The sequence below is a fragment of the Afipia sp. P52-10 genome, from assembly GCF_000516555.1.
Taxonomy (GTDB): domain Bacteria; phylum Pseudomonadota; class Alphaproteobacteria; order Rhizobiales; family Xanthobacteraceae; genus P52-10.
Map to the genome: position 1 here is coordinate 57,672 of NZ_AZSJ01000007.1, position 456,374 is coordinate 514,045.

Sequence of the window (456,374 nt, forward strand, 5' to 3'; positions counted from 1 at the left end):
GATACGGCCAAAGGCAAGGTTAAGGATTGGCTCGTCGTCTATAAGAAAGCATTCGGCACGGACGCCAACACCCAGGCGGTCATCGGTTACAACGCCATGATGACGTTCGCGCACTATGCCAAGCTCGCCGGTAAGGACATCACAGGTCAAAAGTTCCTGGATGCGCTGGAGAGCGGTGACGTTTTCCAAGATATCTTTGGCAGCCCTCCAACCAAGTTTTCCAAAACCAATCACCTGGCTTCGACCGTGACCCAGGTTCAAAAAGTCGAGAAGGGGCGTTGGGTAGTGGTCAAGGATGGCTTGACGTTCTGACCAGTCGGAATTCACCGAGGCCGGATACGGCGTTGCGCCAGGGTGTAAAGCCCCGGTGCAACGCTCACAGCGTCTTGCCGATTTTGGGCGATGAGCTCGGCCGGCTGCCATGCGTAGCCAGCCAGTTTTCAAGAGACTTTCTTTCGAGTGCCGAAAGCCGCAAGCCCAGCTTCGAGCGGCGCCATAGGATGTCGTCAGGTGTCACAGCCCATTCGGTCGCGATCAGGAAGCGGATTTCGGCTTCCGTCAACGTGGCGCCAAAATGCTGACCGAGATCGGTGAAGGTCTTGGCCTGATCGAGAAGGGCCCCAGCGCGGGTGCCATAGGCTGTCGCAAGCCGCGAGGCGTGTGATGGGGTGAGAAACGGCCAGTTCGCCCGCAGATCGTTGATCACGGCCGGCAGCACCGCTGTATCGAAGTCGCCGCCAGGCAGCGGCTGTTCGGCGGTCCAGCCCGGGTGGCGGCCGGTCGATTGAGGAAGATAGGGGGCCAGGCGCTCCAGGGCTTCCTCGGCAAGCCGACGGTAAGTCGTGATCTTGCCACCGAAGATGGAGAGCATCGGCAGGCCGCCATCGACATCAAGTTCGAACACGTAGTCGCGTGTGGCAGCCTTGGCTTCGCTCGCGCCGTCGTCGTAGAGCGGCCTGACGCCAGCATAACTCCAGACGATCTGTTTCGGTGTGATGGGCTTGGCGAGATAATCGCTTGCCGATGCGCAGAGATAGGAAATCTCGTCCTGGGTAATGCTGACGGCCGCCGGGTCGCCATCGTAGTCGCGGTCGGTCGTTCCGATCAGCGTGAAGTCCTGCTGGTACGGTATGACGAAAATGATGCGGCCGTCCGCATTTTGGAACATGTAGGCGCGGTCATGGTCATAAAGTTTTGGCACGACGATATGCGATCCTTGAACCAGCCGGACCCTTGCCTTCGCTCCGCCGATCGAACTCAGCGAAAGAACGTCATTGACCCACGGCCCCGCAGCGTTGACGATGGTACGGGCCCGAATGCTTCTCGGGTTCGGGGTGACGTGATCTTCGACCGTGATGTCCCAAGCGCCGTTGCCGCGATTGATCCTGACCGCGCGTGCGCGCGTCAGAATTTGTGCGCCGTGATCGGCCGCATCCCGTGCATTCAGGATAACGAGGCGAGCGTCATCGACGGTGCAGTCTGAGTATTCAAAACCTCGCTTGAAGCCAGCGGCGAGCGGCTTTCCGAGGGGGTCTTTCGCCAGATCGATCGTGCGGGTTGGCGGCAGGCGTTTTCGCCCGCCAAGATGATCGTAGAGGAACAGGCCCAATCGAAGCAGCCAAGCGGGTCTAAGGCCGGCGTGGTGGGGCAGGACGAGGCGCAGGGGATGAATGATGTGAGGTGCGATACGCCAAAGCACCTCGCGCTCCATCAGCGCTTCGCGGACCAGCCGAAACTCGTAATATTCGAGATAGCGCAATCCGCCGTGGATCAATTTCGTGGACCAGGAGGACGTCCCGCTGGCGAGGTCGTCCATCTCGCAGAGCACGACCTTCAGGCCTCGTCCCGCGGCATCGCGGGCAATTCCGCAGCCGTTGATGCCGCCCCCGATGATTGCGATGTCGTAGACCTGATCCGAGATCTGATCCAAGGAAAACTCCGGCGGGAAGGCACCGTCCTGACGCCCATAATCTGGGTGGAGTTATTCTGCAAAGAGGCCGAATTGCAAGTAGGTCAAAGAGGTGATCAGGACGGTTCACGCAGCGTATTTCGGACGGCCTCCCGTGGCGATGACGAACGGCTGACTGCCCTTTGATGCGACGGCATACCGATGGTGCAGAGCGCCTACGGGTAGCCGCGGATGGTCATCCGGTCTGCGCGGACCTCCCAGCTTTCCAGTCGATCCAGGAAACTCATACCAAGCAGGTTGACCTTGGCTTGGCCGCGGGGAACCACCAGCGCGGGGACCGAACGCTCGACGACGATGCCGACGGCCAGGCGGTCGAGGGTGAGGCGGGCCGCGCGCGTGCGCCCCGACGCCGTGTCGAGATCGACGTTGAATTCCAGCAATTCAAGCGGCAGGCCCATCGCTTTGGCTGTCTCGTAGGTGAGGACGACGGATGTCGCGCCCGTATCGATGATCATCGGCGCGTGAAGGTTGTTGATCTTTGCCGTCACGGCGAACTCACCGCCATTCTTGCGCGGAATATCCACCGACCGAAGGTTGGCGGCCAAGCGTGGACTGCTCGCGGTGTGCGATGGGGCGTTGGCGACATGGGAACGGAGCGCGGCCGTCACGTCGGTCGCCGTCGCAGCCATCGTCTTCTGTGCGTACGCGATCCGCTCCGCATCGCCATAGATGAAGACGCCGGCGCAGATCAGTAAGCAAACGAGGGTGATCAGCAGCTTCACGGCAAACCTACCGTGTGCTGGTATCCTCGACCGGCGTCAGGCCGGCGTCGAGCATGCGTTGTCTGAGTCCCGCCATGATGGACAGCCGCTCGCTGCTGTCCATGCGGCCCCACCTGGCGATTTCCGGCAGAGTCCGCCCGCAACCAAGGCACATGTTGGTTTTCGGGTCCATCATGCAGATGGCCACGCAGGGAGTTTCTCTCTTCTTGTCGGTCATTCTGCATCAGATGCACATTCTCCGACGCCCGGCAAGCGTTACTCTTTGAGGCCCGTGCCAGCGTTCATGATCGGTGTATGGCGTGCCCGATGCCGCTCATGGGTGATGTCCCCATGCCAGTCCGGCTGCAGCGGCGGCGTATCGTGCATCGGCGCGAGCGCGGACATCACGCGCTCGGGCGGGAAGGTCACGGTAACTTCCGTGCCGATCCGCAGTTTTGATTTCAACGTGAACGTACCGCCGTGCATGTCGATCAGGTTCTTCGCGATCGGTAGGCCGAGGCCCGCACCTTGTTCGGCGGATTTGATCGAGTTCGATCCCTGGCCGAAGGATGCGAGAACGACCGGGATCTCCTCCTCGGCAATGCCCGTGCCGCTGTCCTTGCAGGTCAGGTACTGTCCGCCGGATGCAGTCCAGCCGACCTTCAGCCATATGTCGCCGCCTTGCGGCGTGAACTTGATCGCGTTGGACAGCAGGTTCAGCACCACCTGCCGCAGTGCGCGTTCGTCGGCCCACAGACGCGGCATGTTGTTCTCGAACACTTCGTGGATCGTCAGGCCCCGGCTTGAAGCGCGCAGCTTCAGCAGGTGATGGCAGTCGGCGACGACGTGGACCAGCGAGACCGGTTCTTCGTTGAGTTCGTAGCGTCCGGCTTCAATCCGTGACAGGTCGAGAATCTCGTTGATGAGATTGAGGAGGTGAACGCCGGAATTATGAATGTCGGCCGAGTAGTCCTTGTAGACCGCCACGGCGTGCGGTCCGAATATCTCGCTCTTCATCACCTCGGAGAAGCCGAGGATGGCATTGAGCGGTGTGCGCAATTCGTGGCTCATCTGAGCCAGGAAGCGGGACTTCGCGACGTTGGCAGATTCAGCGCGGAAGCGTGCTTCGTCGGAAATCGCTTTGGCCTGTTCGAGTTCGCCGATCAGAGCATCTTTCTCCGCGCGCGCCTCGAGCGCGGCGAGTGTCGTCGAATGCAGGCGATGTGCCAGCAGCGCAAAGTAGCCTTCAGCCGCGATCGCGAGGGCAGCCAGGACGTAATCTTCAAACGATCCGCGCACCGCGAAGTTCAAAGCGATCGCGGAGGTGACCGGCACGGTCGCTGCGAACGCGGCCATCGGCAGGCTCGCCGCAATCATGCTGGAGACCGCGACCACCAGCAGCATTAACGAAACCAGGAGGGTGTTCGAGACCGTGTCGAACCCCGACGGGTGGATCAGAATGAAGGTCCAGGACAGACCGTAGAGCAGGTCGAGCAGGACGAACCGGGTGCGCCACCGGCGGGTTCCCGCGGGCGAGGCAGGCTCATTGAGGAAGCGGCGGCAATTCGCCACCGTCACGGCATGCACGGCAAGGATCACGCAGGTCCAGATCGCAGCGCCCAGGATCTTAATCCAAAGGCTCGACAGCAGGCCTGCCACCACCACCAGCAGAATGAGCACGAGCGAAGCCGACAGCCGTGTCTGGGCGTACTGGCGCAGCAGTTCGTGGTCGAAGGCGGGGCGGGTTCCGCTGGTCGAGGTCAGGCGGTCGCGCGCTTCGCGCACGCGCTGGCTCGCGGCGCGGCGGCCGCGCGGCTGGGCTGGTGCGGGCTGTTCGAGCGGAACAGCAACGACCTCAGGCCTTTCCCCAGATTCACTCATTAACCGTCACGCACCCAGACGCCACTAACGCTCGATCTTTATCTCTTGCTGGAAAGGGTTAAAGGCTGCCTTAAAGAGCCGGAAAATTCGGCTAATAAATCGCTAATTTCCCGCATTGCGGGTATTATTGTAATGTTCGCGTATTCGGCGGGTCACCTCCTCGGTCGGGGCGGCTGCTTGAGTGTCTGGCTGGCCGCCGCTAGGGAGGAGATGGGGATCACCGCATTCGACGCCGGGTCCGATTTTCCCGGACGCCCCACGCCAGCGCTATGCGCGGCTCCGATGCGTCATCCTGACAATCCGGCAAGGAAGGGGTGGGTCGGCAGTCCGCGCCGCCCAGAGCAGCGGAGGAGGCGTCCAGTGGCCTCCAGTGGGTAGGGAACGGTCCATGGGGCCGCTCTGGCGGCTCGGAAGTTTCGGCCGTTGCTGAGCACCCGGAGGCCCGATCGACGAAGGCTGGTTTCGTGGAGCGGCCTTCGTTGATGGTGAAACAGCCGTCAGCGCTGCAGCCGGGCGATCAGGCTCGACGTATCCCATCGGCTGCCGCCCATCCTTTGTACCTCCGAATAGAAGTTATCCACCAAAGCGGTGACGGGCAGGCTCGCGCCATTGCGGCGCGCTTCCGCAAGGCAGATGGACAAGTCTTTGCGCATCCATTCCACCGCAAATCCGAAGTCGAACTTGCCTTCATCCATGGTCTTGTAGCGGTTCTCCATTTGCCACGATTGTGCGGCTCCCTTGGAGATCGTGTCGATCACTGCATTGACGTCGAGGCCGGCCTTCTTGGCGAAATGGATGCCCTCAGACAGAGCCTCCACGAGACCTGCGATGCAAATCTGATTGACCATCTTGGTCAGTTGGCCCGAACCGGCCGGGCCAAGCCGCCGGCACATCCGCGCGTAGGCAGCAATAACCGGCTCGGCCGTCGCATAGGCCTTCTCGTCTCCCCCGCACATAACCGTCAGCACGCCATTCTCGGCGCCCGCCTGGCCGCCCGAAACGGGCGCATCGACAAACCCCAATCCGCGCTTTTTTGCGTCTGCGTCGAGTTCACGGGCGATGTCGGCGGATGCGGTCGTGTGATCGACCAAAATCGCCCCCGCTTTCATTCCAGCGAATGCGCCATTTTCCCCGAGAATAACCGAGCGGAGATCGTCGTCGTTGCCGACGCAAGCCATCACCAAATCCTGCCCCTCGGCCGCTGCCTTTGGCGTGGGGGCGGCCCGGCCACCGAACTTCGCGGCCCAGGCCTCGGCCTTCGCCGGCGTGCGGTTATAGACCGTAACCTCGTGCTTGCCCTTAGTGACCAGATGCCCGGCCATGGGAAATCCCATGACGCCGAGGCCGATGAACGCTACTTTAGCCATGTGTAAGCCCTTGCCTGAAATGCCACGCCTAAGTGTCGGTGCCACGCCGGACCACTTCGCCAGTGGTTTGATTCCGACATTTGCATCCCACTGAGGCAACGACGTCTGCAAATGTTGGAAACAACGGAGCAACAAACCGGCATCGTTGCGCGTTTTGCACGAGAACAGCATAAAGAATGCTGTGTGAAGGGCAACGGCAGATCGTTTTTTGCGGGAAATAGGGAGCGGCGGATGGGTGTCGGTTTACTCGATCATGTCAACATCCGAACCTGTATGCTCCAGGATACGGTGCGATTTTATGAGGACGTCCTGGGTTTGAAGCAGGGGCCCCGGCCGGAATTCCCATTCCCTGGCGCATGGCTTTACAGCGATGGTAAGGCTGTGGTTCACCTGGTGGACATTTCACCGACCGGCGAGCAGCAAAAGCCTGACTCCGGCGTGGTTCATCATGTGGCATTCACCAGCACAGGCTTTGCGGGCATGAAGCGGCATCTTCAGGCAATTGGCGTCGCGTTCGACGCGCGTGAAGTGCCCGGCGGAGAGCTATGGCAGATATTTGTCCGCGATCCGAACGGTGTGATGATCGAGCTCAATTACGAAACGGCAAACGAGCGATGATGCGTCGATCCGTATCCATTGTTGGTTCGCTGTTCTATCAATGAAGCAGCCGCATGGTCGGGGATCATTGCCTGCTGCTGCGGGAGGTTTGTGGTGAGTGTGACCGTTGAGGCTGTTCGCGATGCTCTGGCAAAGGTGAGGTCGCCGAAGGGCGCGCCGTTGCCGGATGCCGGCGTCCTGTCGGAAATCGTCGTCAATGATGGCAAGGTATTCTTGTCCATCAACGTCGAGGCCGCAGATGCCAAAGCGTGGGAGAGCGTTCGTGAACAGGCCGATGCAGCGGTCAAGGCGATTCCCGGAGTCTCTTCGGCGATGATCGCATTGACGGCCGAGCGCAAGGGCGGGGTGGAGCCTGCCCCGTCGCCGCGGCGGCAAGGTGTTCCGAGCGCGGCGTCGCATCGGCCGGCTCAAGCGCCGCATGGCTCGCCGATGGCGAAGCAGGCGCCGATCCCCGGCATCGCTGCGATCATCGCGGTGGCTTCAGGCAAGGGTGGCGTCGGCAAGTCCACCACGGCTCTCAACCTTGCGCTGGGCTTGCGCGATCTTGGCCTGCGCGTCGGTGTTCTCGATGCGGATATCTACGGCCCGTCGATGCCGAAGCTGACGGGTATTCGCGAGAAACCGGAGCTGACTGACGCCAAGAGGATGATTCCAATTTCTCGTTTCGGCTTGGCGATCATGTCAATCGGTTTTTTGGTCGAGGAGGAGACGCCGATGATCTGGCGTGGTCCGATGGTGATGTCGGCGATCACGCAGATGCTGCGGGAAGTGGAGTGGGGGACGCTCGACGTTCTTGTGGTCGACATGCCGCCCGGCACGGGTGATGCGCAATTGACACTGGCGCAACAGGTGCCGCTACAGGGGGCCGTCATCGTTTCAACGCCGCAGGATCTGGCGCTGATCGATGCGCGGCGCGGTCTTGCCATGTTCACCCGTGTCAACGTGCCGGTGCTTGGGATCGTCGAAAACATGAGCTACTTCCAGTGCCCTCACTGCGGCACGCGGTCGGATATCTTCGGCCACGGCGGCGCCCGCCACGAAGCGGAGCGGTTGGGTGTGCCGTTCCTCGGCGAAATCCCGCTGCACATGGATATCCGCGCGACGTCGGATTCGGGTACGCCGTTGGTCGAGAGCGTCCCCGATGGCGCCCACGCTGCCATTTATCGGGCGATCGGCGGCCGGATCAGGGAGCGGCTTCAGGGCACTCCGCCCACTTCGTAAGTGTGCTGGCATCAACCCGGCGGATCATACAACTTTCGTTCAAACGGCGTCTGATCGGCGACTCCGTCCGTTTGCGCGGGATGTCTTCCGTGCTACTGCGAAGAAGCAGAAGGCGCCCTTCATCCCCTGTGGGCGAGGGTGATTTCTGAGCCTGAATAGAACCAAAATCATAGGCTTCTGGTGCCATGCCCCATTCCCGTCCGCCATGGATCGGTAGCCTCGAATGGGCGGCGCAAAGGGCCGATATCGGGGACCGCCAAGGCCGCCCCAAGGAAGAGGAGATGCTGAATGAAGCGTCGTGATTTTCTGAAAGCTTCTGCAACCGGCGCTGCGATCACTGCCGTAGCCTCGCCTGCGATCGCGCAGTCGAGCCCGGAGATCAAATGGCGGATGACGTCGAGTTTCCCAAAATCGCTCGATACGATCTATGGCGGCGCCGAATACTTCGCCAAGCAGGTTGCCGATCTGACCGACAACAAATTCCAGATCCAGGTTTTCGCGGCAGGCGAACTGGTGCCCGGCCTGCAGGCTTTGGACGCGACCAGCAACGGCACGGTCGAGGCGTCTCACACCGTTTCGTATTATTACGTCGGCAAGGACCCGACCTACGCGATCTTTGCATCGGTCCCGTTCGGTCTCAACTCGCGCATGCAGAATTCCTGGCTCTATCAGGGCGGTGGCAACGAACTGGCCAACGAGTTCTTCAAGAAGGCTAACGTCTACGGCTTGCCGTGCGGCAACACCGGCACCCAGATGGGCGGTTGGTTCCGCAAGGAGATCAAGACGGTTGCCGATCTGTCGGGACTGAAATTCCGTATCGGCGGTATCGCCGGCCAAGTGCTGCAGAAGCTTGGTGTCGTTCCACAGCAGATCGCCGGCGGCGATATCTACCCGGCGCTGGAGAAGGGCACGATCGACGCGGCCGAATGGGTCGGGCCCTATGACGACGAGAAGCTCGGCTTCGCGAAGGTGGCGCAATATTACTACTATCCAGGTTTCTGGGAGGGTGGACCGACCGTCCATGCCTTCTTCAACCTCGACAAGTACAATGCGCTGCCGAAGGCTTATCAGGCTGCGATCTTCAACGCCTGTCACAGCGCCAACACCTGGATGCTCGCGCGTTACGACATGCAAAACCCGACGGCGCTCAAGCGGCTAGTGGCCAGCGGGGTTCAGCTCCGTCCGTTCTCGGATGAGATCATGACGGCGGCATTGGCCTCCACCAACGAGTTGTGGGGCGAGATCTCCGCCAAGAATGCGGACTTCAAAAAGGCGATTGATGCCATGCAGGCTTACCGGGCCGACCAGTATCTCTGGTGGCGCGTGGCGGAATACACCAACGACACCTTCATGATCCGGGCGCGTCAGCGCGGCTGATGGGTTCGATCGTTTCGACAAAAGCCCAGCCGTCAGGCTGGGCTTTTTGCATTGCGGGATGATAAATCCATGTATGCTCGGTGATGTCCATGGCGGACCAAGCTCTCAGCAAGAAAGGGCAAGGGAGACAGACACCAGGAGCAAATTCCCATGAAGAGAAGGGATTTTATCCGGACTGCCGGTATCGGCATTGCCGGAGCAGCGGTCGCGTCGCCTGCCATTGCGCAATCCATGCCTGAACTGAAATGGCGTTTGACGTCGAGTTTTCCAAAGTCGCTCGATACGATCTACGGTGCAGCGGAAGTCTTCTCAAAAGCCGTTGCTGAAGCAACGGATAACAGATTTCAGATCCAGGTCTTTGCTGCAGGCGAAATCGTCCCGGGGCTGCAAGTTGCCGACGCTGTCTCCAACGGCACCGTGGAGATGGGACATACGGCTTCATATTACTATGTCGGCAAGGATCCGACCTATGCGCTTGCGACTGCTGTGCCCTTTGGCTTGAACAGCCGCATGCAGACCGCATGGCTGCAAGTCGGCGGTGGCGGCGATTTGCTGAATGAGTTCTACAAGAAGTCGAACATCATCGCCTTTCTCGCCGGCAATACGGGCTGTCAGATGGGCGGCTGGTATCGCAAGGAAATCAAGGAGGCGAAGGACCTGAGCGGTCTCAAGATGCGGATCGGTGGCTTTGCAGGGCAAGTTCTGACCAAGCTCGGCACCGTGCCGCAGCAGATCGCCGGCGGCGATATCTATCCGGCGCTGGAGAAGGGGACGATCGACGCGGCCGAATGGGTCGGGCCCTATGACGACGAGAAGCTCGGCTTCAACAAGGTCGCGAAGTATTACTATTATCCCGGTTGGTGGGAGGGTGGACCGGGACTGCATAACTTCGTCAATCTCGACAAATGGAATGCGCTGCCGCCGGCGTATAAGTCGATTATCAAGACCGCCTCATCCCTTGCCAACGAAACGATGCAGGCGCGATACGATGCGCTCAATCCTGCAGCGTTGCGGCGGCTGCTGGCCGGTGGCGCAGAACTCCGCGCGTTTTCGACCAATGTGATGGAGGCATGCCTGAAGGCGGCAAATGAGGTCTATGCGGAGACGTCGGCCAAGAACGCTGATTTCAAGAAGATCTATGACAGCATGGTCGCGTTCCGCAACGAGCAGTATTTCTGGTGGCAGGTCGCCGAATATGGTTACGATAGCTTCATGATCCGTTCCCGCGCGCGGGGATAATTCTCCTGTACGATAATCGAAAAACGGCCCGGTTTAGCCGGGCCGTTCTTGTTTATTGAAGTTTTGGCGGACCGAGGTCGAGAGGAGGTAGATCCAGTTCGGGTATCTGGAAATCGACCTTCGAAGGATCAACAGCCGTGCCGACGGATTTGTAGTGCATCACCATCTGCGGGAAGGCGATGACGAGGCCGACCATGATGAGCTGGATGATCACGAAGGGCACCGAGCCCCAGTAGATTTGTCCCGTCGTCACGGGCTCCATGCGCTTGCCGCTGACGCGATCGGTGTAGGCCTCCCGTGGTGCCACCGAGCGCAGATAGAACAGGGCGAAGCCGAAGGGTGGATGCATGAACGACGTTTGCATGTTGACGCCGAGGATCACACCGAACCAGATCAGATCGATGCCAAGCTTTTCAGCGGCCGGCCCAAGCAACGGGACGATGATGAAGGCGAGCTCGAAGAAGTCGAGGAAGAAGGCTAGCAGGAATACGATCACGTTGACGAAGATCAGGAAGCCGATCTGGCCACCGGGCAGCGATATCAGCAGTTCCTCAACCCAGCGATGGCCATCGACCCCATAGAACGTCAATGAGAACACGCGGGCGCCGATGAGGATGAAGACGACGAACGCCGACAGCTTTGCTGTCGATTCCGCGGCTTGACGGGTGAGATCGACGCTGAGCCTGCCCTTCATCATGGCGAGGATCATGGCGCCGGCGGCTCCCATTGCCCCGCCTTCGGTCGGCGTAGCCACGCCGATAAAGATCGTGCCGAGGACCAGGAAGACCAAGCCGAGCGGCGGCACCATGACGAACACGACCTGTTCGGCAAGCTTGGACAGGAGCTTCAAACCGCTGAAGCGGTTTACGACGGCGATGACGAATGACAGGGCGACCGCCACCGTCATCGAGAGCACAACATAGTCCGCTCCAGGCTTTACCTTGGTGAAGCTCATGACGAACAGAGCAGCGGCCGTCGCTCCACAGATGACCAGGAACAGCGATATGGTCATCGTTCGGATGATGCCGAGGAACGGTTTGGTGAGGAGGGCGGTCAGCGCGACGGTCAAGATGCCATGGCCGACCGGCGTGCCCAGGGAGAGCTTCTCGAAGACGGGCAGAATCCAGTCGAACAATCCAAGCCGCGTGACGATGAACCATGCGGTGCCCACCGCCGCGATCACGGCAAGCGGGAAGATCAGAGGGTGGCGTGCCGTTTCCGGTTCACGCAGGGTCTGCGCTTCCAGCGGCAACCCTGGGGTTGCTTGCGGGGCAACCACCGAGACCAGAAAAATATAGAAGGCATAGAGCAAGGACAGAACGATCCCGGGAATAAACGCACCCTCGTACATGTCGCCGACGGAGCGGCCGAGTTGATCTGCCATGACGATGAGAACGAGGGACGGCGGAATGATCTGTGCAAGCGTACCAGAGGCGGCAATGACGCCCGTTGCGACCCGGCGATCATAGCCATAGCGCAGCATGATCGGCAGCGAGATCAGGCCCATCGAGATGACCGAAGCGGCGACCACACCTGTCGTCGCTGCGAGCAAGGCTCCGACAAAGATGACGGCGTAGGCGATGCCGCCGCGGATGCTGCCGAAAAGCTGCCCGATCGTCTCGAGCAAATCCTCTGCCATGCCAGATCGTTCAAGGATCAGGCCCATGAAGGTGAAGAACGGAATGGCAAGCAGCGTGTCGTTGTTCATGACGCCGTAGACACGCTCGGGCAACGCCTGCAGGAAGTCGGGACGGAACAGGCCGAGTTCGATGCCGATGAAGGCGAACAGCAAGCCATTCGCTGCCAGCGAAAATGCCACCGGGTAGCCGAGCAGCAGGAACACAACAAGCGACGCAAACATGATCGGCGCCATGTTGTGGATGATAAACGCGGTCATTGGGCGGTTCCTTCGTGCGCGCTGCCTGCTGTTACTTCCGGTCGGCCGAGATGCCGGCCGCCAGCTTGGCGGCTTCCGCCTCAGCGATCTGATGCGCGCTTAGAACTTCCGCATTGGGATCGGGAATGACCCCGGCCATGATCGCTGCACGCTTGATGATTTCCGAGATCGCTTGCAGCAGCAGGAGCGCCATGCCGATCATGATCAGCGATTTTGCCGGCCATTGCGGGAGACCACCGGCGCTGAAAGATTGCTCGTTGATGTGATACGAGGTCAGAAAGAACGGGATCGACGTCCAGAGCAGAATGATGATGAAGGGCAGCAGGAACAGCAGATGCCCAATCATGTCGATCCAGCTTCGGACCTTCAGTGGTAGGGCATAATTGACGACGTCGATGCGGATGTGCTCGTTCTTCAGCAGCGTCCACGGAGAGCACAGCAGAAAGACGATGCTGAAGAGGACCCATTGCAGTTCGAGGAACGAATTTGACGATACGTCGAACAGCTTTCTGATGATCGCATTGACCGAGGAGACAACCACGGCCACGACGATGAGCCATGACAGCAGCCTGCCGACACGCTCGCTGAATGCATCGATTACGCGGCTTACCCGCAAGAGTGCACGCAAATTGTCCCCCTCGGAATCCTCAGAAGTCTTGGTTTTATGGGCCAATTGCGGCAGGCCGGACAAGAGGCATGGCAACCATTCCAGCCCGGTTTCTTGTCGTCAATTGGCTATTTGAGGGAGATGCGAGCGCTCAGCCGCCGGTGACGCTCATGTGCCGGCCGACGCTTGGCCGGTTGTGCCGCCGGTCGATGACGAAATCGTGCCCCTTGGGCTTGGTGCCGATGGCCCGGTCGATGGCCGCCTCGAGCTGGGCATTATCGGGGGAGGCTCGCAGCGGGCGGCGCAGGTCAGCCGCATCCTCTTGGCCGAGGCATGTGTGAATGGTGCCGGTGCAGGTGATGCGGACCCGGTTGCACGCTTCGCAGAAATTATGGGTCAGCGGGGTGATGAAGCCGAGCTTGCCTCCGGTCTCCCGCACGCGCACGTAGCGGGCAGGACCACCTGTCCGTTCGGCGAGATCGGTGAGCGAGAACTGCTGCTCCAGCCGGGCGCGGATCAACGAGAGCGGTACGTACTGGTCGATACGTCCTTCGCCGATGTCGCCTAGCGGCATCACCTCGATTAGGGTGATGTCCATTCCTTCGCCATGCGCCCATTCGATCAGGGAGGGAATTTCCTCCTCATTGACGTTCTTCAGCGCGACGGCGTTGATCTTCACGCGCAGGCCTGCGGCTTGCGCGGCTCTGATGCCCTCGAGAACCTTGTTGAGGTCGCCCCAGCGCGTGATGCTGCGGAAACGTGCGGCATCTAGCGTGTCGAGAGACACATTGATGCGGCGGACGCCGCAATCGGCCAATTCGCCGGCGAATTTCGAGAGCAGCGATCCGTTCGTCGTCAGGGTCAATTCATCCAGCTTGCCGCTGACGAGGTGGCGCGACAGCGAGCGGAGCAGCGAAATCATGTTGCGCCGGACCAGCGGTTCCCCGCCAGTCAGCCGAAGCTTGCGGACGCCCTTAGCAATGAACACCGAGCAGAGCCGATCGAGCTCTTCGAGCGTGAGCAGATCCGCCTTGGGCAGGAAGGTCATGTCTTCCGACATGCAGTAGACGCAGCGCAAATCGCAGCGGTCGGTCACCGAGACGCGCAAATAAGTAATGGCCCGGCCAAACGGGTCGGTCATGCCGATGGTCTGGAGATCGGTTGCGGTCATTGCCACAGCAGTTCCTGCGCGTGGCGCGTATCGGCCAGCGATACCCTCAATCTAGGGGGACCGCTGGCGTCGGGCAACCAGGCAGAGAGCCGCTATGACGTCAGCGTGAAGGGAAGGGGCTTGCGCCGACGGGGTCCGGGAACGGTGAGGTGGCAGTCACGGCCGGCTCGGCTGCCGCCGGCGCCTCGGCGCGCTTGGCGGGACGTTTCGGAGGCGCCCTGCGCGAGCGCTTGGGGGGCGCTGTCGGTTCGAGCTGGGCGAACACCGGATTGGGCTCCAGATCGGTCACATAGGTCTCGAACTGAATGTCTGTCTGCGGATTGCTCGCGAGCTTCTTTGTCGGCTGCACCGAGACTGTTTGCGGTTGATACTTGTCCAGCGTGTAGGTGACAGTCAGCGGTTCGGCGGGGACGGAAAGCGAGCAGGGTGTCCGGCAGCTCCCGCCCGTGGACGTGCGCGCCTCGGCGCCAGCCGGCATCGATTCGAACTGCAGCGTAACGGGCGCTGGCGTCGGACTGAAGATGCTTGCCCCCGGTAACGATGAAAATGAAGTGCATCCGGACAAAGCAATGCCCGCAAGCGAAAACACGATAACGCGCCGCATGACCCACCCATTGTGACTGATTGACTGATTGCTGCGGCGCCCAGCCGCATCCATCCCCACTCAGAACCATAGGAGCGTCACGTTCTGCGCGCAACGATCGCGACCCGCATCGTTACCAAAAGGTTAATAACTGGCGCGACGCGGGCAGATTTTGAGGAGATATATGAGCTATTTCAGTGACTTGGTCGCGGCGCGGGATTGTCGCGGCAGCAGGTCGACGACGGCTTGGGGAAGCTCTCGCATATGCGAAATAATGCGATCGGGATTCAGATGTTCGATAGGGGTCTCCGTGTAGCCGAACGTCACACCGACCACCGGTACCCCGGCTCTCCGCGCCACGCCAACATCGGTGCCGGCATCGCCGACCATCACCGTCGAAGCCATTTCGCCTCCGGCCTTGGCCACCGTCTGGCGCAGAAACGACGGATCGGGTTTGGCAATCCCGAACGTATCGGCACCGCAGATCGCAGCGAAGCGGTGCGTCAGGTTCAGCCGATCAATCAATAGCTTGGAAAGCCATTCGAGCTTGTTGGTGCAAACCGCAAAGCTGCAGCCCTTGGCGGCAAGGTCATCCAAAGCGCCATCGAGCCCCTCGAACGGGCGCGAGAGATCCGCGATATGCTCTGAATAGTAGGTGATGAAAGCTTTCATCATCCGGTCGATATCGGCCTTGGCGATATCGTAGCCTTCGGCCTCGAGCCCGCGCTCGATCAGCTTGCGGGCGCCGCCGCCGATCATGTTTCGGGCGGTTTCGAGGGGCAATTCGGAAATGCCTTCGTTCCGCAAGGTGACATTGAGCGCGGCCACCAGATCGGGCGCGGTGTCGACCAGCGTGCCGTCCAGGTCGAATACGACGAGAGGGGGAATAGCCATGCCAGATCGCTACTTGCGGTGCGGGCGCTCCGCAAGAGGCAACGGACGAACTTTCCTATGCAATTTGGCCGGGAACGATGCTGTAGGCTGTTCCTCAGGCGATTTCGAGGCTAGACACCGTGCTGCTCCGCGCTGCTGGTGGCGGACTATGGTGATCGCAGGGCCACAGGATGGATATCGAAGGACTGAAACGGCAGGCGGCGGCACGGGCGCTCGAGGACGTGCGCGATGGCATGAAGCTCGGTCTTGGAACCGGCTCGACGGCCCGTCACTTCGTCGATCTGCTGGGTGAGCGCGTGCGCGCCGGCCTGAAGGTTCTGGGCGTGCCGACCTCGGAAGCCACCCGCGAGCAGGCCATCCAGTGCGGGATCACCCTGACGACCCTCGATGAGACGCCGAATCTCGATTTGACCGTGGACGGGGCCGACGAGGTCGATCCCACGCTCAGCCTGATCAAAGGCGGCGGGGGCGCCTTGTTGCGTGAAAAGATCGTAGCCGCGGCCTCCGCCAAAATGACGGTGATCGCTGACGCTAGCAAATGGGTGCAGCCGCTCGGGCGTTTTCCATTGCCGATCGAGGTGGTGCCGTTCGGTCTCGGTGCGACGCAGGCCGCCATCGCGCGTGCCCTTGAAGGCGCCGGCTGTCCGGGCGACCAGGTTCTGCGTATGAGCAACGGCCATGCTTTCGTCACCGATGGCGGCCACTGGATCGTGGATGCCAAATGCGGACGAATTCCTGACGTTCCGAAGCTTGCTGCCGCTCTGAGCGGCATTCCCGGAGTTGTCGAGCACGGGCTGTTCGTCGCTCTGGCGAGCAAAGTCATTCTCGCCGATCCGGCGGGCGTGCGCGTGATAGAACGGCCTGCCGGCCGGTGATGAGGAGACGATCGATGAAGAAGCTTTTCGTAGCGGCGGCGGCGACCGCGGTCCTTGCGCTGACGAGTGCCGACGTTGCCCTGGCGCAAGCGCAGAAGGCACCTGCGGCTGCACAGCAGAGACCGGCTCCTTCCGCGGGCGCGATCGCAGCCGCGAAGGAAATTCTTCAGTTGAAGAACGCCCGTGCGGTCTACGACGGGGCGGTGGTATCGACGATCCAGAGCGTGAAGAACTCGCTGATGCAGAGCAATCTCAACCTGCAGCGCGACATCGAGGAGATTTCGCTGAAGCTCGCGGGCGACCTGAAGGGGCGCGAGAGCCAGATCGGCGATGCGATGGCCCAGATCTATGCCACGGATTTTACCGAGCAGGAGTTGAAAGACTTGCTGGCCTTCTACAAATCTCCGCTTGGCAAAAAGAGCATTGAGCAGGAGCCGAAGTCCATCGAAGCAAGCTTGAACTACATGCGCAATTGGGGCGAGGACTTTGCTCTCGAGGTCAACGAGCTGTTCCGAACCGAACTCAAGAAGCGCGGCAAGGATCTCTGAGCGTCTTCTCGGAGATGGCATTGGCGAGGTTCGCAAGAGCGCGATCGAAAGGCTGAAGTCCCATGGCTAAGGTGGCTGATCGGGAAGTCGATCTATTCGTGATCGGTGGTGGTTCGGGGGGCGTCCGCGCAGCCCGAATCGCGGCAGGTTACGGCGCGCGGGTGCTGGTTGCCGAGGAGTACCGGGTCGGCGGGACCTGCGTGATCCGCGGCTGCGTGCCGAAGAAGTTGCTGGTCTACGCGTCCCATGTTCATCACGAGATCGAGGATGCGGCCGGCTACGGCTGGTCGATCCCTCAAGCGACTTTCGATTGGCCGACGCTGATCGCCAACAAGGACAAAGAAATCACCCGTCTGGAGAGCATCTACACCGCCAACCTCGACAAGGCGGGCGTGCAGATCGTCAAGGCGCGCGCGGTCTTTCAGGACCAGCACACCCTGTCGCTGTCCAACGGCGAGACGGTGCGTGCCAAGCATGTGCTGATTGCGGTCGGCGCTGCGCCCAATCACGGCGCGGCGATTCCCGGTATCGAGCACGTCATCTCCTCGAATGAGGTGTTCCATCTCGATACGTTGCCAAAGCGCATCTTGATCCAGGGCGGCGGGTATATCGCCCTCGAGTTCGCGTGTATTTTCGCAGGTCTCGGCAGCGATGTGACCGTCGTCTACCGCGGCGAGAACATTCTGCGCGGCTTCGATGACGATGTGCGAGCGCATGTTCGCAAGGAGATGGAAGCCTCGGGCATCAAGATTCTGACCGGCTGCACGGTCGCTCGGGTCGATAAGCAGGGCCATGAATATTCCTCGCGGCTTTCGAACGGAACGAGCGTCGTCAGCGAGCAGGTCATGTTCGCGATCGGCCGCAATCCGAACGTTGCCGGTCTTGGTCTTGAGAAGGCCGGCGTCGCTCTCAATCCGCAGAATGGGGGCATTGCTGTTGATGCGTTTTCGCGCACGTCCGTTCCGCACATCTATGCGGTCGGTGATGTGACCCATCGCCTGAACCTGACCCCCGTCGCGATACGCGAGGGTCACGCTTTCGCCGATACGGTTTTCGGCAACAAACCGACCTGCGTCGACCATGCGGATGTTTCGACCGCCGTCTTTACCCAGCCGGAAGTCGGCACCGTGGGTCTCACGGAGGAGCAGGCGCGATCGCAGTTCGCGCGCGTCGATATCTACAAGGCCGACTTCAAGCCGATGAAGGCGACGCTGTCCGGCCGCAACACACGCATGCTGATGAAGCTGATCGTCGACGGGGAGAGCGATCGCGTGCTCGGCTGTCACATCGTCGGCGACGACGCCGGCGAGATCATCCAGGCGGTTGGAATTGCCGTGAAGATGAAGGCGACCAAGGCGGATTTCGATGCAACGATGGCGCTGCATCCGACGGCGGCGGAAGAGCTTGTGACGATGCGCACGCCGAGCGCGCAGCATGTGCGCGGGGTGGCTGCCGAGTAGGTGCCGGGGGCTTACGCCGGTTTGGCGAGGAGCCAGCCGGCGGCGTCCTTCCAGAGCGTCTCGCGATGCTCCGGCCGGAAGAAACCGAAATGGCCGATTGTCTTGGCGCCGACCGCTTGCGGAGCGATTGAGACGATTTGCGGCTTTGTCGCGGTAAAGCCGCTGCAGAGCAGTTCGACCATGGGCTCCGTAGCCCAAGGGTCGTCGGTGAAGCTCAGCGCCCGCACCGGCGCTTTGTATTGCCCGTAATTCGCGAGCGCAGTCAGCGATGGGTCATCGTAATAGTAGCGTTCCTTCATCACCCAATCGGCCCATTGCAGGAACACCCCTTTGGGCAGGTCCTCGCCGATGCCAAGCCGGCCCGGCGTATAGCCGAGCAGGTGGGTGATAGGCTTGCCCAGCAGGTTCAGCATCGCATACACGCGATACTTTTCCGGCGAAGGCATCAATCCCCAGTGGCCCGCCTGGGCGGCAACCAGCAGGCTGCGGGAGATCATATCGTTGTTGGGCAGGAGGCCAATCGCTTGGCCGCCAAACGAGTGGCCGACCACGCCAAGCGGCAAGCCCTTGTAGCGCCCGCGCAGCCAGCTGACGGCGGCGGCGGAGTCCAGCGCCGCCCAATCGGACATCGACGCCTTGAAGCCGGACAGCGACGCGGGCCGGGATCCGCCAATGCCGCGATAGTCGAAGGTGAGGACGACGGAACCGAGGCCCGAGAGATAGGTTGCGAACGGTCGATAGATCTTGCGCGGGACGGCGGTGGCGGAGTTGATCAGGACCGCGGTCTGCTTTGTCCCGTTACGCGGCAGGAACAAGGTGGCGCCCAGCATGTAGCCGTCATTGGCCGGCAGCAGGATGTCGTCGATGAAAACGTCCTCGATGATGGCTTCCGCCACGTCCAACCTCTTGCGTTGTCTCCGGATCACTTGCAGGCAAACCGATCCGTTCCGCAACATCTTGACTCGCAAGGCTGATTTCCGGCTAGCGTGGTTCTTGCGGCCTGTGTATAACCCGGCCCTCCGGCGCGCGCGGGAATTGACGCGAGCCGGATTTTGAGGAGCGAGCCCATGTCCGAGCGGTGGACACCCGACAGCTGGCGCAAGAAGCCAGTCTTGCAGATGCCGGAATATCCGGATGCCAATGCCTTGGCCGATGTCGAGGCGCAACTGGCGACCTTTCCGCCGCTCGTGTTCGCCGGTGAAGCTCGTAATCTGAAGAAGTCGCTGGCGCGGGTCGCTGCGGGCGAAGCGTTCCTGCTGCAAGGCGGCGACTGTGCCGAAAGCTTTGCCGAGCATGGTGCCAACAACATCCGCGACTTCTTCAGGGTGTTCCTGCAGATGGCGGTGGTATTGACCTACGCAGGCGCTTCGCCGGTCGTGAAGGTCGGCCGCATTGCGGGACAATTCGCCAAGCCGCGCTCATCGCCGACTGAAAAGCTCAACGGCATCGAGCTCCCGAGCTATCGCGGGGACATCATCAACGACAATGCCTTCACCGCCGAGGCGCGGGTGCCGAATCCGCAGCGGCAGTTGATGGCGTATCGGCAGTCGGCGGCGACGCTCAATCTCTTGCGCGCGTTCGCGACCGGCGGCTTCGCCAATTTGGCGAGCGTGCATCAGTGGATGCTGGGTTTCCTGAAGGACTCGCAGCAGTCGCGCCGCTACAAGGAACTGGCTGATCGGATTTCCGAGGCGCTGAGCTTCATGCAGGCGTGCGGTCTGGATCTCGAGAGCCATCCGGAGCTTCGGGCCACCGATTTCTACACGAGCCACGAGGCGTTGCTGCTTGGCTACGAGGAGGCCATGACGCGGGTCGATTCGACCACCGGCGACTGGTACGCGACCTCCGGCCATATGCTCTGGATCGGCGACAGGACCCGTCAGCTTGAGAACGGGCATGTGGAATATTTCCGCGGCATCAAAAATCCGATCGGCCTCAAGTGCGGACCATCCCTGAAAGCCGACGAACTGCTTCGTCTGATCGATGTCCTCAATCCGGATAACGAGCCCGGCCGCTTGACGCTGATCAACCGTTTTGGCTCCGACAAGGTGGCCGAATGCCTGCCGTCGCTGATCCGTGCCGTGCAACGCGAAGGGAGGGTCGTGGTTTGGTCGTGCGATCCGATGCACGGCAATACGATTACGTCGACCTCCGGCTACAAGACCCGGCCGTTCGACCGCATCGTGTCGGAGGTGAAGTCGTTCTTCTCCATCCATGCCGCCGAGGGCACGCATGCGGGCGGTGTTCATCTGGAGATGACCGGCAAGGATGTTACCGAATGCACGGGTGGCGCACGCGCCATCAGTGACGAGGATCTGAACGACCGCTATCACACGGTCTGCGATCCCCGTTTGAATGCCGAGCAATCGATCGATCTCGCTTTCCTGATCGCCGAATTCTTGAAGCAGGAGCGGGAGGCGCGCGCCAAGCCGATGCCGGCGGCGGCAGGGCTGTGAGTTGAAGCGACTCTATCTTGCGACGATCAATAGCTGGAACGGGCTGGTTGCCGCGGCCCGTTCCGAGCAGGCCGTTCGTGAAGAACTGGTCATTCTGGCCATTGCCATTCCCCTTGCATTCATCATTGGTGTCACGACCGCGCGGGCGGTTGAATTGATCCTGGTGGTGCTTTTGCTCCTGGCGATCGAATTGCTCAATACCGCGATCGAGAAGCTGGCCGACCGCCTGACGCGGGATCACGATGAACAGATCGGCCGCGTAAAGGATATGGGATCGGCGGCCGTTCTGGTCGCATTGCTGATGACCGGCATCCTCTGGGTGTTCGCGATTGCCGAGCGGCTAGGGATCGTCTGATCTGCTTTCGGGGCGATTGCGAAAACGGTTGCGCACGATAGACTTCGCCTAATCAGCCGAAGTGACCCATGATCGATAAAGCCGCAGACCGTCTCGCTATCACACTCGCCCAGCTCAATCCGACGATGGGCGACATCGAAGGAAATGCCGCTAAGGCACGCGAGGCGCGTGCCCGTGCGAAAGCGGACGGGGCCGATCTGATCGTTTACCCCGAATTGTTCATTGTGGGCTATCCGCCGGAAGACCTCGTTCTCAAACCCGCTTTCCAATCGGCCTGTCGGACGGCGATCGAGGAGTTGGCGCGCGACACTGCGGATGGCGGACCGGCCATGCTGATCGGTACGCCGTGGATCGATGGCGGACGTCTTTACAACGCCTGCGCGTTGCTCGATGGCGGGCGTATCGCGGCGATCCGCTACAAGGTGAACCTGCCGAACTACGGCGTGTTCGATGAGCGGCGCGTGTTCACGCCCGGTCCGGTCGCGGGCCCCATCACGGTGAAGGGGGTCCGGATCGGCGTTCCGATCTGTGAAGACATCTGGACGGACGAGTCTCCAGCCTATGAGAATATCGTTGAATGCCTGACCGAGACGGGGGCGGAAATCCTGATCGTCCCGAACGGGTCGCCATACTGGCGTGACAAGGACGACGTGCGGACCAATGTGGCTGTGGCGCGCGTGACCGAGAGCGGTCTGCCGCTGATCTATCTGAACCAACTCGGGGGCCAGGACGAGCTTGTGTTCGATGGCGCCTCGTTCGTGCTGAATGCCGACCGGTCGCTGGCCGCGCAGCTGCCGGCGTTCGAGGAAAGCCTGGTGACACTGCGCTGGACACGCGCTGCCGATGGCTGGGTTTGCGAGAAGGGGCCGGTTGCTGCGCTGGTCGATGGCGACAAGGGTGATTATGCAGCGTGCGTGCTGGGCCTGCGCGATTACGTGCGCAAGAATGGCTTCCCCGGTGTGCTGCTCGGCATTTCCGGAGGTATCGATTCCGCGCTCTGCGCCGCGATTGCCGTCGATGCTCTCGGGGCTGATCGCGTCCGCGGGGTGATGCTACCGTTTCGCTTCACGGCGCAGATGTCGCTCGACGATGCGGCGGCGTTGTCGAAAAATCTCGGTATTCGCTATGACGTGCTGCCGATCGCCGATGCCGTCAACGGCATTGAAGCCTCGCTTGGGAGCGTTTTCGAAGGCCGTGCGCGTGACATCGCCGAGGAGAACATCCAGGCGCGCGCGCGGGGTGTGATCCTGATGGCGATCTCCAACAAGTTCAACCTGATGGTCGTGACCACGGGCAACAAGTCGGAGATGTCGGTCGGCTACGCAACCCTCTACGGCGATATGAACGGCGGTTTCAACCCGATCAAGGATATCTACAAGACGGAAGTATTCCGCCTATCCAGCCTGCGCAACAGCTGGAAGCCAGAGGGCGCGTTGGGACCGGACGGAGAGGTTATCCCGACCAACATCATCACCCGGCCGCCGAGCGCGGAACTGCGGGAAGATCAGACCGACCAGGACTCGTTGCCGCCTTATGACGTGCTTGACGCCATCCTCGAGCGCTTGGTGGAGCGTGAGGACCCGCTGGCCGAAATCATCGCCGATGGCTTTGACCGCGACACGGTGGTTCGCGTTGACCGGCTGCTGAACGTGGCCGAGTACAAGCGCCGCCAGTCCGCGCCAGGTGTGAAGGTGACGCTACGCAACTTCGGTCGAGATCGGCGCTATCCGATCACCAACCGTTTTCGCGATACGGGCAAGCCGCTGGCAAAGCCGGATGACACGCTTTTGGCTCGTGCGGGGAAGGCCTCGACGGAAGCGATCGACGTCTGAGAGCGCCGCGCTTCCGCGCCGTGATCACTTGGCTGGGATGAAGGTCGGTCCAACCGTCCGGATCGGGCGATCACCTGAAGCCGATGCAGCCGGAGTTGTTTCAGCTGGAGCCGCCTGGGCGTTCGCCGCCGGGGCAGCATTGCCTTTCGGTTGAGCCTGGGGACGAATGGGCCTGCCCTGTGCGTCGCGGGGTTGGGCCATCTGCCTCGAGCGTTCGTCCGTGACGATGATGTCGCCACGCTCGATCGAGGCGCGATCGTCGATGCTCTTCAGCGCTTCCGCCCAGCTCTGGCCTGCCGCCTTGCAAGAACAGGCCGGATTGAACGTTTGACGGTATTTGAAGGCGTTCGGAAGCGAGGAGTAGGGCTGACCGTTGATCGATACGGCGCGGCTGACGTCCTCGCCGTTGCGGAATGTAAACAGCGTTGCCTCGGCGGCGGGGCACAGATTTCTGCAGGACTGCTCGTCGTCGGCGAAGCGGGCCGGATTGGTTGCGAACGATATCGGGAAATAGTAGCCGTCACAGGTGCGGACGCAGACCGTCTTGTAGGTGGATGCGGGCGCGCCGAACTCGGAACTGGCGGGCGGCGGCGGAAGGGCGTTGCTGTTGCCGCCGCCGAACAGGCTGTCAAAGAAGCCGCCCGAGCTGCCCTGGTTCGCATATTGCGGGCCGCAGTTGTTCTGAGCGAGCGCAGCCAGAACCGACCGCCGCTGGCTGTCCCGTTCGAAATTGCCGGCGCTGCCACTGCCGCGTAGCCGTTCCAGGCTGCTGGTGATCTGATCCAGGTTGCCGCGCATCTGTTGGATCTGACCGTTCACCGGGCCGCATTGGGCCGACTGGTTGGAGAACAGCGAAAAGAAGCCGGAGCTGTCGCAGCCCATGCGACGCGCCTGATCGGTGACACGCTCCAGTTCGCGGGACTGACGCGCGGCGGCCTCTTCATAGCGGCGAATCTGGTCGGAACGTCCACCGTCCATACCACCACGCTCCACGGCGGCGAGTTGTGCCTCGAGGCGCTGGCAGACCGGATTGGCCGCTTGGCCCGATTGCGGATAACCTTGCGCGTTGCCCCTTGCCGTCCACGTCATTACGACGCTGCAGAAGGCGAGGGCAGTTACGGTGCGAAAGCAGAATTTCGAAAGACTCAGCATCATCCGCGGCCAGAAGGCCGCAATGCGGCCGGGTCATTTGACATAACTGCTTCCTGAGGCGAGGTCACGCCGTTTCAGCGGCGTCGACGTGGCGATCTGGACAATCCTTCGTTAGGACCGTTACCGCTCGCAGGTGATGGCGATGTACTCTCGTCCGTCGCAACTGGAACCCGCGCACCGGCCTTCATCCGAGGTAGGGATGACGCCCGTGACCTCCTCGGGCTGGACACGGTGAAATGCCGTTGCCACGCGGAAATGGTGAGATTGGCAATATGCGCGGGCGGCGGGGGCTCCGCATTGCTCGCCGTTGGCCAGGCACCGATCGATGCCGTACCCGTCCCGCTGGCTCGCGACGACGAAAACGCGGCTGTCCGCCCAAGCCATGGACGTGCCGACCAGCAGCGTGGACGCGAGGAGCAGGCTTAAGGGTCTCATGAATGCACCGGCTCGGCTCCAAACGACCCCGCGAGGATAGCCTGAAACGCTGAAAGTTTGTTAACCAAAGACGGACGGCGCTTTGCCACGCGAGGTATGCCAAAAATGAGGCGAATTCGCCATATTCACGGTTTTTCTTGACGGAAACAGCCCACTTGGCCCATGGTGGTGCTATGTACGGTCTCCTCATCATTTATGGCATTTGCCGCGAGATTACGAGCTAGCGATTCGCTGGCTGAGGCCGTTTTTTCTCGAAACTGAGATAAACCGACGCCCAGCCATAGGGGCAATTGGGCTATGGAACTACGTTTTCACGACACAATGACCAAGGAGAAGCGGCGATTCCAGCCGTTGGATCCTGAAAATGTCCGCATGTATGTTTGCGGGCCGACGGTCTATGACTTTGCCCATATCGGCAACGCACGGCCAGTGATCGTATTCGATGTGCTGTTCCGCTTGCTGCGGCACGTCTACGGCGATGGTCATGTGACCTACGTCCGCAACATCACCGACGTCGACGATAAGATCAACGATCGCGCCGCACGCGATTACCCGGCACTGCCTTTGAACGAGGCGATCCGCAAGGTCACCGAGTTGACGGGATCGCAATTTCACGCCGACGTCGATGCGCTCGGCGCGCTGCGTCCGACGGTCGAGCCGAGGGCGACCGAGCACATCGCCGAGATGCGCGAGATCATTGAGAAGCTGATTGCGAACGGCAATGCCTATGTCGAACAGGATCACGTCCTGTTCTCGGTCGGCAGCATGCCGGATTACGGTAAGCTCTCGCGGCGCTCGCTCGACGAAATGATCGCTGGCGCCCGCGTCGATGTCGCGCCCTACAAGCGCGATGCGATGGATTTCGTGTTGTGGAAGCCCTCGAAGGCCGGCGAGCCATCATGGCCGTCGCCAGGCGGAATTGAGGTCGAGGGGCGTCCCGGCTGGCATATCGAGTGCTCGGCGATGGCCTGGAAGCATCTCGGCGAACAGTTCGACATCCATGGTGGCGGCATCGATCTCGTCTTCCCGCATCACGAGAACGAGATTGCGCAAAGCTGCTGCGCATTCCACGCCAACCGCATGGCGCAGGTTTGGATGCACAACGGCTTCCTGCAGGTCGAAGGCGACAAGATGTCGAAGTCGCTCGGCAACTTCGTCACGATTCGGGAGTTGCTCGATACCGACAAGTTCGCCGGACGGAAGTGGTCCGGTGAAGTGCTCCGCCTTGCGATGCTGCGCACGCATTACCGCCAGCCGATCGACTGGACTGCGGCCGCGCTCGAGGAGAGCCGGAAGACGCTGGATTCCTGGTACGACCTCGTCGGTGATGAAACGAAGGCCGCGGCTGCGCCGGACGCCGGGGTGCTGGACGCGCTTGGCGACGATTTGAATACGGCGAGTGCGATTGCGCGGCTGCATGCGATCGCTGCGGAGGTACGAGCGGGGACAGGCGACGACCAAGTGCGCCTCCGGCGCAAGCTCAAGGCATCCGCGATGATCATGGGGCTTTTGAGCGCGACGAAGGCTGAATATATCGCTGCCGATCCGCAGGTGGTTGCAGTCGATGCCGCAGCGGTTGAGGCTCTGATCGCAGCGCGGGCTGCCGCGCGCGCGGAGAAGAACTGGAAGGAGTCGGACCGCATTCGCGATCAGCTCGCAGCGATGAAGGTCGTGCTGAAGGACGGCAAGGACGCAAGCGGCACCCCCGTGACCACATGGGAGATTGCCCGATGAAGAGGCTGGACATGCCTTTCCCGCGTTTCGTGTTCGGGATCTGATGAGAAATGGGACAAACGATGCCAAAGCCCGGTTTGCGGCCGTTTCTGCCTGCCGACACGCCCGTTTGCGCGGCGATCTATGAGGCGAGCATCGCCGAACTGACGGGCGATGACTACACCGAGGCCCAGCAGGAGGCCTGGATCGCCGCTATTGGTGAGGATGATTTTGCCGCCCGGCTCGGTAAGCAGCTGACGTTGATCGCCACCTTGCAGGAAACGCCGGTTGGCTTTGCCTCGCTGAAGGGCAAGGATCATATCGATCTGCTATTCGTACATCCGAGTGCTATCGGGCAGGGCGTTGCATCGTCGCTGTGCGACGCTTTGGAGAAGCTCGCCGGCGCGCGCGGAGCGACCAAGCTCACCGCGGAGGTCAGCGATACGGCACACCGCTTTTTCACCAAGCGGGGATATGTCGCGCAACAGCGCAACACCGTTCCGCTCGGCGATGAGTGGCTGGGTCATACGACAATGCAGAAAACGCTCGGCGAGACGCCGAAGGGAGCGCCTCAATGAGCCGCGAACGTCTCTACCTTTTCGATACGACACTGCGGGACGGTGCGCAGACAAACGGTGTCGACTTCACCGCTCACGACAAGAAGCTGATCGCAAGTATGCTCGACGATCTCGGCATGGACTATGTCGAGGGCGGCTATCCGGGCGCCAATCCGACCGATACCGAATTTTTCTCCGCAGACCCGCAACTGAGCAAGGCCAAGTTCACTGCATTCGGAATGACGCGCCGTCCTGGACGGTCGGCATCGAACGATCCCGGCATCGCTGCGTTGCTGGATGCCAAGGCCAATGCGATCTGCTTCGTCGCGAAATCCTCGGAATACCAGGTCAAGGTGGCGCTAGAGACCACCAATGAAGAAAACCTCGCGTCGATCCGGGACAGCGTCGTCGCGGCCAAAGCGAAAGGCCGGGAGGTGCTGGTCGATTGTGAGCACTTCTTTGACGGCTACAAGGCCAATCCGGCCTATACGCTGGCATGTGCGAAGGCCGCTTACGAGGCGGGTGCGCGCTGGGTGGTGCTCTGCGATACCAACGGCGGCACGCTCCCGTACGAAGTCAGCGAAATCGTCGGTGAGGTCGTCAAGCATGTGCCGGGTACGCACGTCGGCATCCACGCCCACAATGATACCGAGCAGGCGGTCGCAAATTCGCTCGCAGCGGTGCTGGCAGGGGCCCGGCAAATCCAGGGAACGTTGAACGGCCTCGGCGAGCGCTGTGGAAATGCAAACCTCTGTTCGATCATCCCGACCCTGAAACTGAAAAAGCCGTTTTCGGAGAGATTCGATATCGGAGTTTCGGAAGAGAAGCTGTCAACGCTGGTGCATATTTCGCGTGCGCTGGACAACATGCTGAGCCGGGTCTCGGACCCGCACGCGCCCTATGTCGGTGAAAGCGCTTTTGCCACCAAGGCCGGTATTCATGCCTCTGCGATCGTCAAGGACCCGGCCACCTACGAGCATGTGCCCCCGGAAACGGTGGGAAATCATCGCAAGGTTCTGGTCTCCGACCAGGCTGGTCGTTCGAATCTGCTGAGCGAGCTCGACCGGATGAAGATCGCCTACGACAGGAATGATCCGAAACTCACGCGGCTTCTCGAGGAGGTGAAGGAGCGCGAGGCCGTCGGTTATGCGTATGAATCCGCCGACGCGTCGTTCGAACTGCTTGCGCGGCGCACCTTGGGGCGCGTGCCGGAATACTTCCGGGTCGAACAGTTCGATGTGAATGTCGAGCAGCGATTCAACGCGCTGGGGCAACGAGTCACCGTTGCGCTCGCTGTGGTAAAGGTCAATGTCGCCGGCGAGATGCTGATCTCGGCGGCCGAGGGAAATGGTCCGGTCAACGCGCTGGACGTGGCCTTGCGTAAGGATCTCGGAAAGTACCAGACGTTCATCGACGGGCTGAAGCTTGTCGATTACCGCGTCCGTATCCTCAACGGCGGCTCGGAAGCGGTGACCCGCGTGTTGATCGAAAGCGAGAATGAAGATGGCGAACGCTGGACCACGATCGGCGTTTCGCCGAACGTGATCGACGCGTCGTTTCAGGCGCTGATGGATTCGATCTTCTTTAAGCTATTGCGATCGTCAGCCCCGACCTGATCGGCATGGCGGCTGCATCCGCGCGCCATGCGTTACATCTTCTCGACGACTTCGCGCACCTTGCCGTTGCCATTGCTCTGCATGGCCGCATTGAGCTTGGGCAAGATTTCGGCGGGTGTGTTCGCCGTCAGCAGGTTCACGCTCAGACCTGCGCGAATGAACGCCATGTCGCGCATATGATCGATCAGCTTCAGGAACGGCTCCCAGAAGCCATCGATATTGGCGATCAGGATCGGCTTCTTGTGCTGGCCGAGCTGTGACCATGTCACTTGTTCGACCAGCTCTTCCAGCGTGCCGACCCCGCCGGGCAACGCGACAAAGGCGTCGGCGCGTTCGAACATGATCTTCTTGCGGGTATGCATATCCGGCGTCACGATCAGTTCGTGCGCCTCGGTCATCGCATGCTCGCGCGCGGTCAGGAATTCGGGAATGACGCCTGTAATCCGTCCGCCGTGATCATGAACCGACTTGGCGACTGCGCCCATCAGGCCGATGGAGCCGCCGCCGTAGATCAGCCGGATATTGTTGTTTGCGAGGATTTGACCGAAGGCCGTGGCGGCCTCGACAAAGTGTGGGTTTGCGCCAGGGCCAGAGCCGCAATAGACGCAAATGCTGCGGATTTCACTCATTCTAATGATGTGGTATCGCACCACACCAGGGTCAAGACGTGACCTGGTTTAAAGTAGGTGCCGATAAGCCGCTGGGCTCATCGTGCTCAGTCGGGGGACCTCCAATTTCCAAAGATCAGTAGTTGCAGCAGTAGATCTTGACGCCCGTGACGCACGTTTCGCCCGTGCCCGATCTGGTGCTCTTTTTTGGAATCCAACCAGGGCCACATTGGCCTCGACAGAATGGGCTGTTCTGCTCCAATAGCATTTCTGCGGTTGCCGGTTCGAGCGCGGGCAACAACAGTCCCGTTTGGGATCGCTGTTGGAATGCTCCCGGCTTGTATTCGCCGGACATTTTTCTTCGGCAATCGTGCAATGCGATTGCTCTTTCGCGCCTTGGCCAATGTAGGCGCAATTGCCGTTGCCCTTGTAAGCCGAAAATATTGTTCCAGCCGACAAGCGTTCACGCGTCCATCAGCACCAGAACAGCCCGACGGCGACTGCGATTATCAAAGACATTCTGTACATCGAAACCTCGCGATGCAGACTGGCGAAAGTGGAAGCGTTTAGACGTTCGGTCTGACGATGACGCGCGTCATTTCAGTTTCAGGGAGCCATTCAACTTCAGGGAGCCATTCAACGCGCCTGCGCTTGTCCGGCATTCGTCGGTATCGGGGGAGGCGACGATAGGCATCGTCAGACAGGCATCCTTACGTCAGTTGGCCGGCGGCAATGCTGTCATCTCCCCGCCGGCCATGTTCCGAGTCCCGTGTACCCGGCCCGCCGCTGGCAGCCGTCGCGAGAGGCAACAAGACGCCCAAGAAGCCACAAAAATGAAGGGCTTAAGTCGCGCGCCTCAACTTTCGCAGCTCAAAGACGTTTGCAAGCTACCATGTGTTCCGCGGCCGACATTCACCGAAAGGTGGAGATCGAGGTTCTCATAGGATGGCCGTCCAGTCTTGGGCACGCAGACGTTATTTCTCCATTCTATTCGCACTTGCGAAATTGTCCTCCGGGCCGGTGCGCTGGCTTTAGAAACGCTCTATATGAGGGGCGACCTCGAACGAACGAGAAAGAGTCGCGGGTCGGACGGCATGGCCGCCTGACGCCAGACACGACGAATGACCAAGCCCAGTTCCGCGCCCGATCAGAAGCACATTCAGGCCGCTTCCAGCCGTTTCAACGAGATTTCCGATCGCGGGTCGATGGTGCAGTCGCTAATGCATCTTTGGCCCTATATCTGGCCGAGCGACCGGCGCGATCTGAAGTTGCGCGTGCTGGCGGCCATGGTGGTGCTGCTGATCGCGAAGGTCGCAACGCTCGCCGTGCCCTTCACCTACAAGTGGGCGGTCGATGGTCTGACCGGCCAGAATACGGCGCCGGTCGAAGCGGACTGGTGGGTCTGGCTGATCGCATCACCGCTGCTGATGACCATCAGCTATGGCGTCATTCGCATCGTCATGGCGGTGCTGACCCAGTTGCGCGACGGCATCTTCGCGAAGGTGGCGATGCATGCCGTGCGGAAGCTGGCCTATCTCACCTTCGTTCATATGCACGAGCTGTCCTTGCGCTTTCATCTCGAGCGCAAGACCGGCGGGCTGACCCGCGTTCTCGAGCGGGGCCGCACCGGCATCGAAGTCATGGTGCGGATGGTGATCCTGCAACTGGTGCCGACATTGGTCGAGGTCGGGCTGGTTGCGGCCGTATTGTTCTATCAATTCGACTGGCGATACGTGATCGCGATCGTGATCACCGTTGCGGCCTATATGTACTTCACCTACATCGCGACCGAATGGCGGATCGAAATCCGTCGCCGCATGAACGAGTCGGATACCGAGGCTAACACCAAGGCCATAGACTCGCTCTTGAACTACGAGACCGTGAAGTACTTCGGCGCCGAGGCGCGTGAGGCCGCACGCTACGACCGCTCGATGGAGCGCTACGAACGCGCCAGTGTCCGGACATACACCTCGCTTGCGATGCTGAATGCGGGGCAGGCGGTGATATTCACCGTCGGTCTTGCCGTGGTGATGGTGATGTGCGCGATCGGCGTGCGCAACGGTACGCACACGGTCGGTGATTTCGTCATGATCAATGCGATGATGATCCAGCTCTACCAGCCGCTGAACTTCATGGGCATGGTCTATCGCGAGATCAAGCAGGCGATCATCGATATCGAGAAGATGTTCGGCATTCTCGCGCGGGAGCCGGAGGTCAAGGATCACCCTGGAGCAAAGCCGCTGCAGGTGACCAGCGGCGCGATACGGTTCGAGGACGTGAAATTCTCCTACGACCCGGATCGTCCGATCCTGCAAGGAGTGAGCTTCGAGGTCCCCGCAGGGCACACGGTTGCGGTGGTCGGCCCATCGGGCGCGGGCAAATCGACGTTGTCCCGGCTGCTCTACCGGCTCTACGACATTGGCGGGGGGCGGATCACGATCGATGACCAGGACATCGGCGATGTCACGCAGCGCTCGTTGCGGGCGGCCATCGGTATGGTGCCGCAGGATACTGTGCTGTTCAACGACACCATCCGCTACAACATCCGCTATGGCCGCTGGGACGCGGCCGATGCCGAGGTCGAGGAGGCGGCGCGGTTGGCGCAGATCGATCATTTCATTCGCCTGGCGCCGAAGGGGTATGAGACCGAGGTGGGCGAGCGCGGGCTGAAATTATCCGGTGGCGAGAAGCAGCGGGTGGCGATTGCGCGAACCATCCTGAAGGGGCCGCCGATCCTGCTGCTGGATGAGGCCACGTCCGCCCTGGACAGCCATACCGAGCGAGAAATCCAGGATGCGCTCGAACGGGTCTCCAAGGGGCGGACTACTTTGGTCATTGCCCACAGGTTGTCGACCATCATCAACGCCGACGAAATCATCGTGCTAAGCCAGGGGCGGATTGTCGAGCGCGGCAAACATGCCGAACTCCTTGCCATCGACGGACTGTACGCCAGCATGTGGAATCGGCAGCGGGAAGCGGACGCCGCCCGGGAGAAGCTCGCGATGGTTGGCGACAGTACGGCCTCGCCAGCGCCGCAATCGTCGGGCGAAGACGAGCCGAAGGACAACATGCCGCACGAGCGCGTTCCGCTGGTCACGCCCAACGCGGCAGAGTAGGGTCCGGCTCAATTCGCTTCCGTTTTCAACCTGGTGACAGATGTCGATTGCAAATTCCATCCGCGGGCAGATTCCGCCGATTCATCCGGAAGGGTATCCTTTCATTGGCGGGTTTGCCCTGGCGAGCCTGATCCTGTTTCTGATCTGGACGCCACTTGGCTGGATCGGTACAGGCCTGACGGTCTGGTGCGTGCTGTTCTTCCGCGATCCCAAGCGGGTGACGCCGCTGCGGGAGGGAGTCGTCGTTTCGCCGGCCGACGGTCGGGTGTCGATGGTGGTGCAGGCAGTCCCGCCTGCTGAATTGGGGCTCGGCGACAAGCCGCTGCCGCGGGTTTCGATCTTCATGAGCGTTTTCAATTGCCATGTAAATCGCAGCCCGGTGACGGGGCGGGTGGAGCGAATCGCCTATCGCCCCGGCAAGTTCATCAATGCCGAGCTCGACAAGGCCAGCGAGGACAACGAGCGCAATGCGCTGGTGATCTCCACTCCCGACGGGCAGATCGGCGTGATCCAGATCGCGGGCCTGGTGGCGCGCCGGATCGTCTGCTTCGTCCGCGAGGGGCAATCGATGACCGCCGGCGAGCGATTCGGATTGATCCGGTTTGGCTCACGGCTGGACGTGTTCCTGCCCGAGGGCAGCAAGGCGCTTGTCGCGGAAGGCCAGACGGCAGTTGCCGGAGAGACCGTTCTCGCTGACTTCCGCATCGGCGATGGCGGCCGGACCTACCGGGCCGACTAGTTCGGGTAACGCGCGGGTGCGGAACCGGCCATGGCGCCGCCGCCTGCGGGACGCTATATCTGTCTGATGACCACGCTTCCGAACCCCAGAGTGCCTGACGTGCCGCGCCGCCGCTTCCGGCCGATTCCGCTGCGGATGCTGGTGCCTAATATTATTACGCTCCTGGCGCTCTGCGCGGGACTGACCGCGATCCGGTTGACCATCGACGGGCGGGTCGAGCTTGCCCTCGGCGCCATCGTTTTCGCGGCCGTGCTTGATGGCATCGATGGGCGTATCGCCCGGATGATCAAGGGGCAGTCGAAGTTTGGGGCCGAGCTCGACAGCCTCGCCGATTTCGTCAACTTTGGCGTGACGCCGGCGCTGATGCTTTATTTCTGGAAGCTGCATGAGCTGAACAATGTCGGCTGGATCGCGGTCATGGTGTTTGCGATCAGCATGGGATTGCGTCTTGCGCGCTTTAACGCGACGCTGGACGATCCGAACAAGCCGGCATTTGCGGAAAACTTCTTCACCGGCGTACCGGCCCCGGCTGGGGCGCTGTGCGCACTTCTGCCGATCTATCTCTCGCTGCTCGGAGCCCCAGACATTCCGGCGCTGGTGATCGCGGTCTACGTGCTCGTGATTGCGTTTCTGATGGTGTCGCGCATCCCGGTGTTTTCCGGCAAGAAGGTCGGCGCGCGCGTGCCGCGGGAGATGGTGCTGCCGGTCATCGTTTTCGTCATCCTGATGATCGCGCTGCTGATCGGCTATCCGTGGCATGTGCTCAGCATTGGTACGCTGCTGTTCCTGTGCAGCCTGCCGATCGGCTGGCTGTCCTACCGCGCACAGGCGCGTCGGGCTGCAGAGGAGATGACGGCTGCCGCGAGCACCGTTGCCGGAGAGGTCCACGACCCGTTTTCGGGGCGCCCCTCCGGGGAGAAGCACGAAGACCGGCCGCCGCGCCTGAACTGAGCCTTTCCGACAGTTACCGAATGGTTGATGCGTCGGCGGCCTGGCCCGGACCGCAAGGCTTTACGCTGTTTTAATGGCGCGCGGGATAGGGTCCGATCAGCGTCGGCCAGAAGGGTCAGCGTCGCCGAATCCAGTACGGACGGCACCTAAGCGTATGCGTTGGAGCCATCCATGGATATCGCCACAGGCCTTGGGCTGCTTGCGGGCCTCATCGTCGTCTCGACCTTGATCCTGATGGGCGGCGATTTCCGGATGTTCTACGACATCCATGCCGTCATCATCATTTTCGGCGGCTCGTTCGCAGCGACGCTGATCCGTTTTCCGTTGTCCGCCATTTTCCACGGCGTCCCGCTCGGAGCGAAGTTCGCTTTCACGCTGCGCCGAACGACTGCGCGCGATCTGGTGGATGAGTTGGCTTCCATTGCCGAGATCGCCCGCAAGCAAGGTCCGGTCGGACTCGAGAAGGTCGAAACCGACGATCCGTTTCTCGCCAAGGGCATCCGTTATGTCGCGGACGGTTATGACGCGAACTTCATCCGCGACAACCTCGAGCGAGACCGCGATAACTTTCTCATGCATCTCGACGAGGGGTCGAAGATCTATCGGGCGGTGGGAGACTGCGCCCCGGCCTTCGGCATGATCGGAACGCTGATCGGCATGGTACAGATGTTCTCCAACATGTCGGACCCGTCGAAGCTTGGGCCGTTCATGGCGATCGCTCTGCTGGCGACGCTCTACGGCGCGACCGTTGCAAACCTCATTTGCTTGCCGATTGCCGACAAACTGCATGTTAAGCTGCTCGACGAAGAGACCAATCGCACGCTGATCATCGATGGCATTCTCATGATCCGCGATTCCAAGAGCCCGGCGCTCGTGCGGGAAATGCTGCTGGCCTATTTGCCGGAGAAGCATCGCGATCCCGAAGGCGAGCCAGTCCCCGCTTAGTCCAGCTTGTGTTGCGTGGGGTTGATGAAGCATGGCGAAGAAGGCGCGCGGCGGGCATCAAGGAGGACACGGCTGGTTCGTCACCTTTGCCGATCTGATGGCATTGTTGATGGCGTTCTTCGTGATGCTGGTGGCGTTCTCGACCCAGGATCAGCAGAAGCTCAAGATTGTTGCCGGATCGATGCGGGAGGCTTTCGGCGTCCAGACCGAGTCGCGTTTTTCGGGCATCGTCGAGGCCGATGGTTTGCCGATGCGGAGCCGCCTGAAGCATGTCCAGCACACGCCCGACGATGCGGACAACCCGGCTCTTCCCGAGCAGGTCGAACGCGGCAAGCTGACCGGCGCCCGGCTGAAAATCGATCGCGAGTTTGCGCTGGCATCCGCTTCGCTGCGTCAGGCTTTGCAGGACATGCCCGAGCTGACCGAGCTTTCGAAACACATCATGTTCGAGGAGACCCGCGAGGGGCTCAATCTGGAAATCGTCGATCAGGACGGCCGTTCGATGTTTCCCGACGGCTCCAAGGAGCCTTATGAACGAACGCGGCTGTTGATCCAGAAGCTCGCCGTGCCGCTCCGCAATACGCCGCTCCGCGTCGCAGTCGTCGGCCATACGGCCGCGACGCTTACCCCGCGCGGGGCAGAGCAAAACGCCTTCGAACTTTCGTCCGATCGGGCAAATGCCGTTCGCCAGATCCTCCAGAAGGAGGGGCTGCCAGCCTCGCATTTTTATATGGTCGCCGGAAAGGCCGATACCCAGCCGCTCTTTCCTGATGATCCGACCCTTGCTGCTAACCGGCGCGTAACCATCACGCTCATGCGCGAGGAACCGCCATTGCCTCCCAATCTCCGACCATAGCTGCCTCGGAAAGGCGGGTGGGGTATCTTGATACCCTCATCCTCGCAATTCTTCGGAGTCCATTCAGAGCAGACGATGCTATAAGCCGCGCCGGAATCCGCCGTGCGAGGGAACGAACTGCATTTTGCGGCTTGTAGGAGAGGCGGAGTAATTTTCGGATCATGGCTGTTAGTGAGACCACTGCCGACCTTTCGGCTGACACGCGAACGCGTACCAGTTTTGCTGCATTGGCCTTCGGCAGCGTGGGAGTGGTTTACGGCGATATCGGCACTTCGCCGCTTTATGCATTCCGCGAAGCCGTGCATGCGGCAGCCCACGGTGGTCCTGTCACCCGCGACATCGTTCTCGGTGTGTTGTCGCTGATCGTTTGGTCATTGCTGTCGGTCGTGACCGCGAAATACGTGCTGCTGCTGTTGCGCGCTGACAACAACGGGGAGGGCGGCTCGCTTTCGTTGATGGCTCTGGGCCATCGTGCGCTTGGGCGCCGCAATGTACTCCTGCTTGGGCTGGGCATCATCGGGGCAGCGATGTTCATTGGCGATTCGATGATCACGCCGGCCATCTCTGTGCTTTCCGCCGTCGAGGGATTGAAGATCGCCGCACCGGCGCTGACGGATTACGTCGTCCCGCTGACGATCGTCATTCTCGTTGCGCTGTTTTCGGTGCAAAGCCGCGGCACCGCGATGGTCGCCGCCGCTTTCGCACCTGTGATGATTGTTTGGTTTCTGACGCTCGCCGTTCTCGGGCTTTCGCACATCAGCGACGATCCTGGTGTGCTGGCTGCGATCAACCCATGGTACGCTCTGCAGTTTCTCGGCTCGCATGGTGTGATCGGGCTGGTGACGGCCGGCGCGGTGTTTCTGGTTGTGACTGGCGGCGAGGCGCTCTACGCCGATCTCGGTCATTTCGGCCGGAAGCCGATCCAGACGGCGTGGCTCTCCTTCGTGCTGCCCGCGCTGCTGTTGAACTATTTTGGCCAGGGCGCGCTGGTGCTCGCGCATCCGGAGGCGATTGAAAACCCCTTCTACCGGCTGGTTCCGGATGTCCTGTTGCTTCCCTTGATCGGCCTCGCGACAGCGGCGACGGTGATCGCCAGCCAGGCGGTGATCACCGGCGCCTTCTCGTTGGTCAGGCAGGCCATCCAGCTCGGGCTATTGCCGCGGTTCGAGGTGCGGTTCACGTCGGAAACTCATGCAGGCCAAATCTACCTTCCGCGCGTCAACATGATGCTGCTGGTCGGCGTTCTTCTGCTGGTCGGCCTGTTCCGGACATCGAGTGCCCTGGCGGGAGCCTATGGTATTGCCGTTTCGACGACGATGGTTGCTGACGCGATCATGGCCTTCATCGTCGTTTGGAAGCTTTGGAACTGGCGTGTTGCCGCGGCTGCCGCGCTGATCGCACCGTTCGTGGTCATCGACCTGACTTTCTTCGCTGCCAACTTCCTTAAATTGTTTGAAGGCGCCTGGGTGCCGCTGCTGTTTGGTTCTGCGATGGCGGTGGTCGTCTGGACTTGGATGCGCGGAACATCGATCCTGATCAAGAAGACGCGCAAGATCGAAGTGCCGATGCACGATCTGATCCGCAGCCTTGAGAAGCGGCCGCCGCATATCGTGCCGGGAACCGCCGTCTTCCTGACCAGCGATCCGGAGTTCGTGCCGACATCGCTGATGCATAACCTCAAACACAACAAGGTGCTGCACCAGAACAACGTGATTTTGACGGTCGAGACCGATAACCTTCCACGCGTCGATCTGTCGAACCGCGTTGGTCTCGAGCAGGTCAGCGAACGGTTTACCCGCGTGACTCTGCGCTTTGGCTATATGGAGACGCCGAACGTGCCGCTGGCGCTTGCGCATGCGCGCCGGCTCGGCTGGGACTTCGATATGATGTCGACATCGTTCTTCGTCTCACGCCGCTCGCTCAAACCAGCGCCGCATTCGTTCATGCCGCGCTGGCAGGACCGATTGTTCATTGCGTTGAGCCAGTCGGCCAATGACGCGACCGACTATTTCCACATCCCGACCGGACGCGTGGTGGAAGTCGGCACGCAAGTAACGATTTGACGACCGGCGCCGCCGACCACCTAGATGATGTCCGTTCCCGCGATCAGCGACAACCGAACAGACCCATGCGCCTGTCCGCTGTTGACGGATGGCCGGATGTTATAGCTATGCTGCCTTAACCGTCGAGCGCGAGGGTTTGCTTTATGACAGCCGAGACGTCGCCGTCCCTTGGCCAGCCCTCGGCCGCTGATGGCTATACTTCTGGATCGGGCGCTAGCCTTGCCGGTCTCGCGCTCGGCAGCATTGGGGTGGTCTACGGTGATATCGGCACAAGCCCGCTCTATGCATTCCGCGAGGCGGCAACAGCAGCCGCGGGGCAGGGCGGAATAGTTACACCCGTCGCGGTTATTGGCGTTCTCTCGCTGATCCTCTGGGCGCTGATCGTCATCGTAACCCTCAAATATGTCGTCATTCTGCTGCGTGCCGATAACAACGGAGAGGGTGGTACGCTCGCATTGATGGCGCTGGCTCAGCGGGCCTTGGGCCGCAGCCATGTGGTGATCTCGTTGCTGGGGGTGATCGGTGCGGCCTTGTTTTACGGCGACGCGATTTTGACACCGGCGTTGTCGGTTCTCTCGGCGGTGGAAGGCCTGAAGATCGTTACGATGGCGTTCGACCCCTACGTTGTGCCGCTGACTGTCGTCATCCTTGTAGCGCTGTTTGCCGTGCAATCGCGCGGCACAGCCAAAGTCGCAACCTTCTTCGGGCCGATTACGCTCGTGTGGTTCGCCGCCATTGCGATCGCGGCCGTCCCGCAGATCATCCGCACGCCTGAGGTATTGTTTGCCTTCAATCCGTTGCACGCGGTTGGGTTCGTCGCCAGCCATGGTATGATCGGGTTGGTGACGCTCGGCGCAGTGTTTCTCGCAGTCACCGGCGCGGAAGCGCTCTATGCCGATCTCGGTCATTTCGGCAGGAGGCCGATCCGTCTGGCGTGGCTGACGGTGGTGCTGCCGGCGCTGGCGGTCAATTATCTAGGGCAGGGAGCCCTGGTTATCGCCGACCCGAAGGCGATTGAGAATCCGTTCTTTCTGCTGTATCCGAACTGGGCGCTGCTGCCGATGGTGTTGCTTGCCACGGTCGCGACCGTGATCGCCAGCCAAGCCGTGATCACCGGAGCCTATTCATTGACGCAGCAGGCGATTCAACTCGGTCTCTTGCCGCGGTTTGAAATCCGCCACACCTCCGAGTCCCATATGGGGCAGATCTTCATTCCGCGCATCAATATACTTTTGCTGGTCGGCGTGTTGATGCTGGTTCTCATGTTCAAGTCGTCGAGTGCGCTGGCTTCGGCCTATGGGATCGCCGTGACAGGGACGATGGTCGTCACCGCGATGATGGCGTTCATCGTCATCTGGAAGGTGTGGCGCTGGCCGCCTCTGCTCGCTGCCGCGCTGATCACTCCATTTCTGCTGATCGACCTGACGTTTCTCACCGCCAACCTGCTCAAGCTGTTTGAGGGCGGCTGGGTGCCGTTGTCGCTCGGCGGCCTGATCATGCTGGTGATGTACACTTGGCGGCGCGGCAGCCGCCTGTTGTTCGAGAAGACGCGCAAGCTGGAGACGCCGCTCCTCGGCTTGGTCGAATCCTTGGAGAAGCGGCCGCCGCAGCGCGTCAAAGGGACGGCGGTCTTCTTGACGAGCGACCCTCAAAGCGCACCGACAGCGCTGCTGCACAGCCTTAAGCACTACAAAGTGCTGCATGAGAAGAACGTCGTTCTGACGATCGAGAACGTGAACGCGCCTCGGGTTCATCCAGACGAGCGGGTCAAGATGCGCGAAATCAGCCCGACTTTCTCGCTGGTGACGCTGCGCTTCGGCTTCATGGAATCGCCAAACGTGCCACGGGCGCTTGTCATTGCGCGTAAGCTCGGCTGGCAGTTCGACATCATGTCGACCTCCTTTTTCGTATCCAGGCGGCTGCTGAAAACGGCGGCGAACTCCGTCATGCCGCAGTGGCAGACGAGGCTCTTTATCCTTTTGAGCCGCTCCGCCAACGACGCTACCGAATATTTCGCGATCCCGACCGAGCGTGTTGTCGAGGTTGGGACGCAAGTGTCGATCTAGCGGCGACGAGACGCTTGATTTTCCCCACGCAAGGAGCGACCTTGGCCCGCAGAAAAGGTATTAGCACGGAGGTTTCTGGTGTCGGATCAAGGTCATAGCGTTGAAGATTTGACGCCGGAGGAGGTCGCGAAAGGGGTCGCGGAAGGTCGTTATCTGCTGGTGGACGTCCGCGAACCGAATGAAGTTTCTGCGGAGTCCTATCCGGATGCTGCTGTCGTTCCCCTGTCCACCTTCAACGTAGACGATATTCCTGATCCGCAAGGAAAGCAGGTGGTGTTCGCCTGTCGGTCCGGCAAGCGGTCCGTGACGGCGTCGCTCGCGGCACAGACTGCCGGCAAGCCCTACGACAAGCACCTCGCCGGCGGCATCATCGGTTGGAAGGCCGCCGGTCTACCGACGAAGGCCGGCTAATTGCGGCGATGAATCCGATCTTCGCGAACCTGCCGGTCACTGTCTTTGAGGTCATGTCGCAGCTCGCGCGCGACCACAATGCGATTAACCTCGGGCAGGGATTTCCTGACGATCCGGGTCCGGAGGATGTACGGCGGAAAGCGGCCGAAGCCTCCATTGATGGCTACAACCAGTATCCGTCGATGATGGGGCTGCCCGAGCTGCGAGAGGCGATCGCCGCCCATTATGAGCATTGGCACAAGCTTTCGCTCGATCCGCTAACCGAAGTGATGGTGACCTCGGGTGCGACCGAGGCGATCGCGGGGGCCTTGTTCGGCTTGATCGAGCCGGGCGACGAGGTGGTGGTGTTCGCACCGGCCTACGATGCCTATCTGCCGCTGATTCGCCGGGCCGGCGGTATTCCGAGGCTGGTCCGGCTGCAGCCGCCGGGCTGGCGGCTGACGGAAGAGGCCTTAAGGGGGGTCTTCAACGCCAAGACCAAGCTCGTCATCTTCAACAATCCGCTGAACCCGGCCGCGATCGTCTATCCGCGTGAGGATCTCGCGCTGCTTGCGCGGTTCTGCCAGGAGTTCGATGTCATCGCGGTGTGCGATGAAGTCTGGGAACATGTCGTCTTCGACGGCCGCGAGCATATTCCGTTGATCGCGATGCCGGGCATGCGCGACCGGACGGTGAAGATCGGTTCGGCAGGCAAGATCTTCTCGCTCACCGGCTGGAAGGTCGGCTTCGTCTGTGCCGCGCCGCCGATCCTGCGGGTGCTGGCGAAGTCGCATCAGTTCCTCACCTTCACGACGCCACCGAACCTGCAGTCCGCCGTCGCCTATGGACTTGCTAAGAGCGACGATTACTTCCTTGGCATGCGGACGGAGCTTGCCCGCAGCCGCGATCGTCTGACCAAGGGGCTGGCGGAGATCGGCTTTCCGGTGTTGCCGTCGCAGGGGACGTATTTTCTGAACGTCGACCTGAAGCCGCTCGGTCTGAACGAAACTGACGAGGCTTTTTGCAAACGGCTCGTGGCGGAATACAAGGTCGCGGGAATTCCGGTGTCCGCGTTTTATGAGGAGGAGCCTGTGACCTCCGTCGTCCGTTTTTGCTTCGCCAAGAAGGACGACACGATCGACCGCGCTTTGGAGCGGCTGTCGCGCGCCGTTCGTGGTGCGCGCTGATACGCGCATTGGCGTCCCGGCCCGGAGGGGCATATCTTCCCTGTGTCACGTTCGAACGAGGAGAAATGATGCGATCGTTGTTTGCCGGTTTGCTGGTGATGTCGTTTGCGGTCTCCGGTGCGCAAGCACAGGAACGCAAGGTCCATTTCTACAACTGGTCGAACTACATGGCGCCCGGTGTCCTGGAGGATTTCACCAAGGAAACTGGGATCAAGGTCATCTACGATACATTCGATGCCAACGAGACGCTGGAGACGCGGCTGCTTGCAGGGCAGTCGGGTTACGACCTGGTGGTGCCGGGGGCCTATTTTCTCGAACGCCAGATCAAGGCCAATGTGTTTCGCAAGCTCGACAAGGCGAAGCTGCCGAATCTATCGAACGCGTGGCCAGAGGTGACGCTGAAGCTTGCCACCTACGATCCGGGAAACGAGTACGGTGCCAACTATATGTGGGGTACGACCGGAATTGGTTACAACGTCAAGAAAGCACGCGAGGTGCTGGGGGCTGACGTCCAACTCGACGAGGCGATGAGCACGCTCGACATGGTGTTCAAGCCGGAGAACCTGTCAAAGTTCAAAGATTGCGGCGTGCATATGCTGGACTCCGCTGATGATATTCTTCCGGCGGCGTTGACCTACTTGAAGCTCGATCCGAATTCTTCCAAGCAAGCCGATCTCGACAAAGCTGCCGAACTGATCGCCAAGATCCGCCCCTTTGTTCGTAAATTCCACTCGTCTGAATACCTGAGTGCGCTGGCGGGTGGCGAGATCTGTTTTGTTTTCGGCTGGTCCGGCGACATCAAGCAGGCGCAGAGCCGTGCGGAGGAGGCCAAGAACGGCGTGGAGATCGCTTATGCCATTCCGCGGGAGGGCGCGCAGATGTTCTTCGACAATCTGGCGATTCCCGCCGATGCGAAGAACGTCAACGAGGCGCACGAGCTGATCAATTTCCTGTACCGTCCTGAGGTCGCTGCCAGGAATTCCGATTTCCTGTCCTACGCCAACGGCAACTTGGCCAGCCAGAAGCTGATCAGCGCCAAGATCATCAGCGACAAGACCATCTATCCGGACGAAGCCACCATGAAGCGGTTCTATGTGATCGTCGCCCGCGATCAGGCGGCTCAGCGTGTGATCAACCGGGTCTGGACCAAGGTCAAGACGGGCCGCTGATCACCGCCAGCGGCGGTGGAGCCATAGCCATTGCGAGGGATGCTCGCGGATCCATCCTTCGATGACGGTGTTGATCTTCTGTGTGGTCCCCTGGATATCGATCGCGCCGCTTGAATCCCGAACCGGTTCGATCTCCTCCGTCAACTCGGCATAGAAACGCTGGTTCGGAAGACGGACGATACGAACGCCATGGATGGGGCAGTCGATCTGCCGCGCCAAGCGCGCAAGCAGGGGGTTGGCCTTGGCAGGTCGGCCGAAGAAGGTGATATCGACGCCCTTGGAATAGTGCTGGTCCACCAGCATGCCGACATGGGCGCCGTTTTGCAGCGCGTCGGCGAGCCGCACGGGAGCATCGAGGGCGGTCGGGATCGTCTCGCCCATGTTGAGCGAGCGGATATCCTGCACGGCGCGATCAACGGCAGCGATGTTGGGGCGGCGAAACAGCACGGCGGAGTCGAGGCCATAAGCCGGTGCGGCAAGCGCAGGCAGCTCCCAGTTTCCGAGATGGGCTGCAAACACCAGTGCACCCTTGCCGTCGTTCATGAGCTTCTCGAACAGTGGCTGGGCATTCGGTGCGATCTCGATGCGGCCAGTGCCTGGTCGGTTCGGGTCGAAATCCCAGATGCGATCGAGGTGCGCGAACTCCGCGGCGAAGCGGCCGAGATTTTCCCAGACGGCAAGCAGGATGCTCTCGATCTCTTCCGGTGATTTGTCGGGAAAGGCCGCGCGCAGATTGGCACGGCCGACCTTGTGTTCGGGCAAATAGGGGCCAATGACGCGCGCGCAGCGAGCCAGGAGATGAGCGGTCTTGTCGGGATCGAACCAGCGCAGCGCGCGCAGCGCCAATACCGCTGCTGTGCCGAGCACCGCATCGGTGACGGGCTTCAGCGTTCTTTCCAGGCGGGAGCCTGCTCGGCGCAACGGACGAGGCATCAGAAGCTGACGATGATCTTGCCGAAGATCTGCCGGCTTTCCATACGCGCGAGTGCGGCCGCCACGTTGGAGATCGGGGTTTCGGTGTCGATGATCGGCTTCATGCCGGCTGCCATTTTGTCCAGGCTTTCGGCAATGTTCCTGATGCTGGCGCCGAACGAACCGAATATCCGATACTGCTGCTGGAACAACTGCATCAGGTTGATCGTCGTCGTCGGGCCAGAGGTGGAGCCGCAGGTAACCAGCCGGCCGCCACGCTTCAGCACGAGCAGAGAGCCGTTGAACGTGTCCGCGCCAACATGTTCGAAAACGACATCGACGCCCTTCTTCTTGGTCAGCTTGCGGACTTCGCCTTCGAAACGGTCCTTGCGGTAGTTGATTGCATGATCCGCGCCCAGCGCCTTCACGCGCTCGATCTTGGAATCATCGCCGACCGTGGTGATCACGGTGCAGCCGATCGCCTTCGCCATCATGATCGCGACGGTGCCGATACCCGAACCGCCCGCATGCACGAGAATGCTCTCGCCGGGCTGAAGCTTGGCGTTGTCGAACAGCATGTGCTGGACGGTCGAGAACGCGATCGGCGCACAGGCGGCGTCGCGGGCGCTGACCCCTTCGGGCACCGGGATCACCAGCCGCTCGGACATGTTGAGAAGTTCGCGGGCGAAGCCGTCAATGTGGAAGCCCATGATCCCGCCGACGTTTTCGCAGAGATTGTCGCGGCCTTCACGACACGCGGGGCAGGTGCCGCAGGTCAGCGCGCCATACATCACGACCGGCTGACCGACCTTGAAACGGGTCACGCCTGGTCCGACGCTGGCGATCTCACCGGAAGCCTCTGCGCCGACCACGAGCGGCAGCTTGCGCTTGGCGAAAGCCATGCCGCGATAGCCCCAGACGTCGATGTGGTTGAGCGCTACGGCACGGACGCGGATTTGGACCTCTCCTGCCTGCGGGGCGGGAGGCGGCGGGACTTCCAGCACTTCGAGCTGGCGTTCCTTGACAAGGGTGAGGGCGCGCATCGGCTCGCATCTACGTTGAGGGGACGGGTGGTGCTATCGCCGGTTCGGGCGAGGGTCAACCTGGAGGCACCCGCAAACCGGCAATCAGACCGGTTCGCGGGTCATGATCATCGAGGCATTCTGACCACCGAAGCCGAACGAATTCGACATGGCGGCGGTCACACGCGCATCGCGGGCCTTGTTCGGAACGACGTCGAACGGAATTGCAGGGTCCGGGACATCGTAATTGATGGTTGGCGGAATCCGCTGATGCTCAAGCGTTAGCAGCGAGAAGATGGCTTCCACAGCGCCGGCGGCGGACAGCGTGTGGCCGATCATCGACTTGTTCGACGACACTGGAATCTGCCTTGCGCGCTCTCCGAACACGGTGGAGATTCCGAGATACTCCATCTTGTCGTTCTCCGGCGTCGATGTGCCGTGCGCGTTGATGTAGTCGATTTGCTCCGGCGTCATGCCGGCGTCGCTCAGCGCGTTGCGTACGCAGCCGATGATCGGCTTGCCGTCCGGGCTCGAACGCGTGCGATGGAAGGAATCCGCAAGCTCGCCGCAGCCGGCGATCACGCCGAGAATCTTCGCGCCGCGCGCGACCGCGGCTTCCAGGCTCTCCAGCACCAATGCGCCGGCACCCTCGGCGAGCACAAACCCGTCGCGATTCTTCGAGAACGGCTTCGAGGCCTGATGCGGGGTTTCGTTCTGTGTGGACAGCGCCGACAGCAGCGAGAAGCGGATCAAGGCTTCGGCGTTCACGGAGGAGTCAGTCGCAACACACAGTGCGGCATCGGTCTCGCCGCGACGGATCGCTTCCACGCCGAGCTGGATGGCACTGACGCCGGATGCGCAGGCTGTCGAGATCGAGATCGGCGAACCCTTGGTGCCGTATTTGTCAGCAAGCCGGTCGGCGGCCGTTCCGAACAGGAAACGCCGATGCGCGTCGCGGTATTTGCCGCCGCCGGAAAGCCGCAGCATCGCGTCGTAATCGATCGCAGTCTTGGGACCGAGCGCCGAGGCGATCTCGTCGCGCATCTGCCAGTCCATCTCGACCGGTGCGACCGCCAGAAACAAGGGGCCGGGGAAATTTCCCTTCGTCCCGATCCCAGCCTCTGCGACCGCTTCTTCCGTAGCGAGATCGGCAAACAGATCCGAAAGATCGGTCGCTGTGTTCCGTTCGGTGGTGAGGAAATCGATGGCGCCAGCCATCGTTGTCTTCAGCCCGTCGGTTGGAAAGCGGGTGATGGTCCGGATGCCGGATTCCCCTGCGGTCAGTTTGGACCAGTTGTCAGCTTTGCCGGCGCCAAGGGAGGTCACGATGCCCATCCCTGTGACAACAACGACTGGCCGGCCCGCGTGATCTCGTACGTTCGCCATCTGCCTCCCCGTTATTTAACGGCTTCGACCAGCGCCATGCCTTCGCCGCGCCAGTGACCGGTTCCGACCACCACAATTTGGGTTGGAGAGGAGGGGTGCGCAATCTCCGTCCCGGACGGATCGCTTGGCGGAAACAGTGCGCCTCGGGACAGCGATAGCGCCGCCAGCGCGACCCCGAGCGGGAACTGCGCCTCCATCGTGTGGCCGAAGCGGGTTGCCGTGGCGCGGACCGCAGTGCCCGCGTGGTTTGCAAGAAAAGTGCGCTCTTCACCGGTGGCGGGTTCAGCGCCGGTTGCGCCGGTGATAATCGCGCTGCGGGACGGATCGGCCCCAACCTGCGTCCACAGCGTCTCCAGCGTCTCGCGAATGTTGCCGCTTGTGCCGCGGCGGGCTCGATCGGCAACGACCTTGGCCAGTTTGGCATAGGGTTTGGCGCCGCGCGCCTCAGCGTGGCGGCGCGATTCGATCACCAGGAATGCGCCGCCGGAACCCAGCGCGAAGCCGCCATTCGGACCGCGCGACCACACCGGCGCGAACTGGTCCTTCAGGTTGAAGTCGCCGAACTCATAGAGCATCAGCAAATCTTTGCGTTCGCCGTTGTGTGCGGCGCCGACAAGGGCGATGTCGCTTTGTCCCGAGGCGATCCGTGCGAGCGCGATGCGGATCGCGTCGATACCTGCGGCTTCTTCCCCCATGAAGGTGCGGGATGAACCGGTGACGCCGTGGACGATCGAGATGTTGCCCGCGAGCAGGTTGGATAGCTGGGCAAGGAAGAGCGTCGGACGCAGATCGCCCATCAACCGCTCGTTGAGGAAACCTGGTGCTGCGTTGCCCTGGACCTTTGCGGTCAGGATCGCACTATCGACGGCGAGATCGCGCTCACCGCCGCCGGCCGCGACGATCATATCGGTGCGGCCGAGGATGTCAGCGTTGCCCTTGATGCCTGCGGAATCGAGGGCGAGACCGGCGGCATAGGTTCCGATCCGCTGCCAGGCTTCCATCTGGCGCTGGTCGCCCTTCTTCGGAATCTGCTGATCGAAGTTCAGTGAGGCGAGGGGATGGACGACGTACGGCGCGAATGTCTTATCGTCCGCGCGGATCGTGCCGTTCTGCAGTGCATCCCAGTGGCTATCGAGCCCTTCGCCGAGCGAAGAGACGAGACCGATGCCGGTGATCCAGGCTTCGACGTCGGACACGGTTTACCCCTCAATCGTGTGCGGTGGACAGGTGCGGCAGACCTACGCGCTTTGCCACCACAATCATGTGCTGGCGGAATTCCTCATTGGGAAACGGAACGTGGCTGAAGGTCAGCGTGGCGTTGCAGGTCTTCTTGCCGCCAATCGAGATCTCCGCGCTGGTCATCGCAAAGCCGGAGCCTTCGTGGACCAGCCGTGCGGTGATGGCGAGCTTCTCGCCGGGCGGCACGAAGCTGCGCATCTTGGCTTCTTTCACGGCCGCCAGGAATGGCATCCGCTGGATGTTCATCATTGCGATCAGCAGCCAACCCGACGTTTGGGCCATGGCTTCGATCAGCAGCACGCCCGGCATCAGCGGACGTCCCGGAAAGTGGCCCTCGAAGATCGTTCCGGTCTGAGGGACGTCGGCTTCGACCGCAATCGTCCGTTGGGCGAGATCGATCGCCGTGATCCGGTCGATGAGCTGAAAATATTCGAGATTCATGATGCGGGCGCGGGTTTACGCGCCCTTGGCTGCGACCAGCTCGTCGATCCGCGCGCTGAGATTGCTGAGAACGAAATACTGTTCCGTCGTGGCCTTGCCGTCGTTGACCTCCTGCGTCCACTTTTCCAGCGGCAGCTTGATGCCGAAAGCCTTGTCGATGGCGAAGGCGATATCCAGGAAGTCGAGGCTGTCGATGCCGAGATCATCGATGGCGTGGCTTTCCGGCTTGATGGTATCGCGCGGAATATCGCAGGTCTCGGCGATAATGTTGGCAACTTGATCGAAGGTCGACATCGTAAGCCTTTGATTTATTTCAATAGTTCCGCGATTTGGGTCGCGAAGGTGCTAAGGGGTCGAGCCCGGGTCGGCGCCTTTGCCCTGCATGGGAGTCGTCTGCCCGTATATCGGAGCGACGCATCGAGTTCAATGGTCGCAGGGCTCCATTAGACCGGCCTACTGTCTTCTCCCGCAAGGGTTATTGTCGCTCCTTGGGGAGGCGTCGTGAGGAGGGCAATCTGACGAGAGGCTGGGCGTCTGGCCTATTTGCCGGTGGGCTGGGGAATCACCGCGCAATCGCGCCGTCCGTAGAGAATGCAGTCCTGGGTCCGTCGCAGGTCGGCGATACTCATGGCGAGCCAGACACCGAAGCCGATCAGCGCGACGGTGAAGAGACCCGCGGCAATGTTCATGCGCATGCGGTGGCGGTAATCGTCTGGCTCGCTGGCCCGCTTATAGCGGGAAAGGTCCGAGGGCTGGGTTTGAGGCGGAGCAGCCGTGGGCTCTGCGCGGTGCTTCGCGGTCTCGGCGGCCGTTCGCGGGCGGAACTTGATGACGACATGATCGTCGTCGGCGATCTTCGATTCCTTGGTCATCGACGCTGTCCCGGCAGGGCCCAACAGCCAAACCTATCTCGACTTAGAAGCGCTCCGCTAGAACAGAACGCATTGCAACAATGACGAGAACCTTCGAGGGAATACACTACCACGCTGTCGTTATCCGGCACAGGTGGCGCAAGCATGGCTCGATTGCGCCGGAACGTGGCCTTGGCAGCCGCGCCGGCAGCCCTTCTGCTGCCGGCATGGGGCGCTCCGTTCATGCTTCTTTTGACAGGCGCCCCATCATGTAGAACTCATCGTTCGGCCGCATGTTGGTGATGTTCGCCATCCGGTTCGACAGACCAAAGAACGCGGTAATCGCCGTGATGTCCCAGATGTCGTCGTCAGTGAAGCCGTGCTTTCTAGCCTCTTCCAGATCGTCGTCGGTCACCGTCTGCGCCGAACTGCTGATCTTCAACGCGAGATCGAGCATCGCCTTCTGCCGCGGGGTAATATCCGCCTTGCGGTAATTGATCGCGATCTGGTCAGCGATCAGGGGGTTCTTCGCCCGGATTCGGAGGATGGCACCATGGGCGACCACGCAATAGTGACATTGATTGGCGGCGCTGGTGGCGACGACGATCATCTCGCGTTCGGCCTTGGTCAACCCGCTGTCCTTCTCCATTAGCGCGTCATGGTAGGCGAAGAACGCGCGGAATTCGTCCGGCCGCTGCGCGAGCACAAGAAAAACGTTAGGAACAAAACCGGACTTTTCCTGAACCGCGACAATGCGTTCGCGGATGTCGCTCGGCAACGACGTGAGGGAGGGAACAGGAAATCGACTGATGGGAGCGGTCATTGCGATCCTCGTTGCAGATGGTGCACTAACCTATTGGATCGCGGGCGTCGCGAAAAGTCGACACGAGAACGGTGCGATACCGCGGCCGGATCAGCGCAACGGCTTTTTCAGGAGCGAGAAGCGGTCCGGGTCGAGCCCGAGAGAGGGTTGCAGCAATGGCGAGTCGGATGTTCGCGGCAGCGGCCTCTCCGCGTTGGCGGAGTCGGTTGTTGATGGTTCGCGGTGGGTCGTGGCGCTGCGCCAGCGCGCCAGCACCGAGCTGACAAAGGCTGTGTCATGCGAAGAATGGGAGGATGCGTTGGCGAGCAGGGTCGCTTCGCTACGCGGTAGCTGGTGGGGCGGCAACTCCTTGAACCGCAGCCGGGTCGGCAAGGCGACGCCTTCGCCAAACGCCAGCACTTCCCGCGTGCCGAGCGAGGGCACGAATGACAGCAGATTGGCGGCTGCGTCGGAGACGGCCGAGCGCAGCAGCGTCTGGTCACGATCGTTGGCGAGCCGCATCGTGAACAGGGTGCTGCATTGGGAAATGATGGTCGCATCCAGTTCCGCGGGCCGCTGCGTCACCAGGCCGAGAAAGACGCCGTACTTGCGGCCTTCCTTGGCAATGCGCGAGATCGCCTTCCGCGTCGGGCCGAAGCCGATGCTGCGGTCGGCCGAGGCATAGCGGTGCGCCTCTTCGCATACGAACAGCAGCGGCGAAGCCCCATCGCTCCACAGGCCGAAATCGAAGGCCATGCGGCAGATCACCGACACCACGGAATCGACCACCTCGACCGGAAATCCCGCGAGCTGCATCACCGTCATGGGCCGGCCATTGGCCGGCATGCGGTAGAGATGGCTGATGACCTCCGCCATCGTGTCGCCGCCGACATTGGCGTTCTCGAACATGAACGCGTAGCGCGGATCGTTGCGGACCACTTCAATGCGCGAGAGCAGCTTGCTGTAGACCACCCGCGAGGAGCGATTTTCCAGCTTCCCCATGCGCTCGTCGATCAGCGATACCAGGTCCACCAGCCGATAAGGCACCGGGGTATCGACCGTGTAACCGGAGGTCTTCGGGTCGGTCCGCCTGAGGCCGTTGCGATCCGATGCCTGGTATTGGGTATACATCGCCTTGGCGTAGGGCAGCACTTCGGACAGAACTTCGAGTTCTTCCGGCACACCGGGGCGTCCGCCGAAGATGACGTCGACGAATTCCTCGAAGTTGAACAACCAGAACGGCAGCTTAAGATTGCGCGGGTTAAGCACCAGCGCGCGTTCGCCGAAGCAGCGGCCATATTCGTTGTGAACGTCGAGCAGGAACAGCCGGAGGTTGGGCCTCGTCTGCAGAATTTCGTTCAACAGCAGCGACACGCCACTCGATTTTCCGACGCCGGTTGAACCGAGCACAGCGAAATGCTTGCTGAGCATCTCGTCGATATCGACATAGGCGCCGACGCTGGGGTCCTGCTGCAGGTGGCCGACATGGATCGCGTCCTTGTGGGCGGGGGCGTAGACCGTTCGCAGCTCTTGATTGCTGATCGGATTCACGGCGTCGTTGATCGCCGGATAGATCGTCACGCCGCGCTGGAAGCGCGATCCCGAAACTCCGCCGGTGATTTCGCCGAGCAGGTCGACCGATGCGGTGGCGACATATCGATCCCGATCGGATGCGGCCAGGCCTTCACACGAGACCTCGGTGATCATGGCGATAACGTTCGACGAATTGCAGCGTATCGAGACGAACCTGCCGACGGTCGCGCGCGCTTCGGCGGGGCCGAACTGCTGAGAGGCGAGAATGCCAATTCGCGCCAGGGATCCTTTGACGGATATGACCTGTCCAAATGGCGGCGGGGGCGAAGTCAACATACGGTGCAGTGGTTCGAGGCTTAGGCTACGCCTGAACTATGCGCAGTCCTTGCTGCACAAACTGTTAAACCGCGGATACTCGCCAGTTTTTGGGTACCTGTGTTGACCGGTCGGGTCAGCCGGTTCCCGTTGCGGATCAGGCGGGTACCTTAATTACAGAGCTCGATGGCGGCCCAAAGGCCTCCACACTGGAAGCCCCACTCCGGAGGACGAAGCCACCAATCTGCGAAGCGACGAGAAGAAAGCAAGCCATCACAATGGGAAGCGAGACAATGGGAAGCGAGAAGAGCTTCAATGAATCTTGGCCACTCTGCATAGCCATGTTTCCACCACCATGCCCTATAAGGGTGGTTCCAGAACATGGTTAATGAATGGCTAATGCGCTATGTCAGTGGCGCGAGAAGTGCGAGCGTGGGGCATCGCATGAGTGGACGAGCGAGCACAGGCTGAGGGCGACCAGAGCAACGCCAATGCACAATGCGGCGAACATCAACGCCTCCATTTGCTTTACAAGATGCGCACGATTTCCTGGAATGTCTTGATACTTTTTAAAGATCGGTAACAGGTCTGAGCGGTTGGTTAGCGCCGTCCTAACCTCGATGTCGGGGCGCGTGGATGCAGAAGCAAGATATCGGCGTGTCGCCGTGGGACCACGCTGTTGCATCAATGGGCATCGCGCTTTGCAAAGGATCTCCGCCGGTAGGGGGACGGTCCGGCGGGCTGGTCGGCATCGAGGGGCGTCTCAATGTGCTTGATGGCAGCCCCTTGTGGTGCATAGCTGCGAGACGGGATGTAATGACGAGACGGAATCGACGATTTATGGCTGACATCACGAATGTTTCCAGGCGTGGGCTTATGGCCGTGCTGGGCGGGTTGGTTTTGATCCCTGCGAACGCCGCTGATGCCGCGACCATGACCCTGCGCGGAACCGTCTCCTATCGCGAGCGGCTCGCGTTGCCGCCGAGCGCTGTGGTCGAGGTCAAGCTTCTCGACGTGTCACTGGCCGACGCACCGGCGCGAACCATTGCCGAGACCCGCATCCCGGTCGGAGCACGGACTGTGATCCGCTACTCGCTGCGCTTCGACCGCGCGCGGATTCTGTCGCGGCGCAGTTATGCCTTGCGGGCGCGCATCACCGATGGCGACCAGCTGTTGTTTATCAATACCGTGCGTCACGCGGTGTTTGCGGGAGGGGCCAACAACACCGATATACGGGTCGAGCCGGTCGCCGCCACGGCGCCAGCGCCACCGCAGGCGGCGGCGCTTTCCACGCCGTCTGGACAGTGGCTTGCCGAGGATATCCGGGGTGGTGGCGTGATCGATCGCCTTCAGACGATCCTGACGATCGCTCCCGACGGCACGGTATCGGGGACCGGTGGTTGCAATCGTATCCGCGGCAAGGCAACGATCAATGGCGATGCGATTGCATTCGGCGCGATTGCCTCCACCAAGATGGCGTGCAGCCCGGCCGTGATGAGACAGGAGCAGAGGTTCCTCCTGGCGTTGCGCGATGTCCGCGCCTGGCGGATCGATAGCGCCCGCCGCAAGCTGACATTGATCGGCGTCAATGGTGCGCCACTGATGGTGCTGGCGCAGATGTAGGTTCGCAGGGCCTGACCCTTCGTCTGCTCGAGGGGCGAAGAGCGGGACAGGAGGGCTGGCTGGGGAACTAGGATTCGAACCTAGACAGGCAGAGTCAGAGTCTGCAGTCCTACCATTAGACGATTCCCCACCGGGCTCGCGTCATTCAGGGAAATTTCCCTGAAACAACAACCCTCTAAGGGCTGCTGATTCCGCGAAATCACGAGGTCCGGCGCCTCATATAGAGCCGTCAGCGCTCCGGGTCTACCCCCTTGCGACATCTTCGGCGGCAGAAGCTGACCGGAGAGAGGTTTCACCCGCACAGGTCGCACCGGTCTCGGACGCTTGCGAAGAGCCGCTCGGCCGTTCCGACAGTCCATGCCCCAGCGCCACCCGCTCATCGAAGACGAAGCAGTCGCCCTTCCAGCGGCTTTGCGATTTGGGGACCAGCTCAAGGTACTTCAAAATGCCGCCCTTGAGGTGATAGACCTCGCCGAACCCGCGTGCGAGCAGATAGGAGCTCGCTTTTTCGCAGCGGATGCCGCCGGTGCAGAACATTGCGATTTTGCGGTGCTTGGCCGGGTCGAGCTCTCGCTTGACGAAATCGCGAAACTGGCTGAAACGGGTCAGCTTCGGGTCCACGGCGCGCTCGAATGTGCCCATTTCCACTTCGAACGCATTGCGCGTGTCGATCACCAGGGTCTCGCGGTCCTCGATCAACGCATTCCACGCGGCTGGATCGACATACGTGCCGACGCGTGCGTTCGGGTCGGTCGCCGGATCGCCGAGCGTGACGATTTCCTTCTTTAGCCTGACCTTCATCCGCCCGAACGGCATTGCAGCCGCGCCGGAGAACTTCAATTCCAAGTTGTCGAGGCGGCGCCCGAAAAACGGTCCGTTCCGCAGCTCGTCGATCAGGCGATCGATGGCGTCGGAGGGACCTGCGACCGTGCCATTGATGCCTTCTCCGGCGAGTAGGATCGTTCCCTTGATACCCAACGCATCGCAGCGGGCTCTCAGCGGCTCGCGCAGATCGCGGAAATCGGGCAGGGGCAGGAATTGATAGAGGGCAGCGACCTTATAGCTCATGGCCGGCGGTTTAGCAGGGAAGAAAGGCGGTTGAAACAGGGAGGCGTTCCAGCGATGCGCCACCGCTCGCGATGGCGAACTAAGCGGCGGCACGGTCCGGACGGACCGTGCGCATCCAGCCGCGCAGCAGGGCCAGTGCGACCACGGTGAAAGAGATCAGGGCGGCAAGGGTGAAGGCGCCCTTGAAGCCGAGGAGCAGAGCCGGTGTATCGTCGGGGTCGCCATTCGCGATGCCACTGAAGGCACTGAAAGCAAGCATCAGGAGATTTGCTCCGATCACGAGGCCGAGCGTGCGCGTCATCAGGACCAGGCTGCCCGCGACGCCGCGGTTCTGCTTCGGCAGGCTGGCAGTCGCAATATCGAAATAGGCGACCTGGAACAGGCCTACACCCAGCCCTTGGGCGAATGCCGCGAGGATGAGGACAGGAAGGGTCGCCTGAAGGCCGAGCGCATGCACCGAGGGGCTGCCCAGCATGCTGATGACGGTGAGGCTGCAGGCCGACAGGAGAGCTCCCAACAGGGCCATCCGGCGCGGATGGAGGCTCGATGCGAGGCGGTTGGCGAGCGGTGCGGCCACGATGACACCGACGGGTGAGGCGGACAGCACCATGCCGGCGGCGGACGCAGCGAGGCCACCGATCGCAACCAGATAAAACGGAGCAAGGAGAAGCAGAGCGAAGCCCGCCAGGTTCAGAAGGGCATGGGCGACATTGAGCAGTGCGAAATCCGGATCACGAAACAGCGTCACGTCGATCACCGGTTGTTTGGTGCGCGCCTCGTGCCAAGCGAATGCTGTGCAGAGCAATCCGGATACCCCGAGCAGCAAGATGCCCATCGCCGTGTTGCCGGATGGCTGCAGTTGGTTGAGGCCCAGCAGAGCGCTCGAAATCGCCAGCACAAGCAACGTCGCACCGCCCGCATCAAAGCGCTCGCGCGACGGGCTGCTCGGTGCCGCGGGCAGAGCGAAGCCCGCAACGAGAGCGGCCAGTGCAAAGGGCAATCGAAACGCGAAGACCGCGGGCCAGCCCCAGCGCTCAACCAGCAGTCCGCCGACGATCGGGCCTGCGGCACCACCGAGGCCGATCAGGAGCGTGTAGAGGCCCAGTAGGCGAGGCCGATGCGTCTCGCTATAAAGGCCGGTGAGCAGTGCGGGGCCGCAGCTCAGGACAAGCGCGGCGCCAACGCCCTGCAACACACGCGCCGCAAGTAGGGTACCGTAGCTCGTGGACAGCATGCAGAGTGCGAAGGCGAGGGCGCTGCCTGCCGCTCCGAGCAGGAATACGAGCCGATGTCCGAAGATGTCGCCGGTTCTTCCGAACACCAGCATCAGCGCGGCATAGGTGAGCGTGTAGGCGATGACGATCCATTGGATATCGGCGATCGGCAGGGCGAATGCATGCACGAGATCGGGAAAGGCGACATTGACGGCCGAATCGAATTGTACGGCGAGCGTTCCAAGGCAGAGGGCCGCGACGCTCATCGCGCGCGATGTGTCTTTGCCGAGAGGAGGCTGTTGTGCCGATGCGCTCATCGCGACAGAGCCTCCCGCCAGTTTTGACGATGAAACCCGTTCACCTGCCGGCTTGCCGCGGACGAGGCCGTCCTGTGTTTCGTATCGTGCTTCAAAGGCTCATCGTGTTTCGGCGACGAACTTATTCCGTAAGGTGCCGATCCCAGTGATGTCGATCTCGACGACGTCGCCCGCCTTCAAATCCGGTGACGAGCCGTCGGTCCCCATCCAGATTACGTCGCCGGGCCACAGCGTGAAGTATTTCGTCATCTCGGCGATGAACTGCGGAATGCTAAAGACCATGTCGTTGGTCTTAAAATGGTTGCTGACTTTCCCGTTCAGACGGACGGTCGTTTCCATCGCGTCGAGATCGACGTCGGTTTCGATCCATGGGCCCATCGGCTTGAAGGTGTCGGCGTTCTTGGCGCGCCAGAGCCCGCGATCGGCCTTCTGCCAGGTGCGTTCGCTGACGTCGTTGCCGATCGTGTAGCCGAACACGCACGACATCGCGTCGGCTTCGCTCAGGTGCTTCGCCTTCTTGCCGATGACGGCGACCAGCTCGCCCTCGTAATGCACCTTACCGGTGGCGTCGGCGGGAATAATCACGTCCTCGTCGTGGGCGATTAACGCGTTCTGGGCGCGATAGCCGATTTCGGCGCGATCCGGCACGTTCGGCACTTCGCCGCGACGGTTCGCGGCTTCGGTCAGATGCTTCACGTAGTTGAGGCCGGCGCAATAGAACGTGCGTGGGATCAGCGGGATTTCGATCTTCACATCGGCGAGATCGTGCTTTGTCGCCGTCTTTTGCCATTCGCCGAAAGGCTCGCCGGAGATCTCGATCGCCCGGTCGCCTTCGATCAGCGCCCAGCTGGTCTTGCCCTTCGCAGTCATCTTCGCAAAACGCATCGTTCAAGTCCTATTCGGCAGCCTGCTTCGGCTGCAACTTCCATGATCCCACCGGCGGCACCGGCAGGCCGAGATTCTCACGCAGGGTCACGCCAGCGTAGTCCTTGTGATAAAGTCCGCGCCGTTGCAGCTCCGGCACCACATGCTTGACGAAGTCACCGTAGGCGCCGGGAACGTAGGTGGCGGCTACGACAAAGCCATCGCATCCGCGGGAGACGAACATCTCCTCCATGTAGTCTGCGATTTCCTTGGGTCCGCCGACGACGGCGCCTTCGACCTGACCGCGGCCGCTATGGACGACGAAATCCCGCGCGGACGGATTCTTGATGCCGCTCTTGCGGATGACACCATCGCGGATGCCGATGATACCCGACATGCTGGCCAGTTCTTCGTCGGTCAGCGGCTCGTCGAGCGGCTTTGCGGCGAAATCGAAGTTGAGCCCTTCGGCGAGCAGCGACAGCGCGTCCATCTCGGTGGGCAGTTTCGAGATCAGCGCCATCTTGTCTTCGGCCTCAGCCTTGGTCGCCCCGGCCACCGTCAGCAGCATGTTGCAGATGAAGATGTGGTCCGGATTGCGGCCGAGACGGGCGGCTTCACCTTTAACGGCGTCATAGCCTTCCTTGGCGATATCGGTGTTGCGGCCGGCAGCGAAGATCACTTCGCCCCAGCGGCCGGCGAAACGCTGGCCCCGGCCGCTGGCTCCTGCCTGGATGATGACGGGATGGCCTTGCGCCGAGCGCGGGACCGTGAACGGGCCGCGCGACTTGAAGAACTTTCCGTTGTAGTCGAGGCGTTTGACCTTTGCCGGATCGGCAAAGCGGCCGGTTTTCTTGTCGATGATGAGGGCGCCGTCGTCCCATGCGTCCCAATGGCCGAGCACGACCTCCATGAATTCGTCGGCGCGATCGTAGCGCAGGTCGTGCTCCATGTGCTCGTCACGACCCATGTTCTGCGCTTCGCCGTCATTGACGGAGGTGACGACATTCCAACCAACGCGGCCATTGGTCATCAGGTCGAGGGTCGCAAAGCGGCGCGCGACATCGAAGGGCTCGAAGTAGGTGGTTGAGCAGGTGGAGGCGAGGCCGAGTTTGGTCGTGACCATGCCCATCGTGGTCAGGACGACGATCGGGTCCATTTTCACGCAGCGGATGCCGTATTCGACCGTATGTGCGTGATCGTTGCCGAAGCGATCGGGCATCGCCAGCCGGTCATCGAAGAACGCGATATGAAATTTGCCGGCTTCGAGAATGCGGGCGATCTCCTGGTAGTAATCCGCCGACATGGAGTCGTCGCGAGACAGCGGATGCCGCCAGGAGGAGGGCAGGTTGGTGCAGTTCTGCGCCTGGAGGAAGCCGACCATCACCATCTGTCGCGTCATGCTTCCCCTCCCTTGATGGTTGTTCTTGCTTGTTGCTGTTGTTGTTTACGCTGCGCCTATTTCAAGTCGAGCTCTGCAGCCAGGTTGTAGTCGGCCGCGAGTTTGCGGAGTTTGTTCCAGGTATCGTCTTCGACCCCGATGCCTGATTTGCGGCGTTCCTGCTCGGTGCGATGTTCGATCTCGCCGGGATAGAGAACGCCGGTGGAACCTTCGGACGGCGGCGTCGCGTTGAGGTAGCGAGCGAACTCGGCGACTTCCTTCTTGAAATCCTTCAGCGGGCGGAACGCCTCGACGTTGAAAACCGCCATGAACGTACCGTCGTTATGCCGGCCGGTCGGCTCGACACCGAAGCCGAGGCCGGTCAACAGGCCGCACAGGATCTCGACCATGGCCGCGAGCCCGGACCCCTTGTAGCCTTCGGTGCCGCCGAGCGGCAGCAGGGCGCCGCCCTGGCGGAGCTGCTTCGGGTCGGTCGTCAGCTTGCCGTCTTTGCCGACCACCCAGCCCTTCGGAATGTCCTCGCCGCGCGCCGCCGCAAGCGCGACCTTGCCGGCCGCAACCGCAGACGTCGCCATGTCGAGATAGATCGGGCCATCGAGGTCCGAAGGCACGGCGATCGAGATCGGGTTGGTGCCGAGGCGCGCCTCGCGTCCGCCGAAGGGGGCCACGACCTTGGTCGATCGTCCCGAATCGGCTGTCGCGATGCCGATCATCCCCGCTTTCGCCGCCATCAAGGGATAGGCCGCGAGGCGGCCGACATGGCTCTGGCGAAACACGGTGCATGCGGCGACGTTTGTCTTCTTCGCTTTCTCGATGGTGAGTTGCATCGCCTTGGCGTTGACGTAGAAGCCAAATCCCCAATGTCCGTCGATGACAGTGGTGGCTGGCGACTCCTGCACGATGGTCCATTTTTCGCCGGGGACGATATGCCCGACCTTGATGCGGTCGATGTAGGTCGGGATGGCGATGATGCCGTGGGAGTCGTGGCCGGCGAGATTGGCGTTGATGCAGCCAACGGCGACGGCGTCGGCCTCATCCTTTGAGGCGCCGGCCGCGCGCAACAGTGCTGCGCCGATGTGGGTCAGGCGATCGGCTTGAACGATAGGCATGAAGTGTTTCCTTGGGCGTTTTACGGCCGCACATTATTTTGCGGCGGCCTTCGCTTTTTCTTTTTCTTCCATCCGCTTCTTCAGAGCTTCCGGCGAGATGCGTTCCTCGCCTGGATTCTGGTGCGCATAGATGTCGTAGCCGTCGGTGGCGAGGTTCTCCAGTACAGTTCGTCCGGAGAGTACGTCCTCCTTCCACTTCGCATGGGAGGGCTCCAGCGCGTGAAACTCTGGCATCACCTCCTTGGCAAAGAGTTCGAGGCTGTCGCAGATCGCCTTGTGCGTGGTCTTCCCGGCCTGATTGAGCAGGATGACCTGATCGACGTGGGAATCGGCGAACTGATGCAGTTTCTTGCGGAGCGTCTCGGGCGAACCGATCAGACCCGCATTCAGAGCAGCTTGCGCCTTCTCGGTCTTGCGCCAATCCTGATAGGCGCTCCAGAGGTCGCTCTTGCCCGGTGCATCGACGCCCGCGCGGCCATAGTACTGCAACGCGAAAATGAAGAACGTCCACCCGGCGGCGAGTTCGCGCGCTTCCTCGTCGGTCGGCGCGCACATGAATCCGGACACCACCGCGATGTTGGGGTTGTCCTTGTATTCGGTGAGACGATTCCGATTGTGCAGGAAGTTGTTGTAATAGCGGTGCACCCAAGCCCGTGCGGCTTCCGGCGAGACGAACGAGAAGCCAAGTGCGCCCATACCCCATTCGCCTGCCTTCGCGATCGTCTGGATGTTCGAGCAGGCGACCCATAGCGGCGGGTGCGGCTTCTGACGCGACTTCGGAATCACGTTGCGAGCCGGGAAATCGTGGAACTGGCCGTGGAATTCCCAGTCTTCCTTGGTGAACATCGGCAGGATCGCGCGCACCGCTTCCTCCCAGCGCTCGCGCTTGTCGCGGACGCGGGTGCCGAACGGATGCAACTCGGCGGGGCCGGTTGCTTCACCCATACCGAGCTCGACGCGCCCGCCGGACAGAAGGTCGAGGGTCGAGACTTTCTCCGCGACGCGCTGCGGCTGATTGGTCGTGATCTGAATGACGCCGTGGCCGAGCCGGATGTTCTTGGTGCGCTGGCTCGCGGCGCCGAGAAACACTTCCGGAGCGGAGGAGTGCGAGTATTCTTCCAGGAAGTGATGTTCCACCACCCAGGCGTGGTCGTAGCCCAGCTTGTCGGCAAGCTCGAACTGGCTTAGCGCATCCTGGAAGAGCTGGTATTCGCTATCCGCAGTCCAGGGACGAGGCAGTTGCAGCTCGTAAAAGATGCCGAACTTCATTGTGCGATCCTCCGTGACCCTGCGGTGCCGTCCGATTGTTGGGATTTTTGCCCGGACTGGCTGGTTATCGGCGGTGTCGAGCGAAGCGGAAACCGCGCAACCTTACGCGGAAGGTTCGCGATAACCGCGTTCACTGTCAACTGTATTTCCAGTCCGCTGCACGAAACGGGTTTCACCGCGGCTTGCGATCGCAGCCATCGCGATCGCGGATAGGCGGAGTTTCGGCGTGCTTATTCCGCGGCGGTTTTCCTGACCGACGGATGCAGTCCTCCGGGATCGACGACCATGCCGAACTCTTGCAGATTGTGGGCATGGCAGAGCTGATGCAGCGCGAACGCCTGATCGATCGCGGTTTGCTGGCCGGTCGCATCCATCGCGCGGTTGACCGCTTCCTTTGTCATCTTGAGCGCGAACGACGGCTTGGATGTGATCCGTGATGCGAGATCGAGCACGAAATTCGAGAGCTGGTGGCGCGGAACGACATGGTTGACCATGCCAAGGCGATGCGCCTCCTGTGCGGTCCAACGATCGGCGGTGAACAGCAACTCCTTGGCCTTGCGAGGGCCGAGTTCGAACGGATGGACGAACCATTCGACGCCGCAGACGCCCATGGCGACGACGGGATCGCAGAACTCGGCGTCGTCGCTGGCGACGATCAGGTCGCAGGCCCATGCGAGCATGAGACCGCCGGCGATGCAGCGGCCTTGCACCTCGGCGATGGTGGGCTTGGCGAGATTGCGCCAGCGGCGGGTGATTTGCAGATAGATCTCCTGTTCGCGCGCGAACCGGCCGTGGGCATTGGGCTCGTTGAAGCCGCCCCACCAGTTCACTGCGGGAAAGTCGATCCCGGCCTTCGTCTTGCCGGTCGCGCGCAGGTCGTGACCGGCGGAGAAATGCGGATCGGCGCCCGCCAATACGATCACCTTGATCGCATCATCCTGCACCGCACGATCGAACGCGGCGTTGAGATCGTAGGTCATCTGCAGGTTCTGGGCGTTCCGCGCGTCCGGCCGGTTCATGACGATTCGGGCGACGCCGGGCGCGGGATGTTGATAGACGATGGTTTCGTATTCGCTCATGGCGGTTTCCTCGTTGCGGCTTTTCGTCTTGGCGATAGTCTGCCGCGATCCGGCGGGTTCGGCAATCGATCGGCTGCGCCCTCGTAATTGTGTCGCAGAGACGATAGCCTATGGATGGACTGTCGGCTGCGGGAGAGCTTGCAATGCGCGCGGTGTTTGTCGACGGCGATCCGGTATCGGCCGACATCTTCAAACGTCTCGCCAAGTCTGGCGATCCGCCAGTTCATGTCCACCCTGATCCGGACCTGTCGTCCAATGCGATCCCGGACATCCTCGGCGATGCGTCCATTGCCATCATCGACCATAGCTATCTGCCGACCGAGGTGGCCAAGCGCTGCAAGGGGCTGACGGATGTCGTGTTCCTGGGTACGGGTGCGCGCAGCTATATGAATCCGGAGGAACTCGCCGGATTGGGAATCGCCGTACACATCATCAAGGGCTACGGCGATACGGCTGTTGCGGAGAGCACGATCGCGCTGATGTGGGAGGCCGCGCGCGGCATCGCCCGGATGGATCGCGAGATGCGCAACGGGATTTGGCTGCGAACCGAGGGTATGCAGCTCACGGGCAAGACGATCGGGTTGATCGGCGTTGGCGGTATCGGTGCCGAGGTTGCGCGGATGGCTGGCGGCACCGGCATGCGTGTGCTGGCCTGGAACCGGACGCCAAAGGCGCAAGCCGGAGTAAGCTTCGTCGATATCGAGACGCTCTTACGGGAAAGCGACGTCGTATCGATGCACCTGTTGCTGAACGATGAGACGCGCGGATTCCTGTCACGCGACAGGATCGCGGCGATGAGGCCGGGCGCCATCCTCATCAACACGGCGCGGGCAGGGCTGGTGGATGAGGAAGCGATGATCGACGCGTTGAGATCAGGTCACTTGCGCCATGCCGGATTGGACGTTTTCATGGTCGAGCCGCTGCCCGACGATCATGTTCTGAAGACGATGCCGAACGTCACGCTCTCCGCGCATTCGGCCTTCCGTACGCCGGAAGCGAGCGACAATCTGATTGCCGCTGCGCTTGACCATTGCCGGCGGATTGCGGGCGGGTGACGGTATAGTTCTGGGTCAGGCGAATTCCTTCAGCGCTGCGGGCGAGAACGGCTGCAGTTCCTGGGTGCGTCCGTCGCGCACTTTGGCGGTCCAGTGCGGATCGCTGATCAGCGCGCGCCCCACCGCGACCAGATCGAACTCGCCCTTGGAGAGGCGCGCCTCCAGTTCGCCCAACTCACTCACCTCGGATATGTCCGGATTGCGCAGCGAGTGAACGAAGTCGACGCCTTTCAACCCAACCGAGCCGACGGTGATAGCGGGCAATCCCGTGAGCTTCTTGGTCCAGCCGGCCAGGTTCAGGTCGGAGCCTGCGAACTCGGGCTCCCAGAAGCGCCGGGTGGACGCATGGAAGATATCGACACCGGCATCGACGAGCGGCTCCAGGAATGTTGCCAATTCATCCGGCGTCAGGGCGAGCTTTGCCGCGTAGTCCTGCTGCTTCCACTGGGAGAAGCGCTGGATGATCACGTAGTCCGGCCCGACGCGCTCGCGCACCGCCTTGACGATCTCGGCGGCGAAACGCGTGCGCTTGACGAGGTCTCCGCCCCAAGCGTCGTTGCGTTTGTTCGAGCCTTCCCAGAAGAACTGATCGATCAAATAGCCGTGGGCGCCATGCAGTTCGACGCAGTCGAAGCCGATGTCCTTGGCGGCCGCCGCGGCCTTGGCGAAGGCTTCGATGGTGTCGGCGATGTCTTCCTCGGTCATCGGTTCACCGACGAGTTTGCCCGTCCCGGACAAGCCGGACGGACCGTCGGATTTGCCCTCGGGGTGCGGGCCCGTGCCGGGGCGACGCACCATGCCCTGATGCCAAAGCTGCGGCGCGATCTTGCCGCCTGCGGCGTGGACCTCCTTCACGACGCGTTTCCAGCCTTCGAGGCTAGCAGGCTGATAGAAATTCGGAATCTTCGGATCGCCCGATGCGCCGGCGCGATCGATCGTGGTGCCTTCGGTGACGATCAGGCCGACGCCGCCTTCTGCGCGGCGCCGATAATAGGCGGCGACGTCTTCACCCGGCGTGCCGTTCGGGCTGCGGGAGCGGGTCATGGGCGCCATCACGACGCGATTGGCGAGGGTCAAAGATTTGTAGCTGAACGGCTGAAACAAAGGATTGGACGACATCGGCGAACGTGCTCCCATGGGCGTGCCCGATTGCTTTAATCGGGCACGGGCGGCATGGTCAAATACGAACAAGAAGCTCAAGGAGGACTTCGAATGGCCGCGGGGCAGGGAACGGGGGACGCGGGGCAGTTCGATTTCATCGTGGTCGGAGCGGGCTCGGCCGGATGCGTGCTGGCGAGCCGCTTGAGTGCGGGCGGCAAGCATTCGGTGCTGTTGCTCGAAGCCGGGCCGCGCGATCGCAACATCTGGATCCATATCCCGATCGGCTATGCGAAGCTGTTCAAGAACAGCGATGTCAACTGGATGTATCAGACGGAGGCCGAGCCGGAGCTCGAAGGCCGTTCGATCTTTCAGCCGCGCGGCAAGGTGATGGGCGGCTCGAGCTCCATCAACGGACTGATCTACATTCGCGGTCAGCGTGCCGACTACGATCGCTGGCGCCAGCTCGGCAACACCGGCTGGGGCTACGATGACGTGCTGCCTTATTTCAAGAAGGCGGAGAACCAGCAGCGCGGTGCCGACGATTTCCATGGCACAGGCGGGCCGCTGTCGGTATCCGATCCGCGGCAGTCGGACCCGCTGTGCGAAGCCTTCATCAAGGCCGCCGCCGAGAACGGCATTCCGACAAATCCGGATTTCAACGGCGCGACGCAGGAGGGGGCAGGCTACTATCAGACCACCACGCGCAATGGCCGTCGCGGCAGCACCGCGCGCAGCTATCTCCGGTCGGCTCATATCCGGCCGAACCTGAGGGTCGAGACGAACGCCTGGGCGCAGCGCATCTTGTTCGAAGGCAAGCGGGCCGTCGGCGTCGTCTGGCGGCAGAACGGTGTGTTGCGGTCGGCGCGGGCGGAGCGGGAGGTGCTCATCTGCAGCGGTGCGTTCAATTCACCGCAGCTCTTGCAACTGTCGGGCGTCGGCCCCGGTGAGCTACTGCGTCAGTACGGCATCGGCGTCGTTCATGATGCGCAAGGCGTCGGGGCGAGTTTACAGGATCATTTGCAGGTTCGAATGGTGATGCGTTGCTCGCGGCCAATCACGTTGAACGACGATGTGAAGAGCTTGCGACGCAGTGCGTGGATGGTGATGCGCTACGCGATGTTCCGCAAGGGCCCGCTGACGATCGCGGCCGGATATGCAGGGGCCTTCTTCAAGACCCATCCGCGGCTTGCGACGCCCGACGTGCAGGTTCACTTCATTCCGTTCTCGACCGACAAGATGGGGGAGAACCTGCACACATTCTCCGGGTTTACGGCCTCGATCTGCCAGTTGCGCCCCGAGAGCCGGGGCAGCGTGAAGATCAGGAGCGCCGATCCATCGATCCCGCCGGAAATCCGCATCAACTATCTCGCGACCGAGACCGATCGTACCACCAATGTCGAGGGCTTGAAGATCCTGCGTAAGATTCTTCACGCGCCGGCGATGAAGCCGTTCGTCGAGGCGGAGGTCGAACCCGGACCGTCGATCATGAGCGATGCGGATTTGCTGACGTATTGCCGGCAGCGCGGAGGCACCATCTACCATCCGACATCCACCTGCCGCATGGGCAACGATCCCCTTGCTGTGGTTGACCAGCAATTGCGTGTGCGCGGCGTCGAACGGTTGCGGGTGATCGACGGATCGGTGATGCCGGATCTCGTGTCGGGCAACACCAACGCACCAATCGTCATGATCGCCGAGAAGGCGAGCGACATGATCCTGCAGGATGCGCGAGGGTAGTGTCGCACGCCATCACGGGATTTGGGTGGGCCATGCTCTCGTCGGCTCTCGCATTCTTACCGATTGTTACGCAGCTATGCCGGCCTCTTATAAGCGTCACGCGGCGATAGGGGTGGTTGCCACTGTTCTGGGGGGCTAGAACGAACGCAGGGAAGAAACGCGACAGCGTAACGACAACGAAGCCAAACGCAACGAGGGGTGGCACGCGATGCATCGCGGCCTGACAGTCTGACCGTGACCGAGCGGTCCTCCGCACTCGCACCATTCAGGATTCGCAGCTACCGATTTCAGTGGCCTGCCGATGTTTTGACGTCGTGGGCGTTCGAGATGGAATTCCTGATTCTCGGCTGGTACATCCTGGTCGAGACCGGCTCCGTCGTCATGCTCACCCTGTTCGGCTCGCTGATGTATCTCGGTACGCTGGTCGCGCCGATGTTCGGCGTGTTCGGCGACCGGATCGGCCATCGTAACCTGCTGGCCGGCATGCGGGCGGCCTACGCGTTGTTGGCGACGACGATGATGACGCTGGCGCTGACCGGTCTGATCAATCCGCTTTACGTCTTCGTCATTGCCGCAATCTTCGGGACCATCCGGCCATCCGATCTCGGCGTGCGCGGTGCCCTGGTAGCGAGCACGATGCCTCCGGCCTATCTCGTCAGCGCCATGAGCGTCTCGCGGACGACGATGGATTCCGCGCGCATTGCCGGAGCGCTGACCGGGGCGGGGATGTTTGCCGCCCTCGGCATGGGGCCCGCTTATATCGTTATCGCGAGCCTTTACGTGGCGAGCACGATCCTGACGCTCTGCATCTCGCCGTCGTCGGAGACGCGTTCGCCGGACGAGGCCGGCGCCGCTTACGCCAGTTCGTCCCCTTGGCGCGATCTGTCGGACGGGATCGCATATATCTGGAACACGCCGCGGCTGCAGGCCGCGATGTGGATCGCATTTCTTGTCAACCTGACGGCATATCCTTTCACCAGCAATCTGCTGCCCTATATCGCGCGCGAGGTGCATCAGACCGACCAGACCGGCCTCGGCTATCTTTCCGCGAGCTTTGCGTTGGGCGCGTTGGCAGCCTCTATGGTTCTGAGCCATCTAAGCGGGGTAAAGCTGGCGCGTGTGATGATCATTGCCACCGCCGCCTGGTACGCGATGCTGATGGTGTTCGCCCAGGCGCAATCGCTGCCGACGGCGATCGCCTGCCTGATGCTGACCGGTTTTGCTCAGAGCCTCAGCATGATCGCGCTGGCCGTCATTCTGATGCGAACCGCAAGCGAGCGATTTCGCGGGCGGGTCATGGGGGTGCGTATGATGGCGATCTACAGCCTGCCGGTCGGGCTGTTGGTGGCTGGGCCGCTGATCGAGTTGATGGGCTTCATGCCGACTGCAACCCTTTATGCGGCAATCGGGCTGTCATTTACGCTGCTGATCGCAGTGCGCTGGCGCGAGGATCTGTGGAGACCGCTCGCGCCGGCAAACACGATGTAGGCTGGGTCAGACCCAGCCGTTCTTGCGGGCGTGATCGAGACCGTCGTCAAGTGCGCGATGCAGGCCCTGCAGCAACTCCTCGATCTCGTCCTCGGTGATGATCAGTGGTGGGCAGACCGCAATCGCGTCACGGACATTGCGCAGGATGACGCCATGGTGAGCGGCGCGGGACTGGACGAAGGCACCGAGGCCGAGCTTGCTGTCGAAGGCGGTCTTGTCCTTCTTGCTGCGAGTGAGTTCGACCGCGCCGATCAGTCCGACGCCACGGGATTCTCCGACCAGCGGATGATTTTGCAGTTCCCGTAAGCCCGACTGCAGGCGCGGTGCGACCTTCTTCACATGGTCGACGATGTTGCGCTCCTTATAGATCGCCAGCGTCTCCAATGCGACAGCGGCGCAGACGGGATGGGCGGCGTAGGTGACTCCGTGCGCGAATGCCCCGTTCTTGGCGCTGCCGTCGGAGATCGCCTGATAGATCTTGTCGGTCATCATCAGCGCTGAAATCGGCAGGTAGGACGATGACAGGGCTTTGGCCATCGTCATCATGTCCGGCTTGAGGTCGTAGGTATAGGACGCGAACAGTTCGCCGGTGCGGGCGAAGCCGGTGATGACCTCATCGACGATGAACAGGATGTCGTGCTTGCGCAAGATTTCCTGGATGCGCTTGAAGTAGCCCGGCGGTGGCACGATGACGCCACCTGCGCCCATCACCGGTTCGGCGATGAACGCACCGATGTTTTCGGCGCCTTCTTTCTGGATCAGCGCTTCGAGATTGCCGGCGAGGCGATCGACGAATTGTTCGACGGTCTCATCGCCCTTGGCGAAGTGATAGTAGCTCGGCGCATCGGTATGGACCATGCGGTCAAGTGGCAGGTCGAAATCCGCATGCACCGGCGCGAGCCCGGTCAGGCTGCCGGAGGCGACCGTGATGCCGTGATAGCCGAAGTAGCGGCCAACCAGTTTCTTCTTCGCTTTCCGGCCGATCTGGTTGTTGTAGTACCAGACGATCTTGCACGCCGCGTCGTTCGCCTCCGAACCCGAGTTGGCGAACAGGACATGATTCAAGCCGTCGGGCGTGATCTTCACCAACTCTTCGGCGAGCTGGATGCCCGGTTCATGCGAACGTCCGCCGAAAATCTGCGAATAAGGCAGGCGAGCAAATTGCTTGGCGGCGGCTTCCGCGAGCCGCGGCTCAGAGAAGCCGAGCGAGGTTGACCACAGGCCCGCCATCCCCTCGATATAACGCCGGCCGTCGGCATCGTAGACGTAGATGCCTTCGCCGCGGTCGATGATGAAAGGGCCGTTGGCTTCGTTGGTCTTGAAGTTCGTATACGGGTGGACGATGTAGGCGAGATCGCGTTGGGCCAGATCGAGCGGTCGGGGATGATTCATCGTCCGAATTCCTGCCTTGTGAAGCTGCGCAAATCATCGCCCCGCAACGGCAGCAGTGTCAATGCGATACCATGGGAACGGACCGCTGCATGGCGGACTTGCGGAAACAGAGGCGGATCGGCGTGGGCGCTGATCGTCCGCCGGTGTGCGGCGCAACCAGTCCTCTAAAGGACCATTTGCGTTTGGGTGACCAGCGCGACGAGTTTCTTCTCGGCGGTTTCGATTCGCGTCTGCCAGACCTGGGTGCGGCGGCCACGGTGAATGGGCGTGGCGGTTGCGGTAATGGTCGTTCCCGCTGGAGCACCACTGACGAAATTGGTCTTGCTCTCCAGAGTGGTCGTGCCCTTTGCGTCTTCTGGGAGGTTGATGACGGTGGCTGCAGCGCCGACAGTGTCGGCGAACGCCATCAGCGCTCCCCCGTGGACCGTATGGCCTGCAGTGCACAAATCTTCACGCACGAGCAACGTCGCAACGACACGGTCCTTCTCAGCTTCGACGAAGGTGATGCCCATCAGCGATGAAAACGGCAGGGGAAAGTTTTTGATCCGGTCGAGCGGGGTCATGGGGGTGTCCTTGAGCGTGATCCTCTCCACGGAGAATAGACGTGACGTTACGTCAAAGACAAATTGCCGTGGTATCTGTCAGAAAAAGCGGGAGCGAACCGTTAAATCCGCTCGCGCGGCGAGCGGGTCATACCAGAATAGAACGCGGGCGGTCCTGGTGGCGCTTTTTTGCCGCTTTCCGTCAACAGACTGGCAGGGAATCGGGGCACCTTGCAGGCTTGCGGCGGGTGGTCTTGCGCAGGCATGCTTCATCCATTCGATGATGATTGGAACCTGTGACCGAAGCGCGCGTTCACAATGGCGAGTGTGATGGATGAGGCATCAAGGAGTGCGAATGAGAGGCGGCGGCAGTTTTGGCCAGCGCAAGATTCTCTGCGTATTCCCGCGTTACACCTCCTCGTTCGGTACGTTTGAGTATGCCTATCCGCTAACGGACGGCGTACGCGCGTTCATGCCGCCGCAGGGGCTGCTGGTAATCGCCGCCTACATCCCGGCCGACTGGCAGGTCCGTTTCGTCGACGAAAACATGAGGCCGGCAACGGACGCAGATTTCGCGTGGGCCGACGCAGTTTTCGTCAGCGGCATGCATATCCAGCGGCAGCAGATGAACGATATCTGTCGCAGGGCGCACGCATTCGATCGTCCGGTGGCTCTCGGCGGCCCCTCGGTCAGCGCGTGCCCGGACTATTACCCGTCGTTCGATTACCTGCATCTCGGCGAATTGGGCGACGCGACCGATGATCTGATCGCCCGCTTGGCTCGCGATGTCGGCAGGCCGCCGCAGCAGGTGGTGCTGAAGACCAAAGAACGGGTCGAGATGGCCAAGTTTCCGATCCCGGCCTACGAACTGGCGGAGATCGATCGGTATTTCCTCGGCAGTGTTCAGTATTCGAGTGGCTGCCCCTATCAATGCGAATTCTGCGACATTCCCGGTCTGTATGGCCGCAACCCGCGGCTGAAGACGCCGGAGCAGGTTGTTGCCGAACTGGACAAGCTGCTGGAATGCGGTGTCGCCGGTTCGGTCTATTTCGTCGACGACAATTTCATTGGCAACCGCAAGGCCGCGCTGGAACTGCTGCCGCATCTGGTCGAATGGCAGAAGCGGACCGGCTTTCAGATCCGTCTGTCCTGTGAGGCGACGCTCAACATCGCCAAGCGTCCAGAAATCCTCGAACTGATGCGCGAGGCCTATTTCATCACGGTATTCTGCGGCATCGAGACGCCGAACCCGGATGCCTTGAAGGCGATCTCCAAGGACCACAACATGATGGTGCCGATCATGGACGCCATCAAGACCTTGAACGGTTACGGCCTGGAGGTCGTGTCGGGGATCATCCTTGGGCTGGACACCGATACGCCCGAAACTGGGCAGCACCTGTTGCACTTCATCGAGGAGTCGCAAATTCCACTGTTGACCATCAACCTTCTACAGGCGTTGCCCAAGACGCCACTATGGGATCGGCTCAAGCGGGAAGGACGCCTGGTCGAAGACGAAGAGCGCGATTCCAACGTGCAATTCCGCCTGCCGTACGAGCATGTCGTGACGAGTTGGCGGAATTGCATGCGGAGCGCCTACCAGCCCGAGAAACTGTTCAGGCGTTTCCAGCATCAGGTGGAGCATACGTTCCCGAACCGGCTTCAGCTCTCTTGGCGAGACCGCAAGGTGACTTGGCGACAGGTCAAACGCGGCATGACGATCCTCGCGCGCATTGTCGGCAAAGTCGGGCTTGCCGGCGATTACAAGAGCGTGTTCTGGAAGTTCGCGGTCGGCCGGCTGATCCGTGGCGACCTGGAAGGGTTGATCGCTGTGGCGCTCGTCTCCCACCATCTGATCATGTTCTCGCGCGCGGCCTCCGGCGGACAGCAGAACGCATCGAACTACTCTACGCGCCTGCGCGAGGCTGTTGCGGCCGAATAGTGGCCGCGCGCAATTTCGCCGCATCTCTCAACTTATTGTATCTAGATGTGAAATTGTCTTTTTCGACCGGGGCGGCAGGCGCCGGCCGGAGTATCGCTGGAGCGTTCCAAAAAACATGCTAGAGCTTTCCTGTGCAGGTGCGGAATCGGGGCCATGGACCCGATCCGTCCCCGGTTCGAATCGGACTCCTACTCGGAAGCGGATCAGGAATGCTTGATCAGACGACGGATACCGCGGACGCCAAAACAGCGTCGCGCAAGCCGCCCAGCATTGCCTTTGGCGCCGAACGGCTCGGTCTGATCGCGATGCGGACACCGATCCTGTCGGTGCTGGTGCTGCTGCTTCTCTGCGTTCTCGCCGCATTCGGCCTCGAGCGGATCAAGATCGACGATTCCTTGAGCCAGCTCTTTCGCTCCGACACCAAGGAGTTCAGGCAGTACGAGGAGGTAACCAAGCGTTTTCCCTCCACCGAGTTTGACGTCCTGGTCGTCGTCGAGGGGAAGTCGCTGCTGGCCCGCGACTCGCTTGAGAGGCTGCGCGACTTGGTGACCGATCTCCAGTTGATCGATGGGACGCGCGGTATCATCTCGCTGTTCTCCGCACGGCAGGCGCCGGAGCCGGGCAGGCTGCCGGCGGCGCTCTTCCCGGACAAGCTTCCGGAAGGGCCCGCCTATGATAAGTTCATTGAGACGGTCAAAAGCAACGAGATTCTGCGCGGCAAGCTGCTCTCGGACGACGGTACGCTTGCCCTGATCGTTCTGTCGCTCGACCCTTCGGTGGTGTCGTCAAGCAAATTGGGCGACGTGGTTGGCGAAATCCGTCAGCTTTTAAATACGACGGTGCAAGGGACGGATCTGGTCGGGCAGCTATCGGGCGTGCCGATCATGCAGCTCGAGATCCGCAATGCAGTCGCACGGGACGGCATTATCTATAATGTCGCGGGCGTGCTGGCGGGGTGTTTGATCGCTATCATCTTTTTCCGCCGCATCTCCTTCATGATTATTGCGGCGTTCCCACCGATCCTCGCCATCCTGCTTTCGCTCGGTACGCTCGGCTGGTTCAATTTCAGCCTCAACATGTTCCTCAACGTGATGACCCCGCTGATCATGGTTATCAGTTTTTCCGACTCGATGCAGCTGACATTCGCGGCGCGTGATCGGCTGATCGCCGGCGAGGACAAGTATTCGGCGTTCCGCAATGCCGTCCTGGTCGTCGGCCCGGCCTGCGTACTCACGCACTGCACGGCCGGTTTGTCGTTCATTGCGCTGATGTTCTCCAACTCGGAGCTGATCCGAACCTTCGGCGAGGCCGGTTTGACCGCGACCGTGATCGCTCTTGTAGCGGTGCTCTCGCTGGTGCCGCTGTTCGGCGTGCTTCTGGTCCGGCGCGAGCAGGTCTTTGCGCAGAAGATCAAGGCCGCGGATTGGGGCGTCAACGCGCTGCGCGCCTTCTGTGCCTGGATCGCGGTGCGCATGACCCGCAGGCCGGCACTCTGGAGCCTGATCGCCTTGCTGGTCGTCGCCGGTCTGATGACGATCTACGCTCACCTTGAGCCGCGCTACCGCCTTGCCGATCAGGTCCCTGACAAGAAACAGGCTGTCGAAGCCAGCGGGCGGCTGGATGCCAAGCTGACCGGGGCCAACCCAATTGATGTCCTGATCGAGTTTCCGCAAGGGACCACGCTCTATGCGCCTGATGCCCTCCAAACGATCGCCGAGGTGCATGCGCTGATCGAGAAGCAGGCGGGGGTCGGCAATGTCTGGTCGGTAGAGACGCTGCGGCGCTGGTTGTCGGAGAAAGTCGGTCGCTCCGACGTCGCCACGCTGAAGGAATATGTCGATCTGTTGCCCGCCTATCTGGTTCGCCGGTTCGTCTCCGAGAAGATGGATGCGGTGGTGGTGTCCGGACGCGTCCCTGACCTCGACTCAAGCGACATTCTCCCTGTCGTCGAGAAACTGGATGCGGCGCTGGAAGCGATCCGCAAGGAGCATCCGGGCTATGAGATCGCCGTTACCGGCCTGTCGGCTATCGCTGCGCGCAACAGTGCGGACATGATCGGCAAGCTGAATGCCGCCTTGACGGTGGAGTTCCTGCTGGTCGCCGCTTTCATCGGTCTCGCCTTCCGATCGTTCGTCGTGATGCTCGTCAGCATCCTTCCCGGAATTTTCCCCGTGGTCCTGTCCGGTACGGTTCTCTGGTTGATCGGAGAAGGTTTGCAGTTTGCGAGTGTCGTAGCGCTTATCGTATCGTTCGGCCTCGGACTAAGTGCGACGATTCACTTCCTCAACCGGTTGCGCCTCGAGAACACGCCGGACACCACGGCGGAAGCCGCCGTCGAACGCGCGACGGTGCTGGTCGGGCCCGCCCTGATCCTGACCACCGTGGTCCTTGCGTGCGGGCTTGTGGTGACGGTGTTCTCCGATCTGCCGTCGCTGCGCCTCTTCGGTTGGCTCAGCGCCTTCTCCATGGTCGCGGCACTGATCGCCGACCTGTTCATCCTTCGCCCCACGGCGATGTTCCTGATCCGAATCGCTGAGCGGATTCGCGGCAGAAAGGTCGCTCTCTAGGCTCGGCCGCCGAAAGCCTGTCCGAACCCCGAAAAATTGTACACAGGGCTTGATCCGCAGGCATCCGCCTAGCTGCAGCGAGGGACGACCGATCTCGTTTCTGTCGGCGCGCGCGTTAACGATCGATCAACCATAGCATTGCTCGTGCGTTCGTTGCGTTGACCCAGAGGTCCGTCAGCGCGATTTCAGGCGTGTTCTTTCGCCAATCTGATTGGGAATTACGCCGAATGAAATATTATTCGATCACGGGGAATAGCGATGGCTATGTGGTCGGTACGGGGGAACAAGACATCCTGCGGATCGCCGATTGGAAAACTGCTGCAGAGGTGGTTGCCGAAGCGTCTGACCTGATGGCGGGCGTAAATATCCGTCGCCACCCCGAGACCGCGCCCAACGTCAAGATCGAAAAGCGGGAAGGTTAGGATCTTCCTGGTACCGGATGCCGTGGTGCCAGGCCAAAAAGAAACCGCCGGGCTGGTCCCGGCGGTTCACAAATCGTTCGAGTGTTCGATCGGCGCTGGCCTTAGCGTGACAACGTGATGTCGAGGCCGCGCAAGTCGGTATTCTGCGAGCGGATGGCGACGGTCTGCCGGTTGCCGCGCGTCTGCATCGCAAAGGTTGCCGAGAAACCGTTGGCTTCCACCAATGCATTGATGTCGCTTCCGCTGACCCGGCCACCGACCGTGCCGTTGATGTTGCGGCTGGTCTCGCTCCAGCTACCGGAGATCGAATTTCCCGAGGCGGTGACGTTCGTCGTCAGGTCGAAGCGATAGCTGTCGCTGGCGCAACGCAGGATTTGGTGGAGACCGGCCCCTGCAGATTCGACCTTGTAGGAGGCCCGGCATCGAATGCGCTCGCTACCGCCGTCTTTGATCAAGATGTGTCCCGTTCCGGTCCAGTTTCCTTCCATGCCCGCGAATGGTCCGGACTGGGCGAACGCGGGAGAGGCCACCAGCATGAAAGCTGCGAAGAGCAGGGCGCGGCCCGGCACCTGCCGGAAGGAAGAAGCGGACGTGGTCATATGTTGGATACCGTCGTTGGTGATTGATCCAATATGGGATGCGAACCTGTCAGGACAGATTCGAGCAGCTTAGGCGCGCTGAAGTGTCGGTTCCGCAGTCCGGAGCCGTCGGGCTCGTAATTCCGCGTGGCCAAGGTCCCCTCGCGCCTCCGTTTGTCGCAAAACACCATATAAGGTTCATGGTGCGGTTCCGCAAAGCCCGGCTCGCATTGAAGTGTGCGATTTCAAAGGCCGGTGTCACGAAACCGCACCAGTACGGCAATGTTTTTGCTACAATCTCATGCGCAAGCAGCGCGCTTGCGCCTGCCAGCGAACATTGGCTCGCCCGGACCGCAGCATCGGGATACAATACGCTCTCCGTCTGCATGCTGCGCTTCGGGACATCTCGTGGTCATCGCTGCGGTAGATATCTTATCGCAAGCGGCTTGAGCCGGCCTTCGCTCAAGCGGTGAATTGCACCGATACAGGCTCGAAGCCGTCGAAAGCCGCAACCGCAAGGCTGGTGGGTGAGGCGTAGTTGACGCCGGTCCATGTGCCGGCGGTAACGAGGATCCCGGCCTTGATGCCGTCGGTCTTGCACAACGCATTGACCAGCGCCACCACCGGAGGCACCGGATCGCCGGTCGGATGTGAGCCGGTGCGGCGTGCGATCTCCTTGCCGTCGACCGTGAGCGTCACCTCGACCTTTGAGAAATCGATCGCGCGCCAGTCCGCGCGCGGCCTGCCGCAAACGATGCCGCCCTGAGTGATGCAATCGGCGAGCTTCTCCAGCGTCGAGCGTTTCGCCGGTTCGGCGTAGCGCGAGTTCAGGAGTTCGATGGCCGGAAAAGCCTCGATCGCATCCGCGACCTCGGCGCGGGAGTAGTCCGTGCCGCGGGCAGGGAGATCGGTGAGAAAGCGGAATGCGATCTCGGATTCGATGCCGAGCAGTGGCATCGAACTTGCCGCGACGTTTGCCGGATTGGCCAGGATCACGTCTTTGAAAATCGGCGCCCGCGACATGATGCCGTCCTTGTCGAGGCCGACCTTCCAGCCGCCGACGGTTTGTTTCAGCAGAGCGACGGTTGCATCTTGAATCGCGTGGCCGTCGTCGATGGTCTTCGGTTGCAGCTCCTCGGGCAGCGGCGGCCGGCCCTGGTGCAGACGGCGGGCTTCGACCAGGAGCTGAGCTGCCGCATTGATGCTGTTCTGGTCCATCCTTGCCTCCCTGGGGTTCTTTCAAGCAACTCCGTTGTAGAGCAGCGCGGTGGAGCATGGAACTGCTGTCGACTGCATGCGACCAAGGCATTCCTGCGTCACAGGGGCGTGCGCCAATTTCGGCCCTTGCGGAGGAACAGGCGTGCGGTCAAGGTCGCCGCCAAAGGTGGTAGCCGGCATGTCCGGCATAGAAGCGAGGAAGCGTCGTGAGTGGACAGCTTGTACGATTTGAAGTCGAAGACGGCATCGGTGTGATCACGGTGGATAATCCGCCAGTGAATGCACTCAGCCCTGGCGTACCGGAAGGCATTCTCGAGTCCGTTGCCAAGGGCAACAAGGATCCGAACGTCAAGGCGATGGTGCTGATGGGCGCTGGCCGCAGCTTCATTGCGGGCGCCGATATTCGCCAGTTCGGCAAGGGTGCGAAGCGCCTCGGCCTCGGCGAGCGTCCAGTGGACGTTCTGGAGAAAAGCGAAAAGCCGATCGTCGCTGCGATCCATGGTTTTGCGCTCGGCGGCGGACTTGAGACTGCCATGGCCTGCAACTATCGCATCGCCAAAGTATCGACCAAGGTGGGACTGCCGGAGGTGCTGATCGGCCTATTGCCGGGTGGCGCCGGAACGCAGCGTCTGCCGCGCCTGGTCGGACCGAAGATCGCGCTGGAGATGATCACGTCCGGCCGCCACGTTCCCGCAGAGGAAGCGAAGGGGTATGGCATCCTCGATGCGCTGATCGACGATAAGGCAGACTTGCGTGCGGAGGCGATCAAGTTCGCCAAGAGCATCGCCGACAAGCGGCCGATGCCGATCGTCAGCAAGATGACGACCAAGTTCGACGAGTACAAGAATGATCCGGGCATGTTCGACGCGATGCGCAAGAGCCTCGCCAAGAAGGCCAAGGGGCAGCCGGCCATCGAAGCCAATATCTCTGCGGTGGAAGCGGCGGTCACGCTGCCCTACGAGCAGGGCATCGTGCGGGAGCGCGAGCTGTTCGCGCCGCTCGAAAACTCAGACGCCTCGAAGGGCCTGCGCTATGCGTTCTTTGCCGAACGGCAGGCGGGCCGTCTGCCGAGCCTGCCGGCTGGCGCCAAGGCGAAGACCATCAAGACCGGTGCCGTGATCGGTGCCGGGACGATGGGTGGCGGCATCGCCATGAGCTTCGCTGACTTCGGCTATCCGGTGAAGATCCTGGATTCGACGCAGGAAGCGCTCGACCGCGGTATGAAGCGCGTTAAGGACAATTATGCGGTCGCCGTCAAGCGCGGCAGCATCACCCAGGCGCAGATGGACGAGCGGCTGAAGCTGATCGAGCCGGTATTGAGCTATGAAGCGATCGGACAGGCGGACGTCGTCATCGAGGCGGTGTTCGAAGAACTCAGTGTCAAGCAGGAAGTCTTCAAAAAGCTCGATGCGGTGATGAAGCCCGACGCGCTGATGCTCTCCAACACGTCGACCATCGATATCGATAAGATCGGCGAGGGAGTGAAGGAGCGTAAGGGTGATGTCGCCGGTGCGCACTTCTTCAGCCCAGCGAACGTGATGCGGCTGTTGGAGGTTGTCGAAGGCTCGAAGAGCTCGCCGGAGACGATCGCTGCCACCATGCAACTCGGCAAGCAGATCGGTAAGGTCAGCGCTTGGGCCGGCAACACCGATGGCTTCGTCGCCAACCGCAGCCGTGCGCCGTTCACGGCGGAGGCCAGCATCTTGCTCGAAGATGGCGCGCTGCCCGAGCAGGTGGACAAGGCGCTCGTCGACTTCGGCTATCCCATGGGGCCGTTCGCCGTGGGCGACCTTGCGGGTCTCGACATCGGCTGGGCGGTGCGCAAGCGCAAGGCAGCTGAGGATCCGAACTTTCGCAAGAATCCGATCGCCGACAAGCTCTGCGAGATGGGCCGCTTCGGCCAGAAGACTGGCGCCGGCTGGTATCGCTACGAGAAGGGCGATCGGACGCCGCATCCCGATCCGGTGGTCGCCCAGGTGATCAAAGAGGTCACCTCCAGCCTCGGCATCAAGCAGCGCAGCTTTACGGACGATGAAATCCTGCGCCGCCTGCTGTTCGCCTCGGTGAACGAGGCATGCAAGATCCTGGAAGAGAGAAAGGCCCGCCGCGCCAGCGACGTCGACATCATGTGGCTCTATGGCTTCGGCTTCCCGCGCTACCGCGGCGGGTTGATGTTCTGGGCCGACACCATCGGCTCGAAGGAAATCTACGAGCAGATCGTGCGTTGGCATAACGAACTCGGCGCGCGCTGGAAGCCTTCGGAATTGCTGAAGGCGACGGCGGCGAAGGGCGGCAAGCTCTCCGAGATCGTGATCATGGAAGCCTGATCGGCGTGCTCGCTTGACGAGCCATGCGTTTCAAAGAGAAAGGCCGGGCAGCAGCCCGGCCTTTGCTTTTTGCTTCTGCCTTCGATGGCGGCTGGCTGCGTCAGCCGATGATGCCTTCGCTGCGAAGCTTCTTCAGCTCGTCGGGGCTGAAGCCCGCCGCCGCCAGCACCTCGTCGCTGTGCTGGCCGATGGTTGGAGCACGCTTGGCCTTCTTCTTTTCCTCACCCTCGATCCAGAACGGGCTCGACACGGTCAGCATCGATCCGTCCTCGGTCGGCACCAGGGCGCCGGCGATCTTGGCCTGTTCGTCATGAGGCACGTCCGCGACCGGTGTCACAGCGCCGAACACGACGCCGTGCTTGTCGAGAATCTCGCTCCACTCCTCCAGGGTCTTGGTCGCGAAGATCTTGTCGAGGGTGGCGGTCACGGCAACCGCATGCTCCTTGCGCCCTGCAACCGATTGGAAGCGCGGATCGTCCATCAGCGGCGACTGCAGCGCGTTGCGGAAAACCTCCCAGCGCCCATCGTTATGAACGATCGAGAGCACCAGCCAGCGGCCGTCTTTGCACTGGTAGCTGTTTCGCCAGGGCATCGGGTGCTGGCTGCGCTCCGGCATGCGCTCCACTTCTTCGCCGACGATCGCGGTTTGCACCGAGCAGGCGTTGGCCCAGATGCCATTCATCAGCAGCGAGGAGCCGACGTGGCTGCCCTGGCCGGTGCGCTCGCGCTTATAGAGCGCAGTGATGATCGCCGAATAGAAGCCCATGGCGGAGGGGTGATCGCCCATGCCCGGCGGCGAACGGACCGGCGGTGCGTCGCCTGCGCGCACGAGGTCCATGATGCCGGCCCGTGCCCACCACACCGTCGCGTCGAAACCCGGCTTGTCGGCGTCCGGACCGGTTTCGCCGAAGCCGGTGAAGGAGGCATAGATCAGCCGCGGGTTGAGTGGTGCGATGTCGTTGTAGGTCAGGCGCAGCTTCTTGCGGACCTTCGGCGGAAAGTTCGTGATGAACACGTCCGCGCCGGCGGTGAGTTTATAGAGGATGTCGAGACCGGCCTTGGAAGCGAGATTGAGTGCGAGGCTCTTCTTGTTGCGCGAATCCACCAGCCAGTTCGGGTTCTCAGGCGAGAGCTGCACGCTCGGCGGCTGGCCCCGGTTACGGTAGGGGTCGCCGGTCAGCGGCTCGATCTTGATGACTTCTGCGCCGAAGTCGGACATCACCGTCGCGGCCGCCGGAGCGGCGATGTAGCTCGCGCAGTCGATGACCTTCAACCCTTCGAACAGTCCTTTGGACACATTGGTCTCCTTCTTGCGGGACGATTGCGTGCCGCCCGTCTAGATCATGTCGACGGGTTCAGAAAGGGTTCTGGAGCATGGTCCAGAGCCGGAGGACTGCGTTAGCGCAATGCTGGTGCCGGTATTTGGGAACATTCTAGGGGTGGTGCTACTCAGCCGCGTCCTGTGCGGCCTTCTTGGCTGGCTTCGGTCGTGGCGGAAGCGCCAAGGTGCCGATCACGTCATTTTCTTCCAGAGCTGTGAGTTCCGCCTCCGTCAAGCCGAGGACCTCGCGTAACACCTCATGGTTGTCGCGTCCGAGGGTCGGAGCCAGGGAGCGCGCCAGCGGCGGCCTTTCCGCACTCTCCTCGCGGTAGGCGTTGAGCGGCAGCAGGTGCGGGCCGACAAAGGCTTTGTCCACCGGCTGCCAATGGCCGACGGCCCACAGGTGCGGATCAGCCGCCAGGTCCATCGGTAGCTTGGCGATGCCGGCGGGGACGCCCGCTGCCTGCAATTTCACCATCGCCGAATCCGGGCGGACGATGCTGGTCCATTTCTCGATTTCGGCTTCGATCATGTCCTCGTGCTGGCGACGGTCGTGTGCGGTCTTGAGCTGCGGATCGGCGGCGAGGTCGGGCCGGCGCATGGCGCGGCACAGTGCCTGCCAGTCCTCGTCGTCGCGGACCGAGATCGTGATCCACTGATCCTCGCCGAGGGCGCGGAAGCATCCCTGCGGGACATGGTGGGGGTGGCGATTGCCGAGCCGTGGACCGACAGTGCCACGCGCCGACTGCTCGATGATTGCCGGGGCGGCCATCGGCAGCATGCATTGCACCTGTGCCAGATCGATGTGCTGGCCTTCGCCGGTGTTACGCTGATGCATGAGGCCGAGCATCAGCGCGGTTGCGCCGTTCAGCCCGCCGATCGGGTCGCCGAAAGCGATATGGCTCATGGAGGGTGGATCGCCCTCGAAGCCCTGCACGGTCGGCAGGCCTGACGCCTGTTCGAGCGTGGAGCCATAGGCGCGGCCGTTGGTCCAAGCTCCCTTGGTGCCGAAAGCCGGCATGGTCACGACCACCAGCTTCGGATTGATTGCAAGCATTGCTTCCGCATCGAGGCCGAGTCGCGGCAGCACGTCGGCGGCATAATTGTCGATGACGGCGTTCGCCGTCTGCAGCAGGCGCTTCAGAAGCGTGCGACCTTCTTCCGAAGTCAGGTCCAGCGTGATGCCGCGCTTGTTGCGGTTCATCATCTGGATCCAGTACGTTTTCTCGTAGGTTTGTTCCTCGTGATAGGGCGGCCGCGTGTCGGTGCCTCGGAACCAGTCCGGATATTGGATCGACTCCACCTTGATGACGTCGGCGCCGAGATCGGCGAGCTGTCGCGTGGCCGACGGACCGGCCCAGCCCATGGTGAGATCGATGACCCGCACGCCCGTGAGCGGCAGGGCAGCATCTGGCGGAACGGCTCCTTTCGCGATGCGCGCGCGCGGCGGAACAGAGGAGAGATCGTGCTGGCCGGCGAGCGGAGCGGGGCCGTTCGGCTTCGGTGGTGTCCTAAGCAGGGTCTGCGGAAGGACCGGACCTTCGAACGCAGCCGTGCCGATCGTCACGGTACCGAATGAACCGCGTTCGCGATGGAAGGGCTGTGCCAGCAACTCGCCCATGGTCGGGACGATGGCAAGCGGCACGCGGTATTCGATGCCGAGCTCGAACCATTCGACGGCCGTGCGGGTCAACAGGATCGGCGCAAAGATTTGCCGAAGCTCGGCGGCATGGACGAAACGGTCGATGCCTTTCGAGTACTTCATGTCACGAGCCAGTTCAGGGCGGCCGATGATCTGGCACCAGCCCACCCATTGCGCCGGCGTCGCAACCGTGACGCCGAGAATGCCGTCCTTGGTCTCCCAGGTTCCGGATGGATAGCCACGGCCGAAAATGTTGATACCGGAGCGAAGCCGCGAGGAGCCGAGCTCGAGGGCAATGCCGGTATCGAATTCGGACACCTGCAGCAGCGCTTCGTAGATGTTGGTGCGGTAACGCCGCGCTCCGTTCTCGCGGTTGTAGAGCGCGGCAACGCTCGGGATGAACGCCGTCAGCCCGCCGAACACGGCGGCCTGTCCGTCGCGGCCGAGCATCGGCGGGCCTTCGACGGCGCCGATCAGCTTCACCATGCCAGCGAGGCTGCGGACGACGGCTTCGGTCGGCTGATATGCGCTGTAAGGCCCGGTGTCGGAAAACCAGGAGATCGCGGTGATGCCGAGCCCTGGATCGGACTTACGCAGATCGTCGTGGGTCAGCAGTGAAGCCTTCACCGCACCGGGGTGGCGTCCGTCGAGCAGCAGGTCGGCGGTCCGCAACAGCGCGCGGATCCGGACGACATCGTCCGTATTGGCAAGGTCGGCGATGATGCTTTGCTTGTTGGTGTTCAGCCAGGCGAAGTGACCGTTCTCACGTCTGCCGTTGCCGATATCGACGAGCGGTTCATAGGCGCGGGCGGGATCGCCGCCCGGCGGTTCGATCTTGATGACCTCGGCGCCGAAATCGGCGAATTGTTTGCCGCAATAGGCGGCGGCTTCGTTGGTCCCGAGTTCTACGATTCGCAATCCGGTCAGGGGCAGTTTTGTCATGAACGGGCCTCTTGGATCGCTGCGCGCATGGGTGGCTACTCGTTGACGGCCGCTTTGCGAGGCGCTTCCTTCGGTTTCGGCGGCGTGGCGACAGTGCCGATGATTCCTTCCTCGGCGAGGCTGGCGAGTTCGCGGTCGCTGAGGCCAAGGATTCCGCCAAGGATCTCCTTGTTGTGTTGACCAAGCGTGGGCGCGGCCATCGTAATCCTGCGCGGCAGCACGGCACCATCCTCGCGGTAGGCGACGGTCGGCATCAAGTGCGGTCCGAGGAAGGCTCGCTCCATCGGTTGCCAGTGACCGATCGTCATCAATTGCGGGTCGGACAAGAGGTCCATCGGCACGCGTGCCACGGCTGCCGGCACGCCTTCGGCCTGCAGTGCCACCATTGCTGGATCGACCATCGTCATGCGCGACCATGCGTGGATCGCGCTCTCGATCATGTCCTCGTTCTTGCGGCGGCCCTCGGCGGTCGCAAGTGCCGGATCGGCGGCAAGATCCGGGCGGCGCATGACACGGCAAAGGCCTTGCCATTCCCTGTCGTTCCGGACAGCGATGGTGAGCCAGCGATCTTCGCCGACGCAGGGGAAGCAGCCATGCGGAACGTAGTCGTGGTGCCGGTTGCCGGGGCGGGACCGCAGCTTGCCGGTCGCCGATTGCTCGACCGCGTATTTCGCAGTCAGCGGCAGCAGCCCCTGCACCTGCGATAGATCGATGTGCTGGCCCTTGCCGGTCTTCTTCTGGTACATGAAGCCGAGGATCGCGGCCACCGCACCATTGAGACCTCCAATTGGATCGCCGAACACGGCGTGGTTCATGGTCGGCGGGTCCTGTTCACGGCCGGTGACGGTCGGGATGCCCGCGCCATGCTCCAGGGTGGAGCCGTAGGCGCGGACGCTGCTCCAGGGGCCGCTCATGCCGAAAGCCGGCATCGTTACGACCAGCAGCTTCGGGTTGATCCTCAACAACGCCTCGGCGCCGAGCCCGAGACGCGGCATCACATCGGCGGAGTAGCTGTCGATGACTGCGTGCGCATCGGTAAGCAGGCGATGGAAGAGGGCGATGCCCTTGGGCGCGGTCAGATCGAGCGTCACGCCGCGCTTGCCGCGGTTCATGATCGAGAATTTCGATTGCTTCTCGTAGGTCTGCTCTTCGTGGTAGGGCGGGCGCTGGTCGGTGCCACGGAACCAATCGGCGTACTCGATCGATTCCACCTTGATGACGTCGGCGCCGAGATCCGCGAGCTGGCGCGTGCAGCTCGGGCCCGCCCAGCCCATCGTGCAATCGATAACCCGCAACCCTGCAAGCGGCAGTGGCCCGTCCGGATTCGCCGCGCCCGAGGCGACGCGCTTGCGCGGCGCGATGCTGATGGTGTTGTGTGCGCCCGCAAGCGGCGCGGTGCCGTTGCGCTTCGGCAGCGATGCCTTGAGGTGATGCGGAATCGCCGGCCCTTCGAATATTGCCGATCCGATGCGGACCTCCCCGAACGCGCCGCGCTCGCGCTGCACGGTCTGCTCGAACAGCTCTTTCATCGTCGGGATGACGACCACAGGCAGGCGCAACTTGATCGCGCGCTCGAACCACTCGGCTGCCGTCTTCTGCATCAGGATCGGTTCGAAGATCGCGTTGAGAGCCGTCGTGTGCACGGCGCGCAAGGGGCCGGTTGCGTATTCCGGCTTTCCGCCCAGCTCGGGCCTGTCCATCATCACGCAGAAGGCGCGCCATTGCTGGATCGTGACCACGGTGACGCCGAGCCAGCCTTGCTTGGTGCGGTAGGCGCCGCCTGGAAAGTTGCGACCGAAGCTGTTTACGCCGCTGCGCAACCGCGTGAAGCCCGCATCGAGCGCGAGCGTGAGATCGTATTCGGAGATTTGCAGCAGCGCTTCATGGGCGTTGACCGCGTAACGTCGGGCACCGCGTTCGCGGCTGAGCAGTCCGGCGAGCGTCGGGATGAAGGCGGTGAGGCCGGTGATGACGGCGGTCTGGCCGTCGCGCGGCAGTGTCGGCGGGCCTTCGACCGGGCCGACCTGTTTGACGAGCCCGGCGAGGCTGCGGATCGTCGCCTCGGTGGCTTGATAATTGCGGTAGGGGCCGTGCTCGCTGAACCAGGCGATGGCGGTGATCGCCAGTGCGGGATCGGCCTTGCGCAAGGCTTCGTGCGAAAGCGCCGAGGCGTTGATCTCGTCGGCATGGCGGCTGTCGAGCAGGAGGTCGGCTGTGCCGAGCAGGGCGCGGACTCGCGCGACATCCTTCGCATCGGCCAGGTCGGCAGTGATGCTCTGCTTGTTGGTGTTACCCCAGGCGAAGTAGGCGCTCTCGCGTTTGCCGCCGCCGATATCGACGAGCGGTTCGCAAGACCGGTCCGGATCGCCGCCCGGCGGTTCGACTTTGATGACCTCCGCTCCGAAATCGGAGAACAGCTTGCCGCAGAAGCTCAGTGCGTCGCCGGTACCGATTTCGACAACCCGTAATCCATCGAGAGGAAGGTCAGACATTCGCCAGCGTTCCCGCAATGCGCGGTGTTGTTCGCACCAGAAGCGCGTTGGTTGATAACGGCACCGGCCCGCCGGATAGCGGGCCGGTCAAGTCTGGTCAAAGGCCGAGAACGGCCTTGGCGAGAATGTTGTGCTGCACCTCGCTGGTGCCGCCGTAGATCGTCACTTTGCGGTTGTTGAGGTAGACGCCGGTGGCGACGCCGGCCCAATCGGGACCGATCGCATCGTCATCGCTCTCGGCCTCGAGTGCGAGGCGCTGGGCGAACGGGCCTGCCACCTCCATGTAGAGATGCGTCAGTTCCTGCCGCAGTTCACTGGACCGCAGTTTCAGCAAGGATGAGAGCGGGTTCGGCGCGTCGCCTGTCCGCTTCTGATCGGCGTCGAGCACGCGCATGGTGGTGATCTCGTGCGCCTTGGCTTCGACCTCCAGCGCCAGCAGGCGGCTGCGGAACGCGGGGTCCTCGATGATCGGCTTGCCGTTCTTGGTTTCTTCCATGGCGAGCTTGCGCAGGTGACGCAGCCGTTCGCGCATCGCGCCGACGCGTGCGGCACCGGTGCGTTCGTTGCCGAGCAGGAATTTGGCGCAGTCCCAGCCCTTGTTCTCCTTGCCGACCAGGTTCTCGACAGGAACCTTGACGTCCTCGAAGAAGCATTGGTTGACCTCGGCACCGCCCTCCATGGTGTGGACGGGACGGACGGATACGCCCGGGGTCCGCATGTCGATCAGCAGGAACGAGATGCCTTCCTGCTTTTTGGCCTTCGGATCGGTGCGGACGAGGCAGAACATCCAGTCGGCATACTGCGCGTTGGTGGTCCACATCTTCGAGCCGTTGACGATGTAGTAATCGCCTTCGCGCCGGGCGCTGGTGCGCAGCGAGGCGAGGTCAGATCCCGAGCCGGGCTCCGAGAAACCCTGGCACCACCAATCATCCAGATTGGCCATCCGCGGCAGAAAGCGCTTCTTTTGCTCCTCCGTGCCGAAATGAGCGACGACCGGACCGCAAAGGTTGGTGTTCATGCCGTTCGGTAGCGGGGCAGGGGCGTTCTCAAGTTCCTCGCGCAGGATGAAGCGCTTGGTCACCGACCAATTCTGACCGCCCCATTCCACTGGCCAGTGCGGCACGGCCCAGCCTTGCGCATTGAGCTTGCGGTGCCAGTTCACCGTGTCTTCCTTGTTCGGCACCACGCCATCGATCAGCTTTTGCTTCAGTTCGGCGGGGAGGTTCTGCTTGATCCAGGCGCGTACCTCGTCGCGAAACGCCAGCTCTTCGGCGGTGAAGCTCATATCCATCGTGTTCTCTCCCGATACCAGCCTCGCGGCGGCGTTACATATTTTGGAACGATCTCGTCGGGATGACCGGCTGCCGTTCGTTGCTCTGCACAAAACTCTGCGCGTCGCTCGAGTCCTATTGCGAACAACGCACGTAACTATACACGCCACGCGCCACGCGGCCACCGCCGGCCAATCCGTTAGCCATTCCTTTTTTGCACGACCCTAAGGCAAATATTGCTCTCGTCCCTGCGCAGACACCCATGACAAATGTTGCTGGGGACGAACGCCGCCCAGCCTTAAGCTCGTGACTAAGTCTTAAGCCCGCGACTTGAGAACCTGATTGGCTCGACCTGGGGTCAACCTCGCAGCGTAACTGTGACAATTTGCGCGCGGCGTTGGCGTCGTGTTTAGATCACGCGTCAGCGTTTCTACAAAAGGCAGGACACACCTGAATGAGTATTAAGGGCAAAGCATACATCATGGGGGCTTACGAGCACCCCACGCGCAAGGCGCCGGACAAGTCCGTCCCTCAAATTCATCATGAGGCAGCGATCGGTGCGTTGAAGGACGCAGGCCTCACCAAGGACGACGTCGACGGTTACTTCTGCGCGGGCGACGCGCCAGGCCTCGGCCCGCTCAGCATGGTCGACTACATGGGCCTGAAGGTGAAGCACGTCGATTCGACCGATGTCGGCGGTTCGTCCTACATCCTGCACGTCGCGCATGCGGCCGAGGCGATCGCCGCGGGCAAGTGCTCGGTGGCGCTGATCACGCTTGCCGGCAAGCCGCTCACGGCGCCAGTACCGCGCGCGACCATTCCGCTCGCCCCCGACGCATCGTATGAATCGCCGTACGGCATCGTGGTTGCCAACTCGTACGGCATGTGCGCCGCGCGCCACATGTACGAATACGGCACGACCAGCGAACAGCTCGCGTGGATCAAAGTCGCGGCGTCGCATCACGCACAGTACAACGAGCATGCGTTCCTGCGGAACGTCGTCACGGTCGAGGAAGTCGTCAATTCGCCGATGATTTCCAATCCGCTGCACCGGCTCGACTGCTGCGTCATCACCGATGGCGGCGGCGCGCTGATCGTCACCAGCCCGGAAGTCGCCAAGAGCCTGAAGCGGCCGCTGGTGCGCGTCATGGGCGCGGGCGAGTCGCCGAAGGGACAGAACGGTGGCGACACCGATCTGACGTTCTCGGGCGCGCGCTGGTCGGGTCCGATCGCGTTCGCGGAAGCGGGCGTCAAGCACGCGGATATCAAGTACGCCTCGATCTATGACAGCTTCACCATCACGGTGCTGATGCAGCTCGAGGATCTCGGTTTCTGTGAGAAGGGCCAGGGTGGCAAGTTCGTTGCGGACGGCAACCTGATCTCGGGCGTCGGCAAGCTGCCGTTCAACACCGATGGCGGCGGTCTCTGCAACAACCACCCGGCCAACCGTGGCGGCATTACCAAGGTGATCGAGGCGGTGCGGCAGCTTCGTGGTGAGGCCCACCCGAAGGTGCAGGTGAAGAACTGCGATATCGCTCTGGCGCATGGTACGGGCGGCTCGCTCGGCGTCCGCCACGGCAGTGCAACTCTGATTATGGAGCGCGTGTGATGGCGGAAACCAAAGAACGCCAATTCCCGGCGGCGATCGTCAATCCAGAAAGCCAAGCGTACTGGGATGCTGCCGCCAAGGGCAAACTCCTGTTCGGACATTGCAAGAGCTGCAAGAAGAACTACTTCTACCCGCGTTCGATTTGCCCGTTCTGCGCCAGCGACAACACCGAGTTGAAGGAAGCATCGGGTAAGGGCGTGATCTATTCGCACTCGACCATGCGCCGCGTTCCGGAGCCTTATGCGCTCGCTTACGTGACGTTGGAAGAAGGCCCGAAGATGTTGACCAACATCGTCGACTGCGATTTCGACAAGCTCGAGATCGGCCAGAAGGTGCATGTTGTGTTCAAGCCGGCCAAGGAAGGCCCGCCGATTCCGGCCTTTGCTCCGGATTGATCTGACGTGCTGTCGGCGCGGGCGATCACGTTGCCCGCGCCGTTTCGCTTCGGCGACAATAAGACAATCAGACTTGCCGGCGGCCCGCGACGGGCATGCCATGGCGTGAGGGTAGGAAATGGATTTCGGGCTCAACGACGAACAGAAGCTGCTCAAGGACAGCGTCGACCGGCTGCTGGCCGAGAAATACGATTTCAATACGCGCCAGAAGATCGCGGAGAGCAAGCTCGGCTGGAGCCGCGAGATGTGGGACCAGTATGCGGAGCTCGGCCTGCTGGGCGTCGCCTTCAGTGAGGAGCATGGCGGCATCGGCGGCGGTCCGATCGAAACCTCGATTGTCATGGAAGCGCTTGGCCGCTCGATCGCGCTGGAGCCTTATGTTCCGACCGTCGTGATCGGCGGCGGTTTCATTCAGGCCGGCGGCACCGACAAGCAGAAGCAGGAGATGCTGCCCGCCATTGCGAATGGCAAGCTGCTGCTGGCGTTCGCTTACACCGAGCGTCACTCGCGTTTCGATCTCGCCGACATCAAGACCACGGCCCGCAAGGATGGCAATGGCTGGGTGCTGGATGGCGAGAAGGCGCTGGTCTGGCATGGCGACAGCGCGGACAAGATTTTCGTCACTGCGCGCGTCTCCGGCAACCAGCGGGACAAGGACGGGATCGGCATCTTCATCGTTGATGGCAAGGCAGCCGGCTTGACGCGCAAGCCGATGAAGCTCGCCGACAGCCACCAGGGCGCCGATATCTTTCTAAAGGGCGTCAAGGTCAGCGCCGAGGATGTGATCGGCGAGCCGGGCAGGGCTTATCCGCTGATCGAGCGGGTCGTCGATCGCGCGATCGCGGCGACGATCTCGGAATCGATCGGCTGCATGGACGAGCTTCTCGCAACGACCACCGAATATCTGAAGACGCGTGAACAGTTCGGCCGGCCGATCGGCACGTTCCAGGCGCTGCAGCATCGCGCTGTCGACATGCTGATGAATGTCGAGCAGGCACGCAGCATGTCGATGCTGGCGACCATGATGTCGGATCAGTCCGACAACAGTGAGCGCCGCAAGTCGATTTCGGCGGCCAAGGTGCATCTGAGCAAGGCGTCGCGCTACGTCGGCGAACAGGCCATTCAGTTGCATGGCGGGATCGCCATGACCATGGAATACAAGGCCGGCCACTATTTCCGCAGGCTGATCTCGATCCAGACCCAGTTCGGCGATCTTGATCATCACATGGAGCTGTTGTCGGACGCCGGAGGGCTGGCACCGAGCGACGAGTGAGGATCATCAGACAGGCATCTTGAGCACGGAGGTCCCAGCCATGACCAAGCAGTTCGAACCTTACAGCATCGTGGCATTCAATGCGGCGAAGCTGTCCGAGAACAAGATGCACGATGACACGGTGGCGAAGAAATTCGGCTTTACGGGCGGCCTCGTTCCCGGCGTCGATGTCTTCGCCTATATGAGCCACGCGCCCTTGACGCTCTGGGGGCGCGCGTTCCTCGAACGCGGCCACATGGAAGGCCGCTTCGGCAAGCCGATCTACGATGGTGAGACGGCGACGGTGACCGCGATCGAGCGCGACGGCGGCCTGGATGTGCAGATCGAGAGTCGTGGCGTGGTTTGCGGCACTGGCCGCGCCACGCTGCCTGCGTCGTCGCCACCCGTCGCGCTTGGCGATTTCAAAACCGGCAATCCGCCCGCGCACGAGCAGCGTCCGCCGGCAGATGAGGTGAGTTACAAGGTCGGCTCATGGCTGAGCATTCATACCTTCAGCTTTTCGCCGGAGCAGCAGGCGCAGTATCTGAAGGATATTTGCGAGGCCGATCCGATCTATGCGAAAGAGGGGATCATCCACTCTGGCACGATCCTGCGGGCATGCAACTGGGCGCTGACCCATAACGCCAAGATGGGACCGTGGATTCACGTCGGCAGCACGATTCAGCAGCTGGGGCTTGGTCGCGTTGGCGATGAGATTTCGGTGCGTGCGAAGGTGGCCAAGAATTTCGAGAACAAGGGCCACAAGATCGTCGAGCTCGATGCGCTGGTCATTGCCAACGGCAAGACGCCGATTGCGCGCGTCGCGCATGCGGCGATCTACGAGCCGCGGCAGGCGCGGGCGGCATAAAGCGAAAGCTGGCGCGGCGCCTTTCCGCCGGCGGCGGTGACAGTGACAGGCGGATGCCCGTTCGCATGATGCAAGCGCGTCAGGATAGACGTTAAAGCAGCCGGGCCTTCAGGAACGTGGTCGCGCTGTCGATCATCTCCTGCGCGACCGGCAGGTGCCGCACGCGGTTGATGAAACCGTGATTGGCACCCTTCGCCAGGACGAACTGATCGCCGCTGCGTAACGCGCGCAGCTTGTCATAGAACTGCACCGAGTCATCGCGCAGCACATCGCATTCGGCTGCGCAGATCCACGCAGGCGGTGATGCCGCGAGGTTGCCGTTCATCGGCGTGATCGCCGGATCGTCTGTCTTTCCCGCCGGCGCGTAGAGATTAAAGAACATCTGCATGCGATCGCGCGAAAGGCCGAAGCGGCCGTCGCCGAAATGCAGATAGGAAGGCGTGTCGAAGTCATTGCCGAGCACGCCATAAAACAGCAGCTGGGCCGCGAAAGTCGCGGCGGGGGCGCGCAGGGCAACGGCGGCCGCGAGATTGGCGCCCGCCGATGCGCCGCTGATCGCAAGGCGGGCGGGATTTCCGCCGTAGTTCCTACCTTCGGACTTGATCCAGCGCAGCGCGGCTTCGCAATCGTGTAGGCCGGCGGGGAACGGATGCTCCGGCGCCAGCCGGTAGCTGGTGGAGACGACCACCATGCCGGTCTGCGCGGCGAGGTGGCGGGCGAGCGGCTCGGTCTCCTCGATGCTGCCGAACGCCCAGCCGCCGCCGTGGATCAGCAGCAGCATGGGGGCTGCGGTCGTTGCCGTCGGCCGATAGACGCGGGCTCGCACTGCGCCCGTTTCACCGGGGATGCGGACGTCCGTCATCTGGTACGGCACTGGCGCACCCTCGATCCAATAGCCGCAGATCTGCGCGCGCAACGCGCGCTCTGCGGCCATGCCGTCGGGAATGGGATGACCTTCGCGCAACCTGGCTTCGATGGCCACCACCTCGCGCATCGCGGCACTTGGCTTTGCGCCGGCGACGACATCGCTCACGGTTTCTGGGTCCATCGAGGCTTTCCTTGCAGTCTTCGTGCTACGCGGCCTTGGTAGACTGCTTGGCCTGCTGGATTGCCGTCCACACACGCTCGGGCGTCAGCGGCATGTCGATGTGCTCGACGCCGAGTTCGGACAATGCATTGATGACCGCATTGACGACGGTGGAAAGGCTTCCGGCACAGCCGGCTTCGCCGCAGCCTTTGGTGCCGAGCGGATTAGAGGTCGCAGGCGAGGGATGGCTGTCGAGGGTGATGCTCGGCACGTCGCCTGCGCGCGGCATCGCATAGTCCATGAACGAGCCGGTGATCGGCTGGCCGTCGCCATCATAGCTGACACACTCCATCAAAGCCTGTCCGATGCCCTGAGCGACGCCGCCGTGGACCTGGCCCGCGACCATCAACGGATTCACCTCGACGCCGAAGTCGTTGACGCCGGTGTATTTGACGATGGCGATCGTGCCTGTCTCGGGATCGACCTCGACCTCCGCCACATGGCAGCCGTTCGGGAAGGTGGCCTGCACGTCGCTCGTCATATGATCGACGTCAAGCGAGGCCGGCCCGCCATTGCCCTTGCCTTCCTGCAGCATCTTGGCGAGATCCAGGATGTTGATGCCACGGTCGGTGCCGGCGATCCTGAACTGACCGCCTGCGAATTCGATATCCGCGGAGGATGCCTCCAGCACATGTGCTGCGGCCTCCTTGCCCTTTTCGATGACGAGATTGGAGGCTTCGACGATGGCCTGACCGCTGGCCGTGATCGAGCGCGAGCCACCAGTGCCGTTGCCCGAATGGACGATGTCGCTGTCGCCCTGAACCAGGCGGATCTTGTCGAACGGCACGCCGAGCCGGTCGGAGAGAACCTGCGAGTAGGGTGAGGCGTGGCCCTGGCCGTAATCGAGCGTGCCGGTAATGAAGGTCACGCCGCCGTCCTTGTCGAAGACAATCTTGCCGAGCTCCTTGCTCGGCGGTGCCGTGACCTCGAGATAGGCGCCGACAGCGATGCCGCGCAGCTTTCCAGCCTTGCGGCTTTCCTTCTTGCGCTTGGCGAAGCCGGGATAATCGGCAGTCTTCAGCGCATTGGCCATCACCGCAGGAAAATCGCCGCTGTCATATTGCATGCCGGACGAGGCCATGAATGGCATCTGCGCGCTCTTGATCAGGTTCTTCTTGCGCAGCGCGATCCGGTCGATGCCCATTTCGTCGGCCGCCCGCTCGATCAGCCGCTCCATGAAGTAGTTGGCCTCGGGGCGACCGGCACCGCGATAGGCGCCCATCACTGAGGTATTGGTCAGCACGCACTTGATGCTCACTTCGATTTGCTGCGTCTTGTAGACGCTTGCGATGTTCTTGGCGATGCCGAGTGAGAGCGGGCTCGGCATCACGCCGGCGAGATAGCCGCCGACATTGCCGTAGCCGGTGATGCGCACTGCGAGGAAGTTACCGTCCTTGTCGAGCGCGAGTTCGGCGTGAACCTCGCTCGCGCGGCCATGGCTGTCGGACAGAAAGCTGCCCGAACGCTCGTCGGTCCATTTGACCGGCCGGCCGAGTTGCTTGGCCGCGTGCAGGAGGCATGTGTACTCAGGATAGTTGACCGACTTCATGCCGAACGAGCCGCCGACATTACCGGTCAGGATGCGGATCTGGTCGGCCTTCACCTTGAGCAGTGTGGCGAGCAGGACGCGGTTGCCGGCGACGCCCTGGGTCGGCACATGCAACGTGTAGAAGTCGCGTTTCGGATCATAGACCCCGATACCCGAGCGTGGCTCCATTGCAGCAACGACGACGCGTGTGTTCTCGAGATCGAGCTTGGTGACATGCGCGGCCTTGGCAAAGGCTTCATCGACCTTTGCGGTGTCGCCATAGTGGAAATCCAGCACCATGTTGTTCGGCACGCTGTCATAGAGCTGCGGCGCGCCGGGCTTGATCGCCTCGGAAGCGCGGGTCACGGCAGGCAGCGGCTCGATGTCGAGCGACACAGCTTCGGCTGCGTCCTTCGCCTGCGCAAGCGTTTCGGCGACGACGATGGCGATCGGATCACCGACGAAGCGCACCTTGCCGACCGCCAGGATCGGCTTGTTGGATTGCAGCAGTGGCGAGCCGTCCTTGCTCTTCAGCGGCATGCGGCTGACGAAGTTGCCGTAGCCGGCTGCAACCATGTCCTCGCCGGTCCAGATGCCGAGCACGCCCGGCATCGCCTTCGCCTCGGTGATATCGACGGATTTGAGCACGCCATGCGGGTGGGTCGATCGGACGATCACCGCGTGAGCCTGTCCCGGCAGATTGAGATCGTCGGTGTAGTTGCCTTTGCCGCGGACCAGCGTGTCGTCTTCCTTGCGGGGGACAGGCTGGCCGATACCGTATTTTTGCGCTGCGATAGCATTTTCGATGGACCGGGCGGACAGATGGTCTTGCATGGCGAAATCCAATCGACGGAAAGGGCTTTGAAGCTGCTGAAGGTGCGGCAAATGCACGGAGAAAGGCTACCGAAATGAGGTGCGGGCCACAACGACGATTGCGGCATGACCCCCGTGCTCAGGTTGCGGACAGGCGCGAGCCGGCCGTTTCGCGGTGCTGTTGGACCGTGAGGCGGAGCAATTGGAGCAGCCGCCCTGTTGCGCCGGTTGGCGTCACTGCTATTCTTCGTTTGAATCGGAAACAGTCGAGCTGTAGGGCCTTGTCCGCGGCGGCAGGAATTTGAGATGGAACACGAGTCGTGGCCGCGCTATGCCGCGGAGCCGCGAGTTGATACGCACGAACATATCTCGCCGCGCCAAGCCGTGCCGGTACGGACCCGTTTGTCCGATACCGCCTATGCCGCTCTCGATCTCGGCACCAACAACTGCCGCCTTCTGATCGCGCGTCCGACTGCGAACAACTTCCGTATCGTCGATTCGTTTTCGCGGATCATCCGGCTAGGGGAGGGTTTGGCCCAAACCGGGCGGATCTCCGAACTCGCCATCGAGCGGGCGCTGTCTGCCTTGCGGGTCTGCCGTGACAAGATCGTCGCCAAGCGAGCGACGCGAACCCGGTTGATCGCGACCGAGGCCTGCCGCACCGCGGCCAATACCGACCGTTTCCGCGAGCGGGTAGACCGCGAACTCGGCATCCGGCTGGAGGTGATCGATCGCGAGACCGAGGCGATGCTGGCGGTGACCGGATGCCTGCCCTTGCTCGATCCGGGCGCAAGCGGCGCCATTCTGTTCGATATCGGCGGCGGTTCGTCGGAACTGGTGCGGCTGGATCGCATCCCAGGGCTTCCGGACGCGACGCCGAAGATCAGCGGTTGGGTCTCGTTGCCGGTTGGCGTCGTCACCCTGGCCGAGCGACGCGGTGGCGTCGATGTGACGCCGCAAGCCTATGCGGCGATGGTCAGCGAAGTGGCCGAGATGCTGGCACCATTTGCCCTGACGCACGGCCGCGATCTCGGCGGGATGCACCTGCTCGGTACCTCGGGCACGGTCACCACGGTCGCCGGCATTTTTCTCGATCTGCCGCGTTACGACCGCAGGCGGGTCGATGGGCTCTGGATGAGCGATGCCGACGTAACCCATACGGTCGATCGGCTGCTGGCGATGAGCTATCAGGAGCGTGTCCATAACGCCTGCATCGGAACAGAACGCGGCGACCTCGTTCTCGCGGGCTGTGCGATCCTTGATGCGATCCGCATGGCGTTTCCCTGTCCACGCCTACGCATCGCTGACCGCGGCCTGCGTGAAGGCATGCTGGTGCAGATGATGCGCGAAGACGGCCTGATGCGGACGTCGTAACATGGCCAAGGACAAGACCGGGCGGCTGCATGTCACCGTCAAGAGCGCTGGCAAGCGTAAACTTTCCTCCAAGCTCTGGCTCGAGCGGCAGCTCAACGATCCTTATGTGTTGCGGGCCAAGCGCGAAGGCTATCGCTCGCGGGCGGCGTTCAAACTGAAGGAGATCGACGACAAGTACAAGCTGCTGAAGCCCGGCATGGCCGTGGTCGATCTGGGCGCGGCGCCTGGCGGTTGGAGCCAGATTGCAGCGACAAAGGTCGGTTCGATCGACGGCAAGGGCAAGGTTGTTGCCATCGATCTTCTGGAGATGCCGGATATTCCCGGCGTCTTGTTCGCCCAGCTCGATTTTCTCGACGACAGCGCGCCCGCGAAACTGCGCGAAATGCTGAGTGGCGGCGCCGATCTCGTGATGTCGGATATGGCTGCCAACACCACCGGGCATCGCAAGACCGACCAACTCCGCATCGTCGGCCTGGTGGAAACGGCGGCAGCATTTGCGGCAGAGGTGCTGAAGCCGGGCGGCACCTTTCTTGCCAAGGTTTTCCAGAGTGGCGCCGATGCGGCGCTGCTCGCCGAACTCAAGCGGGATTACGCGACCATCCGCCACGTCAAGCCCGCCGCGAGCCGACAGGATTCCTCCGAGCGCTACCTGCTGGCGACGGGCTTTCGCGGCCGCAACGAATAGCGGCTCCGTCCGGTCAGTTCGATCTGGTAGCGTATGAAGCCGCGCTTCTCGGCGATTGTTAGCCGCGTGCGACGGTCTCTTCGCTCACCTGCTGTTACGGTCAGCCGAGGCGCTGGTCGCGGGCATCCTCGGTTTCCTCGATGGCCGCCTTCTCGTCCGCCTTCGCCTTTTCCTTTCGGCTGGAAATCTCCTTAGCGCGGCGGCCGGAGACCTGATGGCCCGCGTCCGACGGCATCAGGAAGAAGACGATGGCCGAGGAGGCGGAGATCAGCGCGACGACGACAAAGGCCGGTCCGAAGTCGAAAGCGGTCAGCTCGCCGCCCTTGCGCATCAGCAGCGTCATCTCGACGGAGAAGGCCCCGACCGCCACACCGGCCGAGATCGCCAGTTGCTGGGTGACGCTGACCAGAGTGGTTGCGCGGCTCATGCGCGGGGCATCGACTTCCGCATAGGCGATGGTGTTGATCGCCGTGAACTGCAGCGAACGGAAGAAGCCGCCGACGATCAGCAGCACCAGGATCAACGAGAGGGGCGTCGTCGGCGTGAACAGGGCGCACACTCCCAGAAATGCAGCGCTGATGATGGCATCGATCACCATGATGTTGCGAAAGCCGAACGTACTGATCATTCGCGCGGCCAGCGTCTTCATGCCGAGCGCGCCGACCGCGGAGCCGAAGGTGACCATGCCTGACTGGAATGGTGTCAGGCCGAAGCCGACCTGCAGCAGCAGCGGCAGCAGGAACGGCAGTGCGCCGATGCCGAGGCGGAACAGGAAGCCGCCGAGAATGCTGGCGCGCATGGTCTTCAGCCGCAGCAGCGAGAAGTCGAGAACGGGGAAGGCGACCTTCTTGTAGTGCAGCACGTACAGCGTCATCGAAACCGCACCGGCGACGACGAATGCGACCACGGTCGGCCAGGGCAGGATGTTGAGGCCGGCCACCGACAGGCCGAAGGCGATGCCTCCAAGGCCGATGGCGGCGAGGAAGAAGCCCTTGAAGTCGAACGGCTGGATGTCGTCGCTCTTGATCGGATCGATATAGCGCTGCGCCATATAGATGCCGAGGATGCCGATCGGGATATTGATCAGGAAGATGTAATGCCAGGAGAAGTAGGTGGTGATGAAGCCGCCCAGCGCCGGACCGACCACCGGGCCGATCAGCGCCGGTGCCGTCACCCACGACATCGCCGAGACCAGCATGCGCTTGTCGATGGAGCGCAGCAGTACCAGCCGGCCGACTGGCGTCATCATGGCGCCACCGATCCCCTCGATCGTGCGTGCGATCACGAAATGATTGATCGATTGAGCGAGGGCGCAGCCGATCGAGCCGAGCATGAAGACGACGATCGCCGAGGTGAACACCCGCCGCGCGCCAAAGCGGTCCGCCACCCAGCCGCTGGCCGGGATGAACACCGCCAGCGCCAGCAGGTAGGAGGTAATCGCGAGTTTCAACGTCAGCGGGCTTGTGCCGATATCGGCCGCGATCGCCGGCAGCGAGGTCGCAATGACCGTCGCGTCCATGTTCTCCATGAACAGCGCCGCCGCGACAATGAGGGGAATAATTCTTTCTTTTTGCATGGGCAGGGTGAAATGATCGACCGCGCCCTTCTCCTAGGCGCTTGGCGCAACCCTGTCATCGGCGGGTCCTGCAACCCTCCTATCCTGCAAAAACGGCGGAAAATCCGTTCAATTTCGCGTTCTTGCGTTCGTGACGCTAGGCTTTTCGGAACCGACGTGCTAACGACCAGCGCCAATCCAAACGAGGGGTTCTCGATTCGGTTGCGGGCGAGCCGCAGGCCGGGTGAGGACCTATCATCGTTTTCGCGACCGGGCGCGAAGCCGGAGGGATATGGCAATGAACACTGTACAGAACTGGCGTAACGGCATCCGCGAGGCTTTCACCTTCGACGATGTCCTCCTCAAGCCGGGACTCTCCGACATCCTCCCATCGGAAGCCGATGTCCGCTCGCGATTGACGCGCGCCGTTCCCCTCAACATTCCGGTCATGGCGTCGGCGATGGATACCGTCACCGAAGCGCGTATGGCGATCGCCATGGCGCAGGCCGGCGGCATCGGCGTCATTCACCGCAACTTCGATGTCGAAGGTCAGGCCGCCCAGGTGCGGCAGGTCAAGAAGTACGAGTCGGGCATGGTGGTGAACCCGGTGACCATCGGCCCCGACGAGAAGCTCGTCGATGCGCTGACGTTGATGAAGGATCACGGCATCTCCGGAATTCCCGTGGTGACCGGCGGCGGCAGTCGGCCCGGCAAGCTGGTGGGCATTCTGACCAACCGCGACGTGCGCTTCGCCACCGATCCGGAGCAGCGGGTCTCCGAATTGATGACGAAGGAAAACCTCGTCACGGTGCGTGAAGGCGTCGGCCAGAGCGAGGCGAAGCGGCTCCTGCACCACCATCGGATCGAGAAGCTGCTCGTCGTTGACGACCAGTATCGTTGCGTCGGTCTCATCACGGTGAAGGATATCGAGAAGGCTGTCGCTTACCCGAATGCGAGCAAAGACGAGCAGGGACGTCTGCGCGTGGCGGCCGCGACCACGGTTGGCGACACTGGCTTCGAGCGGACAGAACGGTTGATCGACGCGGGTGTCGATGTGGTCGTGGTGGATACGGCGCACGGCCATTCCTCGCGGGTGCTGGAGGCGGTCAATCGAATCAAGCGGCTGTCGAATGCTGTTCAGGTGGTCGCGGGCAATGTCGCGACGACCGAAGGTGCGCAGGCGCTGATCGATTCCGGCGCGGATGCGATCAAGGTCGGCATCGGTCCGGGTTCGATCTGCACGACGCGTATTGTGGCGGGCGTCGGCGTGCCGCAGCTCACTGCGATCATGGATGCGGTGGAGGCGGCAAAGAAGGCCGGCGTGCCGGTGATCGCCGACGGCGGCATCAAGTATTCGGGCGATCTCGCCAAGGCGCTTGCTGCTGGCGCGGACATCGTCATGGTCGGCTCGCTGCTCGCAGGCACTGACGAGACCCCGGGTGAGGTGTTCCTCTGGCAGGGCCGCTCCTACAAGGCCTATCGCGGCATGGGGTCGGTGGGCGCGATGGCGCGCGGCTCCGCCGATCGCTACTTCCAGCAAGACATCAAGGATTCGTTGAAGCTCGTGCCCGAGGGCATCGAAGGACAGGTTCCCTATAAGGGCCCCGTCGGTAACGTCGTGCATCAACTCGTCGGCGGTCTCCGCGCGGCGATGGGGTACGTCGGCGCCAAGAACCTGGACGAATTCCACGAGAAGGCCGAGTTCGTACGCATCACCGGCGCTGGTCTGCGCGAGAGCCACGTCCATGACGTGACCATCACGCGCGAAGCGCCGAACTACCCCGGCGGTGTATAAGGCCGGCGCTCCTCGATTGGACGCATGACGCCCGCGCGTGACGGCGGCGAGTTGCCGCTTGCCATCGCTTGGTCCGCGATGGATGATCGCTCAATTAAAGCAACGACGAGAGCACGCGACCGAGCGTGCCGGGTTGTCCGGGAGCGATGGGCGGGTGGCGGTACAGGAAAGAAACGACGAGCCGGAGCAGGCTGCACCGAGCGAACAGGGCTACCGCAACACCATCGTTTCCGGCGCGTGTCTGAGCATCGCCTGGTTCGGCGATTCCGTTATCTATATCGTGCTTCCGCTGTATGCGGCGGCGTTTGGCCTCGACGCGTTTCTCGTCGGCGTGCTGCTGTCCGTGAACCGCGTGGTGCGGATCCTCGGTTACGGCTGGGTGGCGCCGCTGGCGCGCAGGTTCGGTGCGAACGTGTTGACGGCTGCAGCCTGCCTTGCTGCTGCGCTGACCACCGTGGGTTATGGACTGGCATCGACCTTCGCGCTGTTCTTCCTGGCCCGCTGCGTGTGGGGTGGAGCGTGGGGCATTCTCAACCTTCTCATGACAGCCTATGCCTATGGAGACGGGCAGGGCGCGGGCAAGCGCATCGGTGTCGCCCGCGCCGCCAGCATCGCCGGTCCGTTTGCGGCATTGCTGGCGGTCGGGCCGTTGTGCGTCGCGATCGGTCCGCACAAGATGTTCGTGTTGTACGGGCTGTTGAGCTTCGCCGCCGTTCCGCTCGCATTCCTGCTGCCGCCGATGCGGGCGGCACCGAAGGATGAGACCCGGACGGTGCGTCGCTGGGTGCCGACGCCTTTGAATGTGCTGTTCTTCGGGTTGGCCTTCGCGGCTGACGGTGTGCTCGGGACGACGATTTCGGTGCTGCTGTCCGGCTTCATGCCGGCGTCGCAGGCGATCATCGGCGCCGGTCTCATCATTGCCTTCCAGCGGCTGGTGGGAATCGTGCTTGCGTTCGCCAGTGGACCGGTGACGGACCGGATCGGCGCCCGCCATCTGCTGCTGCCTTGCACGCTCGTCGTCATTGCGGGGCTGTGCATCATCGCCGCAGGCTATGTCTATGCCGGCGCCATTATCGTCATCTTCGCGCGCGGATTGCTGCAAACGGTGGGACCGGTGCTTGCCGCCGAGCGCTCCACCGACCGGATCGCTGCGCTTGCGTCCTATTCGACCTGGACCGACGTGGGACTTGCCGGCGGCGCATTTCTTGGCACCGTCGGCGTTGCATCGCTCGGCTATGCACCCACTTATTCGCTGATGGCGTTAGCGCTGCTGCTCGCGACCGCCTGGCAATATTTCGCGTCGCGGAATTCCGTCGCCTGACGGATCGCGTCACCTGACAACTGGAGGAAGATGTCCATGGCTACTGCCCAACGTATCGTTCTGGCTTCGCGTCCCGTCGGCGAGCCGAAGCCGGAGAATTTCCGGCTGGAAGAGAGTCCAGTGCCGGTGCCCGGACAGGGGCAGGTGCTGTTGCGGACGATCTGGCTGTCGCTCGATCCGTATATGCGCGGCCGAATGAGCGATGCGCCGTCCTATGCCGCACCGGTGCAGATCGATCAGGTGATGGAGGGCGGCACGGTGAGCGAGGTGGTGGCCTCCAACAACCCGGACTTCAAGGTTGGCGACGTCGTGCTCAGCCGCGCGGGCTGGCAGACCCACTTCGTGTCTGACGGCAAGGGGCTGCGCAAGATCGATGCGAAGGCGGCGCCGACCTCGACTGCGCTCGGTGTCCTCGGCATGCCGGGCATGACCGCCTACACGGGCCTGCTCGATATCGGCAAACCGCAGCAGGGCGAGACCGTCGTCGTTGCGGCTGCGTCCGGTGCTGTGGGCTCCGTGGTCGGGCAAATCGCCAAGATCAAGGGCGCGCGGGCGATCGGCATCGCCGGCGGCCCTGACAAGTGCAAGTATGTGAAGGACGTGCTCGGCTTCGATGACTGCATCGACCATCGCGATCCGGATATGGCGACCAAGCTGAAGGCGGCGTGTCCGAAGGGCATCGACGTCTATTTCGAGAACGTCGGCGGCAAGGTGTTCGAGGCGGTGCTGCCGCTGCTCAATCCGTTCGCGCGCATTCCCGTTTGCGGTCTGATCGCGCAGTATAACGCGTTCGAGGAGGAGAAGGGCGGTAAGGCCATGTCGTTCCTGATGCGCAGCGTGCTGACCAAGCGGCTGACCATTCGCGGATTCATCGTCAGCGATTTTGCCGCTCGCTACAATGACTTCATCGCCGACGCGACGAAGTGGTTCAGCGAGGGCAAGATCAAGCATCGTGAGACGGTGGAAGAAGGGCTGGCCAATGCGCCGCGCGCCTTCATGGGCATGCTGCGCGGCGAGAACTTCGGCAAGCAGCTTGTGCGGGTCGGGCCGGACAAGGCTTGAGGCAAACGCACGGAAGAGAAAAAGGCCGGGCTCGCCCCGGCCTTTTATTTGGCGAAGCGTACACCAGCTTTATAGCCCAGTCTTCGGCCACTCATGAACGGGCAGCTGAACAGTTTGGCAATGTCTCGCGATTGTCACATGGGATTGGCCTCGATATAGCGAAGCGCGGGTACCGGGAAATGGTGCCAAGGAGGCTTGCCATGTCCGTTACGGAAGTCCTGCTGCCGGTGTTTGCCCAGGTTCTGCTCGTTTTCATCCTTCTGTTCTGGATGGGAAAGGAGCGAACCACCGCCTTGGCCGCTCGCGAGGTGCAGATGAAGGATATTGCCCTCGACGAGCCGAATTGGCCGCGGCATGCGACCCAGCTTGGTAACTGCCTGAAGAACCAATTTGAGTTCCCGGTCCTGTTCTATGTCCTCGTGGCGCTGGCGTTGCCGCTGCGCCAGGCGGACCTGCTGTTCGTCCTGTTGTCGTGGGTGTTCGTCGTCACCCGTTATGTGCATGCGGGAATCTTCGTGACGTCCAACAATGTCAAACAGCGTTCGCTGGCGTTCTCTGCCGGTGTCTTGGTGCTGCTGGTCATGTGGGCCGTCTTTGCCGTCAAAATTCTGCGCGTCGTCTGAACGCTCGATCGAGTAAAGTTTGTCGTCATGACCCCTGCCGCTCGCCTGTCCGCCGCGATCGAGGTGATCGCCATCATCGAGAACCAGCGTATTCCCGCGGCGAATGCGTTGAAGGAATGGGGTGTCGCGCATCGCTTTGCCGGGTCCGGTGACCGTGCCGCGATCGCGGGGCTCGTCTACGATGTGCTCCGCCGCCGCTCGTCTTCGGCGTGGCTGATGGGAGAAGATACGCCGCGTGCGCGCGTTCTCGGCATGTTGAAGCTGGAGCGCGGCTTCGATGCGGAGCGGATCGCGCTCCTTTGCGACGGCGCGCGCTTTGCGCCCGAACCTCTTAGCGAGGCGGAGAGGGCTGCATTGAGGTCGCGCACCTTGGACGATGCGCCGGCGGCGGTCGCGGGCGATTATCCCGAGTGGCTGGACGCGGAGCTTGCAACGGCATTCGGCGATGCGCGCAAGGACGAAGCTGCCGCGATGGCACGGCGGGCGCCGCTCGATCTTCGCGTCAACACGTTGCGCGGGCAGCTAGCAAAGGCGCTCGCTTCGTTGCGTCATCTTGGTGCGGCGGCAACACCGTGGTCGCCGCTGGGCCTGCGCATTGTGCTCGATGCCGATGCGCGCAGCCCCGGCATTCAGGCCGAACCGGATTTCCTGAAAGGCGTCGTCGAGGTGCAGGACGAGGGCTCGCAGCTTGCGGCGCTGTTTACCGGCGCGAAGCCCGGCGAGCAGGTGATCGATCTTTGCGCGGGTGCGGGCGGCAAGACGCTGGCGCTCGCGGCCATGATGGAGGGACGCGGGCGGTTGATTGCTACCGATCGCGATAAACGCCAGCTCGCGCCGATTCATGAGCGGCTGTCGCGAGCCGGAGTTCATAATGCTGACGTGCGAACGCCCAAAGAGGGTGATCCGCTTGCCGGTCTTGCAGGTCAATCGGATCTCGTCGTCATTGATGCGCCATGCACCGGAACGGGAACCTGGCGGCGCAATCCGGATGCGAAGTGGCGGATGCGACGGGGCGCCTTGGAACAGCGCGTGAAGGATCAGGCCGAGGTGCTTGATCGCGCGGCCGCGCTGGTCAAACCCGGCGGCCGTATCGCCTACATCACCTGTTCGGTTCTTCCACAGGAAAACGGCGAGCAAATTCGTGCTTTCGTTGCGCGACATCCCAATTTTGAAACGATCAGCCCGACAAAAGTGATAGAGCCGCTGGGAGAACGCGCCGTTGCGTTTCAACAGGCGGCGATGCTATCCGAAGATGGTTTGTTGATGACGCCAAGGCGGACGGGGACCGATGGCTTCTTCGTTTCCGTCTTGAAAAGACCGCAATAGGCAGGCTGTCCTGACTGGTTGAGACAGACACGGATGGCGCGCGATTTGCCTTGAAAGGAAGACGATGTTGAAGAAGGTTCTGCTTTTGACGCTGGTTGCAGGTTCTTTCGCGACTGAGGCTTTCGCGCAACAGGCGCAACCGCGCAGCCGCGAATACGAAGAGAAGGCCTGCGGCCGCGATGTGTCCCGTTATTGCAAGGCGGTGATCAACGAGAGCGACCTGACCATTCTCGCCTGCCTGCAGCAACACCGCCCGAAGATCTCTCAGGCCTGCCAGAAGGTCCTGAAGGACAACGGCGTCTGAGGCTGATTTTCTTCCCGTCTTTCATCCAATCACCAATCAATGAGGCTATCCCGGTCTGGGCCGGGTAGCCGAGCATTGGCAGCTAACGTCAACCGGCCTTCGCTGGAAAGCGTTGGCTGAGTTCTGCACGATCAGGCCAGCATCGACCCGCTGATCGGTGAACTGTCCATGTCTGCGTCGGTCCGCATCGGCGCCTGACGCGTCTTGACACTGATCCCAAGGCGGCTTGTGCTACGAGGTGCGCATCCAACCAGATGATCCGCTAGGTCATCTGGTCGATCTCCAGCCCTGAAATTGTTTTTGGGCTCGGGAGAGTCCCCAGACGAGAATACCGCCTCTGGTTCAGGGCAGGGTGAAAACGAGGATATTCGCTTGCCAGGATTTCCATCCATGACTTATAATAGGTCAGTATTACTGACATAATATCCAAGTTCAGAGCGGATGTGGAATGTCGCCATCGGTCTTCGCAGATGTTGCCGTGCGGCACCGATCCGCGTAATGGCTCTCCATGACCCCAGCTCATACGCAGCGTGAGTCGGCGCCCCTGAAGGCCCCGGCGCATGACAAGATTCTGATCGTCGATTTCGGCAGTCAGGTGACCCAGCTCATTGCGCGGCGCGTCCGCGAGGAGGGGGTCTATTCGGAGATCGTGCCGTTCCAGAAGGCCGAGGCGGCTTTTCGGGAAATGCAGCCGAAGGCGGTGATCCTGTCCGGCGGGCCGGCTTCGGTGCTGGAGGCGAACGCGCCGTCCGCGCCCGCAAGCATCTACACCGCGGGCGTGCCGGTGCTCGGCATCTGCTATGGCGAGCAGACCATGGCCCAGCAGCTCGGCGGCAAGGTCGAGGGCGGTCATCATCGCGAATTCGGCCGCGCGACCATCGAAGTGACCGACGATTGCACCCTGTTCGACGGCGTGTGGGAGAAGGGCGGCAAATACGACGTCTGGATGAGCCATGGCGATCGCGTGACGCAGCTGCCAGACGGTTTTCGCGCTGTCGCCAAGGCCCCGGGCTCGCCGATCTCGGTGATCGCCGACGACAAGCGCAAGTTCTATGCGATGCAGTTCCATCCGGAGGTGGTGCACACGCCGGACGGCGCGAAGCTCCTGCGCAACTTCGTGCGCAAGGTGGCGGGTCTCAAGGGCGACTGGACGATGCGTGCCTTCCGCGAGGAGGCGATCGAGAAAATTCGTGCGCAGGTCGGCTCCGGCCGCGTGATTTGCGGACTATCGGGCGGTGTCGACTCGGCGGTGGCGGCGGTGCTGATCCATGAGGCGATCGGCAGCCAGTTGACCTGCGTGTTCGTCGACCATGGCCTGTTGCGGCTCGCCGAAGCCGAGACGGTCGTGAACCTGTTCCGCAACCACTACAACATTCCGCTCGTGCATGTGGATGCATCCGAGCAGTTTCTCGGCGAGCTGAAGGGCGTCACCGATCCGGAGCAGAAGCGCAAGACGATCGGCCGGCTGTTCATCGATGTGTTCGAAGCCGAGGCAAAGAAGATCGGCGGTGCGGAGTTCCTGGCGCAAGGTACGCTTTATCCCGACGTGATCGAGAGCGTCTCGTTCACCGGCGGCCCCTCGGTGACGATCAAGTCGCACCACAATGTCGGCGGTCTGCCCGAGCGCATGAACATGAAGCTCGTGGAACCCTTGCGCGAGCTGTTCAAGGACGAGGTCCGCGTGCTGGGCCGCGAGCTCGGCTTGCCCGACGTGTTCGTCGACCGTCACCCGTTTCCGGGGCCGGGGCTCGCCATCCGCTGTCCGGGCGACATCACGGTGGACAAGCTCGACATCCTTCGTCAGGCGGATGCGATCTACATCGAGGAGATCCGCCGCGCGGGTCTCTACAACGCGATCTGGCAGGCCTTCGCGGTGCTGCTGCCGGTGAAGACCGTCGGCGTAATGGGTGATGGCCGCACCTATGATTACGTGGTGGGCCTGCGCGCAGTGACATCGACCGACGGAATGACCGCGGACTTTTATCCGTTCGACATGCGCTTCCTCGGCGCGACCGCAACCCGCATCATCAACGAGGTCAAGGGCGTTAACCGCGTCGTCTACGATGTGACCAGCAAGCCGCCCGGGACAATCGAGTGGGAGTGAGAGTCACTTAAGTGTCCAAGCTCGCTCTTTCGCCGATGCTCGTACAGTATCTTGTTGGCTTATGCTGTCTACGGTGGCACCCGGACGCGGTTGATGTGGTCTTGGGCGACATGGTGCTGGACACCGCAGCCGGCAAGCCACGAGATGTCGACGTCACTGTTACAATCTCACAATCCGGTCATGTCACTCACACGTTCAAGGCATATGAGGTAAAGCACGAGAGCAAGCCGTTGGACGTCGCCGAGGTCGAACAACTGTGTCTCAAGCTCTTGGACATGCCGTCGGTCACCCACAAGGCCATCGTTTCAGCATCGGGATTCACAACAAGTGCTCGGGATAAAGCAATCCGGCACGGCATCACTCTTTACGAACTTCGTCCGTGGACGCGACCGTTGCAGGAACAGTTTCCCAGTCTGACGATGCAAGGCACTGCTCAAGAATGCTTCCCGATGAGTCAGTTACTGCTCTGCTGGATTGACGAACAGTTTGCGATAGTTGCCCGGGAAGCGACAGGGCCATTCTCGGTTCAGTCTAACGACGGGCTATTTGACTCTTCGGGGAAGAAACATGCGAAGCATAAAACATTCGGCGACTATCAAAACGAGTTGTTGTTTCGATCGACGGAGATACTTTTTCCGTTAGGACCTGCGGCGACGGTTTTGCGGACGTTTCCTATCCCTCATTCTGCGCCAGATGGCATTGTGCGAGCCGGTCCGGCATGGCCGCATACGCACACCTTAGATGTACAGGGTGATGATGTGTACGTGGATACTGGAAACGGTATCTGTCGCATCGATTCTGTCACGATCAATGGTTACCTCCAGTGGCAGCGCGGTGGTGATCCGCTGTACTACGTGATGGATGAAATACCAGGTGGTGAAGCATTTGCCGGCGCGCTAATCGCCCCGGGGAAGCGGGAAGGGCAAATGACTGCGCTCGTTTTCTCACCAAAGACGCGCGACATCGGAATTAACTTTGTGCAGTTGGCGAAGAAACACCTGAACTGCATACGTGAGCTGACGCTGGCGCAGCCGACGGCGAAGAACAGCGAAACGTGATCATCGTCCACGGCGGACTCATGAGTTTGTCTCCGCCTCCGCCGTCGTAACCTCGTAAGCTATCCATAACCACGCGAAGACGGAGACCTGGAGCGTGGCGCGCCCCAAGGGGGCCTGCGATAGGCATGACGGTATTTTCTATGAGGGTGTAACTTGCACTCGACCAGGGGCGAGCAGAAAATTCGACCAATCGATGTCGATAGTCCCTGAAACCGAGCAAACCTCGGATCATCGAAATTTACGTTTCAAATCAAGAGCGCGAATTTCTGACGGATCGGGCATACGGTGCTTGAGCGTGTGCGGAAAAATGGGGCTGACAATTCAACGCGTTACCATGGCTGAAATAATTGAGTGGGATGAGGGGTGGTCGCCCTAAAAAATTTCCTTTTTAATTCAATGGCTTATTTGGCTTGAAGGGTGATCGGCCGTACATCGTCAGTTCCACCCAGCAATCCCATAGCTTATTGAAAACAGAATTTGTAAGGCGCTGATCAGTTTATCGCGTTAGAAGCCGGATAAGTTGACGGTCTTTCTGACGGTCTTTTCTGAAAGGCACGCCAGCCGAAACCAAAAGACCGTCAGTCAGAGTGCACCGCGTTGACGGTCTTTTCCATTTGAGAGAGCGCGAGTTGTCGTAGTTGAGCTACGGCAGCGGCAATAAAATCAAACAATCGCGTGCCGGTACGCGCTCTCGATGCAGGATCGAAGTGTGGACAAAGGTCCGCGTCACAGCGCCAACGCCCGCTTGAGATCGTCGTGCTCAAAAGCGCTGGCCATGCGGGTGATCTTAGCGGGCCGGGCGCCGGCTTCTTTCGCGGTCTCCCGCCAGGTCGCCGTCACGACCGCGACTTCCTTGATGATGGCGCGCGCTGGCGCGAGGCCGAGGCCGAAGTACTCGGAGGCCGCCTCGAGGAGATCGATCGAGCAGGTGCCTTCGTCCAGATCGATGTTCGTCGTCAGCACCCGGGCCTTGAGGTCGGTAGGGACTGGGTTGAGATCATAGACGGGGGAGAGCGACCAACCGCCTTGCCGAGCCACAGGAAGCCGTGGTTGCGCAGGTGATCATCCACGTTCGAGATCAGCACGTTGAGGGCGACACGACGGTACAGCGCCTGCGCGTCGGTCTTCGCTTGCGCCCCGTGCCGCGTCAACGCATCGACGATTTCGGGATAGCTGCCGCGCTCGCCGTCCTTCGACCCCGTCATCGCCATGGCGGAGAGGAACGGGATACGAATGGCACCGTTCCTATCGAAGCGGCGAGATAGAAGCACCGCCTTTCCGTCGACCCGCAGCAATTCGTGGGAGGGCGTGGCGATGCCGGCCCGCGCCGCCAGGCGCAAGGCAATCTCCTCCCAGGTTTCCAAGCTGTAGTCGTCGGTTTCCTTGGGGAACTTCGCGATGGAGAGGTGGCCATGCTGATCGATGATCGACGCCTTGGGGCGCGAACCTCCAAGCGACGATCCGGGCGCGAAGATGAGTTGGAGATCTTCGTCCGTCTCCTCGTCGCGCATGACACGCTCCGTCACGGCGAGGAGACGTCCGAGCTCGATCAGGGCGGGCACGCCCTCGCGGAGCGGCGCTTGAAACACGTCATCGCCGGCCCAGCGGAACCGGAGCGCGCCAAGGGGGGTCTCATCGGCGACGCCAAGAAGATAGTCGCTTTCGGCGAGGGTTCGAACCGCGCGGTCTTCGCGCTCGCGAGGCGCCGCTCGGCGCGCTGCATGAGGCGGCGCCCCCAGGTGTCGGGGGCCGAGTCGCCGATGGCCTACGTCGTCCCTTCGTCGGCGGTCCGTGTCCAGTGTGATGACCTGGCATCAGTCGCTCGCGCGGCGCTACGAGCGCCCGCGTCGGCATTTGGGACGTCGGGTCATCGTCAGCGAAGCAGGTCGGGAAGTTCGTAGAGCAGCTTTAGCGCGTCTGACCAACCAACGTCCGAAAACAGGCGCAGGATCTCGACGAGCGCGGCGCGGCGTGTGTTATTCTCGAAGATCGAGCGGTGGTCAGCGATATAGCGGGTGATCATCCGTACGATGACCGGCGCGGCAAGGCCTTCGTGATGATAGCCCTCGCGTGCGGCCGGGCCTGTCAGCAGCGCATGGAGCGCGTCGAACACGCCGGCCGGATCGCCGGGGATCAGAAACTCGTAGAGTTCGACGAGATGATGGTGTGTCGAAGGTTCGTGTGAGGTCGCCAGCAGAGCGAGCATCGGGCGATAATCGACAAGGAACCGGTGTATGGTGTCGGGGGACGTGAGCCCGACCTTCGCCTCGCGATTGTCGGCATGCGCGCCCGAGCCGAAATAGACCTGGTTCATCAGGTGGCCGATCACCGATTCCGCCGCCTTGTAGGTGGCGATGGCGGCCTCGCGTTCGGCGCCCTCAACCGTTTCGCCCATGACCGCGGCATGGCTGGCGTCCGCAGCTGCCGAGCACGCCTCCAGAATGACCATTGCCGCTTGCTGTGAGCGATTCAGCAAGCCCCGCATCGCGCTCCTCACCGCTCGCATAGCGGGCGAAGAAGGCGCCGCGTAGCATCGACAGGAAGGAGGTGAAGAACTCGCGGTGCGCGGCGGGGTCACCGACCCAAGCCTTGAGCCATTCGAGCGCGATGGCCTCTTCCTGCCAGCACCAGAGCTGCGCGGTCAGGCCGCCGAGCTGTTCGGCGACCTTGTCGCGGCCGGGCTTGTCGTCGCGCTCGATTGCCTCGCGGCGGGCGCGGACGATCTCGATGATCGCCTTGCATTTCTCGACGTCCTGCCAGGTGACGCGCGGCACGACATAGTGAAGGAAAGACGCCAACACTTCGGTGTGCGGCTCGTCACGCGCCACCTGCTCGGCGAGGTCCCACAGCTTTTCCCGTGCGACATGCCATAGCACCAACAAGCGTTGCGCGGCTTGGAGGCGGACCTGGGGCGCTGGATCGGCGAGCATCACATCGAACTTGCCGACAAGTTCGCCATGCGTTTCGCCGAAGCGCCGGGCCAGTTCGACATAGGTCTAGGCGGCATAGACGCGGACTTCCCAATTGCCCCAGCTAAGGCTTGCATCCTCGTCCTTCTGCCTGGGTTCGGGAAAGCGGCTGGCCCACAAGCGCTCGAGAATGCCCAGCAACTCGTCCAGCGACGGCAGGCCCTCGGTGCCGGGCACATAAGCGTCGGCATCGACGATGCGCTCGACGGCATTGCTTATATGCCCCCAGACGGGCTGCTCGACCTTTTCGTGAAGTGCGGCCGCATTGGCGTCGTACATGCCGATCGTCGCGAGCGTTGCCGTCCACAAGGCGCCAAGCGCAGCCGCGTTGCTGGCTGGGGGTGTCGTCTGCACGAGGTCGTAGAGCGCCTCGGACTGCGACAGCATCTGCGCGTCCACTCCTTCCTCGGTATCGACGCCTTCGCCGGCGAGCAGGCGGCGCGTTACTCCGCGCGACGATCCCCAGCAGATCGACCCCGAGCGTGTCGGCGGATTGCCGGCCAGCTCGTTCGCTGCGACCAGTTCCTCGCGCAGCGCACGCATGGGATCGGTCGCGATCGCGTCGGCATCGATCAGCGACAGGAAGCGGCTTAGTGTGCGGCGCCACCAGCGCTGCTCGGCCTCGTCGGTAAACAGATCGGGCCGCAGCGCTTCGGCCTCGAATGCCGCCCGCTCGGAACGCGGACGCGACGGATAGACCGCGGCCAGAAGGCGGACCGCGTCGCGGACGATGTCGCCATGGGCCAGGATCGTGATGTTGCATGCGAACGGCCACAGCAGGTCTGCGACCTCGCCGACGCGCTCGGCGCCGACGCCGAGGATCCGCGTCCATACTGCCGGCCCGGCATAGCCCGCCGCCGCCGCACCGACCGTCTCGGCAAAGGCGGCGGGCGAGCAGCCGCGCAGATGCGCGACGAACTGTGCGAGCACATCGTCGTCCTGCGTGCCGTGACGTTCTTCGGTGTCGTCCCAGGCTCTATACTCATGATCGTGGCCGAGCAGATCGAACGGCGCGCGGCCCGGCACGACGACTTGTTCGCGATCGTCGCCCAAGGGCATCGCGCGATTGGTATCACCGAGCGATGCCTCGACGATCGCGCGCGTGCCGAGTGGCACCGACAACTCAAGGAGGCGCGTGACCTGCCGGCCCAGATTGTAGCGGCAGTGACGGTAATCCTGACTGCGGTTGGACGAGAGTGGCATGATCCGGCTTGCCTGCCCGCCCATGAACGAGGTGCTGTTATCGGTGATGTCGCGCGAGTAAAGGACGCTGTAGATCTCGATTGCGAAATCGGCGTCGGCTCGCGCGATCGGCATGATCTGTTCGGAAAGCCAGGTCGCTTCCTTGTCGGCATAGGCTGAGAAATGCGGATCGCGCAGCATGCGGTCGAGCAGCGCGCGAGATGCCGCGGGATCGGAGGCGAAGCTCTTGCCGACGAAGCGGATGGCGTTGGTCGCGGTCTGCTGCATGGGCGGCTCGGTGGCCCAGGCAAAGGCGAGCAGCGCCCGTGCCGCGCGGCCGAAGACATCGAGCAGCTCCGCCTCAGCAAGGTCACCCTTGTCGAATAGTGTGTGGAGCAGGAACCGCGTCGCGTCTGAAAGGTCGCGCGAACCGGTCGCGATCGCTGCATCGGCGACCCGTGCCCAAGCGACCGCCTCGCTCGCCACAACGCTGCCGGCTGTGTCGACCGCAAGCCCGACAAAGCGGGCCAGTCGCGAAAGCATCGTCGCCAGCGCTTCCTCACTCGGGCGGGCTGCAATCAATGCGACCAAGCCCGCGACGTCGGCGGACGTTGCAACGCGCTCGATCGCGGTGCGCAGCGCGACATTGGCAAGCACTGGATCGACCGCCGGGTCAGCGTAGATATCGGCGACGAGCTGCCAGACCTGCGCCTTGCCGTCGGTGTCTTGGCGCCATAGCCGCTCGATCGCGAAGCGCAGGGCCGGCGCCAGCATCAGCGCAATCGAGCTGTCGCCGCCGAGCTGGCCAATCAGTCGGACCGGGTCATCCCATTCGAGGAAAAAACGACCGGCGACATGGTCGAACAGAACATGATGAGCAAAGCTGACAAGATCGCCGGATTCCGTCAGAACGCCAGTCTGAATAACTGCGTCAAGCTGACTATGTTCAACCACGACCTTGCGCACCGCGAGCCTTCGCCGGGTCACCATCGCGCCGACCGTCATTGCCGTCGCCTGATGCAGGGCAGTGCTAGTGAGCCGGCGATCCTCATAGGCATCGATGAGGTCGGATTGCGTGGCAACCGTGCGGATGCTGTCGGGGCTGGCGCCATCGGCGAGCAATTGCGCTGCGAGCGAGAGGTTAAAGACGTTACGCAGCAGGTCGCGCAACTTGCCGGGTGCGGCGGCGAGCAAACTGCCGAGATCTGCTGCAGCGGCACCCACAGTGTCGAGATCTTTGTCTGCCAGCCGCGGCACCTGAAAATGCCGTACATTCGCCAAACCTGCGTCGGCGAAGGCCGGATCGGGCGGCGATCCCGGCATGGCGTCGCGGAACCGTCGCCCATTGCGCAGATCGAAGGTGCGGATTGACGCAATGACGGTCCAGTTCGTGCCAGACGCACTAAGGGTTTCGATCAGCTGGGCGAACACGCCTTCAGCCGGACCACCGCGCGCGGCATCGAGCGCATCGATGATGATCAGCTTGGCGCCTGAACCCGGCGCAGCATCCAGCACTTCGACCAGCGGGTGCTCTAGCCCCAGCTCCGACTGGAGATTTGCAGCGATGGCAACACCGGGGAAGCGGTCAACCGAGAGGAACACAACCGTATCGCCGACCGCGCGGCGCGCCTCGGCGAATGCGACCAGGGCACCGGTCTTGCCCGCGCCAGGTTCGCCGATGACGATGAGCGAGCCGGAATCAACCGCTGCGCTAAGGGGGCTATCGCTTACTCGCGCGATAGGTATGCCGCCGGCGATCGGCAGGCGCCTATGACCGGCGAGACGGTTTAGCTCGGCGTCAGTCGCCTCCGACAATCGCCCGAGATCGGTGGTATAGTCAGCCGCGCCCACGTCATTATGGCCGAGCCGGCGAAGCTCGCGCAGCAATCCGGCGCGATCCGCGGGCGCGCCGCTGCCGATCATGCCGCGGATAATGCCCTTCAGGTCGCGCAGCGGCGCCTCGCCGGCGGTTTCTGAACCGTAGAGCCTCGCGCCGAGCAGCCGCGATGCCTCACGCCAATTGTCCTCGCCCTCGTTCATCGAGAAACGCGAGACGCGGAACACGCGTGCCATCATTACCAGATCATCGTCGGTCGGTGGCGGCGCGGACATCGACGCCAATGCGGTTCGGGCGTGTGCCTCAAACAGATCGAGCGCCTCTCGCTCCTCCTTCGATCGTCCCGCCTTAGTGGTACTCCAGTGGCCACCCAGGTCGAAGGCACGGCAGCCGCGTTCGAGCGCATCGAGCGTGCGCGGCGCGTCCGCCGCGACAGCCAGTACCGCGCGCGCCTTCTTTGAATCGATCTCGACGCCGGCACTGCGTGCATCGACCATCAGCCGCGCAAGTTGACCGATGGTTTTGCCAAGCGGGCTCTTGGCGCTCTTTGCGAGGCCAGCACTAGTCTTGCTCTGCAGGTCGATGCGGCTGGCATCGTCCTGGTCCAGCCGGATGTCGTCGAGCCCGTCGCCGGTTTCGAGCTGGATCGTCGTCGGCAACGCCACATTGGCGAGACCGAAGTGTCCGCCGACCGGCATGCGCGCCAGCAGATGGGCGGCCAGCCAGGTCCCGACCTCGGCCTGGAAGGCCATCCCGGCTTCCGTCGCGCGCCCACCGGCGTTCATTCTAGATGTCGGTGGAGTTTCGCTAGCCAATTGCATCTCCCTAAAGACATGGCGTCGAAGATATTGTTGGAACTGACAACATCCGCAACGTTGTTGACTGCGGAGGGTCAGGGTTGCCACCTCCGACCACATTAGCTGCCACTTCGACACCGCGCCAGTTTCCGCCGCACAGCGTTATCTGAATGGACGTCTGCTTTCGGGAGGCAGGCGCTCGGCCCGGCACGTCGTCTATCGGGTATTTTCGCCCCCGCAAGGTGGCAGCCGCTACGGGAAGCTTGCCTGATAGCTGGTCGCCATCAGCGACACATGCGCTTCCAGCGGTGGACGCAGCTCGAACGCCTTTGGCTTCCGCGCAAAATTCCACAACCGCACCAGCCGCCAATCGCTGCGCCGCTCCTCGGCGACGGCCATCTCATTGCGCGTGATGTGAAACGGCGTGCGCTCCCAGCCATTGGTCGTCTTCACCTCGATCAGCCGATCGCGGCCGTCGGTGTCGAAGCTCAGGATGTCGAAGCCGGCACCATCGCCATCGACATGCGATACCCAGCGGATACGCTCAGCGAGATCGATCCGGCCGGCGGCGAGCAGACTGGCACGCTCATGGGCTAGGACGCGCTCTTCGCCCGCACGACCCAACGCGCGATTACGAGCATCGCGTTCGGCCACATCGTATTTCCGAGCGATGAACGTCATCTGCTCAAGTTCGCCGGGCGGCGGCGCATTGCTGTGCGTCGGTGGCGGGCCGATCCACAGCATCGCTTCTTCCCCAAGCGCTGACGGCAACGGCTCCATCGCCATCCGCGCGGCTGGTGCGAGCCAATCCGGATGACGCTGGAGCCAGCGCACCACCGCATCGACGAGCGAGGCCTGGAAATTGAAGGCCAGCTTGTAGCCTGGGATCCAGTCCTCACCGAGCCCCTTAAGTACGGCGCTGATGTTCTGATGCTTATATTCGATCGAGCCGCGTGGCCGATCGATCACCGCCTGCAGCAGGCGGGTATGCTCGGCCTTGCTGTAGGGCCGCCCGGCGATGTCATCGCCAAGCATCGCGAAATAATCCGCGACGATCGCATCGTTCTGCTCATCGGACCAGTCACCGGCCATGGCGACTCCCGAGCGGGCCAACCAAAATGGAAGAAGTCCGGATCATGCAAGCAACAGTGCCGGCACACCGAGCACCGGGCCGGCGTCGGCGAGCCGCTGGTCGAGCGTATGCACCGTGGCGCCATGCTCCGACGCGACAGCGAGATGCAGGGCGTCACCGGCGCGAAGTCCCAAGGTGTGCTGGTCGGCAAACCTTGCCGCCGCCCGAAACTGCCCACCTGTCACGGGCAGCACCGTGAAGCTCTCGGCGACCAGCTTGTTGAACATGGCAAGCGCCGCCGCGCGCTGCTCGAGGCTGATCTGCCCGGTCCGTAGCTTGATCGCCATCGCGGACGACATCTCGGTGACTGTCCAGTCGCTGATCAGAAGCTGCGCGGGGTCCTGCTCGGCCAGCCAGGCCTGAACGCGCGGCGTCATCGCTTCGTTGGAGAGCGCCGCGACGATCAGCGACGTGTCGAGATAGAGCATCAGTAGCGATCGCCATCCCGCATCGATCGCACGAGATTGGCAGCGCTCTGGGACTGTGGTGGCATCGCTGCCGTCAGCGACTGGAGCAGCGCGGCATCGATCGGTTTGCGCGGCCTGGCCACGGCGGTGAGCCGGGCGACCGGCTTGCCGCGACGGGTGATGTCGATCGAATCGCCCGCTTCGACCCGGTCGACCAGTTCGCTCAGATGGGCTTTGGCGTCCGCCAGATTGATTGCGTCCATGTCACGCTCCTGACCATGTAGATAGTCATATAGAGCAATCGGCCTGAGAATTCCAGCGCTGCCTCTTCAGGTCGCCCTTCTGGCGAACGCTCTTCGGGCCGGAGGCGGCGCAAAGCCATCCAGATTGCACGTTCGGAAGGCACGTCCTGATCGCTCGCCGGCACGATGCTCGCGAGCCTTTCAGGAGACGTAGCATGATACTCCAACAAACTTCCTGCCAAGTCGGCGATGTACGCAGCTGGATCAACGATGGGGCCTCGATCCCAGACTGGGTGCGGATACAGATGTCCGGCGAAATCGCATCCAACGGCACCTTTCTCATAGTTACACTGGTTGGCACGGCACGGGTGCATCCGGGCGATGTGGTGATTGAGCATCAGGGCCAACTCTGGTCGCGCTCACCCGACGAAGTCCCGCAACTGATCGATGGGTTCGGCGCAGAGGCTGCACTGCCGATTGCTGCCATCGGTCCTGGCAAGGACGCTCAGTTCGGCACGAAGAGCAAGGCCGGGAAGGGAAAAAGGCGCGGGGTTGAGCGGAAGATCGGATTCCGGCCGCCGATCGGAAAGATGCCCAGCATCGAATGGGTGCATACCGCCGATACGGCATCATCAGAACGCGCACGTGGCTTGGTCTTGGTCATGTCCATCCTCCAGTGTGGAGGAGCCCTGATGCAGGCCAGACTTTGCCCGTTCGCGTAGGCGCCGGAATCCGACGACGCTGACGGTACTTTTTGCCGCGATCCGAGTCCGGGCGTCAGAGCTGGAACAGCACGCAAAGAGCCGATAGTAGTCGATAGATGGCTGTGGAGATCGGCAGAAATTCCTCAACGATATCAGCAGTTTAGATTCCCGACGGGTCCTGAGCCGGTAGTATTTGAGTGCGAAAATATTTTCTTCAATGATTTCATATGGTTAATATGGACCAAAACAATCGAGTGGGAGTGAGGGACGCGGCGGTAACCGGCGGCCTTGGCGCAGAATTTCATAGAAAATACAATGATTTGCGGGTCGGGTAAGCTGCTACCTCGGGCGCATTGTCGACGAAAATGACAATCCTATTAAGCCATTGAAATGGTTATGGTTTTTAGGGTATCTCGCGCGGCGCGTCGCTTGTAGCGGGCCAATTTGACGGTACTTCTGACGGTGCTTTTCGTATTCGACAGGGCATTCTGAAAAGTACCGTCATGTGTTTTTAGGATCTGACGGTACTTTGCGGATCAACACGCTGAAGTATACGGCGAAAATTGCCCGCCGTATGACGTTTCTGCGCTGACGGTACTTTAGTTATCAACATAACATAGTTCCGGCTGTGACTGCGGACCGGTCGACGTTCCGACCCGATCGCATGTCAACGGATGGCACCTCGTATCACCTGTCAGATGTCGTCCCAACTGTTGCTGGATTTGCGATGGAGAGAAGTGTCGACCGCATCCAGGCGGGAGCTTGAACCGCGGTAGGTGCGAGCGCCTTTTTGTCGTGGGCGGAAAGATGAGGTGCCGCGATCTGTGCAAGCTCGGCCGCACGCGCCGGCCCAACATGGCGAAGCGCCTGGACCACGGTCCCGGCCAAGCTGTCCGGAGCAGTCAGATGCTTATCCGCCCGCGTGGTCGTTGCCACCGTGCGCGGCAATGAACATGGCGACGGCCGATCGGCAATAGGCTTCGATTTCGTTGTCGTCCTCTGCTCTCGCCTCATCGAAGCGTGCGATCATCAGGAGATCGGATCCTTTGAAAAGCGCGGCAAACAAGCGGGCGGACTGGTGAGGATCGGGCACCTTTAATACTGCCTTCGCATGCATCTGACGCAACAGGGCCTCGATTTGGGCGATAACATGGGCGGCGCCGGCCTCGTAAAGGAGTTTGCTTAGCGACTTTTGGTTCGTCTTGTCGGCCATGATCATGGCCTCGACACTGCGGACGTCCGGGCTCAGCAGCGCGCGAAGCAGGGATGCTCCCACCGCCATGAGCTGATCTTCGGCCGATCCCTCGACCCCTTCAACAAGGGCCAGAGGTGCAAACTGATGGCAATGGGCCGCGATGGCCGCGCCGAACAGTGCCTCCTTGTTCTCGAAGTGCCGATAGATGCTGAGCTTCGAGATTTTCGCTCGCTGGGCGACCTTGTCCAGGGTCGTCGCTTGAAAACCCAATTCCACAAAGAGTTCGCTCGCGGCGCCGACGATCGCTTGGCCAAGCGCTTGGTTTGGGGGCCGGCCGCGCCGGCCTTGGCGATTTTCGGTCACGAAAATTATGGTCCTTGACAGTATCGTAATTCGAGAATTACGATACCATGCAGTTTCTGAAATATGCAAGCGCGTGCGTCGGACGATCGCCGGACTGAAACACGAGAGAGCCATGCAACGACGAACCCTGCTGAAGCTGGCCGCTGTGCTTTCCGCCATCGGCATCGCCCGCACCCCGGCCACCGCCAGGTCCGGCCCATCCTCATCCATCCACAACAAGGAGCCTGTCACCATGGATGACGTCATCATCATCGGCGGCAGCTTTGCCGGTCTCGCCGCCGCGCTGCAGCTCGGCCGTGCCCGCCGCAAGGTCACCGTTCTCGATACCGGCCTGCCGCGCAATCGCTTCGCCGGCCATTCGCATGGTCTGCTCGGCCATGATCACAAACCACCGCTGGACATCCTGGCCGAGGCGCGGCAGCAGCTGAACCGCTACCCCACGATCAGGCTGGTCAATGCCCGGGCCGACAGCGTCTCCGGTGCCATCGACGATTTCTCCGTCCGCACGAGCGATGGCGAAAACCTTAAGGCGCGCCGCCTGATCCTGAGCTATGGCATCGTCGACCAGATGCCTGATGTTCCGGGCTTTGCCGAAGCCTGGGGCACCTCCATCGTGCCTTGTCCCTATTGCGACGGCTTTGAAGTCGCCGGCCAACATTGGGGCCTCGTCTGGTCCGGTCGGCAATCGCACAATCAGGCTAGGCTGTTCCACGATTGGACCGACAGGTTGACGCTCTTCGCTGATCGTCACGACATTCCGCCGGATATCCGGGCCGATCTCGCGCGTCGCAACATACCTGTCGTCGACGGCGGGATCGCCGGGATCGCCCGTCCCGGAGGCCATGGCGCCATCATCAAGCTCGATACCGGCCCCGATATCGCGGTCGACATCCTGTTCGCGCATCCGCGCAACAAGCCATCCGCAACTCTGCATGACTCACTGGGCCTCGCCACTGTCGATACGCCAACCGGCATCGCCCTCAAGGTCGACGAGCGCCGCGAGACCAGCATGCCCGGCATCTACGCCGCCGGCGACCTCGCCAACCCCGGAATGCCCTCGGTCACCACGGCATCATGGCAAGGCGCGATGGCGGGCATCTTCGCCCAGCAGTCGATGCTGGTTTGAGAGCACAGATTGGAGATGAACATGGCCGTCGAACCGGACAGCGCGGGTGTGCGCTTGCCTCCGCCCTTCATCTATCTGGGAGCGCTACTGTTGGGGCTGGCGGCGGAGCGGTTCGTCACCCTGCGCTCTTTCGGCATCGACTGGCGGTTGCTGATCGCGGCAGGCGCGCTGCTGTTCGTTGCCGGCGCGGCGGTGATGCTTGCGGCGGCGGGGCTGTTCCGGCGGTTGGGCACCAACGTTGGGCCGTCGCAGCCAACGACCCTCATCGCAACGACCGGTCCTTATCGGTGGACCCGCAATCCCATGTATCTCGGCATGGCGCTCATCTATGGGGGCGTCGCGATCGGCTTCGACGGGCCGATCGCCTTCGCTTTGCTCCCGTTGGTGCTGATCGCAATCCAGACGCAGGTGATCGCCCGCGAGGAGCGCTATCTCGAAGCGAAGTTCGGCGACGAATACCTCCGCTACAAGACCGAGGTTCGCCGCTGGCTCTGACTATTCCGCCGCTACCGCCTGCGGGGCCTCCGCTTCCTGAGGGACGTCTTTGGCCGATCAGTGGGTCTGGAAAGGCGATCGGCTTCGATAGATGCCGAAACCGCATAAAAATTTTCGTGCGAATTTTTCTTTTGAAATCAAAACTGTAACGGTTTTGACGGCCCATGGGCCGGCTTTCTGTGCGACAACGAAAAAACCTATATATGTCAATGTCTTACCTAAATTTAGCGCAATCGAGGGAGTGAGGGGAGCAGTTTCGGTCGGAGCGGCGGAACGTTGCGCGGGCATGCGGTGCTGGTCGATTTCTGAATGGCCCTACCGTATGGCCGGTTAATCAGCGCGCCACGGCCAAAAGCTCCCGAGCCGCAAGAGGCGAGAGCCGTTCGTTCGAGCTCAATGCGAAATCCGCTGGCCGCCACCGGCCACATCCCATGAGGTTGACGGTGCAGATCATGTGCTTGAACGGCTGGGGCGGCGCTCTGTTCGAAGCCGTTCAGGCTTATCTCCAACAGGTGCGTCCGGACGTCCTGTGCCTCCAGGAGGTTGTTCACAGTCCGGCTTCGAACAAGCCCTGGCTGACTTATCGCGACGGAGACCATAAGCTTCCACAACGCGCCAACTTTTTCCGTGACGTGTGCGAGGTCCTCCCGGATCATGCAGCGTACTTCTTCCCGGCAGCTCAAGGTGTGCTTTGGGACGAGGACAAAGCCATTCCATCCCAATGGGGGCTGGCGACCTTCGTGCGGTCGGACCTTCCGATCATCGGCAAGGCGCAAGGTTTCGTGCACAAAAACTTCTCCGCGCACGGCTATGGGGATCATCCGCGGTCGCGGAACGCTCATGTCTTCAAGCTCTACGATATCGAGCGCGATAAACCGATCGTGATCGCTCACATGCACGGGCTGCGAGATCTCGCCGGAAAAATGGATACTCCCGAGCGGCTGGCTCAGGCTGAGCGGTTCGTTCACCTGATTCAGAAGGTTGCCGATGCGGATGACCCGCTCGTCGTCTGCGGCGATTTCAACATCGAACCTTCGAGCCGGATGTTTGAGGTTTTCGCGAGGATCGGCCTGCGCGATCTCGTCACCGGACGGGGGTTCACGGACACCCGCACCTCGCATTATCGCAAATCCGGACGCTACGCTGACTACATGTTGGTGAACGACCGGGTCGATGTTCTGGGATTCGATGTGGTGGAGCAGCCCGAGGTGTCGGATCACCGTCCGCTGCTGCTCACCCTGTAAGTTTGCCAACGTGATTTGGGTGAGGAGATGACTTTTCCATGACAGCCAGCAACCGCATCGTTCTCTCCAGCGACCACGCCGCCATTCCGCTCCGGCAGGTTCTTGCCGCGCATATTGCGGCACGCGGCTGGTGGTCGTCGATATCGGGCCGACGACGCCGGAGAGCACGCACTATCCTCAGCACGGTGAAGCGGCGGCGAGGCTCGTCGCCTCCGGCGATTGCCGCTTTGGCGTCATTCTATGCGGCACCGGCCAGGGCATCACGATGGCGGCGAACAAGATCAAGGGTATTCGTTGCGGTGTCTGCGCTGACACATTTTCCGCCCGCATGATCCGCCAGCACAACGATGCCAACATGCTGTCGCTTGGCGCGCGCGTGGTGGGTGAAGGACTGGCACTCGATATTGTGGATGCGTTCCTGACCGCCCAGTTCGAGGGCGGCCGGCATGCCGCGCGGGTGGAGATGATCGGGGCGGGAGGGATAGCATGATCCAGACCGGAACGGCCGCGTCAGCGCAAAGCGTGCAGCGGCTTTTCGGAAAGGCTGGTCCTCGCGGCCGGCCCGAGGATCACGCTTCAACAATGTGTTGAAGCGCGAGATAATTCACCTCAATCTCATCGCTTTAGCGCCACTCCTTGCTTCTTCGTTTGGAGAAGAAGATGGCTTCACGCAAAGGCCGCCGCCAGGCTGTGCTACTCCGTCTCGATCTTAAGCTGCATCGCACCGTTGTAGCCGTACACCTCGTGCAGGATGGTCAAAAGCTCGGCGGCGATGGCTGCATTGGTGAACGTGTCGCCGGGATAGCTCTTCCAGTAGTTGGGCGCGCGGCCGGGATCGGCGTAGCCTGCGCCCTTCAATTTCGCGAGCCGTTCGGCGTCAGGACGCTGGCAAGCGCCGGCCAGCTCTCTGCAGATTGCGCCTCGCAGTAGACCGCCAGCGGTGCAGTTTCCGGGGCGCATTGCACGTATCCGATACCGGCATCGAAGACGACGAAGATGCGGCGCGTTGCATTGACGCGCAGCCGCTGGATTTCGGCAGCAGCCCGCTGACCATACACGGCGACCACATCTGCCGCGGATTTGGCGATCTGCGGCGTCGTTTCGGTTGATTTGTAGAAGCACGCGTGGATTGCGGTTGCTTGCATCGAGGGCGCGTCACTCACCATCCCTGCGAGATTTTGCGTGAACCCGTTGCGTGGCGGGCAGGGCACGTCGGCCACCCAGTGCGTGTTGACCTCCACGCTCGCGCCGTCGGCATCATAGACCTCCGTCAACGTCCGTAAGATATGAGCCGTCATCTCTGCGGTGGGCATATCCGCCGGAAATGCACGCGCGTAATTGCCGAAGCTCGGATCGAGGGTCCACCCCAGCGCCGTCAGCCCTGTCAGCTTGTCACCGCGCAACACACTCGCGAGCGAGGGCTGCATGACGGTGCCGGCTGCTTCGCAACGCATTTCCCGGCTCGGCAGGCGACGGCACTGCACGTACTTGTTGCCGTCCCAGAAGGTCGCGTAGCCAACCTTGCCTGGCCGGACCAAGGTCGTGATATTCTGCAACGCCTCGTCGATCCGGCCCGGCGGGGTTTGCGTAAAGCCGCTGGTGCTGAAAGAGATAAACGTCGCAACTATCGCCACGACAATCATTGCAGCCAACCCTACGCGCCGCAATCCTGGCAGCCCCATTGCAATCCCCCATAGTGCTCGAAATACATGTATTCGCCTGACCTTCTTCGTCAGGCCTCCGAAAAGAACATAATGAGAACATTTGGCCAGATGCCTGTCAAGGCTGATGCGGCCTTTGCTCGGGCATGTTGGCGCAAGCGATCGCGTGGGGGCCGTCGGCATGACGTGGCCGTGCTGTTGCCGCTGAAGTCAGGCACGAACGGCCTTGCCAGCATGTATTTTCGAGGATGCGCGGCCATCCGTTGAAGGCGCGATGGCCTTGCATCCCGGTCCAGGCGGATGTCGCCAGTCAGCGCTTCGGCTTGCGCACGACGCGTACTTTGCCGCTGTTGCCGCCGCCGCAAAAGAACTGGTCGGTGCCGTTCGACTCGAGGCCGGATACGCCGGCACCGGGCGGCATGTCGAGCCGTTCGAGCACGTCGCCGGTGTGCGGGTCGATGCGCCGCACATCGCTTTCATCGCCTTCCCAGGTGCCGTGCCAGAGTTCGCCATCGATCCAGGTGACGCCGGTGACGTAGCGGCTGCAGGGGATGGTGCGCAGGATGTTGCCGGTATCGGGATCGATCTGATGGATCTTCCGCTCGCGATATTGACCGACCCAGAGCGTGCCTTCAGCCCATGCGAGGCCTGAATCGCCGCCGCCACCCGGCGCCGGGATGGTAGCAAGCACGCGGCCGGTTTTCGGGTCGATTTTCTGGATCCGTTCTTCGGCGATCTGGAACAGATGGCGGCCGTCGAAGGCCGTGCCTGCATGCGCGGCGACTTCGATCGCGCGTACCGTCTTTCCGCTCGCCGGATCGAGGGCATTGAGCCGGTCTCCGGACGCGAACCAAACGTGCTGGCCATCGAACGTTACGCCATGCACCTGATCGGAGCTTGGAAAGGGACCGTATTCTTGGATGATATCGGCTGCTGATCGTTTCATAGAGGGCATCCCTGTTGTCTGTTGCCTGAAACGATCCTAGCCACCCGGCAGCGGTGCAGGGAGTAACAATGCGGACGTGAATCCAGGCACCGGCGGGGTCATCCATCGCCGTGCGCGCCCACGGCCGAAGGGTTGCACCTTGCCTGCCGCGGCGAGCTGATCGAGTGCGCGTTGCACAGTGCGCTGGCTGGCGCCGAGAGCGAGCGCCAGCGCCGAGCTCGACCATGACTCTCCGTCCGCAAGAAAGGCGAGCACCGCCGCGTGCTCGTCCTCGACAGGCCGCGCCAGCACGACCACCTCGCGGACCCGTCGCGGCACCAGGATGAATCCCTGCTTGGTGGCGCTGACACCGGCGAGCGGCCGCAGCACCGCGCGCAGGCGTCCGATCTCGACCCGCAGCCGGGCGCGGTGCGACTCGTCGGCATGCTTGGCGCGGAATGTGCGCGCGAGCAGCGCCTCGCGTGAGATGTCGTCGGGCCAGGATTCCGCCAGCGCGCGAGCGAGCGCAAACAGCACCGGCCGCCGCGCAAGCGGGATCATCGTGCCTCCATTGCGGACGGCATGGCGGCAGGCGTCGATGATCAGCGCGTTGGACGCCAGCAGCGTTTCGACATCCCCAAGCAGCAGCAATCGTTCGCGGCGCTTTGCGATCAGACGGGCGGCGGGCGTGTTCAGGGCGAGGGTTGCGGTATCGATCTCCGCGCTCAGCGCGGGAATCCGGGCGTTGCGTGCCGCGCGCTGAGCCCGCGTCAGGGCTGCGCGAGCGGTCTTGGCCCGGAGGCGGCGGATCGCGATCCCCGCAACGATCAGCTCCTGCGCAGCCCTCAGCGCCGGCGGCAGGGATGCCGAAGCCACTCCGGCAAGCGCTTGCTCCGCCTCGTCGAGGCGTCCGATCAAAAGCAGCCGGCGAATCTCGAGATGCCGGGCATGGGCAGCGTTCAGCTGGTCGTCGTGCGCTTCGAGAGTCATGCGGGCCGCTTCGAGCATCTTGGCTGGCCAGTCCAGATCACGCGAGACCAGTGCAATTTCCGCTTCGGCAACGACGCATCTGGCGCGGGCGACGGCCTCCCTCGCGCCGAAGGCGCGGGCGGCCCGGCGCAGCAGCGCTCGCGCGCGCACCAAATCGCCGAGCTGCGCCATGGCGATGCCTCGCAGGGCCAGCGCCGGCGCGTCGTCGCGCAGCGCGACCCGCTTCAAGGCGCCGATCGGATCGCCTGCGGCGAGCGCGCGCGCAGCGGCCGTGATCATCGAGTCCATCGAAATCCCGTCACACTTGTCACTCTCGCCGGTCCGCAGGCCGGCGCTAGCCTGACCACATGACAGCACGTCACGTCGTATCGCGAACGAACGGCGAAGGCTACATGGCAAGGAGTGAAGGTATGAAACACACGACGGGAACACGAGAGCAGTGGTTGTCGGAACGGCTCGCGCTGCTCGATGCCGAGAAGGAACTGACGCGGCGCAGCGACGAGCTGGCGCGGCGCCGTCAGGCGCTGCCGTGGGTGCGAATCGACAAGCCATACCACTTCGATACCGAGGAGGGCAGCGTATCGCTGGCAGGCCTGTTCAAGGGGCGGTCGCAGTTGATCGTCTATCACTTCATGTTTGGGCCGGACTGGGCCGCGGGCTGTCCCTCATGCTCGATGATTGCGGACGGCTTCAACGGCTTCGCGGTGCATCTGGCCAATCACGACGTCATGCTGTGGGCGGTGTCGCGCGCCCCGCTCGAGAAACTGCAGGCTTACAAGCGGCGGATGGGATGGACGTTTCCCTGGGCATCGTCGGCGGGCAGCGATTTCAATCCCGACTTCAACGTCTGGTTCTCCGAGGAGCAGCAGCGCCAGGGCGCGATCGAATACAACTATCGGCGCGAGCCGGAACGCGAGTGGCGTGCCGGCCAGCCGGGCGGCGGCATAGAGGCCGAGGAGAAGCTCGCGGCCTCCTGCGGAACAGATGTCGCCGCCTACAGCCGTGATCGTCCGGGCATGAGTGCGTTCGTGCGCGAGGATGATGTCATCTACCATTGCTACTCGGCTTACGCGCGCGGTGTGGATGGCATTTGGGGCGCGTATGCCTGGCTCGATCGCGCTCCCAAGGGGCGCAACGAGGCAGGCATCTGGTGGCGCCGCCATGACGAGTACGGCAACGGGTGAGGGGCCATGCCATCTGCAAGCGCGCGGTCTGATGCGGCTGGGGCGGAAAGCCGCGACGTTGCCGTCCTGAAAACGGCAACGCGCTGGCTGCATCTCGCCGCCGCGCCGGCCTTCGCCGTCATGGCGGTGGCGACCTATGGCGGCGACCAGCCCGATCTGCTCTGCTCGAACGGACAGGATGCATCCATGTTGAACGGAATGATGACGATGTATGTGTTGATGAGCGCTTTCCACCTTGGTCCGTGGCTGAGGCTGATATCCGGCCGGGAACGCAATACTCGCGATCGCCGCACTGACATCAGACCGCGCTGAGGAGAGCGCAAGCCATGACGATTCCGATCGTCATTCGCCAGGCGGGTCCGACCGATCGCGCAGCGCTGAGCCAAGTGCTGCAGGAGACGTTCGAGAGCACCTGGCGCCCGAACATCTCAGTGGCTGCTGCAGAGGCGTATCTCCGTGCGGCGCACGGAGACACGTATGTCGCGCGGCATGGACTTGCCTTCTGGCTCGCCGAGCTTGCGGGCGAGGTCGCAGGGTTTGTGCATTGGGACGACGATTTCATCGAGGCGCTGCATGTCCGTCCGCGTTTCGCCCGCCGGGGGATCGGCGGGCGGCTGATGGATGTCGCCGAGCGAGCGATCGCGCGCGCCGGATTTCCTGCCGTGCGGCTGGAAACAGACACGTTCAATGAAGGAAGCCGTGCTTTCTATGCCGCTCGCGGTTACGCGGAGGCAGGCCGCTATCCCGATGAGGAATGGAATAGTGGTCTGACCACGATCCTGTTTGTGAAGCAGCTTGGCGAATAGCCCGAGCGTCGCTTCAAAAATGTTCGTCAGCGTGCTCACAGGTGCCTCGTTTCGTCGGGCTCGGACCACCAGTCGTTGTCGCGGCCGTTGAAGTATTTGAGCGGGGCCTCGATCAGCTCGTCCGGTTCGGCGTTGTCGAGGGTCGCCACCTGGATCGCGACATAGGCGCCGCCGATCTCGGGGATGTCGCCGCGTCCGAACGGGCGGACGCCGCAATGTTTGCAGAACAGGTGGTGCGCGCTCTTGGAGCCGAATTGATAATCGGCGAGGGCGTCTTCGTCCGTCAGCAGGCGGAAGGCGTCTGGCTTGACGATCGTCGCCCAGTTCCGGGTCTTCTTGCAGATCGAGCAGTTGCAGCGGCCGGTGCCGGTCGCGAGATCGATGTCCGCCTCGTAGCGGACCGCGCCGCAATGACAGCTACCCGTGTAAGTCTTCAGCATTGTTGGGTCCATGGTTTGTTCACTGTCGCCACCCTACTGAAGGACTGTTGCCACCATGCTGTCAGCATGCCACTGCTAGGGTCGCTTCATGAGACGCGCTGACCGCCTGTTCCAGATCATTCAAATTCTCCGCCGCTCCGGCCGGCCGGTGACGGCTGCCGCCATCGCCGAGGAGCTGGAGACTTCGAAACGCTCCGTCTATCGCGACATCGCCGCGCTGATCGGCCAGCGGCTGCCGATCCGCGGCGAAGCGGGCATCGGCTACGTGCTGGAGGGCGGCTTCGACCTGCCGCCGCTGATGCTGACATCGGACGAGATAGAGGCGGCGGTGCTCGGCGCGCAGTGGGTGGCGGGCCACGGCGACGTCGCGCTCGCCCGTGCCGCGCGCGACCTGATCGCGAAGATCGCGGTGGCGATCCCGGAGAATCTGCGGCCGCTGATTCTCGACGCGACGGCGCGTACGCCGCCGGGCTGGCGGATCCCGCCTGACGCGATCGACGTCGCGCAAGCGCGCGCCTGGGTGAAGGCCGGGCGCAAGATCGCCCTGGTCTATCGCGACAACCAAGACCGGGAGACCGAGCGAGTGATCTGGCCGACGGTGATCGCTTACTTTGACGCGTCGCGGCTGCTGGTCGGCTGGTGCGAACTGCGTCAGGAGTTTCGCTCCTTCCGCATGGACCGTATCCGGCGGGCCGACTTTCTCGACGAGCGCTATCCGGTCAGGCCAGCGGTGCTCCGCGCAAAATGGTTCGCGAACTGGTCGGGTAAGGAAGGCGCAAGCGAACAGTGGCAGCGGTTTTCTGAATAGTCCGTCGTGCTCCGACCGCGCGTTGCTCTCGTGCAACCGGCGAGGTGACGCCGGTTGCCGAAAGCGGTGCTGCAAGCGTATCCGTTCAGGCGCGTCCTTGCTCCTGCTTGAGGATGGCCACCATCTGATCGACCACCGTACCCCAGCCATCGTAGAAGCCCATCTGCTCGTGGTTCTTACGCGTCTCCTCGTTGCCGTGGATCGCGATTGCGGTGTAGCGCGTGCCTGAGCCCTTCGGCTCCAGATGGAGCACGGCCGTAAAGAATGGCTTCGGCGAAGGGCGGTAACCTGGCAGCAGGGTGTCGGTGAACACCAGCCGCTCGTTCGGAACGATCTCCAAGTAGCAGCCGAGGTTTGGAAACTCCTGGCCTTCCGGCGAGCGCATCACCGTCGAGAAGATACCGCCGGGACGCAGATCGATCTCGCAGTGGGTGGTGATCCACGGCTTCGGGCAGAACCACTGTTTCAGGTGTTCCGGTGTGGTCCACGCCTTCCAGATGAGTTCGCGCGGCACGTCGATCTCCCGCTCCAGCACGAGGTCCAGCTTCGGGTCGATCTTGAAGGGGAGGGTCATGGTTGTTCCTTTTCCTTGAGTTCGAGGAGGTAGGCGTCGAGCTGATCGAGGCGGCGTTCCCAGAACCGGCGCTGCCGGGTCAGCCAGTCCTCGGCGAGCTTCAGTTGCTCGGCTGCGAGCGCGTAGGTGCGGACACGGCCGGTCTTGGTCGAACGGACGAGGCCGCTGCTTTCCAGGATCTTCAGGTGCTGCAGGAAGGACGGCAGCGCCATTTCGAATGGGGCGGCGAGCTCGCTGACAGACGCCGAACTCTGACTCAGCCGCTCCAGCACATGGCGCCGGGTCGGATCGGACAGAGCGCGGAACACGCCGTCGATCTGCTGCGGGTTGGGGGCGGATGCGCTGGCTTGCGGCGTCACGATGATCAGCTCCTGAGTGCAGCGCTTATCCATCAAATCAATACTTAGGTCAATACCTAAGTATTGAGAGGACGCGAAAGGTTCAGCTCCGTCTTTGCGTGACAATTTTGTTCATGGTATGTTCTTTTGGAGGATGGCTGTATTCATGCGTAATTCGCCGCTGCAATTGCCTTTGGCCTTTGAGCATCCGCTCGCTGACGATTTCGTATTCTTCGCGCTGCTGCCGCCGCGCGAGAGCTGTCCGGCGATCATCGAACTCGCGAAGCGCTGTCGTGCCGATCTCGGTTTGCGGGGCGCGGTATTCGCGCCGGACCGATTTCACGTTTCGCTGCATGGTTTCGGTCCCTATTCCGGCCTGCCGGGTGACGTCGTCGCCATGGCCAGAACCGCGGCGGCTTCGATCTCGGCTCCGGTCTTTGACGTGGTGTTCGATCGGGCCGTGAGTTTCTGGACCAAGCGGCCGAGGCGTCCGTTCGTCTTACGCGCCGGTGGTGATGTGGTTGCGCTGAGTGCGTTCCATCGCACATTGGGACTGGCCCTGACGCGCAGCGGGCTTTCGCGGGTGAACTCCCACTTCACGCCGCACATGACGCTTCTATACGACCGGGTGCTGGTACCCGAGCACGAAATCGAAACGATGCGATGGACCGTGCGGGAGTTCGTTCTGATCCACAGCCTGCAAGGGCAGACGCGCTACATTGAACTTGGCCGCTGGCCGCTGCAGGACTGCTGATGGGTGCGTGCGGCGATTGCGGGGTTCAGCGTTTCGGTTTGCGCGGCGCGCGCTTCGGTGCGGCAGGCCTTGCGGCGTCTTCGCCGAGCATCAGTTCGAGCCGGTCGAGGCTTGCATTCCAGAACGCGCTGTAGCGTTCAAGCCATTGGTTGGCTTCCTGCAGCCGGGCGGCTTCGATTTTGCAGGGACGCTTCTGCGCCTCGCGGCTGCGCGAGATCAGGCCCGCATGTTCGAGCACCTTGAGGTGTTTCGAGATCGCCGGCTGGCTCATCGCGAACGGTTGGGCGAGTTCGCTCACCGACGCTTCGCCCGAGGCGAGGCGGGCGATGATGGCGCGCCGCGTCGGGTCGGCGAGGGCGGCGAAGGTCAGGTCGAGGCGCTCGGACGGAGTCATGGAAGCTGAGCCTTTTATATAACCGTAAAGTTATCTAAGAAGCCGCTCTTTGACTGTCAAGCTGTCGCGATTGGTTCGTGCTGGGGCGGCAAGGTGCCTGTGGACAGAACGGCGGTGTAAATCGAGCGGAGCGGATCACATCCCAAACGCCACGCCGTTATATGCTGCTGAAGGTTCGTTGATTCCGCCATGTGCAGGTCGGCTTGCTGCGCCAGATGTCCCATGTTGGAAGCAAACCACGAGCTCAGCGCGACATCATCGCGCAACAGGAAACGATGGCATGACGACGATCTACGGCATCAAGAACTGCGATACGATGAAGAAGGCACGTGCCTGGCTCGACAGCCATCGCGTGGCCTACGACTTCCACGACTACAAGACCGCCGGCATCGACAAAAAGCGGCTGGAGAACTGGGTCAAGCAGCTTGGCTGGGAGGCGCTCTTGAACCGCGCTGGCACCACCTTCCGCAAACTGTCTGATGCGCAGAAGGAAGGGCTCACCGCGACGAAGGCGATCGCGCTGATGTTGGAACAACCGTCGATGATCAAGCGTCCGGTGCTCGATCTTGGCGGCAAGCTGCTGGTCGGTTTCAAGCCCGAACTTTACAAGGCCGAAGTCGACGTCCGAAAAGCCAAGGCGTGATGAAGCCCTGCATGCGAGCGATGCATCGGCGCGCGCAACGGCGTTTCGTGCCGTCAGGCGGCAAGAGAAGTGCCTGGTTGTCGCAGTAGTCCTTTGCGCGGAACGCGGCTTGTCTTGTGCCGATGGAGTGCAATGTCCTAATGTCTTTTCGCGACACGCCTCGTGACCGGCCGACCGGCTGGAGCTCTCAACGGCGAATGAAAAACAACTGAGCGTGCGCTCCGCAAAAGTGTGAACCGGTTTTGCGATCAGAGCGCGATGCGAAAAACGACGCGGGAGCCTCGTCCCTACGCTGACCGGATTCACTGAGCGGGACGCGGCTCGACGCCAAAGGCTTGGAGAACTATGCCTATCAATAAACATGTCGGCTCCGCGCAAGAAGCGCTGGCGGATGTCCGCGACGGTTCGACCGTGATGATTTCGGGTTTCGGCGGCGCCGGATTTCCGAACGTCTTGATCCGCGAACTGGTCAAGCGCGCGCCGAAGAACTTGACGCTGGTGGTGAACTCGGCGACCCATCGGTTGTCGTTCACCCATGAGCTGATCGAGGCAGGCCTCGTGCGCAAGGTGATCTGCAGCGCCGCGCGCGGTCCGGGCAAGGAGCTGTCGCCGTTCGAGAAGCTCTGGAAGGAAGGCAAGATCGAGTTGCAGTGCCTGCCACAAGGCACCTTCGCAGAAGCGATTCGCGCTGGCGGCGCTGGCATTCCGGCGTTCTTCACGCCGGTCGGCGTCGGCACCGACCTGACGAAAGGCAAGGAGGTGCGCGTATTCGGGGATCGTGAATACGTGCTGGAGCAGGCGATCACCGCCGACCTCGCTATCATCCGAGCGGACACCGCCGACACTTATGGCAACCTCACCTTCCGTTTCGCGCAGATGAACTTCGGCGCGGCGATGGCGACTGCGGCGAAGCTGACGGTCGCGGAGGTGCGTGAATTCCGCAGCGAGCCAACGCCGCACGAGCGCGTGCAGCTCCCGGGTGTTTATGTGGATCGTGTTTTCGTTGCGCCGGAGGCCAAGTAAATGAAGCCGCTCAATCGTAGCCAGATGGCATGGCGCGCTGCGCAGGACATCACCGACGGATCGCTCGTCAATCTCGGTCTCGGCCTGCCGGTCTCGGTCGCCGATTACGTTCCGGCCGGACTCGACGTGTTCTTCCAGTCAGAGAACGGCGTCATCGGCGTCGGCCCGCTTGCTTCGCCGGAGGCTGCCGACAGTGACCTCGTCGATGCGGGCAGCCGGCAGATCACGTTGCGGCGGGGTGCTGCGATCGTCGATTCGCCGTGGTCGTTCTCGATGATCCGCGGCGGCCATATCGACGTGACGGTGCTCGGCGCGTTCGAGGTAGCGGCGAATGGCGACCTCGCTAACTGGGACATGAAGATCCCGAACAAAGGACCGCTGGTCGGCGGCGCGATGGATCTTGCCGCAGCCGCGAAGTCTGTGTGGGTCATCATGGAGCACAACACGCGCTCCGGCGGTGCCCGCATCGTCAAGAAGTGTACGCTGCCGCTGACGGCCCAGCGCTGCGTCAAGCGCATCTATACCGATCTGGCGGTAATGGAGATCAATGCGTCCGGCGTGCTGGTGCGCGAGATTGCCGAAGGGCTGTCCCGCGACGAGCTGCAGGCGCGCACCGACGCTCCGCTGACCTTCGCCGCGGACTGCAAGGTGCTAAGCGCCCCGCCGCTTGCCGAAGTTGCTGCCGCATAACCCCGTCAATCCTGGAGGAACGTCATGGAAATTTCTCTCGCAGGCCGTACGGCCATCGTCACCGGCGGCAGCAAGGGACTTGGCTATGCGATCGCGACGCGGTTCGTGAACTCGGGCGCAGATGTGATGATCTGCGCCCGCGGCCGCGAGGCGCTCGACGCGGCGGTGGCATCGATCGCCGCAGGTGCCGCGTCCACTAAGGGCGGCAATGCGCGCGGCAAGATCGCAGGTGTCGCTGGCGACGTGTCGAAGGCTGACGAGGTGAAGCGCATCTATGACGAGGCGATGAAGACCTTCGGCAAGGTCGACATCCTGGTCAACAATGCGGGCGTCTCGCGCGCCGGGGCGTTCGAGACGCTCACCGACGAGCGCATGCAGGAGGATCTCGACCAGAAACTGTTTGCAGCGATCCGCATGACACGGCTGGTCTGGCCGCAGATGAAGGAGCGGCGATGGGGCCGCGTCATCAACGTGCTCAATATCGGCGCCAAGGCACCGCGGGCGGCCAGCGCGCCGACCTCGGTGACGCGGGCCGCCGGCATGGCGCTGACGAAGGTGCTGGCAGGCGAGGGCGCGCCGCATAACGTGCTGGTCAATGCCTTGTTGGTGGGTATCATCGAGGCGGATCAGCATGTGCAGTCGGCCAAGCGCGCCAACATCCCGATCGACGAGTACATGGCGCAGCGCGCGAAGACGATCCCGCTCGGCCGGCCCGGCAAGGCGGAGGAATTCGCCAACATCGCCTGCTTCCTGGCATCCGAGCAGGGCGGGTTCATCGCCGGCACTGCCACCAACGTCGATGGTGGCATGTCGTCGGTCGTCTGAACCGGCGACACGACGCTGCTACGTGCCAGATAATGATAGCGAAGGCCCGATCCGGTGATGCCGGCTCGGGCCTTTCGCGTGTCCAGCTTGCGTTGGTTGCCTGCGTCGTTTTGATCACATGTCGATCACGTTGTCGTCGCCGCCGCGTCGCGGCGGCATCCGATGCACGAGATCGCGGTCGATTACCGCGCGCAGGGTGTATTGCGGATCGTGATCGGCCGGTCGCATCAGGTCCTTGTTGACGAAGCGGCCTTCCGACGAGATCGATTTCAGCGATGCGATCATGTTGATGACCCTGCCTGCTTCGCCGAACGGCAGGAGCAGACGCTCATAGTCGACGCGGCGGCCTTCGATGTCGTCGACATTGAAGATCGTATAGATCGGCAGACGGGTCGCGATGCAGGTTTGATAGATCGGCTCCAGATAGAACCACACGGCAGGGTCGATCGTCTCCTGGAGCACGCGGTCGATTCCTGAGACGCCGTAGGAGTCGATCAGTCGGTCGCCTTCATGGGTGATGCGATAATGCGGCACGCCGTCGACCGTCTCGACATCATAGAACACCAGCTCGGGCATCTCATCTTCGATCCGGGCGGGCAGGAATGCATTGCGAACCGGAAGCTGCTGCGTCCGCATATAGAGACGAATCCACTCGTTCAGAAAATCACGCTGACGAATCGATCGCACGATAGATGGCGTGGCACTTTCAAAATGCATGATGACAAAACCATTTGAGCGACGCGAAGGCCGCTTTGAAATGACTGAAAGATGAGAGCAGCTGTGCTTAGTCGATTCAGTTGACGATGGACAGAAGTCAGGCCGAGAAAATTGATCGAGTGCGGCGAGGCCATTCGCCGCGACAAACGCGCGGAACCGTGCCCGTGCGTACTCTGCGGCGGCGACGGCTGGCGCATGCGACCGGCATTCGCAGTCAATTCGGCGGGATGCACGCAGGGCTGCCGGAAGCCTGATCCCCGTCGCTTGAGGCCGTCGCCACAAGGACAGGCATTCGCCCGATTTCATGCACCAAACGATTGTTTTTGCGTGATGAAACGCTCAGGGCGGAACCGTCTACCACTAATGGAGGACGACAAAGGGTGAATCTTGCCCAGCAATACGGCTTGCAGTGCGGTTGATATTCAACGCATATTTCGCCAGCCGCGTTCGACCGAGAGCCAAAGCTCCACCCCCGCGCAAGACGGGATGCGGTGAAGGGATGTGCGTTTAAGGAACCTCTTCCGGCTCGACGCTGGGCCGCGAGGTTGCAAGGGGAATGCTGATTGAGCGGCGAGTTTATTCTCGAAACCCGCGGGCTGACGAAGGAATTCGCCGGCTTCGTGGCGGTTCACGATGTCAATCTTCGCGTGCGCAGGGGCCATATCCATGCGCTGATCGGCCCAAACGGCGCAGGCAAGACGACATGCTTCAATCTGCTGTCGAAGTTTCTGCAGCCGTCGCGCGGCGAAATCCTCTATAACGGCGAAGATATCACCACGCTGAAGCCGGCCGATATCGCGCGGCTCGGCCTGGTGCGGTCGTTTCAGATATCAGCGGTGTTTCCGCACCTCACGGCGTTGGAAAACGTTCGCGTCGCCCTTCAGCGGCAGCACGGCAATTCCTTCGATTTCTGGCGCTCGAAAGCGGTGCTCGACCGTTTCAACGCGCGTGCGCACGCGCTGTTGAACGATGTCGGTCTCGATGCCTTCGCCAACGTTGTGGCGGTCGAGATGCCGTATGGCCGCAAGCGCGCGCTTGAGATTGCGACCACCCTCGCGCTCGATCCGGAGATGATGCTGCTGGACGAGCCGATGGCCGGCATGGGCCACGAAGACATCGATAAGATCGCGGCGCTGATCCAGCGCATCGCCAAGAACCACACGATCTTGATGGTCGAGCACAATCTCAGCGTGGTCTCCAGCCTCTCGAACGTCATCACCGTATTGACCCGCGGCCGCGTCCTGGCTGAGGGCAACTACGCTGATCTGGCCAAGGACGAGCGCGTGAAGGAAGCCTATCTCGGAGCAGGTCATGGTTAGTCAGTCGGCTGCCCGCACTCTTGCACCGAACAGTCCGCCGCCGCAGGCCGCGCCGTCGGCGCATGCGGTGCTACGGGTGGAAAACCTCGAAGCCTGGTACGGTGAATCGCACATCCTGCACGGTGTCACCTTCGACGTGAGACCCGGCGAAGTGGTGACGCTGCTTGGTCGCAATGGCGCTGGCAAGACCACGACGCTGAAGGCGATCATGGGCATCCTTGCGAAGCGGCGCGGCTCGGTCGTGTTCGAGGGCAAGGAGATCATCCGCACCGCCTCCGACAAGATCGCCCGCCGCGGCATCGCGTTCTGTCCGGAGGAGCGCGGCATCTTTGCCTCCCTCGACGTGCGCGAGAATTTGATGCTGCCGCCGCAGGTGCGTCCGGGCGGACTGTCTTTGGAACAGATCTTCGAGTTATTTCCGAACATCAAGGAGCGGCTATCGAGCCAGGGCACCAAGCTGTCCGGCGGCGAGCAGCAGATGCTGGCGATCGCGCGTATCCTGCGCACCGGCGCGCGCTTCCTGATGCTCGACGAGCCCACCGAGGGACTCGCGCCGGTGATCATCCAGCAGATCGGCAAGACCATCGCCCGTTTAAAGCAGCAGGGCTTCACCATTCTACTGGTCGAACAGAACTTTCGTTTCGCCTCCACGCTCGCCGACAGGTTCTACGTCATGGAGCATGGAAAAATTATTGATACCTTCGCCAACAGCGAACTCCAGGCCAACATGGAGAAGCTGCACAACTATCTCGGCGTCTGAACCACGATAACAAACAGGAAGCACCAAGGAGCACACATGAGGAAGTCTCTCTCCATGCTTGTGGTCACCAGCGCGCTGGTGTTCGCAGGCAGCGCGTTTGCGCAGACCCTGGACAAGAACGTGAAGATCGGCAGCCTGGGCGACCAGGCGGGTATCTATGCCGATATCGGCGGTGCCGGATCGATCGTTGCTGCGCAGATGGCGATCGATGATTCCGGCCTGAACAAGAAGGGTTGGAATATCACTGTCATCTCCGCCGACCATCAGAACAAGCCCGACGTCGGCGCCAACATTGCCAGGCAATGGATCGACGTCGAAAAGGTCGATGCGTTCGTCGATCTGGCGAGCTCCGGCGTCGGTCTCGCGGTCGCCGCCGTCGCCAAGGAGAAGAACGTCGTCAACATGAACTCCGGCTCGGCTGCCTCTGACCTGACCGGCGCGCAATGTTCGCCGAATACGATCCACTGGGTTTACGACACCTACATGCTCGCCAACGGCACCGGCAAGGCGCTGGTGAAGGCAGGCGGGGACAGCTGGTTCTTCCTGACCGCCGACTACGCATTCGGCCATGCGCTCGAGCGCGACACCGGCGACGTGGTCAAGGCGGCTGGCGGCAAGGTGCTCGGCGCAGTGCGCCACCCGCTGAACACCTCGGATTTCTCCTCGTTCCTGCTGCAGGCACAATCCTCGAAGGCGAAAATCATCGGCTTGGCCAACGCCGGCGGCGACACCACCAACGCCATCAAGCAGGCGGCGGAGTTCGGCATCGTCTCCGGTGGCCAGAAGCTCGCGGCGCTGCTGATGTTCATCACCGACGTCCATGCGCTCGGCCTGAATGTGGCGCAGGGGCTGAACTTCACCGAAACGTTCTACTGGGACATGAACGACGATACCCGCGCCTTCACCAAGCGCTTCAACGAGCGCCACAAGAAGTCGCCGCCGACCATGGTCCATGCCGGTGTCTATTCGTCCGTGCTGCATTATCTGAAGGCGCTGGAGGCGCTTGGCGGCAACCCGCATGACGGCGCCAAGGTGGTTGCTAAGATGAAGGAGATGCCGACCGACGACCCGCTGTTCGGCAAGGGCTCCATCCGCGTCGACGGCCGCAAAATCCATCCCGCTTACCTGTTCGAGGTGAAGAAGCCGTCGGAATCCAAGTACCCGTGGGATTACTACAAGCTGGTTGCGACCATCCCGGCGGATGAGGCGTTCATCCCGCTCGACAAGAGCGTCTGCCCGCTGGTCAAGAAGTGACGCAAGGTGCATCCGGCGGCACCGTTCCGCCGGATGCACGCTTGATCGGTTCTTGCCTGTTTGGTTTTCGCGCGACGGATCGGCTCTGATATGGCGATTAACACCCAGGCCCTGATGGCGCAGCTCTTGGTCGGTCTGATCAACGGCTCGTTCTACGCGCTGCTTAGTCTCGGCCTTGCCGTCATCTTCGGCATGCTCAACATCATCAATTTCGCCCATGGCGCGCTCTATATGCTCGGCGCGTTCTGTGCCTATTTCCTGCTGAACATCTTCGGCATCGGCTACTGGTGGGCGCTGATCCTCGCGCCGCTTGCGGTCGGCCTGGTCGGCATCGTCATCGAGCGCACGATGCTGCAGTGGCTGAGCGGGCTCGACCACCTTTATGGTCTGCTGCTGACGTTTGGCCTGGTGCTGATCATCCAGGGCATCTTCCTCGCCTATTTCGGCTCCTCCGGTCTGCCATACGACATCCCCGATCTGTTGAAGGGCGGTACCAACCTCGGCTTCATGTTCCTGCCGACCTATCGCGCATGGGTCGTCGTGTTCTCGCTCGCCGTATGCCTAGCCACCTGGTTCCTGATCGAGAAGACGCGGCTTGGCGCCTATCTCCGCGCCGCGACAGAAAACCCGACGCTGGTGCGCGCGTTCGGCATCAACGTGCCACTGATGATCACGCTGACCTATGGCCTCGGCGTCGCGCTGGCCGGGCTCGCCGGCGTGCTGTCGGCGCCGATCAACCAGGTGCGGCCGCTGATGGGCGCGGACCTCATCATCGTCGTGTTCGCCGTGGTCGTGATCGGCGGCATGGGCTCGATCATGGGCTCGATCGTGACCGGCTTTATGCTCGGCATTCTCGAAGGGCTCACCAAGTATTTCTATCCGGAGGCTTCCAACACCGTGGTCTTCATCTTCATGGTGCTGGTGTTGCTGATCAAGCCGACGGGACTCACGGGCAGGGCGGCCTGACAGATGACTAGCATTACCGAAAACGCCGATCCGCGCGCCGTCGCCCGCTCCGGCACCGATCAGATGATCGCGCTTGCGGGCATGACGCTGCTGTTTGCTGTGCTGCCATGGACTGGCATCTATCCTTACTTCGTGATGCAGGCGCTATGCTTTGCGCTGTTTGCCTGCGCCTTCAACCTCCTGATCGGCTATGGCGGACTGCTGTCGTTCGGCCATGCGATGTTTCTCGGCACCGCGGGATACATCAGCGGTCACGCTGCGAAGGTGTGGGGCGTTCCGCCGGAGATTGCTATTCTGCTCGGTACTGCAGCTTCAACTGTGCTCGCGGTGGTCACAGGCTTCATCGCCATCCGCCGCCAGGGCATCTACTTCGCGATGATCACGCTGGCGCTGTCGCAGCTCATGTACTTCATCTATGTGCAGGCGGCGTTTACCCATGGCGAGGACGGCATCCAGAGCATTCCGCAAGGGAAGTTCCTCGGTTTTCTCGACCTGTCGCAGGCGATGGTGCTCTACTATGTGGTGCTGGCGATTTTCCTGTTCGGATTCCTCGTCATCTATCGCGCGATCAATTCTCCGTTCGGCGAGGTGCTGAAGTCGATCCGCGAGAATGAGCAGCGGGCGGTCTCGCTCGGCTATCGAGCGGACCAATACAAGCTGCTGGCCTTTATCCTGTCCGGCGCGCTATCGGGGCTGGCGGGCGCGACCAAGGCGATCGTCGCCCAGAACGCCTCGCTGACCGACGTGCACTGGACGATGTCAGGCGAGGTGGTGCTGATGGTGTTGCTGGGCGGGCTCGGTACCGTGTTCGGCCCGGTGGTGGGTGCCTTCATCATCATCGCGATGCAGCAGTACCTTGCGCCCTTCGGTCAGTGGGTGCTGGTGATCCAGGGCGTGATTTTCGTCGTCTGCGTGCTGGCCTTCCGCCGCGGCATCGTCGGCGAGATCGCCCATTATACCCGTCGCTCACTCTGAGCGGCGCGTGCCGGCAACGCTATTTCCGCTCTGCACAAAGCGGTGGATGACGGACGCTGCCATGTCGCAAACGGACTTGTTTTCCCCGGCCAGCTGTATGACAGATTTGTGACGGGCGCGGCCGTGCGCATCGGGGAAAAGTTATGATTTTGCGCTGGTTTAGAGCCATTTTGCCGCGTGAAGAGCGGTTTTTCGAGCTGTTCAACCAGCATGCGCAGACGCTGGTCGCGGGCGCGGCGGCGTTGCAGGGCATGCTGCGCGGCGGGGATGAAATTCAGAAGTACTGCCAACTGGTAACCCAGCACGAGAGCGAGGCCGACGCCATCACCCGCCAGGTGCTGACGGCGGTCCGGCGCACCTTCATCACCCCGTTCGACCGCGTCGATATCAAGAACCTGATCACCTCGATGGACGACGCCATTGACCAGATGGAACAGACCGCCAAGGCGGTGATGCTGTTCGAGGTCACCGAGTTCGAGCAGCCGATGCGCGAGATGGGGGCGATCATCGCCGATTGTGCCAACCTCGTGGTGCGCGCGCTGCCGCTGCTGGAATCGATCGGTCAGAACGTCTCGACCATCACCGCGATCACTGAGGAACTGACCAAGCTCGAAGGCCGCGTCGACGACCTGCACGACATCGGTCTGAAGGAGCTGTTCCTGAAGCATCGTCACGCCAATGCGATGGATTTCATCGTCGGCGTCGAGATCTACGACCATCTGGAGAAAGTGGCCGATCGGTTCGACGACGTTGCCAATGAGATCAACAGCATCATGATCGAGCAGGTCTGAGGCATGAGTCCCGTACACGTCGCGCCGGTCCGGGCGCAGGCCATGCTTGCGCCGTGCGCGGTTCGCGTACGCCAGGCGAGACGGTGATCGAGGACCGGCGCTGTGGACGCTCACCTTGCTTTTCCGATTCTCGTCACCCTGATCGCGGTGGCGCTGATCTTCGACTTCCTCAACGGCCTGCATGACGCGGCCAACTCGATCGCGACGATCGTTTCGACCCGCGTGCTGCGGCCGCAATATGCGGTCGCTTGGGCGGCGTTCTTCAACTTCATCGCCTTCCTGTTTTTCGGCCTGCACGTCGCCGAGACGCTCGGCACCGGGATCATCGATCCGGGAATAGTCGATCCGCAGGTAATCTTTGCCGCGCTGATGGGGGCCATCGTCTGGAACTTGCTGACCTGGTGGCTCGGCATCCCGTCGTCGAGTTCCCACGCGCTGATCGGCGGTCTGGTCGGTGGCGGTTTCGCCAAGGCCGGACTGTCGGCGATGGTCTGGACCGGGTTGACCAAGACGCTGGCGGCGATCGTGCTGTCACCGTTGGTCGGTTTCTTCCTGGCACTGATTCTGGTGGCGATCGTCTCGTGGCTGTCGGTGCGCTCGACTCCGTTCGTGGTCGATCGTGCCTTCCGCGTGCTGCAGTTCGGTTCGGCCTCGCTGTACTCGCTCGGCCATGGCGGCAACGACGCGCAGAAGACGATGGGCATCATCGCGGTGCTGCTGTTCTCGCAGGGGCACCTCGGCGATACGTTCTATGTGCCGTTCTGGGTGGTGATCACCTGTCAGGCGATGATGGGCCTTGGCACGCTGATGGGTGGCTGGCGCATCGTCAAGACGATGGGTTCGCGCATCACGCGGCTGACGCCGATGCAGGGCTTCTGCGCCGAGACCGGTGGCGCGGCGACGTTGTTCGCCGCCACCGCACTCGGCGTCCCGGTCTCGACCACGCACACCATCACCGGCGCGATCGTCGGCGTCGGCGCGGCGCGCCGCGTGTCCGCCGTGCGCTGGAACATCGCCAGCTCGATCGTCACCGCCTGGGTGATCACGATCCCTGCGTCGGCGGCGATCGCCGCCGTCGCGTACTGGATCGTTTCCGCGTTGAAGTGATGATGTGCGGATGAGACCGCCGCCGGCTTAGGCGACCGCCTTCAATCCGGCGATGCCGATGACGATCAAGGCGATGCAGCCCAGCCGCAGCGCGCTCGCGGTCTCGCCGAATAGGAAGATACCAAGAATGGCGACGCCGACTGTGCCGATTCCGGTCCATACCGCGTAGGCGGTGCCGACCGGCAGCCACTTCAACGCCAAGCCGAGCAAGGCAACGCTTGCTGTCATGCTGCCGACCGTGAGCACGGTGGGAACCAGCTTGGTGAAACCATCGGTGTATTTCAGGCCGATCGCCCAGCCGATCTCCAACAGACCGGCAACGACCAAAATCGCCCACGCCATGACAACCTCCTGCCGCGGCGTCATCCCGATGATGACGCTCGCTGATAGCAGGGTCGTCCCTGCATGACGCGAATCCGGGCGAGGCCGTCCCCGCGACGTGAAATATGGCGATCGTTGGAAAGGATGCAAGTGCATCGAAGGGGCACCCGCGCAAACGTGAGCAAATGTGAAGGTCTGGCGCCGCAAATTCGACCCTGTTCCGGCGAATGCGCAGGGCGGCTCTTGATCCTGGCGCGTTTTGCTGTCACACGGCAGCCGTCATGCGCGACACAACCGCTCCTGAGATTCTGAAGGACCACGCCGCCCCGTCCGCGAACGCGCTGGCGGGCGAGGTCGCGCGTCGCCGCACCTTCGCGATCATCTCGCACCCGGACGCGGGCAAGACCACGCTGACGGAAAAGCTGCTGCTGTTCGGCGGCGCCATCAATCTCGCGGGGCAGGTGAAGGCCAAGGGCGAGCGGCGCAACACCCGTTCCGACTGGATGAAGATCGAGCGCGAGCGCGGCATCTCGGTCGTGACCTCGGTGATGACGTTCGAGTTCGACGGGCTGGTCTTCAACCTGCTCGACACGCCGGGTCACGAGGACTTCTCGGAAGACACCTACCGCACGCTGACCGCGGTCGATAGCGCGGTGATGGTGATCGACGCGGCCAAGGGCATCGAGGCGCGCACGCGCAAGCTGTTCGAGGTCTGCCGCCTGCGCGACATCCCGATCATCACCTTCATCAACAAGATGGACCGCGAGACCCGCGATCCGTTCGAGCTGCTCGACGAGATCGAGAAGACGCTGGCCCTCGACACCGCGCCCGTGACATGGCCGATCGGCCGCGGTCGCGATTTCGCCGGCACTTACGACATCGCCACCGGCGGCGTACGGCTGCTTGACTCCGACACCAAGACCGGTGCTGCGCAGCAGATCGCCATCGAAGACCTGGCCGCGAAAAATCCGAATCTCGACGCGCAGGCGATCAAGGATGAACTCGAACTGGTCTCGGAAGCCTGCAAGCCGTTCGACCTCGCGGCCTTTCGCGAGGGGCATCTGACGCCGGTGTTCTTCGGCTCGGCGCTTCGCAATTTCGGCGTCGGCGATCTGCTCGAAGGTCTCGGTCGTCACGCGCCGCCACCGCGCGCCCAGGATTCCAACGTCCGCCGGATCGAGGCGGCCGAACCGAAGATGACGGCATTCGTGTTCAAGATCCAGGCGAACATGGACCCGAACCACCGCGACCGTATCGCCTTCGCGCGGCTGTGCTCAGGCAAGCTTGCGCGCGGCATGAAGGCGAAGCTGGTGCGCACTGGCAAGCCGATGCCACTGTCGGCGCCGCAGTTCTTCTTCGCCCAGGATCGCTCGGTCGCCGACGAAGCGTTCGCCGGCGACGTGGTCGGCATCCCGAACCATGGTACGCTGCGCATCGGCGACACGCTGACTGAGGGCGAGGACATCGTGTTCGTCGGCGTTCCGAGTTTTGCGCCAGAAATCCTGCGCCGCGTGCGGCTGACCGACGCGATGAAGGCGAAGAAGCTGAAGGAAGCGCTGCAGCAGATGTCGGAAGAGGGCGTCGTGCAGGTGTTCCGCCCGCGCGATGGCGCGCCTGCGCTGGTTGGTGTCGTCGGCCAGCTCCAGCTCGACGTGCTGAAGGCGCGGCTCGATGCCGAATACGGCCTGCCGGTCGATTTCGAACAGAGCGAGTTCCAGCTCGCGCGCTGGATCTCGGCCGAAGACGGCAAAAAACTCGATGCCTTCATTGCCGCCAATGGCTCCGGCGTCGCCGATGATGTTGATGGCGATCCGGTTTTCCTGGCGCGGAACCAGTTCTATCTCGACTACACGCGTGAGCGCGCCGAGGGCATCGATTTCGCAAATGTTAAGGACGTGAAGCGGAAGGTCCGTTAGCGCGCCTTTTCTCGTGGCGTGAGGCCGCGTAAACTTTGGCATCATTGCGTCGTCTGGAGGCGCCGATGCCGATCACTCCTGGTTTCATCCTTCCTGGTTTCGTTGCCTATGGTCTTGCCGCGGCGGGTATCATGGTGCTTGCCCTCGAAGCGCATGCTCAACGCGCTTGCGACACGCATGACAAAGCCGCGTGCGTGCCGGATATCGAATATGGTTTGGGCGAGGACTTGCGGCTGACGCTCGGAACGTCGGCTGCTGCCGATGCCAAAGCGCCCGACGGCCATCTCGACACGCTGCGCGACTTGTTCGCCGCATTGCGCGCCTGCTGGAAACCGCCGGCGGCCGAGAGTGCCCATCGCGGCATGCAAATGTCGATGCGGTTTGCCTTGAACCGCGACGGCAAGCTGATGGGCACGCCGCAGGTAACGTACGCGACGCGCGATGTGTCGAAAGACACGCGCGAGACCTATCGTCAGGCTCTGGCGCAATCGTTGCAAAACTGCACGCCGCTGTCGCTGAGCAAGGGCCTCGGCGGAGCGATCGCCGGACGGCCGATCAGCATCCGCGTCATCGACGATCGCGACAAAGACCGCCAGACCAGCAAGAGCGGCAAGGATACGTAAGGCGCGCAGTCTTAACGCGGCTGTTCGCGCCGGACGCCGTTGCTCGCGCCCCGGAATGACGGCAGTGGGTGCGCCCGGACTCGTATGCGTGGCCTCGCTACGTCGTCTTTTCCACCTTCGCCTTGATGTTGCCCAAGCCGAGTTTTGCCTCGGCGTCGAAGTTGGCAAGCTGCTCGGCGGAAACGGCCTTTGGTCGCTGCGGGTTACGCACCGTGCGGATGAAGCGGGTGCCGCCGTTCACCGCTTCAAGATCGTACTGCACGACGATCAGCCCGAGGAACGGCGTGAAGGTGAGGCCGATCCACAGCCGCGGCCGCTCGCAGGCGATCACCACCCAGTCGAGATTGACCGGGCCGGAGCGGGTGCTCCAGTGCTCATGGAAGATGTCGCCAAACCGCATCGGCCGGTTGTCGCATCTGATCTCATGCGACGACGGCAGCCATTCCGGCCACGACTTCGGGTTGGTGACGTAATCGAAGATCGCTTCCGCAGGCGCGGCAATAACGATGTCGTTCCTGTGCTCGAACGGGAAGGTGGCAGGCGCGGCGTTCATGTCAGTTCACCTTGATGTCAGCGGCTTTGATGACCTCGCCCCAGAGCTTCTTCTCGGCGGCGATGCGGGCGCGGAGTTCTTCCGGCGTGGAGGGGGCAGGATCGATCAGCTGCGTGCGCAGCTTCTCCTTGACCGACGGATTGTCGAGCGCTTTGCGCACCTCGGCGTTGATCTGCGCGACTAGTTCCGGTGGCGTGCCACCCGGCGCGATCAGCGCGTTCCATGCGTCCGACTCGACGTCGATCCCACTTTCCTTCAGCGTCGGCACGTCCGGCAGGTAGGGCGAGCGCTTGGCAGTGGAGACCGCCAGCACCTTGATGTTGCCTTCGCCGATGAATGGCGCAACCGCGACCGCGGGCAGGCAGCCGACCTGCACGTCGCCGCGGATCAGTGCCGTCATCGCCTGCGGCGAGCCGCCGAACGGCACATGTACCATCTTCGCGCCGGCCTTCAGACCGATCGCTTCCATGGTCAGGTGCGACAACGAGCCGGCGCCGATCGACCCGTAGGCGATCTTCGATGGGTCTTTCTTCAGGAGAGCGACGAACTCGGCCACGGTGCTGACGCCGAGTGAGGCGGGCACCACCAGCGCGCTCGGCAGCGTGGTGAGCATGGTCACCGGCGAGAGGTCCTTCTCCGGATCGTAGGGCAGCTTGGAGAACAGGTTGACGTTGATGGCGAGCGGCCCGCCGAGCGAGATGCCGATGGTGGTGCCGTCCGGCGCGGCCTTGGCCACTGCGTCCGTGCCAGTGTTCCCACCGGCACCCGCCTTGTTATCGACGATCACCGGCACGCCGGGATGGCGGTTCTGGATATCCTCGGCGATCAGCCGGCCAATGATGTCGGGCGAGGAGCCAGCCGCGAACGGCACGATCAGCTTCACTGGCTTGGTCGGCCAGGTGCTGGTTGGCGAAGGGCTGGTTGGCAAGATCTTCTCCGCCTGCTGCGCCGGCGCGGCGGTGGTGATGGCAGCCAGCGCGGCGGCGGCAGTCAGGGCGATTGTCAGTCTCATCTCGCGTCAGCGTCCTCTCTGTGGCATCTCGGCGATGCCGCGCATGCTTTTAGCCGTCACGCCGTTCCAATGAGGCGCATTGCAGTGCAGCGCACCGCGTTTCGGCATTGCGTGCGTGCTTTTGCGGCATTGCACGCGCAGGGCCAAAAATGATAACCGGTTTCGCCCCTTGCGGGGCGGCCGGCGCGAACCATATCAGCGCCGGCTGGTGTCGTGGATCAGAAATTCGCACCATCGTTTCCGGGCGTCCATTGTGCGAATTTCTGATCCACGACACCAGAATCGTAGATTTGCTGGTGTCCTTATCGAATCCGAAGTTCGCTCTGAGCGTGCTGCAAAGTAAAGCGAACTTCGAATTCGGGACACGAGCGGGTGAAAAGATTTGCTGGTCCGGCCGGGCATGCCGCGATGCGGATGCGACCCGGCAATATCGGCGGCGATTGGGCGGGCGACAAGGCTGCGATAGGCGCTATCGCGTGCGGAGGACATCGTGGGGCTGATCGTGATGATCGCCGGGCTCGCCATTTTTCTTGGCGTGCATGCCGTGACCACGCAGCGCGACTTGCGCGCGGCGCTGATCGGTCGTCTCAGTGAGAGCGGCTACAAGGCCGGCTACAGCGTACTGTCGGCGCTCGGCCTCGTCCTCATCATCTATGGTTTTGCCAAGTACCGCGCCGCCGGCATGATCCCGGTCTGGGAGCCGCCGACCGGCATGCGCCATCTGGCGCTGGCCTTGATGCTGCCGGCGACTGTCTTCCTGGCCGCGGCCTACCTGCGCGGTCATATCTGGCGCTTTCTGAAACATCCGATGCTCGCGGCGGTGAAGCTGTGGGCGTTCGCGCATCTGCTCGCCAACGGCGATCTTGGGTCGATCATCCTGTTCGGCTCGATCCTGGCCTGGGCGGTGTTCGACCGCATCACGTTGAAGTCGCGCGCGGATGACGGCGGCCCGCCGATCCCGTTCGGCGGTGCCCGCAACGACGTGCTGGCCGTGGTGGTCGGTCTCGTCGTCTATGCTGCCCTTGTGTTTGCGTTCCACCCCGCCGTAATCGGCGTTCCTGTCGTCGGAGTCTGAGCCATGTCCGTGCAAACCGCAGTTAAGCGTGTCACCGCACCCGATATCCGCGCCCGCAAGAATGGCGAACCGATCGTGATGCTGACGTCGTATCACGCTCATACCGCCAGCCTGGTCGATCGCTATTGCGACGTCATCCTGGTCGGTGACTCGCTCGGCAACGTCATGCACGGCTTCGAGACCACCGTGCCGGTGACGCTCGACATGATGATCCTGCAGGGGCACGCGGTGATGCGCGGCTCCAAGCATGCTCTCGTGGTGGTCGATATGCCGTTCGGCTCTTACGAAGCATCGAAGGAGCAGGCGTTCCACTCCGCCGCGCGAATCCTGAAGGAGACCCATTGCGGCGCGGTCAAGCTCGAGGGCGGCAAGCGCATGGCCGAGACCATCGCCTTCCTGACCCAGCGCGGCATCCCGGTGATGGGCCATATCGGCCTGACGCCGCAGTCGATCAACACGCTCGGCAGCTTCCGAGCGCAGGGCCGCAGCGAAGCGGCCTGGGCGCCGATCGAGGAAGACGCTAAGGCGGTGGCGGAAGCCGGCGCGTTCGCCATGGTGGTGGAGGCGGTGGCCGAGCCGCTCGCCAAGAAGATCACCGCCAGCATCGACGTGCCCACCATCGGCATCGGCGCAAGTTCGGCCTGCGACGGGCAGGTGCTGGTGCTGGAGGACATGCTGGGCCTGTCGCCGTGGACGCCAAAATTCGTCAAGCGCTACGGCGATCTCGGTCCGGCAATCCAGGAGGCGATCGAATCCTACGCCAAGGACGTGCGTAGCCGCGCCTTCCCGGGACCGGAGCACGTCTATGGCATGATCAAGCCGAAGGTCGTCGCCTCGAACGACTGAATGAACGCGTTTTACGCGCGAGAACGACAACGGGTCCGATCCGGAAGTCTGGATCAGACCCGTTTGACTTGAGGTCTTCTACGGGCCGCCGTTTGCTAACTCCGACTATGTCGGCGTGATCGTGACGTAAGGAATGGCGTAGAGGACGACGGCAAGCTGGGCCGCATTGCATGCCATGCCGCCCCAATGCAGGTACCGCAGCCGGCGCACCGCATGGCCGTCGCCGGCATCCCTGGCACTGATCTGGGTGTCCATCTGCTGCAGAAACCAGCGGCGTGCCCACACCGCGAAGGCGGTGATGCAGCCGAAGGCGACGGCGATCGCCGGGCGACCATCCACCGTGAAGGCGATCGTGCCGATGATGCCGGAAATGCCGACGATCAGGAAATAGGCGTTGAACAGACCACGCAGCAGCCGCGTGACCGTCGGGACGTCGAGCCTCACCAGCAGAAAGGTGAGCGACGACATCGCGAAGTAAAACATCGGCACGAGCAGGATGATGGTGGCTGCTAGGGCGAAGCCATCGCGCGTCATGCGATCGTCCTTGCTTGTTGTTCCGGACTGCTCTTTCCGGATTGTTTTATCCGGGCCAAGGCCTTTCGGCTGCGGCCGGCCGCAGTATCCGCCCGCAGCTCGTTTCCGCACCATTGAGCTTTAGTCGGATGCGATGGAGCGCCACGCTGCAGCTAAGGTCTAGTTGCGGCGCCGGACTCGTTCAGCGCACCTTGCACCTCAAACGGCATGCACGTCGGTACGGCCGCGGCGGTTTCAACGACAAGACACGATAGGGACGGGCAACGAAGCCAACTGAGGGAAGGATATCGGATGCGCGCGCTCGCTTGGCAGGGGTTCGCTTGGCACAGGCTCCTTTGGCGCCGATGGTCACGAGGCACACGCGACGCATCGAACGGCATGGACCTGCCAGTGCAACGATCCGGTGGTGGCAACCGGCGCCATCTCCTCCAGGCGTTGAGCGCGTTTGTCGGCGGCACTGCGCTGGCTGCGATGCCGGACACTACCCGCGCAAAAGACTCCAGCAATCTGCCGCCGCCGAAACGGGCACTGACCGGCCGCAACGACGCCGGCAAGTCGGTGTTCAAGTCGTTCGACGTGACGTCCAAGGTGGTCGAGATCGACGCCAATCCGGGGCTGACTTTCTACGAGCTCTACAGGACCGAAGGGGTGCCGCAGCTGACCGGTCTTGAGCCCGACCCGATGCTCAAGGGCACCATCGCCTTCCCCGGACCCGGCGGAACGATGTTTCGATTGATCTCCTATCCGCCGAAACGCCCCGAAGGCTACAAGCCGCCGCCCGGTGTCACCTTCGAAAGCGGCCTGCAGGAGATGTCGGACAAGGTCCCGCGCATGGGCGACTACTTCGATCGCAGCGCGCCGGGCATGCACACGTCGGACACCATCGATTATGGGGTGGTGGTGCGCGGCGAGATGACGCTGGAATTGGACGACGGACAGATGGTGCATCTGAAGCAGGGCGATTGCATCGTGCAGAACGGCACCAGGCATCGCTGGCGCAATCCGCTGCCGGAGCCCTGCCTGATGGCCTTCGTCTCGGTCGGCGGCAAGCGCGGCTGAGGGCGGGCACGGGCGACCGAGCGGCTTCGTGTGTCGCCTGAACGAGTTCGTGCACGGTCTGATGCCAGCCCGGTCCGGCATCAGGCGAACCTGTTAACACTTTGAAACCACACGCTTTGCCTTGCCCTTGCCATACCGGTAGGGTAACCGCGTTCCGGTTGGGCAGGGAATCTGCACGCTGGCTGTTGGATCAAGATCCGCCGGACTTCTCGCCCGGCGTTGCATGGATTTATCTTAAGTGTCTGAGATATTTGACGAAGTCCAGGAAGAGGTGCGCCGCGAACAGCTTCGCAAGCTGTGGGAGCGTTACGGCACGCTGATCATCACCGTGGCGTTTCTGATCGTCGCTGGCGTCGGCGGCTGGCGCGGCTACCTCTATTGGGAGGGCAAGAAGGCCGCCGATGCGGGATCGCAGTTCGAGGCTGCCGCCCAACTCGTCGAGCAGAAGAAGGGAGCGGAGGCGGAAGCCGCGTTCCTGAAGCTCGCGGCCGAGGCGCCGCAAGGCTACCGTACCTTAGCGAAACTGCGTGCGGCCGCCGAACTCGGCACCCGCGACGTCGCCGGCGCGGTGAAGCTCTATGACGAGGTTGCCGCCGACCGCAATGCCGGTCAGATGGAGCAGGATCTTGCGGCGCTGCGCGCGGGAAGCCTGCTGGTCGATACCGCACCTTATGCGGAGATCAAGCAGCGGCTGGAGCCGTTGACCGGTGCTGACCGCGCCTATCGCCACAGCGCGCGCGAACTGCTCGCAGTGTCGGCCTGGCGCAACAAGGACATGACCGCGGCCCGGCAATGGGTCGATCAGATCACCACGGACGCGCAGTCGCCGCAGACGCTGCGTTCGCGCATGGAGGCGCTGCAGGCGCTGTTGCCGCCGGTGGCGAAGGGCTGAGCATGACGACCAAGTCCCGACTGATCGCAACGGCTGTGACGCTGGCTTTCGTCGGCGTGCTAGGCGGCTGCAGCAGCACGCCATCGTGGGACCCGACCGATCTGATGGACTTCCTCGACACCAAGAAGCCGGTGCCGGGCGTGCGCAAGCCGGTGTTTCCGGAGGGCGTACCGGGCCTCGCGCAAGGCGTGCCGCGGGAACTGATCAAGGGCAGCCCCGAGGCGAACGCGGCGGAGGCGTCATTCGCCGGCAATGCGCCGCCGCCGACCGAGGCGCAGCCGGCGCCAGCGCCCGCCGCCGAGCAGCATCCGCCTCCGGCCAAGCGCACCCGCACCGCCAAGCGCAGCAGCAGGCCCGCCGCGCAGCACCGCGAAGCGCCGGTCGAGATCGCTCCCGACGACGTCAATGTCGGCGAACAACCGCAGAGCCCGTCGTCGTTCCCGGCGCCGCTGCCACGCTGAACTGTATCGTTGCGTCTCGACCTTCATGCTGAGGAGGTCCGCAGGACCGCCTCGAAGCATGTGGCCACGCTAAAGATTTCAGGTCATAGACAAGTCATAGAGCAGCCGGCCGCCATCGTTCGAGACGGCCGCGTTGCGGCCTCCTCACGATGAGGCGGAGTCATTGGGTAGTGCGGCAGATGGCCTTCACGATTGCATTGATCGGGCGTCCGAACGTCGGCAAGTCGACGCTGTTCAACCGTCTGGTCGGACAGAAGCTGGCGCTGGTCGATGACCAACCCGGCGTGACGCGCGATCGCCGCGAAGGCGACGCCAGACTCGGCGACCTGCGCTTCACCATCATCGACACCGCAGGGCTCGACGAGGGAGCCAAGGGATCGCTGACCCAGCGCATGCGCGCGCAGACCGCCAAGGCAATCGCCGATGCCGACGCGCTGATGTTCATCGTCGATGCCCGTGCCGGCGTGACGCCACAGGACAAGATGTTCGCCGACCTCGCGCGCAAGGCCGACAAGCCGGTGGTGCTGATCGCCAACAAGAGCGAGGGCAAGCACGGCGAGGCGGGCACGGCGGAAGCGTTCGCGCTCGGGCTCGGCGACCCGGTGCCGATCTCCGCCGAACATGGCGAAGGCCTGAGCGATCTGTATGACGCACTCGCGGCGCTGATGCCGGAGCCGGTCGATGAGGGCGACGAGGCGGATGGGGCGCCGGAAGCGGGCGACGAGGCTACGCGACCGATCCGCGTCGCCATCGTCGGCCGCCCCAATGCCGGCAAGTCCACGCTGATCAACCAGTTGCTCGGCGAAGAACGCCTGCTGACGAGCCCGGAGGCCGGGACCACCCGCGACTCGATCGCCGTCGATGTGCAGCGCCAGGGCCGCGACTTCCGCGTGTTCGACACTGCCGGTTTGCGCCGCCGCTCGCGCATCGAGGAGAAGCTGGAGAAGCTGTCGGTCGCCGACACCTTGCGCGCCATTCGCTTCGCCGAAGTGGTGGTACTGCTGATGGATTCGCAGAACCGGTTCGAGGAGCAGGATCTGCGCATCGCCGATCTGGTCGAGCGCGAAGGGCGGGCGTTGGTGATCGCTGTCAACAAGTGGGATCTGGTGGAGCGCAAGGGCGGCGAGATCGCAACGCTGCGCGAAGATGCCGAGCGGTTCCTGCCGCAGGTGCGCGGTGTGCCGCTGGTCGCCGTGTCCGGCATCAGCGGTGAGGGGCTCGACCGGCTGATGAAGGCGGTGCAGGAGGCCTATGCGGTCTGGAACAAGCGCGCACCGACCAGTGCGCTGAACCGCTGGTTCGAGCATGCGATCAACGCAAACCCGCCGCCTGCGGTGTCTGGCCGCCGCCTGAAGCTGAACTACATCACTCAGCCGAAGGCGCGGCCGCCGAGTTTCGTGCTGTTCTGCTCGCGCGCGGACGCGGTGCCGGACAGCTACAAGCGCTACCTCGTCAACAGCCTGCGCGAGGCGTTCGACATGCCGGGCACGCCGGTTCGCATCATCCTGCGCGAGAAGGCCAACCCGTTCGAGCACAAGCGCAAGAAGATGCGATGAGCGGTGTGGTCCAAAGCGAGGCGGAGGAAGCGGCGCCGGACGGGCAAGCGCAGACTTCTCGGCACGGCCGCGCGGCATTCGCCTTCATCTTCGTCACCGTGCTGCTCGATATGCTGGCGCTCGGCGTCATCATGCCGGTGCTGCCGAAGCTGGTCGAAAGTTTCGTCGGTCACGATACGGCGACGGCTGCGCGCTATCTCGGTCTTTTCGGTACGGCCTGGGCGCTGATGCAGTTCTTCTTCGCGCCGGTGCTCGGCGCAATGTCGGATCGCTTCGGTCGCCGGCCGGTGGTGCTGATGTCGAACTTCGGCCTCGCGCTCGACTATGTGCTGATGGCCTGGGCGCCGACGCTGGTGTGGCTGTTCGTTGGCCGGGTGATCTCCGGCATCACCTCGGCAAGCGTGTCGACCGCCTTCGCCTACATTGCCGACGTCACCGCTCCTGAAAAGCGCCCGCAAGCATTCGGCTTGATCGGCGCAGCGTTCGGGGCGGGCTTCATTCTTGGCCCCGCGATCGGCGGATTGCTTGGCGGCATGGACCCGCGCCTGCCGTTCTGGGTTGCGGCGGGGTTGAGCTTTGCCAACGCGCTATACGGCCTGTTCGTGTTGCCGGAGTCGCTGCCGCCGGAGCGCCGCGCGCCGTTTCGTTGGCGCAGCGCAAATCCGGTCGGCGCGTTACGCCTGCTGGCGTCGCAACGCGCGCTGGTCGGCCTGTCGGCGGTGAACTTCATCGGCCAGCTTGCGCATGTCGTGCTGCCAAGCACCTACGTCATCTATGCGAGCTATCGCTATGGCTGGGACGAGAAGACTGTCGGCTTGACATTGGCGCTGGTCGGCGTGTGTTCGATGATCGTGCAGGGCGGAGCGATCGCGCCGGCGATCAAGCGCTTCGGTGAACGCACCACACTGCTGATTGGACTAACGTTCGGCATGCTCGGCTTCCTGGTCACCGCCGTTGCTCCCACCGGCCGTCTCTCCTGGCTCGGCATTCCGCTGCTGGCGTTATGGGGACTTGCTAGTCCTGCGACGCAGGGGCTGATGACGCGGCTCGTCGATCCGACGAAGCAGGGACAGTTGCAGGGCGCGAACAGCAGTGTGCAGAGCGTCGCGCAATTGCTGGGGCCGGGCCTGTTCACGTTGACTTTCGCCACCTTCATCGCTCACGGGCACGATCTGCCCGGGGCGCCGTTCTATCTTGCGGCGCTCTTGATGCTCGTAACACTCGCGATCGCGATGCAGGTAATGACATGGCTGCCGCGCAGCTAGCACAGCATCAGCGGCATCAGATGAGCGAAGCCTTCAGGCGGCCAGCATCGTCGGCGGGCGGTAGCGCATGGCGGCGCGCGTGCCGAGATAGACAAACAACGCCAGTACGATCGTCTGCGCGATCAGGAACGGCGGCTCCGACTGGGTTGGCGCCAACGCCTTCAATGCGTGCACCTTCGCGAACGCCTGCGCCACCAGCACGAACACGTTGAGATAAAGCGCTGCGAGCGCGCTGACGACGTAGATCCAGCGCCATGCGCCCTGCATGCGGAAACCGTAACGCGCGGCGCAGGCACAGGCGAGCACGGCCAGCGAGATCAGGCCGACGATATGTGACGGCAGCAGCTTGGTGAACGGAAAGGCGAAGCCGGTGACACTGGTGGCGATGGTGGTGATCAGGAACAATGCGGTCCAGCTCTCGCGCCGCGTGCTGTCGAAGAAGCCCGCCAGCACCACGAAACCGGCGACGATGCCGATCAGGCTGAGCAGCGTGTGAACGAAGGTGAGGACGTCCATTCCGAGGATCATGCGATGGCTCCCAAACAGATACGGTCGGCCTTGCGGAAGGCCGGTCGCCGCGGACGCGCACCGTCGGGCACTGTCCGCTGGCGGACGGTGGAACCATACGCTGGGTTTCGGGAACCTGCCAGCAATCTGAGAGCGCGATGTCCGGCGTTAAGCCGGAGCCTGGAAGCTCAATGTCCGCCCGGCCTTGTAATCGTGGAGCTTGCCGGTCTCGGTCCAGGACGGCAGGCATAAGGGTACGATCGCCTGCGCCACCTGCTCGGGCGTGTCGAGGGTGAGCGGGTCTTCGCCCGGCATCAGGATCGCGCGCATGCGGGTACGGATCGGCCCCGGATTGAACAGGTTCACGCGCAGAGCGGAGCTGGCGGTCTCGTTGGCCCAGACGCGGACCAATCCTTCAAGCGCCGCCTTCGAGGCGACGTATGGCCCCATATAGGCGCCGGCCTTGCTGGCGGCGCTGGACGAGATGAACACGGCGCGTCCGGCGTCGGACGGCTTCAGCAGCGGTTCCATGCAACGCACGAGTTGGAAGTTGGCGTTGACGTTGATCGCCATAGCGTCGGTCCAGGACTTCATGTCGATATGGCCGAGCGGCGAGACCGGGCCGAGCGTTGCCGCGTTGCCGACCAGCACGTCGAGCTTGCCATGACGCTCGTGCAGGGCGGCGCCGAGCCGGGCGACACCGTCGAAGTCGGTGAGATCGAGCGGCACCAGCGTTGCGCTGCCGCCGATCGCCTTGATCGCGTCGTCCAGCTCCTCCAGTCCGCCGACCGTACGCGCCACCGCGATCACATGGGCTCCCGCCTGCGCAAGCGCGAGCGCTGTGGCATAGCCGATGCCGCGCGAGGCGCCGGTGACGAGGGCGATACGGGAGGCGAGGGGTTGGGTCATGGTTGGTGGCCTGAAATCTTCCGGCTGCTTTCCCAGACTTGGGAAAAACAGAGAGTGGTTTGGTGTCCAACCACATCGTCATGCCCGCGAGGCGGGCATCCAGTACGCCGTGCGCTTCGAAGCGATCGGTGACGTCCCGGATTACTGGGTCCCCGCCCTCGCGGGGACGACAAGTCGTGGCTGGATCGCTCCTCACCATGAGGAGGGGGACAGGTCAAGCCCGGATTGTCGCCGGTCCCGATCTCGGCTCAGCGGCGGACCGAAACGGCGCAACGGCGGATATCCGCCTGCTGCTCAACCGTGAGCACGCGTTTCGGCAGCATCTGGAACAGACGCGGCGCCTGGTACAGCAGGATCACCTGGCTATTCTCGGACCACTTCAGGTAGTCGGTCCAGGCCACCGTCCAGCTGCCATTCTCGTTTTCAGTCTTCAGTCCAGCCTCGGACCAGCTGAAGATGATGGGATAGTGCAGCGTTTTCTGCTTGGCGTAGGTCCTGCGTGCATAGAGCGGAGCGAGAACGAAGTAATTGAGCAGCGGTAGTGCGACGAGCAGCACCAGGCACGAGGCCGCGACGCCGCCGTAAACCGCTTTGTCCTGAGGTCTGTGCTCGCCGAGCGAGAGCCCGAGGAAAATCACCCCGGCCAACGCGAACAGCACCCATCCGACGACCGCCGCAGGGCTGCGGAGCGAGTTCAGCACGAACAGCTTGTTGGCGGTGGCGTAGTCGTCGGCGGTGAGCGCGATGGTGATCGAGCGATCGGTCACGGATCATCGCCTTGTCGAAGCGCGGTTCACGGGATAGCGGGACGATTTGCGCCCCGCTTGTCAGCTTGCTTCCGCCAGTAGCGAAAGCTGCCGAGGCTGCGGCTCGGTCTGGGTCTGGTCGGTGAGCGGGGTCGGATAGTCACCGGTGAAGCAGTGGTCGGTGAACTTCGGCCGCGCCGGATCACGGCCCGGTTCGCCCATCGCGCGGTAGATGCCGTCCACCGAGAGGAAAGCCAGCGTATCGGCGCCGATCAGCTGCCGCATCTCCTCAAGGTTGTGGCGGGCGGCAAGCAGCCCGTCGCGGTCCGGCGTGTCGATGCCGTAGTAATCGGGGTGGGTGATCGGCGGCGAGGCGAGGCGGAAGTGCACTTCCTTGGCGCCGGCGTCGCGCATCATCTTGACGATCTTGCGCGAGGTGGTGCCGCGCACCAGGCTGTCGTCGATCAGGATGATGCGCTTGCCTGCGATCGCGGCGCGATTGGCCGAATGCTTCATGCGGACGCCGAGCTCGCGCACGCTCTGGGTCGGCTGGATGAAGGTGCGGCCGACATAGTGGTTGCGGATGATGCCGAGCTCGAACGGCACACCCGAGGTCTGGCTGTAGCCGACCGCTGCGGGCACGCCGGAGTCCGGCACCGGCACGACCACGTCGGAGGGAACGTGGCTCTCGCGCGCGAGTTCGGCGCCCATGGCCTTACGGATATCGTAGACCGGGCGGCCGCCGACGACGGAGTCGGGACGCGAGAAGTAGATGTACTCGAAGATGCAGGGACGCGGGTCCATCGGTGGGAATGGCTTGTGACTGTGCGCGCCGTTCTCGTCGAACACGACGACCTCGCCGTTCTCGATATCGCGGATGTACTTCGCGCCGATGATGTCGAGCGCGCAGGTCTCAGACGCCAGGATCGGACAGCCGTCGAGTTCGCCGAGCACCAGCGGACGGATGCCGAGCGGATCGCGTGCACCGATCAGCTTCTTGTTGGTGAGCGCCACCAGCGAGTAGGCACCCTCGATCGTGCGCAGCGCGTCGATGAAGCGCTCGATGAAGCGGTTGCGCTTTGACTGGGCGACCAGGTGCAGGATCACCTCAGTATCGGTGGTGGACTGCATCATCGCGCCGTTGCGCACCAGTTCGCGGCGCAGCGTCAGGCCATTGGTGAGATTGCCGTTGTGGCCGACGGCGAAGCCGCCGGCGTTCAATTCGGCGAACAGCGGTTGCACGTTGCGCAGGATGGTTTCGCCGGTGGTGGAATAGCGGACGTGGCCCACGGCGCTGGAGCCGGGCAGATGGTCGATCACGTCGCGGCGGGAGAAGGTGTCGCCGACCAGGCCGAGGCGGCGCTCCGAGTGGAACCGCTTACCGTCGAAGGAGACGATGCCAGCGGCCTCCTGGCCGCGGTGCTGCAGGGCGTGCAGGCCGAGGGCGGTGATCGCTGCGGCGTCCGGGTGGCCGAAGATGCCGAACACGCCGCACTCCTCGCGTAACCGGTCGCCGTTTCCATCGATGTCGAGGTCGAGGTGATCGGCAATAGCAGTATCGCCGGAAGCCTTGTGGGTCCTGTCCATCACGCCTCTCGCTCGGTTAGGGGACCAGAACGCCCCGTACGCATCGTTTGCCGTCTGAGCCTGAGTTCCCGCCCGGTGGCCTGGCTCAGCGCCCCGTCATCGATCTGCCTTCGATCAACTGGCGAAGGCCTTCGCGCTGGTTCTTGGAATAGCCGCCCGCGTCACTCGCCACGGCCGCATTGGCGGGCCGCTCCGGCGTTGCGTCGGTCTGCTCGTCCTTGTCGCGCTTCAGTCTCTTTAAGATGGTGGTCTCGGGGTCGTCCGGCAACAGGGTCATCAGCCAATTTCCGGTCGATTGCAACACGCTAAGCGACTTTGCCGAGCGCACCCAGTCCGGCTGCTGCTTATCAGGAACCAGCCAGGCAAAGAACATGAAAGCGACGACCACGATCAAAAGCCCGCGACCAAGGCCGAACAGGAAGCCGAGGGTCCGATCGAGCGCGCCGATGCGGGAATCCAGCACCATGTCGGAGATGCGCGAGGTGATAATGGTGGCGACGACCAAGGTCCCGATGAACACGCCGGCGATCACGGCGATGGCGGCGACGGTGTCGTTGTTGAAGTAGGCCTTGGCCTGAGGCAGCAGGCGCGGGAAGGCGTAGAGGGTGGTAACGGCGGCGGCGGCCCAGGCGGCAATCGACAGGATTTCCCGCATGAAGCCGCGGATCATTGCCAGCAGGCCCGACAGCAGCATCACGGCCAGCACGATGATATCGAGGAGGGTAATAGGCATCGTGTGGTCGGTCCGTCGTATCGATCCTGTCGTCAGGTCGGGCGAATCGCTGCGAAGCGTGCGCCTCTTAGTGACGATGCAATTTCGCTTCCCGCAAGGCCGTCCACCATGGTTCCAGAGCATTAACGTCCGGTATGCGGGAGCCCTGCGCATGCCGGGGTATAGCTGGCAGTGTCCGACACGTCACCCGTTTCGGCGCAAATAGCGGTGATTGCTGTCCTTTCCGGCGATTTTCCTGGCGCGCCGTGATCGCGCGGACACACTGCAGCAACAAGCGCGGACCGAGCTGGCCTTCGGCTGGTTGCGGTCCGTCGCGAGCCGCATGGCTTTGGACTCGTGGCCATCACAAGGCCATTCATCCAGCGCGCACCTCGGCCCTCTTGCGGTTCGCTTGCTCCGCTCCGTCTCTAAATATATAGATCGTATATGAATCATACATTCGGGGTTATTTTTAATGGGTATCGTCAACATCGAGGATGAGCTGCACGAGCAGCTGCGCCGGGCGAGCAAGGCGTCCTTTCGATCGATCAACGCCCAGGCGGCGTTCTGGATCAAGATCGGCATGCTTTGCGAGCTGAATCCGGGCCTCACCTTCCAGGAGCTTGTGGCGCGCGAGCTGAAGGCGGCGGGTGTCGATGCCCGCGATCTTGCTGCGGCGGCCCCATGACGAAGACGCCGGCCGAAGTCGAGCTGCTGGCGGAGGCCGGGCGTCTGCTCGCGTCGGTGTTCGCGCATCTGGATGCGCAGCCGCTCGCAGGATTGAGCACCCTGCAGGTCAACGATCTTGTCGAGGATTTCATCGTCGGTCAGCTCGGCGCGCGGCCCGCCAGCAAGGGCCAGTATGGCTATGGCTTCGTGCTGAACAGTTCGCGCAACGCAGTCGTCTGCCACGGCGTGCCGTCGAAGGACGAGGTTCTGCAGGACGGCGATATCGTCAATTTCGACATCACGCTGGAGAAGCAGGGTTACATCGCGGACTCCAGCAAGACGTTTCTCATTGGCGATGTGACGCCTGCGGCCAAGCGACTCGTTCGCACCGCCTACGAGGCGATGTGGAAGGGCATCCGCAGCGTCCAGCCGGGCGCAACGCTCGGCGATATCGGCTACGCCATCGAACGCCACGCCAAGCAGAACGGCTATTCGATCGTGCGCGACTATTGCGGCCATGGCATCGGCCGCCAGATGCACGAAGACCCGCAGGTGCTGCATTTCGGCAAGCCGGGGACGGGTCTGACGCTACGCGAGGGCATGGTCTTCACGATCGAGCCGATGCTGAACCAGGGGCGCAGCTCGGTGCGCACCGAGGACGACGGATGGACCGTCGTCACAGCGGACGGCAAGCTCTCCGCGCAGTTCGAGCACACGGTTGCGGTGACGCGGGACGGCGTGCGCGTGTTGACGTTGCGTCCGGACGAAGCGCGGCCGCAGCGCCGCCGCTCGCCCCGATAGGCGCGTGGGTTTTAGTGTTCAGTCCCGGCCCGAAGCGTCCTGAGTGGAGATTAGCCGTCGTCGCGGTTTTGTGGCGGGGGCGCAGGCCCGCGCCGTTTGCCGCGGGCGGCGATCTCCGACACCACGCCGACCAGCGAACTGGACGGATGCAGGGCGAGGGTGGTGCCTGAGCTGTCGGCTGAGCTGCTTTCAGGCAGGATCGCGCGGGCGAAGCCGAGCTTCGTCGCCTCCTTCAGCCGCGCCGAGGTTTGCGCCACCGGCCGGACCGCGCCGGAAAGCGAGATCTCGCCGAAATAGACCGCATCCACCGGCAGCGGCGCATTGGCGAGCGAGGAGACCAGGGCGGCGGCGGCAGCGAGGTCGGCGGCCGGCTCCTGGATGCGCAGACCGCCGGCGACATTGAGATAGACGTCATGACCCGACAGTTTGATGCCGCAATGGGCCTCCAGCACCGCCAGCACCATCGACAGCCGGCTCGGGTCCCAGCCGACCACAGCGCGGCGCGGGGTACCGAGCGAGGTCGGCGCCACCAGCGCCTGCAACTCCACCAGCACCGGCCGCGTGCCCTCGACGCCGGCGAAGACGGCGGTGCCCGGCGTGCCAAGGTCGCGCTCGGACAGGAACAGTTCGGATGGATTGGTCACCTCGCGCAGGCCCAAGCCGGTCATCTCGAACACGCCGATCTCGTCGGTCGGCCCGAACCGGTTCTTCACCGCGCGCAGGATACGGAACTGCTGGCTGCCTTCGCCCTCGAACGACAGCACGGCGTCCACCATGTGCTCGACCACACGGGGCCCGGCGATCTGCCCGTCCTTGGTGACGTGGCCGACGAGAATGAGGGCGGTGCCGGACTTCTTGGCGAAACGAATGAGCGCCTGCGCCGAGGCACGCACCTGCGTCACCGTGCCGGGCGCGGACTCCACGGTGTCGGTCCACATGGTCTGGATGGAATCGATGATGACCAGGCGGGGCGGGGTGCCCTCCGATAGGGTTGCGATGATGTCTTCAACCGAAGTCTCAGACGCGAGCTGCACTGGCGCTGTCGCCAGCCCCAGCCGCTCGGCGCGCAGCCGGACCTGGGCGACCGCTTCTTCACCTGAAATGTAAACCGCGCGATGCTTGGCTTTCGCCAGCATGCTGGCGGCCTGCGTCAGCAATGTCGACTTGCCAATGCCGGGATCGCCGCCGAGCAGGATGACGGAGCCGCGCACAAACCCGCCGCCGGTGACGCGATCGAGCTCGCTCATGCCGGAGATGATACGCGGCGCGTCCCGGCTCTCGCCGGTCAGCGATTCAAGGTTGAACAGCCGCCCCTTGCGCTTGGCGCGCACGCTGAGCGGCACCGAGGCGTTGCCGCTCACGTCCTCCTCGGCGAGCGTATTCCACTCGCCGCAGGACTCGCACTTGCCCTGCCAGCGGTTATAGGCGGCGCCGCAGTTCTGGCAGACGAAGGAGAGCGTGTTCTTGGCCATGGTGTCCGGAATGGGCGGCGAACGCGGCCGGCCGCAACGGGAATCGATCTGATGCGTGCAGGCATAGCATGCCGCACGCTGGCGCTGAACCTGCAAGGTTGCGTGCAACGATTTGATGTTGATGGATAATTTTGCAACTTCAGCAACCTGCCGGACGGGCATCCCACAGTGGCCGTGCGCGTGGGCGATCGCCAGGAGCGCCGGCGCTGTCTTGAGATCACGGCTGCTTCATCAAACCACAGGAGAGTTTTGCAGTTCTCCGGAAGGTAACCGGATGCGCAACCGGAGCATGGCCATTATAGTGCCGCCGGTATCGGGTTGGGGATTCTGGGCAATGGTTTCGACGACGTCATTCGTGCGCGGTGGCTCACGCGGGGCGCTGCTGGCGAGCACGGCGCTTTTCGCGATCCTGGTGGGGGCCAACCCTGCTTCGGCGCAGTTCGTGTACAAGCCCAATTCGAACAATGACGAGATCACGATCATCGACATGAACACAGGCAACTCGGCTGGTTCGGTACCCACCGGATTCCCGCGTGGTGTCGCCGTGCGGGGCGACCAGTCGCTGATCTATGTGAGCAACTCCTATGATAACACCGTGTCGGTGATCGATACGCGCACCAATGCCGTGATCCAGATCATTCCTGTTGCCGGGGGACCCGATGGTGTGGCGCTTAGCCCAGACAATACCCGGCTTTATGTTACCAACGGCCAATCCAACAGCGTGTCGATCATCGACACCGCCAGCAACACCGTGGTCGGCGTCGTGCCGGTTGGAAGCACCCCGATCCACGTCGTGGTCAGTCCTGATGGCGGGCGTGCTTATGTCACAAACGTCATCGCATCGTCCGTATCGGTGATCGACACACAAAGCCTCACGTTGATTGCCACCGTTGCTGTGGCAGGGGGGCCGCTCGGGGTCGCAATCAGTCCAGATGGGAGACGCGTTTACGTGGCCGGCCAATCCGGGACCGTGTCAGTCATCGACAGCGGTACCAACACGGTTGTCGGTAACATTCCCATTCCATTCGCTCGCCAAGTGGTGCTCTCGCAGGACGGGAGCCGCTCCTATGTGTCAGGCTCGACCGGCCTCTCAGTCATCGATACTGCAACCAATGCAGTGATCGAGACCTTCACCACTGCCATGGGCTCGTCAGGCTTGGTACTGAGCCACGATGGCAAGCGCGTCTATCTCTCGAATTCCGACAACACATTCTCAGTCGTCGATCTGACAACCGGCGTCATCCAGCCACTATTCTCCGAGCCGTTTAGTTGGTCGATGAGCACCTGCGGCAATGGCAATGCGCTGCTTGCGGCGGGGCGTACGTTCTCGGCTGGACAAGGCAATGCGCTTGGCTGCACCGGCACGAGTGCGGTGTTCACCGGCGGCACGCTGCGCTTCATCAACACCGGCATCAGCAGCGCGCAGCCGATCATCCTGATGTCGCAGGGTGGCATCATCGACACCAACGGCGTCGATGCGACGCTGAACGGCCCGATCTCCGGCGCCGGGTCGCTGACCAAGATCGGCGCAGGTACTCTGACGCTCGGCAGCGCAGGGACCTACACCGGCGCGACGTTCGTCGGCGCGGGGACGCTGCAGGCGGGCGCCGCGAACGTGTTCTCGCCGTTCTCCGCCTATACGGTGGCGAGCGGCGCGGTCCTCGATCTCAATGGCCTCAACCAGACGATCGGATCGCTCGCAGGTGCGGGCCGGGTAACGCTCGGCAGCGGCACCCTGACGACCGGTGCAGATAACGCCTCGACCAGCTATTCGGGCGAGATCAGCGGCAGCGGCGGGCTGATTAAGCAGGGCACGGGCACCTTCATACTAAGCAGCGCGAATACCTACACTGGCGGCACCACCATCAACGCCGGCGTGCTGGCGTTGAGCGGTGCGGGCACGCTCGGCGACACGGCGAATGCCACCGCCGTCAATGGCGCGACAGCAGTGCTCGATCTTGGCGGCACATCGCAGACCCAGAACGGCGGCGTGTCCTTGCAGAACGGCGGCACGATCCGCAACGGGTCGTTGACCGGCGCGCTGACGTCGAGCGGCGGCGTGATCAACGGGCTCGGTGGCAGTGCCAGCGTCGCCGTGAGCGGCGGCACGACGCAGATGCTCGGTACCAACACCTACACCGGCGCGACGGCGGTCAATGCAGGCGTGCTGGAGGTTGCGGCGGGCGGCAGCATTGTCTCGGACGTAACAGTGAATGGCGGTCGCTTCGTCAGCAACGGATCGTCGCTGGGAACGATGACGGTCAATACGGGCGGCATGCTTGGCGGCAATGGCATCGTCGGCACCACGGCAATCGATGGTGGCACGCTGTCGCCAGGCAACTCGATCGGCACGCTCACCATACAGGGCAGCCTCAGCTTAACGGCGGCGTCGACCTATCGGGTCGAGGTTGATCCGGCGGCGAGCGACCGCACCAACGTCACCGGCATGGCAACACTCGGCGGTGCGACGGTGGCGGCGATCTACGCGCCAGGCGCGTATGTGACGCGGCAGTACACCGTCCTCAATGCGGCGGGCGGTGTCAGCGGCACATTCGCGTCGCTGGTCAACACCAACCTGCCGGCGAACTTCGCGCCGTCGCTGTCCTATGACACCAACAATGCCTACCTGAACCTGACGCTGAACTTCGTGCCGCCGGATCCGGAGCCGCCGACCAGCCCCGACTACGGCAATGGACTGAACCTGAATCAGAGCAGCGTCGCCAATGCGCTGGTGAACTCGTTCAACACCGCGGGCGGCATTCCGCTGGCGTTCGGCGCGCTGACGCCGCAGGGCCTGACGCAGGTGTCGGGCGAGGCGGCGACCGGAACGCAGCAGGCGACGTTCAACATGATGTCGCAGTTTTTGGGCGCGATGCTCGATCCGTTCGCGGCCGGCCGTGGCGAGACCGGGCAGGGTGGCGCGATGCCTTACGCGGACGAGGCGCTGGCCTATGCATCGCCGCGGCAGGGCCGCAATGCGAGCGAGCGCGAGGCGTACAACGCTGTTTATAAAGCACCGCCGCGCCTCGCCGATGCCTTTAACCGGTGGAGCGTGTGGGCGTCGGGCTTCGGCGGCGCGCAGACCACAGCCGGCAACGCCAGCGTCGGCTCGGCCGACACCACCGTGCGCATCTACGGCGCTGTGGCCGGTGCCGATTATCGGCTCTCGCCAGACACGACGATCGGCTTCGCGCTGGGTGGCGCTGGCTCCAATTACGGCTTCGCCAAGGGGCTCGGCAGTGGCCGCTCGGAGGCGTTCCAGGCGGGCATCTATGGCCGGCACGCGATCGGCGCGGCATATGTCGCGGCCGCGCTCGCCTATGGCTGGCAGGACATCACCACCGATCGTAGCGTGTTCCTGAACCGTTACCGCGCCCGCTTCGATGCCAACGCGTTGTCGGGGCGGATCGAGAGCGGCTATCGCTTCGCCTGGCAAAGCATGGGACAGGACCTGGGCCTGACGCCCTATGTAGCGGGGCAGTTCACAACGCTGTTCCTGCCGGGCTATGCGGAGGAGGTGGTCGCGGGCGGCAACCTGTTTGCACTTAGCTATCAGTCGAAGGATGTGACCGCCTCGCGCAGTGAACTCGGCCTGCGCGCGGACACGTCGTTCGTGCTCAATGATGCCCGCGTGACCTTACGCGGCCGTGCGGCGTGGGCGCACAACTTCGATATGAGCCGCAGCGTCAGTGTGAACTTCCAGTCGCTGCCGGCGTCCGCCTTCGTCGTCAGCGGCGCCACACCGGCGCGCGATGCGGCGCTGGTCTCCGCCGGGGCCGAGATGGCCTGGCGCAGCGGCTTCGCACTCGCCGCCTCCTTCGACGGCGAGTTCTCCCGCAACGTCGAAAGCTACGCCGGCCGGGGCACCGTCCGCTACCGGTGGTAAAACTGGCGGCGCCGCGGCGATGGCTCGTCCGGCGCTGATATCCCTTGAGCTGCAGACGCGCAGCCACCCACGAGCACCATCGCGCGTGACCCTCCGCGCCAAGGGCGCCGCGCTGGCTCGCATGGTGCGGCATCGGCTTGGCACCGGGACAACGTGCGTCAGCCGGTGGCGATTTCATTAAGCGATCAAATCTCTATTGCACAAAATATCCATATATGAGAAATATGGGAAGGGCTGGAGGCAGGCAGGCGAGTGATGACTGACCTGCGGGCGTTGGGCGAGGCGCGTGACCCATGGGGTTTTCGATCGACAACGATGGGCGGACGGCAAGTATGCACACCGAGCTGCCGCATCGCGCGCCTGGCCGGGGCGCCGGCTTGCATGAGCGCACGGCGACGCCCTTTGCCGCGGCGCATCCGTACAGCGTGGCGCCGACGCCCGAAGCTGCTTTCGGCGCGGATTTCGTCACGCAACTGATCGATGCGGTGCAGGATACGCTGGCGATGCGGACGGTACCGTTGAGTGGCGCCCGCGAGGTGGCGCGGCAGATCGCACAGCTCGCCTTGCTGGCGAACGGTCGCGTGACGCCGGCTCCGGAGGAAAGCCGCAACGTGCTGCGCGCGAGCTATCTGCATGTGGCGAACCGGCTGCTCGCCTCGCACATGCATCGCGCCGATCTGTCACCGCTGCTGGTGGCGCGGGCGCTCGGCATCTCGGTGCGCAAGCTGCACCTGCTGTTCGAGCCGACTGGTCTCAGCTTCTCGCGTACGCTGATGAGTATGCGGCTCGCGGAAACGCGCCGGCGCCTGACGCTTGAACCGCGCAAGCATGTCGCCGAGATCGCCTTCGCATGCGGCTTCGACAGTCTGGCGACATTCTACCGCGCCTTCCGTCAAGCCTATCGCATGACGCCGGGCGACCTCCGGCAGGCCGAGGGCGGGGCGCCGTAAGCCGCATTGCCGCTGCGGCTGATCGCATGCGCCCGGCGTCGTTTTGCCGCCGGCTCCGCGACACTTGATGCGATCGACGGCCGTCCTCGCGCGGGCCTATGATCGGCGCGTGGACTTTGCTTCCTCGACAGGAGGACGTCATGACTGCAGCTTCTCAGGCTTTGATGCTGGGCATTGGTGTGCTGGTCGCGTGCTTCGTCGCGATCTATCTGTTGAAGTTCGTCGAGCAGATGCGCGGGGCGAGTGCGCCGAGCATCGAGCGGCTGACAGGCGTGCGAAGCCCGACCGATTAGGCTTTGGTGCGGCCGCGACGGACGCTAGTCGGAAGCCGCCATTGCGCCATCCGCGTCGCCTGTTCCTCAGGTGCCGCCGCGATACACCCGCTGGTAGCGATCGCCGAGGCTGGTCAGCACCTCATAGCCGATGGTGCCGAAATGGTGCGCCAGCTCATCGACGGTGACCCCGTCGCCGAGCAATGTCACCATCTGTCCGCGCCGCGGCGGGGCGGGCAGGTCGGTAACGTCGATCGCGGTTAAATCCATCGAGATGCGTCCGGCCAGCGGACAGCGCTGGCCCTTGATCACGGCCTCCGCCGCGCGAATGCCATCGGCGCCACCGGCACTGCGGAAATAGCCGTCGGCATAACCCGTCGCGACAACGGCGATCCTGGTCGGCCGCCGCGCGGTCCAGGTCGCGCCGTAGCCGACCGTCTCACCTTTCTCGACCGTGCGCACCTGCACGATGCGCGCCTTCACCTCGACTACCGGCTGCATCGGGTTGTCGGCTTCCGGCGTCGGGTTGACGCCGTACAGCGCCGCTCCCGGCCGCACGAGATCAAACTGGTAGGGCGCGCCGAGGAAGATACCGGACGAATTCGACAGGGAGGCGGGCACATCGGGAAATTGGCCGATGATCTCGCGGAACGCCGCAAGCTGGCGACCGTTCATCGAATTGTGCAGATCTTCCGCGCAAGCGAGATGGCTCATGACCAGCATAATGCCGTGGTTGCCCTGGGCGATGCGCGGCGCCAGCGCCTGCGCTTCGGCGAGGCTGATGCCGAGCCGGTTCATGCCGGTGTCGATGTGGAGTGCGGCGCCGCCGGCGTGATGATTGACCTTGCAGAACGTATCCCACTCGGCGAGTTCGCCCATGTCGCCAATCACCGGGCGGCAGTTCAAGTCGGCGTAGAGGGGGCCGGTGGCGGCGAAGAAACCGTTGAGCACATAGATTGTAGCGTTGGCGGCTGCGTGCCGCGCGCGGCGTGCCTCATCAAGCGTGGCGACGAAGAAGGTCTTGCAGCCGGCCTTGGTGAGCGCCCGTGCCACTGGCTCGATGCCGCAGCCATAGGCGTTGGCCTTGATCACGGCGGCGCATTCGGCCGGCACGCTGCGGCTCTCCAGCTTGCGCCAGTTGGCGACGATCGCGTCGAGATCGACGGTCAATACGCCATTCGAAGCCGCATCCGCAAAACGGGCTTCGCCCGATGCCGTCATGCCGCTCGGTACGGAGATCACCGTCTGCGCCATGGCTTCCGCCGGTCCGTCTGTCACGTCGTCCACACTTTCACGTTGCGCGCACTCTCCAAAGCATCATCCGGAACCGTCAGAACCAGTTTTCCGGATAGCTCACGCTTAAACAAAGATCGTGCTTAAACAATGAACTCAAGCGCGAGGATGATTCATCCAAATCGCTTCGCGCCAGCACCACATGTGCGGCAGATTACGCCGCAACGATGACGCGTCAACCGCAGCCGCTTGCGGACCAGCCGTAGTCGGATGTCAGTACGTCCGCTCCGGCAGGTGCTGTTCGTCGGCGAGGTCGGAGAAGCGGGTGACGCTGGCGTCGAACTGCAGATTGACGGTGCCGGTCGGGCCGTGACGCTGCTTGCCGATGATCACCTCGGCCTTGCCGTGGGCGAGATCCATCTCGGTCTGCCATTTCTCGTGCTCGGGCGTGCCGGGGCGCGGCTCCTTGCTCTGCAGGTAGTATTCCTCGCGGTAGACGAACAGCACCACGTCGGCATCCTGTTCGATCGAGCCGGATTCACGCAGGTCGGCGAGTTGCGGGCGCTTGTCGTCGCGCGCCTCGACCTGACGCGAAAGCTGCGACAGAGCGATGATCGGAACGTTCAGCTCCTTCGCCAGCGCTTTCAGGCCGGTGGTGATTTCGGTGATTTCCTGCACGCGGTTGTCGGAGCGCTTGCCGGAGCCGGTGAGCAGCTGCAGGTAGTCGATGATCAAAAGATCGAGACCCTTCTGCCGCTTCAGCCGCCGTGCGCGCGCGGCAAGCTGGGCGATGGAGATGCCGCCGGTCTCGTCGATGTAGAACGGGATCGACTGCATCTCGATCGCCTGATCGCGGATCTTGTCGAAATCGGCCTCCGAGATGCCGCCGCGGCGGATGCTGGACGACGAGATGCCGGTGCGCTCGGCGATGATACGGGTCGCGAGCTGCTCGGCGGACATTTCCAGCGAGAAGAAGCCGACGACGCCGCCATCGACCGTCTTCATGTGGCCGTCCGCCTGCACCTCGCCGCGATAGGCGCGGGCGACGTTGTAGGCGATGTTGGTGGCGAGCGACGACTTGCCCATGGCGGGGCGGCCGGCGAGAATGATCAGGTCGGACGGCTGCAGGCCGCCCATCTTCGCGTCCATCGCCCGCAAGCCGCAGGCGAGGCCGGAGAGGCCGCCGTCGCGCTGATAGGCGTTTGCCGCCATGTCGACAGCGGTGGTGAGCGCGTTGGCGAAGCGCTGGAAGCCACCGTCGTAGCGGCCGGTTTCGGCGATCTCGAACAGACGCCGTTCCGCATCCTCGATCTGCGCACGGGGGGCGAAGTCCACCGGCGCGTCGTAGGCGACGTTGACCATGTCCTCGCCGATGCGGATCAGGTCGCGGCGTAGCGCCAGATCGTAGATGGTCTGGCCGTAGTCCTGCGCGTTGATGATGGTGGTCGCTTCGGCGGCGAGGCGGGCGAGATACTGCGCGACCGTCAGCCCGCCGATGTCGGTGTCGGCCGGAACGAACGTCTTCAGCGTCACCGGCGTCGCGATCTTGTTCATCCGGATCAGGCTGCCGGCGATCTCGAACAGGTGCTGATGGATCGGTTCGAAGAAGTGCTTCGGCTCCAGGAAGTCGGAGACGCGATAAAACGCATCGTTGTTGACGAGGATGGCGCCCAACAGGCTTTGCTCGGCCTCGATGTTGTGCGGAGCCGTGCGATAGGCCGGGGTGCCGGCGTCGGGCGCCAGCTTCAGGGCGGTCGAATCGTTGATGGGCATCAGTTCAAGTGACGGTGCGGTTTCTGGCAAAGAGATGGCGCAAGGCCCTGGCGTTGGCGAGTCCCGCGACCCGTCATACCCCGCTTTCCACACCCAGCCGAAAGGCGCAGGCGGCGATGCGGAAACTGCTTGACGACTCAGGGCGCAGCCCGTGCGCCTGAGGACTTAAGGACTTCGGCGGCGATGCTCAATCGAATTCTGCGCGCGCCGATGGTTCGCTCGCGCGCAGAGCGGTCAGCCGACGCAGGCGATACGGTTCTATTCGCCAGCGAGCTGTAGGTTCGGCTGCCGCTGCTCGGCGCGGCGCAACCGGTTCTCCGCATCGGCAATGTAGTCGCGGGTCATCGGAACGATCCCCTGCCGCTTGGTGATCTGAATCTGCACATTCATCATCGCCTGCTTGCGGAACGACATCTCCGAGGCGGCCAGATAGAACTCCCACATCCGCACAAACTTGTCGTTGTAGAGCCGTTCGGCTTCCTCTCGCCGGGCCAGGAACCGTTCCCGCCATGCCTTCAGCGTTTCCGCGTAATGCAGCCGCAGGATCTCGATGTCGTTGACGAGCAGACCGGCGCGTTCGATGGACGGCAGGATCTCCGACAGCGCCGGGATGTATCCGCCAGGAAAGATGTATTTGGCGATCCATGGATTGGTCGCCGCCGGGCCCTCCGAGCGGCCGATCGAATGCAGCAGCATCACGCCGTCGTCGGTGAGCAGTTCGGCGCAGCGGCGGAAGAACGTGTCGTAATAGGCGACGCCGACGTGCTCGAACATGCCGACCGAGACGATGCGGTCGAACGGGCCCGGCACGTCGCGGTAGTCCTGCAGCTTGAAGGCGACCCCGGGGACGGGCTTTTCGATCAGTCGGTTCTCGGCGTAACGAAGCTGTTCGTCGGAGAGGGTGATGCCGGTGACCGAGGCGCCGCACGTCTCGCCGATATAGAGGGCAAGCCCCCCCCAGCCGGAGCCGATGTCCAGCACCCGCTGACCGGGGCCAGCCAATAGCTTTGCGGTGATGTGGCGCTTCTTGGCGAGCTGGGCGTCGTCGAGGCACTGGTCCGGGCTCTCGAAGTAGGCGCAGCTATATTGCCGGTCGGAATCCAGGAACAGCGCGTACAGCCGTCCATCGAGGTCGTAGTGATGGGCGACGTTGCGGCGCGAGCGGCCGCGCCAGTTGAATTGAGCGATGCGGCGCAAGAGCTTGCGGGCGAATGCCTGGCCCATGGCCCAGCGCGGTGTGGCGGCGTCGGGCTGTTCCATGACGACCGCCAGCAGCTCGTCGATGCTGCCCTGTTCGAGAACGAGTTCGCCCTCGGTGTAGAGTTCACCCAGCGCCAGTTCCGGATCGAGGATTAGGCGGCGGACGGCGGAATTTGTGGTGAAGCGGACGCGGAGCGGCGGCCCTGTCCCGTCCCCGCACCGGAAAACCGTCCCCGAGGCCGTGGCGATCGTGATCGAGCCACGGCGGACATTGGTGGTCAGTAAAAAACGCAGCAAGCGATCCATGTAGATCATCCCCAAGCCGCTACGCACATCTCCGTACCAACATATGTTTATCAGCCCGCAAAAGTTTCCGGTGCGTACGCAATGCAAATCAGGCGAGCGGCTGACGAATGCCGCAAACCGTCAGTCCTGGCCCGGCGGAGCCCGGCCCGGCGATCTCCGGGGTTATCCAGTCACGGCCGTTTGATCGCGGCGTTTGCGGACTTCCATTCGCGCGGCAATCGGTTAGAAGGTGGCGTCCAACCGAAACTTAAGCTTGCGCGACCGGAGGTTTGAATGAGGAGCCGAGCGCTCTGTTTGGCGGCTTTGGCGTTTCTCGTCGGCCTCAGCGGGATTGTTGCAGTCGCTCCGCAGCCGGCGCAGGCACAGCAGCTCGATGCCGGCAAGCCGCCGAGCCAGATCTTCTCCAGCACCTGCGCGGTCTGCCACCGCTCGCCGCGCGGTCTCGTCAAGACGGTGCCACCCGGTTCACTGCCGGGCTTTTTGCGCCAGCATTACACCACCGGCGCGGAGATGGCGGGTATCATGGCCGCCTACGTGCTGGGCAGCGGCGGTACCGACCGCGTCGCTGAGCCGCCCAAGCGTGAGCCGAAGCAGCGGGCCAGAGGTGGCGAGGGCGCGGGCGAAACCGCGACCCGAGCTCCGGCCGCAGACGGCAAGGAGCTGCCGAAGCGCGAGCCGAGGCATCGCGCCGCCAAGAAGGGCAAGGCCGATCCGGCGGAAGCCGCCAAGCATGATGCTGCCAAATCCGACTCCGCTAAAGGCGCAGCCGAGACGGACAAGGAAGACGCTGCTAAACCCGAGGCCGGCAAGCCGACGCCATCTGAAACGAAGCCTGAGGGCGAGCCCGCTACCCAGCCTGCGGGCGAGTCGAAGCCCGCGACGGCCGAGCCCAGCCAAGCCCCTCACGAAGCGCCTGCCACAGAGGCTAAGCCCGCTCCGGTGGCGCCGGCGCAGCCTGTGGCGCCGCGGCAACCGACGGGATTGAGCCTGCCGGGCTTCCCGCCGCCGGTGGTCGAGCCCGATCCTGCGGCTCCGGCAGCACCGGCTGCCGCCCCGGCGGAGGCACCGCCAGCGGCCGCACCACCTGCCGACGCGCCGAAGCGTGACTCCTCGTCGAGTGACACTAAGCTCGACATCATGCGGGAAGACGCCCCGGCCGCACGGGCCGGGCAGAAGAAGTAGGCCCGAACGCGGATCAAGTGGCTTCGCCTGATCGCAATCGCACTCTACAGATAGGCGCCGAGGCTCATCGCTCCGTTCGATCCTCCGCTGAACGCGCTTTGGATCGATAGCGAGCGGCGATAGTTATCGACCAGCCGCCCCATCACCGCATCCGTGACGCCGAGCGCGGATTTCTCCTCGGCGCTCATGGTCGAATACTGCTTGATCAGGGCAAGGCTCGCATTCGCGGTACCGCCGCCGTTGGTGGAGGGATCGAGCGAAGCGAGAATGCTCCTGCGTGTACGCAGGTCGAGCTCGCTTTTCGCGGCGCGGACCTCCTCGACCGAGAATTTTTGATCCTGATTGACGGCAACGGCGGCGAGGGTGCGGTTGTCGAAATTGGAGAAGTCGGCCTGCTGGCCGGTGGTCTTGCGGCCGCGGTCGAACACGAGCTGCAGGCCCTTGTCCTTGGCGCTGTTGGCCTGATCGTCGAGCATTGCGCGGGCGCGGCTTGCCACTCCGGCGCTGCTGGTGTCCGAACCGGTCGCGCCGCCTGCCGTCGGCTTGTCGAGCAGGGCGCGCACGGTGTCGTCGGGATTGCCGGTGTCCGGCGCCTTGCCGTAACTCCGCCGCGCAGCGCTGAGCCCATCCGCTAGCGCTTGCCGCTGCGTCGTCCATCTGTCGGTAGCGCGTTCGGCGGGATCGGCCTCGTCCATGTAGCCGATCGCCGCCTCATAGAGGCCTGCATAGTTGCCGGTATGGCGCGCAATCACCGTGTAGGGGGTCATCGCGGTATCGAAGCGCTGCGTCAGCGCGTTGGCCGCAGCGGTCACTTCGTCCTTGCTGAACTGCTTGTCGACGTTGGCGGCGATGACTGACAGGGTCGCACGGCTCTGTCCCGAGAGATCGATCGCGGTCTGACCGTTGATCATTGCCGAGGTGATGCCGAGCGTCTTGTACTGATCGTCGAGCCAGCGACGCGCGTTGGCCGCGAGCGTTGCTGTGGACGGTTGGTCCTTGCCGGCGCTGTCCGCGCTCTGCGCCAGATAGGCCTTCGCCTGATCCGACAGGGTCACGGTGGTCGGCTCGCTCACGCTGCTGCCGTCCTGCTCCTGCGCGGTCAGCAGTGCGGCGAGGTTCGGCGCGGTTGCGGTCGTCGTGCCGCTGGTTGCGGCGGCGGTTTGGGCCGACGTGTATAACGACAGGCTGGTGCCGAGGATCGACGACATCGCTGGCTCTCACATGCTGTAGCAAGACGGCTTGCGTTGAAGAGATGTCAGCAAGCGCCGTGCCAGCGTGCAGGTGATTGCGAATGCAGGCTTATCGCGCGCCGGCACAGCCTCTGCCGAGGCGCGGGGCGGAATCTTTTGCCGCGGGCGGGGAAAAACCTGACGGGTCTAGGCGATACGACGAGCGTGACCGCGTCTGTTGAGGAGAGGCGGCATGTGAGAGCGGGAATACCTACGCAGACGATCGCACAACGAAAAAGGCGCCGGCCTTGGCCAGCGCCTCGTTGTCGCCGATAGCGAAGACGGATCAGGCCTGCTCGCCTTCCGTCTCGGCGGCTTCGCCCTCGGCCTCGGTCTTCTCCTCGAAGAACTCCTCGGCGGCCGCGAGCGCTTCGGCGGCCTCGTCTTCCTCCTCGCGGCGGACGGTGACGTCTTCCCCGCGCTTGATGCGCTCGGCCTCATCCGCGTTGCGGGCGACGGTGACGGTGACGGCCACCTCGACCTCCGGGTGCACGGCGATCTCGATCTTGTGCTGGCCGATCGTCTTGATCGGGGCGTCGAGCAGGATCTGGCCGCGCGTCACGCGGATGCCCTCGGCCTCGAACAGGCCGACGAGGTCGCGGCTCGACACCGAGCCATAGAGCTGGCCTGCGTCGGACGCCTGGCGCAGCACCACCACGTCACGGCCGTCGATGCGGGCTGCGGTCTTCTCCGCCTCGCCCTTGGCCTTGAGGTTGCGCGCCTCGAGCTCGGCCTTCATGCCCTCGAACTTTTCGCGGTTGTCCTTGGTGGCGCGCAGCGCCTTACCACGCGGCAGCAGGAAGTTGCGGGCGTAACCGTCCTTGACGCGGACGACTTCGCCCATTTGGCCGAGCTTGGCGACGCGTTCCAAAAGAATGACTTCCATGATCGATCTCCGTTGTTCAGATGTCTGCGGTGTCAGGTTGAAGGGGTGGGCGGTTTTGCCCGATTGGACAGGCGGCGGCGAAGGCCGATCGCGCTGTCGAGCAGGCCGAGCATCGCCACGATCAGCGACGGCCAGCCGAAGATGAATACCGCGCCGTAGGCGGCGAGCAGCCACCACCAGCGCCCGGCGGAGACGCTTGCCGCCACATGCAGCACCGCGAAGCCGACGAACATGTAGGCCATCAGCAACGCCGTCGAGACGACCTGCGCCAGCATCGCGGCGATGCCGCTCGCAAACGACAGCGCCAGCGCGACGGCGAGTGCCATTAGTGTCAGCGGCGGCAGCTCGACGGCCGGCAGATAGGGCCACGGTCGGCGCAGGCGACCCGACATCGCGACGATCTTGCCCGATAGCCACAGGTTCAACGTCAGGGTAATCATCGCCACCAATGTGGCTGCGGCCGGCGCAACCTGGGTCACCATGTCGAGCATGCGGTCGGTATCGGTGTTCGGCGCGGTGCCGTCGCGGGCGCCGATGATGCGGGCGAGGCCGCGGCGGAGTTCGGCACTGATCGTCTCGGCGTCGCTGCCGAGCGTGAACAGCGCGCTCATGGTAATCAATGCGGCGAACACCGCGACCCACAGCAGCAGGCGGCCGGGTGGATACCAGTCGAGCGCGTCGGGATCGGCCGGCGCGACGCCGTCTGAGGTCGCAGCGGGTTTGGCCAGGAGTGTCAGGTGCCCGAGCCAGAAGGCGGGCAGGCCCACGGTGACGACGAAGGCGAGGAAATAAGTAAGGCCGAAGGCGAGGCCAAGGCCGGCGCCCGCGGCGACCGCGCCGATCAGCGCGCTGACAGGTCCCCAGCCGAGCGCTGCCACCAACAGTGGCAACGGCGCGAGATAGAACAAGACGAGCGAAATCAACGCGCCGGAAATGATCGACGCGAACATCAGCGCCGACGCACCGCCGGCCGCAAGCGCAATGAGAATGTTCAACATCATCATCAGCTGTCCCGCTCCCTTCGAGCGGTTAGAAGCGGAGCGTTGCCGTCCGCCTCAACCATCAGCCGCGGGCGGATTCCCGCAGCCTTATGAATTTCAGAACGCCGGCACGAGAGGAAAGATCTCAGCCTTTCAAGCGGATGCCGGCAAAGTCTTAGCAAGATGTCTCAACGCGCGGCGTCCGCGCGTTGAGGATTGGCGTCAGCGAATGACGTAAGGCAGCAGACCGAGGAAGCGCGCGCGCTTGATGGCGCGGGCGAGTTCACGCTGCTTCTTTGCCGAAACGGCGGTGATGCGGCTCGGCACGATCTTGCCACGCTCGGAGACGTAGCGGACGAGCAGCTTCGCGTCCTTGTAGTCGATCTTCGGCGCATTCGCGCCCGTGAACGGGCAGGTCTTGCGGCGGCGGAAGAACGGGCGGCGCTGAGTGTTTGCAGCCATGGCCATCGGTCTTACTCCTGGGTCGCTTGAGCGGGGGCTTCTTCTTCACGCGGGCGGCGCGGGCCGCGATCACCGCGGAAACCGCCTTCGCGGTCGCCACGGAAGCCACCGCCACCGAAGCCGCCCGGACGGTCGTCACGGTCGCGCTCGGACTTGCGCATCATCGCCGACGGACCTTCCTCGAGTTCGTCGACGCGCACGGTGAGATAGCGGATGACGTCTTCGTTGATGCGCTCCTGGCGCTCGATCTCGGCAATGATGGCGGCCGGGCCATCGATGTTGAGCAGCGTGAAGTGCGCTTTGCGGTTCTTGTTGATGCGGTAGGTGAGGGAGCGGATGCCCCACGACTCGGTCTTGGTGACCTTGCCGCCGAGTTGCTCGATCACGCCCTTGATCTGGTTGGTCAGGTCTTCGACCTGCTGGGGGCTCGCGTCCTGGCGCGCGAGAATCACATGCTCGTAAAGCGGCATGACAGTCCTTTCCTTGTTGGCGCTGCTCCCGACGGCAAGCCCCTCGAACCCTTCTGGAAAGGCTCGAATGCTCAGAAGGCGGAAGCACGGGACGACGGGCCGACTGGCCCTGCCGCAACAATCAACGTGGATTGGTGAGACCGTCCGTTCAGCTCCCGGCCGGAAGCAACGAATGGCGCGCTTATAAGGGTTTTTGCCCGGTTGGCAAGGGAATTGGCCAGGAAACGGCGCGAATAGGCGACGGGAGCGGGCCTAAAGCTGCCGGAAAAGCTGAGCCGGACAGAGGATTTCAATTCCGAGGCCGTTGCGCCAGAACGTATCCGGCATCCATCGCCTCCATCAATTTTGCCTTGCTGTATTTGTTTGTATAGCATACAAATATCTTCCGGAGGAAACGATGGCCAAAACCATCCCCGAAAGCGGGCAGGGTGAAACCAGGTCGGCAGGCATTGCCTCGGAGGACGTCGGACAGGCCGAATCCGGATTTACGGGGCCTGAGCAAGAACAGCCCGGTCACGCCCGGCCCAAGCACGCGGTCAGGGCCACCCGCAGTGCGGGGCGGCAGATGCGCTCGCGGCTGCTCGATGCCGCCAGCGACCTGTTCAAGGAGAAGGGGCTCGGCGGCGCATCGATCGCCGATATCGCCACGGCTGCCGACGCGTTTCCGAGCCAGATCACCTATTACTTCCGCACCAAGGAGGCGCTGTTCGTCGAGGCCGCCTGCCGCGACGTGCTGTATGCGGGCCAAGCGGCGGAGGAGGCGGCAGCCGATGCGGCGACGCCGCGCGCGTACACCAAGGCGCTGACCGACAGCGTCATGCAGGCCGACGCGCTGATGTTCTTCATCGAGGCTCTGACGCTGACTCGGCGGCGGCAGGATCTCGCGCCATTGGTGGAGCGCACCATCGAACGGCTGCATGGCGAGGGCCTGCGCGCCTATGCCGGGCAGGTGGCCGCCCATGGCTGGCGCTCCAGGCTCGATCCGGCGACGTCGGCGCGGCGGTTCNGGGCGATCGCGCTTGGCGTCGCGCTGGAAGGCTATGCCACCGGCCGCTCGGCCGACGAGATGGCCGCCGAGATGCTGCGCGTGCTGGACGCCCAGGCCGATACGGCAAGACCGGAGCGGCGGCTGAGGGTTGTTGCCGGCCGCGACAGCCGGGCACGACGTGCCGCTCTCTCGAGCGTCGATCCCTCCAACAAGGAGACCTCGTCATGACCGCGACCCGCGTCCTCGCCCGCGATTTCATGAGCATGGAACAGCTTGCCGAGGTGCGGACGCGCACGACCTGGAAGGGCATCGCGCTGATCGTGCATGCGTGGGCGATGATCATCGGCGCGATCGCGCTGGTCGCGTGGTGGCCGAATCCGATCACGTTTCTGCTGGCCGTGGCGATCATCGGCTCGCGCCAACTCGGGCTTGCGATCCTGATGCATGACGGCGCGCACGGCAGCCTCGCCAATGGCGAGAAACTGAATCTGTTTCTCAGCCAGTGGTTCTGCGCCTATCCGGTGTTCGCCGAAACGCGCGCCTATCGCCGTTATCATCTGAAGCATCACGCGCACACGCAGCAGGCCGATGATCCCGATCTCGTACTATCGGCGCCGTTTCCGATCACGCGTGCCAGCTACCGCCGCAAGTTCTGGCGCGATATCTCAGGGCAAACCGGCTATCAGCAGCGCAAGGCACAACTGCTCAACGCACTTGGTCCGCGCGACTGGCCGCTGCGGCAGCGCGCGAAGCATTTCTGGGACAAGCTCGGCAGGCAGCTGCTGGTTAATGCGATCATGTTCGTTAGCCTCGCCGCCGCCGGTGTCTGGTGGGCCTATCCGCTGCTCTGGCTGCTGCCGCTGCTCACCTGGCACATGGTGATCACCCGCATCCGCAACATCGCCGAGCACGCGGTGGTGCCGGACAGCGACGATCCACTGCGCAACACCCGCACGACCCGCGCCAACGTTTTCGAGCGGCTGTTCATCGCGCCGTATTATGTGAACTATCACCTCGAGCATCACCTGCTGTTCTATGTGCCGTGCTACAACCTGCCGCGCGTTCACGAGATCCTGGGGCGCACCTATGCCGGCCGGATGGAGGTGCAGCCGAGCTACGCAGCGGTGCTGCGGCTGGCGATGGCCAAGGCCGACAGCGAGGATCGTCCAGGTAAGATCGTCAACAACGCGCGCCGCGTGCGTGAGGGTGCAGGAGACGGAGCCGCGGTCGGCAGCGACCAGGCGGCCGCGGGGTTCTGAGCTGCAGCACTCTGAGCTTCTAGCGGAGACGTCTCCGAGACGTGGCGGGGTGCCGCACGTTGCCTCAGACGAAGAGCACGATCGCGCATAGCTGCATCTACAAACGACGATGCCGCACGGATTCGCGTAACGGTTTCAACGGCTCGGCAGCAGTCAGACACCGAGAGTGTCAGGATCATTGATTGATCCCGGCCCCTAAGCCGTGAAACGCTCGCCAGTGACACGCGGCGGCCGAACGGAGCGACTGCGCTCATGATGGACTTCAAGCGACAAATCGAAAAGCTCGAAGCGGAGGCCGCCGAATGCGAGCTCATTGCCAGACTTGCGGTCGATAAGCCCAAGCGAGAAGCCTTCGAGTGGCTCGCATCTCGATACCGGGCGTTGGCGCACGACATGACCCAGGAGCTTCGGAAATTTAGCAAGGAGAGGGGCCACGCAGCGCTCGCGGAAGAGCTGCATGGACACGAGATCATGAGCCTCGATGTCCCGGGCCCCCGGCGCCGCTAACGTGGGCGCAATCGGTCTCTACGGCATGCGGGCCGGCCGATGCGCGACCGCCGTATCGATCCGCCCCTTCGCGCATCGCCGACGCCTGAACCGAGGACAAGCGATATGGCGATGACACCCTGAAACGCGCTTGCCGAAGTGTCATCGCTTGAGGTTGCGACCGGCTCCAGGCCGCGGTGGCGTGAGGCGATAAGCCTCCATCGCAAAGGCGTAATTGTCCCAGTCTGGAACCGGCCCATCCCCAGCCCCGCTTGACATCTGCAGGCCAGACGGTGATTACCCCCGCACAGTGAAGAGCGGCTTCTGGGGGCGGCGGCAAACCATGGCAATTGCGTTTACTTTTCCGGGGCAGGGCTCGCAGGCCGTCGGCATGGGCAAGGCTCTCGCCGATGCGTTTCCGGTCGCTAAGGCCGTGTTCGACGAGGTCGATGCGGCGCTGGGCGAAAAGCTCACCGACATCATCTGGAACGGTCCCGCTGACACGCTGACGCTGACCGAGAACGCGCAGCCGGCGCTGATGGCGGTATCGATCGCCACCCAGCGTGTGCTGGAAGCGGAAGCCGGCCTGTCGGTGAGGGATGCGAAATTCGTCGCCGGCCATTCGCTCGGCGAATACTCGGCGCTCGCGGCCGCGGGGGCGTTCTCGCTGTCGGATACCGCCAAGTTGCTGCGCGCGCGCGGCCGCGCGATGCAGAAGGCGGTGCCGGTGGGCGTCGGCGCGATGGCGGCGCTGCTCGGCCTCGACTATGACGCAGCCGTTGCGACCGCCGCCGAAGCGGCGCAGGGCCAGGTTTGCGATCCCGCCAACGACAATGGCGGCGGCCAGGTCGTCGTTTCCGGTAACAAGGAGGCGGTCGATCGCGCGGTCGAGATCGCCAAGGGCAAGGGCGCCAAGCGCGCGATGCTGCTGCCGGTGTCCGCACCATTCCACTGCCGCCTGATGCAACCCGCGGCCGACGCGATGGCCGAAGCGCTGCAGGGCGTGGCCATCAATAAGCCGGTGGTGCCGCTCGTCTCCAACGTGCTGGCGTCGGCGATCAGCGATCCGGACGAAATCCGCAAGCGGCTGATCGAGCAGGTGACCGGTACCGTGCGCTGGCGCGAGTCGATCGCCTACATGGCGGGTGAGGGCGTAACCAAGTTCTATGAGATCGGCGCTGGCAAGGTGCTGACCGGCCTCGTCAAGCGGATTGCCGACGGCGCGACCGGCGTGTCGATCGGTTCGCCTGCCGATATCGCTGCGGCGAAGGATGCGAAGGCTGCCGGCTGATCTCATCGCGCGGGATCGGATTGGGGTAAATCCGGTCTCGATTCCATCATTCAAGTCGCGCATGATCTTTCCGGAGAGCCGGTTCCCGCTTCGTGCCAATGCGGCCGTTCCGGTCTGGATCATGCTCAAATCACCACAGGGGGCGTCATGTTCGACCTGACAGGCAAGACCGCGCTGGTCACCGGAGCCACTGGCGGTATCGGCGGTGCGATCGCCCGTGCGTTTCACCAGCAGGGTGCGACCGTCGCGCTATCCGGTACGCGGCGCGAGGTGCTGGACCAGCTCGCCGGCGCGCTGAAGGACCGCGTGCATGTGCTGCCGTGCAACCTGTCCAGCACCGAAGAGGTCGAGGCATTGGTTCCGGATGCCGAGAAGGCGATGGGGCAGCTCGACATTCTCGTCTGCAACGCGGGCGTGACGCGCGACAATCTGTTCGTGCAGATGCGCGACGAGGAGTGGGAGCAGGTCATCAACGTCAACCTCGCGGCGACTTTCCGTCTTGCCCGCGCAGCGACCAAGCTGATGATGCGCAAGCGCTTCGGCCGCCTGATCGGCATTACCTCGGTGGTCGGCATCACCGGCAATGCGGGGCAGAGCAACTACGCGGCGACCAAGGCCGGCATGATCGGCATGTTCAAGTCGATCGCCCAGGAGTACGCCAAGCGCAACGTCACCGCGAACTGCATCGCGCCGGGCTTCATCGCCACCGCCATGACTGACGTGCTGAACGAGAAGCAGCGCGCGGCGATTCTTGAGAAGGTTCCTGCGGGCAAGCTCGGAACGGCGGATGATATTGCGGCTGCGGCGGTTTACCTCGCCTCCAACGAGGCCGCTTATGTGACCGGCCAGACGCTGCATGTAAACGGCGGAATGGCAATGATTTGAGAAGGATAGAGGTTGTTACTGCGTCGGGAAACCGCGTTGGCGCCTGCTGGTCAAGGCTGGGGAAGTATGATAACCGAACCCACCAGTGGGCGGGCAAAAGACGGGATTGCGGGATCGAACGAGCCCGTATATTTCCGGGCCGGCTCCCGCCGTCTGTCACGCTTGTTTGCCATTCCTTGGTCGACGCAACCTGGACAGTGAGACGCAGTTAAACAGGCATGCGCGAGAACCGGAAACGGGATCGCGCCAGACTACCACCACGAAGGCTCGCATCGCTTCACGATCGGGTCATTAAAGAACTAGAGGTTGAGACGATGAGTGACATTGGCGAGCGGGTTAAGAAGATCGTGGTCGAGCACCTTGGTGTCGAGCCCGAGAAGGTGGTCGAGGGCGCAAGCTTCATCGACGATCTCGGCGCGGACAGCCTCGACACGGTCGAGCTCGTGATGGCCTTTGAAGAAGAGTTCGGCTGCGAGATTCCGGACGACGCGGCCGAGACGATCCTCACCGTCGGCGACGCAACGAAATTCCTCGAGAAGAACGCAAAGAGCTGACGCTCGGTCGTCGGAGCTCGGCAGTCGGTTCGGCCTCTTGGGCACGAACCGGTTTGCTGTTCCGAGCTCTGACAGCGTCCAGTCGGAGTGCCAAAGATGAGGCGGGTTGTCGTCACAGGCCTCGGCATGGTTTCGCCGCTCGGCTGCGGTGTTGAGCATGCGTGGAAGCGCCTGATCAACGGCGAGAGCGGAGCGACGAAAATCGAATCGTTCGATGTCTCCGACATGCCGACCAAGGTCGGTTGCGTCATCCCCCGTGGTGACGGCAGCAACGGCACCTACAACGCCGACCAGTGGATGGATCCGAAGGACCAGCGCAAGGTCGACGAGTTCATCGTGTTTGCGATGTGCGCGGCCAAGCAGGCGCTCGACGATGCGGACTGGCATCCCAAGACTGACGAAGAGCAGTTTGCCACCGGCACCATGATCGGCTCCGGCATTGGCGGTATCGAGGGCATCGCCGACACGGCGATCACCTTGAAGGAACGCGGCCCGCGGCGGGTGTCGCCGTTCTTCATTCCCGGCAGTCTGATCAATCTCGCCTCAGGATATGTCTCGATCGCGCATGGGCTGAAGGGCCCGAACCACGCGGTCGTCACCGCATGCTCGACCGGCGCACACGCGATCGGCGATGCATCGCGCCTGATCGCGCTCGGCGACGCCGACGTGATGGTGGCAGGCGGCACCGAATCGCCGCTGAACAGGATTTCGTTCGCAGGATTCTGCGCGTTGCGCGCGATGTCCACGAGCTTCAACGATACGCCCGAGAAGGCCTCGCGTCCCTACGACAAGGACCGCGACGGCTTCGTGATGGGCGAGGGCGCCGGCGTTGTCGTGCTGGAAGAGTACGAGCACGCCAAGAAGCGCGGCGCCAAGATTTACGCCGAGGTCGTCGGCTACGGAATGTCGGGCGACGCCTACCACATCACCGCACCGGCCGAGAATGGCGACGGCGCGTTCCGCAGCATGAGCGCTGCTTTAAAGCGCGCGGGCCTTGCCGCCTCCGACCTCGACTACATCAACGCGCACGGCACCTCGACGCCGCTCGGCGACGAGATCGAGCTCGGCGCGGTCGAGCGGTTGGTCGGCAACGCGGCCTCGAAAATTTCGATGTCCTCGACCAAATCGTCCACCGGACATCTGCTGGGTGCGGCGGGCGCGATCGAGGCGATCTTTTCAATCCTTGCGATGCGCGACAACGTCGCCCCGCCGACCCTGAATCTGGACAATCCGTCCGTCGAAACGGCGATCGACCTCGTGCCGCACAAGGCGCGGCAGCGGCCGATCAACGTGGCGCTGTCGAACTCGTTCGGGTTTGGCGGCACCAACGCCTCGCTGATCGTCAAGCGAATCGAGCATTAAGTCTGGTAAATCCCTGAAATGGCGGGAATTTCACCCTTTCGCCATATTCCGGGATAACGTCGCTCAGGACTGAGTGGTGGGGGTGCGTCGAATATGGCGCCTGCCGCGCAGATGAAATCAGGGTCAGGTCAAGGATGACTGAGAGGCCGCCGATATCGCCACGCAGCCCGCGCGCGGCGCTTGAGCCCGAACAGTTGCCGCCGCCGCCGAAACGGTCGCGTGGGGCGCGCAATCCGCTGGTGGTTGCCGGCAACGCCATCTTCACGATCATCCTGCTGCTGATGCTCGGGGCAGGCGGCACCTACTATTACGGCAAGCAGGCGCTCGAAGCGCCAGGGCCGCTGACCGCAGACAAGATCGTCAACATTCCGCGCACCGCCGGCACCGGCGATATCGCCGACATCCTGCAGCGCGAGGGTGTGATCGACGTCAACCGCTGGGCGTTCCTCGGCAGCGTCGTGGCGATGAAGGCACGCTCCGAGCTGAAGGCGGGCGAGTACCAGTTCCAGAAGCGCGCCAACCTGCGCGACGTCATCGATACGCTGGTCTCCGGCAAGGTGGTCCAGCATACGCTGACGATTCCGGAGGGGCTGACCTCGGAGCAGATCGTCGGCCGGCTGATGGAGAGCGACGTGTTGTCGGGGCAGGTGAAGGAAATCCCTCGCGAAGGCACGCTGCTGCCGGAAACCTACAAGTTCGAGCGCGGCACCTCGCGCGAGCAGGTGCTGCAGCGCATGCATCAGGCGCAGCGGCGTGCGCTCACCGAAATCTGGGAGCGCCGCAGCCCGGACGTCCCCGTGCGCTCGGTCGAGCAGCTCGTGACGCTGGCGTCGATCGTGGAGAAGGAAACCGGCCGCGCCGACGAGCGTAGCCGCGTCGCCGCCGTGTTCGCCAATCGTCTGCGGCAGAAGATGAAGCTGCAATCCGACCCGACCATCATCTACGGCCTGGTCGGCGGCAAAGGCACGCTTGGCCGTCAGATCAAGCGCAGCGAGATCCAGCAGCCGACGCCCTACAACACCTATGTCATCGAGGGTTTGCCGCCGGGCCCGATCGCCAATCCGGGACGAGCCTCGCTGGAGGCCACCGCCAACCCGGCGCGCACCCGCGAACTGTACTTCGTGGCGGACGGAACTGGCGGCCACACCTTTACCGAGACCTATGACGCGCACCAGCGCAACGTCGGCAAGCTGCGGGCGCTGGAAAAGCAGCAACAGCAGCAGCCAGTCGATACGGTCGAGCCGGCGGACGATGCGTCGGCTGCCGATGCCGCGCCGCAGGCCGATCCCGGCGCGAAGCCAGCGCCGGCTGCCGCGAAGAAGCGCAATGGCGGAGCTGCGAGAACGCCACCGACAGCGCAGAATTCCACAAGTTCTTCGCCGACCGTCCAGCGCTGACCGCCGGCCGTTGACCCGGCCGCTGCGGCCGTGCAAACCGTGTGCGGCGGTTCGTGCCAGAAGACGAGGCGGTGCGCGCGGATCGGTTCGTGCGCAGGCGCGACCCGCCGGTGTTTCGCAATACGCACACGGGGTACGCATTGATGGCACTGTCGAGCATGACCGGCTTTGCACGGAGCCACGGGGCGTACGGCGCCTATACGTTCGAATGGGAGCTGCGCTCGGTCAATGCCAAGGGTTTCGACCTGCGGCTGCGGCTGCCATCCGGTTTCGACGCAATCGAGGCGCCGGTGCGTAAGAGCGCAGCGGAGCGGCTGGCGCGCGGCACGGTCTACGCCAATCTCACGGTGAAACGCGCCGACGCGGCGCCGGTGATCCGCGTCAACGAGGAGGTGCTCGGCTCGGTGATGCAGGTCGCAGCCGCGCTGTCGGCAAAGCTGAAGGCTCCGCCCCCGACCGTGGACGGCATCCTGGCGATCAAGGGCGTGCTGGAGGTGTCAGAGCCGGACGAGACGGACGATGAGCGCAGCGCGGCGGAGGCGGCGGTGCTGGCGGCCTTCGGCACAGCGCTCGCCGGGCTGATCGAGATGCGCCATCGCGAGGGCGCATCGCTGCAGGCGATCCTGTCGGCACGGCTGGACGAGATCGCGGTCCTGGCCAAGCGGGCCGACACCGCGCCCGGGCGGCAACCGGAGGCGATCAAGGCGCGGCTCGCAGAACAGATCGCGACACTGCTGGAGGCGAGTGAGCGGTTCGATGCGGACCGGCTGCATCAGGAGGCGCTGATGATCGCAACCCGCGCCGACATCCGCGAGGAGCTCGATCGTATCGGTTCGCATGTGGCGCAGGCGCGCGAGCTGATCGGCAAGGGCGGGGCGGTCGGCCGCAGGCTCGATTTCCTCGCGCAGGAATTCAACCGCGAAGTGAACACCACTTGCTCGAAGTCCAACGACGTCGAACTGACGAACATCGGTCTTGAACTGAAGACCGTGGTCGAGCAGTTCCGCGAGCAGGTTCAGAATCTGGAGTGAGCAGGGTCATGGCAGGCGACGGAGTGGAACGGCGCGGGTTGATGTTCGTGCTGTCGTCGCCATCGGGCGCGGGCAAGACGACGCTGGCGCGCGAGCTGATGCGCAATGTGCCGGGGCTGCAGATGTCGGTGTCGGTGACGACCCGGCCGATGCGGCCGGGCGAGGTCCCCGGTAAGGACTACGACTTCATCGACAAGCAGCGCTTCGATGCAATGGTGAAGAACAACGAGCTGCTCGAGCATGCGCCGGTGTTCGATCATTTCTATGGCACGCCGCGCGCGCCGGTTGAGGCGGCGTTGTCCGCAGGCAAGGACGTGCTGTTCGACATCGACTGGCAGGGCACTCAGCAACTGCGCGAGAAGGCGCGGGCCGACGTCGTCAGCGTTTTCATCCTGCCGCCCTCGGCCGCCGACCTGGAGAAGCGGCTGCATAGCCGCGCGCAGGATTCGGATGAGGTGATCCGCGGCCGCATGAGCCGCGCCAGCCACGAGATGAGCCACTGGGCCGAGTACGACTACATCGTCATCAACCATGCGGTAGATGAAGCGTTTGCCGAGGTGAAATCGATCCTGCAGGCCGAGCGGCTGAAGCGGGAGCGGCGCGTCGGGCTGACTGCCTTCGTGCGCGGCCTGCAGAAACAGCTCGAGACGTAGCGCTACCGCTGCTTGCACGCTCTGCCCGAACTCCTAGGATGTCCTGATCCGGCCGTGTCGTCCGCCGCGCGCGGCTGTACCGGTCGGACCAACAAGAAGAGGGCATCATGGCAGGAATTCTCGAGGGCAAGGCGGCGCTGGTCACCGGCGGTGCGTCCGGCATCGGTCGGGCGACGTCGCTGGCGATGAGCCGCGAAGGAGCGCGCGTCGCGGTGGCGGACCGGACGGAAGAGGGCGCGGCAGCGACGGTCGCGCTGATCAACGCCGCCGGCGGCCAGGCGGTTGCCATTGGCGGCGATGTGACGAGCGAGGCCGACGTCGCGGCGATGGTCGCTCGCACGGTGGCTGCCTTCGGCCGGATCGACTGCGCCTTCAACAATGCCGGCATCGCCGGCAGTGCGGTCGGACCGGTCGGTCAGCGCACGCACGAATTGAGCGAAGCGTCATTCAACGGCATGCTGGCGGTCAACCTGACCGGCGTCTTTCTCTGCCTGAAGCACGAAGTCGCGCAGATGCTGAAGCAGGGCGGCGGCGGTGCGATCGTCAACACGGCCTCGATCGCCGGTCTAGTTGGACTGCCGAAAGCCTCGCACTACGTGTCGGCCAAGCATGGCGTCGTCGGGCTGACGAAGACGGCGGCGATGGAATATGCGCCGGATGGAATCCGCGTGAACTGCGTCAATCCCGGTTACATCAAGACGCCGATGACCGACGAGACGATGAAGACCCGCTACGATGCGATCATGGCCAAGGTGCCGATGAACCGGCTCGGCGTGCCGGAGGAGATCGCCGAGGCGGTGGTGTGGATGTGCTCGGAGAAAGCCTCGTTCATGACCGGCGCGTCGCACATCATCGACGGCGGCTATTACGCGGCATGATGAAGACAAAACGGGCAGGGGACGAGCCTGCCCGTTTCTCTCGCTTTATATCTTGGCCTTTGTTTGAACAGTATGTGCGGGCAGAACTCGCAGCCTGTCCGGCTCAGTTCGTCAGCATGATGCGGCCAACGACGTGGCCGGCGCGCAGTTCGTCGATCCACTTCTGCGTCTCACCCATCGGCCTTTCCTGCATCGGCGTCGGCTTCACCTTGCCGGCGCGGGCGAGCGCCATCAGCTCCTTGGCTTCTTCCAGCGTGCCGGTCATGAAGCCCTCGATGGTCATGCGCTTGTAGATCCATTGCACCATCGGCAGGCTGAAGTTGCCGCCCATCAAGCCGGAGACGACGATCTTGCCGCCGCGCGCGACCGTGGACACCGCAAAGCCCATCGATTTGTCGTTGCCGGCGAAATCGACCACGCCGTCGAAGCCGCCGTCGGTCTCCTTGAGGATGCGCTTGATCACGTCAGGCTCGGACGGATCGTAGGCCACCGCTGCGCCATTCTTCAGCGCGCTCTCGCGCGCCGCCGGATTGAGGTCGGCGACGGTGATCGGCTGCTTGAACATCGCCTGGGCCAGCGACAGGCCCATCATGCCGACGCCGCCGAGGCCTATCAGCAGGAGGTTGCGCTGGCGCGACCGGTCGACCAGCCGCTTCAGCGCGCCGTAGGCGGTGATGCCTGAGCACATCAACGTCGTGTCCACCGGCACTGGATCGTAGTCGAGCAGATATTTCGCGTCCGGCACCAGGACGTGGGTGGCGAAGCCGCCGTCGATCGATACGCCGAGGAAGCGGTTGCGCGCGCACAGGTTCTCGTCGCCGGCGAGGCAGTCGCGGCATTTGCCGCAGCCGATCCACGGGAACACCGCCTTCTTCTTGCCGATGATGTCCTTCGGCGCGTCGGGACCGACCTCGTCGACGACGCCGGCGATCTCGTGGCCGAGGGTGAAGGGCAGGGTCATGCCGCGCGTGGTGTCGAGGCGCTTGCCGCCGCCGAGGTCCGCGTAGCCGTCCTGGATGTGCAGATCGGAATGGCAGAGGCCGCAGCGCTCGATCCGCACCAGCACCTCAGCCCCTTGCGGCTTCGGCGTGTCGACGACAGTTTCGCAGAGCGGAGCATCGAACTTGACGAGTGACTGTCTGCGTACATCGATGACGGTCGATATGCCCCCGCAGGAAACGTTCGAGTTCGCTTTGGCTTCGGAGACGTGCCGGTATCCGATCCGGTGTTTTTCCACGACGGCGGACCTCCAGGACTATTTGACGGCGCGACACATCGGGGCAATGGGATCGCGTGGGCGTCGCTGTACTGCGAAGGAACCGGGTTCTCCGCACAGCAAATAACGCAGGTTTACCCGCGAGGTCTGCCTGTGCTGTCCGTTGTTGCTGATTGCGCTCCGGTCTGGGACCCGCGCGATCCGGCTCAATCGCGCGCAAACCCGTCGACGTGGCAGATCAGTTACAACCCTATTCTCCATCTGATCGACTACATCACTGAGCCTGACGGAGGTCTCGGGCTCGAATACGAAACCGTAATTGAGCCGGTGCTTAACGCATGGATGGCCGAGGCTGACTTATGCGATGAGCGCGTTGCAACCGCGAGCGGAGGGACTGAGCCGCGCTACACCTCGAACGGCTGGTATCAGTTCGATAACGAGCCAAAGGACGTTATCAACGCGATCTTGGCGACATGCGACGGGTGGCTTGCCGAGGCGGGTGACGGAACGCTTGCCGTCAAGGTCGGCGTGTACCGCGAACCGACTGTCACGCTTACTCAGAACGAGATTTTTGACTTCAGCTTGAGTTACGGCCAGCCGGACGAGCAGGCTGTAAACTAGTTGGACATCTCCTATACGGACCCGAACCAAAACTATGTACAGGTGCAGCTCGAGCCGCTCCAGGATGAAGGTGCGATTACGGCTTCTGGCGTTGTCCGCGCGCAGACGCTCGACCTGAAGTGGACGCAAACGAATTCCCAAGCAAGCCGCCTTGGCTACCGTGCCATGCAGCGGCTGAACCCATCGTTGACGGGCTCGTTCTCTACTGGGCTTTCGGGACTTCGTGCGCTCGGTGAGCGGTGGGTCAGGGTCCAGTATCCTTTCGTGTCCGGCCTGCAGGATGATGTGATTGAGATCCAGCCCGGGACGAAGATCGACCTTGTGAATGGTCGCATCACCTTCAAGTTCAATCGCATCTCGGAAGACGACATCGAAGCCTACGACCCGGACGAGAATGAAATTCCGCAACCCCCGGTGCCGCCGTTCGTAGGTGAAGAGCTCATTCTAAAACGCGAAGACGGCTCGCTGTACGTCCGTGAGGACGGCTTCGCTTTGCTCAGGGAATAACCATGGCAGGGAAAATCTCGGACGATCCGGACAAGATCGTAGCCGGAACGGACAAGCTCGCTGGCGCCGCAAGTGGCGCGAACTACGGAATCCTGATTTCATCCGTCGCCACTTATCTGGGAGCCTGACCGAAGCGCTCACGAATAAGACGATCAATGCGGCGAGCAACACGATCAGCAATCTAACGACCGCGATGTTTGCCGCGAACGTCATCGACAATGACGGCTCGTTAGCGGCGAATAGCTCGACAAGGTTGCCGACGCAGGCCGCCGTGAAGTCCGCAATCGACGCTCTGCTGAATGCAAGCAACGCCGAGCAGTTCAAAGGGTCGATCGATTGCTCTGCGAACCCGAACTACCCAGCCGCTGAGGCCGGATATGTCTATCGCGTAAGTGTGGCGGGCAAGATTGGAGGGGCGTCAGGAATCAATGTTGAGGTCGGCGATCGTTTGCAATGTATCGTGGACGGGTCGGCGTCTGGCAATCAGGCGACCGTTGGCGCGAACTGGTGGATCACGCAGGCAAACATTGACGGTGCTGTCGTCGGACCGTCAAGCTCTGTAGACAATGTGTTGGCGCGTTTCGACGGAACGTCCGGAAAGGTTATCCAAGGATCGCCGGTTGTCGTGGCTGATACGACTGGGGCGCTTTCGCGATCAGGTGGGGGCGGAGTCCCAGTTCAAGGCACCAATACGAACGATAACGCCGCAGCCGGCGATATGGGAGAGCATGTATCTGCGTCGCGCGGGTTCGGCTCCGCATTGGCACTTACGTCAGGGGCTGCTGCCGACGTAACGTCTATCTCTCTCGCGCCTGGGGATTATGAGGTCGTTGGAGCCGTTGCCTTTTTGGGCGATGCTGCAACCAGCTGTAGTGTTCATCAAGCAGGCATTTCAACGGCCAGTGCGACGCTTCCCGGGACTGGCCTTTTTGCCGCCTTCACCAACGGCGGCACAATATTCACGACTGGTGCAGGTCCGGCCTACAACGTGGGCCCCGTCAGAATTTCGCTAAGCGTGACGACCACCATCTACTTCGTAGGGCAGGCTGTATTTAGTGGCGGCACCATGTCCGTCTACGGCTCAATCCGCGCGCGTCGGGTTCGATAGCGCATCTTGGTTCCTACATGAAAGAGAATGACAAATGACCGATCTGTCGGCAGCTGAGGTCTTCCGCGACTTTAACGTACAGAGCCTTCCGGCAAGCGGCCCGCATAAGCCGGTGAAGCGCGAAGTTGTGGCGCTTCTTACGGGGATGGATGATAGAATTGCGGCAGGCTTCGCCGCATCGGGCTTGGGATATGTGTCGCGAGCGGCTCTTTTTGCGAATCTGGTCCCGGTTGCGAATTCGCTTGCTCAGGTCCGCGGGGACGGCACGGCTGCCTACAACGGCTATTACAAAAAAAAATCGGTTCCAGTGGAGTCGGGTCGTGGTTGCGTATTGCTGACCTCGCAGGAGATTACGCTTTGATCGTAACCGGCGGCACGCCGAACGCGATCGAAGCAACCGTCATTCCAGGTCTTCCGACTGCGCCTGGACAGCACATCTACATTCTTGTGCCGACTTCGACGAACACGGGGCCCGTCACGATTTCCGTTGAAGGCGAGCCCGCCGTTCCGATCAAAAGCACCTTCGGGACCGATCTCTCAGCGAACTCGATTCTGGCGGATGTGCCGCAGCTCTTGGTCTGGTCAGTTGACCACTACGCACTCTTGACGCCGGCTGCGGTTGATGCTGACGCGATACTAGCCACCGTGGTGGCTGCGAAGGATGACGCGGAGGATGCCCGTGATGCTGCGGTCGCAGCCGCAGCTGGCGTTAGCCTCCCGTCCATCGTGAGCGGTAGCGCCGGCAAGGTGCTGCAGGTTAATGCGGGTGAGACGGCGCACGAGCTGGTCTCTGTCGCTGATGTGGCGGCGCGCACCTTTGGCCTGAAGGCGCTTCTGTCGGCGGCAGACTGGGCGGATGTGCGAGATGCAACGAATGTCCGCGATATCGCATCCCCGTTGAATGCGCGCATTGCCGAGCTCGCTGGAACCTACCCGGGCTGCACGATCGATGCAACCGCGTGGCGAGGTGAGACGGTAGCTGAAGTTGACCTGTTTAATGGTATTACCGCGGCGAATATCCGCCTGATTACCGGCAAGCTTACGTTGCGGAAAGAAATGAACCAAGGTGTTGCTGGCTCCGGTGCATTCCGGCGGCCATCGTATCTCCATTGGGAGATGCATGGCACTGTCATAAAGCCGCTAACCGCGATCACTGGGAATGTTGCCAGCCCGAACGATTCTGAAAAGTCGATGGTGTCGAGTTGGCTTGGACAGACGACTGGTACCGGTGCCTTCAACCAAAAGACGGTCACGGTCGATAATCCGGCAATCTTCAATGTGGGTGCGCGTATTGCCATCGAAGGACTCTCGGCAGATTCGACGGTCGCCTATAATCTATCGGGTAACATCGACTCCAGTACTTTGACGATCAATCTGAGCGGGAGCACTTTGCACACTATCAATGGGGGGCATGTGTACGTTCAGATCGACAACGAGATCATCCTAGGCGCGATCTCTACCGGAGGCGTGATGACGGTTGCACAACGTGGGGCAAACGGCAGCACGGCTGCATCCCATACTTCCGGAACGCCGGTTTACTGGAGCAACTCTCTTGTCACTACCGTCATGTCGGTTGTTGGTAGTGTAGTAACCGTATCTGACGCATTTCCAAATCACTTCACGGATGCGGTGATTCACGTTGGAGCCATCGGACACAAGGTGTCTGGTGAATATCTCATCGACGGAGAATTTGATGAAGGGACGGGCAGTCCATCTGCGTTCTATCAATGCATGGGGTCTGTGCTGAGCACTGGCTGCACGGTGTCAGGTCGCGGAGTTCTCCGTCGCGCGCCGTTTGCTGGCCTGTTCGAATATGCCTCAGCTTACAATAAGATCAGCTTGGATGAAGTTGCGACGATTGGCCGGCCATCGTCTAACCTCGGGGGCGGGATTTGGATTTTCGGCCAGAATCTTCGAACCAAAGTTCGTTGCGCGCGACTCCAGAATACGGTGAATGCATGCTTCATAGACGACAAGTCTGAAAGCGCTGGCCTGTTCGGTCTTGAGCGACCGAACAATCAGTGTTCGATTAGCATTGAATGTGCGACAAACCTTGCCAACGGATTCGGTATCTCTGGGTCCCGCGACAGCCGTATCCGGTTTGGCTTCCTCAGTGCCGACGTCGCCGGAACGATCAACAACAACGAAGGTCAGCGAACGTCGCTCCTTCCTGACATTCGGAACAATGTCGTAACGATCGAATCCGATGCATGTGGTTCAGGGGCGAGCGGAGACGTTCTGAACAAAGACGGAAACCGGGTTCGGCGGTTATCTCTGAGTGAGTTTCTAACTCAGGTTATGCTCGGCTCTACCAACATTCCTGCCAACGGTGCCAATGATGTCAACTTCAGTGTCCCCGGTTCGAAGGTTGGGGCCGCAGTAAGTGTGACGCCTCTCTTCGCCCCGCTCGGTGGGATTGCTGTCGCCTATGCTTACGTAGTGGCGCCGGACTCGGTGAAGGTCGGCTTCACTAACTCGAGTGGGGGAGACCTTGCAGTCGCTGGAAATCTTTTGATTTCGGTACGGAATGGATAGTCGCACTCAATCAACCCGGCCGATGGCGATGCGGCGAGCGAGGAGTCCCCAACCTAGTGCGGGGAGCGGCCAGAATATAGCTTTCGTGGTCGCGACCAAAAATAAGCAGAAAGCGCCAAAATAGAGTGTTGCAAGCCAGAGAGGGTCGTTTTTTCCTTTCAAGACGATCTGATGAGCGGCGACCAACGGAGGGGCTGCGCAAAGCGTAACGTAGACCAGAAATGCCACAATTCCGAACTGCCTCCATGCAGAGAGGGCATTGTGGATGTATGATCCGATCGGGTAGTTATTCTTTGTCTGACCTCCATAGACGCCGAAAAATGGGGACGATTTGATGTCGTCCCATCCGCGGGTAAGCATCTGCTTTCGGAACGACCATGACTCAGATTGCGACAGGTCGATAATCGTCGTTTGTCGCGCAATATCGAGAGTGTAATCGGACGATCTATCGTGCTGCATCTTTGGTGGTGCGGTGGGTTCATCGGTCTTTGTCGGTGGTGCGGTGGGTTCATCGGTCTTTGTCGGTGGTGCGGTGACATGCTTCTGCTGTGCCCCAGAAAGAACGTCCGCGATGAGTGGAGGCAAGTAGAGTACTGATACAGTCAGCGCGATCAGGACGACGAGTCCTGTTGCGACGGTCAGAAAGCGTCCTCTAATGGCTGTAACGACAATCCAGATCAGAACAAGAAGGCCATATCCGTAAAAGTCGCTTCGTGATCCAAGAATTAGAAGGGTTGTAAATCCAACTGCCAACACTACTGGCTCAATCCAGGAGCCCCAATTAAGGCTTAGGGCCAAAATGGCAGTGGCTACGAATGCAAGCGCGAATCCTTGGTATTCCGCAACTCCAACTGGTGCGTTAAAGCGCTTGGTGGCGATGAACTGGAGTGTTTGTGGATCGATGGCTACAATCGCAAGTCCAGCCATCGCAAAGAGGCAGATCGTAGTGGCATTGCGTAGTGTAGCTGCCGCAGAGACGAAGTAGCCTATAAGGTAGAGTGAGACCAGGGTCACAGTGGTTGTTGCGGCGTGTACCGCGACTGCCGGGTTTCGCTGAAAGTCTTCTCCAAGAAAGTAGTGATAGACGATACAAAAAGAAATGATCGCAACGAGAGTCCCAAACAGTGCGTGTATCGTTAACTGCGTCCCGGCGATCGGCTTTGAAAGCAGAAACGTAACTCCAAGCGACACCGCAGCCGCTAGACAGCCAAGGATAAACCATCCTTTTATCGCCAGGGGAATCAGGCCAGCGGCAGCAAAGTAATGGTAGAAGTAGTAGCCGGGAAAAACTATAAGGAAGGCTGCAAGAGCGAGTTTTTCGGCAAACCTGCTTTGGGGGGCGATGGGGATTATTGTCATCTCGATTCTTGAATGAGCGTTGATTAGAGGCGATTGTTAGCAAATTTCCATGTGGGATCAACATGCGGGTGCTCTACGTTGATGGGGTGGGGCCTTTTGGTGGCGCGTCCCGAAGTCTATTCGAAGCAATCAGAGCTCTGCCTTCCGGCTCTGTTGAAGGCTATTTCCTAGCTGCGGAAGGTACGGCACTCGATTACTACCGGCGGGTCGCGAAGGACGTGGTGGTCACGCGCGGGTTAACGCGCTTCGACAACACGCAATATAGCCACTATCGCGGTGCTCGCTGGCTCGTGCTGCTGCGAGAAGCTTTTCACATGCCATTTACGCTTGCTTGCATCCTCCGCGCAAAGGCGAAGTGGCGTAGTGTCGATGTGATACACGTGAATGAAATTACAGAGATCATTCCAGGACTAATCGCGAAGACGCTGTTCCGAGCTCCGGTGATCGTTCATGTAAGATCGCCGCAGCGTAAGGATGAGCGAAGCATAAGGTCGAGAGCAATTCATTGTCTGCTTCGTTCGAATGTGGCGGCGGTGGTTGCGATCGACGAAACGGTCAGGTCGTCCCTTCCGGCCGATATTGATGTAGATGTCATACATAATTCATTCACTCCTCTATCCGACGTCCAAGATGCCGACTTTCGGAACAAGTTGGGCCAAACGCTAACCGGAGGGCTGTTCACTGTTGGATATGTTGGCAGTCTGCATACGTTAAAGGGAATAGAAGATCTGGTTGAGGCGGCAAAGATCGTTTGCAGCAGGCGGGATGATGTTCAATTTGCCATTGTCGGTGGAGTAACTGGTAACGACCGAAGCGCCAAAGCGAAGATGTTAGGAGCGTTTCGTTTAGGTCAGAATGTGGCCACCAATGTTATAAACAAGGTCCATGCATATGGTCTCGGATCGCGCTTCCATTTGCTGGGGCCGACAAACGACATAACATCCGCTTATAATGCGTTCGATGTTTTGGCCTTTCCGTCGCACTTGAACGCGGTAGGGAGGCCCGTTTTTGAGGCCGCGTTTGCAGAAGTTCCAAGTATCGTCGCAATAAAAGATCCTAAGCCGGATACCTTGGTGCATGGAGAAACCGGCCTTTCCGTTCCCGATAAATCCCCTGAAGCGATTGCGGATGCAATCTGCTTTCTCGCAGATCGGAGAGATGAAGCGGCGAGGATGGGACGGAATGCCCGGGCACTTGCAGAAATAAACTTTGGCGCAAAGTCAAACTCGGCACGTCTTCTGGAGATTTATCGTCGGGTGCATCAAGGCGAGGTTGCCGGAGGGGCGACACGCCCAACCACATAGCTTTCGTTTTCGTAAGTCGTCTCAATGGGAATGTTGCCATTAATGCGTCGTCGTTCGAATACGAAGTAGCCTATGCGATACTTGGTAGCCAAACGTTCGAACCATTCTTTGGGCGCGCTGTAGTAGACCCGTCTTACATCGTCGGGTATTTCCCGGCGTGCAACATTTGGGTCCATGCTTAGATAATTATTGAGATCCAAGCCGAACTCCGAAAATCGGCGCAATCCTTCATCAAAGGTCGTCTTATTGGAGTTGTAGGCGAAATTTGTGTAGAGCCACTCGCGCAGCGATCCAAACGAGGGACGATGGGAGAACTCTCGCCATCCGTAAGCGTGGGCGGGATCCGGCATGAACAGCGCGTTTGCTGGAGTATTTCTGCGAGCCCATTGTTGAACGTCGAGGTAATCGCGCGCGATTTTGATGGCGCTTGGGGAGGATAAGCCGAGATTGATCGTCGGTGCGTAGTAGAGAGCACCTAAGCAGAGGAGGACCATAAGCGCCGTCCGAATGCGAAGCACGAGTGCTGCGACGATCAGAATAGCGGCTATTGCGAGGGAAATCACGGCGGCCGAGCTAACGGCATCAGCTCCAAAGTAGGCATCCCGGATGTGTGAGGTAAGGAATCCTCTGGCGGCAAGAGAGGCCACTACGACGGCGAAGTTCGCGTAGAGAAAGAAATAAACGATAGAGCGCTGGCTTCGGAAGTCTGCTCGCCAACTATTAATGGCGGACGGTAACGTTAGTGCTGCTGCCAACGCGGCTGGCACACCGAATGACGTGCCGAAAGGTAGGAGCAGAACTAGGATGGCTAGGACAGCTAGTGCGATCTTTTGATTGAATGCATCTCGCCACAGTCCGGCGACCACGATGATCGCTCCGAAGAGTAGTAGGATCGTGTTTGCCCGGTGGATGGCTAGCTTTATGAGGAAGGGAGAATCTGAGTACTCGGAGATAAAGATTCCGGCGATGGTCATCGCAGCAAGCGATAAGAAACCGATGCCTAGCTGCCGATCTAGGCCGGAAAGTGAGGCGCTATCTTTGTAGAGATACTTTCCGAGCAACAGCAGAAAGCCAGTCTGCGGGGATAGCGCCATAAAGTAAAGGTAGCCGAACATTCCTGTCGAGATTGGGAACCAATGTGATCCCATGAAGCGCGTAAGGCCGATGTACAGATCTGCGGGGATAGCGCCTCCGGACAGTCGCGCATCGTGCATCGTGTACGCAGTCCAGCCCAGGAAGATGATGGAGAAAATCAGGGCTGACTGGAGGAGCTCCGAAAGCTTGTATCGCTTCAGATCGGCGAGAACGGCTGAGCTAGCAAATGCAAGCATGAGCAAGCCCAAGATCGGGTGTGCGGTTCCGGCAAGCGCTAGTAGGAATGCACCGATACGTGTCCGACCAACGATAAGGAGGGCTGCGCCTGCTAGACCAGGGCCATACGCATAGCTGTAAACGGACCCGTAAACTGGGTGCCACCACATTGAGAAATTACAGTTGATGAGACTGCTCGCGGTCAGCGTGATGGCGACGGCCGCTCCTTGGGCAGCGGATGAATTGGGCCTGAGCAAGTGCGTAGCGATCAGAGCTCCAACTGCAACGGAAATGATCTCGAGAAATAGCATCACTTTGAATATCCCGATGCCGGAAACGCCGAGCTTGCCGAGGATCGGATAAACCAGCATCGGAAGAGATTTCAGAACTTCCGCTTCACCATTCGGAAAATCGGCTGCGAACGGTGGCGTGCCGGATACCTGGTTCGCGAGCCAAGAGGGGGAAAAGCCGCTGAAAGCAGCGCTCTCTACCGCGACGTGTGCGCGCGTCACCCAGACGACGACGGCAACAAATAGAATGGCGGCAATGGCCGAGAGCGCGCAGAAAGTGGGATCGGTTTCGAGAGTCTGGATTATCCGGTTAAGGCGGTTCTCTGATCGTTGTGCAACTCGTGGGTCTACTGGTTCGGGGCGCAGCATTCGAGACGTTGTCATGATCTGTGCGGTCTGAGACGTGGCCACAGGGACCTGAATCGGTTCTCCGAAAAAACGTACAGAGTAATTGGCCAGAACAACCCGCCGAATGATGCCAGTGTCGTGAACAGCGGTGCGTTAAGGACGACCATCGTGAGAGGGGACATCAGAAGGATGACGAGGCGAATATCCCAGCCTGAACTGCAGTAGTCGAGGAGCTTCAGCCATGCGGCGAATACTACGCTCACCGCGAGAATGCCCATCCATCCCGCGGCAGCGACGCCATCGCTAGCGAAGAAATGGGCGTTATAATTGAAATTTTCGTACCCGATCATGTGCCGACCTACGATCAAGCCGAGTTGCGGCCAGTTCGGATCGCTTAGCAATTCAATAGGCTTCGGGACAAACATGGAGATTCCGCGAACGTGCGACCACCATGTCAAACGTTCGCCGGAGAACGTCTCAGCGTAGCTCGATAGTGCCAAACCGGGCAGCCCGATTGTCCGCAGAATGATGAATTGGGATTGTCCATATAACAGAAGGTGCTGATAGAGCAGATATGATGCTGCAAGGCCCGTTGCACTGAGAAGAATGAGTAGGGAGTTGCTTCTCAGTGGCCTCCAATTTGAGCAAAGCGCAAGGAATAGGATGGTCATAACGACCGGCATGCAAAGGGCGGTTCGCTGTGCGTCGATGAGGTAGTTGAGGACGAACCCGCCCAACGCTGCAGCCAGATACAGGTAATTCCTCTTCAAGAGGCCAAACGCAAACAAGCCGGGGCAAGCAACATTCAGATAGTAGGTTCGCGTGTACGCGAGAACCGCACCGCTCGCCCTTCCAAGCGCCCGCTGTTCATACGGTGCGTCAGGAGGGGCCCAACTTAGAATTGCGTGGTGCTGATAGAACAGGACCACGGTCGCAATCGAAAAGAAGACTGCAATTAAACTCTCAAGCGGAACGCTGCTGATCTGTTTCCCGGTCGGTTGCGGCCCCGATCGCGCGATGTGGCAGCAAAGACAGAACCCTGCTGTCATTGCGAGCAGGGATGGAGCGTGCTGGCTGAAACTATATTCGGTAAGGAGCGCCGTTACCACCAACGTGGGAACGATTACAAGGACGTAGACAAGGGAAACGAATAGTCCGGATGCGCGGTCAATGTAGTGAGGTAGAACAGCCGCCTGGAGAGAAATCAGGACAGCGACTGCCGCAAACGTGATCGCAGAAGGCGGGAAGAATTCGAAGCCGTAAATTTTCCAGTTGTGGTGAAGGTACCATCGGTAGGCGACGAAGACGACGGCAGCATAGACGAGAGACAAAACAATTCTTGTTGCGGCGCTCGAGACGATTTGATCGGCGCGATAGTGAAGCAAATTGAGCATTTGAAATCTTTGAATCGCCAAGAAGTAGCATTGACAGAAGTGGGCGGAAAAATGAACCCGCGTGCAATAGCATGGTCGATGCACTCATGGCTACTCTTGCAACCTGGTGAGGATCAATCCCCCGAAAGCGGATAAGTCGCTGCCGAATTTGGCCGGGTTCCACACACTCCGATGATACTGCCGATGTGGGTCGTCTGAGCTCTACGCGCTGATTGCGCCAAATGTCACTTTCTTAGCACCACGGAGACATCGATGGCCTACACGGTCAGTCGGATCATTTCCGACGATACTTTGTCGCGCATTATTCAGATCGAGAGCGCCGGCAAGCCGACAGCGAAGGCGCCGACGTCAAGTGCGACGGGGCTGGGACAATTCATCTCCAGCACGTGGTTGGCCGTCGTGCGGAAGCATCGGCCGGCGTGGGCGGTCGGAAAGTCTGACAGCCAGCTTCTGGCGCTTCGTACCGATCCGAAGTGCTCAATCGAGATGCTGGCTCGGTTCACTGAGGACAACGCCTCATACCTGGGCGCAGGATATACAGATGGTGACCTGTACCTGGCGCACTTCGCAGGCGCAGGGACCGCGAAGAAGCTGCTGCGAGCGTCCGGGTCCGCAGACTGCGCGTCCGTCTTCTCGTCAGCGGCAATCGCCGCCAATCGTTCGATCCTCTCCGGCAAGACCTGCGGCCAGGTCCGCGCGTGGGCGGCGAGCAAGATGAAGGCGGCCGGCGGTCGCAACTGGGTCGCGGTCTATATGGCTGGCGCGAAGCCAACTGTGGCGCCCGTGGTCAAGAAAACCGCGGCTGCCACGACAGTAACCACGACAGCAACAACGACGGCCGCCGTCCAGCAGGGCTGGTCGGCCGGCTCAATCCTAATGGCAATCGGCATCACGTTTGTCATCGGCGGAGTGATTGGGGCTGCGGTCTATTTCTGGCCGCGCAAGACGCTGATGAAGGTCGAGGAGGGGCTTAAAGATGGACTTTGATTGGAAGCCGCTAGCCGGGGCGGTCATTAAGGCTGGTGCGCCGATCATCGGCGGTGCGCTTCTAGGGCCGCTCGGTAGTGCTGCGGGCGGGATGCTGGGCGGTTTGCTTGCCGAGGCCCTTGGCGTCGAACCGACGCCAGAGGCGGTTGGGACCGCGATCCAGGCCGGTGATCCTGCTGTGGTCAGCGCAGCGCTCAGCGCAGCCGACCAACGTGCCATCGCTCAGATGGATATGATCGTTAAGGTCGCGCAGGCCCAAGCCGATGTCGATAGGACCGCGATCGAGCAGATCAACGCGACCATCCGTGAAGAAATGAAACCCGGCGTCGTGTCGTGGTGGCATTGGCGCCATCTGCTCGGATTCGTGCCGGTCATTCTTGGCATCGAGGTGGCTGCACTTCTGCCACTGATTGTCTTCGGTAAGATCACGCCGACTGACATGGCAGCGGTAATCTCGGCCATCACGCCATTTCTTGCGATCGTCGCCGGCCTTCTCGGCTATGTAGCGATGGACACGTCTCGCCTGAAAGCACTTGCGGTGACTGGCGAAGCCCAGCCCGCGCTTGGCTCAGCCATCGCGAAGGCGGTTCTCCCGTCGAAGAAGAAGTGAGCCGAGAATAGCCATCGATACCACGTTGAACTTAGGCAATATCCTTACGGCCGTTGTCGCCATTGTTGCATTTGCGGTGGCGTTCACCCAACTCGGAGGTCGGGTTGACCTTTTGAAAACCGATATGGGCGGCCGGATGGACGTGCTCTCGCAAAGCGTCGGAGCCGTCGAAGAGACATTGAAGGGCCAAGGCAACGTCGCGACGCGAGTGGCGGTGCTAGAAACGCAGAACGCTGCCAACTCGAAACTGATCGCGAATCTATCCGACGAAATGGCCGACCTGCGACGCGGCCGCGGCTTCGTGCAGAGCCGCGGGCCCGGCGGTATCGACGGCGAATATCCATAGACGGCCCGATTCTGGACCGTCCTTCTCCCACAATCTGAAAGCTTCACATGATCCGAACCGTCCTAGCGGCGGCGCTTGCTGCGCCGTCTCCGGCTCGCACGTCCCGCGTAACGAACCTCCGGAACAGTCGCAGCGTAACGGTGTGCGTCAACGCCCGCGGCCCATTCGTGCGCGGCCGCTGTATCGATCTGAGCTATGGCGCGGCCCGCGCTATCGGCATGGGCGGCAGGGCGCCGGTGCGGGTCGACAGGTGATCATGCTCGAGGTCGGCCTGCCGGTGATCGGCGTGCTGCTGGCCGGCTACTTCCTGTTCGAGTTTCGGCCCTAGCTGCGCCGTACATCCGCCGTCGCGAGACGGCTGGCAGGCCTCGGGTCTGTCGACGCCTCCCTGTGACTGCCCGCGCCTCAGCCCAGCGCTGGGGCGGGCTTTTTTCGCTGCCACCGACAGAATGCGCCATGACCTATTACGTTACGCTCCCGTTCGCTCGAACCTCGGATGCTCCTGATTGCCGGCGATACAGCCCAGAACACATGGTAGCCATGCAATATGAAATGCTGCGAATCGCCGCCGCTAACGTTTGACCGAAATCGGCATCCCGTCATGTCAAGTTAATTTTCGGACAATTTTCCATAGGATCGCTCGCGATTGGATGGTATCTCGGGGGATGCTCCTTGGTGTGAGCGCCATCTGTTGCTTGATGGCGATCGTTACCACAGTGAATGTGTGGTCTGACCGCGATCGTCGCTTGGCTGCGGCGCATCAACACGCTGAGAGCCTCGCTCGCGTGCTCGATGAGCAGACGGGCGCGATGATTCTAGGAACTGATCTCGCACTCCTCGGAATTGCCGAAAGCTTACGACGTCCAGAAGTCAACCGGGAACACGACCCTAACTACGAGAATTGGTTGCGTCGCCTGCTCGCAAATCTGCCAGGGGTACGCGCTCTGTTTGTCATCGGTCCTGATGGCTTCATCATTCAAGACAGCGATCAGGATACACCGCGAGCGAATCTCTCCGACCGAGACTACTTTCAAGCGCACAGAAGCACGTCCGACCGAGGATTGTTCATCGGCAGGCCACTGGTTAGTCGGTCTGTGGGCACTTGGTTCTTAGGGCTCTCGCGACCAGTCAACACAGTGGAGGGCGCATTCGGCGGGGTGGCCGCCGCTGCATTGGAATTAAGCTACCTTGAGCGTCTATATCGGGAAACGCGGCTTGGACCGGATGATGTGATCCCTTTAGTCAATCCGGAGGGCGCCTTGATCGCACGAATGCCAGCTGCCGACGATCGCGTCGGGAAACCTCTTATGTCGGGACAGAGTGGGCTGGTACAGGCACTCGCTCGCAGACTGGAACGTTCGAAGCCGATAGCTTGATCGATCAGAAGCCCAGGATCTTTAGCTACCGTAGAGGGAGCAACACCCGCTGATTGTCGTAATCGGCTTGTCTCGCGCTGGCGTACTTGCAACTTGGCGGACGAATGCGGTGATTACAATCGTCGCCACGAGCGGCGCGTTCATACTGGCGTCGCTTCTGCTTCTTTTAATGATATGGCACGAGAGGCGAGAGGCATCAATCAAGGCTAGAGCCGACGAGGCTGCCAAGTTGGAGGCCCTAGGTCGGCTCACCAGTGGCGTCGCGCACGATTTCAGAAATCTCCTCGCGGTGATCACTGCCGGATTTCGGCTGCTCGCTAAATTCACCCGCGGCGACGCGCGTGCAGACGAAATCATTCAACAGGGACTCGCGTCCCTGGATCGTGGCTGCAAGTTAGTCGATCAGCTCCTAAGCGTTGCTAGGCCGCAGGCGCTGCTAATACAGGAGGTCGACATAAACCGCCTCCTAACTGAGAGCGCGACGCTGCTCCAAAATGCAGCGCAATCGCGAGCTAGCGTCGAACTGAGCCTTGATCCCAACCTCCCGCTGTGCCGCGCTGACCCCGCTCGCCTCGAAGCTGCTCTGCTAAACCTTATCGTGAATGCCAGGGATGCGCTCGGTGAGCGTCACGGCTCGATCCGTATTTCAACGAAAGGCTGCGACGAACCAGTTTTAGCTCAGGATGGCCTTGAAGCCGGAAAGTTCGTTTGCTTGAGCGTCCGCGACGACGGTCCCGGTATGCCGAAGGAGATTCTCCGTCGTGCCATGGAGCCATTCTTCACGACTAAAGGTGACCGTGGCACGGGACTTGGCCTGTCTCAGGTTCATGCATTCATGCGAGAGATGGGCGGTGACATGATGATCGAAAGCGAAGTCGGAGTAGGAACGGCCATAAATCTTCTTCTGCCACGGGCCGAGCGTAGTGCACTGACGGAGCGCCTGAGTTGGCCAACGACGACGCGCCGATCCTTACTGGTTCACGGCGGCCGCCGATTACGGCGGGCTGATCTACCGTTCTTTTGGTACACGCGCTCAGCGATCCCGAGACGGCGGGGTGTTGCGTTTCGATCGCTTTGTGCGCCGACCAGCGGCTTCCGGACCATTGCCCAGTGACTTGATCCGTTCTGCATCCTCTGGCGTTGCCGGGTTGTAGACCACCATCGTCAAGTCGGTTCTACCGTCGACTGAAAAAGCCGAATATTCGAGACTGAGAGAGCCGATCGCCGGGTGGCGGATATGCTTGACGGCTTCGCCGGGCGCTCCGGTAACTTCATTGGCGTGCCACATCGCGCTGAACTCCGGACTGAGCAAGCAGAGTTCATCGACAAGGGGCGCCACCTCACTGGCTGCTCCCGCACGCGCGACTTCGACACGGAATGCACCGACCACATGACGCGCCACGCTTTCCCAGTCGTATTGCGCCGCGCGCGCATGGGGATCCAGAAAGATCATTCGCAGGATATTGCGCCGGTGCGGCGGCAGCGAGCCGTAATCGCCCAGCATAAGGGTCGCCGCACGGTTCCAGGCGATAACATCCCAGCTTGCCGTTCTGATTACCGCTGGGCTCGGATCCAGCGCGCCGAGCACACGCTGGAGTCGGGGTGTCACGCTGTCATTTTTCCGGTAGCGCACCTCAGGCGGGCGGCCGAGGCCAATCAGGAACAGGTGCTCACGTTCAATATCCGTGAGCATGAGCGCGCGCGATATCCGATCGAGCACATCGGCCGAAGGCGCGCCGCCGCGTCCCTGTTCGAGCCACGTGTACCAGGTCGAGCTGATATTGGCGCGCTGCGCCACTTCCTCGCGACGCAGGCCGGTGGTGCGACGGCGCTCCAAGGAGAAGCCAAAGGCCTTCGGATCGAGTTTCGTCCGCCGGTCTCTCAGATACGTCCCAAGTGCGTTCGCTGTGACTGAAGGTTCGCCCATCCTGTTAGCTATCTTACCATGATAATGTCACTACTTTAACAGGATAGAAATTGGGCGCAAATTGTCTTCATCGAATTGGAGGCTGCTCATGCGCGTGTTTGTTACGGGTGCGACCGGGAATATCGGCTCAAGGGTCGTGAAGGAGCTGATTGCGGCGGATCATCAGGTGATCGGCCTTTGCCGATCCGAAGACAAGGCGGCCGCATTGGCCGCGGCTGGAGCCGAAGTTTACCGAGGATTGATCACGGATTCCGATCGTCTGAAGGAAGGCATCGCGCGATCCGACGGCGTCATCCATCTGGCCTTCAATCACGACTTCTCGAAATTCGTCCAGAACTGCGAGGATGATCGCAGAGTCATCAAGGCGCTCGGTTCGGCGCTTGCGGGCTCGGATCGCCCATTGATCGTCACCTCCGGAACTCCGATCGCCAACACGGTGCCGGGCGAACCTGCCAGGGAAGACAATGCGACTTTCGGATCCGATATCAATCCGCGCGCAGCCTCTGAAGAAGCTGCTGCCGCAGTGGCCGCAGAGGGCGTCAATGTCTCGGTCGTGCGGCTCCCGCAAGTCCATGATCCGGTAACGCAGGGGCTCATCACTTACGTCATCGAATTGTATCGCGAAAAGGGCGTGTGCGCTTATGTCGGAGATGGTCTCAACCGCTGGCCTGCGGCGCACGTTCTGGACGTCGCCCAACTTTATAGGCTGGCTATCGAAAAGGCGGAGCCGGGCGCAAAATATCACGCCGTCGCTGAGGAAGGCGTGCCGGTGCGCGACATTGTCGAAACCCTCGGCCGGCGCTTGCAACTGCCCGTCAAATCCATTGCTCCGGAAGAGACCCAGTCTTTCTTCGGCTGGCTCGCGATGATTGCCGCGCACGACATGCCGGCCTCCAGCGCACAGACGCGGGAAAAGCTGGGCTGGAAGCCCAAGTCACACGGACTGCTTGCCGAACTCGAAATGCTGGAAGTCCCCTCTCGCCAATAATTGCGGGGGCACGATTGCCTCGAATGTTGAGGATTCGGGGGTGTCGCCGACGCAGATCAGACGGCACCTCCACCCGCTCTGAATGTAAGAAATCCACCATGACACCGATGCTTCATTCACCTGACGGGTCGAACTGCCGGCGATTCCACAGCGAAGATTAGTTTGCGGACAGGTTCGACCGTGCCAGTCCCTTGGCCATGCCCTCGGCGAGCTTCGCCATGAGACGCACCAGTTCGTCGAGGTCCTCGCGAGACCAGTCGCGGAACAGTTCCAGCGCCATAGTCTCACGGGCGGCATCGAGAGCGTCGGTCGCCGACTTTCCTCGCGGCGTGATGATCGCCTCGCGCACGCGCTTGTCCGCCGTCCCGGGCCGACGCTCGACGAGACCGAGTTCTTCCAGTCGCGCCACCTGGCGACTGACCGTCGTGTAATCACGGCCAACCCTGCCGGCGAGATCGACGACCCCGATCGGTCCCTTGCGCTCGACGAAGACGAGCAGAGGGAAGAGCGCCCGTTCAAGCGTCAGGCCGGCCAACGCCAGCAACTCATCGTCCCGTTCCGGCCGGTTCATTACCGTCACGATCTCGAGCAGTGACGCATGCAGGGAGGGAAACAGCGCCTTGATATGTGCATTATGCACTTTGTTTGTTGACATCCACCACGCCTCCATAGATATGTGTATTATACACATAGGAGGCTCGATTGAAAGAGCAAAACCCACCTGCGGTTCTGATTTGCGGCGCCGGCGCCGCCGGCCTGACACTCGCGATTGACCTAGCGAGAAGAGGCGTGCGGTTCCGACTGATCGAGAAGCTGGACCGACCGTTCGCCGGCTCGCGCGGCAAGGGCATCCAGCCCCGTTCACAGGAAGTATTTGAGGATCTCGGGGTGCTTGACCGGCTCGTTGCCACCGGCGGTGTCTACCCGCCGCTACGCGAGTATCATGATGACGGCGGCCACACAGATATTGTCCTCGAGGTCGAACCGCCGACTCCGGCTGAGCCCTACCATATCCCCCTCATGCTCCCGCAGTTTCTGACCGAGCGAATGCTACGCGATCGCCTCGTCGAGCTTGGCGGCAACGTCGACTTCGGGTGCGAACTGGTCCGCTTCGAGCAGGGCAAGGATGGCGTTACGGCGCGTCTTGTCAGCCCCGCCGGTGAGGAGATGGTTCATGTTCGATATCTGATAGCGGCCGACGGTGGTCGCAGCTTCATTCGTAACGCCCTGGGCATCGACTTTCCCGGCAAGACACTCGGGGCGCGAGCGATGGTGGCCGATGTCGATCTGGTCGGGCTGAGCCGTGACGCGTGGCATCAATATCATGTCGGCGACAAGCGGCAGCTGATGTCAATCTGTCCGCTCGCCGGGACCGATCTGTTCCAGATCCAACGAGCAATCCCAATCGAAGGAGAAGCGGACCTCTCCGCCGATGCGCTCAACATCATGGTCGCGGAGCGAACCGGACGCGACGATATCCATGTTTGCTCGGTGTCGTGGGCTTCGGCCTATACGATGAGCGCGCGCTTAGCGGATCGCTACAGCGTCGGCCGCATCTTCCTGATCGGCGACGCCGCGCACGTCCATCCGCCCACGGGCGGGCAAGGCCTCAATACGAGCGTTCAGGATGCTTACAATCTCGGCTGGAAGCTGGCGGCGGTGCTAGGCGGCGCGCCTGATAAGCTGCTCGATACCTATGAGGAAGAGAGGCGGCCGGTGGCGGAAGAGATGCTGGGTCTCTCAACCCGGCTGCTCGAAGCGCAGAAACGCGGCTCCATGCGCCGCGGACGCGAAGTCCATCAACTAGACATCGGTTATCCGGAATCGGCGCTCAGCTTTAATCCATCGCCTCGGTCCGGCATCCTCCTCGCGGGTGACCGAGCGCCGGACGCGTCGCTGCGCGGGGCGGCCGGTTGCCCCAGGCGTCTGTTCGATCTATTCGCCGGTACGCACTGGAGCCTGATTGGTTATGAAACGACCCACGAAATCGCGCGTCCTCGAGGCGATCTCCGCATCCATCACGTTGGAGTCGGACACGAGCTTGCAGATGATGGAGGCCATTTCTGCGACGCCTATGGCCTTATGCCTGGCGAGTGGGTTCTGATTCGGCCTGATGGCTATGTGAGCGCGATCTTCGGCTCCGATGAAGCCGGCGCGCTCGAAGGCTATCTCGAGGAGGTGGGCCTGGACTAAGGTAGGTCATCGAACTGCCGCACGCTATCGCCAATGCCATCGGCCAATATCCGGGCTACTACGATCGCGGCTGAGCTTGCGGGGAGGGCCGCTCTCTGTGTGGCCCTCTACCTCAAGCGGATTCACGTGAGGGCTGCTCGTCGACGACACGCGCTTCGCCGTCGCGCAGGGCAGTCCTACTGCAATGGAGTGCCGCCGCGGCCATCGTCGGGCTTGCGCCTGCGGAATTTGAAGAGCCCGCGCTCCTTTTCCAGCACCCGCCGATAATTCCGCGCCGGCATCGGTGCGACTCGTGCCTCGCGATCGAGCTCTCGCAAAGCCTCAATGATGTCGTCAAAGCGGACGACCTTCTTACCGTCGGGCGTCTGCCGCAGCGCCGGCGCGGCTTCCACGGCGCAGGCATCAGAAGCCCATGAGGCAAGGATCGCGCGTTTCTCGTTCAGGGTGAGATCTGGATCGCTTAGCACATCCCTCGGATGATCGAAGGCTGCGGCCGGATGCAGCAGAGAATCAAGATTTAAGACGTCATCGCTTTTGTGAGCCATGGTGTCCTCCGGTCGTCCAACATTCCTCGCTTTCGTTGGTTCTTGACGGCGGCTTTCGCCGGGCGAAAATCCACTTAGGAGTGGAACGACCTTTTTCAAGAGGGAGCCCAAAAAAATCTATTCAAGAAGGGTGGGAGCTTTAGGTGGCTTTCGCAACGCCAATATGAAGCTTTACAGGCCCTCGTCGAGCCAGGACCAGTTAACGGCGCGCTTCTATGAAGCCGGGAAGATAGTCTCTGCCGTGTGCCTCAGCGAAGGATCTGGCCGCGTTCGCTGAAGGCGGTGGACGCTGCAGAAGTTATTCGGGCACCTGCTGGCCGACGGTTGCGGATGAGGCCGCAGATGGGGATTTCACCGGGGCCTCATCCGCCTCACTCGGCGTAATGATGGCTGCGACATCGGCGGCCATGGTTTCCAGCAATGCGATCTCATCGTCCTTCAGGATACGCGGTTCAGTATCCAGAATACACAGCGCCCCCACGATAAGGCCATTGGACACGCGCAGTGGCGCACCGGCGTAAAAGCGCACGTCCCACTGCTTGATCGTCTCATTGTCGGCAAAACGGGGGTCGCGCTGGATATCCGGAACCATGAGTGACTCGTTGTTGCCGACCACATAGTTGCAGATCGCATGTTCGCGGTCCATCGGGAGCAAGGTCCCGGCATCGTCGGTGACCGCATTCGGGAACGTTCCACTTTGTCCCACGAAGTACTCGCGGTTCTTGTCGATCGTGGAAATCACGGCAAGGTTGGTGTTAAAGACATCGGCGGCGCGCTTGGCCAGCGCATCCAGCGCATCACGCTTCTTGTCTTCCAGCACTCCGGTCGCTTGCAGCGCGTCCACACGTTCGGCGTCGTTGTCCGGTAGCGCGGCCTCCTGAGCCGCCTTTGCTTCTTCTGGATTAAGAATTCGATGGATACGGAGAACTGCCTCTTGCACTGACGTCACGACTGCATCGGCTTTGAGTGCTTCAACGGATTCGTCCGTCAACAACTCTTGCGGCGCGTTCCATAGCGCCAGAACGATGCGCAAGTCCGGCCATCGTCGCCGCAGACGCTGACAGGCGTGGCGCGCAGGGATGGCCGGACTCGAAGTGAAGTAGCTAAGACAGACGATATTCGCGCCTTTCAGATCAAGCTTGGCAATGTAGTCGGCATTCACGCTGGCAGGGGGTTGGACATCCGCGGCGATTCCTTGGATGGCGAGCGCATGGGCGAGCATCTCGCCTGCTGCAGCATCGATCTCCCATTTTCCTCCGATGCACAGGACCACAGGTCTTGCCTCCGGGCTGAGGGAGGAAGGGTATTGATCTCTCAGATCGTCGAGCAGTGTATCCATTCCGTTTACCAGGCGCAGCCGGTGCTCGGCGCTCGCATTGCGAAGATGTTCTTGGCTTGCCAGCCGGAGAACTTCAATGCCGGTTGTGTCATAGAATGAAACGACCGAAGACGTTTCGATCTCGGTGCTCGCGATCTCGACAGCTTCGTCGACGTCATTTGCGATTAGTCGTTGATAGATGCGGACGGGAACATCTAGCGCAGGCGCAGAGCCCAGCATGGTGTCGAGGAATTGCAGTTGGGGCAGATTACGTCCGAGGACCAGGAGACAGACCGTGAGGGGCGTGGATAAAATAAGCCCCACAGGCCCCCATAGCGCTGTCCAGAACATCGCCGCGGCGATCAGCGATATCGCTGACAGACCGGTGCTGGTGCCATAGAGGAGCGGCTCGACAATATTGTTGCTTGCCAGCTCGAGGATAACAATCAACGCAATGGTCCAGAGCAGCATGCTCCAACCACAGTCGACGGCAAAGGCGAGGGCGATGGGAAAGATCGCGGCAAGTAGAGGGCCGATATAGGGGACGAAGCGCATGGTTGCGGCCACGGCGCCCCACAGCAAGGCGCCTGGCACACCAATGATCCAGAGGCCGAGAGCGAGTGGCACGCCGTAGCTGACGTTTACAAGCAATTGCATCAGCAGATATTTGCTGATGCGCGCGCCGGTCTCCTCGATGGCATCGGTTGAACGATGAAAGTTTTCCCCCAGCAGGCGCAGGAATCGATCTCGAAGATCGCCAATATCAAGCAGTGCCAGAAAGACGAAGATAAAGATGATGCCAGCGGTAGCGAGCGGCTCCAAGGACCGCAAAAGCCAAGTAGATGCCTGTTCAAACGGCGATTGAGGCGTGGGGACGACTTCGACGCGCTCTGGACGTGGGCCGTCGGCGGGCTTCTCGTCCTTCGACTCGACCTCTTTCTGAACTCGTTCGACGGTTTTCAGGACACCATCGAACAATCCAGGCGCCTTGAGGTTCTCGCGCAGATCCGACAGCTTTTTCAGCATCGTTGATTGATAAGCCGGAAGCTCGACCGCGATCGAACGGACCTGTGCACCGAGAATGATGCCTAAACCTGTCAGGGTGCACAGGACGATTACCATGACGACGCTGGTTGCGAGCAGCCTCGGTAGGCCGCGCCGTACCAACCACGTGACCGCCGGGTTAAGCGCGAACGTAATCAGGAACGCAGTTGCTAGCGGAATCAGTATGTCACGGCCGAAGTACAGGCCGACAATGATGACCGCGGCCGACACCAGCGCCGCGGCTAGCTTCTTAATGTCTAGCTCGCCCGAAGAGATCGCATCACCACGGTCGGATCGTGATAGCCCTGTTCGTCGGGACGCATTGAACATGTTGCTCCGCCCTTGACCACGGAAAACGCCATAGCTTCCTCTAAGTTCCGGTGCGCTTTAACGTTATCCGGCGGGCTCTTATTGTCCTTCGGAGGGTGAGATCATGAGCACATGGATTCATCGGCGATGTCGGCAGGCCTATGCCGTAGATACGTGTAATCGCTCAGCCGAAGGCGGCATCATGCTGGCGCAAAATCGCGAAAACCTCGGCTTTTTAAGGTTATCGTTTGCTTGCGGTTGTCGGTGACATTTTTCTACGCTTGGTAACGAGAGCGGGCGAGCTTTCTTCCGTCCCCCCCCGGAAGCTTCGCGCGCATAGCAGTCCGATCCGATCCAGGATGGGTCCTGATCGGACTGCTCATTTCTATGGGCGGGGCCGTTTCGATCAGGGGATTGGATGGCTTTCAGATAACGTCGCCTTTGGACTGCTGCCTAAAAATATTGCTTGAAGGTACTTTCCTTAAGAGCAACAAATCAGAGCGCCAAGAATTGAGCTCCCGTATATTGATATTACGAGGAGCGGACGATGACCGCGTCCGGAAAGCCATTTTTTTGTCCGCGGAAGAGATTGAAGATTTGATCCGCGAGTGCATTGCCCGCGCTGAACGATTGCCCGATGGCCAGGCTCGAGATGAATTACTCGCCGAAGTTTCGCGCTTGCGAATGTACGCATCTGCGAAACGCTGGATTGCCTCACCAGGCTTAAGGCGTGGAGCCTGATGTTGGACTATCTCATCTCAGTTCCTGATCCGGAACAAACGTCCTATGAACATCGTTATGACCGTCGACCCGTCTATGGAGGGATCAGCCCTGATCGCCGTTGCTCGCTCAGAGACCCAAAAGTGCCGGCGATCAGGGTCTCCAAAGTTTCGTGTTCTTCAGGAGCGCTGGTTTAGGCCGGCGCCGCGGATCGCCTCGCGCTTTGCCGTGGCCATTGTGGTGAAGTAACCGCGTTTCTGCTTGATGATCCTCATGACCCAGGACTTGCGCTGCGCACGCCGATGGTCGCGCTGTTGCGCTGGGGACAGGGGCGTTGAATGCGTTAACGGCCCGCTTCACCCGCTTGCGCGGGCGACATGGAGGTCATGCGAGCAGTTCCTGTGCCCAATTGGAAAGGGCCACGTATCCGGCGGCAGGCTTCGTTATCAGTCCAAGAGTTGAAAGCGAGCCAATCAGGTTGTTGAAGCCGCCGCTTGACGACGAGTAGTCGGTGCGCGCACCAAGTTCGTCGCGTGAAAGGTCGCCTGCGCCATTCAGCGCATCGATCAGTTTGCGTTGCGGGTTGCTGAGATAGCTCAGCAGCATATTGCGCCCTTCGGCGGCATCCATCACGCCCTCGTCAACCAGCAGAGAGACGTGGCCCGGCATCGGCTTGCCGATCGCACCGGCCGAGGCGAGACTGCCCAAGAGGTTGTTGAAGCCACCGGAGGAGGGGCTGTAGCCGGAAGCGGCGGCCACCATCTCGCGTGTCGGCGCTTCGTGGCCCAGCGCCTTCCACATGGCCAGCGAACGCAGGACGCGGTGCTGCGGGCCACTGAATTGGCGATTAGCCTTGATCAGCGGGGCTGTCGGCCGAACGGCGCGAACCGGCGGCGCAATGACCTGCCGCCTGGATAGAGGCGGCGGCATAGGACTATCGAGCGACGCAATCGACACGCCAGCTACGGCCAGAGCGTCCTTCAGGCGGCTCTCGACGGCCGCCAGCGCCGCCTTGGCGCGGCTCTCACCGCGCGCAAGCCCCTCAGCAAGCCCGTTCTGATAGGCCTCATCGACGGCCTTCGGATTGATTGCTGGCGCAATGGGGGTCTTGGCCGCCAGCTCTCGCTTGAGGCTGGCAATCTCCGCCTTCAGTGCCTTTGGATCGTTCGCCTTAGTCTCCGCCTCGACCTTGGATAGCCGCTCCTTGAGCCGGCCCAGATCCAGCGGCTTCAGTGTCGTGTCCTGGACCTTCTCGCCCCGTTTTGGCGTGCGAGAGCTGTCGAAGGTGACCTTCAGCGGGAACGCCGCGGTTTCGAGAACGCCGCGCGTCGGAATCCAGATGACGCCCCGACCGCGTTCGAGGCTGGGCAGGGACGCCAGGATGGCTTTGCCTTCCTGTTTGTCGGCCTGCCCTCGATCCACGCGCCGATTGCATCGCGATCCTGAGAGGCGGTCAGCTTGAATGAAATGATGCCGTCAGCCTGGCTCAGCACGTCCTTGGAAAGGACCGCCGGCCGCTGGGTTATCAGCCACGGGATAAAACCCCGCACGCGACCGCGGCGAACGATGGTCTCCATCATGCCGAGCAGCTTCGCGGCCTCACCCTCCTTGTCGAGCAGGCGCTGCGGCGCCCACATGTCAGCCTCGTCGATGATCAGGTGGATGGGCGAACCGTTCACGCCGCGGTAAAATGCGGTCAGAAAGGCCAGCATGAAACGGCGTTCACCCGCCTTGGTGCCGATCTGGCTCAGGTCGAGGATGCAGCTTTCGGCCATGCCAGCGACCGTCTCACCGATCAGCGCGCCCGCATGCTCGGTCAGCGTCAGGTCTCCATGCGAGCCGCCAAAGATCGGGATGTCGAAGGCCGACGCGGAATTGCCATCGGCCTTGAGCCGCAAGCCCCACCATACGCCGAGCGGGTCGATGACGACGCAGCGGGCCTTAGCTTGCAAAAGCCGCTCTACGCAGCTTCCAGCGTTGTAGGTCTTGCCGCTGCCCGCCGTGCCGACGAACGCCAGCCGGTCATCTAGTGCTGCACTTGGGATCGGGTGTCGGCTCATGCCGCAGCCCTCCGAAAGGGGACTGCCGTTTTTGAACGGAGTGTTAGTTTCGTGAAATCCATGCGCGGTCCTCGTTCATCGGTGATGAACTGAGGCCAACAAAATCAAGGAGCATGCGCAGGCTGCGCATCAAGGCCATGGCATCTCTCCCTGGATTTCAATGTGCGCGTATATTCGCCAATTCGCGGGCTATGGCAACAACAGGGCCATAACCACAAACGGTGGCGCGAACGCGATCATGCTTTCTTCAAGAACTCGGTACGCAGCACCAGCCCTTGACCTGCTTCGTGCTGCATTCGATCTCGGCCGGATCGCCGGTCAGGCGGATGTTCTTGACCAGCGTGCCGCGCTTCAGCGTCGTGCCGGCGCCCTGGGCCTTCAGATCCTTGATGAGGTGACGGAATCTCGTTCACGGAGCTGAGGGCCGTTGCCGTCCCGCACGATGACATCGTCTGACATGTCCTACCTTATGAGGTCTGATTGGTTTGAACGGAGGGAGACGAGTTGGCGGGCCATCGCGACGAAGCCGTCGATGCCGACGGTCTCCGCGCGGCGGGTCGGATCGATGCTGGCGGCCGCGGTCAGGCGTGCCGGATCGGTGCCGAGCGATTTCAGACTCTGGCGCAGCATCTTGCGGCGCTGGCCGAACGCGGCTTCGGTGACCCGCTCGAGCGCTGCGCGATCGCACGGCAGCGGTGCCGCGCGCGGGATCAGGCGCACCACCGACGAGGTGACTTTCGGCGGCGGCACGAAGGCGCCGGGCGGGACATCGAACATGATCTTCGCGTCGGTGCGCCAGCCCGCGAACACGGCGAGGCGGCCGTAGGCTTCATCGCCGACGTCCGCGACGATCCGCTCGGCGACCTCGCGCTGGAACATCAGCACCATCGCGTCGTACCAGGGCGGCCACGGCTCGGCGCTGAGCCAGCCGGTCAGCAGCACGGTGGCGATGTTGTAGGGCAGGTTCGCGACGATCTTGGCGCGTTCGCCGTTCAGCAGCGGGCGCGGATCGAAGGTGAGCGCATCGGCGGAGATGATCTCCAGCCGCCCCGGATAATGCGCGGCGACTTCCTGCAAGGCGGCCACGGCGCGCTCGTCGCGCTCGATGGCGATCACGCGCCGCGCGCCGAGCGCCAAGAGCGCACGGGTGAGGCCGCCGGGGCCGGGGCCGATCTCGATGATGGTGTGGGTGTCGAGGCTGCCAGCCGCCCGCGCGATTTTCGCCGTGAGATTGAGGTCGAGCAGGAAGTTCTGCCCGAGCGACTTGCGTGCCGACAGATCGTGCCGGCGGATCACCTCGCGCAGCGGCGGCAGATTGTCGATGGCGCTCATGCCTGTGCCGCCGCCATCCGCGCCGCCAGATGCAGCGCTGCGACCAGGCTCGACGGCTTCGCGCGGCCGCTGCCGGCGATGTCGAATGCGGTGCCGTGATCGGGCGAGGTGCGGATGAAGGGCAGGCCGAGAGTGACGTTGACGCCGTCGTCGAAGGCCAGCGTCTTGATCGGGATCAGCGCCTGATCGTGATACATGCAGATCGCGCAGTCGTAGGTTTTCCGCGCGGCTTCATGGAACATGGTATCGGCGGGCAGCGGGCCGCGCGCATCGATGCCGGCGTTCTGTAGGTGGGCGACGGCGAGCGCGACGATATCGCGATCCTCGGTGCCCAGCGTGCCGTCTTCGCCGGCGTGCGGATTGAGCCCGCTGATGGCGAGCCTTGGCCTGGCAATGCCGAAGCGGCGCTTCAGATCGTTGTAGGCGATCGTCGCGGTTTCGATGATCTCGCGCGTCGACAGCCTGTCGATCGCATCGCGTAGCGACAGGTGGATGGTGACGGGGATCACCGCCAGCGTCTGTGACCACAGCATCATCACCGGCCGCGGCGCGACCCCGCCGTCGGCGGCAAGCTCGGCGAGATATTCGGTGTGACCGGGGTGCCTGAAGCCCGCGCGATACAGCACGCTCTTGGCGATCGGGTTGGTGACGACCGCGGCGGCACGGCCTGCGCGCACGTCATCAACGGCATGACGGATCGAAGCGATGCCGGCGGGCGCACTGGTGGCATCCGGACGGCCAGGCTTTGCGGTCGTGGTCGTCCCGGTCTCGATGACGGGCAGGGTGCTCGCGAAAGCGCTGACGGCATCAGTGGCGCTGACGCGGGCGATGTCGACCGTCAGGCCCAGCGTCTGCGCGCGCTGCGCGAGGAAGCTCGCGTCGCCGGCGATATAGAACGGCGGCAGCGCCAGCTCGCGTCGCCGGCTCCAGGCCGTGAGCGCGATATCCGGGCCGATACCTGCCGGTTCGCCGAGGGTCAATGCAAGCGGTTTTACGTCCGTCATCGCGGGAGACACTAGCATGGCGGCAAGCAGCCCGCGCGGCCGATCACGGGGGCAAGTCTTGCGGACAGCCGCGCCACGTTTGGCACGGACGGCGGCCCGGCCGCTGGGATTTAGTTGCGATACTCGATCATCGACGAGCGGCGAGCTTCCTGCAGGTACTTCTTGGCTTGCGCCTCGTATTTCTGCGCGAACAGCTTCTCGCGGGCTTCGCGCTTTTGCGGCGTCTCGGTGGTTGGCGTGCGGCTGCAGAGCGCGACCATCTCGACGCCCTGGCGCGTCACCTCGGGTGGCGTCAACTGGCCGACCGGCGTCTTGTCCAGCATCTCGCGCAGGTTCGGCGGCAGGTCGGCGGAGGTCTTGATCACCACATCGCGGACGACGCCATCACGCATCGAGCGAAAGAAGCCTTCCGCCTGATCGCAGCTCTGGACACGCCCGCGCAGCGACTCCGCTTCACGTTTGCGCTGCTCGAAGGTGGATTGCGCGGCACCGCGCGGCACCAGCAGCACCACCGGCCGCATGCGATATTCGAAGCTGTCGCCAGCGCCCTTGGCATCGCCCTTCACCTCGATCGCGGAGGCGATGTCCCTTTCACCGACCAGCAGGCTCTGCCCGTAGCGGCCACGCACGAGCTGCGACCAGACGTAGTCGGCCTTGATGCGCAGCTTCAGCGTTTCGGGACGGATACCGCGACCCTCGAGAACCTTGTTGAGCTGCTCGGTGTTGAGCCGCATGCGCGCGCCGGTCGCCGCGTATTGCGCCTCGACGTCGCTCGGCGTCATGTCGAGGTTGAACTTCTTGGCTTCCTTGATCTTCACCCGATCGTTGATCAGCTCCTCCATCGCCTCCTGGCGGCTCACCGCCTTGCCGCCGTTGGAAAGCTGCATCAGCTTGGCGCGTTGGTCGATATCGAAATTGGTGATCGGGTCGCCGTTGACGATGACGACCGCGTTCTGCGCGTGCGCCGGGCGATCCGGAACCGTGGCGATCGCTCCGGACATCAGCACGAGCATCAGACTGAGACGCAGCGGGGACATCAGAGGTGCGAACATCCGCAAACCCATCATTGTTTCTGTAAGGCCGATCCTGAAACTCTCGATCCGGGGTCGAGCAAGGTCTTTAAACCCCAAATTCGTTGTCAGAGCGTGACCGGCAGGCAGAGCCTGCGAACCATGCTCCTGCCGAGATTTCAACGATTAAACAACGGCAAAACCTCGGCAGCGCGACCGGAACCGCGCCGCTTAGAACAGTGAGGAACCGCTGGTCGATGACGACGCTGACGTGTTCTGATTGAACGTTGTCGTACCGATCGTCCGCAGGCCGATCTGCAGCATCACGCGGTGGTTGGTGGTCGGGTTTCCGCTGTAGCCGTAGTCGGTAATATAATTCATGCCAAGCACGAAGCAGTCATCGACGTAACCGGCGCCGACGATGGTCTGGTTGACCTTGTCGGCATGCAGGTCATAGCGCACGCCGCCGCTGACCACCCAGTTGCTGGCAAGCTTGAGCGAGGCCGTGGTGAGAACGCCCTCACGGCGCTCCAGGAAGCCGAGCTCCGGCTGCTTGTCGTAGTTGCCGTACAACAGGCTGACCGACCAGCGATCGAAGTTGGCCCGGGTCTCGAGTTCGAGCCGGCGCAGGTCGAACGTCGCCTCGTCGAGGCGCGTGCGGGCAGAGAAGGTCAGCAGGCTGTTGGGCTGATAGGAGACGCCGCCGACATAGTCGGAGCGCGGCTTGTCGAGGCCCGACCCGAGGCCGGTGTTGGTCAGATCGCCGACAGCGTACGAATTCACGCCGAACAACTGGTAGGACTGGCCGAACGCGAAATTGATGAAGCCGCCGCGGTCGAACTGGGTCGTGCCGCGGATACCGACATTGGCGCGGCCGCCGCCCTCGGTGCGGTCCCACCCCGAGAACTTGTTGACGTTGAACAGGTTGGTTTCGTCGAACACCAGGCTCTGGGCGTCTTCGTTCGGCAGCCTGCCGATCATCTGTTCGTTTGGACGGATGATGACCTGCGCCACCGGCTCGATCACCTGGGTTCCCCACGGCTGAACGCTGATGAACGGGTAGCGATACTCGAAGCCGACGGCCGGCATGAAGCGGGCGGCAGTGGTGTCGCCGGTCGGCAGGTAGTTAGTCACGCCGAGCGCGTCGTTGACCTGGGCATGGTTGACGTCGCCGCGCACCTGGATGAACGGCGTCCAGATCTGACCGATCGAATCGGTGAACGAGCGCTTCCAGGTCGCCTCCGCCGAGAGGCGGGTGAAGTTGCCGGCGATGCCGCGCAGCAGACAGTTCGCGGGGGTTTTGACGGTCGGGTCCGCGGAGGTCGGCAGACACCAGCCCATCGACTGAGCGGTGGCAGTGATCGGGTTGTACGAAATCGCCTCGCGGCTCAGGCTCGTGAAGTTGGCGCGATAGCTCAGTTCGCCGCCCAGGATCGGCCGGTTGAAGACGTTGGCATAGTCGATCACCGGGTGAACGATCGGAATCTGCCGCTGCACGTCGGCCTCGGAGAAGCCGTAGAAGTACATGCCGCGGGCATCGAAGAACGAGCGCGTGCCGACGCCGGTCAGGTACAGCTGCGACACGGCATCGGTCGGGATGGTGGAGAACACCGCCTGCGGTCGCCGGAAGGTGCCGAGCGAATAGTCCTGGAAGAATGTCCGGTCGGAGACCAGCGTGCCGTCCCAGCCCCACGACCAGCGGTCGTTGATGGCGAAGTCACCCTTCGTGGTGACGCCGCCGCGCCAATCCCGGTAGCCTGGCGTCGCCGGACCTTCGGTGCGCAGGAACTCGTCCTTATCGAGCTGACGGATGCCGTAGCCGCGAATCTCGTAGGAGCCGTTGATCATCCGCTGGCGGAACTGGCCCTGCATCAGCACGCCCTGCTTGGTGGTAAAGCGGGGGGTCAGCGTCAGGTCGTAGTCCGGCGCGAGCGCGATGTAATACGGCGTCTGCAGGCCGATGCCGTACTTCGTGTTCGACGAGGCAAGCGGCATTAGAAAGCCTGTCTTCCGCTTCACCGTCGGATCCGGCGAGTAGAAGTAGGGCATGTAGGCAAGGGGCACGCCGAAGAACTCCAGCCGCGCATCCTCGTAATAGAGCATCTTCTCGCCCTGATCGTGGATGATGCGCGCAGCCTTGATCTGCCACAGCGGCGGCTTCTTCGGATTGTCCTTACACGCGGCACAGGCGGTGTAGACGCCGTTCTGGAACACGGTGAAGTTGCCGCCGGAGCGGTCGGCGCGGGTCGCAGCCATCCGTGTCTGGTCGGCGGTGTCCATGCGCAGCGAATCAACGAAGCCGTCGCGATAATCGTCGCTGAGCTCGAGGTAATTCGCGTAGGTGATCTTGCCGTCCTTGTCCGTCATCCGGACATTGCCTTCGGCGGCGAGGCGCTTGGTCTTCTGGTTGTAGGTGACGCGGTCGGCTTCCAGCGTGGTGCCGTTGTAGAAGATCTGCACGCCGCCAACCGCCGACACCAGCGAATTGACGTTGTCGTAGTTCATCTCCTGCGCCTGCACGAGCATCTGCCCGTCATCGTTGCTACGGGTCTGCGGCGGCGGCGGCTTCGGAGCGGGCGGGTTGAACGTGTAGGTCTGCTGGGCGTGCGCGGGCGCAGCCGTCAGCAACGCCGCCGGCGCGAAGGCGGCCAGTGCAAGCGACAGGTGTGCGACGGCACACGCGCAACGCATGATCATGCGGCGCCGAGTGACGCGAACAGACGTACGGCGGGTGGCGACTGGCGTCGTCATCAGCCGTCCTCCAGGTACAACAAGGCCAGCAAACCGACGAGGCTGCCAACCGCTACCGGCAACCACGCCGCAGTGATTGGATGCATCAACTCGGCCTTGCTCAGATCTTCAGTGACTTTCGACAGGACATAAAGCAGAAACCCCGCCGCGATGCCACTCAAAACCATCTTCTGGACACCGCCGAGGCGAAAGAATCTGAGGCTGACGGCCGAGGCCAGCATGACCATTGCGGCTAACAAGAACGGTCTGGACAGCAGTTTTTGATATTGCAGCCGGTAGCCCGCGGTCGACAGCCCCGAATTCTGCGACGAGGTGATGTAATCGGGCAACTCCCAGAACGACACGGATTCGGGGTTGGCGAAGCTTCCGCGCACCTGATCGGGGGTGAGATTCGTCTTGATTCGATGGGTGTCCTCCGCCAGCGGCGGGGCGTCGAAGGTGTAGCGACGCACACCCTTCAACAGCCAGTAACCATCTTCCAAGGTGGCCTCGCGCGCGTCCAGCCGCTCCTTGAATTTGTGCTGCGGATCGAACCGGAAGACGGTGAGGCCGGCGAGTGCGACACCGCGCCGCTGGCTGCTGGCGGCATTGATGATGGTCTGACCCTCGTTCGTGACCTGGTTGAGCCAGAAGCCGACCGCGTCCTGCATCATCTGCGTGCGATCGCCGAACAGCAGGGTTTCGTTCGCCTGGGCGCGTTCCTGCATCTCTGCCGACACCGGATTGTAGACCGTGGTGGCGATCACCCCGAGCACCAGCGCGCTGACCAGGGCAGGGGTCATGAATTGCCAAGCCGAAACCCCGGCGGCCCGCGCCACCACCAGTTCCAGCCGCCGCGACAAATTGAGGTAGCAGGACATCGCCGCCACCAGCACGCAGAACGGCATCAACCGCTCCAACAGCTGCGGCACGCGAAACAGCGAGGTCTGCACCACGAGCCAGGTCGGCACGTCGATGCCGGACGTCTTACGGGTCAGTTCGATGTAGTCCACCAGCACGATCAGCACGAACACGCCGGCGAACACGCCAAGCGCTGCACCGACGAACTTGCCGGCGAAGTAACGGGCCAAAGTGTTGGTGACCATCGCGCCCTCCGCTCTACGAGGAGGCCGACGGCGTCAGCCGGCGCGACACGCGCTCGACGAGGCCGTTGATGGTGTCGAGCAGCACCGTCGGCGGCTCGAGCGTTTTGACGTTCAAGATCGCCCAGATGCTGAACAGGAAGGTCGCCAGCAGCATCGCATATTGCAGCGGTGCCGCATAAGCCGAGTTCACCGCCATGACGGTGCAGGCAAATCCGGCCAGGCGCAGCGCGCCGACCGAAAGAATCGCATTGGTGATCGACAGGCTGCGGCTCTGGCGCGTGGTGCGCGGCGAGCCGAGGAAGGCGAAGGTCAGCGCCATGAACGCGAACGGATAGAGCGGTGAGGTCAGACGTTCGTGCAGTTCGGCGCGGAATTGCCCGGGAAACTGCTTGAACATCGGATCGTCGGGATCGGGATTGAACAGCTCCCACAGGTAGCGTTCGCGGATCGAATAGGTGACGGCGGACGAGACGTTACCGATCTTCGACATATCGAAGGCGTAGCGGTCGAACACGATCAGCGTCGGCTCGCGGCGGCCGGCTTGGAAGCGCTGCAGGTTGCCTTCGTCGAGAACGAGATAGGAGCCGCTCTCGTTTTTCAGCACGGTGCCGCGATCCGCAATGATGGTGACGCGCTCGTTCGGATCGCGACGATCGTCGACGAAGATACCGACCAGGAGTCCGCCCGGCTGGCGATCGCGCACGCGCAGTGTCAGGTTGCGCTCGACCTCGACGAACTTACCGGTCTGCAGCACGTTGGTCAGCACGTCGGCGGTGATCTCGCGCTGCCAGGCCTTCAGCCGGCGCAGTCCGTCAGGCGCGATGAAGGCTGAGGTCGCAAGGATCAGCAGCGACACGACGATGGTTACGTACAGGAACGGACGGAACAGCCGCCAGGGCTGCATGCCGGCGGCGTTCATGACGATGATCTCGGAATCGGTGGAGAGCTTGTTCAGAGCGTAGGCCACCGCGATCACCAAAGCGATCGGCGCGATCACCAGCACGAGATAGGGGATCGCAAGTCCGGTCAGTCCGATGAAGACGAGCACGGTCTGGCCCTGGCTCGTCATCACGTCGATGCCGCGCAGCGCCTGCGTGATCCAAATCACGCCGGTCAGCGTCGTCACGACGAGCACGAACGCCGCAAACGTCTGACGGAAGATATAGCTGTCGATCGACCCCATCGGTCAGCGCAAGCCGTCCCCTTTGATGCCGCAGCAGATGATGCAATCCCGTCCCCACGGGCGTTGCGGATAGCTGACGGCTCACCACCCCTCAAGCTTTACCATCCCATTGAGAGGTCAACAAAATGGCCTGTCGATGGCCACCCCCTTGTCAGGCGCGATTGTTGGTTAATTGTGGCCTTCCGGGCACGACCATACCCCGTGTATGGCCGCTTCCGGCGCTTGGCAGCGGCTGTAGCCCCAGGCCATAGTGCGATGGTCGCCGGGCGCGGCACATCCTCTGAACGCCGATTCGGCTTCGCGGAATCGGATTCGTCGCATATCCTGTTGTTTGGGCATGAACTTTCCCGAAAACCGGCCCCGGTTCGGACGTCGCGCCCGAAGGGTCGATTCCGGCCTCAAGCTCTGGAGGTTTTCATGTCCGATTCCATCACGATCGGCTTCGTTCCGCTCTCGGCCGCCGCCAAGAGTGTTCTGGTCCTGTTCACCGATGAATCCCTGAAATTTGGCTCGGCATCGGCAAAAATTCTTGGTGGAACCGCAGAGACCGTGAAGCGAGCGGCGTCGGCTGCCCGTTTCAAGGGCAAGGCCGGGGCGGCGCTCGATATTTTGGCGCCGGCTGGACTAAAGGCCGAACGGTTGATCGTGATCGGCACCGGCAAGGCCGGGGCGCTGAAGGCCGAGGATTACATCAAGCTCGGCGGTCAGATTTCCGGACGGCTGAAGAACGCGCCAGCGGTCACGGTGGTCGCCGAACTCGCAGGCGGCGCCTTCAAGCCCGCCGATGTCGCCGCGGTGGCGTCTGGCATCCGGCTGCGGGCTTATACCTTTGACCGCTACAAGACGAAGAAGAAGGATGACGACGATACGCCGAAGCTTGCCGTGTCGATCGCCGTTTCGGATGTCTCGGCGGCGAAGAAGGCGTTCGCACCGGTCGACCAGGTGACCGACGGTGTCATCGTCGCCCGCGATCTCGTCAACGAGCCGCCGAACGTTCTCTATCCGGAGGAGTTCGCCAAGCGCGCAGCACAACTGCGCAAGCTCGGCGTCCAGGTCGAGATCTTCGATAAGAAGGCGATGACCAAACTCGGCATGGGCGCGCTGCTTGGCGTGGCACAGGGCTCGGTGCGCGAGGGCCGCATGGTCGTGATGCGCTGGAACGGCGGCAAGAAGGGCGACAAGCCGGTCGGTTTCGTCGGCAAGGGTGTCTGCTTCGACACTGGCGGCATCTCAATCAAACCCGCCGGCGGCATGGAGGAGATGAAGGGCGACATGGCGGGCGCGGCCTGCGTGGTCGGCCTGATGCACGCGCTCGCCGCACGTAAGGCGAAGGTGAACGCGATCGGCGCCATCGGCCTGGTCGAGAATATGCCGGACGGGAACGCGCAGCGGCCCGGCGACATCGTCAAGACCATGTCGGGCCAGACCATCGAGATCATCAATACCGATGCCGAAGGTCGGCTCGTGCTTGCCGACGTGCTCTATTACGTGGCGAAGACCTACAAGCCGCAATTCATGGTCGATCTTGCGACGCTGACCGGCGCGATCCTAGTTGCGCTCGGCACCGAGCATGCGGGCCTGTTCTCCAACAACGACGAGCTGTCGGAGCGGCTGCGGCTTGCAGGTCTCGCGACCGGCGAGACCGTGTGGCGGATGCCGCTCGGTGCAGCCTACGACAAGCTGATCGATTCCAAGTTTGCGGACATGAAGAACACCGGTCCGCGCTACGGCGGCTCGATCACTGCGGCCCAACTGTTGCAGCGCTTCGTCAATGAGACGCCGTGGGCGCATATCGATATCGCCGGCACTGGCATGGGCGCGCCGTCGAGCGACATCAACACGTCGTTCGGAACCGGTTACGGCGTGCGGCTGCTCGATCGGCTGGTGGCCGACTACTACGAAGCGAAGAAATGATCAGAGCGCGGCGGCGGCCATGACCGAAGTGCTGTTCTATCATCTGCAGAACCAGACGGTGGAACGCGTGCTGCCGCCGCTGCTCGAGAAGTCGCTCGAGCGCGGCTGGCGCGTGGTGGTGCAGGCGGCGTCGGAGGAACGTGCCGACGCGCTCGACTCGCATCTGTGGACCTATCGTGACGACTCGTTCCTGCCGCATGGAACCTGGCGCGATCGGGATGCGGCCGAACAGCCGATCATCCTGGCAGTGCAGGACGATAACCCGAACCAGGCCTCGGTCCGTTTCCTGATCGACTGTGCCGATCTGCCCGCGGACGCGGCGGGCTATCAGCGTCTCGTGCTGATGTTCAATGGTGATGACGAGGATGCGACCGTGGCCGCGCGAGCTGCGTGGACGGCCAGCAAGGCGAAGGGTTTCGATGTCACTTATTGGCAGAGTGATGAACTCGGCCGCTGGCAGAGGAAAGCCTGACGCTGCGCCGCATCAAACGTTGCGATGACGGCGCGCCGATGGCATTAAGCATCTTCGGGGATTAAGGGTGTGAACAGTGCTGCGGGTCACGGTGATGCCGCAAAGCCTCTGTTGAACCTGTTGATGTTGGATTCTGGCGATGCGATCGTGCATCGCGATCAGGCGTGGCTTGTAGGCGTGGTTGGCGAATGAAGTGGTTGATGCAGCATAGGCGCGTGACGGTTGCCCTGCTTGCGGCGACACCGCTGCTCGCAGGGTGCGGCGCGGCGGACTTTTCGCTGAAGGATGCGGAGTGGTTCAACCGCCCGACGCGGATGTTCAACCGCAGCCTGACTCTCGAGACGCCGCCCTTGTCCGACGACCGGCCGGTTGCTGCTTCCGACCTGATTAGCGCCGAAGGATATTGCGCCGGCATGATGACCGGCGATGCCAATGCGATGACCGATACCGGCGTGCCTGCGGGGGCCGAGCCGGCGTCGGGCGGGATCGCGATTGGTCGTTCCGAATGCGACGTGGCGCGCGTGGCGGGCCAACCCGACAACGTGTCGATCACCAACGAGGGCGGTCAGCGCATTACGGTGTTGACCTATGTGCGCGGTCCGCGTCCGGGCATCTATCGTTTCGCGGGGGGGCGGCTGAATTCAATGGAGCGGGGCGCTGAGCCTGAGCCTGCGCCGACCCGTACCAAGGGGCGCCAGAAGGCGCGCCACGGCTGATTTCGCCGATCAAAACTCTGCTGCATCATTTTTGAATGGGCGCCTGATCGAGAGGGAGGCAGAGGCTTTTGCTTGCGCATCATCCTCAGCCGAAAGCGTGGTTCAAGAACCACTACGCACTTTCGCTTCGTGCGCTTGCGGGAGCGGGATCATAAGGCGGCTCCTCAGCACGTTTCGCTTAACCCGACGCAGCTTCCAGCGACGAACTCGCTTGCAGCCACTCGTCTTCGGCGCGCGCGAGCGCTGCTGCTGCGGCACTGCGAGCCTTCGATAGTTGCGCGGCCTTGGCCGGATCGCGCTGGAAGATGTCGGGCAAGGCCAGCGCCGCATCGATCTTGGCGATGATACCGTTGATGCGTTCGATCTCCGCTTCCGCATCGGAGACCTTCTGCCGCAACGGCTTGCGGTCGATCTTCTCTGCGCGCCGCGTCTCATCGCGGCGCGGTGCGCTGTCGTCGCGCTCGCGCTGGGATCGCTGGCCGCGCGCTGAGAGAACTTCCCGACGGTAATCGTCGAGGTCACCTTCGTAAGGCGTGACGGCGCCGTTCGCCACGACCCACAGTCGGTCGGCGCAGGCGTCGATCAGGTAGCGATCGTGGCTGACCATGATCACGGCGCCGGGAAATTCGTTGATCGCTTCGGCGAGCGCCGCGCGGCTGTCGATGTCGAGATGGTTGGTCGGCTCGTCGAGGATGATCAGCTGCGGGGCGAAAAACGTCGCGAGCCCGAGCAGCAGTCGGGCCTTCTCGCCGCCGGACAGGCTGGTGACCTTCGTGTCGGCGGCCTGGCCGGAGAAGCCGATGGCGCCGGCGCGGGCGCGGATCTTGGTCTCTGGCGCGTCGGGCATCAGTTGCCGGACGTGGCTGTAGGGCGAACCGTCGAGGTTCAGTTCGTCCACCTGGTGCTGGGCGAAGTAGCCGACAGCGAGCTTGTCGGCGCGCGTCACGTTACCCGAGAATGGCGCGAGGCGATTGGCGAGCAGCTTCACCAGCGTCGATTTGCCGTTGCCGTTCTGCCCGAGCAGGGCGATGCGATCGTCGTTGTCGATGCGCAGCGTGATGCGATTCAGCACCGGCTTGTCCGGGTCGTAGCCGACGGCGACGCCGTTCACCGCGATGATCGGCGGCGACAGCAGCTTTTCCGGTGCGGGGAATGTGATCTCGCGCACGTCCTGGGTGACGAGCGCGGTGATCGGCTGCATCCGCTCCAGCATCTTCACGCGTGATTGCGCCTGGCGTGCCTTCGACGCCTTCGCCTTGAAGCGATCGACGAATGCCTGCAGCTTCGCGCGCTCCGCTTCCTGCCGCTTCACCGCCTTGGCGTCGAGCAGTTCGCGCGCCGCGCGCTGTTGCGCGAACGAGGCATATGCGCCGCGATAGAGCGTCAGCTTGCCGCGATCGAGGTGCAGGATCTGATCGACGGAGTTTTCCAACAGGTCGCGGTCGTGGCTGACGACGATCACCGTGCGCGGATAGCGCGCCAGATGATCCTCCAGCCACAGCGTGCCTTCGAGATCGAGATAGTTGGTCGGCTCGTCCAGCAATAGCAGGTCGGGAGCTGCGAACAGCGTCGCCGCGAGCGCCACGCGCATGCGCCAGCCGCCGGAGAATTCCTGGCAGGGACGCTGCTGATCTTCGGCCGAGAAACCGAGGCCGGAGAGAATGGCGGCCGCGCGCGCCGGCGCCGAATGCGCGTCGATATCCACCAGCCGGGTCTGAATCTCGGCGATCCGGTCCGGGTCCTGTGCTGTTTCGGCCTCGGCGAGCAGGCTTGCGCGCTCGGTGTCGGCTGAGAGCACCACCGCGATCAGGCTCTCCGGGCCGCTCGGGGCTTCCTGCGCGAGGCTGCCGATCCGCCAGCGCGCCGGCACTTCGATGCGGCCGCTCTCGGTCGCGAGTTCGCCGCGGATCGCCTTGAACAGGGTGGACTTGCCGGTTCCATTACGGCCGACGAAACCGACGCGCGCGCCCGGCACGATCCGCACAGTGGCGTGATCGATCAGCAGGCGTCCGGCGACGCGGATCGAGATGTCGGTGATGGACAGCATGGCGGCGTTATTCACCGCTTCAGAGCTGGAACGCAACCGCTTTTATCGAGCGTTTCGGCGTCACGCGACGCGGACTGAACGTATCAGCGGGGTTTGTCGTCGGCCGGGGGCTCATGCGCCTCACGCGCCTGCAACTCGTTGAGGAGGTGCTGCAGCCGATCCGGAAACGGCGCGCTGAACCCGATCGTCTGCTTCAGTTTCTCGCCGATGCCGCGCGCCACCGCGCGGCTGGTGGAAGGATCGAGCTGAAGGCCGTCGTCGTCATTGGTGCGGGTCGACATTAAGGGGTTCCATCGATTCAACGCGCTTGCGGTAGATCAAGCGGTGATGGAGGAAATGGTTGCGAGAAACCGGTGGAGATGGTGAGCAACTCGTAAATTTTTATTCAAATTGGTGCAGACTGTCTTTTTGCCGGGAACCTGAACGCTTGGCAATAACAAAACCCCGGTGCGTTGGGCGGCACCGGGGGCCTTTTGCAAGTTGCAAGCCTGCAGCGGTCCTGCGATCTGACCCCGTCTCCAATCAGAATGCGCAGACGTTGACCGTGCGCCAGCGCATGCCCTTGCGGGTCTGCACGAGCCGCTGCTGATAGCAGCTGCGGGCGTAGACCGGGCCACCGACCACGAAGGACGGACCGAAGCCGTAGTAGCCATGGTGATGGTGGTGATGCGGATGCCAGCCGCCGCCGAGCTTGACGGTGAACGCTGAGGCCGAGGTCGGCATCAGCGCGACGGCGGTGAGGGAGGCGGCCGCGGCGAGGCCGAGAACGAGTTTGCGGATCATGGTCGTGGTCTCCAAGGTTGGGGCGCTGTCTGCCCGTGTGGTGTCCCATGGCCGGTTCGTCTCAGCCGCGGTTGCGCGCGTTCAAGGCCGGGGCGGATCATTTTTTGTCGATGTGTTTGAACCTGGATGCGGATTGACGCGATCGGGCGGAGTACTGCGCCGAAGGCCGCGCGCAAAAAGGAACCCCGGCTGGTGAGGCCGGGGTCGAGGTTGGTCAGTCACAGGGAGAAAGAAGGGTCAGCGGCAGACATTCACCGTGCGATAGCGGGGGCCGAACGGGGTCGGCACCAGGCGCTGCTGAATGCAGCCGCGATGACGGAAGTGGGCGTGGGAGCCGCGCCAGTCACGCTTCATGCCGAAGCCATGATAGGGGCGATGATGGTCATAGCCGCGGTAGTGCGGACCGCCGTCCCAGGCGGAAGCCGCCGTCGGTGCGATCGCTGCGGCACCGAGCGACGCTGCGGCAACAAGACCAAGAGCAAGCTTGCGAAACATCATACTCTCCATTCCAGGACGTACAGTCCGGCTTTGCGAACGGTCTGTGCGCGTGGCTGTTAGCCCTGCGCTACGGCCGTTCAATGCAGGAGAGCCTAGTGGGTGATCACTGAACGGGGCCGTCACGGGCCGGTCAGACTGAGTTCACCTTCATGAATTCGCCGCAAGCTAGATGACATGACCGTAAGGAAGGGATCTGACCTGCGCGGCCTTCTGTCCGCGCTTTGGCCCGAATTCCGCGTGCAAATGCAGCAGCCGCCCCGCTTGCCGGAGCGGAAAGGCATCGTTATAAGCCCGGCACCTCATTAACCATTGCCTGCAGGGACCAGATCATGGCGATTGAACGCACCTTCTCGATCATCAAGCCGGACGCGACCGAGCGTAATCTCACCGGCGCCATCAACGCCATCATCGAGAAGGCGGGACTTCGCATCGTCGCGCAGAAGCGTATCCGCATGACCAAGGAACAGGCCGAGACCTTCTACGCCGTGCACAAGGCGCGTCCGTTCTTCGGCGAACTGGTCGACTTCATGATTTCGGCTCCGGTCGTCGTGCAGGTGCTGGAAGGCGACAATGCGATCGCGCGCTATCGCGACGTGATGGGCGCGACCGATCCGTCGAAGGCGGCCGATGGCACCATCCGCAAGCTGCATGCGAAGTCGATCGGCGAGAACTCGGTGCATGGTTCGGACGCGGCCGAGACTGCGGCGATCGAGATTGCGCAGTTCTTCTCCGGTAACGAGATCGTCGGCTGAGCTGATCAGGCTTACAGTTGCAAAACGCCGGGCGTGTTCGCGCCCGGCGTTTTCGTTTGTCCGGACCAGCGTCTTTGTGGATCAGGCGGAGGGGGCGATCAGCGGCGTGCCGCTGGCCTCGCTGCCTTCGATGATGCATCGGTCGCCGTCGATGCGCACGCGCATGTCGGCGACGAGCTTCAGCGCCGCCGGATAGATGCGATGCTCGACGGTGAGGATGCGCCCGGACAGCGTCTCCGGGGTGTCGTCGTCAGCCACCGCGACCGCGCCCTGCATGATGATGGGGCCTGCGTCGGTATCCGGGGTGACGAAATGCACGGTCGCGCCGGAGAGCTTGACGCCAGCCTTGATCGCCTGGGCGTGCGGCTCCAGCCCCGGAAACGAGGGCAGCAGCGAGGGATGGATGTTCAGCATCCGGCCCTGCCAGCGCAGCACGAAATCGGCGGTGAACAGCCGCATGAAGCCGGCGAGGCAGACGATGTCGATGCTGCGGCTGTCCAGCACCGCCTGCAGCGCGGCCTCGAAGCCGGCGCGGTCTTTGCCGTAGGGCTTGCTCGCGACGATTTCCACCGGAATGCCAGCCTCGCGCGCCTTCGCCACGCCAGCCGCATCCGGCTTGTTGGAAATGACGACGGTGATCTCGGCGGGAAACGCGTTGTCGCGCGCGGCCTCGATCAGCGCGCTCATGTTGGAGCCGCGCCCGGAGATCAGAATGGCAACGCGCCGTCGCATCGCGTTACGGCTTCATGTCGAGTTGGTTGTCATAGACGACACGCTCGTCGCCGTCCGCTGCGATCACCTGGCCGAGCGGCATCACGGTCTCGCCTGAGCTCATCAGCACATCGGTCACCCGTTGCGCCGCCTCCGCCTTGACGATCGCGACCATGCCGACGCCGCAGTTGAAGGTGCGCAGCATCTCGCGCTCGGCGATGCCGCCTTGCGCCGCCAGCCACTTGAACACCGGCAGCATCTTCAATTCGGCGAGGTCGATCCGCACGCCGAGGCCGTTCGGCAGCACGCGCGGAATGTTGTCGGTGAAGCCGCCGCCGGTGATGTGGGCGAGTGCCTTCACCGCACCGGTCTCGCGGATCGCGCGCAGGCAGGATTTGACGTAGAGGCGGGTGGGCGTGAGCAGCGCGCCACCGAGCGTCATCACCGGCGCGAACGGGGCTGGCGCATCCCAGCCGAGGCCAGAGACCTCGACGATCTTGCGCACCAGCGAATAGCCGTTGGAGTGGACGCCGGAGGAGGCGAGGCCGATCACCACGTCACCGGCGGCGATGTCCTTGGTCGGCAGCAGCGTGCCGCGTTCAGCGGCGCCGACAGCGAAACCCGCGAGGTCGTAGTCGCCGTCCTTGTAGAGGCCGGGCATCTCGGCGGTCTCGCCGCCGATCAGCGCGCAGCCGGATTCGCGGCACCCTTCGGCGACGCCCGCGACGATTGCCGCGGTTGCCTCCGGATCGAGCTTGCCGCAGGCAAAGTAGTCGAGGAAGAACAGCGGCTCGGCGCCCTGGACCACCAGATCGTTCACCGACATCGCCACCAGATCGATGCCGATGCCGGTGTGGATCTTGGTCTCGATCGCGATCTTGACCTTGGTGCCGACCCCGTCGGTGGCCGCCACCAGGACCGGGTCCTTGAAGCCTGCGGCCTTGAGATCAAACAGCCCGCCGAAGCCGCCGATTTCCGCATCGGCGCCCGGTCGAGCGGTTGCGCGCACCATCGGCTTGATCAGGTCGACCAGCCGGTTGCCGGCATCGATATCGACGCCCGCGTCGGCGTAGGTGAGGCTGTTCTTGCGGTCGGTCATCTCTTTCGGCCGGTCGAGAGGGCTATGGGTCGGCAATCCGCTGGTTACGCAGATTTCCTTGTCCGCGCAATGGCTCGCACCGGTCTGCCAACTGTACTATGTAGACAAGTAGCCGGGCGGGGCACTCCGTGGGGAGGGGTGCCCGCCCGGCGTCCGGGACCTGCGCGTGAATATTCCAAACCTCATTACCTTGGTCCGGATCCTGCTGGTTCCGGTCATCATCTGGGCGATCACATCCGGTCAGATGGCGGTGGCGTTCGTGCTGTTCTTCATCGCCGGCCTGAGCGATGCAGTGGACGGCTTCCTCGCCAAGCGCTTCAACATGCAGAGCGAGATCGGTGCGATGCTCGATCCGCTGGCGGACAAGTGCCTGTTGGTATCGATCTACGTCGCGCTCGGCATCGTCGCCGAAATTCCGCGCTGGCTGGTGATCCTGGTGGTCTCGCGCGACATTATCATCATCGGCGCGGTGATCGTCTCCTGGCTGGTGGGCCGGCCGATCCCGATGAAGCCGCTGATGGTCTCGAAACTGAACACGGTGGCGCAGGTGTTCTATGCCGGCGTGATCATGGCCGCACTCGGCTTCGGCTTCGCGGTGGCACCGCTGGACATGATCCTGATGGCGGCGGTGACGGTGCTGACACTGGCGTCGGTCGGCTTTTACCTGGTCGAGTGGATGCGCCACATGAGCGAGTTGGAATCGAACCAATAGCGGGATCTCGGTTGCTGTCTTGCTTTGGGCGCGATCGTGGTCGAGAAGCGGAACGGGCGCTGCAGCAAGGCGCATCGGGAGTTTGAGTCAAGTGGCAGGTAGCGCGCAACCGCGGCAACTGGCGTTTTCCTTGCCGCATGCGGAAAGCCTTACGCGCGAGGATTTTCTCGAAGGGCCGGGCAATGCCGCAGCCGTCGCGCTGATCGACCGCTGGCCGGACTGGCCGGCCCGGACCGTCATGCTGACCGGCGAAAGCGGGGCCGGCAAGAGTCATCTCGCATCGATCTGGGCGGTCAATTCCGGCGCGCGGCTGACGGCGGCGCGGGCTCTGACGGCGGCGACTGTGCCTGATGCGCTGGCGACCGGCGCGCTGGTGATCGAGGACGTCGCCCCGTCCGCGGTGGACGAGCGGGCGCTATTTCATCTGCTCAACCTCGCTCGCCAGCAGCAGGCGGACGTGCTGATGACCGCGCGTACGCTTCCGGCCACCTGGACCTTTGATCTGCCGGACCTCGCCTCGCGACTGCGGGCGGTTCCGGTGGTGACGCTGGCGTCGCCGGACGATGCGCTCTTGCGGGCGCTGATCGTCAAATTGTGCATGGACCGGCAGCTCACCGTCGATGAGAGCCTGGTTAATTACGTTGCGGCGCGGATTGAACGCTCCTTTGCTGCAGCGCGAAGGGCCGTGGACCTGCTGGATCGCGAATCGCTGCGGCTCGGACGGCCGGTGACGCGAGCCCTGGCTTCGGAACTGTTGCGGGGACCAGCGGCTTGATTCCGGAAAGCGCTCGGGCGAGGACACCTCGCCGCGCTGAGGTCGTGTCCCGGGAGGTCGGGTGGGTGGTAAGGTCCGGTGGATCGGGTCATGAGCAGCGCATTCGGAACCAGCCTGGCGACAAGGCCGTCTGGACCGCCATGGGAAGGAAGCTCATCATGTCATCCCAGCGTCACGGTCGATGGCGATGCTCCGCCGCGCTTTGATTCCCGTACGAATGGGCCGTGCGACCAGTTGGGTGATGGGTGATGGACTCGCCAGAAGTTGTTGTTCTTGAAGATGAAAAGAGGCCAGAGGCGCACCAGTCGGTGACCGGAGCCGGGGCCGAGCGGTTCATCAACCGGGAACTCTCCTGGCTGCACTTCAACCGCCGCGTCCTCGAGGAGTCCGTCAACACGCTGCATCCAGCGCTGGAACGGCTCCGCTTCCTGTCGATTTCTGCCAATAACCTTGACGAGTTCTTCATGGTCCGCGTCGCCGGCCTGAAGGCGCAGGTGCGCGAGGGCATCGTCGAGAAGAGCCCGGACGGGCTGTCTCCGGCCGAGCAGCTCGCCCGCATCAACGAAGCCGTGTCGGCGCTCGCCACCGATCAGCAGGCGATCTGGCGCGATTTGCGGACGATCCTGGCCGATGCCGGGATTGCCCTGATCGAGGGTCGCGAGGTCACCAAGCAGGAGCGGACCTGGATCGAAGACCACTTCCTGCACAACATTTTTCCGCTGCTGACGCCGCTGGCGATCGACCCGGCGCACCCATTCCCGTTCATTCCGAGCCTCGGCTTCTCGATCGCGCTGCAGCTCTCGCGCGTGTCCGACGGCAAGGCGATGAACGCGTTGATCCGCATGCCCGGCAAGATCGACCGTTTCATCCGCCTGCCTTCGGCCAAGGACGAGGCGATGCGGCTGATGACCTTGGAGCAGGCCACCAGCCTGTTCATCGGGCGGCTGTTCCCCGGCTACATGGTGAAGGGGCAGGGCGCGTTCCGTATCATCCGCGACTCCGAGATCGAAATCGAGGAAGAGGCGGAAGACCTGGTCCGCACCTTCGAGACCGCGCTGAAGCGCCGCCGCCGTGGATCGGTGATCCGCCTCGAGATCGAGGCGGCGATGCCTGAGGAGCTGCGCGCATTCGTGCAACGTGAACTCGCGGTCGCCGATGACGAGATGTTCCTGGTTGATGGCGTGCTGGCGATGAACGAACTGTCGCAGCTCACGCGGCTCGACCGGCCGGACCTGGAGTTCGCACCCTACGTGCCGCGCCATCCCGAGCGCGTGCGCGATCATGGCGGCGACATCTTCGCGGCGATCCGGCAAAAGGATCTGGTCGTGCACCATCCTTACGAGTCGTTCGACGTGGTGGTGCAGTTCCTGCAGCAGGCGTCGCGCGATCCGGACGTGGTGGCAATCAAGCAAACGCTGTATCGCACCTCGTCCAACTCGCCGATCGTCAAAGCGCTGGTGGAAGCGGCCGAGGCCGGCAAGTCGGTCACCGCGCTGATCGAGCTGAAGGCGCGCTTCGACGAGGAGGCGAACATCCGCTGGGCACGCGACATGGAGCGCGCGGGCGTGCAGGTCGTCTACGGCTTCATCGAACTGAAGACGCACGCGAAGCTATCGCTGGTGGTGCGCCGCGAAGGCGGCAGCCTCACGACCTACGTGCACGTCGGCACGGGCAACTATCATCCGGTCACCGCGCGCATCTATACCGACCTGTCATACTTCACCTCCGACAGCGTGATCGGCCGCGATGTGGCGCGCGTGTTCAACTTCATCACCGGCTACGCCGAACCGATCGATATCGAGCGGATGGCGGTGTCGCCGCTGACGCTGCGCCGGAGCATCCTTGGCCACATCCACGGCGAGGCCGCCTATGCCAAGCAGGGCAAGCCTGCGGCGATCTGGATGAAGATGAATTCGCTGGTCGATCCGGAGATCATTGATGCGCTCTATGAGGCATCCAATGCCGGCGTCTCGATCGATCTTGTCGTGCGCGGAATCTGCTGCCTGCGGCCCGGCGTCCCTGGCCTGTCGGAAAACATCCGCGTGAAGTCGATCATCGGCCGGTTCCTGGAACATGGCCGAATCTACTGCTTTGGCATGGGATATGGGCTGCCGTCACCGAAAGCGGCTGTGTATATCTCGTCGGCGGACATGATGCCGCGCAATCTCGACCGCCGCGTCGAGGTGCTCTGTCCGTTGCAGAATCCGACGGTGCATCAACAGGTTCTGGACCAGATCATGGTCGCGAATCTGAAGGACAACGAGCAGAGCTGGCAGTTGTTGCCGGATGGGTCGTCAACGCGTATGAAGGCCGCGAGGGGCGAGGAGCCCTTCAACCTGCACAAATACTTCATGACGAATCCAAGTCTGTCGGGCCGTGGCAAGTCGCTCAAAGAATCCTCACCGCGCAGACTCACGCGCCGTTCGGACCGCCAGCAATCCTCTTCATAACCACAAGCTCGTGCAGCTTCGTCACGCGCGCCTGACCCACGCATCGCGGACGTCTGGGCCTGCGGTCGCGGTCATCGACATCGGTTCGAACTCGGTGCGTCTCGTCGTCTACGAGGCGCTGACGCGCAGCCTGACTCCGTTCTTCAACGAGAAGATCCTCTGCGGTCTTGGTCGTGAGGTGTATTCGAGCGGACTGTTGGCAGCGGACGCCGTCGAGCGAGCGCTTGGCGCCTTGCGCCGCTTCCGCGCGCTCTGCCGCGTCATGCATGTGGGGCGGACCTATGTGATCGCCACTGCCGCCTGTCGCGATGCCAAGAACGGACCCGAGTTCATCGCCCGCGCCGAAAAGATCGCCGGCACCAGGATCGAAATCCTCTCCGGCGCGCAGGAAGCCAAGCAGTCCGCGCTCGGCGTGGTGTCGGGCGTCTACAAGCCGGACGGCATCGTCGGCGATCTTGGCGGTGGTTCGCTCGAACTGGTGGACATCTTGGGCCGCCGCGTCAGCCGTGGCGTGTCGCTGCCGCTCGGCGGCCTCGCGCTGCAGGACATGTCGCGCAAGTCGATCAAGCGCGCCGAGAAGATCGTCAAAGACGCGCTCTCCGGGCTCGACGAACTGAAGGCCGGGCGCGGCCGTATCTTCTATGCGGTGGGCGGAACCTGGCGTGCGCTGGCGCGGCTGCACATCTCGCAGACCAATTATCCGCTGCGCGTGATGCATGGCTATTCCATCCCGGCCGACGAGGCGCTGGCGTTCGTGCGACGGGTGAAGCGGATGACGCCCGGGCGCACGCTGCCGGATATTGAAGCAGTTGCCGATGCGCGGCGGCCGCTGCTCGCTTACGCAGCGCTGGTGCTGGAACACATCATTCGCGTCGCCAAGCCGAAGACGGTGATGATCTCCACTTACGGCGTGCGCGAAGGTCTCTTGTTCTCGAAGCTCTCCGCCGCCGAGCAGGCAAGGGACGGGCTGCTTGCGGCCGCGAGCGATCTCAACGTGCTGCGCTCGCGTTCACCGCGTCATGCCGAGGAGCTGTTCGACTGGACCAGTCGCTTCATCAGGGCGGCCGAGATCGTCGAGACGCCGGAAGAGCGGCGGTTGCGCCACGTCGCCTGCCTCGTCGCCGACATCGGCTGGCGCGCACATCCCGATTATCGCGGCGAGCAGACGCTGAATCTGCTGGCGAACGGCAATTTCGGCTCGATCGATCACGAGGGCCGAGCCTTCATCGGGCTGACCGTCTACTATCGCTATGCCGGCCTTGGCGAGGCGCATGACGAGCTGTCGCCGCGCGTCGCCGAACTGGTCTCCGAAGGCATGCTGGGTTGGGCCCAGGTGCTCGGTTCGGCGATCCGCGTCGCGCACCTGATCTCGGCGGCGCAGACCGGCGTGCTCGGCGCAACCCATTTCAAACTGCGCGGTCGCAAGATGACGCTATCGTTCGAACCGCGCGTTGCCGCGCTTGCTGGCGACCGCATCGCCAACCGCTTCAAGCAGGTGACCCGGCTGATCGGTCTGAGCTCTGCGATCGAACGAAGCTGAAAGCATCAATGACTGTCATGCCCGCGCATGCGAGCATCCAGGATGCCATGTGCTCTCAGCAACGAGCGTCTCGGAGGGCTGGGTCCCAGCTTTCGTTAGGACGACGCCGAGAATTTTGAAGCGGTTCGCTAATTGCGTTCGACGCGCACCACGCGGCCCTTGTCGATCGCGAGGGCCAGCTGGCCGTGCTTGAGCGCGAGCGCCGCTTCGCCGAACAGCTCGCGGCGCCAGCCGTGCAGGGCAGGCACATCCGCCTTGTCGCTGGCGGCGATCTGCTCGAGATCGTCGATGGTGGCGATCACCTTGGCGGCGACGTGATGCCGTTCGGAGGTCATCCGCAGCAGCACCTTCAAGAGTTCGACGATCGCCGAACCCGCCGCGTTGCTGCGCGGCTTCTCCAGCTTCGGCAACGTCTGCGGATCGCGGCCAAGGCCGCGTTCCACCGCGGCGACGATGTCGGCGCCCCACTTGGAGCGCTCGAAACCCTTCGGGATCGAGCGCAGATGCGCGAGCTTCTCCAGCGAGGTCGGTGCATGAGTAGCGATGTCGCCGATGGCGTCGTCCTTGAGCACGCGGCTGCGCGGCACGTCGCGGCTTTGCGCCTCGCGCTCGCGCCAGGCGGCGACCTCCATCAGCACGCCGAGCTCCTTCGGCTTGCGCACGCGCGTCTTCAGCCGCTCCCAGGCGCGTGTCGGGTCGTTGTCGTAGGTGCGGGGTGAAGTGAGCACTTCCATCTCCTCCGATACCCAGTCACTGCGGCCGCGCTTCTTTAAGTCCGCATCCAGCGCCTTGAACACGTCGCGCAGGTGGGTGACGTCGGCCTCCGCGTAGACGATCTGCTCCTTGGTCAGCGGCCGGCGCGACCAGTCGGTGAAGCGGTGGGACTTGTCGGGGCGATGGCCGGTGATCTTCTCCACCAGCGCGTCGTAGGCGATACTGTCGCCGTAGCCGAGCACCATGGCCGCGACCTGGGTGTCGAAGATCGGGTGCGGCAGCATGCCGGCCCGGTGCCAGATGATTTCGATGTCCTGGCGGGCGGCGTGGAACACCTTCAGCACCCGCTCGTTGCCCATCAGGTCGAAGAACGGCTTCAGATCGATTCCTTCGGCCAGGGCGTCCACGACGACGGCTTCCTCGGCGCTGGCCATCTGGATGACACAGAGCAGGGGATAGTAGGTCGTCTCCCGCAGAAACTCGGTATCGACGGTGATGACGGGGTGTTTGGCGAGGCGTTCGCAGGCGGCTGCGAGGGCCTCGGTGGTCGCAATCAAATCCATGGGCTGCTGAATAACGCAGCTGAACGGCCTTGTCGCCCCGCTTTTAGGCGGCAACAGCGTTGATTTTAAGGGGCTTTCCACCGGAATCGGCGGCCAGGGAGGCGCCGAAGGCTGCGCCTCTCGGTTGCCGTACCGCGCCACCTCGGCTAAACCCGCTGCGCGCCGCGCCATTTGCGGATTCTCGCTCATTTTCCTTAGGGTTGTCATGCATCGCTACCGGTCCCACACCTGCGGCGCGCTTCGCGCCAGCCACATCGACGAGATCGTCCGCCTGTCCGGCTGGGTCCATCGCGTCCGGGATCACGGTGGCCTGCTGTTCATCGACCTGCGCGATCATTACGGGCTGACCCAGTGCGTGGCCGACCCCGATTCGCCCGCCTTCAAGGCGGCCGAGACGCTGCGTGCGGAATGGGTGGTGCGGATCGACGGCAAGGTCCGCCGCCGCCCGGAGGGCACCGACAACGCTGAACTGCCGACCGGCGAGGTCGAGGTGTTCATCAACGAGATCGAGGTGCTCGGCCCCGCCGCCGAGCTGCCGCTGCCGGTGTTCGGCGATCTCGATTATCCCGAGGACGTGCGGCTGAAGTACCGCTTCCTCGACCTGCGTCGCGAGCGGCTGCACAAGAACATCATGACGCGCGGGCAGATCATCGATTCGATGCGCCGCCGGATGAAGGAGGGCGGCTTCTTCGAATTCCAGACGCCGATCCTGACTGCATCGTCGCCCGAAGGCGCGCGCGACTTCCTGGTGCCGAGCCGCATCCATCCGGGCAAGTTCTATGCGCTGCCGCAGGCGCCGCAGCAGTACAAGCAGCTCCTGATGATGTCGGGCTTCGACCGCTACTTCCAGATTGCGCCGTGTTTCCGCGACGAGGATCCGCGCGCCGACCGTCTGCCCGGCGAGTTCTATCAGCTCGATGTCGAAATGAGCTTCGTCGAGCAGGAGGACGTGTTCTCGACCATGGAGCCCGTCGTCACCGGCGTCTTCAACGAGTTTGCCAACGGCAAGCCGGTGACGACGCCCTGGCCGCGCATTCCGTTCGCCGAGGCGATCCAGAAATACGGCTCCGACAAGCCCGACCTGCGCAATCCACTGGTGATGCAGGATGTCTCCGGGCACTTCCGCGGCTCCGGTTTCAAGGTGTTCGCGCGCATGCTGGAAGACCCGAAGAACCAGGTCTGGGCGATTCCGGGGCCGGGCGGCGGGTCGCGCGCCTTCTGCGACCGGATGAACTCGTGGGCGCAGGGCGAAGGCCAGCCGGGCCTCGGCTACATCATGTGGCGTGAGGGCGGCGAGGGCGCAGGTCCGCTCGCCAACAACATCGGGCCTGAGCGCACCGCAGCGATCCGCGGTCAGCTCGGCCTGAAGGAGGGCGACGCCGCGTTCTTCGTCGCCGGTGATCCGGCGAAGTTCTGGAAGTTCGCAGGGCTCGCGCGCACCAAGGTCGGCGAGGAATTGAACCTCGTCGACAAGGAGCGTTTTGCGCTCGCCTGGATCGTCGATTTCCCGATGTACGAGTATGACGAGACCGAGAAGAAGATCGACTTCTCGCATAACCCGTTTTCGATGCCGCAGGGCGGGTTGGACGCGCTGACGACGCAGGACCCGCTGACCATCAAGGCCTTCCAGTACGACATCGTCTGCAACGGCTACGAGATTGCATCGGGCGGCATCCGCAACCATCGCCCCGAGGCGATGGTGAAGGCGTTCGAGATCGCGGGCTACGGCGAGAAGGACGTGATCGAGCGGTTTGGTGGCATGTATCGTGCTTTCCAGTACGGCGCACCGCCGCATGGTGGCATGGCCGCCGGAATTGACCGGATCGTCATGTTGCTCTGCGGCACGACCAACCTGCGCGAAATCTCACTCTTCCCGATGAACCAGCGCGCGGAAGACCTGCTGATGGGCGCACCGTCGGAGGCGACCACGAAGCAGCTCCGGGAGCTTCACATCCGGCTCAATTTGCCGCAGAACTAAGCTTGCGGAGCGGCACTATGCCAGGCTGCGCTGCAACGCAGTCTGGTGCAGGTAAGAAGACTGATTGGGGCGGCGCACACCCGCAAAGGCGCCAGAGGGAATGCATGTCGTCATCGGGTTCTGAAGACCTCAACGCTGCGGCACTGGCGTATCATCGGCTGCCGAAGCCCGGAAAGCTCGAAATCAAGGCCACCAAACCGCTCGGCAACCAGCGTGACCTGGCGCTGGCCTACTCGCCGGGCGTTGCCGCCGCCTGCGAGGCGATCGCCGCCGATCCGCAGGAGGCCGCGTCACTGACGAGCCGCGCCAACCTGGTCGCCGTGGTGTCGAACGGCACCGCCGTCCTCGGCCTCGGCAATATCGGCCCGCTGGCGTCGAAGCCGGTGATGGAGGGCAAGGCGGTGCTGTTCAAGAAGTTCGCCGGCATCGATGTGTTCGACATCGAGATCAAGGCGGACACGATCGACAGCGTGGTGCAGACGGTGGCGGCGCTGGAGCCGACCTTCGGCGGCATCAACCTCGAAGACATCAAGGCGCCCGAGTGCTTCGACATCGAAGCCCAGCTCAAGGAGCGCATGAAGATCCCGGTGTTCCACGATGACCAGCACGGCACCGCCATCATCGTCGCGGCCGCTGTCGAGAACGCGATGCTGCTGACCGGCAAGAAGATCGAGAACGTCAAGATCGCCGCGGTCGGCGCGGGCGCTGCCTCGCTCGCCTGTCTCAACCTGCTCGTCTCGATGGGCGCGCAGAAGAAGAATATCTTCGTCTCCGACAAGGACGGCGTGATCCACGAAGGCCGCAACACGCGGATGGACCGCTGGAAGGCCGCCTACGCGCAGAAGACCGATGCGCGGACGCTGGCCGACATCATCGTCGGCGCGGATATCTTCATCGGCTTGTCGGGGCCGAACGTGCTGACCCAGGAGATGGTCGCCAAGATGGCCGAGCAGCCGCTGGTGATGGCGCTCGCCAATCCGACGCCGGAGATCATGCCGGACGAGGTGCGCGCCGTGCGCCCCGACGCGATGATCTGCACCGGCCGGTCCGACTTCCCGAACCAGGTCAACAACGTCCTCTGCTTCCCGTTCATGTTCCGCGGCGCGCTCGACTGCGGCGCCACCGCGATCAACGAGGAGATGAAGCGCGCGGCCGCCTCGGCGATCGCAGCGCTGGCGCGCGAGGCGCCCTCCGATGTGGTGGCGCGCGCCTATGAAGGCGAGGTGCTGGGCTTCGGTCCGGGCTCGCTGATCCCGTCGCCGTTCGATCCGCGGCTGATCCTGCGCATCTCGCCGGCGGTCGCGAAGGCGGCCATGGACTCCGGTGTCGCCTCGCGGCCGATCCAGGACTTCGACGCTTACAAGGAAACGCTGGAGCGCTTCGCCTTCCGCTCCGGCTTCGTGATGAAGCCCGTGTTCACCAAGGCGCGGACGCAGCCGGTGCGGGTGATCTATGCTGAGGGTGAGGACGAACGTATTCTGCGGGCGACCCAGGCGGTGCTGGAGGAGAAGCTCGCCAAGCCGATCCTGGTCGGCCGCCCGTCGGTGGTGGAGGCGCGGCTGAAGCGATTTGGTCTGTCGATCCGCGCCGGTCACGACTTCGACCTGGTCAATCCGGACGACGATCCGCGCTATCGTTCCTACGTGCAGGACTATATCGATGCGGCCGGCCGCTCGGGTATCACACCGGAGGCGGCGCGGACGCTGGTGCGCACCAACAACACCGTGATCGCGGCGCTCGCGGTGCGGCGCGGCGAGGCGGACGCGATGATCTGCGGCGTTGAGGGGCGCTTCCTCAGCCACCTGCGGCGCATCCGCGAGATCATCGGCCTGACGCCGGGCATGCAGGATTTCGCCGCGCTCGCGCTGGTGATCACCTCGAATGGGGCGTTCTTCATCAGCGATACCCATGTCCGTCCCGATCCGTCGGCGGAGGAGCTTGCGGAAATCGCTGCCCTCGCGGCGCGGCATGTGGAGCGCTTCGGCCTGAAGCCAAAAATCGCGTTCCTGTCGCACTCGAACTTCGGCAGCTACGACACGGCTTCAGCGCGCAAGATGCGGCGGGCCACCGAACTGCTGCACGCGGCGCATCCTGAACTGGAGGCGGACGGCGAGATGCATGGCGATTCCGCGCTGACGCCGCTGGCGCGCCAGCGGGTGCTGCCCCACACCTGCCTGGAAGGCGCCGCCAACATCCTGGTGATGCCGAACCTCGATGCCGCCAACATCGCCTATCAGATGACCAAGGCGCTGACCGACGCGTTGCCGGTCGGGCCGATCCTGATCGGTCCGGCGCGTCCGGCGCATATCCTGACGCCATCTGTGACCGCACGCGGCGTGCTCAACATGACCGCGGTTGCGGCGGTTGAGGCCCAGGCGCAGGCTGCACGCGGGCAGCCGACGCTGTTCGCCTGACCAAAGCATTTTCGAGCGCAAGCCTGTCCCGGACTTGATCCGGGATGGATACCCGTTCGCGTGGAGAAGACGCGTCAAAGAAAGAGCCAGAGCCTCCGGTTCTGATTCCATCAGGACAGGAAACTGCCTTGGAAGACTTCTGCTTCAGAACGCAGACGGGCAAGGGGGACGCTCGCCTGCGTTCTGTTTTCACAGCGTTTTGCGCCGATACAGTTTCGCCATCCGAATCGGCAACGGATCGCGATGAGTGGCGAGGATCGCCACCGTTCGATGCGTTTTCCGGATGGGACCGTCTCCACGGCGCGCAAAGAGCTGCAATTGCGGCGAAAGCCGGATCGGCACATCTGACGCGGATGCGTACCGATGGTGGTTTGAAAAACTCGCCTGCCGGGGCATACTCCGTCTCGGGTGGTGATGAAGGAGATGCTGAGATGCGTTATCTGGGAGCTACCTTGCTGCTCGCTTCGGCCATGGCGCTGCCGGTGCAGGACGCCAAGGCGCAAGACCCGCTGGCCACCATTGTCGGTGGCGCCATCGGAGCGGGTGTCGGCGCTGCGGCCACCGGTGGACGTGCGGCCGGCGCGATCGTCGGCGGCGTGATCGGCGCGGGCACAGCCGCCGCGCTCACCTTCGAGCCGCGCCGCGATGGCTATTACTGGTACGATCGCCGCTGCTGGTACCGTTATCCGAGTGGCGAGTATCGCCTGGTCTCACGCCGCTTCTGCGGCTGATCGGCGCGGGCGAGGCGTCCGCCAGCGCTGGCAACAACAAGGGCCGTCATGATCGTCTATGACGGCCTTTCCATGTTGGACGTCCTGTGAGGTTTCATGGAGAGACTACGCGATGTCCTGCGGAGGGGTATTTCACTTAGGATGCCGTGTACCAACAAGTAGTAAGCGATGTGGCGTTGGGGCCGCACAGGCGAGCGGCCTGATATCTGCAAACGCGGCGTTTGTTGGTGTTCAGATCGGATAGAGTTCGCACGGCGACGCCGAATCGACCTGCGGAATGATTTTTTGAGGGGGACCGACGATGGTGATGACGATTGGCCGTGTGCTGTTCGCGCTGCTGTTCATACTCTCCGGTTTGTCAAAGTTCTTCGATCTCGGATCGACCGCGCAGCTGATCGAGGCCAAGCTCGGGATGCCCGAGATGCTTGCGAATTATGCGACGCAGATCGAAAACGCCACCGGTCTGACACTGTTTCGAGTGCTGGCGATCCTTGCGGCGAGCGTTGAAGTGATCTGCGGCGTGATGATCGCTTGCAATCTCGCGACGCGGTTCTTCGCCGCGATCCTGTTGGTGTTCGTAGTGGTGGTGACGTTCTACGTGCACGACTTCTGGAATCAGAGCGGCGGCAGCGAGCGGCTGAACGACATCGTGCAGGTGCTCAAGAACATGGCGATCGTCGGCGCGCTGCTGATGATCATCGGCTATCGGCCGCCGGTGCTGTCTCACAACGTCGAAACGAGCTATCACGACGGGCCGGCGTTGTAGTCAAGACGGCGCGGCCTCTGCAAGAGGTTCCGGCAGAGGTCTGCGGGCGGTGCGATCGTCTCTACGCCAGCGGTTTGCGCACCCAGTGCACGACGTTGACGTCATGAGCCGCGTCCAGCACGCGCGTTTCCGTAGGTACGAGTCCGTGCTGGCTGAGAATATCGTCCGGATGCCGTGCCGGAATGCCGTGGAAGACCGGCACGCCGCCGGGCAGCGCCAGATGTGGCGCCTGCGACAAATAGAAATCGACGTAGCGATCCAAGAACATATCGAAGATATCGGTGCCGCCGATGATGGCGACGCGGCCCGCGGTGATGCCGAGCACTGCACCTGCGTCCTCGATCGGCGCGCGCGCGGGATTCCATAACACGGCCTTTGGATTGGCGTGATCGATGATCGGCCGATCGACCTGACGGGTGGCGATGACGCGCTTGCGGTTGTACGAGTTGGGTTGATCCTCGAATGAATTGCGGCCATGGACGATGAGATCGACCGTATCGAGCGCCTTGTCGAAGAAGCGCTGGTCGCCGTCGAATTTCAGAGTTTCCGGCATCACGCCGGTCGCATCCGCAAGCATGCCGTCGCGGGAGACGATGGCATATCCTTCAAATGTCAAATCAGGCACGTCGCGCTGAACCCTTCTGCAATGGGATGTGATGGAGCACGGGATCGCTTCGAGGCGGTTGCAGTGTCAGCCGAGTTGCCGTGCGATCGCCGTGATGACGCGGGTGTCGGTCGGCGTTACGCGCTCGGCAAACACCTCGGCGATATGGCCGTCGCGGCCGACCAGGTATTTGTGGAAGTTCCAGCGCGGCAGGTCCTTCGGCCGCTCCAGCGCCGCCCACTTATAGAACGGATGGGCGTCCGCGCCGCGAACCTCGACCTTCGCCGTCATCGGAAACGTGACGCCATATTGACGATGCGCAGTCTCGGATATCTCGGTGGCGCCTCCCGGCTCCTGGCTGCCGAAGTCGTTCGAGGGCACGCCGATGACCACGAGGCCGCGCTCGCGGAACATGGTCCACAGCTCCTGCAGGCCGGCATATTGCGGGGTGAAGCCGCAAAGCGACGCCGTGTTGACGACGAGCAGCGGTTGTCCCGTATAGGCGGCAAGCGCGATCGGCTCACCCGTCAGCGCAGGAAACGAAAATCCATAGGCTGTACGTTCGCTCATCGCGGTCTGTCCGAGCGCGGGCGAAGCCGCGCTTGCGAGCGCCATGGCGAGCAGGTGCCTGCGGTCGAGGCTCATGGCTTTTCCAAATCGTATCGTCTGTTGCGATGGACAGTGTCCATCCAAACGGCTCGATTTGCAAACAGCGATTGCCGTACGAACCGGTGCGCCGGTCGGTGGCGCCGGAACAGGTCAGTTCAGCGGCACGATGAAGTCGGTGCCGCGGCCGGTTTCCCAGCCAAGTCCGTGATCGGAAATCAGGATCGACCCGCCGGGCCCGATGATCGTTGCGATCTTCTCCATGGCGTCGGCAGGAATGGCGATGCGGTCGAGCGCTTCGGCCGGATTCAGCGCCGGCGCGACGGCGGTCTCGGTCGTTGCCGCAGCAGCCTTGCCCTGTCGGGTGCGTGGCGTATCGACAGCCTTGCGGCCGACCTGCGGCAGCGACACCACCGACCAGTGCAGTGCCGACGCGTCGTCCTTGTCGCCGCGGGCGGTAAAGACATGGGTGCCGAGTGGGCGATCGATATCGGTGATCTCGACTGGAATATCGAACACCGGCTCATAGCCCTGACGGACGTAGAGTTTCTTCTCCTTGCGGCTGATGAAGACGGCAACATGGCTCAGCCCGCCGCGCCGCTTCACGATGATGGGCTTCACGGCGTCCGGTACTGCCGGTGCTGCGGTCTCGGCAGACTTGGCGCCGTCGGCCGGTTTTGCTGGTGCGGCTGCTGTTGCAGGCTTCGCGATCTCCGGAATGCGGGCGATATCAGCGGGCTTGGCAATGTCGTCGACGGGCTGAACGAGCGCGGGCGGAGCCGGTTTTACGTCGGCCGGTGCCGTAGCGACAGGCGAGGTCGTCGCAACCGCCGATGCATCGTTCGTGGCTTGCTCAGCGACCTTGTTGCCTTCCGTCAAAGCGGGTTGCTGCACCGTCGCGGCGCTCTCCTGCCTTTCAGCCTCGGCGTTTTTAATCGCAGCCGGCGCTGCTGCAGCGGTCTCCGCATTCGTTTCGCTCACGGGTGCTGCCTGCGTGGGCGCTTCGGTTTTCGCCGTTTCGGCAGACGTCTTCTGGTCTGTCGGAGCATCCGCCGTCGGTGCCTGGGCCGGTGTTTCGGCCTGGGCCTTGGTCTCTGCCTTGTTCGGCGCCTCGCGGCTTGTCACCTCAAGCATCGCCGCATTGGCGTCCGACAGCGTTTTCGTCTTGCCGGCGATCGCTTCGCTGGCGTCAGCAGTGCGCCGCTGCGTTATGGGACCATCCGCCGCGGCCGCCGTGTTGCCAGTCGTGGGCTGTGCGGAGAGGGCCGGCTGCGTGATCATTTTGGTGATCAGCTTCGGGTGCGTGAAATCGGTCGGAGCGACTTCGCCCGGCGCGACGATCACGCGCGTACCCATCCGCGTCCAGGTCCACAGCCGCGCGGCAAATCCGTTCGGCATGCGGATGCAGCCGTGCGAGGCTGCGTAGCCCGGCAGTGCGCCGGTATGGAACGCTACCCCGGACCAGGTGATGCGCTGCATGTACGGCATCGGCGCATCGTAGAGGTTGGAGACGTGGTCGCGGTTCTTCTGGATGATGCTGAAGACGCCGGTCGGCGTCGGATGCGTACGCGTTCCGGTGGAGACGTGCGCTTCCGCGAACAGGCCGTTGCTGTCGTACACCTTCATCCGCTGACGCTCGAGTGAGACGGTGATGATCAGCGGCCCTTGCGGCTTTGGTGCCCGCTTGGCCGCAACCTCAGCCGGGTCGTCCTTGCGCTTCGCCTTCGCCGCCTTGGCGCGTTTCGGCTTTGCCGCCGGTCGCGGCGCCAGTCTCGGTGCGGGGCGCGCTTCGTAACTCTCGGTGGGATCCCAGTCCCAGGACGACTGGGCCTGGGCCGTCACCGGGATCGCGAACAGCGAGACCGCAGCCATCGTGGCGATGCGCGCGGCCCATCTCGTCACGGATGGTGTGGTCGTTTGCGGGATATCTGTGCTGGCGAAATCGCGCTGGTTACGGTTGCTGACGAGACGAAGTCCGTTCACGCCCCAGGTCCTTCTTGCCGGTCCGGGCGACCTTGCGAATCCAGCGCCCGGTTCCATGGAATCTTAGTCGATAAGTAGCGTCCAGATGTAAAAGGTTCATGAGCACCGCCAAGGATTTAGATCGAATGTGCTGAAATGGTCACATTTGCTGCGAATATGCTCAAAAGCCTTTTCGCCCCTGCGCAGGAGACGGTCCGACTTTGAACAGAGCGGGCGGCTTCCTACATAGGCGTGCGCCAACCCCGCCGGACGACGCCGAGCGATCCGGCCATTCGGAGCCATCGATGACCGCGAACGCAGGCGGCCTTGCCCGCATATCCTACCGTCTGGCCTGCCTGGCGCTGTTGTTGCTGACCATGCTCGGCAGCGCTGCGGCTCAAGCCGCCGACGAGCCGGATCTGATTTTCCGCCGTTCGACGGTGTTCAAATGGCTGTCACCGAACGACAAACTTGCGACCTACGCCCTCGACGATCCCGAGGTCGATGGCGTGGCCTGTCACTTCACCGTGCCGGAGAAGGGCGGCTTCAAGGGATGGCTCGGGCTTGCAGAGGAGGTGTCCGATATCTCCCTGGCCTGCCGCCAGATCGGACCGATTCATTTCAAGCGCAAGTTCGAACAGGGGGAGGACATGTTTCGGCAGCGCCGTTCGCTGTTCTTCAAGAAGATGCAGATCGTGCGCGGCTGCGACGTGAAGCGAAATGTCCTCGTCTACATGGTCTACTCGGACCGGATCATCGACGGCTCGCCGAAGAACTCGACGTCCTCGGTGCCGATCATGCCGTGGGGCAGCAACGACGCAGTACAGAAGTGCGCAGACTATGTAACGAATTGAGGCCGCAGGTTCGGAAGTTGGACCCTGCGCGGTCGAATCGACAAAAGGCCGTGTGTCCGTAAATGGATATCACCTTTTGTTGAAGCGATTCGCGTGAGTTCCCATTTGACTTGAATTGGAACTAGACTGACGCACAACCCATTGGTTGCACTCTCGCTTTCGTGATGCTGCGCTGCTAGGATCGGGGCCGGACTTGCTTTGGGGTGGGGGGTGCTTTTGGCGACGCTTTATCTGGTGCGGCATGCGAAGCCAGCGTCGACGTATGGGGATTCGGTCGATCCAGGATTAGATGAGACGGGACGGACCCAGGCGGTCCAGGCGGCGGCTGAACTGAAGCAGCTCCCGCATCCGCTTCCGGTCTACACCAGCCCGCTGCGCCGTTGTCGGGAGACCGCTCTGCCATTAGCAGAGACGTGGGGCGTGCAGCCGATCGTGTTTCCCGAAATCGGCGAGATCCCGTCGCCGCCGCTTGGTCTGAAGGAGCGGCAGGAATGGCTACGTCAGGCGATGGCATCGGACTGGGCCCACCTGCAATCCAGCGCCCCCACCGGATCGCCGGACTACGGTGCCTGGCGTGAATCGCTGCTTGCGGCGGTGCGGGCAATGGCCGGCGATGCCGTCATCTTCAGTCACTTCATTGCCATCAATGTCGTGATCGGCGCAGCCAAGCAGAGCGAGCAGGTCATCAGCTTCCGTCCCGACCATGCCTCGATCACCGCGATCGAGGTGCGTGACGGCACTATCGCGATCAAGGCCCTCGGCCGGGAAGTGGGAAGCGGCGAAGCCAGCGTCATGCTCGGCCGCTGACGCTATTCGTCGACCTGCTGCCCTGTAAAACAGTAGCTAAATCAATCGCTTTCTTGAAGTCGCAAAGTATTTGACGCGTTGCGGTGAGCATTGGGCGCATTTGAGGTGAGCGACGACAAGTCTCGGCAAGACGAGCGCGTTCGGGTTCGCACCTCAGCCGCGCACGACAGCGCTCACGCGGCTTGAATGCTTCGTGCGTAGCTTGGGGACGAAACAGAAACGTCCCGCCACGAAACCATTTCCCGCATCCCGCGCAGACATGCCGAAACCGTGCGCGCGTATCACGGCGATAACAACACCAAGGTTATCGACAGGGACCGTCATGCGCACCACCACCGTCCTTCTCGCCTTCGCCATGCTGCTCTGGGGCGGCTCGATCGCCGGCAGCACCGACATGCTGCCCCACGCCGGGCTGTTCGTCTTCGATGTCAGCCCGGTCCTGGATGTGCCGGCGCCTGCTAGCCGCTGACGATGCCGAGCCTTTTCGTTGCAGTCCTCGTGATCGCGGGCCTTGTCGGTGGCAGCGCGCAAGCCGCGCCGGTCGCGCCCGCCAGCGAGCGCGACCTGTTCGTGGCGCTCTGTACGCCGCGCATGAGCGCCCGTGTCCTCAAACAGCCCGAGCAGGTTTGCGGTTGTCTGCATGAGGCCGTCGCCCGTGAGACCGATCCTGAACTTCGCCTGGCGATGATCCGGGGCGTTGGCGAAACGGGCGTGCCCAGCATTCGCTACGCCTGGGTGCCGAACAAGCCGCAGGAGCGGGTGGTCGAGGCGCTGGACAGGATTGCCGCGCCGACGCTCGCCTGCATGTTCGGCGCGCGTTGAGCCGCCGCTCGTCTCCGAAATCCTCGCATCGTGAGATTGACCGCGGCCAGCCGATGGCTCAGGGAAACGGGTATTATATCTGTGCCTGCCGCGCGGGCGAGACACCAACAACGAAAAGCGAGGACGCGCCAGTGAAGCTCTACAACGAACCTTATCCCGCGCCCAATCCGCGCAAGGTGCGCATCTTCCTCGCGGAGAAGGGACTTTCGGTCGAGCTGGTGCCGGTGCCGATGCGCGAACGTGCCCACAAGGCGCCGGACTTCCTGAAGAAGAATTCGCTCGGTCAGCTGCCGGTGCTGGAGACCGACGACGGCCGCTTCATTTGCGAGTCGATCGCGATCTGCCGCTACATCGAGGCGTTGCATCCGGCGTCGCCGCTGTTCGGCCGCGCACCGTTCGAGCAGGCGATGATCGAGATGTGGATCAGGCGCGTCGAGTTTCGCCTGTGGGCGCCGATGAGCCAGGTCTGGCGCAACGACGATCCCCGCACCGAGCATGTGGTGACGACGCGATTCGCCGATTTCGGCGCGCACAGCCGCAGCGTCGTTGCCGATGCGATGACATGGATCGATCGGGAGCTGGCGGACGGCCGTCCGTTTCTTGTGGGTGAGGGCTTCTCGATGGCCGACATCGTGCTGCTGTGCGGTGTCGATTTCGCCAAGTTTGTCCGGATGCCGATCCCCGAAGATGCGTCACATCTGCAGGCGTGGCACCAGCGGGTCAGCGCGCGGCCGACCGCGAGGGCCTGACACAGCAATCAGCGCTTGATGCTGTTGCGCGCCACGCACTGACGGCTGCGCACGACGCCGGCGGCGGTCAGGTTGGCGCCCGCGACCTCCTTGACCTGTCCGGCCGGACAGGTGCCGTCGTCCACATAGACGCGCTGGCCGAGCCGCAACTCGTCCGGCTCACGCGTCAGGATCGTCACCGCCAGCAGAGGCAGGACGGCGGCCGCCGTGGACCAACGTAAGGATCGGCCAAGCCGCCAACGCAACAGCCAACGCATCAAAGGTGGGCGTGTGAGGAGGCTGGGTGGATCTCCCGTAGCTATCCCTTGCCGGCGATTTATCGTCAGTCCCGTGCGATACATCTCGCGCGTGTCCTGCCTATTGTCGGTGCCATCGCGATCAGCACGATGCGAATCGCGTCGCCGACAGGCTAGAATCCGCGGGTCCGGCGGGCAATCGGCGACACGGATGCATTTCGGGAATGCTGCCGCTACTTGCCTTCGATCTTCAGCCCGTTCGGTCCGACATTGATCGACAATCCGTCCGGCTGCTTCTTCTCCTGGTAGAGATTGTAGCCAAGCACTGCGATCACGACGATCAGCGCGCCGAGAATGGCGTAAAGAATATTGCGATTGCCCATCAGCCTGCTCCCTGTGCGTTGTCAACGCCTAGCGGGAACAAAGGTTCCTTAAGCGCAAGCCTGTACGCCTGTCCGCTTGCGATGATGATGGTGATCGTCAGCGCGTGATCTTCAGGGCGCAGCCCTCGGTGCGGTCTTCAGTGCGCGATGGTTTTTGAGAACAGGTTGATGACCAACACGCCGGCGATGATCAGCGCGAGACCGACCAGCGCGGGCATGTCGAGTTTCTGCCCGAACCAAATCAGCCCAATCAGGGCGATCAGCACGATGCCGAGGCCCGACCAAATCGCATAAGCAATGCCGACCGGCATCGTCCGCAACGTCAGTGACAGGAAGTAGAACGAGGCCGCATAACAAACAGCGGTCAATGCCAGCGGTCTCAGCTTGGTGAACTGCTCGGACGCCTGCAGGCCTGACGTGCCGATGGTTTCGAACACGATCGCGACCAGTAGATAGAGATAGGTCATGGTTGCTCCGTTCGCTTCGAGGCCGGCGTGGGACATGCTGGACAGCCATGCATAGGGGCCGCGCGCGGATTCGCCAACTCGCGCTATCCTGCGCCGGTGTTAGGATCATTGACGTGACAACGAGCGGCGCACGTGCCGCAGCAGGCGGGAGCGGTCGAGGGATATGGGCAAGGCGGACAGGATTGTGCAGGAGGACGCGAGCGGTTCGGAGGCGGCGACGTGGGCGCGCTGGCGCAGCGTGGCAAATCTTTATCATGCGTTCTTCACCGGCCTCATCCTCACGGTGGTCGTGCGGCGCGGCATTCCTGCGGCCGAGGAGTTCGTGTTCCGGGTGTTTCGCCGCCAGCAGCAGGAGCGCTTCATCGCGAGCCTCGAGAAGCTTGGTTTGAGCGGACTGCCGCCCGCGGTGGCGGCCGCGCAGTATCACTACTTCTCCAACTGGATTGGCGGCGTCTCGGTCGAATACATGTACGAGAGCGATCGCAAGGCTTGGATCCGCTATCCGCCGCCGCGCTGGATCTGGCAGGGCACGGCGATCTGCGGCATCCCGATGGAAGTCTCGCGCGCGATGCTGCGCGGCTGGCACGCCAACAACGGCGTCGCGCTCGGCAACCTGAAGGTGGGCTTCGTCTGCACCAAGCAGACAGTGGACGGGCAGGCGGGTCTGGAAGGCTACTATCACGAGGCCGATCACGAACTCTCGGTGGATGAGCGGCTGGTGTTTGCGCGTCACCTGGAGGCGCCGCCGTTCGATCCGGCGAAGTTGCCTGCGCTGCCGGTCGATGCGTGGCCGAAGCGGCGACTGGAGAAGGCCTATCGCAGCTACGCGCAGGAGTATGTGAAGACTGCGGCGCCGGTGATGGTGCAACTGTTCGGGCCCGAGGATGCGGCGCATCTGTTGCATCGAACCGGCAAGCTGATCGGCATGCAGTTCTTCCACGAGACCGCCGCGGCGTTCCAGGCGGAGACCGTCAAGCCCTATACGGCGGCGGAGTTCGCGTCGTTCCTCGCCACGGTCCTGGAGGCGCAGGACGACAAAGCGACGATCACCGAGCAGGGCGGTGCGCAGGTGGTGAGCCAACAGGGCTGGCGGCTGATGGCGGACGCAACCGAGTACCATCCGGCCTGCGCGGCGGTGCTCGCAGGGCTGTTTTCCGGGCTTGCGGAAGCCTCCAATCCCCATCTCCGGCTCAGCCTTGCGCCGGCGGCGGATATCGGCGCGGCCGCCGCATTTGTGTGGATGATCCACGGACGCTAAGGTTGCAGCGGGCCGCGACCCGGCGGGGACACGCCGGGATGCGAACACAGGTGCCAAGATTCTATGCCAGGGGTGCTGCCGCCGGAACGCCGCTTCGGCTTGTCGGCGGCGTGCGCTCCTGGGGTGGATTTGGGTGGATATCGATGGGCGAGACCGCACCGTATGCACGACGGGCTGTATTACCTGCGCGTTGAGCCGGCCGAAGGCGGCCGAGCCGCCAATGGCGGCATCTTCGTGCTGCGCGAGGGCAAGATTCTCGGCGGCGACGCGTTTTTTTACTACGTCGGCCGCTATAGCGTCGCCGGCGACGGGCGATGGAACGGCGAATTCGCAACGCAGCAGCACACCCGCAGCGAGCTAGCCGTCCCGGTGTTCGGGGCCAACGAGGTGACCGCGTCCTTCACCGGCCGCTATGCCGCGGCGACCGCCGAGATCGAAGCGACCTGCAAGGCCGGCGACGCGGTGCGCGGTTTCCGCATCGCCCTGAGCAGGATTGCTGACGCGTGAGCCATGCGCGTGCGGGGGTGCAGCTCGGGGCGAGCTTGCGCTAGACAATCGGTCACTGCCCGCGCCAAGCCGGCATCGGAATACGCATTGTAGGATGTCAGCACTTCAAACGCGCGGAGAGCGCCCCCACGAGACGGCTGCCGAAATGGACGGTCTGCCGTGGCCGCAGCGACGCTGGGCGATCTTCGCCGTCGGCATCGCTGTCGGGATGAGTTCGCTCGACAATTCGATCGTCAACGTCGCGCTGCCGACCATCGCCGCCGACTTGAAGGTGACGCCGTCGCAGATCGTCTGGGTGGTCAACGCCGTGCAGATCGCGATGGTGGCGACGCTGCTGCCGCTCGCGGCCCTCGGCGAGATCGTCGGCCATCAGCGCGTCTATTACGGTGGCCTGGTGCTGTTCGGCCTCGGTGCGCTCGGCTGCACCTTCGCTCATTCCTACGAGATGCTGCTCGTCTCGCGGCTGATCCAGGGGCTCGGCTCCAGCGGTATGATGAGCATCAACTCGGCGCTGGTGCGTTTCATTTGGCCGAAGCGCGTGCTCGGCCGCGGCGTCGGCGTCAATGCGATGATCGTCTCGACCGGCATCACCATGGGCCCGACGGTGGCCTCGCTGATCCTGTCGTTCGGGCCATGGCCCTTGTTGTTCGCGGTGAACCTGCCGTTCGTCATCTTGGCGATCGTGATCTCGATGCGGGTGCTGCCGCCGACGCCGCGCGCACCGCACAAGTTCGACATTCCGGGAGCGGTGCTGGCGGCCGCGTGCCTCGGCCTGTTCGTGTTCGCGCTCGGCAGCGCCGCGCGGCATCAGGCCGTGCTGATCACCGTGGCCGAGCTGGCGGTGGCGGCGGTCTGCGGCGCGTTGCTGCTGCGCAGGCAGGCGGATCATCCGGCGCCGATGATTCCGATCGACCTGTTCAAGATTCCAATCTTCGCGCTGTCGGTGATGACGGCGATCTGCTCGTTCGCCACGCAAGGGCTGGCGTTCGTCTCACTGCCGTTCCTGCTGATCGATACGCTCGGCCGCTCGCAGGTCGAGACCGGCTTCCTGATCACGCCCTGGCCGGTGACGGTGGCGATCATGGCGCCGATCGCGGGTTACCTATCCGATCATTATCGCGTCGGCGTGCTCGGCGGCATCGGCCTCGCTATTCTCGCTGCTGGAATGGCGCTGCTCGCAACGATGCCCGCGAATGCGAGCGTCTTCGACATCGGCTGGCGGATGGCGCTGTGCGGTTGCGGCTTCGGCTTCTTCCAGTCGCCGAACATGAAGGCACTGCTGCTCAGCGCGCCGCCTGCACGCTCCGGTGGTGCCAGCGGCATGGTCGCCACCGCGCGCCTGACCGGGCAGACCATCGGTGCCGCGCTCGCCGCGTTCTGCTTCAGCATCGGCAACGGCAAGGGGCCGGTGCTGGCGCTGACCATCGGCGTGGTGTTCTCCACGGTCGGCAGCCTGAGCAGCTTCATGCGCCTGCGTTTCAGCAAGAGGGGGCCGGGCGCGATTTAGAGAAGTCCTGCAAAAAAGCAAAGGCCCCGGAGCAGGTCCAGGGCCCAAAAGGCTCGCGTGCGGATCAGGTTTTGGTCAGTCAAATCCGGGCGGAGCGAGTCAGCGCTGGAATCAAGCTTTGGCGCGCAGGGCGGCGGCGCGGGAGGGGCGGCGCTCGACCACCACGGCGCGCTGGGAGCCCGAGGGAATCGCGACAACGCGGCCGGTGCGGGCAGCCTTGCGAGCTTCCTTCTGAATCTGGGCCAGCACGGTCTCGACCGGAATCCCGGTCAGCGAGGCGGCGAATTCAGCCTGCTCCTGCGGTACCTCGGTCACACCGGCAGCAGCGAAAATGGCTTCCTCAAGCGTCGGCGGCTCGACTCGCACGCGCCGCGTTCCTTGCTTGGTCTTCCATTCAACACTCATCGCTTGCCTTTCACAGTGGTTCTGCCCGCATTTAGGATCGCTTTGCTGCCGCACAATGAACAAATTGGCGCAACAACGCTGGTATGCGCGCTTATAGCGCGGGGTTGGCTTCCGGTTCGGTACGACTTTGCGTCTTACCATGCACGATTGGGGCCAGATGCCGCATCATGCGCGAGGTTGAGACGAATGGCACCGAACTTTCCCTCAAGCCTCGCTTGAGATTATTTGCAGCCGATCGTTCGATCGCGGATCACTGTATCCACGATCAACATGATCGAAGTACGGCAGACCGCGAGCGGGACGATGAAGAACGGGCTCTACACGATTCACATCGAGATGCTAGACGGTGTTTCCGGACGGAATGGCGGCGTCATGGTTTTGCATGAGGGCACAATCCGCGGTGGCGACAATTACTTTTACTACGTGGGCTCGTACAGCTTCGCCGACGGCAAATGGAAGGGCGAGCTGATCAACAACGAACACACGCCGAGCGGCGGCCAGCGTCCGCTGTTCGGCGGCCGCGAGGTCGGCATCGGCTTTTCCGGTACCTACGATGATGACGGCGCCGAGGTGCTTGCGACCGCTCTTGCCGGCAAGCGCAGCATTCGCTTTCGCGCGGTGCTGAAGAAGCTGGTCGAGAGCTGACGCGCGCCGCTCCGTCCGAGTCAAGGCTGGCAGGAACTTTCCTCCGCATGGGACGTTGCCGGTCGTGCTGGAGGCAGCATGCAGACATTCGTCGCTCTTACGGAAGGCTTCCGGTTGTGGCCGCACATGGTGGCGCTGGCGATCGCCTATGTGCTGGCGCTGCCGATCGGCTGGAATCGGGAGAAGGCGGAGCGCAGCGCGGGCCTGCGCACCTTTCCGCTGGTGGCGATCGCGACCTGTGGCGTAGTCCAGGCCACCGAGACCATCCTCGACAATCACCCCGAAGGGACCGCGCGGATCATCGAAGGATTGATGACGGGTATGGGCTTCATCGGTGGTGGAGCGATCTTGAAGACGGACAACGCGGTGCATGGCACGGCGACGGCGGCGAGCCTGTGGGCGACCGGTGCGACCGGCGCGGCGGTGGGGCTTGGCGCTTACGATGTCGCGGTAACGATCTCGCTGATGACGTTCCTCACGCTGTGGCTGCTGGTGCCGTTCAAGCGCGAAGGTGGGGGAGGAGGCGGAGGTGCCGGCGAGGGTGGAATGTCTGCGGATTAGAGCAAGCGGCCGACACCGCAAATTGAGCGACCGGTTGTACACGAACAGTGCTTCGACTGATGATCCCGGCGATCACCGCGAGCCCCGAAGGAGTTGAGATGATATCGCGTGCCGCTGCGGTTTCGGCGGTTCTCAGCGCCGCCATCTCTCTGGCGTCGGCACCAGCGCGCGCGGAGATCGACTATCCCTGGTGCGCGATCACCTCGATCGGACAGTCCGGCATGCCAGCCTGCCTGTATGCGACCAAGGCGCAATGCGACGCCTTCATTGCGGGGCAGGCCGGATTCTGCCAACCCAATGCGCGTTACGTTGCTCCGCCGCCGCGCACGGTCACCCGGCGCGACGCCGGTAGCGCCATTTGCCGCGAGACCGGTTTGGCATCAGCCTGTCATTGGCGTCATGACGTCAGTTGTCTTTGTTCGGCCGCGCGCTAGGCTCGTGCCGTCGATCACGATCAATGATGTTCAGTGCATGCCGAGAAGATCTTTCAGTCAGCCTGTGCGCGTTGCCGGGCAATGCCTGTGCGGCGCTGTCCGCTTCGAGATCGATGCGCCAGCACGGTGGGCCTGGCACGACCACACCCGCGCCAGCCGGGTCGCGCATGGTGCGGCGTATGCGACCTATGTGGGAAGCTGGCGCAAGCGCTTTCATCTGATCGCCGGCGAGGGCGAGATCGCGCGCTACGAGGACGAAGCCGCCCGCACCGTGCGCAGCTTCTGCGCGCGCTGCGGCACGCCGCTGTTCTACGAGCAGGCGCGTTCGCCGAACATGATCAACATCCCGCGTGCGTTGTTCGCCAGCCGCACCGGGCGGCAGCCGCTCTACCATATCGGCATCGAACAGCAGCAGGAGTGGACTTATCGCGGCGAACCGCTGGTGCCGCTGAAGGGATATCCCGGCGTCGTATGGGAGCGGCCGCGCAAGAAGAAGCCGCGCGACTTTCCGCTCGACTGACGCGCCGCGCCTGGAGCGTTCAGCTCTTGGAAAGAACCTGTTCGAGCTGATCCAGCCGGCGGATGCGGATGACGCTGCCTTCGATGGCGATGATGCGCTTGGCTTGAAACCGCTTGAGCATCATCGTCACCCATTGGCGCGTCGAGCCGACCATCGCAGCGATCTGATCGTGCGTGACCTTGTGGTTGATGACGATGGTGTCGCCATCCGCCGTTCCGTACAGCTCCGACAGATTCAGGAGATACTGCGCGAGGCGCTCGATCACGGATCGCGTCCCCAGCATCTGCGCCATCGATGAATAGCATTTTCCCTTCGCCACCAGTCCATCGATCAGGGCGAGGGCGAAGTTCGGAACGCGTTCCAGCAGCCGCTGTAGCGCTTCGCCGGGCAGCATGGTGATCCGGCAATCGTCGATGGCGATGCCGGACCACATGTGGATGCCACCGCCGGAGATTTCCGGTCCGCCGATGAAGTGGCCGGGCGTCCAGTAGGCGAGGGTGATCTCGCGGCCTGACGGCGCGGTGTAGTAGACGCGCACGCTGCCTCGCTCGATGATGAAGATGCCGTCGTGACGATCGCCCTGACGGAACACCATCTCGCCTTGCGGCACCGGTACTGGACGGCCTGCCTCGCGAACCTGATCGCGTTCGGCTGCGCTGAGACGATCGAGGAAATGCGCGCCGACGTTCAGGTGTTCGATCGTTTCGCTCATGAACAATGCCGATCGTTCATTCGCTGCATGCGTGGGAAGAGGTGGCAGCGCGCGAATGTTTGCGGTGGTGCGTCTTGCCTGCTCGCGCGTCGCAGGTTCGCTCCAGTCCGGCCGACGTAGGGTCTCGTTGACCCGGACGTAAGGGTCTTGCCGATGGTGAGTGATCGTCTTGAGGGACATGCGTTCAGCTCGCTGCAAGATGAAAATTTTGCTGCTGCTCGTGGCCCGACGTGTTCACCTCGCGACACGTCTCGGAACGAGCTTTGGATTCGAAAAGACACCAGCGATCGTTGGATTCGGTGCACTTCGGATCAGACACTCCCTGTCGGACCGCCGGGAAGTCAATGAAGGGAGTTTCCATTCCACACACTAGAGGTGCTTGCGACGAGAAGTCCACTTCTGCGAACGTATGTGCAGCAACTTAGGAAACGCTCCGCGTCAAATGAAGCGCGATGGCATATTCGATCTGCCGGACGTGGCAGTTCGGCAAGATCATTCGTGCGCGCTTTCGCCGCTTGCCGCGAAGATTCGCAAATCAGTGCTGTCGGCGCGTCTCGGGGCGAACGCCTCGCAAGTAATTGCTTCAGCGGATGCAGTCGCTCCTGCAGCATTGGCGTGAACATGATCCATGTCGTCTTGCGCGCAAAGACTTTGCACCTGGGGTGACGTGGCGGATACGAGAGGCAGCCGATGGTTCGTTTTGGATTGGGAAGTTTCGTTGCGGCGATTCTGATGGCGGCGACCGCGCAGGCAGAGACCATCCGCGTCGCGGTGGGAACGCAGGACACCACCATCAATTGCGCCACCGGCGGGTTGCTGATCCGCGAGCTCAAGCTCCTGGAGAAGTATCTGCCGCGCGACGGCAAGTACAAGGATGTCACCTACGACATTCAATGGAAGAACTTCACGAGCGGCGCGCCGCTGACCAATGAGATGGTCGCGGGCAAGCTCGATTTCGGCGCGATGGCGGATTTCCCTGGTTCGCTGAACGGCGTCGCGTTTCAGAAATCCGGCCGGCGCAGCCTGTTCATCACCACGCTGTCCGGCAGCACCAAAGGAAGCGGCAACGGCATCGTCGTGCCGGTAAATTCGCCCGTGCAGTCGATCGCCGAACTCAAGGGCAAGACCATTTCGGTCCCGTTCGCTTCGACCTCGCATGGCATGCTGCTGCGCGCGATCAAGGCGCAGGGTTGGAATCCGGAGAGCGACGTCAACATCATCACCCAGGCGCCGGAAGTCGCAGGACCCGCTTTGCAGGCGGGCAAGATTGACGCGCATGCGGACTTCGTGCCGTTCGCGGAACTGTTTCCGTGGCGCGGCTTCGCGCGTAAGGTCTTCGACGGCTCGCAGGCCGATGCGCCGACCTTTCATGGCGCGCTGGTGGATAGCGCGTATGCCGCGAAGTATCCGGAGATCGTCGTCGCCTATTTGCAGGCAGCCCTCGAAGCCGACCGGCTGATCGCCGCCGAGCCGGAGAAGTACAGCGAGCTGATCGCCCAGGTGACCGGAATCGAGGCGGAGGTGAACTATCTGTTCCACGGACCGCTCGGTCTGCAGACCCGCGACCTGACCTGGAAGCCCGAATACCGGCAGGCGGTGCAGACCTCGATCGAAACGCTGAAGCTGCTGAAGCGCGCTGACGGCGATCTCGATATCAACGCGTTCGTCACCGACACTTACATTCGCGCCGCGTTCGCGAAGACCGGCCGCGACTATGACGCCGAGCTGAAGGATTATGCGCAGCGTCCGCTGCAGGCCAAGGATGCCGACACTGGCGCTGCGATCACGGACGTCAAGCGGGTCGCCCAGATCTGGGTCAGGGGCGAGCCGCTGGTGCGTCACTATTCGTCCGCGGAGGGCGCGCTGAAGGCGCTGACCGGGCTCGAGAAGGATGGCAAGGACATCCGCGTCGTCTATGCCCAGGACCAGGGCAGCGGCATCAAGCTGTTCGCGCAGCAGGCGTGGTTTGTTCGCGCGTCGGGCGGCGAACTGAGCGCTTTCCTCACTCGCGAAGCCGCCGACGCGTGGGCGAAGGCGCAGGGCGGGCAAGTGCTCGATTACGCCGCGGCGCGCGCCTCGATCGTGGCGAGCCGCTGAGCGATGGCCGTTCCGGACGCAGAGCGGTCGCCGGCGGTGCGGCTGACGATCCGGCTGGCGTCGATTGCGGCATGCATCGCGCTTTGGCAACTCGCCTCGTCGGCGCGGGTGAACCTCGGGTTGGTCACGTTCCGCAACGTGCCGCCTCCGACCGAGGTGCTGCAATCGGCTTGGACGCTGCTGCAGTCGCCGAAGTTGATCGCGCATCTCGGCAGCAGTCTCGGACGGGTGTTCGCCGGCTACGGGGCTGCGGCCATCGCAGGGGTAGTGTTGGGGTTTGCGATCGGCCGGTCTCGCGCCGCCAGTGACATCCTGCTGCCGCCGTTGGAATTGCTGCGGCCGATCCCTGCAGTTGCCTGGATTCCGCTGTCGATCCTGATGTTCCCGTCGTCGGAGCTGTCGATGATCTTCATCACCTTCATCGGCGCGCTGTTTCCGATCATTCTCAACACAGTTCACGGCGTCGCAAACGTAGACCGACGGCTGCTGGCGTCGGCGCGCAGCCTTGGCGGAACCCGCATCGCGATCCTGCGTGAGATCGTGTTGCCGGGCGCCGCGCCGAACGTCGTCACCGGACTGGCGATCGGTATGGGCACGTCCTGGTTCTGCCTCGTTACCGCAGAGATGATCTCCGGCCAGTTCGGCATTGGCTACTACACCTGGGAGGCATACACGCTGCAGAACTACGCGGATATCATCGTCGGCATGCTGGTGATTGGCTTGTTCGGCATGGGCAGCAGTGGGATGCTGACGACGCTTGGCCGTGTTCTGATGCCGTGGCGGGAGGGGGCTATCCGATGAACCTCCATCATTTGCCGCGACGTGACACAACCTCCGCGCTCGGGCGGATCGAGATCGATCATGTCGCGATCACGCTGGGGCGGGGCGCGCAAGCCTTCACCGCCGTTCAGGATCTGCATTTCAACGCCGTGCCCGGCGAATTGATCTGCATCCTTGGCCCCTCCGGCTGCGGCAAGTCCACGCTGCTCGGTGCGCTGGCGGGGCATCTGCCGGTGAGCGGCGGCCGTCTCGCGGTGGATGGCGAAGCGGTCGCTGACCCCAGCCCCGAGCGCGGCATCGTCTTCCAGCAGCACACGCTGTTCCCGTGGAAGACCGTGCGCGACAACGTCGCGTTCGGCCCGAAGATGCGCGGCATCCGCAAGGCAGAGCGGCGGCGGCGGGCCGATGCGCTGCTGAAGCTTGTGGGGCTCGAAGGCTTCGAGGAGTTCTACCCGTCGCGTTTGTCCGGCGGCATGCAGCAACGCGTGGAGATCGCGCGGGTGCTGGTGAACCAGCCACGGGTGTTGCTGATGGATGAGCCGTTCGGTGCTCTCGATGCCATCACGCGCGCGATGATGCACGAGGTGCTGCTGGATATCTGGACGCAGATTCCGACGACGACGCTGTTCGTGACCCACGACATCGACGAAGCGTTATTCCTGGCCGACCGAGTGATCGTGATGAGCGCGCGGCCCGGTCGGGTGCTGGAGGACATCGTGGTGCCGTTCGTGCGCCCGCGTGTCGCCGACCTCGTCCTCGATCCCGCCTTTGTTCGGTTGAAGCGGCACTGCCTCGCGCTGCTGAAAGCATCGGATCATGCGCCGTTTCATGTCCGGCTGAGCCCACTCGGCGTTTCTGGCTGACCGCTCGCGAAGCACTGGCGCAGGGAGGGACGATCGATTCTGAACAAATACTCATATCCGATTAAGCTGGCGTTCATGCACGCGCCGCTAAACCGCACGGCCTTTTGTCAGGGAAGCTGCGATGTATGACATCGTCGAAACGGTGTTGCGGACTTACGGCGCGACTGACGATCAGTCGCGGCGCCGGATTCGCCGTTACATCGAGACGTTGAACTCCGCGGGTCAGCGCAACCCCGAGCGCCTGGCCGAATATGGCCTCGCATATTTGCGCGAACTGCACGAGGGCAGGGACCGACGTTACAGCGGCTGCTGAATGGTGGTTTGCCCTTACGCGGCATGTCCTGCACGGGGTGCCACATGCAGAGGATGATCGTGTCTCTTGTCTGCCTTCGCTCGCTCTGATGTCTGCGATCGCTTTGATCCGGATGATAGACCGAAACAAGCCGCAGGTGTGATCAATAGTCGCGGTGTTCGAGTCGAGCGGCGAGCGCGTCGGGGAGGCCTGTTGTCGGCTTCGCGCCGGGCCTGCGATAGGTGCCCGCGGTCGCCTTGTGCAGGCGCAGCGCGAGCAGCGCTTCAGCCTGTTTGACGGCGGCGACCACCTGATCGATGACCGGGACGGGAATGCGGCCGGCGACCCGTTCGGCAAGACCAGACAGCGGTGCACCTGCGAAGATGAGCACGTCGGCGTCCCGCTCGGCGATTGTCTGCTTGGCGAGTTCGACCAGCAGGTCCTCCTTCTCGGTGCCGACCTCCGAGACGGCGCGGAATGGATCGTCGAGCATGCGGATACCGGCGCAGCGGTCCCACAGCCCATGCGCGCGCACGCACTCTTCGTACCAGGGCCCTAATGCTTGAGCGAAAGTGACGATCGCAAATCGGCGGCCGGCCATGCACGCCGTCAGCATCGCTGCTTCCGCCATGCCGACCACCGGAATGTCGAACAGCTCGCGGGCAGCGAACAGGCCGGGATCGCCGAACGCGGCAATGATTGCGGCATCGACCTGGCGATGGTGCTCGGCCAGCAGTTCGAGTGCGACTGCGCCGCCGATCTGCGCTTCGGTGCGGGTGGCGATATAGGGCACGCCGCGCGCGGCGGTGCAGGGCACGAGCTCGGTGCCGGCGGCAGCCGCGCGTTGTCCGACGCCGAGCATCAATTGCGTGATGTCCGCGCTGGTGTTCGGGTTGAGCAGAAGAATTTTCATGGTCAGGCGGCCGGCTCGCTGAGCTTGGATCGGGGGAGGACTTCCAGCAGCGCGGTGCCGGTCCGTTGAACGTGGGTGCCGAGTAGGCGCCCGGCGGTTTCGCTGTCGCCCGCCTTGAGCGCTGCGAGAATGTCGGCGTGTTCGTCGACCGAATTGCTCCAGCGGCGGTCGGCCCCGAGCGCGAGATAGCGCGCGCGCTCGGCCCGCGCGATCAGCGTCTCGTGCGCTTCGCGAAGCGGCGTGTTGCGGGCCATGCGAACGATCAGGCTATGGATTTCACCGTTGATGCTGAAGTAGTCGTCGAGCTTGCCGTCCCGGTGATAGCCTTCCATCCGCGCTTGCAGCTTTTGCAGACGCTGCAGGTCGCGCTCGGTCGCGCGCTTGGCGGCGAGTTCGGCTGCGAGCCGCTCGATGCCCGACAAGGCCTCGAACAGTTCGGAGATGCCTTCGATCTCCATGTCGGCGATGCGGGGGCTCCGGTTCGGCCGCAATTCCACCAGGCCTTCGGCCGCAAGCAGTTTCATGGCCTCGCGCAACGGGGTCCGCGAGACGCCGAGCGTCTCCGACAGCTTGGTCTCTTGGGTCGGCGAGCCGGGGGGCAACTCGCCACGGATGATCATGGTGCGCATGCGCGCTGCCGCGCGCTCATGCAGTCCAATCCGTTTGAGTTTTGGCGACCTCCGTCCCCGGGCGAGATCTGATTTCTTCTGCACACCTGCCTCACTGCTTGCGCTCGATCATAGGGCTAATCGCCGCACATTGATTGCCTAAATAACAGACGTATATGGCTGAAAACAATGGCATATCGCAGAAATTGTATGCAGCATGCAAAAATGCTGTTGCGCGATCGCGGGCGGATGCGGAATGATCGATGCAGGACGCGCGCCAACGAGGCGCCTGAATGGAGCATGAGATGCGGAATCCCGTGAAATTGGCCCTTCTGCTGCTGGCAACGACGCTGGGCGGGGCGCAACTGGCTGCGGCACAGACGCCGAAGGTCAAACTGGGCTTTGCGAAGTGCGCGCATTGTCTGCCGATGTCGCTGATCCCCGGTATTGCCAAGAATGTCGAGGTCGAGGCGACCGGCTTCAATTCCGGCAACGACGTGCTGACCGCGCTGATCTCGAAGAGCATCGACGTCGCCCAGGTGACCTATCTGCATTACATCACTGCGCTGGATAAGGGCTTCGACATCGTCGCCGTCTCCGGCCAGATCAACGGCGGCTCGGAATGCCTGTCGTCGCAGAAGCTCTCGCTGCCTGCGGATGACTGGTCCGCCTTCAAGGCGCTGGTCGCGAAAGCGAAGGCAGACGGCCAGCCGCTGAAGGTCGCCGCCTCCCGCGGCAATGCGCAGGACATCCACATGCGCGGCGCGTTCCTCAAGCAGGGCGTCGATCCGAACAAGGACATCCAGTTCATCAACATTCCCAATCCGTCGGACCATCTCGCGGCGCTACAGCGCGGCGAGATCGATATGGTCTGCTCGGTCGAGCCGTTCGCGTCGCAGATCCGCCTGGCTGGCGCTGGCAAGCATTTCGTGCTGCCCTATGACCAGGCTGCCGGCAATCTCACCAATCTTATCGTCACCCGCTCGGACGTGATCGCCAGCCAGCGCGGTGCGGTGCAGGGCGTCGTGACGGCGGTGGTCGATCTCAACAACAAGCTGACGGCTGACAACGGGCCGTGGATCGATGTCATCAACAAGCTGACCGGCCTCGACAAGGCCGTGGCCGCCGAGGCGCTGAAGAACGCGACGCCGGACTCGGCGATCTATCGTTCCAAGGCACTCGCGATCGCAACGATGATGCGCGACCTCAAGTACATCTCGAAGGACGTGTCCGCCGCGGTGGAGAAGAACATGGATTACTCCTTCCTCGAGCAGGCGACGGGAAAGACCAAGAATGACCTCGGTTATTGATGTGGCAAGCGCCAAGCCAAGATTTCGGCTGGCGCGCGCGGTGCAGGGCTGGGAACGCTTCGTCGTCCCGACCTTGCTGATCGTTGGTTGGGAAACGTTCGCGCGCTCCGGCATGCTGCCGCCGGCGCTGCTGCCGGCACCAAGCGCGGTGCTGCACGCGCTCGGCGATTGGGTGTTCGGCTTCGACGAGACCACGCAGACCTATTCGGGGCACTGGCTGCGCGACGCGTTTGCGAGCGCGCTGCGGGTGTTCAGCGGCTTCGCACTGGCGAGCGCGCTCGGCATCTTGGCGGGCGTGGCGATCGGCTGGTCGCGTCTGTGCGAGAAGACGCTGGAGCCGACGTTGCAGATGTTGCGTCCGATTCCGCCGGTGTCGTGGATTCCGCTGGCGATCATCTGGTTCGGAATCGCCGATAAGCCGGCGATCTTCCTGGTGTTTCTCGGCGCGTTCTTTCCGGTGCTGATGAACGCAATCCACGGCGTGAAGACGGTCGATCATAACCTGGTCCGCGCCGGGGCGATGATGGGTGCGAACGGACGGCAGATGCTGACCGATATCGTGCTGCCCGCAGCATTGCCGTCGATCTTCGCAGGGTTGCGGATCGCGGTCGGCTCGGCCTGGATGCTGACGGTCACTGCCGAGATGGTCGCGGTCAAGAGCGGGCTCGGCTACGTGTTGTGGGATTCCTACTATTTCCTGCGCTACGACATCGTGCTGGCGTCGATGATCTCGATCGGGCTGCTTGGCTATCTTTCGGACCTTGGCATCAAGGCGATCATGGGACGCGCGCTGCGATGGCAGCAGGCGACCACCGTGCAGGGGAGGGCCGGCTGATGGCGGCGATCGAACTTCGCAACATCGTCAAGGTATTCGCCGATCCCAAACGTGGGCGTGAATTGCTGACGCTCGACGCCATCAACCTGGATATCGATGCAAACGACTTCGTCTGTCTGCTCGGGCCGTCCGGCTGCGGGAAATCGACGCTGCTGAACATTATCGCCGGGTTCGAGCAGGCGACGTCGGGCCGCGCGCTGGTCGACGGCAAGCCGGTGGAGAAGCCAGGCTCGGATCGCGGTGTCGTGTTCCAGCAGCCGACGCTGATGCCGTGGCTGTCGGCGATCGACAACATCGCGTTCCACCTCAAGCTAAAGGGCGTCGCCAAGGCGGAGCGGCACGAGCGCGCCATGGAGTTCGTCGATTTGGTCGGTTTGCGCGGATTCGAGCATCATCACCCGTCAGAGATGTCCGGCGGCATGAACCAGCGCGTCGGCATCGCCCGCGCACTGCTGATGAACCCGCGCGTGATCCTGATGGACGAGCCGTTCGCAGCGCTCGATGCGCAAACCAAGCTGGAGATGCAGGAGGAACTGGTCTCGATCTGGCAGAAGCGCCGCTGCACCATCGTTTTCGTCACCCACAGCGTCGACGAAGCCCTGGTGCTCGGCAGCAAGATCGTGGTGATGACGCGCAGGCCCGGGCGCATCCGCGAGGCGGTGAACTTCGACCTGCCGCGTCCGCGCGACATCACCAGTCCGGAGTTCAACGACGCCAAGCGCCATATCCTCTCGCTGATCCGCGAGGAGTCGACGCGGCTTGCCAAAGCGTCCTGACAGGAACGAGGCGTGACCATGAGCGATGCAGCTTCCGCGCCGCGCGCGTGCGATCTTTTGGTGAAGGGCGGAGTGCTCCTGACGCTGGATGGAGCCGACCGGATCATTGCCGACGGCGCGGTGGCGATCGACGAGGGCCGCATCGTCGATCTCGGCGATTGCGGCGCGGTCGCGCCTCGCTGGCTGCCCGCGCGCACGCTCGATGCCCGCGAGCGTCTGGTGATGCCGGGCCTCGTCAATGTCCACAACCATACGCCGCTCATGATCACGCGCGGCATGATCGAGGACCTCGGCTTCGCGCCGATGTTCACGGCCGGTATCCCGCAAGGACATCGCTTGAGCGAGATGGAAGCGGCGGCGCTGTCGCGGCTTGGCGTTTACGAAATGCTGCGCACGGGATCGACGACTATTGTCGATTTCTATCGCTATCCGGAAGCGCTGGCGCAGGCGCATGCCGAACTCGGTACGCGGGCCGTGATCGCCGGCCGCATCCATGATGCCGATCCGGAGGCGCTGACGCAGAAGCGTTACGACTATTCGGCCGCAGCCGGCGCCCAGAGCGTGGCCGAGAACGTGGCGCTGGTGGAGCGCTGGCAAGGCCATGACAACGGCCGCATCCGTTGCGATTTCGCCCCGCATGCGCCGGACACCTGCTCGGACGGATTGCTGCGCGAGGTAACCGATCTGGTCGCTCGCCACGGCGGCAACGTTCACACCCATGTCTGCCAGAGCCCGATCGAGGTGGCGCAGACCCGCAACCGCAGCGGACGCTCGCCAGTCGAGGTGCTGGATGCCGCGGGGCTGCTCAACGAACGGCTGATCGCGGCGCACTGCATCCACGTCACCGCGGGGGATGAAGCCGCACTTGGCCACGCCCGCGCGACGGTGGCCTACACGCCGATCGGCAACGCCAAGACCGGACGGATCGCGCCGGTTGCCTCGATCGCGCGCCACGGTGCCCGCATCGCGCTGTGTACCGATACGTTCTCCGGCGACATGTTCGAGGCGATGCGTTGGGCGGTGGCGATGCAGCGCATCCGCGGCGAGACCGAAGGACTGAGCGCACGCGCTGCCATTCGCTGGGCGACGCAAGGCGGCGCCGCCGCGCTCGGGCTCGGCGACGAGATCGGTTCGCTCGCAATCGGCAAGAAGGCCGATCTCGTGCTGCTGGACCTGTCCGAGCCGACCTTCGCGCCGGTGATCGACGGGTTCGGCGCGCTGGTGTGGTCCGGCAACGGCAACAATGTGCGGACCGTCGTTGTCGATGGCCGGATCATCATGGAAGACGGCCATCTCACCCGCGCCGATGGTCCCGAACTGGTGCGCGAGGCGCAGAAGGTCGCCGAAAGCCTGTGGGCGCGGCACAACGTTGCGCCGGTGCGCCAGGCCGGGCGCTTGGCGGCTTCGGCATGAGCGCAATGCGCAAGCGTCTCGGCATGATCACGCCGTCCTCCAACTCGGTGCTGGAGCCGGTCACCTGCGCGATGCTGGCGGATGTCGCCGGCGTTGCCGCGCATTTCTCGCGCTTCCGCGTCACCGAGATCGCGCTCGATGCCGCAGCCCTCGATCAGTTCGATCCATCGGTGATGCTGCCGGCGGCGGACCTTTTGGCGGATGCCAAGGTCAATGCCATCGCCTGGAACGGCACCTCGGCGAGCTGGCTCGGGATCGACCGCGACATCAGCCTGTGTGCGGCGATCAGCGCGCGGACGGAAGCGGCGGCGACCACATCGACGCTCGCCTGCATCGATGCGGTGCGGGCATTGGACGCAAGGCGTGTCGGCTTCGTCACGCCGTATCGTGACGATGTCCAGCAGCGCATCGGCGAGGTCTGGCAGCAGGCGGGCGTCGTCTGCCATGCGGAGCGCCATCTCGGTTTGCGCGACAACTTCTCGTTCGGCGAGGTCGAGCCCGCAACGATCGCCGCGATGATCCGGGCGGTTGCCGCCGAAGGGGCGGATGCGGTGGTCGTTCTCTGCACCAACCTCGATGGTGCAGCGGTGGCCGCATCACTCGAAACGGAACTGGACATCGCCGTGCTGGATTCGGTTGCAGTGACGCTGTGGCGAACGATGGCGCTGGCGGGCGCGGACCCGCGCGGCCTGTCGGAATGGGGCCGGGTGTTCCGGACACCGGCGCGGACGCATTGACGGAGGTAGACGCATTGACGGAGGTATCGGTGACGCGATTTGACCTTGCCATTCGCGGCGGAACGATTGTCACGGCGAGCGACGAATTCCGGGCCGACATCGGCATTCGCGACGGCCGCATCGTCGCCATCGCCGATGGCATCGAGGGCGCCGCGCGCGAGATCGACGCCACCGGCCTGCTGGCGCTGCCGGGCGGGATCGACAGCCACGTCCATATCTCGCAGCCCTCCGGCCCCGACGTGCTGATGGCCGATGACTTCGCTTCGGCGACACGCGCGGCGGCTGCGGGCGGCAATACGATGGTGCTGCCGTTCGCGCTGCAGGAGAAGGGCACCTCGCTGCGGGCCTGTGTCGAGGCCTATCGCAAGCTTGCGGAGGGCGAGTGTTACATTGACGCGGCGTTCCACCTGATCATCACCGATCCGACCGCGGTGGTGCTGGGGCAGGAGCTGCCGGCACTGGTCAAGGACGGCTACACCTCGTTCAAGGTGTTCATGACCTACGACGATCTGGTGCTCAGCGACCGCGAGTTGCTCGAGGTGTTTGATGTGGCGCGGCGCGAGGAAGCGCTGGTGATGGTGCATTGCGAGGGCTACGACGCCATCCGCTATCTCACCATCAAGCTGGAGCGCGAGGGGCACATCGCGCCATACTTCCATGGCGCGTCGCGGCCGCAGGCGGTCGAGCGCGAGGCGACGCATCGCGCCATCAGCCATTCCGAGATCGTCGGCGTGCCGATCATGATCGTGCATGTGTCCGGCCGCGAAGCGATGGAGCAGGTGCGCTGGGCGCAGCAGCGTGGACTGCCGGTGCATGCGGAGACCTGTCCGCAGTACATCACGTTGACCGCCGACGACATGAAGGGGCTCAACATGGACATGAGCGGGGCGAAGTATGTCTGTTCGCCGCCGCCGCGCGATGCCGAAAGCCAGCAGGCGATCTGGGAGGGGATCACCACCGGCGTCTTCCAGACGTTCTCGTCCGATCACTGCCCGTTCCGCTATGACGACCCGCAAGGCAAGCTGACGCCGAATGCGCGGACCTCGTTTCGCTGGGTGCCGAACGGCATTCCGAGCGTCGAGACGAGGCTGCCGATCTTCTTCTCGGAGGGCGTGTCGAAGGGGCGGATTTCGCTACAGAAGTTTGTCGAACTGACCTCGACCAATCATGCACGGCTCTATGGCCTCTATCCACGCAAGGGTTCGATCGGGATCGGCTTCGATGCCGACATCACGCTGTGGGACCCGGCGCTGACGAAGCCGATCCGGCAGGCCGAACTGCACCACGGCTCCGACTACACGCCGTGGGAGGGCTTCGAGGTGACCGGCTGGCCGGTGATGACCATCGCGCGCGGACAGGTGGTGTGCGAGCGTGGCGAGATCGTCGGCGCCAAAGGCGCAGGCGAAGTGCTCAGCCGCGGCAAGTCGGGGGTGATTTGAGGGGGGTGCGAAGAGGAAGAGGGTGTTGCACGCGCTTTAGCGCGTGGGACTAACGTGTACGAGGCGTACGTCCAGCGAATGCGAATAAGCCCCACGCTGATGCTCGGGGCTTATTGTGAGTTCGATGCGTCAATCTTCTTTGCGAACGCCCTTGAATGGCGCTCCATCCTTCTTTCCATCCATGAACTTTCCTGTGTCTGCGTCACGCTTGATCCAGGTCTCAGTCTTTGGATTGTAGACCTGAGACCGATCTCGCACTGCGCCGTTGCGGTGACCGTCGCCTTTAGGAGGATTGGTTGCCATCGCTACTCTCCATTTGTCTATTTTCAGACCTCAGTCGTCTGCTCCAATCGCAGACGACTGAGGTAGCGTCTTACGAACACCCCGTCGTGCTTCCGCAGGTGTCGCACTTCATGCAGGTGCCGTTGCGGACCAGCGTGAAGTTGCCGCACTCCGAGCACATCTCGCCCTCGTAGCCCTTGGCCTTCGCTTCCGCGCGGCGTTCGGCCTTCGACGGCTGCGCCTGGACTTGCGCCTGCGGCTTCGACCACGCCAGCGCCTCGATCTTCTCGGTCGGCGACAGGTCGGTCTCGAGCTCGGCCTTCAGCGCGGTGGCGCCTTCCAGCGCATCCGAGGCACGCGCCGACGACAGCGCGGTGACGCTGGCCGCGGCCGGGGCCGTGGTCGCCGGCGTGCCGCGCATCACCACGAGGTTGTCGGTGCGCGAGCGGGTCAGGCCCTTCGACAGGTACTTGGCCGCACCGGTCGCTTCCGGCTGCTTGCCTTCCTCGACACCCTTGCCGAGCGCGTCGAAGTTCGACTCGGTCGGATCGACATGGGCGAGGTCGAACCGCGACATGTAGCTGACCGCCAGTTCGCGGAAGACATAGTCGAGGATCGAGGTCGCGTACTTGATCGAGTCGTTGCCCTGCACCGGGCCCGCAGGCTCGAAGCGGGTGAAGGTGAAGGCATCGACATACTCGTCGAGCGGCACGCCATATTGCAGGCCGAGCGACACGGCGATGGCGAAGTTGTTGATGAAGGAGCGAAGCGCGGCGCCTTCCTTGTGCATGTCGATGAAGATCTCGCCGAGACGGCCGTCATCGTATTCGCCGGTGCGGAGGTAGACCTTGTGGCCGCCGACCACCGCCTTCTGGGTGTAGCCCTTGCGGCGATCCGGCATCTTCTCGCGCTCGCGCAGCACGGTGACGCGCTCGACGATCTTCTCGACCACGCGCTCGGCGACCTGCGTGGTGCGGGCGGCCATCGGCTTGTCCAGGAAGGCGTCGACGCCGTCGTCCTCGTCGTCCTCGTCGGAGATCAGCTGCGCGTTCAGCGGCTGCGACAGCTTGGAGCCGTCGCGATAGAGTGCGTTGGCCTTCAGCGCGAGCTTCCACGACAGCAGGTAGGCGGACTTGCAGTCCTCCACCGTCGCGTCGTTCGGCATGTTGATGGTCTTGGAGATCGCGCCCGAGATGAACGGCTGCGACGCCGCCATCATGCGGATGTGGCTCTCCACCGAGAGATAGCGCTTGCCGATCTTGCCGCACGGATTGGCGCAGTCGAACACCGCATAGTGCTCGGGCTTCAGGTGCGGAGCGCCTTCCACCGTCATCGCGCCGCAGACGTGCACGTTGGCGGCTTCGATCTCGCGTTTGGTGAAGCCGATCGCGGTCAACAGGTCGAAGGTCGGCTGGTTCAGTGCCTCGGCATCGATGCCGAGCTTCTCGCGGATGAAGTCTTCGCCCAGCGTCCACTTGTTGAACGCGAACTTGATGTCGAACGCGGTCGGCAGCGCCTTCTCGATCTTGGCGATGGCCTCGTCAGTGAAGCCTTTGGCGCGCAGCGTCGAGTGGTTGATGCCTGGCGCGTTGGTCATCGAGCCGTGGCCGACGGCGTAGGCCTCGACCTCGGCGATCTCGCTCTCGCGGTAGCCGAGCGCCCGCATCGCTTCGGGGACGGCGCGGTTGATGATCTTCCAGTAGCCGCCGCCGGCGAGCTTCTTGAACTTCACTAGCGCGAAGTCGGGCTCAATGCCGGTGGTGTCGCAGTCCATCACCAGGCCGATGGTGCCGGTCGGCGCAACCACGGTGGTCTGTGCGTTGCGATAGCCATGCTGCTCGCCGAGCTCCAGCGCCTTGTCCCAGGCCGCCTTGGCGTGCGCGACCAGGTTCGGCTGCGGGCAGCTGGCGTGGTCGAGCGGCACCGGGTTCACGGCCAGCGCTTCATAGCCGCTGGTGTTGCCGTGGGCGGCGCGGCGGTGGTTGCGGATCACCCGCAGCATGTGCCCGGCGTTCTTCTTGTGGCCGGGGAAGGGGCCGAGCTCCTTCGCCATCTCGGCGGAGGTAGCATAGGCGGTGCCGGTCATGATCGCGGTCAGCGCGCCGCACAGCGCGCGGCCTTCCTTCGAGTCGTACGGCAGGCCCATGGTCATCAGCAGGCCGCCGATGTTGGCATAGCCAAGGCCGAGCGTACGGAATTCGTAGGAGAGTTCGGCGATCGCCTTCGATGGGAACTGCGCCATCATTACCGAGATTTCGAGCACGATCGTCCAGAGCCGGCACAGGTGCTCGTACGCATCGACGTCGAACGTGCGCGTCGTGGTGTTGTAGAACGTCAGGAGGTTCGCCGAGGCGAGATTGCACGCCGTATCATCGAGGAACATGTACTCCGAGCACGGGTTCGAAGCGCGGATGTCGCCGGACGCCTTGCAGGTGTGCCAGTCGTTCATGGTAGTGTTGAAGTGCAGGCCGGGGTCGGCCGAGGCCCAGGCGGCATAGCCGATCTTCTCCCACAGATCGCGCGCCTTCAGCGTCTTCATCACCTTCTTGCTGGTGCGGGCGGTGAGATTCCAGTCGCCATCGGTCTCGACCGCGCGCAGGAAGTCGTCCTTCAGCGAGACGGAGTTGTTGGAGTTCTGGCCGGAGACGGTCAAATACGCCTCTGAGTCCCAATCGGTGTCATAGATCGGGAAATCGATCTCCTTGTAGCCTTGCTTGGCGAACTGGATCACCCGCTTGATCATGTTGTCGGTGACCAGTGCGCGGCGGGCGAGCTTGATCTCGCGCCGCAGCGCCGGGTTCTTCTCGGGATCGAAGCAGTCGTCGCCCGAGCCTTCGCAGTTGACGCAGGCCTTCAGCACCGCCTTCAGGTGTTTCTGGTTCAGTTTCGAGCCGGTGACGAGGGCGGCAACCTTCTGCTCCTCCTTCACCTTCCAGTCGATATAGGCCTCGATATCCGGGTGATCGGCATCGACCACCACCATCTTCGCCGCGCGGCGCGTGGTGCCGCCGGATTTGATCGCGCCGGCCGCACGATCGCCGATCTTGAGGAAGCTCATCAGGCCGGACGAGCGGCCACCGCCGGACAGCTTCTCGCCTTCGCCGCGCAGGCGTGAGAAGTTGGAGCCGGTGCCGGAGCCGTATTTGAACAGGCGCGCCTCGCGCACCCACAGGTCCATGATGCCGCCCTCGTTGACGAGGTCGTCTTCGATGCCCTGGATGAAGCAGGCGTGCGGCTGTGGATGCTCGTAGGCCGACTTCGACTTGGTGAGCTTGCCGGTCTTCCAATCGACGTAGTAGTGGCCCTGGCCCGGACCGTCGATGCCGTAGGCCCAGTGCAGGCCGGTGTTGAACCACTGCGGCGAGTTCGGCGCGACCATCTGCATCGCGAGCATGTAGCGCAGCTCGTCATAGAAGGCGGATGCGTCGGCCTCCGAGGAGAAGTAGCCGCCTTTCCAGCCCCAATAGGTCCAGCAGCCGGCGAGGCGGTCGAACACCTGCTTCGACGACCGCTCGCCGCCGTAGCGTTCGGCCTCGGGCAGGGCGGCCAGCCCCTCGGTATCGGCGACCGCGCGCCACAGGAATGAGGGGACGGTTTCTTCCTCGACCTTCTTCAGCGCGGCGGGCACGCCCGCTTTCCGGAAATACTTCTGAGCGAGCACGTCCGAGGCGACCTGCGACCAGAAATCCGGCACTTCGACATTATCGAGATGGAACACGATCGAGCCATCGGGATTCTTGATCTCGCTCGTCGCCAGCCTGAACTGAATGCCAGCGTAGGGAGACTGCCCTTCCTTGGTGTAGCGCCGTTCAATTCGCATCGGTGTCATGCCCCGTCTCTTGCCGGCGATCCATCCCTCCCCGGGAAGATAACCGGTGATTTCTCATTCGCGATCCCGCGCCACCCATGCCGTCAGGCACACGTGGGAGGTGGATCGCGGCTCTGCCAGGTGGAAATCCCGGCTCTGTCAACGCCCCAACTGTTTTTGAGCCTATCGTGCCTGGCCGGGCTTGCCGCCCGCCGGCATCTGGCCTTGTTCCGCGCAGGCCGGGAGCCCGGGTCCGAATGGGACAGACACGTCCTCATCCGCTGCCTCGACCGGCGGCGGAGTGGGTGGGTGCAGACCCGTTTCAGGAGAGCGCCCGGCGAACCGCAAACCACTCGCGCCGAACAGGTCAAACTTTAGGACCAAGCCATCGCGCCCGTCAAGCAATAGTGCGAGTTCCTGAATCAAATACTAAATATGGTGGAAAGAGGGGAAAACCAAGGGGCTCAGCCGCGCCTCGATGGGCGCCAACTATCGGTGAGTCCTCATGGATTCGGAAGCCAGAAAATTTGCTTCAAGGTCTGTGAATTTCAGCTGCGCCCGCTCTTCACAGGGGAAGTTTTTATTCGGCCGAAGGGGTTGTCTTTTCGACGACTCGGTCGCGGCGGCCGGTTTCGGTTCGGGAACCACCATTCGGACCGCCAGTGTGCTCCGGAATCGGGCTGGCGGTGCGACTCGGCAACCAGATGTCGGCCCGGTCCCGGGGCAGGGCTTCCGGCAGGTCCGTCTGCAGGAAGGCCAGGAGTTTTTCCCGCACCTCGCAGCGGAGATCCCACGCGGCCGAGGCATTGCGGGCGCTCACCAGGGCGCGCAACTCGACCGTTCGCGAATTGGTATCGACCACCTGCAGATTCACCACAGCGCCGTCCCACAGCTTCGATTCGCTGAGAATGCTTGTGAGGCGCGAGCGGATGCGAGCCACATCGGCCGCGTAGTCCACATGCAGGATCACCGAGCCGATCAGCGACGCGGTTTCCCGCGTCCAGTTCTGGAACGGTTTCTCGATGAAATAGGTCAGCGGAACCACCAGCCGCCGCCAGTCCCACAGGCGGACCACGACATAGGTGGAGGCGATCTCCTCGACCCAGCCCCACTCGTTTTCGACGATCACCGCATCCTCGATGCGGATCGGCTGGGTGATCGCGATCTGCACCCCAGCGATCAGGTTGCCGAGCACGGGCCTCGCCGCCAGGCCGAGCACCAGGCCGGCGGCACCGGCCGAGGCGAACAGGCTGACACCGTACTGACGGACCGAATCGAACGTCATGAGGGCGGTCGAGACCGTGACAATGACGATGAGCGTATCCATCACACGCTTGAGGACGCGAACCTGCGTAACGTGTTTGCGCGCAAGCAGGTTGTCCTCGACGTCGACACGAAAGCGCTGCAGGTAGCGTCCGGCAGCCATGTCCACGGTCCGAACGGCGATCCAGCCGATCAGCGCGATACAGGCGACCACCATTGCCTGCGTCAGCCCCGATCGTAGCGGGGCGTTCAACGGTGCCAGCGGCATCACCAGGGCGACGGCGGCTAGGCAGAAGGCGAGGCGGCTCGGCTCCCGCGTCCGCTTCAGGATGATCAGCCACAGCGAGGGCTTGGCGCCGATGGTACGGCGGATCATCCATACCAGCAGCCGGTGTACGCTCAGCGCTGCGACAATCGCCAGCGCAACGAGAACCAGCCCGACGATCCACGTCGGAACCCAATCCAGCGCGATGACGATGTCGTCCCAGAAATCACCCATTGCGGTTCCATCTCCCGCGAGGCCCACAGAGAGTGGCTAACGCTTGGTGCGGCAAAGGGATCGCCGCAGCATGCAATTGGTGATGGTGGCGACCGATACTTGGACCGGTACTTGGACCGGTACTTGGACCGATACATGGACCGATACCCGGGCCTGCCGGTCCGCTGAAATCCTGGCACACCGCGATTTATGCTCGCATTTGGGCTGCTCTGGTGCCTAATTCTTCATCGCTGCTGCTTGCCGATTCCCTCCAGCCCTTTTTGCGATGACCGTCGATATCCAGAAGAGCGCGCCCCCACGAATCGCGCCGACCGGATTCCTGTTTCTCGGAATCATGTCGCTCGGCGCCGGAATCAATTGGCCAGTGCAGAAGCTCCTGCTCAGCGAGTGGCCGCCGATGTCGGCGCGGGGCCTGTCGGGCTTCGCGGGCGCGCTGGTGCTGGCTGCGCTGGCGGTGGCGCTCCGGCAGACGCTGCGGGTGCCGAACGGGATGTGGCCTCGGATCGTGATCTCGGCGCTGCTCAACATCACCTCCTGGGTGCTGATGATGGGCTACGCCTTGACGATCCTGCCGGCGAGCGAGGCCGCCATCATCGCCTACACCATGCCGGTGTGGACGGCGCTGCTGGCGTGGCCGGTGCTCGGCGAGCGGCTGACGCTGATGCGGGTGGTGGCGCTGCTGATGGCGTTTGCGGGCATCGCGGCGTTGATGGGCGGCAATTCGATCGAAGCAAGCCTCGTCAAGCTGCCGGGACTGATCCTGGCGCTGATCACCGCCGTCACCTACGCGCTCGGCACCATTTTCCTGAAACGCTTTCCGATCGCGATGCCGCCAGTCGCATCCGCCGCCTGGCAACTCGGCATCGGCTGCGCGCCGGTAGCGGTGCTCGGTCTCGCGATCGAGCGGCCGGAGATTGCAGCGCTCACGATCGTCGGCTGGCTGGCGCTGGCCTACAACACCACCGTCCAGCAATGCATCGGCTTCGTCTGCTGGCTCGCCGCGCTGCAACGGTTGCCCGCGTCGGTGGCGGCGATCGGCACCATGTTCGTGCCGATCATCGGTGTGATCGCTTCGGCCTATGCGCTCAATGAACCGCTCGGAGCGGCGCAGATCGCGGCCCTGGTCTTCACGATCGGCAGCGTCGTGCTGGCGGTGCGGTCGTGAATGGCGCGCGCGACCGGATATCGGCGGCGGGCGTGATGTTCCTGCTGACAACGTCGGTCGGCTGGGGCTTGAACTGGCCGATCACCAAATACCTGCTGACCCAGTGGCCGCCATTGTCGGCGCGTGGCCTGAGCGGGGTCGCCGGCGCCTTGGCGCTGGCGCTCTATGCGGTGGCAACGGGCGTGAGTCTTAGGGTGCCGCGCGACCAATGGTTCCGGCTGGTCGTCTCGGCGGTGCTGAACGTGTCGTTGTGGATGGCGGTGATGGGCTATGCGCTGGTGTGGCTGCCCGCGAGCGAAGCCGCCGTCATCGCCTACACGATGCCGATCTGGACGGCGCTCCTGGCCTGGCCGCTGCTTGGCGAACGGATGCGCTGGACGCGGGTGGTGGCACTGGTGATGGCCTTCATCGGGCTGGCGGCACTGCTTGGCGGCAACGACATGACGATCAGCGTGACGAAACTGCCCGGTGTGCTGCTCGCGTTGAGCGGCGCGATCGGGTTCGCGTTCGGCACCATCTTTCTGAAGAAGCACCCGATCCAACTGCCTGGCGTGACCTCGGCTGCCTGGCAGATCGGCGTTGGCTGCGCGCCGGTAGCGGCGGTCGGACTATTCGTCGAGCATCCGCAGCTGTCTGCGCTTACGGCTGGCGGGTGGGTCGCGCTGGCCTATGCGACCTTCGGACAGTTCTGCATCGCCTATGTCTGCTGGTTCGCGGCGCTGGAGCGGCTGCCTGCGTCCGTGGCCGCGATCGGCACGATGCTGGTGCCGGTGATTGGTGTCGTGGTCTCCGGGCTCGCATTGCACGAGCCGCTCGGGCCTGCGCAGATCGCAGCCCTTGCCTGCACGGTCATCGGCGTTGCACTCGCGGCGCGCGCCTGATGCGTAACATGGCGCGAGTGGGCAAACGAAAACCGGCGCCAGGAAGCGCCGGTAATCGAGACGAAGTACCCGTTAGTTACGGGCAGGGATAACGGTTGCCGTCGTAATTCAGATAGGTGCGCGTACGCGGATCGTAGGACCGATAGCGCTGGCGGCAATAGGCGTCGTCTGCCGCAGACGATGACGGTGCGGGAACATAGGCATACCCGTCGTCATAATCGTCGTCATAGTAATAGGACGAGCCGTAGTACGGCGAAGCGAGGGCGCCACCAAGCAGCAGGCCCGTACCGAAGCCGATGCCCGGGCCGACCCAATGCCGGTGACGATGCCAACCGCCGCCGCCCCAGCCGGGGCGTCCGCCCCAACCGGGCCGGCCGGCCCAGCCGCCACCGCCGGGCGGCCGCACGATAGCGCCGCCGCCAGCCTTAAGGCCGCCTCCGCCCATATGGAAACCACCTCCGCCGCCGCCCATGCGGATGCCGCCGCCACCGCCGCCGCCTCCACCCATGCGGGCACCGCCGCCGCCACCGCCGCCTGCCTTCAATCCCTGGGCGGTCGCCATCGATGCCGTCATCAACGGAAACGCCAGGGCGAGCAGGGATGCTGCCGCCATCAATTTGAAACTACGCATAAAAGGTCTCCCCGCATGTCATGAGCAGCTGAACCGAGCAGCTAAGCCGCGAACGGCCGGGATGTTCCATGTGCTCACAGGCTTGTCATCCGCTCCGGAACGAGAGCAGACATCCCATGTACTCAGTCTGAACAAATTAAGCCGGTTTCGAGGCAGGGAACCAGCCTGGGCCAAATTCGAGGTTCGAATTGAGGTTCTTTACGTATACTTTTGTTTTTCCGGGATTCTTCTCGTTCGCTGTCCCAGCATCCCGGGGGGCGCGCGGGCTTGCACCGGGTGCTGGACAACGTCCGCGGTGAATGCCATCAAGGCTCGACGTTTTGCTCCGGATTCCCGCACGATGAAGCAGTTTTTCCTGAAGATCTTCACCTGGTGGAACAGCCAGACCTTCGGCACCCAGGTTTGGACCGCTCTCTACGGCGAGTTCGTCGGTGAAGACGAGAACGGCAACCGTTATTACCGGACCAAGGGCGGCAAGATCGATCCGACGCTCGGCTTCGAGCGACGCTGGGTGATCTACAACGGCTATGCCGAGGCTTCGACCATCACCGCAGACTGGCACGGCTGGATGCACCACACCGTGGACGTGCCGCCGACCGAATTGAATTACAAGCCGCGCGAGTGGGAGAAGCCGCATCGGGCAAACCTGACCGGCACCGCTGGCGCGTACCGGCCATCGGGCTCGATGCTGGCCTCAGGCCGCCGTCCGAAGGCGACCGGCGATTACCAGGCCTGGACGCCGGGTCAGTAACGGCGCCAACTCTGTTCTGACGAACGCCTGCCATGGATTCGCCATGGCGGGCGTTCGCATGTTGAACCGGCATTTGTCCGCGCTAGACAGCATCAGCCTGTCGCTGCGCCGGCAACTTTCGCTATGCTAACCTGCGAAATCGGCGACCGGAGTTTGGCCATGGCGAAGTCCTGGACCGACAAGTTCAATGATCCACGCCCGCATCAGGTGAAGCCCGTGCCGGTCGATATCGCCGGCATGAAGAAGGGCGAGATTATGCTGGTGCCGACGCCGAAGATCATCGACGCCTTCATTGCGAGAATTCCGCGCGGGCAGGGCATGGACGTGAAGACCTTCCGCGCCAAACTCGCCAGAACCTACAAGGCAGAGGTGACGTGTCCGATCACCACCGCCATTCATCTGCGCACCGTCGCGGAGATGGCGCTGGAACGGCACCAACAGGGCGCCAAGCTCGCCGAGGTCACACCGTTCTGGCGGGTGCTCGACGAGCGCACGCCGGTCGCGGCGAAGCTCTCCTGCGGCACCGCGTTCGTGAAGAAGCAGCGCAAGGCGGAAGGGCTTTGACGCGCGGACTTTGATACGCCGGAGCGATTGAGCCTGCTCTCTCTTGATCGCCTGCGTTTGAGCTGTGCGTAATGCTCTTTGAGGCGGCGTCAGCCGGCCGAGGCCGCGAGCCGTGCGGCGGCCTGCTCGACGGCAGCCATGCGTTGCGATTGGCCTGCTGCCGCGGAGGTGATGCGCTGGGTGATTCGTTGCACCACCTCGGGAGGAGCCGTGTCCGGCGAACCAGCATTGAATGGCGGCGCCGGATCGTACTCTAGCATCAACTGGATCGTCTGCGCGGTGGTGCGGTCGGAGAGCTTCTCCGCCAGCGTTAGGCCAAAGTCGATACCGGCGGTGACACCGCCGCCGGTGATACGGTTGCGATCGACGCAGACGCGCGTCTTCTCCACGGCGACGCCAAGCTTGTCGAGCAACGGTATGGCCGACCAGTGGGTGGCCGCCCTGTAGCCACCGAGCAGACCCGCCGCCGCCAGCACCAGCGAACCGGTGCAGACCGAGGTGACGTAGCGCGCGTTGGCCGCCTGCTTGCGCAGGAATGCGAGCACCTCCTCGTCGTTCAGCAAGGCGTCGGTGCCGAAGCCGCCAGGGACGCAAATGACGTCGAGCTGAGGGCAATCAAAGAATGTCGCCGTCGGCGTGATCGTCAATGCGGTGTCGCTCGCCACTGGCTCGATCCGCTTCCAGATCAGGTATGTCTTTGCTCCCGGCACGCGGCTCAACACCTGCAGGGGGCCGGTGAAATCGAGCTGGGTGACGTTCGGAAACACGACGAAGCCGATGTGAATGGTGTCTGCCATGGGGCGCTCCTGCGGGCATAGGCTTGCTTGACGCGATCAACCTCGCATGCTTGGCTGATGGCATAAATGACATATTTCCCTCGATTTCAGACATAGCCGCCGGAGCGAGCGATTATGGCCGGTATCGGCATCCTGGTGTTTCCCGATTTCCAACTGCTGGATGCAAGCGGGCCGATCGCGGCGTTCGAGATCGCACACCGCTTCAGCGGCAAGCGGCCACAGATCACGGTCTTCGCGTCGAAGGCGGGAGCGGTGCGTTCGTCATCGGGCGTCGCGATCCAGGCGCGGGGCATCAAGGGAGCGGCGCTGCCGCATACGCTGATCGTTGCGGGGGGTGACGGGACGCGTGGAGCAATCGCCGATGCGCGGCTGATGAATTTCGTCCGCGCGGCCGCTCGCAACGGACGCCGCGTCGCGAGCGTCTGTTCGGGCTCCTACATTCTGGCTGAAGCGGGACTGCTCGACGGCCGCCGCGCTACCACCCATTGGGGGCGAACGCAGCACTTTCTCGCGCGCTATCCGAAGGTCAAGCTCGAGCCGGACCGGATCTACGTACAGGACGGCAACATCTGGAGTTCGGCCGGCATCACCGCTGGGATCGATCTCGCGCTGGCGATGATCGAGGACGATTTCGGCGAGGCAATCGCCCGCCAGGCCGCGCGCCAGCTCGTCGTTTATCACCGCCGTCCGGGCGGCCAATCACAGTTCTCGGCGCTGCTCGAACTGACGTCGCCGACCGGCCGTTTCAAGCCGCTGCTGGCGTGGGCGCGCGAGCACCTCGACCAGCCGCTTACTGTCGAACGTCTCGCCGAGCAGGCGCGTATGAGTGCGCGACACTTCTCGCGCAGTTTCACCGCCGAGCTTGGCGTCTCGCCGTCGAAGGCGGTCGAGCGATTGCGGATCGAGGTCGCGCGCAGCCGCGTGCAATCGGGCTCTGAGCCGATCGAAATGATCGCACAATCATCCGGTTTCGGCGATGCGGAGCGGATGCGGCGTGCATTCGTACGCACCTTCGGTCACCCGCCGCAGTCGTTGCGGCGGGCCGCGCGCTTGGCGTGAGGAGCTGCGCGACATCGAGCGAGATGCATCACGCGCGCGTACGCGCACCTAAAGGCGTGCGGGCTTAGACCAAGGCTAGGCGCGGGCCTTCAGCCAGGCTGCGACCTCGCGGGCAGCAACGTTGGCCTCGGGCAGGATCTTGCCCATGGTGATGAAGCCATGAAACTGTCCGGGAAAGTGGCTGTAGGCAACGTCGATGCCGGCGTCCTTCAGCCGTTCGGCATATTCGGCACCTTCGTCGTGCAGCGGATCGGCGCCGCAGGTCATGACGTAAGCCGGGGGCAGGCCCTTGAAGTCCTTGATCCGCAGTGGCGAGGCGCGCCAGTCGTCGATGTCACCGTTGCCGTTCAGATACTGCGTGCGGAACCAGCCGATCAGCGAGCGGGTCAAGAGCGCGCCAGTATCGGGATCGAGATGCGAGGGATGCGACATGGAGAAATCGGTCGCGGGATAGATCAGCACCTGGCCGGCAAGTTTCGGTCCGCCGGAATCGCGCGCATGAATGGCGACCACGGCGGACAGGTTGCCACCGGCGCTGTCGCCGCCGATGAAGATGCGGTTCGGATCGATGCCGAATGTGCTGGCGTTGTCGGCAATCCAGCGGGTTGCGGCGATCGAGTCGTCCACGGCGGCCGGAAATTTGTGCTCGGGCGCAAGCCGGTATTCGATCGACACGACGATGATGCCCGCATCGTTGGCGAGGGTGCGGCAGAGCACATCATGGGAGTCGATGTTGCCGATCACGAATCCGCCGCCGTGAATGTAGATCAATGCGGCCGCTGTGCCAGTCGCTGCCGCCGGTTTGTAGACCCGCAACGGGATCGGGCCCGCAGGCGAGGGTGCAGAGATATCCTCCACCGAGGCGACGTGCGGCGGCTCCGGTTGCGAGGCGGCGCGTGCGGCCATGTACGCCTCGCGCGCTTCCGGCGGCGACATCGTCTCGTAGGACGGCCGGTTGGCATCACGAAAAGCCTTCATCACCGCGGCGGCAGACGGATCGAGCACGACGGACATGGATGTTTCCTCCTGTGCTGTTTTTTGCGAACCGGGCGCTCTGCGTCAGCACGATCGCCCGCGTTTTTGGGGCTTATCGGTCTTAGAGAGTTGGCGTCGCGCTTTGCCCCTAGCGCGACGCCTTGAAGTCACGCCTCGACGTTACGCCTTGGACTTGAGCCAGGCCGCAATCTCGCTGGTGAGGGTGTTGGCCTCGGGCAGCAGTTTGCCCATGGTCCAGAAGCCATGGAATTGGCCGGGATAGTCGCTGTAGGCAACCTCGACGCCGGACGCCTGCAGGCGGTCCTTGTACTCGACGCCTTCGTCATGCAGTGGGTCGGCGCCGCAGGTGATCACCAGTGCCCGCGGCAGGCCCTTGAGATCCTTCACCCGCGCTGGCGACGCGCGCCAGTCGTCAACGTCGCCGGTGCCGTTCAGGTAGTGATCCTTGAACCAGCGCATCAGCGAGTGGGTCAGCAGGACGTCGGTATCCGGATCGCGATGCGAGGGATGCGACAACGCGAGGTCGGTGGTGGGATAGATCAGCACCTGACCAGCGAACTTCGGGCCGCCCTTGTCGCGGGCATGGATGGTGACGACCGCGGTGAGATTGCCGCCGGCGCTGTCGCCGCCGACGAAGATCCGGTTCGGATCGATGCCGAGCTTGGCGGCATTGTCGACGACCCATTGCGTCGCCGCGATCGCATCGATGGCGGCCGCTGGAAATTTGTGCTCGGGAGCAAGACGATAGTCGACGGCCACGACGATGAAGCCTGCCTGGTCGGCGACCATGCGGCAGACCACGTCGTGGGAATCGAGGTCGCCGATCACCCAGCCGCCGCCGTGATAGAACACGAGAGCCGGAGCGGGATGGCCGAGCGGTGCCTTCGGCTTGTAGACGCGCAGCGGGATCGGCCCGTCCGGCGACGGGGCGGAGATATTTTCGACCGAGGCGAGCTCGGGCGGATCGGGTTGCACCACGGCGCGGCCGAGTGCGGACGCCGCGCGGGCTTCCGGCGCGGGCATCGTCTCGTACTTCGGCCGGTTCGCCTCGCGGAAGGCCTTGATGACGGCGGCGGCGGACGGGTCGAGTACGACGGGCATCGTGAGTTTCCTCCAAATTGCGTTTTTGTCGCCGTGTTGTAGGCGGCTGATCTGACTATCTCATCGCCAACCGGCTCTGACCAGTGCGGCCAAAGCACGTCCCTGCATGCGCAGATCGCGACCAGCGCATGCGAGCCTGCAATCCGCACAGTCGCTTCCGATGAAACTCCAGTCCGCCGGTGATCGGATTGCAAATCTCGCAGGGAACTCCGGCGGTTACGCCCTTTCCATGCCGTATTCAGCGTGTTAACCCGACGTTTGAGCGGCCTTGCGATCCTGCGAGCCCGATTCGCCTTTGGTTGATGTCGCGCGCAATGCTTCGATCCGCCTCATTCATCCTTCTTGCCGCGATGACAGCCGCAGGACTTGTGTATCCGGTGCCATCGCTGGCCCAGTACTTCGGCAATCAGCCGCCACGCCCGCCAGGCAATGTCGGTGCCCAGGAGCGGGTGCAGGACCCCGACGCGGAAGACGTGCCGGACATTCCGCAGGGACGCATTCTGCCGGCGCCGAACCGGCTGCCGCCGGGCGGGAGCATCCCGCCGCCAGGATCGGTGCAGTCGCAGCCCTTGCCGATGCCGCCGCAGCAACAGCCCGGATCGCCGCCAGCCGGTCCCGCCGTCGCCACGCCGAACCCGCTGCCAGGCCTGCCGCCCGGTCAGCGCCAGCCGCGGGGAACGCCTGCGGCCGCCCCCGCGACCGTGCAGCCGGGTGACGAGATCGTCACTGCGCCGCCGGCGCAAAAGATCGTCAACAAGCAGGCGGTGTTTGCCGGGCTCGACAAGATCACCGGCCGTATCATCAAGTTCGACGTCGATATCGGCGAGACCGTGCAGTTCGGTGCGCTGCGGGTGAAGCCGCAGGCCTGCTACACGCGGCCCGCGACCGAGGCGACCAACACCGATGCCTTTGTCGAGGTGGACGAGATCACCCTGCAGGGCGAGGTCAAGCGCATCTTCTCGGGGTGGATGTTTGCGGCAAGTCCCGGCCTGCACGGCGTTGAGCATCCGATCTACGACGTGTGGCTGACTGACTGCAAAGGTCCGGATGCGACCGTTGCCAGCGCGCAGCCCGAGCCGCCACCGCGTGCGCCGCCGGCTCAGAAGCAGCGGCAACCGGCCCGGCGGCAGGCGCCTCCGCCACCTCCGCCGCCGCAATACCAGCCGCAGTATCAGCCCCAGCCCGCGCCGCTGCCAGGCTTCCGCTGAGCGCGAAGCCGTTGGGCGCTTAGTCTTTGATGCCAAGCCTTTGAAAGCTACGCTTTCGAGCCGCTGGTGGCGAACAGGGCCGCGAACGTCTGCTCGCCACCCGGTGTGAACCTGACGACCCGACTACCGCTCTCCCGTCGCGCCCATTTCAACGCATAGACGCGATCCAGCAGCGCCGCTCCGAGCGAGCCCGCGAGATGGCTGCGCCGCTCGCTCCAATCGAGACACGCCTTGCACAGCGGCCTGCGTCCGCCACGGATGGCGTCGAGATCGACGCCGAATTCGACGAGAAATTTGGCGCCGCGTGGCGTGACCGTGATGCGCTCCGGGTCGATCGCGAGATATTTGCGATGGACCATGGAATCGAACATCCGCACGCCGAATTCGCCGGCGAGATGATCGTAGCACACGCGGGCGCGCCGCATGGCCGGGTCCTTCGGTCCGGGACGGACGCGCACATGTCCCGCGCGGACGGCAAGCGTACCGAGTGCCTCGAGCACGTCGGCAACCTCGCTGCCGGACAGCCGGTAATAGCGATGGCGGCCCTGCTGCTTTTGTTCGATCAGCCGGCCTTGCTGGAGCTTGGCCAGATGCGAGCTTGCCGTCTGCAGGGTGACGCCGGCTTCGGTTGCCAGTTCGCTTGCGGTGAGCGCTGCGCCGCCGAATAGAGCGTTGAGCATATTGGCACGCGCGGGATCACCGACGAGCGATGCGACGATGGCGATGTTCGGACCTTCCTTCATGCTTCGAGCCTAATCGAAGCATCTTCGTCGGACAACGCGTAGGGTCGCCCCATGCTGACACCGTTATGGCAGCATCCGCAACGTCTTGGCCCTCCAGACTGTGAATGTCACGGATCACAGCCCGGCGGGACACGGACAGGTCGCGCTTCGGCGCGTTATACTTGGACGCAGGGACTTTGGCGCCAAAAGGGGGCGGGCGAGGCTGCGGAGCGATCCGTCGATACCGTGCAAGGTGAACACCGATACAGGCGAGGACATCATGACCGTGTCAGTCGCGCAGAAGCGCGCCGATTTCTTCAAGCTGCATGAAAGTGGCTGCTTCGTGCTGCCGAACCCGTGGGATGCCGGCGGGGCGCGGCTTCTGCAGTCGCTCGGCTTCAAGGCGCTCGCATCCACCAGCGCGGGGTTCGCGTGGTCGATGGGGCGGAGCGATTACGGGCTGAAGTGTGACGAACTGCTCGCACACTTGACGGCGCTGTGCGCGGCGAGCGATCTGCCGGTGAATGCGGATTTCGAATCCGGCTTCGCCGACGATCCCGACGGCGTTGCGGCCAATGTCCGCAAATGCGTCGCGACCGGTGTCGCCGGACTGTCGATCGAGAACCGCAACAGCGATGCCGCCAAGCCGCTGTATGACTTTGCGCTCTCGGTCGAGCGCATCCGCGCAGCGCGCGAGGCGATCGACGCTGACAAGAGCGGTGCCTTGCTGGTCGCACGCTGCGAGGGCTTCCTGACTGGCGAGGCCGATCTCGATATGACGATCAAGCGGCTCGTCGCGTTCTCGGAGGCGGGTGCGGATTGCCTCTACGCGCCGGGCATCCATAGCAAGGAGCAGATTTCGGCGGTAGTGAAGGCGGTCGCGCCGAAGCCGGTCAACGTGCTGGTACTGACGCCGGATACGATGGTGGCCGATCTCGCTGCGCTCGGTGTCCGCCGTGTCAGTCTTGGCGGGCATCTCGCGCGCGCGGCCTGGGGCGGCTTCATGCGTGCTGCGAAGGAGATGCTGGAGCAGGGGACGTTCACCGAACTCGCCAACGGCTATCCGGGCAAGGAGTTGCAAACGGTGTTTGCGCCATACGTCGTCCGCCCGTCTGCCTCATGAGGGGACGCCGCTGAGCAACCTCGCCGCGATCGCGATCAGCGCGCCGCCAGAACGGCCAGCGCCTCTGCGCCGGAAACCGGACGGTCGACCGGCAGCGCGGCGAAGTTACCCTCATGCTGCAGCGCGCGGTCGAGTTCGGTGCGGTAGCGGCGGCGCGGGATTTCGATGGCGCCCAGGCTGCGCAAGTGTTCGGTCACGTACTGCGTATCCAGCAACGTGAAGCCGCCGGCGACCAGCCGCGCCACCAGATGGACGAGCGCAACCTTGGAGGCATCGCGTGCGCGATGAAACATACTCTCGCCGAAAAAGGCTCCGCCAAGATTGACGCCGTATAGCCCGCCGACAAGGGCGTCACTGTCCCACACCTCAACGCTGTGGCAATGGCGGAGGCGATGCAGGCCGGAATACAGCGTGCGGATGCGCGCATTGATCCAGGTGTTGTCGCGTCCGGGCGCGCGTTCCGCGCAGCCGTCGATGACTTCATCGAAACATCGATCAACGGTGACCGTGAAACGGTCGGACCGCACCGTGCGCGCGAGCCGCGACGAGACACGCAACCCGCCGAGTGGGATGATGCCGCGTTCCTCCGGTTCGACCCAGAACAGCGTTGGATCGTCGGCACTTTCCGCCATCGGGAAGATGCCGCACGCATAGGCGCGGAGCAGCACCTCCGGTGTGATCTCGGCATTCATCGTGTCCCGCGACGCCATCTCTCTTGTATAGCAGACCGTGCGTCGTTGCGCACCGGCCGGAGCGTCCGGTCCCGCCGGAATCAACCGAAGCTTCAGGGCCTGTTGGCGCGTTGTTCACGTGAACGTGCGCCCACGTTGCCGAAAGCTGCACGAGGCGGAGTTGCTGGGTTGATTGCGTGGCCGTGCTAGGCGGTCTTGGCTTGCCCCTTCGCCGGCCGGGGCGGAACGCACAGCACCATCCGTGTGCCGGCGTGAGATGGATCACGAACGATTTTCGCATCGAGTTTGGTGGCCATCGCCTCGACGATGCGCTGACCCATGCCGGTCGATCCCGGCGCCGGTGCCGACTGCATGCCGACGCCCTGATCGGCGATGGCGAGCTCGATACCGTCTCCCTTGCGGCGGAGCGTCACGTCAATCGGCCCCGATCCTTCCGGATAAGCATATTTGACGGCGTTGATGACAAGCTCGTTGACGATGATGCCGATCGCCACCGCGCTGTCCGGATCGATCTCGACCGACTCGCTCGATAGCGTGAGCTGGGTCAGCTTCTCGCCCTCGGCCGAGCGCCGCAGATCCTCGAGCAGTGCTTCGAGATATTGGTCGAGCATCACGCCTTTCAGGTCGTGCGAGGTGTAGAGCCGGCGGTGGACCTGCGCCACCGCAGCGACCCGGCCCATGGCATTGGTCAGCGCCGCCTTGACATCGGGATCCTCTGCGGAAGACGCCTGCAGATGCAGGAGCGAGGCGATGATCTGCAAGCTGTTGCCGACGCGATGGTTGACCTCGCGCAGCAACACCTCGCGTTCGGCGGCAAGCGCTGCGTAACGGTCGCGTGCGGCGCGGACCTCGGCTTCGGCGGCTTCCTTCGCATGGCGCATGCGCGCGCCGTTCAGTGCGCCGGTCACCGCGACCGCGAGCAGGGGCACGAACTCGCCCTGTGTATCTTTGACGAGATAGTCCGCGGCGCCGGCCTTCAACGCGGTGACGGCAATGCGACTGTCGAGCGAGGCGGTGACGAAGACCACCGGCGGCGCGTTCTCGATCGCGCGGATGCGCGCCAGCGTTTCCAGTCCGTCGAGGCCCGGCATATGCTGATCCAGCGCGATGACGTCGATCCCGCCGGCGCGAATGCGTGCAAGGCCGCTCTCGCCATCGCGCGCATGCTCCACGGTGAATCCCTGCCGCTTCAAGCCGCGCTCGACCAGCCGGGCAAGATCGGCGTCGTCGTCGATGTAGAGCGCGGTCGGTGCTTTCTCTGCGGTCATGCGGCGTTGGACGGGACCTGGATCACGGAAAAGAACAGGCCAAGCTGACGGATTGCGTTAGCGAAGTTCTCGTAGTTGACGGGCTTCGTAATGTAGACGTTACACCCGAGTTCATAACAACGTTTGATCTCGTGGGCGTCATCGGTGGTCGTCAGGACGACGACAGGCGTGCACTTCAAATGCGGCGTTTCCTTTACCCGGCGCAGGATTTCCGTACCGGTCATGTCGGGGAGGTTGAGATCGAGCAGGATGAGCAATCCCTCGCCCTTCCGCGGCACGCCGTTACCGTCATTGCCGAGCAGGAACGTCATCGCATCGGTGCCGTTGCTGAACGGCACGATGTCGTTGTTGACCCCGGAGCGGCGGATATTTCGTTCGATCAACCGCGCGTGGCCTTCATCGTCTTCGATCATGACGATGGTAACAGGCGTGTTCATGCCGTCATTTCCTTTGAATCGAGTTTCCATTTGCTCGGCAGCATCACGGTGAAGGTGCTGCCTTTTCCTGGTTCGGACGAAACCGACAGGGTTCCGCCCATGCGCCGCACCAGAGCGCGGACGTGGGCGAGGCCAATGCCTTGACCGGGGCGGTCTTGCGCGCCGGCCCGACGGAACAGGTCGAAGATGCGCTGATGGTCCTTCGGATCGATCCCACGCCCGTTATCGATCACGTCGTAGATGATGTAGCCGGTTTTGCGCCGCCCCTTGATCTGGATCACGCCTGGTATACCGGGATTGAGGTATTTCAATGCATTGTCGATCAGGTTGGAAAAAATCTGTTCGAGCGCGAGACGGTCGCTGACGACGTCGGGCAGCGGCTCGACTTTGATTTCGGCGTTCGCTTCGTCGGCCTGGTGGGCGACGGTCTCGGTAATCGTTTCGATCAGCTGGCCGACGTCGATCCGTTCGGGCTTGAACTCGCGGCGGCCTTCGCGGGTCAGATGCAGAATGGCGTTGATCAGCCGATCCATTTTGCCGATCGACGACTTGATGAAGGTGATGGCTTCGTCGAACTCCTCGGCGAGCTGCTTATCGTCACCCTCGAGCAACGGCGCCGCCGCCACCGCGGTCGGCTCGTGTGCATCGGCGCGTGACGTGAGTTCACCGATGCGGCGAAAGATGCCCTCTCGCAATTCCTCCAGCTCGCTGGTGAAGCCCATGATGTTGACGAGCGGCGAGCGCAGGTCGTGGCTGACGATGTAGGCGAACCGCTGAATCTCCTCGTTCGCTTCGCGCAGGTCGGCGGTGCGCTCATCGACTGCCGCCTCCAGCGTGGAGTTCATTTCGCGCAACTGCTGCTCGGCCATATCGCGCAGCTGTTGCGAGCGGCGCACGAAGAACATGGAGGTCAGCGCCAGCGCCAGCACGATGCCGGACCCTGCGGTCGTGACGATCGCCGACAGCGTCTGGTTGCGGCCGGCTGCCGCGCTGCGCTGTGCTAGCAGCCGTTCTTCCTCCGCGCGCATCGCGGCCGCCATATCGCGAATGTTCGCATTGGTCTGGCGCGGTGCGTTGTCGGCGATCACCTTCAGCGCTTCCGCCTGCTGACCGCTGCGGGCGAGGCCAACGACGACGTTGAAATCCCGCAACTGCCGCTCGAGCAGCGGCCACATCTCGGCAAGATGGCGAACCTGTACGGGATTGTCCGCTGTCAGTTGCTTGAGGCGATCGAAGGTTGGGCGAAGCGCTGCTTCGGACTGGTTGAACTCGTCCAGGAATTCCGGCTTTGATGTCAGCAGGAAACCCCGCTCGGCACTCTCGGCCCGGCGAAGCTGTAGCAGCATCAGCGAAATCTGGTTCTCGACCTCCATCGTATGGGCGATCGCGTCGGCATCGTTGCGCATCGAATAGACGAGATAGATCGAACTGGCGCTGATCCCGATCAGGACCAACATACCGGCAACGAGCAAAAACGTCTGAACGATCCGCGGCCGCGTGCTCTTTGTGTTCGTCATGTAACCATCAGGAGGGCGGCCATTGTCGATTCGAATCGGATCATGGACTTCTCGACCGGGCCGTGCACTATCCTATGCGAAGATTGCCTTCAGAAATCATTGGATCGCGGATTCGGCACTCCGGGAATGGGCGCGCAACCGCGACGCGGAATAACGCTCACGCATGCTGACGGTTCCCCGCCGCCAGCGAAGAATCGTTCAAAACAAGGGACTGTCGCCAACCGCAGTTTGGAAGCCGGTCAGGACTTCACGTCGCCGGCGGCCAGGTACTGCTCCAGCCAGTGGATGTGATAGTCGCCGTCGATGATCCCAGCCTCGCGCACCAGCGCTCTGAACAGCGGCAGCGTCGTCTCGACGCCATCCACGACCATTTCGTCGAGCGCGCGGCGAAGCCGCATCAGGCATTCGGCGCGGGTCTTGCCGTGCACGATCAGCTTGCCGACCAGCGAGTCGTAATAGGGCGGGATCACATAGCCCTGATAGACTGCCGAATCGATCCGCACCCCCATGCCGCCGGGCGGATGGTAGTGAAGGATCTTGCCTGGCGAAGGGCGGAACGTTACCGGATTCTCGGCATTGACGCGGCATTCGATCGCATGACCGTTGAGAACGATTTCCGATTGCCGGGCCGGCAGTTCGCCGCCAGCGGCGACGCGGATCTGTTCGAGCACGAGGTCAATGCCCGTGATCATCTCGGTCACCGGATGCTCGACCTGAATGCGGGTGTTCATCTCGATGAAATAGAACTCGCCGTCCTCGTAGAGGAATTCGATGGTGCCGACGCCGAGATACTGTAATTCCTGCATCGCCTTGGCGACGGTCTCGCCGATCTTAGCGCGTGCCTTGGGATCGAGCGCGGGCGAGGGGCCTTCCTCCCAGACCTTCTGGTGACGCCGCTGCAGTGAGCAATCGCGCTCGCCGAGATGGATCGCGCCGCCACGGCCATCGCCGAGAACCTGGATTTCGATGTGGCGCGGCTTCTCCAGGTATTTTTCGAGATAGACCGCATCGTCGCCGAACGCGGCCTTGGCTTCGGTTCGTGCGGTCGAGAGCGCGAGCGCAAGATCGTCGGCGGTGCGTGCGACCTTCATGCCGCGACCGCCGCCGCCGGCCGCAGCCTTCACCAGCACCGGAAAGCCGATCTCCTTGGCGATCGCCATCGCGTCGTCGTCGGCGCCGACGCCGCCGTCGGAGCCCGGCACGACCGGAATACCGAGGCGCTTGGCGGTCTTCTTGGCCTCGATCTTGTCGCCCATGATGCGGATGTGCTCTGCCTTTGGGCCGATGAAATGCAGGTTGTGGTCGGCGAGGATATCGGCGAAGCGCGCGTTCTCCGACAGGAAGCCGTAACCCGGATGCACGGCGTCGGCGCCGGTGATCTCGCAGGCCGCCAGCAGCGCCGGAATGTTCAGATAGCTGTCCTTCGACGGCGGCGGCCCGATGCAGACGCTTTCGTCGGCGAGCCTGACATGCATCGCATCGGCATCGGCGGTGGNATGCACGGCGACGGTGGCGATGCCGAGCTCCTTGCAAGCGCGCAGCACGCGCAGAGCGATTTCTCCGCGATTGGCTATCAGGATTTTGTCGAACATCGCGGGCCTATTGTGCCTTCTTATTCGATGATCATCAGCGGCTCGCCGAACTCGACCGGCTGCCCGTCTTCGATCAGGATTTGCGTGACCGTGCCGGCGCGCGGCGCCGGAATCTGGTTCATGGTCTTCATCGCTTCGATGATCAGAAGCGTATCACCGGCGTTCACTTTGGAGCCGACGTCGACGAACGGCCGCGCGCCCGGTTCGGAGGCGATATAGGCGGTGCCGACCATCGGCGAGGGGACGATGCCGGGATGCTTGGCGAGGTCGGCGGCTGCCGCGGGCGCTGCCGCCGGGGCGACCGCGCTTGCCGCCGGCGTGGCGTAGACCGGGGCCTGTACGACCTGCGCAGTACGCGCGACGCGGACCCGAAGGCCTTCACGTTCCACTTCTATCTCGGTGAGATTGGTGCTGTCGAGCAGCGCGGCCAGATCGCGGATCAACTCGCGTTCATCGACAGGCTTCGCTGCCAGCGATTTCTCGGATGTATCTTTTGCCTTTGCGGCCATGCGTTCAATCCAGATTGTTCTCTGTGAGGCGTCTCAGGTTCGGGCCCCAGCTCTCAGGTGTTGGCTCTATAGATCTTGGCTCTCAGCTCTTGGCTTTCGCGCCGATCTTTGCGGCGAGTCCCATGATCGCCAGCCGGTATCCTTCGATGCCAAAGCCGGTCAGCGAGGCGAACGTGGCCTTGGCGATGAAGGAGTGATGGCGGAAGCTCTCGCGCGCGTAAACATTGCTGATGTGGACTTCCACAGCCGGGACCTGCACCGCCTTCAGCGCATCGTGAATGGCGACCGAGGTATGCGAGTAGCCGCCGCCATTGATGACGATACCTGCCGCCTTGTTGGCGCCGGCCTCGTGGATGACGTCAATCAACTCGCCCTCGCGGTTGGATTGGTGGCAGACGACCTCCATGCCGTAGCCGGCGGCAGTCCGCTGGCAGAGCGCCTCGACATCGGCCAGGGTATCGGACCCATAGGTCTCGGGTTCCCGGGTGCCGAGCAGGTTCAGGTTCGGCCCGTTCAGCACGTAGATTGTGTTGGATGCCATGGTCGTGGACGATGGTGTCTTGGGCGAGGGTGTAGCCATCCGGAAATCGGCCAGGGTTGTTCGCAGCCGCAGGTCTGCGGCGGTCAGCGGCCGTTTATAGGTAACCGGGCGGGTCAGGGGAAGCCCGCCGGGAGTGTTAATCCCTGCAAATCCTTCAATTGCTTTATGAAAAGCTCAGATCGGCCTGCCCTTTGGTGGTATTTTAGCGCCGATCCCGCCCTTGGTTCCAGGCCGGGAGGTCCGGCCGGAACCAGGAATTGCCGTCAGCAGGACGGTTTGCCGCAGCGTGCGGTCGCGATCTTCTCCTTGAGACCGGACAGACCGATGGCGCCGACCACCACCTGGTCGCCAATGACGTAGCTCGGTGTGCCGTTGAGCCCCATCTCCTCGGCGATCTTCAGATTCTCGGTGAGCGTGTCGCGCACCTCCGAACTCTTCATGTCTTTCTCGAGCCGCGCCATGTCGAGGCCGGCTTCCTTGGCGGCGGCGAGAGCTCGGGCGCCGTCGGCCTGACCGCGTCCGCCGAGCAGCTTCTGGTGGAAGTCGAGATACTTCTTGCCGCTCGGGTCCTGCATCCGCACGGCGATGGCGACCTGGGCGGCCTCCACCGATCCCTGGCCCAGCACTGGGAACTCCTTCAGCACGACGCGCAGCTTCGGATCGGCCTTCATCAGCTCGAACATGTCCGTCATCGCCCGCTTGCAGTAGCCGCAGTTGTAATCGAAGAACTCGACGAAATTGACGTCGCCTTTGGGATTGCCGACCACGACGCCGCGCGGCGAATTGAAGATGATGTCGGCGTGCTGTTTGACCGCGGCAACCTGCTTGGCAGCCTCCGCCTGGGCCTGACGCTTCGACAGCTCGGCGGAAACCTCCTCCAGCACTTCCGGATTGGAGAGAAGATAGTCGCGGACGATCTTCTGGATCTCGTTACGTTGCGGTTCGCTGAAGCTTTGCGCGGAGGCATTCGTGGCCACGCTCGCAAGAAGCGCGACGGCTGCGATGGCAGGGCTGAGGAAACGGAGCGAGAGCATCGGCAGTCCTTTGCGGCTACGAAGAAAGAGGGGCATTTTCCGGCAAGCTACCGTTTTTCGGTAACTTTGGTGTTCACAATGTCGTCGGCCTTCACCCAACCCGGCGAGCCGACGGCGAAGCGCGTTTTCGCGCGCGAGGCGAGGTCGCGGGCGGTCTTCATGTCGCCGCGCAGGTAGGCGGCCTGCGCCGAGGCAAGATCGGCCTCGGCGTAATTGCCCTTGCGGCCGTAGGCCATGGCGAGCTGGGTGTAGCCCAGCGGCGCCTCAGGCTCCCGCGCCAGCGCGCTGCGCAGGATGGCGATCGCCTCGTCGGCGTAGGCGGCGTTGTTAGAAGCGACCAATGCCTGGCCGAGCATCATCGCGATCAGCGGTGAGTTGCCGGACAGTTGCAGGGCGCGGCGCAACGGCGCGATCGCCTCATTCGGCCGGGCGCCTTCGAGCAGGGCCTGACCGCGCAGCTCGTGGAAGTAGGGATTGTTCGGCTGCACCTGCAGCAACGCATCGATCTGCGCGACTGCTTGGCGCAGGTCACCATGTTTGTAGCCGGCGATCGCACGCGCGTAGCGCGCAGGCAGGCTGTCGTTCGACATCGGATAGCGGCGCAGCACCGTGTCGGGCCGCTCCATGAAGCCGGAAATCTTCGCCCGCATCAAATCATGCCGCAGCTGCAGTGCCGGATCGTCCTTCTTGTCCCAGTAGGGGCTCGAACGAGCGAAGTCGGCCAGCGCTGCGACACGCTCGGCAGGCATCGGATGCGACTGGGCATAAGGGTCGGCGCCACGCGAGACGAACAGCAGTTGTTCGGAGAAGCGTTTGAAAGTCTCGTACATCCCCTTGGGCGACTGACCAGTATCATTCAGGAAGCGGACGGCAGCGCGGTCGGCGCTTTCCTCCTGCTGGCGCTGATAGGACAGCAGGTTGCGGCGGATCACCTCGCCCGGTGCGCTGAGGGCAGCGGCGCCGGCATTGGCAAGGCCGTTGTTGGAATTGCGGTTGCTGGCGGCGCCTGCCGCGATGGCGCCGAGGCCGAGGATGGTGGCGAGGATCATCTGCGTCTGTGCGCGGGCGAGCTGTTCGCGCAGCTTGGCGAGATGACCGCCGGCGATGTGGCCAGCCTCGTGCGCCAGCACGCCGATGATCTGGTTCGGAGTCTGCGACTCCATCAGCGCGCCGGAGTTCACGAAGATGCGGCGGCCGTCGATGACGAAGGCGTTGAAGGTGGAATCGTTAATGATGACGACCTGGACGTTCTGCTTGGCGAGGCCGGCGACACGCAGCAGCGGCTGGGTGTAATCGCGCAGCAGCTGTTCGATCTCGGCGTCGCGGATGATCGGCGGGCCGCTGGATTGGGCGCGAGCGGGCAGCGGCGCGACCACCAGTGCAGCCGCAGTGGCCAGCGCGATCGCCTGCCGGGTGGCGCGGCCAAGGCGGCTTAGGGGACGTGTCAGGGGCGATTTTTCAAGGGCAGAATCAGTCATGACAGCGTTCGTTGCAAAGCTCCAGCACCTGCCGTTTTCGAGACCGACCGGACCCGTCGGTCCCGCGGCAGGGACATCCGATACTTTGCAGAATTTGGCAATGCAGCCAATGTCTTGACGCGTGTGAATCTCGTCGCACCCAAGCGGCGGAATGAGGCAACATGGCGGCGTGCGGCCCCGTAGCGCGCCGTGGGCTTCAAGGTGTCGCAGCGATGTTCTAAGAGACGAGTAAGCCCTCGTCCCCGTCGCAACCCGCAGGCCTATGGTAATGCTCGACAATACGATCCGCGATCGCGTCCGAAACCTGATCACGCCCGCGCGGCGCAGCGAAGTTCCGCCATTCATGGTGATGGACGTGATGGCGGCCGCCGCCCGGATCGAGGCCGCTGGTGGCCATGTGATTCATCTCGAAGTCGGCCAGCCGGCGGAACCGGCGCCGCAGACTGCGATCGCCGCCGCACACGCAGCGCTCGATTCGGCGCGGATTGATTACACCTCCGCGCTAGGTATTCCGTCGCTGCGGGCGCGGATTTCCCGTCACTATCGCGACACTTACGAATGCGAGGTCGATCCGGAGCGGATCATCGTCACCACCGGGTCATCGGGCGGCTTCGTGCTTGCATTTCTGGCGATGTTCGAACCTGGCGACCGGGTTGCCGTCACCATACCGGGCTATCCGCCGTACCGGCATATTCTGAACGCACTCGGCTGCGAGCCGGTCCCGATCGAGACGTCGCACGAAGCGCGCCACGCGCTGTCGGCGGACGCGCTGCTTGCCGAACATCGGAAAAAGCCGCTGCAGGGCGCGCTGGTGGCGAGCCCAGCCAACCCGACCGGCACGATGATGACGCGCGAGGCCCTCAGCACGCTGATTGGCGCCGCCGAAGGCGAGGGCATCCGTTTCATCTCCGACGAGATCTATCATGGCCTCGATTACGCATTTCCTGCGGTGACCGCAGCGGCGTTGTCGGCGAATGCGCTCGTCATCAACTCGTTCTCGAAATACTTCTGCATGACCGGCTGGCGCGTCGGCTGGATCGTTGCACCGGAGCCGCTGGTGCGTCCGATCGAGCGGCTGCAACAGAACCTGTCGATCTCGGTGCCGACGCTGTCGCAGGTCGCAGCCGAAGCCGCCTTCGACGGTGGCGCCGAGATGGAGCGCATCAAGCACGGCTATCAGGAGAACCGGCGCATCCTGATCGAGGGATTGCCGGATGCGGGCCTCGACACGTTCCTTCCCGCCGATGGAGCATTCTATCTCTACGCCGACGTGTCAAAGTTCACCAACGATAGTCTCGACTTCACGAAGCGGATGCTGGAGGAGGCGCATGTGGCGGCGACCTCTGGCGTCGACTTCGATCCGGTTCATGGCCGCTCGTTCGTGCGTTTCTCCTACGCCCGCTCCGCGGATGACATGCGCGAGGCGGTGGTCCGCATCAAGCGTTGGCTGAAACGATAGGCGCGTACGGCAAGCGATGTCGGTGACGCAGAAGGCCGATCAACAAAAGAGGCCCGGTTCTTGAACCGGGCCTTTCGTATTCCGGGATGGAACTCGTCTCAGCTGCTTAGCTGCCGCCAAAACGGCGCGACCACCAGCCTGCGCGGCGCGGCGCTTCGGGGGCCGCGGTTTCAGTTGCAGGGGCGCCAGCAGCCGGCTCGCTCGGTGTCGGTTCGCTGACTGTGGGAGCAAGAGCGGACGGAGTGTCATCGCTGCTTGCGAACACCACTTTTTCTCGCACGGTCGAACGGCGGCGCGTCGGCTCGGTAGTCTCCGCAGCGGCTTCAGGCTTCGCGTCCGCGGTAGCGGGCGCCTCAGCGACGGGAGCTATTTCCGCCGGTGCGGCAGGCTGTGGATCGGCCGATGCCGACGCTGCGGTCTGCTCCGGTTCAGGGCGATCGAGATCGGCAACCGCCTCGCTCACCTCCGGCTCCGCAGTTTCCGTCAATTCGTCGGCGATGGCTGCGACCGAGCCTTCCTCATGCTCGCCATGCTCACCGCCACGCCGCCGCCGTCCGCCGCGTCGACCACGGCGCCGTCTGCGGCCGCTGCCATCTTCGGCGCGGCGCTCGTCATCGCGTTCGCCGGCCTCGTCGGAGTCGCCGGCGGTCTCGTCGCTGCCTTCGCCATCGTCGGCCGCTAGCGCAGCCACAGCCTCAGCGGGTACGGTCTCGTCGGTCTCGGTCTGGTTCTGTTCGCGATCGCGGCCACCCCGGCGCCGGCGGCGGCGCCGGCGACGGCGGCCATCGCCATCCCCGGTGTCTTCGCTGGCTTCGGCTGCCGCGAACTCGTCCGTGAACTCGTCGCTGGCCTCGGCGTCGGTGTCACTCTCGGCGAAATCGTCGTCGTCTTCTGCCTCGGCGACTGGCTGCTGTTTGGCAGTGTGCGCCTGTGCAGCCAACAGGGCCTTGGCGGCCTCGAGCGTGTGGACCTGCTCGCCGTGCTCGATGGCGAACGACTGCTGGCTCGCATCGGCGATCACAGAGATTGCGACCTTGAAGGCGGTCTCGAGATCGCGCAGGTGACCGCGCTTATGGTTCAGCACATAGAGCGCCACTTCGCTGCGGGTGCGGACCACCAGGTTGTGGGTGGCGCCCTTCATCAGGACCTCTTCAACGCTGCGCAGCAGTTGCAGCGCCACCGAGGATACCGAGCGCACGTGGCCAGTGCCGCCGCAATGCGGGCAGGGCTCGGTCGAGCTTTCGAGCACGCTGGCGCGGATGCGCTGGCGCGACATCTCAAGCAGGCCGAAATGCGAGATGCGGCCGACCTGGATGCGGGCGCGATCATGCTTCAGGCAGTCGCTGAGCTTGCGTTCGACCGCGCGGTTGTTCCGCTTCTCGTCCATGTCGATGAAGTCGATGACGATCAGGCCGGCGAGGTCGCGCAGGCGAAGCTGGCGGGCGATCTCTTCCGCGGCTTCCAGATTGGTCTTCAGCGCGGTGTCTTCGATGTGGTGCTCGCGGGTCGACCGGCCGGAGTTCACGTCGATCGAAACCAGCGCTTCGGTCTGGTTGATGACGATATAGCCGCCGGAGCGAAGCTGCACGGTGGGGGAGAACATTGCATCGAGCTGATGCTCGACGCCCATGCGCGAGAACAGCGGCTGGCCGTCGCGATAGGGCTTCACCGCCCGCGTCGCATTCGGCATCAGCATCTTCATGAAGTCGCGCGCTTCCTGATAGCCGTTATCACCGGCGACGATGACCTCGTCGATCTCCTTGTTGAACAGGTCACGGATCGAGCGCTTGATCAGCGATCCCTCCTCATAGACGAGGCTCGGTGCGCTCGACCGCAATGTCAGGTCGCGGACCTGTTCCCACATCCGCAGCAGATACTCAAAATCGCGCTTGATCTCGGGCTGAGTGCGGGCGGCTCCGGCGGTTCGCAGGATCACGCCCATGCCCTCGGGCACATCGAGGTCCTGCACAACTTCCTTCAGCCGATTGCGATCCTGCGCCGAGGTGATCTTGCGGCTGATGCCGCCGCCACGCGCCGTGTTCGGCATCAACACGGCGTAGCGGCCGGCGAGCGACAGGTACGTGGTCAGCGCTGCGCCCTTGTTGCCGCGCTCTTCCTTGACCACTTGGATCAGCATCACCTGACGGCGCTTGATGACCTCCTGGATCTTGTACTGGCGGCGCGGCCGGAACTGCCGCTCCGGCACCTCCTCGAGCGCATCGTCGCCGCCGACGGATTCGACCTGTTCCTCTTCGGCCGTCTCGTCGTCCTCGTCCTCATCGTCGTCCTCGCCGTGCGGTGCGTCGGCGGGCATGAGTTCAGCGGTCGCCGGTGCATCGTGGAGGAGGTCGGCAAGATCACCCGAGGAGACTGAACCGTCATGAACCGCATCGGGAGAGGGCAGTACCTGACCGGATGCGGTCGCCGGATCGGAAACGGCATCGATGCTGATCTCATGGGCCGAGAGCGGACCGTCGCTGGGAGCTGCGATCTCATCCGGCGCAATCGCATCGTGATAGCCAGGTTGAGCCGTCGTGATGTCGGTTTCGCCTGCGTCCGGATCGATCGGCGGCTGATAGCGATAGCGGTTGGCTTCAGCGCGCGCGACCCGGGCTGCGGCGGAGTTGTCGGCATGCTCGATGACGTTGCTGCGCACACGATCGCCGCCGCGGCGGCGGGCGTTGCGGTGACGCCGGCGGCGATGCGGGCGGTTCTCCGCTTCCTCCTCGGCCTCGCGCTGGGCACGCTCTTCGTCTTCGATCAGGGCCTGCCGGTCGGCGACCGGGATCTGGTAATAGTCGGGATGGATTTCCGAAAAGGCGAGGAAACCGTGGCGGTTTCCGCCGTATTCGACGAACGCCGCCTGCAGCGACGGTTCGACGCGCGTGACCTTGGCGAGATAGATGTTGCCGCGGAGCTGCTTGCGTTGGGCCGACTCGAAATCAAACTCTTCGACGCGGTTGCCGCGGACGACCACGACCCGGGTCTCTTCCGGATGGGTCGCATCGATAAGCATTTTGTTGGGCATTGGAGCACTCTTGACGGCGGAGCTTGCGCAGAGCGCCGCGCGATGGTCGCGCGGAGGGGTGACGCAACGGTCCACCTGATTCGGGGGTGATGGGAAGGCCGAACCCTGCTGCGGTGCGCCAGCTCCGCCGTCCGTCGCGCTCCGGGTCGCGCACAAAGGCGCATCCCGGCTGCGGGATCGAACGGTCGGTGGGCGTTAAAGAAAGGCGCATTGAGCGTCGGCCCGATTGAAGAGTCCTGGCGGCGCGTGCGCCGCAAAACGACGAGATGCAGCAGTGACGCCGCATAAGCTTGCGTTGACGGTTTGGCGTGCCTGCCGCTGAACCGGTCCGACATCGGACTGGCGTCTGCTCCGGCTTGAACCCATTCTCCGACCCGACCGCGCGCTGCGCTGGGTCATGATCAGAAGAACGAAGCGGCTGCCTTGAGGACGTTCGAACACATTTATGATCGATCGCGTCCCAATACCGCACCGGGAGGCTATACCCGACACAACCGTAGGTTTTAACCATCAACACCAAATACATACGTCGATTGCGTGACGCTGGCAAGGGAAGCGTCACGCGCCTGCAACAGCCCGCAGCAATCATCGCGAGGCGGTTAAGCTGCGATTAACCCTGCAGTCCTATTGCGATATCACGGTATGTAGGCGTGCGGAGGCTGGGATTCTTTGACGTTCCATGTGAACCATAGGCTCGTCTGCGCCGCCGTGGCGGGATGGGCCTTGCTGTCCGCCGCAGCCCTTCCGGCGGTCGCCCAGTCGGGGGAGAAAGCCGAGCCTCGCCCGTCAGTTGCATCGTCCTCGCCAGCGTCTCCGGCGGTCGCAGCATCCGCCCATCCCGTGGCCACCGAGGTTCGTGTCGCCGGGGACGATAAAAAGACCCGCTTCATCCTGGAACTCGACCGCAAGATCGATCTGCGTGCGTTTCCGCTCGCGAACCCGAATCGGATCGTGATCGATATTCCGCAGGTGACATTTCAGTTGCCTGCCGGGGTCGGAGAAGCGAGCCGCGGCTTGGTCAAGGCGTTCCGCTACGGTTTGGTGATGCCGGGCGGCTCGCGGATCGTCATGGACCTGAAGCGACCGGCGAAGATCGACAAGGCGTACGTCCTTGCGGCTGAGAACGGGCAGGCGCCGAAGCTGATCGTGGAACTTAGCGCGACCGACCGGGCGACCTTCATGCAGGCGGTTAGCGCCGAGAACCGCAAGAGCCTAGCGGCGGAGCCGGCCACGGTGGCCACTGCGACGGTTCCGACCAAGGCGGAAGCGAATGTGGGTCCAGAGCCCGACGGCAAGGCCGAAACCGAGGACACCCGGCCGGTGGTGGTGATCGATCCCGGCCATGGCGGTATCGACCACGGCACCCAGGCGCAGAGCGGCGAGAACGAGAAGACCATCGTCCTCGATTTCGCCAAGGCCCTGCGCGACCGGATCGAGAAGGGTGGCAAGTACCGCGTGGTCATGACGCGCGATGACGATACGTTCGTTCCGTTGGCGCAGCGGGTGAAGATCGCGCGCAACCATAAGGCCGCTCTGTTCGTCTCCATCCATGCCGACGCGCTGCCGCGCGGCGAAGGCGACGCCCAGGGGGCGACCGTCTACACGCTCTCCGACACCGCCTCCGACGCGGAGGCCGCCAAGCTCGCGGAAGCGGAAAACAAGGCGGACCTGATCGCCGGCATCAACCTGACCGAGGAGCCGGTTGAGGTCGCGGACATTTTGATTGACCTGACGCGACGGGAAACAAAAGCATTTTCAAATCGTTTTGCGCGCTCTCTCGTACGTGAGATGAAGGGCATCGCACGCCTTCATAAGAACCCTTTGAAGTCGGCTGGATTCGTGGTGCTGAAGGCGCCGGACGTCCCTTCGGTGCTGCTTGAACTCGGCTACGTATCCAACAAGGCCGATCTCCAGCTCCTCGTGTCGGAGAGCTGGCGTTCGCGGACGGTCGGTTCGGTGGCGCAGGCGGTGGAACTGTTCTTCGGTAAGCGGGTGGTATCCGCCGAGCCGCCGAAGGAGGCGAGTGAGCAGCCGTGACGTGCTGACAAGCTATTGGAAGCCCTAGTTTAGTCACAGTAGCGGCCGTATAAGGATTAAGGTGAATCGCTGGTGACACGGACTCGTCGCCAGGCATAAAGTGCTTCGCGGTAAGTGCTTCGCGGTGCGGGGCTGCCGCCGTCTTACGTGAAGCGGCAGGCGAGGGTGGACGTTCAAAAACATGCGGTTGCTTTTGCGATTCATGGGTTTCCTGTTCGCAGCCGGGACCATTCTGTTCCTGGTCGGCGTCGGCGCCGTCGCAGGTCTCGTCTGGCATTTCTCCAAGGATTTGCCCGATTACTCTCAGCTCCAGGACTACGAACCGCCGGTCATGACGCGGGTGCACGCGTCAGACGGTTCGCTGCTCGCCGAATATGCCAAGGAGCGACGCCTCTACCTGCCGATCCAGGCGATCCCGAAGTCGGTGATCAACGCCTTCCTCGCGGCCGAGGATAAGAATTTCTATGAACACGGCGGCCTCGACTTCTACGGCATGGCGCGGGCCGGCGTGCTCTATCTGCAGAACATCGGTTCGAACCGGCGGCCGCAGGGGGCCTCGACGATCACCCAGCAGGTGGCGAAGAACTTCCTTCTGACCAACGAGGTGTCGTTCACCCGTAAGATCAAGGAAGCGCTGCTGGCGATGCGGATTGAGCGGACCTATTCCAAGGACCGTATCCTCGAGCTGTATCTGAATGAAATCTTCCTGGGTCTCGGGGCTTACGGGATCGGCGCGGCCTCGCTGGTCTATTTCGATAAGTCGGTGAACGAGCTGACCATCGCCGAAGCCGCCTACCTCGCGGCGTTGCCGAAGGCGCCCTCGTCGCTACATCCGGTCCGCAACCGCGAGCGCGCGATCGAGCGCCGCAACTACGTGATCGACCGGCTGGTTGAAAACGGCTGGATCAAGCAGGCCGACGCCGACAAGGCGCGTAAGGAGCCGCTGATCGTCACCGGCAAGCAGAATGCGGCGCACGTCTTCGCCGGCGAATACTTTGCCGAGGAGGTGCGGCGCGAGATCTTTGACCGTTACGGCGAGAAGAAGCTGTACGAAGGCGGCCTGTCGGTCCGCACCACGCTCGATCCCAAGCTGCAGGTGGTTGCGCGCAAGACGCTGTCCAACAGCCTCGTCCACTACGACGAGGCGCAAGGATATCGCGGCGCGATCCAGAAGCTCGAACTGACCGGCGATTGGGGAGTGAAACTCGCGGAGATCAAGTCGCTGTCCGACATCGCGCCGTGGCGCATGGCGGTGGTGCTGGAAAGCACGGCCGACTCCGCGCGGATCGGTTTCCAGCCGCCACGTGAACTCGGCGGCGCGGTCTCCAAGGAACGGCAGACCGGCATCGTCACGCTCGAGGGAGTGCGATGGGCGAAGGCCGCTTCTGGCCCAACCCGCTTCAAGACGCCGAGCAGCGTGTCGCAGGTCCTGTCGCCGGGCGACGTGATCTATGTCGAACCGCTGGTGCAGAAGGACGGCAAGACGGTCGAAGGGCAGTTCAGACTTCGCCAGGTGCCCGAGGTGTCGGGCGGCATGGTGGTGATGGATCCGTGGACCGGACGCGTCCTCGCCATGGCGGGCGGCTTCTCGTTCGACCAGAGCCAGTTCAACCGGGCAACCCAGGCATGGCGTCAGCCGGGCTCGTCGTTCAAGCCGCTGGTCTATTCGGCCGCGCTCGACAACGGCTATACGCCGTCGACGGTGGTGATCGATGCACCGATCGAAATCGCGCAGGGTAACGGCCAGATCTGGCGGCCGAAGAACTATTCCACCGGCAAATATTACGGGCCATCGACGCTGCGCACCGGTCTGGAGCTGTCACGCAACACCATGACCGTGCGTCTCGCCGAGGACATCGGCATGCCGCTGATCGCCGAATACGCCAAGCGCTTCGGGGTCTATGACGATTTGCCGAACTATCTCTCCTATGCGCTCGGCGCGGGCGAGACCACGGTGATGCGGATGGTTACCGCCTATTCGATGTTCGCCAACGGCGGCCGCCGCATCAAGGCGACGCTGATCGATCGCATCCAGGATCGCTACGGTCATACCATCTTCAAGCACGACCAGCGCGAATGCCGTGGCTGCGACGCGCCCGACGGCTGGAAAAACCAGCCGGAGCCGACGCTGGTTGACCGGCGCGAGCAGGTGATGGACCCGATGACGGCCTATCAGATCACCTCGATGATGGAAGGCGTGGTCCAGCGCGGCACTGCGACTGTGGTCCGCGAGGTGGGTAAGCCGATCGCCGGCAAGACCGGCACCACCAACGACGAGAAGGATGTGTGGTTCATCGGCTTCTCGCCGGACATCGCGGTCGGCGTCTATTTCGGCTACGACAAGCCGCGCCACATGGGCCGCGTGAGCGGCGGCGGCATGGCAGCGCCGGCGGTGCGCGATTTCCTCAAGATCGCGCTGGCGGACAAGCCCGCGGTGCCGTTCCGCGTGCCCGCCGGCATCAAGCTGATCCGTGTCGATGCGCGCTCCGGCATGCGCGCCGGGCCGGGCGAAGGCGGCCGCACCATTCTCGAGGCCTTCAAGCCTGGCACGGCTCCGCCGGACAACTACTCGATCATCGGGGTTGCCGATGCCGATGGCCGCGGCATGAGCATGTCGCCCGACAGCGAACGTTCGATCCTGCGGCCGGGCACCGGCGGTCTCTACTGACCTGCGATTGCTCCTGAGCGCGACCGCCGATTGAGGCCGTCTTGCTCATCGGCTTCGTCCTTTATCGGCTTCGCCTTTAAGGCGTGCGTATCGCTTCTCAGACTTGGCTCCAGCCGGAGCCAAGGGAATGAGCCCTTGTCGGGGCGTTATGCCCGGCTCTGTGCCGGGCATCCGCGTCTTTGAGCATGGGCCAGCGAAGCGATTTCGAGCGATCATGCTCGGCCGTGGCGACTGATATCGGCATTGGCGTCCGGTGTGGCGGCGTTGCGCAGGCTCGTCCTGTCTGGACCGAGCGGCTTCTTTCATCATCAAAATTGAGTTTTGCAATTCCATGCTATCATTGCGGGTAATGATGGAGCCTGCCCGAGCGATGACCCTCAACAACGTCGATCTAAATTTGTTCGTGGTGTTCGACACGATTTATTCCGAGCGCAACCTGACGCGCGCTAGCGAGGTGTTGAACATCACCCAGCCAGCGGTCAGCAATGCGCTGGCGCGGCTGCGGGCGACGTTCGACGATCCGCTATTCGTTCGCACCGGGCGGACGATGTCGCCGACGCCTGCGGCGCAAAATGCAATCGGCCCAGTGCAGCAGGCGCTACGTCAGTTGCGGGCGAGCGTCGACCAGTTCGGCCGGTTTGATCCGCAGACCTCCCAGCGCACTTTCCACATCTGTCAGCGCGACGCATCGGCGCTGGTGCTGATGCCGGATCTGATCAAGGCGCTGCGCGTATCCGCTCCCGGCATTCGCGTGCACTGTCATCAACTCGACCGTGCACATGCGCCGGTCGAGCTGGCGTCCGGCCAGGTCGACTTCGTCGTCGATACGCTCTTGCCGCACAGGGGAGACCTCAACGGCACGCCGATCTATACTGACCGTTATGTGTGCGTGCTGCGCAAAGGACATCCGCTGGCATCGAAGATGCTGACGCTTGAGCGCTATCTCGCGCTCGACCACATCCTGGTGTCGGGCCGCCGACGCGGCAGGGGTCTTGTGGATATCGCCCTCGGTCGGCTCGGTAAGCAGAGCAACACCGTGCTGCGGGTGCCGCATTTTCAGCCCGCCTTCCACGTCGTCATGGAAACCGACATGAGCGTATCGGCACCACTGTCGCTGGCGAGGCGCTATGACGTCATCATCAAGGAATTGCCGTTCGAACCGATCACACTGGACTCGACATTGTATTGGCACAAGAAGGCCGATCTCGATCCCGCCAGCATCTGGATGCGCAATCAAATCCTCGCGGCCGGCCGTCGCCAGCGGCAATCGAAGCTGCGCCGCGCGCAGGTTGGTTCCTGAACGGCGATATCGACGTCTGCGAGCGGATCGCAGGTGCTCGGTAAACCCGCGATTCTCCATTGCGTTGGCGGGGCGGGGTCGTTAAATCCTGCCGACTCGTCATTCCGGCGGCGCGACTGGTTGCGCATGTTCGGGAGGTATGTGGAACTTCAGGGCATGCGCGCGGAAATTGAAAGACTTGTCGAAGAGATCAAGCAGTCGGTCGGGCTGCTGAGGAGGCATCTTTGACGTCGATGCATCGACGGCAAGACTGGCGGAGCTGAACAAGCTCGCCGAAGACCCCGATCTCTGGAACGATCCCCAAAAGGCACAGAAGCTGATGCAGGAGCGCACCTCGCTCGAGGATGCGTTGAGCGGCATCGGCAAGGTCGAGCGCGAGCTCGAGGATCAGATCGGCATGATCGAGCTCGGCGAGGCCGAGAACGATGACGGCGTCGTGACCGAGGCCGAGCAGGCGCTGCGCGCGCTGAAGAAGGAAGTGGCGCGGCGGGAGCTGGAAGCGCTGCTCTCTGGCGAGGCCGACGCCAACGACAGCTACCTCGAAGTACATGCGGGCGCCGGCGGCACCGAAAGCCAGGACTGGGCCTCGATGCTGCTGCGCATGTACACGCGCTGGGCCGAACAGCACGGTTACAAGATCGAGCTTCTCGAAGAGACCGAGGGCGAAGAGGCCGGCATCAAATCGGCGACGCTGCAGATCAAGGGCCACAACGCTTACGGTTGGCTGAAGACGGAGAGCGGCGTTCATCGGCTCGTGCGCATCTCGCCGTTCGATTCCAATGCCCGGCGACACACCTCGTTCTCAAGCGTCGCGGTGTTTCCCGTGGTGGACGATCGCATCCAGATCGACATCAAGGAATCCGACGTGCGTACCGACACGATGCGGTCGGGCGGCGCCGGCGGTCAGCACGTCAACAAGACGGAATCGGCGGTGCGCCTGACGCATATCCCGACCGGCATTGCCGTCGTCTGTCAGGCGGGCCGCTCGCAGCACAAGAACCGCGCGCAGGCATGGGACATGTTGCGCTCGCGGCTCTATGAGCTCGAGTTGAAGAAGCGCGAAGAGCAGGCCGCTGCCGATCAGGCCGCCAAGACTGATATCGGCTGGGGACATCAGATCCGCTCCTACGTACTGCAGCCCTATCAGATGGTGAAGGATCTGCGGACCGGTGTGCAAACCTCCGACACGCAAGGCGTGCTCGACGGCGACCTTGACGAGTTCATGGCGGCGACGCTGGCGCAGAAGGCGTTCGGTGGCGGTCCGGGTCAGGTCGAGGACGTCGATTAACGTCGCGTTCGGGAATCGGGTGGCCGGTCATCGCGAATCCCGGCATCCCAAGCGGCTTCTTCATTCGGAGAAGCATCCTTGCGCGCCAAAGACCAAACGATCGATGCCGCCACCTGGTGGCGGCTCATTGTTCTGTCCATCCTGTGGGGCGGCTCGTTTTTCTTCGCAGGGCTGGCGTTACGCGAACTGCCGCCGCTGGTGATCGTCTGTGCCCGCGTGGTGCTCGGCGCGCTGATGCTCGTTCCGGTGCTGCTGTGGTCCGGCCTGTCGCTGCCGCGATGCCTGCGCGGCTGGGCACCGTTCGCGATGATGGGGCTGCTCAACAATGTGCTGCCGATGTCGCTGATCGTCTACGGCCAGACGACCATCTCGTCCGGATTGGCGTCGGTGCTGAACGCGACGACGCCGTTGTTCACCGTGCTGGTGCTGGCGATGTCCGGCGACGAACCGCTGAGCAGGCGGCGCCTGGCGGGCGTGGTGTGCGGAGCCGCAGGCGTTGCCGTGCTGCAGGCGCCGGCATTGCTCGGCGGTGATGCCGCGCCCGGCGTGTTGCTGTGCCTTGGAGCGGCGCTCAGCTACGGCCTGTCGGGCCTTTGGGCGAAGCGGCGCATGACCGGCGTGCCGCCGCTGGTCGCGGCGAACGGACAACTGTTGGCGTCATCGATCGTGATGCTGGCGTTCGCGTGCATCGTCGAGCAGCCGTGGACGCTGCCGATGCCGAGCCCTGCCACCTGGCTTGCGTTGCTGGGCCTTGGATCGCTGTCGACGGCGATCGGCTACATCCTGTTCTTTCAAATCATCGAACGTTCCGGGCCGTCCAACGTCATGCTGGTGACGCTGCTGGTGCCGATAACTGCGATCCTGCTCGGACGCAGCGTGCTCGGCGAGGGCGTCACGCCGCATCAGATCGCGGGCGCAGCGATCATTGCCACGGCGCTCGCGATCATCGATGGGCGGCTCGTGGAGCGGATTTCTCACATTCGTATCCGCTGATCCGCCGACGCGCCATGAATATGGCATGCAATGTTGGCGTCAAACCAGGAGGCGCGGGGCCGCGCACGCGCCTGCAGCTACTCTTCTCCGAGCACGATCTTGTTCGGAATGCCGGTTCCTACTTTTTCGGATCATGCTTTAAACCAGCGGCGAGGCGGCGACACCGAGTTCCTTCAGGAACGGGGTCGCATGATCGACGCGGCCGGTGATCGTCTTCGGATCGCGCGTGACGAGCTGATAGACCGCCTCGGCGATGTTCTCGATGGGCGCGACACGATCCTTGGTCTTCTCGTTGATCAGGCCGTGCACGGCGACGCCCGGCGTCGCCACCAGGCCCGGCGAGATCACGCTGACGGAGACGTTGTCGTTGTAGACCTCCGATGCGAGTCCGGTGGAGAACCGCTCCAGCGCTGCCTTGCACATGCCGTAGACGGTGCCGCCAGCGCGGATGTTCTCATACGGCTTCACCGGATGGATCGCCGCGCCCGACGCAATGGTGACGATGGCGCCAGACTTGCGCTCGCGCATGCCGGGCAGCACCATCTGCGCCAGATGGACCGCGGCCCAGACCTGCACCTCCATCATCAGCTTGAAGCGCTTTTCCGCGAAGGTTTCGATTGGCGAATAGAATGTGACCGCGCCGTTGTTGACCAGGATGTCGATCGGCCCATAGGCCGCCGTGGCGTCCTTGATCAGACGCTCGCGATCTTCCGCCTGCGACAGGTCGCACTTGATGAACATGGCCTGACCGCCGGCCTTCTGGATGCGGGCGATGGTGTCGCGCAAGGTGCCGGGCAGCTTGCTCTCGCCGGCATCCGCCGTTCGTGCCGTACAGACGACTTTAGCGCCTTCCATGGCCAGCCGCACGGAGATCGCTTCACCGATGCCACGGCTGGCGCCGGTGACGAGGGCGACCTTACCCTTGAGTTGCCCGTTGGGATTGACCTTTGCCTCCGCCATCGTCCGTTCCTCCAGAACCTTGTTCTTGTTCGACGGCCGGCACTTTAGGTCGCGTGGAGAAAGAGGCAATTGGCAAAAGCACGCTTTGCCGGACAAGGGGTCTGCCGAAGTTGCATTGCCGCGCAATCCCTGCACAACAGATGTTAGCCGGCGCGAGGCCGGCGAACGTCATGCGGCGAACAGTGGGAGCTGTCAAAATTCAGCTCGCGCCGAGCCTTACACCGGCCCGGAGAAACTTCTGCGGATCGACGGCATCGCCATCGATCCGGGTCTCGTAATGCAGGTGTGGACCGGTCGACCGTCCGGTCGAACCGACTGCGCCGATCACCTGACCGATGTTGATGGTCTGTCCGACTTTGACGTGAATCTCGGAGAGATGGCCGTAACGGGTCGAGAGGCTGTTGCCGTGGTCTATTTCGACCATGCGACCATAGCCGCCGGCCCAACCGGCGCTGACAACCTTGCCGTACGCGGTCGCGCGCACGGGGTCGCCGGTGGCGGCACGGAAGTCGAGCCCGGTGTGCATGGCGGGCCGGCCGAGGAACGGATCACTGCGTACGCCGAAGCCCGAGGTGAACTCGACCTGGCCGACCACCGGCTTGCGATACGGCACGGCGGCGAGCGTGCGGTTAAGACGGCCGATCTGCGCCCGCGTCAGGCTGATGCGGTGCAATTGGCGCTCGAACGGTCCAGCGTCGCGCCCTGGCGCCTTCACCGGAACGAACGGGCCGCCGACGCCGGCGGCTTGCGGTGCTGCGGATTCCATCCGCGCATAGTTGAGGCCGAGATCGCTGAAGACCCCACGCATGCGCCGCATGCGGGATTCGTAACCTTCCTCGATGGCGTTGAGAGCGGCCATCTGTCGGCCCTCGACACCGTCGAGCGACATCTGCAACCGCGTCAGCACGTTGCCGACGCCGGTCGTCTTCGACAACTCGTTTGCCTTCAGGCTTGCCGCCGCGACGGTGCGCGATTCGAGTCGAGCTTCGCGATCCGGTGGGGCGACGAAGACGACCGTGTCACCGACCGGCTGCGGCTTGAGCGAGCCGGTGACGATCGGATCCGCGAGCGCGGCGCTGCGCCCGGACTGGCGTGCCGGCGCAGGCGTTGCAGCTGGCGCCGTGCCGTCGGCTGTGATCGAGGTGAGGGCGGTGGTGCGCTGTTCCAGCGCGATCTGCCGCTGCTGAATCTGGCTGAGTTTCTGCTCGAACTGTTCCTGATCGAGCAGCTGACGACTGGTGGTGCGGTCGATCTGCGCCCGCAACTCGGCGATCCGGTCTTCGTATGCGTATTGCATCTCCGCTTGTCGGGCGACCAGCCGCGTCAGCACATCGTCCCGGAAAGCGAAGTAGGTGGCCGTCGCCGCGGACCAGGCTCCCATGATCACGATCGAGCCGACCACGATCCAGAACACCACCGGACCGACCCGTACTTTCTTACCGGCATGGACGAGTGTGTAGTCGCTCGCATGGGCGACTGCCTTTTGCCGAGACGGAGCCGGGTGAGCGGCTCGCTGCACCGGTGCGCGGCCTTGAGCGACCTGCGGCGGGCGGGGATGGGGCGACGAGGCAATAGGCCGATGCGACATGAAAACTCCACGCCGGCCTGCACAGAGGATCCCAACCGGCACTGAACTGCGCCGATTTGAGCCACTTATGGTTAATTTTCAGAAAATGTGACGGTCATCTGTCCCGCAGCTAGAGATGCCGCGCAGCTTCCAGAACCTCTTCGGCGTGACCTGGAACGCGGACATTGCGCCAGATTCGTCTGATCCTTCCATCCTTGCCAATCAGAACCGTCGTCCGAACAATTCCAAGGAACGTTCTGCCATACATGGATTTTTCGCCCCAGGCACCGTAGGCTTTGACGGTGCCAAGTTCGACGTCAGCACCGAGTGGTACCGTCAGCGTATGCTTGTCGCGGAATTTGGTCTGCTGACGGACGGTATCGCCGGAAATTCCTACCAGGCCGGTTCCAGCTGCAGCGAAGGCGTCTGCGAGACGGGTAAAGTCGATGGCCTCGGTGGTGCAGCCCGGCGTATCGGCACGGGGATAGAAGAAGATCACCAGCTGGCGGCCCTTGAAGTCCGACAGGCTGACCGTTGTTTCTCCATCCCGCTGCAGCGTGAAATCGGGAGCCTTGTCGCCTTCCTTCAAGTCTGCGGCTTGGCCGGCTTTCGTCGCGGCCTTCGCGCCGGTCGGTTTTGCAGGCGGCTTACGCGCCGGCTTCGGCGATCGCGCGGATTCCGACTTCGACGCTGATTTCTTTGATGATTTTCCGATCACACGCCTTCCTTTCGTCGCTTTCCGCCGGTCAAAGGGATGATACCCTGAAAATGGCTCCTCGGGCGTTCTCTTTGAGTGCTGCGTATTGGACGAGGGAGAGTCCAAGCCGAGACCGAGACCACAGGAATTCTAATGTTTGCCGGGGCCAAAGTTCGCCAAACTCGCGTCATGCGCGGTATGTCAGCACTGGTTTCGGGACGCTGTGCTGCCGTTCGCAAACGATTGGAGACCGCCGATGGTGTGGAAATCTTCGGTCTGTCGCGTATGGTGATTCTGGATTCGCTTGGTGCGGAGCGCCCGTAGCCGAATGACGGGAAACGATGACCGAAAATCGGCGGCTCTGCCGCTGAATGGGCGCACGGCGCATGATGGCGTCCGCGGTTCTATGAGGCAGCAGCAGGCGCAAATGCCGAGACATCCCCAAGCGCACGCCAGGACCGACGTCGCGCGCGGTGGTTGCTGGCAGGACGAACAGGATGAAGCCGCCGATCGCGCCAAGCGATTGCTGAACGGCTCGCGAAACCTGATGTCAGGGGCCTTTCTGTATCGGCTCGGCGATACGTTTCGCGGAACAGCGCGAGCCATAGGCAATCAGCGCTGGATCACACGGCTGCTGGTCATCCTGCTTATGGTCTTTGCGTTGGGCGGCAGTGCCTTCGGCCTGCTGTGGTGGCGGCTCGGTGAAGGGCCGATCGGGTTCGACATGGCGACGCCATGGCTGGCCGCAGCCATCAAGGACAATCTGGGCGCCGAACATTCGGTGCAGATCGGCGGCACGCAGATCGAGCGGGCGGGGCGGGCGCGGATCGCAGTGCGCGTGCTCGATATCGTGGTCAGGGATCGCGACAATGCCGTGGTCGCAACTGCGCCCAAGGCCGAGGTGCGCGTCTCGGGTACGGCGTTGCTGATGGGGCGGCTGCGCGCGGAGAGCCTCAGCCTAGTCGATGCCGAACTGTCGGTTCTGATCGAGCAAGACGGCCGCGTCAGCGTATCCACCGGCAGCAACACGCGGCCGATTATCACCGCCAAGCCGTCCGATTTCTCGCTGCCCTCCGGCGCCGCAACCGATCCGCAGACAGCCCCGGGGCAGGTCGCTCCGGACAAAGCCGCCGCCTCCAACATGGGCATGGAGGCGCTGCTTGCCGCGCTCGCCCGTCTCGACGGGCTCAGCACGACCGGGCTCGATGGATACGACCTCAACGAGATCGGCATCAAGAACGGCAACATCGTCATCGACGACCGGCAGGGCGGCAATCATTGGAATTTCGAGAACATCAGCCTTAGCCTGCGCCGTCCCAGCGGCGGCGGGATCGCCGTCAGCGCCGGCGAGGAGGGCACCGCGAGGCCGTGGTCGTTCCGCGCTGCCATCGGCCCGCAGGTCAACGGCGTTCGCAGCATCGACATCAGCGCGGAGAGCCTGCTGCTGAAGGACCTGCTGTTCGCGCTCCGGCTCAAGGATGCCTCCTACACCGCTGACCTGCCGCTGACGGGACGCCTGCGCGGCGAGATCGGACGCGACGGTCTGCCGACCTACTTCACGGGCAAAATCGGCGTCGATGCGGGCAGCATCGTCGATCGCAAGGCGCCGGAATATCCGATGAACATCGATCGCGCCGACATCAGCATCGATTGGGATTCGTCGCGGCGGGTGCTGGTCGCACCGTTCCAGGTGGTCGCGGGGCAGAACCGGATCACGCTGCTGGCGCACCTGGAGCCGCCGAGCGACACGGTGCCGAACTGGCAGCTCGGCTTGAGCGGCGGAACCATCGTGCTGCCCGGCGAAGAGAACGAAGCGCCGCTGATCTTCAACCGCATCGCCGTGCGCATGCGTTTCGACATCGAGGGGCAGCGTATCATGCTGACCCAGGGTGACGTCAGCAATGGCACCGTTGGCATCGCGGGTAGCGGCGTGTTCGATTACTCCACCGCCGAACCACGCTTGACGGCGGGGCTCGCGGGCACGCCGATGTCGGCATCCGAGCTGAAGCGGATCTGGCCAGTCGTCATCAATCCGGAAGTGCGCGAATGGGTGCTGACGCGAGTGGATGCTGGCATGCTGCAACGGGCCGAGATCGCGATCAACGCGCCGACGCATACGCTGGCGCGCGGTGGTCCGCCGATTCCGGAGGAAGGGCTGTCGATCAACTTCGTCGCCAACAACGTCAAGCTGCGGCCGGTCGATGGTTTGCCACCGGTTCACGATGCGGGCATGCGCGTGCGCATTACGGGCCGGACCGCTAATGTGAGCATTGCCCAGGCGTCGATGGACACCGATGCCGGGCGCAAGATCGCGCTCTCGGATTTTGTGTTCGAGATTCCGGATTTGGCGCCGAAACCGATGCAGACACGTACGCGCTTCCGGGTCGATGCACCGGTTCCTGCAGTGGCCGAAATCCTGGCGTCCGATCGCTGGAATGAATTTTCCGGCATTCCGATCGACCCGAATACTAGCAAGGGCACTGTCGCCGCGCAGGTGACGCTGGCGATGCCGCTGAAGCAGGAGCTCACCAAGAAGGACACATCGTACACGGTCAACGCCGACCTCACCAACGTCTCGGCCGAGAAGCTGGTGATGAACCAGAAGCTCGAGAGCAACAGCTTGAAAGTGATCGCCAACAACCAGGGTTACCAGGTTAAGGGCGAGGTCAGGATCAACGGCCAGTCGGCGGCGCTCGACTATCGCAAGCCGACCGGCGACGGCGATGGCGACGTTCGCCTGGTGGCGACGCTCGACGATGCGAGCCGGGCGCGGCTCGGCATTGATCTCGGCGCCGGGACTACCGGGAATATCCCGCTTAAGGTGAACGGCAAGATCGGGTCCGGCGACCGCGACAGCCGTTTCGGCATCGAAGCGGATTTAAGCGGCCTGAAGATCGACAACCTGCTGCCCGGTTGGATCAAGATGCCGGGCCGCTCCAGCAAGGCTACGTTCAATGTGGTGCGCAAGGAGCAATCGACGCGGTTCGAGGATGTGGTGATCGAAGGCGGCGGCGTCCTGATCAAGGGCGCGCTCGAGGTCGACGACAAGGGCGATCTGATCTCCGGGTCGTTCCCGACCTATCAGCCATCGGAAGGCGACAGAGCATCGCTCAAAGCCGATCGCGCACCGGATGGAACGCTGAAGGTGACCGTCCGCGGCGACGTGTTCGACGGGCGCGGTCTGATCAAGTCCTCGGTTGGCGGCAGCGGACAGGACAAGAGCAAGCAGAAGACCAGTGACTTCGATCTCGATCTCAAGCTCGGGGTGATCGCCGGATACAACGGTGAAGCGATGCGCGGTGTCGATCTCAAGCTGTCGCGCAAGGGCGGGGTTGTCCGCAACTTCACGCTGACGAGCAAGATCGGCCGCGATACCCAGGTGCTGGGCGACATCCGTGGCCGCGCCGCCGGGCGCGTCGTGATGTATCTGGAGACGGCGGATGCGGGCGCGCTGTTCCGCTTCACCAACACCTACGCGAAGATGCATGGCGGCCGGATGTGGATCGCGATGGATCCGCCCGCGGCCGATCAGGGCGCACAGGAGGGACTGCTCAACGTCAGCGATTTTTCCGTGCGCGGCGAGGCGGCGCTGCAGCAGGTTGCGGCGAACCAGACCGGAACGACGCAGGGCGGTGGAAGCCTGGCCTTCTCGCGCATGCGGGCGGAGTTCACCCGCCAGACCGGCAAGCTGTCGATCCGGGAAGGCATCGTCGCCGGACCGACCATGGGCGCGACCATCGAGGGCGACATCGACTATTCCGGTAACAAGGTGGAGATGAGCGGAACGTTCCTGCCGGCCTATGGCCTCAACAACATCTTCGGCCAAATTCCGATCGTCGGCCTGTTTCTCGGCGGCGGCAGCAACGAGGGTCTGATCGGCATTACCTATCAGGTGGTGGGAACGCCGGATAAACCGGATTTCCGCATCAACCCGATTTCTGCCGTGGCGCCGGGCGTGCTGCGTAAGATCTTCGAGTTCGGCACCGGCCGGCAGCCGCGCACACCGCTCGACAGCGTCGGCCAGTGGCAGAACAACTGAGGCGTCACGAAAAGACGGTTATGATGGCGGCGCGCGCTTCATGACCGCCTGGGTTGTCAGACAGGTTTCAGCAGCACATGGCGCTTGCGGCCCATCGACAGCTTGATGACGCCTTCCGCTGTCAAAAGCGATGCACCGAGCGTCATCTTCTCGTCGGTGACAGGAGCGTCGTTGACGCGCAGGCCGCCCGACTTGATCTGCCGCCGCGCTTCGCCGTTCGAGGCCACAAGGCCAGCTTTCACGAACGCCGTCAGCACGCCGATGCCCTGATCGAGTTCGGCGCGCGGAATGTCGACGGTCGGCAGGTCGCCAGCAATCGCGCCTTCCTCGAAGGTGCGGCGCGCCGTCTCTGACGCGGCGAGCGCAGCCTCGCGGCCATGCATCAGCGCGGTCGCCTCGGTGGCGAGGATTTTCTTGGCTTCGTTGATCTCGGCGCCGCCGAGAGAGGCGAGCCGCTTGATCTCGTCGAGCGGCAGCAGCGTGAACAGCTTCAGGAAGCGCTCGACGTCGGCGTCTTCGGCATTGCGCCAGAACTGCCAATAGTCGTAGGGCGAGAGCATGTCGGCGTTGAGCCAGACGGCGCCGGCTGCGGTCTTGCCCATCTTCGCGCCGGAGGCGGTGGCCAGCAGCGGGCAGGTCAGCGCGTAGAGCTGGTGCGTGCCCATGCGCCGGCCGAGATCGATGCCGTTGACGATGTTGCCCCACTGGTCGGAGCCGCCCATTTGCAGGTTGCAGCCGTAGCGCCGCGCCAGCTCGACGTAGTCGTAGGACTGCAGGATCATGTAGTTGAATTCGATGAACGACAGCTCCTGCTCGCGATCGAGCCGCAACTTCACCGAATCCATCGACAGCATGCGGTTGATGGAGAAGTGGCGGCCCACCTCGCGCAACATCTCGATGTAGTTGAGCTTGGTCAGCCACTCCGCGTTGTCGGCCATCACCGCATCGGCCTTGCCTTCGCCGAACCGCAGGAACTTGGCAAAGGTGGTCTTGATCGATTCCTTGTTGGCGTCGATCTGCTCGATGCTGAGCAGCTTGCGGCTTTCGTCGCGGCCGGACGGGTCGCCGACGCGGGTGGTGCCGCCGCCCATCAGCGTGATCGGCTTGTTGCCGGTGTGCTGGAGCCAATGCAGCATCATGATCGACAAGAGGTGCCCGACATGCAGCGATGCGGCCGTGCAGTCGTAGCCGACATAGGCGACGATCTCACCCTTGGCGGCCAGAGCGTCCAGGCCTTCGAGGTCGGAGACTTGGTGCACGAAGCCACGGCTTTGCACGACATTAAGAAAATCGGACTTTACTGATGCCATCGTCGGTTCCGGATGCCGCCGCGAGGGTGCGGCGCGGCGGTGGTGTAACAGGTCTGGTGGTTCGATTCCAACATTTGCATCCTGCGGCGACAGGGTTGCCTGCAGAGATTGGAATCAAGAACACTAACAAATATAGCAACTTAGTGGAGCTTTGGATTTTGCCCTTCGCACTGCCAGCCCGCACGAGGCGGAATGCGAATATCAAATCCGCGCAACTGGCGTTGGATTGGAGCACGCATCGGGCGATAGCCTGCCAATGCCGCGGTCGCTGGAGGCACTCGCGCGGCTTGCATTCGTCGAAGTGGCGCTGCGGGTGTAGGCTTTCGGGCAGGTCAGGAGAGGGACGGTATGGGCGCGCTGCGGGCGGTGGGGCTGATGAGCGGAACATCGATGGATGGCGTCGATGTCGCGCTGATCGAGTCGAACGGCGAAACCATCACGGCGTTCGGTCCGTCCGGTTACCGCCCCTACAGTGAAGCGGAACGAACGCTGCTGCGGCAGGGACTCGCGGACGCGCGCGGCATTGTCGCCCGCAACCAGCGACCGGGCGCACTGGGCGCAGCCGAGCGTATGGTCACCGAGGCGCATGCTCGCGCGATAGCCGATTTCCTCGATAGCAGAAACATCGCCCGCGACAGCATCGACGTGATCGGCTTTCACGGACAGACCGTGCTGCATCGGCCCGACCAGCGCCTTACCGTCCAGATCGGCGACGGCGAGGGCTTGACCAGAGCAGCGGGCATTCCCGTCGTGTACGATCTGCGGGCCGCTGACGTCGCCGCTGGCGGCGAGGGTGCGCCGCTCGTGCCGGTCTATCACCGTGCGCTGGCGCGCTCGCTGACCGGGGACGGGCCGGTGTGCATTCTTAATATCGGCGGCGTGTCCAACATCAGTTACATCGACGGCGAGACGCTGATCGCCTGCGATACCGGGCCTGGCAATGCGCTCCTGGACGATCTGATGCTGAAGGCGACAGGAGACGCGGTCGATCGCGATGGTGCCACAGCCGCGCGCGGTCGCGTTGACGAAGACTGGGTCGCAAAAGCGCTGGCGCTGCCGTTCTTTGCAGTGTCGCCGCCGAAGTCGCTGGATCGGAACGATTTCGCCGCGCTGCAGCTTCCTGATCTGCCGCTTGAGGATGGGGCGGCGACGTTGACCGCGCTCACGGCGGCGGCGGTCGCCCGCATCGTCCCGCTGTTGCCCGTTGCGCCCACGCGATGGATCGTGGTGGGCGGCGGCGCGAACAACCCGACCTTGATGCGGATGCTCAGCGAGCGGCTGCAACCGGCCAGCGTACAGACGGCTGCTGCAATCGGCTGGCAAGGCGACGCCATTGAGGCGCAAGCATTCGCGTTCCTGGCAATCCGCAGCCTCAAGGGGCTACCGCTGACGTTTCCCGGCACAACCGGGGTTCCGGTGCCGCTGACCGGCGGGATTCTCGCGAAACCGTGAGTTTGATGCATATGCATGGAACTTGACTGGTAGATGCATCTGCATCTATATGGATGCAAGTGCATTGAATGGGATTTCGTCATGTTGAGCCCCCAGGACTGTCACCTACGCCGCCATCTTGCTGCGACTCGCGATTGATTGGCCGTATCGTGTGAAGGCCAAGCGCGCGCAGCGTGGAGCGCGGCCATGAGCGCGCCGCTGAAGCTGATTAGCCATAAGCTTTGCCCTTACGTGCAACGCGCGGTGATCGCGCTGACCGAGAAGGGTGTCGGTTTCGAACGGATCGACATCGATCTCGACAACAAGCCGGACTGGTTTCTGAAGGTGTCGCCGCTCGGTAAGACGCCGGTGCTATTGATCGGCGAGACGGCGATCTTCGAGTCCGCGGTCATCCTCGAATATCTGGAGGAAACGCAACCGAAGCCACTGCATCCGCAGGATGCGTTGAAGCGCGCGGAGCATCGCGGCTGGATCGAATTCAACTCGACCGTGCTGGGCGATATCTGGGGCCTCGAGGTTGCGACCGACGAGGTGACGTTTCGAGCCAAGGCGGAGCAACTCGAGAAGCGTCTGGCGCTGCTGGAAACGCGACTGGTCGGCACGCCGTGGTTCGACGGCAAGGCATTCTCGTTGGTGGACGCGGTGTTTGGTCCGGCGTTCCGCTATTTCGATCTGATCGATACGATCGGCGATTTCGGCATCTTCGCCGGCAAGCCGAAAATCGCGCAGTGGCGCAAGACGCTGAGCGAGCGGCCGTCGATCCGCACCGCCGTCAGCGCCGATTACCTGACGCTGCTCAGCGCTTTCCTGAAAAAGAAAGGCTCGTACCTGTCGCAGCTTCAGGCCCGCCAGGCGGCCTGAGCCGCAAACGAAACGCCGCGCAAGCTTTCCTCGCGCGGCGTTCGAGATCGGGTGCAGTACGGCGATCAGCGGACGTTGGCGAGCCGCATATCCAGATACGACGTCACCGATTCCATCAGCGGTTCGAGTTTATTGTCAAAGAAGTGGTTGGCGCCGGGAATGATCTGCTGGTCGATCACGATGCCTTTCTGCGTCTTCAGCTTCTCCACCAACGTCGTGATGTCCTTCGCCGGGGCGACAGCATCCTTCTCGCCGTGCACGATCAGACCCGACGAGGGGCAGGGCGCGAGGAACGAGAAATCATAGAGGTTCGCCGGCGGCGCGATCGAGATAAAGCCCTCGATCTCCGGGCGGCGCATCAGCAACTGCATGCCGATCCAGGCGCCGAACGAGAAGCCGGTGACCCAGCACGCCCGCGCTTCCGGGTTGATGGTCTGGGCCCAGTCGAGCGCGGATGCCGCGTCCGACAACTCGCCCGCGCCATGATCGAACGAGCCCTGGCTGCGGCCGACGCCACGGAAGTTGAAGCGCAGCACAGAGAAGCCGCGATGCACGAAGGCATAGTAGCACTGGTAGACGATCTGGTGATTCATCGTGCCGCCGAACTGCGGGTGCGGGTGAAGCACCATGGCGATCGGCGCATTCTTCTGCTTCGCCGGATGATACCGACCTTCGAGACGGCCGGCGGGACCGGTGAAAATGACTTCAGGCATCGTTACCTCAGCAGGGCCGGCGCATGCTGGGAGAGTCCCTGTCCGGCGAAAATCAGCAATATCCGCAGCACGTTGCTCTGGGGTAGAGCTGCCCGTATTGCGGAACGGTGTTGCGTTCTAGCATGGGGCGTGGGGCAAAAAGCAAGGTCTTTGTGGCTCGCGAGGTCTCACGAACCCGGTTCGAGAACCGCCTCTAAGCCGCTGGTGAATCGACATAATGGCCGCTGAGGCAGGTTCGTTCGTCAATGGACTTGGAGGCTAGGCGGTGATTTAAGGCATCCGATGTCAGAACGGGCCTATCTCGATTGGAATGCAACCGCACCGCTGCGCCCGGAAGCGCTAGCGGCGATGCTCGACGCCCTGGAGGTCGCGGGCAATCCCTCGTCGGTGCATGCAGAGGGGCGCGAGGCACGGCGACTGGTCGAGCGGGCACGCGGTTATGTTGCCGCGGCAGTGGGTGCGGTGGCCGATGGGGTGGTGTTCACCTCCGGCGGGACCGAGGCGAACGCGCTCGTCCTGACGCCGGGCTGGACGCTGGATGGTCAGTCCGCGCAGCGGCTGATTGTGTCGGCGATCGAGCATCCGTCTGTGCTCGCCGGGGGGCGGTTTCCAGCCGAGCGGATCGGCGTCGCTCCAGTCACCGCGGATGGCATCATCGATCTCGACGCTCTGGCGGGCAAGCTGGCGGGTGAGCCCGCGCTGGTTTCGCTGATGCTGGCGAACAACGAGACGGGGGCGATCCAGCCGGTGGCCGAGGCCGCGCGGATCGTGCATGCGTCAGGCGGGGTGCTGCATGTGGATGCGGTGCAGGCACTCGGTCGGATGGCCGTCGATGCGCCCGCGCTCGGGATCGATCTTCTGACCGTGTCCGCGCACAAGATCGGCGGCCCGAAGGGAACGGGCGCTCTGATTGTCGTCAATCCAGCTCTACACTGGCCGCATCCCTTGATCCGTGGCGGCGGGCAGGAGCGGAACCGGCGGGCGGGAACCGAGAATGTCGCGGGCATTGCCGGTTTTGGGGCGGCCGCCGAAGCCCTGTCCGGCCGTCTCGCCACCGAGGTCGAACACATGGCGGCACTACGGCAGCAACTCGAGGCGGGGTTCGCCGGGATCGATGATATGGTCGTCTTTTCGGAGGCGGTTCCGCGACTTCCCAACACCACCCTGTTTGCCCTGAATGGTGTCCGGGCCGAAACCGCTGTGATCGCCTTCGATCTGGAGGGCGTGGCTGTATCATCAGGCGCGGCCTGTTCGTCCGGTAAGGTGCAGCCGTCACACGTTTTAGGTGCAATGGGCGTTCAACCAGAAATTGCCGAGGCGGCGATACGGGTTAGCTGGGGCCATGCGACCAAAAAAGCGGACATAAATCGGTGCATTGAGGCTTGGAAGAAGCTCGCAAACGTATTACGTAAGCCCCGATGAAACAGTGCTTGAACTGTTCTAAGTCTATCGTTTTTCGCGAAGTTTAGCGCAGTACAACCTGCGCGATCCACCGCGGTCCTTGAAACCGCGACCCGGAGACCAAAATGCCTGCTGTCCAGGAGACAGTCGATCGCGTTCGTCGCATCGACGTCGATCAATACCGTTACGGCTTTGAGACGATCATTGAGACCGAGAAGGCGCCGAAGGGCCTTTCGGAAGACATCGTCCGCTTCATCTCGAATAAGAAGAACGAGCCCGCGTGGATGCTGGAGTGGCGGCTTGAGGCCTATCGCCGCTGGCTGACCATGACCGAGCCGACCTGGGCGCGGGTGGATTACCCGAAGATCGACTACCAGGAGCTCTATTACTACGCGGCGCCGAAGCCGAAGAAGACGCTCTCGTCGGTGGACGAGATCGATCCGGAGATCCTGAAGACCTACGAGAAACTCGGCATCCCGCTGCGTGAAGTCGAGATGCTGGAAGGCGTCGTGCGGCCCGAGGGCGAGCGGCGCGTCGCGGTCGATGCCGTGTTCGACTCCGTTTCTGTCGCCACGACCTTCAAGGAAGAGCTGAAGAAGGCCGGCGTGATCTTCATGCCGATCTCGGAGGCGATCCGCGAGTATCCCGAACTCGTGCGCAAGTATCTCGGCTCAGTGGTGCCGACCTCCGACAACTATTTTGCGACCCTGAACTCGGCTGTGTTCTCCGATGGCTCGTTCGTCTACGTGCCGGAGGGGGTGCGCTGCCCGATGGAGTTGTCCACCTACTTCCGCATCAACGAGCGCAACACTGGCCAGTTCGAGCGCACGCTGATCATCGCCGACAAGGGCGCTTACGTCAGCTACCTCGAAGGCTGTACCGCGCCTCAGCGCGACGAAAACCAGCTGCATGCGGCGGTGGTTGAGCTCGTTGCGCTCGACGACGCCGAGATCAAGTATTCGACGGTGCAGAACTGGTATCCGGGCGACTCGGAAGGCAAGGGCGGCATCTACAACTTCGTCACCAAGCGCGGCGATTGCCGTGGCCGTAACTCCAAGATCTCCTGGACGCAAGTCGAGACCGGCTCGGCGATCACCTGGAAGTATCCGAGCTGCATCCTGCGTGGCGACAATTCGCGCGGCGAGTTCTACTCGATCGCGATCTCGAACGGCTATCAGCAGGTCGATTCCGGCACGAAGATGCTGCACCTCGGCAAGAACACCTCGAGCCGCATCATCTCGAAGGGTATCGCCGCTGGCAAGTCGCAGAACACTTATCGCGGTCTTGTCTCGGCGCACCGGAAGGCCTCCGGTGCACGCAATTTCACGGCCTGCGACTCGCTTCTGATCGGCGACAAGTGCGGCGCGCACACGGTGCCGTATATCGAGGCGAAGAATTCGTCCGCGATCTTCGAGCACGAAGCGACCACCTCGAAGATTTCCGAAGACATGCTGTTCTACTGCATCCAACGCGGCCTCTCGCAAGAGGAAGCGGTGGCGCTGGTCGTGAACGGCTTCGTCAAGGACGTGCTGCAGCAACTCCCGATGGAGTTCGCGGTCGAGGCACAGAAGCTGATTTCGATCAGCCTCGAAGGCAGCGTCGGCTAACGACAAGAAACGCCTGAGGGAGGGGGCCGTTCTGCGGCCGTCTCGGCAAGTGAAATCGTGACCATGTCCTTCGAGGCGCGCGTCTCAGGACGATGAAGAACAGGAAGACGTTATGGCTGCATTGCTTGAGGTGAAGAATCTCCAAGTCCGCGTCGAGGACGAGGACAAGGAAATCCTGCACGGGCTGTCGCTCACCGTGAACAAGGGAGAGGTGCACGCGATCATGGGCCCGAACGGCTCGGGCAAATCCACCCTGAGCCATGTGCTCGCAGGCAAGCCGGGTTACGAGGTGACCGGCGGCGAAGTGCTGTTCAACGGCGAAGACATTTTCGAAATGGAGCCGGACGAGCGCGCGGCCAAGGGTTTGTTCCTCGCCTTCCAGTATCCGGTCGAGATTCCCGGCGTCGCCACCATGAACTTCCTGCACACTGCGCTGAACGCACAGCGCAAGGCGCGCGGTGAGACGGAAATGACGTCGCCGGAATTCCTGAAGAAGGTTCGAAGCGTCGCAGCCAAGCTGAACATTCCGCCGGAGATGCTGAAGCGAGGCGTGAACGTCGGCTTCTCGGGCGGCGAGAAGAAGCGTAACGAGGTGCTGCAGATGGCGTTGTTTGAGCCGAAGCTGTGCATTCTTGACGAGATGGACTCCGGCCTCGATATCGACGCGTTGCGGGTTGCCGCCGACGGCGTCAACGCGCTGCGGTCGAGCGATCGCGCGATGATCGTCATCACCCATTATCAGCGGCTGCTAAACTACATCGTGCCGGATCATGTGCATGTGATGTCGAAGGGCCGCGTCGTGAAGAGCGGCGGCAAGGAGCTGGCGCTGGAGCTCGAAGCGAACGGCTACGCCCAGTTCGAAGAGCAAGCTGCCTGAGCAAAGCCGATGAACGTTGTAACTAAGACAGATGGTGGCGGGCGTGTACTGGCGGATCAGTTCGCTAGTGTGCTGCCGCGACTACCGGGAGCCAAGGGCGTCGCGGCCATGCGGGCGCGCGCGCTTGAATCGTTTGCGCGCGAGGGATTGCCGCATCGACGGATCGAGGACTGGAAGTACACCGACTTGCGTGCGCTTGTCGGCGAACTGTTTCCTGTCGCGGTGGCGCCGGACAAGGCGGCCCTTGATCGGGCGGCGAAGGCGCTGAAGACCCATACGCTGGATGGCGTGCGGCGACTGGTGATCGTGGACGGCGTGTTCGTGCCAAGCCTGTCCGATGTCGGCGCGCTGGAGGGCGGATTGAGCATCCGGCCGCTGGCGTCGGTGTTGACCGAAGAGACCGGTGTGCACGATCTGCTCGCCAGCGACGATGCCGGCGCCGGATCGATGTTCGCGCTGAACTCGGCGCTGATGGCTGATGGCGTGGTCATCGACGTGGCGAAGGATTCCTCGCCCGCGCGCCCGTTGCAGATCGCGCATGTGACGACGACCGAGAAGGTCGCGACCTACACGCGTTCGCTGGTTCGCATCGGCGCCAACGTCAACGCGACGCTGGTGGAGAGTTTCATCGCCAGCGATGGTGTCTCGGCCTATCAGGTCAACGACGCGACCATGATCGCGGTCGGCGACGGCGCGAGCCTCGATCATGTGCGTCTGATGGAAGATGCGCGCGAGGCGGTCAACATCGCAACGTCGAAGACCGTGCTCGGGCGTGATGCGTCCTACAAGATCTTCAATTTGACGAGCGGCGCGGCCGTCAGCCGCTATCAGGCGCTGCTGCGCTTCGACGGCGAAGGCGCGCGGGCGGAGACCTATGGCGTCAACCTGCTGAACGGTAGCCAGCATGGCGACACGACGCTGGTGGTCGATCATGCGGTGCCGCATTGCGCGAGCCGCGAGGTGTTCCGCGCGGTGCTGGACGACCGCGCGCGATCGGTGTTCCAGGGACGCATCATCGTGCGGCAGGACGCGCAGAAGACCGACGGCAAGATGGAGACGCGGGCGCTTTTGCTGTCCGACGAGGCCGAGGTCGATAACAAGCCGGAGCTCGAGATTTTCGCGGACGACGTGACCTGCGGTCACGGCGCGACCGCGGGTGCGCTGGACGAGAGCCTGCTGTTCTACCTGCGCGCGCGTGGGCTACCCGAGAAGGAAGCCCAGTCGCTGCTGATCCAGGCATTTGTCGGCGAGGCGATCGAAGCCATTGCCGATGATCGGTTGCGGGAAGCCGCAACGGATGCGGCGGTGCGCTGGCTGGAGGCACGAGGCTGATGACCCATCCAGCGGTGAAGAATGGCGCTTACGACGTTGCGAGGCTGCGCGAGGATTTTCCAGCGCTTGCCATGCAGGTCTACGGCAAACCGCTGGTTTATCTCGACAATGCGGCGTCGGCGCAGAAGCCGGCCGCGGTGCTCGACCGGATGCAGAAGGCGTTCACGTCCGAATACGCGAACGTGCATCGCGGATTGCACTATCTCGCCAATGCCGCGACCGAAGCCTATGAGGGCGGACGCGAGCGGGTGGCGAAATTCCTGAATGCACGCCGTCACGAGGAGATCATCTTCACCCGCAACGCGACCGAGGCGATCAACCTGGTCGCGTCGTCGTTCGGGGCGCCGATGATCAAGGAGGGCGATGAGATCGTCCTGTCGATCATGGAGCACCACTCCAACATCGTGCCGTGGCACTTCCTGCGCGAGCGCCAGGGCGCCGTGCTGAAGTGGGCGCCGGTCGACGAGGACGGCAACTTCCTGATCGAGGAGTTCGAGAAGCTGCTCGGGCCACGCACCAAGCTGGTGGCGATGACCCAGATGTCCAATGCGCTCGGCACCATCGTTCCGATCAAGGAGGTGGTGAAGCTTGCCCATGCGCGCGGCATTCCCGTGCTGGTGGACGGCAGCCAGGCCGCGGTCCACCTCGCCGTGGACGTGCAGGATATCGACTGCGACTTCTACGTTTTCACCGGGCACAAGCTATACGGGCCAACCGGCATCGGCGTGCTCTACGGCAAGTACGATCTTCTGTCGCAGATGCGACCCTATACCGGCGGCGGCGAGATGATCCGTGAGGTGTCGCGCGATGTCGTGACTTATGGTGATCCACCGCACCGGTTCGAGGCCGGCACGCCGCCGATCGTCGAGGCGATCGGCCTGGGCGCTGCGATCGATTACGTGAGTTCGATCGGCAAGGACCGCATTGCCGCGCACGAGCACGACCTCGTGACCTACGCGCAGGATCGCCTGCGCGAGATCAATTCGCTGCGCATCATCGGCAATGCCCGCGACAAGGGGGCGATCGTATCCTTCGACATGAAGGGCGCGCATCCCCACGACATCGCTACGGTGATCGACCGATCGGGCATCGCCGTCAGGGCCGGCACCCATTGCGTGATGCCGCTTTTGGAGCGCTTCAACGTGACGGCCACGTGTCGGGCGTCGTTTGCCATGTATAATACCCGCGAAGAGGTCGATAGCCTCGCGCAGGCACTGATCAAGGCTCGGGATTTGTTCGCATGACCCAGGATGGCCCCACCACCACGGATGCTCCGGCCACGGCCGCTGCCATTCGCGAGAATGTCGCCCAGCAGTCGGCGCTGCCGCCGGAGGAGACTGAGCGGCTGACCACCGATATCGTCGCAGCGCTGAAGACGGTGTTCGATCCGGAGATTCCGGCCGACATCTACGAACTCGGCCTGATCTACAAGGTGGATATCCAGGACGATCGCAGCGTCGCGATCGAGATGACGCTGACGACGCCGAACTGCCCGGCCGCTGAGGAGCTTCCGACCATGGTTGAGAATGCGGTCGCCAGCATTCCAGGCGTCGGCAAGGTCGATGTTCAGATCGTCTGGGAGCCGTCATGGACCCCGGATCGGATGTCGGATGAGGCCCGCCTGGTCCTGAACATGTGGTGAGCCATGCCGCGCCTGGAGCGGGTGATCGAGACGGCCATCTACGTTGACGATCTCGCGCGCGCGGCGGCGTTCTACGAAACTGTGATGGAGCTGCCGCTGTTGGCCTCGGACAGCCGTTTCCGCGCTTATGATGTCGGCGGCCAGAGCGTGTTCCTGGTGTTCAAGCGCGGCGCGACGCTGGAGGAGGTGCATTTGCCGGGCGGCTCGATCCCGCCGCACGACGGCCACGGGCCGTTGCATCTGGCCTTCGGGATCGCGGTGGAGGAACTGCCCGCATGGGAGCGGCGGCTGGCCGACAACGGCATTGCTATTGAGGCTCGCACCGACTGGCCGCGGGGTGGCAAGAGCATCTACTTCCGCGATCCGGACAACCATGTGCTTGAGCTGGCGACCCGCGGGATCTGGGCTACCTATTGAGAATCGGGCGTCAGCCTTGAACAAATCAAAGCGCAACGGGCTTCACAGCTGGAATTTCGTTGTTATCTTAGGGCTGTAACCGTCTTGCCGGGACCTTGAACCCGGTTGGAGAAACGAGAATGGCGACTGCGACTGTAAGGCCCCGTCCGCAGGTGATGCGTCTGACCGACGCGGCTGCGGCCCGCATCCGCGAACTGACCGAGCGTTCCGATAAGCCGATCGCCGGCTTGCGCGTGGGCGTCAAGAATGGCGGCTGTGCCGGTATGTCGTACACGGTCGAGTATGCCGACGAGATCAAGACGAGCGACGAGATTGTCGAGGACAAGGGCGTGAAGGTCCTGGTCGACCCGAAGGCCGTGCTATTCCTGCTCGGCACGGAGATGGACTTCAAGGTCGACAAGATGGCGGCGACCTTCGTGTTTAACAATCCGAACCAGACCAGCGCCTGCGGCTGCGGCGAGTCCGTCTCGATCACGCCGGCCAAGCTGCCCGCCTAAACTCAAGGGTATCCCGATGGACCGCGAGACGATCGCCGAAATGTTTTCGGCGTTCGGTCCCGTCGCGGCCAAACGCATGTTCTCCGGCTTCGGGCTGTGGTCGGAAGGCGTATGCTTCTGCCTCGTGCTGCGCGGTGGCGAGTTCTATCTGAAGGCCGACGTTATCACCATCCCGCAGTTCGAGGATAATGGCTGCAAGCCGTTCAGCTACACCCAGCGCACCAGCGGCAAGGTCGTGAGTGTCAATTCGTTCTGGCGGATGCCGGAGCGGCTGTACGACGATCCGGACGAACTTGCGGAGTGGGCGCGGGCGGCGGTCGGCGCAGCGCATCGGGCGGCGTCGATCAAGGCAAAGCGATCGCGCCCAAACGCGGCAAGCAAGATCAGGACGCCATCAGCAGCAACGGCTTCGGCCAAGACCTCAAGCAAGACCTCAAGCAAGACCTCAAGCAAGACCTCAAGCCAAGCATCCCGCAAGCCTTCCGGGACGTTGAAGAATGCGTCCGGCAGCGGCGTTGCGGGGAAGGGCGCAAAAGCGGCGCGGAAGACGGCGAAACGCAGCGCGGCACCGGCTGTGCGTGCCAAGGCAAAGAAGCGGCAGCAGCGGAACGCCGTTCGCACGATACGCTGAGTCGTGCCGCTCGTTTTGCGAGGGCTTAGGCCACCTGAATATGAATTTCGGCGGAGTATTCCGGATCGGCTTCGCAAACGACCCGGTTGCGGCCAGCGCGCTTGGCCGCATAGAGGCAGGCATCGGCGCGCTCGATCAACGTGTCTGCTTCGTCCGCGGCAGACAGGACTGACACGCCGGCGGAGACGGTGACGCGACCGAGGATCTCACCGGTCGAGCGCTTCTTCAGTTCCTTCGACATGACGGCACGGCGGATATGGTCGGCGACCGTCAAGGCCTGCCGCAGGCTGGTGGTTGGCAGCACGACCGCGAACTCTTCGCCACCATAGCGGGCGGTGATGTCCTGGCCCTTGACGTTCTGCTTCAGCGACATCGCCACCAGCCGCAGCACCTGATCGCCGGTGAGATGGCCGTAGTTGTCGTTGAACGACTTGAAATGATCGATATCGAACATGATGAGCGACAGCGGATCGCCACGCTCCCGCGCGACACGCACCGCATCGACCAGCGCGCGATCGAAGTACTTGCGGTTGCCGAGCGAGGTGAGCGGATCGGTCAGACTCTCGGCGCGAATTGCTTCGAGGCTGTGCTGCAGATTGTTGATCTCGACTTTCGACGCGGCAAGCCGCGTCTCCAGCGAGGCATTCTGCTGCTGCATCTCACGGGTCGATTCAATCAACGTTTCGATGACGGCGCGAACCGATGCCTGGTCGCGGGCGTCAGCAAGCCTTTCGCTCGCGCCCTCAAGCCGCGTGCCGAACGCCGACGTCGAGCCGAGCGCCTCGCTGATCAGCTTCATGACATCGTCGATCTCGGTGACGACGCGCGAACCGACCTTGTCGATCTGATCGCTGGCGCGAAACTGCGACAGGTAGGTGTCGTAGATCTGCTCGAGCTCGGTCTCGGAAATCTTGCCGGTGCGAGCGAGCGTTTCGTTGATGATCTTGTTGAGGGCGGGATTGTAGCCGGTCGCGTAGACGTACCAGACTTCGTAATTGCGCGGTACAGCCGTCTGCCGCAGGGATTTGATCTGCCCTAGCGCAACCTCGGCGAAAGCCAAGGTTCGTTCGTGTTCGTCGAGCAGTCCGATCACAAGTACTTGTCCCCGACCCCAGGCGTCGTTGCCACGGCCGTCAGCTAAAGTTTGAAATGAATGTTGAAGCTGACGTTAGGGGACGGGAGTGAATCCGGGGTAAACGGGGAACCCGTTACCGTTGACGGTATTCGGCAATTCTTATGCGCGCGCGCGGATCGGACGCAGCAGGAACGCCGGAAGGTGAGAATGGTCAGCGGGTTCTGACGGCTCGCGCTGAACAGGCGGGCGGCCGATCGACGGTGGCAGCGCCGGTGCCGAGGTAGGGGCGCGTTTGCCGCTTCCGCTCGTACCATTGCGCGGCTTGGCCGAGGGCTTGTCTTGCTGATGCTGACGCCCGCGTCCGCGCCGCGAGCGGGACTGGCGCTCCTCGCTGGGCTCGTGAGCGGCATCGTCGTTCACCTTCGCGAACTCCGTGGAGCGCGGAATGTCCTGACCGGTGAGCTTCTCGATCGCAGCCAGCGACTTTTCATCGGCGGGGGCAACCAGCGAGATCGCGGTGCCGAGCCGGCCGGCGCGGCCGGTGCGGCCAATGCGATGGACGTAGTCGTCGGGATGGTGCGGGACGTCGAAGTTGAAGACGTGACTGACGTCCGGAATATCCAGACCGCGAGCGGCGACGTCAGAAGCCACCAGCAGCGGCATTTCGCCCTTGCGGAATTGCTCCAGCGCGGCCATGCGCGCGGTCTGATCCATATCGCCATGCAGGGCGACGGCGCCGAAGCCGTGCTTGACCAGCGATTTGTGCAGGATGGCGACGTCGCGCTTGCGGTTGCAGAAGATGATCGCGTTTTTCAGATCCTGCGCGGAGCGGATCAGCTGCCGGAGCACTTCGCGCTTCTGATGCGCTTCGCGGCCGGTGCCGACGACGAGCTGCGTCACGGTCGAGGCAGTGGTGGCGGGCCTCGAGACCTCAACCTTCTGCGGATTGTGCAGGAAGGTCTCGGTGACGCGACGGATTTCGTTGGGCATGGTCGCTGTGAAGAACAGCGTCTGCCGGGTGAACGGGACCAGCTTACAGATACGCTCGATATCGGGGATGAAGCCCATGTCGAGCATGCGGTCGGCTTCGTCGATGACTAGCAGCTCAACACCGGTGAGCAGCAGTCCGCCGCGCTCGGTGTGGTCAAGCAGGCGGCCCGGCGTCGCGATCAGCACGTCCACGCCGCGGATCAGCTTGGCATCCTGTTCGCCGAAGGATACGCCGCCGATCAGCAGCGCCACGTTCAGCTTCTGGCCGGCGCCGTATTTATCGAAGTTCTCCTTCACCTGCGCCGCGAGTTCGCGGGTCGGCTCCAGGATCAGCGTGCGCGGCATCCGCGCGCGGGCGCGGCCCTTTTCCAGCAGCGTCAGCATCGGTAGCACGAAGGCGGCAGTCTTGCCGGTGCCGGTCTGGGCAATGCCCAGCACGTCGCGCCGGGCGAGAACGTGGGGGATTGCCTGTTCCTGGATGGGAGTGGGCTGGGTGTAGCCGGCAGCGGCAACCGCCGCGAGGACCTTGTCGGACAGGCCTAGATTGGAAAAAGACATTCAACCTCTAGCGAAACCGCCGTTCGGAGTCTTAAGGCGAAGCTGTCGGTCGGGATCCCCGGAACGGCGCGCTTTTCGGCACGGGGAGCAAATATGACGCCGACAGAGGGGTGGCCGATCAAAACGCGAATCCGGCCACTTTTCTGCCCGGAAACATAGGGTCGAATCGGCCAAAGTCAATGTCGGAAACAGCTCCTGGAGACGAAAAAGCCGCGTATTTACGCGAATTCTCGCGCGTTTGGAGAGGTTCCGGGCTCGCGTTATCCCGCTGGACTTGAGAGGGGCGTGAACCCGATCTCGCGTGGTGGCGACTATTTTTCTGCTAACGGTCGGATGGAAATGACCGCGGGGTGTGAGGGGCAGAACATGCAGCAGGGCTGGATCAGGACGATGGCGGCCGTGACGATCGGTTTGGCCGTTGCGCTCGCTTGCGATGCGGCGCAGGCGGCCAAGCGCGTGGCCCTGGTGATCGGCAATGACCAGTACACCAACATTCCCCAACTGAAGAAGGCGGTGAACGACGCCCGCACGATGAATGAGACGCTGAAGAAGCTCGGCTTCACCGTTCTTGTCGCGGAAAACCAGAACCGCAAAGGCTTGAGCGAAACGCTGCTGGCCTTCGATCGCATGATCGAGAAGGGCGACACGGCGTTCTTCTTCTTCGCAGGTCATGGCTTCGAGATCGGCGGTGAGAACTATCTGTTGCCGATCGACGTGCCGGCCGCAAGCGCGGGGCAGGAGGAGTTGATCCGCGACGGCGCGATAGCCGCGGAGCGCATCATATCGCGGGTGCAGAACCGGGGCGCGGGCGCGGCGATCTTCGTGTTCGACGCCTGCCGCAACAATCCGTTCGAGCGCACAGGGACGCGGGCGCTCGCGGGCAGCGGCGGTCTTGCTGCGATGACGCCGCCGGAAGGCGTGTTCGTGGTCTACTCGGCTGGTGCGAAGCAGACCGCGCTCGACCGGTTGTCGAACGACGACACCAATCCCAACTCGGTGTTCACGCGCAACTTCGCCAGGACGCTGGCGGAGCCTGGGCTGAACCTGGTGCAGATCGCCAAGCGCACGCAGTCGGAGGTGAGAGATCTCGCGCAAGGCGTCCGGCATCTGCAGACGCCTGCCTACTACGATCAGATCGTCGGCGACGTGGTGCTGAACGCGGCGCTCTCCGACGCTAACCGCAAGATCGATGTGGTGCCGGCGCAGGCTCAATCGTCAGTTCAGCTACCACAGGCGCAGGCGCAGCAGGTCGCAGCGCTGCCGCCGGTGATGACGGCGCCGAAGCTTGTGGAGCCCGCGGACAGCGATAATGCGCCGATCGCGAGCTTCTCGCGTCACAACGGCGGCTGGACCGTGGTGTTCTCGATCGCCGATCCGACGCTCGGCATTTCCTGGCGGCTCGGCGAGAACGGCGACTTCAAGGAAACCGGGTTCATGGATGCGCTCGACCCGCGAACGCGCAAGCGGATTCCGAACTCCTCGGCGCAGCTTGATGCCGACACGCCGGCAACGACGATCTACGTGCGTTATGTGGACACGAACGGCGACCTGAAGGGGCCGTATCCGATCCGCTTCGATCCGGAAGCGGCCTTGATCCGCGATCAGCGCAAGATCCTCGACATGACAGCGTCGAGCTGGCTGTCATTCCGGGAGTTCAACGGGCTTTTGGTCTACTACACGCACCTCGTCTCGTATCGCTGCGCGATCCGCCAGGCGCGGATCGGCATCGATACCACGGTGCCGGACAAGGTGATCCAGCTTCCGCCATGTGACATGCGCGAGCCGCACGCGATCCCGAGCAATGCATCGACCTATGTGAAGCTGCCGGCTGGGACCAAGTCGGTTTCGGTCGAACTCACATTCAAGGACGGCAGCCTGTCGGAGCTGCGCAACTTCCGCCGCTAGGGCGCGCTTCTCAGCCCATGGCGGAAAAGCCGCCGTCGACCGGAATGGCCGCGCCGGTCACGAAGTCCGATGCCGAACTGGCGAGGAAAACGGCGATGCCCGCCATGTCGTCGATCGTGCCCCAGCGCTGCGCCGGCGTACGGCGCAGAACGTTTTCGTTCAGTTGTGGCACTTGCGCGCGGCCACGCTGGGTAAGGGCAGTGTCGATCCATCCGGGCAACACGGCATTGGCCTGGATGTTGTCCGCTGCCCATGAGCAGGCGAGCGATTTGGTGAGCTGGACGATACCACCCTTGCTCGCGGCATAGGCGGGAGCAAAGCCCGCACCGAAGATCGACGTCATCGAACCGATACTGATGATCTTGCCACCGCCGGCCCGCTTCATCGCCGGATAGACGGCCTGCGCGCAGATGAGGGCGCTGGTGAGATTGGTGTCGATCACCGTGTGCCACTCCGCCAAGGCAAGCTCGTGAGCGGGCTTGCGGATGCTCATCCCGGCGTTATTGACGAGAACGTCGATGCGCCCGAACCCCTCGAGCGTTGCCGCGACCATCCGAGCCACGCTTGCGGGATCGGTCACGTCGGTCTCGATCGCCATGGTGCGTGCGCCGCGCCTGGCGAGATCGTCGACTGCTGCTTGCGACTTGGTCGGATCGCGAGCTGCGATCGCAATGCTGGCTCCCGCATCGGCCAGTCCGTGTGCCATGCCAAGGCCGATGCCGCCGTTGCCACCGGTAACGATCGCAACCTTGCCCGTCAGATCGAAAGCGCGTGCTGCCATTTGCATTGTCCTTTGCCGATGCGCTCAGCCTACGCGGCTCCTTCGCCGCAGACAAACGAAGAGCTCTGCGTAACGGCTTTGAACTGGCGCCCGCAGAGGGCGTATGCAAGAATAATTCTTGTGCGATCGACCTGCAGGGGAGTGCGATCGATGCCTGTCAGCGCCGATTCCGACCGGAGAAGTCGCGTTCTCGCGGTTGGTCTGTTGATCTTTCTGTTCGTGCTTTACATTGCGATTCCGCGCAACGCGAGCCTTTGGGACTTCGATCCGGATCGGCTGGCAAGCCGTGAAACCAAGCTGTGGCGGGACTATTACGATCAGCGCTACCCGAAGCTGTTCTTCGATCTCTACCTGTCATCCCGCCGCGACTTCGGCTTCTCGCCGCTCGATAGTTTCAGGATGGCGCTCGCGGCGGCGCACGCTGCGCGTCTGTTTCAGACGACCCAGTCACGCGACGAGGCCAACGCCGCGCTGCCGGCGCTGGAGGTTTACTATAGGCTGTTGGAGAAAGGCGTTTCGACGGCGTTCGACTACGACAAAGCAGCCCAACTCGAACTCGACTGGTGGCAGGCGCGACGGGATAAGGCGTCGCCGCAAGACTACGGCCGCACCATCGCCGCGACCACGGCGCTGGTCTACGGCGTCGACAATCCTTTAATCACTGAAGCTGGCGTGATGCGCGCTCAAGCGATGGCGTATCGGGATGAGCGGGGCCGCGCGATGACGGCGGCCGACTGGAACATGGTGCAACAGCGGCTTGCCGCCGCTTATGGAAAACTGAAGCAGGGGCTGGAGCAGCGTTGAACCAACATTGCGCTTGACGTCGGCAGCTCTCCGTCAAGCTCCCGGAAGCGACAGTATCGCTGTGACCTGGTTGTTTCGCATGCAAACCATTCCGAATTGCCTATACGCCTCGGCGCGCGGGCTATGAGACGATCTCGCCGCTGCTCAAGCAAAAATTCATCCGCCAAACAATGCGCGGATTGGGGAGGGGCCACGATGAGCGGAAGAACGCTGCGCGGCAAGACGGCCGTGGTCGGCATCGGCGAGACGACCTACTACAAGCACGGCAAATCTCCGGACCCTGAATTCAAACTGGCGCTGATGGCGATCCTCGCCGCATGCGCGGACGCGGGCATCAGCCCGCACGAGATCGACGGCTTCGCGTCCTATGCGAACGATCGATCGGACCCACCCCGGCTGTCAGCGGCGCTCGGCTGCAAGGAACTGCGCTTCTCCAATATGCAATGGGGTGGCGGCGGAGGTGGCGGTTCGGCGGCCGTTGCCAACGCGGCGGCCGCGGTTGCGACAGGGATGGCGGACTGTGTGGTGGCCTACCGCTCGCTGGCCCAGGGCCAGTTCGCGCGCTTCGGCCTCAGTGGCGGCGCGAAGACGGTGTCCGGCGAAGCGGCGCTCGCCACGCCGTATGGTTCGATGACGCCAGCGCAGCGCTACTCGATGAAGGCTATGCGTTTCATGTACGAGCATGGGGTGAAACAGGAGGCGCTACGCGCCATCGCACTGGCCTCCTATCATCACGCCCAGAAGAATCCTGGCGCCGTGATGTATGGCCGGCCGCTGGACGAGGCCACCTACGACGCCTCGCGCTGGATCGCCGAGCCGCATCATCTTTACGACTGCTGCCAGGAAAACGACGGCGCGGCGGCGATGATCATCGTCTCGGCCGAGCGTGCGAAGGACTTCAAGCACAAGCCGGCCTATCTCCTCGGCGCTGCATCGGGTGCGGGCTATCGTGCCGCCGCCAGCGCGGCCAACACGCCAGACTACGGCTCGTCGCATTTCAAGACGCTGGCGCCGCATCTCTACACAATGGCGCAGGTGACGCCGAAGGATATTGATGTCGTGCAGTGCTACGAAAATTTCACCGGCGGCGTGTTGATGAGCCTCGTCGAGCACGGCCTGTTCCAGGCGGAGGAAGCGAACGACTTTCTCAAGCTGCCCAATCTGGTCGCGGACGGCGGCAAGCTGCCGCTCAACACCAGCGGCGGTAACCTTGCTGAATGTTATATGCACGGCCTCGAGCTACACACGGAGGCGGTTCGCCAGCTCCGCGGCGCGTCGTTCAATCAGGTGAAGGATGCGAATGTCGCGCTAGTGATCGCGGGCCCCATGGTGGTGCCGGTCAGCACGTCGATTTACGGTTCGGAGGCAACGCTCTGATGAACGCTTCATCTTATCTGCCGGAAGGATTGCCGATCCCCGTGGCTGAGGCGGACGCGCTCAGCGCGCCGCATTGGGCGGGCTTGCGCGAGGGCGAGTTGCGGATTCAGTGCTGCAAGGCCTGTAAGACCTGGCGCTGGGGGCCGGAATGGATCTGCCACGCGTGCCACTCGTTCGATACCGATTGGAAAGCCGTGGAGCCGGAAGGCACCATCTTCAGTTGGACGCGGGTGTGGCATCCAACGCATCCGGTGCTCAAGAACCACGGACCCTACATTGTCGTCGTGGTGGAGTTGCCGCACGCAGGCAAGGTGCGCGTGATCGGCAATCTGCTCGGTGACCCGCAGCAGCCGGTCAAGATCGGTGCAAAGGTCAAAGGCGTCTTCGAACGGCACGACAAGGCCGATCCGGCTTACGCGCTGCTGCACTGGCAAGCCGCAGGCTGACGCGGCGCGGCTGGTTTACTCCTCGCACCTTCGCGCTTGCGGAGGTTTTGAGTATTCGTTTCAAAATCCTCGATGTGGCGGTTTTGTCGCACTCGCTTTACGAGCGGCGCCTATCGCGGCCGCCGCTCTGCCATTCATGCGGCCTGGCTGGTTCTCGCCGCAACGCGACCCAGTCCTGGAGTGCTAGAAACACTGGTGCCAAGCTTCGTCCCAGCTCCGTGAGTTGATACTCGACCTTGGGCGGAACCTGCGGATGCACGGTCCGGGAAATCACGCCATCGTTTTCAAGGCTGCGTAGCTGCTGGATCAGCATCTTCTGCGACACCTTCGGGATTGCACGCTGAAGATCGGAAAAGCGCATGACGGCCTCGCCGAACAGGTGAGAGAGGATCATCATTTTCCAGCGGCCTTCGAGGATCCCGAGTGCATTCTGCATCTCGGCCGCACTTCGACAGCGCGCGCGTTCCGCGTCGGTGGGGCGCTTTGGCGACATCACGGTTACCCTTCGGTGAGCACGGTTACCTTTCGGTGAGTATGTGACCTTTCGGTCCGTTCTTGTCGATATTTCCATACACCGATATCACGAACCAGAACGTTGAGCGTCGTTCAATTTCATCAGACCGATGATGCCGAGGGCAGACGCTGCGTTGTTTTGAGTTCGATGCAACGGGTATGGCAAAACATCCCGGACGGAAAATAGCGATGAAGGAATGCACGGCATGAGAGTCTATCGCTTCGACGATCTGAGCCTCGACGATCTGCGTCTGCGCGAGGAAGCGGATCCTCGGCCGCAACGCGGCGAGCTCTTGATCCGCGTGCGCGCCGTTTCACTGAACTATCGCGACATCGCCATGGTTCTCGGCCGATATCCGCGCCCGCACAAGAAGGGATTGATCCCTGCGAGCGACGCGGCTGGCGATGTCGTCGAAGTCGGCGAAGGCGTCCGGGCGTTCAAGGCCGGTGACCGGGTGATCGGCGCTTTTCATCCGCGCTGGTTCGGTGGAGAGGCGCCTTCCGGCCAGTCCTACGGGGCGGAGAGCGATGGCTGGTTGACCGAATTCAAGGTGGTGAGTCAGGAGGCCGTCGTCCCGGCACCACCAACCTTGTCCTACGAAGAAGCCTGCACCCTGCCATGCGCCGGGCTGACGGCCTGGACGGCGCTGAGCGGCGCCACGCCAATCCGCGCGGGCCGCTCGGTGCTCGTCATGGGGAGCGGTGGCGTCTCCATCTTTGCGCTGCAGCTTGCCCGCGCCGTTGGTGCGGCTGTGGTCGCCACCACCTCCAGTCCAGCCAAGGCGGAGCGGTTGAGGGCGATGGGGGCCAGCGATGTGGTGAATTATTTGGACGAACCGGAGTGGGGCAGGCGCGTCCGTGAATTGACCGGCGGCCGCGGCGTCGACCGGGTCGTCGAGGTTGGCGGGCCTGGCACCATCGCTCAATCGCTGCAGGCTGTGGCGCTGGGAGGTGAGATCGTGTCGATCGGTTTCCTGAGCAGCGACAATCCCGGCATCGACTTCTTCAAACTGAAAACGAGCGGAGCAACGTTCCGAAACGTGGCCGTGGGAGACCGGGCAGGGCTTGTCGAGCTGACACGCGCGGTTGCGATGACCGGGCTGAAGCCGGTTATCGACCGCGTCTTTGAGTTCGAAGAGGCGAAATCGGCCTTCGCTCATCTGCAAAGCGGCCGGCATTTCGGCAAGGTCGTGATCCGGGGAGGTTGATCCGCGCGCACGGAAGAGCGCCCGCCGGGCTATTTAGTAAGCCTCGGCGGCGCAGCACCTGTGTAGATGGACTTAGAGCGTGATAAGATGAATCATCCTCGCGCTTCAGCTCCTTGTTTAAGCATGATCTTTTCGGAAAACCGCTTCACACTTTCCAGATCATGCTTTAGACGTCGAGCAACTCGTCGCTGGCGAACTCCGCCTTGTCCTGGATGAAGGCGAAGCGCGGTTCGGCCTTCGCGCCCATCAGCCGTTCGACGGAATCAGCAGTACCTTCGCGGTCGTCCGGCAGCAACACCACCCGCAGCAGCGTGCGCTTCTTCGGGTCCATCGTCGTTTCCTTCAACTGCTGCGGCATCATCTCGCCGAGGCCTTTGAAGCGGCTGATTTCGACATTGGCGTTGGCGCGGAATTCCTTGCCGAGGATTTCGTCCTTGTGGGCATCGTTGCGCGCATAGAACGTCTTGCCGCCATGGGAGAGCCGGTAGAGCGGCGGCACGGCGAGATAGAGATGCTTCTCGTCGATCAACCGCGGCATCTGCCGGTAGAAGAACGTGATCAGCAGCGAAGCGATGTGCGCGCCGTCTACGTCGGCGTCGGTCATGATGATGATGCGTGAGTAGCGCAAATCCTCGGCGCGGTAGTGTGCGCCGGTGCCGCAGCCGAGCGCCTGCATCAGGTCGGCGATCTGTTGGTTGGCCGTCAGCTTGTCCTTGCCGGCAGAGGCGACATTGAGAATCTTGCCGCGCAGCGGCAGGATCGCCTGCGTCGCGCGATCGCGCGCCTGTTTAGCGCTGCCGCCCGCGGAATCACCCTCGACGATGAACAATTCCGAGCCTTCAGCGGCGGTATTGGTGCAGTCGGCGAGCTTGCCCGGCAGCCGCAGCTTGCGCACTGCGGTCTTGCGCGCAACTTCCTTTTCCTGGCGACGGCGCACGCGTTCGTCGGCGCGCTCGATCACGAATTCGAGCAGCTTGTTGGCTTGGGTCGGATTGGCCGCGAGCCAGTGGTCGAACGGGTCCTTGACCGCCTGTTCGACGATGCGTTGCGCTTCCGCAGTCGCCAGGCGGTCTTTGGTCTGACCTTGGAATTCCGGTTCGCGCACGAACACCGAGAGCATCACCGCCGCGCCGACCATCACGTCTTCCGAGGTGATCGATGCTGCGCGCTTGCCAAGGCCCGCGCGCTCGGCGTGATCCTTCAGACCGCGCAGCAGCGCGCTACGCATGCCGGACTCGTGAGTGCCGCCGTCCGGCGTTGGGATGGTGTTGGTGTAGGACGACATGAAGCCGTCCGCGTCGGCGGTCCAGGCGACCGCCCATTCGCAGGCGCCATGCGACCCGGTACGGCCGGATTTGCCGGAAAAGATATCCGGATGCACCAGCGTATCAGCATGGATCGCAGCAGCCAGATAGTCTTTCAGGCCGTCCGGGAAGTGGAACTTGTCTTCCGGAGGGACGCCTTCGATGCCGCGCAGCAGTTCGGGGTCGCACACCCAACGGATCTCGACGCCGCCGAAGAGGTAGGCCTTCGAGCGGGCCATCTTGAACAGCCGCTGTGGCTTGAACGCTGCCTTGGCGCCGAAAATCTCCGTATCCGGCTTGAACCGGACCCGCGTGCCGCGGCGGTTGTGAACCTTGCCGAGATTTTCGAGCTTGCCCTTGGGGTGGCCGCGCTCGAACGTCATCCGGTAGAGGGTCTGGTTGCGCGCGACCTCGACCTCCAGCACGGAGGAGAGCGCATTCACCACCGAGACGCCGACGCCGTGCAGACCGCCGGAGGTCTCGTAGACCTTGGAGTCGAACTTGCCGCCGGCGTGCAGCGTACACATGATGACTTCGAGCGCCGACTTCTTCGGAAACTTGGGGTGAGGGTCGATCGGAATGCCACGGCCGTTGTCGCTGACAGTCAGAAAGCCGTCGGCGGATAGTTCCACCTCGATAAAAGTTGCGTGACCGGCCAGCGCCTCGTCCATCGAGTTGTCGATGACCTCGGCGAACAGGTGGTGCAGCGCCTTCTCGTCGGTTCCGCCGATATACATGCCCGGACGGCGCCGAACCGGCTCCAAACCCTCCAAAACCTCGATGTCCCGGGCGGTGTAGCCAGCCTCGCCATCGCTGGCGCGGGAGGTGGACCGCGACGGTGTGGCTGTGGACCGCACCTTCGAGGGCGCAGCCTCGAACAGGTCGTCGGATTTATCTTTCTTAGCTGCTTTCAATGGTTTAGGCATTTATCTTCAAGTTAGGTGGGCGCCGCTGCGCGCGAATCATTGATTCCGACTATGCCACGGAAGAGGGTATACAAAATGTCCGAAGGCCGGGCAGTTCCATCGTCCGTGGATAGGCTCCCGCTTGAGCAGATGCCCCGCACGCAGCGGGTAAGGGAGCGATATGGGTTTAGAAGAGATCGCACGCTCTGTAACTGATTTTGTGCGCGATCATCAGGCATGGGCGGCCCCGGTGGTGTTCCTGTTCGCGTTTGGCGAATCGCTGGCGTTCGTCTCATTCGCGGTTCCGGGGTGGGGCGTGCTGGTGGCGATCGGCGCCCTGATGGGTGCGAGCGGCATCGAATTCCTGCCGGTGTGGATTGCCGGGTCGTTGGGGGCTGCCCTCGGCGACTGGATCTCCTACTGGATCGGTTTCAAGTTCAAGGACAGCGTCGCGCGCTGGTGGCCGCTGTCGCGCTATCCGGACCTGCTGACCACCGCCGAACGGTTCGTCAAGAACTGGGGCGTGCCAAGCATTTTCGTCGGCCGCTTCTTCGGACCGCTGCGGGCTTTCGTGCCGCTGGCGGCCGGAATCTTCGAAATGCCTTACTGGCACTTCCAGTTCGCGAATTTTACGTCGGCATTCCTGTGGGTGGCGGTTGTGCTGGCGCCCGGAACGTTCGGCGTGCGTTATCTGATGTAGTCCCTACGTGGCGCGGCTGTGCCCATCCGCCGCGGCTGGACCATGGAATAAACCGCTCGGGCGGGGGTTGGGATTGCCGTTCGGTTGCTGCCGCCTCGTGCGGCCACGACCCCTGCAACGATCGACCTCGCGCCTCTTGCGCGCTTTGACCGGGAGAACTCCATGACAGACGTGACGCGCCGCGCGGCAATCGGTGCAACGGCGGCTCTGGCGGCCGCACCGCTGCTGCGGCCATCGGTTGCCGAGGCGGCAGCACCAGCCACAGCCAAGCAGGTCCCCGGCGTGTATCGCTACAAGGTCGGCGACATCGAGGTGACGGTGGTGACGGACGGTACACGGACCGTGCCGCTTCCTGATGCGCTGGTTAAGAACGCCACCAAGGACCAGGTCAGCGCCGCGTTGCAGGCCGCATTCTTCGACAAGGACAAGTTCTCGTTCTTCTTCAATCCGATCGTCGTCAACACTGGCTCGAAGCTGGTGGCGATCGACGCCGGCAACGGTGCGGCGGCATTCGAGCAAAGCAAGGGCAGCGTCGGCCAGCATCAGAGCAACCTGACGGCCGCTGGCATCGATCCCAAGACCATCGACGTGGTGGCGATCTCCCATTTCCATCCGGATCACATCAACGGTTTGCTTGGAGCCGATGGCAAGCCAGCGTTCGCGAATGCCGAGATCGTCGTGCCCGCCGCGGAGTGGGCGTTCTGGATGGACGAAGGCAATGCCAGCCGTGCGGCCGATACGCTGAAGCCCGCCTTTGCTAACGTGCGCCGCGTGTTCGGGGCCCTGGGCAACAAGGTTACCCAGCACGAACCGAACAAGGAGATCGTTCCTGGCATCAAGACCCTGCCGACGCCAGGTCATACGCCGGGCCACACCTCGCACTTGATCACTTCGGGTTCGCATAGCGTGATGGTGCAGGGCGACGTCACGAATCTGCCGGCGCTATTCGCGCGCAATCCCGGTTGGCACGCGATGTTCGACATGGACGGTGCCAAGGCGGAGGAGACGCGACGCAAGCTCTATGACCAGCTCGTTGCCGACCGGATGGTCGTGCAGGGCTATCACTATACGTTCCCTGCGGCTGCCCACATCGAGAAGGACGGGGACGGCTATCGTCCGGTGCCGATCCCGTGGCAGCCGGTGCTGTAAAGCTGGGATCACCTCCACGACAAGAGCTCCGGCGAAGCCGCGGCCCATTGTCCGTTGACCGTCCCCGGCGAAGCGATTATAGCGACGCCCATGACGACCTCGTTCGCCCGCGCAGCCATCCGTACCCGCCGCCGCACCACCGCGGCATGGGCGTACGATCGCGCGTAAGCACACAGATCGTCCCTCGTGCCGCCGGCCATCGACCCGCGGCACGTCTTGTCCTTCCCACAAGCAGACGCGGTTCGGTTGCAGGCGGCTCCTCAAGTCACTGAAGGGGTCTGCAATGCATATTCCGCCGCCGTTTCGAACAAGCCGGGCTACGTGTCTAGAAATGGCCGCGGCGCGTGGCTTCGGTCTCGCCTGCGCCCATGACGGGCGGATGCCGGTGGTTGCCTGGCTACCGTTCCACATCGCCTATGACGGTGACGGTACGCCGCGCCTGACCTTTCACGTCGCGCGGGCGAACCCGATCGCGGCACCCGCATTGCGCGCCCAACCCTGGCTGATCGCGGTCAGCGACGCGGACGCCTACGTCTCGCCGCGCTGGTATGCTTCGCCGCAGCAGGTACCGACCTGGCTCTACAGAGCCGCCAATCTGGGCGGGTCGGTTCGCGCGCTCTCGGAGGCGGAACTGATCCAGCATCTCGATCTGCTGGCGGCGCAGTTCGAAACTACAGAGGGTGAGCTGCCGCCGTGGAGCATGGCCGAGATTGCAGCCGGTCGCAGAGCCGCGCTGGTCGGGGCGATCGTCGGATTTGGAATGACGGTGGAGCATGTGGAGGGCAGCTTCAAGCTGAACCAGCACAAATCAGATGCTGACCATCTGTCCGTGGCGACGGCCCTGGCCGCGCAGCCGGACACGGCAGCACAGAAAATCGCCAGCGACATGCGCGGCATGCGGCCCGATGTCTTTGCTGCGCAACAACGTCATGACAATGCTAACAAGACACTCGAAGGGAATATGGCATGAGCGCCAAGAAGAAAGTCGGAATTCTCGGGGCATCCGGATACACAGGGGCCGAACTCGTGCGCCTGCTGTTGCGGCATCCGAAAATGGAGATCGCGCTGATGACTGCGGACCGGCGGGCCGGGGCGGCGATGGGCGACGTCTTTCCGCAATTCGCGCCCTATGATCTGCCACGACTGGTCTCGATCGACCAGACCGATTGGGCTCAGGCCGGGCTTGACCTGATCTTCTGTGCGCTGCCGCACGCAACGACGCAGACGGTGCTCAAGGACGTGATGGCCAAGGCGCCGGAGACCAAGGTCGTGGACCTGTCGGCCGATTTCCGCCTGACTGATCCTGCGGCCTACGCCAAGTGGTACGGCCACGAGCACCATGCGCTCGAGCTGCAGAAAGAGGCGGTCTACGGTCTGGTCGAGATCTACCGGCGCGACATCAAGAAGGCGCGGCTGATCGCCAATCCCGGCTGCTACACCTCCTGCGCGCAATTGCCGCTGATCCCGCTTCTGAAGGCGAAGGCGATCGAGCCCGACGAGATCGTCATCGACGCGAAGTCAGGCATGACCGGCGCGGGCCGCTCGGCGAAGGAGGAGATGCTGTTCTCCGAGGTCTCCGAGGGCACGCATGCCTATGGCGTCGGTCATCACCGGCACATGGCCGAACTCGATCAGGAGTTCTCCAAGGCCGCGGGCAAGGAGGTCGTGGTCTCGTTCACGCCGCATCTGATGCCGATGAACCGGGGCATCCTCTCGACGATCTATGTGCGTGGCCGGCGCGGCAAGACGCCGGAGGAACTGCACGCGATCCTCGCCGAACAATATGCCAAGGAGCCGTTCGTCTACGTGCTGCCGTTCGGCAAGACGCCGCAGACGCGGCACGTGCGCGGTTCGAACATGACCTTCATCGGCGTGGCGGCCGACCGCATTCCGGGCCGGGCGATCATCATCTCGACGCTGGACAACCTCACCAAGGGCGCGTCGGGACAGGCGGTGCAGAACGCGAACCTGCTGCTCGGTTTCGCCGAGACGACCGGGATCGATCTGCCGGCAATGTTTCCGTGAGAAGGGATGTTATGGCTGAGACGGCGCAGTTGCGGATTCAGGCTTTCTTCGATGAGCCAACCCATACGGCGAGCTATCTCGTCTGGGACGGCGCGAGCAAGCGCGGTGCCGTGATCGATCCGGTGCTGGCGTTCGACGCGGCCTCAGGTGAAGCCAATACCGACGCGGCCGAGGCGATCCTCGTGTTCGCTGCGCAGGAAGGCGTGACCATCGACCTCGTGCTCGAGACGCATGTCCACGCGGACCATCTTTCGGCTGCGCCGTATTTCAAGGAGAAGATCGGCGCGAAAGTCGCCATCGGCGAGCACATCCGCGATGTGCAACGCATCTTCCGCGTGGTCTTCAACGCCGAGGATGTGTCGGGCAGCGGCGCCGAGTTCGACGTGCTGTTCAAGGACGGCGACACCTTCGCGATCGGCGGCTTGACCGGCGAGGTGATCCACACGCCCGGACATACCCCGGCCTGCGTGACCTATCGGATCGGCGACGTGGTGTTCGTCGGCGATACGCTGTTCATGCCAGATTACGGCACGGCCCGGGCCGATTTCCCGGGAGGTGATGCACGCCAGCTGTTTCGCTCGATCAAGCGCATCCTGGCGCTGCCCGAAACGACCCGCATCTTTGTCTGCCATGACTACAAAGCACCGGGCCGCGATTGCTATGCCTGGGAGACGACGGTCGGCGAGGAACGCCGTAAGAACCTGCATGTCCGCGACGGTGTCGACGAGGAGGCGTTCGTCAAACAGCGCACCGCGCGCGATGCGACGCTCTCGGCGCCATCGCTGTTGATGCCTTCGATCCAGGTGAACATGCGGGCCGGACAGCTACCGCCGTCCGACAGCAACGGCATCCACTATTTGAAGATCCCTGTGAAGCTCGCAAGCTGAAGCGGCTGAGACTCATCAACGTTGGCTTCCGATGCGTTCGGAAGCCAACGTCCGCTAAGTGTTCAGACGAGCCCGAAGATTGCCAGCGCCAGCACGGCCTGCGCGAGGAAGCCAACCACGAAGGTCAGCGTCCTGAATACCGGGATGCCCAGCGTGTAGACGATGGCGTGCGCAAGCCGCGACCAGAAATAGACGCTGCATGCAAGCACCGTATTGGTGGTCGAATAGTCGATGGCATTGAGGATCAGAACCAGCGGCGCGAAGATGATCAGGTTCTCGACCGCATTGTCGTGGGCGAACATCAAGCGGTTGGCCCATTCCGCCTGCGGCTTGTCATTGCGCGACGGATTGGCCATAGCCCCGGAGACACCGCGAACCTGCACCCGGTTGAGGGCGTAGGGTAGCCAGAGAAGCCCGGTCAGGATGACCGTCAGCGTCAGCCAGAATAGTTCGCGTGTCATGATGCTCCCCAGACGTTAGGCATGTGAGTCTACCCACAATCCTATGGCATGTGGCTGGTGGCCGAAAGCAGGTTTTGGGGCGGGTTTTGGGACGCAGGCAGGTCGCGCCACTCCTGTCGCGCGGCCGTCACAGATTGCCACTGAGCCTGTCCGGCCGGGCTCAGGCGCGAACCCGCACGTAGCTGCCCGGCGCGTCCTCGATTGGCGGGCGCGGGCCGTCACCGACCCTACGGGCCGGCACTTGCTCGGGCTCGAGCGCGCCGAGCCAGTCGCGCCAATCGGGCCACCAGGATCCCTTATGCTCGACGGCTCCGTTCAACCATTCGCCAACGGTCTCGGCTTCGAGGCTGTCGTTGATCCAGTACTGATACTTCTTCAGCGACGGCGGATTGATCACGCCAGCGATGTGGCCGGAGCCGGACAGCACGAATTTCACCGGGCCGCCGAAGAATTTCGAGCCAAGCAGAACGGATTCCGCGGGAGCGATATGGTCCTCGCGGGTGGCGAGATTGTAGATCGGCACCTTGACCTTGGAGAGGTCGAGCTTGGTGTTGTCCAGCACCATCGTTCCTTGCGACAGCCGGTTCTCAAGGTAGCAGTTGCGCAGGTAGTACGAGTGATTGGCCTGCGTCATCCGCGTCGCATCCGAATTCCAGTGCAGCAGGTCGAATGCGGCCGGCTGCTGGCCTTTCAGGTAATTGCTGACGACGTAGGACCAGATCAAGTCGTTGGAACGCAGCATATTGAACGCGTTCGCCATCTTGGCGCCTTCAAGCAGGCCGGTTTGGCGCATGTCCTTCTCGAGCGTGGAGATCTGCTCCTCATCGACGAACACGAGCAGGTCGCCTGCGTGGGTGAAATCCACCTGAGCGGCGAAGAAGGTTGCGGATGTCACCCGAACGCGGCGCTTCTCTGCAAGCCAGGCGAGCGTCGAGGCGAGCAGGGTGCCACCGACGCAATAGCCGGCGGTATGCACCTTCATCTCGCCGGTGATCTCCTCGATCACGTCCATTGCGGCGAGCGGACCTTCCTTCATGTAATCGGCAAACGTCTTCTCCGTGTGCCGTTTGTCCGGATTGACCCACGAGATCATGAACACGGTGATGCCCTGATCCAGGCACCATTTCACGAACGACTTCTGCGGGCCGAGATCGAGGATGTAGTATTTGTTGATCCACGGCGGGACGATCAGCAGAGGCGTACGCAGCACCTTCTCCGTCGTCGGTTCGTACTGAATCAACTGGATCAGGTCGTTCTGGTAGACCACCTTCCCGGGGGTGATTGCCATGTCGCGCCCGACTTCGAGGTTGGCGGCGGATTGGCGGATCCGCAGCGTTCCGTGGCCCGCTTCCATGTCCTCGGCAAACATGGTCATGCCGCGCGCGAGATTGTCGGCGTTGGAGGAGATCGTCTCGCGCAGCACCTCCGGATTGGTCAGCACGAAGTTGGTCGGCGCCAGCGCGTTGGTGATCTGCTGGACGTAGAACTCGGCCTTTTTGCGCGTGTGCTCGTCGATTCCTTCCGCTCCCTGCACCAAGTCGTAGGCGCACTTGGTCGTCAGCAGATAAGCCTGTTTCAGGAAGTCGAAAAACTGGTTCGAGCTCCACTCCGCGTCTTTGAACCGTTTGTCCTTTGGCGCGGGCTCGATCGCGGGCGGCGCGGCTTCGCCGGCGAGCCTGCGCGACGCGGTGCCCCACAGCTCGAGATAGGCTTTGCCGAGTTTCGCCTGCAGCTCCGAGGAGCGCTTCGGATCCGACAGCCAGTAGTCGGCGACCGCATGGAAGGTCTTCACCACCTGGGCGAGGTCTTCCGCGGTCTGATCGCGCATCTCACCGGTCTCACGCGGTTTGAGATAGGCGGACAGAGCCCGGCTGCCGTGCTCCATCACCTTGGCGAGATTGTTGGCGAAGGCTTCGGGATCGAAGGACTTGGTCGCTTCCGGAGTGGGAAGTTTGTCGCTCATGCGATGGTGCTATCAGATTGTTGCAGGCCCGTCAGCGTGGCACATTTCAAAGCCGTATGTCGCTGGCAATCATGTTGGCGCTGCACTGTGGACTATTGCATCGCAACACAACTCCACGCTTTGGTCATATTGGAGCTGTAGCGCATCGCAGTTGTCGGACCTTTAATTCTTTGGACGGATTTTAAAGGCGTCGCATCGAACGTCGTTGCGGCGGGAGTGGTTCCGGATGTCTGAAGCGAGGCAGAGTTGCGTTACGCGTCGATCATGATGGTTCTATCGCTGGCGTTGGCGGGCTGCTCGTCGATCGCCGATGCCCCTTTGATCGGCGTGCCGGCCAATGCGCCGGCGCGGCCGCAGACGCCGGCGCCATACTTACCGGTCCATGACATGCCGCCGCCGCGTCAAGACGACGTTCTGTCGGTCGCCGATCAGACCCGGATCGAGAAGGAGCTGTCGCAGGCGCGTGACAAGGGCAAGAGCACGGCGGCGGCAGATGCTGCGGCGATCGCCGCAGCCAATCCGCTACCCCCGGCGCCTAAGAAACAGGCGGCTGCCAAGAAGCGTCCAGCAAATGCGCCAAAGCCGGCCGGCCCGCCCGCCCAGTCCAACTGAGCGGTTTCCGGCCGCGAAAAAGTTAAAGATTAACGGCCATTTGCTAGCCTTCGCACACCAGCGTGCTAAAAGAGGCAACAAATTGCCGCAGTGCCGAATCAAGGAGTGAATCGGCCGGGGCGGGCCCCGAGGACATCCGGATCGGACGGTCCTGGAGCGGGAGCGTGCCCTTGGCAATCATCATTCGCTGCCGGTGCGGTTCTGCCGAACTTTGCCGGGGCGCCCCTGGAGCCTGAGATCGATGGAAGAGTTCTACCGCATTCGCCGTCTGCCGCCTTACGTGTTCGAACAGGTCAACCGCGCCAAGGCAGCCGCACGCAATGCAGGCGCAGACATCATCGACATGGGCATGGGCAATCCGGACCTGCCGACTCCGCCGCACGTTATCGAGAAGCTGAAAGAAACCCTCGGCAAGCCCCGGACCGATCGCTACTCCGCCTCGCGCGGCATCACCGGCCTGCGCAAGGCTCAGGCCGGGTACTATGAGCGCCGCTTCGGGGTGAAGCTGAATCCCGATACCCAGGTGGTGGCGACGCTCGGTTCCAAGGAAGGCTTCGCCAACGTCGCCCAGGCGATCACCGCGCCGGGCGATGTGGTGCTGGTGCCGAACCCGAGTTATCCGATCCACGCCTTCGGCTTTCTGATGGCAGGCGGTGTGGTTCGCTCGGTGCCGGCCGAACCGACGCCGGAGCTGTTCGCCTCGCTGGAGCGCGCGATCATCCATTCGATCCCGAAGCCGATCGCGATGATTTGCTGCTATCCCTCGAACCCGACCGCTTATGTGGCGACACTCGACTTCTACAAGGATCTCGTGGCGTTCGCGAAGAAGCACGAGATCTTCATCCTGTCCGATCTCGCTTATGCGGAATTGTATTTCGACGGCAATCCGCCGCCGTCGGTACTGCAGGTGCCGGGCGCGATGGATGTGACCGTCGAGTTCACCTCGATGTCGAAGACCTTCTCGATGGCCGGCTGGCGCATGGGTTTTGCGGTCGGCAACGAGCGCATCATCGCGGCGCTGGCGCGGGTCAAGTCCTACCTCGACTATGGTGCGTTTACGCCGGTGCAGGTGGCGGCGACCGCGGCGCTGAACGGTCCGGACGATTGCATTCGCGAGGTGCGCGAAATCTACAAGAAGCGCCGCGACGTGCTGGTGGAGTCATTCGCCCGCGCCGGATGGGACGTTCCGCCGCCAGCGGCTTCGATGTTCGCCTGGGCGCCGCTGCCGAAGGGATTCGAGCAGATGGGCAGCATGCAATTCGCGACCCTGATGGTGGAGAGGTCCGGTGTCGTGGTCTCGCCCGGCGTCGCCTTTGGCGAACACGGTGAAGGCTATGTCCGCATTGCAATGGTCGAGAACGAGCAGCGCATCCGCCAGGCAGCCCGCAATATCCGCCGTTTTCTTGAAAGCGGCGTTGAAACGTTGCACAACGTGATTCCTCTCGCCAGCCATCGCTAGCGGCTTCATCAGTAGGTTTGTCTTTGTCATGGTCGCACCCCTGAAAGTGGGTATTGCGGGCCTCGGGACCGTTGGTGCCGATGTGGTCCGCCAGATTGAGGAGCAGGGGCGTCTGCTAGCGGCCCGCAGCGGACGCACCATTCGTGTGGTCGCCGCTACCGCGCGCTCGAAGAGCAAGAAGCGCGATCTCAACCTGAATGGCGTGACCTGGGCGGCAAGCCCGCTGGCACTCGCCAACGACCCGCAGGTCGATTGCTTCGTCGAGCTGATGGGTGGGGCGGGGAATCCGGCGCTGTCGGCGGTCGAGGCGGCGTTGCGGAACGGCAAGTCGGTAGTGACCGCGAACAAGGCCCTGCTGGCCAAGCATGGCGTGCAGCTTGCGAAGCTCGCCGAAGCTCATGGCGGCGCGCTGAACTACGAGGCGGCGGTCGGCGCGGCGATTCCAGCGATCAAGACGCTGCGCGAGGGGCTGGCCGGAACGACGATCAATCGCGTCTACGGCATCCTCAACGGCACCTGCAATTACATCCTGACGCGGATGGAGCAGGAAGGCCTCTCGTTCGAGGAATGCCTGAAGGATGCGCAGCGGTTAGGCTATGCCGAGGCCAATCCGTCCTTCGACGTGGACGGCCACGACACCGCGCAGAAGCTTGCGATCATCGCCAGCCTGGCCTTCGGCACCAGGGTTGCCCAGAGTGCGGTCTACGTTGAGGGTATTTCCTCGATCAAGCCGGAAGACCTGCGTGCGGCCGAAGAACTCGGCTATCGCGTCAAGCTGCTGGGGGTCGCGGTCCGCACCAAGACCGGCATCGAGCAGCGCGTGCATCCGACCATGGTGCCGCGCACCTCGTCGATCGCGCAGGTGATGGGCGTGACCAACGCGCTGACGATCGATGGCGACGGTATTCCGCCGATCACCCTGGTCGGACCGGGAGCAGGTGGGGCGGCGACCGCCTCGGCCGTCGTCGCCGACATCGCCGACGTCGCGCGCGGCCTGCGCGTGCCGCCGTTCGGCCTGCCAGTGGACCGGCTGCGCAAGACCGAAAAGGCGCCCATGATGCGGCACGAGGGCGGCTACTACATCCGCCTGATGGCGCGGGACTTGCCTGGAACCGCGGCAACTATCGCCAAGCGGCTGGCGGAACAGAAAATATCGATCGAATCCATCGTCCAGCGTCATCCCAATGGCGCTCCCGATCCGGTACAAGGACGTGGAAAACGCAACGCAAAGACCGCGAGCACGTTAGTTCCGGTGATATTGATAACCTATGCCACCAGCGAGGATGGGGTCCGCCATGCCTTGCAGGCCGTGCAGCGCGACAAGGTGATCACCGGGCGGCCGCAGGTCATCCGGATCGAAAAGAACTAGAGCATAGTGCAGCAGGTAGCGGCGCCAAGGCGCCGCGCGAGAGTTGAAGGAGTTGAAGCCGATGTCCATGACGATCACCGTTCCGCCGCAGCAGTTGCTGGAGCGCATTCTGACGCTCGAGATCGTGCGCGTCACGGAGCGGGCAGCGGTGTCAGCGGCGCGGCTGCGCGGTCATGGCAATGAGAAGGCCGCCGACCAGGCGGCGGTGGACGCGATGCGTCGTGAACTGAACAAGATTCCGATCGAGGGAACGGTCGTGATCGGCGAGGGCGAGCGGGACGAGGCGCCGATGCTGTTCATCGGCGAGAAGGTCGGCATCCAGGCCGGCCCGAAGGTCGACATCGCGGTCGATCCGCTGGAAGGCACCACGCTGTGCGCGAAGAACATGCCGGGCGCGATCGCCACCATGGCGATGGCGGAGGGCGGCACGCTCTTGAACGCGCCGGACGTCTACATGCAGAAGATCGCCGTCGGCCCTGGCTATGCCAAGGGCGTGGTCGATCTGGATGCATCGCCGGCCGACAACATCCGTCGTCTGGCCAAGGCCAAGGGCGTCGAGCCGTCGGCAATCACCGCGCTGGTGCTCGATCGTCCGCGCCATGCTGACATCATTGCCGGCGTACGCTCGACCGGCGCTGCGGTGCGCCTGATCACCGACGGTGACGTGGCCGGCGTGATCCACACCGCCGACCCGGCCAACACCGGCGTCGACATCTACATCGGCACGGGCGGAGCGCCGGAGGGCGTGCTGGCGGCGGCGGCATTGCGCTGCATCGGCGGCCAGATGCAGTGCCGCCTGATCCTTGATACCGACGAGAAGCGCGAGCGGGCGCTGAAGATGGGCATCAAGGACCCGCAGATGATCTATCAGATCGAGGACATGGTGAAGGGCGACTGCCTGTTCTCGGCGACCGGCGTCACCGACGGCTCGCTGCTGTCCGGCGTCAGGTTCAAGAAGGACGTGATCGAGACGGAGACCGTCGTCATGCGTTCGGTCACCGGCACGGTCCGCCTGATCAAGGCCGAGCACCGCCAGTTCGACAAGTTCCACCTCGACTAAGCAAGAGCATTGCCCATGGCTGCGCGCGAGATCGTCGTCCGTTCAGTTGGCAGCGACGAGCGCGCGGCTTGGGAGCCGCTGTGGGCCGGCTATCTCGCCTTCTACAGGGCCACGCTGCCGCCGGAGAACTCCGATATTGCCTGGCAGCGGTTGCATGATCCGGCGGAGCCGATGCATCTGCTCGGCGCCTATGTAGACGGCAAGCTCACCGGCATCGTCCACTATCTCTTCCATCGCTCCACCTGGCTGCCGAACGACGTCTGTTATCTGCAGGATCTGTTCGTCGCATCGGACGAACGCGGCCTCGGTCTCGGCCGCAAGCTGATCGAGGCGGTTTATGCCAAGGCGAAGGAAGCGGGCTCGAGCCGCGTCTATTGGCTGACGCAGGAGAGCAACGCCCAGGCCCGCATCCTCTACGATCAGGTCGCGGAGAACGCGGGCTTCATCCAGTATCGCAAGGCGCTGTAAGGCTAAACCGCTCTCGGTTAGGCTCGTCGGTTATGCCTTGGGTTTCAGATCGGGGAAGTTCGCCGCGCGCTTTTCGACGAAATGGGCGATGCCTTCCTTGAAGTCGGGGCTGTCGAAGCTCAGGCCCACTTCGTGATCGGACACCGCCAGCGCTTCCTTGTAGCTCTGGAACATCGATTTCCACACCTGTGCCTTGATGACCGCCATCGACCGCGGCGAGACGTTTTGCGCCAGCACTGACGCATACTTCCGTACTTCGCTCATGAAGCTCTCGTGTGGAAAGACGTCGTTGACGAGGCCGAGATATTTCGCCTCTTCGCCGGACACGCGGCGCGAGGACAGCAGCAGGTCGAGCGTACGCGCAGGCCCCATTTGCCGCGTCATCAGCCACTGGATCGCATGTTCGGCGATCAGGCCGCGCTGCGACATCGCCGTCGAGAAGATCATCTTGTCGGAAGCGAAGCGGATGTCGGCGCTCAGCGCCAACACGCAGGAGATGCCGACGACCGGGCCGTTGATTGCGGCGATCACCGGCTTGCCGATCCGCATCATGTAGGAGAAACGCTGAATCTCGGTGAACTGGTCTTCCAGATCGGGACCGAGGCCGGAGGCAATAGACGGCAGGAAGTTCGGGTCGTCTGCCTTTGGCGCTTGCCGGGCCGCGCCTGCGCTGCGGCTTTTCAGATAGTTCATGTCGATACCGGCGGAGAACGCGCGGCCAGCTCCGGTCAGGATGATGACGCGCACCTGCGGATCGTTCGCCGCGCGCGCCATCGTCTCGGCGAGCTGCGAGCGGATGCCCGGCGTGATCGCGTTCATCTGCTCCGGGCGATTGAGCGTTACCGTCGCGATCCTATCCTTCACGTCGTAGAGAACGACGATACCTTCTTCCATAGATTGATCCTCGAATGATCGTTGCGGTCGTGGCAAGCGGAGCGGCGTTGCGCTCCGCTCTGCTTGCGATCGGATAGTGCGAAATTCAGCTCGCGCGGGTGAGGTCGGGGAAATTGGCGGGACGCTTCTCGACGAAATGCGACACGCCTTCCTTATAGTCGGGATAGGGGTAGTTCAGCACGATCTGCCTGTCGGCTTCGGCCAGGTTCTCGGCATAGGTCTCGAACATGCCCTTCCAGATCTGCGCTTTGATGACCGCCATCGAGTGCGGCGACACGGTGTCGGCGAGGGTGCGGGCGTAGGCACGGACGTCGTCCATGAATGTTTCCTGCGGGAAGACGCGATTGACGAGGTTCATCGCCAGCGCCTCCTGCGCGGTAACCCGTCGCGCCGAGAGCAGCAGATCCACCGCGTTCGACGGACCAACGAGGCGCGGCAGCAGCCAAGCGATGCCGTGCTCGGCGATCAGGCCGCGCTGGGCGAACGCGGTGGTGAAGATCATCTTGTCGGTGGCGAAGCGCATGTCCGCGCACAGCGCCATGATCATGCCGAGACCCGCGGTGGCGCCGTTGAGCGCGGCGATCACCGGCTTGCCGATGCGCATGAAGTAGGAATAGCGCCGCACGTCGGCGAACTCCTTGCCGAGGTCGGGACCATGGCCGAGCGTGATCGCCGGAATGACGGTCGGATCGTCGGCCGGCGGCGGCGGGCGCTCGCCACCCGAGCGGCGTTGCAGGCGGCCGATGTCGGCACCAGCGCAGAAGGCGCGGCCGGCACCGGTGAGGATAATGACCCGAACGCCCGGATCGCTGCCGGCCTTGGCCATCGCTTTGGCGATATTGACCGGCATGGAGTCGTCGATCGAATTCATCCGTTCGGGACGGTTGAGGGTGATGGTGGCGATGCGGTCCTTGACGTCGTACAGGACTTCGTTTTCGTCGGACATGTTGTTCTTGCTCCTCCCGGTTGCCGGCGCGAACGATAGCGGCCCCTCGGGGCTGGTCAATGTCGGCTGCGGCACAGGTGCCGTGCAGGACCAACACGCGGCACACCGGCACGCGGTCCAAAGGACGCAAACGACAGGGCTGTAAACGACACGGCTCCTGCAGGAGCGAGACGCTCCGCTTACGGCGCGTCCGACGGATCGGGGAAATTGGGCTTCCGTTTCTCCAGGAAGTGGGTGACGCCTTCGACGTAATCGAGGGATTTCACGCTCTTCTCGAGCTCGATGTCGGCGACACCCAGCGCCTCGCTGAAGGTCTGGAACATCGCCTTCCAAACCTGCGCTTTCATCACGGCGAGCGAGCGCGGCGAGACGGTCTCGGCGATCGTCGCGGCGAAAGCCTGCACGTCATCGCGGAAGCTCGCCTGCGGGAACACCTTGTTGACGAGGCCGATCTCGAGTGCTTCCGGCGCATAAATGCGCCGCGCGGTCATCAGCAGTTCGAGCGCGCGCGAGGGACCGACCAATCGCGGCAGCAGCCACGACAGACCATGCTCGGCGATCAGGCCGCGCTGGGCGAACGATGTGGTGAAGAACATGGTGTCGGCCGCAAGGCGGATGTCGGCGCACAGCGCCGGGATCATGCCGCCGCCTGCGACCGCGCCGTTGAGCCCTGCGATCACTGGTTTGCCAATCCGCATGAAGTAGGAATAGCGGCGAATGTCCATGAACTCCTTGCCCAGGTCGGGGCCCTTCGGCGTGGTAACGGACTCGAAGAACTGCGGATCGTCCGGCGGATAGACCATCCGTGCGCTGCCCGAGCGGCCTGCCTCCAGCCGGGTGCGGTCGGCACCGGCGCAGAAGGCGCGGCCAGCGCCGGTGATGACGATGACGCGCACGCCGGGATCGTTAGCGGCGAGTTGCATGGCTTTGGCGACGCTATAGGGCAGCGTGTGGTTGGTGGCGTTCAGCCGGTCGGGGCGGTTCAGCATCACGGTCGCGACGCGATCCTTGATCGTATACAGAACCTCGTTCTCGGGAACATCGAGCGCAATCGTTCTGGTTGCAGTGTGCGCGGATTCGCCGGTCATTTGCCGATCCTTTTCTTTATTCGTGCTCGTTTCGTTGATAAAGCATAGCCGGCGCACCGCAACCGTTTAATGCGCAAGGAACGGATGACAGGCATGAGCGACGAACTTGCAAGACGCGACGTGAAGGCGCTCGTGTTCGATGTCTTCGGCACGGTGGTCGACTGGCGGACGAGCCTGATCGACGATTTCTCGGCATGGGGCAAGGAGAAGGGGATCGCCGCCGACTGGACCGCGCTCGTCGATGCCTGGCGCGGCGCGTACGTGCCGTCGATGGATGCCGTGCGCAAGAATCCGGAGAAGGGGTTTATCAAGCTCGATATCCTGCACCGGCAGTCGCTCGACATGCTGATCGAGCGCTTCGGCATCAAGGGGCTGAGTGAAGCCGACCGCGACACCATCAACCGTGGCTGGCACCGGCTGAAACCGTGGCCCGACAGCGTTGCGGCGCTGACGCGGCTGAAGACGAAGTTCATCATTGGCCCGTTGTCGAACGGCAACGTGGCGCTGCTCACCAACATGGCGAAGAATGCCGGCCTGCCATGGGACCTGATCTTGAGCGCGGAGGTGTTCGAACACTTCAAGCCCGATCCGGAGACCTATCTCGGCGCCGCACGTCTGTTGAGCCTGGAGCCGGGCGAGGTGATGCTGGTGGCCGCGCACAACTACGACCTGCAGGCGGCGCAATCATATGGCCTGAAGACCGCGTTCGTGCCGCGGCCGACCGAATACGGCCCGCATCAGAAGATCGATTTCGAGGCTACCGGCGACTGGACCATGGTGGTGCGGGATCTGGCCGATCTCGCGGACCGGCTGGGCTGCTGAGCTTGGCGGTTGCCTCGCGGTCAAGTCCGGCTGTTGATCGCGGGGGTAACTGCGAATCATTGGCGGACGCGGCCGCAAGGACTATGTCATCATCGCTATGATGACCGCGACCGCCACAATTCCCGTTCTCGACGACCGCATGCCGTTTCTCGGTGTGGCGAATTCCGTCACCGGCAAGGTGTGGCGGGATCGTCTCGATGCGCGCGCGACCTCGCGGGCGTTGGCGATGGTGCAGCGCTATCAGCTCCCCGAGATGCTGGCGCGTGTTCTCGCCGGCCGCGGCGTCGAACTCGATGCGGTCGAAAGCTTTCTCGATCCGACCATCCGGATGCTGATGCCGGACCCATTCAAGCTGACCGATATGGAGGCAGCGACAACGCGCATCGCCGATGCTGCGCAGCGGCGCGAGCGGATCGCGATCTTCGGCGACTACGACGTGGACGGCGCGACCTCGGCAGCGCTGCTCGCGTGGCATCTGCGTCATGCGGGGCTCGATCCGCTGATCCACATTCCCGATCGTATCTTCGAGGGCTACGGACCGAACGTCGATGCGGTGCGCGCGCTCGCCGCCAAGGGCGCGACGCTGCTGATCACGGTGGACTGTGGCACCACCAGCATCGAGCCGCTCGCGGAAGCGAAGAGGCTCGGCATGGATGTGCTGGTGATCGATCATCACCAGTGCGGCGACGAATTGCCCGCTGTCGATGCGCTCGTCAATCCGAACCGACCCGACGACCTCTCCGGCCTCGGCCAGCTTGCCGCAGTCGGCCTCGTGTTCGTGACGTTGGTGGCGGTCAATCGCGAACTGCGTCAGCGCGGCTTTTGGACAATGGAACGGCCGGAGCCCGATCTGCTCGGCGCACTGCATCACGTTGCACTCGGCACCGTCGCCGACGTTGCGCCGCTGGTGGGATTGAATCGTGCGCTGGTGGCGAAAGGGTTGATCGCGATGCGTCGCCGCGATCACGTCGGCCACACGGCGTTGATGGATATCGCCCGGCTCTCCGGCCCACCGGAGGCGTGGCATCTCGGCTTCCTGTTGGGGCCGCGCATCAATGCCGGTGGCCGCATCGGCCGTGCTGACCTGGGAGTGCGGCTGTTGCTCGAAGACGATCCGACCGAGGCCGCCCGCATCGCCACCGAGCTCGATCGCCTCAACACCGAGCGACGCCTGATCGAGCAGGCGGCGGAAGCACAGGCTGAGGCCGAGGCGCTGGCCGCACTCGGTGCGGAGGACAAAGGTTCGGTGATCGTCACCGCATCCGAAGGCTGGCATCCCGGCATCGTCGGACTGGTCGCGTCGCGGCTGAAGGACAAGTTCTTCCGACCAAGCTTCGTCGTGGCGCTGGAGCCGGGTGGCATCGGCACGGGTTCGGGCCGCTCGATCGCTGGCGTCGATCTCGGCAAGGCCGTGCGGCGGGCCGTTCACGATGGCCTGCTGATGAAGGGCGGCGGTCATGCGATGGCGGCGGGAGTCACGCTGAAGAAAGAACGGCTAGGGGAATTCCGCGCCTATATGGAGGATGCGCTCGCCGACAGCGTCGCGAAGTCACGCAATGCGGATGAGCTGTTCGTCGATGGTGCGGTGACGGCGCGGGCGTTGACGCCGGAGTTCGTCAAAACACTGGAACGGGCAGGGCCGTTCGGCAGCGGCAATGCCGAGCCATTGATTGCGCTACCGGCGCATCAGCTCGTGCATGCCGAGGAGGTCGGGCAGGCGCACTTGCGATTGCGCTTCAAGGCTGGCGATGGTGCGACGATCAACGCGATCGCCTTCCGCTCCGTCGGACAGGCGCTTGGGCGCGGGCTCACGGAAAACCGCGGGCAGCTTCTGCATGTGGCAGGCTATCTCGCGATCGACCGCTGGCAGGGGGCCGAGCGGGTGCAGTTCCGCGTCGCGGATATCGCCGTTCCCGATCCTGGCCCGGCGTTGATCCGCTGACGTATCGACCAGCATGGCGGCTTCCGCGTGACGTGCACGCGGTCGGAGAAACTGGTGCGACCACGAGAGCTGTGGGGGCTTAATCCATCAAAACCGGTCACGCTTGATCAGTTCGGTCGCTGGCCGAGTCGGTCGTCGGGCGAGCGTGGATAGCCCAACGGACGACTAGGCCCCCTGACGCAGCCGCGCCAGAACCTTCAGTCCGCCATAGCCATCTGCCGGCGAGATCCCAGCTTTGATTTGGAAATTCTTCACCGCCTGCATGGTCTGCAAGCCGACGCGACCATCGTTGCCGCCGGTATCGAAACCGGCCTGGGTGAGGCGCGTCTGCAACTCCTGCACCTCCGCAAGCGTCAACGCACGCTCGCTGCCGGGGAAGGGCTGGATGAACGGCCCTGCGCCCTGAATACGGTCGCCGAGATGGACGATCGCGAGCGCATAGTTCATCGATGGATTGTAGCTGCGGATCGCGTAGAAGTTGGGACCGAGCAGAAAGTGCGGCCCGCCGGGCACCGGGGTCCACATCTGCGCGCTAGCGCGGGGTTGCGCGAACGGCTTTCCATCGGCACGCACGACCCCGGCCGCCGCCCATTTCTCGTAGGTCCTGCTGCCGCTGATCGGGCCGCCGCTGGTTGTCACTTCGTAGCCCCAGTGCTCGCCGCGGCGGTACTTGCCGCGGTTGAGCAGATAGCGCGCGCTCGAGGCTAGCGCATCGTCGGGCTTGCCGAAGGGCGAGACGCGGCCGTCGCGGTCGTAATCAATGCCAAGATTGAGCCAGACCTCCGGCATCCATTGCGTGTGTCCCATCGCTCCAGCCCAGGAGCCGCGCATTTCTTCCGGCGTGCTCCAGCCGCGCTCGACGATGCGCAGGGCGTTAATCAGCTCGGTCTCCCAGTAGGTCCGCCGCCGCGGCTCGTTCCAGGCGAGCGCCGCGAGCGAGGGAAACACCGGGCGCATATAGTTCTTCTGCACGATCGGATCGCCGTAAGCGGTCTCGACGCCCCATAGCGCGAGCAGCGTTCCGCGCTCGACGCCGAATTCCCTTTCGATCCTATCGAACAGCTGAGCATTGCGCCGCAGCGCGTCCTTGCCCGCGCTGATCCGCCAGTCGGAGACCCGGCGATTGATGTACTGCCACACCTGTTCGCTGAACTCAGGCTGGCCGCGGATGTCTTTGAACACGCGCATGTCCGGCTCGATGCGGCCCATCACGCGCGTATAGGTTTGATCGGAAACGCCCTTGGCCAGCGCGCGGGGGCGGAAACGCTCGCGCCATTGATCGAATCCTGGCGGGGATGCCGCGTCTGCGAGGCGCAGGGCGGTTAGAGAAGCGGCGGCGGCGCCGAGGCCCGACAGCAGGATGTGTCGGCGCGAAACCTGCGGGACCGGGCGTGAATGGCGAAACGTCATGAAGCTTTCCTCGCGGTTTCGTTCAGCGGCTACGGGCCTTCGTCGGCTCCTTCCGAGCCCGATGGCTCGGATGATACGGGTTGCGGGCCGTCGTTGACAGGCAGCGCGGCAGGCTCCGGGCTGAGCTCGCGCCCGCGCGCGCCAATCAGGCGTTCATAGGCGGCGATCAGCGTCGAGTATGGATTGACCCAGATCCAGCCGTCGCGTGTAAACACCTGGATATCGAAATGGAGATGCGTGGTCGTGCCTCCTTGGAAGCCCTGATAGTTCGACACCAGACCGACGTGCTCGCCTTCCATCACCTGCCGTCCGTGCAGCATGCGGTCCGCGTCAAGCCGGTCCGGGCTCATGTGCATGTAGCGGAAGCGGATGTGTTCGGTGCGGCTGTTGACCAATAGCAGCATCGCCTGCTGTTGCAATGAACGAACCACGACGCCGTCGCGCACGGCTACGGCATGATACCGATCGGGCACACAGCGATCGGCGCCTTCGTTGCGCAGCGCGCAGGTCGAGGGGCGGATATCTTGTCCCTGATGTCCGAAGCCGCCAGGACATTGTCCAGCCTGAAAGTCGCGCGTTTCGCAGAAATTGTCCTGCCAGGGATAGGAGTAGTTCTCGGCCGCGGACTCGTCGGACACCAGCGGTTTGTCATTCAGGCGACAACGATAAGCATCGCCCCTCTCGTGAGGGAGCGGAACGCGGCCCTTCAGGTTGCAGTCGCCCCAATTCAGGAACGATTGCGAATTGGCGTAGGCCGGCGCTTGTTCCAGCGGAAAGCGGATCTGCGCATAGATGGTGCGATCCGGCCGGCCGCCGGCGCGGCGATATCCCGAATTGGCGATCAACTCGCCGGGCGGCCGGAAAGTGAAATCAGCGGAGGTCACGGCGGGCCGTTCTGCGACGACCGAACGGATCGCTGGCGGTGGCGGCGCGGGCTTGCCGCCGATCACGCGCAGGTTCTTCACAACATGCTCGGCGACGGCGGAAGCCTCGCGGCAGGAGAGGCGCTCAGCGCGGGCGACGCTGTCAAGGCACTGGACGGAGACCACATAGGGCACACCGAACCGGGTGAAGGCGTAGCGGACGAAGCCTTCGCGGATGAGCCGGCGCAGATCGGGGTACTGCTTGTTCAGCGCGCGGACCGGATCACCCTGGCCCAACAACGGATCATTGATGTTATAGGTGAGCAACGATCCAGTGATGTGCACCTCGACCGGGCGGGCGAACACGCGCAGCGGCAACTCGCTGATGCCGCCGGCGTAAGCGGTGACGATGGCATCGTAGCCAGCCTGTCCGGCTTGGAAAAAATCGACGCTCCGCAGGCCGAACAGATAGCGCCGGTCCGGCAATCCCGTGATGGCTCCGGTCATCCGGTCCGCCAGATAGGCAGGCATATCGAACGGGAGCAGAACCGGGAGCGGGCTCTGGCTGATGCCCGGCACGATCGTTGCGGCGATCGCGTTCAACTGGGTCAATGCCGGCGCCCGGCGCTGGTCAGCGGGCCGGAAACGATCGCCACGGGCGAAGGTCAGGGCGTTGGAGGCTGCGGGGCGCGTCGCCGTCTCAACCCGGAGCTGGTTCAGAGCCGCCCGCCAGTCGGCGCGGACGGAGGCGATCGACGCGGTCGTGAAGTCGGTTGTGAAATTGGTCTTGAAACTCTTGGCTGCGAGAGGCGCCGGTGTCAGCGCGATGATCGAGGCTAGCGTCAGCCAGTGGAGCCATTGGTGGCCGGTTCTGTGTTGATGGGCCCGGACTCGCGTCCTCACGACATCCTCAAATTGCCGGCCTTTGAATTGAATATGACGCAATCCAGGAAGGAGGATCGCGTCATATCTTCATGTCGTATCTGAACAGCGATAGGCCGAAATTGGTTCCGCTTCCGGCGATCGCGTCGGATCAGTCCTTCGCACGCTCCACATAGGAGCCGTCTTCCGTCATCACGACAATGCGGGTGCCGGCGCTGATGTGCGGCGGCACGCTGGTCCGGACGCCGTTAGAAAGGATCGCCGGCTTGTAGGAGGAGGAAGCGGTCTGGCCCTTGGTGACCGGCTCGGTCTCGGTGACTTCGAGGGTCACACGTTGCGGCAGTGTGATCGCGACCGGATTTGCCTCGTGCATCGAAAGCTTGACGGTCATGTTCTCTTGCAGGTACGGCGCATAGTCGCCGACGATGTCAGGCGAGACCTGGATCTGGTCGTAGGTCTCGTTGTTCATGAAATGGAAGCCGTCGCCATCCTGATAGAGGAAGTTGAAATCGCGGTCCTCGACGAACGCGCGCTCGACCTGGTCGGTGGTCTTGTAACGCTCGGAGATCTTTACCCCGTCGCTGATCCGGCGCATTTCAAGCTGGCTGACCGGGGTTCCCTTGCCGGGATGGATATTCTCGGCCGTCAGCACGACGTATAGCTTGCCGTCGACTTCCAGGATATTGCCCTTGCGGACCGAACTCGCGATGACTTTCACGGAGACTTTTCCTAATGCTCAAATGGAAGGTGGGGGCGGACTCGCGCCTGCCGCCGTCTGCGAAGCAGTTTCGGGCCGCAACATACTGATTTGGCTCGCGAACGCCAGCATTTTGCGAACTTTTTCGCCGTCCCGGCGTCGTTCAGGCAGGCTCGCATGACGTCATGGTGGGATCGGAACCGGTACGCGGACAAGCGGCCGTTCCTGGAGAAGCGCGCCCTGATTACCGATCGGATACGGCAATTCTTCAAGGCAGAGGGATTTGTCGAGGTTGAGACCCCGGTTTTGCAAGTCTCCCCGGGCAATGAAATCCACTTGCATGCCCCGACGACGGAACTGACTGCGGGGGACGGGACCCGGTTCCGTCGCTATCTGCGCACGTCGCCGGAGTTCGCCCTGAAGAAGCTCCTGGCGGCCGGCGAGGACCGGATTTTTGAGTTGGCGCGGGTGTTTCGGGATCGCGAGCGGGGCGACCTGCACCTGCCTGAATTCACCATGCTGGAGTGGTATCGCGCCGGCAGTCCCTATACGGCGGTGATGGCGGATACTTGTGCTGTGGCGGCGTCGGCGGCCGATGCGGCCGGAACCAAGGTATTCGCGTTTCGTGGCCGGACCGCCGATCCCTTCGCCGAGGCCGAGCGGCTGACGGTCGCGGAAGCGTTCAGCCGGTATGCCGGGATCGAGCTCCTGGCGACGATTGAAGGCAGCCAGGGCAACCGGGACGCGCTGGCGCAGGTGGCCAGGAGGGCGGTGCGGGTTGCCGACGACGATGATTGGTCCGATATCTTCAGCAAGGTTCTGACCGAGCATGTCGAGCCGAAGCTGGGGCAGGGGCGCATGACCCTGCTGCACGAGTATCCGGCGCCGGAGTCGGCCCTGGCACGTCTTGCGGGCAACGATCCGCGGGTGTCCGAGCGGTTCGAGCTTTATGCCTGCGGTGTCGAACTTGCCAATGGGTTCGGAGAATTGACTGATGCCGTCGAACAGCGGCGGCGTTTTGAGATGGCGATGGACGAGAAGCAGCGTCGATACGGCGAGCGCTACCCGCTCGATGAGGATTTCCTGGCCGCGGTTGGTGCGATGCCGGCTGCGAGCGGCGTAGCGATGGGCTTCGACCGGCTGGTGATGCTGGCGGCCGGTGCAATCCGGATCGATCAGGTGGTGTGGATGCCGCCGTCGGCAGAGGCGTGATGATGTCGCTCTCCCGACGCAAAGCCGTGACCACGACGTTGCGGACGCCGGACGAACTGGTCGCGCATGGTCTCGCGCCGGCGTCCGTGCAAGCAACCCTGGAGCAGGTCGCGGCGCGTTATGCGGTCGCGATCACGCCGGATGTCGCAGCGTTGATCGATCCGGCCGATCCCAATGATCCGATCGCACGCCAGTACGTGCCCGGCGCAGACGAGTTGCGCACGCGGCCGGAGGAGCTGGCCGATCCGATCGGCGACCACGCGCATTCGCCGGTCGCAGGCATCGTGCATCGTTATCCGGATCGGGCGCTGTTCAAGCTGGTGCATGTCTGCGCCGTCTATTGCCGCTTCTGTTTCCGCCGCGAGATGGTCGGTCCGGGCAAGGAGACGGCGCTCACCGACGAAGCCTACGCGGCGGCGCTCGGCTATCTCCGCACGCATGGCGAAATCTGGGAGATAATCCTGACCGGCGGCGATCCGCTGATGCTGTCGGCACGTCGTCTGCACGAGATCATGCGCGATCTCGCCGCCATCCCGCATGTGAAGATCATCCGCATTCACACCCGCGTTCCGGTGGCCGATCCCGGACGCATCACTGGCGACGTCGTTGCGGCGCTGAAGGTTGAAGGCGCCACGACCTGGGTGGCACTGCATGCCAACCATCCGCGCGAACTGAGCGAGAAGGCCCGTGCCGCTTGCGCGAGGCTCGCCGATGCGGGCATTCCGATGGTGAGCCAGTCGGTGCTGCTGCGTGGCGTCAATGATGATGCGATGACGCTGGAAGCGTTGATGCGCGCGTTCGTCGAATGCCGCATCAAGCCGTATTACCTGCACCACGGCGATCTCGCACCGGGTACCGCGCATCTGCGCACGACGCTGGAGGCGGGTCAGGCCCTGATGCGCAGCTTGCGCGGGCGGGTGTCGGGGCTATGCCAGCCAGACTACGTGCTCGATATTCCCGGCGGTCACGGCAAGTCGCCGATCGGGCCGGAGTATCTGCAAAGCGATGGCGAGGGCGCCTATCGCGTTGCAGATTACTGCGGCGAGGTACACCTCTATCCGCCGGCGGCGGATCAGAAGTAGCGGCTATCTGGGCTTCGCGGCCAGCGCCATGCCGATCAGCGATGAGCCGCCGAACACGAGATTGATGCCGACCAGGAGGCCGACCGCCCAGGCAGCGGAGCCCGGCAGACCGGCAAAGATCAGCACGGCGATCACGAGATCGACGATACCCGCCGCGAGCATCCAGCCCCAGCGGCCGGATAGTTCGCGCTTGTGATCCAGCGCAAACATGATGCTGGTGGCGCCTTCCATGATGAAGAAGGCGGTCAACACGATGGTCAGCGAGAATAGGCCATGAGCAGGCCAACCGATCAAAATGACACCGGCCGCGAGCGACAATAGTGCCGAGAGTAGAGACCACCAGAACCCCGGCAGCTCACGCGCCCAGAAGGTGAGCGCGAGACCGGCGATGCCGCCAATCAGGAACAGCCAGCCAAGGAAGATCGTCACGGCAAGCCCGGCGATCGGCGGCACGATGATCGCGCCGATGCCGAGCAGCACGAGCAGGATTCCCTCGATCAGGAACAGCGTCCAGTGCTTGGCAACGACCGATCGCATGTCGGGAAGGTTGGTTGGTGTGCTCTGCGGATCGGACATTGGTCATCCTTTCGCTCAATCACAGCTTGCGCTCAGGAAAACGGCCCGGCGAGTTTATATCGCCAGGCCGTTGGTCACCATGCCGTTGGGCTACGATCAGTTCCGATAGGACGTGTCGACCCGGTCGAGCTTGCGGAGCAGAGCCGGCCAGGCGAGGCTGCCGTTGCGGTTCGCAGCCTCGGGACGCGGCTTCATCTTGTCGTAGGTCTTCTCGAGGATCTCCTGCGAGGGAACGATCAGCTTGGTGTTGGCGGCCATCGCCATCACCTGCACCTCGCAGGCCCGCTCGAGCCGGAACAGCACATTGAACGCGCCAGCCACATCCCGGCCGCACACCAGCAGGCCGTGGTTGCGTAGGATCATCGCTTCGTGATTGCCGAGATCCTTCACCAGGCGCTCGCGCTCGTCGATGTCATCGGCGATGCCTTCGAAGTCATGGTAGGCGATCTGGACGAAGCGCATCGAGGTCTGCGCGATCGGCAGCAGGCCGCACTCCATTGCCGAGACGGCCATGCCGGCCGGCGTGTGGGTATGGGCGACGCAATCGACGTCATGGCGTGCCATGTGGATCGCGCTGTGGATCACGAAGCCGGCCGCGTTCACGCCGTAGTCGGTGGCGTTGAAGATCACGTTGCCGTCGACGTCGATCTTGATCAAGCTCGACGCGGTGATCTCTTCATACAGCATGCCGTACGGGTTGATCAGGAATTGGTCATGGCTGCCGGGAACGCGGACCGAAATATGGTTCGCCAGCATTTCGGTGTAGCCATACATCGCGACCAGGCGATAGCAGGCCGCGAGATCGACACGGGCCTGCCACTCCTCGGGGCTGACCTGTTCGCGGACCGACTTGACGATCTTGATGCTGGGTGAGCTGATCGGCGGGTTCATGAGGCGTCCTCCGTGGATATTCGATTGAAAAAGATGCGTGCGCGCAAGCACTAACCGGCTCCGTTGCAGGATAGTGGCAACGGCGGAGTCCCCGCAAGGCAGCGAGTGCGGCGGTCTTCGCAAGCCAGCCATGGTCAAAGCGGTGCCGACTCTCCGCACAGCGGAACGAGGCGTCGGCAGCGATCGTTACCGATATGCGCTCGCGGATGGATTGAGCGGGGCGTGCAGGCACCGTATATGGCCTGGATGGCCGACACCCTCTCAATGAATAACCTGCCCGCGGACGATGCCGAATGCGCGCGCTGCGGCAAGATCGCGCCGCTCTGCGTCTGCGCCGATATTATGCCGTTCGAGACGCGCGTTTCGCTCGTGATCCTTCAGCATCCGCAGGAACAGGACAAAGCCTTGGGAACGGCGCGGCTGGCGGCGCTGCATTTCAACAAGGCAACGGTGAAGGTCGGGCTGTCCTGGGCTAGCCTGTCGAAGGTGCTGGGCCGCGCCGCCGATCCGCAGCGTTGGGCTATTCTCTATCTTGGCTCGGCCCGCGCGGAGGCGCTTGCGCCCGACCGTGACCTCGTCGTGCTCGATAAGAAGGGGCAAGCGGAGGAGCGGCAGGCGAGCGTGCTGCGCGAACTGGAAGGTATAATCGTCCTGGACGGCACCTGGGCACAGGCGAAGGCCTTGTGGTGGCGGAATGCGTGGATGCTGAAGTGCCGCCGCGTGCTGCTCAATCCGTCGCATCCATCCCGTTACGGCAACCTGCGAAAGGAAGCGCGCCGGGATGGCCTTTCGACGATCGAATCGGCGGCGATGCTCATGAGCCGAATCGAACGGCGTCCGGAGATCGAGCAGACGTTACTTGAGAGCTTCAGCCGGATGCTTGAACAGTACCGTGCTTTGCGCAAAACGACACCGGGCTTCGACCGCGATGCGGGTGCGAAGCGCAACAAGCGATTCGGTCAAGCGAAATCGATGCGCAGGCGCCGGTTACGCTCCTGAGCATCGTTTCAGTTTGAAAAGCAGCCTGCCGTTGAGCGCCAGACGCTGCCAGAAAGACTAGTCAGTCTAGTTGGATCAAATCGAAGTCGATTATTCGAATCGTCTTCGCAATGGCCTTACCGGACCTTCAGGTTTTCCGCTGATTCCTTGCCGCGGTTCGCGACAACTTCGTATTCAATCTGCTGGCCCTCATTGAGGGTGCTCAAGCCAGCGCGCTCAACCGCGGAGATGTGTACGAACACATCCTTGCCGCCTGCTTGCGGCTGGATGAACCCGTAACCCTTCGTCGGGTTGAACCACTTCACAGTACCGGTAGCCATTAACGTCGTCTCCAATCGAGTCAGCGGCAAGTCCGCCGCAACCCATTATTACTGATTTTGCTGGCGCGCCCAAGGGGAATCGAACCCCTGTTTTCGCCGTGAAAGGGCGACGTCCTGGACCGCTAGACGATGGGCGCGGGTTTGATCAGCAAAAGGGCCAGACGACAATTTGCCGAACGGATCGCGGCAAGGGGCCCCGATCAGGGGGTGATTTGCTGCGACGCGGCCACCTATAGTGACGTTTGCCCGGACCGGCAAGCAGCCAGAGTACATAAAAACCGGCGAAATCTGTCCAAAAGCGTTACTTTTTCCTAACGCTGTCGGTCCGGGCCTGATTCCTCACCAATGGCCGGTGTTTGGCATCGAAACCCAGGGCTCCTGCGGCGGCAGGGCCTCGCCTTTCTGCAACAGTTCAATGGAATGGTGGTCGGGCGAGCGCACGAATGCCATCTGCCCGTCGCGCGGCGGGCGGTTGATAACGATTCCCAGCGCCTGCAGCCGGGCGCAGGTGGCGTAGATATCATCCACCTCATAGGCGAGATGGCCGAAATAGCGCGCCTCGCCGTAGTCCTCCTCGTCATAATTATAGGTCAGTTCGACCAGCGGCTGGCCGCGCCCTTTCGAATTCGCCAGCAGCGGTTCGTCTTCCGGCGCACACAGGAACACGAGCGTAAAGCGTCCCTTGTCATTGTCGACGCGGCGAACCTCCTTCAAGCCGAGTGCATCGCGGTAGAACTTGAGCGCGGTGTCGAGATTGCGCACGCGCAGCATGGTGTGAAGGTATCGCATAGGGGAACCTCATCATGAGAGGAGCAGTTCTTTGAGAGCGGCCGCAGGTTCGCGGCATGTCCTTGCAGCCATACAACAAAACAGTCGTCCAAGCAGCCCGGTTGATGTCAACGCGATCGGATGACGAAGCCGGTGCATATGCTCAGACGCAAATTTGCGCTTGAGGTTGCAGGCCGTGAGCGACAAGTTTGCAGAAGCAGCAAAGAACAGAACCGTGCAGAGGCGGCGCGATGATTGCGAAGGATCTTCAGAGCGGGGTGGAACGACTCGGTGAACTGATCGCGTCCGCCAAGACAATTGTTCCCTTCACCGGTGCAGGCATCTCCACCGAGTGCGGCATTCCCGACTTTCGATCGCCCGGCGGAATCTGGACCAAGCAACGGCCGATTCCCTACGACGAATTCGTTTCGAGTCAGGAGGCGCGCAACGAATCCTGGAAACGGCGCTTCGCCATGGAGGAGACATGGGCGGCGGCGCGGCCGGGGCGGGGCCATCGTGCGCTCGCATCACTCTATCGTGCCGGCAAGGTGCCGGGCGTCATCACGCAGAACATCGACAATCTGCATCAGAGTTCCGGCATCGATGCGACCGACGTGATCGAACTGCACGGCAACACCACCTATGCCCGCTGCATCGGTTGCGCCAAGCGTTACGAGATCGACTGGGTACGCGAGAAGTTCAATAACGGCGGCGGTTTGGCGCCATCCTGTCCGGCGTGCGACGATCCGATCAAGACCGCAACCATTTCGTTCGGCGAGGCGATGCCGGAAGTGCCGATGCAGCGCGCCACAGAACTCGCACAAGACTGTGATCTCATGCTGGCGATCGGTTCGTCGCTGGTGGTCTGGCCGGCGGCAGGCTTCCCGCTGCTGGCGAAACGCAGCGGCGCGAAACTTGCGATCATCAACATTCAGCCTACCGATCAGGACGATCTGGCCGATCTGGTGATCCGGTTCGATATCGGCGAGACGCTTGGACCATTCGTCGGCAATTGATTCGTGGCTGTGCAAGATTGTTTATAGCTCACGGCGAATCCGTTTTTTGTCTTTGCGACCTTCGCCGGAATGTTATCTTCCGATGGACAAGATTCGCCTGCTGTTCCGGGCTGAGGCGCCAGGGTCTGCAGGCTAGCGGGAAGGCGACGGAGTCGTAGCCGCTGTTTTGAGGTGCGAGGTCATGGGGGCGGACGGATTCGAGTCGAAGAGACTCGGCGGGCTTGGACCGGCAAATCTTTCCGGGGCTCGTGCGCAGGAACGCCAAGCCAAGCCAGATGCGATTGCAGAGATCGGCGACATTGCGGCTGCCAATCTCATCGAGATTTCCGGCACCATCAAATGGTTCGATGCGTCGAAGGGCTACGGCTTCATCGTGCCCGATAACGGCGCGCCGGATGTGCTGCTGCATGTGACGGTGTTGCGTCGCGACGGTTTCCAGACCGCGTACGAAGGTGCGCGTCTGGTCTGCGAGGTACTGGCCCGTCCAAAGGGATACCAAGCCTTCCGCGTTCTCTCGATGGATGAGTCCACCGCGATCCACCCGGCCCAGATGCCGCCGCCGCGGACGCATGTCACCGTGGTCCCGACCAGCGGGCTCGAACGCGCACAGGTCAAATGGTTCAACCGGCTGCGCGGGTTCGGGTTCTTGACCCGCGGCGAAGGGACGGAAGACATTTTCGTCCACATGGAGACGCTGCGGCGCTACGGCATGACCGAGTTGCGGCCGGGACAGTTCGTGCTGGTCCGCTTCGGACCCGGCTCGAAGGGGCTGATGGCGGCTGAGATCCAGCCCGAAAACGGGGCTCCCGGACTGTCGTCGCACTGACGCCGTACTCCGAACCCTGCAGTCTTGAACAGTGCCCCGCCACGCGGGGCATTGCTGCACGTCATCACGGCGGTTTGTGCGGCCGCCGGTTGACCGCGGCCAGCACGATGTGCTTTTCGCAGATCTGCCGCATGACGAACCGGGAGCGGCAGAAGGTGCGCCATGAGGTTTGTTCCGAACTCCGTCCTTCCGAAAGATATCGCGTGCTATCTTGCGCGATTGGCGCTGCTGGCCATGGTGGCCTTGCTCTGGGCGCTGCCGCCATCTCCGGTTCGGGCCGCCGAGCGGGAGACGTTGAAAATCATCGGCAGCTCCGGCGTCCGGGTGTTTTCCGTTGAAGTCATGCGTACGCCGGAAGAGCGCGGGAAGGGACTGATGTACCGCCGCGAGCTGCCGGAAGGACAGGGCATGCTGTTCGACTTCTCGCCGGAGGAGAACGTCTCGATGTGGATGAAGAACACCTACATCTCGCTCGACATGATCTTTATCCGCGCCGATGGCCGCATCTTGCGGATCGCCGAGAACACCACACCGAAATCGGAAGCAGTCATTTCCTCCGGCGGCCCCGTGCGCGGCGTGCTCGAGGTGATCGCCGGGACGGCCAAGAAATACGGCTTCAAGCCAGGCGATACGGTCGCGCATCCGCTGTTCGGCGGATAGCGATCTACTCCAGGGTGCGGACACGTTCGACGACCCCGTTGAGCATGAACACCGTGCCGCTTCCGTAGACGAGTCGTTCGCGGATGCCGGATTTGGAGTCGGTCCGCACCTCGCGCCGCGGTTCGCCCCAGCACATCGAAACTTGCTCGCGTGTCATGCCGATCGTGATCCGGCCGGTGCGCGCGCAGTGGGGAATTTCGGCGAACCGGCGCTTTTGCGATCGCTCATCGTCCATGTCGAGAAATTCCTCATCGGCGATGTAGCCGGACTTCCCGTCGCCAAGCACGACGTTGTAGGATGTCGCGCCGTAGCCGAGATTGACACGCTGCCCCATGGTGACGGCGGTGCCGGCCGGAAGCAAAACGCAGCCTTTCCATGTAAAGAAGGGTGAGCCCGGCGGCGTGGTACAAAATCTAGGCTCGAAACCGACTCGGGCGATGCGCCGAACGGCCGTGTTGGGGGCCGATGGGGAAGCCGCAGTCTGAGCGACACTGGTGGCGCCCGGTCGTGACGCACAGCCAGCGAGCATAAGGGCAATAGCTGCCATCAAGGCCAAGCAGAGACGCGGCGCGCACGACGGGAGCTTCGACAGTTGCGGTTGGTTCACGGTTTCATATCCTCGTCGGCGCGCAAGTTCTGCCTTGCAGCGGTCAAACAAAGCTCATAAGCACGGTGATAACTGAAGCCGTCGGGGCATAGCGCAGTCCGGTAGCGCATCTGCTTTGGGAGCAGAGGGTCGCAGGTTCGAATCCTGCTGCCCCGACCAAAATTCTAGTGTGATTTCAGCTTGTTAGGTCGAGCCGTTCTGACGCCGTTCTGACGTGGCGTTCTGACGGTGTTCTGGCCCTATTTCAGGCCGTCCTCGCGGCCTTTCGCACGTGCGGCAGCGACGGTCGCAATCCTGCGGCCCTTGCGGCGGATATAGCGCATGGTCATCTGCTCGTTCGAATGCGTGAGGTGGTCCCGGATCGCAGACAGATCCGCGCCAGCCTCGTAGGCTTCGGTGGCGCCGCCGGCGCGAGAATCCATGGACCAGACCGAATCGGGGATGCCGGCCGCGCGGGCGATTCGCCGGAAGCGCTTGCGGTAGGTCCGCTCCCGGAACGGCAGCCCGTGCTCACCCTTGCAAATCGAGCCGGACCGCTCGTGCATCGGCACGGCATCGAGCAGTTGAAACAGGATCGGATAGTCGACCAGGCGGAACTCGGCCGGCGCGCGTGTTTTCGAGGTTTTGATTCGGAAGACCCAGCCTGGCACCTGGTCCCAGCGAAAGCGGCCGACCCACATCTCGTCGCCGAAATAGAGCGCGTCATGCGTGCCGGGCTTAGCGACCCGCCACTCGCCGATCACATCCTTCTGGCGCAACATCAGCTCGAATTGAGCAGCGACGCCGATCGCCATATCGCGCTCGCCGAGGTCCAGCGCCTTGCGCACGAAAGCAACGGCTTGTGCGGCCGTCATTTCCTCTTCACGGGCGCCGCCGCGCTCGAACCGAACGTTGTGCAACCGCTGGTCCAGCTCGCCGCACTCGTCATGGCCGAGGGCGAAGCCGAACTTCAGGACTGTGCGGACCATCGAAATCGCGTCATGCGCGCGGTCGATCCGCTCGGGGCCGCCGATAAACTTCGGAGCGCGCCACTGCTTGTACCAGCGTTTCGCATCAACGATCGTCAGGTTGCGAATGACGCGGGCGCCGACGCTTGCCTCGATGATCTTGAGGCTACCTGTGTAGGTCCGTCGCGTGTTGGCCTTCACTGTGTGGAAGTCGGAATCCGGGTGCTCCTGATAGACGCGACAGAGCGAGCGCATCGTGCCGTCGTAACGCGTCCAGGTCGGGCCATTACGGACGCCGGCAATCCAGGCAAAGAGATGGGCCGTGTAATCGGTGCAAAGCCGGTTGATCTCCGCGTCGTCGGCGTCAGCCGGCAGGCTGATCGTCCGATCGGGATATTCTTTAGTGTCGCGGGTGACCTGGCTGGCGACCCAATACCGCTTCACGCCCGCGGCCGTCTTGCGTTCCTTGTACCCTGGGCGTTCGCTCTTGGGGGGCATCGAAGTGTTCTGGGCCGTCTTCCGTGGCTTGGACCGGCGCATTACCGCGAACTCCATTGAACTCGTCAAGCCACGCCCGGCAGGCGGGCAGGTAGCGCCCCCGGAACAGCTTGTTTATCTTCGGAAAACCATGCGCCTCGAGCTGCCGGATGGCGGCTCGAAACGTCTCATAGCCGAGGTGAGCGGCGATCTTCCGGTGAAGATCCCGATCGCTGACATAGAGCGGCTCGGAGGCGGTCATAGCTGTCTGGCCTTCAGCATTAGGTTGGACGGATCGAATTTCGGAACAGTTCGTGCGGCCAAGCAGATATCGCCCAGCGAATACTCGCCGTCGAAGCGGACGACCCAGCGGTCAAAAGCCCAGTAGCACTGCCGGGACTCGTCCCAGTGCGGCTCGAACCGTGACGCATAGTACCAAGCGAGCGTCGGGCTCCATGTCGTCATGGCGTGCTCGATGTGAGGCGACGATACGGCCTGCATCACGAGAAAGCGAAGATCGCCGTCACGAAACTCTGGCTTGAAGAAATCTTCGTTCATGCGCTTCGAAGATTGCGTGAGCTGTATCTGGCCGGTGAAAACACCAGTATCGCGCATGTCGATGTCACGCTCGACGATGATGTAAGTCGCGCTGATCATCGACCGGCCTCCGGCATCGCGTTGTGCTCGGCGCCGTCGAGGAGGCGGCCGGCGTACTTCTTTCCGGCGTTGCGCATGAAGGCGTGCGGAGCAGGGGCGTCGTCCGCAGTGGCGTAGCGGGCGCCGTCGATGCCGATCGTGGCTCCCGGAAAGCGCGGCGCGCCCGTGTCGTCATAACACGCGTCAGGGTGGATGCCGCTGGTGTAACATTCCGGCGCCCATGACCCCCATTGCTTGAAGAAGAACGGCCTGCCGGCCTGGGCGCACTGATCGCGCAGGCGGCGCACCCAGCTTGGATGCATCGGGCGAGGGCCGTTCTCGCCGCCGACAATGACCCAGTCAAGCGTTGGATGTCCGCTGGAATGATAGAACCGGAGGCCTTTCGGTAGCCGGCTGTATGTGGTGCCGTTCGATAGCGCATCAAAAGGTGAAAAGACGCCGCCCAAATTCAGCGCGGTTAGGTCGATCGGCCCCAGCAGCGGCTCCGCCGACAAAAAGCGAACGGCGGCCGGTGTCGCGAGCAGGCGAGGGATGCGCTCATCGGCTTCCTGCTGCCGCTCGGCCGAGACGCCGAGCCAGACGTTCTCCAGCGGTGCCGGCGACGAAGGTGCCGTGTAGCGGCGCAGGCGGTCCTGCGTGGCCGCTGCGCGTTCGCTGAGGGTCGGGAGCGTCAGGTTCTCGACCCAAAAGCGGGCGCGGGCTGCCCAGTCGCCCGACAGGTAATCCCGCATCCGGCTCGCCCGCTTCGTCAGCACCTGAAACGTGTGCTGCGGCGCCAGCGCCATGACCGCGAACACCTTGTCGATCCAATCGTCAGGCACGTTCTCATGAAAAAGATCACCGTGCGCGCAGACGAAGATCCGGCGTGGCTTCGACCAGGTCAGCGGCTGCGCAAGCCACGCGTGGTTAAACCGAACGTCGCCGGTCCAGACCGGGCCTGCCTTGGTATCGGTTGTGAGGCCGGCCCGCGACGGGTGATTGCGAAGGCGCGTGCCGGCGAGCCGCATCGCGTAGCAGTTGGTGCAACCCGGCGACACCACGCTGCAGCCGGTGACGATGTTCCAGGTCGCGTCGGTCCATTCGATATCGGAGTTGTCTGCCATCGCTATCGTCCCTGCAGTTTTGCCGCGCGCGGCCGTACACAGATAATCAGCATTTGATGGTGTCGAGCAGTCGAGCTTCGGCGTCGCTGCGGTCCTTGCTCGCCTTTTTCAATTTTTCGAGCAGCGGAGCGGCAGCGGCCTCATACGCACAATCAATCTTAAAAAGCTCGTCGGCGATCCGAGCCATTTCCGACTCGTTCCGCAGCAGCTTCACAAGTTGGACTGCATCGCCCTCCAACGAAGGACCGTATCGGCCCGGCTTGGGAAACTTGCGCTGCGCAAAGTTCAGCAGTCTGTCCCAATTCGTGAGCCACAAACTTGCTGTTTGTTTTGGCGTCATGGTTTGTCACCTGCGGCTGCGCGAGTGTTCCATTGATCCACAAGGCTTGCCATCGCGGCCTCACGATCAACGTCGGGAGTATCCGATAAGCTCGTTGGCTATCGGCTTCGGCCTGGCGGCCGCAGAATGGGCACGGGAGTAGCTTCATCTCGGTGCCTCGGAATCGGTATTGTAGCCGACGCTGAGCGCAACAACCGGATGGACGCTGCCTTGAATGTGAAGGAACAGCGGCTGGCCAGCATTCAGCTTTTCAAGCTCTTTCGCGCTCGGTCGCCAGCCGGAGATCATAAAACCGTCCTGATCCCATATCTCGAGGGTGTGGCATATGCCGTCCTTCTCGTGGTCCCAGTCGATCGGAGCGCCGAGCCGACGCGACGGATTTTTCAGCGGGATCGACTTCATGCGTGGCATCCCAGTGCAAGCTGCGTCATCTGGCGGCCTCCAGTGCGGTAGGCAGCGGCGGTTTGTCGGCAAAGAACCAGGCGATCGGCAGGCCGAGCGCGTCGGCGATCGCGGCGAGGCGACCGGCGGAGATGCGGTTGGTGACCTTCTCGTACTTCTGGACCTGCTGGATCGTGATGCCGAGCAGGTCGGCGAGCTGGGCGAGCGTCACATGACGCTGCTGCCGCGCCTGGCGGATGCGGGCGGCAACGTGGTGATCGACCGCATTGGCGCATTTGCACACGGTGCTCTGGCTCCTTCGCGCGGTCATTGGGTTGCGATCGCCAGGCGTGCGTCGGCCGGCGCCGAGGAGGTGAGCTTGACGACGAGCGGGCCGTGAAATCCGTCGCCCATGATCAGGCCGTGCAGCCTCTGCCGGTCGGCGATGGCGATGTTGCGCCATTTCGGCAACCGGCGCGGCCCGAACATCACCGCGCATGGCGAACCGGACTGCCATTCGCCAATGCTGAAGCCGCGGGCCTGCAGGAAGGCGAAGCAGTCTTCACGGGCCGCATAAGGGCCGTGCCGGTCGAAAATCAAAGCCCCGTGGAGGATGCGTGAGGGGGCCGGCCGTCCGGGCAGGGTTTCGATGACGCTCATGTGCAATTTGCCTTCATGGGGCCGTGCTGGGGATAGCGTGGATAAGCCGCTGTTCGATCCGTCGCGGTTCCGCGCGGTAGCCAACAATGTGCAGCGCGCGCGCCGATTCGCCGTCGGCGCGCGCGCCTAGAATCCCCGCTGAAGACAGCAACGAGGAGTCGTCCCATGTATGACTTTGAAATCGTCAAGCTTTCGCCGCGCGACACGGTCACGCCAGGACTGATGTATGCGAAGGTTCGGCTAGGCTTCGCAAAAGCTGTGACCGACGACAGCGACGTGGGCGAGTCCGTCACCGTCGAGATCATGGTAAAAGTCCCCGCATCTTCAACTCTTGAAGATCTTGAACAAGCTGTTCTAGACGCGGTTCGCGAGCGTCTTTCTGCTGCGTCGAAGATGATTGATGGACGGACGGCAAAGGAGCTTCGCGCCAGTGCGGAGTTGGTTTCGTTTCGCTACGGTCAATAGACGGGACGTGCCTACAGTCCCTGACGAGAATGAAAATCACCGCAGCGGCTATCGCTGTCGATAGCGCCAGGGCAGCGAGGCTGACTGCATCGGGATCGAACGCGATTGCGGCGAGCATCAGATCGCCCCTTCCAATTGATAGGCGGTCTGGCCGGCGATGGCCGCGTAGCGGTCGAGCTGCTCGCCCGTCCAGCCGAGCAGGGTCATGTCGCGGCGGGTGACGCCTTCCTGCCGCGCCCGCGCGTGACGAAAATCCTCGGCCATCAGCCGGACGGCTTCAGCGTCGTCGGTGATCGTGTGTCGCGCGGGACCCATGCACCGCGGCGCCAGGGTCTCGGCGATCCGGGCGCGCAGGGCGGCGTCAGCCTCGGCCGCCTGCTTGGCCTTCAGCGCCGCCTCGCGCTCCTTCAGCAGCGCATCGAGCGTCGCCTGCCGCAGCATGCGCTTCTGGCGGCCCGGAGCCTTGACCGGCTCAATGTAGCGCCCCGCCTTCGGAAAGCGCAGGTCAATAAACTTGTCGATCGTCCCGCCGAGATAGGCGAAGCCGTGAATCTGCAGCTGCTGACGAAAGTCGTGAGGCGAAAGGTCGGCCGGCATCTGAATCTCCCGTCTTAAACACGGAAGATTCAGCACCAGTTTGGTGCTACAGTCAAGCAGCAATCACCAAGTTGGTGCGAAGCTCCAATTTGGTTCAAAGGAGGTCGTGGACAACCCGCCCGACACGTCCGAACACGTGCAGTTCGCCCGTTGGGTGAATGGTCTCGTGATCCGGATTGGTCGAGTAAGGCTGCAAACGAGGCTTCGCGCCAGCGCGATATCGCTTAAACGTCACGTCACCTTCCGGCGTGTGAAAGACATAGAAAGCGTTGTTTACCAGGTGATCATCCGCGCGGTTAACGTAGATGTGGCTACCCTCAGGGGCAATTAGGTTCATGGAATCGCCCATGACCTCAAGGGCAATCCAATCGCCTCGCGGTAAGTCGGCTGCAAGAACGTACTTCTTGATGTCTGTTCGTTTTACGCCCTCCTGATGCGCTAAGCGGCCAGCGCTGACGAATGACAGGAGAGGGACACGAATTCGTTTGAGACCAGGAAAAACAAGAGATTCTGGAGAAACTTTCAAAACTGGCGCCAGCCGCTCCGCCCAGAAGGCGGTCATCTCACGCTCACCTTGGTAAAGCCGGCTTATCTGTTGAGGGCTTGTTCCGGCAGCCTTGGCAAGATCGGACTGGGTTAGGTCCTTTCGCTGGTCAAGGATATCGGCCAAGCCGTTTGGGTATTTTCCTTTCATTTCGGGATTAGCCACCAGTTTGGTGTTGTTTCCCAGCACCAATGCGGTGCTGAGCGCTTGCGAATCATCACCAAATTGGTGCGTACTGCGTCGTATGACGCTTGATGAATGGATGAGCATCACAAAAACCTCGAATTCCGAGGTCGGCAGGCAGCTCCACTGCGCTGCAGAGACGGTTCGTCGCTACCGGGCGAGAGAGCGCGATCCCGACTTTGAGACCCAGCGTCGGATTTTCGAGATGTCCGGCGGTCTTGTGACTCCCAACGATTGGGCGGGCGTCGGTCCGCGACCGGACTCAACGGATCTGAATGGAAACGAGGAGGCTGCTTCATGCCCGGCACCGTAAGTCCCCGTTCGCGCGTGACAAAATCGGGCCGATTCCCAAAGCGGAATCAGAATTGCCGGATCGGGAATCAGATTTCCCCGGTCATGCAAAAAGTGCGGGCCATGCTGCCGCCCGGTAGTCAGCCGCATCGCCTACATGTCCTGACCGGAGAACCGCTCTCGAACTGCCAGAAAATGCTTGCCGGCGTTCGGCCGGAAAACCTCGACATGCTGCGCGTCCTGCTGTCGGCGACCGACATTGATTTCGCTGCCGAGATCCTGCGCGCGTTCATCGGCGATGAGGCGCCGCTGGCGCAGGCGATCAGCCTCCAACAGGATCTGCGCCGCGCCAAGCAGGTGATCAAGACGCTGCAGGCGAGGATGGCCGAATGACGTCGCCACTCACCATTAAGGTCTGCAGCGAGCCGTTCTGCGCGGCCCTGACCGAGCTTTCATCGCTTCTTGTCGAAAGCGCCAAGAACGTCACCCCAAGCCTTGTCGAGGCCATCCAAGGAGGCGCGAAGCTCTGCGTTCTCGACTGCGACCATGGCGCCGCACCCGTCACAGGTGAACTCCTTTACGTCCTTAAGCCATCCCAAGGTCTTCTCATGCTTGTGGCCGCAGCCAGGGCAGGGAATCTCGACGCTGGCGTCATCGAACAGGCCTTCGGACATGGCGCATCTCCATCGGTTGGTGTGGCAACCCCGATGGTAGACGAGTCGGCGGCGGTTGCCCCCCAGACGGCCGCCGCCGACTCGGCCCTTGCGGGAGACATCCCGCGATGACATCACTTATCTACCATCCCATTGCGGATGCATTCCCTCTCATTGATGGCGATGATTTTCTCTCGCTCGTTGAGGATGTTCGTGAATATGGCGTCCGCAAGCCTATCGACCTGTTCGAGGGCAAGATCCTCGACGGTCGCAATCGGTATCGGGCACTCGCCTGGTTGGTGTCGACCGGCGAGGTTCTTGGCGACGGCTGGGGGCATCGAGCAGGCCAAGCACTCTCCGAAGATGCCCTAGAACCGGACAACATCTGGTTCCGCCCCTTCAATCCTGCGATCGACGGCAAGCCGGTTGACTATGTGGCGTCGCTGAACCTCCGCCGCCGCGATCTGACATTGGCTCAGCGTGCGTTGGCGTCGGCCAAGCTTGGTCGACTCGGTTGGGGAGGGGACCGGAGCAAGCCCTCCCGGGAGGGCTTGAGCACCGAGCGCCGCGCAGAGATCGCCGGTGTGGGGCGCGCAACGGTTGAGCGCGCAGAGATCGTCGTTGATCGCGGGATCGAAGAGCTTCACGCAGCGGTCAGCCAGAACAGTATTCCGGTGAAAGTTGCGGCCGAGATCGCCATGCAGCCGGTGGAGAAACAACAGGCGATCATCGCCGAGCTGCCGCGCGACGCGACCGGCCGGCTGACGCCGGAGGCGAAGAAGGCGCTGGCGCCGCTCGTCAAGGAAATGCGCGCAGAAAAGCAGGCCGAGAAGCGCAAGGCGCGCGACGCGCGCGAGCAGCAGCTCGCGGAGAAGATCCTCGCTGCGCCGACGCGCCAGTATGGCGTGATCCTGGAAGACTTCGAGTGGGACCACAAACCTTATAGTCGTGCGACCGGCATGGATCGGCATCCGGCCAACCACTACGTCACGGCGCACGACGCGCACTCGCCGGAGGAAATCGTCGCGCGCACGGCAGCGCGGTTCGCATGCGCGGCTGCGGATTCGGTTCTCTACATGTGGACCACCATTCCGCACCTGTTCATCGCGTTGCAGGTGATGGCGCTGCGCGGCTTCACCTACAAGACGCAGCGGATCTGGAACAAGGTGCGCGCCGGCCATGCGCGCGGCTCCGGCTACTGGGTGACCGGCGAGCATGAGATTCTGCTGATCGGCACGCGCGGCAAGTTCAACGCGGCGCCGATCCAAGCGCACTTCCGATCCAATTTCGATGCGCCGGTCGGCGAACACTCGGAGAAGCCCGACCAGCAATACGAGCATGCGGAATTTCACTTTCCGAACCTGCCGAAAATCGAACTGAACGCGCGGCGGCGCCGTCCAGGCTGGGACGCCTGGGGGCTCGATGCGCCGGAGCAAGAACACCCCGTTTCGCCGTCTACCCCGATCGCGGCGAACGATGTGACGACCGAGGCGCCGGCGGGAGACGGCGTTCTGCGTACCTCGGTCGTCACCTTGATTCCCGAAGCGAAAGCGGACGTGCACGCGTTGCCCAGTGCTGACATGGCGACGCCAGGTATAGAACCGTCCGCGAGTAGGCTTGCCGGCGGGCGGACGCCGGCCGGAGGCGCGGCTGAGTTGCCTGCCGCGCCTCCACCCCTTGCAGGCGATGCGCACGGATGTCCTGCGCACGATGTGCCTGCCGGAGACGCGGCGCGTGATGCCGCTGCGTCTCCACTCTTCTCCGATGATCCGAAGCTGGTCGAGCTCGGCAAGCTTCGCGTTGTCAATCACGGCGATCGCGCCCAGGCCGCAAAGGTCGTCGCGGACCTGATCGAGCGCGGATACGCGTTCGAAATTCGCCCCGGCGATTGGGCGCTGACGCGGGCAGGGCTCGCGCGGGCCGAGGCGCTGCAGGCGGAGTTGGGATCGCCGCTCGCGCGGTTCGACGATCGCGGCACCGAGATTCCGAAGTTCCTGCCGGCGCGAAGTGCGGCGGACGATCTCGACGTGCCTGCGTTTCTGAAGCGCGACGCCAACAATGTCTCACCAGCAATGCAGGGAAGGAAGCAACCATGACGCTGCCCAAGTGGCTCGTGCGCCGGCTGTTCGCGCGCATGCGAAAGATTGCAGCATCACGCCCGCCGGATGTGCGCATCGGCAAGCCCGACGATGACTACATGCTGCGCTGGTGGGTGATCCCGCGCAATCGCTTCTTCAATATCTACCTGCACAACTTCCTGCGGTCGGACGACGACCGCGCGCTGCACGATCATCCCTGGCTGAACATGTCGTTGCTGCTCGATGGCCGGTACACCGAGCACACGATCGCAGATGGCGGTGTGCATCACCGTGTCGAGTACGCGGCCGGAGCGATCAAACTGCGCGGACCCAAATACGCGCACCGTGTCGAGCTGACGCACGGTTCCTGCTGGTCGCTTTTCATCACCGGTCCCGTGATGCGGGATTGGGGTTTTCACTGTCCGCAAGGCTGGCGGCATCACACGCAGTTCGTCGACAGGAGCAATTCCGGACAGATCGGTCGAGGATGCGACTGAGCAATAGGGGGAAAACATGGCACGGGAAACTATCCGCAGGATCGAGGCGAGGCATCGCGCGGAGCTGCGCCGCTTGAGCGAGGACCTGCGCGCCGCGGAGGATGGGAACGCGCGCTTGATCGTCGAGAAGTGCGATCTCGTCCGTCGGCAGATGGAGGCGCTCGATCTGAAGGATGACAGGATCGGCGAACTGATCCGCGGACACGCTGCTGCGCTCGCGGCGAAGGACGCGCGCATCAGCGAGTTGTTTCGTTCGAACAACGCGTATCAAGAGGAGGCCCGCGCGGCGCGCGCCGAAGTGCAGCAGCTGCAGCGCGCGCTCTCGGATGCATCCCGCGTTATCGCCACGCTCGGTCAGCGCGCTGTCCCATGACGCGGGCCGGGCGCCATAGCTGGACGCAGGAAGGGGTGCGCTACGCGCGCCACACCGATCGCGCCTGCTATGCGTGCGGCCTGATCAAGCGCACCCGCCACGAAGGCGGGCGCCACTGGATTGAATTCTGGCGGCCATCTTCGGATGCGTCGCCGAGCGCAGTCCGCGACGCATCCGGTCAGTATCTGGATCGCGTGCCGGGCAAGCACACGCCGGCATGTCCCGGCTCGCCGAACCAGCAAGGCCTTTCGTTTACGCCACCTCGCAACGTCATCACCAACGGAGATTCCTATGAAGCCGATCACTGACATTCTGCGTGAGTATCGAAACGGTCGCGCCGTCGACCTGTTGTCTTTGCAATTCAACGATTGCGTCCGCGCCGTCGACGCAACCGGAAAACCGGCCGAACTGACGATCAAGATCAAGATCGAGCCCGACAAGGGCGGCGGCTCGGGCAAGGAATTGTCGATCAAGCCGACGACGAAGATCCCGCAGCACGACATCCCGAAGGCGCAGTTCTTCTCCGATGCGAATGGCGACCTGCATCGTCAGGACCCGGCGCAGGGCCAGATGTTCCGCGACACCGACGACGATCGCACGGCGGGCCGCGCCTGATCGTTTCAGTCTTTCAGTACCTGCGTAATCAACCCCTCACACAACGAGCACTGTTGCCATGACCAAACAGACCAGCGCGGGCGATGCGCAGACGATCGCCGACCTTGCCGTGAAGGCGGCAGGCACGGCCACGACGATCACGTCCGCAACCGGGCGGGAATTCCTGATTCTGCCTGCGGAATTCGACTACCACGAAGTGACACCGGAGAATTCGCAAGACGTGCTCACTCCGAAGCGCATCAGGCAGGCCGTGATCCTGCAGAATGCCGACGCGCTAGTCGAGTACCTGAATCGGTTCAAGGGCGACGACTCCCTGCTGTTCGCCGATGTGCAGAAGAGCCTCGTGGTCGCGGCGATCGACTACCATGCCAAAGACAAGGCGTCACTCGTCACGCATCGCGCGTCACTGCAGCTTCCGTTCTCCGAGGAATGGAAAGTCTGGAGCGAAGTCAGCGGCAGGCTTATGCCGCAACTCGAGTTCGCACGGTTCGTCGAGGAGAATGCACCGGACATCAAGGCTCCGGATGCGGCAACCTTGATCGAAACCGTTCGCGACCTGCAGGCGCGCCGGTCGGTCAATTTCATCCAGGCGGTGCGCACGGCGAGCGACAACGAAAGCTTCGAGTTTACCGACAATACCGAAGCGCGCACCAAGGGCGGCGTTGAGCTGCCGACGAAGTTCTTAATCGAGATTCCGGTCTATTTCGGCGAGCCGGCCGGCGAAGTCCCGGCCTTCCTTCGCTGGAAGCTCGATGATGGGAAGCTTTTGCTCGGCATCAAGCTGAACCGGATGGAGCACATCCGTCAGGCTGCATTCAAGATGATCGTGACGTTCTTGCATGAGCGCACCGGCGTGCTGCCTGTATTCGGCGCCATCGGGGTCTGACCATGATCCTCGTGCCGCACCGGACCACGCCGAACCGCCGCCGTGAGCAGCTCGAACGCGTGCATGCGCTCGTGCGTGAGCAGCTTCAGGGCAAGCGGATCTGCAACCGGTGCGGCGCGACCTTCTCCTCCTATGCCGACAAGTGCGAAGCGAGCCTCGATGAAATGTGCCCGGGCGCACGCGCAATCGCCGACGCGACCGCGGACGCACGCAAACTGGTAGGGCTGAAATGACCGATCGTGCCGCCTATGACATGAGTTACTTCGCCGGCCCCGATGACGACGCCGGCGTCTCCTTCGATGATTTCATGATCGCGCTTGCTGTCTGGTCGTGGATGCGGCCGGGCAACAACTCGCCGACGGTTTCGGAAGCCGCCGATGTCTTCGGCGTGACTCACGATGTCATTCGGCGCGCGGTGAACGATCATCCGTGGATGCTGCTGGAGGGGCCGCCCGACGAGCCGCGCCGCCAGCGCATCGAGCACGACGGAGCCTGACTGATGAAAGGCTTCGCGATCCGCCAACCCTGGGCCTGGGCGATCTTCTCGCCGCCGGAAGGCTTGCGCAAAGACATCGAGAACCGCGAATGGCAGCCAACCAATCCGGGCCTCCGCTTTCGGGGGCGCTGTGTCATTCTCGCGACCGCGCATCCTGGCGACAGCAAGTGGTTCGATCGTTGGAGCGAATTCTGCGAAACCGTTCTGGCGATGCCGGGCGACACAGATGACGCCTGCAATCGCATTCCCGATTCAACCTCACTCGTATTTGGCGCGCTGATCGGCACCGTCGAGATCGTCGACGTCGTCACCGCGCATTCCTCGCCCTGGTTCTTCGGCCCGTATGGCCTCGTGTTGCGTGAACCGCGTCCGTTCAAAAACCCGATCCCGTATAAGGGCGCGCTCGGTTTCTTCGACGTGCCCGACAGGATCCTGCCGCACGCTTGAGACATGACCGTTTACGTTGACGACATGCGCGCCCGGTTCGGCCGGATGACCATGTGCCACATGATCGCCGACAGCGATGACGAATTGCACGCGATGGCCGACCTGATCGGCGTCAAGCGTAAGTGGCACCAGGCGCCGCCGGCGCACGACTCTCACTATGACATCGCGTTGAGCAAACGCGCGAAGGCGGTTGCGGCCGGCGCGGTCGAGATCACGCTGCGCCAATGCGCGGCGATGTCCGCCTATCGACGCATGACGCAGTTGCCGCTGCCAAAGCCGCACATGGCTGAGCTGATGTTCGCGAACTTCATCAAAGCAAGAAACGAATTGGGGAGGGGGTAGGCTTGCGGGAACTGATCGTTGACAACTTCGCGGGCGGCGGGGGCGCGTCCACTGGCATTGAAATGGCGCTCGGCGTCTCGCCGGACTATGCGATCAACCACAGTTCGGTTGCGCTGGCCATGCACGAGGTCAATCACCCGGCAACCGTGCATCTTTGCAACAATGTCTGGAAGGTCGATCCCGACGAGATCGACGGTCCGATCGGGCTGGGTTGGTTTTCGCCGGACTGCAAGCATTTCAGCAAAGCAAAAGGCGGCAAACCGGTCGAGAAGGGTATCCGCGATCTGGCCTGGGTCGTCGTGCGCTGGGCGCGCCGCCGGAAGGGCGGCCCGCGTGTCATCATTCTGGAGAATGTTGAGGAGTTCTCGACGTGGGGACCGCTCGCCGAAGACGGCCGGCCGTGCCCTGACCGGAAAGGACTGACGTTCAAGCGCTGGGTCGGCGAACTGCGGCGGCTCGGCTACAAAGTCGAATGGCGCGAACTTCGCGCGTGTGACTACGGCGCGCCAACCATCCGGAAGCGGCTCTTCCTGATCGCCAGGCGCGACGGTGAGCCGATCGTCTGGCCGGAGGCGACGCACGGCGATCCGAAAAGCGCGGCCGTGCTTTCGGGCATGCTCAAGCCCTGGCGGACGGCGGCGGAAATCATCGACTGGTCGATTCCTTGTCATTCGATCTTCCTAACGCCGGAGGAAGCACGCACCGTCGGCGTCAAGCGGCCGTTGGCGCCAGCCACGATGGCGCGCATCGCCAAAGGCGTGAAACGATATGTGATCGATGCGGCCCGGCCCTACATTGTCAACCTGACGCATCAGGGCGGCGATAGGGTCGAGAGCCTTGACGAACCGCTCGCGACGATCACCGGTGCGCATCGTGGCGAGAAGGCGCTGGCGATGCCGTTCGTCACGGCCGCGCAGCAGGGCGGAAGCCTGCGATCGCTTGACGAACCGATCCACACCATCACGGCATCCACCAAAGATCAGAACCAGGTCGCCGTGCCGTTTGTAACAGGCGTTGGCGGCCGCATGGGGCAAACGGCCCCGCGAGGCGCCGACCAGCCGGTCCAGACAATTACGGCGAAGGCGGATTCGGTTGTGATCTCGCCGCACCTGATGACGATGCGCGATGCGCAGAAACCGTTCAACGAGGCCGACAAGCCGACGCACACGATCACCGCTGGCGGTGCCCGGCTTCACCTGGTCGCTGCATTCCTTGCCCAGCACAACGTTTCCCGAGGCGAACAGAATCCGGGCCGCGACGCGCGTGAGCCGGTTTCCACCATCCTGCAGACCGGCTCGCATCAAGGGATCGTTGCGGCGAACATGGTCCGGCAGTTCGGCACCGGAGTTGGATCGCCGATGGATGAGCCGGCGCGCACCGTGATGGCGGACGGCGGCGGCAAGACGCAGCTTTCGGCGGCGTTCCTGTCGAAATACTACGGGCCGAATGTCGGGCAGGATGCCGACGCGCCGCTACACACCGCGACTGAGAAGCCGCGCTTCGGCCTCGTCATCGTATCGATTGATGGCGAGCCATATGTGATCGCTGACATCGGCCTGCGCATGCTCACACCGCGCGAGCTTTTCCGCGCGCAAGGGTTCCCAGAATCCTACGTGATCGACCGGAAGCCGGACGGGTCGCCGATCTCCAAGACCGAGCAAGTCTCGAAGTGTGGCAACAGCGTCTCGCCGCCGATGGCTGCCGCACTGGTCAAGGCCAACTTCGCGCCGCGCGATGTGGCGTTCGACGGCGATCGCGGCAGCTATTTCCTGGAGGCGGCGGAATGACAGCGCCGACGCGTCCGGTTCTTCGCTGGCACGGGAGTAAGTGGAAGATCGCTCCGTGGGTCATTGATCATTTCCCCCAGCACCGCGTTTATGTCGAGCCGTTCGGCGGGAGCGGTGCGGTTCTTCTTCGGAAGCCCCGCGCAAATACGGAAATCTACAACGATCGCGATGGCGACGTTGTGAACTTATTCCGCGTTCTTCGTGAGCGACCTGACGCGCTTTCGCGAGCATTGTCGCTGACGCCATTCAGCCGGGACGAATACGACTCGCTTTATGAGACGATCGAGGATCCACTAGAGCGCGCGTGGGCGCTGGTGGCGCGTTCGTTCATGGGAATGAACTCCAAGGGAGCCTTGGAGAAAAGCGGATTTGATACCCGCGTGAATCCCGACGGGTTCATTTCGCGACTTCGATCGCTCATCGCCGTGCCTGACGAAATTGCGGCTGTGGCACTTCGTTTTGCGCACGTTGTGGTCGAGAACGACGATGCACTTCGCGTCATTGAGAGGTTCGATAGGCAAGACGCGTTGATCTACTGTGATCCGCCGTATGCCTTGGAGACGAGAAGCGGCAAGTACTATCGTCACGAGCTATCCAACAGTGCGCATCGGAAGCTGATTGAGAAGCTTCGCACTGCCAATGGCATGGTGGTCCTCTCTGGTTACGCCACGGCTCAATATGACGACGCGCTCGCGGATTGGAGACGGGTCCAGACGGATGCCCTGACGGATGGGGCCGCACGCCGCGTCGAAACTCTTTGGATCAATCCAGCCTGTGCCGCCGCGCTCGATCGCGAGGGCAAGGCCGCGCAACAACTTGAAATGATGGTGGGGTGAGGTGAGCACACGACTTTCAATTATTCCGGCTGGGGCGGTCACCGACCGCAATCTTGAGCCGCGCGACCTGCAGGTGCTCTGCTTGCTCGGCCGCCATACCGATCGCGCCGGCTGGTGCGTGCGCAGCCAGGTGAAGATGGCGGCGGAGATCGCCTGCGCCCGGTCCTCGGTGCAGCGTTCGCTCGAACGGCTCGTCGATGCTGGTTGGGTGCAGAAGAAACAGCGCGGCGTGCCGGAAGGAGCGGAGCCGGGTCAGCCAAGCGCATCCTATGCCTATCGGGTGATCCTGGATCGAGACGACTACGCCTTCACGTCGGCGACGCGGGATGATGGCGAAAGCCATGCTGAGAATGCAAATCACGATGGGGGGTGCCCACCGGTGGGCACCCCCTCCGGTGCCGAGGGTGCCCAGCCAGGTGGGCGCCCGGGTGCCCACCCTGGGCGGGCACCGGGTGCCCACGTATGCGTGGGCACCAATAACGACCCCTTAGAACGACCCCACCTTGAACGTGAGAGAGATGCGCGCGCGCGAGCCGAAAGGAAAGCGATGTTCCTTGCTGCGTTCGAGGCGCGGTGGCCGACTGCGGCCAGCGACAGCCGGCAACGCACGGCCTACGCAGCGGATGCGCTGACCGAAGACGAGGAGCGAGAGGCGCTCGAAGGCATCGGTCCGTTCATCGAACATCACAAGCGGACCGGCCGAAAGGGCTTTCCGGCGGGGGCAACCTACCTTGAGGAGAAGCGCTGGACGCTGCTCAAGCAGGCCGCAACTTCGCAGGAAGGCGGCTATCACGCGGCGGACAGCGCGGAGGTGCGCGCGATCGGCGTGCTGCACGAGATCGCAGGAAAATCCTCGTTCTTCCACAGCGTGATCAAGCGGCCCGGCCAGCCGCAGGTCTACTACCGCATCGCTGTCGAGCCGCGGCTGCTCGCGCTTTCGACCGCGCCGCCGGCGTCCGACTGGGTGGCGCTCGACCGGCAGCAGGCTGCGGCCTGGGACGCGTACCTGCAGACGTACATGACCGTGCAGACCCGCCATCGCCTGCAGGAAGGCGCACGGGCACCCTGGGCCTGGCCGCCTCGGAAAGACGGATCGCTCTCGCCTGCGGCGCCGCCGGGCGAGATCAGCGACGACGATGCTGATGCGTTGGCCAATGAAAGGCTGCGATGACGATGGTGCTGAAGATTGGGGACTTCGTTGACTTCGTCGATTGTGCCGGCGACGTGCTTGCGATGCCGGTGCCGCACCGCTGGTACCTCTTGCGGACGCATCCGAACAAGGAATTCGTGGTGTTCGGCGGGCTCTTTCGACGCGGCTTCACGGCCTATGTGCCGAGCTTCCAGGCGTCACGGCCGACCGGTCGGATGGAAAACGGCAAGCGGCACATGCGCACGCTGACGCGGCCGGTGTTCCCAGGCATCGTATTCGTGCCGGATTTCGACGCCAATCTCGACGCGCTGCGACTTGTCGACGGCGTGGTCGGCTTCGTCAAGTTCGGCGAGGAGCGGGCTTCGATGTCGGTCGGAATGATGGCCGACGTGCGCCGCCTCGAAACGTTCATGAACCTGCCGCCGAAAGCGCAGAAGGGCTGGGCGCCGACGATTGGTTCGCTCGTTCGGGTGACCGTCGCTCACAACGTATCGTTGACCGGGCGGATCGAGAGGCTTGACGGACAGGGCCGACTCAGAGTGTTGATCGACGCCATGAAGCGCGAGATCGCGGTGACTGCTACCGTCGATCAGGTCGAACCAGCATAGCCGCGTGGCGGTGACGATGGTTCGGCGGCAGGGCTAAAGCCCGGCGGCGCAGGTGGTCAGCCCTTCGTGGCGACTGCCCCGCGCAGAGCGTTGACCAGCAGCCCCGGCATCGTCCGGGGCTTTGTTGTTTCAGGACATAGGTTGCGCGGCCACAACCGTCGGCGTGGCCGCTGCCCTCCTTGGGCGTTTCCTCCCTAGACTAGAGGCCGCAGGTGCGAGAGCGCTTGCGGCCTTCTTTCTGTAGGATGAGCGCACCTTGGAAACGCTGGTACAAGACGGCGCGCTGGGCTGCGCTTCGGCTTCGCATCTTCCTCCGCGATCACTTCACATGTGCCGCATGCGGGCGCGTCGAGGGGAACACCGCGCTGCTGGTCTGCGATCATCGAAAGCCACATCGTGGTGACGAGCGATTGTTCTGGGATGAGGCCAACCTGCAGACGCTCTGCCAGAGCTGTCATAACGGACTGAAGCAGCGACAAGAGCAGAGCAGCCTGCATCAGCGCGGAGTCTGGCACTGATCAACTCCAGGGGGGAGGGCGGGTCAAAAGTCCACGAAACCGCGCGCGTCCGGACCGGCCTAGGGCTCATTCAGAGGTTTTTTTCTTGGCAGACAGAATTTTCGACCTGTTCGGCGATGAGCTGCCGGCTAATTGGGGCCAACGCGGCAGACCCGAGCACGTCGCTTCACAGCAAAACCGTAACAGAGTCAGTCTGTTGGTTGCGCTCGGCTGGAGCAATGCGCGGATTGCTGCAGCGTTGTTCATCACGCAACCGACACTTCGTAAGCATTATTTTTCAGAGCTTAAGTATCGCGAGGTTGCGCGCGATCGGCTGATCCTGAACCTCGGCATGAAGCTGTGGGAGCAGGTTCGGGACGGCAATGTCGGCGCGATGAAGGAGTTCCAGAAGTATCTGGAGCGTAACGACCTGATGACATTCGGGCAGACTGCGCCGCCGTCGCAACCCGACAAGCCTGTCAAGGAACAGAAGCTCGGAAAGAAGGAGGCAGCCAAGGTTGCCGCGCACCAGCCTGATACCGGCTCGACGCTCGGTCAGCTTATGGCACATCGTCAGCAGGTGAACTGAGTCCGTGATGTGGGACCTGAGCTGTCCAGATTGGGCGGATCGGCTACGGGTCGGACAGCCGATTATTCCGACATTGCCGCTGATCAACTCTGAGGCCGATCTGGCGCTGCGGATCTTCGACGAGTTGCAGCTACCGGACGTGCCTGGCACGCCGAAGATGCGCGACGCCTGCGGCGATTGGTTTCGGATGATCGTTCGTGTCGCGTTCGGGTCGTGGGACCCGGCCGCCAAGGTTCGCTTCATTCGCGATATTCTTGCGATGCTGCCCAAGGGACAGTCCAAGACGACTTACTGTGCGGCTCTGCTGCTTGTCGCCTTACTGATGAACCGGAGACCGCGCGCCGAAGCGTTGTTCATCGGGCCAACGCAGGCGATATCGGACAACGCCTATGACAAGGCGGTCGGCATGATCGAGTGCTCGCGCGACCTGAAGCGCCGCTTCCGGACGCGGGATCATATCAAGACGATAGTCGATCTCACGACGGAAACAGAGCTGAAGGTCAAGACGTTCGATACGAACATCCTGACTGGCACCATTCTGATCATCGCGCTGCTCGATGAGCTTCATCTGCTTGGCCGGAACGTGAACACGACGAAGGTCCTGCGTCAGGTGCGTGGCGGCCTGGAGAAGACGCCCGAGGGTTTGCTGATTATGACGACGACGCAGAGCGATGAAGCTCCAGCCGGCGCGTTCAAGGATGAGCTGAAGTTCGCCCGCAAGATGCGGGACGGAGCTTTCCGGGGAAAGCTCGTGCGGCCAATGCTGCCGATCTTGTACGAGTTTCCGCCGGAGATCGCATCAACGCCGGTCAAGTGGCAGGACCCTGATAACTGGGGCATGGTGATGCCGAACCTTGGCCGATCGGTACATCTGCAGAGCCTCGTCGCTGATTGGCACTCGGAGCGTGAGAAGGGTGACCATGCCGTGAAGGTGTGGGCGTCCCAGCACCTGAATATCGAAATCGGCGTCGGTCTCGCGGACGATGGCTGGCGCGGCGCCGACTATTGGGATGAGCGCGCGGATACCACTCTGACGCTTGATGAGTTGATCCGGCGTTCGGAGGTCGCGACCGTCGGTGTGGATGGCGGCGGCCTGGATGATCTGTTCGGCCTCTGCGTCATCGGGCGCGAGAAGGGGACGCGTCGCTGGTTGGTCTGGAGCCATGCATATGCGCATCCGAAAGTCATGGAGGTCCGCAAGGATATCGCGGCGCGGCTGAAGGACTTTGAGAAGGAGGGTTCGCTGACGTTCTGCGAGGTCTCCGAGTATGTGCGCAAGATCGCGGACATCGTCATGCGATTGTTCGAGGCCGGATTGCTGCCGAAGAAGGATGCGGTCGGCTTCGACCCGAACAATATCGCCGCATTCATCGATGAATTGGCCTCTCGTGGCGTCGCCGGTGAGATGTTGCGCCGTCTTCTGCAAGGGCCGGCGCTCTCTCCGGCGCTCTGGGGTCTTGAGCACAAGCTCAGCGATGACACGCTGTCGCACTCCGGGCTTGAGCTGATGCAGTGGGTCGTCGGCAACGTGAAGGTCGAGGTCAAAGGTAACGGCAACATGGCGACCAAGCAGGCTGCCGGCCGGGCGAAGATCGATCCATTTATCGCGATGCTCTGTGCCGCGATCCTCATGAGCTGGAATCCGACAGCGGTCGGGCTCACCGTGTACGGGCAGCGCGGCATACTGATGGTGTGATGGATGAAACTGCTCGATTGGTTCCGTCGCCCCGTCAATGCGTCGCATGCCGTGCGCGCGATGGCCGGTGACTCGGCAGAGTTCTACGGCTTCGATGATCCGCGATTCTTGGAGTTCATTCGGCGCGGCGGGTCGGGGATGACCGAGGCCGGCATTGCCATCACGCCAAAAACCGCCCTGAAGAACCCAACCGTTCTTCGGTGTGTTTCGCTTCATGCGTTCTCGCTCGGCATGCTTCCGCTGCACCTCCTGAACCGGAGAACTGGCGAGAAGGCAGTGGATCATCCACTCTTTCGCATTCTGCATCGTCGTCCGAACGCCTGGCAGACGGCGTTTGAGTTCAAGTCATTGATGCAGCAGCGCGTGCTCGGCGCGAGCGATGATGGATCGCGCGGCGACGCTTTTGCGTTGATCGTGCGAAGCGGCGACCGGGTCCTTCAACTCGTGCCGCTTCCGACCAGTCTTGTGCGCCCGCGCCAGAAGAATGACTGGTCGTTGGAGTATGTTTTCCAGCGTCCGGAAGGTGGCGAGGTTGTCCTCCAGCAGCGCGATATCTTTCATCTGCGCTGTGGCTTGTCCGAAGACGGGATCTCCGGCCTGTCGATGGTCAAGCAGGCGGCGGAGGCAATCGCCCTGGCCATCCAGACTGAGAAGGCGGCGGCGCGCCTGTTTCGGAACGGAATGCTAGTCGGCGGCGCGCTCTCGCATCCGCAGAAGCTGTCGCCTGAAGCGTATGAGCGGCTCAAATCCAGCATGGAAGAGCGGCTGAGCGGGGCCGACAACGCTCACAAGTGGATGATCCTCGAGGAGGGGATGGCACCGACCCAGTTCTCACAGACGGGTCGGGACAGTCAGCACCTCGAGCAGCGCAAATATCAGAACGAAGAAATCTCGCGCCCGTTCGGCGTGCCGCGGCCCTTACTGAACGTTGATGATACGTCGTGGGGGTCCGGAATCGATGTGCTGGGCCAATTCTTCGTGCGGTTCGGCCTCAATCCCTGGTTCGAAGCGTGGCAGCAAGCCATTGAGCGATGCCTGCTGACCGATCGGGAGGTCGATCTGTATGAGGCCAAGATCAATGCAGGCGCACTGCTGCGTGGCTCAATGAAAGATCAGGCTGAGTTCTTTGCGAAGGGACTCGGCGCCGGCGGCCACCAGCCGTTCTTGCACCCAGACGAAGCGCGCGAATGGCTTGACCTGCCGCGGCGTGACGATCTCCCGAAGCCAATGGGACAGAAGGATCAGAGCAATGAGCCTTAGAAAACTTCCCGAAGTCCGGGCCTTTCAGAAGCCCGATTGGCTGAACTTCGAGGCGCCGGATCAGAATGTCGACGCATTCGATCCGTCCGTTGTTTCCGCTGCAGAGAATGACTCGGCCGAGATTTCGATCTACGGCCAGATCGGCATCGATCCGATCACCGGCGGTGATAATTCGGAACGCCGCATCGCCGCCGCACTTCGCTCGATAGGCAAGCGGGATATCACCGTTAGCATCAATTCGCCGGGCGGAAATTTCTTCTCTGGCCTCTCGATCTACAACTTGTTGCGCGCGCATCCCGCCAAGGTGACTGTCAACGTCATCGGCATGGCGGGCTCCGCGGCGTCGGTGATCGTGATGGCAGGCGACAGAATCCTGATGGCAGACGGCTCGTTCATTATGGTCCATAACGCGTCTGCGGTTGTCATCGGAAACAAGTTCGACGCAAAGGATGCGGCCGAGCTGCTTGCCGAAGTCGACGACGCGATGGCGCAGATTTACGCGGCCCGTGCCGGCGTCGAACCGAAAGTAGCGGCAGCGTGGATGGATCGCCGCCGCGGCGATGGAACGATGTTCAATGCGGCGTCGGCGATTGAGAGCGGGCTCGCCGATGAGCGCCTTGCTGCCGATGCAGTCAAGGTGAACGCTGATGTCGCAAAGAGTGTGCCGCGCGAACGCATCCTGGAAAATGCGCTCGTCGCGGCGGCGAATATGTCTCCGCAGGACGCCAAGGCGTTCATTGCGGACATCAAATCCGGTACGCGCGATGCTCCGGTCAACGTCACGCGAGATGCTGACGAAGTGAGGGCTGCCCTGCTGCAGCTGATGTCAACAATTCGGTCATAACCGAGAGGATTCAATCAATGACCAAGCATGTCTCGACCCGCGCGCTGATGCGTGGGGCTGTCACCGTTCGTGCCGATGCGAGCGACGTCAAGTCGCTGATCACCGCGCTGAACAAGGACTGGGAAGCCTTCAAGGCCACGATGGCCGACAAGGACAAGGAGCTTCTGAAGAAGTTCGACGACGTCGTCACGACCGATAAGCTTGAGAAGATCAATTCCAGCGTCGGCGAGCTGCAAAAGGCGATCGACGATGCCAATGCGAAGATCGCCGCGATGTCGGTCGGCGCCGGCGGCAAGGGCGAGGTGAAGGACAAGGAGTACACGGACGCGTTCCGCGCTCACTTCCGCAAGGGCGACATCCAGGCGGCGCTGAACAAGGGTGCGGATGCGGAGGGCGGCTATCTCGCGCCGATCGAATGGGATCGCACCATCACCGACAAGCTGGTGCAGGTCTCGCCGATGCGACAGATCGCGTCGGTCCAGAACATCTCGACCGCTGGTTTCACCAAGCTGTTCAACTTGCGCGGCACTTCGTCCGGGTGGGTTGGCGAGACCGCGGCGCGGCCGCAGACTAACACGCCGCAGTTCGGTTCGATGACGTTCACGCCCGGCGAGATCTACGCCAACCCGGCTGCCACCCAGGCGATGCTGGACGACGCGGAGATCAACCTCGAGGCTTGGCTGGCTTCAGAGGTCGAAACCGAATTCGCCTACCAGGAGGGCTTGGCGTTCATCTCGGGCGACGGCACCAACAAGCCGCGCGGGCTGCTGACGTTCGTCACCGGCGGCTCCGCGGCGGCCGTCAATCCGCTCGGCGCCATCCAGCTCAAGACCGCAGCGTCGGCGACGGCAGTCACATCTGATGAGTTGCTGGACCTCGTCTATATGCTGCCGTCGGCGTTCACGCAGGATGCGCGGTGGATCATGAACCGGTCCGTGCTGGGTATCGTTCGGAAGCTGAAGGATGGTCAGGATAACTACCTGTGGCAGCCGTCCTACGTCGCAGGCCAGCCGTCGCAGATCGCCGGCTATCCGGTGACCGAGATGCCCGGCATGCCGAACATGGCGGCGAGCGCGTTGCCGATTGCGTTCGGTGATTTCCGGCGCGGCTATCTGATCGTCGATCGCGTCGGCGTCCGTGTTCTTCGCGATCCGTACTCCAACAAGCCGTATGTGCATTTCTACACGACCAAGCGCGTCGGCGGTGGAGTCCAGAATCCGGAGACGATCAAAGCACTGAAGATGGCGGCTTCCTGATCGCTTTCTCGATCGACGCGGGCGGGCGATAGTGGCCCGCCCGTGGGCTTTCCTCCAAGGGTTGAAGGAGATTTGTGCATGTCCAAGAACAAGGCGCCGGTGCCTGCTACCGTTTCATCCGGCCAGTCACAGCAACAGGTCGAGGCGGCGGCCAATGCGGCGGAGCCGGCGGCCGACGGCAACCTGGTTACGCCTGCCGATCCGAAGAAGCCGGAGGTCGACTCGGCTCAAGAGTTCAGCCACGAGCAGCTGACGGCGTTCGGCCTCGATCCGGCGCCGTACGGCTTTGTGACGAGAAGCTAAACCTGCGATGCGTCTGGAACTCACAACGCCACCCACGGCCGAGCCGCTGTCCGTCGCGGAGGTGCGACAGTGGCTTGGCATCGGATCGGATGTCGCCGATGCCGTCGTCGCGGCCTATATCCGGGCCGCGACGATGCAGATCGACGCGTGGTCTGGCTTCCTCGGGCGGGCGTTGATCGAGCAGACCTGGACGCTGTACCTGCCTTGCTTCGCGCGCCACCTGCCGCTGCCAATTCCGCCCGCCCGCTCGATCGAAAGCATCAAGTATGTCGATCCGGAGGGCGTCGAGCAGACACTCGACCCCGAGCGATACACGTTGCTGCCTGGCGCTCCTGAAACGGTCATCGCGGCCTATGGTCAATCCTGGCCAGCGCATCGTCTGCAGCCTGACGCCGTGCGTATTGCGTTTGTTTGTGGTTACGGCCCGGATGGCTCCGCAGTCCCCGAGAACATACGAATGGCAATCTGCCTGCAGGTCTCGGCGCTTCGATCGCTCAGCGAGAGAAACCTGTTCCTGAGCGAGGATACGGTCGAGGGCATCGGCACGCAGCGTTTCGTGGTCAGCGCAGCGGCCGGAAACGCCTTGAGCTCAGCCGCTCAGGCGCTGCTTGAACCATATCGTGTGATCCGCGTATGACGCCCGACCAGGCCATTACCATGCTCGACCGGCAGATTGCGGCCCACGGCCAGACGGTCGCGTTTAAGCGCCTGGTCGGCACGGGGCCGACGGCGGAGCATCAGGGCGGTGATGTCTCGATCCAGGCTCATGTGCGGACGCTGCGCGAGGATGAACTGATCGCCGGCATGACGCAGAACGACCTGATGGTCATTGTCTCGCCGACGGGGCTTGCAGCGTGGCCGTTCGGCATTCCGAAGAAGGGCGACAAGGTCGTGGTCGATGGCGTCGACCACAATATCGAGCTGCCGCAGCCGATCAACGTCGCCGGCACGCTGGTGAGGCTAAACCTGAAGGTGAAGGGGTGATGGCGATACGCACCCGCATCGAGCCGATCGACCGGGATATTCAGTTCCTGATCAACGAGGAGCTTTCGCCGGCGGGTCGGAGCGCTGCGCTTGCGCAGTACGCGCGCGAGCAGTTCCAAGAGGCGCAGGCGATCAACCGCCGCGCGCTCGGCCGCACGCCGGACCACGAGACATTCGTCGATGGCGCCCGCACGGAGGCTGTCGAGCGCGTCCGGCCGGATGGCACGGTCGTGTTCGAGTTCGAGCTGCTCGACGACTTGTTCGGCTATATCGACCTGCTGCTGATCACGCATTCCCCGCGGAAGTCGGGACGCTATCAGCGCTCACATGTTCTGCTCGCCGACGGCGCGGCCATCGATCCGGATGCCGACGAGTTGCCGAAGGCCAGCGAGTTCGTGGTCATCAACACGCAACCCTATGCGCGCAAGATCGAGCGCGGCCAGTCTGCGCAGGCGCCGGACGGAGTTTATCAGGTGGTCGCTGCTCTCGCCGCGCGCCGGTTCGGCAACATGGCATCCATCAAGTTCAGCTATCGAGTGCCGCTGTTCGGTGACGTCGACACCTGGGCGAATAAGACGTCAATGAGCCGAAACAAGAAACAGACGATGGATGAGGCAAAGCGCGGCGAGTGGCTTCGCCGTCAGCCCGCGATCGTCGTCAGGCTTTACTGATGGCACATGCGAATGTGATTGCAGCCTTCCGGGCTCGCCTCGCTGCGAATTGGTCACGCTGCGCGGTGAAGGACGACAACAACACCCTCCAGGAGCCGCCGGCACCGCCCTTCATCGAGGTGCTGTTTCCGGTGGCGAGCGCCCAGCAGATGAGCGTCGGCGCTCCTGGTGCCAATCTGTGGCGCGAGGAGGGTGGTTGCCTCCTGGTCCTGAACATTGAGCGCGGAGCGGGCGCGAAAGACTGGGCGCCCTGGGCCGACGAACTGGCCGCCATCTTCCGCGGAAAGAACTTCGACGGCGTCCAGACCTTCGCGCCGACCTCGGCCGAGTTCGAAAATTCGAATGAAGACGGCAATTTCTACCAGATCGGCGTTGCCATCACCTACCAGTACGACCTGATCGGCTGAGCCGGTCGCATCTCACATCGGAGAAAGACAGATGACCATTGCTTCCGGCAGCGGCCGCCGCGTCGCGTACATCGCAGAGACCGTGTTCGGCACCACGCCGGCAACGCCCGCGTTCAAGACCTTGCGGATCACGGGCGGCGGACCGCGCACGACCAAGCAGACCGCGACGTCCAACGAGATCCAGGCGGACCGCAATGTTCGCGACGAGATGCTGCTCGGCGTCGACGTCGCCGGCCAGTACAACTTCGAACTGACCTACGGAACCTTTGACGACCTGATTGCCGGCGTCATGTTCAGCGACTGGGCTTCGGACGTCATCAAGAACGGCGTCGTGCAGAAGTCGTTCACGTTCGAGGAATTCCTCGAGATGGGCGCGACCGACAGCTTCTCGCGCTTCACCGGCTGCATGGTCAGTCAGATGACGATTCAGATTGCGGCACGCGCCGTGATCACCGGCACGATCAACGTCATGGGCCAGAAAGAAACGCTCGGGACGTCAATCCTCGCCGGCGCAACCTATGCGCCGCCGCCGGACACGCCCGTCTCGACGTCGTCGGCGAACGTGGCGTCGCTGACCGTGGCCGGCGGCACGCCGAAGGTCCGGTCCCTGTCGATCGACATCAACAACAACCTGCGCACGCGCACGGTCGTCGCTTCGAAGTATTCGGAGCAGTTCGGCTCCGGCCGTTTCGAAGTAACCGGCACGCTGGAGTGCTATTTCGAGAGCAACGAGCTCTATCAGTCCGTGCTGGACCATGGCGGCGGCGCGCTGTCGTTCGTCGTCGGCAACGCGACCGAGGAGCAGTACCAGTTTGACCTGCCGAAAATCATCTTCGGCAATGGCGAGCGCCAGGCTGGCGGCAACGACGATGACGTCATGGTCTCGATCCCGTTCCGCGCGGTCTACGACGAGACTGAGGCCTGCACGCTCAAAATCACGCGCGCGGTCGCCTAATTCTTTCATCAGCAACACAAGGTACTGATTTATGAAGCTTTCTTCGCTGAAAGTGAATTCGGCGCGTGCGGAGCAGGGTGCCTGGATTGGCGATATCCCGGACCTGCCGGGCGTGCGGTTTAAGGTGCGTGGTTTCGGTAATGCCGATGACCGGCGCATCCAGGCGCAGGAGATCGAGAAGGTCCCGCGCCACCTGCGCCAGCGCGGCCGCATTCCCGAAGAGGATCAGGATCGCATTCTGAATGCGCGGATCAAGGGCGCGCTCCTGCTCGATTGGGATGGCCTGACCGGTGACGACGACACGCCGCTGTCGTTGTCGCCGGAGATCCTCGACAAGGTCCTGTCCGACCCGGACTATCGCCTGCTGCGCGAGGCGATCATCTGGGCGATCCGGATCGTCGCCGAAGACGACAGCGAGACCGCAGAGGCCGACGCAAAAAACTGATCGAGGCCCTCCGCTGGCACCGGAATTGGGGCGACAAGCTCGACTGGCTTGTCGACATGTCCAGCGAGGAGGGCGCCGATCTTAAGGCGCTGGCAGAGCGGGTCGAGGTCGAGCCGCATCTGAAATGGGTGTGGGACGCCTTCCGCGCCCTGAATAGGGACCGGCAGATCGGCATCGATGGTGTCGGGCCGATCTTCTGGTCGTCTATCGATGCCTATGCGCGGCGATACCGCGTTACAGGCGATCGGTTCGAACGATTGGTTGGATTGATCAGGGCCATGGATGACGAGTGGCTGACCGTTCGGGACTAGCTTTTCTTCAAGTGCGGGCATGAGGTTGTAATGAACGATAGGTTGGCCGCTGCCTCGTCCAGCTTTTGTCGCGCATCGGGTCGCGAGACATCGAAATTGTTCAAGTCGCTAAGCTGCGTTAGCTGCCCGTTTGATGGGTCGAAGGCAAAAACGCGAAACCCGGTGAACCCGCCATATCCATTCTTGGCGTTCAACTTGCCGCAGACGCGCCCGTCCTTTCCCATTTCGAGTTCGATCACTTGGGCGCTGAAGGGGTCGTTCAGCGAAGAACGTAGCGCACCAAAGAGCTTGGCCTGCTGATCTTCGCCGATGCGTTTGCTTGATCCATCCATAACGGATTGAGCGGATGCGGCGAGCGGGCTCGCGATCAGCACTAACGCCAGAAGCGCACGATACATGGCTACTACCTCCCTACAGACCATTAAGCGATTGACCGTCGAAGGTCGCACGATCGGGGTCAACGAGGCAACCGCCTCGCTGACCGCGCTTTCGCGCGCCCAGACGTCGGTTGCGCAGACTGCTGACGGAATGGCGGTCGCGACCGAGCGGTCGTCGAAGCGGCAGCTTTCCTTGGCTGCCGCTGTCGATCGGCAGCGCATGTCTGATGATCTCGCGTTCAAGATGCGCGCGCAGGCCGAGCGTGCGATGCGCACCTACGATGCGGCCCTTAAGCAGGGTGTGATCACGCTCGACGAGCACGCGGCCGCGCAGGAGCGCGTGCGCGTTAAGTTCTCAGCGTTCGGGCAGGCTGCAGATGGAATGGGCAAATCGGTCGGTCTGGCCCGTTATGAACTGATCAACCTTGGAAGGCAGGCGCAGGACGTCGGTACCATGCTTGCCATGGGTGCCAGCCCTATGCAGGTGTTCACATCTCAGGCCGCGCAGATCTTCGACATCTTTTCGTCCAGCCAGGGCACACTGCGCGGCTTCTTCGGGCAAATGGCGAGCGGCCTGTCGAGCATGATTACGCCAGCGCGGCTCGCCTTTGGAGGCATCGCAACCGGGGCCATTGCCGCGGCTGCGGCTGTGAACTCCTATCTGGAGACGCAGCGTCAGGTATCCATGGCTTTGACCGGAATCGGCCGGGCGAGCGGTGCGACGATCGGCGGAATCAACAGCATCGCCAATCAAGGCTCGTCGACGTTCGGGCTGTCAATCGGCGAGGCGCGCGATCTCGCATCCGCGCTTGCGGCGACCGGCCGGATTGCGAACGACAATATCCTGCCGATCGTCAAGATGGGCAAGGATATCGCCTACGCCTTCGGCGTCGATGCGACCGAGGCGACGAAGCTCTTGGCGCAGTCGTTCGCCGATCCTGCGCGCGGCGCTGAGACGCTGAATGCGCGGCTTGGCTTCATGGATGCGGCCATGAAGCGCAACATCGATAATCTGGTCGCACAGAACCGACTTTGGGATGCCCAGCGTGTGTTGATCCAGGGCGCACAGAGTGGCCTTGTCGGTGTATCGGATGCCGCGTCTGGTATTGCGAGTGGGTGGACAGCCGTAACGAATGTTCTAGGCAATGTCTGGGATAAATTTGGTGAAGTCGTTGCACGGGCGGTCAGCCTGCAACGGATCGACCTTTCGGAGCAGTTGGAGAGGGCGAACGCGCGACTTATTCAGTTGAACGTTGAACAGGAGCGTTTTCTAGCAACCGGCTTGAGTAGCGGATTGCAATTTCAAGGGGATCGCACGGAGGCAATCCGACAGCAAATCAAGGCGATCAACGAAGTAAACCAGAAGCTCGGCGAGCAGGCGGCTGCTACCGCCCGAGTCCAGGCGGCTCAGCGATCTTTTTCGGACGAGGCATTGATCCGCAACCTCGTCCCCGAGATCGCCCAGCGTGAGCAGTTGAACAACCAGCTAGAGCAGATGGAGCGCATCTTTCAGTCGCTTGCCAACGACGAAGGGGCAGGTGCGCAGCTGAAGGCTCTCGGATACACGTTCGAGTTCGTCGCCAAGGCGCTTGAAAAGGCGCGGGTTGCGTCTCGCGATTTCCAAACCGAGAGCCAGAAGGCTGCGACGGCCGCGAAGATCAGCTACGACGCCGTGACGGCCTACTCGCCGTCGAGCCGCGCGAACATCGCGCGCCGGCAGGCAGAGGAGCAGTATCGCGGCGATCCGCAGGCGAAACAGCGCGCCGAGGAAGCGTACACGCTGGCTCTGCATCAGGCGAACGAGGCGATCCGGGAGCAGGCGCGCGAACGGCTGCTTGCGGCAGAGCAGAGCAAGCAAAGCGCCCAGCTCGAGATCGATCTGATCGGCCGGACCATGGCTGAGCAGGTGATGGCGCGTGCGAACCTGCAGGCGCGCCAACAACTGGAGCAAGAGGCGGCCCGAAACCGTACCCAGTTTGACGAGGCCGAATACGCCCGCCTGGTGAAGATCAACCAGGAGCTTGGCCGCAAGGCGCAACTGCGGGCAGAGGCCGATCTTCGGAGCCGCGTCCAGTTCGAAACCGACACGCTGTTTATGTCGCCGTCGGACCAGCGCATCGCGCAGGAGATGCGCAACATCTATGGCAGCGGCTGGCAGTCGCAGATGAACAGCGCGCTGGCCATGCAGATGCGGATGAACGACACGCTGCGCGACTATGGCTCGATCGCCAGCTCGTCGTTCGTGACGTTCGGCCAGAATATCCGCAACGGGCAGAACGCCATGGAGGCGCTCCGGAATGCCGGTCTCGATGCGCTCGGCAAGATCTCCGACAAGCTGATCCAGATGGCGGCTGACGACCTGATCGGGCGGGCATTGGGCGGCGGCCGGTCGAGCGGCGGAGGGCTGTTCGGCCTGATCGGCGGTCTTTTCGGTGACGGCTCGTCCGGCGGCGCACAGTGGGTGAACGGCTACAACGTGGCGGCCACGGGCGGGGTTAACCCGTTTCCGCTACCAAGCTACGACGGCAACGTGTTCAGCCAGGGCCGGGTCATCCCGCACGAACTTGGGGGCGTCGTCGACCGCCTTGGTGCCTTCGCGATGGCGAACGGCAACATCGGCACGATCGCTGAGAAGGAGCCAGAGGCGATCATGCCGCTCAAGCGCGGCAGCGATGGCAAGCTCGGCGTATCGGCGTCGGGCGGCGGCGGAACCAAGGTATCGATGGCCTTCAATATCGATGCCCGCGGCGCGCAGGTCGGCGCCGGCGAGGAGATCGCCGCTGCGCTCGCAGCCTTGGTCAAGTCGCCTGGGTTTGAGGCGCGGGTCGCGCAAGTGGTCAACGAGGCTAAGCGGCGCGGGAATATCAAGTAATGGCGATCACGTTCCCGCGCGCGATGCCGACCGACAAGTTCGAAACCTCGGCGTTCGAGCTGGTGCGCAACGAGGCGATCAACCGGGCCGGCGGCCGGATTATCAGCCACGAGCTGTTCGATCCGTACTGGTCGTTCAAGGCGACGACGATTCCGCTCTATGCGGCCGATCGTGCGCGCTGGCGGTCCTGGGCGCTGTCGCTGAAGGGGGCAGCCAATCCGTTCCTGGCATTCGATCCGGAGAGTGTCTATCCGCTGACCTATGGCGCGGCGGTCCTGCAGCTCGCGCGCGCCGTGGGCGGCGCCTTCGACGGCACAGCGACGGTTACCACGACGACCGCGACGACGATCTCGCTGTCGGGGCTGCCGGCCAACTACGAGGCCTCGGTCGGCGACAATGTGTCGATCCAGCTCACGACCGGCCGCCGCACGCTGCATGTCGTCCAGGAGCCGGTGACGGGCTCGGCCGGCGGAACCATCACGCTCAGCGTCGAGCCGCCGGTGATCGGGACCGTCGCACTTGTCCAGTCGGCTCAGCTGGTCCGGGCCACCTGCACGATGCGGCTCGTCAACTTCTCGGCGCCGGCGGCCGGCGCGCTCGCAAGTCCAATCTCGTTTGAGGCGACGGAGGGCTGATGCGGACGTTCGATCCCGCGACGCTGGCGGCCCTTGAGGCTGGTCTGATCGATGAACGGGACATGATCCTGTTCGACTTCCCGTCCGGCCTCTATGGCTTCTGGGCGGGCCGGGAGCCGATGACCTATCAGGGTGTCCAGTATCGAGGCGGCGGCGGGCTGATCCAGGTTGATGCGATCGCGGCCAACGCCGGGCTTGCGTCGTTTGCCGTGACGCTCCGCCTCTCGGCCATCCCGAACACCGAGCTGACGCCCGACCTGCTCGCCACCATCGAGCAGGAGCAGTATCACCAGCGACCGGTCACGCTGAGCGTGGCCTATATCGACAAGGCGGCGCGCGCGCTGATCTCGGTCGAGCGCATTTTTCGCGGATATCTCGACGTGATCAATCACGAACAGGAGGTCGGCGCGCTTTACACGCTCGTCATGAAGCTTGAGAGCAAGTCCCGCGATCACACGCGGCGCGGCTATCGCATGCGCGGCAACGCGGACCAGCGGCTGATTGATGCGAACGACGGCGGTCTTCGTCATGTAGGCCGGGCCGGCGAGACAGTCTTGCAATGGGGCCGGGTGCATGACCGGCCGGTGGCCATTGCCGACGCACGGATGAAGTGAACGGGTGAGGAGAACGAGAATGCTTCATGCCTTCAAGTTAGGTCATGCGGTGATGGTTGGACGGGATGCTGGGTCCGCAACTATCCTTTTGTTTGATGATGAGCGGGAAGCCTCAGCTATCTTCCATTGCGTCAAGCAATTCAACGAACAGTTTATGAACGGCGGGCCGCCCAACGTGAATGTCGATGCGCTCGCCACAACGATTTTTGGCGAGCGCATCGATAAAGTGTCCCATCTGTTTGAAGATGATCGCGATCAACGGGTTTCCGTGCTTTCGCTTAGCGTTCTGGATATGAACGTCGGCGAGATAGTTGCGCGGCCTATCGGTGAACGTCGTTCGGATGACGGATCGAGCTGAAGATGGATGTCACGTAGTTTGCGGCGGCTTCTTTGATGTAAGTTTCTTGGTCCGGTATCGAGTTTGCCCATAGCTGGCGGTTGGTGATCGAATCTATTGAGGTCTTCTCCAAGACTGCCAAACGCCTTCGGAACACCTGACGATCATCGTCAAAGAAGACTTCGCCGACGACCACTCGAACAATTTCCACTAACGCAATCAGCTGCGCTTGGTCCTGAGCGCGCAGCTCTTCTTCTCTAGTCATCATGTTGTTCGTCGCCTCCCGTATTTGTGAGGCGGGCATTGCAACATTTCGCAACCCCGGCGTCATGTGGAACAAAGAGAGATTTCTATGCGCCTCAAGAGCTGGCCTGACGCGCTGCAGTCGGCGATCGATACGCATCGCGACCTGCCGTTCGAGTATGGGCTGTCGGACTGCTTCAGGCTGCCAATGGATTGCGTGCTGGCAATGACCGGGAGCGATCCGCTGGCGCATCTTCGGGGCTACGAGAATGAAATCGGCGCCGCGAAAGTGCTGCGCAGGCACGGACATGAGACGGTTGGCGATGCATTCGCCAGCGCTTTCGAAGAGATTCCTGTGATGATGATGGGTCGTGGCGATATCGCGGTTGTCGCGCGGGATGGCGCTGTGGGCGGCTGCGTCTGCGCGGGCGATATCCTGATCGGCAAAGCGCAGTATATCGGGCTTGTGGTCCTGCCGCGCGCGCTCGCGTCGCGCGCTTTCAAGGTCGGCTGAGATGGCGTTTCTGGCACCAGCGATCGGCGGTCTGTTCGGGCTCGGCTCGATCGGCTCGTCCCTCGTAAACCTCGGGCTCGGCCTTGGCGCATCGTTCCTGGTTAACAGCCTGCGCGGCAATCAGCAGCAGCAGGCCGGCACGACAACGACATCGACGCGCGGCACGCAGGTCAACGTCCAGTATGGCGGCGCCATCCCGCGCAGTTGCATCTTCGGCATGGGGGCAACCGCAGGCCACCTGCTGTATGCCAACGTTTACGGTGAGAACAACGACTATCTGCAACGCGTGTTCGCGATCGGCGACGGTCCGCATCACTCGCTCGACAGCATTTTTGTCAACGGCAAGAAATGCACGTTCGGCGCGCCGGATGCGATCGGGACTCCAGTCACAGAGTTCGACGACGCCGGCGAGCATAATCTCTGGGTCCGCTTCTTTCAGGGCTTCGAAGGGCAGGCGGCCGACGCGCAGCTATACGCCAACGCCAACCCGTCCGATCGCTGGACGGCAGACGATCGGCTGGCGGGCATCTGCTACGTCTCGGTGACTGAGCGCTACAACGAGCGGGTGATGACCAGCCTGCAGCCCTACCTGTTCGTGGTGAAGGGCAGGCTGGTGTACGACCCGCGCAAGGACAGTTCGATCGGCGGTTTCGGGCCGCACCGGTGGACAGACCCTGCGACCTGGGAGTGGTCGGATAACCCGGCAGTTTGCCGCTACAATTTCCAGCGCGGCCTGTTCATCGGCGGCGAGCTGATCGTAGGCCAGGGGATTGCGCCGTCCGACCTGATCCTTGATCGGTACGCCACGGCGATGAACGTCTGCGACGAGCTGGTCGACCTCAAGGGTGGCGGCAGTGAGCCGCGCTATCGGATCGGCATGACGGTCGGCGCCGATCGCGAGTACAGCTCGGTTTTGCAGGACTTTGACGATGCCATGGCTGGTCAGGCGCTGGAGGCTGTGGGTGCGTTTGCGCCGGTCGCCGGCGCGGCCCGGCCGGTGGTCCTGACGTTCACCGATGACGATCTGGTCGAGAAGAAGCCGCTGCGCTTTACGGCCAAGCGCAGCCGGGCGGACCTGGTGAATTCGATCTTCGGCTCCTACACCGACCCGATGCAGTCGTTTCAGCAGATCCCGTATGCACCGCGCATTTCAGGCGCCGACGAGATCATCGACGGCGAACGGCTGGCGACACAACGCGACTTCGCGCAGATCCTGTCCGAAACCCAGGCGCAGCGGGTCGCGGAGATATTCCGGCGTCGGGTCCGCAAACAGGCTACCGCCGAGGTCACGTTGCGGCCGCGCTTTATCGTGCTCGAGCCCGGCGACTGGGTGACCTGGAATTCCGCGCGCTACGGCACACGCACTTGGCAGGTCGAGAGCCGCACACGCAACGACGACCGTAGCATCGGGGTCGCCTTGGGCGAGATCGGCGCCGATGTCTTCGCCTGGGACGAAACGAGCGACGAGCTCGATCCGAACGTTCCAGGCGACCTGCCGGGCTTTAACGAGCTGTCCTCGTCGGTGGCCGGCTTTACGTTGCAGGCCATCCAAGTGAACGGCGAGGGCGGTCTGACGATGCCGTCGCTCCGCTGCCTCTGGTCGCCGATCTCGGACCCGACCATCGTCGCAGTGATCGTCGAATATCGGATCAAGACCCCGGACGATTCCGGCGCCATCAAGACCGTCCGTTTCCTGCGGCCTGACGCCGGCGAGGATACGATCCTCGGCGATATTCAGGCCGGCACCGAATACGAGGCGCGCGCGACCATCGAGACGATCCCGGCCCGCCAGACCTTCTTTACGGTTTGGGTGTCGCAAACCGCTTCGCCCTTCCACGTCGTCCCCGTCTCGAAGAAGACCCTGCTCGCCGAGCTGGCTGCGCTGGAAGGCAGCATCCAGAAGCAGGTGACCGAGGTCATGGCGGCGCTCAAGGATGAGATCGGCGAAATCCGGGCGCGGCTTCCGGGTCTTGCCAATGAAATCGCTCGCAACTGGATCGACAAGCGCCAGGTGCGAAGCCAGCTCAGCGCTCGGTTTAACGTCGCCTATGCCGGGATCGAAGAGGTCCGGACCGTCGCTGTGGATACGCAGGAGGCGTTCGCGGAGTTCTCGACCGAGGTCACGGCGAGCTTTGGCAGTGTCAACGCGCTGATCGCGACAAACACGTCAGCAATCGCTACGCTCAACGGCTATGCCGCCGCGCGCTGGTCAGTCACGACAAACGTCAACGGCTACATCGCTGGCATCGAGCTGATCAATGGTGGACAGCAGGTTTCGTCGTTCACGGTGCTTGCGAATGTCTTTCGGGTCTCGCAGCCGGGAACGACCGGTGGTAGCACGGTGGACGTCTTCACGATTGCAAGCGTCGGCGGCTCACCAAAGATCGTCTGGCGAGCGGATATGATCGGCGATGGGTCGATCACGGTGAACAAGTTGTCGGTCGGCTTCTTGTCTGCGATCTCGGCCAACATCGGCGAAATTACAGCGGGGGTCATCAGGAGCGCGGACAACAAGTTCCGGATTGATCTCGACAATAGACAACTCGTCATATCAGACTGATGACCCGGCGAATTCTCATTTCTCCCGACCGGGTTTCGATCTCGCGACCTGGCTATGATGCGCTGACGTCCCCGCGGACGTCGGATTACATGGCGCTGGACTCGGCGCTCGATATTGAGAGGCCATTGCAGGCCGGTGTGTTGACGGGGCTGCCGATTAACAATGTGACGATCATTCCCTTCGGCACCACCTATCCGCAACCGCCCGCGGTCGAAATCTATGAGTGGGCCTCCGACCTTGGTCCGGTTGCGGTTCGAAACACGATCTGGCGATACGACTCGACCGGGTCATCGACTGACGTGCGCAGTACGGTTGGCGGGTTCGTCTCCCAAACGGGCTGGGGCATCCGGCTTCAGGGCGGGGGGTTTGTTGACTCCGCGTACTTCAGTCGCGCGCGCAATTGGATCTATATCATCTGGAAGACCTGGTGATGGTTGCGCGGTTCCTCGCAGGTTACCACCCAACTCTAGGCCGTATGGGAATCTGGCTGTCGCGCTCAGGCCTCGACGTGACACTTGCTTCGGCGGAAAGCCAGTTCCTGCTTTCGACCGATTACAAGAACGAACAAATCTTTCTTTCTGGGCGCGTGACCGTCATTCACGGATCGCAGGAGATTGTCGCCTTTCCGGAAACGCTCGACGCCCCGCCGTTCGTGTCGTGGAACGAGTCATATCCGGACGGTGTGAACTATTATCCGTTCAGGATCGACCTGACGACGAGCGCGCCGCAGAGCTACTCGGTCTCCTGCTATTCCTATGCAGACAAGGTCACCTTCGTGAACAGCACCGAGTTTGACTTGTACGTCTTCTATCGCGTCCTGTGCCGCAGGTTCGGGTAGATGGTGAAGCGTGTTCTCATGCGAGGCGGCATCAGTTCAGCCTTGCGGGTGTCGTTGCCTGGATTCGACGTCGAAACAGCGAACCTTTCTCAACTCGCCTTTGATGCACGCTTCGCGAACCTGCAGGTCTACACGAAGGGCGCTGTGACCATCGGCGGCGGCAACGTTGCCTACAGCTTCTCGTTCGGCGAGACGCTTCCGGCCGCGCCGCTCGGCTTCTTCGTTTTCAACGTGTTCAATCCCGGCGATGGCAATCTTCGCGGACAAATGCCGTTTATCGTCAAAAGCACAAGCGGCGGTCCTATCACTGTGAGCTGCAACTATGCTTCGGTGTCACCGTCCGGCTTCACGCTCCAGACCTCTGGGGGGAGCGGGGTAGTCTACTACATCTTCTATAGAATGCTGAATGCGTAGGTGATGAATGCTCGTGATCTATGACAAAGCGTCGGGCCTGATCAATCATATCCTTGTCCATGCAGAGCCCGGTCTTGATCACATGAAGAAGGTCTATACGGAGCTCGGCAAGGGCACGTTGCTAAACCCCGGCGGCTCCATGAACGATTCCGTGACGCACTACGTCTTTGATGGTCGGATCATTCCGCGACCAACGGTCGACGTTGTCGGGCCGGGTGACATGTCTGCTTCCGACCTGATTTTCCATGTCAATCAACCATGCGAGCTCGAAGTGAGCTTTGCTGGTGAGGTTGTGGCGACCGAAGCGCTGCAGTCGGGCCCGCTGCCATTCAGCGTGGAGCATCCTGGTGCCTATCAGTTGCGGTTCTCCGCGCCATTTCCGTTTCTTGATGCGATTTTCAATCTGGAGGTGCGATGAAGATCGATCCGATGCCGGCACTCCGCGTCTCGGCGACCCTCAAGATCAATGCCGATTTCAACCGGCGAGCCAGCGAGACGCTTCATCGCGACCATGCCTATCGGCGCAAGCGTGAAGTGGCCAATGCTGTGCTGCGTGGCGAACAGCTTGAGCCCAAGCATGCGTTCGCGCGCGAGGCTGAAATGCGTGGGGTAACGCTCATCGATCTCGCGGCGATCGTTGCGGCGAAGCCTGACGCGATCGACGAGCGCGAAGCGCGACGTCAAGAGCTCCTGATCGCGATCGATCAAGCGGCGACGCCAGACGAACTCGCCGCAATTCTCAAGAAGCTGCCGGGATAATCGATCATGCCTGACCTGATCTACACCCAGGGCACCGTCTCGGTGTCCGCTGGCGGCACTGTCGTAACCGGTGTCGATACGCTCTGGTCGAACCTGCGTGCATATGACTCGATATCGATCGATGGCGGGCCGCCCATCGTGATCGAAGCGGTGACGGACGTCACTCACCTTGTGATCGCGCCGTGGCAAGGTGGCGCCAAGACCAATGTCACTTACCGCGCTTACATGGTCTCGCCGCTGCGCTTCGAGGGCGGGCAGCAAGCGGCCGACGTCGCTCGTCTCGTGGCGGCGTTGAACAAGGACGGCTTCTTTCATTTCGTCAGCGACGACGAGGCCGCGCCTGATCCTTCCTTGGGAGATGAGGGGCAGTTTGCGCTGCAGGTCTCTACGGGAAAGATGTGGGTTAAGACGACAGGCGCCTGGGTGTTCTATGGCACATATAAATCCTACAGCGCGCCGCGTCCTTGGGACAGCGTAACGCAGTTCAATCCGTTTGACGTTGTGACACTTAACGGTTCGGCTTATGTCGCCAAACAGACGAGCGTGAACCAGGCGCCACCGAACGCAACGTATTGGACCTTGCTGGTTTCGAAGGGCGATACTGGTATCCAGGGGCCTGTGGGGCCCGGCTATGGCGGCTCAAGCCCGACCAACATGTCGATCGTCGGGGCTGGAAACACCATCAACTTCAACACGCAACCTGGCATGGCATATGGCGTTGGCAGCCGAGTTCGGTTGGTCGCAATCAGCGCGACACAAAACTACATGGAAGGGCGTGTCACGGCTTACACCAGTTCATCCATGGCTGTGCTGGTCGATCGGGCGATTGGTTCCGGCACCTTTTCATCCTGGAGTTTGTCCATTGCAGGCGAGTCTGGCTCGGGCGACATGCTGCGGTCGCTGAATTTATCCGATCTGACAAACATTTCCACCGCGCTCACGAATCTCGGCATCTCGTCATTTATCAAGACGCTCTTGGACGACGCTGACGGGCCGACGGCATGGAGCACGCTTGGGTCCGCGACCAACAACGCGGCGAACGGTTACTTCAAACTGCCGAGCGGAGTTATCGTTCAATATGGATCGGTCACACAGCCATCGGGCGTTGCGGATTCATCAGTTACGTTTCCGACCTCATTCCCGAACGCGGCGCGGTCGCTCGTTACAGTGCCAATTTACAACAACGTCGGCCCGAACGAAGTCGTACTATGTAATGCGTCCGGAGTGACCGTGAGTGCGTTCTCGATCCGCTGCCGATATATATCGGGGACTGGAGGACCGGTGCCCACATCGGCAATGACCGTCAACTGGATCGCCATAGGATATTGACGATGAAATTTGCAGTATTCGATCAAGCTGGCCTGCCTGTGGGATTCTATGCCGAGGAGATTCACGGACTGCGCATGCGTGGTGATGAGCCAAATCCGGACTGCCTGATCCCGCTCGACGCTATCGCGATCTCAGACGCGCAATGGAGCGATCTAGTCGAAAATCAAGGGCGGCGGAGATGGCAAGACGGTGAGGTGGTCGCATTCGATCCGCCGCCAGCTCCTGCGCCAGTCCCGGCCTCCATCTCAGACCGGCAGTTCTTTCAGCAACTGGCGCTCGACGATGTGATCAGTGGAGCCGAGGCCGAGGCCGCTGTTGCGACCGGCACGATCCCGACCGAAATGCTGGCGCTGATCGATCGGCTCCCGGCCGAGCAGCGGTTCGGCGCTCGGATGATGCTGAAAGGCGCGACGGTCTTTGAGCGCCATCATCCGCTCACGGTGACCATCGGCCAGCTTTACGGCTGGGATGACCAGCAGATCGACGCGTTGTTTCAGAGCGCAGCGGCGCTCTGAGCAGAGAAGGCGCGCCAAGTAACAAGCCGAAAGCCTGTGCTTTGCAGCAGTGGGGAAAGTTCCGCGCTGGCAAGAACCTATGGAGATATCAATGGACAAGTCCATCCCGCCTTTCGCGGCGCATCTGCTTGACTTCATCGGCGGCATCGAGGCGCCGAAAGGCTACGAGACGGTCTACGGCAACAACCAGGCGAAGCTGGCGAAGCCCTTGACGCAGATGACCATTGCCGAGGTCATGAAAGCGCAGCCAACATGGACGAAACGCTTCGGGTCTTCGGCAGCCGGCCGATATCAGTTCATGCTGGCGACGTTGCGCGGGCTGGTGAAGGAACTCGGACTCGATACCGGCGCGAAGTTCGATGCCGCGATGCAGGACCGGCTCGGCTATCACCTGCTGAAGCGACGCGGGTATGACCGGTTCGTTGCTGGCGAGATCGGTGTGACAACGTTCGCCAAGCTGCTGGCGCAGGAGTGGGCATCTCTCCCAGTCCTGCAGGACACCAAGGGCGCGCATCGCGATATCAAGCGAGGCCAGTCCTATTACGCTGGTGATGGCCTGAACAAATCTCTGGTGCCGCCGCAGCGCGTTGAGGCTCTGCTGCGTGACCAGTCCAAGGCCAAGCAAGCGGCCGGCGGCGCGGCCGTCGCCGGTGGCGCGGTCATGGCGACTACTGCGGCCCACCATGGCCTCGGTGTCGGCGCGTGGATCGGAATCGCGGCAGGCGTCCTCGCCCTGCTGGCGCTGGGCTATCTGGCTTGGCGCTGGTGGAAGAACCGCAAGCCGTCTCCGCCGGAGGCATCCTCCGATTGGCGCGTTGGCGAAGCTCCGGCTGCGCTGCTCAGCAGCAAGGGCGTACAGGCTCTGGCGAGCACGCAGATCTGGAAGTCCGACACGACGGTCCGAGTGAAGCCCGCGCGGAAGCCTGCGGCGAAACGTAAGCCGCGCGCGAAGACCAAACCGAAGCGAAAGGCGGCCTGACCATGAAGATTGACCTCGGCGGCTGGAGCTGGGCCGCAGAACTGGCGCTCGACTGGAGCCTGCCTGCGCTGGCGACGGCATTCGGCGTGCCGGGCCCTGTGTCAGCGTTTGCCATCAGCAAGCTGAAGCAGGTGTTGGGCCTGAAGCCTGGCGCAACTGAGGCGGATGTCCGCAGCACGATCGAGGGTATGGACCCTGAGACGGCGCGGGCGGCGCTGGACAGTGTCCAGTCCGAAGTGGCCGCACGTTACGCTTGGTTGACAACCGTTGCCGAAGTTCAGGGACGGGTGGCCGGCGAGGTCAACAAGACCATTCGTGCAGAGGCCGGAAAGGTCTCATGGTGGCATTGGCGACACCTGCTCGGATACGTGCTGGTCCTGCTCGGTCTCGAAATCTGCACGCTGATCCCGCTGGTGGCTCTCGGCAGGATCAGCGCAGCCGATATGGCGGCGATCATTGCGGCCATGTCGCCATTAACCGGAACGTTCGCTCTGCTGCTCGGCGCCGTCGCGATCGACACGACCAGTCGCTACAACACTGCGATGACCGGAGAGCGAGGTTCTGTCGTGAGCGCCATTAAGGCCGTGACGGGTGGTCGCAAGAAATGACAGACACCGCATATGCGATGCTCGTTATCGCCGGCACCACTCTGGCTTTCAACGTTTGCATTCACCTGTTCGGCGGCGGCTGGCGACTATCAAGCCGCATTTCGTCGATCGAGGTCAACGTCGCCGCGGTGCAGGCTGAGATCAAGAAACTCAGCGACGTTCTCATCCGCCTCGCTGATATGCGCGGCGAGGTGAGGGTTCTCGACACCCGCGTGACCGCGGCCGAGCAGGATATCCGCGAACTGCGTCACGGGCAGGGGTTCGTCCAGGGCCGGCGCGGCATCGACGGCGAATATCCTTGATGTCCTATCGCCCCTTCGCCTTCCTGCGCTTTTCCTTAAACGCCGCCGCCTTTCTCTCTTTGTAGGACATGCGCCCGATCGGCGCTGGCTCGTCACCGCCATAGACTGCGCGCTTCACAGCGTGGTGCGTGAAGACGACGGCGGCTGGGGTCTCTGCGGCCCAGATCAAAATGCCAGCAGCGTGCTGCCAGTGTGGATCGTTGTCGGTCGTGTGGGCGGGCAGGCTGTTCGCGTAAGCGCGCGCGTCAGCGAGCGTACGCAGCAGGCGGCCGTCAGGCGTTTCGACCGGGCGAGGGCCGAAGAGGGTGCTGAGCGGTTGCGACCAGTTGGCTGCCATCGATGCAGCCTAGCACAGTCAACACACGTTCTGCTTGGCCTTCTCCGTCAGCGTGAAATGGCCGCCGCTTTCGTGCATTTGGATTAGGCCCTCAGCAATCAGCCATTTGATGCCGGCGCCATACTCGGCCGGGCTCGCCTTGTCCTGGAATAAAAACGGGCAGTTGACCTTCTCGACGTGGATTCGGTTTTGCGAATCCTCGATCGCCAAGGCGTATTCCAGCAGGCGCTTGGCTGCAGCTTCCGGCTTTGCATAGGGGCGGTCTGCAACGAATTTCATAAACGGATTTTGCGTCATGCTGGATCATCCTTGCCGCCGCGGGCGACGATTTTAAGGGCGCCATCTGGCAAGGGCCGTTGCAGCGCTTTGGCCTCGTCCCAACCGGCGCGCAGCCATGTTTCGTGCTCTTCGGCCGTGGTCAGAATGACCGGCATCGCCTTCGGATGGATCGGCTTCACCTCGGCGTTTGGATCGCAGGTGAGAAATCCGAACACGTCGATCGTCACCTCGCCATCCTTCACCTTGCGCACACTGGTCCAGCTTTCGGTGAAGATGCCTGCGAAGCAGAGCAGGGGCCGGCTCTCGTCGGCTGCGAACCAGACGTTCTCCTTCGCGCGCGGATCGAACTCCGAGAATGACGTGAACGGGACCAAGCATCGATTCGCAGGGCCGAGCCAGCGCTTCCAATGTGCGCTTGAGGTGTTGCGGATGTTGGTTGTCCCTTTGTCAGGTTCGAGCCGCAGCAGCTCCTTGAAATCAACCGGCTTGCCTTTCGCTTCAAGCTTGGCGGCGCGCTTCTTGGCCGCTTCGAGAAGCGCCTTTTGCGACGACGGCATACCCCAGCGCATCAACGTTAGTTCGCGTCCGGCCTCGGTCTGGCGCACGATCGGGGCGGAGTAGTCGGGGTATATCCCCGGCATCGGCACCACCTGGTTGCCGGCGTTGTTGAATGTCCGCAGCAGGTCGCGGATGGCCTGCTCGGCCTTGGTCATGGAATACAGGTTACACATCGGCGCTTCGGTCTCCGGACTCGGGCGCACGATGGCACACCTTGCATATGTTCTCAATTCGTTCTCTAATGGCGCAGGGGCTGCGATTGAGGTGCGCCATGGCAGATCATGAGGAAAATCAACAGCTTCTGAGAACCGAGGGCTTCCAGGTCCACTTTGGGTTGGCAGAAGGGCCAGCCGGCCATGTCATCCAGATTGCCGGCGGGCTGCTGCCATCGTGTCAGGACATGACTTTCGGCCTGCTGTTGCGGCCGGAGACGACATCGGCGGAGGCGGCCGAGTTGCGACGCCTGCTGGAAAAGCACGCGGATACGTTCTTCGCGCGATACTTCGACCGGCCACCAGATGGTGTGCACCTGTATGACCACGATCGCGAGACGGACTTGGCGATCGTTGGCGACGTCGAGCCGGCGACGCTCGTGTACGGCTAGCCGGCTCGGCCGGCGCGTTTTGCGGCAGAAGGCGTCTGCGGATCATCTGGCGGGTCCGGCTCGCGCTGCGCCAGATGCAGTCCGGTGATCAGCGCTTGCGTGCGCGAGCGGAAGCCGCGCTTCGGCTTCAGAGCTTCGAGGTCGTCCCGACAGGGCTGGCAGATCAGTGACGGCTCCAGCTTCCATAGCTCGGTGTCGGGCGGCCGCTTGATTTTGGCGAGCGGCACAAGGCTCATGCGCCGACAGCGCTGGCATTGGATCTCGATCGCATCGAACCCCGCGTTCAGGGCCTGTGCGATCGTCGGCGATCGCACCACGTCCAGGCCGAACAGCAGCGCGCCGCACCAGGCTTCGCACTCCAGCCTGTCCGCAACCTTTTCCGCGCGTGCGGCCTCGGCGCGCTTGCGCTCGGCATCCAGCATCATGTCGATATAGGTTTGCGGCGCGCGGGCAGCCTCGCGCGCGTAGTGGCGCCGATCACGGCCGGACAGCGGCGGGTGGCGGCCTACGCGGGGCAGGCGGGTGACGTGATCTGCGGACATGGCCGGACCATAGAACGCAGAGAGAACATCGGACAAGCGTCAAGCACGAACGGGTCGGACAACTTGTCCGCGGTTCCCTCGTTCCAATCTGGAACCGTCAGAACGAACTCACGAAAAAACAAGGGGTTGAGGGACATTCGAATCCTGCTGCCCCGACCATTCAGTCATCATCCAAATGAAAACTCAGCCAATCGGTGTGGAGCGCTGGCTTCCGAGCCCCTCTGCCACATCGACCACGCGAGTTGGTGCTGATGGCTGCGATCGCGGCAACCGCGAGCGTGTGAAGATGTTTGGTTGTCTTGAAGCGTATCTCAAAGGTGCCCCCATAACCCGACGACTCGTCTGCCGTGATGCTGTCCCACTCCCCAGATTTGCACCGTAGGGAACTGTGTGTGAACATAGCATGAACGCGCCATGCAGGTCGCCATAGAGGTCGCAGGTCGCCATAGAGGTCAATGTCCACACGGGCAAAAAGACCAAGCAAAAAGCCGCCCTTGCGAGCGGCTTTCTGAGATGGTGTCAGCGTCGGTCCGACTTATTCAACCAGCCGCTGTGAAACCGCTCTTGCCGCGGCCAAGACCTTGGCGCCGAAGGCGTGGGCCTTGTCCATCGGCAGACGGGACGCCGGACAGGAGATCGACAGTGCCGCAACCGGTTTGCCGTCCTGATTGAGGATTGGCGAGGCCACCGCATGAACGTGCAGGTCGAGTTCACCGAAATTGGTCGCGTAACCGACCTTCTTGATCTGCGCGAAATCGCGACGAAGTGCTTCCGGATCAGTCTTGGTGTGTTCGGTAAGAGCGGTAAGCTTGCCGCTGAGATAGTCTTCCTGCTCGCGCGTGCTGAGGTGCGCCAAATAGGATTTGCCGTTCGCGGTGACGTGCATCAGCGACCGCGAACCGAGGTCGCGGACGGTGCGCAGCACGAGCGGAGAATCGACGCGCTCGACTAGCACCAGATGACGGCCCTCGCGCACCATCAGGTGCGTCGTCTCCTGCGTTTCGTCACGCAGCGCCTGCATGATCGGCAGTGCCGCGCGGCGCAGCCGCGCTTCCGTCTCCGCCGACCGGCTGAGCATGAACAGCTTCGACGTGACCTTCCAGCGCCGGCGCGGCTCATGCGTCGGGCGGATCCACCCGGCCTCGTGCAGCGTCATCAGCCCGCGCTGCACGGTGGTTTTTGGTTGGCGGAGATGGCGGGAGAGATCGGAGACCCCGATTTCGGGCGAAGCTGCGACAGCTTCGATGATGCGAAGAACGGATTTGACGCTTTCCATGGCGGCCCTGGCTTTCGCGAATTGTTGTCCCACCGCGTGCAAGCGCGCGCCCCAGTCCTGCGCTTTACTTCGCGGAAGGCGTTGTCTAGCGTGTGCCGCTTTAAAGAACAAGTCGTTCCATAATCCGGAACCAAATGTGACGAGGACCCGCGATGACCGGAGCAAGTTCCGCGGCCAAGCCAGCGCAAACCGTGGAGGCAACGCTCCCAATTCTATCGATCGACGATGGCGTCGCGACCATCCGGTTAAACCGTCCGGCGGTCGCCAATCGGCTGGAGCCGCCAGATCTGGCGGCGCTGTCGGGTTATTTTGCGCGGATCGAGAATGATCCAGCGGTGAGGGTGCTGGTGCTGACCGGCACGGGGCGGGTGTTCTCATCGGGCTTTCATCTCGGCGACCTGCAGGAACGTGCCGTCGAGCAGAAGCCGTCGTCCGAGGCCCGGCGTGACACCGCATTCGGCGATATGGTGGACGCGCTCGAAAACCTCGACGTTCCGACCATCTGCAAGCTAAACGGCGGCGTCTATGGTGGCGCGACCGATCTCGCGTTGGCGTGCGATTTCCGGATCGGCGACGGTAACGCCCAGATGTTCATGCCGGCGGCGCGGCTCGGCTTGCACTATTACGAGAGCGGTATGGTCCGCTATGTCACACGCCTTGGCGTCAACGCCGCCAAGCTGTTGTTCCTGACGGCGCGGCGTATCCAGGCGCAGCAGATGCTGGAGATCGGCTATCTGACGACGCTGTGCGAGATCGGGCAACTCGACGCCACGGTGGATGCGCTGGTCCGTGACCTGAACGGCATGGCGCCGCTGTCGGTCAGGGGCATGAAGCGGGCGATCAACGAGATCGCCCGCAATGCACTGGATCGCGACGCCTTCGCCCGTCGCGCGCAGCAATGCTTCCAGAGCGAGGACATCAAGGAAGGTCTGCGCGCCTTCCACGAGAAACGTGTGCCGAATTTCTCAGGGCGCTGATCGTGAGGGCCAGCCCTCACGCGAGAGTGCTTCAGTCAATCTCGCCGCGCTATGAGGAGGAGACACTCTTGTCGCGCGGCGGTCGCGTCAGGATGCTCGGCCCGACCTTGCGCAGCGGAGTGACGCCGTCTTCGGCCATGCGCGGCGGCTTCTTGTCGAGCTTCGAGGACCACTCCTTGAAGTAAGCCAGCGCACAGAGCAGGCCAATGCCGCCGAACGAAACCACGAACTGCATGAGCAGGCTGCTGTTCAGCAGCAGCAGAAAATGCGCGACAAAGGCAAGGAACACGCCGACGCAGAACACCTCAAGCGAATGTTGTCCGCAGAGGATTGCCGGCTTGAAACCAGCCCATTCCAACCCCTTCCAGTCACGCGGCACGAAGCGAGTGACGAAGAAGGCGATGATCACGAAGTGGATCACGCGATAGGGCGCCAGGTTCGTCTTGTCGTTCGGGTTGAAGGCGTTGAACACCTGCTCGGGGAAGAGCGACGCGAGCTGCGGGAAGCTGCCGGCCAGCGTCATCACCATCGCGAACAGCAGATAGGCTGAGCCCGCGATCAGCAGGAAGCGCGACTGGATCAGCTTGCGGGAATCCAGCGCGCCGCCGAGCGCGAACCAGGCGCCGAACATGAACAGGAGCTGCCAGGTGAAGGGATTGAAGTACCAGGTGCCGGACGGAAATGCGGTCAGATTCCAGCCGAAGGCGCGGGCGGCGAAGTAAAGCAGGATCGACGCGACCAGCGTCAGATCCGGCTTGCGCAGCATGCACCATAGCGCCAGCGGAAATACCGCCATCAGCACGATGTAGAGCGGCAGCACGTCCAGATTGACCGGCTTGAACTTCAGGATCAGGCCTTCGAAGATCGTCTGGATCGGATTGTCGATCAGGCCCGCCACGTTGAACTCGTGGATGATCCCTGGCTCGTTGTAGCGCTGGGCGACGTAGCCGATCGCGGCGATATAGACGATAAACAGCAGGATGTGCGCGACATAGAGCTGCCACACGCGCTTGAGCAGCTTGAAGGTGCCGATCAGGAACCCGCGTTCGAGCATCACCTTGGCGTAGACGAACGAGGCGGTGTAGCCGGAAATGAACACGAACAGGTCCGCCGCATCGCTGAAGCCGTAGTTGCGGGTGGTTACCCAGGCGACGATGTTGTGGGGAACGTGATCGAGGAAAATCGCCCAGTTGGCGATGCCGCGGAACAAGTCGAGCCGGAGATCCCGGCCGCTCGGCGGAAGAACTGCGTTAATAGTGCTCATGCGCGCTATGCTTGTATCACAGGCTCGGGGAGGCGAAAAACGGCAGGAAAACGGAAAACAACCAATATTGTAAGGTCCGATCGGACGGACTATACCGATTCTGGCCGCGAGATGACCCAGGCGACCGTCGCAAACCGGTCAACTCATCTCAAATTGATTTCAACCGCGGGGCTGGTCCTGCGGTTTTTGATAGGGACGACCGGTTTTCGACACCGCTTGCTTCGATCATGACAGCCCGTATCTACAAGCCCGCGAAGAATGCCATGCAGTCCGGCGCCGCCAACAGCCGCGTTTGGCAGCTCGAATACGAGCCGGAACAGCCGCGCGTGATCGAGCCGCTGATGGGCTGGACGTCATCCGGCGATATGAAACAGCAGCTGACGATGCGGTTCGAGACCAAGGAAGAGGCGATCGCCTACTGCGAGCGTCATGGCATTCCCTATCAGGTGTTCGAGCCGAAGGAGCCCGCGCGCCGGATCGCCGCATACGCGGACAACTTCGCGTTCAAGCGGACCGAGCCCTGGACGCATTGACGCGCCCTTAAGATCACCCCCGGGCACATCATTAGGATATCGACGGCCGCAGCCCTCAAGGGGTGCGGCTCATCATTTCGTCTGAGTTGGCTGATGCCTGTGGCTAAAACCGATCCACAGGCGGGTACGGTTCGGTTGCAGTCTCTGCAAATGACGCTACCGTCTGCCCATGACCGTGCTTCATTCCGAACTTGACCGTACCTCCAAGAGCTTCGCCCAGAACGCGGAGACGATGCGGCGCCTGGTTGCCGATCTGCGTGACAAGCTGCAAGTCGTGCGCGGCGGAGGTGGGGAGGCCGCCCGTGCCCGCCATGTCGCCCGTGGCAAGATGCTGGCACGGGACCGCGTCGATCTGCTGGTCGATCCCGGGACGGCATTCCTCGAACTGTCGCCGCTTGCCGCGTACGGCCTCTATGGCGGCGACGTTCACGCGGCCAGCATCATTACAGGCATCGGCCGTGTGTCCGGACGCGAATGCATGATCGTCGCCAACGATGCCACCATCAAAGGGGGCACCTATTATCCGCTGACGGTGAAGAAGCATCTGCGCGCGCAGGATATCGCGCGGCAGAACAAGCTACCTTGCATCTACATGGTCGATTCCGGAGGCGCCTTTCTGCCACAGCAGGACGAGATATTCCCGGACGAGCGGCACTTCGGCCGCATCTTCTACAACCAGGCGCAGATGTCATCGGACGGCATTCCGCAGATCGCCATCGTCATGGGCTCATGCACCGCGGGCGGCGCGTACGTGCCGGCGATGTCGGACGAGAGCATCATTGTGCGCAACCAAGGCACGATCTTCCTCGGCGGCCCGCCGCTGGTGAAGGCGGCCACGGGCGAAGTGGTGACGGCGGAGGAGCTCGGCGGCGCCGACGTGCACAGCCGGCAGTCCGGCGTGACCGACCATATGGCGCAGGATGACGCCGACGCCATCGGCATCGCCCGCCGGATCGTTGCCACGCTGCATCATCGCGAAGGCAATCATTCCGGTTGGCGTCAGCCGCGCGAGCCGCTGTTTCCGCCGGAGGACATCTACGGCGTGGTGCCGGCCGATACGCGCAAGCCGTTCGACATTCGCGAGATCATTGCGCGGCTGGTGGACGGCTCCGAGTTCGACGAATTCAAGAAGCTCTACGGCCAGACATTGGTGTGCGGCTTTGCCCATATCTGGGGCTATCCAGTCGGCATCATCGGCAACAACGGCATCTTGTTCAGCGAGAGTTCGCTGAAGGGCGCGCATTTCATCGAGCTGTGCTGCCAGCGGCAGATCCCGCTGTTGTTCCTGCAGAACATCACCGGCTTCATGGTCGGCAAAAAGTACGAGGCGGGCGGCATCGCCCGCGACGGCGCCAAGCTCGTGACCGCGGTCGCGACTGCCGGCGTGCCGAAGTTCACCGTGGTCGTCGGCGGCTCCTATGGGGCTGGCAACTACGGCATGTGCGGCCGCGCCTACAATCCGCGCTTCCTGTGGATGTGGCCGAACGCGCGTATATCGGTGATGGGCGGCGAACAGGCAGCCATGGTGCTGAGCCAGCTCCGTCGCGACAACATCGAGGCAGGCGGCGGCACATGGTCGGCCGAGGAGGAGGATAAATTCCGCGCGCCGATCCGCGCCCAATACGAAGAGCAGGGGCATCCATACTACGCCTCGGCCCGGCTGTGGGACGACGGCATCATCGATCCGGCCGATACCCGCCAGGTGCTCGGCCTTGCGCTGTCGGCGGCTTCGAATGCGCCTGCGGCGCAAACCCGCTTCGGCATTTTCAGGATGTGACGATGAGCGCTCTCTATCGCCGCTTCCGTACGCTTCTGATCGCCAACCGTGGCGAGATCGCCTGCCGCATCATCCGCACCGCCCGGTCGCTCGGGCTGCGCACCGTTGCCGTCTATTCTGAGGCCGATGCAGGCGCGCTGCATGTGGAGATGGCGGATGCCGCCGTGCTGCTCGGGCCCGCTCGCGCCAAGGACAGCTACCTGAACATCGATCGTATCCTGCAGGCCGCCAAGCAGACCGGCGCCGAGGCGATCCATCCGGGCTACGGCTTTCTCTCCGAGAGCGAAGAGTTCGCGCGGCGCTGCGCGCAGGCGGGCCTCGTTTTCGTTGGCCCGACTGCCGAAATGATCCAGGCGATGGGCTCGAAGTCTGGCGCGAAGGCCTTGATGGAGAAGGCGGACGTGCCGCTGGTGCCCGGCTATCACGGCGAGGCGCAGGACGAAGCGACGCTGGCGAAGGAAGCGCGGCGGATCGGCTTCCCGGTGCTGGTGAAGGCATCCGCCGGAGGCGGCGGCCGCGGCATGCGCATTGTTCGCACCGCGGAGGAGCTCGCGCCTGCGATCGTCAGCGCCAAGCGCGAGGCGGCGGCAGCGTTCGGCGACGATCGCATGCTGATCGAGAAGTATGTCGACAATCCGCGCCACATCGAGGTGCAGATCGTCGGCGACAGCCACGGCAATCTCGTCTCGCTGTTCGAACGCGAATGCACGTTGCAGCGGCGACATCAGAAGGTGATCGAGGAGGCGCCGTCGCCGACCCTCGATGCCAAGCAGCGCGAGGCGATCGGAATCGCGGCGCGCAAGGCTGCAGGTGCCGTGAACTATGTCGGCGCCGGCACCATCGAATTTGTTTCCGACGGGCGTGATTTCTTCTTCATCGAGATGAACACGCGGTTGCAGGTCGAGCATCCGGTGACTGAATTGATCACCGGCGTCGATCTGGTCGATTGGCAGTTGCGCGTTGCCTTCGGCGAGGCGTTGCCGCTGACGCAGGCGCAGCTCACGCTCAAGGGCCACGCCATCGAGGCGCGGGTTTACTCGGAGAACCCGGCCAAGAATTTCATGCCGTCGGTCGGCCGCATCCGTGCCTGGCGGATGCCTGAGGAGGTCGGCGGCCTACGCATCGATGCAGGCTATCGCACCGGCAGCAACGTCTCGCCGGCTTACGATGCCATGCTGGCGAAGGTCATTGCCTATGGCGAGACCCGCGCCGCCGCGCTCGACCGGATCGTGACAGCGCTCGACCAGACCGACGTGCGCGGCATCGTCACCAACCTCGATTTCCTGTCGGCGCTGCTGTCGCATCCCGACGTGCGGGCGAACACGATCGACACCGGCTTCATCGAGCGCCACCTGAAAGACCTGACGCAGCCGCGCGGCGCATTGCAGGACGCTGATCTTGCCGCCGCGGTGGCTGCCGTGCTGGCACGGGAGTTCGCCGGGCGCGACCTGCTTTCGCCCTGGAACAAAGCCGGCTGGGTGACCGGCGGCGTGCGGCAATGGGCGCTGGCCTTCCGCGACATTCACGGCAGCGAGCACACGGCGACGCTGCGCTATGGCGGCGATGGCATGGCGCTGACGATCGGCGGAGCCGAACGGCCGTTTGCCTTCGAGGCGATCCATGACGGCATCGTTGATAGCTATCTCGACGGGACCAAAACCCGTGCCGCCGCGCTGTGGGAGGGCCGCGACCTCTACCTGCGAACGTCAAGCGGCCGTTTCGAGCTGGCATGGGTCGATCCGTTTGGCGGCGGCCAGCACGAGCATGTCGGCGAGGAGCGGATCGTGGCGCCGTTGCCCGGAACGGTGGTCGCAGTGCTCGCAGCCGAGGGCACGACACTGGAGAAGGGCGCGCCGGTGCTGACGCTCGAAGTCATGAAGATGGAGCAGACGTTGCGCGCGCCGTTCGCCGGCGTGCTCAGGCGGCTGAAGTGCAAGGTCGGAGATATCGTGCAGGAAGGTGTCGAGCTTGCCGAGATCGAGGCGGTTTGAGCGATGCACGATGCGATGCGGCCGATGTTGGTCGAGGTTGCGCCGGACGTGCGCCACCTGTTGCACGATGCTGATTTTGCCGATGCCTTTGCGTTCGTGGTCGATGATCCGACGCTTGACGCGATCACCGCTGCCGAGCGGGCGATCGCAAACCCGCCGAGCTGGGTGAGCTCGCTGATGGCGTTGCGCGACCTGATCGTGACGCCGCTCGGCCTGCGCACGCGCTTCGACCCGGCCTTGACGCAGACCGTCCGCGTCGGCGCATTCCCGGTTCTGAGCAAGTCACCCGAGCGCGTCGTGCTGGGCTTCGATGACAAGCATCTGGATTTTCGCGTGGCGATCGATGTGGCGGCTGTGGACGAGCAGCGCCGCAGAGCGACGGTGACGACGTTGGTGCGAACCCATAACTGGCTGGGTCGAACCTATCTGACGTTGATCATGCCGTTCCACCAGCGCGTCGTGCCCGGCATGATGATGCAGATCGAGCGCAAGGTGGCGTAAACGCTCTGCACGATCCGCGACTTGGGTTAGACCTGCACAAGTCGTCCCTCAAGCCGGAGGAATCCACCCTTTGCCGGCGTAACGGTCGCATAGGTCCGTGACGCCGCAAGGTCGATGACGTGGGTTACGGTCGTGCCGATGGTCTCACGCCATGAGAGGACGGCCACGTCCTGTCTCAGCCAATGCAGCTCATACGCGACGTCGTCCTTAAAGCCTTTGTTGTCGCCCTCTATGATCTCCAGATGCAGCATGCTGGAGCTTCGTAGGTCCAGGCGCACGCTGAAATCCGCGAATTCAGCAACGATCGAATGGCTCGGGGTGATGTCCAGCGGCACCTTGCCTTCATTGGCTTGCATGATGTCTTCCTGGCACGGGCGATCGGACAGGCCGCCGTAGCGGTCGCATTCTGCAATAGCAGCAGCCCGCGACGCGGCGGAGCCTGGCTTTGGCTTCGCCGCGTCCTTCGAGAAACCCGCGATCAGTATCTGGCGGCGATTGGTCCGCCAAAGCGATAGTTGAGCCGGCCGGTGATGGTCGAGATTCGCAGGTCGTCGTTGAAGCGCTCAGGACCAAATGTGGTGCCAGCGGCGGTCACGTTGATGCCGTCGAACGACTTTTTACCGAGGTCCATGTAGTTGTATTCGACCGCAACGCTCCAGTTGGAGGCGAAGCCGACTTCAACGCCTGCGCCTACCACAAAGCCGCTGCGCCAGGCACTGTGGTCGAGATGCGTACCGAAAACATCGAAGTTCGTGGTCTTCAGGTTTGCGCCGGCATAACCGCCCTTGATGTAGGGAAGCCAGTTGTCGAGGGCATAGCCGATGCGGCCTGTAACGGTGGCGAAGGTGTCGACCTTCGCACGCAGCCGATCAGTGCCCGGGAAGAAGATGCTGATGTCGCTGCGCTTGAGGTCAGCCCCGTTGAACTGGCCTTCCAGGCCAAAGACCCAGGTGCCGAACTGCCAGTTGTAACCAATCTGGCCGCCGTACACGGCGCCCTTCGGCTTGATGGTCTGGGTCGGTCCGAGCGGACTGTTGGTACCGGAGGTCCAGAAGCCTCCGAAGCCCGGCAGCAGATCGTCATGATCCACTTCACCCCAGCCATAGCCGCCGTTGCCGCCGATATAGAAACCGGTCCAGTTGTAGACCGGAGCCAGCACGGGCGGCGGTGCCTTCGTATAGGGACGGGCCGGAAGGTCTGCCGCGGTCGCGGCTCCGGCGGAGAGGACGAACGCTGTGGCAACAATCAGAAGTTTGCGCATGGTGCCCCCAAAAATATTTACAATGAAAACGATGCGGCAATTGCAGCACGAGTCCGGCCCATGCGCTGTAACTGGCCGACCACAGTCTCACACAAATGCGGCTGGCCGGACCGAAGTCCACGCCATCCTGCGTTCTGCGGGCACTTCGACTGTTGCTGGTCAAGTGCTGGCCAAGGCCATTTTCCGGCTACCGCTCCTTCATCTTGTTCTGGTATGCGAAAGGCACGGTCCCGTAGCTCAGTTGGATAGAGCAACAGCCTTCTAAGCTGTGGGTCGCAGGTTCGAATCCTGCCGGGATCGCCACGCGGCGCCCCTGTCGCCGGTTCCCATCGCCGGCTCCCCTGAGGCTGAATTTCGGTCTCAGAGCTCCGATTTCATGAATTTCGGCACCCGTATGGGGTTCATCCGAAGGAGGCATCGCGGGGTGAGGCGCCCCTGTCGGACTCGGAGGCCATGAACCCATGTGTATCCGCTCCCATGCCCCGGGCGGGCTGAGTCCCGTCCTGAGCGCTTTTCTGGCGGCCGCCTTCGGTGCGGTAGTGATTCCTGGCGCCAGGGCGGAGATGCCGCCCTTTCGCTATTGCATGATAGGTACGCCGAATATGGGCACGGATTGCACCTTCAATAATCTTGAGCAATGCCGCATGACAGCCTCGGGCGGAATCGGCTTCTGCACCGACAACCCGGCCTATACAGCGAGGATGAGGATCAAGCCTGACGGTGCGCCACCCCAGCGCCGCTCGGGCCGATGACAAGGAATTTTCTGCAATGCCGACCCTGACTTCGTTGCTCCGTTCGCGTACCGGGCTGGCATCCTTGGCGCTGGCGGGGCTTCTGCCGTTCGCAGCCGTTCCTGCCGAGGCGCAAGTGGCGATCGAATATCCGTACTGTCTGATGCAGGGCAGGCACACCGGGCAAAGCTGCACGTTCATGACGCTTCAGCAATGCCAGGCATCGATTTCGGCCAACTCGGGCTTCTGCGATCGGAACCCGCGCTATATCGCGCCGTCGCGCCCCGTGCGAGGGCATCGCTAGTGGGCTCGCATCACTCGCAAGATTGATCCGTGACGAAATGCGTTTGGCATCGCTGGTTCATCCAGGCCGGACGCGCGTGTTTAATGTGTTTAATGAAAGAAGGAGTTGTCCATGCGTGGCATGGTGGCGATGGCGCTGACGGTCGGCGCGCTGGCAGGCGGCGTGGCGAGCGCACGCGCCGAGGTGGAATATCCATATTGCCTCGAGCCCAGCGCCTTCACGGTCGGCACCTGCTCGTTCGACTCGTTCGAGCAATGCATGGCGTCGGCCTCGGGCAATGTCGGGGTCTGCGTCAAGAACCCGCGCTATGTGGCGCCCGCCGTCGTGCCGGAACCGCCGCCGCCGGTGCCGCAATCGCCCGCGCACCAGGGCAAGCCGAAGCGCAAGCAGGCCGCACCGCCAGCCTGAGCCCTACGCAGACTGCAGCCGGACGCCAGTCCGCCTCAGCGGGGCGGGAAGGTCACAGCCTCGATCTTGTTGCCATCGAAATCGAAGATGAACGCGCCGAAGTAGGTGGTCATCGCCGCCTGGCGCGGTCCCGGATCGCCAGCGCTGGTGCAGCCGAGCGCCAGGGCATCGTTGAAGAACTGCGTCACGGCGCCCTCGTTCGGCGCGCGTAGGCAGATGTGGGTGCCGGTGTCGTCCGGCGCGCGCACCAGTGCCTCGCGCAGATTCAGCCAGAATTCCGGATAGCGTTTGCCGAAGCCGACCGTCCGCTCGCGGTTGACCAGGCGGGTCAGGTCGAGCGGCGCGAGGATGCGTTCATAGAGTGCAGCGCTGCGGGCAAGGTCACTGACTGGCACAGACACATGGTCGATCATGGCGCTTGGTCGTCCTCCAGTTTACCGCATGGTTGGGGTGGCATCGGCTTGAACCCAGTATCGGGCCGTGGCGACAGAACGGAAGTGCCGGCGAGGGATGCCACCTCATTATTTTCGTGCTCCCGGCGTCACAGGCGATGGCCGCCGGTCCCATGGCAGACCAAGCGGGAAGGATAGTGTTTGCGTCCCTTGAACCTGGATGGCCGGATGGCTACCGCTCGGTTGACGCCGCGACCCATTTTGCAGCGCCCGCATGCGCCGGCCATCAGTCTGTCACCTTTGCCGCTTCATCTGCTATTCAGGCGCGTCGCCTGCGCCGTCGAAGGAGTTTCCTCATGATCGGATCGGTCCGCGCCTTCACGCTGGCAGCAGCGCTGGTGCTTGGCTTGACGGCAGTTCATGCCGCCGACAAAGCGTACCGGCGGGACGAACTGGCGGATCAGGCGATCCGGCTCGAAACCCAGATCAAGACCGAGGCGGGGGCGGTGTCGAAGACCGCCCAGCAGCTCAAGGCCGACATCGATACCGCCTTCCGCCGCAACGATTTCCGCGCCGGCTTGCAGCTTCTGGGGCAGGTCGCCGCGGTGGCGCCGAACGATAGCGGCAACTGGCTGAAACTTGCGCGCACCATTTTCCAGATCCGGCCTGCGGATAACCGCGAACAGACCTTCCTGCTCGAACGCGCCTCGACTGCGGCCTACATCGCCTACCAGCGCGCCGGTAATGCGGGGGAAGAGGCGGACGCACTTGCGGTGCTGGGCCGGGCCATGTCCGAGCGCAAGCTGTGGCGACCCGCGCTGGACGCGCTGCGCCTGTCGCTCGATCTCAAGGAGGTGGCAGACGTCCGTGAGCAGTACGAAAAGCTGCGCGACGAACGCGGGTTCCGGCTGCTCGACTATTCGGTCGATTCCGACTCCGCGACGCCGCGGGTCTGCTTCCAGTTCTCCGAGGAGTTAGCCAAACGCACGGATTTCTCGCCGTTCATCAGCCAGGTTGGAACCGACAAGCCGGCGCTGTCCTCCGAGGACAAGCAGCTCTGCGTCGAAGGCCTGAAGCATGGCGACCGTTATCAGATCAATCTGCGCGCAGGCCTGCCGTCCACGGTGAAGGAAAGCCTGCCGAAGTCGGCCGAGTTCAACATCTATGTGCGCGACCGCAAGCCGTTCGTGCGCTTCACCGGCCGCGCCTACGTGCTGCCGCGCACCGGCCAGCGCGGCATTCCGGTGGTCAGCGTCAACACGCCGGCGGTGACCGTAAAGGTCTATCGCATCGGCGATCGCAATCTGATCAATACCGTGCTGGGCGGTGATTTCCAGGGTACGCTGTCGACCTACGAGCAACGGACGCTCGGCAGCGAGAAGGGCGTGCAGGTCTGGTCGGGCGAGCTCGTCACCGGCAACACGCTGAATGCCGACGTGACCACGGCGTTTCCGGTCGATCAGGCGGTCGGCGAGATGCAGCCCGGCGTTTATGTGATGACGGCCGCACCGAAGGGACCGGGCGCCTCCAGCGACGACGACTACGATTATTCTCAGCTCGCGACCCAGTGGTTCATCGTTTCCGACCTCGGCCTGACGGCCTTTTCCGGCAACGATGGCATCCATGTCTTCGTCAATTCACTGACCTCGACCGAACCGATGCCGAAGGCGGAGGTCCGTCTCGTCGCCCGCAACAACGAGATCCTGGCTACCAAGCGCACTGACGATGCCGGCCATGTGTTGTTCGAGGCGGGGCTTGCGCGCGGCGAGGGCGGTTTGTCGCCGGCGCTGCTATCGGTGTCCGGCGAGAAGAACGACTATGCCTTTCTCAGTCTCAAGAGCCCGGCGTTCGATCTCACCGACCGCGGCGTCGATGGGCGACGCGTGCCGGCCGGTGCCGATGCGTTCGTCTATGCCGAACGCGGCGTCTACCGCTCCAACGAAACCGTATTCCTGACCGCTCTGCTGCGTGATGGACAGGGCAAAGCCATCGTCGGCCAGCCGATGACGCTGGTGGTGGAGCGTCCCGATGGTGTCGAATACCGCCACGTCCAGGTCGCCGATCAGGGCGCGGGCGGACGCACACTGTCGCTGCCGCTGAATTCGGCGGTGCCGACCGGCACCTGGCGCGTCCGCGCGTTCACCGATCCGAAGGCGCCGGCGATCGGCGAGACCACTTTCATGGTCGAAGACTACGTTCCGGATCGGCTCGAATTCTCGTTGACCACCAAGGCGTCGCAGATCACGGCTGATAAGCCGGTTGAGCTGCAGCTCGACGGCCGCTTCCTCTACGGCGCGCCGGCTTCCGGCCTGCAGCTTGAGGGCGACATGCTGGTGACGCCGGCTGCCTCACGTCCGGGTTTCGCCGGTTACCAGTTCGGTGTGGCCGACGACGAAACCACCAGCAACGAGCGCACGCCGCTTGAGAACCTTCCCGAAGCCGATGCCAACGGCAAGGCCAGCTTCGAGGTCAGCCTGCCGAAGCCGCCGAGTTCGACTCGTCCACAGGAGGCGCAAATCTTCGTCCGGATGGCGGAGTCCGGCGGCCGCGCGGTGGAACGCAAGCTGACGATCCCGGTCGCGCCGAATGCGGCGATGATCGGCGTCAAGCCGCTGTTCGACGGCAAGAGCGTCGGCGAGGGCGATCCGGCCACCTTCGATGTCGTGTTCGTCTCGCAGGAGGGTAAGGCACTGCCTCGCCAGGGCCTGCGCTACGAACTGCTCAAGCTCGAGTCGCGCTACCAGTGGTATCGCCAGGGATCGTCCTGGGAGTATGAGCCGGTCAAGTCGACCAAGCGGGTTGCCGATGGCGACATCGCGATCGCAGCTGACAAGCCCGGCCGCATCCAGCTCAACCCGCAACCCGGTCGTTATCGCCTCGACGTGAAGGAAGCGAATGCGGACGGCGCGCTGACGTCGATCAGCTTCAATGTCGGCTGGTATAGCGAAGGCTCCGCCGACAGCCCGGACCTACTGGAAACGTCGATCGACAAGGCCGAATACCAGGCCGGTGATACCCTGACGGTGAACGTCACCGCGCGCACCGCCGGCAAGCTGACCGTCAACGTGGTCGGCGACCGGCTGCTCGCGACCCAGAGCGTCAACGTCAAGGAGGGAGCTTCGCAGGTTCGCCTCACTGTCGGCAAGGATTGGGGCACCGGCGCCTATGTGGTAGCGACGCTGCGCCGGCCACTCGACACTGCCGCACAGCGGATGCCGAGCCGGGCGATCGGCCTGCAATGGTTCGCCATCGACAAGAAGACGCGCACCCTCGACGTCGCGCTGTCGCCGCCCAGTCTCGTGCGGCCCAGCACACTGCTGAAGCTGCCGGTGAAGGTCGGCGGATTGAGCCCTGGCGAAGACGCCAAGATCGTCGTGGCCGCGGTCGATGTCGGCATCCTCAACCTCACCAACTACAAGCCGCCGGCGCCGGACGACTACTATCTCGGCCAGCGCAGGCTGACCGCGGAAATCCGCGACCTGTATGGCCAGCTCATCGACGGCATGCAGGGCACCCGTGGCCAGATCCGCACCGGCGGCGACAGCGCCAGCGCCGAACTGCAGGGCAGCCCACCGACGCAGAAGCCACTCGCACTCTATTCCGGCATCGTTACGGTCGGCGCCGATGGCTCGGCAGAGATTCCGTTCGCGATCCCTGAATTCGCCGGCACCGCGCGCATCATGGCTGTGGCCTGGAGCGCGACCAAGGTCGGCCGCGCCACGACCGATGTGGTGATCCGCGATCCTGTGGTGTTGACCACCACGCTGCCGCGCTTCTTGCTGAACGGCGATCGTGGCACCATGACCATGGACCTCGACAACGTCGAGGGCGCTGCCGGTGACTTCACCATCACCGTGCGTCCGTCGGGACCGGTGCGGATGACGGGCAATCCGTCCACCACGCTGCGGCTGGCCCAGAAGCAGCGTAACACCGTTGCGCTGGCGCTCGATGCGGTTGGCGCAGGCGCCGCCCAGCTCGAGGTCAATATCCGCGGACCGAACGGGTTGACGTTGGTGCGCAACTACGGCCTCGACGTGAAGCCTGCGACGCAGATCCTGGCGCGGCGGACGGTGCGGACGATCGCCAAGGGCGAGAGCCTCACGCTGTCGCCGGACATGTTCTCGGACCTCGTGCCGGGCACGGGCGGCGTGTCGCTGTCGGTCAGCCTGTCGTCGGCACTGGATGCGGCATCGATCCTGAAGGCGCTCGATCGCTATCCGTTCGGCTGTTCCGAGCAGATCACCAGCCGGGCGATGCCGCTGCTCTATGTCAACGACCTCGCGGTCGAGGCGCATCTGGCGATGGACAGCGCCGTCGATCAGCGCATCAAGGATGCGATCGACCGGCTGCTGGCGCGGCAGGGCTCGAACGGCTCGTTCGGTCTGTGGTCGGCAGGCGGCGACGATGGCTGGCTCGATGCCTATGTCACCGACTTCCTGACTCGCGCCCGCGAGAAGAACTTCGCGGTCCCGGACGTGGCGTTCCGTCAGGCGCTGGATCACTTACGCAACTCGGTCGCCAATGCCGACGAGCCGGAGAAGGATGGCGGCCGTGAATTGGCCTACGCGCTCTATGTGCTGGCGAAGAACGGCGCCGCGCCGGTGGGCGACCTGCGTTATCTCGCCGACACCAAGCTCGGCAGTCTCGCAACCCCGATCGCCAAGTCGCAGCTCGCCGCGGCGCTGGCGCTGGTCGGCGACCGGGCGCGGGCGGAGAAGGTCTATGCGGCGGCGCTGAAGGACCTGGAGCCGAAGCCGGTGCTGGTGTTCGGCCGCACTGACTACGGTTCGTCGTTGCGCGATGCGGCGGCGTTGGTGTCGCTCGCCAGCGAGGGCAACGCACCGCGGTCGACGCTGATCTCGGCGGTGCAGCGGGTTGAGGACGCGCGCGGTCTGACGCCCTACACCTCGACGCAGGAGAATGCGTGGCTGGTGCTGGCGGCGCGGGCGATCGCTAAGGAAGCCAACACAGTTTCGCTCGATGTGGACGGCAGCCCGGTGAAGACCGCGTTGTTCCGCAGCTACAAGCAGGCGGAGGTGTCAGCGGGACAGCCGATCCGGATCACCAACACCGGTGATGCGCCGGTGCAGGCGGTGGTCTCGGTCAGTGGCGCGCCGCTGACGCCGGAGCCTGCGGCCGAGAACGGCTTCAAGATCGAGCGCAATTACTTCACGCTCGATGGCCAGCCGGTCGACATTGCCACCGCAAAGCAGAATGACCGCTTTGCGGTGGTGCTGAAGGTCACGGAAGCGAAGCCTGAATACGGGCGGATCATGGTGGTCGATTATCTGCCGGCGGGCTTCGAGATCGACAATCCGAAGCTGGTGTCGTCCGGCGACAGCGGTACGCTCGATTGGATCGAGGATGGCGAGGAGCCCGAGCACACCGAGTTTCGCGATGATCGCTTCAACGCCGCGATCGAGCGCGCGCGCGATGACAGTCCGGTGTTCACGGTGGCCTACATCGTCCGCGCCGTCTCGCCCGGCAAGTACGTGCTGCCGCAGGCTTATGTCGAGGACATGTACAACCCGTCGCGTTACGGCCGCACCGCGACCGGCGCGCTGGAGATCCGTGCGTTGAAATGAGCGAAGCTGCGGCCATAGTGACGCGCGCGCGCAAGCGGCGGCGATGGAGGATCGCCGCCATCGGCGCCGGCGGCACGCTTGCGCTGCTGCTGGCGTCGGCATTAGCATGGGTCGTGTCGCTTGGACCGTTGCCGCTCGACGAAGCGAAGCAGGTCTCGACGACGGTGGTCGATCGCAATGGTCGACTGCTGCGCGCCTATGCGATGGACGACGGCCGCTGGCGCCTGCCGGTGCGAAACTCCGAGGTCGATCCAGCCTACGTCAATGTGCTGCTGGCGTTCGAGGACAAGCGGTTTCACGCGCATCACGGCGTCGATCCGGTGGCGCTCGGCCGCGCCGCCTGGCAGTTCGCAAGCCATGGCCGGATCGTATCTGGCGGCTCCACCATCACCATGCAGGTGGCCCGGTTGCTGGAGCCGCGCCGCGAGCGATCGATGGCCGCCAAGCTGAAACAGATCGTGCGTGCGATCCAGCTCGAACGCGCGCTGTCCAAGGACGAAATTCTCGATCTCTACCTGGTGCTGGCGCCGTTCGGCGGCAACCTCGAAGGCGTGCGCGCTGCGACCATTGCCTATTTCGGCAAGGAGCCGAAGCGGCTGTCGCTGGCGGAGGCCGCACTGCTCGTCGCGCTGCCCCAGTCGCCGGAGATGCGCCGCCTCGATCGCTATCCGGAGGCCGCCCGCAAAGCCCGCGACCGCGTGCTGGAACGGATGGTGGAAACTGGCCGCGCCAGCCACGACGACGTGGAGCATGCCAAAGCGGAAACAGTGCCGCGCCTGCGCCGACCGATGCCGATCCTGGCGCCGCATGCCACCGATCAGGCGGTCGCGCGCCCCGGCCGCGGCTCGCACATCTCGCTGACGCTCGATTCCAATCTGCAACGCACGCTTGAAGCGCTTGCCCGCGACCGGGCGACGGCGCTCGGTCCTGACATCTCCATCGGCATCATCGTCGCCGACAATGCCAGCGGCGATATTCTCGCCCGCATCGGCTCGCCCGATTATTTCAACGAGCGCAGGGCCGGGCAGGTGGATATGACCCGCGCCGTCCGGTCGCCCGGTTCGACGTTGAAGCCCTTCATTTATGGGCTCGCGATCGAGGACGGCTTCGTGCATCCGGAAAGCCTGATCGACGACCGGCCGATCCGCTACGGCAGTTATGCGCCGGAGAATTTCGACATGACGTTCCAGGGCACCGTCACGGTACGCAAGGCATTGCAACTGTCGCTGAACGTGCCGGCGATCGCGCTGCTGGATCGGGTTGGGCCGCACCGGCTGACGGCTCGGATCCGCGAAGCGGGCGGCGATCTAATTCTGCCGAAGGATGAGACGCCGGGGCTCGCCATGGGGCTCGGCGGCGTTGGCATCACGCTCACCGATCTGGTGCGGCTCTATACCGGGTTCCCGCGGCTTGGGACCACCGTGCGGCTGCGCGAGCGCGCCGACGAGGCGCAGGGCGACACCGCCCAGCGCCGGCTGATGGATGCGACGGCCGCCTGGCATATCGGCCATGTGCTGATGGGGACGCCACCGCCCGAGAACGGTGTCCACAACCGCATCGCCTTCAAGACTGGCACCAGTTACGGCTACCGTGACGCTTGGTCCGTCGGGTTTGATGGCCGCTACACCATTGGCGTCTGGGTCGGCCGCCCCGACGGAGCACCGGTTCCGGGTCTTTTGGGCCGGACGGCGGCTGCGCCGATTTTGTTCGATGCGTTCGCTCGGACCGGCAAGATACCGCTGGGACTGTCATCTCCGCCGCGGGGAACGCTGATCGCTGCGACTGCCAGGCTGCCGCTGCCACTGAAGCGCTTTCGTCCGGTCGGCGAGCTGGTCCGCAATGGCGACGACCGTGCACCGAAGATCCAGTTTCCACTCAATGGCTCACGGCTGGATGTGCAAGCGGAGGGTGAGGGGAAGGCGCTACCATTGGCGGTGAAGGTCGCCGGCGGCATCCCGCCCATGACCGTCCTGGTCAATGGCCTCACAGCCGGCGAGCTCGACAGCCGTCGTCAGCGCCTGATCGATCCGCCCGGCCCCGGGTTCGTCCGGCTCACGGTCATGGATGCGACTGGCGCCGCGGACACAGTTGTCGTCCGACTTCAATAGAGCTGTTCCAAGCGGTTGTCCCATAGATAGTTTCATCGTATGCGAAGCCCATGGTGGACGCCGCGGGGCAACGACGATTTGGGGCAGGAAGGGAGCCGGTTCAGCGGGCGAATCCCGGCCGTGGGCTTGTGACCGTGCTGAATTTCGCCGCCGCCAGCCATCTCCGGGCGATCGCGCTGCTGATCGTCGTCGGTGCGCTGTTTTTCCTGCCGGGCTTCTTCAACATTCCGCCGATCGACCGTGACGAGGCGCGTTTCGCCCAGGCGACCAAGCAGATGGTCGAGAGCGGCGACTTTGTGGATATCCGCTTCCAGGACGAGGTCCGCTACAAGAAACCGGTCGGAATTTATTGGCTGCAGGCTGCAGCGGTCGAGACCGCGAGCAAGCTCGGCCTGCCGCGTGCCCAGCTCCGCATCTGGCTCTATCGCGTCCCGTCGCTCATTGGTGCGATCGGCGCGGTGCTATTGACCTACTGGGCGGCGCTGCCGTTCGTGTCCCGGCGCGGGGCGATTCTCGCGGCACTGATGATGTGTTCGTCGATCCTGCTCGGGGTCGAAGCGCGGCTCGCCAAGACCGACGCGATGTTGCTGCTGACCACGACAGCGGCTATGGCGGCGCTTGCCCGCATCTATCTGTCCTGGCAGCGCGGCGAGGACCCCGAACGGCCGCCGTGGTCAACACCTGCCATCTTTTGGACCGCGATTGCTGGCGGCCTGCTGCTGAAGGGCCCGCTGATTCTGATGCTGGTCGGGCTCTGCATGGCAGCGCTCCTAATCCAGGACCGCTCCGGCGGCTGGCTCTGGCGGCTGCGCCCCGTGTGGGGCGCGATGTGGGCGCTGGTGCTGGTGCTGCCATGGTTCATCGCCATCATCCTGCGCTCGGGCGACAGCTTCTTCGCGGCCTCGCTCGGCAACGATCTGTTCAGCAAGATCGCCTCGCCGCAGGAGTCGCATGGCGCACCGCCCGGACTTTACTTCGTTCTGTTCTGGTTGACGTTCTGGCCGGGCTCGGCTTTGGCAGGACTCGCTGCGCCTGCGGTCTGGCGGGCACGGCGTGAGCCCGGCGCGCAGTTCCTGCTGGCCTGGCTGGTGCCGTCCTGGGTCGTCTTCGAGCTGGTGATCACCAAGCTGCCGCATTACGTGCTGCCGCTGTATCCCGCGATCGCGATCCTGATCGTCGGCGTGCTCGAGCAGCAGATGCTGTCGCGCAAAGCCTGGATGATCCGCGGCCTGTCGTGGTGGTTCACGGCGCCGGTGATCTTGAGCGTGCTCGCGATCGCCGGCTCGATCGTGCTGATCCGCCAGCTTGAGTTCGTCGCATGGCCGTTTGCGGCGGCGGCAGTGATCTTCGGTCTGTTCGCCTGGTGGATGTACGACGAAGGGCGGGCGGAGCGCTCGCTGCTGAATGCCTTCGCCGCATCCTTCTTCGTCGCCGTGACCGTGTATGGCCTCATCATCCCGGCGCTGAAGCCGCTGTTCCCGAGCGTCGAGCTCGCGCGGGCGCTGCGGAATGTCGAGTGTCGCCAACCGCTGGCGGCTTCGGCGGGCTATCACGAGCCAAGCCTGGTCTTCATGGCAGGAACCCAGACCGTGCTAACCGATCCATCCGGAGCTGCGGATTTCCTGGCCCAAGGATCGTGCCGCTTCGCGCTGATCGAGAGCAGGCAGGAGCGCATCTTTGCCCAGCGCGCCGAGACCATCGGTTTGCGCTATGCGGTGGTCAACCGGTTCGAGGGCTACAACTATTCGCAGGGCCGGGCGATCTCGATGTCGATTTTCCGCTCGGAAGGAACGCAGTAGGCGCGAACCGCGTGATGCGGATTTTTGCGCCAGTTTCAAGCCATTGGAGCCCTGCTGGACGCGGAATATGGGGTTGCGAGGGGCGGTTTCGGCCCCTAAAAGGCTCCCGCATATGGCCGGTCCGTATCTCTGACAATCCAACGAACACATTTGATTCCCATGAACAGCGGCCCTCCGCAGTCCGTCAGCGTTTTCCCGGCTGTGAGCATTGTCGTGCCCGTACGCAACGAGGCCGATAACATCGCGCCGCTGATCGCCGAGATCGACGCCGCACTCGGCGGGCGGTGGCCCTACGAAATCATCTACGTCAACGACGGCTCGACCGACGCAACGGGGACCGTACTGCTTGGGCTGATGCGCGGTCGGAGCGATCTGCGCCAACTTCGCCATACCGAATCCTGCGGGCAGTCGTCGGCCGTGCGCTCGGGCGTGCGGGCGGCGCGGGGGCTGATCGTCGCCACGCTCGATGGTGACGGCCAAAACGATCCGGCGTTTTTGCCGGCGCTGATCACGGCGATCGAGCAGGGCAAGGGACGCATCGGGCTCGTGGCGGGCCAGCGGGTCGGCCGCAAGGACACCGCGTTCAAGCGGTTGCAATCGCGGATCGCCAACGGGGTTCGCGGCAGCATCCTGCGCGATGGCACGCGTGATACGGGATGTGGCCTGAAAGCCTTCCAACGCGACGCTTTCCTGATGTTGCCATACTTCGACGGCTTGCATCGCTTCCTGCCGGCGCTGATGCGGCGGGAGGGATTCGAGATCGCCTATGTCGACGTGAAGGATCGGCCGCGCCGGTCGGGCGTGTCGAACTACGGCTTCTTCGACCGCCTCTGGGTCGGGATCATGGATCTGGCAGGGGTATGGTGGCTGATCCGCCGTAAGAAGAAGCAGCCGGTGATAACCGAGGTGACGTCCGATGCTGGTTGACCTGTCGCAGGCGCTGGGCACTTATTTCCACGAGGTTTTCGTCGTCAATTTCGACTGGTGGGTGGTGCTCGGCTTCATTGCGCAGGCCTTCTTCACCATGCGTTTCGTCGTGCAGTGGATCGCCTCGGAGCGGGCGCGTGATAGCGTGGTGCCGGTCGCTTTCTGGTTCTTCTCGATCGGCGGCGGCGTGCTGCTGCTGATCTATGCACTGTATCGCAAGGACCCGGTGTTCATCGCCGGTCAGGCCTTCGGCCTGTTCGTCTATGCACGCAATCTCTATTTCATCATCGCCAAGGGGCGCGCGTCGAAGGCCGATGCCTGATCGCCACGCGTCGACATTCTGTTCGGAGCCTGACTTGGGTACGACTTGGACGCTGACTTAAGCGTTCCCTTCAGGGCAGCGCAATGCGCGTTGCAGTGACGCGGCTTTCCTTCTTGTCGCGGATCACGCCCCAGATCACTTTGCCGTCGGCCCTATCCCAGGCGATGCCTTGTCCTGCGATCTCGAGCGACGCCGTGCCGACCCAGCGCATGACGGAGCCCGCTTCCGGCAACGCCAGCGCGTAGATCTCGGGCAAGTCGTGCCCCGTGATCCACAGCTTTCCGTCCGGGCCCCATGAGCCGCCGGAGTTGCTCATGTCGCCGAACTTCTTCAGCAGCACATCAGGCAGCGTCCAGGCTTCGGCGACACGCCAATCCTTGTCGAAACGGACGATCTGGGTGTTGAACTTGTTGCCGTAGGCAAGCGGGCTCTTGTCGAACACGCGGTTGTAATTGGCGAAAGCGCCCCACCAGACGCCATCGCGATAATCGAGCCAGGTCAGCGAGCCGCGCTCGATGCCGAAGCTGTGGGTGCCGACATGCTGCAGCGTCGCAGCATCCCAGATCTCGACGGAACTGGTCATCGGCCATTCCGGATAGTTGGAATGGGCGGTGTAGAGCTTGCCATCGATGACAACGCCGCTGTCGAGATGGATGATCGGACCGTCCTTCTCGCCGCGCCATTCGCCGACGCGCTGTCCGCTCTTCTTGTCGTATTTGGCGATGATCTGGTTATCGATCGCATAGAAATGGCGGTCATCGACGGCCACCGCCTGCCGCGCCTCTGGAACGATGAACGAGGCGAGGCGCTCAGCCGCGACGATTGCTGGGTCTTTGTTGGCGGGGTCCTTGGCGAAAGCCGCCGTGGCGATGATGAGAACCGAGGCGGCGATAATTCCGTGCGGGAAGGGTATGCGCGCGAACATGGGAATGTTTCCGATTGCGGTCAGGTCGTCTCTGCCTACCGTCGAACAAACGACAGCACGATGACACCACCCGCGCACGGCGGGCAGCCGCCATGATGTCCGCTATGGCGCGTTCAGCGCCCGCTCTCCGCCGCGAGCGCCTCGAATCCGCGCACGAGATCCGCCTTCAGGTCGTTCACATCCTCGAGCCCGATGTGGAAGCGCAGCGTCGGCCCGCCGGGGGCCCAGGTGGTGGCCGTGCGGTAGCCCGAACAGTCGAACGGGATCACCAGGCTTTCATAGCCGCCCCACGAGTATCCCATGCCGAACAGCGTCAGGCGGTCGAGGAAGGCATCCACAGCCTTCTCGGCGACCGGCTTGAGGACGACGCTGAACAGGCCGCTGGAGCCGGTGAAATCCCGTTTCCAGATTGCGTGCCCCGGATCGCTTTCCAGCGCTGGATGCAGAACCCGCAGCACCTCCGGCCGCTGTTCCAGCCATCGCGCCATCTCGAGCGCCGAGCGTTGATGATGGGCCAGGCGGATCGCGAGCGTGCGCAGGCCCCGCAACGCGAGGAACACGTCGTCAGGGCCCGCACACTGCCCGAGCAGGTGCACGGCTTCGGCGATCGCGGGCCACGCGGAGGCGTTAGCGGAAATCGCTCCGAACATGATGTCGGAATGACCGCCGATATACTTGGTCGCGGCATGGATCGAAACGTCCACGCCCTTGTCGAACGAGCGGAAGTACAGCGGCGTCGCCCAGGTGTTGTCGTTCAGGACCAGCGCACCATGTGCGTGCGCTGCAGCAGCAATCGCCGGCGTGTCCGGCATCTCGAAGGATTGCGAGCCCGGCGCTTCGATCAGGACCGCGCGGGTGTTCGGCTTGAACAAGCTTGCGATGCCGCTGCCGATCAGCGGATCGTAATAGCTGGTCTCGATTCCGTAACGGGCGAGCAAGCCGCCGCAGAAGCGCCGCGTAGGCTGATAGACGCTGTCGGACACGAGCAGGTGATCGCCATGCTTCAGCACTGCTAGCAAGGCGGTCGAGATCGCCGCAAGGCCTGACGGCAACAATGCGACGCCCGCGCAGTTCGGCCCTTCCAGGGTCGCCAATGCATCGGACAGCGCCTTTGTGGTGGGCGTCCCTTGCCGGCCGTACTGGAATTCGCCGCGGTCGTGGCGGATGTCGTCCGCGGTCGGATAGAGCACCGTCGAGCCCCGGACGATCGGCGGATTGATGAAGCCGTGCAGAAAGCGCGGCTCGCGGCCGGCGGTGACGAGACGGGTCTCGGGCTGGAGCGGCAAATCGTCAGGGGGTGTGGATCGGCTCATTGGTCTAGTTTCGGATCAATCGATTGCCGCTTATCACGTCCGTCCTGCTGGAGGATTGGGCATGACGTACGTGACCGCAGTCTAGATCATAAGAAGGGAGGGAAGTCTTGCGTCAACCCCTTGACCCGTCTCTTCAATCGTTCTGTGATGCGGTCTAAAGAGGGGCGTCCTGCCCCGAGAGTTTCAACGTGCGTAGAGATCGCATCGCATTTGAACGGTTTCATTCCCCGAAACGAACCGCCAGTCGGTTCTGCTCGGGAAGCGAGCTGCCGGCAGGCGTTATCGATCCGCCGCCCAGCCCCCAATCATCACGACTTGAGCGAAAGGTTCACCCATGAAACGTGCTTCCCTGATTCTGACGCTTGCGCTTGCAGCCGCCGTACCTGCCGGAACGGCTTCCGCTCAGACCCTGAAGACGGTGAAGGATCGCGGCATTCTGTCCTGCGGCGTGACCAGCGGTCTGCCGGGCTTCTCCGCTCCCGACGACAAGGGCAACTGGACCGGCCTCGATGTCGATCTCTGCCGGGCCATCGCAGCGGTGGTCCTCGACGACCCGACCAAGATCAAATTCGTGCCGCTGTCGGCCAAGGATCGCTTCACCGCGCTGCAGTCCGGCGAAATCGACGTGCTGTCGCGCAACACGACCTGGACGCTCTCGCGCGACACCCAGCTCGGCCTGAACTTCACCGCGGTCAACTATTATGACGGACAGGGCTTCCTGGTCCGTAAGTCGCTCAAGGTCAATTCGGCGCTCGAACTGAACAGTGCGTCCGCTTGCGTGCAGACCGGCACCACCAACGAGCAGAACCTCGCCGACTACTTCAAGGCCCACAAGATGAAGTACGAGGTGATCGCGTTCTCGACCGCCGATGAGACGATCAAGGCTTATGAGGCGGGCCGCTGCGACACCTTCACCTCCGACGTCTCGCAAGTCTATGCAGAGCGGCTGAAGCTCGCCAAACCGGACGACCATATCGTGCTGCCGGAGGTGATCTCGAAGGAGCCGCTCGCCACCGTGGTCCGCCATGGCGACGACCAGTGGTTCGACATCGTCAAGTGGACGCACTTTGCGATGGTCAACGCGGAAGAGCTCGGCATCACGCAGAAGAACGTCNACGAGATGCTCAAATCCGACAAGCCCGAGGTGAAACGCCTGCTGGGAACGGACGGCAATCTGGGCGAACAGCTTGGCCTGACCAAGGATTGGGTAGTCCGCATCATCAAGGCCGTCGGCAACTACGGTGAGTCGTTCGATCGCAACGTTGGCGCCGGCTCCAAGCTCGGTATCTCCCGTGGTCTCAATCGCCTCTGGAACGAGGGAGGTCTGCAGTACGCGCCGCCGATTCGCTGATCGGGCGGTGTAATGGGGGCGCAGCGATGGCGATCGAACCGAGAAAGCCACCGCGTCATTTCAGCCTGCATCTTCGGCGCGCCCTTGGCGGGCGTGCCGGGTGGGGCGGCTTCGCGGCGCAGCTCGCCTTCGTCGCCTTCGTCATCTGGCTGGGCTACGAAATCTATTCGAACGCCCAGGCCAACCTCCAGGCCCAGCGCATCGCGACCGGCTTCGGCTTTCTGCAGAACACGGCCGGGTTCGCGACCAGCCAAAACCTGATTCCGTATCAGGAATCCGACACCTACTTGCGGGTGTTCTTCGTCGGCCTGCTCAACACGCTGCTGGTCTCGGTGATCGGCATCATCTTGGCGACTATCATCGGATTCTTGGTCGGCCTTGGACGCCTGTCGCCGAACTGGCTGGTGTCGCGGCTGTCCGGCGGCTACGTCGAGATCGTGCGGAACCTGCCGCTGCTGTTCCAGTTGCTGTTCTGGTACCTCGCCGTGCTCGCGACCTTGCCGCCGCCACGGCAAAGCCTGTCGCTGTTCGATGCGGTGTTCATCAACAGCCGTGGCCTGATCGTGCCGCGGCCCGTGGGCGAGCCCGGCTTCGAGCCGTTCATGTTCGCGCTGCTCGCCGCGATTCTCGGCAGCTTCGCTTTGCGCATCTACACGCGCCGGCGACTGTTCGCGACCGGCCAGAAGATCCGGATCTGGCCGTGGGTGATCGGCATGCTGATCGGCTTTCCGCTGGTCTCGACGCTGATCTTCGGCATCCCGGTGATGTTCGAAATGCCGGTTCTGCGCGGCTTCAATTTTGCGGGCGGTTCGCGGCTGATCCCAGAATTCGTCGCGCTCGTGCTGGCGCTGTCGACCTATACCGCGGCGTTCATCGCCGAGATCGTCCGCGCCGGGGTTATGTCGGTCCACAAAGGTCAGATGGAGGCGGGTTCTTCGCTTGGCCTGTCGCGCGGGGAAACGTTGCGGCTGATCGTGGTTCCGCAGGCCCTGCGCGTGATCTTGCCGCCGTTGACAAACCAATACCTCAACCTGACCAAGAACTCGTCGCTCGCGGTAGCGATCGGATACCCCGACCTGGTGTCGGTCTTTGCCGGTACGACATTGAGCCAGACAGGGCAGGCGATCGAAATCATCGCCATCACTATGGGCGTCTATCTCTTGATCTCGCTCGTCACCAGCGCGGCGATGAATTTCTACAACTGGCGGCTCGGACGGAGCCTCGCGCGATGAGCAGCGGTCCTATGGCGGTGAGAGCGCGGCATGTCTGATCAATCGCTGCAACCCTTCGTCCGTGCCGAACTCGTGCCGCAGCGTTCGGCTCCGGTCAGGACGACCGGCGCGTGGGCCTGGGTCCGCTCGCGGTTGCTCAGCTCGCCGACCAACATCCTGCTGACGATCGTCGCGGCGGTGTTGTTGTGGTTCGCGATCGTGCCGACGGTGAAATTCCTGCTCGTCGATGCAGTCTGGACGGGCTCTGACCGCAACGCCTGCCTCGAGGAAACGGTCGGGCGAACGGTTGGGGCCTGCTGGCCGTTCGTCCAGGCGAAGTTGCAGCAGTTCATGTATGGCTTCTATCCGCAGAGCCAGCTCTGGCGCGTCAATCTCGTATTTGCGCTGGCGATCCTCCTGCTGATTCCGCTCCTGATCCCGCGCATTCCGGGCAAGACGCTGAACGCTTCGCTGTTCTTCTTCGCGCTGCCGGTCGTTGCGTTCTTCCTGCTGTACGGCGGTGGTATCAAAGGTTTCGGTATCAGCTGGCTCGCCGATCTCTTGCAGGCGCTCGCCGACAGCATCGCCGATGGCGGGCGACGGTTGCGTGCCACGGCAAGCGCAGCCGGCGTTCCGGGACTTTCGCAACTGCTGGCCGGGATCGGCATCGCCGTGGCGTTGGCCGGCGACGCGGCGCTGTTGGTTCTGCTGCCGCTGACGCTGACACGCGATGCCCTGCAGGTCTCCAACCAGCCGGTCTGGTATGACTTCATGCTGACGGCGATCATCATATCGGCGTTGCTGTTCGTCCTCGCCGGAGGCTTCCGCTCCGGCTGGCGGGCCCTGATCCTCTGTCTCATCACGTTCGCAGGCATTGCGCTGGTGATCGCGGTCATGGGATTGCATCACGGCGGGCTGCCGATCGTCGGCACGCGCGAGTGGGGCGGCATGCTGGTGACGCTGGTCGTGTCGATCACCGGCATCGTTGCATCAATGCCGATCGGCATCGCGCTTGCGCTGGGACGCCGCTCGCAGATTCCGCTGATCCGGGCGAGCTCGGTCGCATTCATCGAATTCTGGCGGGGCGTACCGCTGATTACGGTGCTGTTCTTTGCGACTTACATGCTGCCGCTGTTCATGCCGCAGGGCTTCAACATCGACGGGATGATCCGCGTGCTGGTCGGCGTGGCGCTGTTCTCCGGCGCCTACAACGCCGAGGTCATCCGCGGCGGGCTCGCCGCCGTGCCGCGCGGGCAGGCGGAGGCCGCCAATGCGCTCGGCCTATCGTATTGGAAGACCACCGGCCTGATCGTGATGCCGCAGGCGCTGCGGCACGTTATTCCGGGCCTGGTGAACAGCTTCATCGCACTCTTCAAGGATACGACGCTGGTGCAGATCGTTGCGATGTTCGATTTGCTCGGGCAGCTGCGCGCCTCGTTTGCCGATCCGAACTGGGCGACGCCGACAACGCTGTTCACCGGCTTTGCTTTCGCTGGCATCATCTATTTCGTGGTTTGCTTCGCGATGTCGCGCTACTCGCTGTTCGTCGAGAAGCGGCTCAATGCGCATCGCCGGAACTAGGACATGCGCGCAAACGTTTTCCTGAACAATCGTCTTCGAACTGCCGTGAGGTCCGCATGACAGAACCGATGGTCAAGATTGCAGGCCTCAACAAGTGGTTCGGCGAATTCCATGTGCTGCGCGATATCGACCTGTCGGTCGGCAAGGGGGAGCGCATCGTGATCTGCGGGCCGTCAGGCTCGGGCAAGTCCACCACGATCCGCTGCATCAATGCGCTGGAGGAATTTCAGGAAGGCCAGGTCGTGGTCGACGGCATCGAGCTCGGCCCGAACCTCAAGCGTATCGATGATGTCCGGCGCGAAGTCGGCATGGTGTTCCAGAGCTTTAACCTGTTTCCGCACCTGTCCGTGCTCGACAATTGCACGCTGGCGCCGATCTGGGTACGCGGCATGCCGAAGAAGGATGCCGAAGCGGTCGCGATGAAATATCTCGAGCGCGTGCGCATTCCGGACAAGGCGGACAAATTTCCCGGGCAGCTTTCGGGCGGCCAGCAGCAGCGCGTCGCCATCGCCCGCGCGCTGACCATGAATCCGAAGGTCATGCTGTTCGACGAGCCGACGTCCGCGCTCGATCCGGAGATGGTCAAGGAAGTGCTGGATACGATGGTCGATCTCGCCAAGGACGGCATGACCATGCTGGTGGTCACCCATGAGATGGGGTTCGCGCGAGAGGTCGCCAATCGCATCGTCTTTATGGATGCCGGCCAGATCATCGAGGCCAACGAGCCGCAGGCCTTCTTCGCCAACCCGCAGCATGCGCGAACCAAGCTGTTCCTCAGTCAAATCCTGCGCTGAGCACGACAATCGCGAGATAGCAGCGCGCGATGGCTGCGCTTACGGCCGGCCGGATCAGGTCTTGACGTAAGGGACTTGGATGCTGCTGCGCCGCTCCAGCCATTCCGGCACTGGCAGCTTCTTGGAGCGCATGAAATCCGGATTGAACAGCTTCGACTGGTAACGGTTGCCGTAGTCGCACAGCACCGTGACGATGCGGTGTCCCGGACCGAGCTCCTTGGCGAGGCGGATCGCGCCGGCGATGTTGATCGCCGTCGAGCCGCCCATGCACAGGCCTTCGTGCTCGAGCAGGTCGTAGATCAGCGGGATCGCTTCCTCGTCCGAGATCAGATAGGCGTGATCGACCTTCATGTCCTTGACCACCGGCGTCACCCGGCCGAGGCCGATGCCTTCGGTGATCGAGCCGCCCGGCGATGCCTTCGCAACGCCATTGGTGAACAGGTCATACATCGCCGCACCGTGCGGATCGGCCAGGCCGATGATGATGTCCTTTTTCTTCTCGCGCAGGAATGCGCTGGTGCCGGCGAGCGTGCCGCCGGTACCGACGGCGCAGATAAAGCCGTCGATGTTACCGCCGGTCTGTTCCCAGATTTCCGGGCCAGTCGAGACGTAGTGCGCCTTCGGATTGTCGAGGTTGTTCCATTGGTCGGCGAACAGCACACCGTTCGGCTCGGTCTTGCGCAGCTGCTCGGCGAGGCGCCGCCCGACATGTTGGAACTGGTTCGGGTTATCATAGGGCACCACCGGCACCTCGACCAGTTCGGCGCCGCACAGCCGCAGCATGTCCTTCTTTTCCTGGCTCTGCGTATCCGGGATCACAATCACGGTCCGGTAGCCGCGCGCACTGGCGACGACGGCAAGGCCGATACCGGTGTTGCCAGCCGTCGACTCGATCACCATGCCGCCAGGCTTCAACTCGCCGCGCTTTTCCGCCTCGAGGATCATCTGCCGGCCTGCGCGATCTTTCACCGACTGACCGGGGTTCATGAACTCGGCCTTGCCGAGAATCTCGCAGCCGGTGAGCTCGGACGCGTGCTTCAGCTTGATGAGCGGCGTGTTTCCGATCGCGGTGATGACGTCTTGATGGATGGTCATGAAGGGCACTGCTTGACTGCTTATGGAACGTGCAGTGACCCTAGTTCACGCCTCCCCAAGGGACAAGCCGAAAGACCCGCATTCCGGCCCTGGTTCGCATGTCCCGCATCATGCGAACGGGATCGTTGCCGTTTTGGATCATGCCGTCTTGGCGAAGATCACCTGGCGAACGTCGATGTTGCCGGAGAGGAAGCCGGCCTCGCAATAGGCGAGGTAATACTCCCACAGCCGGCGGAAGCGCTCGTCGAAGCCGAGCGGCTTCAGGTTGGGCCAGGCCTGGCGGAAGTTGGTTCTCCAGGTGGCCAGCGTTCTGGCATAATCTTGCCCGAAGATGCGCTCCTTGATGACAGGGATGCCGAACCGATCGCCCAGCGTCTTCAGCACGGCGGGCGAGGGCAGCATGCCGCCCGGGAAAATGTAGCGCTGAATGAAATCGACCTCCCGCCGATAGTCCTGGAACATGCTGTCACGGATCGTGATCGCCTGGATGCCCGCGAGCCCTTGCGGCCGCAGCCGGTCGCGTAATTGCGAGAAGTAGTTCGGCCAGAACTCCTCGCCAACCGCTTCGATCATCTCGATCGAGGCGATGCGGTCGTACTGATCGCGCTCGTCGCGATAGTCCTGAAAACGGATCTCCACACGTTCGTTCAGACCCGCCTCGTGGATTCGCTGTTGGGCGAAGTCACGTTGCTCGCGCGAGATCGTCAGGCCGACGACCTTGACGCCATAGGTCTTGGCCGCGAACTCGGCGAAGCCGCCCCAGCCGCAGCCGATTTCCAGCACCGTCTGTCCCGGCTGCAGGTTGATCGCTTCGGCAAGCCGTCGGTACTTGTTATGCTGCGCGGCCGTCAGATCGCTGGTGCCGTCCTCGAACAGGGCAGACGAATAGGTCATGCTGGGGTCGAGCCACGACCTGTAGAACGCGTTGCCGATGTCGTAATGCGCGTAAATGTTGCGCTTGGCTTGGCCGCGCGTGTTGCGCTTCAGCCAATGCCGCACCGCCTGGACGGCCCGTCCAATCGTCTTCTGCTGGAACATCGGCAGGATCAGGTCGTGATTGACGCAGAAGATGTAAAGGAACTGCGTCAGGTCGGGCGTATCCCACTCGCCGCGCAGATACGCCTCGGCGATGCCGACGTCGCCGCCCTTCATCAGTCGCCAGGCAAAGGTGTAGCTGTTGATCGTCATCGATGCGGTGGGGCCGGGCTCGGCGCCGCCGAATCGGAGCTGCCGCCGGTCGGGCAGCGTGATGTCGAGGGTGCCGCGTCGCAGGCGCGCGGCATAGAAGAAGGCGATCTGCACCAATTTGGGCAAGCCCGCAGTGGCCGCGCCAACGGTGCTGGGATCAAGCGTAATCGGACCAGGCATCGTTCCAACCACCCATTTGGAACGGCTCTCGACCGGGTGTCCCGTCCGGGCAAGAGCCGGTGCTGTCGGTCTTCAGATTCTGAAGCAAGTCTTGCGTCTTTGTACGACGGACGCAAGACCTCAGCGCCACAACCGCGGCGCGCGTGACGTTGCGTCCTGCACGCCCTTTCGCAGAAATGTCTGTCCCTGTGGCGCCGCAGCCACCATCAGGGGACCGTCTTCGCATGTTCGGACTGTCCGGTGGCAAACATGAAATCTTATTAAGTATCGCGGTGGCCCGCGGCTGCCTATGAATCGCCAACCTGCTGGGCCTTCTTCCGAATCTGTGACAGACGGCCTGTCGAGCGAAGCTGTGTGTAAATGACAGCCAGGAGGCCGATTGTACGGTGGTGGCTATTGGGGATCGGCGCCGCTGGATAAAAGGGAACATGAGATCCACCGGGTTATCTGAGAGCGCGATCTTGTCTTCCTGTGCCGACCGTCTTTCCCGGCTCCGGGCTGCCCATTCACGGCGGCCGATCGCGCCTATGCTGATGCTGCCGTTGCTGTTGTCCGGGTGCATCCTGACCAGTGACCTGCCGGACCCGGCGTTGACGATTCCCGGGGCGTACAAGTCTGCCGGGGCGGACGCCCAGGCGGCCAAGCCGGCGCTGGACTGGTGGCGTGGGTTCCGTTCTGCGGAATTGACCTCGCTGATGGAGGAGGCGCAGACCGTCAACCTCGACATCGCCGCGGCAACGGCGCGGTTCCTGCAGGCCGATGCGCTGGCTCGGCAGGCGGGCGCGCCGCTGTTTCCGGCGCTCAGCGGCAACGGGCAGGCGTCGCATTCGCGCTCGTCGGGCGCCAACACCTCCAGCACCACCATCGGCGGGCGCAAGTTCGAGACGTTTTCGGTATCGCTCAGCGCCAGCTATGAGATCGACTTCTGGGGCAAAAATCGCGCCGCCGCGCTTGCGGCCGACGAAACCGCGATCGCCAGCCGCTTCGATCGCGATGTCGTCGCATTGACGACGCTGACCAGCGTCGCGACGGCCTACTTCCAGGTTCTGCTGGCGCAGGATCGCATCCGCATCGCCAACAACAACATCGCCACCGCACAGCGCATCTACGATGCGATCAAGCAACGCCTCGATGTCGGCACGGCGACCGACCTCGATCTCGCCCAGCAGGAGAGCGCGCTCGCCAATCAGCGCGCCAACCTGCCGCCGTTGCGTCAAAACCTGGCGCAAAATACCAATGCGCTCGCTGTGCTGGTGTCGCGGCCGCCGGAAAGCTTCACGGTGCGCGGCGGCAGCCTGCAGCGGATCGCGTTGCCGCGGGTGACGCCGGGCCTGCCGTCGGAGCTGCTGACACAACGCCCCGATATCCGCCGCACCGAAGCACAACTAGCCTCCGCGACCGCCAATGTCGGTAATGCGCGCGCGCAATTTTTCCCGACCATCCAGCTAACGGCCCAGAGCGGCTATCAGAGCGCTGCGCTGTCGGCGCTGTTCACGCCGCAGGCGGTCTTCTACAGCGCGGCCGCTGGCCTGACGCAGCCGATCTTCGACGGCTTCCGCATCCAGAGCAATTTCGACCTGCAGAAAGCCCGCCAGGACGAACTGGTCCAGACCTATCGCAAGACCGTCATTTCCTCGTTCTCCGACGTGAACAACGCCTTGGTGGCGATCCGTCAGACCAATGAGCAGATCAGGGCGCTGAACCGGGTGGTAACAGCTTCCCGCCGGGCCTTCGATCTGGCCGAACAGCGGCTGCGTGCCGGCACTGCTGACACAACAACTGTGCTAAACACTCAACAAACGTTGTTCCAAGCCGAGGATTCGCTGGCGGTGGCGCGGTTGGCCCGCCTGCAGGCGATCGTCAGTCTCTATCAGGCGCTGGGGGGCGGCTGGGCTTTGACGGCGGAAGGATCGTTGGATGCTATTTAAGCCGGACGCGGACGATGCCGTACAACAAGCCGAGGCGGTTGCGCCGCGCCGTGGGCGTTGGCGCAGCCGCCTCGTTTCAACCGCGCTGATCGTTTTCATCCTCGGCGGGCTTGGCTACGTCGTCTGGACCTCGTTTAAGCGGCCGGCCAACCAGAATGCGATGCCGCGCAACCTGCCGGTGCCGGTGCTTGCGGCAACGCCGCGCGTGCAGGACGTGCCGGTCTATCTGGATGGCGTCGGCACGGTCCGCGCGCTGAACACCGTCACCGTGCGCGCCCAGGTGGATGGCAAGCTGACATCGGTGCTGTTCAAGGAAGGGCAGGATGTCGAGCGCGGCGACGTGTTGGGTGAGATCGACCCGGCGATCTATCAGGCGCAGCTCGATCAGGCACTCGCCAAGAAGGCGCAGGACGAAGCAACGCTTGCCAATGCGCGGCTGGACCTCGTGCGCTATCAGCAGCTCGCCAAATCGAATGCCGGTTCCAAGCAGCAGGCCGATACCCAGCAGGCGCTGGTGGCTCAGCTCGAAGCGCTGGTGCGTTCGGACCAGGCCGCGATCGATAATGCTCAAACCATGCTGAGCTACACCAAGATCACCGCACCATTGGCCGGGCGGGCCGGATTGCGGCTGGTCGATCAGGGCAACATCATTCGCTCCTCGGATGCCAACGGCCTCGTCGTCATCACCCAGCTGAAGCCGATCGCGGTGCAGTTCAGCCTGCCACAGCAGCAGCTCGCTCGCGTCAACGCCGCCTTCGCCAAGGGGCCGCTGCAAGTCGATGTCTTCGGCAACGACGGCCGGACCGTCGTCGAGACCGGTGCGCTCGAAGGCATCGACAACCAGGTCGATCCGGCGACCGGCACCGTCAAGCTGAAGGCCCAGTTCCCAAATCCGCAATTGGTGCTGTGGCCGGGACAATTCGTCAACGTTCGGATCAAGGTCGATACGCTGCACCAGGCCGTCGTCGTGCCGACCGCGGCCGTGCAGCGCGGCCCGAGCGGGACTTATGCGTACGTGATCGGCGCCGACGACACCGTAACGGCAAAGCCGGTCACGGTGACGCAGCAGAACGATACCGACGCCGTGATCGGAACCGGCCTCACGGCGCAAGATCGCGTGGTGACGACGGGCTTTGCCAATCTGGCGGAAGGGGCCAAGGTGATGATCGGCAGCGATCAGAACGCCCCGACGCCCGATCTGGCGCCGCGCCGCAGGCAAGGCGGCAAGAACGGGCCTGGCGGTGGTCAGAAGGGACAAGGGTCCGCGCAGGGGCAGGGTGCCAAGGCGCCGCCTCCGGCCGCCGGCGGCGCGCCGCAGAAGTAACCACGAAGTCTGGCCAAGGGCGCAGATGCGATGAGCGTCTCTGAACCATTTATCCGCAGGCCGATTGCGACCTCGTTGCTCGGCATTGCGCTGATGATCGCCGGCGCCCTCGGCTATTGGGCGCTGCCGGTCTCGTCGCTGCCGCAGGTCGACTTCCCGACGGTGCAGGTGACGACGCGGCTGCCTGGCGCGAGCCCGGACGTCACAGCGTCGCTGATCACTGCGCCGCTGGAACGGCAGCTCGGCCAGATCCCTGCGTTGACGATGATGACGTCGACCAGTTCCTACGGCCTCAGCCAGATTTCGCTGCAATTCGATCTCAACCGCGATATCGATGGCGCGACGCAGGATGTGCAGGCCGCGATCAACGCAGCGGCCGGCGTTCTGCCGCGAACGCTGCCGTATCCGCCGACCTATGCGAAGGTCAATCCGGCGGACGCGCCGGTGATGACGCTCGCGCTGACGTCGGACACAGTGTCGATCCGCAGCATGAGCGACATCGCCGATACGCTGATCGCCCAGCGTCTCAGTCAGATCGCGGGCGTCGGGCGCGTCACCATCCTCGGCAGTTTGAAACCCGCAGTGCGGGTCCAGGCCGATCTCGCGCGGATGGCTGCCTACGGCATCTCGATGGAGGATCTCCGCGCAGTGATCGCCGGCGCCAACGTTTCGGGACCGAAAGGATCGTTGGACGGCGCCCAGCAGGCTTACAGTATCACCGCCAATGATCAGATTACGTCGGCAGATGCCTACAAGCCGATCGTCGTCGCCTACGTCAACAATGCGCCAGTGACGGTCGGCGATATCGCCCAGATCGTTGACGGCCTCGAGAACGACAAGACGGCGGCGACCTATCAGGGCACGCCGGCGGTGGTGCTCGACATCCAGCGCCAGCCGGGCGCCAACGTCATCGACGTGGTCAAGCAGATCAACGCCGAAATTCCGCGCCTGCAACGTTCGCTGCCGGCGGCCGTGAAGGTCACGGTGGTCGCCGACCGCACCAACACCATCCGCGCTTCGGTTCGCGACGTGCAGTTCACGCTGGTTCTCAGCGTGGTCCTCGTCGTCCTCGTGGTTCTGCTGTTCCTGCGCTCGGTGCGGGCGACGATCATCGCTGGTGTCGCGCTGCCGCTGTCGCTAGTCACGAGCTTCGGGGTGATGTGGTTTGCCGGCTTCAGCCTCGACAATCTCTCCTTGATGGCGCTGACGATCGGCACCGGCTTCGTCGTCGACGATGCGATCGTCATGATCGAGAACATCGTCCGCCATATGGAGAAGGGTGAAAGCGCGATGGATGCCGCGCTGAAGGGCGCCAGCGAGATCGGCTTCACCGTGATCTCGCTGACGGTCTCACTGATCGCCGTCTTCATACCGCTTTTGTTCATGACCGGCCTGGTCGGCCGCATGTTCCGCGAATTCGCGCTGACGCTGACGATCGCCGTCATCACCTCCGCCGTCGTGTCGCTGACGCTAACGCCGATGATGTGTTCACGCATCCTGCGCCACGGCGAGCACGACCAGCCATCGGCGCTGCCCGGAATGGCCCTGGTCAGCGGCTGGATCGACTGGACCGTCGAGGCCTATCACCGCTCGCTGCTCTGGGTGCTTGAGCGCCAGCGGGCGACGCTGTGGGTGACGTTCGCGACCATCGTCGCCACGGTCGCTCTTTACGCGGTCGCGCCGAAGGGCTTCCTGCCGCTGCAGGATTCCGGATCGATCGTTGCCATTACCGAAGCAGGACCGGATGTCTCCTTCGCCGAGATGCAGACGCGCCAGAAAGCCGTCGCCGATGCCCTGAAGCAGGACGGCGACGTCGAGGGTGTGGTGTCCGTGGTGGGCGCGGGCCCAGTGAATGCGACGCCGAATACCGGCCGCATCGTCGTGACGTTGAAGCCGCGCAACCAGCGGCATGACCCGATCGACCAGGTGATCGACCGCTTCAAGCAGCATGTTGCTGGCGTGCCCGGCATGCGCGTCTATTTCCAGCCGCTGCAGGACATCCAGATCAGCACGCGGTCCAGCCGCTCGCAATATCAGTACACGCTGACGAGCGCGAACCGGACCGAGCTGATGGAATGGACGGACAAGCTGATCGACGAGTTGCAGAAGGACCCGCTGTTCCGGGATGTCTCGTCCGAGAATCAGGAGGGCGGCCTGCGCGCGGCAATCCGCGTCAACCGCGAGCGGGCGGGGCAGTTGGGCGTCTCGATGCAGGCGGTCAACGACACGCTGAACGATGCGTTTGGACAACGGCAGATTTCAACCATCTACGGACAAGCCAATCAGTACCGCGTGGTACTCGAGGCAATGCCCGAGTTCCAGCGCGATCCCTCGGTGCTGTCGAAGCTGTATGTTCCCGGCGCCGGCGACGCGCAGGTGCCGATCGCCGCTGTCGCGACGATCGAGCGGACCACCGCTCCCCTGGCGCTGTCCAACCAGGCGCAATTCCCGGCGGTGACGTTGAGCTTCAATCTCGCGCCCGATGCCGCGCTCGGGCAGGCGGTGGATGCGGTGGCCCGCGCCGAGCAGCGGATCGGCATGCCGGGATCGATCATCGGCGTCTATTCGGGCGACGCGGCCGAGTTCGCCCGCTCGTTAAGCGGCCAGCCATGGCTGATCCTGGCGGCAATCGTCACGATCTACATCGTCCTCGGCGTGCTGTATGAGAGCTATATCCACCCGATCACGATTCTCTCAACGCTGCCGTCGGCGGGTGTTGGAGCCATTCTCGCGCTGATGCTGGTGGGCGAGGATCTGTCGGTCATCGGCTTGATCGGCATCATTCTCTTGATGGGCATCGTCAAGAAGAACGCGATCATGATGATCGACTTCGCGTTGGAGGCGGAGCGGCATCAGGGCATGGCGCCGGAGGCGGCGATCGTGCAGGCGGCAATCTTGCGTTTCCGCCCGATCATGATGACGACGATGGCGGCGCTGTTTGGTGCGCTGCCGTTGGCGATCGAAAGCGGTACCGGATCGGAGCTGCGGTTTCCGCTCGGCGTCTCGATCATCGGCGGCCTGCTGCTGAGCCAATTGTTGACGCTTTATACGACGCCCGTGATCTACCTCGCGCTTGACCGCTTCAACCGCAGGCTCGAGCCGCGAGTCTCCCCGCTGATCTCCCAGCCACCTGCGTCCGAGGCGCCAGAGGCCAAACCATGAGCTCGTTCTCCGAGCCGTTCATTCTGCGGCCGGTCGGAACGATCCTGCTTGCGATCGGGCTGTTCCTGACCGGTGTGGTCGCGTACCTCGCGCTGCCGGTGGCGAGCGTTCCGAACATCGACTTTCCCGTTATCAGCGTGTCGGCGTCGCGCCCCGGTGCCGATCCGACTGTGATGGCGGCGACCGTTGCCGCGCCGCTGGAGCGGCGGCTGGGCGAAATCTCCGGCATCAATCAAATGACGTCGACGTCGTCGCTCGGCACGACACGAATATCGCTGCAGTTCTCGCTTGGCCGTGACATCGATCGGGCGGCGCGGGACGTGCAGGCGGCGATCAATGCCTCGCTGTCGGACCTGCCGAGCGATCTGCCCTCGCTGCCGCGGTTCTGGAAAGCGAACCCGGCGGCGTCTCCTGTGCTAATCGTCGCGCTGACATCGAAGACGCTGTTGCCGAGCGCGCTCTACGATATCGCCGATACCGTGCTGGTGCAGCGCATCTCACAAATTCGCGGCGTCGGCGAGGTCAACGTCAGCGGCGCGGAACAGCCGGCCGTGCGTATCCGTCTCAATCCGGGCGCACTCGCCAGCGCGGGAATTTCGACCGATGTGGTGCGCCAGGCGATCGTCAACGCGAACTCGATTTCGCCGGTCGGGGCGTTCGAGAACGACCGTCAAAGCGAGACGATTTCGACCAATCGGCAGATGCGCAATGCCGAAGAGTTCAAGGACATCGTCGTGCAGGTGGTCAACGGCAATGTCGTACGCCTGTCCGACATCGCCGATATTGAGGATTCGGTCCGCAACACCCGTTCGGCGGCCTGGTTCAACAAGGAGCCATCGGTCCTTCTGACCATCACCAAGCAGAGCGACGCAAACGTCATCGACACCGTCGATCGCGTCAAGGCGCTGCTGCCCGAAATGAAGCAGTGGATTCCGGCCGGTGTCGAGCTCACGGTCTTTTCCGATCGCACCGAGACGATCCGTGCCAGTGTTCTCGATATGCAATTCACGCTGGTCGCGACCGCGATCCTGGTGATGATGGTGGTGTTCGTCTTCCTGCGGCGGCTGACGCCGACGATCGCGGCAGGCGTGTCGGTGCCGCTGGCGCTGGCCGGCACCTTCGCCGGCATGTGGCTGGCGGGATTTTCCATCAACAATCTGTCGTTGATGGCGTTGGTGATCTCTGTCGGCTTCGTCGTCGACGACGCCATCGTCATGATCGAGAACATGTATCGCAACCTCGAGGAGGGAATGCCGCCGTTCCAGGCCGCGCGGGAAGGAGCGAAGCAGATCGGCTTCACCGTATTCGCCATCAGCTTGTCGCTGATCGCAGCCTTCACGCCGCTGATGTTCATGGAGGGCGTGGTCGGGCGCCTGTTCCGCGAATTTTCCGTGACGCTGGCCTTCGCCATCATCGTCTCCACCGTGGTCTCGCTGACGGTGACGCCGATGATTTGCGCGCATCACATCCGGGAGGGGTTGTCCGACCGGGAGAGCCGGCTCGATCGTCTGGTCGAGGGAATGCTGCAGCCGATCGTCCGCTGGTACGAGGGCACGCTGCGAACCGTATTACGGTTTCCGGTCCTCACCATGCTGATCTTCCTGGCCACCATTGCCGCCACCGTCACGCTCTATGTGAAAGTACAGAAGGGCTATTTCCCGAGCGACGACTCCGGCCTGATCATCGGTGGCACCCGCGCCTCGGCGGACGTGTCGTTCGCCAGCATGCTGACATTGCAGCAGCAGGTCGCCGACATCGTCTTGAGCGATCCCGCCGTCTACGCCCTTGGATCGTCACTCGGCGGCGGCGGTTTCGGCGGCGGTCAGAACCGGGGGCAGATGTTCATCGCGCTGAAGCCGATTGCCGAGCGCGACGGCAACGTCACGACGCAGCAGGTGATCGACCGCCTGCGCCGGAAATTGTTCCCGCTGCCGGGGATGCGCTTGTTCATGTTCGCGGCGCAGGACGTACGCACAGGCGCGCGCCAGAGCGATTCCGATTATCAATTCTCGCTGGTCTCACCGGATCTCGACCTGCTGCAGAAGTGGGCGCCGATCGTCGCCAAGCGGCTGGAGACGGTGGAAGGCATCACCGATGTCTCCAGCGACCGCGATCCGGGCGGATTGCAACTGTCGCTGAAGATCGACCGGCAGGCCGCATCGAGCCTCGGCGTGCGCGTGCAGGACATCGACAATGCTCTGAATAATGCCTTTGCGCAGCGGCAGATTTCCACCATCTACACCCAGCGCAACCAGTATCGGGTGGTGCTCGAAGTCGATCCGGATCTGCAGCGCGATCCGTCCAACCTTGAGCGCATCTACGTTGCAGGCGCCAACGGCGCGCAGGTGCCACTGTCGGCCGTGGTACGCTACGAACGGGCGCTCTCGCCGCTGGCGGTCTATCATCAGGGCCAGTTTCCGACGGTGACCGTCTCGTTTGCCACCGAGACCGACGTGCCGCTGCAGACGGCGACACAAAACATCCTGCAGGCGGTCGCCGAACTGCATATGCCGGAGGGTATCCGGGCAGGGTTCGAAGGCAATGCGCGCGATTTCGGCTCAGCCTCTGCGCGACAGCCGCTTCTGATCCTTGGCGCACTGATCGCGGTCTATATCGTTCTCGGCGTGCTCTACGAGAGCCTGCTGCATCCGTTGACGATCATCTCGACGTTGCCCTCGGCAGGCCTCGGCGCGCTGCTGGCGCTGCAGATCACCAACACGCAGCTGACGGTGATCGCCTTCATCGGCATTATCCTGCTGATCGGCATCGTCAAGAAGAACGGCATCATGATCGTCGATTTCGCCCTTGAAGGCGAACGCAAGCGCGGTCTCGATCCAGCCACCGCGATCCTGGAAGCAAGCGTGGTTCGCTTCCGGCCGATCCTGATGACGACCATGGCCGCATTGCTGGCGGCAGTGCCGCTCGTCGTCGCGACCGGCCCCGGCACCGAACTACGCCGGCCGTTGGGCATTACGATCATCGGCGGCCTGATCGTTTCGCAAATCCTCACGCTCTACACGACGCCGGTCGTCTACCTGCTGATGGACCGATTGAAACGCCGGCGCAGCGGTCGGCCGCAGCCCCAGATCGCGCCCGCCGAGTAGGAGGTCGGGAACCTTGCGGTTCCATGGGCGTTTGTCCGGTTATGGACGCGCCCAACAAGTTACCGCCCGGTCAGCCTGTCACCGAAAGCGGAGAAAAGCTGCCCGACCCGCCGCCTGAATTCTCCCAACCACCTGACCCCACCGATATCGAGTCGCGCGAGGCATTCGAACAGCTCCGCCGCCGCTATCTGCTCGGACGATTCTGGCTGAGCGCGAAGGGTTTCTGGGGCCGCAACGGCGCGCCTCTGGCGTGGGTGTTGAGCGGCGGGCTGCTGCTTCTGATCGTGGTCAATCTTTGCATTCAGTATGGCATCAACGTCTGGAACCGGCACATCTTCGATGCGCTCGAGAAGAAAGACTCGGCCACGGTCTTCCACCTGATCGCGATCTTCGTGCCGCTGGCGGCGGGAAGCATCGCGCTGAGCGTCGCACTGGTGTATGCGCGCATGACCATCCAACGCCGGTGGCGGGCCTGGCTCAACACCGCAGTGGTTGATCGATGGCTGACGAGCGGGCGTTACTACCAGCTCAATCTTGTCAGCGGCGATCACAAGAATCCCGAATTCCGAATTGCTGACGATCTTCGCGTCGCGACCGACGCGCCGGTCGATTTCGCCGCGGGCGTTACCTCGGCATTCCTGTCGGCGACGACGTTCATCGTCGTGCTCTGGACCATCGGTGGCGCGCTGACGCTGACGATCGGCGGCAGCACGGTTACCGTGCCGGGCTTCCTGGTCATCGCCGCAGTGCTCTATGCGGCGGTCGCCAGCACGGCGATGTTGTGGATCGGCAAGAACTTCGTCGTCGTCTCGGAGGATAAAAACCAGGCGGAGGCCGAGTACCGGTACGCGCTGACGCGCATCCGCGAGAACGGTGAGAGCATCGCCTTGCTCGGCGGCGAAGACGAGGAGCGTGCGGGAATCGATCGGTCATTCGGCAGTGTGCTGAGGCAGTGGGCCAGGATCTGCGGACAGCACATGCGCACGACGATCGTTTCGCAAGGCTCCAGCGTCATCGCGCCTGCCATTCCCATCCTGCTTGCGGCACCGAAGTATCTCGACGGCAGCATGACGCTTGGCCAGGTGATGCAGGCGGCTTCCGCCTTTACCATCGTGCAGAGCGCGTTTGGCTGGCTAGTGGACAATTATCCGCGTCTTGCGGAATGGACCGCCGGTGCCCGGCGCATTGCATCGCTGATGGTCTCGCTCGACGCGCTGGAGCGGGCGGAGTCAGGCGAGGGGACCGGACGCATCGAGCGCGGCGAGACCGAATACGCGCTGCGCCTCAACGATCTTTCAGTCACGCTCGACGACGGGACCGCGGTGGTCAACGAGGCCGAGGTTGCGATCGAGCCCGGCGAGCGTGTGCTGGTGGCGGGCGAGTCCGGCACCGGCAAGAGCACGCTGGTTCGCGCCATTGCCGGTCTCTGGCCCTGGGGCGACGGCAGCGTCGAATTTCAGAAGAACGGCCGCGTCTTCATGCTGCCGCAGAAGCCTTATGTGCCCGCGGGGACATTGCGGCGCGCGGTCACGTATCCGGCGCCGGCTGAGGATTGGGACGAGCAGCAGGTCGGCGAAGCGCTCGAGAAGGTCGGGCTTGGCCATCTGAAGGAGCGGATCGAGGAGGAGGCTCCCTGGGATCAGACGTTGTCAGGCGGCGAAAAGCAGCGGCTCGCTTTCGCCCGGCTGCTGTTGCATCAGCCGGATATCATCGTCCTCGACGAGGCAACGTCTGCGCTCGATCCGCCGAGCCAGGACGCGATCATGACGCTGATCAATCAGGAGCTGAAGCAGGCGACCGTGGTCAGCGTGGCACATCGGCCGGAGCTCGAAGCCTTCCACAGCCGCAAGATCATTCTCGAACGCCGCAAAGATGGAGCTCGGCTGGTCAGCGACATCGATCTGATCAAACGGCCTGGCCGGCGGCGGCTGATCAATCGCTGGCTGCGGCGGCCTCCGCCGCGGCGTGAAGCCACCGGTCAGGCAAACGACAAGCGTCAGCGCGCCTGAGGGGCGTCACCACGCGTCGACGTAGCGCCGCGGCCCGCTGTCGCGCCGGGTCGGGCAGGCGTTCAGCCCCTGCACGAGCCAGCGCCGCGTATCGGCGGGGTCGATCACTGCATCGACGCGCAGGTATGTCGCGTGCTCAACCGCCTTGCCGTCGGCGTAAAGCCGCGCGAGCTGCGTGTCGTAGATGGCGCGACGTTTCACCGGGTCCGGCTCGGCGTTCATCTCGTTGCGGTAGGCGAGATTGACGGCACCCTCCAGGCCCATGCCGCCGAATTCGCCGGTCGGCCAGGACACGGTGAACATCGGGTCTTCCATCGAGCCCGCGGTCATGGCGATGCCGCCGAGCCCATAGCATTTGCGCAGCACCACGCTGAACAGCGGTACGCCGAGTTTGCGGGCGGCGATGAAGAGACGCGACGTCTTGCGCACCGCCGCCTGCGCCTCGCTTTCCAGACCCACCATGAATCCCGGATTGTCGACGAGGCTCAGCACCGGAATGTTGAAGCCGTCGCACAGCTGCAGGAAGCGAGCCGCCTTATCAGAGCCATCGCAGTCGATGGCGCCGCCGAGAAAGCGATTGTCGTTGGCCATCACGCCGACGGGACGTCCTTCGATGCGAATGAAGCCGGTGATCAGGCCGACTGCGAAATCCTTGCGCAGTTCCAGGAACGTTCCTGTATCGGCGAGCGTCTCGATCACCGGCCGCACGTCGTAGACACGCAGGCGGTTCTCCGGCACGCATCGGCGCAACAGCCGCTGGTCGGCGCAGGTCCATTCCGTCAGACGGCCTTGGAAATATCCCAGCGCCTGCTTGGCGATACGCGTCGCGTCGGCCTCGTCCTCGGCCACGATATCGAC

The 456,374-nt window shown here is 63.0% G+C and carries 434 protein-coding genes, 4 tRNA genes and 4 pseudogenes (2 of these 442 cut by a window edge); 262 read left to right on the forward strand and 180 right to left on the reverse strand.

All coding sequences use genetic code 11. The features are described from left to right. On the forward strand, window positions 1-312 hold the end of the coding sequence (locus X566_RS17540; protein WP_051444313.1) for an ABC transporter substrate-binding protein. It extends 888 nt beyond the left edge of the window; 312 of the gene's 1,200 nt are visible here — the last part of the coding sequence; its start codon lies beyond the left edge, outside the window; it ends in the stop codon at window positions 310-312. A 64-nt stretch (window positions 313-376) separates the two neighbouring features. Here the strand turns inward: X566_RS17540 and glpD are convergent, their stop codons facing one another. The 5 genes from glpD to X566_RS17565 all read right to left on the reverse strand — a co-directional run bounded on the left by glpD (window position 377) and on the right by X566_RS17565 (window position 5,918). Further along, the gene (glpD, locus tag X566_RS17545; protein ID WP_034469977.1) at window positions 377-1,930 is read right to left on the reverse strand and encodes a glycerol-3-phosphate dehydrogenase; all 1,554 of its coding nucleotides are present in this window, start codon (window positions 1,928-1,930) and stop codon (window positions 377-379) included. Between the two features lie 194 nt (window positions 1,931-2,124). Beyond that, window positions 2,125-2,691: a TIGR02281 family clan AA aspartic protease gene (locus X566_RS17550; protein ID WP_034469979.1), complete on the reverse strand. Its 567-nt coding sequence runs from the start codon at window positions 2,689-2,691 to the stop codon at window positions 2,125-2,127. A gap of 7 nt (window positions 2,692-2,698) precedes the next feature. After that, entirely contained in the window at window positions 2,699-2,908 is a 210-nt protein-coding gene (locus tag X566_RS17555; RefSeq protein ID WP_034469981.1) for a DUF1289 domain-containing protein, read from the reverse strand. Window positions 2,909-2,946: 38 nt separating this feature from the next. Then, window positions 2,947-4,551 (reverse strand): HAMP domain-containing sensor histidine kinase, encoded by a 1,605-nt coding sequence (locus tag X566_RS17560; protein ID WP_034469983.1) that lies wholly within the window; start codon window positions 4,549-4,551, stop codon window positions 2,947-2,949. A gap of 497 nt (window positions 4,552-5,048) precedes the next feature. Further along, the gene (locus X566_RS17565; RefSeq protein WP_034469985.1) at window positions 5,049-5,918 is read right to left on the reverse strand and encodes an NAD(P)-dependent oxidoreductase; all 870 of its coding nucleotides are present in this window, start codon (window positions 5,916-5,918) and stop codon (window positions 5,049-5,051) included. A 231-nt stretch (window positions 5,919-6,149) separates the two neighbouring features. Between X566_RS17565 and X566_RS17570 the strand changes: the two genes are divergently transcribed. From X566_RS17570 to X566_RS17585, 4 genes are all read left to right on the forward strand, one after another. Beyond that, on the forward strand, window positions 6,150-6,536 hold the full coding sequence (locus tag X566_RS17570) for a VOC family protein (protein ID WP_034469987.1): 387 nt from the start codon (window positions 6,150-6,152) through the stop codon (window positions 6,534-6,536). Between the two features lie 93 nt (window positions 6,537-6,629). Beyond that, the gene (locus X566_RS17575) at window positions 6,630-7,757 is read left to right on the forward strand and encodes an Mrp/NBP35 family ATP-binding protein (RefSeq protein WP_034472262.1); all 1,128 of its coding nucleotides are present in this window, start codon (window positions 6,630-6,632) and stop codon (window positions 7,755-7,757) included. A 288-nt stretch (window positions 7,758-8,045) separates the two neighbouring features. Then, entirely contained in the window at window positions 8,046-9,134 is a 1,089-nt protein-coding gene (locus tag X566_RS17580) for a TRAP transporter substrate-binding protein (RefSeq protein WP_034469989.1), read from the forward strand. A 150-nt stretch (window positions 9,135-9,284) separates the two neighbouring features. Continuing rightward, window positions 9,285-10,373, forward strand: coding sequence for a TRAP transporter substrate-binding protein (locus X566_RS17585; protein ID WP_034469991.1), 1,089 nt, complete (start codon window positions 9,285-9,287; stop codon window positions 10,371-10,373). Between the two features lie 52 nt (window positions 10,374-10,425). On the opposite strand, the gene X566_RS17590 is transcribed toward X566_RS17585, so the two are convergent. The 5 genes from X566_RS17590 to X566_RS17610 form a co-directional block, all read right to left on the reverse strand. Next, a complete protein-coding gene (locus X566_RS17590; protein WP_034469993.1) occupies window positions 10,426-12,270 on the reverse strand; it encodes a TRAP transporter large permease subunit in 1,845 nt (614 codons plus the stop codon). Window positions 12,271-12,301: 31 nt separating this feature from the next. Beyond that, complete coding sequence (locus X566_RS17595) at window positions 12,302-12,898, reverse strand: TRAP transporter small permease subunit (protein WP_034469995.1); 597 nt, start codon at window positions 12,896-12,898, stop codon at window positions 12,302-12,304. Window positions 12,899-13,028: 130 nt separating this feature from the next. Next, window positions 13,029-14,048 carry a GTP 3',8-cyclase MoaA gene (gene moaA / locus X566_RS17600; RefSeq protein ID WP_034469997.1) on the reverse strand — a complete coding sequence of 340 codons (1,020 nt, stop codon included), beginning with the start codon at window positions 14,046-14,048 and terminating at the stop codon, window positions 13,029-13,031. 100 nt (window positions 14,049-14,148) lie between these two features. Next, on the reverse strand, window positions 14,149-14,526 hold the full coding sequence (locus X566_RS17605) for a hypothetical protein (protein WP_343213115.1): 378 nt from the start codon (window positions 14,524-14,526) through the stop codon (window positions 14,149-14,151). Window positions 14,527-14,820: 294 nt separating this feature from the next. After that, window positions 14,821-15,525: an HAD hydrolase-like protein gene (locus X566_RS17610; protein ID WP_034470000.1), complete on the reverse strand. Its 705-nt coding sequence runs from the start codon at window positions 15,523-15,525 to the stop codon at window positions 14,821-14,823. A gap of 170 nt (window positions 15,526-15,695) precedes the next feature. Between X566_RS17610 and rpiA the strand changes: the two genes are divergently transcribed. From rpiA to gor, 3 genes are all read left to right on the forward strand, one after another. Next, complete coding sequence (rpiA, locus tag X566_RS17615; protein WP_034470002.1) at window positions 15,696-16,400, forward strand: ribose-5-phosphate isomerase RpiA; 705 nt, start codon at window positions 15,696-15,698, stop codon at window positions 16,398-16,400. A 14-nt stretch (window positions 16,401-16,414) separates the two neighbouring features. Beyond that, window positions 16,415-16,948: a DUF2059 domain-containing protein gene (locus X566_RS17620; protein WP_034470004.1), complete on the forward strand. Its 534-nt coding sequence runs from the start codon at window positions 16,415-16,417 to the stop codon at window positions 16,946-16,948. Window positions 16,949-17,019: 71 nt separating this feature from the next. Next, a complete protein-coding gene (gene gor / locus X566_RS17625; protein WP_034472265.1) occupies window positions 17,020-18,408 on the forward strand; it encodes a glutathione-disulfide reductase in 1,389 nt (462 codons plus the stop codon). 11 nt (window positions 18,409-18,419) lie between these two features. Here the strand turns inward: gor and X566_RS17630 are convergent, their stop codons facing one another. Continuing rightward, window positions 18,420-19,238 (reverse strand): alpha/beta fold hydrolase, encoded by an 819-nt coding sequence (locus X566_RS17630; RefSeq protein WP_244434865.1) that lies wholly within the window; start codon window positions 19,236-19,238, stop codon window positions 18,420-18,422. A 237-nt stretch (window positions 19,239-19,475) separates the two neighbouring features. Between X566_RS17630 and X566_RS17635 the strand changes: the two genes are divergently transcribed. The 3 genes from X566_RS17635 to X566_RS17645 all read left to right on the forward strand — a co-directional run bounded on the left by X566_RS17635 (window position 19,476) and on the right by X566_RS17645 (window position 23,051). Next, window positions 19,476-20,864, forward strand: a complete 1,389-nt coding sequence (locus X566_RS17635; RefSeq protein ID WP_034470005.1) for a class II 3-deoxy-7-phosphoheptulonate synthase — start codon at window positions 19,476-19,478, stop codon at window positions 20,862-20,864. Between the two features lies 1 nt (window position 20,865). Further along, window positions 20,866-21,219 (forward strand): diacylglycerol kinase, encoded by a 354-nt coding sequence (locus tag X566_RS17640; RefSeq protein ID WP_034470006.1) that lies wholly within the window; start codon window positions 20,866-20,868, stop codon window positions 21,217-21,219. Between the two features lie 68 nt (window positions 21,220-21,287). Continuing rightward, window positions 21,288-23,051: an NAD+ synthase gene (locus X566_RS17645; protein ID WP_034470007.1), complete on the forward strand. Its 1,764-nt coding sequence runs from the start codon at window positions 21,288-21,290 to the stop codon at window positions 23,049-23,051. A gap of 24 nt (window positions 23,052-23,075) precedes the next feature. Here X566_RS17645 and X566_RS17650 read toward each other — a convergent pair whose 3' ends face one another. Further along, window positions 23,076-24,140, reverse strand: a complete 1,065-nt coding sequence (locus tag X566_RS17650) for a DUF2865 domain-containing protein (protein WP_244434828.1) — start codon at window positions 24,138-24,140, stop codon at window positions 23,076-23,078. A gap of 795 nt (window positions 24,141-24,935) precedes the next feature. Between X566_RS17650 and cysS the strand changes: the two genes are divergently transcribed. Genes cysS through cimA form a run of 3 tightly spaced genes read left to right on the forward strand, consistent with a single transcriptional unit; the run spans window position 24,936 to window position 28,524 of the window. Next, window positions 24,936-26,372 (forward strand): cysteine--tRNA ligase, encoded by a 1,437-nt coding sequence (gene cysS, locus X566_RS17660; RefSeq protein ID WP_034470011.1) that lies wholly within the window; start codon window positions 24,936-24,938, stop codon window positions 26,370-26,372. A gap of 50 nt (window positions 26,373-26,422) precedes the next feature. Continuing rightward, entirely contained in the window at window positions 26,423-26,929 is a 507-nt protein-coding gene (locus tag X566_RS17665) for a GNAT family N-acetyltransferase (protein ID WP_034470013.1), read from the forward strand. After that, complete coding sequence (gene cimA, locus X566_RS17670; RefSeq protein ID WP_034470015.1) at window positions 26,926-28,524, forward strand: citramalate synthase; 1,599 nt, start codon at window positions 26,926-26,928, stop codon at window positions 28,522-28,524. The genes X566_RS17665 and cimA overlap by 4 nt, the downstream gene beginning before the upstream one ends. 32 nt (window positions 28,525-28,556) lie before the next feature. Here the strand turns inward: cimA and X566_RS17675 are convergent, their stop codons facing one another. Next, window positions 28,557-29,153, reverse strand: coding sequence for a TIGR00730 family Rossman fold protein (locus X566_RS17675; RefSeq protein WP_034470017.1), 597 nt, complete (start codon window positions 29,151-29,153; stop codon window positions 28,557-28,559). Between the two features lie 1,184 nt (window positions 29,154-30,337). Here X566_RS17675 and X566_RS17680 point away from each other — a divergent pair. From X566_RS17680 to X566_RS17725, 10 genes are all read left to right on the forward strand, one after another. Continuing rightward, complete coding sequence (locus X566_RS17680) at window positions 30,338-32,248, forward strand: ABC transporter ATP-binding protein/permease (RefSeq protein ID WP_244434866.1); 1,911 nt, start codon at window positions 30,338-30,340, stop codon at window positions 32,246-32,248. Window positions 32,249-32,288: 40 nt separating this feature from the next. Next, window positions 32,289-32,987, forward strand: coding sequence for a phosphatidylserine decarboxylase (locus X566_RS17685; RefSeq protein WP_034470019.1), 699 nt, complete (start codon window positions 32,289-32,291; stop codon window positions 32,985-32,987). A gap of 66 nt (window positions 32,988-33,053) precedes the next feature. Beyond that, window positions 33,054-33,938: a phosphatidylcholine/phosphatidylserine synthase gene (locus tag X566_RS17690; protein ID WP_034472271.1), complete on the forward strand. Its 885-nt coding sequence runs from the start codon at window positions 33,054-33,056 to the stop codon at window positions 33,936-33,938. A gap of 171 nt (window positions 33,939-34,109) precedes the next feature. Further along, window positions 34,110-34,883, forward strand: a complete 774-nt coding sequence (locus X566_RS17695; RefSeq protein WP_034470020.1) for a motility protein A — start codon at window positions 34,110-34,112, stop codon at window positions 34,881-34,883. Window positions 34,884-34,914: 31 nt separating this feature from the next. Beyond that, window positions 34,915-35,739: a flagellar motor protein MotB gene (locus X566_RS17700; protein ID WP_034470022.1), complete on the forward strand. Its 825-nt coding sequence runs from the start codon at window positions 34,915-34,917 to the stop codon at window positions 35,737-35,739. Between the two features lie 161 nt (window positions 35,740-35,900). Next, a complete protein-coding gene (locus X566_RS17705; protein ID WP_034470024.1) occupies window positions 35,901-37,802 on the forward strand; it encodes a potassium transporter Kup in 1,902 nt (633 codons plus the stop codon). Window positions 37,803-37,945: 143 nt separating this feature from the next. Next, window positions 37,946-39,868, forward strand: coding sequence for a potassium transporter Kup (locus X566_RS17710; protein ID WP_034470026.1), 1,923 nt, complete (start codon window positions 37,946-37,948; stop codon window positions 39,866-39,868). 78 nt (window positions 39,869-39,946) lie between these two features. Next, window positions 39,947-40,279: a rhodanese-like domain-containing protein gene (locus tag X566_RS17715; protein WP_034470028.1), complete on the forward strand. Its 333-nt coding sequence runs from the start codon at window positions 39,947-39,949 to the stop codon at window positions 40,277-40,279. 8 nt (window positions 40,280-40,287) lie between these two features. After that, a complete protein-coding gene (locus X566_RS17720; protein ID WP_034470030.1) occupies window positions 40,288-41,445 on the forward strand; it encodes an aminotransferase in 1,158 nt (385 codons plus the stop codon). Window positions 41,446-41,510: 65 nt separating this feature from the next. Next, a complete protein-coding gene (locus X566_RS17725; RefSeq protein ID WP_034470032.1) occupies window positions 41,511-42,614 on the forward strand; it encodes a polyamine ABC transporter substrate-binding protein in 1,104 nt (367 codons plus the stop codon). Here X566_RS17725 and X566_RS17730 read toward each other — a convergent pair whose 3' ends face one another. The 9 genes from X566_RS17730 to X566_RS17770 form a co-directional block, all read right to left on the reverse strand. Further along, window positions 42,615-43,547 (reverse strand): lipid A biosynthesis lauroyl acyltransferase, encoded by a 933-nt coding sequence (locus X566_RS17730; RefSeq protein ID WP_034470034.1) that lies wholly within the window; start codon window positions 43,545-43,547, stop codon window positions 42,615-42,617. Beyond that, complete coding sequence (locus X566_RS17735; RefSeq protein WP_034470035.1) at window positions 43,547-44,569, reverse strand: zinc-binding dehydrogenase; 1,023 nt, start codon at window positions 44,567-44,569, stop codon at window positions 43,547-43,549. Before X566_RS17735 ends, X566_RS17730 begins: the two co-directional genes overlap by 1 nt. An 84-nt stretch (window positions 44,570-44,653) precedes the next feature. Further along, on the reverse strand, window positions 44,654-45,934 hold the full coding sequence (locus X566_RS17740; RefSeq protein WP_034470036.1) for a beta-ketoacyl-ACP synthase: 1,281 nt from the start codon (window positions 45,932-45,934) through the stop codon (window positions 44,654-44,656). Between the two features lie 11 nt (window positions 45,935-45,945). Continuing rightward, complete coding sequence (locus X566_RS17745; RefSeq protein ID WP_034470038.1) at window positions 45,946-47,130, reverse strand: beta-ketoacyl-ACP synthase; 1,185 nt, start codon at window positions 47,128-47,130, stop codon at window positions 45,946-45,948. Window positions 47,131-47,140: 10 nt separating this feature from the next. Next, the gene (locus X566_RS17750; RefSeq protein WP_034470040.1) at window positions 47,141-47,614 is read right to left on the reverse strand and encodes a 3-hydroxyacyl-ACP dehydratase FabZ family protein; all 474 of its coding nucleotides are present in this window, start codon (window positions 47,612-47,614) and stop codon (window positions 47,141-47,143) included. Between the two features lie 15 nt (window positions 47,615-47,629). Next, entirely contained in the window at window positions 47,630-47,908 is a 279-nt protein-coding gene (locus X566_RS17755) for an acyl carrier protein (RefSeq protein WP_034470043.1), read from the reverse strand. A gap of 245 nt (window positions 47,909-48,153) precedes the next feature. Then, window positions 48,154-48,486, reverse strand: coding sequence for a hypothetical protein (locus tag X566_RS17760; RefSeq protein ID WP_034470046.1), 333 nt, complete (start codon window positions 48,484-48,486; stop codon window positions 48,154-48,156). 220 nt (window positions 48,487-48,706) lie between these two features. Further along, complete coding sequence (locus tag X566_RS17765; protein ID WP_034470049.1) at window positions 48,707-49,288, reverse strand: peroxidase-related enzyme; 582 nt, start codon at window positions 49,286-49,288, stop codon at window positions 48,707-48,709. A 90-nt stretch (window positions 49,289-49,378) separates the two neighbouring features. Further along, on the reverse strand, window positions 49,379-51,136 hold the full coding sequence (locus X566_RS17770; protein ID WP_034470052.1) for an ATP-binding protein: 1,758 nt from the start codon (window positions 51,134-51,136) through the stop codon (window positions 49,379-49,381). Between the two features lie 912 nt (window positions 51,137-52,048). Here X566_RS17770 and X566_RS17775 point away from each other — a divergent pair. Then, the gene (locus X566_RS17775) at window positions 52,049-52,738 is read left to right on the forward strand and encodes an META domain-containing protein (protein WP_160170494.1); all 690 of its coding nucleotides are present in this window, start codon (window positions 52,049-52,051) and stop codon (window positions 52,736-52,738) included. Between the two features lie 56 nt (window positions 52,739-52,794). Here the strand turns inward: X566_RS17775 and X566_RS17780 are convergent. The 8 genes from X566_RS17780 to X566_RS17815 form a co-directional block, all read right to left on the reverse strand. Then, window positions 52,795-52,868 (reverse strand) — tRNA-Gln (locus X566_RS17780). 113 nt (window positions 52,869-52,981) lie between these two features. Beyond that, the gene (locus X566_RS17785) at window positions 52,982-53,806 is read right to left on the reverse strand and encodes a rhodanese-related sulfurtransferase (protein WP_081740311.1); all 825 of its coding nucleotides are present in this window, start codon (window positions 53,804-53,806) and stop codon (window positions 52,982-52,984) included. 79 nt (window positions 53,807-53,885) lie between these two features. Then, complete coding sequence (locus X566_RS17790) at window positions 53,886-55,337, reverse strand: MFS transporter (protein ID WP_081740312.1); 1,452 nt, start codon at window positions 55,335-55,337, stop codon at window positions 53,886-53,888. A 99-nt stretch (window positions 55,338-55,436) separates the two neighbouring features. Next, window positions 55,437-56,222 carry a fumarylacetoacetate hydrolase family protein gene (locus X566_RS17795; protein ID WP_034470061.1) on the reverse strand — a complete coding sequence of 262 codons (786 nt, stop codon included), beginning with the start codon at window positions 56,220-56,222 and terminating at the stop codon, window positions 55,437-55,439. A 10-nt stretch (window positions 56,223-56,232) separates the two neighbouring features. Beyond that, entirely contained in the window at window positions 56,233-57,600 is a 1,368-nt protein-coding gene (locus X566_RS17800) for an LLM class flavin-dependent oxidoreductase (RefSeq protein WP_034470062.1), read from the reverse strand. A gap of 56 nt (window positions 57,601-57,656) precedes the next feature. Then, entirely contained in the window at window positions 57,657-58,709 is a 1,053-nt protein-coding gene (locus X566_RS17805) for an Ldh family oxidoreductase (RefSeq protein WP_034470064.1), read from the reverse strand. 33 nt (window positions 58,710-58,742) lie between these two features. Next, the gene (locus X566_RS17810; RefSeq protein WP_081740313.1) at window positions 58,743-59,978 is read right to left on the reverse strand and encodes an LLM class flavin-dependent oxidoreductase; all 1,236 of its coding nucleotides are present in this window, start codon (window positions 59,976-59,978) and stop codon (window positions 58,743-58,745) included. 230 nt (window positions 59,979-60,208) lie between these two features. Beyond that, entirely contained in the window at window positions 60,209-61,057 is an 849-nt protein-coding gene (locus tag X566_RS17815; protein ID WP_034470067.1) for an enoyl-CoA hydratase, read from the reverse strand. Between the two features lie 143 nt (window positions 61,058-61,200). Between X566_RS17815 and X566_RS17820 the strand changes: the two genes are divergently transcribed. Continuing rightward, the gene (locus X566_RS17820; protein WP_034472277.1) at window positions 61,201-62,112 is read left to right on the forward strand and encodes an NAD(P)-dependent oxidoreductase; all 912 of its coding nucleotides are present in this window, start codon (window positions 61,201-61,203) and stop codon (window positions 62,110-62,112) included. Window positions 62,113-62,127: 15 nt separating this feature from the next. Here the strand turns inward: X566_RS17820 and X566_RS17825 are convergent, their stop codons facing one another. Further along, window positions 62,128-63,231 carry an NADH:flavin oxidoreductase gene (locus tag X566_RS17825; RefSeq protein WP_034470070.1) on the reverse strand — a complete coding sequence of 368 codons (1,104 nt, stop codon included), beginning with the start codon at window positions 63,229-63,231 and terminating at the stop codon, window positions 62,128-62,130. A gap of 93 nt (window positions 63,232-63,324) precedes the next feature. On the opposite strand from X566_RS17825, the gene X566_RS17830 reads away from it, so the two are divergent. Continuing rightward, on the forward strand, window positions 63,325-64,950 hold the full coding sequence (locus X566_RS17830; protein WP_034470072.1) for a GMC family oxidoreductase: 1,626 nt from the start codon (window positions 63,325-63,327) through the stop codon (window positions 64,948-64,950). A gap of 234 nt (window positions 64,951-65,184) precedes the next feature. Next, entirely contained in the window at window positions 65,185-66,438 is a 1,254-nt protein-coding gene (locus tag X566_RS17835; protein ID WP_343213151.1) for an MFS transporter, read from the forward strand. A gap of 6 nt (window positions 66,439-66,444) precedes the next feature. Here X566_RS17835 and X566_RS17840 read toward each other — a convergent pair whose 3' ends face one another. Further along, entirely contained in the window at window positions 66,445-67,830 is a 1,386-nt protein-coding gene (locus X566_RS17840; RefSeq protein ID WP_034470076.1) for an aminotransferase, read from the reverse strand. Window positions 67,831-67,994: 164 nt separating this feature from the next. Beyond that, window positions 67,995-68,393, reverse strand: a complete 399-nt coding sequence (locus X566_RS17845) for a PaaI family thioesterase (protein WP_034470078.1) — start codon at window positions 68,391-68,393, stop codon at window positions 67,995-67,997. A 334-nt stretch (window positions 68,394-68,727) separates the two neighbouring features. Here X566_RS17845 and X566_RS17850 point away from each other — a divergent pair, with 334 nt between their 5' ends. The 3 genes from X566_RS17850 to X566_RS17860 all read left to right on the forward strand — a co-directional run bounded on the left by X566_RS17850 (window position 68,728) and on the right by X566_RS17860 (window position 73,300). Continuing rightward, on the forward strand, window positions 68,728-70,311 hold the full coding sequence (locus X566_RS17850) for a B12-binding domain-containing radical SAM protein (RefSeq protein ID WP_034470082.1): 1,584 nt from the start codon (window positions 68,728-68,730) through the stop codon (window positions 70,309-70,311). A 209-nt stretch (window positions 70,312-70,520) separates the two neighbouring features. Further along, entirely contained in the window at window positions 70,521-72,878 is a 2,358-nt protein-coding gene (locus tag X566_RS17855) for an RND family transporter (RefSeq protein WP_034470085.1), read from the forward strand. Between the two features lie 227 nt (window positions 72,879-73,105). Then, window positions 73,106-73,300 carry a hypothetical protein gene (locus tag X566_RS17860; protein WP_034470088.1) on the forward strand — a complete coding sequence of 65 codons (195 nt, stop codon included), beginning with the start codon at window positions 73,106-73,108 and terminating at the stop codon, window positions 73,298-73,300. Between the two features lie 101 nt (window positions 73,301-73,401). Here X566_RS17860 and X566_RS17865 read toward each other — a convergent pair whose 3' ends face one another. Together X566_RS17865 and X566_RS17870 are read right to left on the reverse strand one after the other, a co-directional pair. Then, complete coding sequence (locus tag X566_RS17865) at window positions 73,402-73,899, reverse strand: hypothetical protein (RefSeq protein WP_051444315.1); 498 nt, start codon at window positions 73,897-73,899, stop codon at window positions 73,402-73,404. 441 nt (window positions 73,900-74,340) lie between these two features. Then, the gene (locus tag X566_RS17870) at window positions 74,341-75,096 is read right to left on the reverse strand and encodes a 2-keto-4-pentenoate hydratase (protein WP_051444316.1); all 756 of its coding nucleotides are present in this window, start codon (window positions 75,094-75,096) and stop codon (window positions 74,341-74,343) included. Between the two features lie 206 nt (window positions 75,097-75,302). Between X566_RS17870 and X566_RS17875 the strand changes: the two genes are divergently transcribed. Further along, window positions 75,303-77,423, forward strand: coding sequence for a 3-hydroxyacyl-CoA dehydrogenase NAD-binding domain-containing protein (locus tag X566_RS17875; protein WP_034470091.1), 2,121 nt, complete (start codon window positions 75,303-75,305; stop codon window positions 77,421-77,423). Window positions 77,424-77,523: 100 nt separating this feature from the next. Here X566_RS17875 and X566_RS17880 read toward each other — a convergent pair whose 3' ends face one another. From X566_RS17880 to X566_RS17895, 4 genes are all read right to left on the reverse strand, one after another. Beyond that, on the reverse strand, window positions 77,524-78,720 hold the full coding sequence (locus X566_RS17880; protein ID WP_034470094.1) for a CaiB/BaiF CoA-transferase family protein: 1,197 nt from the start codon (window positions 78,718-78,720) through the stop codon (window positions 77,524-77,526). A 148-nt stretch (window positions 78,721-78,868) separates the two neighbouring features. Continuing rightward, window positions 78,869-81,328 (reverse strand): CaiB/BaiF CoA-transferase family protein, encoded by a 2,460-nt coding sequence (locus X566_RS17885; protein WP_034470097.1) that lies wholly within the window; start codon window positions 81,326-81,328, stop codon window positions 78,869-78,871. 35 nt (window positions 81,329-81,363) lie between these two features. After that, window positions 81,364-83,820 carry a CoA transferase gene (locus tag X566_RS17890; RefSeq protein ID WP_034470098.1) on the reverse strand — a complete coding sequence of 819 codons (2,457 nt, stop codon included), beginning with the start codon at window positions 83,818-83,820 and terminating at the stop codon, window positions 81,364-81,366. Between the two features lie 97 nt (window positions 83,821-83,917). Beyond that, entirely contained in the window at window positions 83,918-85,111 is a 1,194-nt protein-coding gene (locus X566_RS17895) for an acyl-CoA dehydrogenase family protein (RefSeq protein ID WP_034470101.1), read from the reverse strand. Between the two features lie 434 nt (window positions 85,112-85,545). Between X566_RS17895 and X566_RS17900 the strand changes: the two genes are divergently transcribed. From X566_RS17900 to X566_RS17915, 4 genes are all read left to right on the forward strand, one after another. Further along, window positions 85,546-86,700, forward strand: coding sequence for a thiolase domain-containing protein (locus tag X566_RS17900; protein WP_034470103.1), 1,155 nt, complete (start codon window positions 85,546-85,548; stop codon window positions 86,698-86,700). Continuing rightward, window positions 86,700-87,095, forward strand: a complete 396-nt coding sequence (locus tag X566_RS17905; protein ID WP_034470105.1) for a Zn-ribbon domain-containing OB-fold protein — start codon at window positions 86,700-86,702, stop codon at window positions 87,093-87,095. Before X566_RS17900 ends, X566_RS17905 begins: the two co-directional genes overlap by 1 nt. A 118-nt stretch (window positions 87,096-87,213) precedes the next feature. After that, complete coding sequence (locus X566_RS17910; RefSeq protein ID WP_034470107.1) at window positions 87,214-88,368, forward strand: acyl-CoA dehydrogenase family protein; 1,155 nt, start codon at window positions 87,214-87,216, stop codon at window positions 88,366-88,368. 40 nt (window positions 88,369-88,408) lie between these two features. After that, the gene (locus X566_RS17915; protein WP_034470110.1) at window positions 88,409-89,215 is read left to right on the forward strand and encodes a hypothetical protein; all 807 of its coding nucleotides are present in this window, start codon (window positions 88,409-88,411) and stop codon (window positions 89,213-89,215) included. Window positions 89,216-89,306: 91 nt separating this feature from the next. Here X566_RS17915 and X566_RS17920 read toward each other — a convergent pair whose 3' ends face one another. Then, the gene (locus tag X566_RS17920; RefSeq protein WP_051444317.1) at window positions 89,307-90,263 is read right to left on the reverse strand and encodes an alpha/beta hydrolase; all 957 of its coding nucleotides are present in this window, start codon (window positions 90,261-90,263) and stop codon (window positions 89,307-89,309) included. 25 nt (window positions 90,264-90,288) lie between these two features. Further along, window positions 90,289-92,664, reverse strand: coding sequence for a xanthine dehydrogenase family protein molybdopterin-binding subunit (locus tag X566_RS17925; RefSeq protein WP_034472287.1), 2,376 nt, complete (start codon window positions 92,662-92,664; stop codon window positions 90,289-90,291). 285 nt (window positions 92,665-92,949) lie between these two features. Here X566_RS17925 and X566_RS17930 point away from each other — a divergent pair, with 285 nt between their 5' ends. Then, on the forward strand, window positions 92,950-94,017 hold the full coding sequence (locus tag X566_RS17930; protein WP_034470113.1) for a Ppx/GppA phosphatase family protein: 1,068 nt from the start codon (window positions 92,950-92,952) through the stop codon (window positions 94,015-94,017). Window position 94,018: 1 nt separating this feature from the next. Continuing rightward, entirely contained in the window at window positions 94,019-94,702 is a 684-nt protein-coding gene (locus X566_RS17935; RefSeq protein WP_034470116.1) for an RlmE family RNA methyltransferase, read from the forward strand. 100 nt (window positions 94,703-94,802) lie between these two features. On the opposite strand, the gene X566_RS17940 is transcribed toward X566_RS17935, so the two are convergent. Beyond that, window positions 94,803-96,278, reverse strand: a complete 1,476-nt coding sequence (locus tag X566_RS17940) for a DHA2 family efflux MFS transporter permease subunit (RefSeq protein WP_034470118.1) — start codon at window positions 96,276-96,278, stop codon at window positions 94,803-94,805. 277 nt (window positions 96,279-96,555) lie between these two features. Between X566_RS17940 and guaB the strand changes: the two genes are divergently transcribed. The 8 genes from guaB (at window position 96,556) to X566_RS17980 (ending at window position 105,850) form a co-directional block, all read left to right on the forward strand. Then, complete coding sequence (guaB, locus tag X566_RS17945) at window positions 96,556-98,052, forward strand: IMP dehydrogenase (protein ID WP_034472288.1); 1,497 nt, start codon at window positions 96,556-96,558, stop codon at window positions 98,050-98,052. 154 nt (window positions 98,053-98,206) lie between these two features. Then, window positions 98,207-99,373 carry an MFS transporter gene (locus X566_RS17950; protein WP_034470121.1) on the forward strand — a complete coding sequence of 389 codons (1,167 nt, stop codon included), beginning with the start codon at window positions 98,207-98,209 and terminating at the stop codon, window positions 99,371-99,373. 36 nt (window positions 99,374-99,409) lie between these two features. Next, complete coding sequence (locus tag X566_RS17955) at window positions 99,410-100,435, forward strand: NADP-dependent oxidoreductase (RefSeq protein ID WP_081740314.1); 1,026 nt, start codon at window positions 99,410-99,412, stop codon at window positions 100,433-100,435. Window positions 100,436-100,635: 200 nt separating this feature from the next. After that, window positions 100,636-101,058, forward strand: a complete 423-nt coding sequence (locus X566_RS17960; RefSeq protein ID WP_034470126.1) for an MAPEG family protein — start codon at window positions 100,636-100,638, stop codon at window positions 101,056-101,058. Window positions 101,059-101,085: 27 nt separating this feature from the next. Beyond that, window positions 101,086-102,384, forward strand: coding sequence for an RsmB/NOP family class I SAM-dependent RNA methyltransferase (locus X566_RS17965; RefSeq protein ID WP_034470128.1), 1,299 nt, complete (start codon window positions 101,086-101,088; stop codon window positions 102,382-102,384). Between the two features lie 64 nt (window positions 102,385-102,448). After that, a complete protein-coding gene (locus tag X566_RS17970; protein WP_034470130.1) occupies window positions 102,449-102,688 on the forward strand; it encodes a hypothetical protein in 240 nt (79 codons plus the stop codon). A gap of 508 nt (window positions 102,689-103,196) precedes the next feature. Then, window positions 103,197-104,792 (forward strand): glutamine-hydrolyzing GMP synthase, encoded by a 1,596-nt coding sequence (guaA, locus tag X566_RS17975; RefSeq protein ID WP_034470132.1) that lies wholly within the window; start codon window positions 103,197-103,199, stop codon window positions 104,790-104,792. An 11-nt stretch (window positions 104,793-104,803) separates the two neighbouring features. Then, complete coding sequence (locus X566_RS17980; protein ID WP_051444318.1) at window positions 104,804-105,850, forward strand: restriction endonuclease; 1,047 nt, start codon at window positions 104,804-104,806, stop codon at window positions 105,848-105,850. A 726-nt stretch (window positions 105,851-106,576) separates the two neighbouring features. On the opposite strand, the pseudogene X566_RS17985 reads toward X566_RS17980, so the two are convergent. The 7 genes and pseudogenes from X566_RS17985 to X566_RS18005 all read right to left on the reverse strand — a co-directional run. Further along, window positions 106,577-107,615, reverse strand: a pseudogene (locus X566_RS17985) (type II toxin-antitoxin system HipA family toxin); the annotation flags it as partial. A 108-nt stretch (window positions 107,616-107,723) separates the two neighbouring features. After that, the gene (locus X566_RS25350; RefSeq protein WP_244434829.1) at window positions 107,724-108,245 is read right to left on the reverse strand and encodes a hypothetical protein; all 522 of its coding nucleotides are present in this window, start codon (window positions 108,243-108,245) and stop codon (window positions 107,724-107,726) included. Next, the gene (locus X566_RS25355; protein WP_244434830.1) at window positions 108,229-108,783 is read right to left on the reverse strand and encodes a hypothetical protein; all 555 of its coding nucleotides are present in this window, start codon (window positions 108,781-108,783) and stop codon (window positions 108,229-108,231) included. The genes X566_RS25350 and X566_RS25355 overlap by 17 nt, the downstream gene beginning before the upstream one ends. Window positions 108,784-108,846: 63 nt before the next feature. Continuing rightward, window positions 108,847-112,590: an ATP-binding protein gene (locus tag X566_RS17990; protein ID WP_244434831.1), complete on the reverse strand. Its 3,744-nt coding sequence runs from the start codon at window positions 112,588-112,590 to the stop codon at window positions 108,847-108,849. 297 nt (window positions 112,591-112,887) lie between these two features. Further along, window positions 112,888-113,727: a DUF3883 domain-containing protein gene (locus X566_RS17995; protein WP_034470135.1), complete on the reverse strand. Its 840-nt coding sequence runs from the start codon at window positions 113,725-113,727 to the stop codon at window positions 112,888-112,890. 42 nt (window positions 113,728-113,769) lie between these two features. Beyond that, a complete protein-coding gene (locus tag X566_RS18000) occupies window positions 113,770-114,195 on the reverse strand; it encodes a type II toxin-antitoxin system VapC family toxin (RefSeq protein WP_034470138.1) in 426 nt (141 codons plus the stop codon). Beyond that, window positions 114,195-114,437, reverse strand: a complete 243-nt coding sequence (locus X566_RS18005) for a type II toxin-antitoxin system Phd/YefM family antitoxin (RefSeq protein ID WP_034470140.1) — start codon at window positions 114,435-114,437, stop codon at window positions 114,195-114,197. The genes X566_RS18000 and X566_RS18005 overlap by 1 nt, the downstream gene beginning before the upstream one ends. Window positions 114,438-114,631: 194 nt before the next feature. Here X566_RS18005 and X566_RS18010 point away from each other — a divergent pair, with 194 nt between their 5' ends. Further along, the gene (locus X566_RS18010) at window positions 114,632-115,138 is read left to right on the forward strand and encodes a hypothetical protein (RefSeq protein ID WP_152539965.1); all 507 of its coding nucleotides are present in this window, start codon (window positions 114,632-114,634) and stop codon (window positions 115,136-115,138) included. 892 nt (window positions 115,139-116,030) lie between these two features. Here X566_RS18010 and X566_RS18015 read toward each other — a convergent pair. Beyond that, window positions 116,031-116,678, reverse strand: coding sequence for a TetR/AcrR family transcriptional regulator (locus X566_RS18015; RefSeq protein ID WP_034470146.1), 648 nt, complete (start codon window positions 116,676-116,678; stop codon window positions 116,031-116,033). Between the two features lie 232 nt (window positions 116,679-116,910). Between X566_RS18015 and X566_RS18020 the strand changes: the two genes are divergently transcribed. The 4 genes and pseudogenes from X566_RS18020 (at window position 116,911) to rpiB (ending at window position 120,033) form a co-directional block, all read left to right on the forward strand. Beyond that, window positions 116,911-117,804, forward strand: a complete 894-nt coding sequence (locus X566_RS18020; protein WP_034472293.1) for an NAD(P)/FAD-dependent oxidoreductase — start codon at window positions 116,911-116,913, stop codon at window positions 117,802-117,804. 21 nt (window positions 117,805-117,825) lie between these two features. Then, the gene (locus tag X566_RS18025) at window positions 117,826-118,299 is read left to right on the forward strand and encodes an isoprenylcysteine carboxylmethyltransferase family protein (RefSeq protein WP_034472295.1); all 474 of its coding nucleotides are present in this window, start codon (window positions 117,826-117,828) and stop codon (window positions 118,297-118,299) included. A gap of 443 nt (window positions 118,300-118,742) precedes the next feature. Next, the gene (locus X566_RS18030; RefSeq protein WP_034472297.1) at window positions 118,743-119,543 is read left to right on the forward strand and encodes an endonuclease/exonuclease/phosphatase family protein; all 801 of its coding nucleotides are present in this window, start codon (window positions 118,743-118,745) and stop codon (window positions 119,541-119,543) included. A gap of 38 nt (window positions 119,544-119,581) precedes the next feature. Beyond that, window positions 119,582-120,033 (forward strand): annotated as a pseudogene (gene rpiB, locus X566_RS18035) (ribose 5-phosphate isomerase B). Window positions 120,034-120,236: 203 nt separating this feature from the next. Here the strand turns inward: rpiB and X566_RS25365 are convergent. From X566_RS25365 to X566_RS18050, 4 genes are all read right to left on the reverse strand, one after another. Then, the gene (locus X566_RS25365) at window positions 120,237-120,401 is read right to left on the reverse strand and encodes a hypothetical protein (protein WP_244434832.1); all 165 of its coding nucleotides are present in this window, start codon (window positions 120,399-120,401) and stop codon (window positions 120,237-120,239) included. Beyond that, a complete protein-coding gene (locus X566_RS18040; protein WP_244434833.1) occupies window positions 120,398-121,387 on the reverse strand; it encodes a hypothetical protein in 990 nt (329 codons plus the stop codon). The genes X566_RS25365 and X566_RS18040 overlap by 4 nt, the downstream gene beginning before the upstream one ends. A gap of 127 nt (window positions 121,388-121,514) precedes the next feature. Further along, window positions 121,515-122,150 (reverse strand): PQQ-binding-like beta-propeller repeat protein, encoded by a 636-nt coding sequence (locus tag X566_RS18045; protein WP_034470149.1) that lies wholly within the window; start codon window positions 122,148-122,150, stop codon window positions 121,515-121,517. Window positions 122,151-122,186: 36 nt separating this feature from the next. Continuing rightward, window positions 122,187-123,407: a hypothetical protein gene (locus tag X566_RS18050; protein WP_034470151.1), complete on the reverse strand. Its 1,221-nt coding sequence runs from the start codon at window positions 123,405-123,407 to the stop codon at window positions 122,187-122,189. Between the two features lie 122 nt (window positions 123,408-123,529). On the opposite strand from X566_RS18050, the gene X566_RS18055 reads away from it, so the two are divergent. Genes X566_RS18055 through X566_RS18065 form a run of 3 tightly spaced genes read left to right on the forward strand, consistent with a single transcriptional unit; the run spans window position 123,530 to window position 125,109 of the window. After that, window positions 123,530-124,303: a DUF899 domain-containing protein gene (locus X566_RS18055; protein WP_034470154.1), complete on the forward strand. Its 774-nt coding sequence runs from the start codon at window positions 123,530-123,532 to the stop codon at window positions 124,301-124,303. 6 nt (window positions 124,304-124,309) lie between these two features. Beyond that, window positions 124,310-124,615 (forward strand): hypothetical protein, encoded by a 306-nt coding sequence (locus tag X566_RS18060; protein WP_244434834.1) that lies wholly within the window; start codon window positions 124,310-124,312, stop codon window positions 124,613-124,615. A gap of 14 nt (window positions 124,616-124,629) precedes the next feature. Beyond that, the gene (locus X566_RS18065; RefSeq protein ID WP_034470156.1) at window positions 124,630-125,109 is read left to right on the forward strand and encodes a GNAT family N-acetyltransferase; all 480 of its coding nucleotides are present in this window, start codon (window positions 124,630-124,632) and stop codon (window positions 125,107-125,109) included. Window positions 125,110-125,144: 35 nt separating this feature from the next. Here X566_RS18065 and X566_RS18070 read toward each other — a convergent pair whose 3' ends face one another. Beyond that, window positions 125,145-125,549, reverse strand: a complete 405-nt coding sequence (locus tag X566_RS18070) for a GFA family protein (protein WP_034470158.1) — start codon at window positions 125,547-125,549, stop codon at window positions 125,145-125,147. A gap of 88 nt (window positions 125,550-125,637) precedes the next feature. On the opposite strand from X566_RS18070, the gene X566_RS18075 reads away from it, so the two are divergent. Beyond that, window positions 125,638-126,357, forward strand: coding sequence for a YafY family protein (locus X566_RS18075; RefSeq protein ID WP_051444319.1), 720 nt, complete (start codon window positions 125,638-125,640; stop codon window positions 126,355-126,357). A gap of 85 nt (window positions 126,358-126,442) precedes the next feature. Here X566_RS18075 and X566_RS18080 read toward each other — a convergent pair whose 3' ends face one another. Both X566_RS18080 and X566_RS18085 read right to left on the reverse strand, forming a co-directional pair. Further along, on the reverse strand, window positions 126,443-126,931 hold the full coding sequence (locus X566_RS18080; protein WP_034470161.1) for an SRPBCC family protein: 489 nt from the start codon (window positions 126,929-126,931) through the stop codon (window positions 126,443-126,445). Next, the gene (locus X566_RS18085) at window positions 126,928-127,290 is read right to left on the reverse strand and encodes a helix-turn-helix transcriptional regulator (RefSeq protein ID WP_034472305.1); all 363 of its coding nucleotides are present in this window, start codon (window positions 127,288-127,290) and stop codon (window positions 126,928-126,930) included. The genes X566_RS18080 and X566_RS18085 overlap by 4 nt, the downstream gene beginning before the upstream one ends. 145 nt (window positions 127,291-127,435) lie before the next feature. On the opposite strand from X566_RS18085, the gene X566_RS18090 reads away from it, so the two are divergent. Further along, window positions 127,436-128,023 carry a 2'-5' RNA ligase family protein gene (locus X566_RS18090; protein ID WP_081740452.1) on the forward strand — a complete coding sequence of 196 codons (588 nt, stop codon included), beginning with the start codon at window positions 127,436-127,438 and terminating at the stop codon, window positions 128,021-128,023. 25 nt (window positions 128,024-128,048) lie between these two features. Here X566_RS18090 and X566_RS18095 read toward each other — a convergent pair whose 3' ends face one another. Further along, entirely contained in the window at window positions 128,049-128,417 is a 369-nt protein-coding gene (locus X566_RS18095; protein WP_034470164.1) for a helix-turn-helix transcriptional regulator, read from the reverse strand. A 280-nt stretch (window positions 128,418-128,697) separates the two neighbouring features. Between X566_RS18095 and X566_RS18100 the strand changes: the two genes are divergently transcribed. From X566_RS18100 to X566_RS18115, 4 genes are all read left to right on the forward strand, one after another. Beyond that, on the forward strand, window positions 128,698-129,060 hold the full coding sequence (locus X566_RS18100) for an ArsC family reductase (protein ID WP_034470167.1): 363 nt from the start codon (window positions 128,698-128,700) through the stop codon (window positions 129,058-129,060). Between the two features lie 345 nt (window positions 129,061-129,405). Continuing rightward, on the forward strand, window positions 129,406-130,083 hold the full coding sequence (locus tag X566_RS18105) for a CoA transferase subunit A (RefSeq protein WP_034470169.1): 678 nt from the start codon (window positions 129,406-129,408) through the stop codon (window positions 130,081-130,083). Then, window positions 130,084-130,773 (forward strand): 3-oxoacid CoA-transferase subunit B, encoded by a 690-nt coding sequence (locus tag X566_RS18110; RefSeq protein WP_051444322.1) that lies wholly within the window; start codon window positions 130,084-130,086, stop codon window positions 130,771-130,773. A 24-nt stretch (window positions 130,774-130,797) separates the two neighbouring features. Next, window positions 130,798-131,598 (forward strand): SDR family oxidoreductase, encoded by an 801-nt coding sequence (locus X566_RS18115; protein WP_034470172.1) that lies wholly within the window; start codon window positions 130,798-130,800, stop codon window positions 131,596-131,598. A gap of 114 nt (window positions 131,599-131,712) precedes the next feature. Here X566_RS18115 and X566_RS24800 read toward each other — a convergent pair whose 3' ends face one another. Further along, entirely contained in the window at window positions 131,713-132,621 is a 909-nt protein-coding gene (locus X566_RS24800; protein WP_152539968.1) for a hypothetical protein, read from the reverse strand. A 257-nt stretch (window positions 132,622-132,878) separates the two neighbouring features. On the opposite strand from X566_RS24800, the gene X566_RS18125 reads away from it, so the two are divergent. The 7 genes from X566_RS18125 to X566_RS18155 all read left to right on the forward strand — a co-directional run bounded on the left by X566_RS18125 (window position 132,879) and on the right by X566_RS18155 (window position 139,487). Then, window positions 132,879-133,634, forward strand: a complete 756-nt coding sequence (locus X566_RS18125; protein ID WP_034470179.1) for an ABC transporter ATP-binding protein — start codon at window positions 132,879-132,881, stop codon at window positions 133,632-133,634. Further along, window positions 133,627-134,394, forward strand: coding sequence for an ABC transporter ATP-binding protein (locus X566_RS18130; protein WP_051444324.1), 768 nt, complete (start codon window positions 133,627-133,629; stop codon window positions 134,392-134,394). Before X566_RS18125 ends, X566_RS18130 begins: the two co-directional genes overlap by 8 nt. A gap of 54 nt (window positions 134,395-134,448) precedes the next feature. After that, complete coding sequence (locus X566_RS18135; protein ID WP_409337838.1) at window positions 134,449-135,648, forward strand: ABC transporter substrate-binding protein; 1,200 nt, start codon at window positions 134,449-134,451, stop codon at window positions 135,646-135,648. Between the two features lie 90 nt (window positions 135,649-135,738). Continuing rightward, window positions 135,739-136,614 carry a branched-chain amino acid ABC transporter permease gene (locus X566_RS18140; protein ID WP_034470186.1) on the forward strand — a complete coding sequence of 292 codons (876 nt, stop codon included), beginning with the start codon at window positions 135,739-135,741 and terminating at the stop codon, window positions 136,612-136,614. A gap of 3 nt (window positions 136,615-136,617) precedes the next feature. After that, the gene (locus tag X566_RS18145; RefSeq protein ID WP_034470188.1) at window positions 136,618-137,589 is read left to right on the forward strand and encodes a branched-chain amino acid ABC transporter permease; all 972 of its coding nucleotides are present in this window, start codon (window positions 136,618-136,620) and stop codon (window positions 137,587-137,589) included. A gap of 146 nt (window positions 137,590-137,735) precedes the next feature. Then, window positions 137,736-138,380 carry a DUF47 domain-containing protein gene (locus tag X566_RS18150; RefSeq protein WP_034472312.1) on the forward strand — a complete coding sequence of 215 codons (645 nt, stop codon included), beginning with the start codon at window positions 137,736-137,738 and terminating at the stop codon, window positions 138,378-138,380. Window positions 138,381-138,482: 102 nt separating this feature from the next. Continuing rightward, complete coding sequence (locus X566_RS18155) at window positions 138,483-139,487, forward strand: inorganic phosphate transporter (RefSeq protein ID WP_034470190.1); 1,005 nt, start codon at window positions 138,483-138,485, stop codon at window positions 139,485-139,487. A 27-nt stretch (window positions 139,488-139,514) separates the two neighbouring features. Here the strand turns inward: X566_RS18155 and sugE are convergent, their stop codons facing one another. Beyond that, window positions 139,515-139,829, reverse strand: coding sequence for a quaternary ammonium compound efflux SMR transporter SugE (gene sugE, locus X566_RS18160; protein ID WP_034472315.1), 315 nt, complete (start codon window positions 139,827-139,829; stop codon window positions 139,515-139,517). Between the two features lie 260 nt (window positions 139,830-140,089). Between sugE and X566_RS18165 the strand changes: the two genes are divergently transcribed. After that, window positions 140,090-141,724, forward strand: coding sequence for a peptide chain release factor 3 (locus X566_RS18165; protein WP_051444325.1), 1,635 nt, complete (start codon window positions 140,090-140,092; stop codon window positions 141,722-141,724). A gap of 65 nt (window positions 141,725-141,789) precedes the next feature. Beyond that, window positions 141,790-142,347, forward strand: a complete 558-nt coding sequence (locus tag X566_RS18170; protein WP_051444326.1) for a hypothetical protein — start codon at window positions 141,790-141,792, stop codon at window positions 142,345-142,347. 97 nt (window positions 142,348-142,444) lie between these two features. Here the strand turns inward: X566_RS18170 and X566_RS18175 are convergent, their stop codons facing one another. Together X566_RS18175 and X566_RS18180 are read right to left on the reverse strand one after the other, a co-directional pair. Continuing rightward, window positions 142,445-142,900, reverse strand: a complete 456-nt coding sequence (locus X566_RS18175) for an SRPBCC family protein (RefSeq protein ID WP_034470193.1) — start codon at window positions 142,898-142,900, stop codon at window positions 142,445-142,447. Window position 142,901: 1 nt separating this feature from the next. Next, window positions 142,902-143,912, reverse strand: a complete 1,011-nt coding sequence (locus tag X566_RS18180; RefSeq protein WP_034470194.1) for a tripartite tricarboxylate transporter substrate binding protein — start codon at window positions 143,910-143,912, stop codon at window positions 142,902-142,904. 490 nt (window positions 143,913-144,402) lie between these two features. On the opposite strand from X566_RS18180, the gene X566_RS18185 reads away from it, so the two are divergent. Further along, entirely contained in the window at window positions 144,403-144,987 is a 585-nt protein-coding gene (locus X566_RS18185; RefSeq protein ID WP_034470199.1) for an NnrU family protein, read from the forward strand. A 3-nt stretch (window positions 144,988-144,990) separates the two neighbouring features. Next, entirely contained in the window at window positions 144,991-145,833 is an 843-nt protein-coding gene (gene panB / locus X566_RS18190) for a 3-methyl-2-oxobutanoate hydroxymethyltransferase (RefSeq protein ID WP_034470201.1), read from the forward strand. Window positions 145,834-145,938: 105 nt separating this feature from the next. On the opposite strand, the gene X566_RS18195 is transcribed toward panB, so the two are convergent. Continuing rightward, window positions 145,939-146,367: a hypothetical protein gene (locus X566_RS18195; RefSeq protein ID WP_034470203.1), complete on the reverse strand. Its 429-nt coding sequence runs from the start codon at window positions 146,365-146,367 to the stop codon at window positions 145,939-145,941. Window positions 146,368-146,745: 378 nt separating this feature from the next. Here X566_RS18195 and X566_RS18200 point away from each other — a divergent pair, with 378 nt between their 5' ends. The 5 genes from X566_RS18200 to X566_RS18220 all read left to right on the forward strand — a co-directional run bounded on the left by X566_RS18200 (window position 146,746) and on the right by X566_RS18220 (window position 151,600). Beyond that, window positions 146,746-147,426: a cupin domain-containing protein gene (locus X566_RS18200; RefSeq protein ID WP_051444327.1), complete on the forward strand. Its 681-nt coding sequence runs from the start codon at window positions 146,746-146,748 to the stop codon at window positions 147,424-147,426. A 238-nt stretch (window positions 147,427-147,664) separates the two neighbouring features. Further along, a complete protein-coding gene (locus X566_RS18205) occupies window positions 147,665-148,318 on the forward strand; it encodes a tetratricopeptide repeat protein (protein WP_034470217.1) in 654 nt (217 codons plus the stop codon). A 2-nt stretch (window positions 148,319-148,320) separates the two neighbouring features. Beyond that, the gene (locus X566_RS18210) at window positions 148,321-148,779 is read left to right on the forward strand and encodes a hypothetical protein (RefSeq protein ID WP_034470225.1); all 459 of its coding nucleotides are present in this window, start codon (window positions 148,321-148,323) and stop codon (window positions 148,777-148,779) included. Between the two features lie 179 nt (window positions 148,780-148,958). Further along, the gene (gene der, locus X566_RS18215) at window positions 148,959-150,335 is read left to right on the forward strand and encodes a ribosome biogenesis GTPase Der (RefSeq protein WP_034470242.1); all 1,377 of its coding nucleotides are present in this window, start codon (window positions 148,959-148,961) and stop codon (window positions 150,333-150,335) included. Further along, window positions 150,332-151,600: a TCR/Tet family MFS transporter gene (locus tag X566_RS18220; protein WP_034470259.1), complete on the forward strand. Its 1,269-nt coding sequence runs from the start codon at window positions 150,332-150,334 to the stop codon at window positions 151,598-151,600. The genes der and X566_RS18220 overlap by 4 nt, the downstream gene beginning before the upstream one ends. A 33-nt stretch (window positions 151,601-151,633) precedes the next feature. Here X566_RS18220 and X566_RS18225 read toward each other — a convergent pair whose 3' ends face one another. The 5 genes from X566_RS18225 to X566_RS18245 all read right to left on the reverse strand — a co-directional run bounded on the left by X566_RS18225 (window position 151,634) and on the right by X566_RS18245 (window position 156,082). Beyond that, window positions 151,634-152,128 (reverse strand): hypothetical protein, encoded by a 495-nt coding sequence (locus X566_RS18225; RefSeq protein ID WP_034470270.1) that lies wholly within the window; start codon window positions 152,126-152,128, stop codon window positions 151,634-151,636. A 147-nt stretch (window positions 152,129-152,275) separates the two neighbouring features. Beyond that, window positions 152,276-153,016 carry an SDR family NAD(P)-dependent oxidoreductase gene (locus X566_RS18230; RefSeq protein ID WP_034470272.1) on the reverse strand — a complete coding sequence of 247 codons (741 nt, stop codon included), beginning with the start codon at window positions 153,014-153,016 and terminating at the stop codon, window positions 152,276-152,278. Between the two features lie 248 nt (window positions 153,017-153,264). Then, window positions 153,265-153,783 (reverse strand): YcxB family protein, encoded by a 519-nt coding sequence (locus X566_RS18235; RefSeq protein ID WP_034470273.1) that lies wholly within the window; start codon window positions 153,781-153,783, stop codon window positions 153,265-153,267. A gap of 60 nt (window positions 153,784-153,843) precedes the next feature. After that, a complete protein-coding gene (purF, locus tag X566_RS18240; RefSeq protein ID WP_034470274.1) occupies window positions 153,844-155,349 on the reverse strand; it encodes an amidophosphoribosyltransferase in 1,506 nt (501 codons plus the stop codon). Between the two features lie 85 nt (window positions 155,350-155,434). Next, window positions 155,435-156,082 (reverse strand): CvpA family protein, encoded by a 648-nt coding sequence (locus X566_RS18245; RefSeq protein WP_034470275.1) that lies wholly within the window; start codon window positions 156,080-156,082, stop codon window positions 155,435-155,437. A gap of 454 nt (window positions 156,083-156,536) precedes the next feature. Here X566_RS18245 and X566_RS18250 point away from each other — a divergent pair, with 454 nt between their 5' ends. Both X566_RS18250 and map read left to right on the forward strand, forming a co-directional pair. Then, complete coding sequence (locus X566_RS18250; protein ID WP_034470276.1) at window positions 156,537-156,749, forward strand: ParD-like family protein; 213 nt, start codon at window positions 156,537-156,539, stop codon at window positions 156,747-156,749. Continuing rightward, entirely contained in the window at window positions 156,746-157,531 is a 786-nt protein-coding gene (gene map, locus X566_RS18255) for a type I methionyl aminopeptidase (protein WP_034470277.1), read from the forward strand. The genes X566_RS18250 and map overlap by 4 nt, the downstream gene beginning before the upstream one ends. Before the next feature lie 50 nt (window positions 157,532-157,581). Here the strand turns inward: map and radA are convergent, their stop codons facing one another. Then, the gene (gene radA / locus X566_RS18260) at window positions 157,582-159,003 is read right to left on the reverse strand and encodes a DNA repair protein RadA (RefSeq protein ID WP_034472326.1); all 1,422 of its coding nucleotides are present in this window, start codon (window positions 159,001-159,003) and stop codon (window positions 157,582-157,584) included. Between the two features lie 334 nt (window positions 159,004-159,337). Between radA and X566_RS24050 the strand changes: the two genes are divergently transcribed. The 3 genes from X566_RS24050 (at window position 159,338) to X566_RS25070 (ending at window position 164,132) form a co-directional block, all read left to right on the forward strand. Then, on the forward strand, window positions 159,338-162,889 hold the full coding sequence (locus X566_RS24050) for an autotransporter domain-containing protein (RefSeq protein WP_051444328.1): 3,552 nt from the start codon (window positions 159,338-159,340) through the stop codon (window positions 162,887-162,889). A gap of 293 nt (window positions 162,890-163,182) precedes the next feature. Further along, entirely contained in the window at window positions 163,183-163,839 is a 657-nt protein-coding gene (locus tag X566_RS24055; RefSeq protein WP_051444329.1) for a helix-turn-helix transcriptional regulator, read from the forward strand. Window positions 163,840-163,979: 140 nt separating this feature from the next. Next, the gene (locus X566_RS25070) at window positions 163,980-164,132 is read left to right on the forward strand and encodes a hypothetical protein (protein ID WP_160170495.1); all 153 of its coding nucleotides are present in this window, start codon (window positions 163,980-163,982) and stop codon (window positions 164,130-164,132) included. A gap of 66 nt (window positions 164,133-164,198) precedes the next feature. On the opposite strand, the gene alr is transcribed toward X566_RS25070, so the two are convergent. From alr to X566_RS18290, 3 genes are all read right to left on the reverse strand, one after another. Continuing rightward, a complete protein-coding gene (gene alr, locus X566_RS18280; RefSeq protein ID WP_034472336.1) occupies window positions 164,199-165,365 on the reverse strand; it encodes an alanine racemase in 1,167 nt (388 codons plus the stop codon). Between the two features lie 252 nt (window positions 165,366-165,617). Continuing rightward, entirely contained in the window at window positions 165,618-167,117 is a 1,500-nt protein-coding gene (locus tag X566_RS18285; RefSeq protein ID WP_034470279.1) for a replicative DNA helicase, read from the reverse strand. A 258-nt stretch (window positions 167,118-167,375) separates the two neighbouring features. Beyond that, window positions 167,376-168,623 carry a cyclopropane-fatty-acyl-phospholipid synthase family protein gene (locus tag X566_RS18290; protein WP_152539969.1) on the reverse strand — a complete coding sequence of 416 codons (1,248 nt, stop codon included), beginning with the start codon at window positions 168,621-168,623 and terminating at the stop codon, window positions 167,376-167,378. Window positions 168,624-168,896: 273 nt separating this feature from the next. On the opposite strand from X566_RS18290, the gene X566_RS24060 reads away from it, so the two are divergent. After that, the gene (locus tag X566_RS24060; protein ID WP_152539970.1) at window positions 168,897-169,805 is read left to right on the forward strand and encodes a hypothetical protein; all 909 of its coding nucleotides are present in this window, start codon (window positions 168,897-168,899) and stop codon (window positions 169,803-169,805) included. 44 nt (window positions 169,806-169,849) lie between these two features. Here X566_RS24060 and X566_RS18300 read toward each other — a convergent pair whose 3' ends face one another. The 5 genes from X566_RS18300 to rpsF form a co-directional block, all read right to left on the reverse strand. Then, a complete protein-coding gene (locus tag X566_RS18300; protein WP_051444331.1) occupies window positions 169,850-171,013 on the reverse strand; it encodes a hypothetical protein in 1,164 nt (387 codons plus the stop codon). A 307-nt stretch (window positions 171,014-171,320) separates the two neighbouring features. Further along, complete coding sequence (gene rplI, locus X566_RS18305) at window positions 171,321-171,920, reverse strand: 50S ribosomal protein L9 (RefSeq protein WP_034470282.1); 600 nt, start codon at window positions 171,918-171,920, stop codon at window positions 171,321-171,323. 32 nt (window positions 171,921-171,952) lie between these two features. Beyond that, window positions 171,953-172,921 (reverse strand): DUF2232 domain-containing protein, encoded by a 969-nt coding sequence (locus tag X566_RS18310; RefSeq protein ID WP_034472346.1) that lies wholly within the window; start codon window positions 172,919-172,921, stop codon window positions 171,953-171,955. Between the two features lie 201 nt (window positions 172,922-173,122). Beyond that, the gene (rpsR, locus tag X566_RS18315) at window positions 173,123-173,362 is read right to left on the reverse strand and encodes a 30S ribosomal protein S18 (RefSeq protein ID WP_034470284.1); all 240 of its coding nucleotides are present in this window, start codon (window positions 173,360-173,362) and stop codon (window positions 173,123-173,125) included. A gap of 11 nt (window positions 173,363-173,373) precedes the next feature. After that, a complete protein-coding gene (rpsF, locus tag X566_RS18320) occupies window positions 173,374-173,832 on the reverse strand; it encodes a 30S ribosomal protein S6 (protein WP_034470287.1) in 459 nt (152 codons plus the stop codon). Between the two features lie 397 nt (window positions 173,833-174,229). Here rpsF and X566_RS18325 point away from each other — a divergent pair, with 397 nt between their 5' ends. The 11 genes from X566_RS18325 to X566_RS18375 all read left to right on the forward strand — a co-directional run bounded on the left by X566_RS18325 (window position 174,230) and on the right by X566_RS18375 (window position 184,616). Next, window positions 174,230-175,048, forward strand: coding sequence for a TetR/AcrR family transcriptional regulator C-terminal domain-containing protein (locus X566_RS18325; RefSeq protein ID WP_152539971.1), 819 nt, complete (start codon window positions 174,230-174,232; stop codon window positions 175,046-175,048). Continuing rightward, the gene (locus X566_RS18330; protein ID WP_034470289.1) at window positions 175,045-176,079 is read left to right on the forward strand and encodes a fatty acid desaturase family protein; all 1,035 of its coding nucleotides are present in this window, start codon (window positions 175,045-175,047) and stop codon (window positions 176,077-176,079) included. The genes X566_RS18325 and X566_RS18330 overlap by 4 nt, the downstream gene beginning before the upstream one ends. Window positions 176,080-176,331: 252 nt before the next feature. Then, a complete protein-coding gene (locus X566_RS18335) occupies window positions 176,332-176,586 on the forward strand; it encodes a hypothetical protein (RefSeq protein ID WP_034470292.1) in 255 nt (84 codons plus the stop codon). Between the two features lie 322 nt (window positions 176,587-176,908). Next, window positions 176,909-177,856 (forward strand): ACP S-malonyltransferase, encoded by a 948-nt coding sequence (gene fabD, locus X566_RS18340; RefSeq protein ID WP_034470293.1) that lies wholly within the window; start codon window positions 176,909-176,911, stop codon window positions 177,854-177,856. A 147-nt stretch (window positions 177,857-178,003) separates the two neighbouring features. Then, window positions 178,004-178,741, forward strand: coding sequence for a 3-oxoacyl-[acyl-carrier-protein] reductase (fabG, locus tag X566_RS18345; protein WP_034470294.1), 738 nt, complete (start codon window positions 178,004-178,006; stop codon window positions 178,739-178,741). A gap of 314 nt (window positions 178,742-179,055) precedes the next feature. Next, entirely contained in the window at window positions 179,056-179,295 is a 240-nt protein-coding gene (locus tag X566_RS18350) for an acyl carrier protein (protein ID WP_034470296.1), read from the forward strand. A gap of 96 nt (window positions 179,296-179,391) precedes the next feature. Continuing rightward, window positions 179,392-180,657 (forward strand): beta-ketoacyl-ACP synthase II, encoded by a 1,266-nt coding sequence (fabF, locus tag X566_RS18355; RefSeq protein ID WP_034470298.1) that lies wholly within the window; start codon window positions 179,392-179,394, stop codon window positions 180,655-180,657. A 134-nt stretch (window positions 180,658-180,791) separates the two neighbouring features. Then, window positions 180,792-182,054, forward strand: coding sequence for an endolytic transglycosylase MltG (gene mltG, locus X566_RS18360; RefSeq protein WP_034470301.1), 1,263 nt, complete (start codon window positions 180,792-180,794; stop codon window positions 182,052-182,054). Window positions 182,055-182,197: 143 nt separating this feature from the next. After that, window positions 182,198-183,085, forward strand: a complete 888-nt coding sequence (locus X566_RS18365) for a YicC/YloC family endoribonuclease (RefSeq protein WP_034472352.1) — start codon at window positions 182,198-182,200, stop codon at window positions 183,083-183,085. Window positions 183,086-183,093: 8 nt separating this feature from the next. After that, window positions 183,094-183,738: a guanylate kinase gene (gene gmk, locus X566_RS18370; RefSeq protein ID WP_034470304.1), complete on the forward strand. Its 645-nt coding sequence runs from the start codon at window positions 183,094-183,096 to the stop codon at window positions 183,736-183,738. 107 nt (window positions 183,739-183,845) lie between these two features. Next, window positions 183,846-184,616, forward strand: coding sequence for an SDR family NAD(P)-dependent oxidoreductase (locus X566_RS18375; RefSeq protein WP_034470306.1), 771 nt, complete (start codon window positions 183,846-183,848; stop codon window positions 184,614-184,616). 103 nt (window positions 184,617-184,719) lie between these two features. Here X566_RS18375 and X566_RS18380 read toward each other — a convergent pair whose 3' ends face one another. Continuing rightward, window positions 184,720-185,769 carry an alcohol dehydrogenase gene (locus X566_RS18380; protein WP_034472362.1) on the reverse strand — a complete coding sequence of 350 codons (1,050 nt, stop codon included), beginning with the start codon at window positions 185,767-185,769 and terminating at the stop codon, window positions 184,720-184,722. A gap of 216 nt (window positions 185,770-185,985) precedes the next feature. Here X566_RS18380 and X566_RS18385 point away from each other — a divergent pair, with 216 nt between their 5' ends. From X566_RS18385 to X566_RS18405, 6 genes are all read left to right on the forward strand, one after another. Then, window positions 185,986-186,453 carry a hypothetical protein gene (locus X566_RS18385; protein WP_034470309.1) on the forward strand — a complete coding sequence of 156 codons (468 nt, stop codon included), beginning with the start codon at window positions 185,986-185,988 and terminating at the stop codon, window positions 186,451-186,453. Next, window positions 186,454-186,960 (forward strand): hypothetical protein, encoded by a 507-nt coding sequence (locus X566_RS18390; protein WP_034470312.1) that lies wholly within the window; start codon window positions 186,454-186,456, stop codon window positions 186,958-186,960. 2 nt (window positions 186,961-186,962) lie between these two features. Then, a complete protein-coding gene (locus X566_RS25480; protein WP_275451032.1) occupies window positions 186,963-187,088 on the forward strand; it encodes a hypothetical protein in 126 nt (41 codons plus the stop codon). A 65-nt stretch (window positions 187,089-187,153) separates the two neighbouring features. Further along, a complete protein-coding gene (locus tag X566_RS24065; protein ID WP_051444332.1) occupies window positions 187,154-188,068 on the forward strand; it encodes a hypothetical protein in 915 nt (304 codons plus the stop codon). Between the two features lie 34 nt (window positions 188,069-188,102). Continuing rightward, window positions 188,103-188,429 (forward strand): hypothetical protein, encoded by a 327-nt coding sequence (locus X566_RS18400; RefSeq protein WP_034470314.1) that lies wholly within the window; start codon window positions 188,103-188,105, stop codon window positions 188,427-188,429. After that, the gene (locus tag X566_RS18405; RefSeq protein ID WP_152539972.1) at window positions 188,393-190,603 is read left to right on the forward strand and encodes a hypothetical protein; all 2,211 of its coding nucleotides are present in this window, start codon (window positions 188,393-188,395) and stop codon (window positions 190,601-190,603) included. Before X566_RS18400 ends, X566_RS18405 begins: the two co-directional genes overlap by 37 nt. Window positions 190,604-190,609: 6 nt before the next feature. On the opposite strand, the gene X566_RS18410 is transcribed toward X566_RS18405, so the two are convergent. Continuing rightward, window positions 190,610-191,962, reverse strand: coding sequence for an O-antigen ligase family protein (locus tag X566_RS18410; protein ID WP_034470318.1), 1,353 nt, complete (start codon window positions 191,960-191,962; stop codon window positions 190,610-190,612). Window positions 191,963-192,024: 62 nt separating this feature from the next. Between X566_RS18410 and X566_RS24445 the strand changes: the two genes are divergently transcribed. Then, window positions 192,025-193,266, forward strand: coding sequence for a glycosyltransferase family 4 protein (locus X566_RS24445; RefSeq protein WP_081740316.1), 1,242 nt, complete (start codon window positions 192,025-192,027; stop codon window positions 193,264-193,266). Here the strand turns inward: X566_RS24445 and X566_RS18415 are convergent. Then, window positions 193,224-195,236 carry a hypothetical protein gene (locus X566_RS18415; protein WP_034470322.1) on the reverse strand — a complete coding sequence of 671 codons (2,013 nt, stop codon included), beginning with the start codon at window positions 195,234-195,236 and terminating at the stop codon, window positions 193,224-193,226. The two genes, X566_RS24445 and X566_RS18415, sit on opposite strands and share 43 nt — an antisense overlap. Before the next feature lie 11 nt (window positions 195,237-195,247). Next, on the reverse strand, window positions 195,248-196,609 hold the full coding sequence (locus X566_RS18420) for a hypothetical protein (RefSeq protein ID WP_034470325.1): 1,362 nt from the start codon (window positions 196,607-196,609) through the stop codon (window positions 195,248-195,250). 252 nt (window positions 196,610-196,861) lie between these two features. Between X566_RS18420 and X566_RS24070 the strand changes: the two genes are divergently transcribed. From X566_RS24070 to X566_RS18445, 5 genes are all read left to right on the forward strand, one after another. Further along, window positions 196,862-197,596, forward strand: coding sequence for a transglycosylase SLT domain-containing protein (locus X566_RS24070; RefSeq protein ID WP_051444333.1), 735 nt, complete (start codon window positions 196,862-196,864; stop codon window positions 197,594-197,596). Window positions 197,597-197,687: 91 nt separating this feature from the next. Continuing rightward, the gene (locus X566_RS18430) at window positions 197,688-198,206 is read left to right on the forward strand and encodes a hypothetical protein (RefSeq protein ID WP_152539973.1); all 519 of its coding nucleotides are present in this window, start codon (window positions 197,688-197,690) and stop codon (window positions 198,204-198,206) included. 25 nt (window positions 198,207-198,231) lie between these two features. Continuing rightward, window positions 198,232-198,552, forward strand: a complete 321-nt coding sequence (locus tag X566_RS18435; protein ID WP_152539974.1) for a hypothetical protein — start codon at window positions 198,232-198,234, stop codon at window positions 198,550-198,552. A gap of 47 nt (window positions 198,553-198,599) precedes the next feature. Further along, on the forward strand, window positions 198,600-198,806 hold the full coding sequence (locus X566_RS24450; RefSeq protein ID WP_081740317.1) for a septal ring lytic transglycosylase RlpA family protein: 207 nt from the start codon (window positions 198,600-198,602) through the stop codon (window positions 198,804-198,806). A 411-nt stretch (window positions 198,807-199,217) separates the two neighbouring features. Further along, a complete protein-coding gene (locus tag X566_RS18445) occupies window positions 199,218-199,928 on the forward strand; it encodes a cache domain-containing protein (protein WP_034470334.1) in 711 nt (236 codons plus the stop codon). Window positions 199,929-200,166: 238 nt separating this feature from the next. Here the strand turns inward: X566_RS18445 and X566_RS25485 are convergent, their stop codons facing one another. Continuing rightward, window positions 200,167-200,289, reverse strand: coding sequence for a hypothetical protein (locus X566_RS25485; protein WP_275451033.1), 123 nt, complete (start codon window positions 200,287-200,289; stop codon window positions 200,167-200,169). A gap of 186 nt (window positions 200,290-200,475) precedes the next feature. Here X566_RS25485 and X566_RS25600 point away from each other — a divergent pair, with 186 nt between their 5' ends. Then, complete coding sequence (locus X566_RS25600) at window positions 200,476-201,042, forward strand: ATP-binding protein (RefSeq protein ID WP_409337844.1); 567 nt, start codon at window positions 200,476-200,478, stop codon at window positions 201,040-201,042. Here X566_RS25600 and X566_RS18455 read toward each other — a convergent pair. Further along, window positions 200,962-201,855, reverse strand: coding sequence for a helix-turn-helix transcriptional regulator (locus tag X566_RS18455; protein WP_051444334.1), 894 nt, complete (start codon window positions 201,853-201,855; stop codon window positions 200,962-200,964). The genes X566_RS25600 and X566_RS18455 overlap by 81 nt on opposite strands. An 88-nt stretch (window positions 201,856-201,943) precedes the next feature. On the opposite strand from X566_RS18455, the gene X566_RS18460 reads away from it, so the two are divergent. Next, window positions 201,944-202,843 carry an SDR family oxidoreductase gene (locus X566_RS18460; RefSeq protein ID WP_034470339.1) on the forward strand — a complete coding sequence of 300 codons (900 nt, stop codon included), beginning with the start codon at window positions 201,944-201,946 and terminating at the stop codon, window positions 202,841-202,843. A gap of 157 nt (window positions 202,844-203,000) precedes the next feature. Here the strand turns inward: X566_RS18460 and X566_RS18465 are convergent, their stop codons facing one another. After that, on the reverse strand, window positions 203,001-203,498 hold the full coding sequence (locus X566_RS18465; protein ID WP_051444476.1) for a MarR family winged helix-turn-helix transcriptional regulator: 498 nt from the start codon (window positions 203,496-203,498) through the stop codon (window positions 203,001-203,003). 47 nt (window positions 203,499-203,545) lie between these two features. Here X566_RS18465 and X566_RS18470 point away from each other — a divergent pair, with 47 nt between their 5' ends. Further along, complete coding sequence (locus tag X566_RS18470; RefSeq protein ID WP_034470342.1) at window positions 203,546-205,036, forward strand: FAD-dependent oxidoreductase; 1,491 nt, start codon at window positions 203,546-203,548, stop codon at window positions 205,034-205,036. A gap of 176 nt (window positions 205,037-205,212) precedes the next feature. Here the strand turns inward: X566_RS18470 and X566_RS25180 are convergent, their stop codons facing one another. From X566_RS25180 to lptF, 10 genes and pseudogenes are all read right to left on the reverse strand, one after another. Continuing rightward, window positions 205,213-205,680, reverse strand: a complete 468-nt coding sequence (locus tag X566_RS25180) for a hypothetical protein (RefSeq protein ID WP_193786193.1) — start codon at window positions 205,678-205,680, stop codon at window positions 205,213-205,215. A 199-nt stretch (window positions 205,681-205,879) separates the two neighbouring features. Next, a complete protein-coding gene (locus X566_RS18480) occupies window positions 205,880-208,273 on the reverse strand; it encodes an AI-2E family transporter (RefSeq protein ID WP_034470344.1) in 2,394 nt (797 codons plus the stop codon). Between the two features lie 1,083 nt (window positions 208,274-209,356). Continuing rightward, on the reverse strand, window positions 209,357-210,394 hold the full coding sequence (locus X566_RS24455; protein ID WP_081740319.1) for a hypothetical protein: 1,038 nt from the start codon (window positions 210,392-210,394) through the stop codon (window positions 209,357-209,359). An 874-nt stretch (window positions 210,395-211,268) separates the two neighbouring features. After that, window positions 211,269-211,491: pseudogene (locus tag X566_RS24460) on the reverse strand (PhnA domain-containing protein). A 3-nt stretch (window positions 211,492-211,494) separates the two neighbouring features. Further along, window positions 211,495-212,364, reverse strand: a complete 870-nt coding sequence (rsmA, locus tag X566_RS18490) for a 16S rRNA (adenine(1518)-N(6)/adenine(1519)-N(6))-dimethyltransferase RsmA (RefSeq protein WP_034470346.1) — start codon at window positions 212,362-212,364, stop codon at window positions 211,495-211,497. After that, on the reverse strand, window positions 212,361-213,368 hold the full coding sequence (gene pdxA / locus X566_RS18495) for a 4-hydroxythreonine-4-phosphate dehydrogenase PdxA (RefSeq protein WP_034470348.1): 1,008 nt from the start codon (window positions 213,366-213,368) through the stop codon (window positions 212,361-212,363). Before pdxA ends, rsmA begins: the two co-directional genes overlap by 4 nt. Before the next feature lie 110 nt (window positions 213,369-213,478). After that, window positions 213,479-214,405, reverse strand: a complete 927-nt coding sequence (locus X566_RS18500; RefSeq protein WP_152539977.1) for a peptidylprolyl isomerase — start codon at window positions 214,403-214,405, stop codon at window positions 213,479-213,481. A 204-nt stretch (window positions 214,406-214,609) separates the two neighbouring features. Then, a complete protein-coding gene (locus X566_RS18505; protein WP_081740320.1) occupies window positions 214,610-217,129 on the reverse strand; it encodes an LPS-assembly protein LptD in 2,520 nt (839 codons plus the stop codon). After that, window positions 217,129-218,214, reverse strand: coding sequence for an LPS export ABC transporter permease LptG (gene lptG, locus X566_RS18510; protein WP_034470356.1), 1,086 nt, complete (start codon window positions 218,212-218,214; stop codon window positions 217,129-217,131). Before lptG ends, X566_RS18505 begins: the two co-directional genes overlap by 1 nt. A 13-nt stretch (window positions 218,215-218,227) precedes the next feature. Beyond that, complete coding sequence (gene lptF / locus X566_RS18515) at window positions 218,228-219,397, reverse strand: LPS export ABC transporter permease LptF (RefSeq protein WP_034470359.1); 1,170 nt, start codon at window positions 219,395-219,397, stop codon at window positions 218,228-218,230. A 417-nt stretch (window positions 219,398-219,814) separates the two neighbouring features. Between lptF and X566_RS18520 the strand changes: the two genes are divergently transcribed. The 3 genes from X566_RS18520 (at window position 219,815) to X566_RS18530 (ending at window position 222,499) form a co-directional block, all read left to right on the forward strand. Beyond that, window positions 219,815-221,311, forward strand: a complete 1,497-nt coding sequence (locus tag X566_RS18520; RefSeq protein WP_034470362.1) for a leucyl aminopeptidase — start codon at window positions 219,815-219,817, stop codon at window positions 221,309-221,311. A gap of 19 nt (window positions 221,312-221,330) precedes the next feature. Beyond that, window positions 221,331-221,783 (forward strand): DNA polymerase III subunit chi, encoded by a 453-nt coding sequence (locus X566_RS18525; protein ID WP_034470366.1) that lies wholly within the window; start codon window positions 221,331-221,333, stop codon window positions 221,781-221,783. Window positions 221,784-221,983: 200 nt separating this feature from the next. Beyond that, a complete protein-coding gene (locus X566_RS18530; RefSeq protein ID WP_034472376.1) occupies window positions 221,984-222,499 on the forward strand; it encodes a hypothetical protein in 516 nt (171 codons plus the stop codon). A gap of 178 nt (window positions 222,500-222,677) precedes the next feature. Here X566_RS18530 and X566_RS18535 read toward each other — a convergent pair whose 3' ends face one another. The 4 genes from X566_RS18535 to X566_RS18550 form a co-directional block, all read right to left on the reverse strand. After that, window positions 222,678-224,546 (reverse strand): ABC-F family ATP-binding cassette domain-containing protein, encoded by a 1,869-nt coding sequence (locus tag X566_RS18535; protein ID WP_034470368.1) that lies wholly within the window; start codon window positions 224,544-224,546, stop codon window positions 222,678-222,680. An 83-nt stretch (window positions 224,547-224,629) separates the two neighbouring features. Beyond that, complete coding sequence (locus tag X566_RS18540) at window positions 224,630-224,827, reverse strand: hypothetical protein (RefSeq protein WP_034470369.1); 198 nt, start codon at window positions 224,825-224,827, stop codon at window positions 224,630-224,632. Window positions 224,828-225,068: 241 nt separating this feature from the next. After that, the gene (locus X566_RS18545) at window positions 225,069-225,329 is read right to left on the reverse strand and encodes a hypothetical protein (protein ID WP_034472378.1); all 261 of its coding nucleotides are present in this window, start codon (window positions 225,327-225,329) and stop codon (window positions 225,069-225,071) included. Window positions 225,330-225,566: 237 nt separating this feature from the next. Beyond that, complete coding sequence (locus X566_RS18550) at window positions 225,567-225,827, reverse strand: hypothetical protein (RefSeq protein ID WP_343213121.1); 261 nt, start codon at window positions 225,825-225,827, stop codon at window positions 225,567-225,569. 329 nt (window positions 225,828-226,156) lie between these two features. Here X566_RS18550 and ndk point away from each other — a divergent pair, with 329 nt between their 5' ends. Further along, window positions 226,157-226,579, forward strand: coding sequence for a nucleoside-diphosphate kinase (ndk, locus tag X566_RS18555; protein ID WP_034470371.1), 423 nt, complete (start codon window positions 226,157-226,159; stop codon window positions 226,577-226,579). Window positions 226,580-226,660: 81 nt separating this feature from the next. Here the strand turns inward: ndk and purN are convergent, their stop codons facing one another. Both purN and purM read right to left on the reverse strand, forming a co-directional pair. Then, window positions 226,661-227,311 (reverse strand): phosphoribosylglycinamide formyltransferase, encoded by a 651-nt coding sequence (gene purN / locus X566_RS18560; RefSeq protein ID WP_034470373.1) that lies wholly within the window; start codon window positions 227,309-227,311, stop codon window positions 226,661-226,663. A gap of 4 nt (window positions 227,312-227,315) precedes the next feature. Continuing rightward, complete coding sequence (gene purM, locus X566_RS18565) at window positions 227,316-228,389, reverse strand: phosphoribosylformylglycinamidine cyclo-ligase (protein ID WP_034470375.1); 1,074 nt, start codon at window positions 228,387-228,389, stop codon at window positions 227,316-227,318. Between the two features lie 166 nt (window positions 228,390-228,555). Between purM and X566_RS18570 the strand changes: the two genes are divergently transcribed. From X566_RS18570 to ppx, 4 genes are all read left to right on the forward strand, one after another. Beyond that, complete coding sequence (locus X566_RS18570) at window positions 228,556-229,101, forward strand: CDP-alcohol phosphatidyltransferase family protein (protein WP_034470378.1); 546 nt, start codon at window positions 228,556-228,558, stop codon at window positions 229,099-229,101. Window positions 229,102-229,192: 91 nt separating this feature from the next. Next, complete coding sequence (locus tag X566_RS18575; RefSeq protein WP_034470381.1) at window positions 229,193-229,876, forward strand: chromosomal replication initiator protein DnaA; 684 nt, start codon at window positions 229,193-229,195, stop codon at window positions 229,874-229,876. 248 nt (window positions 229,877-230,124) lie between these two features. Continuing rightward, window positions 230,125-232,326 (forward strand): RNA degradosome polyphosphate kinase, encoded by a 2,202-nt coding sequence (locus X566_RS18580; RefSeq protein ID WP_034470384.1) that lies wholly within the window; start codon window positions 230,125-230,127, stop codon window positions 232,324-232,326. A gap of 10 nt (window positions 232,327-232,336) precedes the next feature. Next, a complete protein-coding gene (gene ppx, locus X566_RS18585) occupies window positions 232,337-233,866 on the forward strand; it encodes an exopolyphosphatase (protein WP_244434835.1) in 1,530 nt (509 codons plus the stop codon). A 128-nt stretch (window positions 233,867-233,994) separates the two neighbouring features. Here the strand turns inward: ppx and rnd are convergent, their stop codons facing one another. After that, a complete protein-coding gene (gene rnd, locus X566_RS18590) occupies window positions 233,995-235,143 on the reverse strand; it encodes a ribonuclease D (RefSeq protein WP_034470387.1) in 1,149 nt (382 codons plus the stop codon). Between the two features lie 205 nt (window positions 235,144-235,348). On the opposite strand from rnd, the gene aspS reads away from it, so the two are divergent. The 4 genes from aspS to X566_RS18610 all read left to right on the forward strand — a co-directional run bounded on the left by aspS (window position 235,349) and on the right by X566_RS18610 (window position 241,032). Further along, complete coding sequence (gene aspS, locus X566_RS18595; RefSeq protein WP_034470389.1) at window positions 235,349-237,121, forward strand: aspartate--tRNA ligase; 1,773 nt, start codon at window positions 235,349-235,351, stop codon at window positions 237,119-237,121. Between the two features lie 104 nt (window positions 237,122-237,225). Further along, window positions 237,226-239,535 (forward strand): NADP-dependent malic enzyme, encoded by a 2,310-nt coding sequence (locus X566_RS18600; protein WP_034470391.1) that lies wholly within the window; start codon window positions 237,226-237,228, stop codon window positions 239,533-239,535. A gap of 431 nt (window positions 239,536-239,966) precedes the next feature. Further along, window positions 239,967-240,266 (forward strand): hypothetical protein, encoded by a 300-nt coding sequence (locus tag X566_RS18605; RefSeq protein WP_051444338.1) that lies wholly within the window; start codon window positions 239,967-239,969, stop codon window positions 240,264-240,266. A gap of 301 nt (window positions 240,267-240,567) precedes the next feature. After that, window positions 240,568-241,032: a DoxX family protein gene (locus X566_RS18610; RefSeq protein WP_034470393.1), complete on the forward strand. Its 465-nt coding sequence runs from the start codon at window positions 240,568-240,570 to the stop codon at window positions 241,030-241,032. A 61-nt stretch (window positions 241,033-241,093) separates the two neighbouring features. Here X566_RS18610 and X566_RS18615 read toward each other — a convergent pair whose 3' ends face one another. From X566_RS18615 to X566_RS18625, 3 genes are all read right to left on the reverse strand, one after another. After that, window positions 241,094-241,648, reverse strand: a complete 555-nt coding sequence (locus X566_RS18615; RefSeq protein WP_244434868.1) for a dihydrofolate reductase — start codon at window positions 241,646-241,648, stop codon at window positions 241,094-241,096. Between the two features lie 75 nt (window positions 241,649-241,723). Next, window positions 241,724-242,281 (reverse strand): glutathione peroxidase, encoded by a 558-nt coding sequence (locus tag X566_RS18620; protein ID WP_034470399.1) that lies wholly within the window; start codon window positions 242,279-242,281, stop codon window positions 241,724-241,726. A 114-nt stretch (window positions 242,282-242,395) separates the two neighbouring features. Beyond that, complete coding sequence (locus X566_RS18625; RefSeq protein WP_051444339.1) at window positions 242,396-244,225, reverse strand: L,D-transpeptidase; 1,830 nt, start codon at window positions 244,223-244,225, stop codon at window positions 242,396-242,398. A gap of 356 nt (window positions 244,226-244,581) precedes the next feature. Here X566_RS18625 and X566_RS18630 point away from each other — a divergent pair, with 356 nt between their 5' ends. The 5 genes from X566_RS18630 (at window position 244,582) to X566_RS18645 (ending at window position 247,436) form a co-directional block, all read left to right on the forward strand. After that, window positions 244,582-245,058, forward strand: coding sequence for a CreA family protein (locus X566_RS18630; protein WP_409337845.1), 477 nt, complete (start codon window positions 244,582-244,584; stop codon window positions 245,056-245,058). A 210-nt stretch (window positions 245,059-245,268) separates the two neighbouring features. Next, entirely contained in the window at window positions 245,269-245,865 is a 597-nt protein-coding gene (locus X566_RS18635) for a histidine phosphatase family protein (protein ID WP_206538714.1), read from the forward strand. 322 nt (window positions 245,866-246,187) lie between these two features. Continuing rightward, entirely contained in the window at window positions 246,188-246,334 is a 147-nt protein-coding gene (locus tag X566_RS25075; RefSeq protein ID WP_160170496.1) for a hypothetical protein, read from the forward strand. Window positions 246,335-246,336: 2 nt separating this feature from the next. Continuing rightward, window positions 246,337-246,687 (forward strand): hypothetical protein, encoded by a 351-nt coding sequence (locus tag X566_RS18640; RefSeq protein ID WP_034470412.1) that lies wholly within the window; start codon window positions 246,337-246,339, stop codon window positions 246,685-246,687. Window positions 246,688-246,818: 131 nt separating this feature from the next. After that, window positions 246,819-247,436, forward strand: a complete 618-nt coding sequence (locus X566_RS18645; RefSeq protein ID WP_034470414.1) for a glutathione S-transferase family protein — start codon at window positions 246,819-246,821, stop codon at window positions 247,434-247,436. Between the two features lie 8 nt (window positions 247,437-247,444). On the opposite strand, the gene X566_RS18650 is transcribed toward X566_RS18645, so the two are convergent. The 3 genes from X566_RS18650 to X566_RS18655 form a co-directional block, all read right to left on the reverse strand. Continuing rightward, entirely contained in the window at window positions 247,445-247,693 is a 249-nt protein-coding gene (locus tag X566_RS18650) for a DUF6719 family protein (protein ID WP_034470417.1), read from the reverse strand. Window positions 247,694-247,905: 212 nt separating this feature from the next. Then, window positions 247,906-248,055: a hypothetical protein gene (locus X566_RS25170; RefSeq protein WP_173402599.1), complete on the reverse strand. Its 150-nt coding sequence runs from the start codon at window positions 248,053-248,055 to the stop codon at window positions 247,906-247,908. A 137-nt stretch (window positions 248,056-248,192) separates the two neighbouring features. Then, window positions 248,193-248,522 carry a multidrug efflux SMR transporter gene (locus tag X566_RS18655; RefSeq protein ID WP_034472386.1) on the reverse strand — a complete coding sequence of 110 codons (330 nt, stop codon included), beginning with the start codon at window positions 248,520-248,522 and terminating at the stop codon, window positions 248,193-248,195. Between the two features lie 163 nt (window positions 248,523-248,685). On the opposite strand from X566_RS18655, the gene X566_RS18660 reads away from it, so the two are divergent. From X566_RS18660 to X566_RS18670, 3 genes are all read left to right on the forward strand, one after another. Then, window positions 248,686-249,780 (forward strand): hypothetical protein, encoded by a 1,095-nt coding sequence (locus X566_RS18660; protein ID WP_051444340.1) that lies wholly within the window; start codon window positions 248,686-248,688, stop codon window positions 249,778-249,780. Between the two features lie 162 nt (window positions 249,781-249,942). Next, window positions 249,943-250,287, forward strand: a complete 345-nt coding sequence (locus X566_RS18665) for a GrlR family regulatory protein (RefSeq protein ID WP_034470418.1) — start codon at window positions 249,943-249,945, stop codon at window positions 250,285-250,287. A 94-nt stretch (window positions 250,288-250,381) separates the two neighbouring features. Continuing rightward, on the forward strand, window positions 250,382-251,794 hold the full coding sequence (locus X566_RS18670; protein WP_034470420.1) for an MFS transporter: 1,413 nt from the start codon (window positions 250,382-250,384) through the stop codon (window positions 251,792-251,794). Between the two features lie 111 nt (window positions 251,795-251,905). Here the strand turns inward: X566_RS18670 and X566_RS18675 are convergent, their stop codons facing one another. After that, window positions 251,906-252,199: a hypothetical protein gene (locus tag X566_RS18675; RefSeq protein WP_034470422.1), complete on the reverse strand. Its 294-nt coding sequence runs from the start codon at window positions 252,197-252,199 to the stop codon at window positions 251,906-251,908. Between the two features lie 303 nt (window positions 252,200-252,502). Between X566_RS18675 and X566_RS18680 the strand changes: the two genes are divergently transcribed. The 4 genes from X566_RS18680 (at window position 252,503) to X566_RS18695 (ending at window position 254,359) form a co-directional block, all read left to right on the forward strand. Further along, the gene (locus tag X566_RS18680; RefSeq protein ID WP_081740460.1) at window positions 252,503-252,844 is read left to right on the forward strand and encodes a GrlR family regulatory protein; all 342 of its coding nucleotides are present in this window, start codon (window positions 252,503-252,505) and stop codon (window positions 252,842-252,844) included. 78 nt (window positions 252,845-252,922) lie between these two features. Beyond that, window positions 252,923-253,405, forward strand: a complete 483-nt coding sequence (locus tag X566_RS18685) for an MgtC/SapB family protein (protein WP_051444341.1) — start codon at window positions 252,923-252,925, stop codon at window positions 253,403-253,405. A 98-nt stretch (window positions 253,406-253,503) separates the two neighbouring features. Then, window positions 253,504-253,839: a DUF3551 domain-containing protein gene (locus tag X566_RS18690; RefSeq protein WP_160170497.1), complete on the forward strand. Its 336-nt coding sequence runs from the start codon at window positions 253,504-253,506 to the stop codon at window positions 253,837-253,839. Window positions 253,840-253,876: 37 nt separating this feature from the next. Then, entirely contained in the window at window positions 253,877-254,359 is a 483-nt protein-coding gene (locus tag X566_RS18695; RefSeq protein ID WP_034470427.1) for a GFA family protein, read from the forward strand. A gap of 19 nt (window positions 254,360-254,378) precedes the next feature. On the opposite strand, the gene X566_RS18700 is transcribed toward X566_RS18695, so the two are convergent. Continuing rightward, window positions 254,379-255,071: a Crp/Fnr family transcriptional regulator gene (locus X566_RS18700; protein WP_244434870.1), complete on the reverse strand. Its 693-nt coding sequence runs from the start codon at window positions 255,069-255,071 to the stop codon at window positions 254,379-254,381. Between the two features lie 690 nt (window positions 255,072-255,761). Here X566_RS18700 and X566_RS18705 point away from each other — a divergent pair. The 4 genes from X566_RS18705 to X566_RS18720 all read left to right on the forward strand — a co-directional run bounded on the left by X566_RS18705 (window position 255,762) and on the right by X566_RS18720 (window position 259,124). Further along, window positions 255,762-257,168, forward strand: a complete 1,407-nt coding sequence (locus X566_RS18705) for an ABC transporter substrate-binding protein (RefSeq protein WP_034470430.1) — start codon at window positions 255,762-255,764, stop codon at window positions 257,166-257,168. A gap of 3 nt (window positions 257,169-257,171) precedes the next feature. Continuing rightward, window positions 257,172-257,969: an ABC transporter permease gene (locus tag X566_RS18710; protein WP_034470434.1), complete on the forward strand. Its 798-nt coding sequence runs from the start codon at window positions 257,172-257,174 to the stop codon at window positions 257,967-257,969. Further along, on the forward strand, window positions 257,966-258,811 hold the full coding sequence (locus tag X566_RS18715; protein WP_051444342.1) for an ABC transporter ATP-binding protein: 846 nt from the start codon (window positions 257,966-257,968) through the stop codon (window positions 258,809-258,811). Before X566_RS18710 ends, X566_RS18715 begins: the two co-directional genes overlap by 4 nt. Before the next feature lie 121 nt (window positions 258,812-258,932). Continuing rightward, window positions 258,933-259,124 (forward strand): hypothetical protein, encoded by a 192-nt coding sequence (locus X566_RS18720; RefSeq protein ID WP_034470437.1) that lies wholly within the window; start codon window positions 258,933-258,935, stop codon window positions 259,122-259,124. A gap of 142 nt (window positions 259,125-259,266) precedes the next feature. Here X566_RS18720 and X566_RS18725 read toward each other — a convergent pair whose 3' ends face one another. Continuing rightward, the gene (locus tag X566_RS18725) at window positions 259,267-260,016 is read right to left on the reverse strand and encodes an aspartate/glutamate racemase family protein (RefSeq protein ID WP_034470440.1); all 750 of its coding nucleotides are present in this window, start codon (window positions 260,014-260,016) and stop codon (window positions 259,267-259,269) included. Window positions 260,017-260,018: 2 nt separating this feature from the next. Beyond that, window positions 260,019-260,729 (reverse strand): GntR family transcriptional regulator, encoded by a 711-nt coding sequence (locus X566_RS18730; protein ID WP_034470442.1) that lies wholly within the window; start codon window positions 260,727-260,729, stop codon window positions 260,019-260,021. A 200-nt stretch (window positions 260,730-260,929) separates the two neighbouring features. Between X566_RS18730 and X566_RS18735 the strand changes: the two genes are divergently transcribed. From X566_RS18735 to hydA, 6 genes are read left to right on the forward strand one after another with little or no spacing between them, the layout of a single operon-like run. Further along, on the forward strand, window positions 260,930-261,934 hold the full coding sequence (locus X566_RS18735; protein ID WP_034472399.1) for an ABC transporter substrate-binding protein: 1,005 nt from the start codon (window positions 260,930-260,932) through the stop codon (window positions 261,932-261,934). Further along, a complete protein-coding gene (locus X566_RS18740) occupies window positions 261,918-262,769 on the forward strand; it encodes an ABC transporter permease (RefSeq protein WP_034470444.1) in 852 nt (283 codons plus the stop codon). Before X566_RS18735 ends, X566_RS18740 begins: the two co-directional genes overlap by 17 nt. Then, a complete protein-coding gene (locus X566_RS18745) occupies window positions 262,769-263,545 on the forward strand; it encodes an ABC transporter ATP-binding protein (protein ID WP_034472403.1) in 777 nt (258 codons plus the stop codon). Before X566_RS18740 ends, X566_RS18745 begins: the two co-directional genes overlap by 1 nt. A gap of 18 nt (window positions 263,546-263,563) precedes the next feature. Beyond that, the gene (locus X566_RS18750) at window positions 263,564-264,958 is read left to right on the forward strand and encodes an amidohydrolase family protein (protein WP_051444343.1); all 1,395 of its coding nucleotides are present in this window, start codon (window positions 263,564-263,566) and stop codon (window positions 264,956-264,958) included. After that, on the forward strand, window positions 264,955-265,695 hold the full coding sequence (locus X566_RS18755) for an aspartate/glutamate racemase family protein (RefSeq protein WP_034472407.1): 741 nt from the start codon (window positions 264,955-264,957) through the stop codon (window positions 265,693-265,695). Before X566_RS18750 ends, X566_RS18755 begins: the two co-directional genes overlap by 4 nt. 29 nt (window positions 265,696-265,724) lie before the next feature. After that, window positions 265,725-267,134 (forward strand): dihydropyrimidinase, encoded by a 1,410-nt coding sequence (gene hydA / locus X566_RS18760; RefSeq protein ID WP_034472409.1) that lies wholly within the window; start codon window positions 265,725-265,727, stop codon window positions 267,132-267,134. 129 nt (window positions 267,135-267,263) lie between these two features. Here the strand turns inward: hydA and X566_RS24810 are convergent, their stop codons facing one another. From X566_RS24810 to X566_RS18770, 3 genes are all read right to left on the reverse strand, one after another. After that, the gene (locus X566_RS24810) at window positions 267,264-267,437 is read right to left on the reverse strand and encodes a hypothetical protein (RefSeq protein WP_152539981.1); all 174 of its coding nucleotides are present in this window, start codon (window positions 267,435-267,437) and stop codon (window positions 267,264-267,266) included. A 70-nt stretch (window positions 267,438-267,507) separates the two neighbouring features. Beyond that, entirely contained in the window at window positions 267,508-271,236 is a 3,729-nt protein-coding gene (locus X566_RS18765; RefSeq protein ID WP_034472410.1) for a vitamin B12-dependent ribonucleotide reductase, read from the reverse strand. A gap of 568 nt (window positions 271,237-271,804) precedes the next feature. Beyond that, complete coding sequence (locus X566_RS18770; RefSeq protein WP_051444344.1) at window positions 271,805-272,986, reverse strand: mechanosensitive ion channel family protein; 1,182 nt, start codon at window positions 272,984-272,986, stop codon at window positions 271,805-271,807. A 265-nt stretch (window positions 272,987-273,251) separates the two neighbouring features. On the opposite strand from X566_RS18770, the gene X566_RS18775 reads away from it, so the two are divergent. Together X566_RS18775 and X566_RS18780 are read left to right on the forward strand one after the other, a co-directional pair. Further along, window positions 273,252-274,151 carry a DMT family transporter gene (locus X566_RS18775; RefSeq protein WP_034470447.1) on the forward strand — a complete coding sequence of 300 codons (900 nt, stop codon included), beginning with the start codon at window positions 273,252-273,254 and terminating at the stop codon, window positions 274,149-274,151. A 35-nt stretch (window positions 274,152-274,186) separates the two neighbouring features. Beyond that, window positions 274,187-275,032, forward strand: a complete 846-nt coding sequence (locus X566_RS18780) for a DMT family transporter (protein ID WP_051444481.1) — start codon at window positions 274,187-274,189, stop codon at window positions 275,030-275,032. Window positions 275,033-275,108: 76 nt separating this feature from the next. Here the strand turns inward: X566_RS18780 and X566_RS18785 are convergent, their stop codons facing one another. Further along, window positions 275,109-275,663, reverse strand: a complete 555-nt coding sequence (locus tag X566_RS18785; protein ID WP_034470452.1) for a BA14K family protein — start codon at window positions 275,661-275,663, stop codon at window positions 275,109-275,111. Window positions 275,664-276,003: 340 nt separating this feature from the next. On the opposite strand from X566_RS18785, the gene X566_RS18790 reads away from it, so the two are divergent. Then, window positions 276,004-276,414 (forward strand): NADH:ubiquinone oxidoreductase subunit NDUFA12, encoded by a 411-nt coding sequence (locus X566_RS18790; protein ID WP_034470455.1) that lies wholly within the window; start codon window positions 276,004-276,006, stop codon window positions 276,412-276,414. Between the two features lie 159 nt (window positions 276,415-276,573). Continuing rightward, on the forward strand, window positions 276,574-276,978 hold the full coding sequence (locus tag X566_RS18795; protein WP_034472415.1) for a hypothetical protein: 405 nt from the start codon (window positions 276,574-276,576) through the stop codon (window positions 276,976-276,978). A gap of 89 nt (window positions 276,979-277,067) precedes the next feature. On the opposite strand, the gene X566_RS18800 is transcribed toward X566_RS18795, so the two are convergent. After that, the gene (locus tag X566_RS18800; protein WP_034470458.1) at window positions 277,068-277,775 is read right to left on the reverse strand and encodes a DJ-1/PfpI family protein; all 708 of its coding nucleotides are present in this window, start codon (window positions 277,773-277,775) and stop codon (window positions 277,068-277,070) included. A gap of 114 nt (window positions 277,776-277,889) precedes the next feature. Between X566_RS18800 and X566_RS18805 the strand changes: the two genes are divergently transcribed. Further along, window positions 277,890-278,834: a GlxA family transcriptional regulator gene (locus X566_RS18805; RefSeq protein WP_034470463.1), complete on the forward strand. Its 945-nt coding sequence runs from the start codon at window positions 277,890-277,892 to the stop codon at window positions 278,832-278,834. A gap of 75 nt (window positions 278,835-278,909) precedes the next feature. On the opposite strand, the gene X566_RS18810 is transcribed toward X566_RS18805, so the two are convergent. Next, on the reverse strand, window positions 278,910-279,848 hold the full coding sequence (locus X566_RS18810; protein WP_034470466.1) for an alpha/beta hydrolase: 939 nt from the start codon (window positions 279,846-279,848) through the stop codon (window positions 278,910-278,912). Window positions 279,849-279,989: 141 nt separating this feature from the next. Beyond that, window positions 279,990-280,931 (reverse strand): alpha/beta hydrolase, encoded by a 942-nt coding sequence (locus X566_RS18815; RefSeq protein WP_034470467.1) that lies wholly within the window; start codon window positions 280,929-280,931, stop codon window positions 279,990-279,992. A gap of 314 nt (window positions 280,932-281,245) precedes the next feature. Between X566_RS18815 and X566_RS18820 the strand changes: the two genes are divergently transcribed. Next, on the forward strand, window positions 281,246-282,139 hold the full coding sequence (locus tag X566_RS18820; RefSeq protein WP_034472417.1) for a DUF2155 domain-containing protein: 894 nt from the start codon (window positions 281,246-281,248) through the stop codon (window positions 282,137-282,139). A gap of 47 nt (window positions 282,140-282,186) precedes the next feature. Here the strand turns inward: X566_RS18820 and X566_RS18825 are convergent, their stop codons facing one another. Continuing rightward, window positions 282,187-282,882 (reverse strand): helix-turn-helix transcriptional regulator, encoded by a 696-nt coding sequence (locus X566_RS18825; protein ID WP_034470468.1) that lies wholly within the window; start codon window positions 282,880-282,882, stop codon window positions 282,187-282,189. 259 nt (window positions 282,883-283,141) lie between these two features. Between X566_RS18825 and X566_RS18830 the strand changes: the two genes are divergently transcribed. Then, on the forward strand, window positions 283,142-283,984 hold the full coding sequence (locus X566_RS18830) for an oxaloacetate decarboxylase (RefSeq protein ID WP_034472420.1): 843 nt from the start codon (window positions 283,142-283,144) through the stop codon (window positions 283,982-283,984). A gap of 35 nt (window positions 283,985-284,019) precedes the next feature. Here X566_RS18830 and aat read toward each other — a convergent pair whose 3' ends face one another. The 9 genes from aat to X566_RS18875 form a co-directional block, all read right to left on the reverse strand. Then, complete coding sequence (gene aat, locus X566_RS18835) at window positions 284,020-284,694, reverse strand: leucyl/phenylalanyl-tRNA--protein transferase (protein WP_034470472.1); 675 nt, start codon at window positions 284,692-284,694, stop codon at window positions 284,020-284,022. A 167-nt stretch (window positions 284,695-284,861) separates the two neighbouring features. Beyond that, window positions 284,862-285,944, reverse strand: a complete 1,083-nt coding sequence (locus X566_RS18840) for a sensor histidine kinase (RefSeq protein ID WP_034470475.1) — start codon at window positions 285,942-285,944, stop codon at window positions 284,862-284,864. Then, window positions 285,941-286,381, reverse strand: coding sequence for a response regulator (locus tag X566_RS18845; RefSeq protein WP_034470478.1), 441 nt, complete (start codon window positions 286,379-286,381; stop codon window positions 285,941-285,943). The genes X566_RS18840 and X566_RS18845 overlap by 4 nt, the downstream gene beginning before the upstream one ends. After that, complete coding sequence (locus tag X566_RS18850; protein WP_034470481.1) at window positions 286,378-287,898, reverse strand: CHASE3 domain-containing protein; 1,521 nt, start codon at window positions 287,896-287,898, stop codon at window positions 286,378-286,380. The genes X566_RS18845 and X566_RS18850 overlap by 4 nt, the downstream gene beginning before the upstream one ends. Window positions 287,899-288,137: 239 nt before the next feature. Next, window positions 288,138-289,490: an acetyl-CoA carboxylase biotin carboxylase subunit gene (gene accC, locus X566_RS18855; protein ID WP_034470483.1), complete on the reverse strand. Its 1,353-nt coding sequence runs from the start codon at window positions 289,488-289,490 to the stop codon at window positions 288,138-288,140. A gap of 20 nt (window positions 289,491-289,510) precedes the next feature. Next, complete coding sequence (accB, locus tag X566_RS18860) at window positions 289,511-289,999, reverse strand: acetyl-CoA carboxylase biotin carboxyl carrier protein (RefSeq protein ID WP_034470485.1); 489 nt, start codon at window positions 289,997-289,999, stop codon at window positions 289,511-289,513. A gap of 82 nt (window positions 290,000-290,081) precedes the next feature. Further along, the gene (aroQ, locus tag X566_RS18865) at window positions 290,082-290,540 is read right to left on the reverse strand and encodes a type II 3-dehydroquinate dehydratase (RefSeq protein WP_034470487.1); all 459 of its coding nucleotides are present in this window, start codon (window positions 290,538-290,540) and stop codon (window positions 290,082-290,084) included. A gap of 263 nt (window positions 290,541-290,803) precedes the next feature. Further along, entirely contained in the window at window positions 290,804-291,574 is a 771-nt protein-coding gene (locus X566_RS18870) for a DsbA family protein (RefSeq protein ID WP_034470489.1), read from the reverse strand. Window positions 291,575-291,621: 47 nt separating this feature from the next. After that, window positions 291,622-293,052 (reverse strand): M48 family metalloprotease, encoded by a 1,431-nt coding sequence (locus X566_RS18875; protein ID WP_034470491.1) that lies wholly within the window; start codon window positions 293,050-293,052, stop codon window positions 291,622-291,624. A gap of 268 nt (window positions 293,053-293,320) precedes the next feature. Here X566_RS18875 and X566_RS18880 point away from each other — a divergent pair, with 268 nt between their 5' ends. Further along, window positions 293,321-294,511 carry a pyridoxal phosphate-dependent aminotransferase gene (locus X566_RS18880; protein ID WP_034470492.1) on the forward strand — a complete coding sequence of 397 codons (1,191 nt, stop codon included), beginning with the start codon at window positions 293,321-293,323 and terminating at the stop codon, window positions 294,509-294,511. 106 nt (window positions 294,512-294,617) lie between these two features. Here the strand turns inward: X566_RS18880 and X566_RS18885 are convergent, their stop codons facing one another. Then, window positions 294,618-297,539 (reverse strand): ribonuclease E/G, encoded by a 2,922-nt coding sequence (locus X566_RS18885; protein ID WP_034470494.1) that lies wholly within the window; start codon window positions 297,537-297,539, stop codon window positions 294,618-294,620. 669 nt (window positions 297,540-298,208) lie between these two features. Here X566_RS18885 and X566_RS18890 point away from each other — a divergent pair. From X566_RS18890 to X566_RS18910, 5 genes are all read left to right on the forward strand, one after another. Continuing rightward, on the forward strand, window positions 298,209-299,576 hold the full coding sequence (locus X566_RS18890; protein WP_034470497.1) for an N-acetylmuramoyl-L-alanine amidase: 1,368 nt from the start codon (window positions 298,209-298,211) through the stop codon (window positions 299,574-299,576). 181 nt (window positions 299,577-299,757) lie between these two features. Beyond that, complete coding sequence (locus tag X566_RS18895; RefSeq protein WP_034470501.1) at window positions 299,758-302,244, forward strand: penicillin-binding protein 1A; 2,487 nt, start codon at window positions 299,758-299,760, stop codon at window positions 302,242-302,244. A gap of 370 nt (window positions 302,245-302,614) precedes the next feature. Then, entirely contained in the window at window positions 302,615-303,544 is a 930-nt protein-coding gene (locus tag X566_RS18900) for a LysR family transcriptional regulator (protein WP_034470504.1), read from the forward strand. 156 nt (window positions 303,545-303,700) lie between these two features. Continuing rightward, window positions 303,701-304,832, forward strand: a protein-coding gene (prfB, locus tag X566_RS18905; RefSeq protein WP_152539983.1) for a peptide chain release factor 2 whose coding sequence is annotated in 2 segments (ribosomal slippage) — window positions 303,701-303,769 and window positions 303,771-304,832 — 1,131 coding nt in all. Because the reading frame shifts where the segments join, the coding sequence is not laid out codon by codon here. 78 nt (window positions 304,833-304,910) lie between these two features. Next, on the forward strand, window positions 304,911-305,825 hold the full coding sequence (locus X566_RS18910; RefSeq protein ID WP_034470508.1) for a DMT family transporter: 915 nt from the start codon (window positions 304,911-304,913) through the stop codon (window positions 305,823-305,825). A 138-nt stretch (window positions 305,826-305,963) separates the two neighbouring features. Here X566_RS18910 and X566_RS18915 read toward each other — a convergent pair whose 3' ends face one another. The 3 genes from X566_RS18915 to X566_RS18925 form a co-directional block, all read right to left on the reverse strand. Beyond that, window positions 305,964-306,785, reverse strand: coding sequence for an SDR family NAD(P)-dependent oxidoreductase (locus tag X566_RS18915; protein WP_034470510.1), 822 nt, complete (start codon window positions 306,783-306,785; stop codon window positions 305,964-305,966). Between the two features lie 199 nt (window positions 306,786-306,984). Continuing rightward, entirely contained in the window at window positions 306,985-308,373 is a 1,389-nt protein-coding gene (locus X566_RS18920; RefSeq protein ID WP_051444346.1) for a M23 family metallopeptidase, read from the reverse strand. 109 nt (window positions 308,374-308,482) lie between these two features. Next, window positions 308,483-308,941, reverse strand: a complete 459-nt coding sequence (locus tag X566_RS18925) for a peroxiredoxin (protein WP_034472424.1) — start codon at window positions 308,939-308,941, stop codon at window positions 308,483-308,485. Between the two features lie 535 nt (window positions 308,942-309,476). On the opposite strand from X566_RS18925, the gene X566_RS18930 reads away from it, so the two are divergent. Next, on the forward strand, window positions 309,477-313,088 hold the full coding sequence (locus X566_RS18930; RefSeq protein ID WP_051444482.1) for a DUF3971 domain-containing protein: 3,612 nt from the start codon (window positions 309,477-309,479) through the stop codon (window positions 313,086-313,088). A gap of 56 nt (window positions 313,089-313,144) precedes the next feature. Here the strand turns inward: X566_RS18930 and tyrS are convergent, their stop codons facing one another. Continuing rightward, window positions 313,145-314,398, reverse strand: a complete 1,254-nt coding sequence (gene tyrS, locus X566_RS18935; protein ID WP_034470514.1) for a tyrosine--tRNA ligase — start codon at window positions 314,396-314,398, stop codon at window positions 313,145-313,147. 348 nt (window positions 314,399-314,746) lie between these two features. Between tyrS and X566_RS18940 the strand changes: the two genes are divergently transcribed. Both X566_RS18940 and X566_RS18945 read left to right on the forward strand, forming a co-directional pair. Further along, window positions 314,747-315,850 carry an anhydro-N-acetylmuramic acid kinase gene (locus tag X566_RS18940; RefSeq protein ID WP_034470517.1) on the forward strand — a complete coding sequence of 368 codons (1,104 nt, stop codon included), beginning with the start codon at window positions 314,747-314,749 and terminating at the stop codon, window positions 315,848-315,850. A 186-nt stretch (window positions 315,851-316,036) separates the two neighbouring features. Continuing rightward, window positions 316,037-316,711: a glutathione S-transferase family protein gene (locus X566_RS18945; RefSeq protein ID WP_034470520.1), complete on the forward strand. Its 675-nt coding sequence runs from the start codon at window positions 316,037-316,039 to the stop codon at window positions 316,709-316,711. A 65-nt stretch (window positions 316,712-316,776) separates the two neighbouring features. On the opposite strand, the gene X566_RS18950 is transcribed toward X566_RS18945, so the two are convergent. Continuing rightward, window positions 316,777-317,424, reverse strand: coding sequence for an alpha/beta hydrolase (locus X566_RS18950; RefSeq protein WP_034470523.1), 648 nt, complete (start codon window positions 317,422-317,424; stop codon window positions 316,777-316,779). A gap of 282 nt (window positions 317,425-317,706) precedes the next feature. Here X566_RS18950 and X566_RS18955 point away from each other — a divergent pair, with 282 nt between their 5' ends. The 9 genes from X566_RS18955 to X566_RS24470 all read left to right on the forward strand — a co-directional run bounded on the left by X566_RS18955 (window position 317,707) and on the right by X566_RS24470 (window position 325,828). Next, window positions 317,707-318,846 carry a cysteine desulfurase family protein gene (locus X566_RS18955; protein ID WP_034470526.1) on the forward strand — a complete coding sequence of 380 codons (1,140 nt, stop codon included), beginning with the start codon at window positions 317,707-317,709 and terminating at the stop codon, window positions 318,844-318,846. Between the two features lie 104 nt (window positions 318,847-318,950). Next, a complete protein-coding gene (gene sufB, locus X566_RS18960; protein ID WP_034470528.1) occupies window positions 318,951-320,432 on the forward strand; it encodes a Fe-S cluster assembly protein SufB in 1,482 nt (493 codons plus the stop codon). 112 nt (window positions 320,433-320,544) lie between these two features. Further along, entirely contained in the window at window positions 320,545-321,309 is a 765-nt protein-coding gene (sufC, locus tag X566_RS18965; protein ID WP_034470530.1) for a Fe-S cluster assembly ATPase SufC, read from the forward strand. Window positions 321,310-321,318: 9 nt separating this feature from the next. Beyond that, window positions 321,319-322,641, forward strand: coding sequence for a Fe-S cluster assembly protein SufD (gene sufD, locus X566_RS18970; protein WP_034470533.1), 1,323 nt, complete (start codon window positions 321,319-321,321; stop codon window positions 322,639-322,641). Further along, a complete protein-coding gene (locus X566_RS18975; protein WP_152539984.1) occupies window positions 322,638-323,885 on the forward strand; it encodes a cysteine desulfurase in 1,248 nt (415 codons plus the stop codon). The genes sufD and X566_RS18975 overlap by 4 nt, the downstream gene beginning before the upstream one ends. Beyond that, window positions 323,882-324,283 carry an SUF system Fe-S cluster assembly protein gene (locus X566_RS18980; RefSeq protein WP_051444347.1) on the forward strand — a complete coding sequence of 134 codons (402 nt, stop codon included), beginning with the start codon at window positions 323,882-323,884 and terminating at the stop codon, window positions 324,281-324,283. The genes X566_RS18975 and X566_RS18980 overlap by 4 nt, the downstream gene beginning before the upstream one ends. Before the next feature lie 3 nt (window positions 324,284-324,286). Continuing rightward, window positions 324,287-324,700 carry a VOC family protein gene (locus tag X566_RS18985; RefSeq protein ID WP_034470537.1) on the forward strand — a complete coding sequence of 138 codons (414 nt, stop codon included), beginning with the start codon at window positions 324,287-324,289 and terminating at the stop codon, window positions 324,698-324,700. 119 nt (window positions 324,701-324,819) lie between these two features. Then, window positions 324,820-325,197 carry an iron-sulfur cluster assembly accessory protein gene (locus X566_RS18990; protein WP_081740327.1) on the forward strand — a complete coding sequence of 126 codons (378 nt, stop codon included), beginning with the start codon at window positions 324,820-324,822 and terminating at the stop codon, window positions 325,195-325,197. A gap of 16 nt (window positions 325,198-325,213) precedes the next feature. After that, on the forward strand, window positions 325,214-325,828 hold the full coding sequence (locus X566_RS24470; RefSeq protein ID WP_081740328.1) for a TfoX/Sxy family protein: 615 nt from the start codon (window positions 325,214-325,216) through the stop codon (window positions 325,826-325,828). A 25-nt stretch (window positions 325,829-325,853) separates the two neighbouring features. Here the strand turns inward: X566_RS24470 and X566_RS19000 are convergent, their stop codons facing one another. Further along, a complete protein-coding gene (locus X566_RS19000) occupies window positions 325,854-326,921 on the reverse strand; it encodes a GGDEF domain-containing protein (RefSeq protein WP_034470541.1) in 1,068 nt (355 codons plus the stop codon). A 141-nt stretch (window positions 326,922-327,062) separates the two neighbouring features. Further along, a complete protein-coding gene (locus X566_RS19005; protein ID WP_034470543.1) occupies window positions 327,063-328,451 on the reverse strand; it encodes a DEAD/DEAH box helicase in 1,389 nt (462 codons plus the stop codon). A 390-nt stretch (window positions 328,452-328,841) separates the two neighbouring features. On the opposite strand from X566_RS19005, the gene X566_RS19010 reads away from it, so the two are divergent. After that, window positions 328,842-330,356, forward strand: a complete 1,515-nt coding sequence (locus X566_RS19010) for a caspase family protein (RefSeq protein ID WP_034472434.1) — start codon at window positions 328,842-328,844, stop codon at window positions 330,354-330,356. Window positions 330,357-330,366: 10 nt separating this feature from the next. On the opposite strand, the gene X566_RS19015 is transcribed toward X566_RS19010, so the two are convergent. Continuing rightward, complete coding sequence (locus X566_RS19015) at window positions 330,367-331,137, reverse strand: SDR family NAD(P)-dependent oxidoreductase (protein WP_034470546.1); 771 nt, start codon at window positions 331,135-331,137, stop codon at window positions 330,367-330,369. 150 nt (window positions 331,138-331,287) lie between these two features. Here X566_RS19015 and X566_RS19020 point away from each other — a divergent pair, with 150 nt between their 5' ends. The 3 genes from X566_RS19020 (at window position 331,288) to X566_RS19030 (ending at window position 333,764) form a co-directional block, all read left to right on the forward strand. Further along, on the forward strand, window positions 331,288-331,941 hold the full coding sequence (locus X566_RS19020; protein ID WP_051444348.1) for a hypothetical protein: 654 nt from the start codon (window positions 331,288-331,290) through the stop codon (window positions 331,939-331,941). 195 nt (window positions 331,942-332,136) lie between these two features. Continuing rightward, a complete protein-coding gene (locus X566_RS19025) occupies window positions 332,137-333,318 on the forward strand; it encodes a thiolase C-terminal domain-containing protein (protein WP_034470548.1) in 1,182 nt (393 codons plus the stop codon). After that, complete coding sequence (locus X566_RS19030; RefSeq protein WP_034470551.1) at window positions 333,318-333,764, forward strand: Zn-ribbon domain-containing OB-fold protein; 447 nt, start codon at window positions 333,318-333,320, stop codon at window positions 333,762-333,764. Before X566_RS19025 ends, X566_RS19030 begins: the two co-directional genes overlap by 1 nt. 97 nt (window positions 333,765-333,861) lie before the next feature. Here the strand turns inward: X566_RS19030 and X566_RS19035 are convergent, their stop codons facing one another. Next, complete coding sequence (locus tag X566_RS19035) at window positions 333,862-334,257, reverse strand: helix-turn-helix domain-containing protein (RefSeq protein ID WP_051444349.1); 396 nt, start codon at window positions 334,255-334,257, stop codon at window positions 333,862-333,864. A 226-nt stretch (window positions 334,258-334,483) separates the two neighbouring features. On the opposite strand from X566_RS19035, the gene X566_RS19040 reads away from it, so the two are divergent. Continuing rightward, entirely contained in the window at window positions 334,484-335,485 is a 1,002-nt protein-coding gene (locus X566_RS19040; protein WP_034472444.1) for an NAD(P)-dependent alcohol dehydrogenase, read from the forward strand. Between the two features lie 166 nt (window positions 335,486-335,651). Here the strand turns inward: X566_RS19040 and parE are convergent, their stop codons facing one another. After that, window positions 335,652-337,715, reverse strand: coding sequence for a DNA topoisomerase IV subunit B (parE, locus tag X566_RS19045; protein WP_034470555.1), 2,064 nt, complete (start codon window positions 337,713-337,715; stop codon window positions 335,652-335,654). 160 nt (window positions 337,716-337,875) lie between these two features. Between parE and X566_RS19050 the strand changes: the two genes are divergently transcribed. The 5 genes from X566_RS19050 (at window position 337,876) to X566_RS19075 (ending at window position 342,455) form a co-directional block, all read left to right on the forward strand. Beyond that, a complete protein-coding gene (locus X566_RS19050; RefSeq protein WP_034470557.1) occupies window positions 337,876-338,394 on the forward strand; it encodes a DedA family protein in 519 nt (172 codons plus the stop codon). Window positions 338,395-338,556: 162 nt separating this feature from the next. Further along, complete coding sequence (locus X566_RS19055) at window positions 338,557-339,543, forward strand: MBL fold metallo-hydrolase (RefSeq protein WP_034472446.1); 987 nt, start codon at window positions 338,557-338,559, stop codon at window positions 339,541-339,543. Between the two features lie 283 nt (window positions 339,544-339,826). Beyond that, on the forward strand, window positions 339,827-340,513 hold the full coding sequence (locus X566_RS19065) for an FMN-binding negative transcriptional regulator (RefSeq protein WP_051444350.1): 687 nt from the start codon (window positions 339,827-339,829) through the stop codon (window positions 340,511-340,513). Further along, window positions 340,510-341,568 (forward strand): N-acetyl-gamma-glutamyl-phosphate reductase, encoded by a 1,059-nt coding sequence (gene argC, locus X566_RS19070; RefSeq protein WP_034470562.1) that lies wholly within the window; start codon window positions 340,510-340,512, stop codon window positions 341,566-341,568. The genes X566_RS19065 and argC overlap by 4 nt, the downstream gene beginning before the upstream one ends. A gap of 11 nt (window positions 341,569-341,579) precedes the next feature. Continuing rightward, window positions 341,580-342,455 carry an MBL fold metallo-hydrolase gene (locus tag X566_RS19075; RefSeq protein WP_034470565.1) on the forward strand — a complete coding sequence of 292 codons (876 nt, stop codon included), beginning with the start codon at window positions 341,580-341,582 and terminating at the stop codon, window positions 342,453-342,455. Window positions 342,456-342,517: 62 nt separating this feature from the next. Here X566_RS19075 and X566_RS19080 read toward each other — a convergent pair whose 3' ends face one another. Both X566_RS19080 and X566_RS19085 read right to left on the reverse strand, forming a co-directional pair. Beyond that, entirely contained in the window at window positions 342,518-342,916 is a 399-nt protein-coding gene (locus X566_RS19080) for an MAPEG family protein (protein ID WP_034470567.1), read from the reverse strand. Between the two features lie 160 nt (window positions 342,917-343,076). Next, window positions 343,077-344,879, reverse strand: coding sequence for an alpha/beta hydrolase (locus X566_RS19085; protein ID WP_034470569.1), 1,803 nt, complete (start codon window positions 344,877-344,879; stop codon window positions 343,077-343,079). A gap of 264 nt (window positions 344,880-345,143) precedes the next feature. Between X566_RS19085 and X566_RS25370 the strand changes: the two genes are divergently transcribed. The 5 genes from X566_RS25370 to X566_RS19110 all read left to right on the forward strand — a co-directional run bounded on the left by X566_RS25370 (window position 345,144) and on the right by X566_RS19110 (window position 349,847). Continuing rightward, complete coding sequence (locus X566_RS25370) at window positions 345,144-345,491, forward strand: hypothetical protein (protein ID WP_244434837.1); 348 nt, start codon at window positions 345,144-345,146, stop codon at window positions 345,489-345,491. A 241-nt stretch (window positions 345,492-345,732) separates the two neighbouring features. Then, window positions 345,733-346,950: an LL-diaminopimelate aminotransferase gene (locus tag X566_RS19095; RefSeq protein WP_034470571.1), complete on the forward strand. Its 1,218-nt coding sequence runs from the start codon at window positions 345,733-345,735 to the stop codon at window positions 346,948-346,950. A gap of 28 nt (window positions 346,951-346,978) precedes the next feature. Further along, the gene (locus X566_RS19100) at window positions 346,979-348,319 is read left to right on the forward strand and encodes a homoserine dehydrogenase (RefSeq protein ID WP_034470573.1); all 1,341 of its coding nucleotides are present in this window, start codon (window positions 346,979-346,981) and stop codon (window positions 348,317-348,319) included. A 61-nt stretch (window positions 348,320-348,380) separates the two neighbouring features. Then, entirely contained in the window at window positions 348,381-349,379 is a 999-nt protein-coding gene (gene glpX / locus X566_RS19105; protein ID WP_034472453.1) for a class II fructose-bisphosphatase, read from the forward strand. Between the two features lie 15 nt (window positions 349,380-349,394). Continuing rightward, entirely contained in the window at window positions 349,395-349,847 is a 453-nt protein-coding gene (locus X566_RS19110) for a GNAT family N-acetyltransferase (protein WP_034470576.1), read from the forward strand. A gap of 30 nt (window positions 349,848-349,877) precedes the next feature. On the opposite strand, the gene X566_RS19115 is transcribed toward X566_RS19110, so the two are convergent. From X566_RS19115 to X566_RS19125, 3 genes are all read right to left on the reverse strand, one after another. Continuing rightward, window positions 349,878-350,741 (reverse strand): enoyl-CoA hydratase-related protein, encoded by an 864-nt coding sequence (locus X566_RS19115; RefSeq protein WP_034470579.1) that lies wholly within the window; start codon window positions 350,739-350,741, stop codon window positions 349,878-349,880. An 85-nt stretch (window positions 350,742-350,826) separates the two neighbouring features. Further along, window positions 350,827-351,687 (reverse strand): enoyl-CoA hydratase-related protein, encoded by an 861-nt coding sequence (locus tag X566_RS19120; RefSeq protein WP_034470582.1) that lies wholly within the window; start codon window positions 351,685-351,687, stop codon window positions 350,827-350,829. Between the two features lie 179 nt (window positions 351,688-351,866). Beyond that, window positions 351,867-352,775: an enoyl-CoA hydratase-related protein gene (locus X566_RS19125; RefSeq protein ID WP_051444351.1), complete on the reverse strand. Its 909-nt coding sequence runs from the start codon at window positions 352,773-352,775 to the stop codon at window positions 351,867-351,869. Between the two features lie 93 nt (window positions 352,776-352,868). On the opposite strand from X566_RS19125, the gene X566_RS19130 reads away from it, so the two are divergent. Together X566_RS19130 and recJ are read left to right on the forward strand one after the other, a co-directional pair. Next, entirely contained in the window at window positions 352,869-353,597 is a 729-nt protein-coding gene (locus X566_RS19130; protein WP_034472459.1) for a haloacid dehalogenase type II, read from the forward strand. 100 nt (window positions 353,598-353,697) lie between these two features. Beyond that, a complete protein-coding gene (gene recJ, locus X566_RS19135; RefSeq protein WP_034472460.1) occupies window positions 353,698-355,539 on the forward strand; it encodes a single-stranded-DNA-specific exonuclease RecJ in 1,842 nt (613 codons plus the stop codon). Window positions 355,540-355,704: 165 nt separating this feature from the next. Here the strand turns inward: recJ and X566_RS19140 are convergent, their stop codons facing one another. From X566_RS19140 to efp, 3 genes are all read right to left on the reverse strand, one after another. Beyond that, window positions 355,705-356,949 carry a lytic murein transglycosylase gene (locus tag X566_RS19140; protein WP_034470585.1) on the reverse strand — a complete coding sequence of 415 codons (1,245 nt, stop codon included), beginning with the start codon at window positions 356,947-356,949 and terminating at the stop codon, window positions 355,705-355,707. Between the two features lie 29 nt (window positions 356,950-356,978). Next, window positions 356,979-358,715: a peptidoglycan DD-metalloendopeptidase family protein gene (locus tag X566_RS19145; RefSeq protein ID WP_081740471.1), complete on the reverse strand. Its 1,737-nt coding sequence runs from the start codon at window positions 358,713-358,715 to the stop codon at window positions 356,979-356,981. 130 nt (window positions 358,716-358,845) lie between these two features. Beyond that, entirely contained in the window at window positions 358,846-359,412 is a 567-nt protein-coding gene (gene efp, locus X566_RS19150) for an elongation factor P (protein WP_034470588.1), read from the reverse strand. 156 nt (window positions 359,413-359,568) lie between these two features. Between efp and epmA the strand changes: the two genes are divergently transcribed. Continuing rightward, the gene (gene epmA, locus X566_RS19155; RefSeq protein WP_034472463.1) at window positions 359,569-360,603 is read left to right on the forward strand and encodes an EF-P lysine aminoacylase EpmA; all 1,035 of its coding nucleotides are present in this window, start codon (window positions 359,569-359,571) and stop codon (window positions 360,601-360,603) included. Window positions 360,604-360,605: 2 nt separating this feature from the next. Continuing rightward, entirely contained in the window at window positions 360,606-361,685 is a 1,080-nt protein-coding gene (locus tag X566_RS19160) for a lysine-2,3-aminomutase-like protein (protein WP_034472465.1), read from the forward strand. Window positions 361,686-361,688: 3 nt separating this feature from the next. Here the strand turns inward: X566_RS19160 and X566_RS19165 are convergent, their stop codons facing one another. Together X566_RS19165 and X566_RS19170 are read right to left on the reverse strand one after the other, a co-directional pair. Continuing rightward, window positions 361,689-362,261, reverse strand: a complete 573-nt coding sequence (locus tag X566_RS19165) for an HdeD family acid-resistance protein (RefSeq protein ID WP_034470590.1) — start codon at window positions 362,259-362,261, stop codon at window positions 361,689-361,691. 96 nt (window positions 362,262-362,357) lie between these two features. Then, on the reverse strand, window positions 362,358-363,152 hold the full coding sequence (locus X566_RS19170; RefSeq protein ID WP_051444353.1) for a class II aldolase/adducin family protein: 795 nt from the start codon (window positions 363,150-363,152) through the stop codon (window positions 362,358-362,360). A gap of 246 nt (window positions 363,153-363,398) precedes the next feature. Between X566_RS19170 and X566_RS19175 the strand changes: the two genes are divergently transcribed. Then, window positions 363,399-364,151 (forward strand): tRNA-uridine aminocarboxypropyltransferase, encoded by a 753-nt coding sequence (locus X566_RS19175; protein WP_152540041.1) that lies wholly within the window; start codon window positions 363,399-363,401, stop codon window positions 364,149-364,151. Between the two features lie 116 nt (window positions 364,152-364,267). On the opposite strand, the gene X566_RS19180 is transcribed toward X566_RS19175, so the two are convergent. The 3 genes from X566_RS19180 to X566_RS19190 all read right to left on the reverse strand — a co-directional run bounded on the left by X566_RS19180 (window position 364,268) and on the right by X566_RS19190 (window position 365,260). Then, complete coding sequence (locus X566_RS19180) at window positions 364,268-364,471, reverse strand: cold-shock protein (RefSeq protein WP_034470592.1); 204 nt, start codon at window positions 364,469-364,471, stop codon at window positions 364,268-364,270. Window positions 364,472-364,532: 61 nt separating this feature from the next. Next, a tRNA-Glu gene (locus X566_RS19185) sits at window positions 364,533-364,608 on the reverse strand. Window positions 364,609-364,810: 202 nt separating this feature from the next. Continuing rightward, on the reverse strand, window positions 364,811-365,260 hold the full coding sequence (locus X566_RS19190; protein WP_034470594.1) for a VOC family protein: 450 nt from the start codon (window positions 365,258-365,260) through the stop codon (window positions 364,811-364,813). A 230-nt stretch (window positions 365,261-365,490) separates the two neighbouring features. On the opposite strand from X566_RS19190, the gene X566_RS19195 reads away from it, so the two are divergent. From X566_RS19195 to X566_RS19205, 3 genes are all read left to right on the forward strand, one after another. Beyond that, window positions 365,491-366,255 carry a Sir2 family NAD-dependent protein deacetylase gene (locus X566_RS19195; protein ID WP_034470597.1) on the forward strand — a complete coding sequence of 255 codons (765 nt, stop codon included), beginning with the start codon at window positions 365,491-365,493 and terminating at the stop codon, window positions 366,253-366,255. A gap of 181 nt (window positions 366,256-366,436) precedes the next feature. Then, a complete protein-coding gene (locus tag X566_RS19200) occupies window positions 366,437-367,081 on the forward strand; it encodes a cold-shock protein (protein ID WP_034470600.1) in 645 nt (214 codons plus the stop codon). Between the two features lie 162 nt (window positions 367,082-367,243). Beyond that, window positions 367,244-367,741, forward strand: coding sequence for a DUF192 domain-containing protein (locus tag X566_RS19205; RefSeq protein WP_051444354.1), 498 nt, complete (start codon window positions 367,244-367,246; stop codon window positions 367,739-367,741). A 4-nt stretch (window positions 367,742-367,745) separates the two neighbouring features. On the opposite strand, the gene X566_RS19210 is transcribed toward X566_RS19205, so the two are convergent. Next, window positions 367,746-368,102, reverse strand: coding sequence for a hypothetical protein (locus X566_RS19210; protein ID WP_034470602.1), 357 nt, complete (start codon window positions 368,100-368,102; stop codon window positions 367,746-367,748). 328 nt (window positions 368,103-368,430) lie between these two features. Here X566_RS19210 and X566_RS19215 point away from each other — a divergent pair. Next, window positions 368,431-368,507 (forward strand) — tRNA-Pro (locus X566_RS19215). A gap of 80 nt (window positions 368,508-368,587) precedes the next feature. On the opposite strand, the gene X566_RS19220 is transcribed toward X566_RS19215, so the two are convergent. The 7 genes from X566_RS19220 to X566_RS19250 all read right to left on the reverse strand — a co-directional run bounded on the left by X566_RS19220 (window position 368,588) and on the right by X566_RS19250 (window position 372,913). Beyond that, window positions 368,588-369,793, reverse strand: coding sequence for a tyrosine-type recombinase/integrase (locus X566_RS19220; protein ID WP_081740476.1), 1,206 nt, complete (start codon window positions 369,791-369,793; stop codon window positions 368,588-368,590). 237 nt (window positions 369,794-370,030) lie between these two features. Further along, a complete protein-coding gene (locus X566_RS19225; protein WP_034470604.1) occupies window positions 370,031-370,429 on the reverse strand; it encodes a hypothetical protein in 399 nt (132 codons plus the stop codon). Beyond that, window positions 370,426-371,532 carry a DUF5131 family protein gene (locus X566_RS19230; protein ID WP_034470609.1) on the reverse strand — a complete coding sequence of 369 codons (1,107 nt, stop codon included), beginning with the start codon at window positions 371,530-371,532 and terminating at the stop codon, window positions 370,426-370,428. Before X566_RS19230 ends, X566_RS19225 begins: the two co-directional genes overlap by 4 nt. A gap of 46 nt (window positions 371,533-371,578) precedes the next feature. Then, the gene (locus X566_RS19235; protein WP_152539985.1) at window positions 371,579-371,872 is read right to left on the reverse strand and encodes a hypothetical protein; all 294 of its coding nucleotides are present in this window, start codon (window positions 371,870-371,872) and stop codon (window positions 371,579-371,581) included. Between the two features lie 144 nt (window positions 371,873-372,016). Then, the gene (locus X566_RS19240; protein WP_034470624.1) at window positions 372,017-372,274 is read right to left on the reverse strand and encodes a hypothetical protein; all 258 of its coding nucleotides are present in this window, start codon (window positions 372,272-372,274) and stop codon (window positions 372,017-372,019) included. 25 nt (window positions 372,275-372,299) lie between these two features. Continuing rightward, window positions 372,300-372,584, reverse strand: a complete 285-nt coding sequence (locus X566_RS19245; protein ID WP_051444355.1) for a helix-turn-helix domain-containing protein — start codon at window positions 372,582-372,584, stop codon at window positions 372,300-372,302. Continuing rightward, window positions 372,581-372,913 carry a hypothetical protein gene (locus tag X566_RS19250; RefSeq protein ID WP_034470627.1) on the reverse strand — a complete coding sequence of 111 codons (333 nt, stop codon included), beginning with the start codon at window positions 372,911-372,913 and terminating at the stop codon, window positions 372,581-372,583. Before X566_RS19250 ends, X566_RS19245 begins: the two co-directional genes overlap by 4 nt. A gap of 165 nt (window positions 372,914-373,078) precedes the next feature. Here X566_RS19250 and X566_RS19255 point away from each other — a divergent pair, with 165 nt between their 5' ends. Further along, complete coding sequence (locus tag X566_RS19255) at window positions 373,079-373,378, forward strand: hypothetical protein (RefSeq protein ID WP_034470630.1); 300 nt, start codon at window positions 373,079-373,081, stop codon at window positions 373,376-373,378. Between the two features lie 117 nt (window positions 373,379-373,495). Here X566_RS19255 and X566_RS19260 read toward each other — a convergent pair whose 3' ends face one another. Together X566_RS19260 and X566_RS24075 are read right to left on the reverse strand one after the other, a co-directional pair. Next, window positions 373,496-373,975, reverse strand: a complete 480-nt coding sequence (locus tag X566_RS19260; protein WP_051444356.1) for a hypothetical protein — start codon at window positions 373,973-373,975, stop codon at window positions 373,496-373,498. Window positions 373,976-374,069: 94 nt separating this feature from the next. Then, window positions 374,070-374,789 (reverse strand): LexA family transcriptional regulator, encoded by a 720-nt coding sequence (locus X566_RS24075; RefSeq protein WP_081740332.1) that lies wholly within the window; start codon window positions 374,787-374,789, stop codon window positions 374,070-374,072. 210 nt (window positions 374,790-374,999) lie between these two features. Between X566_RS24075 and X566_RS19275 the strand changes: the two genes are divergently transcribed. Then, complete coding sequence (locus tag X566_RS19275) at window positions 375,000-375,386, forward strand: hypothetical protein (protein WP_152539986.1); 387 nt, start codon at window positions 375,000-375,002, stop codon at window positions 375,384-375,386. A gap of 59 nt (window positions 375,387-375,445) precedes the next feature. Here X566_RS19275 and X566_RS24815 read toward each other — a convergent pair whose 3' ends face one another. Next, window positions 375,446-375,667 carry a hypothetical protein gene (locus X566_RS24815; protein ID WP_152539987.1) on the reverse strand — a complete coding sequence of 74 codons (222 nt, stop codon included), beginning with the start codon at window positions 375,665-375,667 and terminating at the stop codon, window positions 375,446-375,448. Between the two features lie 107 nt (window positions 375,668-375,774). Here X566_RS24815 and X566_RS24080 point away from each other — a divergent pair, with 107 nt between their 5' ends. The 28 genes from X566_RS24080 (at window position 375,775) to X566_RS19425 (ending at window position 395,979) form a co-directional block, all read left to right on the forward strand. After that, window positions 375,775-377,742 (forward strand): MT-A70 family methyltransferase, encoded by a 1,968-nt coding sequence (locus X566_RS24080; protein ID WP_051444358.1) that lies wholly within the window; start codon window positions 375,775-375,777, stop codon window positions 377,740-377,742. Next, complete coding sequence (locus X566_RS19290) at window positions 377,739-378,221, forward strand: hypothetical protein (RefSeq protein ID WP_034470638.1); 483 nt, start codon at window positions 377,739-377,741, stop codon at window positions 378,219-378,221. The genes X566_RS24080 and X566_RS19290 overlap by 4 nt, the downstream gene beginning before the upstream one ends. Before the next feature lie 16 nt (window positions 378,222-378,237). Further along, a complete protein-coding gene (locus X566_RS19295) occupies window positions 378,238-378,594 on the forward strand; it encodes a hypothetical protein (protein WP_034470642.1) in 357 nt (118 codons plus the stop codon). Further along, a complete protein-coding gene (locus X566_RS19300; RefSeq protein ID WP_034470644.1) occupies window positions 378,591-378,902 on the forward strand; it encodes a hypothetical protein in 312 nt (103 codons plus the stop codon). The genes X566_RS19295 and X566_RS19300 overlap by 4 nt, the downstream gene beginning before the upstream one ends. Then, the gene (locus tag X566_RS19305) at window positions 378,886-379,209 is read left to right on the forward strand and encodes a hypothetical protein (protein WP_034470646.1); all 324 of its coding nucleotides are present in this window, start codon (window positions 378,886-378,888) and stop codon (window positions 379,207-379,209) included. Before X566_RS19300 ends, X566_RS19305 begins: the two co-directional genes overlap by 17 nt. A gap of 58 nt (window positions 379,210-379,267) precedes the next feature. After that, on the forward strand, window positions 379,268-380,095 hold the full coding sequence (locus X566_RS19310) for a DUF2303 family protein (RefSeq protein ID WP_034470650.1): 828 nt from the start codon (window positions 379,268-379,270) through the stop codon (window positions 380,093-380,095). Between the two features lie 2 nt (window positions 380,096-380,097). Continuing rightward, on the forward strand, window positions 380,098-380,328 hold the full coding sequence (locus tag X566_RS19315) for a hypothetical protein (protein ID WP_034470652.1): 231 nt from the start codon (window positions 380,098-380,100) through the stop codon (window positions 380,326-380,328). Beyond that, entirely contained in the window at window positions 380,325-380,591 is a 267-nt protein-coding gene (locus X566_RS19320) for a hypothetical protein (protein ID WP_034470654.1), read from the forward strand. Before X566_RS19315 ends, X566_RS19320 begins: the two co-directional genes overlap by 4 nt. A 3-nt stretch (window positions 380,592-380,594) precedes the next feature. After that, entirely contained in the window at window positions 380,595-381,038 is a 444-nt protein-coding gene (locus tag X566_RS19325) for a hypothetical protein (RefSeq protein ID WP_034470657.1), read from the forward strand. A gap of 3 nt (window positions 381,039-381,041) precedes the next feature. Beyond that, a complete protein-coding gene (locus tag X566_RS19330; RefSeq protein WP_034470658.1) occupies window positions 381,042-381,380 on the forward strand; it encodes a DUF4031 domain-containing protein in 339 nt (112 codons plus the stop codon). A gap of 2 nt (window positions 381,381-381,382) precedes the next feature. Further along, window positions 381,383-383,167 (forward strand): DNA cytosine methyltransferase, encoded by a 1,785-nt coding sequence (locus tag X566_RS19335; protein ID WP_051444359.1) that lies wholly within the window; start codon window positions 381,383-381,385, stop codon window positions 383,165-383,167. Then, a complete protein-coding gene (locus tag X566_RS19340) occupies window positions 383,164-384,003 on the forward strand; it encodes a DNA adenine methylase (protein WP_034470665.1) in 840 nt (279 codons plus the stop codon). Before X566_RS19335 ends, X566_RS19340 begins: the two co-directional genes overlap by 4 nt. Window position 384,004: 1 nt before the next feature. Continuing rightward, entirely contained in the window at window positions 384,005-385,174 is a 1,170-nt protein-coding gene (locus X566_RS24820; RefSeq protein ID WP_152539988.1) for a helix-turn-helix domain-containing protein, read from the forward strand. Then, a complete protein-coding gene (locus tag X566_RS19355) occupies window positions 385,171-385,761 on the forward strand; it encodes a transcription termination/antitermination protein NusG (RefSeq protein ID WP_034470672.1) in 591 nt (196 codons plus the stop codon). The genes X566_RS24820 and X566_RS19355 overlap by 4 nt, the downstream gene beginning before the upstream one ends. Window positions 385,762-386,006: 245 nt before the next feature. Next, on the forward strand, window positions 386,007-386,279 hold the full coding sequence (locus X566_RS24475) for an HNH endonuclease (RefSeq protein WP_034470675.1): 273 nt from the start codon (window positions 386,007-386,009) through the stop codon (window positions 386,277-386,279). A gap of 85 nt (window positions 386,280-386,364) precedes the next feature. Then, window positions 386,365-386,847, forward strand: coding sequence for a hypothetical protein (locus X566_RS19365; protein WP_051444360.1), 483 nt, complete (start codon window positions 386,365-386,367; stop codon window positions 386,845-386,847). A gap of 7 nt (window positions 386,848-386,854) precedes the next feature. Further along, window positions 386,855-388,543, forward strand: coding sequence for a terminase TerL endonuclease subunit (locus tag X566_RS19370; protein WP_034470677.1), 1,689 nt, complete (start codon window positions 386,855-386,857; stop codon window positions 388,541-388,543). 3 nt (window positions 388,544-388,546) lie between these two features. Then, window positions 388,547-389,803, forward strand: coding sequence for a phage portal protein (locus tag X566_RS19375; RefSeq protein ID WP_034470680.1), 1,257 nt, complete (start codon window positions 388,547-388,549; stop codon window positions 389,801-389,803). After that, on the forward strand, window positions 389,751-390,647 hold the full coding sequence (locus X566_RS19380; RefSeq protein ID WP_152539989.1) for a head maturation protease, ClpP-related: 897 nt from the start codon (window positions 389,751-389,753) through the stop codon (window positions 390,645-390,647). The genes X566_RS19375 and X566_RS19380 overlap by 53 nt, the downstream gene beginning before the upstream one ends. 17 nt (window positions 390,648-390,664) lie before the next feature. Next, entirely contained in the window at window positions 390,665-391,903 is a 1,239-nt protein-coding gene (locus X566_RS19385; RefSeq protein WP_034470685.1) for a phage major capsid protein, read from the forward strand. A gap of 78 nt (window positions 391,904-391,981) precedes the next feature. Further along, window positions 391,982-392,206 (forward strand): hypothetical protein, encoded by a 225-nt coding sequence (locus X566_RS19390; RefSeq protein ID WP_034470689.1) that lies wholly within the window; start codon window positions 391,982-391,984, stop codon window positions 392,204-392,206. 7 nt (window positions 392,207-392,213) lie between these two features. After that, the gene (locus X566_RS19395) at window positions 392,214-392,843 is read left to right on the forward strand and encodes a hypothetical protein (RefSeq protein ID WP_051444361.1); all 630 of its coding nucleotides are present in this window, start codon (window positions 392,214-392,216) and stop codon (window positions 392,841-392,843) included. Beyond that, window positions 392,840-393,190: a hypothetical protein gene (locus tag X566_RS19400; RefSeq protein WP_034470692.1), complete on the forward strand. Its 351-nt coding sequence runs from the start codon at window positions 392,840-392,842 to the stop codon at window positions 393,188-393,190. Before X566_RS19395 ends, X566_RS19400 begins: the two co-directional genes overlap by 4 nt. Further along, on the forward strand, window positions 393,190-393,861 hold the full coding sequence (locus X566_RS19405; RefSeq protein WP_034470694.1) for a hypothetical protein: 672 nt from the start codon (window positions 393,190-393,192) through the stop codon (window positions 393,859-393,861). Before X566_RS19400 ends, X566_RS19405 begins: the two co-directional genes overlap by 1 nt. Next, the gene (locus X566_RS19410; protein WP_051444362.1) at window positions 393,861-394,268 is read left to right on the forward strand and encodes a phage tail terminator-like protein; all 408 of its coding nucleotides are present in this window, start codon (window positions 393,861-393,863) and stop codon (window positions 394,266-394,268) included. Before X566_RS19405 ends, X566_RS19410 begins: the two co-directional genes overlap by 1 nt. Before the next feature lie 31 nt (window positions 394,269-394,299). Beyond that, the gene (locus X566_RS19415) at window positions 394,300-395,223 is read left to right on the forward strand and encodes a phage tail tube protein (RefSeq protein ID WP_034470696.1); all 924 of its coding nucleotides are present in this window, start codon (window positions 394,300-394,302) and stop codon (window positions 395,221-395,223) included. 31 nt (window positions 395,224-395,254) lie between these two features. Further along, a complete protein-coding gene (locus X566_RS19420; RefSeq protein ID WP_034470699.1) occupies window positions 395,255-395,668 on the forward strand; it encodes a hypothetical protein in 414 nt (137 codons plus the stop codon). A gap of 56 nt (window positions 395,669-395,724) precedes the next feature. Then, window positions 395,725-395,979, forward strand: coding sequence for a hypothetical protein (locus X566_RS19425; protein ID WP_034470701.1), 255 nt, complete (start codon window positions 395,725-395,727; stop codon window positions 395,977-395,979). Here the strand turns inward: X566_RS19425 and X566_RS19430 are convergent. Both X566_RS19430 and X566_RS25375 read right to left on the reverse strand, forming a co-directional pair. Beyond that, complete coding sequence (locus tag X566_RS19430; RefSeq protein ID WP_081740335.1) at window positions 395,976-396,377, reverse strand: hypothetical protein; 402 nt, start codon at window positions 396,375-396,377, stop codon at window positions 395,976-395,978. The two genes, X566_RS19425 and X566_RS19430, sit on opposite strands and share 4 nt — an antisense overlap. A 13-nt stretch (window positions 396,378-396,390) precedes the next feature. Beyond that, entirely contained in the window at window positions 396,391-396,678 is a 288-nt protein-coding gene (locus X566_RS25375; RefSeq protein WP_244434839.1) for a hypothetical protein, read from the reverse strand. A gap of 60 nt (window positions 396,679-396,738) precedes the next feature. Here X566_RS25375 and X566_RS25605 point away from each other — a divergent pair. The 5 genes and pseudogenes from X566_RS25605 to X566_RS24825 all read left to right on the forward strand — a co-directional run. Then, window positions 396,739-397,302 (forward strand): annotated as a pseudogene (locus X566_RS25605) (phage tail length tape measure family protein); the annotation flags it as partial. 45 nt (window positions 397,303-397,347) lie between these two features. After that, a complete protein-coding gene (locus X566_RS19435) occupies window positions 397,348-399,228 on the forward strand; it encodes a phage tail tape measure protein (RefSeq protein WP_244434841.1) in 1,881 nt (626 codons plus the stop codon). Further along, window positions 399,228-399,863: a hypothetical protein gene (locus X566_RS24085; protein WP_051444363.1), complete on the forward strand. Its 636-nt coding sequence runs from the start codon at window positions 399,228-399,230 to the stop codon at window positions 399,861-399,863. The genes X566_RS19435 and X566_RS24085 overlap by 1 nt, the downstream gene beginning before the upstream one ends. Continuing rightward, window positions 399,863-400,477: a hypothetical protein gene (locus X566_RS19445; RefSeq protein WP_051444364.1), complete on the forward strand. Its 615-nt coding sequence runs from the start codon at window positions 399,863-399,865 to the stop codon at window positions 400,475-400,477. The genes X566_RS24085 and X566_RS19445 overlap by 1 nt, the downstream gene beginning before the upstream one ends. Window positions 400,478-400,496: 19 nt before the next feature. After that, window positions 400,497-400,835 carry a hypothetical protein gene (locus X566_RS24825; RefSeq protein WP_152539990.1) on the forward strand — a complete coding sequence of 113 codons (339 nt, stop codon included), beginning with the start codon at window positions 400,497-400,499 and terminating at the stop codon, window positions 400,833-400,835. Here the strand turns inward: X566_RS24825 and X566_RS19450 are convergent. Then, the gene (locus X566_RS19450) at window positions 400,798-401,082 is read right to left on the reverse strand and encodes a hypothetical protein (protein WP_034470708.1); all 285 of its coding nucleotides are present in this window, start codon (window positions 401,080-401,082) and stop codon (window positions 400,798-400,800) included. The genes X566_RS24825 and X566_RS19450 overlap by 38 nt on opposite strands. Window positions 401,083-401,166: 84 nt before the next feature. On the opposite strand from X566_RS19450, the gene X566_RS19455 reads away from it, so the two are divergent. From X566_RS19455 to X566_RS19510, 12 genes are all read left to right on the forward strand, one after another. After that, entirely contained in the window at window positions 401,167-401,571 is a 405-nt protein-coding gene (locus X566_RS19455) for a DUF6950 family protein (protein ID WP_034470711.1), read from the forward strand. Window position 401,572: 1 nt separating this feature from the next. Further along, window positions 401,573-404,131, forward strand: a complete 2,559-nt coding sequence (locus tag X566_RS19460; RefSeq protein WP_034470714.1) for a phage tail protein — start codon at window positions 401,573-401,575, stop codon at window positions 404,129-404,131. A gap of 89 nt (window positions 404,132-404,220) precedes the next feature. Then, on the forward strand, window positions 404,221-404,562 hold the full coding sequence (locus X566_RS19465; RefSeq protein WP_152539991.1) for a hypothetical protein: 342 nt from the start codon (window positions 404,221-404,223) through the stop codon (window positions 404,560-404,562). Further along, window positions 404,562-404,969 carry a hypothetical protein gene (locus tag X566_RS19470; protein WP_152539992.1) on the forward strand — a complete coding sequence of 136 codons (408 nt, stop codon included), beginning with the start codon at window positions 404,562-404,564 and terminating at the stop codon, window positions 404,967-404,969. Before X566_RS19465 ends, X566_RS19470 begins: the two co-directional genes overlap by 1 nt. Continuing rightward, window positions 404,970-405,383 carry a hypothetical protein gene (locus tag X566_RS19475; protein WP_034470721.1) on the forward strand — a complete coding sequence of 138 codons (414 nt, stop codon included), beginning with the start codon at window positions 404,970-404,972 and terminating at the stop codon, window positions 405,381-405,383. 7 nt (window positions 405,384-405,390) lie between these two features. Then, window positions 405,391-405,801 carry a hypothetical protein gene (locus tag X566_RS19480; protein ID WP_034470723.1) on the forward strand — a complete coding sequence of 137 codons (411 nt, stop codon included), beginning with the start codon at window positions 405,391-405,393 and terminating at the stop codon, window positions 405,799-405,801. Then, complete coding sequence (locus tag X566_RS19485) at window positions 405,798-406,142, forward strand: hypothetical protein (RefSeq protein ID WP_034470725.1); 345 nt, start codon at window positions 405,798-405,800, stop codon at window positions 406,140-406,142. Before X566_RS19480 ends, X566_RS19485 begins: the two co-directional genes overlap by 4 nt. A gap of 6 nt (window positions 406,143-406,148) precedes the next feature. Continuing rightward, on the forward strand, window positions 406,149-407,471 hold the full coding sequence (locus X566_RS19490) for a gp53-like domain-containing protein (RefSeq protein WP_034470728.1): 1,323 nt from the start codon (window positions 406,149-406,151) through the stop codon (window positions 407,469-407,471). 2 nt (window positions 407,472-407,473) lie between these two features. Continuing rightward, on the forward strand, window positions 407,474-407,986 hold the full coding sequence (locus tag X566_RS19495; RefSeq protein ID WP_034470729.1) for a hypothetical protein: 513 nt from the start codon (window positions 407,474-407,476) through the stop codon (window positions 407,984-407,986). A 91-nt stretch (window positions 407,987-408,077) separates the two neighbouring features. Beyond that, entirely contained in the window at window positions 408,078-408,965 is an 888-nt protein-coding gene (locus X566_RS19500) for a hypothetical protein (RefSeq protein WP_051444365.1), read from the forward strand. Between the two features lie 2 nt (window positions 408,966-408,967). Next, window positions 408,968-409,573: a hypothetical protein gene (locus X566_RS19505; protein ID WP_034470732.1), complete on the forward strand. Its 606-nt coding sequence runs from the start codon at window positions 408,968-408,970 to the stop codon at window positions 409,571-409,573. Further along, window positions 409,570-409,875 (forward strand): hypothetical protein, encoded by a 306-nt coding sequence (locus X566_RS19510; RefSeq protein WP_034470734.1) that lies wholly within the window; start codon window positions 409,570-409,572, stop codon window positions 409,873-409,875. Before X566_RS19505 ends, X566_RS19510 begins: the two co-directional genes overlap by 4 nt. 4 nt (window positions 409,876-409,879) lie before the next feature. On the opposite strand, the gene X566_RS19515 is transcribed toward X566_RS19510, so the two are convergent. The 3 genes from X566_RS19515 to X566_RS19525 are packed head-to-tail and all read right to left on the reverse strand — an operon-like array spanning window position 409,880 to window position 411,222. Beyond that, window positions 409,880-410,212, reverse strand: coding sequence for a hypothetical protein (locus X566_RS19515; RefSeq protein WP_034470737.1), 333 nt, complete (start codon window positions 410,210-410,212; stop codon window positions 409,880-409,882). 18 nt (window positions 410,213-410,230) lie between these two features. Further along, the gene (locus X566_RS19520; RefSeq protein ID WP_244434842.1) at window positions 410,231-410,509 is read right to left on the reverse strand and encodes a hypothetical protein; all 279 of its coding nucleotides are present in this window, start codon (window positions 410,507-410,509) and stop codon (window positions 410,231-410,233) included. After that, window positions 410,506-411,222: an SOS response-associated peptidase gene (locus tag X566_RS19525; protein WP_034470740.1), complete on the reverse strand. Its 717-nt coding sequence runs from the start codon at window positions 411,220-411,222 to the stop codon at window positions 410,506-410,508. The genes X566_RS19520 and X566_RS19525 overlap by 4 nt, the downstream gene beginning before the upstream one ends. A 98-nt stretch (window positions 411,223-411,320) precedes the next feature. Between X566_RS19525 and X566_RS19530 the strand changes: the two genes are divergently transcribed. Continuing rightward, a complete protein-coding gene (locus X566_RS19530) occupies window positions 411,321-411,653 on the forward strand; it encodes a hypothetical protein (RefSeq protein WP_152539993.1) in 333 nt (110 codons plus the stop codon). Here the strand turns inward: X566_RS19530 and X566_RS24090 are convergent. After that, window positions 411,650-412,195 (reverse strand): hypothetical protein, encoded by a 546-nt coding sequence (locus tag X566_RS24090; RefSeq protein ID WP_051444366.1) that lies wholly within the window; start codon window positions 412,193-412,195, stop codon window positions 411,650-411,652. The two genes, X566_RS19530 and X566_RS24090, sit on opposite strands and share 4 nt — an antisense overlap. A 535-nt stretch (window positions 412,196-412,730) precedes the next feature. Further along, window positions 412,731-413,471: an IclR family transcriptional regulator gene (locus X566_RS19540; RefSeq protein WP_034470745.1), complete on the reverse strand. Its 741-nt coding sequence runs from the start codon at window positions 413,469-413,471 to the stop codon at window positions 412,731-412,733. A 152-nt stretch (window positions 413,472-413,623) separates the two neighbouring features. Between X566_RS19540 and X566_RS19545 the strand changes: the two genes are divergently transcribed. Beyond that, window positions 413,624-414,448, forward strand: a complete 825-nt coding sequence (locus tag X566_RS19545) for an enoyl-CoA hydratase/isomerase family protein (RefSeq protein WP_034470747.1) — start codon at window positions 413,624-413,626, stop codon at window positions 414,446-414,448. Between the two features lie 49 nt (window positions 414,449-414,497). On the opposite strand, the gene X566_RS19550 is transcribed toward X566_RS19545, so the two are convergent. Then, entirely contained in the window at window positions 414,498-415,712 is a 1,215-nt protein-coding gene (locus X566_RS19550; RefSeq protein ID WP_081740341.1) for an OpgC domain-containing protein, read from the reverse strand. Window positions 415,713-415,939: 227 nt separating this feature from the next. Between X566_RS19550 and X566_RS19555 the strand changes: the two genes are divergently transcribed. From X566_RS19555 to X566_RS19570, 4 genes are all read left to right on the forward strand, one after another. After that, entirely contained in the window at window positions 415,940-416,245 is a 306-nt protein-coding gene (locus X566_RS19555) for an ETC complex I subunit (protein ID WP_034470749.1), read from the forward strand. Window positions 416,246-416,414: 169 nt separating this feature from the next. Continuing rightward, window positions 416,415-418,022 (forward strand): carboxyl transferase domain-containing protein, encoded by a 1,608-nt coding sequence (locus X566_RS19560; RefSeq protein WP_034470751.1) that lies wholly within the window; start codon window positions 416,415-416,417, stop codon window positions 418,020-418,022. Next, on the forward strand, window positions 418,019-420,013 hold the full coding sequence (locus tag X566_RS19565; RefSeq protein WP_152539994.1) for an acetyl/propionyl/methylcrotonyl-CoA carboxylase subunit alpha: 1,995 nt from the start codon (window positions 418,019-418,021) through the stop codon (window positions 420,011-420,013). Before X566_RS19560 ends, X566_RS19565 begins: the two co-directional genes overlap by 4 nt. 3 nt (window positions 420,014-420,016) lie before the next feature. Then, window positions 420,017-420,514, forward strand: coding sequence for a DUF2867 domain-containing protein (locus X566_RS19570; protein WP_244434843.1), 498 nt, complete (start codon window positions 420,017-420,019; stop codon window positions 420,512-420,514). A gap of 26 nt (window positions 420,515-420,540) precedes the next feature. Here X566_RS19570 and X566_RS19575 read toward each other — a convergent pair whose 3' ends face one another. After that, window positions 420,541-420,870: a MoaF-related domain-containing protein gene (locus X566_RS19575; RefSeq protein WP_034470756.1), complete on the reverse strand. Its 330-nt coding sequence runs from the start codon at window positions 420,868-420,870 to the stop codon at window positions 420,541-420,543. Between the two features lie 122 nt (window positions 420,871-420,992). After that, on the reverse strand, window positions 420,993-421,775 hold the full coding sequence (locus tag X566_RS19580) for an outer membrane protein (RefSeq protein WP_034470759.1): 783 nt from the start codon (window positions 421,773-421,775) through the stop codon (window positions 420,993-420,995). A 226-nt stretch (window positions 421,776-422,001) separates the two neighbouring features. Here X566_RS19580 and X566_RS19585 point away from each other — a divergent pair. The 4 genes from X566_RS19585 to X566_RS19595 all read left to right on the forward strand — a co-directional run bounded on the left by X566_RS19585 (window position 422,002) and on the right by X566_RS19595 (window position 423,218). Next, window positions 422,002-422,078 (forward strand) — tRNA-Arg (locus X566_RS19585). Window positions 422,079-422,236: 158 nt separating this feature from the next. Next, window positions 422,237-422,527 carry a DUF3551 domain-containing protein gene (locus X566_RS25610; protein WP_081740343.1) on the forward strand — a complete coding sequence of 97 codons (291 nt, stop codon included), beginning with the start codon at window positions 422,237-422,239 and terminating at the stop codon, window positions 422,525-422,527. 16 nt (window positions 422,528-422,543) lie between these two features. After that, a complete protein-coding gene (locus X566_RS19590; protein ID WP_051444367.1) occupies window positions 422,544-422,810 on the forward strand; it encodes a DUF3551 domain-containing protein in 267 nt (88 codons plus the stop codon). 111 nt (window positions 422,811-422,921) lie between these two features. Next, window positions 422,922-423,218 carry a DUF3551 domain-containing protein gene (locus X566_RS19595; RefSeq protein ID WP_081740346.1) on the forward strand — a complete coding sequence of 99 codons (297 nt, stop codon included), beginning with the start codon at window positions 422,922-422,924 and terminating at the stop codon, window positions 423,216-423,218. A 35-nt stretch (window positions 423,219-423,253) separates the two neighbouring features. Here the strand turns inward: X566_RS19595 and X566_RS19600 are convergent, their stop codons facing one another. Then, window positions 423,254-423,631: a VOC family protein gene (locus tag X566_RS19600; RefSeq protein WP_034470761.1), complete on the reverse strand. Its 378-nt coding sequence runs from the start codon at window positions 423,629-423,631 to the stop codon at window positions 423,254-423,256. A 335-nt stretch (window positions 423,632-423,966) separates the two neighbouring features. On the opposite strand from X566_RS19600, the gene X566_RS19605 reads away from it, so the two are divergent. The 5 genes from X566_RS19605 to X566_RS19625 all read left to right on the forward strand — a co-directional run bounded on the left by X566_RS19605 (window position 423,967) and on the right by X566_RS19625 (window position 434,351). After that, window positions 423,967-429,195 carry an alpha-2-macroglobulin gene (locus X566_RS19605; RefSeq protein ID WP_034470763.1) on the forward strand — a complete coding sequence of 1,743 codons (5,229 nt, stop codon included), beginning with the start codon at window positions 423,967-423,969 and terminating at the stop codon, window positions 429,193-429,195. Continuing rightward, window positions 429,192-431,303 carry a penicillin-binding protein 1C gene (gene pbpC / locus X566_RS19610; RefSeq protein WP_081740349.1) on the forward strand — a complete coding sequence of 704 codons (2,112 nt, stop codon included), beginning with the start codon at window positions 429,192-429,194 and terminating at the stop codon, window positions 431,301-431,303. The genes X566_RS19605 and pbpC overlap by 4 nt, the downstream gene beginning before the upstream one ends. A 50-nt stretch (window positions 431,304-431,353) precedes the next feature. Continuing rightward, window positions 431,354-433,102, forward strand: coding sequence for a glycosyltransferase family 39 protein (locus X566_RS19615; RefSeq protein ID WP_034470765.1), 1,749 nt, complete (start codon window positions 431,354-431,356; stop codon window positions 433,100-433,102). Between the two features lie 159 nt (window positions 433,103-433,261). After that, window positions 433,262-434,029: a glycosyltransferase family 2 protein gene (locus X566_RS19620; RefSeq protein WP_034470767.1), complete on the forward strand. Its 768-nt coding sequence runs from the start codon at window positions 433,262-433,264 to the stop codon at window positions 434,027-434,029. Then, the gene (locus X566_RS19625) at window positions 434,019-434,351 is read left to right on the forward strand and encodes a lipid-A-disaccharide synthase N-terminal domain-containing protein (protein WP_152539995.1); all 333 of its coding nucleotides are present in this window, start codon (window positions 434,019-434,021) and stop codon (window positions 434,349-434,351) included. The genes X566_RS19620 and X566_RS19625 overlap by 11 nt, the downstream gene beginning before the upstream one ends. Window positions 434,352-434,421: 70 nt before the next feature. Here the strand turns inward: X566_RS19625 and X566_RS19630 are convergent, their stop codons facing one another. Then, window positions 434,422-435,276: a hypothetical protein gene (locus tag X566_RS19630; RefSeq protein ID WP_051444369.1), complete on the reverse strand. Its 855-nt coding sequence runs from the start codon at window positions 435,274-435,276 to the stop codon at window positions 434,422-434,424. A gap of 113 nt (window positions 435,277-435,389) precedes the next feature. Then, the gene (metC, locus tag X566_RS19635) at window positions 435,390-436,589 is read right to left on the reverse strand and encodes a cystathionine beta-lyase (protein ID WP_034470770.1); all 1,200 of its coding nucleotides are present in this window, start codon (window positions 436,587-436,589) and stop codon (window positions 435,390-435,392) included. A gap of 334 nt (window positions 436,590-436,923) precedes the next feature. On the opposite strand from metC, the gene X566_RS19640 reads away from it, so the two are divergent. Genes X566_RS19640 through X566_RS19655 form a run of 4 tightly spaced genes read left to right on the forward strand, consistent with a single transcriptional unit; the run spans window position 436,924 to window position 441,526 of the window. Continuing rightward, window positions 436,924-437,940 (forward strand): amino acid ABC transporter substrate-binding protein, encoded by a 1,017-nt coding sequence (locus tag X566_RS19640; protein WP_034470772.1) that lies wholly within the window; start codon window positions 436,924-436,926, stop codon window positions 437,938-437,940. 26 nt (window positions 437,941-437,966) lie between these two features. Then, on the forward strand, window positions 437,967-439,172 hold the full coding sequence (locus X566_RS19645; RefSeq protein ID WP_034470774.1) for an amino acid ABC transporter permease: 1,206 nt from the start codon (window positions 437,967-437,969) through the stop codon (window positions 439,170-439,172). Between the two features lie 30 nt (window positions 439,173-439,202). Further along, window positions 439,203-440,732, forward strand: a complete 1,530-nt coding sequence (locus tag X566_RS19650; RefSeq protein WP_034470778.1) for an amino acid ABC transporter permease — start codon at window positions 439,203-439,205, stop codon at window positions 440,730-440,732. A 56-nt stretch (window positions 440,733-440,788) separates the two neighbouring features. After that, complete coding sequence (locus X566_RS19655) at window positions 440,789-441,526, forward strand: amino acid ABC transporter ATP-binding protein (protein WP_034470780.1); 738 nt, start codon at window positions 440,789-440,791, stop codon at window positions 441,524-441,526. A gap of 54 nt (window positions 441,527-441,580) precedes the next feature. Here the strand turns inward: X566_RS19655 and X566_RS19660 are convergent, their stop codons facing one another. Continuing rightward, window positions 441,581-442,621, reverse strand: a complete 1,041-nt coding sequence (locus X566_RS19660; protein WP_034470782.1) for a cysteine synthase A — start codon at window positions 442,619-442,621, stop codon at window positions 441,581-441,583. A 138-nt stretch (window positions 442,622-442,759) separates the two neighbouring features. Continuing rightward, entirely contained in the window at window positions 442,760-443,989 is a 1,230-nt protein-coding gene (locus tag X566_RS19665) for a cyclopropane-fatty-acyl-phospholipid synthase family protein (protein WP_034470784.1), read from the reverse strand. Between the two features lie 527 nt (window positions 443,990-444,516). Between X566_RS19665 and X566_RS19670 the strand changes: the two genes are divergently transcribed. From X566_RS19670 to X566_RS19690, 5 genes are read left to right on the forward strand one after another with little or no spacing between them, the layout of a single operon-like run. Beyond that, a complete protein-coding gene (locus X566_RS19670) occupies window positions 444,517-445,917 on the forward strand; it encodes an efflux transporter outer membrane subunit (RefSeq protein ID WP_051444370.1) in 1,401 nt (466 codons plus the stop codon). Continuing rightward, entirely contained in the window at window positions 445,907-447,241 is a 1,335-nt protein-coding gene (locus X566_RS19675) for an efflux RND transporter periplasmic adaptor subunit (protein WP_034470787.1), read from the forward strand. Before X566_RS19670 ends, X566_RS19675 begins: the two co-directional genes overlap by 11 nt. A gap of 30 nt (window positions 447,242-447,271) precedes the next feature. Next, window positions 447,272-450,403 carry an efflux RND transporter permease subunit gene (locus X566_RS19680; RefSeq protein ID WP_034470789.1) on the forward strand — a complete coding sequence of 1,044 codons (3,132 nt, stop codon included), beginning with the start codon at window positions 447,272-447,274 and terminating at the stop codon, window positions 450,401-450,403. After that, entirely contained in the window at window positions 450,400-453,507 is a 3,108-nt protein-coding gene (locus X566_RS19685) for an efflux RND transporter permease subunit (RefSeq protein ID WP_034470791.1), read from the forward strand. The genes X566_RS19680 and X566_RS19685 overlap by 4 nt, the downstream gene beginning before the upstream one ends. 41 nt (window positions 453,508-453,548) lie before the next feature. Then, window positions 453,549-455,516, forward strand: a complete 1,968-nt coding sequence (locus X566_RS19690) for an ABC transporter ATP-binding protein/permease (protein WP_051444371.1) — start codon at window positions 453,549-453,551, stop codon at window positions 455,514-455,516. A gap of 6 nt (window positions 455,517-455,522) precedes the next feature. On the opposite strand, the gene X566_RS19695 is transcribed toward X566_RS19690, so the two are convergent. Beyond that, window positions 455,523-456,374 carry the end of a carboxyl transferase domain-containing protein gene (locus X566_RS19695; RefSeq protein WP_034472525.1) on the reverse strand. It continues 2,400 nt past the right edge of the window, so the window shows 852 of its 3,252 coding nt (coding positions 2,401-3,252); its start codon lies beyond the right edge, outside the window — the gene reads right to left on this strand; its stop codon occupies window positions 455,523-455,525.

Excerpts from the sequence above, each read along its gene's own strand:
- X566_RS17555 (WP_034469981.1), bottom strand. The coding sequence starts at position 2,908 with ATGACCGACAAGAAGAGAGAAACTCCCTGCGTGGCCATCTGCATGATG.
- X566_RS17560 (WP_034469983.1), bottom strand. The coding sequence starts at position 4,551 with ATGAGTGAATCTGGGGAAAGGCCTGAGGTCGTTGCTGTTCCGCTCGAA.
- X566_RS17565 (WP_034469985.1), bottom strand. The coding sequence starts at position 5,918 with ATGGCTAAAGTAGCGTTCATCGGCCTCGGCGTCATGGGATTTCCCATG.
- X566_RS17570 (WP_034469987.1), top strand. The coding sequence starts at position 6,150 with ATGGGTGTCGGTTTACTCGATCATGTCAACATCCGAACCTGTATGCTC.
- X566_RS17580 (WP_034469989.1), top strand. The coding sequence starts at position 8,046 with ATGAAGCGTCGTGATTTTCTGAAAGCTTCTGCAACCGGCGCTGCGATC.
- X566_RS17585 (WP_034469991.1), top strand. The coding sequence starts at position 9,285 with ATGAAGAGAAGGGATTTTATCCGGACTGCCGGTATCGGCATTGCCGGA.
- X566_RS17590 (WP_034469993.1), bottom strand. The coding sequence starts at position 12,270 with ATGACCGCGTTTATCATCCACAACATGGCGCCGATCATGTTTGCGTCG.
- moaA (WP_034469997.1), bottom strand. The coding sequence starts at position 14,048 with ATGACCGCAACCGATCTCCAGACCATCGGCATGACCGACCCGTTTGGC.
- X566_RS17605 (WP_343213115.1), bottom strand. The coding sequence starts at position 14,526 with ATGCCGGCTGGCGCCGAGGCGCGCACGTCCACGGGCGGGAGCTGCCGG.
- X566_RS17610 (WP_034470000.1), bottom strand. The coding sequence starts at position 15,525 with ATGGCTATTCCCCCTCTCGTCGTATTCGACCTGGACGGCACGCTGGTC.
- rpiA (WP_034470002.1), top strand. The coding sequence starts at position 15,696 with ATGGATATCGAAGGACTGAAACGGCAGGCGGCGGCACGGGCGCTCGAG.
- X566_RS17620 (WP_034470004.1), top strand. The coding sequence starts at position 16,415 with ATGAAGAAGCTTTTCGTAGCGGCGGCGGCGACCGCGGTCCTTGCGCTG.
- X566_RS17630 (WP_244434865.1), bottom strand. The coding sequence starts at position 19,238 with ATGCTGGGCGCCACCTTGTTCCTGCCGCGTAACGGGACAAAGCAGACC.
- X566_RS17635 (WP_034470005.1), top strand. The coding sequence starts at position 19,476 with ATGTCCGAGCGGTGGACACCCGACAGCTGGCGCAAGAAGCCAGTCTTG.
- X566_RS17645 (WP_034470007.1), top strand. The coding sequence starts at position 21,288 with ATGATCGATAAAGCCGCAGACCGTCTCGCTATCACACTCGCCCAGCTC.
- X566_RS17650 (WP_244434828.1), bottom strand. The coding sequence starts at position 24,140 with ATGACGTGGACGGCAAGGGGCAACGCGCAAGGTTATCCGCAATCGGGC.
- cysS (WP_034470011.1), top strand. The coding sequence starts at position 24,936 with ATGGAACTACGTTTTCACGACACAATGACCAAGGAGAAGCGGCGATTC.
- X566_RS17665 (WP_034470013.1), top strand. The coding sequence starts at position 26,423 with ATGGGACAAACGATGCCAAAGCCCGGTTTGCGGCCGTTTCTGCCTGCC.
- cimA (WP_034470015.1), top strand. The coding sequence starts at position 26,926 with ATGAGCCGCGAACGTCTCTACCTTTTCGATACGACACTGCGGGACGGT.
- X566_RS17675 (WP_034470017.1), bottom strand. The coding sequence starts at position 29,153 with ATGAGTGAAATCCGCAGCATTTGCGTCTATTGCGGCTCTGGCCCTGGC.
- X566_RS17680 (WP_244434866.1), top strand. The coding sequence starts at position 30,338 with ATGGTGCAGTCGCTAATGCATCTTTGGCCCTATATCTGGCCGAGCGAC.
- X566_RS17685 (WP_034470019.1), top strand. The coding sequence starts at position 32,289 with ATGTCGATTGCAAATTCCATCCGCGGGCAGATTCCGCCGATTCATCCG.
- X566_RS17690 (WP_034472271.1), top strand. The coding sequence starts at position 33,054 with ATGACCACGCTTCCGAACCCCAGAGTGCCTGACGTGCCGCGCCGCCGC.
- X566_RS17695 (WP_034470020.1), top strand. The coding sequence starts at position 34,110 with ATGGATATCGCCACAGGCCTTGGGCTGCTTGCGGGCCTCATCGTCGTC.
- X566_RS17700 (WP_034470022.1), top strand. The coding sequence starts at position 34,915 with ATGGCGAAGAAGGCGCGCGGCGGGCATCAAGGAGGACACGGCTGGTTC.
- X566_RS17705 (WP_034470024.1), top strand. The coding sequence starts at position 35,901 with ATGGCTGTTAGTGAGACCACTGCCGACCTTTCGGCTGACACGCGAACG.
- X566_RS17710 (WP_034470026.1), top strand. The coding sequence starts at position 37,946 with ATGACAGCCGAGACGTCGCCGTCCCTTGGCCAGCCCTCGGCCGCTGAT.
- X566_RS17720 (WP_034470030.1), top strand. The coding sequence starts at position 40,288 with ATGAATCCGATCTTCGCGAACCTGCCGGTCACTGTCTTTGAGGTCATG.
- X566_RS17725 (WP_034470032.1), top strand. The coding sequence starts at position 41,511 with ATGATGCGATCGTTGTTTGCCGGTTTGCTGGTGATGTCGTTTGCGGTC.
- X566_RS17730 (WP_034470034.1), bottom strand. The coding sequence starts at position 43,547 with ATGCCTCGTCCGTTGCGCCGAGCAGGCTCCCGCCTGGAAAGAACGCTG.
- X566_RS17735 (WP_034470035.1), bottom strand. The coding sequence starts at position 44,569 with ATGCGCGCCCTCACCCTTGTCAAGGAACGCCAGCTCGAAGTGCTGGAA.
- X566_RS17740 (WP_034470036.1), bottom strand. The coding sequence starts at position 45,934 with ATGGCGAACGTACGAGATCACGCGGGCCGGCCAGTCGTTGTTGTCACA.
- X566_RS17750 (WP_034470040.1), bottom strand. The coding sequence starts at position 47,614 with ATGAATCTCGAATATTTTCAGCTCATCGACCGGATCACGGCGATCGAT.
- X566_RS17755 (WP_034470043.1), bottom strand. The coding sequence starts at position 47,908 with ATGTCGACCTTCGATCAAGTTGCCAACATTATCGCCGAGACCTGCGAT.
- X566_RS17760 (WP_034470046.1), bottom strand. The coding sequence starts at position 48,486 with ATGACCAAGGAATCGAAGATCGCCGACGACGATCATGTCGTCATCAAG.
- X566_RS17765 (WP_034470049.1), bottom strand. The coding sequence starts at position 49,288 with ATGACCGCTCCCATCAGTCGATTTCCTGTTCCCTCCCTCACGTCGTTG.
- X566_RS17770 (WP_034470052.1), bottom strand. The coding sequence starts at position 51,136 with ATGTTGACTTCGCCCCCGCCGCCATTTGGACAGGTCATATCCGTCAAA.
- X566_RS17775 (WP_160170494.1), top strand. The coding sequence starts at position 52,049 with ATGACCCTGCGCGGAACCGTCTCCTATCGCGAGCGGCTCGCGTTGCCG.
- X566_RS17785 (WP_081740311.1), bottom strand. The coding sequence starts at position 53,806 with ATGAGCTATAAGGTCGCTGCCCTCTATCAATTCCTGCCCCTGCCCGAT.
- X566_RS17790 (WP_081740312.1), bottom strand. The coding sequence starts at position 55,337 with ATGAGCGCATCGGCACAACAGCCTCCTCTCGGCAAAGACACATCGCGC.
- X566_RS17795 (WP_034470061.1), bottom strand. The coding sequence starts at position 56,222 with ATGCGTTTTGCGAAGATGACTGCGAAGGGCAAGACCAGCTGGGCGCTG.
- X566_RS17800 (WP_034470062.1), bottom strand. The coding sequence starts at position 57,600 with ATGACGCGACAGATGGTGATGGTCGGCTTCCTCCAGGCGCAGAACTGC.
- X566_RS17805 (WP_034470064.1), bottom strand. The coding sequence starts at position 58,709 with ATGCCTATCGTTCAAGCCGATCGCCTGACCCACATCGGCGCAGCACTG.
- X566_RS17810 (WP_081740313.1), bottom strand. The coding sequence starts at position 59,978 with ATGAAGTTCGGCATCTTTTACGAGCTGCAACTGCCTCGTCCCTGGACT.
- X566_RS17815 (WP_034470067.1), bottom strand. The coding sequence starts at position 61,057 with ATGAGCGAATACGAAACCATCGTCTATCAACATCCCGCGCCCGGCGTC.
- X566_RS17820 (WP_034472277.1), top strand. The coding sequence starts at position 61,201 with ATGCGCGCGGTGTTTGTCGACGGCGATCCGGTATCGGCCGACATCTTC.
- X566_RS17825 (WP_034470070.1), bottom strand. The coding sequence starts at position 63,231 with ATGTCGTCCAATCCTTTGTTTCAGCCGTTCAGCTACAAATCTTTGACC.
- X566_RS17830 (WP_034470072.1), top strand. The coding sequence starts at position 63,325 with ATGGCCGCGGGGCAGGGAACGGGGGACGCGGGGCAGTTCGATTTCATC.
- X566_RS17840 (WP_034470076.1), bottom strand. The coding sequence starts at position 67,830 with ATGAATCATCCCCGACCGCTCGATCTGGCCCAACGCGATCTCGCCTAC.
- X566_RS17845 (WP_034470078.1), bottom strand. The coding sequence starts at position 68,393 with ATGACCCCGCTCGACCGGATCAAAAACTTTCCCCTGCCGTTTTCATCG.
- X566_RS17850 (WP_034470082.1), top strand. The coding sequence starts at position 68,728 with ATGAGAGGCGGCGGCAGTTTTGGCCAGCGCAAGATTCTCTGCGTATTC.
- X566_RS17855 (WP_034470085.1), top strand. The coding sequence starts at position 70,521 with ATGCTTGATCAGACGACGGATACCGCGGACGCCAAAACAGCGTCGCGC.
- X566_RS17860 (WP_034470088.1), top strand. The coding sequence starts at position 73,106 with ATGAAATATTATTCGATCACGGGGAATAGCGATGGCTATGTGGTCGGT.
- X566_RS17865 (WP_051444315.1), bottom strand. The coding sequence starts at position 73,899 with ATGACCACGTCCGCTTCTTCCTTCCGGCAGGTGCCGGGCCGCGCCCTG.
- X566_RS17870 (WP_051444316.1), bottom strand. The coding sequence starts at position 75,096 with ATGGACCAGAACAGCATCAATGCGGCAGCTCAGCTCCTGGTCGAAGCC.
- X566_RS17885 (WP_034470097.1), bottom strand. The coding sequence starts at position 81,328 with ATGACAAAACTGCCCCTGACCGGATTGCGAATCGTAGAACTCGGGACC.
- X566_RS17890 (WP_034470098.1), bottom strand. The coding sequence starts at position 83,820 with ATGTCTGACCTTCCTCTCGATGGATTACGGGTTGTCGAAATCGGTACC.
- X566_RS17895 (WP_034470101.1), bottom strand. The coding sequence starts at position 85,111 with ATGGATATGAGCTTCACCGCCGAAGAGCTGGCGTTTCGCGACGAGGTA.
- X566_RS17900 (WP_034470103.1), top strand. The coding sequence starts at position 85,546 with ATGAGTATTAAGGGCAAAGCATACATCATGGGGGCTTACGAGCACCCC.
- X566_RS17905 (WP_034470105.1), top strand. The coding sequence starts at position 86,700 with ATGGCGGAAACCAAAGAACGCCAATTCCCGGCGGCGATCGTCAATCCA.
- X566_RS17910 (WP_034470107.1), top strand. The coding sequence starts at position 87,214 with ATGGATTTCGGGCTCAACGACGAACAGAAGCTGCTCAAGGACAGCGTC.
- X566_RS17915 (WP_034470110.1), top strand. The coding sequence starts at position 88,409 with ATGACCAAGCAGTTCGAACCTTACAGCATCGTGGCATTCAATGCGGCG.
- X566_RS17920 (WP_051444317.1), bottom strand. The coding sequence starts at position 90,263 with ATGGACCCAGAAACCGTGAGCGATGTCGTCGCCGGCGCAAAGCCAAGT.
- X566_RS17925 (WP_034472287.1), bottom strand. The coding sequence starts at position 92,664 with ATGCAAGACCATCTGTCCGCCCGGTCCATCGAAAATGCTATCGCAGCG.
- X566_RS17930 (WP_034470113.1), top strand. The coding sequence starts at position 92,950 with ATGGAACACGAGTCGTGGCCGCGCTATGCCGCGGAGCCGCGAGTTGAT.
- X566_RS17935 (WP_034470116.1), top strand. The coding sequence starts at position 94,019 with ATGGCCAAGGACAAGACCGGGCGGCTGCATGTCACCGTCAAGAGCGCT.
- X566_RS17940 (WP_034470118.1), bottom strand. The coding sequence starts at position 96,278 with ATGCAAAAAGAAAGAATTATTCCCCTCATTGTCGCGGCGGCGCTGTTC.
- guaB (WP_034472288.1), top strand. The coding sequence starts at position 96,556 with ATGAACACTGTACAGAACTGGCGTAACGGCATCCGCGAGGCTTTCACC.
- X566_RS17955 (WP_081740314.1), top strand. The coding sequence starts at position 99,410 with ATGGCTACTGCCCAACGTATCGTTCTGGCTTCGCGTCCCGTCGGCGAG.
- X566_RS17960 (WP_034470126.1), top strand. The coding sequence starts at position 100,636 with ATGTCCGTTACGGAAGTCCTGCTGCCGGTGTTTGCCCAGGTTCTGCTC.
- X566_RS17965 (WP_034470128.1), top strand. The coding sequence starts at position 101,086 with ATGACCCCTGCCGCTCGCCTGTCCGCCGCGATCGAGGTGATCGCCATC.
- X566_RS17970 (WP_034470130.1), top strand. The coding sequence starts at position 102,449 with ATGTTGAAGAAGGTTCTGCTTTTGACGCTGGTTGCAGGTTCTTTCGCG.
- guaA (WP_034470132.1), top strand. The coding sequence starts at position 103,197 with ATGACCCCAGCTCATACGCAGCGTGAGTCGGCGCCCCTGAAGGCCCCG.
- X566_RS25350 (WP_244434829.1), bottom strand. The coding sequence starts at position 108,245 with ATGGGCGAAACGGTTGAGGGCGCCGAACGCGAGGCCGCCATCGCCACC.
- X566_RS17990 (WP_244434831.1), bottom strand. The coding sequence starts at position 112,590 with ATGGCCTTCCAGGCCGAGGTCGGGACCTGGCTGGCCGCCCATCTGCTG.
- X566_RS17995 (WP_034470135.1), bottom strand. The coding sequence starts at position 113,727 with ATGGCCGGTGACTGGTCCGATGAGCAGAACGATGCGATCGTCGCGGAT.
- X566_RS18000 (WP_034470138.1), bottom strand. The coding sequence starts at position 114,195 with ATGCTCTATCTCGACACGTCGCTGATCGTCGCGGCGCTCTCCAACGAA.
- X566_RS18005 (WP_034470140.1), bottom strand. The coding sequence starts at position 114,437 with ATGGACGCAATCAATCTGGCGGACGCCAAAGCCCATCTGAGCGAACTG.
- X566_RS18010 (WP_152539965.1), top strand. The coding sequence starts at position 114,632 with ATGATACTCCAACAAACTTCCTGCCAAGTCGGCGATGTACGCAGCTGG.
- X566_RS18020 (WP_034472293.1), top strand. The coding sequence starts at position 116,911 with ATGGATGACGTCATCATCATCGGCGGCAGCTTTGCCGGTCTCGCCGCC.
- X566_RS18025 (WP_034472295.1), top strand. The coding sequence starts at position 117,826 with ATGGCCGTCGAACCGGACAGCGCGGGTGTGCGCTTGCCTCCGCCCTTC.
- X566_RS18040 (WP_244434833.1), bottom strand. The coding sequence starts at position 121,387 with ATGCCGACGGCCCCCACGCGATCGCTTGCGCCAACATGCCCGAGCAAA.
- X566_RS18045 (WP_034470149.1), bottom strand. The coding sequence starts at position 122,150 with ATGAAACGATCAGCAGCCGATATCATCCAAGAATACGGTCCCTTTCCA.
- X566_RS18050 (WP_034470151.1), bottom strand. The coding sequence starts at position 123,407 with ATGGACTCGATGATCACGGCCGCTGCGCGCGCGCTCGCCGCAGGCGAT.
- X566_RS18055 (WP_034470154.1), top strand. The coding sequence starts at position 123,530 with ATGAAACACACGACGGGAACACGAGAGCAGTGGTTGTCGGAACGGCTC.
- X566_RS18060 (WP_244434834.1), top strand. The coding sequence starts at position 124,310 with ATGCCATCTGCAAGCGCGCGGTCTGATGCGGCTGGGGCGGAAAGCCGC.
- X566_RS18065 (WP_034470156.1), top strand. The coding sequence starts at position 124,630 with ATGACGATTCCGATCGTCATTCGCCAGGCGGGTCCGACCGATCGCGCA.
- X566_RS18070 (WP_034470158.1), bottom strand. The coding sequence starts at position 125,549 with ATGCTGAAGACTTACACGGGTAGCTGTCATTGCGGCGCGGTCCGCTAC.
- X566_RS18075 (WP_051444319.1), top strand. The coding sequence starts at position 125,638 with ATGAGACGCGCTGACCGCCTGTTCCAGATCATTCAAATTCTCCGCCGC.
- X566_RS18080 (WP_034470161.1), bottom strand. The coding sequence starts at position 126,931 with ATGACCCTCCCCTTCAAGATCGACCCGAAGCTGGACCTCGTGCTGGAG.
- X566_RS18090 (WP_081740452.1), top strand. The coding sequence starts at position 127,436 with ATGCGTAATTCGCCGCTGCAATTGCCTTTGGCCTTTGAGCATCCGCTC.
- X566_RS18095 (WP_034470164.1), bottom strand. The coding sequence starts at position 128,417 with ATGACTCCGTCCGAGCGCCTCGACCTGACCTTCGCCGCCCTCGCCGAC.
- X566_RS18100 (WP_034470167.1), top strand. The coding sequence starts at position 128,698 with ATGACGACGATCTACGGCATCAAGAACTGCGATACGATGAAGAAGGCA.
- X566_RS18105 (WP_034470169.1), top strand. The coding sequence starts at position 129,406 with ATGCCTATCAATAAACATGTCGGCTCCGCGCAAGAAGCGCTGGCGGAT.
- X566_RS18110 (WP_051444322.1), top strand. The coding sequence starts at position 130,084 with ATGAAGCCGCTCAATCGTAGCCAGATGGCATGGCGCGCTGCGCAGGAC.
- X566_RS18115 (WP_034470172.1), top strand. The coding sequence starts at position 130,798 with ATGGAAATTTCTCTCGCAGGCCGTACGGCCATCGTCACCGGCGGCAGC.
- X566_RS24800 (WP_152539968.1), bottom strand. The coding sequence starts at position 132,621 with ATGAAATCGGGCGAATGCCTGTCCTTGTGGCGACGGCCTCAAGCGACG.
- X566_RS18130 (WP_051444324.1), top strand. The coding sequence starts at position 133,627 with ATGGTTAGTCAGTCGGCTGCCCGCACTCTTGCACCGAACAGTCCGCCG.
- X566_RS18135 (WP_409337838.1), top strand. The coding sequence starts at position 134,449 with ATGCTTGTGGTCACCAGCGCGCTGGTGTTCGCAGGCAGCGCGTTTGCG.
- X566_RS18140 (WP_034470186.1), top strand. The coding sequence starts at position 135,739 with ATGGCGATTAACACCCAGGCCCTGATGGCGCAGCTCTTGGTCGGTCTG.
- X566_RS18145 (WP_034470188.1), top strand. The coding sequence starts at position 136,618 with ATGACTAGCATTACCGAAAACGCCGATCCGCGCGCCGTCGCCCGCTCC.
- sugE (WP_034472315.1), bottom strand. The coding sequence starts at position 139,829 with ATGGCGTGGGCGATTTTGGTCGTTGCCGGTCTGTTGGAGATCGGCTGG.
- X566_RS18165 (WP_051444325.1), top strand. The coding sequence starts at position 140,090 with ATGCGCGACACAACCGCTCCTGAGATTCTGAAGGACCACGCCGCCCCG.
- X566_RS18170 (WP_051444326.1), top strand. The coding sequence starts at position 141,790 with ATGCCGATCACTCCTGGTTTCATCCTTCCTGGTTTCGTTGCCTATGGT.
- X566_RS18175 (WP_034470193.1), bottom strand. The coding sequence starts at position 142,900 with ATGAACGCCGCGCCTGCCACCTTCCCGTTCGAGCACAGGAACGACATC.
- X566_RS18180 (WP_034470194.1), bottom strand. The coding sequence starts at position 143,912 with ATGAGACTGACAATCGCCCTGACTGCCGCCGCCGCGCTGGCTGCCATC.
- panB (WP_034470201.1), top strand. The coding sequence starts at position 144,991 with ATGTCCGTGCAAACCGCAGTTAAGCGTGTCACCGCACCCGATATCCGC.
- X566_RS18195 (WP_034470203.1), bottom strand. The coding sequence starts at position 146,367 with ATGACGCGCGATGGCTTCGCCCTAGCAGCCACCATCATCCTGCTCGTG.
- X566_RS18200 (WP_051444327.1), top strand. The coding sequence starts at position 146,746 with ATGGACCTGCCAGTGCAACGATCCGGTGGTGGCAACCGGCGCCATCTC.
- X566_RS18210 (WP_034470225.1), top strand. The coding sequence starts at position 148,321 with ATGACGACCAAGTCCCGACTGATCGCAACGGCTGTGACGCTGGCTTTC.
- der (WP_034470242.1), top strand. The coding sequence starts at position 148,959 with ATGGCCTTCACGATTGCATTGATCGGGCGTCCGAACGTCGGCAAGTCG.
- X566_RS18220 (WP_034470259.1), top strand. The coding sequence starts at position 150,332 with ATGAGCGGTGTGGTCCAAAGCGAGGCGGAGGAAGCGGCGCCGGACGGG.
- X566_RS18225 (WP_034470270.1), bottom strand. The coding sequence starts at position 152,128 with ATGATCCTCGGAATGGACGTCCTCACCTTCGTTCACACGCTGCTCAGC.
- X566_RS18230 (WP_034470272.1), bottom strand. The coding sequence starts at position 153,016 with ATGACCCAACCCCTCGCCTCCCGTATCGCCCTCGTCACCGGCGCCTCG.
- purF (WP_034470274.1), bottom strand. The coding sequence starts at position 155,349 with ATGGACAGGACCCACAAGGCTTCCGGCGATACTGCTATTGCCGATCAC.
- X566_RS18245 (WP_034470275.1), bottom strand. The coding sequence starts at position 156,082 with ATGCCTATTACCCTCCTCGATATCATCGTGCTGGCCGTGATGCTGCTG.
- X566_RS18250 (WP_034470276.1), top strand. The coding sequence starts at position 156,537 with ATGGGTATCGTCAACATCGAGGATGAGCTGCACGAGCAGCTGCGCCGG.
- map (WP_034470277.1), top strand. The coding sequence starts at position 156,746 with ATGACGAAGACGCCGGCCGAAGTCGAGCTGCTGGCGGAGGCCGGGCGT.
- radA (WP_034472326.1), bottom strand. The coding sequence starts at position 159,003 with ATGGCCAAGAACACGCTCTCCTTCGTCTGCCAGAACTGCGGCGCCGCC.
- X566_RS24050 (WP_051444328.1), top strand. The coding sequence starts at position 159,338 with ATGGTTTCGACGACGTCATTCGTGCGCGGTGGCTCACGCGGGGCGCTG.
- X566_RS24055 (WP_051444329.1), top strand. The coding sequence starts at position 163,183 with ATGGGGTTTTCGATCGACAACGATGGGCGGACGGCAAGTATGCACACC.
- X566_RS25070 (WP_160170495.1), top strand. The coding sequence starts at position 163,980 with ATGACTGCAGCTTCTCAGGCTTTGATGCTGGGCATTGGTGTGCTGGTC.
- alr (WP_034472336.1), bottom strand. The coding sequence starts at position 165,365 with ATGGCGCAGACGGTGATCTCCGTACCGAGCGGCATGACGGCATCGGGC.
- X566_RS18285 (WP_034470279.1), bottom strand. The coding sequence starts at position 167,117 with ATGCCCATCAACGATTCGACCGCCCTGAAGCTGGCGCCCGACGCCGGC.
- X566_RS18290 (WP_152539969.1), bottom strand. The coding sequence starts at position 168,623 with ATGGATCGCTTGCTGCGTTTTTTACTGACCACCAATGTCCGCCGTGGC.
- X566_RS24060 (WP_152539970.1), top strand. The coding sequence starts at position 168,897 with ATGAGGAGCCGAGCGCTCTGTTTGGCGGCTTTGGCGTTTCTCGTCGGC.
- X566_RS18300 (WP_051444331.1), bottom strand. The coding sequence starts at position 171,013 with ATGTCGTCGATCCTCGGCACCAGCCTGTCGTTATACACGTCGGCCCAA.
- rplI (WP_034470282.1), bottom strand. The coding sequence starts at position 171,920 with ATGGAAGTCATTCTTTTGGAACGCGTCGCCAAGCTCGGCCAAATGGGC.
- X566_RS18310 (WP_034472346.1), bottom strand. The coding sequence starts at position 172,921 with ATGATGTTGAACATTCTCATTGCGCTTGCGGCCGGCGGTGCGTCGGCG.
- rpsR (WP_034470284.1), bottom strand. The coding sequence starts at position 173,362 with ATGGCTGCAAACACTCAGCGCCGCCCGTTCTTCCGCCGCCGCAAGACC.
- rpsF (WP_034470287.1), bottom strand. The coding sequence starts at position 173,832 with ATGCCGCTTTACGAGCATGTGATTCTCGCGCGCCAGGACGCGAGCCCC.
- X566_RS18330 (WP_034470289.1), top strand. The coding sequence starts at position 175,045 with ATGACCGCGACCCGCGTCCTCGCCCGCGATTTCATGAGCATGGAACAG.
- X566_RS18335 (WP_034470292.1), top strand. The coding sequence starts at position 176,332 with ATGATGGACTTCAAGCGACAAATCGAAAAGCTCGAAGCGGAGGCCGCC.
- fabD (WP_034470293.1), top strand. The coding sequence starts at position 176,909 with ATGGCAATTGCGTTTACTTTTCCGGGGCAGGGCTCGCAGGCCGTCGGC.
- fabG (WP_034470294.1), top strand. The coding sequence starts at position 178,004 with ATGTTCGACCTGACAGGCAAGACCGCGCTGGTCACCGGAGCCACTGGC.
- X566_RS18350 (WP_034470296.1), top strand. The coding sequence starts at position 179,056 with ATGAGTGACATTGGCGAGCGGGTTAAGAAGATCGTGGTCGAGCACCTT.
- fabF (WP_034470298.1), top strand. The coding sequence starts at position 179,392 with ATGAGGCGGGTTGTCGTCACAGGCCTCGGCATGGTTTCGCCGCTCGGC.
- mltG (WP_034470301.1), top strand. The coding sequence starts at position 180,792 with ATGACTGAGAGGCCGCCGATATCGCCACGCAGCCCGCGCGCGGCGCTT.
- X566_RS18365 (WP_034472352.1), top strand. The coding sequence starts at position 182,198 with ATGGCACTGTCGAGCATGACCGGCTTTGCACGGAGCCACGGGGCGTAC.
- gmk (WP_034470304.1), top strand. The coding sequence starts at position 183,094 with ATGGCAGGCGACGGAGTGGAACGGCGCGGGTTGATGTTCGTGCTGTCG.
- X566_RS18375 (WP_034470306.1), top strand. The coding sequence starts at position 183,846 with ATGGCAGGAATTCTCGAGGGCAAGGCGGCGCTGGTCACCGGCGGTGCG.
- X566_RS25480 (WP_275451032.1), top strand. The coding sequence starts at position 186,963 with ATGGCAGGGAAAATCTCGGACGATCCGGACAAGATCGTAGCCGGAACG.
- X566_RS24065 (WP_051444332.1), top strand. The coding sequence starts at position 187,154 with ATGTTTGCCGCGAACGTCATCGACAATGACGGCTCGTTAGCGGCGAAT.
- X566_RS18400 (WP_034470314.1), top strand. The coding sequence starts at position 188,103 with ATGACCGATCTGTCGGCAGCTGAGGTCTTCCGCGACTTTAACGTACAG.
- X566_RS18410 (WP_034470318.1), bottom strand. The coding sequence starts at position 191,962 with ATGACAATAATCCCCATCGCCCCCCAAAGCAGGTTTGCCGAAAAACTC.
- X566_RS24445 (WP_081740316.1), top strand. The coding sequence starts at position 192,025 with ATGCGGGTGCTCTACGTTGATGGGGTGGGGCCTTTTGGTGGCGCGTCC.
- X566_RS18415 (WP_034470322.1), bottom strand. The coding sequence starts at position 195,236 with ATGCTGCGCCCCGAACCAGTAGACCCACGAGTTGCACAACGATCAGAG.
- X566_RS18420 (WP_034470325.1), bottom strand. The coding sequence starts at position 196,609 with ATGCTCAATTTGCTTCACTATCGCGCCGATCAAATCGTCTCGAGCGCC.
- X566_RS24070 (WP_051444333.1), top strand. The coding sequence starts at position 196,862 with ATGGCCTACACGGTCAGTCGGATCATTTCCGACGATACTTTGTCGCGC.
- X566_RS18430 (WP_152539973.1), top strand. The coding sequence starts at position 197,688 with ATGCTGGGCGGTTTGCTTGCCGAGGCCCTTGGCGTCGAACCGACGCCA.
- X566_RS24450 (WP_081740317.1), top strand. The coding sequence starts at position 198,600 with ATGATCCGAACCGTCCTAGCGGCGGCGCTTGCTGCGCCGTCTCCGGCT.
- X566_RS18445 (WP_034470334.1), top strand. The coding sequence starts at position 199,218 with ATGCTCCTTGGTGTGAGCGCCATCTGTTGCTTGATGGCGATCGTTACC.
- X566_RS18455 (WP_051444334.1), bottom strand. The coding sequence starts at position 201,855 with ATGGGCGAACCTTCAGTCACAGCGAACGCACTTGGGACGTATCTGAGA.
- X566_RS18460 (WP_034470339.1), top strand. The coding sequence starts at position 201,944 with ATGCGCGTGTTTGTTACGGGTGCGACCGGGAATATCGGCTCAAGGGTC.
- X566_RS18465 (WP_051444476.1), bottom strand. The coding sequence starts at position 203,498 with ATGTCAACAAACAAAGTGCATAATGCACATATCAAGGCGCTGTTTCCC.
- X566_RS18480 (WP_034470344.1), bottom strand. The coding sequence starts at position 208,273 with ATGTTCAATGCGTCCCGACGAACAGGGCTATCACGATCCGACCGTGGT.
- rsmA (WP_034470346.1), bottom strand. The coding sequence starts at position 212,364 with ATGAGCGCCATCGACAATCTGCCGCCGCTGCGCGAGGTGATCCGCCGG.
- pdxA (WP_034470348.1), bottom strand. The coding sequence starts at position 213,368 with ATGACGGACGTAAAACCGCTTGCATTGACCCTCGGCGAACCGGCAGGT.
- X566_RS18500 (WP_152539977.1), bottom strand. The coding sequence starts at position 214,405 with ATGTCCCCGCTGCGTCTCAGTCTGATGCTCGTGCTGATGTCCGGAGCG.
- X566_RS18505 (WP_081740320.1), bottom strand. The coding sequence starts at position 217,129 with ATGACGACGCCAGTCGCCACCCGCCGTACGTCTGTTCGCGTCACTCGG.
- lptG (WP_034470356.1), bottom strand. The coding sequence starts at position 218,214 with ATGGTCACCAACACTTTGGCCCGTTACTTCGCCGGCAAGTTCGTCGGT.
- lptF (WP_034470359.1), bottom strand. The coding sequence starts at position 219,397 with ATGGGGTCGATCGACAGCTATATCTTCCGTCAGACGTTTGCGGCGTTC.
- X566_RS18520 (WP_034470362.1), top strand. The coding sequence starts at position 219,815 with ATGTCCGATTCCATCACGATCGGCTTCGTTCCGCTCTCGGCCGCCGCC.
- X566_RS18525 (WP_034470366.1), top strand. The coding sequence starts at position 221,331 with ATGACCGAAGTGCTGTTCTATCATCTGCAGAACCAGACGGTGGAACGC.
- X566_RS18530 (WP_034472376.1), top strand. The coding sequence starts at position 221,984 with ATGCAGCATAGGCGCGTGACGGTTGCCCTGCTTGCGGCGACACCGCTG.
- X566_RS18535 (WP_034470368.1), bottom strand. The coding sequence starts at position 224,546 with ATGCTGTCCATCACCGACATCTCGATCCGCGTCGCCGGACGCCTGCTG.
- X566_RS18540 (WP_034470369.1), bottom strand. The coding sequence starts at position 224,827 with ATGTCGACCCGCACCAATGACGACGACGGCCTTCAGCTCGATCCTTCC.
- X566_RS18545 (WP_034472378.1), bottom strand. The coding sequence starts at position 225,329 with ATGATCCGCAAACTCGTTCTCGGCCTCGCCGCGGCCGCCTCCCTCACC.
- X566_RS18550 (WP_343213121.1), bottom strand. The coding sequence starts at position 225,827 with ATGATGTTTCGCAAGCTTGCTCTTGGTCTTGTTGCCGCAGCGTCGCTC.
- ndk (WP_034470371.1), top strand. The coding sequence starts at position 226,157 with ATGGCGATTGAACGCACCTTCTCGATCATCAAGCCGGACGCGACCGAG.
- purN (WP_034470373.1), bottom strand. The coding sequence starts at position 227,311 with ATGCGACGGCGCGTTGCCATTCTGATCTCCGGGCGCGGCTCCAACATG.
- purM (WP_034470375.1), bottom strand. The coding sequence starts at position 228,389 with ATGACCGACCGCAAGAACAGCCTCACCTACGCCGACGCGGGCGTCGAT.
- X566_RS18580 (WP_034470384.1), top strand. The coding sequence starts at position 230,125 with ATGGACTCGCCAGAAGTTGTTGTTCTTGAAGATGAAAAGAGGCCAGAG.
- rnd (WP_034470387.1), bottom strand. The coding sequence starts at position 235,143 with ATGGATTTGATTGCGACCACCGAGGCCCTCGCAGCCGCCTGCGAACGC.
- aspS (WP_034470389.1), top strand. The coding sequence starts at position 235,349 with ATGCATCGCTACCGGTCCCACACCTGCGGCGCGCTTCGCGCCAGCCAC.
- X566_RS18600 (WP_034470391.1), top strand. The coding sequence starts at position 237,226 with ATGTCGTCATCGGGTTCTGAAGACCTCAACGCTGCGGCACTGGCGTAT.
- X566_RS18605 (WP_051444338.1), top strand. The coding sequence starts at position 239,967 with ATGCGTTATCTGGGAGCTACCTTGCTGCTCGCTTCGGCCATGGCGCTG.
- X566_RS18610 (WP_034470393.1), top strand. The coding sequence starts at position 240,568 with ATGGTGATGACGATTGGCCGTGTGCTGTTCGCGCTGCTGTTCATACTC.
- X566_RS18620 (WP_034470399.1), bottom strand. The coding sequence starts at position 242,281 with ATGAGCCTCGACCGCAGGCACCTGCTCGCCATGGCGCTCGCAAGCGCG.
- X566_RS18630 (WP_409337845.1), top strand. The coding sequence starts at position 244,582 with ATGCTCGGCAGCGCTGCGGCTCAAGCCGCCGACGAGCCGGATCTGATT.
- X566_RS25075 (WP_160170496.1), top strand. The coding sequence starts at position 246,188 with ATGCGCACCACCACCGTCCTTCTCGCCTTCGCCATGCTGCTCTGGGGC.
- X566_RS18640 (WP_034470412.1), top strand. The coding sequence starts at position 246,337 with ATGCCGAGCCTTTTCGTTGCAGTCCTCGTGATCGCGGGCCTTGTCGGT.
- X566_RS18650 (WP_034470417.1), bottom strand. The coding sequence starts at position 247,693 with ATGCGTTGGCTGTTGCGTTGGCGGCTTGGCCGATCCTTACGTTGGTCC.
- X566_RS25170 (WP_173402599.1), bottom strand. The coding sequence starts at position 248,055 with ATGGGCAATCGCAATATTCTTTACGCCATTCTCGGCGCGCTGATCGTC.
- X566_RS18655 (WP_034472386.1), bottom strand. The coding sequence starts at position 248,522 with ATGACCTATCTCTATCTACTGGTCGCGATCGTGTTCGAAACCATCGGC.
- X566_RS18660 (WP_051444340.1), top strand. The coding sequence starts at position 248,686 with ATGGGCAAGGCGGACAGGATTGTGCAGGAGGACGCGAGCGGTTCGGAG.
- X566_RS18665 (WP_034470418.1), top strand. The coding sequence starts at position 249,943 with ATGCACGACGGGCTGTATTACCTGCGCGTTGAGCCGGCCGAAGGCGGC.
- X566_RS18670 (WP_034470420.1), top strand. The coding sequence starts at position 250,382 with ATGTCAGCACTTCAAACGCGCGGAGAGCGCCCCCACGAGACGGCTGCC.
- X566_RS18675 (WP_034470422.1), bottom strand. The coding sequence starts at position 252,199 with ATGAGTGTTGAATGGAAGACCAAGCAAGGAACGCGGCGCGTGCGAGTC.
- X566_RS18680 (WP_081740460.1), top strand. The coding sequence starts at position 252,503 with ATGAAGAACGGGCTCTACACGATTCACATCGAGATGCTAGACGGTGTT.
- X566_RS18685 (WP_051444341.1), top strand. The coding sequence starts at position 252,923 with ATGCAGACATTCGTCGCTCTTACGGAAGGCTTCCGGTTGTGGCCGCAC.
- X566_RS18690 (WP_160170497.1), top strand. The coding sequence starts at position 253,504 with ATGATATCGCGTGCCGCTGCGGTTTCGGCGGTTCTCAGCGCCGCCATC.
- X566_RS18695 (WP_034470427.1), top strand. The coding sequence starts at position 253,877 with ATGCCGAGAAGATCTTTCAGTCAGCCTGTGCGCGTTGCCGGGCAATGC.
- X566_RS18700 (WP_244434870.1), bottom strand. The coding sequence starts at position 255,071 with ATGAGCGAAACGATCGAACACCTGAACGTCGGCGCGCATTTCCTCGAT.
- X566_RS18705 (WP_034470430.1), top strand. The coding sequence starts at position 255,762 with ATGGTTCGTTTTGGATTGGGAAGTTTCGTTGCGGCGATTCTGATGGCG.
- X566_RS18710 (WP_034470434.1), top strand. The coding sequence starts at position 257,172 with ATGGCCGTTCCGGACGCAGAGCGGTCGCCGGCGGTGCGGCTGACGATC.
- X566_RS18715 (WP_051444342.1), top strand. The coding sequence starts at position 257,966 with ATGAACCTCCATCATTTGCCGCGACGTGACACAACCTCCGCGCTCGGG.
- X566_RS18720 (WP_034470437.1), top strand. The coding sequence starts at position 258,933 with ATGTATGACATCGTCGAAACGGTGTTGCGGACTTACGGCGCGACTGAC.
- X566_RS18725 (WP_034470440.1), bottom strand. The coding sequence starts at position 260,016 with ATGAAAATTCTTCTGCTCAACCCGAACACCAGCGCGGACATCACGCAA.
- X566_RS18735 (WP_034472399.1), top strand. The coding sequence starts at position 260,930 with ATGCGGAATCCCGTGAAATTGGCCCTTCTGCTGCTGGCAACGACGCTG.
- X566_RS18740 (WP_034470444.1), top strand. The coding sequence starts at position 261,918 with ATGACCTCGGTTATTGATGTGGCAAGCGCCAAGCCAAGATTTCGGCTG.
- X566_RS18745 (WP_034472403.1), top strand. The coding sequence starts at position 262,769 with ATGGCGGCGATCGAACTTCGCAACATCGTCAAGGTATTCGCCGATCCC.
- X566_RS18750 (WP_051444343.1), top strand. The coding sequence starts at position 263,564 with ATGAGCGATGCAGCTTCCGCGCCGCGCGCGTGCGATCTTTTGGTGAAG.
- X566_RS18755 (WP_034472407.1), top strand. The coding sequence starts at position 264,955 with ATGAGCGCAATGCGCAAGCGTCTCGGCATGATCACGCCGTCCTCCAAC.
- X566_RS24810 (WP_152539981.1), bottom strand. The coding sequence starts at position 267,437 with ATGGCAACCAATCCTCCTAAAGGCGACGGTCACCGCAACGGCGCAGTG.
- X566_RS18765 (WP_034472410.1), bottom strand. The coding sequence starts at position 271,236 with ATGCGAATTGAACGGCGCTACACCAAGGAAGGGCAGTCTCCCTACGCT.
- X566_RS18770 (WP_051444344.1), bottom strand. The coding sequence starts at position 272,986 with ATGGGTGATTTCTGGGACGACATCGTCATCGCGCTGGATTGGGTTCCG.
- X566_RS18775 (WP_034470447.1), top strand. The coding sequence starts at position 273,252 with ATGACCGTCGATATCCAGAAGAGCGCGCCCCCACGAATCGCGCCGACC.
- X566_RS18780 (WP_051444481.1), top strand. The coding sequence starts at position 274,187 with ATGTTCCTGCTGACAACGTCGGTCGGCTGGGGCTTGAACTGGCCGATC.
- X566_RS18785 (WP_034470452.1), bottom strand. The coding sequence starts at position 275,663 with ATGCGTAGTTTCAAATTGATGGCGGCAGCATCCCTGCTCGCCCTGGCG.
- X566_RS18790 (WP_034470455.1), top strand. The coding sequence starts at position 276,004 with ATGAAGCAGTTTTTCCTGAAGATCTTCACCTGGTGGAACAGCCAGACC.
- X566_RS18795 (WP_034472415.1), top strand. The coding sequence starts at position 276,574 with ATGGCGAAGTCCTGGACCGACAAGTTCAATGATCCACGCCCGCATCAG.
- X566_RS18800 (WP_034470458.1), bottom strand. The coding sequence starts at position 277,775 with ATGGCAGACACCATTCACATCGGCTTCGTCGTGTTTCCGAACGTCACC.
- X566_RS18805 (WP_034470463.1), top strand. The coding sequence starts at position 277,890 with ATGGCCGGTATCGGCATCCTGGTGTTTCCCGATTTCCAACTGCTGGAT.
- X566_RS18810 (WP_034470466.1), bottom strand. The coding sequence starts at position 279,848 with ATGTCCGTCGTGCTCGATCCGTCTGCCGCCGCGGTGATGAAGGCTTTT.
- X566_RS18815 (WP_034470467.1), bottom strand. The coding sequence starts at position 280,931 with ATGCCCGTCGTACTCGACCCGTCCGCCGCCGCCGTCATCAAGGCCTTC.
- X566_RS18820 (WP_034472417.1), top strand. The coding sequence starts at position 281,246 with ATGCTTCGATCCGCCTCATTCATCCTTCTTGCCGCGATGACAGCCGCA.
- X566_RS18825 (WP_034470468.1), bottom strand. The coding sequence starts at position 282,882 with ATGAAGGAAGGTCCGAACATCGCCATCGTCGCATCGCTCGTCGGTGAT.
- X566_RS18830 (WP_034472420.1), top strand. The coding sequence starts at position 283,142 with ATGACCGTGTCAGTCGCGCAGAAGCGCGCCGATTTCTTCAAGCTGCAT.
- aat (WP_034470472.1), bottom strand. The coding sequence starts at position 284,694 with ATGGCGTCGCGGGACACGATGAATGCCGAGATCACACCGGAGGTGCTG.
- X566_RS18840 (WP_034470475.1), bottom strand. The coding sequence starts at position 285,944 with ATGACCGCAGAGAAAGCACCGACCGCGCTCTACATCGACGACGACGCC.
- X566_RS18845 (WP_034470478.1), bottom strand. The coding sequence starts at position 286,381 with ATGAACACGCCTGTTACCATCGTCATGATCGAAGACGATGAAGGCCAC.
- X566_RS18850 (WP_034470481.1), bottom strand. The coding sequence starts at position 287,898 with ATGACGAACACAAAGAGCACGCGGCCGCGGATCGTTCAGACGTTTTTG.
- accB (WP_034470485.1), bottom strand. The coding sequence starts at position 289,999 with ATGGCCGCAAAGGCAAAAGATACATCCGAGAAATCGCTGGCAGCGAAG.
- aroQ (WP_034470487.1), bottom strand. The coding sequence starts at position 290,540 with ATGGCATCCAACACAATCTACGTGCTGAACGGGCCGAACCTGAACCTG.
- X566_RS18870 (WP_034470489.1), bottom strand. The coding sequence starts at position 291,574 with ATGCTCTCGCTCCGTTTCCTCAGCCCTGCCATCGCAGCCGTCGCGCTT.
- X566_RS18875 (WP_034470491.1), bottom strand. The coding sequence starts at position 293,052 with ATGACTGATTCTGCCCTTGAAAAATCGCCCCTGACACGTCCCCTAAGC.
- X566_RS18880 (WP_034470492.1), top strand. The coding sequence starts at position 293,321 with ATGCTCGACAATACGATCCGCGATCGCGTCCGAAACCTGATCACGCCC.
- X566_RS18885 (WP_034470494.1), bottom strand. The coding sequence starts at position 297,539 with ATGCCCAACAAAATGCTTATCGATGCGACCCATCCGGAAGAGACCCGG.
- X566_RS18895 (WP_034470501.1), top strand. The coding sequence starts at position 299,758 with ATGCGGTTGCTTTTGCGATTCATGGGTTTCCTGTTCGCAGCCGGGACC.
- X566_RS18900 (WP_034470504.1), top strand. The coding sequence starts at position 302,615 with ATGACCCTCAACAACGTCGATCTAAATTTGTTCGTGGTGTTCGACACG.
- X566_RS18915 (WP_034470510.1), bottom strand. The coding sequence starts at position 306,785 with ATGGCGGAGGCAAAGGTCAATCCCAACGGGCAACTCAAGGGTAAGGTC.
- X566_RS18920 (WP_051444346.1), bottom strand. The coding sequence starts at position 308,373 with ATGTCGCATCGGCCTATTGCCTCGTCGCCCCATCCCCGCCCGCCGCAG.
- X566_RS18930 (WP_051444482.1), top strand. The coding sequence starts at position 309,477 with ATGCCGAGACATCCCCAAGCGCACGCCAGGACCGACGTCGCGCGCGGT.
- tyrS (WP_034470514.1), bottom strand. The coding sequence starts at position 314,398 with ATGGCATCAGTAAAGTCCGATTTTCTTAATGTCGTGCAAAGCCGTGGC.
- X566_RS18940 (WP_034470517.1), top strand. The coding sequence starts at position 314,747 with ATGGGCGCGCTGCGGGCGGTGGGGCTGATGAGCGGAACATCGATGGAT.
- X566_RS18945 (WP_034470520.1), top strand. The coding sequence starts at position 316,037 with ATGAGCGCGCCGCTGAAGCTGATTAGCCATAAGCTTTGCCCTTACGTG.
- X566_RS18950 (WP_034470523.1), bottom strand. The coding sequence starts at position 317,424 with ATGCCTGAAGTCATTTTCACCGGTCCCGCCGGCCGTCTCGAAGGTCGG.
- X566_RS18955 (WP_034470526.1), top strand. The coding sequence starts at position 317,707 with ATGTCAGAACGGGCCTATCTCGATTGGAATGCAACCGCACCGCTGCGC.
- sufB (WP_034470528.1), top strand. The coding sequence starts at position 318,951 with ATGCCTGCTGTCCAGGAGACAGTCGATCGCGTTCGTCGCATCGACGTC.
- sufC (WP_034470530.1), top strand. The coding sequence starts at position 320,545 with ATGGCTGCATTGCTTGAGGTGAAGAATCTCCAAGTCCGCGTCGAGGAC.
- sufD (WP_034470533.1), top strand. The coding sequence starts at position 321,319 with ATGAACGTTGTAACTAAGACAGATGGTGGCGGGCGTGTACTGGCGGAT.
- X566_RS18980 (WP_051444347.1), top strand. The coding sequence starts at position 323,882 with ATGACCCAGGATGGCCCCACCACCACGGATGCTCCGGCCACGGCCGCT.
- X566_RS18985 (WP_034470537.1), top strand. The coding sequence starts at position 324,287 with ATGCCGCGCCTGGAGCGGGTGATCGAGACGGCCATCTACGTTGACGAT.
- X566_RS18990 (WP_081740327.1), top strand. The coding sequence starts at position 324,820 with ATGGCGACTGCGACTGTAAGGCCCCGTCCGCAGGTGATGCGTCTGACC.
- X566_RS24470 (WP_081740328.1), top strand. The coding sequence starts at position 325,214 with ATGGACCGCGAGACGATCGCCGAAATGTTTTCGGCGTTCGGTCCCGTC.
- X566_RS19005 (WP_034470543.1), bottom strand. The coding sequence starts at position 328,451 with ATGTCTTTTTCCAATCTAGGCCTGTCCGACAAGGTCCTCGCGGCGGTT.
- X566_RS19010 (WP_034472434.1), top strand. The coding sequence starts at position 328,842 with ATGGCGGCCGTGACGATCGGTTTGGCCGTTGCGCTCGCTTGCGATGCG.
- X566_RS19015 (WP_034470546.1), bottom strand. The coding sequence starts at position 331,137 with ATGGCAGCACGCGCTTTCGATCTGACGGGCAAGGTTGCGATCGTTACC.
- X566_RS19020 (WP_051444348.1), top strand. The coding sequence starts at position 331,288 with ATGCCTGTCAGCGCCGATTCCGACCGGAGAAGTCGCGTTCTCGCGGTT.
- X566_RS19025 (WP_034470548.1), top strand. The coding sequence starts at position 332,137 with ATGAGCGGAAGAACGCTGCGCGGCAAGACGGCCGTGGTCGGCATCGGC.
- X566_RS19030 (WP_034470551.1), top strand. The coding sequence starts at position 333,318 with ATGAACGCTTCATCTTATCTGCCGGAAGGATTGCCGATCCCCGTGGCT.
- X566_RS19035 (WP_051444349.1), bottom strand. The coding sequence starts at position 334,257 with ATGTCGCCAAAGCGCCCCACCGACGCGGAACGCGCGCGCTGTCGAAGT.
- X566_RS19040 (WP_034472444.1), top strand. The coding sequence starts at position 334,484 with ATGAGAGTCTATCGCTTCGACGATCTGAGCCTCGACGATCTGCGTCTG.
- parE (WP_034470555.1), bottom strand. The coding sequence starts at position 337,715 with ATGCCTAAACCATTGAAAGCAGCTAAGAAAGATAAATCCGACGACCTG.
- X566_RS19050 (WP_034470557.1), top strand. The coding sequence starts at position 337,876 with ATGGGTTTAGAAGAGATCGCACGCTCTGTAACTGATTTTGTGCGCGAT.
- X566_RS19055 (WP_034472446.1), top strand. The coding sequence starts at position 338,557 with ATGACAGACGTGACGCGCCGCGCGGCAATCGGTGCAACGGCGGCTCTG.
- X566_RS19065 (WP_051444350.1), top strand. The coding sequence starts at position 339,827 with ATGCATATTCCGCCGCCGTTTCGAACAAGCCGGGCTACGTGTCTAGAA.
- argC (WP_034470562.1), top strand. The coding sequence starts at position 340,510 with ATGAGCGCCAAGAAGAAAGTCGGAATTCTCGGGGCATCCGGATACACA.
- X566_RS19075 (WP_034470565.1), top strand. The coding sequence starts at position 341,580 with ATGGCTGAGACGGCGCAGTTGCGGATTCAGGCTTTCTTCGATGAGCCA.
- X566_RS19080 (WP_034470567.1), bottom strand. The coding sequence starts at position 342,916 with ATGACACGCGAACTATTCTGGCTGACGCTGACGGTCATCCTGACCGGG.
- X566_RS19085 (WP_034470569.1), bottom strand. The coding sequence starts at position 344,879 with ATGAGCGACAAACTTCCCACTCCGGAAGCGACCAAGTCCTTCGATCCC.
- X566_RS25370 (WP_244434837.1), top strand. The coding sequence starts at position 345,144 with ATGATGGTTCTATCGCTGGCGTTGGCGGGCTGCTCGTCGATCGCCGAT.
- X566_RS19095 (WP_034470571.1), top strand. The coding sequence starts at position 345,733 with ATGGAAGAGTTCTACCGCATTCGCCGTCTGCCGCCTTACGTGTTCGAA.
- X566_RS19100 (WP_034470573.1), top strand. The coding sequence starts at position 346,979 with ATGGTCGCACCCCTGAAAGTGGGTATTGCGGGCCTCGGGACCGTTGGT.
- glpX (WP_034472453.1), top strand. The coding sequence starts at position 348,381 with ATGTCCATGACGATCACCGTTCCGCCGCAGCAGTTGCTGGAGCGCATT.
- X566_RS19110 (WP_034470576.1), top strand. The coding sequence starts at position 349,395 with ATGGCTGCGCGCGAGATCGTCGTCCGTTCAGTTGGCAGCGACGAGCGC.
- X566_RS19115 (WP_034470579.1), bottom strand. The coding sequence starts at position 350,741 with ATGGAAGAAGGTATCGTCGTTCTCTACGACGTGAAGGATAGGATCGCG.
- X566_RS19120 (WP_034470582.1), bottom strand. The coding sequence starts at position 351,687 with ATGTCCGACGAAAACGAAGTCCTGTACGACGTCAAGGACCGCATCGCC.
- X566_RS19125 (WP_051444351.1), bottom strand. The coding sequence starts at position 352,775 with ATGACCGGCGAATCCGCGCACACTGCAACCAGAACGATTGCGCTCGAT.
- X566_RS19130 (WP_034472459.1), top strand. The coding sequence starts at position 352,869 with ATGAGCGACGAACTTGCAAGACGCGACGTGAAGGCGCTCGTGTTCGAT.
- recJ (WP_034472460.1), top strand. The coding sequence starts at position 353,698 with ATGACCGCGACCGCCACAATTCCCGTTCTCGACGACCGCATGCCGTTT.
- X566_RS19140 (WP_034470585.1), bottom strand. The coding sequence starts at position 356,949 with ATGACGTTTCGCCATTCACGCCCGGTCCCGCAGGTTTCGCGCCGACAC.
- epmA (WP_034472463.1), top strand. The coding sequence starts at position 359,569 with ATGACGTCATGGTGGGATCGGAACCGGTACGCGGACAAGCGGCCGTTC.
- X566_RS19160 (WP_034472465.1), top strand. The coding sequence starts at position 360,606 with ATGTCGCTCTCCCGACGCAAAGCCGTGACCACGACGTTGCGGACGCCG.
- X566_RS19165 (WP_034470590.1), bottom strand. The coding sequence starts at position 362,261 with ATGTCCGATCCGCAGAGCACACCAACCAACCTTCCCGACATGCGATCG.
- X566_RS19170 (WP_051444353.1), bottom strand. The coding sequence starts at position 363,152 with ATGAACCCGCCGATCAGCTCACCCAGCATCAAGATCGTCAAGTCGGTC.
- X566_RS19175 (WP_152540041.1), top strand. The coding sequence starts at position 363,399 with ATGGCCGACACCCTCTCAATGAATAACCTGCCCGCGGACGATGCCGAA.
- X566_RS19180 (WP_034470592.1), bottom strand. The coding sequence starts at position 364,471 with ATGGCTACCGGTACTGTGAAGTGGTTCAACCCGACGAAGGGTTACGGG.
- X566_RS19190 (WP_034470594.1), bottom strand. The coding sequence starts at position 365,260 with ATGCGATACCTTCACACCATGCTGCGCGTGCGCAATCTCGACACCGCG.
- X566_RS19195 (WP_034470597.1), top strand. The coding sequence starts at position 365,491 with ATGATTGCGAAGGATCTTCAGAGCGGGGTGGAACGACTCGGTGAACTG.
- X566_RS19200 (WP_034470600.1), top strand. The coding sequence starts at position 366,437 with ATGGGGGCGGACGGATTCGAGTCGAAGAGACTCGGCGGGCTTGGACCG.
- X566_RS19205 (WP_051444354.1), top strand. The coding sequence starts at position 367,244 with ATGAGGTTTGTTCCGAACTCCGTCCTTCCGAAAGATATCGCGTGCTAT.
- X566_RS19220 (WP_081740476.1), bottom strand. The coding sequence starts at position 369,793 with ATGCCCCCCAAGAGCGAACGCCCAGGGTACAAGGAACGCAAGACGGCC.
- X566_RS19225 (WP_034470604.1), bottom strand. The coding sequence starts at position 370,429 with ATGATCAGCGCGACTTACATCATCGTCGAGCGTGACATCGACATGCGC.
- X566_RS19230 (WP_034470609.1), bottom strand. The coding sequence starts at position 371,532 with ATGGCAGACAACTCCGATATCGAATGGACCGACGCGACCTGGAACATC.
- X566_RS19235 (WP_152539985.1), bottom strand. The coding sequence starts at position 371,872 with ATGACGCCAAAACAAACAGCAAGTTTGTGGCTCACGAATTGGGACAGA.
- X566_RS19240 (WP_034470624.1), bottom strand. The coding sequence starts at position 372,274 with ATGAAGTCGATCCCGCTGAAAAATCCGTCGCGTCGGCTCGGCGCTCCG.
- X566_RS19245 (WP_051444355.1), bottom strand. The coding sequence starts at position 372,584 with ATGACCGCGCGAAGGAGCCAGAGCACCGTGTGCAAATGCGCCAATGCG.
- X566_RS19250 (WP_034470627.1), bottom strand. The coding sequence starts at position 372,913 with ATGAGCGTCATCGAAACCCTGCCCGGACGGCCGGCCCCCTCACGCATC.
- X566_RS19255 (WP_034470630.1), top strand. The coding sequence starts at position 373,079 with ATGTATGACTTTGAAATCGTCAAGCTTTCGCCGCGCGACACGGTCACG.
- X566_RS19260 (WP_051444356.1), bottom strand. The coding sequence starts at position 373,975 with ATGCCGGCCGACCTTTCGCCTCACGACTTTCGTCAGCAGCTGCAGATT.
- X566_RS24075 (WP_081740332.1), bottom strand. The coding sequence starts at position 374,789 with ATGCTCATCCATTCATCAAGCGTCATACGACGCAGTACGCACCAATTT.
- X566_RS19275 (WP_152539986.1), top strand. The coding sequence starts at position 375,000 with ATGCCCGGCACCGTAAGTCCCCGTTCGCGCGTGACAAAATCGGGCCGA.
- X566_RS24815 (WP_152539987.1), bottom strand. The coding sequence starts at position 375,667 with ATGTCCGAAGGCCTGTTCGATGACGCCAGCGTCGAGATTCCCTGCCCT.
- X566_RS24080 (WP_051444358.1), top strand. The coding sequence starts at position 375,775 with ATGACATCACTTATCTACCATCCCATTGCGGATGCATTCCCTCTCATT.
- X566_RS19290 (WP_034470638.1), top strand. The coding sequence starts at position 377,739 with ATGACGCTGCCCAAGTGGCTCGTGCGCCGGCTGTTCGCGCGCATGCGA.
- X566_RS19295 (WP_034470642.1), top strand. The coding sequence starts at position 378,238 with ATGGCACGGGAAACTATCCGCAGGATCGAGGCGAGGCATCGCGCGGAG.
- X566_RS19300 (WP_034470644.1), top strand. The coding sequence starts at position 378,591 with ATGACGCGGGCCGGGCGCCATAGCTGGACGCAGGAAGGGGTGCGCTAC.
- X566_RS19305 (WP_034470646.1), top strand. The coding sequence starts at position 378,886 with ATGAAGCCGATCACTGACATTCTGCGTGAGTATCGAAACGGTCGCGCC.
- X566_RS19310 (WP_034470650.1), top strand. The coding sequence starts at position 379,268 with ATGACCAAACAGACCAGCGCGGGCGATGCGCAGACGATCGCCGACCTT.
- X566_RS19315 (WP_034470652.1), top strand. The coding sequence starts at position 380,098 with ATGATCCTCGTGCCGCACCGGACCACGCCGAACCGCCGCCGTGAGCAG.
- X566_RS19320 (WP_034470654.1), top strand. The coding sequence starts at position 380,325 with ATGACCGATCGTGCCGCCTATGACATGAGTTACTTCGCCGGCCCCGAT.
- X566_RS19325 (WP_034470657.1), top strand. The coding sequence starts at position 380,595 with ATGAAAGGCTTCGCGATCCGCCAACCCTGGGCCTGGGCGATCTTCTCG.
- X566_RS19330 (WP_034470658.1), top strand. The coding sequence starts at position 381,042 with ATGACCGTTTACGTTGACGACATGCGCGCCCGGTTCGGCCGGATGACC.
- X566_RS19340 (WP_034470665.1), top strand. The coding sequence starts at position 383,164 with ATGACAGCGCCGACGCGTCCGGTTCTTCGCTGGCACGGGAGTAAGTGG.
- X566_RS19355 (WP_034470672.1), top strand. The coding sequence starts at position 385,171 with ATGACGATGGTGCTGAAGATTGGGGACTTCGTTGACTTCGTCGATTGT.
- X566_RS24475 (WP_034470675.1), top strand. The coding sequence starts at position 386,007 with ATGAGCGCACCTTGGAAACGCTGGTACAAGACGGCGCGCTGGGCTGCG.
- X566_RS19370 (WP_034470677.1), top strand. The coding sequence starts at position 386,855 with ATGTGGGACCTGAGCTGTCCAGATTGGGCGGATCGGCTACGGGTCGGA.
- X566_RS19375 (WP_034470680.1), top strand. The coding sequence starts at position 388,547 with ATGAAACTGCTCGATTGGTTCCGTCGCCCCGTCAATGCGTCGCATGCC.
- X566_RS19385 (WP_034470685.1), top strand. The coding sequence starts at position 390,665 with ATGACCAAGCATGTCTCGACCCGCGCGCTGATGCGTGGGGCTGTCACC.
- X566_RS19390 (WP_034470689.1), top strand. The coding sequence starts at position 391,982 with ATGTCCAAGAACAAGGCGCCGGTGCCTGCTACCGTTTCATCCGGCCAG.
- X566_RS19395 (WP_051444361.1), top strand. The coding sequence starts at position 392,214 with ATGCGTCTGGAACTCACAACGCCACCCACGGCCGAGCCGCTGTCCGTC.
- X566_RS19400 (WP_034470692.1), top strand. The coding sequence starts at position 392,840 with ATGACGCCCGACCAGGCCATTACCATGCTCGACCGGCAGATTGCGGCC.
- X566_RS19405 (WP_034470694.1), top strand. The coding sequence starts at position 393,190 with ATGGCGATACGCACCCGCATCGAGCCGATCGACCGGGATATTCAGTTC.
- X566_RS19410 (WP_051444362.1), top strand. The coding sequence starts at position 393,861 with ATGGCACATGCGAATGTGATTGCAGCCTTCCGGGCTCGCCTCGCTGCG.
- X566_RS19415 (WP_034470696.1), top strand. The coding sequence starts at position 394,300 with ATGACCATTGCTTCCGGCAGCGGCCGCCGCGTCGCGTACATCGCAGAG.
- X566_RS19420 (WP_034470699.1), top strand. The coding sequence starts at position 395,255 with ATGAAGCTTTCTTCGCTGAAAGTGAATTCGGCGCGTGCGGAGCAGGGT.
- X566_RS19425 (WP_034470701.1), top strand. The coding sequence starts at position 395,725 with ATGTCCAGCGAGGAGGGCGCCGATCTTAAGGCGCTGGCAGAGCGGGTC.
- X566_RS19430 (WP_081740335.1), bottom strand. The coding sequence starts at position 396,377 with ATGTATCGTGCGCTTCTGGCGTTAGTGCTGATCGCGAGCCCGCTCGCC.
- X566_RS19435 (WP_244434841.1), top strand. The coding sequence starts at position 397,348 with ATGAAGCGCAACATCGATAATCTGGTCGCACAGAACCGACTTTGGGAT.
- X566_RS24085 (WP_051444363.1), top strand. The coding sequence starts at position 399,228 with ATGGCGATCACGTTCCCGCGCGCGATGCCGACCGACAAGTTCGAAACC.
- X566_RS19445 (WP_051444364.1), top strand. The coding sequence starts at position 399,863 with ATGCGGACGTTCGATCCCGCGACGCTGGCGGCCCTTGAGGCTGGTCTG.
- X566_RS24825 (WP_152539990.1), top strand. The coding sequence starts at position 400,497 with ATGCTTCATGCCTTCAAGTTAGGTCATGCGGTGATGGTTGGACGGGAT.
- X566_RS19450 (WP_034470708.1), bottom strand. The coding sequence starts at position 401,082 with ATGATGACTAGAGAAGAAGAGCTGCGCGCTCAGGACCAAGCGCAGCTG.
- X566_RS19455 (WP_034470711.1), top strand. The coding sequence starts at position 401,167 with ATGCGCCTCAAGAGCTGGCCTGACGCGCTGCAGTCGGCGATCGATACG.
- X566_RS19460 (WP_034470714.1), top strand. The coding sequence starts at position 401,573 with ATGGCGTTTCTGGCACCAGCGATCGGCGGTCTGTTCGGGCTCGGCTCG.
- X566_RS19465 (WP_152539991.1), top strand. The coding sequence starts at position 404,221 with ATGGCGCTGGACTCGGCGCTCGATATTGAGAGGCCATTGCAGGCCGGT.
- X566_RS19470 (WP_152539992.1), top strand. The coding sequence starts at position 404,562 with ATGGTTGCGCGGTTCCTCGCAGGTTACCACCCAACTCTAGGCCGTATG.
- X566_RS19475 (WP_034470721.1), top strand. The coding sequence starts at position 404,970 with ATGGTGAAGCGTGTTCTCATGCGAGGCGGCATCAGTTCAGCCTTGCGG.
- X566_RS19480 (WP_034470723.1), top strand. The coding sequence starts at position 405,391 with ATGCTCGTGATCTATGACAAAGCGTCGGGCCTGATCAATCATATCCTT.
- X566_RS19485 (WP_034470725.1), top strand. The coding sequence starts at position 405,798 with ATGAAGATCGATCCGATGCCGGCACTCCGCGTCTCGGCGACCCTCAAG.
- X566_RS19490 (WP_034470728.1), top strand. The coding sequence starts at position 406,149 with ATGCCTGACCTGATCTACACCCAGGGCACCGTCTCGGTGTCCGCTGGC.
- X566_RS19495 (WP_034470729.1), top strand. The coding sequence starts at position 407,474 with ATGAAATTTGCAGTATTCGATCAAGCTGGCCTGCCTGTGGGATTCTAT.
- X566_RS19500 (WP_051444365.1), top strand. The coding sequence starts at position 408,078 with ATGGACAAGTCCATCCCGCCTTTCGCGGCGCATCTGCTTGACTTCATC.
- X566_RS19505 (WP_034470732.1), top strand. The coding sequence starts at position 408,968 with ATGAAGATTGACCTCGGCGGCTGGAGCTGGGCCGCAGAACTGGCGCTC.
- X566_RS19510 (WP_034470734.1), top strand. The coding sequence starts at position 409,570 with ATGACAGACACCGCATATGCGATGCTCGTTATCGCCGGCACCACTCTG.
- X566_RS19515 (WP_034470737.1), bottom strand. The coding sequence starts at position 410,212 with ATGGCAGCCAACTGGTCGCAACCGCTCAGCACCCTCTTCGGCCCTCGC.
- X566_RS19520 (WP_244434842.1), bottom strand. The coding sequence starts at position 410,509 with ATGACGCAAAATCCGTTTATGAAATTCGTTGCAGACCGCCCCTATGCA.
- X566_RS19525 (WP_034470740.1), bottom strand. The coding sequence starts at position 411,222 with ATGTGTAACCTGTATTCCATGACCAAGGCCGAGCAGGCCATCCGCGAC.
- X566_RS19530 (WP_152539993.1), top strand. The coding sequence starts at position 411,321 with ATGGCAGATCATGAGGAAAATCAACAGCTTCTGAGAACCGAGGGCTTC.
- X566_RS24090 (WP_051444366.1), bottom strand. The coding sequence starts at position 412,195 with ATGTCCGCAGATCACGTCACCCGCCTGCCCCGCGTAGGCCGCCACCCG.
- X566_RS19540 (WP_034470745.1), bottom strand. The coding sequence starts at position 413,471 with ATGGAAAGCGTCAAATCCGTTCTTCGCATCATCGAAGCTGTCGCAGCT.
- X566_RS19545 (WP_034470747.1), top strand. The coding sequence starts at position 413,624 with ATGACCGGAGCAAGTTCCGCGGCCAAGCCAGCGCAAACCGTGGAGGCA.
- X566_RS19550 (WP_081740341.1), bottom strand. The coding sequence starts at position 415,712 with ATGAGCACTATTAACGCAGTTCTTCCGCCGAGCGGCCGGGATCTCCGG.
- X566_RS19555 (WP_034470749.1), top strand. The coding sequence starts at position 415,940 with ATGACAGCCCGTATCTACAAGCCCGCGAAGAATGCCATGCAGTCCGGC.
- X566_RS19560 (WP_034470751.1), top strand. The coding sequence starts at position 416,415 with ATGACCGTGCTTCATTCCGAACTTGACCGTACCTCCAAGAGCTTCGCC.
- X566_RS19570 (WP_244434843.1), top strand. The coding sequence starts at position 420,017 with ATGCACGATGCGATGCGGCCGATGTTGGTCGAGGTTGCGCCGGACGTG.
- X566_RS19575 (WP_034470756.1), bottom strand. The coding sequence starts at position 420,870 with ATGCAAGCCAATGAAGGCAAGGTGCCGCTGGACATCACCCCGAGCCAT.
- X566_RS19580 (WP_034470759.1), bottom strand. The coding sequence starts at position 421,775 with ATGCGCAAACTTCTGATTGTTGCCACAGCGTTCGTCCTCTCCGCCGGA.
- X566_RS25610 (WP_081740343.1), top strand. The coding sequence starts at position 422,237 with ATGTGTATCCGCTCCCATGCCCCGGGCGGGCTGAGTCCCGTCCTGAGC.
- X566_RS19590 (WP_051444367.1), top strand. The coding sequence starts at position 422,544 with ATGCCGACCCTGACTTCGTTGCTCCGTTCGCGTACCGGGCTGGCATCC.
- X566_RS19595 (WP_081740346.1), top strand. The coding sequence starts at position 422,922 with ATGCGTGGCATGGTGGCGATGGCGCTGACGGTCGGCGCGCTGGCAGGC.
- X566_RS19600 (WP_034470761.1), bottom strand. The coding sequence starts at position 423,631 with ATGATCGACCATGTGTCTGTGCCAGTCAGTGACCTTGCCCGCAGCGCT.
- X566_RS19605 (WP_034470763.1), top strand. The coding sequence starts at position 423,967 with ATGATCGGATCGGTCCGCGCCTTCACGCTGGCAGCAGCGCTGGTGCTT.
- pbpC (WP_081740349.1), top strand. The coding sequence starts at position 429,192 with ATGAGCGAAGCTGCGGCCATAGTGACGCGCGCGCGCAAGCGGCGGCGA.
- X566_RS19615 (WP_034470765.1), top strand. The coding sequence starts at position 431,354 with ATGGTGGACGCCGCGGGGCAACGACGATTTGGGGCAGGAAGGGAGCCG.
- X566_RS19620 (WP_034470767.1), top strand. The coding sequence starts at position 433,262 with ATGAACAGCGGCCCTCCGCAGTCCGTCAGCGTTTTCCCGGCTGTGAGC.
- X566_RS19625 (WP_152539995.1), top strand. The coding sequence starts at position 434,019 with ATGCTGGTTGACCTGTCGCAGGCGCTGGGCACTTATTTCCACGAGGTT.
- X566_RS19630 (WP_051444369.1), bottom strand. The coding sequence starts at position 435,276 with ATGTTCGCGCGCATACCCTTCCCGCACGGAATTATCGCCGCCTCGGTT.
- metC (WP_034470770.1), bottom strand. The coding sequence starts at position 436,589 with ATGAGCCGATCCACACCCCCTGACGATTTGCCGCTCCAGCCCGAGACC.
- X566_RS19645 (WP_034470774.1), top strand. The coding sequence starts at position 437,967 with ATGGCGATCGAACCGAGAAAGCCACCGCGTCATTTCAGCCTGCATCTT.
- X566_RS19650 (WP_034470778.1), top strand. The coding sequence starts at position 439,203 with ATGTCTGATCAATCGCTGCAACCCTTCGTCCGTGCCGAACTCGTGCCG.
- X566_RS19655 (WP_034470780.1), top strand. The coding sequence starts at position 440,789 with ATGACAGAACCGATGGTCAAGATTGCAGGCCTCAACAAGTGGTTCGGC.
- X566_RS19660 (WP_034470782.1), bottom strand. The coding sequence starts at position 442,621 with ATGACCATCCATCAAGACGTCATCACCGCGATCGGAAACACGCCGCTC.
- X566_RS19665 (WP_034470784.1), bottom strand. The coding sequence starts at position 443,989 with ATGCCTGGTCCGATTACGCTTGATCCCAGCACCGTTGGCGCGGCCACT.
- X566_RS19670 (WP_051444370.1), top strand. The coding sequence starts at position 444,517 with ATGCTGATGCTGCCGTTGCTGTTGTCCGGGTGCATCCTGACCAGTGAC.
- X566_RS19675 (WP_034470787.1), top strand. The coding sequence starts at position 445,907 with ATGCTATTTAAGCCGGACGCGGACGATGCCGTACAACAAGCCGAGGCG.
- X566_RS19680 (WP_034470789.1), top strand. The coding sequence starts at position 447,272 with ATGAGCGTCTCTGAACCATTTATCCGCAGGCCGATTGCGACCTCGTTG.
- X566_RS19685 (WP_034470791.1), top strand. The coding sequence starts at position 450,400 with ATGAGCTCGTTCTCCGAGCCGTTCATTCTGCGGCCGGTCGGAACGATC.
- X566_RS19690 (WP_051444371.1), top strand. The coding sequence starts at position 453,549 with ATGGACGCGCCCAACAAGTTACCGCCCGGTCAGCCTGTCACCGAAAGC.